Genomic DNA, 452,800 nt, shown 5'->3' with positions numbered 1-452,800 from the left:
CGCGATCCCAGCTCAACACCCTCAACTGGTGCAGCCGCGGCAGGGATTCCTCCAGGGCGCCCCCGGCGACCCGCCCTCGCGAGGCGGCGAAATCCGGCCATCGTCGCCCGTCGGCCTGTTCGCCGCCGAGCAGCACATCGAGGCCGCCGCCGAGCGGGTCGCCGTCGATGAGCAGGGTGCGCCGGCCCGCTCGGGCGGCGGTCACCGCGAGGGCGCAGGCCAGTGTCGAGGCGCCGGCCCCGCCCCGTCCGCCGACCACTCCGACCGTCAGGGCGGGCCGCCCCACGCCTTCGGCCGCGTCCGCGATCCGGTCGACGAGCCACGGCTCGGCGTCGGGCAGCCGCAGCACATGGTCCGCGCCGAGCTCCACAGCCCTCTGCCAGACCCCGGGGTCGTCCTGGTCCCGGCCCACCAGGAGCACCCCGCGCCTGCGGGCGGCTCCGAGCAGCCGGGGCGCCGCGTCGTCGCCCACCAGGATCAGCGGCGCGTTCTCCCAGCCTCCCCGGCGTTCGGGCACCCCGTGGCAGACCTCGGGTTCGGTGCCCGCGGCGGCGCACAGCCGCAGCAGATCGTCGAGCAGTTCCTCGTCCTCGGTCACGATCAGCGGTCCGCCGCGACGCCCTTCCGCGCCCGGCGATCGATCGGAAGCCATGACTCCGTCCACGTTTTCCGTCCCCTCTCTGCGATTCCCGTGTCCGCGTTCTTCGCGAACTGGAATCACCGTGGAGGCAGACCTGAAATGATGTGGATCTTGGTCGAAATCTGTGGACAACGGCCGCGTTGTGGATATCTCGTTCGCCTATACCGGTGACTTCCGGAGCGCAGCGCAACCATTACGCACAGTGACGAGCCCGAGGCGTGAGACAGCCCTGCGCGCGAGGGCGGGAGAAGGGGACAGCGATCGGAACCGAGGGCCGAAAACGCGTCCGGACATGCGACGACCCCCGCCGGGGGGGAGAGCGGGGGTCGTCCCCACGGTACGACTCGGGGGGGAGGAGTCGGACCGGGTTAGCACGGTCGCGAACGATCCGTGACTTCCATGGTGTACCCGAGAGCCTTCTCAGGCAAACCCACGCGCCTGAGCTTACGCCGAATGGTGGGCGCCTATGCTCGGACTTGTGGAAAACCACTCGTTGCCGCGTACCGCCGCCTTCTTCGACTTGGACAAGACAGTCATTGCCAAGTCGTCGACGCTGACCTTCAGCAAGTCCTTCTATCAAGGAGGACTGATCAACCGCCGCGCCGTACTGCGCACTGCGTACGCGCAGTTCGTATTCCTCGCGGGCGGTGCGGACCACGACCAGATGGAGGGGATGCGCGAGTATCTGTCCGCTCTGTGCAAGGGCTGGAACGTCCAGCAGGTCAAGGAGATCGTCGCCGAGACGCTGCATGATCTGATCGACCCGATCATCTACGACGAGGCCGCCTCCCTCATCGAGGAGCACCACGCCGCCGGCCGTGACGTGGTCATCGTGTCGACCTCCGGCGCCGAGGTCGTCGAGCCGATCGGCGAACTGCTGGGCGCGGACCGGGTGGTGGCCACCAGAATGGTGGTCGGCGACGACGGCTGCTTCACGGGGGACGTGGAGTACTACGCCTATGGGCCGACGAAGGCCGAGGCCGTCAAGGACCTGGCCGCCTCCGAGGGATACGACCTGGCGCGCTGCTACGCCTACAGCGATTCGGCGACCGACGTCCCGATGCTGGAGTCGGTCGGCCACCCCTACGCCGTCAATCCGGACCGGGCCCTGCGCCGCGAAGCGACCGCCAGACAATGGCCGATTCTCGTCTTCAACAAGCCGGTGAGCCTCAAGCAACGGTTGCCCGCGATCAAGATGCCGCCCCGGTCGGCACTGGTGGCAGCGGCGGCGGTCGGCGCGGCCGCCGCGACCGCCGGCATCGTCTGGTACGCGAGCCGTCGGCGGGATGCCGCCTCTGCGTGAGAGGGGCGCCAAACCCGTTCGACGTGCGCGTCTGGAGAAACAGGCGAAAACAGACGCCCGTTTCCTCCCTGTTTGAAGCTAAAAGTAAAGAACTGTGGTCAGGGGTTTCGCTTCTCGCCGTTCGGGAGTAGAAAGGACTCAACGGCCCGCGAGACCTGGGACATCCGAGAGGATCACCTTCTACGCAATAAAGGCCCCACGGACCGAGCATGAACATCGAGCACCCACGCGACGTCGACCCGTCGATTACGGGCCAGCCGCACCAGGTGAACGGGCAGAGAATCCCGGCCTGATGGGCACCATTCGAGGACGCTTGGTAACCCGGTGGACATGCCAGCGGCGGTATCGGACATCGATACCGCCGCAACCCTTTTCTCCCGAAGTCCCCGAGCCGCGCGCTCAGCCCGTCGAGCCGCGCGCCCGTGTCCGGCGCCTACGCGGCGCCGCGCTGAAGCGCCTCGCACACCGCCGTCGATTCGCGCACACCGAGCTCGACGGCCTTGCCGCAGTGGGTGATCCAGGCCGCCATGCCCTGCGGAGTCCCCGAGACATAGCCGTCGAGGGCCGCCGCGTACGCCGCCCGCCCGAGTTCCGCGTGGCCGACCTCGGAGGGGCAGATCGCCTTGGGATCGAGACCGCTGCCGATCAGCACGATCCGCTCCGCGGTCCGCGCGACGATCCCGTTGTACGAGGTGAAGGGGCGCAGTGCGAGCAGTTCCCCGTGCACGATGGCGGCGGTCACCAGGGCGGGCGCCGAACTGCCCGCGATGATCAACTGGGAGAGCCCTTCGAGGCGGCCCGCGACCTCGTCCGCGTCGGGCAGCGGAACCTCGATGAGGGGCTCGTCCACGGCTTCGCCGATCCCCCGCGGCCGGCCGACCGCGTCATCGGCGTCCGCCGCGGCGACCAGGTGCAGTCGGGCGAGCACCCGCAGGGGCGACTGCCGCCAGATGGACAGGAGTTGACCGGCTTCCGCGGTCAGCCGCAGGGCCGCGCCGACCGTACGCGCCTCGCTCTCACTGCCGAAGTCGGTACGCCGCCGCACCTCTTCGAGGGCCCAGTCCGCGCCGGACAAGGCCGCGCTGCCACGCGCCCCGCGCAGCGCCGCCTCCGAGGTGATCTCGTTGCTGCGGCGCCGCATCACACGGTGCCCGTAGACCCGGTCCACGGCCTTGCGCACGGAGTCCACGGCATCCGGGACGCCCGGCAGCCCGCCCAGGGCGACAAGAGGGTCAGCGGCGTTCGTACTCATAAGTAGCGAGGCTACGCGTCCGCAAGCCACACCCCACCTTAGAGTGGTCTTCTTCACTCGGTTCGCACACTTACAGCCACCGGGCGATTACCGTTGGTGAACATGAAGATCGCTTTCGTGGGGAAGGGCGGCAGCGGCAAGACCACGCTGTCCTCGCTCTTCATCCGTCACCTCACCGCCAACGAGGCCGCCGTCGTCGCGGTCGACGCCGACATCAACCAGCACCTCGGAGCCGCCCTCGGGCTCGACGAGGAGGAGGCCGCCGCACTGCCCGCGATGGGTGCGCACCTTCCGCTCATCAAGGAGTACCTGCGCGGCACCAACCCCCGGATCGCCTCCACCGAAACCATGATCAAGACGACCCCGCCGGGCCGTGGTTCGCGGCTCCTGCGGGTGCGCGAGGCGAACCCGGTGTACGAGGCGTGCGCGCGCCGGGTGATGCTCGACGACGGGGACATCCGGCTGATGGCGACCGGCCCGTTCACCGACTCCGACCTCGGGGTGGCCTGCTACCACTCGAAGGTCGGCGCGGTCGAACTGTGCCTGAACCACCTGGTGGACGGCGTGGACGAGTACGTCGTCGTCGACATGACGGCGGGCTCCGACTCGTTCGCCTCCGGGATGTTCACGCGCTTCGACATGACGTTCCTCGTGGCCGAACCCACCCGCAAGGGCGTCTCGGTCTACCGCCAGTACAAGGAGTACGCCCGGGACTACGGGGTCGCGCTCAAGGTCGTCGGCAACAAGGTCCAGGGCCAGGACGACCTGGACTTCCTGCGTGCCGAGGTCGGCGACGACCTCCTGGTCACGGTGGGCCACTCCGACTGGGTGCGCGCCATGGAGAAGGGCAGCCCGCCCCGCTTCGAACTCCTGGAGGCCGACAACCGCCTGGCCCTCCAGGCATTGCAGAACGCGGCGGACGATTCGTACGAGGACCGGGATTGGGAGCGCTACACGCGGCAGATGGTGCACTTCCATCTGAAGAACGCGGAGAGCTGGGGCAATGCGAAGACCGGGGCCGACCTGGCGGCGCAGGTCGACCCGGGCTTCGTACTGAGCGAGCGGCTGCTCGACGAGGTCAGTGAGCCGCAGCCTGCCTGACGGCCGGCTCCGCGGGCTTCAGCGGAGCGACGGGCTTCGCCGGAGCCGCGGGCCGGGCGGCCTCCAGGGCCGCCCAGCCGCCCTTCGGCGCCTCGCCCACCTTGAGCGTGTGGAACTTGGCGAGCACGGCCGGGTCCTGGGCGTCGAGCCAGTCGGCGAGTTGGCGGAACGAGACGCAGTGGACGTCGCGCTTCACACAGACCGTCCTGATCGTCTCCTCGACTGCGCGCATATAGGCGCCGCCGTTCCAGGACTCGAAGTGGTTGCCGACGATCAACGGGGCCCGGTTGCCGTCGTAGGAGCGGTCGAAGGCCTGGAGGAGGCCGTCGCGCATCTGGTTGCCCCAGTACTCGTGCTGATCGGCGTCACCGGTCATCGCGTTGGACTGGTTCATGTAGAAGTTGTAGTCCATGGACAGGGTCTCGAAGCCCCGGCCCGGTACGGGCACCAGTTGCATCGACAGGTCCCAGACGCCGTTGTCGTTCTTCTTCGGCCACACCTGGTCGTTGACGGCGCTGGTGTCGTACCGGAAGCCCAGCTGACCCGCGGCCGCGACGAAGTTCTTGCGCCCCTCCAGGCACGGCGTGCGGCCGCCGATGAGTTCCTTGTCGTAGTCGAACGGAAGCGGCGCCTCCGCCTTCAGGCCCGAGTTCGTCTTCCAGTTCTTCACGAAGGACTTGGCCTGAGCGATCTCGCTCTTCCACTCGTCCACCGACCAGGTGCCGACGCCGCCGTCGGGCCCGCAGTAATGGCCGTTGAAGTGGGTGCCGATCTCGTTGCCCTCCTTCCAGGCGGCGCGCATCTGCGTGACGGTGTCCTTGATTCCCTTGAGGTCGTTGAAGCCGATGTCCGACGTGCCCGCGGAGTGCTTGGGCGCGGTGTAGAGCTTCGCCTTCGCCTCCGGGAGCATGTACACGCCGCTCAGGAAGTACGTCATGGTCGCGTTGGACTCCTTGGCGACCTCACGGAAGTGCGAGAAGAGCTTCTGGCTGTCCTCGCCCGCGCCGTCCCAGGAGAACACCACGAACTGGGGCGGACGCTCGCCCGGTTTCAGCTTCTGGGCCTTGAGCAGGTGCGGCTGGAGTCCGGTGTACGCGGTCGAGCCGTCCCCGATGAGATGCGGGGCGATGTCGGGGACGGCGCCCTTCTTGCCCACGGGGCCGGGCTGTCTGTCCGGGGCGGGGCCGGACGAGCAGCCCGCGGCTCCCACGGCCAGGACCGCGGCGATGACACCGACAGCGATCTTCTTGGTGGCGTGCGTGGCGGCGATCATCCGCCCACCTCTTCCTTGCGGTTAGTCCGTTGAATGCCGTCACGGCGCCGCAAAAGTCGCACGGGGACGGAAGGACACCGGCACGACAAGCCGAACTAAAAGCTGCCTATTCACCCCTGAGAGTGAATCGTTGCCCTATTTGCACCAAATGAGAAGTACGTCGCTTTACTCTGCATTACGATTCGTTTACCGAGAGTTGAGAATCCCGCCGCTGCACTGCCGTGACCCACGGCCGCGACCCCTCGTTCCGCGACCGCGCTGCCCCGGAGGAGACGGGAACCATGCCTGCTTGCGTACCCACTCGCGCCCAGCCACCAGCTCGCCCGCCCCGCGCACGGCGATCCCACCGGCCCCCTTCCGGGGACGGCTCCGGGCGCCGCCGCTTCCAGATCAAGGGCGCCGATCTGTCGGCGTCCATCACCGTCTTCCTGCTCGCCGTTCCGATGTCACTCGGCCTCGCCGTCGCCATCGACGCCCCCCTGGAAGCCAGCCTCATCGCCGCCGGCGTCGGCGGCATCGTCGCCGGGCTGCTCGGCGGCTCGGCCCTGCTGGTCAGCGGCCCCTCGGCCGGACTGACCGTGGTGTCCGCGGAGATGATCCAGAACTACGGATGGCGCACCACCTGCGCCATCACCGTCTGCGCGGGTCTGCTCCAAGTCGCCCTCGGCTCCCTGAAGACGGCGCGCTCCGCCCTCGCGGTCAGCCCCGCGATCGTGCACGGCACCCTCGCCGGCATCGGAGCCGCCATCGCGCTGGCCCAGCTCCATATCGTCCTCGGCGGCTCCCCGCAGAGCTCGGCCGTCGCCAACGCCCTTGCGCTGCCCGGCCAGTTGGCGCACGTCGGCCCCGCAGCCCCACTCATCGGAGCGCTGACGCTGGCCGTGCTTCTGCTGTGGCCACGCCTGCCCGGACGCATCGGGAAGGCACTGCGCCGCATCCCCGCCGCGCTGGCCTGTGTGGTGCTGGCCACCGGCGTCGCCGCGTTCGCCGCCCCAGGGATCGCGCGGGTCGACCTGCCCTCCTGGGGCGCGCATGTGCTGCCCGAGATGCCGCACGGCCCGGTGCTCGGGCTCGTCACCGCGGTGCTCACCGTGACGCTGGTCGCCAGCCTGGAGTCGCTGCTCTCCGCGGTCGCCGTCGACCGGCTCGCGGCGGAACGGCCGGGCAGCACCGTCCCGCGCGCCGACCTCGACCGCGAGCTGCGCGGCCAGGGCATCGCCAACGCCGTCTCCGGGCTGCTCGGCGGCATGCCCGTCTCCGGCGGCGCGGTGCGCGGCAGCGCCAACGTCCGGGCCGGCGCGACCGGCCGGGCCTCGACGGTGCTGCACGGGATCTGGGTGCTGCTCGCGGCCGGGCTGCTCGTCACCGTCCTGGAGTGGATCCCGCTGGCCGCGCTGGCCGCGCTGGTGATGATGGTCGGTATCCAGATGGTCAACTTCGCGCACATCCGCAACGTCCACGAACACCGTGAATTCCTGGTTTATGTCGCGGCCGTCGGCGGAGTGCTGGTGTTCGGGGTGCTTCAAGGCGTCGCCCTGGGGATCGCGGTCGCCGTGGCCGTCGCGCTCCACCGGCTCGCCCGCACCCGGATCACCACCCAGGAGGAGGCCGACGGCACCCATCTGGTGCGTGCACGCGGCCAGTTGACGTTTCTCGCCGTGCCCCGGCTGACCCGGGCGCTCAGCCATGTTCCCCAAGGAGCGGACACGATCGTGGAGTTGGACGGATCATTCATGGACCACGCCGCCTTCGAGGCGCTGAAGGGCTGGCAGAGCACACACCAGGCGCGCGGCGGCACGGTACGGATCACCGGGCGCGCCGGAGGCAGGATCGCCGAGCCCGCCTCCCCCGCCCAGAGCTGCTGCCGCCCCTGGACACCGTGGCGCAACCACCACTGCCACGACCAGCCCCCGCAGCGCACCCACGGCCATCAACTGGCCGACGGTCTCAGCTCGTTCCAGCGCAACACCGCGCCCCTGGTACGGGAAGAACTGGCCCGGCTCGCCCGCGAGGGCCAGCGTCCGCAGCAGCTCTTCATCACCTGCGCGGACTCCCGCCTGGTCACCAGCATGATCACCTCCAGCGGCCCGGGCGACCTGTTCACCGTGCGCAACATCGGCAACCTGGTGCCGCCCCCCGGCGCGGAGGTCGCCGACGACTCGGTGGCGGCGGCCATCGAGTACGCCGTGGACATCCTCCAGGTGCAGTCGATCACCGTCTGCGGGCACTCCGGTTGCGGGGCGATGCAGGCGCTGCTCAACGCCAAGCCCGGAGCGCCGATGACGCCGCTGCGCCGCTGGCTGCGCCACGGCGCCCCGAGCATCGAGCGCATGGCCAGCCGGCGGCACGCCTGGGCCCGCATCGCCGGACGGCTGCCCGCCGACGCGGTGGAACAGCTCTGTCTGACCAATGTCGTCCAGCAGTTGGAGCATCTGCGCCGCCACGAATCGGTGGCTCGTGCGCTGGCGGCCGGCACCCTGGCGCTGCACGGCATGTACTTCCACGTCGGTGAGGCACAGGCCTATCTGCTGGCCGAGGACGACCACGAGGAGGTCTTCGAGGGCGTCGGCGTCAACCTCTTGGAGGACACGCACGCCTGAACCCGGCCCGCCTCCCCCGCACGCCGACGGCCTCTTCCACCCTGGGAGAGGCCGTCGGCGTGCCCTGCCGGTGGCCAGGGACCCCTACAGGTCTAAACCAATTTCCTGGAGCCTCTTGTCACCCGGGCCCAGGGCTGATGAGCTATGGCCCGGGACACATACGCACAGAAGACGCCCTGGGAAAGGGAGATGTCGTGAGCAACGAGAGCCTGGCCAACCTGCTCAAGGAGGAACGGCGGTTCGCACCGCCCTCCGAGCTGGCCGCGCATGCCAACGTGACCGCGGAGGCGTACGAGCGGGCCGAGGCGGACAGGCTGGGCTTCTGGGCCGAGCAGGCCCGGCGCCTGACCTGGGCCACCGAGCCGACCGAGACCCTTGACTGGTCGAACCCGCCCTTCGCGAAGTGGTTCGCCGACGGCAAGCTGAACGTCGCGTACAACTGCGTCGACCGCCACGTCGAGGCCGGGAACGGCGACCGGGTCGCCATCCACTTCGAGGGCGAGCCCGGCGACAGCCGCTCGCTGACCTATGCCGAGCTCAAGGACGAGGTGTCAAGGGCCGCCAACGCCCTGACGGAGCTGGGTGTCCAGGCCGGTGACCGCGTCGCGGTGTATCTGCCGATGATCCCGGAGGCGGCCGTCGCGATGCTCGCCTGCGCCCGGATCGGCGCCGCGCACTCCGTGGTCTTCGGCGGGTTCTCGGCCGACGCCGTCGCCTCCCGCATCCAGGACGCCGACGCCAAGCTCGTCATCACCGCCGACGGCGGCTACCGGCGCGGCAAGCCGTCCGCCCTGAAGCCCGCCATCGACGAGGCGGTCGCCAAGTGCCCCCAGGTCGAGCATGTGCTGGTGGTCCGCCGCACCGGCCAGGACACCGCGTTCACCGAGGGCCGCGATGTGTGGTGGGACGATATTGTCGGCCGCCAGTCGGTGGAGCACACGCCCACCGCCTTCGACGCCGAGCACCCGCTGTTCATCCTGTACACGTCGGGCACCACGGGTAAGCCCAAGGGCATCCTGCACACCTCCGGGGGCTACCTCACCCAGGCGGCGTACACCCACCACGCGGTGTTCGACCTGAAGCCGGAGAGCGACGTCTACTGGTGCACCGCCGACATCGGCTGGGTCACCGGGCACTCGTACATCGTCTACGGGCCGCTCGCCAACGGCGCGACCCAGGTCATGTACGAGGGCACCCCGGACACCCCGCACCAGGGGCGGTTCTGGGAGATCGTGCAGAAGTACGGCGTGAGCATCCTCTACACCGCGCCGACCGCGATCCGTACGTTCATGAAGTGGGGCGACGACATCCCCGCCAAGTTCGACCTGAGCAGTCTGCGGGTCCTGGGCTCGGTCGGTGAGCCGATCAACCCCGAGGCGTGGATGTGGTACCGCAAGCACATTGGCGCCGACAAGTGCCCCATCGTGGACACCTGGTGGCAGACCGAGACGGGCGCGATGATGATCTCGCCGCTGCCCGGTGTCACCGAGACCAAGCCGGGCTCCGCCCAGCGCGCACTGCCCGGCATCGCCGCGACCGTGGTCGACGACGAGGCCCACGAGGTGGCGAACGGCGGGGGCGGCTATCTCGTCCTGACCGAGCCGTGGCCCTCCATGCTGCGCACCATCTGGGGCGACGACCAGCGCTTCATCGACACCTACTGGTCCCGTTTCGAGGGCCGCTACTTCGCGGGTGACGGCGCCAAGAAGGACGACGACGGCGACATCTGGCTGCTCGGCCGGGTCGACGACGTCATGCTCGTCTCGGGCCACAACATCTCGACGACGGAGGTCGAGTCGGCGCTCGTCTCGCACCCCTCGGTCGCCGAGGCGGCCGTGGTCGGCGCCGCCGACGAGACGACCGGACAGGCCATCGTGGCCTTCGTGATCCTGCGCGGCAGCGCCGCCGAGACGGAGACCCTGGTCGAGGAGTTGCGGGCGCACGTCGGCTCGGCGCTCGGCCCGATCGCCAAGCCCAAGCGTGTCCTGCCGGTCGCGGAGCTCCCCAAGACCCGCTCGGGCAAGATCATGCGCCGGCTCCTTCGGGACGTCGCCGAGAACCGTGAGCTGGGTGACGTCACGACGCTGACCGACTCCTCGGTGATGGCGCTGATCCAGACCCAGCTGCCGAGCGCCTCCAGCGAGGACTGAGCGACGACGTAGGCATCCGACGAAGGGCCCGGCCGGGAACGCGGCCGGGCCCTTCGCATGCGCGGGCGGCCTTCGTGTGCGCGGCCGGGCCCTTCGCGCGCGGGTCGGCCCTTTCGCGCGCCTCATGCCGGGTATGCCCCTAAAGTGATGATCACCGGATCAACCCCGCCGCCTGCACCGCTCCGTAAAGTTAGGTAAAGTAAGGAAAGCGTCAATGACGCGACAAGAAGGTCAGGTGCGCCGGGAAGTCTGGTCGGCAACGAGCTCAGTCATGCCCGCCGAACCGACCGGAGGTCGCCCCCGTGGCCACGCCCACCCCCAGCAAACCCACGTTCCTGCGGCGTCTCTCGCTCCCCGAGCGCACCTATCTGGCCCAGGCCCTGCGCACCGAGACCGTGGGCGGCGTGCTGTTGCTCGTCGCCGCGATCGCCGCCCTCGTCTGGGCGAACACCCTGGGCGCCGGCTATGAGTCGGTGCGCGGCTTCCACCTGGGAATCAGCGCGCTGGGCCTCGACCTGTCGATCCAGCACTGGGCGGCCGACGGACTGCTCGCCGTCTTCTTCTTCGTCGCCGGCATCGAGCTCAAACGTGAACTCGTCGCCGGAGAGCTGCGCGATCCGAAGGCCGCCGCACTGCCGGTGATCGCGGCCCTGTGCGGCATGGCCGTGCCCGCGCTCGTCTACGCACTGGTCAACACTTTCGGCGGCGGATCCCTTGACGGCTGGGCCGTACCGACCGCTACGGACATCGCGTTCGCCCTGGCCGTGCTCGCGGTCATCGGCACCTCGCTGCCCTCCGCCCTGCGCGCCTTCCTGCTGACCCTGGCCGTGGTCGACGACCTCTTCGCCATCCTGATCATCGCGGTCTTCTTCACCAGCGACCTCGACTTCGTCGCCCTCGGCGGAGCCGCCGTCGGCCTCGTCATCTTCTGGCTGCTGCTCAGGAAGGGCGTACGGGGCTGGTACATCTACCTCCCCCTCGCGCTTGTCAACTGGGGGCTGATGTACAACAGCGGCGTCCACGCCACCATCGCGGGCGTCGCGATGGGCCTGATGCTCCGCTGCCACCGCACCGAGGGCGAGGACCACTCCCCCGGCGAGCACATCGAGCACCTGGTGCGGCCGATCTCGGCCGGGCTCGCGGTGCCTCTGTTCGCCCTGTTCTCGGCCGGCGTCGGCATCAGCGGCGCCACCCTGGCTGATGTCTTCACCCGGCCCGAGACGCTGGGCGTGGTCCTCGGCCTCGTCGTCGGCAAGGCCATCGGCATCTTCGGCGGCACCTGGCTCGCCGCCCGCTTCACCAAGGCCGAACTCAACGACGACCTCGCCTGGCCCGACGTCTTCGCCGTCGCCTCGCTCGCCGGCATCGGCTTCACCGTCTCGCTGCTCATCGGCGAGCTCGCCTTCGACGGACAGGACCGGCTGACCGACGAGGTCAAGGCGGCCGTGCTCGTCGGCTCCCTGACCGCCGCGGTCCTGGCCTCCGTCCTGCTCAAGATGCGGGTACGCAAGTACAAGGCGCTCGTCGAGGACGAGGAGCGCGACGACGACCAGGACGGCATCCCCGACATGTACGAGCTGGACAAGCCGGAATACCACCTGCGCATGGCCGCGATCTACGAGAACAAGGCCGCCGAACACCGCAGGCTGGCGCAACTGGCGGGGGCGGGGCGCGACGACGGCGACAGTCCGGCATGATCTGACAACGGACCTGTTGCACTTGTTCGACCCGTCGGAATCCGAGAAGAGATGAGGGAGTCAGCGATGAGCGACCCCAGCCACAACGCCGGCAGCGCCGAGCGCAGCCTCGGCCAGCTGGTTGCCTCCGCGACCGCCGAGATGTCCGCCCTGGTGCACGACGAGATCGCGCTGGCCAAGGCCGAGCTGCGCCAGGACGTCAAGCGCGGGGCGATCGGTGGCATCGCCATCAGTACGGCGGGTGTGCTCGCGCTGTTCTCGCTGCCGGTGCTGAGCTTCGCCGCCGCGTACGGCATCCACAACCTGGGGCTCGGGCTCGCCTGGTCGTTCCTCATCGTCGGCGGCGCGTTCCTGCTGCTCGCGGCGGTGCTCGGGGTGCTCGCCATCAGCAAGTTCAAGAAGGTCAAGCCGCCGGAGAAGTCGATCGCCTCGGCCAAGGCGACGGCGGCGACCTTGCAGGGCGTCAAGCCCCACCCGCGTCCGGCCACCGTCGAGGTGACGGTCACGGACACCGGCGCCACTGTGGCACGCTCGTCTGCATGACCGCACCCGAGCCCGGTACCGGAAGCCCTGGCGGCACCGGAAGCCCCGTCCGTATCGATGGTCCCTGGACCCATAGGGACGTCGCGGCCAATGGTGCGCGCTTCCATATCGCCGAACTCGGCGACGGGCCACTGGTGTTGCTGCTCCATGGCTTCCCGCAGTTCTGGTGGACCTGGCGCCATCAGCTGACCGCGCTCGCCGACGCCGGGTTCCGCGCGGTCGCGATGGACCTGCGGGGCGTGGGCGGCAGCGACCGCACCCCGCGCGGCTACGACCCGGCCAACCTCGCGCTCGACATCACCGGCGTCGTACGGTCCCTGGGCGAGCCCGACGCGGCGCTCGTCGGACACGACCTGGGCGGCTACCTGGCGTGGACGGCGGCGGTGATGCGCCCCAAGGTGGTGCGCCGGCTCGTCGTGTCGTCGATGCCGCACCCGCGCCGCTGGCGCTCGGCGATGCTCGGCGACCTCAAGCAGACCTCGGCCGGGTCCTACGTCTGGGGCTTCCAGCGCCCGTGGCTGCCGGAGCGTCAACTGGCGGCGGACGACGGGGCGTTGGTCGGGCGTCTCGTCCGCGAGTGGTCGGGTCCGCGCCAGCCCGAGGACGAGGCCGTGGAGACCTATCGGCGCGCCATGTGCATCCCGTCCACGGCGCACTGCTCGATCGAGCCGTACCGGTGGATGGTGCGGTCGATGGCGCGGCCCGACGGCATCCAGTTCAACCGCAGGATGAAGCGGCCGGTGCAGGTTCCGACGCTCCATCTGCACGGCTCGCTCGACCCGGTGATGCGGACCCGCAGCGCGGCCGGCTCGGGCCAGTACGTCGAAGCCCCTTACCGCTGGCGGCTGTTCGACGGTCTGGGGCACTTCCCGCACGAGGAGGACCCCACCGCCTTCTCGGCGGAACTGGTCAACTGGCTGAAGGATCCGGAACCGGATCGCTGAGTTTCGGTGGCCTCGGGGGAACTACTGTCCTACGAACGGCCAAATGCCCGGCGCATAGGCCAATTGGCCCCCTCCGGAGCGGTTACCGACCATGGGCCCCGGGCAAACGTCGGGGTATGGGCTGGACGCACGACTACGGTGACGCAGCACGCAACCGCCGAACGGCCGCAGGGCCGGTCTCGTACGAGAGGGGCGGCCCTCAGGGGCAGGGGCTGCAACACCCCTCCCCACATCCCCAGGAGGTGGGCATTCCGCACATCCTGCGGCGCCGGGCCCGCTGGGTCTCGGCCCGGCTGCGGCACGCGCGTACCTAGTCGGCCCTGAGGTAGCCGAGGCCGGGGTGGGCACCCCGGTAGCCGTCCAGAAGCCTGCGGGCGACATGGACGGAGTCGACCAGCGGATGCAAGGCGAACGCCTTCACCGCCGCTCGCGCCGAACCGCTCTCGGCCGCCTCCAGGACACACCGCTCGACCGCCTTCACCGTGCTGACCAGGCCCGCCTCATGGCCCGTCAGCTGCGAGACGGGCAGCGGGCGGGGGCCGGCCGCGTCGATGCGGCAGGGGATCTCGATGACGGCCTTCTCGTCGAGCGCGCGCAGGGACGTTCCGTTGCGCACGTTCAGGACGAGCGTGGCCGGCTCGTCCCGCGCGATCGCCCGCATCAGGGCGAGCGCCACGTTCTCGTACCCGCCGGACTCCATGTCGTCGGCGTGGCGCTCGCCGCCGCCCGACGCCTTGCGGTTCGCCGACATGTACGTGGCCTCGCGCTCGGCCCGGGTGCGGTCCCAGGCCGCCCACACCGATGCCTCGGGCACGGAGTCCGTCGAGGCGTAGAAACCCGCCTGCTGTTCCCTGAGGAAGGCGCCGCGGGTCTTCTCGGCCCGCTGGTAGGCGGCCACCGCCTCGCGGTTGAAGTAGTAGTAGTGCAGATACTCGTTCGGTACGGAGCCCAGCGTGCGCAGCCAGTCGGCGCCGAACAGCTTGCCCTCCTCGAAGGAGGTCAGCAGCGCGTCGTCCTCGAACAGGCGGGGCAGGACGTTCTCCTCGCCGTCGTACATGCCGTGCAGCCAGCCCAGATGGTTGAGGCCCGCGTAGTCCAGACGCACCGCGGCGGGGTCGACGCCGATCGCGCGGGCGACCCGGCGGGCCAGCCCCACCGGCGAGTCGCAGATGCCCACCACGTGGTCACCCAGGTGCTCGGCCATCGCCTCGGTGACCAGGCCCGCCGGATTGGTGAAGTTGATGACCCAGGCGTCCGGGGCGAGCACCTTCACCCGGCGGGCGATCTCGACGGCCACCGGCACGGTGCGCAGCCCATAGGCGATGCCGCCCGCGCCGACCGTCTCCTGCCCCAGGACGCCCTCGTCGAGCGCGATCCGTTCGTCGGCGGCCCGCCCCTCCAGGCCGCCCACCCGTATGGCCGAGAACACGAAGTCCGCGCCGCGCAACGCCTCGTCGAGGTCGGTGGTGGTGCGCACCCGGGGCGCGTCGTCGATCCCGTACGCCCGCTCGGCGAGGACCCGGCCGATGGCGTGCAGCCGGGCCGCGTCCACGTCGTACAGGACCACCTCGGTGACCCGCCCGGGCGCGCGGTCGCGCAGCAGGGCGCCGTACACGAGCGGGACGCGGAAGCCGCCGCCGCCGAGGATCGTCAGTCGCATCGGAGCCTTCTCGTCAAGGGGTCGGTCAAGAGGGCGGTCAAGGGGTCATAGGGCGCACTGCTGGCTGTCGACCTGCTGACCGGCCGTACGGCCCTGCTGAATGTCGGCCTGGATCTCGTCGGCGGTCAGCGCGTACCCCGTGTCCGGGTCGTCCAGCGACTTCGCGAAGACCACTCCGTACACCTTGCCCTCAGGAGTCAGCAGCGGGCCGCCCGAATTGCCGGGCCGGACCGTCGTGTACAGCGAATAGACGTCTCGGCGGACCGTACCGCGGTGGTAGATGTCCGGGCCCTTGGCGCTGATCCGGCCGCGGATGCGGGCCGCGCGGACGTCGTAGGGGTGGTCCTCCGGGAAGCCCGCGACGATCGCGCCGTTGCCGGTGCGGGCGTCGGTGGAGCTGAACTGGAGCGGGGGCGCCTTCAGGTCCGGCACGTCCAGGACCGCGATGTCGCGACGCCAGTCGTACAGCACGACCTTCGCGTCGTACGTACGCCCCTGACCACCTATCTGGATGGTCGGCTCGTCCACGCCGCCCACCACATGGGCGTTGGTCATCACCCGGCGGTCGGCGAAGACGAACCCGGTGCCTTCCAGGCGCTTCCCGCAACTCGGGGCCATGCCGACGACCTTGACGATGGACTTCTTGGCGGCGGTCGCGACCGGACTGCCGGCGAGCTTGGGATCGGGCGCCTGGACCTCGTTGATCGACTCGTTCGAGAACGGCGTGAAGACCTGCGGGAAGCCGTTCTGCGCGAGGACCGAGGAGAAGTCGCTGAACCACGTCTCCGCCTGGGGGGGCATCACGTCCGAGACGCCGAGCAGGATCTTGGAGTTGCGGACCTGCTTGCCCAGCGTCGGCAGTGCGGCCCCGGCCAGCAGCAGGCCGATCAGCCACGCCACGAGCAGCATGGCGACGACATTCACCAGGGCGCCGCCCGTGGCGTCCAGGGCCCGCGCGGGCGACCAGGTGATGTACCGGCGCAGCTTGTTGCCCAGGTGGGTGGTGAAGGCCTGGCCCACGGAGGCGCAGACGATCACGACGACGACCGCGACGATGGCCGCTGTCGTCGAGACCTGGGACTCATTGGTCACCTGGTCCCAGATCAGCGGGAGCAGATACACGGCGATGAGGCCACCGCCGAGGAACCCGATCACCGACAGGATGCCGACGACGAAGCCCTGGCGGTAGCCGACGATCGCGAACCACACGGCGGCGACCAGCAACAGGATGTCCAGCACGTTCACGGGCCCCAGCCTGTCACGCGTGCCAGTCGAGCGGCACCCGCTTGGCTCGGTCCCACGGCCGCTCCCACCCCGCGTAGTGCACGATCCGGTCGATCACACCCGCCGTGAACCCCCAGACCAGCGCCGATTCGACCAGGAATGCCGGGCCTGCGTGGCCCCGCGGGTGCACGGCGGTCGCACGATTGGCGGGATCCGTGAGATCCGCCACGGGCACGGTGAAGACGCGCGCCGTCTCGCCGCTGTCGACGGCCCGCACCGGTGTCGGCTCGCGCCACCAGCCGAGCACGGGCGTCACGACGAAGCCGCTCACCGGGATGTAGAGCCGGGGCAGCACGCCGAACAGCTGGACCCCGGCCGGGTCGAGCCCGGTCTCCTCCTCGGCCTCGCGCAGCGCGGCCCGCAGCGGCCCCGTGGTGGCCGGATCGCCGTCCTCGGGGTCGAGGGCGCCCCCGGGGAAGGAGGGCTGACCGCCGTGCGAGCGCAGTTGGCTCGCCCGCTCCATGAGGAGCAGCTCGGGGCCGCGCGGGCCCTCACCGAACAGGACGAGCACGGCGGACTGCCGCCCGTCGCCGCTCTCCGGCGGCAGGAACCGGCTCATCTGCTCGGGCGCGACGGTCTCGGCCGCCCGGGCGACCGGAACCAGCCAGTCGGGCAGCCCCTCGCTACTCACGGCGGGCCCGCGCCCGCGCGGCTCGGCGGCGCCCCCGACGGCGGAGGCTCGGCTGTGTTCAGCCTTGCCGGCGGCGGAGGTTCGGCTGTGTTCGGCGTTGCCGGGGGTGGGGGTTTGGCTGTGGTTGGCCTTGCCGGGGGAGGCGGGATCGGTGGCCGGGGGGTGGGTGAGGTGCGGGGTGGGTGCGGGGGCGGGCCGCGCATCGGTTCTGGTCGAGTTTCCGGTCCCATCCGAGGGGAGGGGGTGGCCGGGGGCCGGGGCGGTCCCCTCCAGGGACACGGGGTGGCCGGGGGCCGAAGCGGGGCCGGGACCGCCGGAGCCCAAAGCGGGGCCGGGACCGCTGGAGCCCGGGGCGGGGCCGGGTCCGCCGATACGGTCGCTCAGGCCGCCGGTACGGCCAAGGCCCGCCTCCCCACGCCCGGATCGGCCGGCGCCACCGTGGTCCGCCTCCGCGGGACCGGGGTGGCCGCCCGCGGCGCCGCGATCCGCGCCCCTATGGCCGGAGTGACCGCCCGCGGCGCCACGATCGGCGTCCACACGGCGGGCCTCGCCGCCCGTGGGCCTCCGGCCAGGACCGTCGACACCGCTCAGGTCACCGTCGTACGTCTCGCTCGTGTGCGTCATCTGCACCCCCGTCGTTCATCGTCCACAACGCCTGTGACGGTCGCTTTCGTTCCGGCCGGCGCCGACGTCCGTCTTCCGGGTGACGTCAGCCGGCTCCCAGCGGCGGTGCGGGCAGCCCGGGGTAGTCCGGAGGCGGGCTCAGCCGTTGGCCGGGGAACCCGCCCTTCTCGTACTTGAGGAGCTTGCGCGCCTTCTCGGGGTCGGTCTCGCCCTCGCCGTAGGACGGGCAGAGCGGCGCGATCGAGCAGGCGCCACAGGCGGGCTTGCGGGCGTGGCAGATGCGGCGGCCGTGGAAGACGACTCGGTGCGAGAGCATCGTCCACTCGCTCTTGGGGAAGATCGCGCACACCTCCGCCTCGACCTTCTCCGGGTCTTCCTGCTCGGTCCACTTGAACCGCCGTACGAGCCGCCCGAAGTGGGTGTCGACAGTGATCCCCGGGACTCCAAAAGCATTGCCCAACACGACATTTGCCGTCTTGCGCCCCACGCCCGGCAGCTTGACGAGATCCTCCAGACGACCCGGCACCTCACCCCCGAACTCGTCCCTGAGCGCGGCGGCAAGGCCCATGATCGACTTGGTCTTGGCCCGGAAGAACCCGGTGGGCCGGATGATCTCCTCCACGTCCTCGGGGTTCGCCGCGGCGAGGTCCTCGGGGGTCGGGTACGCGGCGAACAGGCCCGGTGTCGTCTGGTTGACCCGGAGGTCGGTGGTCTGCGCGGAGAGCACCGTCGCGACCAGCAGCTCGAACGGGTTGCGGAAGTCCAGCTCGGGATGGGCGTACGGATAGACATCGGCGAGCTCGCGATTGATCCGGCGGGCCCGGCGGACCATCGCCAGATGCGACTCGGGCTTGCCCCCCACAGGTTGCCCGGCGGGAGCGCCCGGGCTGGCGCCCTTCGTCTCCGCGCCGCCCGCCCCCTTCGCCTTCGCCCCCGCCTTGGTGGCGGCGGACTTCACGGTCACGGCCTTCTTGGCTGCGGGTTTCACTGCAACGGCTTTCTTGGCGGCGGGCTTCACTGAGCCGACTTTCTTCGTGGCGGGCTTCACTGCGGCGGCCTTCCTGGTCGCGGGCTGCACTGCGACAACTTCCTTGTTCGCGGGTTCCACCACGTCAGCCGTCTTAACGCCCGCCCCGGGCTTCTTGCCGGCGACCTGCTTGGCCCTGGCCCTCTTGGCGCCGGCGTTCCTGACGCCGGCCTTCTTGGGGGTGGCCTTCGTGGGGGTGGGCTCAGCGGGGGCGGCCCCCCTGACGCCGGCCTCCGCGGTCCGATCAACCGTCTTGTCGGACCGCGCCGACGACACGGCTCCGCCGCCCCGCGAGGCCCTCTTCGCGGGCTCTTTCGGCTTGGACGCGGGCTGTTCGCCCACAGCGGAATCGTTCTCTGCGGACACTCTCCCAGCCCCCCTGGCCTGCGCTCTCACCGGCGAATTGGACACTCGGCCAGCCTAAAGCCCGGCACCGACATCCGCCCCGGCCACCGCGAATCACGGCCCCAATCGGCCCCCTGACTCACGGTCCGGCACTCCAGTACGTCATCCTGTGATTGATCGCACTGTTTATACCGTCCGGCAAAATGGGGAGCTGGACCCCCTGAAACCGGTCACAAGGAGAGATTCGTGGACGACGTTCTGCGGCGCGCCCCGCTCTTCGCGGCGCTCGATGACGAGCAGGCCGCGGAGCTGCGCGCCTCGATGAGTGAAGTGACGCTCGCCCGTGGCGACGCGCTGTTCCACGAGGGCGACCCGGGTGACCGCCTGTACGTGGTCACCGAGGGCAAGGTGAAGCTGCACCGCACCTCGCCGGACGGCCGCGAGAACATGCTGGCGGTCCTCGGCCCCGGTGAGCTCATCGGCGAGCTTTCCCTCTTCGACCCGGGCCCGCGCACCGCCACCGCGACCGCGCTGACCGAGGTCAAGCTGCTCGGCCTCGGCCACGGCGACCTTCAGCCCTGGCTGAACGCCCGCCCCGAGGTGGCGACCGCCCTGCTGCGCGCCGTCGCGCGCCGCCTGCGCAAGACCAACGACCAGATGTCCGACCTGGTCTTCTCCGACGTGCCGGGCCGTGTCGCCCGCGCGCTCCTCGACCTGTCGCGCCGGTTCGGCGTGCAGTCCGAGGAGGGCATCCACGTCGTGCACGACCTGACGCAGGAAGAGCTGGCCCAGCTGGTCGGCGCTTCCCGCGAGACGGTGAACAAGGCGCTCGCCGATTTCGCCCAGCGCGGCTGGCTGCGCCTGGAGGCCCGCGCGGTCATCCTGCTGGACGTGGAGCGCCTGGCGAAGCGCTCGCGCTGATCCATCACGCGAGGGGCCGGTCTCTTTCGGGACCGGCCCCTTTCGCATGGGCCGGCCACCCCGGCCCCGCCCCCGCACCGGGCCCCACCAGGCAGAACAGTCCGGCGAGTTGAGAAACTGAAATTCTTCGGATTCGCCGGGAACTCGGCCACGGACCGGGACGTTCTCACGATGTACACCAGAGATCCAGGCCACCACAGCCAGATCTCGGACCGTGGAACCGCCGCCGAAATCCTCACGGTCCTTGGCGCCAACGCGCCGCGCCTGTACGAGAGTTGAAAGCCGTCCCGCTCAACTCTCCTCTACAGGGCGCCCTTTCACACCGCGCGAGAGCCTGCCCCGGAACCGGACCGAGGGCAGGCTCGGCCCCAAACTGGCCAGGGCCGGCCCTGCCCCTGGCCGGGCCCGGGCCGGCCCCAGCGGTGTCAGATCAGGCCGTGCTCGCGCAGGTACTCGAGCTGAGCGTGCACGGAAAGTTCCGCAGCCGACCACAGCGACCGGTCGACGTCCCAGTAGACCCGGGCCACCACGTCGGCCGCCGTGCGGTCACCGTTCTCCACCGCCGTCTCCACCTGCGCCAGGCGGTGGGCGCGGTGGGCCAGATAGAACTCGACGGCACCCTGCGCATCGTCGAGGACCGGGCCGTGACCCGGCAGCACCGTGTGCACACCATCGTCAACAGTCAGCGAACGCAGCCTACGAAGGGAGTCGAGATAGTCGCCCAGGCGGCCGTCGGGATGAGCCACGACGGTCGTGCCGCGCCCGAGGACCGTGTCACCTGTCAGGATCGCGCGGTCGGCAGGCAGGTGGAAGCAGAGTGAGTCCGCCGTGTGGCCCGGGGTGGGCACCACCCTCATCTCCAGGCCACCGGTGGTGATGACCTCCCCGGCCGCGAGGCCCTCGTCCCCCAGGCGCAGGGCCGGGTCCAGGGCGCGCACGGGGGTACGGGTCAGCTCGGCGAAGCGGGCCGCGCCTTCGGCGTGGTCGGGGTGCCCATGGGTGAGGAGGGTCAGCGCGACCCGCTTGCCGGCCTTCTCCGCCGTCGCGATGACACGGCTGAGGTGTCCGTCGTCGAGCGGGCCGGGGTCGATGACGACGGCCAGGTCGGAGTCGGGCTCGGAGACGATCCAGGTGTTGGTGCCGTCCAGGGTCATCGCGGAGGGGTTGGGCGCGAGGACGTTGATCGCGCGCTCGGTGGCAGGGCCCGAAAGCACCCCGCCGCGCGGCTGCCCGGGAAGGGCGGCGGCCTCGGTCATACGGCACCTCCAGGAGTGGCCGGGTCGGTCGTGGTCACCGGGGCAAGCCTCGCCAAGGCGACCGGGGCAGCCCCGGTCACCCGGGCAAGCCTCGCCGAAGCGCCCGGGGCGGGGCGACTGTGCCTCGCTCGGGCGGCCACCGCGAGGTTGCCCGCAGCCGGGCCGCGTCGACCGGTGGCCCGGTCAGAGACCCGCCTCATCGGGTTCCGCCGGCCGGGATGTGCTTGGTGAACTCGTCGTGGCCGGGCCAGCTCAGGACGAGTTCGCCGGTGTCGCTCAGGCGGGCTCGCGCGAGGACGGGGGTCAGATCGCGTTCGGCCGCGGCCACGAGGGCCTCGGCGGCGGTGGCGTACGGAAGGAGGTCGCGCAGGGTGGAGATGGTCGGCGGCATCATCAGGAGGTCGCCCTTGTCATAGCCGGCGGCGGCTTCGGCGGGGCGGATCCAGACGGTGCGGTCGGCCTCGGTCGACGCGTTCCGGGTGACCTGTCCTTCGGGGAGCGCGGCGACGAAGAACCAGGTGTCGTACCGCATTGGCTCGAATTCGGGGGTGATCCAGCGGGCCCAGGCGCCGAGCAGATCGGAGCGGAGCACCAGACCACGGCGGTCCAGGAATTCGGCGAAGCTGAGGTCGCGGGTCACCAGGGCCTGGCGGTCGGCCTCCCAGTCGTCGCCGGTGGTGTCGCCGACGACGGTGGTGGCGTCGGGGCCGGCGAGGAGGACGCCTGCCTCCTCGTAGGTCTCGCGGACGGCGGCGCAGACGATGGCCTGGGCGGAGGCCGCGTCCGTGCCGAGGCGCTCGGCCCAGATGTCGCGGGAGGGGCCCGCCCAGCCGAGTCGGGCGTCCTCGGCGTCGCGGGGGTCCACGCCGCCGCCCGGGTACGCGTACGCGCCGCCGGCGAAGGCCATGGAGGTGCGTCTGCGCAGCATGTGCACGGAGGGGCCGGTGTCCGCGCCGGCCGCCCCGTCGCGCAGCAGCATGACGGTCGCGGCCCGCCGCGGCTCGACCGCGATGAGCTCGCCTGCGGCAAGGGCGCGGATGCGGTCCGGCCACTCCAGCGGATACCACTGACCATTGGGCATGGGCGGATGCTACGGGGTGACGTGCGGATGTTCGAGGGGGTGCAGGGGGTCGGCCCTCCCTCGCCACCCCCTCGAAGACCGACGAAGCTTGCGAACGCGCAAAGGGCCGCCCCCTAGGGAACGGCCCTCGACGAAAGGAGTGTGGAACCTAGTCCGCGACGAGTTCTACCTGGATCTCGACCTCGACCGGCGCGTCCAGGGGCAGCACCGCGACGCCGACGGCGCTGCGGGCGTGGACGCCCTTGTCGCCGAGGACGGCGCCGAGGAGTTCGCTGGCGCCGTTGATGACACCGGGCTGGCCGGTGAAGTCGGGGGCGGAGGCCACGAAGCCGACGACCTTAACGACGCGCGCGATGCGGTCCAGGTCGCCCACGACGGACTTGACCGCGGCGAGCGCGTTGAGGGCGCAGGTGGCGGCCAGTTCCTTGGCCTCCTCCGGGGTGACCTCGCCGCCGACCTTGCCGGTGACGGGCAGCTTGCCCTCCACCATGGGGAGCTGGCCGGAGGTGTACACGTACACCCCGGACCGCACGGCGGGCTGGTACGCGGCGAGCGGTGGAACGACCGACGGGAGCGTCAGGCCGAGTTCGGCCAGCTTGGCTTCGACGGCGCTCATGCCTGCTTCTCCCGCTTCAGGTAGGCCACGAGCTGCTCGGGGTTGTTCGGCCCGGGGACGACCTGGACCAGCTCCCAGCCGTCCTCGCCCCAGGTGTCCAGAATCTGCTTGGTCGCGTGCACGAGAAGGGGCACGGTCGCGTATTCCCACTTGGTCATGGGCCCGACTGTAGCCGCTGCCCGCGGCCCCCTCTCGCGAGCGCCTTACGCGGGCCACATGCGTAGGCCGCGGACGGACTGGTTAGGCTCGAAGGTGTGAGCAGGCTCCAGGTCGTCAGTGGCAAGGGCGGTACCGGCAAGACCACGGTCGCCGCAGCACTCGCGCTCGCCCTCGCGACGGAGGGCAGGCGCACGCTCCTCGTCGAGGTCGAGGGCAGACAGGGCATCGCGCAGCTCTTCGAGACGGAGGCCTTTCCGTACGAGGAGCGCAAGATCGCGGTGGCGCCCGGCGGCGGGGAGGTGTACGCGCTGGCCATCGACGCCGAGCGGGCGCTCCTGGACTACCTCCAGATGTTCTACAAGCTGGGCGGTGCGGGCCGGGCCCTGAAGAAGCTCGGGGCGATCGACTTCGCGACCACCATCGCGCCGGGGGTCCGCGACGTCCTGCTGACCGGCAAGGCGTGCGAGGCGGTGCGCCGGAAGACCAAACAGGGTGCGTACGCGTACGACTACGTGGTGATGGACGCGCCGCCGACCGGCCGCATCACCCGCTTCCTCAACGTGAACGACGAGGTGGCGGGTCTCGCGAAGATCGGCCCGATACACAACCAGGCGCAGGCCGTCATGCGGGTCCTCAAGTCACCTGAGACCGCAGTGCACTTGGTGACGCTCCTGGAGGAGATGCCCGTTCAGGAGACCGTCGACGGCATCGCCGAGCTGCGGGGCGCCGAGCTGCCGACGGGCAAGGTCATCGTGAACATGGTCCGGCCGCACGTCCTGGACGGGGCGGCCGTGCGCGGGGTGACCGGCGACCGGCGCAGGGAGGTCGCCAAGGCGCTGACCCGCGCCGGGGTGACCGGTTCGGCGAAGCTGGTGACACCCCTCCTCGAGCAGGCCGCCGAACACGCCGAGCGGGTGGAGCTGGAGCGCGAACAGCGGGCGGTGCTGGGCACGTTGGGGCTTCCGACGTACGAACTGCCTCTGGTCGGTGAGGGGATGGACCTGGCCGGGCTGTACCGCCTGGCCACGGAATTGCGCGAACTCGGGGTGGGTGAGTGACTTTGGACGCGGCCGAGGCGCTGGCGATCGATCCGCTGCTGGACGATCCGGGCACCCGCATCATCGTGTGCTGCGGCTCGGGCGGGGTGGGTAAGACAACTACCGCCGCCGCACTGGGAGTTCGGGCCGCCGAGCGGGGCCGTAAGGTCGTGGTGCTCACCATCGACCCGGCCCGCAGGCTCGCCCAGTCCATGGGCATCGACTCCCTCGACAACACCCCGCGCCGGGTCAAGGACGTCGAGGGCGACGGCGAACTGCACGCCATGATGCTCGACATGAAGCGGACCTTCGACGAGATCGTCGAGGCGCACGCGGACCCGGCCCGGGCGCAGGCGATCCTGACGAACCCGTTCTACCAGTCCCTGTCGGCCGGCTTCGCGGGCACGCAGGAGTACATGGCGATGGAGAAGCTGGGTCAGCTGCGGGCCAGGGACGAGTGGGACCTGATCGTGGTCGACACCCCGCCGTCGCGTTCCGCGCTCGACTTCCTGGACGCGCCCAAGCGGCTCGGGTCGTTCCTCGACGGCAAGTTCATCAAGCTGCTCATGGCGCCCGCGAAAATGGGCGGCCGGGCCGGGATGAAGTTCCTCAACGTCGGCATGTCGATGATGACGGGCACGCTCGGCAAACTGCTGGGCGGGCCTTTCCTGCACGACGTACAGACCTTCGTGGCGGCCATGGACACGATGTTTGGGGGGTTCCGGACCAGGGCCGACGCGACCTACCGGCTGCTCCAGGCGCCGGGCACCGCGTTCCTCGTCGTCGCCTCGCCGGAGCGTGACGCGCTGCGCGAGGCGGCGTACTTCGTGGAGCGCCTCGCCGCCGACGACATGCCGCTGGCCGGGCTCGTACTGAACCGCGTACACGCCAGCGCGGCCTCCCGGCTCTCGGCCGAGCGGGCACTCGCCGCGGCGGAGAACCTCATGGAAAACCTTGCGGAAGGTCCCCTTGAGGTTCTCGCGGCAGAGCCCGGAGAAGAACCCGCGGAAAATCTTGACGACCGGCGCATTGTGGATCAGGAGGCCGGGAAGGCTGGAGGACGTGGCGCCAGCGTTTCCTCTCCCGACGCTGCCCATGGCCATGGCGTCGACCATTCCCTGGACCAGGACGCCCCTTCCCCGGCTCGGGATTCGGCCACACAGGATTCGGCCACCCGAAATGCCACGGACGGGAATGCTACGGCCGGGAATGCGACGGATGGCGATGCCGCGGACGGCAACGCCACGAACGGGAATGCCGTGGGGGTTTCCGGCCAAGCTTCCCGCCAGGATTCCGGCCAAGGCGATCAGGAAGACGACGATCAGGAAGACCACGATTCCGTCGAGCGGCTGACCGCGGGATTGCTGCGGTTGCATGCCGAACGGATGCAGGTGCTCGCGCGTGAACAGCGGACGCGCGACCGTTTCTCCGCGCTCCACCCCGAGGTGAAGGTCGCCGAAGTGGCCGCTCTACCCGGCGATGTGCACGACCTCGCAGGGCTGCGGACCATCGGGGACCGGCTCGCGGCCGGTGGATCCCCGGCCGGAGCTGCCTGACCCTCCGGCTCTGTCAGCCCGCCGCCGCGTACGCCTCGTCTCCGAAGGAATGCCGGTAGTCGTACGCCGCTTCCTCCTCCGCGCACACGGGAAGGATCCCCGTGCTGCGCTCGTACTCGGTGCGCGCGGTCTCCAGAAGGCGGTGCCAGGAGGTGACGGTGGGGCGCCTGCGCAAAAGGGCGCGTCGCTCCCGTTCCGTCATTCCGCCCCACACGCCGAACTCGACGCGATTGTCGAGCGCGTCGGCCAGGCACTCGGTCCGCACCGGACAACCGGTGCACACCGCCTTGGCCCTGTTCTGCGCTGCGCCTTGTACAAACAGTTCGTCCGGATCGGTAGTGCGGCAGGCTGCCTGCGCACTCCAGTCGGTTACCCAGCCCATGCCGGCGCCGTCCTCTCCCGAATCGAGGCTCCCCCACGGCGGCAGCGGCATATTCACCGCTGCCAGTTGAGGACGTTACGGAAGGTGGGCACAGCGCAACACCCCCGTCGGGCCCAATCTTGAATGGCCCGAACGGACTATGCGTACGCGGCAGATCACCCAACGGAGTGAGCCGAGGACATGCGCGACCAATCCGAAATAACAGGACGAATCAGCTGAGTCACAACGGACACCTGATGACGCATGAGGCGCAATCGGACACCAACCGGGTTGATTCTCACCGGATTCGGGGACGGTGGAACCGGATTCGAGGACGGCGGGACACTTCCACGCACGGCCCAGGACTTGATGCGCAACCGCACTGCTGTGACAGTTGAGAGCAGCTTAGGCCAGAGCCTTAAGCCGTGTCCGGCGATTGAGAACGTAGGCTGCCCCCATGGCAAAGAAGCGATCGGGCGGAGGCCTGACCGGGACCCAGCAGGCCGCCAAGTTCCTCGGCGTGAGTGTTTTGGCGGGTGCCGTGCTCGCGGGAATCGCCCTTCCCGCCGCCGGCGCGCTGGGGCTCGCGGCCAAGGGCACGGTCGAGGGGTTCGACGAGATCCCGGCCAATCTGAAGACCCCGCCGCTGAGCCAGCGCACCACGATCCTGGACAACAAGGGCGGCACGATCGCCCAGGTGTACTCGCGCGACCGCACCGTGGTGCCGCTCGCCGACATCTCCCCGTACATGCAGAAGGCGATCGTCGCGATCGAGGACGGGCGTTTCTACGAGCACGGCGCGATCGACCTCAAGGGCGTCCTGCGCGCGATGAACAAGAACGCGACCAGCGGCGGTGTCGCCCAGGGCGCGTCCACGCTCACCCAGCAGTACGTGAAGAACGTCTTCGTCGAGGAGGCCGGTGACGACCCCGACAAGGTCGCCGAGGCCACCCAGCAGACGATCGGCCGCAAGGTCAAGGAGCTGAAGTACGCGATCCAGGTCGAGGAGGAGCTCGGCAAGAAGAAGATCCTGGAGAACTACCTCAACATCACGTTCTTCGGGCAGCAGGCGTACGGCATCGAGGCCGCAGCCAAGCGCTACTTCTCCAAGTCGGCCAAGGACCTCACCCTGGACGAGTCGGCGATGCTCGCCGGCATCGTGCAGTCGCCCAGCCGGTACGACCCCGTCAACGACGCGCAGGAAGCCAAGAAGCGCCGCAACACGGTGCTCCAGCGGATGGCCGACATGAAGGACATCTCGCAGGCGGAGGCCGACAAGGCCAAGGAAGTCCCGATCAAGCTGAGCGTGAGCAAGCCGAAGAACGGCTGCATCACGGCCGTCGACGGCGCGGGCTTCTTCTGCGACTACGTGCGCGAGGTCTTCCTCTCCGACCCGGTCTTCGGCAAGACGAAGGAAGAGCGGGCCAAGCTCTGGAACCAGGGCGGCCTCACCGTCCAGACGACGCTCGACCCGCAGAGCCAGAAGGCCACCCAGGCCTCGATCAAGGAGCACGTCTACCAGAAGGACTCGGTGGCGACGGCGGTCACCCTGGTCCAGCCGGGCAGCGGGAAGATCCTGGCGATGGGTCAGTCCAAGCCGTACGGCTTCGGGGACAACGAGACGCAGATCAACTTCTCGGTCAACCGCCAGATGGGTGGCTCCAACTTCGGCTTCCCGGTGGGTTCGACGTTCAAGCCGTTCCTGGCCGCGGCCGCGATCGAGGGCGGCAAGCCGCCGACCCAGCAGTACCCCTCGCCGTACGAGATGGACTATCCCGCCTCCGTGCAGACGTGCAGCGGCAAGCCGTGGGTGAACGACACGAAGAACCCGGCACACCTGGAGAACGAGAACGAGAACGAGAGCGGGCCGTACGCGCTCAAGGACGCGATGGCCAAGTCCGTCAACACGTACTTCGTGCAGATGCTCGGCGACATCGGGATGTGCCCCGTGTCGCAGATGACGGACAAGCTCAACGTCCGGCAGGGCAACGGCGACAAGCTGCCCATGCTGCCCTCCGCGCTGACCCTCGGCTCCACCGGCATCTCGCCCCTGACGATGGCATCGGCGTACGCGGCCTTCGCCAACCGGGGCACGTATTGCAGCCCGATCGCCATCGAGTCCATCAAGAAGCCGGACGGCTCCGCGGTCCCGGTGCCCAAGTCCTCCTGCTCGCAGGCGATGTCGGGGACCACCGCGGACAGCATCAACACGCTGCTGCGGGGCGTGATCGACTCCGGTACCGGTACGGAGGCCGGGCTCAAGGACCGCGACAACGCGGGCAAGACCGGTACGACCGACGCCCGTAAGAACGCCTGGTTCGTCGGCTACACCTCGAACCTGTCGGCGGCGGTCTGGGTCGGCAGCCCCTCCCAGCGCGTCGAGATGAACAACATCACCATCGGCGGTCAGTTCCAGGAGCAGGTGTACGGCGGTCAGGTCCCGGGTCCCATCTGGCGCGACGCGATGACCGGCGCGCTCCAGGGCCAGGATTCGGCGCCCTTCGTCCGCGTCGACATCGGCGACGGCGGCCAGAAGGCGGCCGACCCGGTGGCCGGCACGGCGGGCACCAACAACGACAAGAGCAAGAACAAGGGCAAGCACAAGCCGAAGCCGGGCGGCGACAACAAGCCCCCGAACCGGGGCGGCCCGTCCGGCGGATCCCCGTTCCCGGGCATCTCCTTCCCGCCGGGCGTCATCGGCGGGGATGGGGGTGGGTGGCCGCAGTAGGGAGCGTGCTGGCGGCTCAGCAGTAGGGGCCGGGCCGTACGGCTTCATGTACGGCTGTCGGGGAGGCTGGTCCTTCCCCACGCAGAGGGCGCCCCGGGATTCACATCCTGGGGCGCCCTCTTCGTACGCGTGCGGCGCGGCGCGGGGGATGCGGGTGGTGCGGCGCGGCGCGGGTGGTGCGGGTGGTGGGGCGCGGTGCCCGGTGGTGCAGCGCGTTGACTGGGTGTTGCCGGGTGCGGGGGGGCTCAGCCCGCCAGCAGCTTCTTCACCGCGGCGGCGACACGCCCGCCGTCGGCGAGACCCGCCACCTTCGGGTTCACGATCTTCATCACGGCGCCCATCGCGCGCGGCCCCTCGGCGCCGGCGGCCCTGGCCTCCTCGACGGCGGAGGCGACGATCGCCGCGAGCTCGTCGTCGGTGAGCTGCTTGGGCAGGTACGCGTCGAGGATCTCGCCCTCGGCCAGCTCGCGCGCGGCGGATTCGGCCCGTCCACCCTTGTCGAAGGCCTCCGCCGCCTCGCGGCGCTTCTTGGCCTCCTTGGCGATCACCTTGAGCACCTCGTCGTCGGAGAGCTCACGCGCGGCCGTACCGGCGACCTCTTCCTTGGCGACGGCGGTGAGGGTCAGCCGGAGCGTGGACGAGCGCAGCTCGTCGCGCGCCTTCATGGCGGTGGTGAGGTCGTCCTTGAGTCGGGCCTTGAGCGTGGTCATGTCCCCAGTGTGTCAGGTGCGGGCGCGTACCCGCCCGCCGATTTCCACCGCCTCCTCCCCTGCCGGACCCCGTCCCACCCCGCCATTCCCCGCCATGCCCGGCCGTGCCCCGTCGTCGCGCCCTGCCAGGCGGGGCGTCAAGCGGAGCCGGGTGTCGTCGGGCGGAGCCGGGTGTCGTCGGGCGGCGGCATCAGGTGTCGTCAGGCGGCATCGGGCGTAGTCAGGTGTCGTCAGGTGTCGCGGCCGGGTCTGCGACCATGGGCGTATGCGCGCGCGATACGGAATTCCCCTGGGCATCACGGCAGTCGGGGCGGCCGGCCTCGCCTATGCGGCCGGGTTCGAGGCCAGATCGTTCCGGCTGCGCCGGGTGACGGTGCCCGTGCTGCCGCCCGGGGTTCGCCCGTTGCGCGTGCTCCAGGTCTCGGACATCCACATGGTGAGCGGCCAGCGCAAGAAGCGTGCGTGGCTGCAATCGCTGGCGGGCCTGCGCCCGGACTTCGTCGTGAACACCGGTGACAACCTGTCCGACCCGGAGGGCGTGCCCGAGACGCTCGACGCGCTGGGCCCCCTGATGGAGTTCCCCGGTGTGTACGTCTTCGGCTCGAACGACTACTACGGCCCGAAGCTCCGCAACCCCGCGCGGTACCTATTCGAGAAGGCGCAGGGCCGGCACGGCCTCAACGGCAACGCGCCGGCCCAGGGCGTCGTCCACAACCCGTGGGAAGACCTGAGGGACGCGTTCGACACGGCGGGATGGGTGAACCTGAGCAACACGCGGGGCCGCCTCAAGCTGGACGGGATGGAGCTGGCCTTCACCGGTCTGGACGACCCGCACATCAAGCGCGACCGGTACGAGCGGGTCGCCGGCGGCCCCGAGAAGGACGCCGACCTGTCGATCGCGGTGGTCCACGCCCCGTACCTGCGCACGCTGGAAGCCTTCACCGCGGACGGCTACCCGCTGATCCTGGCCGGCCACACCCACGGCGGCCAGCTGTGCATCCCCTTCTACGGCGCCCTGGTCACCAACTGCGACCTGGACACCGACCGGGTGAAGGGCCTGTCCACCCACTCCACCGAGGGCAACCGCGCCTACCTGCACGTCTCGGCGGGCTGCGGCACCAACCGCTACACCCCCGTCCGCTTCGCCTGCCCCCCGGAGGCGACGCTCCTGACGCTGGTGGAGCGCCGGCCGTAAGGGGACGGGGTAGCGAGGGGGATAGGTCGTGGAGGTAGGGGGCAAGAGCGTGCGGAGGGAATGAGAGCGGGGTGATTCGTAGCGCCGGCACCCACCCCCTACGGTGAATGTATGCGGTACGACCACATATCCCCCCGAGCGCCCGGCGTGGCCGACATGCCCGACGTGCCCGCCTCCGTAGTCCTACCGACCCCCCGCCGCCCGTACGCGGCCGTCTTCCGCGCGCTGATCTGCCTGGCAGCGGTGACGGGCATCGTGATCGACCTGGTCACGGGCAGCCCCCCGCGCGTCCTGAGCTATTTCACGATCCAGTCCAACGTGCTGGTCGCCGTCGCCTTCGGATGGTCGGCGATACGCGCCTGGAGGGGCGAGCCCCCGCTGCCCGCCCGCGTCACGGGCGGCGTACTCCTCTACATCTCGATCACCGGCCTGGTCTACCACCTGATCCTGGCCAACAGCTCCAGCGGCTTCTCGATGACGGACGACCCGACGGCGGTCATGACGGACTGGCGCTCCGCGTCGAACCAGCTCCTGCACACCGTCACCCCGCTCGGCGCGGTACTGGACTGGCTCCTCCTGACCCGCCCGGGCGGCCTGCGCCCGCGCCACGCCGCCCAGTGGCTGGCGTATCCCCTGGCCTACTTCACGTTCGCCCTGATCCGAGGCGCCCTGCTCGCCCCCGGCACGGTGGGCCGCTACCCCTACCCCTTCCTCGACGTCGACCAGCACGGCTACCCGGGCGTCCTCACCAACGCGCTCGTCCTGGGCCTCGCCTTCTACGCCCTGGCCCTGACGATCACCGGCCTGGACCACATCCGCCCGCACCCGAAGCCCCCGAAAACCGGATTTCGTCTCCGGCCGCCAGTGGGCTAAAGTAAACGACGTCGCCGCGACAAGCGGAGACAATCGGGGTGTAGCGCAGCTTGGCAGCGCGCTTCGTTCGGGACGAAGAGGTCGTGGGTTCAAATCCCGCCACCCCGACAGCTAAGTAGCAGATCAGGGCCACCGACTCACGTGAGTCGGTGGCCCTGATTCGTTGTGCGTGTCTATCTGCGTGACTACCGCTTCGGAGGCGGGGGCGTGCCGAAGATGCTGTCCATCGCAGTGGCCCCGGTCTGGATCACCGGGCGGATCGGCTTCCGGTAGACCTCTTCAGTGACAGCCGTACTGGAGTGACCGACCAGTCGCGAGATCTCTTCGAGCGACGGGTGAATCCTCGGCAGCCACGAGAACCGAGTCGGCCTGCTCGAGTGTGAGGGACTTGGACGGCCGACCAGGGCGCTCGGCAGGGACGGAGTACAGCTCTACGACATTCCGCTTCACCTTGTCCCGCGCCATGGCCTGCTTGATCGCACGGTTCAGACAGGAACGGACAGCTTCCAGCGAGCGGGGGCTGAGCACCTTCCACTTGCCCGCGAGCCACTTGTCCACGTCGTCGACGCTGAGATCCCGGAGCTTACGGGCGCCCAGAGCCGGAATGACATGGGTGTCGCAGAGGATCTTGATCGTCTTCACCGTCGATGGGTCCCTGCCATTGAACCCGTACTCAAGCTCCCGGCTCCGCTCCGCGCGATGCTCCTGCCTCCGGCCTGCTCCGCGCGCGCGTTGCGCCGACGCCCTCCCGCATGCGGAATGGGCCCGGGGCCATGAGGCGACACCGCACGGTGCGCCAGGGCCAAGGGCATGCCTCCGGCGGGGGATCGGCCGACTCCGGGATGGAGGGGGCGCCGGTGCCGAGTGCCGGCCGAACGTAGCGAGCCTGGTGGGCTCCCATCCTGTGGCGGTTGCTCGTTTACTACGAACGACCTGGGCGCAATAGGCCGTGTCTGCTCGGGCTCTGCCTGGATCGATGGCGGACGTTGCAACTCTGCAAGCCGAGGACGCCCAAAGCGTTGTGCCGCAGATCGTCGAGGAGTATGCGTGCCAGATCTCGGAGTCACCGACAGCTCGGTGACGGTCCTGCGGTGAGTGTCTAACTGCGTGACAACGCCGACGAACAACGGCGAACCAACACGAACGTCAGCGCACCATCAGCGCGGGTGATAGATAACGCTGCCCAAGCCACCACCCCCACCCAAGTCACTTCGGGAGCAAGCGGTCTTGCAGCGAAGTCGGACTGTCCCGGGCCTTCTGCGATGAGCCGGAAGCTGGAGTGTGGTTGGACAGGCTACGGCGGAGGCCGGGAGGTCGCTGGAGTCCTGGGAATGTCAACCCTCCCCGTATAAGGGCAAATTCTGCCCTGGTGTCTGGTGGGGTACTGGATCGACTTGACCGAACCAGGTGGTGTCCCACGGGCCGAATGACACAGAATGCGGCAGTGAGCGAGCGGGAAGCAGCCGTTTGGCTTGGCTGCCCGGGCAGTTGGAAGGTGCAGCCTGATGAGCAAGGTCTCCGAGAACGGTGAAGAGAAGGCGCCCGAGCCTTCCAGTTCAGTAGCTTGCGAGGTTACTGAAGCCAAAGCCGGTCCGGTCAGGTCTGGACCCTCCTGGAAGCAGATTGCGGTAGCAGCCGGCGGGTTTGCTGTCACCGTTGTGGGCACAGTCGTCGTCACCCTCGTCGCCACAAACAACTCCGCGCGTATGGCGAACGCGGCGGCTTACGCCCACGGCCTCCTAGACGGAGCCAAGGCCGCGAGGAACGGTTGCGACTTCGACGAGGAAGACGACTACTACGACGGGTACGACGGGTACGACGATTGAGGCAAGCTGACGGACGGCGTGAGGCCCGCCCCTCGGGCAGTACCAGGGCCGGGGGGCCAGACAGGTAGGCGGGCGGGGTTTACTACGATCCGCGGCATGGACTGGCTCGGGCGGGTTGCGACGTTGAGGCAGTGGAGTCGGGGTGGGGCGCGGGCGCCGCACAAGCCGTTGTTGATGTTGTACGCGCTGGGGCGGTATCAGGCCGATGCCGGGGCCGAGTTGGTGTACAGCGTGGTGGAGGGGGATCTGCGGCGGCTGCTCGTGGAGTACGGGCCGCCTCGGGCGACCACGCCCGCCTATCCCTTCCATCATCTGGTCAGCGACGGGGTGTGGGAAGTGCGGACCGAGCGCGGGGTCGGCAGCCCCGGCACCGGGGTGCGGGAGCTGCGGGCCGGGCGGGCCGCCGGGCGGCTGGCGCCGGAACTCCGGGCCGCGCTCCGGCGGGAGCCTTCGCTGTTGGGCCGCATGGCGCGGGTGCTGCTCGATCTGAACTTTCCCTCCTCACTGCACCAGGACCTGTGCGACGCCGTCGGTCTGGAGTTGGAAGCCGTGGAGGCCGGAGGGCCGGCCGTGTCCGGGCGGCGCCAACGGGACCGGCGCATGCGGGAGTTGGTGCTGGTCGCCTATGAGTACCGGTGTGCCTTCTGCGGTTACGACGGCATGATCGACACCTCGTCCGTCGGGCTGGAGGCCGCGCACGTGCGCTGGTGGGCCTTCGACGGGCCCGACGACGTCGACAACGGCCTGTGCCTGTGTTCGCTGCACCACAAGCTCTTCGACAAGGGCGTACTGGGTGTAGGGGACGGCCACCGCATCCTGGTCTCCCAGCGCTTCGTCGGCCGCAGTCAGGCCGCTCGCGCGCAGGTAACCGCGCTCGCGGGGCGTCCGCTCCTCGGGCCTCAGCCCGGTATCCACCCCATCGCGGCGGCCCACCGTTCCTGGCACACCTGCCAGGTTTTTCGCGGTAGTTCACGGGCTGCCGACGCCGGGTGACTCGCCTGTCACGGGGGTGACTCGGGCTGCTCCCGGATGCGTCCGGCTGTGGGCGGTACGGTCGCCGGCCTCGCGCCCGGCCCGTCCCCGGCCCGCCCCGCGAGCCGGCAGGCGGGGGCGGTCTGTTCGGGCCCTGGGGTGGGTGAGGGGCGTGCCAGAATGCGGGACGGGGTAACCAAGGTGTACCGGGGGGCAGTTGATGGAAGCGCTGGACGAGCGGGATCCGCGTACCGTCGGTGGGTACCGGGTTCTGGGGCGGCTCGGCGAAGGGGGCATGGGGCGGGTCTATCTGGCGCGCACCCCCGGCGGCAGGGCGGTGGCGCTCAAGCTCATCCACTCCGACATGGCGGCCCTGCCGGGTTTCCGGGACCGGTTCCGGCGCGAGGTGGACGTGGTACGGCGGGTCTCCGGCGCCGGCACCGTGCCGGTCGTGGACGCCGGGGTCGACGAGCGGCAGCCCTGGTACGCCTCGGACTACCTGCCGGGGCCCTCCTTGCAGGACGCGGTGGACGAGTTCGGGCCGCTGCCCGAACAGGCGCTGTGGCGGTTCGCGGCCGACCTGGCTCAGACCCTGGAACACGTCCACGGCAAGAGCCTCGTCCACCGGGACCTCAAGCCCTCCAACGTGCTGCTCTCCACTTCGGGCCCTCGGCTCATCGACTTCGGCATCGTGCACGCGGCTCTGGACACCGGTCTGACCATGTCGGGCGCGCGCATCGGTACGCCCGCCTACATGTCACCGGAGCAGGCGTACGGGGAGCGCGTCACGGCTGCGAGTGACATCTACAGCTACGGCCTGACGCTGGTCTTCGCCGCGACCGGCATCACTCCGCGGCGCGGCACGCGTCCCGCCGAACTCCCGGGCGTGTCCGAGCAGTTGGCTCTCCTTATCTCCCACTGCCTTGACCAGGATCCTGAGCGGCGTCCTTCTGCCGCTCAACTACACGTCCAGGCGCGGGCGTTGGACACCACCTCCGACACGTGGCTGCCCGCGGCGGTGGCGTCCGCGATCGCCCGTACGTCGGAGCAGTTGCTGAATCTGGAGGCGCGGGACGACCTGGAGGCGGGGGGCGGCCGCGGGCGGGCGGGGGTGGAGACCGAGCCTGATCCTGGGGCGGAGTCGCCCCGCGGTGGGTCCGGGGCGCCGTTCGGTCGGCCCGGGGCACCGTTCGGGGCCACGGACGGGTTCTTCGGTGCCGCGACGCAGGGGCCCGGGACGGGACGGCCCTCCGCTCCCCCGCCTCCGCCCCGCACCCCGCCGCCCTACTCGTCCGGGGCCGGGGCCGGGTCGGAGTCCAGGTCCGGGCCGGGGCCCACGCCCTCGTCCCCGTACTCACACCCGTACTCGTACTCCTCCTCCCCCGCCTCCGGCTCCCCCATGGCCGACGCCCGTGACCATTCCTGGGTGTACGGCGGGCTCATCGGGCAGCCGTTGTTCGGGTTGCTCTGGCTGCTTCCGCTGGGGATCGGTTCGTATCTGGTGGTGTTCGCGGAGCCCAGCTTCATGGGCTGGCTGCGGGTCGTCGTCGTACCGGGGCTGCTCGCGCTGTGCGGTTGGCTCACGGCGGTTCGGGGGCGGATGCCGGTCGGGCAGTGGTGTCGGCTGAACCAGGTGTTCTGGCTGGTCCTCGCCTTCTTCGAGGTGCAGGGCTGGTGGGGGATCAGCACGTACGACGCGATGGGTGTGGCCGCGCGTCACCACGGCGTGGTGACCGGTTACCAGAACCTGGTGGACTCCCTGAACGGCGTGTTCTCCTTCTTCCTCGCCCTGGGCTCGCTCGCGATGATCTACGTCGTCCCGGCGGTTTTCGCCCGGCGTGCGCGGGGGGTGAGGGAGGGAGTCCGGTGAGGAGGGACTCCCGGGGCGGCCTCGCGCGGGAGGGCTCTGGCGCGGGGGACGCCCTCCCGCCGGCTCCCTTCTCAACCCGCCGGGCGTCGGGTCCAGGCCTCCATGCGCTCGCCCTCTACGGGGGCCGGGGCGGTCGGGGGGCGGTGCGATCTGGTCCAGCCCCAGGAGGTGTACGCCGCCGCCGCGGGGGTGTTGGTGGCGGCGATCAGGGTGGTGAGGAGGTCGGCTTCCTGGCGTTCCAGGAGTCGCTCCTGAAGGCGGGTCGCGATGCCCATGCGACGACGATCGGGAAGCACCATGAGCTCGGCCAGCGCGAACACCCGGTCGGAGGCGGCCAGTTCCTCGGTCCCGTCGGTCTCGGCGCCGCGGAAGCCGTGCCACCACTCGCCCTCGCGTCCGGGCGGATATCCGTAGGCGCAGCCCACCAGGAACGGGTCGCCCGCGATGATCATGTCGAAGCCGGGGCGTTGCACATCCTCCTCGAAGCGGCGCAGGAAGCCGCTCCGGCCCGGCGACTGCGCGCCCGGCACCTCTTCGTACGCCGCTACGTACAGGTCCGCGACGGATTCCCGTTGCTGCTCGGCCTGCCATCGGGACAGCCGCCGCAAGAACACCTCTGTCATCGCAACAGCGTGGCAGGTCACGGCGGTTCTCGGAACAGGGGAGAGGAGGAGAGGGGAAGAGGGGGGAGGAAATGCGGGAGGGGAGAGGGTATGCGGGGGTGGGCGCGACGCCTTTGCGGACGTGCCGGAGGCTTTCGCCGGGCGCGCCCGAGGCTTTCGTCGGGCGGTGTCGCAGTGGCGGATGGCGGCGAGCGCGTCGATCACCGCCGCGTCCCGGCTTCCCCGGTCGGCTCGATCCGGGGCACGTTGACCGGGGCGGACGGGCCGCTCACACTGGCCGGATCATGAATGACGAACCGATGGTGACCCTGCACGGGGAACGCGCCCTCATCGACCGGGCGGGGCATCTGTTCGCGGGGGTGCGGCACGAGTTCCTGGTCGCTGCGGCCGACCCGCTGACCTGGTCGGCGGGGGTCCGCACCGCCTTCGCCGCCGGGCTGCGCCCCGCCACGGAACCCGGCGGACTCGCCCTGCGCAAGCTCTACACCCCCGAGGCGCTCCCCGACGCCCGGGCCGAGCGGCGACTCACCAGGATGGCCGCCGGTGGGGCCCACATCCGCATCTGCTCGGCTCCGCTCGGCCAGGAGACGATCGTCCTGGACCGCCGGGTCGCGATCCTCGCGGGGGCGCCGGGCGCCGGGCCGCGCACCTACACGGTGATCCGTACGCCGGACGTCGTCGCGGGGCTCAGGTCCCTGGTCCAGGCCGCGTGGGAGGCCTCGCCTGACCTCGACGCCCATCTGCTGCGGCGGGCTCCCGTGCTGGGGGCGGACGCGCGTCGCATCCTGCGCACGCTTGGTGCCGGGCACACCGACGAGGCGGCCTCGCGACACCTCGGCATGTCCTTGCGGACGTACCGCAGACGGGTTGCCGAGCTGATGGAGATGCTGGGGGCCACCTCGCGCTTCCAGGCGGGGTTGCGGGCTCGTGAGCTGGAGGGCGGGCACGTTGGGTGATCGCGGTCGCCGTCGCCGACGTGGTCGCGGTGGCGGTGCGGTGTTTGGGTGTTGGGTGGTTCGGGCTCGCCAACTTGCCCAAGGGGACGTCCAGTTGATGAGCCGGTCCGTGTAGTTCTCGGGGGTTGGCCCACCCGCCCGCCCGTAGGCGCAGGGTTGGATGGTTCCGGGCCTTCCTGGGGCTCCGCCCCAGACCCCGTATCGCGCCTGAACGGCGCTCGTCCTCAATCTCCCCCAAGGCCTTAAGGGCCAGGGGGGACCCCCATGACAGGCTGAGGTGGCCGACGCGGCCCAGCACCGAGTAGCTCGGGGCGCGGGGAACTGCGCGACCAGCCACCCGCGACTCGCAGACGAACACGGGTTTCCAGGGGCGCGGGGAACTGCGCGAGAAGCGGGCACGGTCCGCAGACGAACGCGGGTTTCCAGGGGCGCGGGGAACTGCGCGAGAAGCGGGCACGGTCCGCAGACGAACACGGGTTTCCAGGGGCGCGGGGAACTGCGCGAGAAGCGGGCACGGTCCGCAGACGAACGCGGGTTTTCAGGGGCGCGAGGAACTGCGCGAGAAGCGACCCCGACCCGCACATGACCGGGGGTTTTGGGGGCGCGGGGAACTGCGCAAGACGCAGGCACGGCCCGCAGGGCCAAACCACCCAACTCGGCCCCCAGAGCCAAACCGCCAACCCCAGCCCGCACGGCAAAGCAACCAGCCCGGCCCCCAGGGCCAAACCACCAACCCAGGCCCGCTGGGCCAACCACCCGGCCCGGCCCCCCGGCCCGAACCACCAGCCCCGGCCCCCACGGCCAAACCACCAGCCCCGACCCGCTGGGCCAAGCAACCGGGACCGCCCCCAGGCCCAAACCACCCGGCCGAGCCGCAAAGCCAAGCCCCCCCACCCCCGGGGCCCGGCGGCGCCAGGCACCCCGAGGCCGCCCGCACGGACCATCCCCGCGCCCCCCACACCCACTCTCCCTCTAATCGGTTAATTCACCGCCCCCCGCACATGCCCACGCCCCCCCTCGGGGATACAGGGCTAGTCCGCTGCTCAGCCTGTTACTGACATACCGGAGTACGCCTCGTGGAGACCACAGACACCGTGTGGAGCTGCCCCTTCGACTACGCCGACGCGCTCGAATTCGACCCGCAGCTCCGGCGCATGCTGGCCGAGGAGCCGGTCGCGCGGATCCGGATGGCGTACGGGGAGGGCGAGGCGTGGCTCGTCACCCGGTACGAGGACGTGCGGACGGTGACCACCGACCGGCGGTTCAGCCGCAGCGCCGTCATCGGCCGGGACTTTCCGCGGATGACGCCCGAGCCCATCGTGCAGGCCGAGTCGATCAACCTCATGGACCCGCCCGCCAGCAGCCGGCTGCGCAGTCTGGTCGCCAAGAGCTTCGCCCCCAAGCACGTGGCCCGTATGCGCGAGCGCACCCAGCGGGTCGTGGACGAGCTGCTCGACACGATGGCCGCGCACGGCTCCCCCGCCGACTTCGTCGAGCACATCGCCGCCCCGCTGCCGCTCGTGACGATCTGCGAGGTCCTGGCCATCCCGGACGGCGAACGGGACTGGCTGCGCGCCCACGCGCTGACCATGATGAACATCGGCGCCGCGGGCCGGGAGGCCGCCGTGCGGGCCAAGGCCGAACTGCGCGCCTACTTCACCGACCTCACCGCCGCCCGTCGCCGCTCCCCGGGCGACGACCTCATCTCCACCCTCGCCACCGCCCGCGACGGCGACGAGCTCCTGGACGACCAGGAGCTCGCCGTGATGGCGATGGTGCTGCTCATCACCGGCCAGGACACCACCACCTACGAGCTCGGGAACATCGCGTACACGCTGTTGACCAGGCCTGACATCCTCGATGGCCTGCGTGCGCGCCCCGACCGCTTCCCCGCCGTCCTCGACGAGCTGCTCCGCTTCATCCCGTTCCGCAAGGGCGTCGGCATCCCCCGCGTCGCCACCGAGGACGTCGAGCTGAGCGGAGTGCTCATCCGGGCCGGGGACATCGTCCACGTCTCCTACCTCACCGCCAACCGGGACGACCGCAAGTTCGACCGGCCCCACGAGATCGATCCGGAGCGGGGATCGGTGCCGCACATGACGTTCGGCTGGGGCGCTCACCACTGCCTCGGCGCCCCGCTCGCCCAGATGGAACTGGAGGTGGCGTTCACCTCCCTGCTCACCCGTTTCCCGGGGATCCGGGCGGCGGGCGAACCCTCCGACGTGCCGTGGAACACCCACTCCATCTGGCGCCACCCGCTCAGCCTTCCGGTCGCCTGGTGACCGACACCCACCTCAGAAGGGAAGTCCGATGGCCACCCTGTGCCGCCCGGCGGTAGCCGTACCCGAACACGTCATCACGCAGGAGCAGACCCTGGCGCTCGCTCGCGAGATGCACGCCGGGCACCCGCAGCGCGATCTGGTACTGCGCCTCATCGAGAACACCGGCGTCCTGACCCGCCATCTGGTCCAGCCGCTCGACGTCACCCTGGACCACCCCGGGTTCGAGCTGCGCAACCAGGTGTACGAGGCCGAGGCCAAACGGCGGGTGCCCGACGTGGTGCGTGAGGCGCTCGCCCACGCCGACGTCGAGCCCGGCGACATCGACCTGATCGTCTACGTGTCGTGCACGGGCTTCATGATGCCCTCGCTGACCGCCTGGCTGATCAACACGATGGGGTTCCGCTCCGACACCCGTCAGCTCCCCATCGCCCAGCTCGGCTGCGCGGCGGGCGGCGCGGCGATCAACCGCGCGCACGACTTCATCACGGCCTACCCGGGCTCCAACGTGCTGATCGTGTCGTGCGAGTTCTGCTCGCTGCTGTACCAGCCCACCGACATCGGGGTGGGTTCGCTGCTCTCCAACGGCCTGTTCGGGGACGCCGTCTCGGCCGCGGTGGTACGCGGTGAGGGCGGCACCGGCATGCGGATCGAGCGCAACGGCTCGCACCTGGTGCCGGACACCGAGAACTGGATCTCCTACGCGGTGCGCGAGACGGGCTTCCACTTCCAGCTCGACAAGCGGGTGCCCGGCACCATGGAAATGCTGGCCCCGGCCCTCAAAACCCTGGTGGCGCAGCACAGTTGGGAGGTCGGCGGGCTCGACTTCTACATCGTGCACGCGGGCGGCCCGCGCATCCTGGACGACCTGTGCCACTTCCTGGAACTGGGCCCGGAGATGTTCCGCTTCAGCCGCGCCACGCTCACCGAACGCGGCAACATCGCGAGCTCGGTCGTCTTCGACGCGCTCGCCCGGCTCTTCGACGAGGGCGGTATGGAGGACGGCGCCCGGGGTCTGATCGCCGGGTTCGGGCCCGGCATCACCGCGGAGATGGGGGTGGGCCGCTGGAACGCGGGCCCGGGCATCGACCGTGAGCTGAGCGCCCTGACCGCCCAGGCGTGAACTGCCGCCGGGACGCTACTCGTTGACCAGCACGGGGATGGACAGCACCGCGCTGGTCGGCGTGCCGGTCAGGGCCGAGGGCCGCACCGCGAAGTCGATCCCGGCTCCTTCGGCGGCCGGGGCATGGCCGCCGGGGTGTTCCTCGTGGCCCTCCTCGGCGTACTGGAACGAGCCGGTGCCGAGCAGCTTGCCGTTCGCGTCGTAGTAGGCGGCGCGCAGCTCCAGGGCGATCAGCTCGCTGACGTCCGAGGTGACGGCGAGGTGCCCGGTCACGGCGGGCCCAGCGCCCAGCGCCTGACCGGTGACCTTCACCCGGTCCGTGAACGGACCCTGTTCCAGGCGCACTTCACCGCGGGAGAGCTTCTGGTACGCGGCGGGCTCGGCGGCGTGCCGGGGTGCGGCGAAGCTCACCGAGGGGACCGGGTCCGGGGTGTCGTCGGCCCGTTCGCCGGACCCGCCGCCACAGCCGGTCACCAGGGCGAGGCCGAGGGCGGCCAGGACGGCCGGGACTGCCGGGACGGCGGTACGTCTCATGGCGTATCAACTCCATTGCCGGATTGGGTAGTTGGTGGCGGTCCGCTGCGGCCGGTCCGGGTAGTAGTGCCCCCGGGCCGGCCGCCGAATGCGGGGAAGGTCAGCCGCGCGGGGAGCGGCCGAACAGCGAGCCGTACATCTTCTTGTACAGGTCGGTGTTGATCTGGCTGGCCGCGAAGCGGTCGGCGCCGGGGCCGTAGGCGAAGATCGGCACGTCAGCGCCGGTGTGGTTGCCCGAGAGGTAGGTCAGCCACAGGCTCGCCTCGGGGCTGCCGTCCTTGACGTTCTTGGGGTCGTCGGGGGTGCGGAAGGTCGCCGGGGCGAAGTTCTTGACGTCGCCCGCGCCCGTGCCGTTGGCGATGCCGGTCGAGCGGGCCGGGTCCTTGGCACCCGAACTCGGCCGCGAGGTACCGGAGTTGTTGGCGGGGTTGCCCGCGTCGGTGTTGGCCGGGGGCGCCACCGCTTCCGCGTTGGTGTAGGTGCCCTTCTCGACGATGTTGAAGCCCGCGCACTCGTGGTCCGCGGTGACGATGACCAGGGTGTGGCCGTCCCGCTTCGCGAAGTCGGTGGCCGCCTTGACCGCGTCGTCGAACGCCTTGACCTCGCCGAGCGTCTGCGCGGCGTCGTTGGCGTGGCTGCGCTTGTCGATCTGGGCGCCCTCGATCTGGAGGAAGAAGCCCTTCCTGGAACGGCCGTCAAGGAGGTCGATCGACTTCTTCGCCATCTCGGCGAGCGTCGGCTCCTGCTTCTGGGGGGCGTTCGCGGGGAGACCGGCCTTGGCCTGCTCGACGGTCAGGTTGCCCCGGTTGAAGAGGCCGACGACCTTGCGTCCGCGCGCCTTGTCGAGGTCGGCCTTGGTGGCGACCTTCTGCGAATCGGCGTTCTGCGCGGGCAGCTTCGGGTCGCCGAAGGAGCCGAGCACCTGGTAGCCCTGCTTCTGGAGCGCCTTCTGGTCGTCCGGCTCGAAGCGGGCCAGACCGCCGCCGAGGACCACGTCGGCGGTGCCGTTGCGGGCGATCTGCTCGGCGATCGGGGTGATCAGCGTCTTGTCGGCGGGCGCCTTCTCGTAGCTGCCGTCGGCGTTCTTGGGCAGACAGGCCGCGTCCGAGTACGTCGGGCCCTGGCAGCCGCGCAACAGCGCGTGGCTGAACTGGGCGGCGGGCGTGGCGTCGGTGATCTCGGCGGTCGAGACGTTGCCGGTGGCGAAGCCGGCCGCCTTGGCCTGCTCCATCAGCGTGACGCGCCGCTTCTCGTAACTGTCCACGCCGATCGCGGCGTTGTACGTCTTGACGCCCGAGGACCAAGCGGTCGCGGAGCTCGCCGAGTCCGTCACCAGGGAGGGCTGGTCGGTGCCCTTCTCGACGGCGTAGGTGGCGACCGCGCCGGTGTAGGGCAGGCGCTCCATGTTGAGCTTGCCCTGGGCGCCGTAGAAGCGCTCGCGGCCCGCGGTGACGTGGGTGCGGCCCATGCCGTCGCCCAGCAGGTAGATGACGTTGCGTATCTCGCGGTCGTTGCCGCCGTGATCGCCGTGCGCGGGCGCGGAGTTGGCGGTGACGGCCGAGCCGGCGGCGACCGCGGAGGCCGCCGCGACGACCGCGAGCACCTTCATTGCCTTCTGTCTCATGGCGGTGAAGCTATGAGTCCCATGTGAACGGTTCGGGAGGACCGGGCGACGGCGAGGCGAACGCCTCCGGCTTTCACGGAGTCGGACTCAGGTCGGACTCAGCCGTGGAGGAGGCCGGTCTCACCCGTAGGAGAGGTTGGAGCAGATGCTGTCGTCGGCCGAGCGGGCCTTCTCGGCGACGGCCGGCGGGACCGAGGCGGCCGCGCTGGGCGCCGCGTCCGCGCCGTCCGCCTTGTACTCGGTGCCGACGATGACGTTCAGGCCCGGCGCCTTGGCCTGGCGCAGCACCGCGCCGGGGAAGTGGGTGGCGAGCGTCTTGGCCTTGGCCTCGGAGCTCGCGCCGTACTCGATGACGGTCTGGGTGTAGTCCTGGGTGGCGGCGGTCGTGGCACCGGTCACCGTGAAGCCCGCGGACCTCAGGGACGTGGCGACCTTGCTCGCCAGGCCCTTGGTGGTGGTCCCGTTGTAGACGGCGACGCTGACCCCCTTGCCGGACGCGGGCGGCGCGGCCGCGGCGGTCGGGGTCGGCGACGCGCTCGCGGCGGACTTGCCCGCGGCGTCCTTGCCGTCGATGGTGCGGTCCGCGCGCAGCGCCGCGAACAGCGCGTCGGCCTCCGGCTTGACGACGGCGACGCGCTCACCCTCGTAACGCCAGGGCAGGGTCACGAACTTGGTGTTGTGGAGGTCTATGTTCTTCATCGACATCGCGAACGAGATGAGCTTGTTGGCGGAGCCGAGGCCCGAGTCGACGGTCATCGACTTGGTGGCGGCGCTGGCGAGCGGCAGCAGGCTGGTCGGGTCGAGCCCGTTGCCCTTCACCTTCTTGATCAGGCTGCCCACGAAGGCCTGCTGGCGCTGGATGCGTCCTATGTCGGAGCCGTCGCCGATGCCGTGGCGGATCCGTACGTAGTCGAGCGCCTTCTGGCCGGAGACGTTCTGCTCGCCCTTGGCGAAGACCAGGGAGCCCTTGTGACCCAGCTTGGGGTTGAGGTCGCCCTGGTAGACGTTGTTGGGCACGCACACCCCGACGCCGCCGACGGCCTCGGTCATCTTCGCGAAGCCCGCGAAGTCCACGATCACGGTGTGGTCGACGCGCAGCCCGGTGAGCTTCTCGACGGTGTTCTGGGTGCAGGCGGGGTTGCCCTGCACCGTCTCGCCCACCTCGAAGGCCGAGTTGAACATCACCCGGTGCTTCTCCTTGGTCCAGTTGCCGTCGGGGAGCTTGCACGGGGGTATGTCGACCAGCGAGTCGCGGGGTATGGAGACGGCGACGGCGTGCTTCTGGTCCCCGTACACATGCAGCAGGAACGCGGTGTCCGAGCGGCCGATGTCGCCCTTGCCGTGGCCGTACTGGGCGTTGTCGCCGGAGCGCGTGTCGGAGCCGATGACCAGGACGTTGGAGCCCTCGGTCGAGGCGGCCGGGCGGTCGGCGGAGACGCCGCCGTCGTCGAAGGTCTTGATGTCGCCGTTCAGCTTGAGGTAGATCCAGCCGCCGCCGGCCACCGCGAGGACGACGACCGACAGGCCCGTGATGCCGGCGATACGGGCCCGGCTGCGCTTGTCCCGCCCCCGTGGCATGGCCGAACCACCGCTCTCACCCCTGCTTGCCGCTCCCGCTTTGTGGCTGCCGGCCATCGGACCCCTCATCCCTCATTCGCGCCTCTTCTGTAGAGGAGACGGTGAGTCGCACCCTCTGGTTGTACAGTTGCGCAATGTAGCAAGTCTCATGGAGAGTCATCAGCCCCAGCCGTGCGATGAGCGCGGCTGACGACAACGGCTGACGACAACAGCTGTCCACACCGGCTGTCGACAACGGCTGTAGGACGCGAACGAGAGAGGACGGCGGGATGTTCCTGCGCAACGGCCTTGAGCCCTGGCACCTGCTGATCGTGGGCGTAGTACTGATCCTGCTGTTCGGCTCGAAGAAGCTGCCCGACACCGCACGGGCGCTGGGCAAGTCCCTGCGCATCCTCAAGAGCGAGACCAAGGCGATGCGCGAGGAATCCGAAGGGCCCGTGCCCGCCGCGGCCCCCGCCCCGCAGGTCGCCCCGGCCCCGGTCGCCCCCGCGGACGCTCCCCCGCGCACCACTGCGTAGCCCACGTCGTAGGCTCGGCAGGCATGGAGAAGCTGCCGACGTACGACGACGTGGTCCGCGCACACGAGCGGATCACGGGCCACGCCCACCGCACCCCGGTCCTCACCTCGCGGCTCACCGACGCCGAGCTCGGTCTGAGCCTCTTCCTCAAGTGCGAGAACCTCCAGCGCATGGGGGCGTTCAAGTTCCGCGGCGCGTTCAACGCGCTGTCCCGGTTCGACGCGGAGCAGCGCCGTGCGGGCGTCGTCGCCTACTCCTCCGGCAACCACGCCCAGGCCCTGGCGCTCTCCGGCGCGCTGCTCGGCATTCCGGTGACCATCGTCATGCCGCACGACGCCCCCGCCTCCAAGCTCGCCGCGACCAAGGGGTACGGGGCGAACGTGGTCTCGTACGACCGCTGGACGGAGAGCCGCGAGGAGATCGGCAGGGCGCTGGCCGACCGGCACGGCCTGACGCTGATCCCGCCCTTCGACCACCCCCATGTGATGGCGGGCCAGGGCACCGCCGCGAAGGAACTCTTCGAGGAGACCGGCCCGCTGGACGCCCTGTTCGTACCGCTCGGCGGCGGCGGACTCCTGTCGGGCAGTCTGCTCGCGGCGAACGCGCTCGCCCCGTCGTGCGCGGTGTACGGGGTCGAGCCGGAGGCGGGCGACGACGGGCTCCGCTCGCTGCGGGCGGGCGAGATCGTCCGCATCGACACCCCGGCGACCATCGCCGACGGGGCCCAGACGCAGCAGCTGGGCGCCCACACGTTCCCGGTGATCCGGGACCACGTGAGCGACATCATCACCGTCTCGGACGCCCAACTGGTCGACTCCATGCGGCTGTTGGGCTCCCGGATGAAGATCGTCGCCGAACCGACCGGCTGCCTCGGCCTGGCCGGCGCCCGCGACCTGGCCGAGCGGTACCGGGGCGGCCGGGTCGGCGTGATCCTCAGCGGCGGCAACGTCGACATGGCCCGGTTCGCGGAGCTGCTTTCGAAGTGACCCGGGGTCGCCCCGGCCATCGAGTTGTCCACAGGCCGAAGGGGGCGCGAACGGATCGTCGGCGGTTCGGCGCATGATGGGGGCATGAACGATATGCCGGATTGGGAGAAGCGGTTCAGGGCGCCGAGGGTGGGGCTCCCCGACTGGGCGGAGGACGCCCCGGACCGCTCTCTGTTCGTGTCGAACGCGACGGGGACGTACGAGCTGTACGCATGGGACCGGACGACCGGCGAGCAGCGCCGGGCCACCGACCGCCCCAACGGCACGACGGACGGGGTGCTGACCCCCGACGGCGCATGGATCTGGTGGTTCGACGACACCGACGGCGACGAGTTCGGCGTGTGGCGGCGCCAGCCGTTCACGGGCGGCGCCGACGAGCACGCCGTCCCCGGGCTCGCCCCGTCCTACCCGGCGGGCCTCGCGCTCGGCCGGGACGGCACGGCGGTCGTCGGCCGCTCCACCGACGAGGACGGCTCGACGATCCATGTCGTACGCCCCGGCGCGGACCCCGTGGAGATCTACCGCCACCGCGAGTCGGCGGGGGTGGGCGACCTCTCGCACGACGGGACGCTGATCGCGCTGGAACACACCGAGCACGGCGACGCCATGCACTCGGCGCTGCGCGTGGTGCGCCCGGACGGCTCCGCGGTCGCCGAGCTCGACGACACCAAGGGCGGCACCGAGGAGCTCGGCCTCGAAGTGCTCGGGTTCGCGCCGCTGGCGGGCGACACCCGGCTGCTCGTCGCCCACCAGCGGCGCGGCCGCTGGGAGCCGATGATCTGGGACGTGGCCTCCGGCGAGGAGAGCGACCTCGCGCTCGACCTGCCGGGCGACGTCTCCGCCGAGTGGTACCCCGACGGTTCCGGGCTGCTCGTCGTCCACAGCTTCGAGGCCCGCAGCGGTCTGTTCCGCTTCGACCTCGCGACGCGCTCCCTCATCGAGATCGAGACACCGGCCGGTTCGGTGTCCAGTGCGACGGCGCGGCCCGACGGCACGGTGGAGTACCTGTGGTCGTCGGCGGCCAGCCCCTCCGAGGTGCGCTCCACGACCGGCGAGGTCGTGCTCGATCCCCCCGGCTTCAAGGCGCCCGGCTCCGTGCCGGTGACGGACGCGTGGGTGGAGGGGCCGGGCGGGCGTATCCACGCGCTCGTGCAGCGGCCCGCCGGTGAGGGCCCCTTCCCCACCCTCTTCGAGATCCACGGCGGGCCCACCTGGCACGACAGCGACGCGTTCGCCTCCGGTCCCGCGGCCTGGATCGACCACGGGTACGCGGTGGTACGGGTCAACTACCGCGGCTCCACCGGGTACGGGCGGGCGTGGACGGACGCGCTCAAGCACCGGGTCGGGCTCATCGAGCTGGAGGACATCGCGGCGGTCCGCGACTGGGCGGTCTCCTCGGGGCTCGCCGACCCCGAGCGCCTGGTCCTCGCGGGCGGCTCCTGGGGCGGCTACCTCACCCTGCTCGGCCTCGGCACGCAGCCCGAGGCGTGGGCGCTCGGGCTCGCGGCGGTGCCGGTCGCGGACTACGTCACGGCGTACCACGACGAGATGGAGGCGCTGAAGGCGATGGACCGTACGTTGCTGGGCGGCACCCCGGAGGAGGTCCCGGAGCGGTTCCGGGCCTCGTCCCCGCTGACGTACGTCGACGCGGTCGCGGCGCCGGTGTACATCTCGGCCGGGGTCAATGATCCGCGCTGTCCGATCCGGCAGGTGGAGAACTATGTGGAGCGGTTGGTTGCGCGGGGGGCGGTGCATGAGGTGTACCGGTATGACGCGGGGCATGGCTCGCTCGTGGTCGAGGAGCGCATCAAACAAGTCCGCCTCGAACTCGACTTCGCCAGCCGCCACTTGAGCTGACCCCCAACCCCCTGGGGCTCCGCCCCAGACCCCGGCCCGTTCGCCCGCCCACCCGCCCGTGCAGCGCGTTGAAGGGTTCGGGCCCCCTGGGGCTCCGCCCCAGACCCCGTATCGCGCCTAAAGGGCGCTCGTCCTCAATCGCCGGACAGGCTGAAGATGCCTGCGCTGGCCAGCACCGAGTAGTTAGGGGCGCGGGGAACTGCGCGACCAGCCACGCACGGCCCGCAGGATCGAGAGGGTTTAGGGGCGCGGGGAACTGCGCGACCAGCCACGCACGGCCCGCAGGATCGAGACGGTCTAGGGGCGCGGGGAACTGCGCGACCAGCCACACACGGCCCGCAGACGAAAACGGGTTTTCAGGGGCGCGAGGAACTGCGCAAGACGCGGGGGGTCGGGGGCTCGGCCCCGGGGGCCGGGGGGCCGGGGGCTTGGCCCCGGGGAGTTGCGGGCACCCCGCAGCCCAGCCCCCCGGCGGGATTCCGTACCGTGGAGGTGTGTACCGGTTCCTGCTCACACCCCGCTGGTGGGCAATCCACGCCTTCGTCCTGCTCGCCATCCCCGTCTGCGTCTTCATGGGCTCCTGGCAGCTCGGCCGCTTCGAGGACCGCGTGCAGTCCCACGACGCCGCCACGAAGGCACCCGACCCCGCCTCCCTGAAGGCCGAGCCCCTCGCCTCGCTGCTCCCCGTGGACCAGCGCACCTCCGGCCGCCCCGCCGTCGCGCACGGCCGGTACGCCGAGCAGTTCCTGGTGCCGGGCCGCGAGGTCGACGGCGCGTCGGGCAGCTACGTCCTGACCCTGCTGCGCACCGACGGCGCGAAGGCGCTGCCCGTCGTGCGGGGCTGGATCCCGCGGGGCGCCCAGGCCCCGGCCGCGCCGAGCGGCGAGGTCGAGGTGACCGGCGTACTCCAGGCGTCCGAGACCGTGGGCTCCGACGGGGTGCACGCCCAGGGCGGGCTCCCCCGGGGCCAGGTCGGCGTGATCAGCGCGGCCGCCCTCGTCAACCTCGTGCCGTACCCGGTGTACGACGCCTGGGTGACACTGCCCACCGCCGACGCCGGCATGACCGCGGTGCCGGCCAGCGCCCCGCAGAACAGCGGGCTCGACCTCAAGGCGTTCCAGAACCTCGGCTACACCGGTGAGTGGTTCGTCTTCGCGGGGTTCGTGGTGTTCATGTGGTTCCGCCTGGTCCGGCGCGAGGCCGAGGCCCTGGAGGACGCCGAACTCGGCCTCGCCCCGGAGGGCGGCTCCGAGACGCCGCCGGCCTCCCAGCCGACGCCGGAAGGGGCCGCGGCCCCGGAGGGCTCCGAGACGCCGGGAGGCCCTTACGGCGTCGACGACGCCGACGCTCCCGCGTCCAGTACGCCCGTCTTGTAGATCGTCCCCGCGCACGCGTTGGGGATCTTCGCCTCCGCCGACGGCGCGCCGGGCTCCGCGACGTGGGTCACCGCGACCGTGCCGTCCGCCGTGGCGGTGGGGGTGCCGCCGTTCGGGGCGAGTTGCGAGGTCCCGGTGGAGCCGCCCGTCGTGGGGGCGACGATCCCGCTGCTGCTGGAGCCGCCGTTGGACGGTGTCGGGTCGGGCGTCGGGGTCGCCTTGGGGCAGGTGTCCGAGGGGACCCATGCGAACCGCACCTCGTAGGCCGCGGCGGGCTGGAGGACCAGGGCCGTGGCGTCCTGGGAGGGGTCGGGCAGGCCCGGGGCCGGGTCGCCCACCGCGTGCTCGACGACGGTGATCTTCGCCGGGTCGGCGGCGCCCTGCGCCCGCACGTTGAACTTGCCGACCCCACCGATCGCGCACTGCTTGTCGGAGGCGTTGACGATGCGGAACGCGCCGTACACCTTGCCGGTGGAGTCGGGCTTGCCGACCTTCGCCGACTTCACGCTCAGCTCGGCCGCCTCGCACACCGGCGAGTTCGCCTTCACGGGGCCGCTGCCCGCGCCGGTCGCGCCGCCGGCGGTGCCGCCGGTCGCACCCTTGGTGGGCGTGGCCCTGGGCCCCTTGCCGCCGGGCGTGCCGGGCGCGCTGCCCGCGCTGGAGGGCCGGCCGCCCGCGTCCGTGGCCTCGACCGTGTCGGAGGCGGGGTCGGGCGTGCCGTGGGTCCGCTCGCCGTGTCCGGCGACGGCGGGCAGGTCGTCGGCGCTGCCGGCCGTGTTGGCGACGTGCAGGAACGCGGGCACCGCGGTGGCCACCAGGAGGGCGGCCGCGATCGAGCCGACGACGGCCTGGCGTTTGCGGGCCCGGCGCAGGGGCACCGCGGCCCGCAGGTGTTCGAGCGCCCCCTCCGAGGGCTTCAGGTCCTCGACGGTGCCGTGCAGCAGTCTGCGCAGGGCCCGTTCGTCGGCCGCGTCGGTGCTGCCCGGGGCGGGCGGAAAGCCGAAGGGAGGGGTGCCGGTGTTGTTCGTTTCCGGCGTCTTGTCCACGAATCCGTATCCAGTCAGGTCGTTCAGGTCGTTCCTGGGCCGCTGGTCCGACCCGCTCTTGCCGTGTTCCCCGCGCTGCCCGCGTTGTCCGTGCTCTCCCGGAAACCTTTCGTCGTTCCTGTCGGACCCCTTCACGCCGTCGCCTCCATGGCGACGCGCAGGGCGGCTATGCCGCGCGATCCGTACGCCTTGACCGAGCCCAGGGATATGCCGAGCGTCTCGGCGACCTGGGCCTCGGTCATGTCGGCGAAGTAGCGCAGCACCAGCACCTCGCGCTGGCGGCGCTGGAGTCCGCGCATCGCCTTGATGAGCGCGTCGCGCTCCAACTGGTCGTACGCGCCCTCCTCGGCGCTCGCCATGTCGGGCATCGGCTTGGAGAGCAGCTTGAGCCCGAGGATGCGCCGGCGCAGCGCGGAGCGGGAGAGGTTGACCACCGTCTGGCGGAGGTAGGCGAGGGTCTTCTCGGGTTCGCGCACGCGGCTGCGCGCCGAGTGGACCCGGATGAACGCCTCCTGCACGACGTCCTCGCAGGAAGCGATGTCGTCCAGGAGCAGCGCCGCGAGGCCGAGCAGCGAGCGGTAGTGCGCGCGGTAGGTCTCGGTGAGGTGATCAACAGTGGTGCCGGCCGCCATGACCTCGTCAGCGCTCTCGCGCGAGGTCGCCTGCGCGGGTGGGCGGACCGTACGGGGGGCGGGCATGGGCGCGATCACCGGCATGCCACCGGGTGCGCCGGGGCGCCGACGCGGGCGGACCGCCATGCCGCCGCGCACCGGTACCGCTCTGAACTCGAGTACCTCTGCCACGCCTGTTGGACACGTTCCTCCCCGTCAGGGTTGTACGCGTACGACACTGTTTTTGGCGGTGCACCACATGCCCTCATCCGTACCCGATCTTCCCCAATGCCCCGATTTTTACGGCACCTTGAGGGGCGACCGCATAGACGCTCCATGCCGGGCCGCGGTTGCGGGGACACGGACATGAATCGTGTAACAAGGCGTCGGCGCAGTACAAGTGGTACAGACCAGCGACTTGCTCACAGAGCGTTCACGGATCCTACAAACGGGGTAGGGGTCAGCGCCCGTTGAATTCGCGGGCCGCCAACTCGGCGATGTGGGCCGCGTTCAGGGCCGTGCCCTTGCGGAGGTTGTCGCCGCAGACGAAAAGTTCCAGTACGCGCGGATCGTCCGGCGAACGGCGCACCCGGCCGACCCAGGTGGGGTCGGTGCCCACCACGTCCGCGGGGGTCGGGAACTCGCCGACCGCCGGGTTGTCGAAGAGCACCACGCCCGGGGCGGTCGCCAGGATCTCGTGGGCCCGCGCCACCTCCACCTCGTTCTCGAAGCGCGCGTGCACGGAGGCCGAGTGCGTGGTCACCACGGGGACCCGGACACAGGTGGCGGAGACCGGAAGGCGCGGCAGGCCGAGCACCTTGCGCAGCTCGTCGCGGATGCCCAGCTCCTGCGAGGACCAGCCGTCGTCGGCGAGCTCCCCGGTCCAGGGCACCACGTTCAGGGCGAGGGGCGCGGGGAAGGGGCCGAGCTCGTCGCCGACGGCCCGGCGCACATCGCCCGGGTTGGTGCCGAGCTGGGTGCCGGCCACCAGCGAGACCTGCCGGCGCAGCGCCTCGACTCCGGGCTGCCCCTCCCCACTGGCGGCCTGATAGGTCGACACGACCAGCTCGCTCAGGCAGAACTCGGCGTGCAGCGCGCCGACGGCCACGCTCATGGCGAGGGTGGTGGCGTGCGGGCTCGCGACGATGCCGCGCGGACGCATCCGTACGGCATGGGGATTGAGCTCGGGCACCACGAGCGGCACGTCGGGGTCCATCCGGAAGGCGGCGGAACTGTCCACCACCACCGCGCCCTTGGCGGCCGCGACCGGCGCCCACCGGGCGGCGACCTCGGCGGGCACGAGGAAGACGACGACGTCGGCCCCTTCCAGGGCCTCCTCGCCGAGCGCGAGCACCTCGCACTCCGCGCCCCGCACCAGCAACTTGCGTCCGGCCGAGCGCGCGGACGCGACGAGGCGCACCTCGCCCCAGACATCCGCGTGCTGGGTCAGGATCTGGAGCATCACCGCACCGGCGCCCCCGGTCGCTCCGACGACCGTGAGCGCCGGTCTGGGGGTCATCGCCCGGTGCCTCCGTAGACGACGGCCTCGTCGCTGTCGGAGTCGAGGCCGAAGGCGGAGTGCACGGCGCGCACGGCGTTGTTGACGTCATCGGCGCGGGTGACCACCGAGATGCGGATCTCGGAGGTCGAGATGAGCTCGATGTTGACGCCCGCGTCCGAGAGCGCCTCGAAGAAGCCCGCCGTGACGCCGGGGTTGGTCTTCATGCCCGCGCCGACCAGGGAGATCTTGGCGATCTGGTCGTCGTAGCGCAGCGACTCGAAGCCGATGGTCGGCTTGGAGCGCTCCAGGGCGTCGATGGCCTTGCGGCCCTCGGCCTTGGGCAGCGTGAACGAGATGTCGGTGAGGCCCGTCGACGCGGCGGAGACGTTCTGCACCACCATGTCGATGTTGATCTCGGCGTCCGCGATGGTGCGGAAGATCGCCGCGGCCTCGCCCGGCTTGTCGGGCACTCCGACGACCGTGACCTTCGCCTCGGAGACGTCGTGGGCGACTCCGGAGATGATGGCGTGCTCCACCTGCTGACCCTCCGACTGGGAACGTGGTTCGTTGCTGACCCAGGTGCCCTGAAGTCCGCTGAAGGACGACCGCACATGGATCGGGATGTTGTAACGGCGGGCGTACTCGACGCACCGGTGCAGCAGCACCTTGGAGCCGGACGCGGCCAGCTCCAGCATGTCCTCGAAGGAGATCCACTCGATCTTCTTCGCCTTCTTCACGACGCGGGGGTCGGCGGTGAAGACGCCGTCGACGTCGGTGTAGATCTCGCAGACCTCGGCGTCGAGGGCGGCCGCGAGCGCGACGGCCGTCGTGTCCGAACCACCGCGCCCCAGCGTGGTGATGTTCTTCCCCTCCTGGCTGACGCCCTGGAACCCGGCGACGATGGCGATGTTGCCCTCGTCGATCGAGGTCCGGATGCGGCCGGGGGTGACGTCGATGATCCGCGCCTTGTTGTGGACCGAGTCGGTGATGACACCGGCCTGGCTGCCCGTGAACGACTGGGCCTGGTGGCCCAGGCTTTTGATCGCCATGGCGAGCAGCGCCATGGAGATCCGCTCTCCGGCGGTCAGCAGCATGTCGAACTCCCGCCCGGCAGGCATGGGAGACACCTGCTCCGCGAGCTCGATCAACTCATCCGTCGTGTCGCCCATCGCGGAAACCACGACGACCACCTGGTGGCCGTTCTTCTTGGCTTCCACGATCCGCTTGGCGACGCGCTTGATGCCCTCGGCATCGGCAACGGAGGAGCCTCCGTACTTCTGCACGACAAGGCCCACGTGCGCTCCTAGCTCAGTTCTTGCTGGGTCGGCTCAGTTTAACGAGCGGGCCGGAATCGCCCGGGTCGTATCACCTCGTGAGATGTCCCGCTCACTGGATGATCACCGGGCGTCCTCCGGACCGCTCGCGAGGTCCGCCTGCCCGAGCCGTCCGGTCGTACGCGGTTTGTGGGCGGGGTCACAGGCCCGCCGGACTGCGGGCCTCCCGGGCTAGCTATTTGAGGTCGTGCAGACCCAGCGGGCCCGCCAGCTCCTCGGCCATGACGCGGCCCGCCTCCTCCTCCAGGGCGCCCTCCGCCAGGTCCTCGTCGGTGTCGAGGCCGTCGAGCTCCGGAAGCGGCTGGTCGAGACGGACGTGGGCGACCAGCGACTGGAGGGCGCGCAGCGCGGCGGAGGCCGTCGAGCCCCAGTTGGAGAAGTAGGAGAACTGCCACCACCACAGCGCCTCGGAGATGCGGCCGGCCCGGTAGTGGGCCAGGCCGTGGCGCAGGTCGGTGACGACGTCGGCGATGTCGTCGGAGATCCGGCACGGCACCGGCGCCTTGCGCGGCTCGTACGGGTCGAAGACCTCGGAGTAGACGTCGATGGGTTCGAGCAGGCGGGCGAAGCGCTCGCGCAGCTCGTCCACGTCGGCCTCGGGACCGAGGTCCGGCTCGTAGGGCTCGTCGGGGACGATGTCCTCGTGCGCGCCGAGCCGGCCGCCGGCGAGCAGCAGCTGGGAGAACTCCAGGAGCAGGAACGGCACGGCACTGTCGGGCTCGTCGCCCTTGGCCACTTCCGTGACCGCGACGATGAAGGACTCGACCTGGTCGGCGATCTGGACCGCGAAGGAGTCCGGGTCCTGGGTGGTCGCGTGCAGCGTTGCGTCAGACATCGAGTCGGCCTTCCTCGTAGCCCTGCCGGGCGTACTCCTGCTGGGCGTGATCCTGCTGGACGTCACACATCGAGCAGCCGCCTTCCTTCGAAGGCGCGGCCCAGGGTGACCTCGTCGGCGTACTCCAGGTCGCCGCCGACCGGCAGGCCGCTGGCGAGCCGGGTGACCCTGAGCCCCATGGGCTTGATCATGCGGGCGAGGTAGGTCGCCGTGGCCTCGCCCTCCAGGTTCGGGTCGGTGGCCAGGATCAGCTCGGTGACCGTGCCGTCCGCGAGGCGCGCGAGCAGCTCGCGGATGCGCAGGTCGTCCGGGCCGACGCCCTCGATCGGGCTGATGGCTCCGCCCAGCACGTGGTAGCGGCCGCGGAACTCACGGGTCCGCTCGATGGCCACCACGTCCTTGGGCTCCTCCACGACGCAGATGACCGTCTGGTCGCGGCGCGGGTCGCGGCAGACCGCGCACCGCTCCTCCTGCGCCACATTGCCGCAGACCGCGCAGAAGCGGACCTTGTCCTTGACTTCGAGGAGCGCGTGCGCGAGGCGGCGCACATCGGTCGGCTCGGTCTGAAGGATGTGGAAGGCGATCCGCTGCGCGCTCTTGGGACCGACGCCGGGCAGCCTGCCCAGTTCGTCGATGAGGTCCTGAACCACGCCTTCGTACAACGGAACGCCTCTCGTGGGTTGCTCTGACGCCTACGGTAGTTGGTGCGCGTCCGCCTCAGTAGGGCGGGCGCACGTATCGGTGCGCGAGGTGGACCCGCGCCCGGGGACCGGGCCCTAGAACGGCAGGCCGGGCATGCCGCCCAGGCCCTGCGCCAGCGGGCCGAGCTTCTGCTGCTGGAGCTGCTGGGCGTTGTCGTTGGCCGCCTGCACGGCCGCGACGATCAGGTCCGCGAGGGTCTCGGTGTCCTCCGGGTCGACCGCCTTCGGGTCGATGGCGAGGGCGCGCAGCTCCCCCGACCCGGTCACGGTCGCCTTGACCAGACCGCCACCGGCCTGGCCCTCGACCTCGGTCGCCGCGAGCTCCTCCTGGGCCACGGCGAGGTCCTGCTGCATCTTCTGGGCCTGCTGGAGAAGCTGCTGCATGTTGGGCTGGCCACCACCAGGGATCACGGTGCACTCCGGGTTTCGTCGGGACGGGTTCGCCGCGACAGCTCGGCTTCGCTGCCGCTTTCGGCACTCCGAGCCTACGTGGTCCAAGGGCCCCCTGCTCCGCAACTCTTTCGAGTGACGCGGTGCGTGTCCGTATACCTGATCAAGGGCCACTTCCGGGCAAAGAGGCCGCGTCGTCGCCTCCCGAGCCCACCATTCGGCGGTAGGAATGGCGGTCGGGCGCCGCAGGACGCGTCACTACGCACCCGCACACCGCGGGTGGCGGCAGACGCGAGGCCCTTTACTGCGTCCGTACGCGTCCACCGCGGCCGCGTACACGTCCAGGTGCCCGTGCGTCACTCGACGGCACAGAGGGTCACAGCAGCAGTTGCGGAGGGAGCGGCCGGGTGAGCCAGCCGGACATGCAGCCCGAAGGGCCCCCGGGTCAGGCCCGGCGGGACGAGGGCGCGCAGACGGGCGATCTGACCGGGAGGCCGTTCCCGCGCGGCGACTGGGGGGAGCCCGCCGAGCGCCTCGACGAGCTGTACCGCTGGGTCGAGACGGGCGCGCTGCGCACGGCCGAGTGGTACCTGGCGGACCGGCTGTGGAAGCGGCGCGGCGCGCGCGTGCTGCGCTGCGGCACGGCGAGCGGCGCGATCGCGGGGGCCGTGCTGCCGCTGCTCGATCTGACCGAGGCGTTGAAGGGGGCGGCGGGCTGGGGCTATCTGTGTCTGCTGCTCGCCGCCGCGTGCATGGCCTGCGACCGCTACTTCGGGCTGACCTCGGGCTGGATAAGGGACGTGGCCACCGCGCAGGCCGTGCAGCGCAGACTCCAGGGGCTCCAGTTCGACTGGGCCTCGGAGAGCGTGCGCGAGGTGCTCGGGCCGACCGACGGCACCGCGGGGGAGGCCGCCGAGCGCTGTCTTTCGGTGCTGCGCCGGTTCACCGAGGACGTCATGGACCTGGTCCGCTCGGAGACCGCGGACTGGATGGTGGAGTTCCGCTCGGGGCCGGCCCCGCTGGTCATGCAGACCCTGAGCACGGCGGCCCCGCGCACGGACGCCGCCCCCGGCCCCGGGCGCTTCCCGCTGCCCCCGGCCACCCGGCCGAACATGCCGCGCCAGCGCCCGCCGGAGGGCCCGCGCTGAGGGTGGTGCGCGGGGCGGACGCCGTCAGCTGAAGATGATCATCGAGCCCTGGGCGAGGCTGCGCGTCGCCGCCGCGTGCAGCCCCAGCCACACATGCCGCTCGCGGGCGAACGGGCTCTCGTCGTACGGGATGGGACCGGCCGGTTCCTCCAGCGAGGTGGGCCGGGCCGGCGGGGCGGGCGCGGTCGGCGGGTTGGCCGGATCTATGCCGATCGCGGGCCCCACGAACTGGAGCTCCCTCAGCAGTCCCTGCGCGGAACCGAGCGGACCGCCGCCCGCGAGCAGCTCCTCGTTGGAGAGCGGCATCGCGAAGTCGACCGGGACGTAGGCGCCCGCGTGGTCGTAGTGCCAGACCAGGTGCGACTGCTGGGCCGTCGACTCGAACATCTCCAGGAGCTGCTCGTAGTCGCCGCCGAGTTCGTCGACGGGCGTCACCGCGAGGCCGCACAGCTGGAGGAGGTAGGCGCGGCGCAGGAAGTGCAGCGCGTCGTAGTCGAATCCGGCGACCGGGGCCACATCCCCGGAGAGGCCCGGCATGTACGCGAAGACCGGTACGGGCGGGAGCCCGGCGTCGCCGAGCGCCTTGTCGTACGAGGCGATCTCCTCCGCGAACGGGTTGTCGGGGCTGTGGCACAGCACGTCGACGAGGGGGACCAGCCACAGGTCACAGGCCAAGACGGGCTCGCTCTCAACTCGTTTCGTGCGATGGTCGGGACAGCGTAATGCGCCGGGCACGCCGCGCGAAGAGCGCCCGTCAACTCCCGGTGCGCGGTGACCGATTCCCCCCGCGCCCCGGCCCGGAGGGTTTACCCACGAGGCCGTCCGTTACTCGGACTGGGCGACGCGCGGGACCGTCCCGCGCGCGGGGCGCGAGCGCTCGGCGCCCATCCACCACGCCCCGATTCAGCGCACGCCCGCCACGCCCCGGTTCAACGCACGTCCGCCACCCCCGGTTCAGCGCACGTCCGACACGTCCCAGATCCAGACCCCGCCGACCTTGGTGCCGGTGCGTCCGCCGAGGAGCCGGGTCACCGTCTCGTACAGCTCGGGTGCCTGCGGCTGGGGCGTCAGGACCAGGACGCCGGCGTGCCAGTACGCGAGGTCCGCCCGGGCCTGGTTCTGCCAGTCGGTGCCGATGTCCGGGATCGGCTTACCGGAACCGACGTCGGCGAAGAGGTTCGACGTCCAGCGCGGGGAGGCCCCGTAGATGCCGATGCGGTCAGGACCCCAGGGCCCGTTGAAGTAGCCGCCCGGCACCGGGAAGCCGAGGCCGGTCGAGGACTGCCAGTGCAGCGCCTCGGCCGAGCCGGGGTCGGGCAGCGGCACCGGGACCAGGGACTCGCCCGGCTTCACGTACTTCTTCCACAGGCCCGAGGAGATGAACTCGGGCACCTCGGGGCGCGCGTGGGTCGGGAACGACGTCGGAACGATGGGCAGGAGGGCGAGCGCGATCGCGGTGAAGCCGACCACCTGGTTGGCGCGTGTGCGGCTGAGCGCGAGACGGCCCGCGGCCAGCGCGAGGAGCGCGCCGAGCACCGGCGCGCAGACGATCGCGACCCGGCCCTCGATCACCGACTCGAAGAGCGGCTTGTGGGCCAGCAGCTTCCAGGGGCCGGGGAACACCACGTCCGTGTACGGCACGCGGATCTTCTGCCCGAGCGACAGGACCGCCGCCGCCACGCCCGTGAACGCGAGCGCCTTGACCAGCGGTCGGCGCCACAGCCGTACGACGAGCGCGACGGCGAGGGCCACGAGCGGCCAGCCGTAGAACGCGTTCTGCTCGGTGCGGTTGAGGGCCAGCTTGTCGGCGGTGGCGTCGTCACCCAGGAGCGAGCGCCCCGCGAACTCGATCAGCGCGAGCGGAGAATTGCCCGCGTTGTCGCCGTGCAGCACGCTGTGATAGCTCTGCGCCCCCGCGAACTGCCGGTACAGCGGGTAGGCGACCAGCGCCAGACAGACCCCGATCGCGTACGCCATGCCCGTGGCCAGCGGGCGGACCGCGGCCCGGGCGACATCGCGCCGGGCCAGCGCGTACGACAGCGCGAACAGGGTCATGCCGAGCGAGGCGAGCAGCAGCACCTCCTCGCCGAGGAAGATCTGGTACGCCGTGAACAGGCCGAGGACAAGCCCGTTGCGGCGTACGTCATGGCCCTCGCAGAGCCGCAGTGCGCGGTCGATGATGAGCGGGATCATGAACAGGACGCAGAAGTTCGGGTGCGCGTTGGCGTGCGAGATCACCGGCGGCGCGAACGCCGCGAGCGCCCCGCCGAGCCCGGCCGCCCACCGGTTCTCCGTCACCCGGCGGGCGAACAGCCAGTACCAGCAGTACGCGGTCACCGCGATCCCCAGGGTGAGGACGAGCGCCCAGGTGACCGTCGGCCCGAAGGCCAGCGTCACCGGGGTGAGGGGCGCGGAGAGCCCCAGCATCGGGGTGTTGCCCATCAGGTTCACGCCGTCGGGGAAGTTCTGGACGGTGGTGAACAGGGGGTCTCGCAGATGACTCACGTTGTCCGCGGTGACCGCGAAGAACCACTCCCACTGGTTCTGGTCCTGCATCGAGTCGCTGAGGTAACTCCGCCCGAGGTCCCCCCACAGGTTCTTGTAGAGCAGCACGGACGCCAGCAGATAGAGGGCGCCGAGCACCAGGTCGACGCGGCGCACCGCGCGCGCCTTGAGGCGGGCCAGTTCCCACAGCACCTTGCCGTAGTCGGCCGCGCCCACCTTCGAGCCCTCCTGGTGCGACCAGCGCACCGGCACCTCGGCGACCGGCCAGCCGGCGCGGCGGAAGAACTGGAGGATCTCCACGTCGATGCCCCAGCCGTCCAGGCGCGCGTCGGCGAACGCGGTGCGCGCCTTGTCGCCGTCGAACAGCTTGAAGCCGCACTGGGTGTCGTGGATCCCGGGCACGGCCACGGCCCGGATGAGCCGGTTGCCCATCCGGCCGAGCGTCTCGCGCAGCCGGCTCTGGTGGACGTCGATACGGGCCTCGGGCAGGGCCCGCGAACCGATCGCGGCGGCCGTCTCGCCCTCCGTCATCGCCTTGGCGAGATGGTCCAACTCCTCGATGGGGGTGGCCAGATCGGCATCCGTGATCAGGACGCGCCGCCCCCGGGAGGCGAGCACCCCCAGACGCAGCGCGTGCCCCTTGCCGCGGTTGCTCTCGCCGACGACGACATGGATGCGCGCATCACGGGCGGCGGCTTCCTTCGCCACCCGTACGGTCTCGTCGCCCGAGCCGTCGTCGACGACGATCAGCTCCCAGACGCAACTGGCGCCGAGGTGGCCGCGGATCGCGTCGAGGGTGGGGGCGAGGCGCTGCTCCTCGTTGAAGGCGGGGACGATAACGCTCAGTTCGACCTGTCCGGCCGGCTCGGTGCTCACCGGGGCAGCCGCTCCGCCCACACCAGGGATTCCTCGTTGTAGGCGCCGATCAGCACCCGTGCGGCCTCGAAGTCGCCGAGGGCGAGCGCCGAGACGACCTCGTCGTGGCCGGTCCACAGCCAGTCGCTGAGGTCGCTGTGGCCGCGCAGATGGGGCACCGCGAACACCCAGCTCTGCATGCGCAGCCGGTGCAGGAAGTCGGAGATGTAGGTGTTGCCGGCGAGCGCGCACAGCTCGCGCCAGAACCGCAGGTCGTAGCCGACCAGGATGTTCAGGTCACCGCCGCGGGCGGCCCGCGCGGCCTCCTCGCCGCGTCTGCGCACCGACACCAGGGCGGGGCCGTGGGCCTCGAAGTTCCCAGGGACCGCGGCCCGCCGGAATATCCCGTCGACCACCAGCGCCCGGGCCTCGACTATGCCCTTGTAGTCCTCGACGGTGAACACCCGCACCCGAAAGCCCCGGTGCTGGTCGGAGTCGAGCAGCCCCTGAGCGCAGAGGTCGACGAGCGCCTCGCGCACGGGCGTGGCGGAGACCCCGTACTGCTCGGCTATCTGCTTGACCGTGAATTCCTCACCGGGCCGCATACGCCCCGCGAGCACCTCGTCACGCAGCGCGTCCGCGATCTGTTGTCGAAGGGTGTTGCGGGTGACCGCTCCGCTCGCGGGCATGACTCGCTCCCCTTCTCCGGCTCCGGGCCACCCTATGGGGTGCCCGGAAACCGGACAAAGGAGAGCGGGCTTTTTCCTTTCCGACCAGGGACGATCACCTTCGGCTCGGACCGGAGGTCACACGGTGTACTCGTCCGCCACCGTCAGCGCCTCGTCGAGGACGGCGAGCCCTTCCTTGGCCTCCGCCTCGGTGATGTTGCAGGGCGGCACCACATGGGTGCGGTTCATGTTGATGAAGGGCCAGAGACCGCGCTTCTTGCAAGCGGCGCCGAACGCGGCCATCGGCGCGTTGTCCGCGCCGCTCGCGTTGTACGGAACCAGCGGCTCGCGGGTCTCCTTGCTGCGCACCAGCTCCAGCGCCCAGAACGCGCCCAGGCCGCGCACCTCGCCGACCGAGGGGTGCCGCTCGGCGAGCTCGCGCAGGCCGGGCTCCAGGACCGTCGCCCCGAGGTGCGCGGCCTGCTCGACCACGCCCTCCTCCTCCATCACGTTGATGGTGGCGACGGCGGCGGCGCAGGCCAGCGGGTGCCCGGAGTAGGTGAGGCCGCCGGGGAAGGGCCGGTGCTCGAAGGTCTCGGCGATCTTCCGGCTGATGGCGACGCCGCCGAGCGGCACGTACCCGGAGTTGACGCCCTTGGCGAAGGTCAGCAGATCCGGCACGACGTCGAAGTGCTCGCAGGCGAACCACTTCCCGGTCCGCCCGAACCCGGCCATCACCTCGTCCAGGACGAGGACGATCCCGTACCGGTCGCAGAGCGCGCGCACCCCGGGCAGATAGCCGGCCGGCGGCGTCATGATCCCGGCGGTGCCCGGCACGGACTCCAGGATGATCGCGGCGATGGTCGCCGGCCCCTCGAAGGTGATCGTCTCCTCAAGGTGCTTCAGGGCGCGCGCGCACTCCTCCGCCTCGGTGGTGGCGTGGAACGGCGAGCGGTACAGGAACGGCGCCCAGAACCGGGTCACGCCGGCCGAGCCGCTGTCCGAGGCCCAGCGCCGGGGATCACCCGTCAGGTTGATCGCGGTGTTCGTCCCCCCGTGGTACGAGCGGTAGGCGCTCATCACCTTGTGGCGCCCGGTGTGCAGCCGGGCCATCCGGATGGCGTTCTCGACGGCCTCCGCGCCCCCGTTGGTGAAGAAGATCTTGTCGAGGTCGCCCGGGGTGCGCTCGGCGATCAGCCGGGCCGCCTCCGAGCGCGCCTCCACGGCGAACGCGGGCGCGAAGGTCGTCATCGTCGCGGCCTGCTCCTGGATCGCGGCGACGACCTTCGGGTGCTGGTAGCCGATGTTGGTGAACACGAGCCCACTGGTGAAGTCGAGGAAGCGGTTGCCCTCGTAGTCCCAGAAGTACGAGCCCTCGGCGCCGGCCACGGCGAGCGGGTCGATCAGGCCCTGGGCGGACCAGGAGTGGAACACGTGCGCACGGTCTGCGGCCTTCACGGCGGCGCCGGTTTGGGGGTCGGGGGTGCGTTGAGGGGTCATGCGTCCAGGGTAAGTAGGCCCAGGTCGGCCCAACCATGGCCATCCTGTCCACGGACCCCGCCCCACCTCGGCAAGATGTCGCGCCGTTCCCCGCGCCCCGTGCACCCCCTGTCGCCTCCGGCCCGTGCCCGCATCTCGCGCAGTTCCCCGCGCCCCCAAAACCCGCCGTCGTCCGCGGACCGTGCCCTCTTCTCGCGCAGTTCCCCGCGCCCCTGAAAACCCTCCCCCGCCTGCGGACCGTGCTCGCGTCTCGCGCAGTTCCCCGCGCCCCTGGTTTGCCGGGGCCGGCGGGCTGGAAGGGGCACCCAGCGACCCAGCTCAACCCCAACCCCCCAGGGGCGCGGGGAACTGCGCGACCAGCCGGCCACGGTCCGCGGACGACAGGGGGCAGGAGGGGCGCGGGGCACCCCACGAGCGAGCCCAGCCCCCAACCTCCCAGGGGCGCGGGGAACTGCGCGACCAGCCGTCCACGGTCCGCGGACGACAGAGGGCCAAGAGGGGCGCGGGGCACCCCCCGATCGAACCCAGCCCCCAACCCCCCAGGGGCGCGGGGAACTGCGCGACCAGCCGGCCGCGGTCCGCGGATGACAGAGGGGCAGGAGGGGCGCGGGGCACCCCACGATCAAGCCCAGCCCCAACCCCCAGGCCACAGCGGCCAGCGACCCCGCATTATTGTCAGCCCGTCGAACGGGAACCCCGGGGAGGCCCAGCCGCCATGGAACGTATGCAGCACCTGGAGCCGGACGACCCGGAGCGGATAGGCGCCTACCGGCTGCTTGGCCGGCTGGGCGCGGGCGGCATGGGCCAGGTCTACCTCGCCCGCTCCGACCGCGGCCGCACCGTCGCGGTCAAACTGGTCCGCCCCGCCCTGGCGGCGCACGACGAGTTCCGCGCCCGCTTCCGCGCGGAGGTCCTCGCCGCCCGCCGCGTGGGCGGCCCGTGGACCGCGCCGGTCCTGGACGCCGACACCGAGGCCCCGGTGCCCTGGGTCGCGACCGGCTACGTCGCGGGCCCCTCCCTCCAGTCCGTGGTGGCGGGCCCGCACGGCCCCCTCCCCGAGCACTCCGTACGCGCCCTCGCCCGCGGCCTCGCCCACGCCCTCAAGGACATCCACGAGGCCGGGCTCGTCCACCGCGACCTCAAGCCCTCCAACGTCCTGATCACCATCGACGGCCCCCGCGTCATCGACTTCGGCATCGCCCGCGCCCTGGACACCGGCACGGACGCCGGACTGACCCTGACGGGCGCGCTCGTCGGATCGCCGGGCTTCATGGCCCCCGAGCAGGTGCGGGGCGACCGGATCACCCCGGCCTGCGACGTGTTCTGCCTCGGCTCGGTCCTCACCTACGCGGCGAGCGGCCGGCTGCCGTTCGGGGAGGCGTCGGGCGGGGTGCACGCGCTGATGTTCCGCATCGCGCAGGAGGAGCCGGACCTCGACGGCGTACCCGAGTCCCTCCAGGAGCTGATCGGCGACTGCCTGCACAAGGACCCGGCGGCCCGCCCGGGCCTGGACCGCATCCTGGAACGGGTCCCCGCCGCCGTCCCCGACCCCTGGCTGCCCGCGCCGCTCGTGGCCCAACTGGGCAGCCACGCCGTCCAGTTGCTCGACATAGAGGCCCCCGGCACAGAGGCCCCCGACGCCGCCGACACCGCGATAGCCCCGCCGCCGCCCCGCGCACCCGAGACCCCGCCGCCCCCGTACGAGCCGTACTACGCGCCCGACGCCGAGCCCCCGCCGCGCCGCAGCGCCAAGTCCACGGCGGCGCTGATCGCGGTGGCCCTGGTGGTGGCGGTCGGCGCGGGCGGCTCGGTGTACGCGTACATGAGCGGCGGCCCACCCAAGGGCGGTGTCACGGGCACCGCGAAACCCACCAACTCCCCCACCCCTTCGGCCGGTTCGAGCACGAGCCCGACGACCGCGGGTACCTCGCAGCCGGTGACCTCCGACGGCGTACCGCAGCGGTACGTGGGCGGCTGGACGGCGGCGATCGCGGGCAACTCCCTTGACGGAACACGCCACTTGGTCATCCGGGCGGGCCGGCCCGGTGACGAGGTGCTCACGCTCACCGCCGACGGCAGCGGCTACCACTGCGTCTTCCAGGCCCGCCTCACCGAGGCCCCCGCCTCTTTCGACGCCCCCCTGCGGATCGGCCCCTCCGAGGTGGGCCCCGGCTCGACGGGCGCCTGCGATCCGGGCAGGCCCAGCACCATCACCCTCCTTCCGGACGGCCGCCTGCACCGCCAGACCGACGGCACGGGCGAGTTCCTCGACTACACCAGGGCGGGCGACTAGCACCCGACGAGCGACCGGGCCGTTCCGCGAAGGACGGCCCGCCCCCCCCAGGGCCCGTCAGACCGTCGCCTCGTCCTTCAGCATCGTCCTCAACTGCTCCCGTAGTTCGGCGGAGTCCGTGTGGCCGTGCACCGATGCCGCGTGCTCGGCCGCTGCCCGTACGACTTCGTCTTCCTCGCCGGAAATCGTCAGGCTGCAATTCGATTCGCTCGGGTAGTCCCGACAGTCGGCGACCTTGCGCATGAGATGCCTCCTCGGGGGGAAATGTCCCGCTTTCAGGATCTCACCGTTTCGGCCGCCCGGCGGCACCTCTTCGGGAGCGATGACTTCCCGCCTCCGCGAGGGTCTCTTCTTCGAGCGGCCCTCGGGCGACCGGGGGACCTTGAGCAGCGGAGTTCGAGAAGGTGGGCCATGAGCGGGTTGCGGAAGATCCTCGACGCGTACGTCGGTGACGGCACGGTTCCAGGCGCGGTGGGCCTGGTGGCCCGGGGCGAGTCGGTGGAGGTGGCGGTCGCCGGTTCCCGTGCGCTCGACGGCGCCTCCCCGATGACCAGGGACTCGATCTTCCGGGTCGCCTCGCTCGCCAAGCCCGTCACCGCCGCCGCGGTCATGATGCTGATCGACGACGGACACCTCGCCCTGGACGACCCGATCGCCACCTGGCTGCCGGAACTGGCCTCCCCCATGGTCGTGCGCACGCCGTCCTCGCCCGTCGACGACGTCGTCCCCGCAGCGCGGCCGATCACGGTGGCCGACCTGCTGGACTTCCGCGCCGGATACGGCTTCCCGTCCGACTTCTCACTGCCCGCCGTCCAGCCCCTCTTCAGCGAGCTGCACCAGGCGCCCCCGCGGCCCCGGACGGTGCCGGAGCCGGACGAATGGCTCGCCCGGCTCAGCCGTGTCCCGCTGCTGCACCAGCCCGGCGAGGCCTGGCTGTACAACGCCTGCTCCGACCTCCAGGGCATCCTGATCGCGCGGGTCTCGGGGCGTACGCTGCCCGCCTTCCTGGCGGAGCGCCTCTTGGAGCCGCTCGGCATGGTGGACACCGGATTCTCGGTCCCGGCCCGCGATCTCGACCGGTTCACCAGCCTGTACGCGCCCCGTCCGCAGGGCGGCCTCGAACTCGTCGACGGCCCCGACGGACACTGGAGCAGCCCGCCGCCCTTCCCCTCCGGCGCGGGCGGACTCGTCTCCACCGTCGACGACCTGCACGCCTTCGCCCGGCTGCTGCTCGGCGAGGGAACGGCCGGCGGGCGCCGGCTGCTCTCGGCCGAGGCGGTACGGCAGATGACCACCGACCACCTCACCCCGGCCCAGCGCTCCGCCGCCGCGCTGTTCCTGGGCGGCCAGGGCTGGGGGTACGGCGGTTCGGTCGACATTGAGCGCGTCGAACCGTGGAACGTGAAGGGGCGCTACGGCTGGGTCGGCGGCACCGGCACCGCCGCGTATGTGGTGCCCTCCACCGGCGAGGTCACCATCTTGCTGACCCAGGTGGAGATGACCGGGCCGACCCCGCCCACCCTGATGAACGCGTTCTGGGAGTACGCCGCCGGCGCGGGCTTCCCCGAAGGGGCGTGACGCTGCTTCCGGAGAGCCGCGGGGCCCGCGGGGCGGGGGCGAACGGACCCGGGCGGGGGCGGGGACGAACGCACCCGGGCCTGCCCCGCGACGAACGCGACAGGACAGGCCCGGGGTGCCGACGCCTGAACGTCAGGCGTTGTCGGCGGCCTTGCGGCGACGTACGAAGTACACGGCGCCGGCACCGATGACGACCGCGGCGCCGCCCGCGAGGGCGAACTGCGGCAGCGCGGACGAGGAACCGGTGTGGGCGAGCGAGCCGTTGGCGCCGCCCGTGCCCGAGGCGCCGCCGGTGGCGCCGCCGGAAGCGACGGGAACCGGGGACTTGCTGCCCTGCGGCGACGGCTTGGAGGCCGGCTTGGCCGGCTCGGCGGAGGGCTTGCTGCCGACCGGGGTGAGCCGGAACTCGTACATGGTGGAGTCCGGGACCCCGCCGCACGACCCGTCGTTGTTCGTGTAGTCGGCGTTGACGAACACCACACCCGTGCCCTCGGCGGGAGCGGAGGCGTCGACGGTCAGGCGCAGCTTGACGTCGGCGTGCGCACCCGTCCGCAGCGCCTTGACGACGCCCGCGTGGTGCCGGCCGTCGAGGTCCTGCCAGCCCGAGCCGTTGGACCACTTCAGGTGCAGCAGCTTGTCGATGTCCTTCATGCCGCTCTTGTCGGTCCCGTGCGGGTAGGCGATCGGGAAGACGTTGTCGAGGGTCCGGCCCGTGGTGTTGCCCAGACGGAGCGTGAAGTCGACCGTGGAGCCGGCGGCGATCTTGGACGGCAGTCCGACCGCCACGGCGCTCAGCGCGTCCTGGGACACGCAGGACCCGCTTCCCTCCGCCTTCTTGGCGTCGGCGAGCGCCTTGTCGGCGGCCGTCTTCTTGGCGAGCGTCTCCTTGATGGCGAGCTGCGCCTTGTAGATCTTCTTCGAGATCTCGACCCTGACGTCGGACACGGCCTTGCTCGCCTCGGCCTGCTTGGCGTCGGCGGCGGCCTTCGCGTCGGCGGCGGTCTTGGCGACACCCTCGGCCTCGGTGAGGGCCTTCTGCGCGGCGGCCTTGTCGTCGTCGCTCACGGCGGCGTCGAGCTTCGCCTTGGCGTCGGTGACGGCCGCATCGGCGGTGGCCTTCTTGGCCGCGGCTTCTTTCGCCGTCTTCGTCGCGGCCTGGAATGCCGCCTCAAGCGGGTAGGTCGGCGCGTCGGTGTCCTCCAGCGACCGCACGAGCGCCTTCTCGGCGACGACGGCGGCGTCGTACGCCTTCTGCGCGTCCTTGGCGGCCTGCTCCAACTCGGCGACGGAGGGCTTGTTCTGGGTCTGGGCGGCCGGCTTGGTGTCGGCGAATGCCGGAGAAACGGAGAGCATGGCGGCCGGAGCGGTCACGGCGGCCACGACGGCGGTGGCGAGAATGCGGCGGATCTGCACGAGCAGCCCTCTTCTGGGTCCGAAAGAAAGTGAGATGTCGCGGGCGGTAGGTCTCCACGCGGATGCGACAGTTCGCAGATCGTAAGCGCCAACCCGCTCCGGAAAAGGGCGATAAGCGGACCTGGCGACTCCTCCTCAAACGGTCGGCAAAGCGGAATCCGGTCAAATTCGGAAAGTTGCTCTCACCGGCTGTGAAATCCCTGTGAGTGATGTCACGCACGGCCGGGAGGCCGGCTTTTGGATTTCGGTCAGTTCCAGGTGCGGGAGCAGAGGACCAGGCGGTAGCCGTCGGGGTCGGTGACGGTGACGCCGTGCTCGTCCCAGTACGGGTTGTGCGCGCGGACGCGGGTGCCGCCGGAGGTGACCAGGCGGTCGACCAGGGTCTCGTCGACCGGGGCGCCGAGGTAGATCACGAACAGGTCGTCCACCGTGGGGGTGGGCTCCAGCGGGTGTTCGGGGTCGCGGGTCAGCTCGAAGTGCCAGGAGCCGCCCGTCGGTCCCACCATCAGCAGGTCGTGCTCGCCCGGGACGTGCTCGGTGCTGCGCCACTGCACGTCCAGGCCGAGGCCGTCCACGTAGAAGCGTTCGGCGGCGGCCAGGTCCCGCGAGGGCCTGGCCACGCGCACATGGGCCCTCGCGTCGATCACGCCGACGCCTCCAGAGCGGCACGCCACGCGGGGCTGTCCACGTAGTGGTTGTCGAACCGTTCGGCCGACTCCGCGATCTCGCTCGGGTCCGCCTCGCCCCGCATGACCCGGCCCAGCAGCCGCAGATAGTCGAAGCGGCCCATGCCCGGCGTGAACACGAACAGGACGTCCGCCTCGCTGCCCGGCGCGGCGGCGAACGCGTGCGGGGTGTGCGGCGGCACGGCCAGGAAGTCGCCCGCCCCCAGGACGGTCACCTCCTCACCCACCAGCACCTGGAGCGACCCGCTGATCACGAAGAACAGCTCCGTCGCCTTGGTGTGGAAGTGCGCGGGCGCGCCCACCGCCCCCTTCGCGAACGTCGAGCGATAGCTGGTGAACCCGTCGGCCGTACCGTCCGAGTCGGCGAACAGCGTCATCACGCTGCTCGGGTCCGCGCAGGTCTCGGCGTCGGCACAACGGGTCAGCACGGGCGGGAACGGCGCGGCGGCGGGCGAGGGTGTTTCCTGAGTGGTCATGGCTCGACTTTATGATCATGAGCGTCCTCCCCACCAGGCCATTTCCGCACCGGATCCTTGGGCCAATCCACCCTCAACGAAGCTGCCACGCCACCGAGTTCAGCAGCGGTGTGTGCACGAACCGGTCCGCCTCCGAGGGCGGGAACCGCCACGACAGCGGCCATGTGCGTCCGCTCAGCGCCGGTACGGGTACGTAACTCACCCGCCCCCCGCCCGAGTTGAACGGCCTCGCCACGCGGGGCCACGGCCGGTGCGAGGTGCTGCGCGGCGGCACCAGGAAGTACACCGGCCTACGCCCCAGCGCGTCCGCGACGATCGGCCCCGGGTCGCCCCCGGTCAGCTCCTCCATCAAATCCGCCACGCACCGCCCCGCGTCCCCGTCGATCCGTACCGCGTCGAATTGCACGCCCGCTTTTCCCAACCGGATGCCGGAAAGCGGAATCCAGTCCAGGTTTACCTCGCCGATTTGCGTATCCACGGGGACAGTCTCGGCCCGTCCGGCTAGCGTTTTCCATGGCCTCGAAGGGACCGTCGGGCAGCCGTTGACCAGCCCCAACGCCCTTGGAGCGGGGTCGAATTCGGCGGGGTTGAGTTGTGACCGGTTGAGATCGGTTGAGTCGGAGCGTGATTGAAATGGCACGAGCGGAAAACAAGGTGACGGCGGGGCCGACGGCTCAGATGGTGGCCAACCTCGCCCGCAAATTGCGGGTAAGGAAGGGGTGGACGCAGGAGCAATTGGGGAGCGAGATTGGCTTCTCCGCTGCGGCGGTCAGCGCTATGGAGACGCTGGCTCAGCCCGCCAGCGACGAGATGCTGGTCCAGCTGGAGCGGGTGCTGGGTGATGGCATGGGCATCTTCGAGGACGCGCGCGCGTCGGTGCGCCTGGAGAAGTATCCGGAGCAATTCAAGGACTTCGCGCCCGTGGAGCAGCAGTCGCTGGTGATCCAGATGTACGAGATCCTCGTCGTGAACGGGCTGTTCCAGACGGAGGATTACGCACGCGCCCTCATCGGCGGCGGCTTTCCGCCTCTTCCCGAGCAGAGGGTCGAGGAACTGGTCCAAGCACGCATGGAAAGGCAAGCCCTCTTCGACCGACAGCCCATCGCTTCGATCGAGCTGATCCTGGAGGAGGCGGTACTGCGGCGGGTCATCGGCAGCCGAGAGATCATGCGCGGACAGCTCCAACATCTCCTCGCCTGCTCACGCAGGCGCAACGTGACACTTGACGTGCTTCCCCTGGCATGCGGCGTGAACGGCGAGTACGCCGGAGACCGTGGAGGAATGACACTCGTGGAGACTCCGGAACACGACCACCTGGCCTTCCTGGAAGTCCAGGGCGAGGGCCTGTTGATCTCCGACCCTGCAAAGGTGAGTGCGTACGCCCGGCGCTATGCGAAGATCCGGGCACAGGCCCTGGGTCCACGGGAAACGATGGGCCTCTTCGAGGAGTTGGCAGGAGAGCAGAGATGAGCAGCACCCTCCGGTGGTTCAAGTCCAGCTACAGCGACAGCGGGGGCGGCCAATGCATCGAGGTCGCGGTCGCCTGGCGCAAGTCCTCGTACAGCAGCGACAGCGGCGGCGAATGCATAGAGGTCGCCCTCCCCTGGCGTAAGTCAACGTACAGCAGCGACAGCGGCGGCAACTGCGTAGAAGTGGCCCCCTGCTGCGAAGCCGTCCACGTGCGGGACTCCAAGGTGGCGGACGGGCCCTCGTTCGCGGTGGGCGCGCAGGCCTGGGACGCGTTCCTCAACTGGGGCGGCGCTGCGGCGCGTTGAGCTGTCCGGCCCGTGCAGGGGGCTGGTGTCCTAGAGTCGGCGCATGCGGCGAAGGACGGGACTGGCGATGGCTGGGGTTGCGGCCCTGGCCTGGGGCGAGTGGTTGAACTGGCGCTGGTCCCGCACGCTCGTGGGGAGGAGCAGGGGTGCCAGGGGCGCCTCCACGGCCGTGGTGGTGTTGGGGTATCGGAATCCCCAGGCGACGGCGAACCTGATCAACCGATGGCGAGTCCGTGCCGGAATCCGATCCATCGCTGCCGACGGTGTGCACGGGACCCGCGTGATCTTCAGCGGTGGTGCGACCGGCGGCGGTGCCACGGAGGCCCAACTGATGGCTGAGTACGCGGAGTTGGTGCTTGGGTTCGGCGGCACGGTGCTCCGCGAAGACCAAAGTGCGACGACGTGGGAGAACGTCGCGAACGTGATCCCCTTGCTTGAAGACGTGGAGCGCATCAAGATCGCCTCCCAGCCGGCCCATGCGCTCAAGGCTCGTGCGTACTTGTGGCGGCAGCGGCCCGATCTTGCAGCGAGGCTGGTGCGGGCGGGTGACTACCGCCCTGGGGAGTGGATTGCCGTCAAGCCGTTGCTGGCGGCGTACGGGCTGTGGACACTGCGTGGCCTCAGGGCGGAGGGGGCTTTGGGGGCGCGAGACGCGGGCACGGTCCGCAGCCGAAGCCCCTGGGGCTCCGCCCCAGACCCCGTTCGCGCCCTAAGGGCGCTCGTCCTCAAACGCCGGACAGGCTGAGGTGCCGGCCAGCACCGAGTGGCTAGGGGCGCGGGGAACTGCGCGACCAGCCACGCACGGCTCGCAGGCGAAGGCGGGTTTTTTGGGGGCGCGGGGAACTGCGCGGGACGCGGGCACGGTCCGCAGGATCAGGGGGGTTCAGGGGCGCGGGGAACTGCGCGGATTCGCACCCCCTCACGACGCCCCGCGAAAAAGTTCCCGCTCCGTCCACACCGCCCGCCCCCGACGCGGCAGCAACAGCGGCGTGATCAAAATGAGCAGGCCCGCGACGGCGAGGGCGGCGCGGGGCCCCGTGGCGTCGGCCAGCAGGCCGGCGAGGGCGGTGAGGACGGCGATGGACGTCTGCTGCCCGATCGACCAGGCCGTCAGGGTGCGGGCAACGAGATGCTCAGGGGTCTGTTCGAGCCGATACGTGGCCAGCACCGGGGTGTACAGGCTCATGTTGATGATGATCGCCAGCTCGACCACCATGACGGTGACGAGGCCCACGACGCCGGGCCCCACGAAGACCAGCCCGATCAGCCAGACGGCCCGCAGGGTGCCGACGGTGCGGAAGACCCAGGGCCGGCCGAAGCGGGCCACGACGCGGCGGGCCAGCCGGGAGCCGACGAGTCCGCCGAGGCAGGGGGCCGCGAAGGCGAGGCCGTACTGCCACGGCGGGAAGCCGAGTTGGCGGATCAACAGCACGGCCAGCAGGGGCTCCGTGGCCATGATCAGACCGGAGACGAGCAGGTTGTTGAGGTAGAGCGACCGCAGAACGGGATGGCCCAGGATGTGTCGCCAGCCATCGAGCAGCGCCCCCGCCCGGACAGGTCCCTTGCCGCCCACTGGGGCAGGGCCCTTACCCCCTACCGCCGACGCCCCGCCGCCGATCGCGGTGAGGCCCAGCGCGGAGAGCAGATAGCTGAGCGCGTCGGCCAGCACGGTGGCGACCGGTCCGAGCAGGCCGATCGCCGCGCCGCCCAGCGGTGGCCCCACCGCGATGGAGCTCCAGTTCGTGGACTCGAAGCGCGCGTTGGCCACGAGGAGGTCGTCCGGCGACACGATGGCCTTGAGGTAGGCGCCGCTCGCCGCGTTGAAAGCGATCTTGGCGGCGGCGACCACGGCCGAGACGACGAGCAGGTGGACGAAGCCCAGCCACCCGAGGGCGTAGGCGACCGGGATCGTCGCCATGGCCGCGAACCGGACCAGATCCATCATGATCATGACCGGGCGCTTGCGCCGGAACTCCACCCACGGCGCGAGCGGCACCGCGATCAGCGCGCCCACCGCGGGCCCCACCGCGGCCAGCGCCGACACCTCCGCGGGTCCGGCGTGCAGAGCCAGCACGGCCACCAGGGGCAACGCCCCGAATCCCAGGCCGGACCCGTACGCGCTGACCGCATACGACGCCCACAGCCAGCCGAACCTCCGGCCCAACGGCCTGTTGCCCACCATGCCCACCATGCCGAGCACGCTCCCCTCGATCCCCTCACGTTCCGACCGGACAAGCGGAAGGTGACCGGGGAGAGCTAAGCGGGCGGACAACCGCGGGTCAAACAACCAATTCGGCGCTTCCCCACAACCAGGGGTTGTTCCGTAGGGTGGGTCGGCATGGATCTCGAAGCAGTACGCACCTTCGTCGCCGTCGCGGAAACGGGCCGGTTCCAGAAGGCCGCCGCCGACCTGGCGATCACCCAGCAGGCCGTCTCCAAGCGCATCGCCGCCCTTGAGCGCAGCCTCGGCGTGCGGCTGTACACCCGTGCCCCTCGCGGCGCCGAGCTCACCATCGACGGCCAGGCGTTCCTGCCGCACGCACGCGAGCTGCTGCGCGTCGCCGACCGCGCGAGCGCGTCCGTGCGACCCGGCCGCCGGCCCCTGCGCGTCGACGTGCTCGCCTCGCGCAGCGCCCAGTCGAACCTGATGCGCGGCTTCCACCGCGCGCACCCCGAGATCGACCTCGACGTGCTGATGCTGTTCGACATCGAGAGCGCCGTCGCCGCCATCCGCTCCGGCACGATCGACGCGTCGTTCCGCGCCGTCGCCGCGCCCGGCCGGCCCCTCCCCGAGGACATCGCCTCCGTACGGGTGCTGGACGAACCGCTCCAGCTCCTCACCGGGCCCGCCCACGCACTGGCGGGCGCCCGGTCGGTGACCGTCGCGCAGCTCACCGGGCACCGGATCTGGATGCCCGGCATCGCCCCCGGAACCGAGTGGGGCGCCTACTACGACGACCTCGTCGCCGAATTCGGGCTCACCATCGAGGCGACGGGCCCCAACTTCGGCTCCGACGCGCTCCTCGACACCATCGCCGACACCCCGGCCCTCGCCACCTTCATGGGCGAACACACCCGCCTGATCTGGCCCGCCGGCCACGGTCTGCGCCGCATCCCGGTGACCGACCCGACGCCCGTCTACCCGCACTCGCTCCTCTGGCGCCGCGACAACCCCCACCCGGCCCTCGCCACCCTCCGCGCCCATCTCGCCGCGGCGACGGGCGGCCACGACGCCGCCGGTACGTGGGCGCCGGGCTGGGCGACGTCCCGCTGAACGCCCCGACGGGTCCCCGCCACGCGAGGGGCCCCCGGCGACCAAGTGGTGACGCTGTTGGTTAATTCGGGGGTTGGTCCTACTTCGCCCCGCCGAGCATGAGCTCGGCGGGGCGAAGTGCTGCGAAGTAGCTGGTGCGGGTGCGGGCCCGGGGTGTGTCGGTGAGGTGGGCGTCGATGCGGGCGAGGTTGATCGCGGCGCCGGTGAGCTGGTGCTGGAGGCTGGTTTTCGCGAGGCCGCGGTAGCGGGATCTGCGCAGGCCGCAGCGCTGGACGGCCTGGGAGATGGTGCCCTCGACTCCGGCGCGGGTCTTGTAGCGGTCCTTCCAGGTGTCGGTGTCCTGCTCGGCGCGGGCCTGGCGGAGCGCTTGGTGTTCTTCGCGGGGCCGCAGGGTCAGGCGGCGGCCGGCGCTGGAGGTGGTGCACTGCTCACGGACCGGGCAGGGACGGCACTGGCCGCCGTTGAAACGGACCCGGATCACGGGGGTGCCTTCGGGCGAGCGGTCGGGATTCCAGCGGGTGGTGGTCTCCCCGCCGGGGCAGGTGACCTGCTCGTGGTCCCAGTCGATGGTGAAGTCGTCGCCGGTGAAGCCGCTGTTCGCGGTGGTCTGGTGGCTGACGACGCCAGCGACCGGCCCGGTGAGCGTGATGCCGTACTCGCGGCGGGCCTGCACGAGCAGATGTGCGTCGACGTATCCGGCGTCGACCAGATGCTCGCCGGGCAGGCGCCCGTCCTGGGCGAACTGGGCGTGCACGATATCGGTCATCGAGATGTCGGGAACCGTCGCCACGGTGGTGGCCACGTTCGTGATCAGGTTCGGGATGTCCGGCTCGCAGGTCTCGGTGAGGTGGACCTTGTATCCGTCCCACATGGTGTCGCGTTTGACGCTGCCGCGTGCTTCGGTGTCATAGGGCGTGACCAGGCGTGTCGCGCCCGGCGGCCGGTCTTTTGGGTCCCGCCGCCTCACCTCGCCCTCCACCTGCTGGAAGTGCTGGACCCAGACCTGGCGCAGGGTTTCCACCTGCTCCAGCGCGCGCGGCTCTCCGGGTGCCCCGGGTGAGAAGACGGCTTCGAGCAGTCGTGTCCCGTCCCGCCCGATTCGCAGGCCCAGCTCGTCTCGTTTGGCGCGGGACTTGGGGAAACGGGAGTCCTCGGCCCTGGTGGCGTAGTGCTTGAACCAGTCCGGTTCCGCCACGGTCAGCAGCCAGTCGGGGGCGGCCTGGGCAATCTCGTTGAGCGCCGCCCGCAGGGTCTCGGCGACCTGCTCCAGCCAGCACAGCTGACGGGCCGCGGACTGCACATGGGTGGAGTCGGTCCGTGCCCGGCCGGCGGTCTTCAGCAGCCCGCTTTCCCCGGCCGCGGCCAGGATGCTATCCAGTACCCGCCGCCCGGCCTCCGCTTTCACCAGGCGGTCCCGGAACTCCGACAGTACCGAGAAGTCGAACCCAGGATCGCTCAGTTCCAGCGCGAGCGCGTACTTGAAGTCGATCCGCGCCCTCACCGCCTCCGCTGCCTGCCGGTCGGTGAGTCCCTCCACGAACTGCAACACCAGCACGAGCGCCAACCGGCCTGGTGACCAGGCGGGCTTCCCCCGCGCAGGGAACAGATCCGCGAACTCCTCGTCACGAAACAGCGGCCCCAGCTCGTCCCGGACCCGGATCGCCAAACTCCCCTTCGGGAACGCGGCCCACGCCACCCGCACCGTTTCCGCCGGAATCTCCCCCGACTCCATCGGCTGCATCGACATCGACATCCACCCCACACAACAACGTCGGCCTTCAAGACCACAACCGGGTCTTGAAGGCCGACGTCACGCGAACCCCCGAATTAACCAACAGCGTCACCAAGTGGTCACCGGGGGCCCTCAGGCACACACACCTACCTCGGGAACGCCTAGAGGAAGGAGTTGATCTCGATCGTCTCGGTGCGGCCGGGGCCGACGCCGATCGCGGAGATCGGCGCGCCCGACATCTCCTCAAGGGCCTTCACATACGCCTTCGCGTTCTTCGGCAGCTCGTCGAAGGTCTTGGCCTTGGTGATGTCCTCGGACCATCCCGGCAGCTTCTCGTAGATCGGCTTCGCGTGGTGGAAGTCGGTCTGGGAGTACGGGAGTTCCTCGACGCGCTTGCCGTCGATCTCGTACGCGACACACACCGGGATCTCCTCCCAGCCGGTCAGCACGTCCAGCTTGGTGAGGAAGAAGTCGGTGAGACCGTTGACGCGCGTCGCGTACCGGGCGATCGGCGCGTCGAACCAGCCGCAGCGACGGTCACGGCCGGTGGTGACACCGCGCTCGCCACCGATGCGGCGCAGCGCCTCGCCGTCCTCGTCGAAGAGCTCGGTCGGGAACGGGCCGGCGCCGACCCGGGTCGTGTACGCCTTGAGGATGCCGATGACGCGGCTGATCTTCGTCGGGCCGACTCCGGCACCCGTGCAGGCGCCGCCCGCCGTCGGGTTCGAGGACGTGACGAAGGGGTACGTGCCGTGGTCGACGTCGAGCAGGGTGCCCTGGCCGCCCTCGAAGAGCACGACCTTGTCGTCGTCGAGCGCTTGGTTCAGGATCAGCGTGGTGTCGGCGACGAACGGCCGGAGCTTCTCCGCGTACTGGAGCATCTCCTCGACGATCTTGCCGACCTCGATCGCGCGGCGGTTGTAGACCTTGGCGAGCAGCTGGTTCTTGCCCTCAAGGGCCGCCTCGACCTTCTGCTCCAGGATCGACTCGTCGTAGAGGTCCTGGACGCGGATGCCGACGCGGTTGATCTTGTCGGCGTAGGTCGGGCCGATGCCGCGACCGGTGGTGCCGATCTTCCGCTTGCCGAGGAAGCGCTCGGAGACCTTGTCGAGCGTGACGTTGTACGGCGTGATCAGGTGAGCATTGCCGCTGATCAGGAGCTTGGACGTGTCCACGCCGCGCTCGTTCAGCCCGCTCAGCTCGGAGAGCAGGACCGCCGGGTCGACGACGACTCCGTTACCGATCACCGGGGTGCACCCCGGCGAGAGGATCCCGGAAGGGAGAAGATGCAGCGCGTACTTCTGGTCGCCTACGACAACCGTGTGGCCGGCATTGTTGCCGCCCTGGTAGCGCACCACATAGTCAACGGATCCACCGAGGAGGTCGGTGGCCTTTCCCTTGCCCTCGTCACCCCACTGAGCACCGAGCAGCACAAGTGCGGGCACAGGCGTACACCCCTTCCGGGCGGGGCATGTCCAAGGTCAGGGGCGTACGCGCTCCATAGGTGGATGCGTACGCCATGGGCCTGAACCGTAGAACCGCTGCCCCGGAATAGACGAAGCCCCTGGCGCAATAGCGCAAGGGGCTCTTGCACAAAGATGCTACCCGAGGAAGGACCGAGGTGTCGGCTGCGCACCAGCTCGTCGTGCTCATCGACCCGGTCGCCCGCCGGATTGACGGCGAGTCCGTACGGATCGCGAAAGATGTGTTGTGTGCGGGAGCACAGGCGAAAATCTGCTGGCCACAAGACCCGCAGGACTTTGCCGGGGCACTGGCCCGCCGGGGCGGCCGGCGCACCGTGGTGGTCGGCGACGACCACACCCTGCTACGCACGGTGACGCTGCTCCACAAGAAGCGTGAGCTCGACCGGGGGGCGCTGGCCATGGTCCCGGTGGGCCCGGCCGACTCCCTGGAGCTGGCCCGGGCGCTCGGCGTGCCGATGGGCGCGGTGGCGGCCGCGCGGGTCGCCCTGGACGGTGTGGCGCAGCCACTCGACCTCCTGGTCGACGACTGCGACCAGGTGGTCCTCGGCGCGCTGCGCATTCCCGCCCTGAGCCCGGTCCGGGTGCCGTCCGCGCCACCCACGGTGTGGGGCGCGGCCCGCTCCCTCGTCCGCACCCTGGTGCGGGCCCCGGCCCCGGTCGCGGCGGCCATGGCGCACCGGCTGCGGGTGGAGGCGGACGGGGTGCTCCTGAGCGACCTCGACCTGCCGGTGGCCGGGGTGTCGGTGGCGTCGGGCGACGGGCTCGCGCAGGTGGTGGTGTACGGGCGGACGGGTGAGCGGGTGCGGGCGGCGGCCCGGGCGGTGACGGTTTCCGGGCCGGTGGGGGGGTTTCGGTATCGGGCGGATGCGGTGGTGGGGGGGCCGGTTCGTACGCGGACGTGGGTGGCGGCCGCCGAGGCGTGGCAACTGGTCCTCCCCACCCCTGGGGCTCCGCCCCGGACCCCGTATCGCGCCTGAAGGCCGCTCGTCCTCAATCTCCCCAAGGCCTTAAGGGCCAGGGGGGACCCCCATGACGGGCTGAGGTGGCCTGTGCGGGCCCGTACCGAGCATTTAAGGGGCGCGGGGAACTGCGCGACCAGCCACGCACGGTCCGCGGACGAAGACGGGTTTTTGGGGGCGCGGGGAACTGCGCGGGTCGGGGTCCTGGGGGTCAGCATTGCACGCGGAGTTCCTTGAGGCCTCGGATCACGAACCCCGGTCCCCACTCCGGCTCGGCCGCCAACCGCATCCGGGGCGCCTTCTTCAGCAACTCGCTGAACGACGCGTGCAGTTCGAGCCGGGCCAGCGGCGCGCCCAGGCAGTAGTGGATGCCCGCACCGAAGGAGACGTGCGGGTTGTCGGCACGGGTGAGATCCAGCGTGTCGGGGTCGGCGAACCGCGCCGGGTCGCGGTTGGCCGAGCCGAACAACAGGGCCACCTCGCTCCCTCGCCTCAGCATCTGCCCGGCGAACTCGATGTCTTCGAGCACCCAGCGTTCGAAGAGCTGGAGCGGCGTGTCGTACCGCATCAACTCCTCGATCGCGGTGGGCAACAGCGCGTCGGGCGCGGCCCTGAGCGCGGCGAGCTGCTCGGGGTTGCGCAGCAGCGCCCACCACCCGTTGGCGGTGGTGTTGACGGTGGCCTCGTGGCCGGCGTTGAGGAGCAGGACACAGGTGGAGACCATCTCCTGCTCGGTGAGCCGGCTCCCCCCTTCGCTCTCGTCGTCGTACGCCGCGATGAGCGCGGAGATCAGGTCCCCGCCCGGGTTCTTGCGCCGCGCCCCGATCAACTCCCGCAAGTACGCGCTGAATTCGCGCGAGGCGAGGACCGCGCGGGCGGCGGTGTCCTCGTCGGGGTTGAGCTCGTACATGCCGCAGATCGCAGCCGACCAGGGGCGCAGGAGGGGGCGGTCCACGTCGGGGATGCCGAGCATCTCGGCGATGACCGCGACGGGGAGCGGCTCGGCGACCTCGGCGACGAGATCGCCACCGCCGGCCGCGCGGAAGTCGTCCACGAGGCGCCCGGCGAGCCGCCGCACGGTCGGAGCGAGCCGCTCCACGGTCCGCGGGGTGAACGCCTGCGAGACGAGGCGGCGGATGCGGGTGTGGTCCGGGGGTTCCAGGTCGAGCATGCCGTGGTCGTTGAGGGTGTGGAAGGGCTCGTGCGCGGCGGGGGGTGAGGTGCGGCCGAACTCCTCGTGGGTGAACCGGTGTCGATAACTCCGGCCCAGGCGGCGGTCCTTCAGGAGGGTGCGGATGTCGGCGTGGTGGGGGATCAGCCATTGGTTGGTGGGGGCGTAGTGGTGGGCTCGGGCGGTTGCTCTCAGTTCCGCGTACGCGGGGTAGGGGTTGGCGACGAAGTCGGGGTTGCCCGGGGCGAAGGGGTTGCGGGTCGTCATGGCTTGACCTTTGCGCAGTTCCCCGCGCCCCTAACCCCCCTCCGGCCTGCGAGCCGCGCGCGGCTGCTCGCGCAGTTCCCCGCGCCCCTAACCCCCTTCGGCCTGCGGGCCGTGCTCGATTGCCGCGCAGTTCCCCGCGCCCCCAAAACCCTCGGTCATGTGCGGACCGTGCTCGCTTCTCGCGCAGTTCCCCGCGCCCCCAAAACCCCCTTTCGACTGCGGGCCGTGCGTGGCTGGTCGCGCAGTTCCCCGCGCCCCTTAAATGCTCGGTACGGGCCCGCACGGGCCACCTCAGCCTGTCATGGGGGTCCCCCCTGGCCCTTAAGGCCTTGGGGGAGATTGAGGACGAGCGCCGTTCAGGCGCGATACGGGGGTGCAGGGGGCGGAGCCCCCGCAGGGGTCTGGGGCGGAGCCCCAGGGGCCGAACCCTTCAACCCCCGTCACGGGCGGGTGGGTGGGTGGGCAAGGGGGCTGGGGCGGAGCTCAGGGGGTGGGGGCTAGGACGGGGTTACTAGGCGGGTTTCGTAGGCGTATACCGCCGCCTGCGTACGGTCCCGCAACCCCAGCTTCACCAACACCCGGCTCACATGCGTCTTGATCGTCGACTCCGCCACCACCAGCCGATCCGCGATCTCCTGGTTCGAGAGGCCCTGGGCGATCAGGACGAGGACCTCCGTCTCGCGGTCGGTCAGCTCCTCGACCTGGCCGGTGGGCGAGGACCCGCCGCGAGCCACCGGCACGACCCGGGCGAACTCGTTGATCAGACGCCGGGTCACCGAGGGGGCGAGCAGTGCCTCCCCGGACGCCACCACCCGTACCCCGTCCGCGAGTTGACGCGCCGAGGCGTCCTTGAGGAGGAAGCCGGACGCGCCCGCCCGCAGCGCCTGGTAGACGTACTCGTCGAGGTCGAAGGTGGTCAGGACGAGCACCTTCGAGGAGTCGTCCGACGCCACGATCTCCCGCGTCGCCTCGATGCCGTTCATGCCGGGCATCCGGATGTCCATGAGGACCACGTCGGGCCGCAGCGCCCGCACCTGGGCGACCGCCTCGCGTCCGTCGACCGCCTCGCCGACGACCTCGATGTCCGGTTGCGCGCCGAGCAGTACGGAGAAGCCCTCGCGCACCATCATCTGGTCGTCGACGATCAAAACCCTGATGGTCATGCCCGCTCGTCCGTTCCCTTGGCCAGGTCCACCGTGGACTCCGGCTCGGCGGGGGCGACGGGGATGAAGACCGTCACCTCGTAGCCGCCCTCCGCCGTCCGCTCCGCGGTCATCGCGCCGCCGAGCATCGCCACCCGCTCCGCCATGCCCGTGATCCCGTGCCCGGACCCCTGCGAGGGCCCCGCCTCGGTGGTCGGGCGGCCGTTGATCACACGCAGGCCGAGCCCGCCCAGTACGTACCCGATCTCCACCCGCGCCGCCGCCCCGGGCGCGTGCCGCAGGGTGTTGCTGAGGGCCTCCTGAATGATCCGGTACGCGGAGAGTTCGACGCCCTGCGGGAGTTCCCGTACCGCACCGGTGACGACCTTCTCCACGTCCAGCCCGGCCTCGCGGACGTTCGCGAGGAGGCCGTCGAGGTCGGCGAGGGTGGGCTGGGGGGCGTCCGGAGCCTCGTAGTCCTCGGCGCGTACGACACCGAGGACCCGGCGCAGTTCGGTGAGGGCGGACACCGCGTTCTCGCGGATCGTCGCGAAGGCCTGGGCGAGCTCGGGCGGCGGGTTCTCCACGCGGTAGGGCGCGGCCTCGGCCTGGATGGCGACGACCGACATGTGGTGCGCCACCACATCGTGCAGCTCGCGGGCGATGTTGGTGCGCTCCTCCAGGACCGTCCGCCGGTCACGTTCGACCGCGGTCACCGACTTCTCCGCGCTGACCTGGCGTTCGGCGTCCTTGCGGATGTGGACGACCGAGATGACCAGCAGGACCATCCCGTAGAAGATCGCCATCTGCACACCGGTACCGAACGCGTCCGAGCGGCCGCGGACCACGCCTACCATCACGCCCAGGGCGAAGGTGACGCCCCACATCCCGAGCGCGACCCGGGGCCGGGTGCGCAGCGCCACCACGACCAGGACGGTCAGGTGCATGAAGACCGAGCCGGGCGTCCAGGGCGTCATGCTGCCGTGGTAGCCCATCAGGCCGGTGATCACGATCGCCGCGCAGGACAGCCAGAACGCGCCGATGGGGCGCACCAGCGTCACGATCACCGGCACCGCGACGAACAGCCCGCTCAGCATGAAGGCCAGGCCTCCGCCGATTCCGCTCAGGCTGCCGGTGTAGCCGAACAGCATCGCGAGGAAGGCGAAGAAGCAGACCACCGCGTGGGGGGTCCAGGCCGCGGCCTCGCGTATCCGGCCCGGGAGCCGGCGGGTGATCACTCCGTCCGTCCGCATCGGCGGGAGCGGCCGGTAGGCGAAGGCGTCATGGAGCAGGTCCTTGCACAGCCCTCCGTACGCATCCATCGCCAGCCGGAACTCGGGGGTGCGTTCGGCGGCGCCGCCGCCCGCCACTGTGCTGCTGCCGCTCCCCTGCCGGGGGCTGGTCGTCGTCTCGTTCACGTCCACCACGGTAGGCGGCGGGATGGGCCGGGGCGTCCGGCGCGATGCGGATTCCGGGGGGTCCACCTCAGGGACTACGCGGCGTGGCCCCGGCCCCGCGCCCGCCGGTTCAGGCGGTCGGGCTCGGGGTGCCCATCGCCTCGGGTGCGACCGGGGCGTCCGGCGATCCCGTCACCTTCGCGACGAACGCCGCCACGTTCAGGACCGTTCGCTCGATCTTCTCCTCCACCGTGAGCGTCTCGTGCAGTCGCGCTCCGATGCCCGCGTCCTTCTTGCCGCGTACGTAGAGCGAGCAGTCGAGGTCGGCGCAGATGTAGGCGCCGACCGAGTTTCCCTGCTTGCCGGCCTTGCCCGCCTTCGGCGCCACCATGAGCGAGACGCCGCCGGAGTGGGTGGTCAGGCACATCGAGCACATGCTGCGCCGCTGCCGACCCCAGAGCGCGCTGGAGCAGCGCAGCGCGAGGCCGTGCGGGCGGCCGTCCAGCTCGACGACGAGGTAGCCGCGGTCGGGGGCCTGCGGGTCGCGCCAGCCGAGGTAGTCCAGATCGTCCCAGGGACGTTCGGCCAGGTCGCGCGGCACGGACAGGCGCTTGGCCTCGCCCTTGGTGCAGTTCACGAAGGAGGCGCGGATGTCTTGTTCGGTCAGCGGCTTCATATGGCCCACGGTAATTTGCCTAAAGGTATTAGGCAAACACATACTTACTTCAGGCTGCCCGGCCCGGCGGTGGGGCACGCCCGCCCGACCGAGACAGTGGGCCAGAGATAGTGGGACGGGACAGATAGAGACAGTGGGACGGAAGGGGTACGCATGGCACGGGTGGGACTGACCACCGACCGTCTGGTGCGGGCGGGCGCCGAGCTCGCCGACGAGGTCGGCTTCGAGCAGGTGACCGTCTCGGCGCTGGCCAGACGGTTCGACGTCAAGGTCGCGAGTCTGTACTCGCACGTCAAGAACTCCCAGGACCTTAAGACCCGGCTCGCCCTGCTCGCCCTGGAGGAGCTCGCGGACCAGGCCGCCGACGCGGTGGCCGGACGCTCCGGCAAGGACGCGCTCGCGGCGCTCGGGAACGTGTACCGCGACTACGCCCGCGAGCACCCCGGGCGTTATGCCGCCGCCCAGCTGCGGCTGGATCCGGAGGCGGCGGCGGCGAGTGCGGGGCGTCGGCACTCCCAGATGACACGGGCGATTCTGCGGGGGTACGACCTGCCGGAGCGGGAGGAGGTGCATGCGGTGCGGTTGTTGGGGAGTGTGTTTCACGGCTATATCAGCCTGGAGATGGGTGGGGGGTTCAGCCACAGTGCGCCTGATACGCAGGAGACGTGGGAGCGGACGCTGTCGGCACTCGACACCCTGCTACGCACCTGGCCCACCCCATAACCCCCTCCCACGCAGTTCCCCGCGCCCCTAAACCCCCTCGATCCTGCGGACCGTGCTCGCTTCTCGCGCAGTTCCCCGCGCCCCTGAACCCCCTCGATTCTGCGGACCGTGCTCGCTTTTTGCGCAGTTCCTCGCGCCCCTGGAAACCCGTTTTCGGCTGCGGGCCGTGGGGGGCTGGTCGCGCAGTTCCCCGCGCCCCTTAACTGCTCGGCGCTGGCCAGCACCTCAGCCCGTCATGGGGGTCCCCCCTGGCCCTTAAGGCCTTGGGGAGATTGAGGACGAGCGCCCTTAAGGCGCGATACGGGGTCTGGGGCGGAGCCCCAGGAGGAGCTCAGTACGCTAGTTGGGCCAGTTCGTCGGCGACCACCGCGCACGCATCCGCCGCCGGATCGATGAGCGGAAAGTGACCCACCTCGTCCAGCAGGGTCAACCCCACCACCTCCCCCGCCCGCGCCGCCGCCCCCACATACGCCTCCGCCACCGCCCGCGGCACCACGATGTCCTCCCTGCCCTGCACGACGGCCGTGGCGATGCCCGTGGGAAGGAGCGCGGAGGGGTCGGCGTGGGGGAAACGGAGGCCCAACTGGGGCGGGCCGCCCAGGAGTTGGGCCACCGCGTCCGAGCAGACCGCCAGGTCGACCGCCGTGGCGAAGTCGGCGATCGGCGCCAGCGCCACGACTCCGCGCAGGGGGGCGGGCGCGGGGGTCCGCCAGGGTGAGCCCTCCGGCAGGACGTGTCGGGCCGCGGCCCACAGCGCGAGGTGGCCGCCCGCCGAGTGGCCGGTGAGGACGGTGCGGCGGGGGTCGGCCCCGGGTACGGCGTCCCGTACGAGCAGGGGCAGCGCGTCCACCGCGGCCGCCACGTCGTCGAAGGTGTCCGGCCAGCGCCCGGCCACCGGCTGCCCGGTGGCGGGAGCCCCCGAGCCGTCGCCCTGCCGCGGCAGCAGAGTGCCGCGCCGGTACTCGATGTTGGCCACGGCGAACCCGCGCCGGGCCAGGAAGTCGGCGAACGGGGTCATGTGCGCGCGGTCGTACGTGGCGCGCCACGCGCCGCCGTGCAGCAGCGCGACCAGCGGGGCGCCGGCGCGGGCGCCCCGGGGGGCGTAGAAGTCGATCACCTGGTCGGGGTGGTCGCCGTACGCGGCGGTGGCGTCGGGGGCGACCGGGGGATGGGAGAAGACGGAGGCTTCCTCGACCGCGTCACGCTCTGCGGGATCCATCGTTCCCCAACCTTTCGCCAGGCCAAGCCGGTTGATCACCCGGGTGCCCCGGACGCTACCAGGGCGCCCGGGGCATCCCCGCCGGCCGCTGGGCTCAGTCCAGCAGCGCCGCGAGCTCTCCCGCCGCCCGCTCCGCGTCGGCGAAGCCCACGTACAGCGGGGTGAAGCCGAAGCGGAGGACGTCGGGGCGGCGGTAATCGCCCACCACGCCCCGCTCGATGAGGGCGCGCATCACCTCGCCCGCCTTCTCGCAGCTCAGCGACACCTGGCTGCCGCGTTCCGCGTGCGCGGCCGGTGTCACCGACGAGACCCGTCCGGCCGGAACGTACGCCTCGACGCACTCCAGGAAGAAGTCCGTCAGGGCGAGGGACTTGGCCCGCACCGCGTCGATGGAGACGCCGTCCCACACGTCGAGGGCGGACTCCAGGGCCAGCATCGACAGGATGTCCGGGGTGCCGACCCGGCCGCGTACCGCGCCGTCGCCCGGCGCGTACGCCGACCGCATCCCGAAGGGGTCCTCGTGCGAGTTCCAGCCGGGCAGCGGGGTGTCGAAGCGGGCCTGGTGGTCGCCGCGTACGTACAGGTACGCCGGTGAACCCGGGCCGCCGTTCAGGTACTTGTAGGTACAGCCCACCGCGAAGTCGACGCCGTGCGCGCCGACACCGACCGGCAGCGCGCCCGCGCTGTGGCACAGGTCCCAGACGGCGAGGGCGCCGGCCGCGTGGATCGCCGCCGTCATCGCGGGCAGGTCGTTGAGCCGGCCCGAGCGGTAGTCGACGTGGTTGACCAGGACCGCCGCCGTGCGCGGGCCGAGCGCCCCGACGATCTCCTGCGGCGCCAGGGCACGGATGCGCCGGCCCGTCATGCGCGCCGCGGACTCGGCGACGTAACCGTCGGTGGGGAACGTCGAGGCGTCCACCAGGATCTCGTCCCGGTCATCGCCGGCCAGCCGCACCGCGCCCACCAGCGCCTTGAAGACGTTCACACTGGTGGAGTCGCCGACCACGACGGTGCCGCGGTCCGCGCCGACGAGCGGGGCGATGCGGTCACCGATGCGTTCCGGCGCGGTCCACCAGCCGCTCTCCTCCCAGGAGCGGATGCGCAGTTGACCCCACTCTCGGGCGATGACGTCCTGCATCCGGGCCGGGACGTGGCGGGGCAGCGCGCCCAGCGAGTTCCCGTCGAGGTAGACCACGTCGTCGTCGAGCGCGAACAGGGCGCGGCACGCGGCGAGTTCGTCTGCGGCGTCCAGCGCCGCGGCCTGGCCGGCCAGCGCCTCAGACATGGCTGCGGGCCGTCCACAGCTCGGGGAAGACGTTCTTGGTGGCGCGCTTCTCCAGCCAGGCCACTCCGGCCGAGCCGCCCGTGCCGGCCTTGGCGCCCATGGCGCGCCGGGTTGCCACGAGGTGGTCGTTGCGCCAGCGCCACACGAGCTCGCCGACATCGGTCAACGCCTCGCCCAGGCGCACCAGTTCACCGTTCTGGTCGCCCGCGTACAGCTCGGCCCAGACCGCCTCGACCTCGGGGCTCGGCTCGTACTTGCGGGTCAGGTCGCGCTGGAGCACGGAGGCCGGTACGGCGTGGCCGCGGCGGGCGAGGAGCGCGAGCACCTCGTCGTACAGGCTGGGCTCGCCGAGCGCCTTCTCCAGCTCGGCGTGGACGCGCGGGGCGCCGCGGTGCGGCACCAGCATCGACGCGGACTTGTCCCCGAGCAGGAACTCCATCCGCCGGTACATCGCCGACTGGAACCCGGAGCCCTCGCCGAGCGCGGACCGGTAGGAGTTGAACTGGGCGGGGGTCAGCTGCGCCAGCGGCGTCCACGAGGCGTTGAGCGCCTCCAGCTCCCGCACCGAGCGCTTCAGGGCGTCGACCGCGACCGGCACCCGGTCCTCGCGCAGCGCGCGCGAGGCGGTCTCCCACTCGTGCACGATGACGGTGAACCACAACTCCATGACCTGGGTGGTGACCAGGAAGACCATCTCGCCCGGGTCGTCCGAGCGCAGGTGCTGGAGGTGGGTGAGCACGTCCGCCTGGACGTAGTCCTCGTACGGTGTGGTGCCCGCGAAGTCCAGGTTCGGGGTCTCCGGCGCGTCGCCGCCCTCGGGCGGCGTGACCGGTTCGGACATCTTTGATGACATCGCTGTCTCCTCGATGTGTCCGGGTAGCGGTCCGCCCCTTCCTTGGTCGGCATCGGAGCCCCGGTCCCCACCGGCATCATAAGCACGCTCGTGCCCGCTTGGTCAGGGCGCCGGGGGCCCCGTGACGAAGGTCCCCTGCGCGGTGTACGGCCAGGCGTTGGACGTGCAGCCGTCGAGCCCCTTGATCTGCTGCATCATCACCGGGGCGGCCCTGCCCGGGCCCGGGCAGCCCATGTGCTGGTGGTAGCCGATCAAGTGGCCTATCTCGTGGTTGATGATGAGATGGCGGTACTCGGCGGGCGGCCCGGCGTACTGCGGGGACCCCTTCGCCCACCGCTTGAGATTGACGACGACACCGCCCGCGACCTCGCAGTTCAGCTCGCCGCCGGTGTCGCCTACGGAGGCGCACAGCTTGTCGGTGGTCTTAGGGGTGGCGATCTTGATGACGACGTCGGCGCCGTCCGCGACCAGCTGGAAACGGCCCTTTCCGTGCGCGGCCCAGCTGCGCCCGTCGGACAGGATCGCCTGGACGTCGACGGCGGCCTGCGTGGCGGAGACTCCCGCGCCGTCCTCGACCTGCACCTGGTAGCGGCGCAGCGGGCCACCGGTGCCGACGACCTTTCCGGCGGCCCGGGCGGCGGTGAAGGTGCCGGGGCCGGACGGTGGTACGGACGGTTCCTCCGGGGTGCCGGGGTCGGCGGGACGGCCGGGGTCGCCCGAGGCCTTGGCGGGCGTCGGCGGCGGCGACGGCTCGACGGGCCGCGGGGACTGCTCCTCCATGGGGCTCGCCACGGTGTTGCCCGCCTCCACGGCCTTTCCGTGCCCGCCGGGCCACTGCGCGAGCGCGACCCCGCCCAGCAGGGTGGTCCCGAGGAGCGCCGCGACCACGAGCAGCGTGCGTGAGCGCGGGGTGGTGAGGGCGCTGGTGGTGGCGGTGCTGGTGGTGCTGTTGCTGGTGGTGCTGTTGCTGGTGGTGCTGTTGCTGGTGGTGCTGTTGCTGGTGGTGCTGTTGCTGGTGGTTCTGGCGGTACGGGAGCGGCTGGTTCGGCCGGGTTCGCCGGCTCGGCCGGTCTGGCTCAATCGGCTGGCTCGGCCGGTCTGGCTGAATCGGCTGGCTCGGCCGGTTTGGTCGGTGCGGCCGGTTCTCTTGGTGGTGCTGCGGGCGCCTCGCTTGCCCAAGACGGAGTTCTCCCCTGGTCCCCGGCTGGAGTTGGGGGGAGAGGAGTGGGGCCTCCGCGCCAGCCTGTCGATGCCGGCCGGTGCGCGCGACCGTTGGGGTGGCGGCGGACCGGGCCGTCCGTGTCAGCCATACAGATGTCACGGACGGCCGGGGCGTTGCCTCTGGACCGGGAGTGGATCAGCCCAGGGTCTCGGCGGCGAGCTCGGAGGAATCCCGCAGGAAGGTCGTGCAGCGCTCGTACTCGGCGTCCTCACCGATCGCCTGCGCGGCGCGCGCGAGGGCGTGCAGGGCCCGCAGGAAGCCGCGGTTGGGCTCGTGCTCCCACGGCACCGGGCCGTGGCCCTTCCACCCGGCGCGGCGCAGCGAGTCGAGGCCGCGGTGGTATCCGGTACGGGCGTAGGCGTACGACTCGACGGTGCGGCCGCCGTCGAAGGCGTCGTCGGCGAGCTGCGCCCAGGCGAGGGAGGAGGTGGGGTACTTCGCGGCGACGTCGGCGGGGGCGGTGCCCTGGGCGAGCAGGTCGCGGGGCTCGGGGTCGTCGGGCAGGAGGGTCGGGGCGGGGCCGCCCAGCAGGTTCTCGTGAAGGGACATGCGGCCAGTTTCCCCCACCCCGCCAAGCCCTGGGGCTCCGCCCCAGACCCCGTATCGCGCCTAAAGGGCGCTCGTCCTCAATCGCCGGACGGGCTGAGGTACCCGATGCGGGCCAGCACCGAGCAGCTAGGGGCGCGGGGAACTGCGCGACCAGCCACCCACGGTCTGCGGACGACGGCGGGGCCGGGGTTACGGGGTGGAGGGGTTGGGGTTGGGCTCCAGGGCCGGGGCGGAGACCCCGCACTGCATCCGACACTCCGGCACCACCCCCCGCCCCGCCCGCCGCACGGCGAAGAACGCCACCCCCGAGGCCAGCACCAACGCCCCCGCGCACATCGGCATGGCCCGCCGAAACGTCGCCCCGAACTCCGCCGCCGACCGGTACGCCTCCGGCCCCATCCCCGCGGCCAGCGGCAACGCGGCCACCGCGAGCAGACCCGCGGCGCGCGCGGCGGCGTTGTTGATGCCGCTGGCCAGCCCGGCCCGCCCCTCGTCGACCGAGGCCAGCACCGTCGCGGTGAGCGGCGCCACCAGGGTGACCATGCCGAGGCCGAGCACGACGAGCGCGGGCAGCACGTCACTCACGTACGCCGCGTGCTCCCCGACCCGCAGCATCAGCAGCATCCCGGCCGCGCACAGCAGCGGCCCCACGGTGAGCGGGACGCGCGGGCCGATCCGGCGGCCCAGCTCACCCGAACGCGCCGAGAGCAGCAGCATCAGCACCGTCGTCGGCAGCAGCGCGGCGCCCGCGCCCAGCGCCGAGTATCCGGCGACGACCTGAAGTTGGAGGGCGGCGAGGAAGAAGAACCCGCCGAAGGCGGCGTACACGCAGACCGTCACGCAGTTCACCGCGGTGAAGATCCGGGAGCGGAAGATGGCGGGCGGCAGCATCGGGTCGGGCAGCCGCCGCTCGCGCCGGACGAAGACCACGCCGAGCCCGAGACCGGCGACCCCGGCCCCCACGACCACGCCCGAGGAGCCCTGACCGGGCGCCTCGATCAGGGCGTACGTCACCAGGGCCAGCGCCAGCGCCCCCAGGGCCGCGCCCGCCGCGTCGAAACGGCCCGTGTGGACCCGCGGGTCCCGTGTCTCCGGTACGTGGCCTAGGGCGACGGCCACGCAGAGCGCCGCGAGCGGCACGTTGATCAGGAACACCCAGCGCCAGCCGGGGCCGTCCACCAGCCAGCCCCCGAGGAACGGGCCCACGGCGGCGCCCACCCCGCCCAGCCCGGACCACACGCCGACCGCGCGGGCCCGGTCGTCCGGGTGGAAGCCCGACTGGATGATCGCGAGCGAGCCGGGGGTGAGCAGGGCTCCGCCGATGCCCTGGAGGGCGCGGGCGGCGATCAGCACGCCGGCGGTCGGGGCGACGCCGCACAGCAGCGATCCGGCGGCGAACCACACCACGCCGATCACGAACACCTTCCGGCGTCCGTAGCGGTCGCCCAGGGCGCCGCCCAGCAGGATGAGGCCGGCCAGGGTGAGCATGTAGGCGTTGACGGTCCATTGCAGGACGGCCATGTCGGCGTCGAGGTCGGTGCCGATGTGGGGCAGCGCGACGTTGACGACGGTCGAGTCGAGGAGGGCCATGCCCGAGCCCAGAACGGTGGTGAGGAGCACCCAGCGGGCGGGGCGGGTGCCCATGCGTACGTTGTCCGCCACAGCCCACCTGTCCCCCACCCCACCCTCCCCCCAAACCCCCTGGGGCTCCGCCCCAGACCCCGAGGTTGGTTCCGGGTCCCTGGGGCTCCGCCCCAGACCCCGTGTCGCGCCTTAAGGGCGCTCGTCCTCAATCTCCCCCAAGGCCTTAAGGGCCAGGGGGACCCCCATGACAGGCTGAGGTGCTGGCCAGCACCGAGTAGCCAAGGGGCGCGGGGAACTGCGCGAGACGCGGGCACGGTCCGCACACGACCGAGGGCTTTTAGGGGCGCGGGGAACTGCGCGACCAGCCACGCACGGTCCGCGCACCACCCACTCACCCCCGGAGGGTCTCGGGAAGGGGCGGGGTGGGGAGAAACTCAGGTCAGCCGACCCAGCGCCCGCACCAGCGCCGCCACCCCCACCCCCACCTTCCCCCGCGCACACCCCACGTTCAGCCGAACGAACCCCGGCGCCCCGTACACCCCACCCGGCATGACCGCCACCCGCTCCCCCTCCACCAGCTCCCGCTGCAACGCCCCCTCCTCCACCCCGAGCGCCCGCAGATCGATCCACGCGAGGTACCCGGCCTGCGGAGGAGCCCAACTGAGCTCGGGGAAGGCCGAGTTGAGGGTCGAGGCGACCAGCGCGAGGTTCCCCGCCACGTACGCCCGCACCGCGTCCAGCCACCCCGCCCCCTCCCGGTACGCCGCGATGTGCGCGGTCAGCGAGAGGACCGCCGGGGAGCCGAGGCCCTCGCCCGTCTGCATGCGGCGGACGAACTCCGCGTGGTCCGCCGCGTCCCCGAGGATTCCGTAGGAGCCGGTGAGGGAGGGGAAGTTGAACGCCTTGGTGCCGGAGGTGATCAGCGCCCAGCGGCCCTGCCCGAAGCGCGACCAGGGCAGATGGCGGCGGCCCGCGTGGACGAAGTCCGCGTGGATCTCGTCGCTGATCACCGCGGCCCCGTACCGCTGCGCGAGCGAGGCGAAGGACGTCAGTTCGGCCTCCGTCCACACCCGGCCCGTCGGGTTGTGCGGCGAGCACAGCAGCAGCACCCGGGCGCGCGGACCGGCCAGCGCCGCATCGAGGGCCGCCGGGTCGTCGAGCGGGACTTCGCGCAGCTCACGGCCGAGCCCGGTGACCGTCCTGCGGAAGCCGTCGTACACCGGGGTGTGGACGACGACCGCGTCGCCCGGTTCGGTCCACATGCGCAGGAGCTGGGAGAGCTGGCTGAGGACGGACGGGGCGTACACCAGCCGCGTCGTGTCCAGCTCCGTGTCGTGCCGGTCGCGGTACCAGTCGCGTACCGCCGAGCGGAACTCCTCGTTCTGCCAGTCGGTGTAGCCGAACACCCCGTGCGCGACCCGCTCCTGGAGCGCCGCGAGCACCGGTGGCGGGCAGCGGAAGTCCATGTCGGAGATGGTGAACGGCAGCAGTCCGTCCGCCCCGAACCGCTCGGCCGCCCCGTCCCACTGGATGCTCCAGGTGCCGCGCCGGTCAACGGGTGTGTCGAAGTCGTACGTGGTCATGGGGCCTCCCCTGGAAACGGCACGGGCCCGGCACCCCCGCGAGGGGATACCGGGCCCGAACGACCCTAGGCGGAGGTTCGCCGCCGTTGAACGAACATCGGCGAACGAGAAACGCCTACTTCAGCTTCGTACCGGTCGAGCGCAGGTTGGCGCACGCCTCGGTCACCCGCTTGGCCATGCCGGCCTCGGCCAGCTTGCCCCAGGTGCGCGGGTCGTAGGTCGACTTCTTGCCGACCTCGCCGTCGACCTTCAGGACACCGTCGTAGTTGCGGAACATGTGGTCCGCGACCGGCCGGGTGAAGGCGTACTGGGTGTCGGTGTCGAGGTTCATCTTCACGACGCCGTTCTCCAGGGCCGTCGCGATCTCCTCGGCCGAGGAGCCCGAGCCGCCGTGGAAGACGAAGTCGAACGGGGAGGGCTTGCCGTACTTCTCGGCGACGCCCGCCTGGAGGTCCTTGAGCAGCTCGGGGCGGAGCACGACGTTGCCCGGCTTGTAGACGCCGTGGACGTTGCCGAAGGACGCGGCGAGCAGGTAGCGGCCCTTCTCGCCCAGGCCCAGGGCCTCCGCGGTGCGCAGCGCGTCGTCGACGGTCGTGTACAGCTCGTCGTTGATCTCGTGGCTGACGCCGTCCTCCTCGCCGCCGGTCGGGGTGATCTCGACCTCAAGGATGATCTTCGCGGCGGCGGCCTTGGCGAGCAGCTCCTGGCCGATGGCGAGGTTGTCCGCGAGGGTCTCGGCGGAGCCGTCCCACATGTGCGACTGGAACAGCGGGTTCAGGCCCCTGGCCACGCGCTCGGCGGAGACCTCGAGGAGCGGGCGGACATAGCCGTCCAGCTTGTCCTTGGGGCAGTGGTCGGTGTGCAGCGCGACCGTGATGTCGTACTTGGCGGCGACGACGTGCGCGAACTCGGCCAGCGCGACCGCGCCCGTGACCATGTCCTTGTTGTACTGGCCACCCAGGAACTCCGCACCACCGGTGGAGATCTGGATGATGCCGTCGCTCTCGGCCTCCGCGAAGCCGCGCAGCGCAGCGTGCAGGGTCTGGGTCGAGGTCACATTGATGGCCGGGTAGGCGAACTTGCCTGCCTTCGCCCGGTCGAGCATCTCGTTGTAGACCTCGGGGGTTGCGATGGGCATCTGTCCGCTCCTTGTGATGTGCGGGGTGTGCGATATGTGCTGGCCCTGACCTGGGGGCGACGTCATCGTCGCGGCCTATCTTTCCAGACTCTGGCAGCGGCTCCACCCGCTGGACGCACCGAGGGCGGGCTGTTTCACGTGAAACAACCCGCCCTCAGAAGAACGCGCAGGTCAGGGAGGGGCCGGGGGTACGAGCCTCGGCACCTGACGCCTGACGTGCTGACGGAGCCTCGCCACCTGACGCCGTGACGCCCTGACGCGTCTACGCCAGGCCCAGCTCCTCCGAGGAGAACGCGAAGACATACGGCACGCCCGCGCCCTCGGTGATCTTCTCGGCGGCGCCGGTCGCCCGGTCCACGATGGTCGCCACGGCGACGACCTCGGCGCCGGCCGCGCGGACCGCCTCGACGGCGGTCAGCGGCGAGCCGCCGGTGGTGGAGGTGTCCTCGACGACCAGGACCCGGCGGCCCTTGATGTCCGGGCCCTCGACCTGACGCTGCATGCCGTGCGCCTTGGCGGCCTTGCGGACGACGAAGGCGTCCAGGGTGCGGCCGCGGGCGGCGGCGGCGTGCAGCATGGCGCCGGCCACCGGGTCGGCGCCCATGGTCAGGCCGCCGACCGCGTCGAAGTCGAACGCGGCCGTGATGTCGAGCATCACCTGGCCGACCAGCGGCGCGGCGACGCCGTCAAGGGTGACCCGGCGCAGGTCGACGTAGTAGTCGGCCTCGATTCCCGAGGAGAGGGTCACCTTGCCGTGCACCACGGCCTTGTCCTTGATCTGCTGGAGCAGGTCAGCGCGTACATCAGTCATGCCCGCCAGCTTAAAGGCGCCGACGGCTCACAGCCGCCGTCAGCTCACGGGCGCCGACGGCGCAGAGGTGCCGTCAGCTCACAGCCGCCGCCAGCTCCATGTCGTCGCCAGCTCCAGCGGTTCGATCGGGGTGACCAGGCGGGGCAGCGTGTTGAGGCCGTTGGGCGGGCCGGACTGCGGCTCCACGCACACCGCCTCGGCCTGCTCGTCGTAGATGACGACCCACTCGCCGGGGCTGGTCACCTTCAGTTCGAGGCGACCGGGCCAGGTGAGGGTGACGTCGACGCCGTCGGGCATCCCGAAGCAGTCGTCCCAGGGGCCGGGGAGCGGCTCGATCCGCCGTCCGGTGGGCAGGTGGTCGTCGCCGCGCTCCTCCTGCCAGGCGGCGTCGAAGGCGAGCCCGACCCGGCTGCCGTCGATCTCCCGCACGAACCAGGGGTGCCAACCGACCTGCGCCGGAAAGGAGTTGTCGTACGTCTCCACGCCCATCCGCACGGTCAGCGCGTCCGGGGTCAGCTCGAAGATCTGGGTGACCCGGCCGGTGTACGGCCAGGGTTCGGCCAGCTCGTAGGTGAACACGGCCTCGGTGTCCGAGACGCGCGCGGTGTGCCACGCGTGGTCGCGGCCGGTGCCGTGGATGGCGTGCGGTGGCGAGTTGAGGGGGAGCTGGTGCTTCACCCCGCCGTCGCGGAACTGGCCGTTCTCGACGCGGCCGCACCACGGCACCATCGGGAAGCAGCCGTACTTGTCGCCCTGGCGCAGCACCTCGGTGCCGTCGATCACCAGGCTGCTGATCCGGCAGCCGTTGCCCGCGTCGACGGTCAATTCAGCGGCGCCGACGCCCAATTTGATCTGGTCACTGCTCACGCCGTCGACCCTAGCCGGTGGCCCGCCGGTGTGGGGCGGGCGCTCGCGCCCGGGGCGCGAAGTGCGCGGTGCCGCGAAGCTCAGCGCCGGCGCCTGAGCGCGCGCCCGACGACGACCGCGGAGGCGAGCGCGAGGGCCGCGGCCGGCGCGGCCCAGCGCAGTGTGGCACCGGCGTTGCTGCCCGAGGGCGCGGGCACGGGGGCGTAACGGCCGCGCGGCGGGGCGTGGTCGACCTCCTCGGCGCTGCGGCCGATCATGGTGCGGCGGGCGTGCGCGGCCTCGGCGGGCGCGCCGACCTCGATGGCGAATTCGTCGTCGGCGAGCGGGTCGAGGGAGGGCGGGGGCACCTCGGCGTCGAAGACCGACGCGAGGTCTTCGTCCCCCAGGATGGCGCCGAGTTCGGCGTCCGGGACCGGGCCGGGACCGGGGGCCGCGTCGAGGTCCGGGTCCTGGCCGACGGGTCCGGGGGCCGGGCGCCGCCGCGCCGGACCTTCGGGGTCGAGGTCGGTGTTGAGGTCCGTGTCGGCGGCGTCCGGCGGGGCCGTGGGGTCCTCGGCCGCGGCCGCGAGGTCCGCCGCCTCCGGTTGCTCCGTACGGGCCGGGTGGGCCAGCTGGGCCGCGAACCGGTCGAGCAGCCGCACGGCCGACGCGTTGACGGCCTCCTGCGGCACCTCGGTGGCCCGGCCCTCCGCGAGCGCCGTGCCCGCGAAGGCCAGCGTGGTGCCGCCGGGGGCCGCTTCCAGCCGTACGGTCAGGGTGAGCTTGGCGGCGCCCGCGCCGCGGACCTCGACACCCTCGCCCTCCAGGGCGAACACGTCACCGTCCCGCTCGGTGACGCGCAGGGCGCCCCGGTAGGTGATGGTGTGGCCGCCGAGGCGGACCTTCAGACGGCCCGCGATGGGCGGCTCGCCCGCATCCTGCTGGAACCCCGGCACACAGCGCGCGACCCGGGCGGGGTCGCGCAGCGTCTGCCGCAGGGAGTGGCTCTCAACCGGAACGAACACCTCATGCTCCATGGTCTTGAGCCTACTCAGCGCCGGCCGTCACGTCTGCGTGAACGCGGCCCCGATCGCGCACCGCGCAGGCCGCCCTTGCCCGGGCCGCCCCGATCGCGCCCCGCGCAAGAGGCCGCCCCTGCCCCCGGCCGCCTCAGTCCGCGTACCGGGGGTGCACCAGCGTCGAGGGCGGATAGCCGGCCGCCTCCGAGGGCGGGGTCAGCGCGAGGCTTCCGGCCGGCAGCCGCACCCCCGCCGCGGCCCAGGTCCCCGCGCCCGCCCGGTCCTCGGCGCCGGGCCGGTCCGGTGCGGCTCCCGCGGCGAACGGGTGCGGGGCGGGGCGGGCCGCCAGGACGAAGCCCCAGTCGTGCGGGGACTTCGCCGAGCCGAGGGCGCGGTCGGGTCCCGCGGTGAACCCGGCGCTGCGGCCGGTGGCCCGGTAGGCGAAGGTGGTGAGACCGGCCGCCCGCACCGTCGAGGCGACCGTCCAGAACGTGCGCGGCCGGCCCGCGACCGGCCCCGCGTGCACCACGAGCCGGCCGCCGGGCGCCAGGACCCGCCGGGCGAGCCCGTAGAACTCCTGCGAGTAGAGCTTGGTGCTGGCGGTGATGCCGGGGTCGGGCAGGTCGGACACGACGACGTCGTACGGGCCAGAGAGGCGGCCCTCGCCGCGCAGCCAGCCGAAGGCGTCCCCGGTCACCGGGCGCAGCCTCGGGTCGCGCAGGGCGTGGGCGTTGAGGGCCGCCAACCTCGGGTCGTCGCGCGCCAGTTGGAGCAGGCCCGGGTCGCGCTCGACGAGGGTCACCGAGCGCACGTCCCGGTGGCGCAGCACTTCACGGGCGGCGAGGCCGTCGCCGCCGCCCAGGATCAGGACACGGCCGTGCGGGCCCGCGTCGAGCGCGGGCCCCACCAGGGCCGCGTGGTAGCGGGACTCGTCGAGGCCGTTGATGCGCAGCCGCCCGTCGAGGAACAGGTCGAGCGGGGCGCCGGCCTTGCCGGTCAGGACGATCTCCTGGACGCGGGTCTGGACGGCGACCCGCACCTGGCCTCCGTAGACGGCGCGCCGCGCGGCCTGTTCGAAGTCGTCGACCATGACGGTGGTCAGGGCGAGGACCAGCAGGACGAGCGCGTTGGCGCCGAGCAGCGCCCAGCGGGCGCGCGGGGACAGGTCGCGGCCGAAGAGCAGCAGTACGAGCGCGCCGCCCGCCACCGCGTTCACCGAGCCGGTGAGCAAGGCGCTGGTGAGCTGGCCGAGTTGGGGCAGCAGCAGGAACGGGAAGGCGAGGCCGCCGACGAGGGCGCCCACGTAGTCCGCGGCGAACAGGTCGGCCACCGTGCCGCTCGCGTCGCCCGCGGCGCGCCGCGAGACCCGTTGGATGAGGGTCATCAGGAGCGGGATCTCGGCGCCGATCAGTATGCCGATCGCGAGCGAGAACGCGACCAGCGCGTAGCGCGAGCCGCCGAACCAGGCGAACGTGGCGTAGAGCACGATCGCCGAGCAGCCGCCCACCAGGGCGAGGGCGGCCTCGATGAGGCCGAAGCCGACGGCGGCCCGGCAGCGCAGCCGCTTGGCGAGCAGCGAGCCGACCCCCATGGCGAAGACCATCACCGAAAGGACCACGGAGGCCTGGGTTACGGAGTCGCCGATCAAGTACGAGGCGAGGGCGACCAGTTCGAGCTCGTAGACGAGACCGCAGGCGGCGCAGACGAACACGACGGCCAGGACGAGGAACCGGCCCGACCGCGCACTACTCACGGGAGCGGGGAGCGGTTCGATCATGATGCGAACGCTACGTGACACTCCGTTCGCATCCTGTCACCCACACGGGTGCAACTGGAGCCAACCGGCGGTGAATCGAGCGCCTCAGAGGCCCGCGGTCGCGGCCACCCGGACGCCGACCCGGGTGCGGGTCACCACGAGCTGGCCCTCCTGCGGGTAGGCGTGCCAGGTGCGCCACCACACCTGTCCCTCGACGCGCTGGGCGAGCATCGCGGTGAACGCGTGCGGCGATCCCGGAAACGTTCCGGCGAGTCCGTTGGGGTGGTCGGCGACGAGGGCCAGGAGTTCCTGGGCGCGGCCCGCGAACGAGCCCTGCGAGAGCGTCTCGACGCGCGCGGCGAACTCGTAGTCCCAGTCCCCGAGACGTTTCGCCACGCCGAGCGGCAGCGGCGTACTGCTGCCGGGCATACAGGCGACGGTCTCCGAACAGGTGCCGCGCTCCTCGTCGAGGAGCACCTGGTGCGAGGCGCCCAGGAGTCTCAACTGGAGCTTGGCGCCGTCGAGTTCGAGGTCGAGGACGGCCAGGGCGGGCAGCGGCTCGCGGCCCAGCGCCCAGGCGAGGTCGGCGGCACGCGTGTCGGTGTAGGCGGTCTGGAGGGTCGTGAGCATGGGTGGGCTCCGCAAAACACACATGTGGCGGGTGGGTGACCGAGGTCCCCTCGGAAGCGCGGGACGGGGGCCGCTCTCTGATCGCCCGAGGTCCGAGGTGCGTGGTTTCTCATTTGCGAGGGAATCATGAAGTGCGCGGCGCTCACAGCTTTTTTACCCAACTTGATGGGGTTTCCATCCCCTCGGGGGCCACTCGGTTCAAACGTTCAACTACAGGCGTGAAAGAAGGCGCCCGGCCGGGCGTGACCGACCGGGCGCCAACGGGCGGCGCCCGCGGCGGAATCGGCTGCCCCGTGTCAGCCGCGACCGCGCGTCGACCGCCACCCGTCGCTCTGGATGACCCGCCGCCCGGTCCATCCGGGCGCGTTGGGCCATCCGGGTCCCTCAGCTCGAACCGCAGCCTCCCCCTCCCCCGCACGAGGAGCCGCCGCCGCAGGAGGAGTGGCTGCCGCCCCCGCAGGAGTGCCCGCCGCCGCAGGAGTGCCCGTGGCCGCCCCCGTGGCCGTGGTGGCCGCCGCTTCCGCTTCCGCACGACGCGCTCGATCCGTCCGATCCGCCGGCCCACCAGCTGGACGTTCCCGCGGACGACGCCGCGGCCCGTCGCCGGCGCGACACCGGGCCGCGGCGCCCGCGCGCACGCCGTCGCCTGCGCGCCGCCGGTCCGACCGCGACACCCAGCACGATCAGTGCCAGGATCCCCACCCCGATCGCGATGCCCATCCCCCACCGTCCTTCCGTGGTGCGGGTCCCCCGTCGGCCCGCGTGGAAGGGGGATGCCCTTGGCCACCCGGCGCCAAAGCACACTTGAGCAACTCCAGAGGTTGCCCGCAGGATGGCCGTCATGACCTCCAGTGCGCGCCCTCTGCTCAACCGTCGCCTCGCCGAGTTCGGGACGACGATCTTCGCCGAGATGTCCGCCCTCGCCCAGCGGACCGGGTCCATCAACCTCGGGCAGGGCTTCCCCGACACCGACGGGCCCGAGGCCGTACGCGAAGCCGCGGTCCGCGCGCTGCGCGAGGGCCACGGCAACCAGTACCCGCCCGGCCCCGGCGTCCCCGAGCTGCGCACCGCGATCGTCGAGCACCAGCGGCGCCGCTACGGCCTGTCCTACGACCCGGACCAGGAGGTCCTGGTCACCGCGGGCGCCACCGAGGCGATCGCCGCGGCGCTGCTCGCCCTGCTCGAACCGGGCGACGAGGTCATCGCCCTGGAGCCGTACTACGACTCGTACGCCGCGTGCATCGCGATGGCGGGCGGCACCCGCGTGCCGGTCACCCTGCGTCCGGCCGCGGCACCCGGCGGCGAGAGCGGGCAGGGCCACTTCGCCCTCGACCTGGACGAGTTGCGCGCGGCCGTCACCCCCCGCACCCGGCTGATCCTCCTCAACACCCCGCACAATCCGACCGGCACGGTGCTGACCCGCGCCGAGCTGGCCGCGGTCGCCGAGCTCGCCTGCGAGCGCGATCTGCTGGTGATCACCGACGAGGTGTACGAGCACCTCGTCTTCGACGGCGCCGAGCACATCCCGCTCGCCTCCTTCCCCGGCATGCGCGAGCGCACGGTCACCATCGGCTCGGCGGGCAAGACGTTCTCGTTCACGGGCTGGAAGGTCGGCTGGATCACCGCCGCCCCCGGCCTGGTGGCCGCGGTCCGCTCGGCCAAGCAGTTCCTGACGTATGTGACGTCGGGGCCGTTCCAGTACGCGGTGGCCGAGGCGCTGCGCCTTCCGGACAGCTACTTCGACGGCTTCCGCGCGGACCACCAGGCCAAGCGCGACCTGCTGAGCGCGGGCCTCGCGAAGGCCGGGTTCGGGGTGTTCCGGCCGGCGGGCACCTACTTCGTCACCACCGACATCCGCCCGCTGGGCGTGAGCGACGGCTTCGCCTTCTGCCGCGCCCTGCCCGAGCGCTGCGGCGTGGTGGCGATCCCGAACGCGGTCTTCTACGACCACCGCGACCAGGGCGCACCCTTCGTCCGGTTCGCCTTCTGCAAGCGGACGGCCGTACTCGAAGAGGCCGTCGCCCGTCTCACGTCACTGGCCGCCTAGGGGCACACGCCGGGGGGGGCCGCCCAGGACGCCCCACGCGCCCCCAGCCCGCGCGACACGCGGGGGCACCGCCGGGTGGGCGGACTTCCACCCGGTCGGGGGCGCTGCGGTCGCGGTATGCCGGATCCGTGCCGATGGTCGGTCTGACCGATCACGCGCGCCCGGAGGTGTCTTCTGTCCGCCGAGATCACCGCTCACGCCCGCGGCCGACGGCCCGGCGGCCTCACCCGCACCCCGCCCTGGGCGGCCGCCCTGCGGCGAGCGGCCCCCGCGCTCGGCCTGTTCGTCGCGGTGCGGCTGACCGGGCTGCTGGTCTTCGCGGCCCTGGCCTGGCACCGGGGGCTCTCGCCGCGGGCCCGGCTCGCCACCGCCTGGGACGCCGACTGGTACACCCGGATCGCCGCCCACGGCTACGGCCGCACCCTGTTCTGGCCGGACGGCGCGGTCCAGAGCGACCTGGCGTTCTTCCCGCTCTACCCGGCGCTGATCCGCGCCGTGACCGTCGTCCTGCCGGTGACGGGCGGCACCGCGGGGCTGTTGCTCTCCTGGACGGCGGCGGCAGCGGCGGCCTGGGGGATCCATCGGATCGGGGAGCGCCTGTACGGCCGCCCGGTCGCCACCCTGCTTGTCCTGCTGTGGGGGCTGCTCCCGCACGCCGTGGTCCTGACGATGGCGTACACCGAGCCCGTCATGACGGCGCTGGCGGCCTGGTCGCTGTGGGCGGTCCTGGAGCGCCGCTGGCTGTGGGCGGGCTCGCTCGCGCTGCTCGCGGGGCTCGCGCGGCCCAACGCGGTGGCGGTGGCGGCGGCGGTGCTGGTGGCGGCGGGGCACGCGCTGTGGCGCGGCGAGGGGCGCTCCTGGCGGCCGTGGGCGGGCGGGCTGCTCGCGCCGGTCGGCTGGTGCGGCTATGTGCTGTGGGTGGGGGTCCGCGAGGGCGATCTGTTCGGCGGCTACTTCGCGGTGCAGGCGGGCTGGACGTCCCGGTTCGACTTCGGCGCGGGCACCCTGCGCTTCCTGAAGCGGCTCGCGAGCGCCCCGTACGACCTGGGCTTTCCGATGGCGGCGCTGATCACCGCCGCGATGGTGCTGTTGTTCGTGCTGTTCGTCCTAGACCGGCCCGCACTGCCGCTGCTCGTGTACACGGGGGTGCTGGTGGTGATCGCGGTCGGCGGGGCGGGGTTCTTCGAGTCCAAGCCGCGGTTCCTGCTGCCCGCGTTCCCGCTGCTGGCACCGGTGGCGCTCGCACTGACGAGAGCCCGGCCGCGGGCCGCGGTCGCGGTGACCGCAGCCCTGGCCGGGCTCTCGTTCTGTTACGGGGCCTATCTGTTGACGCTGGCCACCATGGCGCTGTGAGCCGAGGCGTGTCTCACTCGGAGTCCGGCTCGCCGGACTCCCCGCCCTCGCCGTCGACGTCCTTCTCCAGGCCGAGCTGCTCGATCAGCCACTTGTCGAACTCGATCGAGGCGCGGACCCAGCTCACCACGGAGGAGACGAAGTGCTCCAGGGCGACGCCGGTGCCGATCAGCATCTGCGCCTCACCGATCAGACGGACGGTGCCGTCGTCGTGGGTGTGGGTGTAGACCTTGGGCCACAGGGTGCGGCGGTTCCAGTCGTCGATCGACTCCAGGATCTGGACCTTGTCGTCGATGCTGTGCGGCCGGTCGTAGAACGTCCGCACCGAGAAGACCTGCTGGTCCTCCTCACCGCGGAACATGAAGTACGTACGGAAATCCTCCCAGGGCGCGGCGAGGTCGCCCTCGTCGTCCACGACGTACTTGAGCTCCATCTGGTCCAGGAGCTGCTTCACCAGATCCTGGTCGGGGACGATGGGCCCGGACGGCTGGCCGCCGCCGGACTGCGGGCCCTGCTGAGCCCCGAAATTCGGAATCGAGGACGGGTCGATGCTCATCGTGAATCTTCCTTCGTACGGTTCCGGTCATCCTCCCCCATGGCGGGGCAGGGGTGGCAACCCCCGCCCCCGGGTATCCGCTGCGGGCTGACCGAATCGGGTCCGGATGGCGGGATCGACGCTATTGCGCGGCCCCCACGATCAGGCCGTCCTCGAATCGGTCGACCCGGACCGTGTCGCCGTCGGTGACCTCGCCCGCCAGGATCTCCTTGGCGAGCCGGTCCCCGATGGCGGTCTGGATCAGGCGGCGCAGCGGGCGCGCGCCGTAGGCGGGGTCGTTGCCCTCCTCGGCGAGCCAGGCCAGCGCCTCGGGGGTGACCTCCAGGGTGAGGCGCCGGTCGGCGAGGCGCTTGGCGAGCCGGCCGATCTGGAGCTCGGCGATGTGGGACAGCTCGTCCTTGGTGAGGGCGGAGAAGACCACCAGGTCGTCGAGCCGGTTGAGGAACTCCGGCTTGAAGGAGGCCCGCACCACGTCCAAGACCTGCCGCTTCTTCTCCTCCTCGCTGGTCGACGGCTCGACCAGGTACTGGCTGCCGAGGTTGGAGGTCAGCACCAGAATGGTGTTGCGGAAGTCGACGGTGCGGCCCTGCCCGTCGGTCAGGCGCCCGTCGTCGAGGACCTGGAGCAGGACGTCGAAGACCTCGGGGTGCGCCTTCTCGACCTCGTCGAGCAGGACCACCGAGTACGGGCGGCGGCGGACGGCCTCGGTGAGCTGGCCGCCCTCCTCGTAGCCGACGTAGCCGGGGGGCGCGCCGACGAGACGGGCCACGCTGTGCTTCTCGCCGTACTCCGACATGTCGATGCGGACCATGGCCCGCTCGTCGTCGAAGAGGAAGTCGGCGAGGGCCTTGGCGAGTTCGGTCTTGCCGACGCCGGTGGGGCCGAGGAAGAGGAACGAGCCGGTGGGGCGGTCGGGGTCGGCGATGCCGGCCCGGGTGCGGCGCACCGCGTCGGAGACGGCGCGCACCGCCTCGGACTGGCCGATCAGGCGCTTGCCGAGCTCGTCCTCCATGCGCAGCAGCTTCTGCGTCTCGCCCTCCAGGAGCCGGCCGGCGGGGATGCCGGTCCAGGCGCCGACCACATCGGCGATGTCGTCGGGGCCGACCTCCTCCTTGACCATGGTGTCCTTGGCGTCCTTGGACTTCTCCTGCTCGGCCTCCTCCTCGGCGGCCTCCTCCAACTCCCTTTCCAGGCCCGGGATTTCGCCGTACAGGAGCTTGGAGGCGGTGTCGAAGTCGCCGTCGCGCTGGGCGCGTTCGGCCTGGCCGCGCAGGTCGTCGAGCTTCTCCTTCAGCTCACCGACCCGGTTGAGGCCCTGCTTCTCCTTCTCCCAGCGGGCGGTGAGGCCGCGCAGCTCCTCCTCCTTGTCGGCGAGGTCCTTGCGGAGCTTGTCCAGGCGCTGGATCGAGCCGACGTCGGTCTCGTTCTTCAGCGCCAGCTCCTCCATCCTCAACCGGTCGACGGCGCGCTGGAGTTCGTCGATCTCGACGGGCGAGGAGTCGATCTCCATACGGAGCCGGGAGGCCGCCTCGTCGACGAGGTCGATGGCCTTGTCCGGCAGGAAGCGCGAGGTGATGTACCGGTCGGAGAGGGTGGCGGCGGCGACCAGCGCGCCGTCCGCGATCTGCACCTTGTGGTGGGCCTCGTAGCGCCCCTTGAGCCCGCGCAGGATGGCGATGGTGTCCTCGACGGACGGCTCGGCGACCAGCACCTGCTGGAAGCGGCGCTCCAGGGCCGGGTCCTTCTCGATGCGCTCGCGGTACTCGTCGAGGGTGGTGGCGCCGACCATGCGCAGCTCGCCGCGGGCCAGCATGGGCTTGAGCATGTTGCCCGCGTCCATCGCCGAGTCGCCGCCGGCGCCCGCGCCGACGACGGTGTGGAGTTCGTCGATGAAGGTGATGATCTGGCCGTCGCTCTCCTTGATCTCGGAGAGGACGGTCTTGAGGCGCTCCTCGAACTCGCCGCGGTACTTGGCGCCCGCGACCATCGCGCCCAGGTCGAGCGAGACGAGGCGCTTGTTCTTGAGCGACTCCGGTACGTCGCCCTTCACGATGCGCTGGGCGAGGCCCTCGACGACGGCGGTCTTGCCGACGCCGGGCTCGCCGATGAGCACCGGGTTGTTCTTGGTGCGGCGCGACAGGACCTGGACGACCCGGCGGATCTCCTGGTCCCGGCCGATGACCGGGTCGAGCTTGCCCTCGCGGGCGGCGGCCGTGAAGTCCGTACCGAACTTCTCCAGCGCCTTGTACTGACCCTCCGGGTCGGGTGTGGTCACCCGGCGCCCTCCCCTGCTCGTCTCGAACGCGTCCAGGAGCTTCTTCGCGGTGGCCCCCTGCCCGGAGAGGATCTCACCGGCCTGCCCGCCCTTGGCGGCCAGGGCGATCAGGAGGTGCTCGGTGGACAGGTACTCGTCGCCCAGCTCCTTGGCGCGCTGCGCGGCGTCGGCGATGACGGCGAGCAGTTCGCGGTTGGGCTGCGGCGGGGCGACGGTGGAGCCGGCCACGCTGGGCAGCGCGGCCAGGATCCGCTCGGCGCCGGAGCGCACCGCGGCCTGGTCGGCGTCGACCGCGGCCAGCAGATCGACGACGTTCTCGTTGTCCTGGCCCTCCAGGAGGGCGAGCAGCAGATGCGCGGGGGTCAGATCCGGGTGGCCCCCGGCGACGGCCCGGCTGCTCGCGGCGTTGATCGCGTCCCGGCTCTTGTTGGTCAGCTCGGCATCCACGTGCGTTCGCTCCTCCTCGTCGTACGTCTGGGCGTGGCGGCGGTACCTATGACCCTTCCAACGTACACAAAGTTGAGCCCATTCCGCTCAAGGCAAGGAAAAGGAAAAGCTGCCGCTAGGTTTCTGGCCATGGCCCACGACGTACACGCGCCCGACGGCGCCTATCTCAGCTTCTGGCGCGAGCGCCACATCTGCACCTTGACGACGCAGCGGCCCGACGGCTCGCCGCATGTGGTGCCGGTGGGGGCGACCTACGACCCCGAGGCGGGGCTCGCCCGGATCATCACCGGCCGGTTCAGCCGCAAGGTCGCCCACGTCCTGGCGGCGGTCGAGGCCGACCCGCGGGGGGCTCGGGTCGCGCTCTGCCAGCTGGAGGGCAGGCGCTGGGCGACGCTGGAGGGCCGCGCGTTCGTGCGCACGGAGCCCGAGCTGATCGCGGACGCGGAGCAGCGGTACGCGGAGCGCTACCAGCGGACCCCGCGGGAGAACCCGGACCGGGTCCTGATCGAGGTCAGGCTGACCCGGGCGATGGGCAACGTCTGAAACGCCGCCCGGAACGGTCCGGGCAGCACAGCGGCGCCACCGTGTTCAGGTCCACGATGGCGCCGCTGTGTGGGGGAAGTGCCTGCGCGATGTACAACGACGGGGGATCGCGTCAGGCACTGCGGGGGGTGGCGGTGGATGAATCGGGTTGAGCCTCCGACTCGAAAAGCTGGTGGTCGCGTTGGTCGAGATTCACGAAGACCATGCCGTACCGGACGACGCAGCGGATGGGCTGCGGCGCCCCGCGCGGTCGGCGCAGGCAGCGGTAGGCACGGACGTCCTCGTCGTCCTCACGGGCGATCAGGATCGGCTCGCCGAGCAGGGTGACCATCAACGAATCGCCACGGTGCGGAACCGCGGTGGCGAGGTCGATGAAATGCCACCCCGAGCGGTAGGCCGTGGCCATTTCGCGACGGAAGGTGCGGTCATCGGGCGGGAAGCTCATGCGACAGCACCCGCAGGAGTCGACTCCCAGGTGACGTCCGCGCCGGCGGCCAAGGTCTTCGGTGCGATCTCCCAGGTGACATCCGTCGTGCCCGTCGGTGCGGAACTCGCGGGGTGGGTCTCCCAAGTGACGTCCCCAGGCGCCGAGAGAGCGCAGAGAGCAGCCGCCACAACGGCTGTCGTGCTTAGTGCTCGAACCATCCTGCTCATGGCCGATCTCCACCTCTTTTGATCATTACCTCCCCCCGCGGATACGACGATGGCCCACTCCGGCCACTTGCACCAGCGCAGCCAGGCATCATGTTCCTGTAATTCAAAAGGATGAGGGGGGTGCAACTAGGTTGACACAGGGACATATAGGACACGATCACGGCCCGGTTGATCTGTGCGAGACAGGAACGGCTCTGTACGCCCTTGCCCTGCGTACCGGCGGGATCGCCCGCTCAGAGGCGGACGCCGCCCCGTGTCTGGTCGACCTCACCCTGCTGCGCCCCGACCCAGACGACGCCCAACTGCTGCGCCCGGTTCCGCCCACCGTGGTGCTCAACCTGCTGACCCAGCCGCTGGAACGCGAGATCCAGGAGCGCAGAAACCGCTCGGTCGCCCTCGCCCACACCTTCGAGCCATTCATGTCGATCGCGACGCCGGCCCTGACCGGCACCCACGCGATCACGGTCCTCGAAGGCCTGGAACTGATCAACGCGACCCTCGACCGCGTCATCAACGAATGCACCGAGGAACTGCTCGTCATCCAGCCCGGCAGCGGCCGCAGGCCCGAGAGCTTCGAGGCGGGGCTGCGGCGCATCGAGCCCCTGCTCGCGCGCGGCGTCGAGATGCGCACCCTCTACCAGCACACCGCCCGCCACCACTCGGCCACCATCGGCTATGTGGAACGGATCGCTCCGTTCGGGCTCGAGGTGCGCACCCTGGAAGAGATCATCGACCGGCTCATCATCATGGACCGCAAGGTCGCCTTCATCCCGGCCCGCAGCGACCGCCAAGTCGCCCTGGAATTGCGCCACGAGGGGCTCGTGCAGTACCTGGTCGGCGTCTTCGACCAGTTCTGGCAGCACGCCGTCCCCTGGGACGACGAGGTGCCCTACCGCCAGGAGACGTCCGGCATCACCGGCGTCCAGCGCTCCATCGCCAAGCTCCTGGTGGAGGGGCACGTGGACGAGGCCATCGCCCGCAGGCTCGGCATGAACGTCCGCACCTGCCGCGCCCACATCGCCAAGCTCGCGGCCGCGCTCGGCAGCGGCAGCCGGGCCCAACTCGGCTTCCTCATCGCCCAGTCCGGCATCCTGGACCAGGACGCCTGAGCCCGTCACCGCGGGTACGGGCGCGGACGCGGACACCCGGCTCCACCGGTGAGAAGACCGTCGTGGACGCCGCACACGAGCGAAGCCACGGCCGCGGCATCCACCTCGCCGCCTCCCGGCCCCGCTTCCCGTCGAGTCGAGCTGTTCATACTGCTCACCACGATGCATCGGGAGCCGCTCGGCCACCACCATCATGTTGCTGCACTGCATCAACCGGAGGCGCGTCAAAGGACGACATGTCCGAACAACGCGCGGGGGCGCGGGTCACCGAGGGTGGGCGTCGAGGCCCGACTGGGCGATGCGCACGCCGAGTTGGGTGCGGCTGCCGCTGCCGAGCGCCGCGGCGAGCCGGCTGATGTGGTGGCGGCAGGTGCGCACGCTGATGCCGAGGCGCTGCGCGATCACCGCGTCCTGATGGCCCTCGGCGAGCAGCGCCGCGATGACCCGCTCGCGATGGGTGACGCCCTCCATGTCGGTGGCCACCGGCATCGTCTCGGCCAGCGGCACCGCGAGCCGCCACAGCCGCTCGAAGACGGTGGCGAGGAAGTCGACGAGCGCCGGGTGGCGCAGCTCCAGGGCGCTGGTGTCGTCCGCGGCGGCCGGGATGATCGCCACCGTACGGTCGAAGAGCAGCAGGCGGTCGGTGACCTCGTCCAGGGTGCGCACCTCCACCGCCCGGCCCTCCAGCTCGCGCAAGTAGTCCGCGAGACCGGGCCCGTAGCGCGCGACATGGGTGTAGAGCGTGCGGATGCGCACCCCGCGGTCGAGCATGTCCAGGGCCCGGGGCAGCGCCTGGGAGAGGATGCGCTCGGGCCGGATGCCGCGGGGCTGGATGGTGAGCGACTCGGTGGCGCAGCCGGCTATCGCGTCGTCGATGGCGGCGTTGATGCGCGGGATGCCGTCGAGGACCCGGATGGCCTCGCCGCCCGACGGCGCCGGCCCGCCCAGCGCCGCGAAGCGCTCGAACGCCGCCACCACCGCGCCCGTGCGGGTCTGGCTCGCCGCGATGTCCTCGTGGATGCCGCGCAGCAGCCGCGCCATCACCGTCTGCGGGGAGGTCGGCAGGAGCCAGTCGGGGGCGGCCGGATCGGGGTGCAGCAGCCCCAGATCGATCAGACAGCCGGCCTCCCGCGCGGCCTCGCGGGGGATGCGCCCGGCCCGCAGGGCCTCCGCGTACGCCTGTTCCGCGGGCGCGCACAGCCGGTCCGCGCCGTGCGGATGCGGCACCTGCTCCGCCATGCTCTCCCCCGCCTCCCTGCGACCGAGCCCGATGACCTTATCCCCCGTACGGCGCCGGTTCACCGCGATCACCCCACGCGAGAGGCCCGCCGCCCCCAACGGGACGGCGGGCCTCTCGGCGGCGTAAGGCGACAAGCGCCGACCGGCTTACTCCTGGGGCCTCTTGGGGCGCCACACGACCAGCGCACCGGCCTGCTGGACGTCCTGGTACGGGACCAGGTCGCGCCGGTAGGAGGCGTGCACCTGGGCCTCGCGCTGCTGCATGGCGAGCGCCGCGCCCTCGACCGCGGAGGACAGCTCGGCGACCCTCGCCTGGAGGGCGGCGACCTGGTTCTCCAGCTCGATGATGCGCTTGATGCCCGCCAGGTTGATGCCCTCGTCCTGCGACAACTGCTGGACCGCTCGCAGCAGTTCGATGTCGCGGGCCGAGTAGCGACGGCCGCGCCCGGCCGTGCGGTCGGGAGAGACCAGGCCGAGACGGTCGTACTGGCGCAGGGTCTGCGGGTGCAGACCCGAGAGCTGGGCCGCGACCGAGATGACGTACACCGGCGTCTCGTCGGTCAACTCATAGGCCCTGTTGCCGAACGGAGGCTGTCGACGCTGGCGCGGGTCCATCTCATGCTCCCTTCGCGGCCTGGAACAGTTCAGCCCGCGGGTCCTGGCCCGCGGTCGCCTCGCGGTAGGTCTCCAAGGCCTCGCGGGCCTTGTCGTCCAGCTCCTTGGGCACGGCCACCTCGACGGTGACGAGCAGGTCGCCCCGGGTGCCGTCCTTGCGGACCGCTCCCTTGCCGCGGGCCCGCATGGTGCGGCCGTTGGGGGTTCCCGCCGGCAGCTTCAGGGTGACCGGCGGGCCGCCGAGCGTGGGCACCTTGACCTCGGCGCCCAGGGCTGCCTCGGTGAAGGAGACCGGCACCGTGACGGTGAGGTTGTCGTCCTTGCGGCCGAACACCGGGTGGGTGTCGACGTGCACGACGACGTACAAGTCGCCCGCGGGGCCGCCCCGTTCACCCGGCGCGCCCTTGCCGCGAAGGCGGATGCGCTGGTTGTTGCTGACCCCGGCCGGGATGCGGACCTGCATGGTGCGCGAGGAACGGGCCCGCCCGCTGCCCTTGCAGACGTCGCACGGGTTCTCGGCGATCAGGCCGCGGCCCTTGCAGTCCACGCACGGGTCGGTCAGCGAGAAGCCGCCGCCCGAGCCGCGCGAGACCTGGCCGGTGCCGACACAGGTCGGGCACACCCGGGGGGTGCCGTTCTTGTCGCCGGTGCCCGAACAGGCCTTGCAGGGGGCCTGGCTGGAGAGCCGGATCGGGACCGTGGCCCCGTCGACCGCCTCGGTGAAGCTGAGCGTCACCTCGGACTCCAGGTCCTGGCCCCGGCGCGGCTGGGTGCGCGTTCCGGCTCCCGCGCCGCCCCGGTTGAACAGACCGCCGAACACGTCGCCGAGCCCGCCGCCGAAGCCGCCGGCACCGGCGCCGCCCCCGCCGGGCTGCTGCCCGCCGAACAGGTCACCGAGGTCGAAGTTGAAGCTGCCCGCGCCCGCCCCGGGCCCGGCCCGGAAGCCGCCGTTGCCGAACAGGGCGCGCGCCTCGTCGTACTCCTTGCGCTTCTTGGGGTCGCCGAGGATGTCGTTGGCCTCGGAGATCTCCTTGAAGCGCTCCTCCGCCTTGGTGTCGCCCTTGTTGGCGTCGGGGTGGTTCTCGCGCGCGAGCTTGCGGTACGCCTTCTTGATCTCGGCGTCGGTGGCGTCCTTGGGGACGCCGAGAACCTTGTAGTAGTCCTTCTCGACGAAGTCCTTCGTGTTCATCGACGTCCCTCCTTCCGAACGATCACTTCGTCCATGACCGCCGCGTCAGCCCTTGTCGGGGCCACCGCTCTCCTCGTCGTCCGACTTCTCCTCCTTGGCGGCCGCACCCGGCTGGGGCTCGGCCACCGCGACCCGCGCGGGGCGGATCGTACGCTCACCGATCCGGTATCCCGGTTGCAGGATCGCCACACAGGTCGTCTCGGTGACGTCCGGCGCGTAGCTGTGCATCAGGGCCTCGTGGACCGTCGGGTCGAAGGGCTCGCCCTCCTTGCCGAACTGCTGGAGGCCCATCTTCGCGGCGACCGTCTCCAGGGATTCGGCCACCGACTTGAAGCCACCGGTCAGCTCGCCGTGTTCGCGGGCCCGGCCGATGTCGTCGAGCGTGGGCAGCAGCTCGGTCAGGAGGCCGGCGACGGCGATCTCCTTGACCGTGACGCGGTCCCGCTCCACGCGGCGGCGGTAGTTCTGGTACTCGGCCTGGAGGCGCTGGAGGTCCGCGGTGCGCTCGGTGAGCGCCGTCTGGGCCTGGTCCAGCTGGGCCTGAAGGGCGATGTCCTTGGCTGCGTCCCCGGCCGGGGCCGCCTTCCCCTCCTCGGAGGAGTCGGCGGCCTTCGGCTCGGCGTCTTCCGATGCGCCGGAGGGGACGTCGGGCTTCTCCTCGAAGCCCGGGGTCTCCTCCGTCATCAGGCGGCGCCACCCTTCGGCTTCTCGTCGTCGACGATCTCCGCGTCGACCACGTCGTCGTCACCGGCGGGGTGGGCCTGCTCGGCACCCTCGGCGCCGGCCGCGCCCTGCGCCGCCTGGGCGTCGGCGTACATGGCCTGGCCCAGCTTCTGCGAGACGGCGGCGACCTTCTCGGTGGCGGTGCGGATCTCGGCGGTGTCCTCGCCCTTGAGCTTCTCCTTCAGCTCGGCGACGGCGGCCTCGACCTCGGTCTTGACCTCGCCCGGGACCTTCTCCTCGTTGTCCTTGAGGAACTTCTCGGTCTGGTAGACGAGCTGCTCGCCCTGGTTGCGGCTCTCGGCGGCCTCGCGGCGGCGGTGGTCCTCCTCCGCGTACTGCTCGGCCTCCTCACGCATCCGGTTGACCTCGTCCTTCGGCAGCGAGGAGCCGCCGGTGACGGTCATCTTCTGCTCCTTGCCCGTGCCGAGGTCCTTCGCGGTCACGTGCATGATGCCGTTGGCGTCGATGTCGAAGGCGACCTCGATCTGCGGGACACCGCGCGGGGCCGGCGGCAGACCGGTCAGCTCGAACATCCCGAGCTTCTTGTTGTACGCCGCGATCTCGCGCTCGCCCTGGTAGACCTGGATCTGGACGGACGGCTGGTTGTCCTCGGCCGTCGTGAAGATCTCGGACCGCTTGGTCGGGATCGTGGTGTTGCGCTCGATGAGCTTGGTCATGATCCCTCCCTTGGTCTCGATGCCGAGGGAGAGCGGGGTGACGTCGAGGAGCAGGACGTCCTTGACCTCGCCCTTGAGGACACCGGCCTGGAGGGCCGCGCCGATGGCGACGACCTCGTCCGGGTTGACGCCCTTGTTGGCCTCGTTGCCGCCGGTCAGCTCCTTGACGAGCTCGGCGACGGCCGGCATGCGGGTGGAGCCACCGACGAGAACGACGTGGTCGATCTCGGACAGGTTGATGCCCGCGTCCTTGATGACGTTGTGGAACGGCGTCTTGCAGCGCTCCAGGAGGTCACTGGTGAGCTGCTGGAACTGGGCGCGCGTGAGCTTCTCGTCCAGGTGCAGCGGGCCCTCGGCGGACGCCGTGATGTAGGGCAGGTTGATCGAGGTCTCGGTGGACGAGGACAGCTCGATCTTGGCCTTCTCGGCGGCCTCGCGCAGGCGCTGGAGCGCCATCTTGTCCTTGGACAGGTCCACGCCGTGACCGGACTGGAACTGCTTCACCAGGTAGTCGACGACGCGCTGGTCCCAGTCGTCACCACCGAGGTGGTTGTCGCCGTTGGTGGCCTTCACCTCGACGACGCCGTCGCCGATCTCCAGGAGGGACACGTCGAAGGTGCCGCCACCGAGGTCGAAGACGAGGATCGTCTGGTCGTCCTTGTCGAGGCCGTAGGCGAGGGCCGCGGCCGTCGGCTCGTTGACGATGCGCAGGACGTTGAGGCCCGCGATCTCGCCGGCCTCCTTGGTGGCCTGGCGCTCGGAGTCGTTGAAGTACGCCGGCACGGTGATGACCGCGTCGGTGACCTTCTCGCCGAGGTAGGCCTCCGCGTCGCGCTTCAGCTTCTGAAGGATGAAGGCGCTCATCTGCTGCGGGTTGAAGCTCTTGCCGTCGAGCTCGATCTTCCAGTCGGTGCCCATGTGGCGCTTGACCGACCGGATGGTCCTGTCGACGTTGGTGACCGCCTGGCGCTTGGCGACCTCGCCGACCAGCACCTCGCCGTTCTTCGCGAAGGCGACGACGGACGGCGTGGTCCTGGCGCCCTCTGCGTTGGTGATGACGGTGGGCTCGCCGCCTTCAAGAACGCTGACGACGGAGTTAGTCGTGCCCAGGTCGATGCCGACCGCACGTGCCATTTCGGTGCCTCCAGATGACTACTTGAGTGGATCTGGCTCAAGGATGCATGACGGCTCGCATCGCGTCAACAGAGCTGAGTCCGACCGACTCAAGTTTTATCCTGCGCTTATCCGCAATGGATTGCGTTTCCGCAGGTCAGGAAAGCTCCTACAGCACCGCCGCCGCCTGCGCGGGGACGTGCTCGCCGACCGCTGGACCGTCCTCGCGCAACAGCACCAGGCCGCACCGGAGCATCCGGCCGTCGCGCGGATCGGTGAACCCCGGCTCCAGCGACATCAGCGTCAGACCGAGCCCGTCGCGGGTCAGCGCGAGCAGCTCGTCGAAGAGCGTGCCGCCCTCGTAGAGCGGCACCAGCGGCGCCCGGAGCGCCACCCCGCAGATCTCGTCCGCGAACTGCCCTGCCCCGCCCAGGACTTGGGCCTCGCACCCCGGCACGTCGAGGTTGACGAAGACCCGCTCGCCGGGCGCGGTGACCTGCTCCCACACCTCGTCCAGGCGCCGCACGGGCACCAAGACGTCGCCGGTGTACGCGGTGCGGGGGGCCGCGGCGCGGTGGCGGGGCAGCATCGGCAGCAGGGAGCTGGCGGGGCCGCAGTCGCCGGAGATGTTGAGGGTGGCGGTGCCGCTCCGGTCGCCGAGGGCGTACGGCAGCACGCTCCAGGTGTCGTCGAGGGCGGCGCGGTGGCGCAGTTCGGCGCGGGGTTCACGCAGCGGCTCGAAGGAGACGATGCGGCCGCGGTAGCCGGCCTCGCGCAGGTCGGCGCCGAAGTCGCCCCGGTGCGCGCCGATGTCGAGGACCAGGTCGATCTCGTACCGGCCGAGCAGCCGCACCAGTTCACGGCCGCCGGGACGGTGGCGTACGACGTCGACGCCGAGGCGGCGCACCAGGCGGCGGAGCCCGCGCAGAAGGTTCTCCATCACGTGCCTACAGCTCCTTGCTGTGAGCGTCGTCAGCGCCGTCGGCGCTGTCAGGGGGATCGAGGGGGTCATCCGCGGCCCCTGGCGAGGTCGACGGGGGCGGAGGCGGCGGCGGTGCTGCGGGGGGTGCGAGGGGTGCGGGCCCGGGGGGCGCGGCGGCGCGAGGCGGGCCCGTACACCGGGACCTTCAGCAGCAGCACCACCCCGACGGGCACGGCGAGGGCCAGGGGCAGCGCCGCGACCGGGCCGAGGCGCCCGTCGTGGATCTGGAGCCCGACGACCGTGGCGGCCAGCGACGCGACGCCGAGCACCACGGCCGAACCCTGGGTGGTCAGGCCCACCTTCCGCAGCCGGTGCGCGATGTGGTCGCCCCCGCCGCGCAGCAGCGGACGGCCGGCGCGGCCCCGGGAGACCAGGACGAGCACGGTGTCGGTGAGGACGACGAGCGTCAGCGCGAACAGTTCGGCCACCGTCTGCTCCCCTGGCGCCCGGGTGTGCACGGTCACCGCGGACGCGGCGAGCAGGAAACCGGTGAACAGGGAGCCGCAGTCGCCGAGGTGGATGCGCGCCGGATACCAGTTGTGGAGCAGGAAACCGGTGAGGGCCGCGGCCAGCACGCTCAGGAGCAGCCCGTGTCCCGGGCGCCCCTCGGCGATCGCGCACACCGCGAGGCCGAGCGCGGTGACGGCGGCGACCGCGCCCATCGCGCCGTCGGAGTTGTCCAGGAGCTGGAAGGCGTTGGTGACGACCACGATCCACACCACCGCGAGCGCGCCCGCACCCGGCGCGAGCCCGGCCAGCGCGACCACCACGGTGGCGGCGGCGGCCTGCGCGACCAGGCGGACCCGTACGCCCAGCGGGCGCAGGTCGCCGACGAGGCCGAGCAGCGCGACCGCCCCGGCCGCGGCGAGCAGCGGCGCCACCCCCGCGCCGAGCGCGGCGACGCCGAGCAGCGGCCCCGCGCAGGCCACGCCGAGGGTGGCGACGGCGACGGCGATGCCGCCCAGGTGCGGGGTGGTGTCGCCGCCCCCGCGGCCGAACCTCAGCATCAGGGCGCGGACGAGGGCCGCGAGCACGGCGGACAGGACGAGGGCGGCCGTCGCGGCCGCGAGCCCGTGCAGCATGTCGGCGCCCCCTCAGCCGAGGTGTTGGCCGGCCGGCGAGGCGGCGGGCGCTCGAAGGCCGGGCAGGACGACCGGGGCCTCGCCGCGCGCCCGGGCGATGGCCGCGTCGAGGAGGTCGTCGAGCCCGCGCAGGGGCCGCCAGCCGGTCAGTTCGCGCAGCCGCGTCGCGTCCAGGGGCCGGGGCGCGCTCTGGGCGAACGCGCGGTGCGGGACGCGGTCGACGACGTACGGGAAGTGGCGGACCGGGGAGGCGCTGCCGCTGCGGGCCACCGTGCGCTCGGCGAGGGCGAGGACGGCGATCTCCTGGTCGCCCACGATGTCGAACTCGCCGCCCGCCGCGCCCGGGTGGACGAGCAGGGCGAGCAGCGCCTCGATGGCGTCGGCGACGTCGAGGAAGCGGTAGGAGCGGTCGCCGTCGCCGTGCACGGCGAGCGGTTCGCCCGCGACCGCGCGGCGCACGAGCCGGGTCAGCACGGTGGCGTGCACGGGCGACTGGCGCGGCCCGACGGTGTCGCCGTGCCGCACCACGGTGGCGCCCGCCGCCGCCTCGCCGCAGGCGTCCGCGGCGGCGATCAGCAGCCTCCTGCCGTGGCGCAGGGCGGCGGCTGCGACGGTGCCGGTGACGGGGGCGAAATGGGCCACGGTGTCGCAGCGCGCGGTGAGTTCGTCGACCATGCGCTCGTCCAGGACCGAGCCGCGCACGAAGCGCAGCCGGGGGTCGGACCAGGCGGCGGCGAGGTTGGCGCGGGCGCCGGTGGACAGGTCGTCGAGCACGATCACGGTGTGGCCCTGGCCGAGCAGCGCATCGGCGAGGTGCGAGCCGATGAATCCGGCACCACCGGTGACGAGGTACGTGGCGGGAGCTGGCATGGGGACGCCCATTCGGTTCGATCGTCGTGGACGACAACAAGTTAGTTTGTTATGTCCCTATATGTGGTGAATAACACGATGGATATCCCGTCGCCCCTCAGGGCACGCTGAGCGACACAGATCACCGCCTGCGCGGCTACAGTGCGGCGTGAGAAGTGGGTACGCTCAGGTGGACTGGATAAGTTACTGCTTAGTAATCCGTTCGAGCCCGTCCCCCGTACCCCACCTCGCAGGCCCGAGGAGCCCCCTCATGCAACTCGCCGCGATCATCGTGTCGCTGGTCCTAATCGCGGTCGGCGTAGCGCTGTTCGGCCGTGCCATCGTGCAGATCTACCGCTTCGTGCGACTCGGCCAGAACGTGCCGGCCGGTACCCGCACGGACGAGCCCGCGCAGCGCACGATCACGGTGGTCAAGGAGTTCCTCGGCCACACCCGCATGAACAAGTGGGGCATCGTCGGCTTCGCGCACTGGTTCGTGGCCGTGGGCTTCTTCTCGCTGCTCCTGACCATCGTCAACGCCATCGGCCAGCTCTTCCAGGCCGACTGGATCCTGCCGATCATCGGCGAGTGGCCGCCGTACAACATGTTCGTCGAGTTCCTCGGGACGATGACGACGCTCGGCATCCTGACGCTCATCGTCATCCGGCAGCTGAACCGGCCGGGCCGCCCGGGCCGCAAGTCCCGCTTCGCGGGCTCGAACACGGGCCAGGCGTACTTCGTCGAGGCCGTCATCCTCATCGTCGGCATCTGCATCTTCACGCTGCACGCCCTCGAAGGCGCCCAGCACCACGTCGACGGCTACGAGGCCTCGTTCTTCGTCTCGTACCCGGTCGTCTCGTGGTTCCGCGGCATGGACCTGTCCACGCTCCAGAACCTGACCTACTTCTTCGCCGGCCTGAAGATCGCGACGTCCTTCATCTGGATGATCACCGTCGCCCTGAAGACCGACATGGGCGTGGCCTGGCACCGCTTCCTGGCCTTCCCGAACATCTTCTTCAAGCGCGAGGCGCAGGGCGGCGTCGCGCTCGGCGCGCTCCAGCCGATGGCCTCCAACGGCGAGCTCGTCGACTTCGAGGACCCGGGCGAGGACGACGTCTACGGCGTCTCGCAGATCGAGCACTTCTCCTGGAAGGGCATCCTCGACTTCTCCACCTGCACCGAGTGCGGGCGTTGCCAGTCGCAGTGCCCCGCCTGGAACACGGGCAAGCCGCTCTCGCCCAAGCTCCTCATCATGTCCCTGCGCGACCACGCGCACGCGAAGGCCCCGTACCTGCTCGCGGGCGGCGGCAAGGACATGGAGGGGAACGAGAAGGCGACCGAGGAGCAGCTGAAGGACGTTCCCGCCGCCGCCCTCGCGGAGGCCGAGCGCCCCCTGATCGGCACCCTCGAAGAGAACGGTGTCATCGACCCCGACGTCCTGTGGTCCTGCACCACGTGCGGCGCCTGCGTCGAGCAGTGCCCGGTCGACATCGAGCACATCGACCACATCGTCGACATGCGCCGCTACCAGGTGATGATCGAGTCCGCGTTCCCGTCCGAGGCGGGCACGATGCTCAAGAACCTGGAGAAGAAGGGCAACCCCTGGGGGCTCGCCAAGAAGCAGCGCGTGGAGTGGACCAAGGAGGTCGACTTCGAGGTCCCGATCGTCGGCAAGGACATCGAGGACCTCACCGAGGTCGACTACCTGTACTGGGTCGGCTGCGCGGGCGCCCTGGAGGACCGGGCCAAGAAGACCACCAAGGCCTTCGCGGAGCTCCTGCACATGGCGGGCGTCAAGTTCGCGATCATGGGCGGCGACGAGAAGTGCACCGGTGACTCGGCCCGCCGCCTCGGCAACGAGCCGCTGTTCCAGCAGCTCGGCCAGGAGAACGTCGCCATGCTGAACATGGCGTACGGCGAGGACGAGGACGATCCGGAGACGAAGAAGCCGAAGTCGTCGAAGAAGATCGTCGCGACCTGCCCGCACTGCTTCAACACGATCGCGAACGAGTACCCGCAGCTGGGCGGCGAGTTCGAGGTCATCCACCACACGCAGCTGCTCCAGCACCTCATCGACGAGGGCAAGCTGGTCCCGGTCACCCCGGTGGACGGTCTGATCACCTACCACGACCCGTGCTACCTGGGCCGCCACAACAAGGTCTACACGCCCCCGCGCGAGATCATGTCGGCCGTCCCGGGCCTGCGCCAGCAGGAGATGCACCGCCACAAGGAGCGCGGCTTCTGCTGCGGCGCCGGTGGTGCGCGGATGTGGATGGAGGAGCGGATCGGCAAGCGCATCAACAACGAGCGCGTGGACGAGGCCCTCTCCCTCAACCCGGACATCGTCTCGACGGCCTGCCCGTTCTGCCTCGTCATGCTGACGGACTCCGTCAACGGCAAGAAGGCCGCATCCGAAAGTGGCTCCGCCACGGGCGTCAAGCCCAAGGAGAACCTCCAGGTCGTGGACGTGGCCCAGCTGCTCCTCGACTCGGTGAAGACCCCGGCGGACCCGGCCGGCGACGCGGAGGCCGTGGACGCACCGGAGCCGGAGCCGGTGAAGTAACACCGCCGTGCCCGCGTACGTGCCCGTACGCGCCCGTACGCACAGGCAAGCGGCCGGTTCTGCCCGAGGGGCGGAGCCGGCCGCTTCGCGTCGCCCCCTGGGGGATGCCCCCTGGGGGATGTCACAGCTCAGCCGCAAAGGCGCCCGGTTCCGGCCGCCCCCGGTTGGCACCCCGGCGGAACAGGTACGTTCGATTCGTGGCTGGATTCAGGATGGGACGCGGCGGCCGGGACAACAACCGCCCCCCGCGGCAACCGCAACAGCAAGGGCAGCAGCAGGCGCCGGCACAGCAGTGGCCGGGCGATCGGCAGCAGCCGCAGTACGGGCATGGGCAGGGGCAGGCACAGCAGCGACCGCAGGGCTACGGGCAGGGACAGCCGCCGCAGTACGGTGACGGCGGGCCGCACTACCGGCAGCCCTACCCGCGGCAGGACGAGCCGGAGTACTTCGGCGACCCGTACTACCAGGGGCAGGGCGGCCCGCAGGGTTACGCCCCCGCCGAGGACCCGTACGCGAACAACCCGGGCCACACCCAGGCGTTCAGCGTCGGCGAGGACCCGTACGGCGACGGCGCGACCTACCGCGCGGGCGCGGCACCGGCCCCGAGCGGCCCCCGGCTGCCCTGGAAGGAGCTCGTGTCCGGCGTCGTGATGCGGCCGGGCCCGACGTTCTGGCAGATGCGGGACTACCCCGTGTGGGGCCCGGCGCTGATCATCACGTTCCTCTACGGAATGCTCGCGATCTTCGGCTTCGACAAGGCCCGCGAGGACGTCATCAGCACCACCCTGGCGACGGCGGTCCCGGTGGTCCTCGTCACCGGCGTGGTCTTCGTGATCGGCGGCCTGATCCTGGGCGCGGTGACGCACACGATGGCCCGCCAGCTCGGCGGCGACGGCGCGTGGCAGCCGACGGTGGGCCTCTCCATGCTGATCATGGCCCTGACGGACGCCCCGCGCCTGCTCCTGGCCCTGTTCCTGGGCGGCGACAACGGCGTGGTGCAGGTGCTCGGCTGGGTGACCTGGCTGGCGGCCGGCGCGCTGTTCACGTCGATGGTGAGCAAGTCCCACGACCTGCCCTGGCCGAAGGCGCTGGGCGCCTCAGCGATCCAACTGGTCGCGCTGCTCTCGCTGATCAAGCTGGGCACGATCTAGCCGTACGCGGCGGACGAGGACCTAGCCGTACGCGGCAGGCGAGCAGAAGGCCCCGCCGGGTTCCCCCGGGCGGGGCCTTCGCGTTGCCGTGGGTGCTGCTCAGGCGTCGAGCACCTGGCCCTCACGCCGTACGACGGGAGGCTCGACGGACCAGGGGAAGTTGATCCAGTCGTCGGTGCGCTTCCACACGTACTCGCACTTCACGAGGGAGTGGGACTTCTCGTAGATGACGGCGCTGCGGACCTCGGCGACATGGGCGACGCAGAAGTCGTACACCAGCTTCAGCGTCTTGCCGGTGTCGGCGACGTCGTCGGTGATCAGCACCTTCTTGCCGGAGAAGTCGATCGCGTTGGGCACGGGGGCCAGCATGACCGGCATCTCCAACGTGGTGCCGACGCCGGTGTAGAACTCCACGTTCACCAGGTGGATGTTCTTGCAGTCGAGGGCGTAGGCGAGGCCGCCGGCCACGAAGACGCCGCCGCGCGCGATGGAGACCACGATGTCGGGCTCGTAGCCGTCGTCGGCGATGGTCTGCGCGAGCTCGCGGATGGCCCCGCCGAACTTCTCGTAGGTGAGGTTCTCGCGCACGTCGTTCTGGTCGTTCATGCTCACACCTGGGTCCGATGGAAATTGAGGAAGGACCGCGAGGCGGTGGGTCCGCGCTGGCCCTGGTAGCGCGAGCCGTACCGCTGGGAGCCGTAGGGCTCCTCGGCGGACGACGTCAGCCGGAACAGACAGAGCTGCCCGATCTTCATCCCCGGCCACAGCTTGATCGGCAGCGTGGCGACGTTGGACAGCTCGAGGGTCACGTGCCCGGAGAACCCGGGGTCGATGAACCCGGCGGTGGAGTGCGTGACGAGCCCGAGGCGCCCGAGCGAACTCTTGCCCTCCAGGCGGCTGGCGAGGTCGTCGGGGAGGGTGATGACCTCGTACGTCGAGGCGAGCACGAACTCACCGGGGTGCAGGATGAACGCCTCGTCCCCCTCCGGCTCGACGAGCCGGGTGAGGTCCGCCTGCTCGACGGCGGGGTCGATGTGCGGGTAGCGGTGGTTCTCGAACACCCGGAAGAAGCGGTCGAGGCGCACGTCGATGCTCGACGGCTGCACCATGGATTCGTCGTAGGGATCGATGCGTACCCGCCCGGCATCGATCTCGGCCCGGATGTCCTTGTCTGAGAGAAGCACGCCCCGAGGATACGCAAGGCGCACGGCCCCGCCCCAATCGGACGACTCCGCGCGCCTGCGGCCTACTCCTCGCCTCTGCCCCTGCTCGCCTCTACCGCTGCTCGCCCGGCACCGGCACGGCATGACGCAACCGCGCGCATCGCGGGCACCGGATCAGCCGGCCGGGCCCGATCCGGCCGGAGCCGAGCTGCTGCATCGGAAACGAATCCGTGGCGAAGACATGCCCTTCGGCGCAGCGGACGACGGTGCGCTCCAACGAGTCCATCAAGTCGCTCAAGTCCCTTCCCCAACAAGCGTGAACGGAGAAAACACCACATTAGGGGATGAACAGGACGACGGCACACGCGGCACTCCGACCCCGCGGGCGCCCACCACGGTACGCCCCAACTCCCGGCACCCGCACGGGGATCCACCCCCGACACAACGCGACGGCCCCCGGCTTGATCCGCCGGGGGCCGAGCATGGGGTACAGTGAGCAACGATCGCTTCCCCGTGGGGAAATGATCATGCGAGTGTAGTTTAATGGTAGAACATAAGCTTCCCAAGCTTAGAGCGCGGGTTCGATTCCCGTCACTCGCTCCATTACTAAGGCCCAGGTCAACGACCGGGGCCTTGTTTGTTGTCCAGACCAATTCGGGCGCGGGTTCGGGCTTGAGCGTCGATGGCGGCGAAGGCCGCCGAGCATGTGACGTCCGAGGCCAGGCAGTAGAGCTTTGTCCGCACCCAGGCAGATGCGCCTCCCGCCGCCAGTGAAGACTTGATTCGCATGGCCAGTTCTACGGCGTGGTTCTCGACCTGCTGGGCACCGCCGAGTGCTTGGTCATCCGCGACGATCTCGGCGTACTCGGCACGGAAGCGGTTCACGTCGCTCTGGCCGAGGCGAGGGCGCGCGGCGCCCGTTGTGAGTGCGACGGCTGTTCCGGTGGCGGCGGCGAAAAGAGTACGACGGTACATCGGGTCCTCCGGTGGTGCTTGTGCTGCGCTCTTGGACCGGGGAACGAAGCCCAGGTCGATAGCTGAACGACCGAGTACCTTCTCGACGCACACCCGCTGCTTGGCCTGCGGCCATTGAGTCTTGCCGTCCAGCCACCTCCGGATGTCTCGGTCAGTGACGTGGCCTTCTCGCCCCGTCAGGGCCCCGATCTCCGTGTTGATGCGTCGGGCTAACTCCACCTGCTTTATCTGGCAGGCATCCATAGCCGCAGCGAGCTTGCGGTTCACTCCCACAGCCGCAAGGTAGCGGCGCGGCCATCAAGCGCGACACCCCGAAGGTAAAAATCACCGGGGTCACCCCGTCGGCATCTGAAGAAATCACCTGTCGTGGGCGAAGCGGCGGCGGTGCACTGGTCTCTCGCCACCACCGCCGCAGCGAAGAGGCGCCACCCCCGGTGCTCGCTGCATGGAGGAGAGCGGCCGGCCTCCCCCCTTCAAGGCCAGCCGCTCCACCCCGGAGGGAAGCCCCGTGACCATGACAGCCGCCCGACCAACTGGGACAGGTGCCCCCGGCTACACCGAGACCTGGCCGTGCGAGCCGGAGTCCGCCCGCCGTGCCCGCTTACTCGTCTCTGCCGCCCTCAATGCATGGGGAGCGGACGAGCTGGTCGACGCTGGGCTGTACATCGTCTCCGAACTCGTCGCCAACGCCATCAATCACACCGCTTGCCGCTGGGTTCGCGTCAGCGTTCATCGGCCGGGCAGCGGCGTGGTCCGGATCGGCGTCGCCGACAAGTCCCGTGTCACGCCGGAGCTGGGACGCCCCGACGCCGGCCAGGAGAGCGGGCGTGGGCTCCTTGTGGTGGACGCGATGAGCTGGCGTTGGGGCTACGACCGAGAGCCGTGGGGAAAGGTCGTATGGGCGGAGCTTCGCGATGGGGAGCGAGCCTGATGGCCAGACACGCGAAGCGAAGGATGACCTTCTCCATCGTTCCTCGGAGTTCGGGGTGGCGCGGGCCAGCCGAGAACCGCGAGCGCGGATCAGCCTGGACACAGCCCCTCCCCGAACGGGGGTTTGCCGTTTCCGAGGGGGTCGCGCCGGAGACGGACCTCCTCAAACGGTTCCTCGACGCGATGCGGCGCCAGCAAGCCGCGGAATGCGGCGACGTCCCTGTCCGCATCACCGTCGAGGCCATCCAGCAGACGGCGGACTACGTGCTGAGCAGCCATCTGGACCAGGCGCAGGACGGTGAGCTCGATGCCACGCTTCTCACCCTTCAGGGGCACCTCGCCGCTCTCGCCGAGGTGGCGGAGACGCAGTTGGACGTGGGGCGAGTCGTAGTCCGCGAGATGGTCACCCGCGCGCGGGCCTTAGCCGACGACGTGCGCCGGCCGTCGCGGACAAACGCCAGGTATGCGGCCCAGACGGCGCGGGATCTCCTCTCCCTGTTGACCCGGGAGGGCTGGGACACCTCCGCGGAATCGAAGGAACCAGCCGGTGCCTAATAAGACGGCCGTCACCCCCACCGTGAGACCATTCGTCGTTGCGTACGACGACGAGTTGCCCGCCCCGCTGTCCGACCTGACGGTCGACTTCGCGCCGTGGCCACGGCTCGCCTACAAGGTCATGCAGGCCGACGACCGCGACCGTGGCGGCGTGCTCTGGGCCCGCACCGACCGGCCACCGCTCAAGGACAGGTCACCCCAGGCCAACCCGATCTACAGCTCGATGGACCCTGAGCGCCAGCGCGAAGCCATGTTCGACCTGCTCTGTCAGGTCTGCTCCATGCCCGCGAGTCGGACCGAAGAGGGCTGGCTGTTCCTGGACTGGCGTACATCGCAGGACCCACCGTCGTGGCCCGAGGGCTCGCTGACCAACATGCCCCCGCTGTGCGTGCAGTGCGCGCACGTGGCGGTCGAGCAGTGCCCGTTCGCCCGCAAGTTCGTACCGCTGCGTGTGGGTCAGCCGCGCCTTTGGGGCGTGTCGGGCGTTCAGTACCGGCCCATTGCAACCGGCGTGTTGGCCTCTCAGCTCATCCGTGAACTGTGCAAGGTCACTGTGGTCGAGCTGCCTGAGCCCTCTCCCCGCCAGTACCCACCCGCACCCACAGAAAGAGGGGCAGTCAGTCATGCCTGAGTTCTGGAACCCGCGCCGCATCTACACCTACCTGGCCATGAAGAGGCGCTTCGAGCGCTACGACGCCTTCGACGCCATGGCCGAGGACATGGGCGGCGCAGACATGCCGGCCGAGGGAACTTACTTGTCCATCTCCCCCTTCGGGTTCCGCGCCGAGGCCCAGGGCAAGACCGGGTTCGCCGCCCTGAAGGCGATGCGCGAGCAGTGCCCCGTGGTCGTCCACGTCCTCTACACGTACCTGGCCGTCATGGGTGTGCTCGTAGCGCTGACCCTCGCCTCTTTCCCCCCGAGGTAGCGAGCCGATGAGGAGGACTCTCCGCCGAAGGCCGGTGCTCTCGAACGAGGAGCGCAACGTGCAGCGGATTCTGCATCCGCCCGGAACGACTCTCCAGGACCGATTCTGGCTCGTGTGCTGGTGGTTCGAGGAGTGGTGGTACAGGCACGTCGCACATCGTGAGCTGTATCGGCGCCTGGACAGGCTGCGCGACGTGGTTGCGGCGACACGCTCGCCGGAGTGGGGCTCGCCGAAGTACGCCGAGCGCTCACTCCAGCGTCTAAGGGCCAGCCTCGCCGAGGATTCCAACGGGCGGCAGCAGAGCGGAGCAGCTTCTACGCGCGGCCTCCTCCCGGAGCCCCGCGATCGGAACTGCTCTCAAGGACTTCCACCCCCGGCAGAGGCTTCCTAGGGCGCCGGCACTCATCACGCTCGGTAGCCCATCCGGTGGCGGTGCCCAGCCCCGTTTCGACGGGCGGATGGGCGTCCCGACCCAACGGGGCCGGGAACGACGAGAGAAAGGGGAAGGCGCGATGCCCGCTATCGCGGAGACCGAGGCCGACCAGGCCGAGGTCGTCGAAAGCGACACCGAGGTTGCTACCGAGGACGGCGAGGGCGACCCCGACGCGGCCGAGCCGCTCGCCGCGTACGCCGTGCTCATGGCCTGACGCGGCGTCGCCCGCATACTCCGCCCGGAGCAACCCTGGACAGGTCGAGCCGGGCGGTCCGGCGCGGCCGGCTTCCCCCCGAGGCCGGCCGCGCCACCCAACAGTCCAACCACTCACCAGAGGAGTAGCCGTGACGAGCGCTACGCAGACCACTGCCCGCCCGTGGGGAATCGGCCGCCTGGCGCCGTACCCGACCACCACTTACCGGCCGCACGCCACGATCACCATCAACCCTGCCACCCAGCTCGGCGTCTTCCGCGACCGCACCGGTCTCGTGGTCGAGATGGGCAAGCACGGCACGAGCTCCGGCACCGAGACGTCCACGACCACGAACTCCGACTCCAAGAACGACCAGGGCCACGACCAGGACAGCAACCAGGACTGATGACAAACGCCGAGAAGAGGCCGGTCCTGGTGGCCACGGAGGCGGACGACATCACCGCCGACATGGTCATCACCGAAATCAACCGGCGCGATGTGCCGGTCGTCAGGTTCAATCCCGCTGACATCGGCGGGGACCTCACGGTCTCGGCTCGGTTCGGCACCTGCCCGGCCCCCGTGGTCGGGCAGGTGCGTACCCCGTCGAGAACCGCGGATCTGACCCAGATCAGGTCGGTGTACTGGCGCCGCCCCGAGTGGCCCTTGTTCCCCCGCCTGTCCTCCGATGACTCCCGATTTGCGGCAGCACAAGTCCGCTACGGGCTCGGTGGCACCCTCTACGCCCTGGACGGCCCGCTCTGGGTCAACCACCCGTTACGAATCGCTGCGGCCGACTACAAACCTGCTCAGCTCGCACTCGCCCAGCGCCTCGGCCTCGCCGTCCCGCCCACCCTTGTCACCAACGACCCCGGCGAGGCACGCGAGTTCATCCGCGACCAGGGGGGCACGCTCTACAAGACGCTGAGATGGACCCCGTACACACGTGACGGTGTGCCGGTGACCGGGTGGGCTGACCCCGTCCGTTCCGAGGAGATCGATGAGAGCATCCGCGTCACCCCTCATCTGTTCCAGGCTCGGGTGGACAAGGTCGCCGATCTCCGCGTCCTGATCGTCGGCCGGCACACGTTCGCCGTGCGCATCGAATCCGAACTGCTGGACTGGCGCAAGGACTACAGCGCCCTGACCTACACCGTTGAGCACATCCCCGACCGGGTGGACAGAGCCCTGCACGCCTACCTGCACCGCATGGAGCTGGCATCAGGGAGCTTCGATCTCGCGGTGGACCGCGCAGGGGACTACTGGTGGCTGGAGCTGAACCCCAACGGCCAATGGGGGTGGCTGGAGACGGAGACCGGCCTCCCGATGTCCGCAGCTTTCGCCGACCTACTCACGCAAGGAGACAGCCAATGACAGGCTCCGCGTCCGAGCGGCACCGCATGGCCGCCGACCTCGCGAACAAGGGCGTCCTGACACTTCCCTGGCTGCGCGGTGCTGTGGAGAGCGTGCCGCGCGAGCGATTCCTCCACCCCGGAGTTTTCCTCGACGAAGGGCGGAACTGGCGCCCCGTCACAGCCCTCGGGACGGACCCGGACGAGTGGCTGAAGACCGCCTACAGCGTCGACACTCTGACCACCCAGCTTGACGGCCACCTCACCGCAGATCAGGTCAGCGAACCCGTCGCGGGCGTACCGACGTCCTCCTCAACCGACCCGACCACAGTCGTGGGCATGATCGAGGCCCTGGACCTCAAGGCAGAACACCGCGTCCTGGAGATCGGTACTGGCACCGGCTACTCCACGGCCCTGATGTGCCACTACCTCGGCGAGGACAACGTCACCACGGTCGAGGTCGACCCGCAGGTGGCGGCGCGCGCTGATGCTGCCCTGGAGACAGTCGGTTACTCGACTTGGACCGTGACCGGCGATGGACTCCTTGGCCACCCGCGCCGAGCGCCTTACGACCGGGTGATCGCCACCTGTGCCGTCCGCCGCATCCCATACACCTGGGTCAGGCAGACGAAGCCCGGCGGGATCATCCTCAGCACCGTGGGCTCCTGGCCCTGGGGAACCGCCCTCGCGAAGGTCACCGTCAACGAGAACGGCACCGCCGAGGGTTCGATCGTCGGGCGCTCCTCGTTCATGCAGGCCCGCGCCCAGGCAGTTACCCCCGTGGCTGGTGACCTGTCGGCCCGTACCGCGTACGCCGACAGCGAGCGAGAGGCCAGGGTGTCGCCACTCAGACTGGAGGAATGGGTACCCGCCTTCCTCGCCCAGCTTTCCGTCCCCGGCGCCCACTTCGTCCGTGCTGCCACAAGCGACGGCGCCCAACTGCTCCACCTCTTCGACCCTGAGCGCGAATCCTTCGCGCAGTTCAAGCCTGACGGTGTTGGCTGGGTCGTCCGCCAGGGCGGCCCCGTGGCCCTGTGGGACAGGGTCGAGCGGACCCTCATCGCCTGGCAGGCCGCAGGGAACCCCGACATCACCGCCGTACAGCTCCGGATCACGGCCACGTCCCATACGTACTGGATCCGCGATCACCCGGAACTGCGATGGGAGCATCGCCTCGACGCTGCTTATTGAGCCTGTGAAGGGCCGCTAGGGTTGGCGCATGGTCGAGGAACCTCTGTCGGAGTGGGCAGAGCGCCGGGACTCGAAGATCGGCCGGCTGCGCGCCGTCCCGATCGTCTCGGGCAACAGCCCCAAGGGTTCGCATGTGAGCCCTGACGCGCCACGCGCCATCGAGCGGTGGAACGGGCATGCCTGGGAGCCGTACGGATTCGCCACAAGTCTCGCGGAGACCAAGCGCATCCTGTTCCCCGAGGCCAATAAGCTCGCCGCCGGCTCGCCCGGCCTCGCGGGGCAGCCGCTCGCCCCTGGCAGGGGCAGACACCGAAAGCCGTAGGCATCTCACGGCGCCGTCACGTGCGTTCACCCCGGGTGAACGAGCTGGGGCCCTCGCATAGGGGGCCCAAGTCCTGCTGCGTCCCCCCGCTGCTGCGGCTCGGCCAGTCGTGCCCGGCCGTCGCGGCTCCAGCAGAGGGCACGGACGTGCGTCATCAGTGGCGTGTTCCAGACCGTCGGGCGGCTGACCAGGGCAGATGGAGAACCGGGACGGGAGTATCTAGGGTCAGCTTGTGGCTCTCATCTTGGTGTGCGAGGACGATGCGGCGGTCCGCGGCATCCTCAAGCGCGCCCTGGAACACGACGGCCACACCGTCTCCGTCGCCGCCACGGCCGGCAGTCTGCTGCGGCAGCTCGCGACGGTGCCCCAACTGGTCGTCCTTGATCTCGGGCTCCCGGACGCCGACGGCCGCGACGTCTGTCTGGCCCTTCGGGCGCGTGGTGTCGACGCCCCGGTGTTGATGCTCACCGCCCTGGACGGCCTGCATCACAAGGTGGGCGGCTTCGAGGCCGGCGCCGACGACTACATGACCAAACCCTTCGACATCCCGGAACTGCTGGTCCGCGTCCGAGCGCTGCTGCGCCGGGCCACCGTGGCTTCCGCACCGCGCGAGGTCTCCCTCGACCCGGCGAAGCATGTGGTGACCTATGACTCGGTGAGCCAGAGCCTGACCCCGACCGAGTTCCGGCTCCTGGGCCGCTTGATCGCCTCGCAGGGCGACGCAGTACGCCGGCACGCCCTCATCGCGGCCGGCTGGCCGCACGGAGCGCAGGTCAGTGACAACACTCTCGACTCCTTCGTGCGTCGGCTGCGGACCAAACTCGGTCCGCTGGGTGTGGCCGGGCGTCTGGTGACCGTTCGCGGCGTGGGCTACCGATGGCACTGACGCGATTTCGCCGGAGGGTCGTCGCGCTCACGGTGCTGATCGCCACCGTCGTGGTGGCGATCCTGGTCATGGTCTCGCATGTGCTGCTGAGCCGGGTGACGGACACCGATGCGCTCGACCTGGCGCGTACCCGCGCCGAGGCGGTCGCGGCGAACGTCACCGAGGTGGGCGGCCGTATCGTACTGACGGAGAACAACAGCGAGGCGTTGGACGAGGTCGCCTGGGTCTATGCCGACGGCCGCCTGATCGACGGGAACGTTCCGGCCGGCATGGTCGCGCGCGTCGAGGCGATGGCAGGCTCAGGGCGATCGCAGACGGCCACGGTCGGGCACTACCTCCTGTACGCGCGGGAGGTCCCGGTCGACGGCCACCACGTCATGGTGATCGTCCGAGTGGACCTCACACCCTATGAGACATCCGAGCAGCACAGTCTGACCTTGTCGCTGGTACTGGGCGGTCTCGCCATCCTCCTCGCCGGCGGTGTCGCGCACCTTGTGGTGCGCCGCGCGATGCGGGTGGTCCATGAGATGGCCTCCCTCGCCGATGACTGGGGCCATCACGAACCCGGGCGCCGCTTCAACCTCGGAGCCCCACGCGATGAGTTCGGCGAACTGGGACAGACCCTGGACCGCCTCCTGGAGCGCGTCGACAACGCGCTGGCGGACGAGCGCCGGCTCACCGACGAGATCGCCCACGAGCTGCGGACACCCCTCACAGTCCTTCGGGGCGAGGCGCAGCTGGCGCAGCTGTCCGGCGAACCGGTGGAGCCGGAGGCGGTGCTCAGCGAGGTCGACCGGCTCAACGCGGCGATCACGACGCTTCTGCACGCCGCGCGCGCACGGACAGACGCCGGGACCCGATGCGATCTCCTCTCCGCCGCGCGCCAGGCGATCGCCGGCCGCGCGGTCGAGATCGACTTTCCCGCCAAGGCCCATGTCGCCGTGGCGGACGATGTCGTCGTGTCGCTGATGTCACCCCTGCTGGAGAACGGCCTGCGCCACGCACGATCACGCGTGTGGATCACCGCGCGCATCCAGGGTGAGAAAGTCGTCGTCGATGTCCTGGACGACGGCCCCGGGTTCGATCCAATGGAGGTCGACCGGGTCTTCGAAGCCGGTGTGACCGGCGGCGACGGGTACGGGCTCGGGCTGCCGGTGGCCCGGCGCATCGCCGCCTCGGCCGGGGTGGAGGTCCGCGCGATCGCGGACGGCCGCGGTCACGTAGAGGTGACGCTCCCAGCCGTGTAGTCAGGTTGCTTGCAGGTTCCCTGCGTAAACCTCCCCGCATGACAACGACAACCGAAGCACGCACACGCCGCGGGCGGCTCATGCTCAACAAGGTCCCCGAAGTCACCATCTGGTTCTGGGTGATCAAGGTCCTGTGTACGACGGTTGGTGAGAGCTTCGCCGACTGGATCAACACCCGGCTGGGCGTCGGCCTGGTGAACACGGCCTGGATCTTCACCGCGGTGTTCGTGGTGGTCCTGGCTGTCCAGCTGCGGCTGAAGCGCTACGTCCCGTTCCCTTATTGGCTGACCGTCGTCGTTGTCAGCGTCACGGGCACCCTGTACACCGACATCCTCACCGACCAGCTGAACGTGCCGCTCTGGATCAGCTCCGCGGTCTTCTCGGTGCTGCTCGCGGTGGTCTTCGGTGTGTGGTGGCTGCGCGAGCGCACGCTGTCGATCCACTCGGTCACGACCCTGCCGCGGGAGTCCTTCTACTGGCTGGCGGTCCTGGTCACCTTCGCGCTCGGCACCGCCACCGGCGACTGGACTCTGGAGCTGACCGGCTGGAGCCCGGGCGCCGCGGTGCTGCTGCCGCTCGGCCTGATCGCGGCGATCACCGGGCTGTGGCGGTTCGGCGCGAACCCGGTGCTGTCCTTCTGGCTCGCCTACATCCTGACCCGCCCGCTGGGTGCGAACATCGGCGACTGGCTCGCCTCGCCCAAGGTCGCGCAGAACCCGGGCGACCCGACCGGTCTCGCACTGGGCACGTTCACCACCAGCCTGATCTTCCTCGGTCTGATCCTGGCGACGGTCGTCTACCTGACGGTGACGCGCGCGGATGTGACCGAGACCCACGAGGCGACCCACGCCGCACAGGTCACCGGCAACCCACGCAAGGAGCGCATCGCGCTGGCCGGCTTCGGCGTGCTTGCCGTCGCCACCGCGGCCCTGCTGAGCTGGGCTCACGCCCAGCCGCACGTCGGTCCGGCGCCGGAGACCGACACCACCTCCGCCGTCCAGCTGCCGCCTGGTCAGGCGGTGAAGGCGTTCCCGCCCGCTAAGGTCGGCGCGCTGCGGACCCTCGCATCCACCTCGCTCAACGACGCCCGCTCGGGGAACGCCGCCGGGGCGCATGCGGCCGCCCAGTCGCTGCGTGACCTGTGGGATGCCGACCAGGACTCGCTCCAGCCGCTCGACGACACCGGCTGGACCTCCATCGACGCCCAGATGGACAAAATGCTCAAGACCTTCGGCATCGACCACGACAACCCCCCGATGCCTCCGGCACAGCAGGAGAGCGAACTGAACGCTCTCCTTGCGGACTTGGGCTGACAGAGCGCACATCGCCCGGCCGGAGGCGCCAGTGGTCACCGAGGCGCGACGTCGGCTTCCGTGTGCGACATGGGCACGAGCAAGGTGAAAGTGGTGGGCGTTCGGCTGGTCAGGGAGAGCCGCCCACCGAACGATGCGGCCAGGTCGCGGGCGAGGGCGAGGCCGATCCCCGTACCCGCCCCGCTACCGGTGTGCCCACGGTCGAACACCCGCGCCGTGTCACCGTGCGTCTCGCCCTCGTCGGTGACGTCGAAGGCGAGAGCGTCGTCGAGATCGCGGACCTTGACCCATACCGTGCCGTGCCCGTGGGTGCGGGCATTGTCCAGCAGGACATCGAGGATCTCGGTCACGGGCCCGCCGCAGACGCGGACATCCCCGGGCACGTCGCCACTGACGTACTCCAGGCGCCTGCCCACGCCGGCGAAAACGCCGTGCCAGTGCTCTATGGACGCCGTCAGCACGTCTTCCACTGGCTGGTCGGCGGGATGCGGCCTCGGCAGGCCGCGGGAGCCGGACAGTCGCAGCACCTCTTCCACGGTGTCGTGGAGGCGGCGGGTGGTTGCCAGTGCCTCCTCGACGACGGGCCGCAGCCGGGCGTCGTCGCGCTGTTCCAGCCCCGCCTCCAGGGCGAGCTGCAATCCGGTCAGGGGCGTACGCAGCTGATGGGAGGCGTTGGAGGTGAAGTCCCTCTCGTGGCGCAGGAGTTCGGAGAGGCCGTGCAGCATCTCGTTGTGGGTGCGGGCGACCTGGTCGATCTCGGCGATGCCGCCGACAGCGGCGCGGGCGCTCAGGTCACCGGCGGTGACAGCGCGGCAGTGCCGCGAGAGGTCCTCCAGCGGTGCGGCCAACGCCCGTGCCTGACGGCGGGCGACAAGGACGGCAACCACCAGTGCGACTGCGGCCACGCCCAGCAGGAGGCCCCACACGGCCAGGACCCGGTCGCGTACCGCGCTGACGGGAGAGGAGGCCCGTACGACTCCGATGACCTGCTCGGCGTGGGAGACGGGCACGGCGACGACCAGGTCGCCGCCCGACTGGCTCCGCACGGCCACTCCGGCAAGGGCCCGGCGGACGGGTGCGTCACCCGGCTGCGAGCCGTCACCGGCCCGCAGCCTGAGCTGGGCGTCATACAGGCCCAGGCGCGCGCCGGCCGGGGGTGCGGGCAGTTCCACCGGGTCGCCTCCCTGGTAGTCGGGGCTGACGTCTACCGCGGCGGCGAGAGCTGCCCGTTCCAGGGTGTCGCGCTGGGCGGTGTAGAGCGTCGATCTGATGGCCCAGGCCAGCGGGATGGCGAGGAGGAGGACGGCGACCAGCGCGGCGGTCAGGGCGACTTTCACCACGCGCTGTCTCATGCCCTTCATCATGCGGGCCGCTGTGCGGGTCGGGTCGATGCGGCACACGCTTTTGCCGTCGTCTAACCGTCGCCGAGCCGGACGCTAACCGGCCGGCTCCTAGCGTGGTTGCCATGACCGTCCTGCTGACGGGCTCGTCGGCGCGCTCTGGAAGGACAGTTGCCATGGCACTTCACGCACGGACAGCCGCCGCCGTCGCCGGGCTGACGATGATCGCTGCGGCGGCCGTCAGCTGTTCCGGCTCCCAACCGCACAGCGGGTCCGCCTCAACGCCACCGGCCGCGGCCTACTCGCACTTCACCGCACACAGCGGCAATCGGCAGAACAACTCAACGCCGGCGCCCACCGAGACCAACCCGCCCGGAGACATCCCCGACAACCAGGCGTACGTCCCCTACCAGCCCGCCAGTGGCACCTTCACGGGATTCACCCTCAAGGTTCCCGAGGGCTGGGCCCGTACCGTCGGCCATGACACGACGCAGTTCACGGACAAGCTGAACACGGTCCAGATCACGGCCACCTCGGCGTCCGCCGCTCCTACCGTCGCCTCAGTCACCAGCACGGTCGTCCCGCAGCTTCACAACCAGATGCCGAAGTTCGCCTCCCCCAAAGTGTCCGAGGTCGACCGGCACGCAGGCCGCGTCGTCCTGCTGACCTACCAGGCGGATTCCGCGAAGAACCCGGTCACCGGGAAAGTCGCGCGGGACGCCTTCGAGCGGTACGCCTACTACCGAGCCGGTCACGAGGTGGACGTGACCTTGTCCGGCCCGGTCAACGCCGACAACGTCGACCCGTGGCGGACGATCAGCGACTCCTTCGCCTGGCGGTGAGGAGGATGTCCTCCGTCCCCGATGCGGTCCGCGCTCCCTTTCCGGGGGAGGAGGTGCTGACCGCGCGCGAGCTGTACCGCTTCTACCGGGCCGGCGAGGAGGAGACACTCGCTTTGCGCGGCGTCAGCCTCAGTGTCGGGCGCGGGGAGACCGTCGCGGTCGTCGGCCCCTCCGGGTCGGGCAAGTCGACGCTGCTGTCCTGCCTGGCCGGGCTTGACGAACCCTCGGGCGGCGAAGTCCACGTAAACGGGGTGCGGATCAGCCACCGCCCGGAGACCGAGCGGGCCCGGCTGCGCGCCCGCCACATCGGCGTGCTGCTGCAAGCCCGCAACCTGCTCCCGCACCTGAGCGTGCGCGACAACATCCTGCTGGCCCAGCATGCCTCGGGGCGTCGGCCGGCCATCCCCTGGCAGGAGCTTCTGGGGCAGGTCGGGCTTCCCGCACGGGCGCACGCCCTGCCCCGGCAGCTGTCCGGCGGTGAGGTGGCGCGGGCCGGGCTCGCTGTCGCCCTGGCCAACACGCCCGCCGTTCTGCTGGCCGATGAGCCGACCGGGGAACTGGACGGCGGCACAGAGCAGTTGGTGCTCACGATGCTGCGCGACAGGGCAGCGGACGACTGCGCGGTACTGATCGTCACGCACAGCGCCGAGGCGGTACGGATCGCCGACCGGGTGATCACGCTGACGGACGGAAGAACCGGCAGCACGTCCACAGCGGATATCCGTCCGGAGCGGCAGGAGCAGGGCCATGTCCGCGGATGAGACGCTCGCGACCTGTTCGGAGACGCTCGTGACGTGCCGGGACGCTGCCCTTGCCTTCGGCCGGGGTGCCCAGGCCGTGGTGGCCGTGCACGGGGCGAACCTGAAGATCCGGGCCGGTGACCGGCTCGCGGTCGTCGGCCCGTCCGGGTCGGGCAAGAGTTCGCTCCTGTATCTGCTGGCCGGGCTCGAACGGCCCATCAGCGGGGACGTGACCTGGACTGGGTCGCTGGGCGCGTACGACATCGGCCTGGTCTTCCAGGGCGACAGCCTCATTCCCGCCCTGAGCGTGCTGGAGAACGCCTGCCTGCCGCTCGTCCTCGCCGGCCGGACCGAGACCGAAGCGCAGGAGGCTGCCCGCGCGGCACTGGACCGGGTGGGCGTCGTCGACCTCGCAGAGCGGCTGCCCGAGGAGATCTCCGGCGGACAGGCCCAGCGTGCGGCAGCTGCCCGGGTCCTGGCCCAGGCCCCCCGGCTGATTCTCGCCGACGAGCCCACCGGGCGACTCGACCACGCCACCGGCGCCCGTGTCCTGGACGCGCTGCTGACGGCCGCCGACCACACGGGCGCGGCCCTCGTGGTCACCACCCATGACCCGGCCGTCGCCGCCCGGCTCACCGTCCGGCGCAGCATGCGCGCCGGACGCCTGCTCACACCCGAGGAGACACCGTGATCACCGCGTGGACGCGTGGACTGGCCCGTCACCGGGCCGGCCGGCTGCTGGCGGCACTGGCCGGGATCGCCCTCGCGGTCGCGCTCGTCGCCGCCCTCGGATCGTTCCTGACGGCGTCGAAGGCGACCATGACGCAGCGGGCCGTGCACTCGGTCGCCGTCGACTGGCAGGTCCAACTCCAGCCCGGCGCCGATACGAACACGGGGCTGTCACTCATCCGCAAGACGCCCGGGACCCATGCCGCGCTGCCGGTCAGCTTCGCCCACACCACTGCCTTCACCGCGAGCATGCAAAGCAGCACCCAGACCACCGGCCCGGGTATGGCACTTGGCCTGCCCGACGGCTATCGCAGCCAATTCCCTGGCGAGATCCGCACCCTTTCCGGCTCCTCCGACGGCGTCCTGCTGGCCCAGCAGACCGCGTCCAATCTGCACGCCGCCCCCGGCGACACGATCGGCGTCCGCCTCCCCGGCACCGGCCTGCGCCAGGTGAAGGTCGACGGTGTGATCGACCTGCCCCAGGCCGACTCGCTCTTCCAGACGGTCGGCGCACCCAGCCAGTCGCAGCCGACCGCGCCCCCGGACAACGTCGTGCTGCTGCCCGCGACACAGTTCGCCTCCCTCACCCGGGGCGTCACCGGCGTCACCACACAGATCCACGTCGCCCGCGACGACAGCCGGCTGCCGTCCGATCCGGCCGCCGCGTTCACCACGGTCACCGGTGCCGCGCACAACCTGGAAGCCCGTTCATCCGGGGCCGCGCTCGTCGGCAACAACGTGGGCGCGGCGCTCGACTCCGCCCGCCAGGACGCCCTGTACGCCCAGATCCTCTTCCTCTTCCTCGGCGCCCCCGGCGCCGTCCTGGCCGCTTCCCTGACCGCCGCGGTCGCCTCCGCCGGGGGCGAGCGGCGCCGCCAGGAGCAGGGCCTGCTGCGACTGCGTGGCCTGCGGCCCGGCCAGATCGCTGCTCTCGCAGGGCTTGAAGCCGTGCTGATCGGTCTCTTCGGCGGCCTGGCCGGGCTGGGCATCGCCGCACTGACCGGCCGCCTCGCGTTCGGTGCCGCCTCCTTCGGAGCGGGCGCGAGCACCTGGGCCGTCTGGTACCCCGTCGCGTTCGTGCTCGGTGCCGCCGTCGCCGCCGGCGCCGTCCTCATCCCCGCCCTGCGCGACCTGCGCACGCTCACGGTGTCCGACACCCGCAAGGAGGCGGGGGCCCGCAGCACCCGCGCCTCCTGGTGGATGCGGTACGGCCTGGACTTCCTGCTGCTGGCGGGCTCCTGGCTGATCTTCCGTGCCTCGTCCGGGAATCAGTACGCCCTTGTCCTGGCCCCCGAGGGTGTCCCCAGCATCTCGGTGGCGTACTGGGCCTTCCTCGGCCCGGCCCTCCTGTGGATCGGCGCCGCCCTGCTGCTGTGGCGCCTGACCCTCCTCGCCCTCACCCACGGACGCGGCGTGCTGGCCCGGCTGGCCCGTCCTCTGACCGGGCCCCTCGCGGGGACCACCGCCGCAGTCCTCTCCAGGCGCCGACGACCTCTCGCGCGCTCGGTGGTCCTCCTCGCGCTCGCCGTGTCCTTCGCCGTGTCGACGGCCGTCTTCAACTCCACCTACCACCAGCAGGCCGAGGTCGATGCCCGGCTGACCAACGGCGCCGACGTCACCGTCACCGAACCACCGGGCGCACATCTCCCGCCGAACGCCGCCGGCGCCCTGAAAATCGCGGGCGTGCGGCACATCGAGCCGCTTCAGCACCGTTTCGCCTACGTCGGCTCCGACCTCCAAGACCTCTACGGCGTCCGCCCGGACACCATCACGCAGGCCACCTCATTGCAGGACGCCTATTTCTCGGGCGGCACCGCAGGCCAGCTCATGCACCAGCTAGCCCAACGCCCCGACAACCTGCTGGTCAGCAATGAGACCGCCAACGACTTCCAGCTCTCGCCCGGGGACACGGTCAACCTGCGGATCCAGGACTCCCGGACCAAGACGCTGCACACCGTCCCCTTCCACTACGCCGGCATCGTCAAGGAGTTCCCCACCGCGCCCAAGGACAGCTTCTTCGTCGCCAACGCGTCCTACATCGCCAAATCCACCGGCAGCGACGCCGTCGGTGCGTTCCTCCTCGACACCGGCGGCACCCGCCAAAGGCAGATCGCCACACAGCTCAGCCACCAGCTCGGTGCCGGCGCCGGCGTCACCGACCTCACCCAGACCCGCGGCACCGTGGGCACCAGCCTCACCTCGGTGGACCTGGCCGGCCTGACCCGTATCGAGCTCGTCTTCGCCGTGCTGCTGGCCGCCGGAGCGGGAGGACTCGTCCTTGCCCTCGGCCTCGCCGAACGCCGCCGCACCTTCGCCATCGCCACCGTGCTCGGCGCGAAGAAGGCCCAACTGCGCGGCATGGTCCTCACCGAAGCCCTGCTCCTGATCACCGGCGGCCTGACGGGAGGCGCACTGATCGGCTGGGTCCTGTCCGAAATGCTGGTCAAGGTACTCACCGGCGTCTTCGACCCACCGCCCGCGAGCCTCGCCGTCCCCGCCTCCTACCTGGTGCTCACCGCGGCAGCCGCGCTGGCAGCCGTCCTCGCCGCAGCGTTGAACGGCATCCGGCGGGCCAAACGCCCCGCCGTAGAGGAACTCCGAGACCTGTGACTGTGCCACGCAGCCGACCGAACGTCTTTCTGTCGGCCGACCTCACCACCCCGTGGCCATCGGCGGAACTTACTCAGCGCAGTACTACTCTGCCGGGCATGCGCCCGCCCGCCACGCCGGAGTACGACAGCCCCCGCGTCCTTGTCGTCGATGACGACGACACCATCGGCCGCCATCTGGAAATCGGCCTGCGCAGCAACGGCTACACATCCCATTGGAGCCGCACTGGCGCTGGCGCCCTCGCCGAAACCGCCCGCGCTCCCTACGACGCCCTGCTCCTGGACCTCGGACTGCCCGACGCCGACGGCCTGGACATCGCCCGCACCCTCCGCGCCGAGCGGCCCGACCTGCTGATCATCATCCTCACCGCACGTACTGACGACATCGACATCATCGCGGGCCTGGACGCCGGAGCCGACGACTACCTCGTCAAACCCTTCAGCCTGACCGTCCTGCTCGCCCGGCTCCGCGCCCACCTGCGCCGCCACACCCCCACCACGCACGCGCCGCCGCTCCACCTCGGCGACCTCGTCGTCGATACCGCGGCCCGCCGCTGCACCCTGCACGGCATCGATGTCCCCCTCCGCCCGAAGGAGTTCGAACTGCTAGCCGTTCTCGGGCGCCACACAGGGCAAGCCGTCTCCCGCGAGACCTTGATGGCCCAGGTCTGGGACGAGAACTGGTTCGGCTCCACCAAAACGCTCGACGTCACCATGGCCAGCGTGCGCCGCCGCCTCACCGAAGCCGCCCGGACAGCCTCCCGCCCGGCCGACCTGCCCCGCATCACCACGCTCAGGGGTCATGGCTACCGCCTGGAGTGCTGAATCCGGGAGTCCGTGGGGAGGGCGCCCAGCAGGAAGAGGTGGGCTTGCGGTGACAAGAACGTCTGCCGACATCACCACGTACACCCTGGTCAGCGCCGCCTACTGACGCTCGTGGCGGTGGTGGTGGGCCTGCCCGGCCGCCGTGTGCAGGTGGCCGGGCGAGGCGGTGTCGAAGAGCTCGTCCATGTCGTCGGCTGACAGGGCCAGGCTGAAGCAGCAGATCAGCATGAGCAGCGCGTGTGCCACGACCAGGTCGCGGCGCAGCGGCGTCGGCGGAGCGAGCAGTGCCCGGACGCGCTGCGGCACCGGGCCGCCGGTCGCCGCGAGCGAGTGCCGCGGGGCCCGCTTGCCCGCCAGCGCCGCACGGGCGACCGCCCGCGCCACCAGGGGCCGGTCGCCCACCAACGTGCCCGCCTCCTCGTCCGCCCAGCGTTCCACCGCGAAGCTCCCTGCCCGGGCGACGGACCGCAGCAGCGGGTTGAGCGCCGATGCGAGGCGCAGCACCAGCAGGAACACATGGTGGCGGTGGTGCAGGTGGGCCCGCTCATGCGCGAGCAGCGCGGTGCGCTCGTCGGCGGACAGCGCCCGCAGCATCCCTGATGACACGACGACACGGCCGGGCGAGCCGGGCAGCGCGAACGCCTGCGGCACCGGATCGTCAACCACCGCCAGATCGCCGCCGGTTGGAAGCGCCCGGCACTCCCGGCGGGCCGTCAGCCACACCGCGGTCTGCCGCCGGGCGCTGACCGCGAGCGCGCCCACACACCCGGCGAGGACGAACGCGCAGCCAGTGGCGACCAGCCAGTTGACCGGAGCCTGCGCGGCAAGCACGCCCGGCGACCACTTGCCTTCCGCCGCCACGGCCGGGATCTGCCCGATGAGGGTGAAGGCCGCCATGCCCAGCGCGGTCGCCGTGCCGAGGGCCGCGACCAGCGAGGCGAGCGTCAACAGCCAGGCCGCCATGCGCGGCGGCAGCCGGCCGCCGGCCCAGGGTGCCACCAGGGCGAGCACCGCACTGACCGCGAGGGGAGTGAAGAGAGCGACGCGCACCGCTCAGCCCTCCTTGTGCCCGCGCAGCAACTGCTCAAGGATCTCTTCGTCCTCGGTGCCGAGCTCGGACACGAACCGGGCGAGTACCGCGGCCCGGTCGCCGCCTCTTTCCAGCAGCGCCCGCATTCCGGCGGCGGTGTGCCCCGCCTCGTCCCGTACGGGGGAGTAGAGGTAGCCGCGCCCGGCCCGCTCGCGGGTGACCAGGCCCTTGTCGTAGAGCCGGGACAGGATGGTCAGGACGGTGGTGTGCGCGGGGTCGCCGGCCACCTGCTCGCGGACGGCGGCGGCCGCGGCGGGCGCGCCCGCCGCCCACAGCGCGGCGAGCACCTCGTTCTCCAGCTCACCGGGCGCCCGCCGCCCGGCCGTTGCGGCGCCGTCGTCCGTCACGCCCGTACTCCTGCCGTCGCTGTGGGAGCCCGGAGGTCACCGGGCGGATTCCAAGCTACTACGCGCAGTAGAGCCGGTCGCAGCCGTGGTCGCGCAGCGGGCCGGTCTGCCAGCCGCGGCCGCGCCAGGTGTCCAGGAGCGCGGGCAGCGCGGCCAGTGTGGTGCGCCATGAACCGGTGGCGGAGGTGCAGTCGGAGTCGTGGAGCAGGACCGTGCCGCCGCCGCGCAGCGAGCCCATCACCGTGTCGTGCACCGAGCGGGCCGTGGCCCGGCGGCGCCAGTCCTCACCCCAGGCCGTCCACAGCACGGGCGTGAGCCCGAGTCCCCGGCACGCCAGATGAGCACTGGTGCTCATCACCCCGTACGGCGGCCGGAAAAGGCGGGGTGGCCCGCCGGTGACATCCCAGATCAGGTCGTAGGCCCGGGCGATGTCGTCACGGGTGGTGCGGGGGCCGCGCAGGACCAGCGGGCGGTGCGCCCAGCCGTGCACGCCGATCTCGTGCCCGGCGGCCACCATTTCCTTGCCGAGCCCGGGCGAGCGGGCCAGCATCGAGCCGAGCAGGAAGAACGTCGCGCGCACTCCTTCGCGGTCCAGGAGGCGCAGGAAGTGCGGGGTGGAGAGGTGGTCGGGCCCGTCGTCGAAGGTCAGCGCGATGTGGTCGGGGCGGCCCCGCCCCGAGAGCCGGGGCATCGTGCGTGTGCGCAGCGGACCGAGGGCGGACACGGCGGGCGCCGCGTGCACGGCGGCGAGGGCGGGCAGCGCCCCGGTCGCGGCGAGCAGGGCGGCCTTGGCGGCACGGGAGCTCACAGTTCGTACCTCTCGATGAGACGGTGGGCTGCCGTGGACAGGCGCCCGGGATCGGACTCGTAGGCATGGGCCAGCGGGGCTGCGATCCCGAGCGAGACAGCGGCAGCGAGCGCGGTGGCCGCCAACTTCGTTCTACGTCGCGTCAGTTGGGGACGCCGGGCCGCAACCGGAATCTCGGTTGGAGTGGCCACCGCGGTGATGGCGGCGACCGGAGAGGCGCCCGACGAGAACAGCGCGAGACCGGCGGCGCGCTGGCGTTCACCGAGCGGCCCCCCGAGGAGACCGGTGAGTACGGAGGCGAGGTCTCCCGGTTCTCGTATCCAGGCGGCGAGCCCCGCCTCGTCGAGAGCGGCGGCGTTGGTCTGGCCATGGCCCGGTATGCACCGATAGCTGGCGACGGGCAGCCCACTGGCGAACGCCTCGACCGAGGTGAGGCCCCCCGCGTTCTGCACCAGGACGTCGCAGGCGCGCATCAACAGCGGCATGTCCCGCACCCACTCGTGCACGTACCGGAACCCGTCGGCGCGCAACTGCTCGGCAAGCGCCGTGTTGCGCCCGCAGACGACGACCGGTTCACCAACACCGCTGTCCCGTATCTCCGCGGCGGACTCCCGCACCGGACCCACCCCCCAGGACCCGGCGACCAGCAGAGCGAGCGGGACATCATGCGGCAGTCCGAAATCGTCGCGAGCGGCCCACCGATCCGGCTCCGTGACCGCGGCGAACCGTGCGGCCGTCACCGGCCCGGTCACCAGGACGCGGGCCGCGCCCAGCGCCCCGGCCTGCGCGGCCGGAACGGGATGGGCCGCGAGGTGCGCGTCGATCCCGGGGGCTACCCACAGCGGGTGCACGGAGAAGTCGGTGAGGTAGGTGAGCGCGGGGATGCCCAGGCGTCCGCTGCGCCGCAGCGCGCCGAGCACCTGGCTCGCGCCCGGGTACGTGGATACGACCGCTCGTGACCGCGGCCCGATCGCCCGGAGCATGCGGCGCTCGGCGCTGCGGAACAGAGCGCGGACGACCGGCCCGGGTGAGCCGGAGCGTTCGGTGGCGGCGTAGATCCGCTGATAGCCGGAGGGCGCGGCGGTCAACAGCCGGTGGTAGGTACCGGACAGGACCCGGCCGAGCCGGGCCGGCAGCAGATCGAGGAAGTCGTGCCGGTCCACCTGGAAACCGGCCTCCTCCAACTGCGCGCCGAGCGCGTCGGCGGCACCGTCGTGCCCCGCGCCGACCCCGGCGGACACGATGGTGACCCGGTGGGGCCCGGCGGGGCGGATGGGGCAGGCGGGCCGGGCGTCACCCGGGACGGCACGACGGGACACAGGCGATCAGCCTCCTGAAGGGCACGCGGAGCAGCCCGCCCCGCATGTCGGGAGAACCGGCCGGGTGCGGCTGCTCCGGGAATCTACTACACGATGTAGAGGTTCAGGAGTGGGGGTGAGCGGGCAGCCAGGCCCGCCCGAAAAGGGAGGCCGACCGGGCTGCGGCGAATGTTGGTTGTGCTGGTCGCACATCGCCGTCTCCGCTGCCGCCCGGCGCGTCGCGCGTTGGCTGACGCAGGCCACGCGCGTCTCGCTGTGTCCGGCGCGGAAGCCGGCTCGGCGCGCACGCGGCGAGGGTCTGCGGCTATCGGGCGAGAGGGGCGTTAAGGCAGCCCTGCGCGGCGGGGGTACGGGGCGAAGGGCCGCCGGAGTGGCGGCCCTGATGGATCGCCGTGATCGTGGCGCTGCGCATGTTGCTCTGTCGCGAGCCTGGCGCTGTTCGTCGAAGCCGTGGACGGGTCTCGACGCGGCTCACCCGAGGCGCGCGTACGCGACCGGACGGCCCCACGCGGCAGCCACCGCAGGGGGCGCGGTTCAGGCCGCGAGGAGGCCCCGGCCCAGCCAGTCGGAGGGATCCTCGGCGCCCGGCAGCGCATAGAAGTAGCCGCCACCGGTCGGGGAGATGTAATCGGCGAGGGGTTCGTCGATGAGGCGTTCCTGGGTCGCTTCGAACTGCCGCTTGACGTCCTGCTGGTAGGAGCAGAAGACCAGACCCATGTCGAGGTTGCCGACGCTGTCAACACCCCGGTCGTAGTTGTAACCTCGGCGCAGGATCCGGGAGTTGTCGCTCTGTGCGGTCCTGGGGTTGGCGAGGCGTATGTGCGCGTCCAGCGGGATCGCGTTGCCGTGCGGGTCCTTGGCGTAGTTGGGAATGTCGCTCTCGGCCGCGCCGTCGAGCGGGGCGCCGGTGTCCTTGCGGCGGCCGAACATCTTCTCCTGCTCGGTGAGCGAGACCCTGTCCCAGAACTCGACGAGCATGCGAATGACACGGATGACCTGGTAGCTGCCGCCGACCGCCCAGGACGGCTCGCCCAGAGAATCGCCGACCCATATCAGCCGGTCGGTCTCCCGCGTGGACTTCACGTCCGGATTGGCGATGCCGTCCTTGAAGCCGAGCAGGTTGCGCGGAGCGCCGGCGGGCCGGGGCGTGTTCTGGAAGCCGTCGATGCGCCACTTGATCTGCATGGCGCCGCGGGTGTGCCGGGCTATGTCACGCAGCGCGTGCAGGACCACGTCCTGACGGGCCGCGCAGATCTGCAACGAGAGGTCGCCGTGACATTCGGCGGCCGACAGGTTGTCGTTGGGGAAGGTCCGCATGGGTGTGAGGCGCGCAGGCTTGGCCTTGGCGAGCCCGTACCGGTCATCGAAGAGCGAGGCGCCGACCCCGACCGTGACGGTCAGTTCGTCGGCGGGGACCACCGGGCCGAGGATGCCGTTGTCGGACGGCGGGGCGCCGACGCCGAGATCGGCGGGTGCACCGCCCGCGGTCAGGTAGCGCGCCCGTTCGGTGATCGTGCGCAGCAGGTCGGCGAGGTCCTTGCGGCTGTCGGCGATGACGTCGAGGGAGACGAAAGTGGCCGCCGCGGGCTGCGGGGTGAGGATGCCGGCCTGGTGGGCGCCGTGGAAGGGCACCTTGCCGCTGTCAGCGGCGCTGTCCGCGCGTGCCGGAGTCATACCGTTCCCGCTGAGCGCGAATCCCCCGCCGGCCAGGACGGCGCCGGCCGCGCCCGCGCCCAGGGCCGTCTTGACGAACGAGCGCCGTCCGGCGGGGCAACCGCCTTGCGGGGCGGAGGTTTGGGCGGGCATGTCGGGGTTCCCTTCCAGGCGTGCGGGGCGTGGTTCGGCGTGCATCAGGCGGACTTCCGGATCTCCAGGAGGTCCGGCACCGGGGCCAGGTCTTCGAGGAGCTGCCCGGTCGCGCCGTTGAGCCGGGCGCGCGCGGCGGCCCCCAGTTGACCGACCGGGGTCCAGCTCTGGTCGTGGTGCGCGGCGTCGAGCAGCTTCTGTACGCGGTCGATGTCGCCGTCGATCCTCGGCACGAGCCCGGCGTCGCGGGAGGCGAGCAGCGGGCGCAGGACACCGAGGAGTTCGCGCGTGCCGGCGAGATTGGCGTCGGCGGTGGCGAGCATGGTCCCGCTGCCCTGGTCGGCGTCGCCGGTCAGCTCGAACTGAAGGGTGTTCTCCAGGATCTCGTGGGTGCGCAGCGGGAGATCACCCGGGGCGAAGTCCTGGGTGGGGAACGCCTTTTGGAGACCGGCCGCGTCCTCGGCGAGGCGCGCCGCGGGAGCGGCGAGGTCGCCCGCCGACTGGCCGTGCCACAGGCCGTACTCGACGCGGTGGAAACCCGTGAAGCCCTTGTCGTTCACACCGTCCGGGAGGCCCGCGGTGCGTCCGTTGATCTTTTTGTCGAAGTCCTGGAAGGTGCCGTAGGCGGCGCCGAGCGAGGCGTAGGTGCGGTGGGCGGTGAGCCAGTCGGTGCGCGCGGCGTCCAGGTCGCCGCCCGCGATGTCGTCGCTCAGCTGCTTGGTCTGGGCGACCAGGGTGGTCAGACCCTGGTTCACGTACTGCTTGTACGAGGTGAGGGGCGTGGCCAGGTCGGCCTCGGAGACCGGCACGACCGCCTTGGCCTCGCCGCCGCCGCTGACGCGTACGGCGGCGGAGGTGACGGCTTTGCCGCCGGTGGGCACACAGCGCCAGGCGTACGAGCCGCCCGCGACGGTGGCGACGAGGTCCCGGGTGGTGCCGGGGGCCAGGCCCTCGATCTCGCCGTACACCGCGTTGCTCGCCGGGTCGATGAGGTAAACCTCGGATGCCTTGTCGCCGGTGTTGTGCATCTGGAAGGTCTGGCGACCGGGCTTGGGCGCGCTGAATCCCTTGCCGCACTCCTTCTCAGAGACCGCGACGGTCTGGGCGTCGGCGGGCTTGGACCCGCTGAGGGCCACGACGGCGCCGGCGACGACGGCGGGGACGGCCACCACGGCGACCGGTACTGCCCAGGCGGGCCGGCGCCGCGTGGGAGCCCCGGGCCCGGCGGTGTCGGCTTCAGGGGCGGGAGCCTTCGCGGGTCCGGCTCCAGCGACTGGCTCGGCGGACCCCGCGACCTTGGCCGGACTCGCCGGCTCGGCGGACCCTGCGACCTCGACCGGCCTCGCCGGCTCGGCGGACTTCGCGGGGTTGTTCTGCCTGGCGGGCCGCTCGGCCGCCGTCCGCACGCCTCGTACGAACAGCGTCATCACGATGGCGAGATAGCCGACGTAGGCGATGACCTGGAGCCAGGTCATGGTCGGCGTCAGGTTGAACACACCTTGGACGAGGGTGCTGTACCAGGCGGCCGGGTCGATGCTCTGGCTCAGGTCGACGGCGTACGCGGACTTGCCGGGCAGTACCCCGCCCTCCTGGAGGTCACGCAGGCCGTAGCCGAGCACTCCGGCGGCGATGACGATGAGGACGGCGCCGGTGGCGGTGAAGAACTTGGTGAGGTTGATCTTCAGCACCCGGCGGTACAGGCCCCAGCAGAGGCCGGCGGCGAGGACGATGCCGATCCCGGCGCCGAGCATCGGACCCGAGGACTCGCCGGCCGCGCGGGCCGTGGTCCACAGGAACAGAGCGGTCTCCAGGCCCTCACGGCCCACCGCGAGGAACGAGGTGACGACGAGCATGCCCGCGCCCATGGCCAGCGCTCCGGTGACCTTCTCCTTGATCTCGCCGGAGAGGCTGCGCGCTGAGCGGCGCATCCAGAAGACCATCGCCGTGACGAAGGCGACGGCGACCACGCTGAGGGTGCCGCCGAACGCCTCCTGGGCGGTCCCTGACATGCTGGCGGCCGAGAAGGTGAGTACCGCCCCGAAGCTCATGGCCAGCGCGACCGCCGCGAGCACGCCGGTCCACACCTGGGGCAGGCGGGACTTGGCCTCGGCGCGCACCAGTGTGGCGACCAGGATCGAGACGATCAGTCCCGCCTCAAGCCCCTCCCTCAGCCCGATCAAGAAGCTCGGAAACGCGTCGTCCCACATGCCGTTCTCTCCCAGCCCCGCGTAGGCGCTCGCCTCAGTTAGCGAAGGCATACCTTACTCGGAGGCCACGCGAGTCGTCTACAGAGGTGTAGTCAAACAGTCCACGGCGGTCAGCCCGCAGCCTCGACGCCCATGGCCGGCACGGGAGCAGCCCGGCCGCCAGCAGTCAGCGGTGGTGGACCGCAGTACGGCCGGCCGCTGAAGGGAACGCTTGACCACCGCCCGCCTCGTCCGAGTGGCCTTCGGGGCATTGCCCCAGGACGGGGAAGCACGGAGGCTGGGCGTCCCTACACTCGCCGGTGATGAAATCCCTCACCCGACCGGGATCGTCCGTCTCCGACCCCGCCCTTCGCAAACTGCCCCAAGTGACGCTGCTGTTCTGGCTGCTGAAGTCGGTGGCAGTCACCCTGGGCGAGACCTCCGGCGACCTTCTCGGCATCACCTTCGGCCTCGGCTACGCCACCACCGCCGCACTCTTCCTCGCCTTCTTCGCCGCAGTGGTCACCGCCCAGGTGCGCGCCGCCGGCTTCCACCCGGCGCTGTACTGGTCCGTCGTGCTGGGCACCAGCATGGTCGGCACGGAGATCTCCGACTTCCTCAACCGCGGTTTCGGGCACGGCAGCGCCCCTGACGGCATCGGCTATGCCTGGGGCACGATCCTGCTCACCGGCCTGCTCGCCGGGGTGTTCGCGATGTGGTGGCGCACCGGGCAGACCCTCGACGTCGAGAACATCACCGGCCGCTCAGGGGAGATCCTGTACTGGATCGCCATCCTCGTCTCCAACACCCTGGGCACCTCCAGCGGTGACTGGCTGGCCGACGACACCGGGCTGGGATTCCGCAACGCCTTCCTCTTGATCGCAGCGATCATGCTGCTGATCTTCGCGGCCTACCGGTTCACCTCCGCCAACCGGATCGTGCTGTTCTGGCTCGCCTTCATCCTGACCAGGCCGCTGGGTGCCGCGGGCGGCGACTCACTGACCAAGCCGACCTCCCAGGGCGGCCTCGGCTGGGGCACCCTGTGGGGATCGGTGGCGTTGCTCGGCTCGCTGACCGCGTTGGTCGCCTGCCAGATCCGGCAGGTCCACCGGCATCCTCCGGCTCCCCACCCGGCGCCGAACGACCGGCGTACCGGCCCGCCCCAGCGCCCCAACGCCACCCCATCGTCCGGCGATTCGGCCCGAGAACCGACCCCGACACAGTTCTGACCACGGCAGAGCGCCCAAAGCAGCACGCGCCCCCTACTCAGAAGGCTCGGGTGCACCCTCGTGCCACTACATGCCATTCGGGGCGGTGAACAGCGGTCACAAGGGGTGCCGTGCCACTACCCTGAACCCACCTCGTGGACTCTGTTTACGCAGGTCAGACGCCATTTAGCTGCTGGAGCCCCACATGATTCCCAAGCTTAGAGCGCGGGTTCGATTCCCGTCACTCGCTCCACTACGAAACCCCAGGTCGGCGACCTGGGGTTTGTTTGTTGCTGAGGCGAATTTCGGGCGTGCGCGAGCCGGTCCGGTGGATCAGGTGAAGCGGATCAGGTGGTCGGGCGCGTCAGCCACCCAGGCTTCGGTCTCCCATGCGAGGTCGGGCAGCCACTTGCGCATCGTTGCGCGGTCCGGGAAGCAGTTCACGAACACCAGCCCCGCCTTGTCCGTCGCGAAGAGCCTCTTCAGGTGCTCACGCCGTCCGAAGTCGATCGGTCCGTGCGAAGTGACGGCCTCCACGAGGAAGAGCCGGCCGCCCCGCTCGTCGTGGACCACGAGATCCGGGTTCTTGCCGTGCTCGTCGAAGGCCAGCCCGAGCCGTGCGAAGACGTCGTCCTGGCGGATGTCGTAGCGGTGATCCTTGGCGTCCCCCAGGTAGAGCACCTGCCCGCCGGGGACGAAGCGAGGACAGAACTCCTCGATCATGTCCCGGATCAGGGGGTTCTGACCGCCGGGAGAGAGGCGGAACACAGAACCGTCGGGCAGCGTGACCGGGAGCATCTGCATCTCGCGGGTGGCCTTGTAGGCGGCCTGCTGGGTGGGAGCTTCGGCCACCCAGGCGTCGAGGGCGTCCTGGAACCCACGGGTGCCGTAGAGACGCACTACGGACAGAGCCGCGGGAGCGATCCGGTAGTTGTTTTTGGGGGAGTTGACCGTACGCCCCTCGGGAGCATCGGAGTTGTGCTCGGCGAACCCCGCGTCGACGAACTGGTGGAGCGTCTGCTTGCGGAAGGTCTCGCGCGTGTTCGGGGCGTACTCCTTGCCCCATCTCTCCGCGATGAGGCCCATGACTACCGTGACGCCGAGACGCGGGTTGGTCGCCGTGTTCCACGGCTCGCCGGGCTCCAGTCCGAGCAGCACGAGGGCCGTCAGGGCGGACCTGCTGTTGCGGCGGACCTTGTCGAAGCCGAAGGCTTGCAGGAGGACGCCGGCGTTGTCGACGGATGCTGCTAAGTCGCTGATCATTCGGCGGAGCCTACGACAGCGGGGAACAAGTCGGCCACGAGGGCGTCGAGCTTGGCCTGTTCCGGGAGCCATTCCGGGGCGTTCTCCGCCAAGCGCACCAGGTCGTCGCGGGAGGGGAAGGGGAGCGTCTTGACGTCCCCCGCATTGACCTGGGTGTGGCCGGAGAAGGTGCGGAAGATCGCGTCGAGCGTCGAGGAGTTCAGCCAGAGCATCAGCCCGTGCGCGAGTCGAGGGTCGAGGGGCCCCTTCTTCTCGTGCAGGTAGTTGGTCTTGTTGTCCAGGGCGACCGGGCCGTCGTACTGACAGACGCCCGCGACCACGCGCCGCTTCTCCTCCTTCGCGGTAAAGCGCTTGATGACGACGTAGTGCCCTTCGGGCAGAAGCAGCTTGCGGGCGGCCTCGGTGCCGGGGGAGAAACCCTGCGGCTTTTTCGCGGGGCGCTGTGGCCATTCGATCTTTCCGCCGCGCACGTTGGCCTGATAGACCATCGGCACGACACCGTCGGCGCTGAGGTCTTCGGTGAGGTGTTCGCGGTTGCGGAAGTCGACGACCTTGCCCGTGCTGACGCCCAGGCCCAGGTCCGCCAAGGTGAACGAGACGGCCGGCGGCACGACAGGCTCGTCGAAGCGGACGAACCGCTCGCGGTCCCCTGGCAGGACCACGGTGTCGAACGGGACGGTGCGGCGCAGCGGCGCGTCGTGGTGCGCGACCGACGCCGACAGGACGACCTGCGACTCCTGGTCGCCCCGTGTGCCCTTCACGATGACGTTTTCCTGGAGGACGCCGGTGTCGGCGAAGACTGTGTTGCGACTCTCGAAGATGTGGAGGAGATCGAGGCTGGTGCGGTCGAGCATCCACTGACGAAAGGCGCGGTAGTAGGGGCCGTTGGCCCAGGAACGGGGCACGATGATCGAGATCTGGCCACCGGGGGCCAGGGCGGCTGTGGCCCTGGCCCAGAACGCCGCGTAAGTGTTGCTGACATCGACCAGGTCTTGCGCGGTGCGCTTACGTTGCCTACTGCCCGCGGCGAGCTTCGCATAGGGCGGGTTGGCGATGACGAGGTCGAACGCACCGTCGGTGAGTGCGTCATCGTCGGTGAGGTAGTCGCCCTGCACGAGGTCGAACGTGGTGCCGTAGGTCGCCCTGCATTCCTCGAGCGTGGCCCGCAGGTAGGGCATGACCTGCGGGTCGATATCCACAGCCACGACGTGGACGTCCAGGTCAGGGCGCTCTTCGTGCAGTCGGGTCACCAGCGCGGCGGTCAGCGAGCCGACGCCGGCGCCGGGGTCCAGAATGCGCACGGTGTTGCTCAGCGCGTCCAGGCGAGGCATCGAGGCGATCAGGTCGGCGGCTCGTGCAGGGGTGAAGAACTGCCCCAGGGCAGCCTGGGTCAGAGGGTCAAGGACACTGAGCGCCTCCACCCGCCGTGCCTCGGTGTTCTCGATCAGTTTCACGTCCGCGATCCTCTCACGGGGCGTCCCGCCGGGTCGTTTGGTGGAGATGCGTACCGATTCCGCTACCCGTAGCAACGGCGGGAAAAGCGCGGACGCATCGCGGGCGTTCTTATTTTGAATTCCGAGTTCGCGGGCGGGGCGGTGGTTTTGCCGCGAATCTTTCCGGCCGCGACGGAGCCTTTCGCGCGTCCTTTGGGGAGTTGAGGCGGGGTGGTTCGGGTGCGAGCGGCCCGGGTCACCGGCCGCGCGCGCGTACGGAGCGAGGGTTGGCGGCTACCGGGCACGAGTTCCACAGTTCCACGCCGGCCGTGAGGAGCTCCCGTACCGCGTGTTGTTCGTCGGGAGTCCACGCGGCGCACTCGCCCGCGAACAGCTTCTCGTAGGCGTTCCCGTGTACCGGTCCCTGGCGGGGCAGCGCAGTGGTCGCTTCGAGGCCTCGGGCGAGGTCCTCGAAGAAGTTCCACGCGTCCAGGACCGGGCCCGGCGGGGCCTTTCGGCGGCGGGGGTCCTCCAGCCAGTGCTCGATCCGGCGCAGCTCCAGCGTGCCGGCCTCAGGCGTGGCCGGCTTCCATCCTCGTCGGCGCGCGTACATCCGCGCCTGCCGCACCGTCACGAACACCGGCACCTGCCCGGGGCCGTCGTCCGGCGCGGTGCACACCCGGTCGGGTTCGTCACCCCGGCCGCCTGCCCACAGGACCACCGCGCTGCGTACGCGACCCCGTACCCGGTACGCGTACAGGTTCCCGCGTGTACGGCGGGCTCCCACCGCGGGTCCGTCGTCCGTCTCGATTTCCGTCACGCCCTCACAGTGACAGGCCGCCCGAGCCCGGTTCCACGGCGAGGTCCCTGCCCCCCCAACTCCCCTCTTCCTACGGGGTCAACGGCCGCCCCGCGCGAAGGTTCCAGCGGCCGGAGCGGCCGGTCAGTTCGGTCGCTGTCAGTGGGGGTACGTCGATGCGCCAGAACGCCGACTCCGGCGCGTCCAGCGCCCGCAGCACCAGGGCCCGTACGATCTCGGGCTCCACGACCGCGAGGGTGCGGCCGGCGTCCTCCGTGGCAGCCGCCAGCCACGCGGTCGCCCTCGCGCACAGCGCCCGTACGGGTTCGCCGCCGTGCGGTGCGGCCGCCGGGTCGGTGAGCCAGGCGCCGACCGCCTCCGGCTCGGCCGCGCCCACCTCGGCCAGGGTCCGGCCGCGCCAGCGGCCCACGTCCAGCGCGGCCAGCTCGGCGGTGTCGTGCGCGGCCACGCCGAGCGCGGTCGCGGTCTCGCGGCAGCGCGCCGTCGGGGAGGCCAGGTACCGGTCGGCGGCGTGCAGCCCCGGCGCCGCCGCCCGGGCCGCGGCGAGCCCGGCGGGCTCCAGCGGCGCGCCGTCGTCGAACCGCGCCTCACGCAGCGAGCGGCTGAAGGCGGGCGAGACCAACACCAAGCGGAATGTCATGACGCTCCCCAATGGGCCACCCTCAATGAGCCACCCCCAATTAGCCATGCCGACAAGGTAGTTGGCGGCTGCCCGTCAGCGGACGCGCGCTCGCGCCCCCTCCGTGCGCCCTTGGCCGGATCCGTACTTCGCGCTACCTTCTCGTCGTTGATGACGACGGCAGAACGGAAGCCGGTGGGACTCCGGCACGGTCGCGCCACTGTATGCCCAGCACGATCCACCGCCTCCGGGAGCGCCGGGGGGACGGGGGGCGCCGGGCAAGTCAGACCCGTAGCCGTCGTCGTGTGCACCACCAAATGGGACGCGAGTTCCCCCGGGAGGTCCTGCCATGGCGCAGTCCGTCGCCCAGCCGACCAGCACGCCCACCGCCGTACTCGCCAAGCTGCCGATCGGCGCGATCGCCCCCTGGGCGGTCTTCTTCGGCATCCTGATGCTGGTCCTGATCTACTTCGTCGGCGCCGAGCAGGGCGCCACCTCGCTCCTGTCCGGCTCCACCGTGCACGAGTGGCTGCACGACGGCCGCCACCTCCTCGGTTTCCCCTGCCACTGACCCACCCGGGCCGCCCACCACCGGCCGACGGCCGCCCCCCGCCGCTGGCCCGGACCCGCCGCGCCTCCCCAGGGGCGCGGGGAACCGCGCGAACAAGCCCCACCGGGCCGCGGTGGAACAACCACCCGAGGCGACCGCACGCCGTCCGCAGACCGTGCGTGCCTGGCCGCGCAGTTCCCCGCGCCCCTGACGCGGCACAGCCACCCAACAGGGCCCCCGGCAACCCCGGGCGCCCCACCCCCAACCGGGTACCTCCACCCCCCCCAGGGGCGCGGGGAACCGCGCGAACAAGCCCCACCGGGCCGCGGTGGAACAACCGCCTGACGCGACCGCACGCCGTCCGCAGACCGTGCGTGCCTGGCCGCGCAGTTCCCCGCGCCCCTGACGCGGCACAGCCACCCAACAGGGCCCCCGGCAACCCCGGGCGCCCCACCCCCAACCGGGTACCTCCACCCCCCCAGGGGCGCGGGGAACCGCGCGAACAAGCCCCACCGGGCCGCGGTGGAACAACCACCCCCGCCCACTGAAACCCCGCTGAAACCGCCGTGAATGCGTCCACCCGCACGCTCTGCGGCATGAAGACATCGACGAACCAACTCGCGATCGAGGCCACCGGGCTTCGCAAGTCCTTCGGGGACAAGACGGTCCTGGACGGCATCGACCTGCACGTCCCGGCGGGCAGCATCTTCGCGCTGCTCGGGCCGAACGGCGCCGGCAAGACCACCGCCGTGCAGATCCTCTCCACCCTGATCTCCGCCGACGCCGGCGAGCTGCGGGTCGGCGGCCACGACCTCGCCACCGACGCCCAGGCGGTACGGGCCGCCATCGGGGTCACCGGACAGTTCTCCGCCGTCGACGGTCTGATCACCGGCGAGGAGAACATGCTGCTCATGGCCGATCTGCACCACCTGTCGCGCCGCGAGGGCCGCCGGGTCGCCGCCGAGCTCCTGGAACGCTTCGACCTGACCGACGCCGCGAAGAAGCCCGCCTCCACCTACTCCGGCGGCATGAAGCGGCGTCTCGACATCGCCATGACGCTGGTCGGCGACCCCCGGATCATCTTCCTCGACGAGCCGACCACCGGCCTCGACCCGCGCAGCCGGCACACCATGTGGAACATCATCCGGGGCCTGGTCTCGGGCGGCGTGACCGTGCTGCTCACCACCCAGTACCTCGACGAAGCCGATCAACTCGCCGACAGCATCGCGGTGTTGAACGGCGGCAAGCTCGTCGCCCAGGGCACCGCGAGCGAGCTCAAGCGGCTCGTCCCCGGCGGCCACGTCCGGCTCCGCTTCGACGAGCCGCGGGCGTACGAGAGCGCGGCGGTCGCCCTGCGCGAGGCGACCCGCGACGACGAGTCGCTGTCGCTCCAGATCCCGAGCGGCGGAAGCCAGCGCGAACTGCGCGCCATCCTCGACTGGCTGGACGCCGCCTCCATCGAGGCCGACGAGCTGACCGTGCACACCCCGGACCTCGACGACGTCTTCTTCGCCCTCACCAGCCCCACCAGCCCTGCCGCCCCCACCACCCCCGCCACGGTCACCACGGCCGCCACCGCGCTGAAGGAGAACGTCCGATGAGCTCGCTGTCCCTCGCCGTCCGCGACACCTCGACCATGCTGCGCCGCAACCTGCTGCACGCCCGGCGCTACCCCTCGCTCACCCTGAACCTGCTGCTCACGCCGATCATGCTGCTGCTGCTCTTCGTCTACATCTTCGGCGACACCATGAGCATGGGCATCGCGGGCGGCGGCCCGGACCGCGCCAAGTACATCGCCTACATCGTCCCCGGGCTGCTGCTCATGACCGTCGGCAGCACGGTCGTCGGCACCGCGATCTCCGTCTCCAACGACATGACCGAGGGCATCATCGCCCGCTTCCGCACCATGGCGATCCACCGCGGGTCGGTGATCGTCGGCCATGTCATCGGCAGCGTCCTCCAGTCGATCCTCAGTGTGGTCGTCGTCGGCGCCATCGGGGTGGCCATCGGCTTCCGCTCCACCGACGCCACCGTCCTGGAGTGGTTCGCGGCCTTCGGACTGCTGGTGCTCTTCTCCCTCTCGCTCACCTGGATCGCCGTCGGCATGGGCCTCATCAGCCCCAACGTCGAGGCCGCCAGCAACAACGCGATGCCGCTGGTGCTGCTGCCGCTGCTGTCCAGCGCGTTCGTGCCGCTGCACTCGATGCCGGGCTGGTTCCAGCCGATCGCCCAGTACCAGCCGTTCACCCCGGCCATCGAGACCCTGCGCGGTCTGCTGCTCGGCACGGAGATCGGCGACAACGCCTGGCTCGCGATCGCCTGGGCCGTCGGCCTGACCGTGCTCGGCTACTTCTGGTCGAAGGCCCGGTTCAACCGCGATCCCCAGCGCTGATGCCGCGCAGCACCAGCACGGCGGCCGCCGCCAGCTCGTCGCGCCCCAGGGCGGCGTATTCCGACACCGCGTCGGCGTACGCCGCCCCGTCGGCGTCCCCGGCGTCCTCGGCGAACGCGCGGGCCCGGGCGGCGGACATCGTCGGGAAGTCGCGGTGCACCCGCATCCGCTCCGCGAGCGCCAGCAGCCGTACGCCCGAGGACCGGCCGCCCGCCAGCTCGGCCATGCCGACCGCGAGCAGGACCGTGCCGGACACCGGAAGCTCGGCGGGGCTGTGCTCCTCGCCCGCCGGCGTCAGCAACTCCAGTGCCGCGGAGCGCAGTTCGGCCGCGAGGTCCGCGACCGGCTCCAGGCGGCCGTGCCGGGCGTGGGCGGCGAGAGCGGTCGCCTGGATCTGCCGGGACCAGGCCGCCATGAACGGGTCGTCGGGATACAGCACATCGGCCTCGCGCAACTGCGCCACCGCCTGCCGCCACAGGCCGAGCCCCACTTCGGTCAGGCCCCGCAGCAGCGCGATCTCCGCGCGCGAGCCCAGCTCCGGGCTGAAGACCCGGGACGACTCCGGGGGCTGTTCGAGGCCCGCCAACTCCAGCCACCGCTCGGCCTCTTCGAGCTCGCCGCGCTGGATGCAGGCGAGGACCAACGCCCAGCGCACCCCCGCCGTGTCGTACCAGCCCGCCGCGTCCGACCAGTCCCCGGTCCGCTCCAGGACGTCGAGGGCGGCCAGCAGATGCCGGTACGCCTCCTCGCCCCGCTCGGTCTGGAGGCACAGCTCGCTGACGCGGCCGTGGGCGAGCATCTCGGTGGCCGGGTTGCCAAGCGAGGTCAGGGCGGCCACGCTGCGGCGCGCCGAGTCCAGGGCGCGGTCCACATCGCGCTCGAACTCCCACACATAGCTGGCGAAGCACTCGGCGACGCCCGCGAGCACCGCGTTCTCGGCCTCGCACAGCTCCCGCAGCCTGGCGTAGTGCGGCGGCCGCACCTCGGGCAGGACGCGCAGCACCGCGTCCAGGGCGCGCAGCAGGGTGTCCGGTTCGGCGGTCGGCAACCGGCGCAGGGTCACCAACTGCCGTACGGCGTGCGGCCCGTAGCCCATGAAGAGGCTCAGCGTGCACACCACGGCCGCGCTGCGGGCGGGCTCGATGTCATCGGGGCCGGGCCGGAAGTGCGAGAGGGGGCCCGCGGTGTCGGCGGCCAGACCGGTGAGGCGGCTGTAGTTGGAGTCGGTCGCCCACAGCGAGGCGAGCACCGCGGTCAGACCCGCCAGGGTGGGCCCGTCGTCGCGGGCCAGCGCGTACCGCAGCGCCAGCACCAGATTGTCCTGCTCCCTGCGGGCCAGCTCCCAGGACCGCAGCGAGTCCGCGCTGAACAGCGCGTCGTGGTGGACCCGGCCGAAGTCCCGCGCCCAGGCGAGGAAGCGTCCGGTGACGGCATCCTCCTCGGCGGCCTCGGCGCGGCGGGCGGCGCTGAACTCGCGCACCGTCTCCAGCATGTGGAAGCGCACCCCGGAGTGGGTGTCGGCCGCCTTGATCAGCGACTGGTCGGCGAGCTGCTCCAGGAGGAACAGCGCGTCCTGGTCGCCGAGCACATGCTCGGCCGCGTCCTCGGTGAACCCGCCGGGGAACACCGAAAGGACCCGCAGGGCCGCCTGCGCCTCCGGTTCGAGCAGGTTCCAGCTCCACTCCACGACCGCCCGCAGCGTGCGGTGCCGCTCGGGCACGTCCCGCCCGCCGCCGCGCAGCAGCGCGAAACGGTCCCGAAGCCGCCGGGCGATCTCGGGCACCGAAAGGACCCGCACCCGCGCCGCGGCCAGCTCGACCGCGAGCGGCAGACCGTCGAGCTGGCGGCAGAGTTCCTGGACCGCCCCCTCGGGCAGCTCCGCGTCGGGCCGCGCGGCCCGCGCCCGCTGGCGGAACAGTTCCACGGTGGATACGAGGCCGAGCTCCCCCAGCGCGTACACGGACTCGGAGGTCAGCCCGAGCGGCGCCCGGCTGGTGGCGAGGATCCGCAGTTCCTTGGAGCCCGCCACCAGGGCCCGCACCAGTTCGGCCGCGCCCCGGATGACGTGCTCGCAGTTGTCGAGCACCAAAAGCGCGGGGCCCGGGCCGAGCGCGCCGACGATGCCCGCGATGATCCCGGCGGGGCCGGGCAGCCCCCGTGCCGCGCCCGCGCCGAGCACCGAGGCGACCTCGGTGGCCACGTCGTCGTCGGAGGTGACACCGGCCAGCGGCACGAAGTGCACCACCCGCTGTTCGGCGGCGCGGCCCACCGCGTGGGCGAGCCGGGTCTTGCCGAGCCCGCCGGGCCCGACGACGGTGACGACCCGCGCGGTATGCAGTAGCCCGGCGATCGCCGCGAGGTCGTCGTCCCGGCCGAGCAGCGGGTTCGGCTCGTGCAGCACGCCGTGGCGCACCAGCGGGGCCTCGCCGCGCAGCAACTCCCGGTGGAGCGCGGCGAGTTGGGGTCCGGGGTCGGCGCCGAGCTCGTCGCGCAGGGCCCGGCGGTAGAGGTCGTAGCGGGTGAGGGCGGCGGCGGGCCCGGCCGTGGCGGCCTCGCAGCGCAGCAGCTCCGCCAACACCTCCTCGTCGCGCGGCAGTTCACGGGCGAGCTGGGCCAGCGGGCGCACCGCGTCGGCCTTGCGGCCCAGCCGGGCGAGAGCGAGGGCGCGGGAGCGGGCCAGCGAGCGGTGGGCGCCGGCCCGGGCCAGGCGCAGCGCGGCGACCGGGTCCCGCAGGTCCTCGCCGTCACCGCTGGCGACGACGCCGTCCCACAGGGCGAGCCCGGCCTCCGCCTCGGCCAGCGCCGCACCGTGCTCGCCGGCCCGGGCGCGCGCCTCGGCGGCCGCCGCGTGCAGCAGCAGGGCGGAGCTGTCGACCTGGTCCTCGGCGAGGGCGATGCGGTAGCCGGCCGGAGTGCTGGCGATCACCTCGGGGCCGAGCTGCGAGCGCACCCGCGACACCAGTACCTGCACCGCCTTGCCGGGCCGTTCCGGCAGCTCGTCGTCCCACAGCCCCTCCACGAGCCGCCCGGTGCTGCATCCGGCCCGCAGGTCTTCGGCGAGCAGCGCGAGGAGTCCGCGCAGCCGGGGCGCGGTCACCTCCTGGCCGCGGTAGGCGACGCGCGTAAGCAAGGTCAACTCGGTGGTCACCCGTGCAGAGTAGTCAGCGCACGTCCGCCCGCACCCCGCGCGTCGGCCCCCGCCCTCGCACCCCGCGCCCCTCTGACCTCGCAACCCGTCCCCGGCCAGCGCTGCCGGGCCGGGCCGCGCCCCCCTTTTCGTACGCAGAATATCTGTCACCGCCGCCGGAGAAATGGATGTGACGCCCCCATTAGAATTTCTTCCGCGACTGGCGGAGCGCGATTATTGGCCGTGCTTCGGCGATTGCTCCGTGCTACTGTCGTTATCAGTTGCAGTTGTGGTTCCCATCGGGGCAATCATCACAGTGACGTGGAGTTCGCACGGTGCGGGCTCCCGGGCAATGCCCCGAAGGAGATCAATATGTCTGCTGGTACCGTGAAGTGGTTCAACGCTGAAAAGGGCTTCGGCTTCATCGAGCAGGACGGTGGCGGCCCGGACGTGTTCGCCCACTACTCGAACATCGCCGCCCAGGGCTTCCGTGAGCTTCAGGAAGGCCAGAAGGTCAACTTCGACATCGCGCAGGGCCAGAAGGGCCCGACCGCCGAGAACATCGTTCCGGCCTGACGCTGTCACGCACTTCGCAGCTGGGGCCCGCACCTTGGGGTGCGGGCCCCAGCTGGTCTTGTTTTCGGGCGCCTCGCGCCCGGCCCGCCGTGAGCACTCCACCGGCGGCTGCACACACCCGCACCACCCCGGATTCCAGACGTGCCCGGCCGGACAGACCGGCCCTCACCCCATGGCACGGGCCGCGCACGGCGGCCGCCCGGGATTTTCTCAGCATCTCATTCCGGCGACGCTCCCCGAATTCTGAATTCGGCACGATGCGTTTTCGCATCCGTCCGGCTCGTTCTTGCGATTCCCCCCAGCATTCGTTCTTCCGGGAATTCCTTGATACGCGCCGCATCAAGGAAGGTTCCGCATGAACCGCACCCGTACGAACGACCGTTTCTCCCGCACGCGCACCGGGGGCTCCTCCTCCGGCTCCCCCCGCGGCGGCAGCCGCTTCGGTGGCTCCGGCTCCTCGGGCCGTTCGGGCGGCTACGGCCGCCGGTCGTCCGCGCCGCAGGGCGAGTTCGCCCTCCCCGTGACCGTCACACCGCCGCTGCCCGCCGTCGAGACCTTCGCCGAACTCGCGCTGGCCCCCGGCCTGTTGGCCGAGCTCGCCCAGCAGGGCCTGAGCGTCCCGTTCCCCATCCAGGGCGCCACCCTGCCGAACTCGCTGGCCGGCCGTGACGTCCTTGGCCGTGGCCGCACCGGCTCCGGCAAGACCCTCGCCTTCGGCCTGGCGATGCTGACCCGCACCGCGGGCCGCCGCGCCGAGCCCCGCCAGCCCCTCGCCCTCGTCCTGGTGCCGACGCGTGAGCTGGCGCAGCAGGTCACGGACGCGTTGACGCCGTATGCGCGTGCGTTGCGGCTGCGGATGGCGACCGTGGTGGGTGGCATGTCGATCGGGCGGCAGGCCGGTGCGCTGCGTTCCGGCGCGGAGGTCGTGGTGGCGACCCCGGGCCGGCTGAAGGACCTGATCGAGCGCCGTGACTGCCGTCTGGACCAGGTGGACATCACGGTCCTGGACGAGGCCGACCAGATGGCCGACATGGGCTTCATGCCGCAGGTCACCGAGCTTCTTGACCAGGTGCGCCCCGGGGGTCAGCGGATGCTGTTCTCGGCGACCCTGGACCGCAATGTGGACCTGTTGGTGCGCCGGTACCTGAGCGACCCGGTGGTGCACTCGGTGGACCCGTCGGCGGGTGCGGTGACCACGATGGAGCACCACGTGCTGCACGTGCAGAGCGCCGACAAGTACGCCACGACCACGGAGATCGCCGCCCGCGACGGCCGGGTGATCATGTTCCTGGACACCAAGCACGCCGTGGACCAGCTGACCAAGCACCTGTTGCACAGCGGGGTGCGGGCCGCGGCGCTGCACGGCGGGAAGTCGCAGCCGCAGCGCACGCGCACGCTGGCGCAGTTCAAGACCGGTGACGTGTCGGTGCTCGTCGCCACCAATGTCGCCGCGCGCGGCATCCACGTCGACAACCTCGACCTCGTGGTGAACGTGGACCCGCCGACCGACCACAAGGACTACCTGCACCGTGGCGGCCGTACCGCCCGGGCCGGCGAGTCCGGCAGCGTCGTCACCCTCGTCACGCCCAACCAGCGCCGCGAGATGAGCCGTCTCATGGTCAGCGCCCGCATCGTGCCGCAGACCACCCAGGTCAGCTCCGGCGACGAGGAGCTGACGCGCATCACCGGCGCCCAGACCCCCTCCGGCATCCCGGTCACCATCAGCGCCCCGGTCGTGGAGCGGTCCCGGCGCGGCCCCTCGGCCTCGTCGCGTGGCCGTCGCGGCCGCCCGGGCCAGCGCTCCGGGCGCCCCGCCGCCCGCAGCACGGAATCCCGCCAGTCCGGCACCGCCGTCGCCTGACCATTCGCTTCGGGCCCTTCCGCCCTTCCGCCGACCGGGACATCCCGGTCGGTCCACCCCCCGAGCCTTGTGAGGCATCATGCGCTGCGTCATCGCCCGCTTCCCGTTCGACCTCTCCAAGAGCGGGGTGGTGGCCTCGATGAAGGGCATCAAGCCCGAGCCCGTCGTGGGTGAGTCCGTGCTCATCGGACGCCGTCACTACCCGGTCAAGCAGGTCGGCGAGGTCATCACCCGCCAGGACCGGCGCGACTTCAGCGCGCAGGAGGTGACCCGGGCCATGACCCGTCTGGGCTTCACCTGCCAGGGAATCTCCCAGGCCGCGCCCGTCCGCCCCCTGACCCCGATGCAGGAGGCGTCCGCGCTGTTCGGCGCGACCACGCTCGCCTAGGGCCGGGCGGACCACCGCACCGCGACCACGACGAGGGCCCCGCCGACACCGGCGGGGCCCTTGTCGTACGGGGCCGCGCACCGCCCTGACCGGGTCGGCGCGACGGCCGGAGGGACCGATGGTGTTGAATTTCCCCTCGGAACTCCGGTCCCCGCACGTCCGGGGTCCTTGGACGCGTTGCGCAAGAGGTGACATGACAGCAGACCGCCCGCTCAGTGACCGGCTGGACGACGACGACTACCCGGCCTACACGATGGGCCGCGCCGCCGAGATGATCGGCACGACCCCGGGCTTCCTGCGTGCCCTCGGCGAGGCCCGGCTGATCACTCCGTTGCGCTCCGAAGGCGGCCACCGGCGTTACTCCCGCTACCAACTGAGGATCGCCGCCCGCGCCCGCGAACTCGTCGACCAGGGCACCCCCGTCGAAGCGGCCTGTCGCATCGTGATCCTGGAGGACCAACTGGAGGAGGCCCAGCGCCTCAACGAGCGGTACCGCAGCGCGGCCGGCAACGGCGACCGCGCTCACTGAGCCCGGCCGCCGGCCTCCTCACGCGGCGCAGTACAGATCGCGCCCCGGCCGCTCGCCCGTGGTCAGGAAGCGGGTGACCGCGCGGTCGCCGCATGTGTTGCCGTTGGCCAGATAGACGCCGTGGCCGCCGTGGTCGACGCTGACCAGGCGGGCCCGGTCGCCGAACGCGGCGCGCATCTTGAGGGCGCCGGAGTACGGCACCGCGGGATCCCGCAGGTTCTGGATCATCAGGACGTTGGACGGTCCCTCGTCGGTGATCCGGGTCGGCTTGTGCGCGGGGGCGTCCTTCCAGAACGAGCACGGCGTGACGTTCACGGGCATCCCGGCCGTCAGCGGGTGCCGGGCCCGGTCGGCGCTCACCGCGCTCTGGTAGGCGGCCATCGACGACGGCCAGGTCACGTCGTTGCACAGCACGCCGAGCATCACCGCCGCGTCCTCGTCGGGCAGCGGGCCCGCGAGAGCAGGCGGCAGCACCGGCACCGCGGCCGGGTCCCGGGCCTCCTCGATCAGCCGCGCGAGCTGCGGGAACGCGGCGTCCTCGACCAGCGCGTTCTGGAGGGCCTGGCGCAGCACGTTGCCGGTGAGCGGGACGCCCGGCGTGGTGGACGCCTTGGGCGCGCGGTCGAGCCGTGCGGCCAGGTCGAGGAAGAACGGCCTTACGCCATCTGCGCGTTCGGCGAGCCGCAGCGCACCGCGTGCCGGGTCGGCGGCCCAGGCCGCGAAGTCGGGGAAGCGGTCGTCCACGCCCTGGGCCATGTTGGCGAGCCAGCCCCGCTCGACGCGCGAGGGGTCCGGGTCCCCGCTGCTGTCGAGCACGAAGCGGTCGGTGCGGCCGGGGAACTTCTGCGCGTACTGGGCGCCCACATACGTTCCGTACGAGGTGCCCCAGGCCGACAGTTTCCGCTCGCCCAGCGCCCGGCGCAGCAGGTCCAGGTCGCGCACCTCGTTGGCGGTGCTGAAGCTGCGCAGGACCGCGCCGCCGTTGCCGGCGCACTCCGTTGCGGTGCGGCGGGCCCGCGCGACGTTGTCGGTGATGGCGCCGTCCGCGTCCGGCCAGGGCCGCAGGTTCACCAATCTCCGGTCGTCGGGCGCCAGTCGGCAGCTCGCCCGGGTGCTGCCGCCCACCCCGCGCGGATCGAAGGCGACCAGGTCGTACGCGCCCTTGGTCTCCTTGCGCAGCGCCTCGCCCTTCTGGGTCAGGCGCTGCACCCCGGAGCCGCCGGGGCCGCCCGGTATCACCGCGAGGGTGCCGCGCCGCGCCTCGGGACGGTCGCTGCGCACCCGGGACACGGCGAGGGTGAGCCGGGGCCCGGCCGGGTCGCCGTAGTCGAGCGGGACGGACAGATCGGCGCACTCCTGGTCGAGGGGACCCCCGGCCTTGGCGCAGGCGTGCCAGGCCAGGGCGGGTCCGGCGGCAGGGGAAGCGGCCTCGGCCGCCGGGTTCAGGAGGGTGGCGGCCAGGGCCGCGCCGGACAGGGGCACCAGCGCCGCACGCTGAAGGAAGTTCGTCATGCGCCCCAGCCTCGTCGTGGTGCGCGACCGAAACCATCCGGCTGCCCCGGCCCGCCCGCCGGGGGCTAACCCCCGTACCGATCAAGCGTGTTGACCGGCGCGGACCCGCTCACCGTGGCCGCCGCCGGGATACGACAGGAGCGGGCACAGAATGTCGGGTGGAGCGGGGCGGGGCGCTCCTAGCGTGGAGGGCGTAAGGAAGGAAGGGGGGCCGGGAATGCTGAAGCGGCTCAACGAGGCCATGGACCGGATCGAGGAGTGCCTCGACGGGGAGATCGACGTGGGCGAGCTGGCTCGCACCGCGATGACGTCGGAGTACCACTTGCGGCGGCTGTTCTCCGCGCTCGCCGGGATGCCCCTGTCGGAGTACGTGCGGCGCCGACGGCTGACCGTCGCGGGCGCCGAGGTGCTCGCCGGGACCGGCACGCTGCTCGATGTGGCGGTCCGCTACGGCTACACGTCGGGGGAGGCGTTCGCGCGGGCGTTCCGTGCCGTGCACGGCGTCGGCCCCGGCGAGGCGCGGCGCACCGGCGCGGCCCTGCGGTCCCAGCCCCGGATGTCCTTCCGTCTCGTCGTCGAAGGGAGCACCAGCATGCGGTACCGGGTCGTGGAGAAGGAAGCGTTCCACTTGGTGGGCAGGAAGGCGCGGGTTCCGCTCGTGCACGAGGGGGTGAACCCGACGATCGCCGCGTTCGTCCAGAGCATCGGGCAGGACATCTCGCTCCGGGTCCACCAGCTGTCCGACCAGGAGCCCGAGGGCATCGTCTCGGCCTGCGACGGCCTGGACCCGAGCCGGGCCGAGGGGACCCAACTGGACTACTGGCACGCCGCGTTGAGCGGGCAGGAGCCGCCCGAGGACCTGGACGCCCTGTTCGTGCCCGCGGGCACCTGGGCGGTCTTCGAGAACACCGGGCCCTACCCGCAGGCGCTCCAGGAGCTGTGGCGGGACGTGTTCACGCAGTGGTTCCCGTCCAACCCCTACCGGAGCCGTCCGGGGCCGGAGATCCTGCGCACCCGCCCGGCGGAGGTCGGCGACGCCACGGACGCGGCGCTGTGGATCCCGGTCGAGCGCGCGGAGCCCTAGCGGGGGGAGCGTTCAGCGGCTCCGGGGGTGAGCGTTCAGCGGCTCGCGCCCAGGCGGCGCTTGGGCTTGGCGTCGGCGGCCTCGCTCCTCGCCCACAGCGAGCGGACGTGGCCGAGGTGGCGGGTCATGCACTTCTCGGCGCCCCGGGCGTCCCCGGCCAGCATCAGGTCGAGGAGTTCGATGTGCTCCTCGGCGGACGGGATCAGCTCGTCCCGCTGGTCCAGGGCGGTCAGACCGTACAGGCGGGACCGCTTGCGCAGGTCGCCGACGGTCTCCACGAGGCGCTCGTTGCCCGACAGGGCGAGCAGGGACAGATGGAAGCGGCGGTCGGCCTCCAGATAGCCGATGAGGTCGTGGTCGCGGGCCGCGCGCACGATCTCCTCGGCGACCGGCCGCAGCGCCTCCAGGTCGGCGCGGTCCGCGGAGCGGGTGATCCGGCCGATCATCGGGACCTCGATCAGTGCGCGGATCTCGGTGTACTGGTCGAGGTCGCGCTCGTTGACCTCGGTGACCCGGAAGCCCTTGTTGCGGACCGGCTCCACGAGGCCTTCGCGCGCGAGGTCGAGCATGGCCTCGCGCACGGGGGTCGCGGAGATGCCGAAGTCCTCGGCGAGGCCGGGCGCCGAGTAGACCTGGCCGGGGCGCAGTTCACCGGAGATCAGCGCCGCACGCAGCGCGTGGGCGACCTGGTCGCGCAGCCGCTCGGTGGTGGTGATGACCTTGCTCTGCTTCAGGTGTCCCATGCTGCTGTTCCTCCGTACCGAGCGGAGACCCAGAGTACAATGTCACGTTACGTTTGGGACTCCTCCGGTGTGACGGCGGCCGCCGGGGCCGGGGCGGCGAGGGGTGGGTCCTCGGGCGCCGCCGGCGCCAGGGCGGCGAGGGCTCCGAGCGGGACCGGCACCGCGAACGGGCGCCGCTGCGCGGGTGGTTGGCCGTCTCCGGCCAGACACGCCACCGCCGCTCCACAGGTGCGGCCCTGGCACCAGCCCATGCCGGCCCGGGTGAGGAGTTTGACCGTACGGGCGTCGCGGGCGCCCTGCTCGCGCACGGCCTCGCGGATGGCGCCCGCCGTGACCTCCTCGCAGCGGCACACCTCGGTGTCGTCGCCGAGCCACTCGCTCCAGCCGGGTCCCGGCGCGTGCAGGGCGGCCATCGCTTCGGCGAACGTACGCAGCCGGGTGCGGCGGGACCGCAACCGCCGCACGCGCCCACCCGGGCCCGGGTACGCACCCAGCCGGGCGGCGATGGCGCGTGCCGCCAACTCCCCTTCCGCGAGGGCCATTTGGACCCCGCCCACTCCCCCGGGCTCGCCCGCCGCCCACAGTCCGCGCACCGAGGTCTCCTGGCGGGTGTCCAGGGCGAGGGCGAGGGTGTGGTCGGGGGTGACGCGGGTGGCGCAGCCGAGGGTGGTGGCGAGCTCGATCGCGGGGACCAGTCCGTGACCGACGGCCAGCGCGTCGCAGGCGATCTCGCGCCACGTGCCCGGCACCGGCCGCCACCGCTCGTCGAGCCGCGTGACGGTGACGGCCTCGACGCGTTCCGCGCCGTGCACCTCGGTGACCGCGCTGCGGGTGCGCAGCGGCACCCGGTGGCGCAGCAGCGTCGTGCCGTGCGTGGCGGCCTCGATGAGCTTGTGCGGGTTGGTGGCGAGCGTGCGGGGGTGCCGGGCGTAACCGAGGTAGCCGGACGCCTCGATGACGGCCGGAACGTCGGCGCCGGCCTCGGCGAGTGAGGAGGCCACGGCGAGCAGCAGCGGTCCGCTTCCCGCGACGACGACCCGCTTCCCGGGCAGCACGAGCCCGCCCTTGAGCATGGCCTGCGCCCCGCCGGCCCCGACGACACCGGGCAACGTCCAACCCTTGAAGGGGAGTTGACGCTCGTACGCGCCGGTGGCGAGCAGCACGGCCCGGGCCGGTATCCGTACCGGGCGCGTGTCGTTGCCGTCGGCGCCGGTGACGGCGTGGACCGTCCACTCCTGCTCGGCGTGGCGCTCGATCGCCCAGACGTGGTGCCGGGCGAGGCGTGTGACGCGGGGGGCGTCCATCCGCTCGTGCCACCTTTCGAAGGTGGGCCAGTCGTGGTGCAGGGCGTCCGGGCGGGTGGCGTTGAGTTCGGCGGCGGGGGTTCGGTAGAACTGGCCGCCGACGTGTGGACCCAGGTCCACGACGGCGACCCGCAGCCCCAGCTCGGCTGCGGTGGCGGCCCCCACGACCCCGGCGGGCCCGCCCCCCACGACCACGAGGTCGTACTCCCCTGCGGACCGTACGGGGCCGCTCGCGCAGTTCCCCGCGCCCCTAGCGGGGCTGGAGCCCCGGCCCTCCAAGGCCTCAGCCGGACCGGCGTCCCCGCCTTCGCCTTCGTCTGCGGACCGTGCTGGCGCACCCGCGCAGTTCCCCGCGCCCCTAGCGGGGCTGGAGCCCCGGCCCTCCGAGGCCTCAGCCGGACCGGCGTCCCCGCCTCCGTCTGCGGACCGTGCTGGCGCACTCGCGCAGTTCCCCGCGCCCCTAGCGGCGTTGCAGCCCCGGCCCTCCGAGACCTCGGCCGGACCGGCGTCCCCGCCTTCGCCCGCAGACCGTGCTGGCGCACTCGCGCAGTTCCCCGCGCCCCTAGCGGGGCTGGAGCCCCGGCCCTCCAAGGCCTCAGCCGGACCGGCGTCCCCGCCTTCGCCTTCGTCTGCGGACCGTGCTGGCGCACTCGCGCAGTTCCCCGCGCCCCTAGCGGGATTGCAGTCCGGGCCCCCGGAGTGCTCAGCGGCGTTGGAGCCCGGGCCCCCGGAGAGCTCAGCGGGGTTGCAGCCGGAACCCCCCGAAGCAACCACACCCTCTCCCCCCAACCCACCCAGGGGCGCGGGGAACTGCGCGCCCAGCCCAGCACGGTCCGCGGACGAAGGCGAGGCCGCACCCCCCAGGGGCGCGGGGAACTGCGCGAACGGCCCCGCACGGTCCGCGGACGAAGGCGAGGCCGCACCCCCCAGGGGCGCGGGGAACTGCGCGAACGGCCCCGCCCCCCACCCCGCCCCGGACTGCGTCACCACCGCATCACCCGCCCCCGCCCGCACAAGACAGGCCCTCCGATTCGGCACCCCGTTCACCGTCGCGAGGCACTCGTAACACGCCCCGATCCCGCAGAACGCACCCCCGCCCCGGCCCCCCACCCGCGTCCGGCGCCAGGCGAGGACCCCCGCCGCCCACAGCGCCGCCGCGACGCTCTGGCCGGGCAGGGCCGGGATGGGGCGGCCGTCGAGGGTGATCTCGAAGGGGGGACCGGGCCGGGCTCCGGCCAGTTCCTCGGGGGTGCGTGCCACGAAGGCCTCCTCAGGAAACGGAACCCGCGCCGAAGCGGGCCGGGTCGAGCGGGGCGATGTCCAGGGGCGGTTGGCGGCCGAGCACGCAGTCCGCGATGATCCGGCCCGTCACGGGCGCGAGCCCGATCCCCGCCCCCTCGTGCCCGCACGCGTGCAACAGCCCCGGCACCCGCCCGTCCGCCCCGATCGCCGGAAGGTGGTCGGGCAGATACGGCCGGAACCCCGCGTACGTACGGATCGCCCGTACCCCCGCGAGGAAGGGGAAGAGCGCGGTCGCCCCCGCCGCGAGCCGGCCCACCGCCTCCACCGAGAGGCTCCGGTCGAACCCGACACGTTCGCGGCTCGCGCCGATGAGGACCGGTCCCGCCGGGGTGCCCTCGACGACCGCCGAGGTCTGGAGCGCCGCCGAGCCGCTGGCGACGTCGGCGACATAGTCCGCCGCGTACACCTTGTGCCGTACGACGCGCGGCAGCGGCTCGGTGACCAGGACGAAGCCGCGCCGGGGCAGGACGGGCAGCAACACCCCCGCAAGGCGGGCGAGTTCGCCGCCCCAGGTGCCCGCCGCGTTCACCACGTACGGCGCGTGCAGCACGCCGGAGGCGGTCCGTACCCCCCGCACCGCGCCGCCGTCCCCGATGAGCAGCCCGGTGACCTCCTGCCCGAGCCGGACGTCCGCGCCCGAGGCGCGCAGCAGATGGGCGGCGGCGAGGGCGGGCATGACCTGGGCGTCCTGGGGATAGTGGAAGCCCCCCGCGAGACCCGGCGCCAGGTGCGGCTCCAGGTCGTGCAGCCGGTCGGCCGGCACTTCGCGTGCGGTCACGCCCGCCTTCTCCTGGCCCGCCGCGAAGGCGCGCAGCGCGGTCAGGCCCGCCTCGTCGGCGGCGACGACGAGGCCACCCTTGGGCTCGTACTCGACCGCGCGCGGCAACAGTTCGGCGAGCTCACGCCACAACCGGGCCGAATGCAGGGCGAGTTCGAGTTCGGGGCCGGGTTCCTTGTCGGAGACGAGGAGGTTGCCCTCGCCCGACCCCGTGGTGCCGCCCGCCACCGGGCCCCGGTCGAGGACGGTGACGGCGAGGCCGGCGCGGGCCGCGTAGTAGGCACAGGCGGCCCCCACGACGCCCGCGCCCACCACGATGACATCCGCGGTGCTGGTGGTGGAGCTCCTGGATCCCATGGACACCTCGGTAATATTTCACATGGCACTGTCCCTGCCAAGGAGTCGGCCGACATCCATCCCGATCAGCCCCCCACCTGGGCACCACCCCTTCCTGAACCCCCTCGCGCACAGCGCCCCGACGGACCAAGGGTGGATAAAAGAGTTCCCGACACCTTGTCAGTGCAATTTCACATTACTATGTTACGGGTCACATTCCAGCCGCCCCATGGCTGGCCGAACTGTTCACGGAGTGACCACTGATGAACAAGCGCACCTGTATCGCCGTCGCCGTCGTGGCGGCGTTCACCCTCGGCGCGGCCGGCTGCTCCGGCACCAAGCACCCGAGCGCGGGCCAGGGCCAGGGCGGCAAGAACCCCGCCGCCGCGAACGTGGGCAAGATCGTCGGTGGTACGCCGGTCAAGGGCGGCACCCTCACCGTCCTGTCCAACCAGGACTTCACCCATCTCGACCCGGCCCGCAACTGGGTCATGAACGACATGGACTTCGGCACCCGGCTGCTCTACCGCACCCTGGTGACCTACAAGGCGGCCCCCGGCACCGCCGGCGGCGAGCTGGTCCCCGACCTCGCCACCGACCTCGGCACCGCCTCCAACGGGGCCCGCACCTGGACGTTCCACCTCAGACCCGGGCTCACCTACGAGGACGGCTCGCCCATCACCGCGCAGGACGTCAAGTACAACGTGGAGCGCTCCTTCTCGCCGGACCTGCCCGGCGGCGCCGACTACGCGGCCCGCTACCTCACCGGCGCCGAGGGCTATCAGGGCCCCGCCCAGGGCAAGCACCTCGACTCGATCGTGACCCCGGACGACCACACGATCGTCTTCGAGCTGCGCAAGCCCTTCGCCGAGTTCCCCAACGCCACCGTCATGCCGACCTTCGCGCCGGTGCCCCAGGCCAAGGACACCGGCCCCAAGTACGACAACAGGCCCTTCTCGTCCGGCCCGTACAAGGTGGACTCGTACGACCGGAACAAGCAGCTCACCCTGGTCCGCAACACCCACTGGGACGCCTCCACCGACCCGGTGCGCAAGGCGTACCCGGACCGCATCGTGGTGACGATGGGGCTCAAGGCCACCCAGATCGACGACCGGCTCATCGCCAGCCAGGGCGCGGACGCCTCCGCCGTCTCCTGGGGGGCGCTGCGCCCCGAGAGCGCGCCGAAGGTGCTGCCCAGCGCCGAGGTCCGCTCGCGCCTGGTCGCCGAGTCCACCAACTGCACCGACATGGTCCAAATGCACACCGGGCGGCCGCCGTTCACCGATGTCCGGGTGCGTCAGGCCATGATGTACGCGCTCGACAAGGACGCGGTGCTCACCTCCTCCGGCGGCCCCGCCTTCAACGACCTGTCCACCGCCTACATGCCGGCCACCCTCTTCGCCGGCAAGCAGCCCGACACCCTGAAGATCCCGGCCACCGGCGATGTGCCCCGGGCCAAGGAGCTGCTCAAGGAGGCGGGCAAGGAGGGCGGCTTCGCGACGAAGATGACCGTCTCCACCGGCGACAAGGGCCGCGCCGAGGCCATCCAGCAGTCGCTCGCCAAGGCCGGCGTCAAGGTCACCATCGAGACCGTCGACCCGTCCGCGTTCTACGCCACCATCGGCGACGTCAAGAACCGCACCGACCTCGTGTACTCGGGCTGGTGCCCCGACTATCCCTCCGGCTCCACGTTCCTGCCGTTCGTCTTCGACGGCCGCTACCTCAAGGAGAAGGGCAACTCCGGCAACCACTCGATCTTCCGCGACGACGCCACCATGAAGCGCATCGACGAGATCTCCGCGATGACCGATGCCAAGGCCGCCGACCAGGCCTGGCAGCACCTCGACGGCGAGATCCTCGCCAAGGCGCCCGCCCTGCCGGTCCTGGTCCGGCGCTGGCCGCTGGTGCTGGGCACCAACATCGCGGGCGGCTACGGCCAGACGTCCTTCGGCGGGCAGCTCGACTACGCCACGATCGGCCTCAAAGACCCTGCCAAGAGCGGGAATTGAGGGCCCGTACGCCATGGCCATCCCCCTGACCCCGCCCCTGAAGACACCGGCCGGCGCGCCGGCCCCGGACACCGGCCGGGGGCCCTGGCAGCTGGCCCGCGCCGAACTGCGCCGCCGCACCTCCGTGAAGGTCTCCCTCGCCGTCGTCGCCCTGTTCCTGATCATGGCGGCGGGCGCCCCGGTGCTCGGCGCGCTCGGCGGCTGGTCGCCCGACGCGTTCGACAAGAGCGCCATCGACCCCTACCTCGGCGGCCAGCCGCTCGGCGCGCTCGGCGGGATCTCCGCCGATCACTGGCTCGGCGTGGAGCCCGTCACCGGCCGCGACCTGTTCGCCCGCGTCGTGTACGGCGCCCAGGTCTCGCTGCTCATCGCCCTGACCGCGACCGCGATCGTCGTGGTGGCGGGCACGGCGGCCGGGATCGCGGCCGGCTACTTCGGCGGCCGCACCGACACGGTCCTGTCCCGTCTGATGGACCTCACCATGTCCTTCCCGTCCCTCATCTTCATGATCGCGATGATGTCGGTGGCCAAGGACGTCAACCGCATCCTCCTGATGACCGCCGTGATCGGCCTGTTCGGCTGGCCCGGCATCGCCCGGGTGGTGCGCGGCCAGACCCTCTCGCTCAAACACCGCGAGTACGTGGACGCGGCCCGCGTCGGCGGCTCCGGCCCCTGGCGCATCCTGACCCGCGACATCCTGCCCGGGGTCGCCGGGCCCGTCATCGCGTACACCACGCTCATCGTCCCCGGCATGATCGCCACCGAGGCCGCGCTCAGCTACCTCGGCGTCGGCGTGCGCCCGCCCACCCCGTCCTGGGGCCAGATGATCGCCGAGAGCGTGTCGTTCTACGACACCGACCCCATGTACTTCGTCATCCCGAGCGGCTGCCTCTTCCTCACCGTGCTCGCCTTCACCCTGCTCGGCGACGCGCTGCGCGACGTCCTCGACCCGAGGGGGAGCCGCACATGACCCGCTATCTGGCCCGCCGGATCCTCGGCGTGCTCGGGGTGCTCCTGGCGATCGCCGCCGTCACCTTCACCATCTTCTACGTCCTGCCCTCCGACCCGGCGGCCGCCGCCTGCGGCAAGTCGTGCAGCGCCGAACGGCTGGAGGCGATCCGCGCCCACATGGGCCTGGACCAGCCGCTGTGGCGCCAGTTCTGGGACTTCGCCTCCGGGATCTTCACCGGCCGCACCATGGGCACCGGCCAGTACGCCCTGCACTGCGACTTCCCGTGCCTGGGCTACTCCTACGAGAACAGCGAGTCCGTCTGGGCGCTGCTCATGGACCGCCTGCCGGTCTCGGCCTCCCTCGCGCTCGGCGCGGCCGTGCTGTGGCTGGCGCTCGGCCTCTCGGCCGGCGTCGCCGCCGCCCTGCGCAAGGACACCTTCACCGACCGGGCCCTGATGGTCGGCGCGGTCGCCGCCGCCTCACTGCCGGTCTACTTCACCTCGGTGATGCTGATCTACGGCCTGATCCGGGTCGCCGGACTGCTGCCCTACCCGCAGTACACCTCCCTGACCAGCGACCCCGTGAGCTGGGCGTCCAACCTGCTGCTGCCCTGGATCGCGCTCGCCGTCCTGTACGCCGCCATGTACGCCCGCCAGAGCCGCAGTTCGATGATCGAGACGATGGCGGAGCCCTACATCCGCACCGCCCGCGCCAAGGGCCTGCCGCGCCGCACCGTCGTCGTCAAACACGGCCTGCGCTCCGCGATGACCCCGATCCTCACCCTGTTCGGCATGGATCTGGGCGGGCTGCTCGCGGGCGCGGTCATCACCGAGTCCATCTTCGGACTGCCCGGCATCGGACGCCTCTTCTACGGCGCCCTGTCCACCGGCGACCAGCCCGTCATCCTCGGCGTGACCCTGCTCGCCGCCGCCTTCATCGTCGTCGCCAACCTGGCCGTCGACCTCCTGTACGCCGTCGTCGACCCGCGAGTGAGGCTCTGATGGCCGACCCCCAACCCCTGCTTGCCGTACGGGAGTTGACGGTGACCTTCACCACCCCGCGCGGTCCGGTGCGGGCCGTGGACCACCTCTCCTTCGATGTGCACCGGGGCCGCACCCTGGGCATCGTCGGCGAGTCCGGCTCCGGCAAGTCCGTCACCTCGATGGCCCTGCTCGGCCTGCACACCGGCGCCGAGGTCACCGGCTCCATCGCCCTCGAAGGGCGCGAACTGGTGGGCCTGCCCGAGCGCGCCCTGAACCGGCTGCGCGGCCGGCGCATCGCCATGATCTTCCAGGACCCGCTGTCCAGCCTCCACCCCTACTACACCGTCGGCGAGCAGATCGCCGAACACCACCGCGTCCACTTCAACTCCCGTCGCGCACAGGCCCGCAGGCTCGCCGTGGAGATGCTCGCCGAGGTCGGCATCCCCGAGCCGGGACGCCGGGCCGGTGAGTACCCGCACCAGTTCTCCGGCGGGATGCGCCAACGCGCCATGATCGCGATGGCGCTGGCCTGCGAACCGGAACTGCTCATCGCGGACGAGCCCACCACCGCCCTCGACGTCACGGTCCAGGCGCAGATCCTGGAGCTGCTCGCCCGCCTCCAGCAGGAGCGCGGACTCGCCGTCGTGATGATCACCCACGATCTGGGGGTGGTGGCCCGGGTCGCCCACGAGGTGCTCGTCATGTACGGCGGCCGCGCCGCCGAACAGGCTCCGGTGGACGCCCTGTTCGCGACGCCCGCCCACCCCTACACCCGGGGCCTGCTCGACTCGCTGCCCCGCCTCGACGACGAGGACGACCAGCCGCTGCGGGCCATCCCCGGCAGCCCGCCCTCCCTCCTGGAGCCCGCCCCCGGCTGCGCCTTCGCACCCCGCTGCCCGAGGGCGGCGGCCGCCGGCGCCGCCGTGCGCGAGCGCTGCGCGAGCCAACGCCCCGAGCTCGACGGCCCCCGGGACCACCCGGTCGCCTGCCACCTCCCCGCATACGAAGGCGTAGCCCCATGAACGGCACAGCCCCCCAACCCCTGCTCTCCGTAAGGGACTTGAGGATGCACTTCCCCGGCAGGCGCGCCCGCTCGGCGCCCGTGCGGGCCGTCGACGGGGTGAGCTTCGACGTGGCGGCCGGCGAGACCCTGGGCCTGGTCGGCGAATCGGGGTGCGGCAAGTCGACCACGGGCCGCATGATCGTGCGCCTCCTGGAACCCACCTCCGGGACCATCGCCTACGAGGGCCAGGACATCAGCCGGCTGTCCCGGCGCGAGCTGCGTCCGGTGCGCAAGGACCTCCAGATGGTCTTCCAGGACCCGCACTCCTCCCTCAACCCGCGCCAGACCGTGGCCCGCGTCATCGCCGATCCCCTTCTGGCCCACGGCAGTTCGGAGTCGGCGGCGCGCACCAGGGCCGCCGAACTGATGGACCTGGTGGGCCTGATCCCCGAGCACATGGACCGCTATCCGCACGAGTTCTCCGGCGGGCAGGCCCAGCGCATCGGCATCGCCCGCGCACTCGCCCTGGACCCGAAGCTGGTCGTGGCGGACGAACCGGTCTCCGCGCTCGACGTCTCCGTACAGGCCCAGATCGTCAACCTGATGGAACGCCTCCAGAAGGAACTGGGCCTGGCCTATCTCTTCATCGCGCACGACCTGTCGGTGGTGAAGCGGGTCTGCGACCGGGTGGCCGTGATGTATCTGGGCCGGGTGGTGGAGATCGGCGCCAAGGAGCGGGTGTACGCGGCGCCGGCCCACCCCTATACGCAGGCCCTGCTGTCCGCGGTCCCCCTGCCGGACCCGGCGGCCGAGCGGACCCGCGAACGCATCACCCTGCTCGGCGACCCCCCGAGCCCGGCCGCGCCCCCGCCCGGCTGCGCCTTCCACCCCCGCTGCGGCCGGGCCCAGGCGGTCTGCCGGACGGAGGCGCCGGTGCTGCGGGCCGTGGCGACCGGGGAGCGCCGGGAGGTGGCCTGCCACTTCCCTGGCGCGGAGCCCGCCGCCTCGCGGATGGGCGGCTGAGGGGCGGGGCTGAGGGTGCTACAGCACCATGCTGCCGAGGGGCCGGTCGGGGCGGGCCCCCGGCAGTACGTAGAACAGGGCCGAACCGTAGTGCTCGGCAAAGGGGTTGAGCGCGTCGCCCGCGGCCAGCCGACCCTGGACGCGCACGAACAGCGCGGGGTCCTTCAGATACGCGAGGAAGAGCAGGCCGCGGTCGGCGGGGTGGTTCTCGTAGGAGTATCCGCGCCGCAGCATCCGGGCGCCCCCGTCGAACCGGTGGTGCGCGAGCCGCACGTGCGCGTCGGCGGGCAGGAGGGCCCCGCCGTCGGCGGTGCGGGCGTCCGGGTCGACGTCGTCGTGCTCGGCGCCGCCCCCCAGCGGCTCGCCCCCGCGCTTGCGGCGTCCCACGATCTGTTCCTGCCGGGCCACCGGCAGCCGCCCGAACTCCTCGACGCGCAGCCGGATGCGGCGTACGACGAGGAACGTTCCGTCGGCGTACGGTCCCGGCCCGGACAGCCAGACCCAGCGTTCGCTCTCGGCCTCCGAGGGGTTGGCCGTGCCGAACTTGAAGCCGAGGGGGTCGCGCGGTGTCTCGCCGTCCCGGGACGGGGTGAACGGGCCGGAGTGCGGCCCGGGCAGCTCGGGCGGCCAGAACCCCGCCTGGCGCCAGCGCGGCCGCAACACCCCGGCGCCGGCGGCCGCGAGCAGCCCGGCCAGCGTCTCGCACGCCCAGGGGTCCTGCGCGCAGATCTGTACGCCGATCTCGCCGCCGCCCGCACCCGCGTCGAGGTGCTCGCCGGGGAACGCGGGCAGCTCCCGCAGCCCCTCGGGCGCACCGATGCCGAGCCGGGGCGGCAGGGCGGGCCCGATGCCGATGGTGGCGGTCGGCCCCGGCGGCCTGCCCGCGAGCAGTTCGCTCCACCGCGCGAGCAGCCGGCGCACCGCGTCCCGGCCCGGGGCGCCCCGGGTGCCCGGGTTGAGGTCGTAGGAGACGAAGAGCACGTGCTGCTGGCGGGGCCCGACCACCCCGTCCTGGCGGACCGGGCCGGGCGGCGCCCCCTGAACGGGCGGCCGGTCGCGCTCACGGCGCGGCAGGAGGGTGTCGCATCCGCTCAGCGCGAAGGCGGCGGGGAGGGTGGCGAGAAGGGTGCGGCGCCGGAACCCGGGGTCACTCAAGTCATCGTACAAAACAGTACATTTCGTGAGAGAGGTGTTCGGCACGATACACCGGCGCCCCGCCGCGCCCCCGCTTCCGAACCCCGGCGATCCGCACCCACGCCGCACCGGCCCACCGGCCCTGGGCAAGGCCCGCCCCGCCCCTCCGGCGTCGCTCCCTCGCGCCTACTGCTCGCCGAGCGGATTGACGGGCGAGGGCGGCGCATCCGGGTCGTCCTCGGCGGCCGGCAGCGGGCGGTGCCCCTCCGACCAGTGGTTGGACCACCCGCACACCCCGCACGAATACCGCCCGTCGAGCCCGGCCAGCTCGGTACCGCAGCGCTTGCACTGCGTATACGTGATGTCCGGCGTCGGCGCGGGCCCGAACCCGCGCGCCACCAACGGCTCGACCTCCGGGCGCCGTCCAGCCCCGGGAGCGGGGGTGTCATTCATGTGCGGGAGCGTACCGAGCGCGGCGGGGGGCCGCGCGGGGCGGCGGTCACAGGGGTTGACCGAAGCCGACGCCCGCCACACGTCACAGCGCCACGGGCCGGTCCGGCTCGTCAAGCCAGAATCGTTGCCCCTCGCAGTCCACGGTTACGCCGAACCGGGTGATGTCCGGCCGGCGCCGCGCCTGATACCAGGTGAACGACCGCACCACCTCGTCCCAGAGATCGCGCGGCCCCCAGACCCGCACGGCGTCCCCCGCCCACCAGTCGGTGTAGCGGACGATCGCCACGGACGTGCCGGTCCCGTCCACGAACTGGACCTTGCGATCGTTCCCCTCGCCGCGATGCGAGTACGACGCGTCGGGGACCTGGAGCCCGATCGCGAACGCCTGCGCACAGCCGCCTCCCAGCACCTGATCCGGGTCGATCGGCGACGGTCGGCGCACACACTCACCCGCCACGTCCAGAACCCGTGGTGGACGTTGGCCACGGAGCCACATGTACGACGCCGAGCCCACGAACCGTCCCCGCGCCACCCCGCGTGCCACTCGGAGCCTCAGCAGGCCGGCGTTCTCGTAGGCGGTGCCGAAGGGCGTGAGGATCAGCCCGCCTTCGGCGACCTGCTCCACCCACGCGGACGGCACGGCGTGCAGGGACGCGGTGCTGATGACGCGGTCGAACGGGGCACGCTCCGGCACCCCGGCGAGGCCGTCACCACAGACGAGGTGCGGGGCGAAACCGGCCCGTTTCAGGTTGGTGGCGCCTCGTTCCGCCAGATCGTGATCGACCTCGACGCCGGTGACCCGCGCCTGGCCCACGCGCTCACACAGGTACGCGGTGTGGCAGCCGGACCCGTACCCGACATCGAGGACCGTGTGCCCCGTCCCGAGTTCGAGGTGCCCCAGTTTCTCGAAGACGATGTCCGGTGCGGACACCGACGAGCTGAAGTCGCCCAGGGCCGGGCCGGTCGGCGGGGTCTTCCCGTCGTCCATCTGCGTGACGACGGACCGGTGGGGGTCCCACACGGCCCGCCGCCATGCCTCCCGATCGACCCCCCGGTCGATGAACCGGTACGTCCCCCGTGCATCCCGCTCGGGCACCCAGGCCCGGTCCGGCACGTAGTCCTCACGGTCGACCGCGTCGAAGGCCCGAGCCAGCCAGGGCTCACGGAAGACCCCCTTGGCCTCGAGCGCCCCTCGACATACCGCACGGTGGTCCATGGCGCCGCCTACTTGGGCCGCTGACCATCTGGACTCGGCGGCTCCGGCGGAGGTGTCCACGGCTTGTCGTCGGTCTCGCCGCCGTGCTTTCCAGCCATGGCGTCTTCCCTTCTCGGGGTGCGTGACGCTCATCCCTGGTCTGCCGAGGGCCACGCCGCTCCCACTCACATTGGACCGGTGGACCGGTCCAGTCAAGGACGGGCGCTCAACTTCCTTCGAAGGAGAGCCACTTGACGATGCATCAGCGGATGTCGCCCATTACATAGCCTTCCGTGTCCTCCCAGAGATCGCCCGGCGTGACGCCCTGCTCCACGACGATCGCCCTGTCGTCCTCGTCGTAGGCGACATGCAGGACGACCAGGACCGCGAACGGGGCCTCCTTTGCCAGGAGTTGCGCCTCCTCGGCCGTGGCCAGCCGGACCGTCTTCTCGTCCACTCCACGCGCCGGGTGGCGCCCGGTCATCCGGGCGACGTAGCGCGTCGTCCCCTCGGCGATGGGCTCGGGCCGCTCCAGGCGCGGGCATTCATCCGCGATCTCCGGAGGGAACCAGGCGCGCACCACCGACAGCGGAGCGCCGTCCGCGAGACGGATCAGGCGGTCGCGTCGCAACGGCAACGCGTCACCGCTCGTTGCCAGGGCACGGGCCACCCGTATCGGCGGGATTTCCCGGGCCGGCACCCCCAGGATTTCGAAGGCGCGGCCCCCCGTCGTCCTGTCCGTGCCCGCCTTGCGGGCCCCGGCCGGACGCGCCAGAGGAAGCCGTGTCACCCGGAAGCCCTGGCCCTGGCGCGCACTCACCAGGCCGTCGGCGACGAGCGTGTCATACGCCTTGATCACGGTGGCCCTGCTGACGCCCCACCGCGCGCAGAGGTCACGCTGGGAGGGGAGAAGGTCGTCAGCCCCGAACTCCCCTTCGGCGATCCGAGCGCGCAGGGAGTCGGCGATCTGCTCGTACTTCAGGACGGCCATGTCATCGCTCCTGGGACGGTGGACAGGTTGACCGGTCGGGGTGGACGATCCGGACCATGACATCAGACCCCGTTGTCGCTCCGGAAGTCCTGGCCTTCTACACGGAGACCACCGACGAGTCGGTCCGCCTGACGTCCAGCGCCGACGGCGCACTGGAGCTGATCCGCACCCAGGAGATCCTCCGCCGGTACCTTCCGGCGGCTCCGGCCGACGTCCTCGATGTCGGCGGCGGGCCCGGCATCCACGCCAAGTGGCTGGCCGAGGACGGATACACGGTGCACATCGTGGACCCCGTCCACCGTCATGTGGAGCAGGTACCCGATGGCGTCACGGCCGAGGTCGGCGATGCGCGCAAGCTACCCGCGTCCGACCACTCGCAGGACGTCGTCCTTCTGCTGGGCCCGCTCTACCACCTCCTGGAGCGCGAGGAACGGGACCGGGCGCTCGCCGAGGCGCTGCGTGTCGTGAAGCCGGGCGGGCTCATCGCCGCCGCCGCGATCGGACGGTACGCCTCACTGTTCGAGCACGTCGCCACCACCCTGCTCGACGTCGAGCGCGTCCACGACGCCGTGGCCGACATCCTTGTGAACGGTCGCCACGAACCGGGCCGCAAGGGCTTCACCGCTGCCTACTTCCACACCGCCGCTTCCCTGGCGGAGGAGTTGACGGAGGCCGGTGTCGCGGATGTGCGGGTGATCGGAATCGAGGGGCCGTCCTGGGGCGCGCTGAAGGCGGCCGAGACACACTCCGAGGAGTCCTTGCGGGACTCGGCGATGTTCCGCGCCGCACTCGCCGCCGCCCGGCTGGCCGAGCCCTACCCCGACCTTCTCTCCGCCAGTTCCCACATGCTCGCCGTCGGTCGCGCACCCGGGTGCCCGGGCGGGGCGTGACGAAGGCCATAGCGGCTGGACGAAGTCCATGGGTCGGCGGCGCGGATGACCGAGACCTGGCGGTATCGGTTGGTCCTCCGTCGATATTCGTCATCCGTTTTCTGTTATCCGACCGCCCGCGGGCTGTCTCCTCTGTGTCGGGTCAGTTAGGTTCGGTGCTCCGGGGAGAGTGGACGAGGCGTGATCAGTGAACAGGTAGCCGCGGTGGTCGTCGCGGCCCGAGCCGGGGATCAGCGGGCGCGGGACGAGCTCGTCGCCGGGTATCTGCCGCTCGTGTACAACATCGTCGGCCGCGCGCTCGACGGGCACGCGGACGTCGACGACGTCGTGCAGGAGAGCTTGCTGCGGATGCTCGACGGGCTCGGCTCGCTGCGGGAGCCGGAGGCGTTCCGGTCCTGGCTGGTCGCCGTCACCATGAACGAGATACGCCGGTACTGGCAGGGCCACCGCCGGGCCACCGTGACCGGCGGGCTCCAGGACGCCCACGACGTCGCCGACCCCGGGGCCGACTTCGTCGACCTCACCATCGTGCGGCTCGGCCTGTCCGGGCAGCGCAAGGAGGTCACCGAGGCCACCCGCTGGCTGGAGACCGACGACCGGGCGCTGCTCTCGCTGTGGTGGCTGGAGGCGGCCGGCGTGCTCACCCGGGGCGAGGTCGCCTCGGCGCTCGACCTCTCCGCCGAACACGCCGCCGTACGCGTCCAGCGCATGAAGGGCCAACTGGAGACCGCCCGGGTCGTCGTGCGCGCGCTCGCCGGGATCGAACGGTGCGGCGAGCTGTCCGGGCTCGCGCTGTCCTGGGACGGCGTGCCCTCCGCCCTGTGGCGCAAGCGCATAGCCCGCCACGCCCGTACCTGCGCGGTCTGCTCCGGGCACTGGAGCGGGCTCATACCCGCCGAGGGCCTGCTCGTGGGGCTCGCCCTCGTTCCGGTGGCGGGCGCCTCCGCCGGTCTGCTCGCCGCCCTGCACGGCGCGGACCCGGCGCTCCAGAGCGCCGCGCACGCCACCGCCACCGCATCCACCCAGCCCATGACCGCGGCCCAGACCGCCCCGCGCGCCGCCCACGGTTCGCACGCCGCGGGCCGGCGGCGGGCCCCCGCCTCGCGGCGCGACCGGCGCGATCAGCGGGCGCGGCGCCGGCGCCGGGGCGCCGCCGTCATCGCCGCGCTCGCCGCCGTCGCCACGCTCGGCGGGGCGTACCACTTCATGACGGACGCAGGGCAGGCCCCCTCCCGCTCCGTCGCGGACGCCCCGGCCACCCTCACCGACGCGGCCGCCGCCGACGGCAGTACGCGACCGCTGCCGCCGACCCCCTCGGCCACCAACTCACCCAAGGCGCCCACGAGTTCGCCGTCGCCGAGCCCCTCCAAGAGCTCCGCGTCACCGACGAAGTCGGCCGCGCGCCCCACCCCGCCGAAGGCCACCCCCAGCACCCGGCGTGCCACGCCCCGCACCGTGGACACCAGCGTCCCGGCCGATGTCCAGCAGGTGCTCGACCTGGTCAACTCCGAGCGCGCCAAGGCCGGTTGCTCGGCGCTCACCACCAACTCCAAGCTGTACGAGGCGGCGCTCAAGCACTCCGAGAACATGGCCGCGCAGAACTTCTTCGACCACACCGACCCGAGCGGCGCGGGCCCCGGCGAGCGGATCACCGCGGCCGGCTACAGGTGGAGTACGTACGGCGAGAACATCGCCCGCGGCCAGGCCGACGCCGCCGCGGTCATGGACTCCTGGATGCACAGCTCCGGCCACCGCGCCAACATCCTGAACTGCGCGTTCAAGGAGATCGGCATCGGGGTGCACCACGGCTCCGGCGGCCCCTGGTGGACCCAGGACTTCGGCACGCAGAGCTGACGCCCACGGGATGGAGAACGGGCCCGGGTCCTCAAGGACCCGGGCCCGCCGTTCACCCGAGGGCTCAGCCCTCGTCCTCCAGGTCGCCCTCGGTCTCCAGGTACACCTGGCGCAGGGCTTCGAGGACCGCCGGGTCGGGCTTGGCCCACATGCCGCGCGACTCGGCCTCCAACAGGCGCTCCGCGATGCCGTGCAGCGCCCAGGGGTTGGCGTTCTGGAGGAACTCACGGTTGGCCGGGTCCAGGACGTACGTCTCGGTCAACTTGTCGTACATCCAGTCGGCGACCACGCCCGTGGTGGCGTCGTAGCCGAACAAGTAGTCCACGGTGGCGGCGAGTTCGAAGGCGCCCTTGTAGCCGTGGCGGCGCATCGCCTCGATCCACTTGGGGTTGACGACGCGGGCCCGGAAGACCCGCGAGGTCTCCTCGACCAGGGTGCGCGTCTTGACGGTCTCCGGACGCGTCGAGTCGCCGATGTAGGCCTCGGGCGCCGTGCCGCGCAGGGCACGTACGGTGGCCACCATGCCGCCGTGGTACTGGAAGTAGTCGTCCGAGTCGGCGATGTCGTGCTCGCGGGTGTCGGTGTTCTTCGCCGCGACCGCGATCCGCTTGTACGCCGTCTCCATCTCGTCCCGGGCCGGACGCCCGTCGAGTTCACGGCCGTACGCGTAGCCGCCCCACACCGTGTAGACCTCGGCGAGGTCGGCGTCGGTGCGCCAGTCGCGGGAGTCGATGAGCTGGAGCAGACCCGCGCCGTAGGTGCCGGGCCGTGAGCCGAAGATGCGGGTGGTGGCGCGGCGTTCGTCGCCGTGCTCGGCGAGGTCGGCCTGGGTGTGGGCGCGTACGTAGTTGACGTCGGCGGGCTCGTCCAGGGAGGCCGCGAGGCGTACCGCGTCGTCGAGCAGGCCGATGGTGTGCGGGAACGCGTCGCGGAAGAAGCCCGAGATGCGCAGCGTCACGTCGATGCGGGGGCGGCCGAGTTCGTCGAGCGGGATCGGCTCCAGGCCGGTGACACGGCGCGAGGCGTCGTCCCAGACCGGGCGCACGCCGAGCAGCGCCATCGCCTCGGCCACGTCGTCGCCCGCGGTGCGCATCGCGCTCGTGCCCCACAGGGAGAGCCCGACCGAGGTCGGCCAGTCGCCGTTGTCGGCGCGGTAGCGCCCGGCCAGCGACTCGGCGAGCGCCTGGCCGGTCTCCCAGGCGAGCCGGGAGGGGACGGCCTTGGGGTCGACGGAGTAGAAGTTGCGGCCGGTCGGCAGGACGTTGACGAGTCCGCGCAGGGGCGAGCCGGAGGGTCCTGCCGGGACGAAGCCGCCGTTGAGGGCGTGGACGGTGTGGTCGAGTTCGGCGGTGGTGGCGGCCAGGCGCGGCACGACCTCGCGGGCCGCGAACTCCAGGATGGCGCGCACCTGTTGGGGCTGGTCGGCGGGGATCGCCGCGAGGTCCCAACCGGCGTCGTCCATCAACTGCACGAGCGCGCGGGCCTGTTCCTCGGCCTCGTCGGCGGAGGTGCGGGTGGCGGCGGACTCGTCGAGACCGAGGGCCTCGCGCAGTCCGGGCAGGGCGGTGGTGCCGCCCCAGATCTGGCGGGCGCGCAGGATCGCCAGGACCAGGTTGACGCGGTCGGCGCCGGCCGGGGCGTTGCCGAGGACGTGCAGGCCGTCGCGGATCTGGACGTCCTTGATCTCGCAGAGCCAGCCGTCGAGATGCATGATGAACTCGTCGAAGCCCTCGTCCTCGGGGCGGTCTTCGAGCCCCAGGTCGTGGTCGAGCTTGGCGGCCTGGATCAGCGTCCAGATCTGGGCGCGGATGGCGGGCAGCTTCGCCGGGTCCATCGCCGCGATCTGGGCGTGCTCGTCCAGGAGTTGCTCAAGGCGCGCGATGTCGCCGTAGGAGTCGGCGCGGGCCATCGGCGGCACCAGGTGGTCGATGAGGGTGGCGTGCACGCGGCGCTTGGCCTGGGTGCCCTCGCCCGGGTCGTTGACCAGGAACGGGTAGACCAGCGGAAGGTCGCCGAGCGCGGCGTCGGGGCCGCAGGCGGCGGAGAGGCCCGCGTTCTTGCCGGGCAGCCACTCCAGGTTGCCGTGCTTGCCCAGGTGGATCATCGCGTCGGCGCCGAACCCGCCGTCTGCGGCGCTCGCCGCGATCCATCGGTAGGCCGCCAAGTAGTGGTGGGAGGGCGGCAGATCGGGGTCGTGGTAGATCGCGATCGGGTTCTCGCCGAAGCCGCGCGGCGGCTGGATGAGGATCAGCAGATTGCCGCGGCGCAGCGCCGCCAGCACGATGTCCCCCTCGGGGTCACCGCCGTTGCCCACGCGGGACCGGTCGAGGAACATCTCGCCGGGCGGCGGCCCCCAGTGCCGCTCGACGTTCTCGCGCAGCTCCTCGGGCAGGGTGGCGTACCAGCGCTTGTAGTCGGCGGCGGGGATACGGACCGGGTTGGCGGCGAGCTGCTCCTCGGTGAGCCACTCCTGGTCGTGACCGCCGGCGTCGATGAGCGCGCGGATCAGCTCGTCGCCGTCACCGGAGACGAGACCCGGGATCTCCTCCTCGGGCCCGAAGTCGTACCCCTCGGCGCGCAGCCGGCGCAGCAGTGCGACGGCGCTGGCGGGGGTGTCGAGGCCGACCGCGTTGCCGATGCGGGAGTGCTTGGTGGGGTACGCGGAGAGGACGAGCGCGAGCCGCTTGTCGGCGGCGGCGATGTGCCTGAGCTTGGCGTGGCGTACGGCGATCCCGGCGACGCGGGCCGAACGCTCGGCGTCGGCGACGTAGGAGGGCAGCCCGTCCTCGTCGATCTCCTTGAACGAGAACGGAACGGTGATCAGGCGCCCGTCGAACTCGGGCACGGCGATCTGGCTCGCCGCGTCGAGCGGGGAGACGCCCTCGTCGTTCTCCTCCCAGGCGGTGCGGGAGCCGGTGAGGCAGAGCGCCTGGAGGATCGGTACGTCGAGGCCGCTGAGCGCGCCCGCGTCCCACGACTCGTCGTCGCCGCCGGCGGAGGCGGTGGCGGGCTTGGTGCCGCCGGCCGCGAGGACGGTGGTCACGATGGCGTCGGCGGCGCGCAGCTCCTCGATGAGCGCGGGCTCGGGGTCGCGCAGCGAGGACACGTACAGCGGGAGCGGGCGGCCCCCGGCGTCCTCGATCGCCCCGCACAGGGTGTCCACGAAGGCGGTGTTGCCGCTCATGTGATGGGCGCGGTAGTAGAGCACGGCGACGGTCGGCCCCTGAACGGCCTTGCCCGTACGCTCCAGCGGCCCCCAGGACGGGGCGGGCGCGGGCGGCTCGAAGCCGTGGCCGGTGAGCAGCACGGTGTCGGAGAGGAACCGGGCGAGCTGGTCGAGGTTGGCAGGACCGCCGTGCGCGAGGTAGGCGTGCGCCTCGGCGGCGATGCCGACCGGCACGGTGGAGGCGGCCATGAGCTGGGCGTCCGGGGCCTGTTCACCGGTGAGCACGACGACGGGCAGCCCGCTCGCCGTGAGCCGGTCGAGCCCGTCCTGCCATGCGCGTACGCCGCCGAGCAGCCGGACGACGACGAGGCCGACGCCGTCGAGGAGGGCGTCGAGGAGGTCCGGGTCGCGCGGGGCGCCCTGGGCGTCCTGGCTCGCGCCGGTGGGCGGGGTGTTCAGCGGGCTCAGCGCGAGGCGGGAGGGGTTGGCGAACCGGTAGGGCACCGGGCCGTTCGCGGCGCGGGCGCTGAGGAGGTCGGTGTCGGACGTCGACAGAAGCAGGATGGGGCGGGGGTCCTCGACGGGCTCCCCGGACGAGTGCAGCATGCGGCGTCAGGCCTTCCTCGGGGTGTCCGCGCCCCGGGTGGTGTCGGAATGGGTCTCCCCGTCCGGGCGGAGGCCCGAGCTGGGAAGGGGAGTTCCTGACTCGCTCGGCCGAGGTCCGCGAGGGGTTGGGGCCGGGCTCACAGTGGCGGGACCGCGCCGGAATCACACCGGGCTTCCTCCCCCTGTCGCCGTCGCCGGCGTGGCGGGCCGGGCGGCCCGTCGTCCTGCATAGTAGCGACCCCGCCCCCCGCCCTCCCGACCCCGCCCGGCCCCGGCCCCGGCTTCCCCGTCCCGCTCGGCCGCGCGGGGGCCCGGCCCGGGCTTCCCTGTCCCGCTTGGCCGCGGGGGGGGGCGGCCGCGCAGTTCCCCGCGCCCCTAAACCCTCTCGATCCTGCGGACCGTGCGTGGCTGGTCGCGCAGTTCCCCGCGCCCCTGAAAACCCGCTGTCGTGTGCGGACCGTGCTCGCTTCTCGCGCAGTTCCTCGCGCCCCCAAACCCGTCTTCGTCTGCGGGCCGTGGGTGGCTGGTCGCGCAGTTCCCCGCGCCCCTTAACTGCTCGGCGCTGGCCAGCACCTACAGCCCGTCCGGCGATTGAGGACGAGCGCCCTTAAGGCGCGAACGGGGTCTGGGGCGGAGCCCCAGGGGCTCAGCTGGTTCAACGCGCTGCACGGGCGGGTGGGTGGGCAAACGCGTCGGGGTCTGGGGCGGAGCCCCAGGGGCCCGGGACCAGCCAACCCCCTGCACGGGCGGGTGGGTGGGCAAAGGGGCTCGGGGGCTGGGGCGGAGCCCCAGGGGCCGAACCCTTCAACCCGCTGCACGGGTGGGTGGGTGGGCAGACGCGTCGGGGGCTGGGGCGGAGCCCCAGGGGGCCCGGAACCGACCAACCCCCCGCACGGGCGGGCGGGTGGGCGAACGCCCCAGGGGGCCGGGGCGGAGCTCAGGGGGTCGGGCGGCCCCCGGCGCCGCGTGGGTATGCTCGCCGCCATGCCGCCGCCCCCCACCCCCACCACCCCCCAACAGGGCGAACCCGCGACACCCGCCGCCCCGAACCCCCCCACCCCCGCCGCACTCCCCCCTACGCGGGACCGCGACGACGCCTGCCCCGGCGCCCTCCGCCTGCACGCCGCCGACGACGGCCGCCTCGCCCGACTGCGCCTGCCCGGCGGCATCTTGACGAACCGTCAGGTGGGGGCACTCGCGGCCGCCGCCGAGCGCTACGGAGACGGCCACCTCACCATCACCTCCCGCGGCAACGCCGAGTTGCGCGGCATCGGCGAAAGCTGCGGCACCGGACTCGCCGAACTCCTGCGCCACACCCACCTCCTGCCCTCGGAGCGGCACGAGCGCGTCCGCAACATCGTGGCGTCCCCGCTCGCCGGACTCGACGGCCTCGGCCACGGCACCCTGCTCCCCCGGCTGCGCGCCCTGGACGCCCTGCTGTGCGCGGAGGAGTGGACCGCCGCCCTGTCCGGCCGCTTCCTGTTCGCCCTGGACGACGGCCGCGGCGACATCGCCGGCCTCGGCGCCGATGTGACCTTGCTCGCACAGGAGAGGGACACGGTGGCCGTACGGGTGGGGGAAAGCGCGGTGGAGGTGGCGGCATCCGATGCACCCCGCGCGGCCTTGGAAGCCGCCCGCGCCTTCCTCGCCACCGCGGCCGCCGCCGGCACCGGCGCCTGGCGCGTACGCGACCTCCCCCCGGGCCACACCGTCGACCTCACGACCGCCCTGGCCCAGGCGAACATCCCGGCCGCCCCCACCTCCGTAACACCCCCGCCCACGCCCAAGCCCGTATCCACACCCACCCCCGGCGTCGTCGCCGGCCCCGACGGCACGTACACCGTCGTCGTGACCCCCGTCCTCGGCCGGGTCACCGCCGCGCAGCTGCGGGCGCTCGCCGGCCCCGGTGGCGAGGTCAGGGTCACCCCCTGGCGCGGCTTCGTCGTCCCCGGGTTCGACGAGCGCGGCGCTCGCGAGCGGCTGCGGGAGCTCGGCGACGCCGGGTTCGTCACCGCGCCCGACGCACCGTGGGCCGGGGTCGGGGCGTGCACCGGGCGGCCCGGCTGCGCCAAGGCGCTGGCCGACGTGCGCCGGGACGCCCTGTCGGGAACGGGCGGACTCCCGGTCCACTGGTCCGGGTGCGAACGCCGCTGCGGACACCCGCACGGCGACTGGGTGGACGTGACCGCGACCGCCGACGGCGTCTACACGCTCGCGGTACGGGGCGCGCGGGAACGTCAAGTACCGCTGGAGGAAGGCGAGTTGGCGCAAGCGGTGGCCGCCGCACGGAGGGCACCCCAGGCGCCCCCACGAACCATATGACCACCCCCGGGGACAACGACGAGATGAGCGAGAGCACAGTGTTCGACTACGAGAAGGACGGCGCGGAGATCTACCGCCAGTCCTTTGCCACGATCCGCGCCGAGGCGGACCTCACCGGTCTGCCCGCCGACGTCAGCCAGGTCGCGGTCCGCATGATCCACGCCTGCGGCATGACGGACCTGCCCCGCGACCTCGGCTTCACGCCCGGCGTCGTGGCCCGCGCCCGCGAGGCGCTGCGCGCCGGGGCGCCGATCCTGTGCGACGCGCGGATGGTGGCCAGCGGGGTCACCCGCAAGCGGCTGCCCGCCGACAACGAGGTGCTGTGCACCCTGGCCGACCCCTCGGTCGCCGAGCTCGCCGCGAAGATGGGCACCACGCGCAGCGCCGCCGCCCTGGAACTGTGGCGCGACCGGCTCGACGGCGCCGTCGTGGCCGTCGGGAACGCGCCCACCGCACTGTTCCGGCTGCTCGAAATGATCGAGGAGGGCGCTCCCCGCCCGGCGGCCGTGATCGGTGTGCCGGTGGGCTTCATCGGCGCCGCCGAGTCCAAGGACGCGCTCGCCGCGCACCCTTCGGGCCTGGAACACCTGGTGGTACGGGGCCGGCGGGGCGGCAGCGCGATCGCCGCCGCCGCACTCAACGCGATCGCGAGCGAGGCGGAATGAACGAGAGCGCGATGAACGACGAGAACAGCGACGAGACGGGCGGCGGCGCCGCCGTCGGCCGGCTGTACGGGGTCGGGCTCGGGCCCGGCGATCCGTCCCTGATGACGGTGCGCGCGGTCGAGGCGATCGCGCAGGCCGATGTGGTCGCCTACCACTCGGCGCGGCACGGCCGCTCCATAGCGCGCTCGATCGCGGCGAAGCACATCCGTGCCGACCACATCGAGGAGAAGCTGGTCTACCCGCTGACCGTGGAGACCACCGATCACCCCGGCGGCTACCGGGGCGCGCTCAACGACTTCTACGAGGAGGCCTCGGCCCGCCTCGCCGAGCACCTCGACGCGGGCCGCACGGTCGCCGTGCTCGCCGAGGGCGACCCGCTGTTCTACGGCTCGTACCAGCACATGCACAAGCGGCTCGCGCACCGCTACCCCACCGAGGTGATCCCCGGCGTGACCTCGGTGAGCGCCGCGGCCGCCCGGCTCGGGGAGCCTTTGGTGGAGGCCGAGGAGGTGCTCACGATCCTGCCCGGCACCCTGCCCGAGGAGGAGCTGACCGCGCGCCTGGCCGCCACCGACTCGGCGGTGGTGATGAAGCTGGGGCGTACGTTCACCAAGGTGCGCCGGGCGCTGGAGCGTTCGGGGCGGCTGGAGGAGGCGCGGTATGTGGAGCGCGCCACCATGGCGGGCGAGCGCACCGGTCATCTCGCCGACGTGGACCCGGAGTCGGTGCCGTACTTCTCCGTCGCGGTGCTGCCCAGCCGGATCGACGCCGTCCCGCCCGTGCGCGAGCGGGGCGAGGTCGTGGTCGTCGGCACCGGTCCCGCCGGGCCGCTGTGGCTGACCCCCGAGTCGCGGGGCGCGCTCGCCGCCGCCGACGACATCGTCGGCTACACCACGTACGTGGACCGGGTGCCCGAGCGGCCGGGGCAGCAGCGGCACGGTTCGGACAACAAGGTGGAGTCCGAGCGCGCCGAGTTCGCTCTCCAACTGGCCATGCGCGGAAGGCGAGTTGCCGTGGTGTCGGGTGGCGACCCGGGCATCTTCGCGATGGCCACCGCCGTCCTGGAGGTGGCCTCGCAACCCGAGTACGCGCAGGTGCCGGTGCGGGTCCTGCCGGGGGTGACGGCGGCGAACGCGGCCGCCGCCCGCGCGGGCGCGCCGCTCGGCCACGACTACGCCACGATCTCGCTCTCCGACCGGCTCAAGCCCTGGGACGTCATCGCGGAGCGCCTGCACGCGGCGGCCTCCGCCGATCTCGTCCTGGCGCTCTACAACCCCGGCTCCGCCAGCCGCACCTGGCAGGTGGCCAAGGCCCGTGAGCTGCTCCTCGAACACCGGGCGCCGGAGACCCCGGTGGTGGTCGCCCGCGATGTGGGCGGCCCCGGCGAGCGCGTCCGCATCGTGCGCCTGGGCGATCTCGACCCGGCCGAGGTCGACATGCGCACGATCCTGCTGGTCGGATCCTCGCAGACCCAGGTGGTACGCCGGGGCAGCGGCGACGGCGGCGGTGACTGTGCTGTCGGCGGTGACTGCGCTGTCGGCGAGGAGATCGTCTGGACTCCGCGCCGCTACCCGGAGAGCTGACCCACCCAGTGACCCACCCAGGCGGCCGCCTCCTCGGGGGTGGCCGCCACGCTCACCCCGTCCGGGACGGGCGGGCGCCGCACCACGACGACGGGGATCCCGGCCTCGCGGGCGGCGGTGAGCTTGGGCGCGGTCGCGGCCCCGCCGCTGTCCTTGGTGACCAGCACGTCGATCCGGTGCGTCCGCAGCACCTCCCGCTCCCCTTCGAGGGTGAAGGGGCCCCGGTCGAGCAGCACCTCCATGCGGGCGGGGTACGGCGGCTCCGGCGCGTCCACGGACCGCATGAGGAACCACAGGGCGTCCAGGCCCGCGAAGGCGGCGAGACCCATGCGTCCGGTGGTGAGGAAGACGCGGCGGCCCAGCGCGGGAAGCAGGGCGGCGGCCTCGTCGAGGGAGTCCGCCGGGTGCCAGCGGTCGCCCTCGCCGGGGACCCAGCCGGGCCTGCGCAGCGCGAGCAGGGGAACATGGGCGGCGGTCGCGGCGTGCGCCGCGTTGAAACTGATCGTCCGGGCGAAGGGGTGGGTGGCGTCGATGAGGGCGTCCACCTGGTGCGTACGCAGCCACCGCGCGAGCCCCTCGGCGCCGCCGAACCCGCCGACGCGGACCTCGCCGGGCGGCAGCCGGGGCTCGGCGACCCGTCCCGCGAGCGAACTCGTCACGCGCACGGCGGGGCCCTGCGCCTCGTGCAGCAGGCCCGCCAGCCGACGGGCCTCGCCCGTACCCCCCAGAATCAAGATGTGCACAGGTTCCGGTTCCGTTCGTGAGTGTGAGGCCGAGGTCATGAGTGTGGCGAGTGAGGCCGAGGCCGTACGCGGCCGGGGGTGTGGGGCATGAGCGAGGCGAAGGGCGGGCGCGGCGCCCAACTCAAGCACACCGGTCTGCGCTCCGGCTGGACGACCGGGGCGTGCGCGACGGCCGCCACGACGGCCGCGTACACCGCGCTGCTCTCCGGCGACTTCCCCGACCCGGTGACGATCACGCTGCCGCGCGGCCAGACACCCGCGTTCGCGCTGGCCGCCGAGGAACTGGGTGCTGAGGAACCGGGTGCCGGGTGGGCGATGGCGGCCGTGGTGAAGGACGCGGGCGACGACCCCGACGTGACCCACGGCGCCCTGATCCGCTCGACGGTACGGCTGCTGCCGCCCGGCTCCGGTGTGGTGTTCCGGGCGGGCGAGGGCGTGGGCACGATCACGCTGCCCGGGCTGCCCCTGCCGGTGGGTGAACCGGCGATCAACCCGGTGCCGCGCCAGATGATGACGGAACACGTGACGCGGGTGGCGGCCGAACACGGCGCCTCGGCCGACGTCGAAATCACCATCTCCGTCGACCACGGCGCCGAGATCGCCCGCTCCACGTGGAACCCGCGCCTGGGCATCCTGGGCGGCCTGTCCATCCTGGGCACGACCGGCATCGTGGTGCCGTACTCGTGCTCGGCGTGGATCGACTCGATCCGGCGCGGCGTGGACGTGGCGAGGGCGGCGGGCCGCACGCATGTGGCGGGCTGCACGGGTTCCACGTCGGAGAAGACGGTGGTGGCCGAGTACGGGCTGCCCGAGGACGCCCTGCTCGACATGGGCGACTTCGCGGGCGCGGTCCTGAAGTACGTACGCCGTCACCCGGTGGACCGCCTCACCATCTGCGGCGGCTTCGCCAAACTGTCGAAACTGGCCGCGGGCCATCTGGACCTGCACTCCGCCCGCTCCCAGGTGGACAAGGCGTTCCTGGCGGCGCTGGCCCGCGAGGGCGGCGCGAGCGAGGCCCTGGCGGCGCAGGTGTCCACCGCCAACACAGGCCTTGCGGCGCTTGAGTTGTGCACGGCGGCAGGTGTCCCCCTGGGCGACCTGGTGGCCACGCGGGCCCGTGACGAGGCGCTGGCGGTGTTGCGGGGCGCCCCGGTGGCGGTGGATGTCCTCTGCATCGACCGCGCAGGAACGGTAGTAGGCCGCACCACCCCCACCGGCCCGTAACGGGGGGTGCTGCCCGGCCCCACCCCTGCCCGGGGCTCCGCCCCAAACCCCGCCGCGCTCGCCCACCCACCCGCCGTGCCGGGGGTTGGTCGGTCCCGGGCCCCCTGGGGCTCCGCCCCAGACCCCAGGCACCTCGCCCACCCACCCGCCCGTGCAGCGCGTTGAAAGGCTCGGCCCCTGGGGCTCCGCCCCAGACCCCGTTCGCGCCTTAAGGGCGCTCGTCCTCAATCGCCGGACGGGCTGAGGTGGCCGATGCCGGCCAGCACCGAGTAGTTAGGGGCGCGGGGAACTGCGCGACCAGCCACCTACGGCCCGCAGGCGAAAGCGGGTTTTCAGGGGCGAGCACGGCCCGCAGAGCGAAGGGCTTTTAGGGGCGCGAGGAACTGCGCGAGAAGCGGGCACGGTCCGCGCGCGCCGAGGGGGTTCAGGGGCGCGGGGAACTGCGCAACCAGCCACCTGCGGCGCAGCCCCTAGCAGCGGTGCCGCTCCGCCGAGTACAAATGGCTGTCCCGGAACCCGGCCGCCCCGAGCGTACGGCCCACCAGAATGACCGCCGTCCGCACCACCCCCGCCCCCTTCACCTGCCCCGCGATGTCGGACAACGTGCCGCGCAGGATCAGCTCCTCGGGACGGGAGGCGAAGGCCACGACAGCCGCAGGGCAGTCGGCACCGTAGTGCGGGAGCAGCTCCTCCACGACCCGGTCGACATACCCCGCCGCAAGGTGCAGGACGAGCAGCGCCCCGCTGCGCCCGAGCGTCGCGAGGTCCTCGCCCTCGGGCATCGCCGTGGCCCGCTGCGCGACACGGGTCAGGATGACGGTCTGCCCGACCGTGGGCACGGTGAGCTCCCGCTTGAGGGCCGCCGCGGCCGCGGCGAACGCGGGCACCCCCGGCACCACCTCGTAGGGCACCCCCGCCGCGTCGAGCCGCCGCATCTGCTCGGCGACGGCGCTGAACACCGACGGGTCACCGGAGTGCAGCCGCGCCACGTCCAGCCCGGCCTCGTGGGCACGTACCAACTCCCCGGTGATCTCATCCAGGTTGAGCTGCGCGGTGTCGACCAGCCGGGCCCCCTCGGGGCACTCCGCGAGGAGTTCACGCGGCACGAGGCTGCCCGCGTACAGACACACCTGGCAGGAGGCGAGCGTACGGGCGCCGCGCACCGTGATCAGGTCGGCGGCGCCGGGCCCCGCACCGATGAAGTACACGGTCATATGGCGTCTCCTGAAGGGGAGTTGGGGTTGAGGGGGCCGCCCTTGACGACCGCCCACTGGGTGACCGGCATGGCCTGGCGCCAGCCCGTGAAGGTGCCGACCGGCACGGCGTGCGCGACCGTGAGCCGGACGAGTTCGCCGCCGTGGCGCCGGTACCAGTCGGCGAGCAGCGCCTCCGACTCCAGGGTGACGGTGTTGGCGACGAGCCGTCCCCCGGCCGGCAGCGCGTCCCAGCAGGCGTCGAGCAGCCCGGGCGCGGTGAGTCCGCCGCCGATGAACACGGCGTCGGGCGTGGTGAGTTGGGCGAGCGCGGCGGGCGCGGCACCGGTGACGACCCGCAGCCCGGGCACGCCGAGCCGGTCCGCGTTGCGCGCGATGCGCTCGGCGCGCACCGGGTCCCGCTCGACGGTGAAGGCCTGGCACGAGGGATGCGTACGCATCCACTCCACGGCGATCGACCCCGACCCGCCGCCGATGTCCCAGAGCAGTTCGCCGGGCGCGGGCGCGAGCGCGCCGAGGGTGGCGGCGCGGATGTGCCGCTTGGTGAGCTGTCCGTCGTGCTCGTACGCCGTGTCGGGCAGTCCCGGTACGGCGCCGAGACGGAGGGCGTCGGGGGCGCGCCGGCAGTCGACGGCGACGACGTTGAGGGGATCGCCGGGGGCGGCCCCCCAACCATCGGCGGTCCCCGCGACTTCGTTCTCCTCCCCCGACCCGAGCTGTTCGAGCACCCGCAGGCAACTGGGCCCGAACCCGCGCTCGCGCAGCAGGGCCGCGAGGTCGCGCGGGGTGTCGGCGCCGGCGCTCAGCACGATCAGACGGCGCCCGTCGTGGAGCGCGGCGGCGACACGGGCGAGCGGCCGCCCGACGACGGTGACCACCTCGACGTCCTCGACGGCCCAGCCGAGCCGGGCGCAGGCGTACGCGACGGAGGAGGGGTGGGGGAGGATGCGGGGCGGGGCGCCGAGCACCTCGGTGAGGGTGCGTCCGATGCCGTAGAACATGGGGTCGCCGCTGGCCAGCACGGCGATGCGGTGGCCGGCGTGGGCCTTGAGCAGCCCCGGTACGGCGGGTCGCAGCGGTGTGGGCCAGGCGATGCGTTCGCCCTCGCACTCCGGGGGGAGCAGCGCGAGCTGGCGGGGGCCGCCGAGGATCACGCCGGCGGCGGTGAGGGCGTGCCGTGCGGCCGGGGTGAGGCCGGTCCACCCGTCGGCCCCGAGTCCGACGACGGTGACGGTTGGGGGGGTGGGGTTCACGGTGGGCGTACCTCGGAATGCGATCGGTGCGCGGGTCCATTTTCCCCCCGCCCCCCGCACTGTACTGTCCCCCCGCCTCCCCACCCCTCCCGGGTCCACCACCCTCTTCCCACAACTCCCCACGCCCCCTAAACCCCGGCCATGCGCGAACCGTGCCCGCGTCTCGCGCAGTTCCCCGCGCCCCTTAACTGCTCGGTGCTGGGGCACCTACAGCCCGTCCGGCGATTGAGGACGAGCGCCCTTAAGGCGCGAACGGGGTCTGGGGCGGAGCCCCAGGAAGGCCCGGACCATCCGACCCTGCGCCTACGGGCGGGTGGGTGGGCAAAGGGGCTCGGGGGCTGGGGCGGAGCCCCAGGGAGGAGAGCGTGTACGAGGCGCTGCGCGCGGGCGGCCCCCGGGGCTGGGCCGTCGCCGACTGCGCGGTCACCCTGGTGCGCTCGGGTTTCAACAGCATTCTCAGCACGGCGGGCGACTTCCGCGCCCTCACCCGGATCGTCCTGGACCTGGCGTTGCGGGAAGCCGGGACGCTGCTTTACGAGCCGTACCAGGCCTTCGAGTTGGAGGTTCCGGTCGCCAGCCTCGCGTCCGTGACCCGGCAGCTCACGGCGCTCGGCGCGCTCATCGAGGAGGGCGGGCGTGCGGCCACGGGCGGGAGCTGGCGGCTGTGCGGCACGGTCGCGGCCCGTCGGGTGGCGGGAATCGAGCGGCGGCTGCCGGGGCTGACCCATGGCGAGGCCGCCTGGTGGACCCGTCCGGCCGACGACCGCCCCCTCGCCGGGTTGGCGTAGACCTCTTGCCACTTGGTCCAGACCAATGCCAGTCTGCCAACTACCGCTCAGGCGCGGCCACTTGGGCATGGACACCGTCATGCCCGGGCCCGCCCCCGCCCCCTCCCCGTCCTCCCACCCAAGGAGCCCCCCATGTCGCCCCGCCGCACCGCAGCGACCGTGACCACCCTCGCCGCCGCCTCCCTTACGCTCCTCGCCGTCACCCCCGGCGCCGCCTCCGCGCACGGCGCCGTGTTCAATCCGGTCAGCCGGATCGCCGCCTGTTTCGCCGAGGGCCCCGAGCATCCGGTGTCGCAGGTGTGCAAGGACCTCGTCGCGGACTCGGGCACCCAGCCGCTCTACGACTGGAACGAGGTGAACATCGCCAACGCCAACGGCCAGTCCCGCCAGCTCATCCCCGACGGCAAGCTCTGCTCGGCGAACCGGGACAAGTACCGGGCGCTGGACTGGGCCCGTACCGACTGGCCGTCCACCAGCGTCTCGGCGGGCCCCTTCGCCTTCAAGTTCCGTGCCACGGCGGCCCATTCGGGCACGATGACGTTGTACATCACCAAGGACGGCTTCGACCCGACGAAGCCGCTGAAGTGGTCCGACCTGGACTCCACGCCCGTCGCCGTCTACCAGACCCCCCGAACCGCGACGGACGGCTACTACAACTTCACCGGTACGCTGCCCACCCGCACCGGGCGCCACATCATCTACAAGGTCTGGCAGCGCAACGACAGCCCGGAGGCGTTCTACAGCTGCTCGGACGTGGTGTACGGCGGCGGCGCCAAGGCCGCGGCGGCGGCGCCCACCGAGCAGAAGATGGCCGCGGGGGCCGGCCGCTCCACGGTCAGCCACCACGGCCACGGCGGCGACCCGACGGCCCCCACCGCCCCCGCCTCCTCCGGAGCCGGCTCCGACTCCGGTTCCGGTTCCGGTTCCGGCTCGGACCACTCGGCCGGTCCCCAGGCCCTGGCCGCCGCCTCCACCGCGAGCGTCGCGGGCGGCGGCTTCCTGCTCCTGCGCCGCCGCCGCGGCTGAGCGGGGGTCACCGCCGCCGTTGCCAGATCGGTTCCTCGTGCCGGAGCCTGTCCCTCCGGCGCTCCACCCAGGCGAAGAACTCTTTCGGTTGTGCTTCGTACGCGGCCGACAGGAGCTGATAGAGGCGGACGGCGTCGGCGTCCATCTCGTACTCGCACCCGGGACACGCGCGCCAGTCGCCGCGTGCCCGGGTGAGATCAGCCGCACACCGGGGGCAGGCCGGGTCAACCGCGTCTACGCAGGCTGGGAAGTCCCGCAGGGGTAGCAGATCCACCAGCCGTCCTGTGTCTTCGTCATCTGTTGTCCGCAGTTCGTGCACTGCATCGGTCTTCCTCTCGAAGGTCCGCATGGCGTACCACAGGAACTGGCTACCCAGCCAGAGCCATGGCCGATACCCACCCCCCCCGAGCGACCCCCAACCCCGCCCACGCTGCGGGCCGTGCGTGGCTGGTCGCGCAGTTCCCCGCGCCCCTAGCTACTCGGCTCTGGCCCGCACCTCAGCCTGTCCGGCGATTGAGGACGAGCGCCCTTAAGGCGCGAACGGGGTCTGGGGCGGAGCCCCAGGGGCTTTTGGCTGCGGACCGTGCCCCCTTCTCGCGCAGTTCCCCGCGCCCCTAACTGCTCGGCGCCGGCCAGCACCTCAGCCCGTCCGGCGATTGAGGACGGGCTGCCGGGCGGAGCGCAGGCGGTAGGGGACGTCGATCACCGTCACCCCGGGCATGAACAACAACCGCGCCTTGAGCCGCAACGCATTCTGGTTGTGCAGCGGCACCTCCCACCACCGCCCCACGATGTACTCGGGGATCACCACCGACACCATCGCCCCCGAATCCGCCTCCGCCGTCTCCCTCACATGCGCCAGGACCGGCCCGACAACCTCCCGGTACGGCGAGTCGATGATCGTCAGCGGCACCCCCAGGTCGTACGCCGTCCACTGCTCTCGCAACCCCTCCGCGTCCTCGTCCGCGGCGACTGTGAGCGCGGTCAGGGTGTCCGGCCGCAGCGCCTGCGCGAAGCCGATCGCCTTCAGCGTGGGCGCCTGCACACGGGAGACCAGGACGAAGGCGTGATGGCGCGAGGGCCGCGGCGGCCTGGCGTCCGGGCCCACGGCGATCTCCCGAGCCACCTGGTCGTAGTGGCGCCGTACCCCCTTCATGCCGAAGAACAGCACCGGCATCGCGATGACCACCAGCCACGCGCCGTGCGTGAACTTGGTGATCAGCACGATGACGAGGACGAGCCCGGTCAGCGTCGCCCCCACCGCGTTGATCGCGAGCGAGCGGTGGATGCGCCGCCGGTCGTCCCGCCCCTCGGGCGTCGCGAGCACCTTGCGCCAGTGCTTGACCATGCCCGCCTGGGACAGCGTGAACGAGACGAAGACGCCGATGATGTACAGCTGGATCAGCCGCGTCAGTTGCGCGTCGAACGCCACGATCAGCGCGACCGCGGCGAGCGCCAGCAGCACGACCCCGTTGGAGTAGACGAGCCGGTCGCCCCGGTTGTAGAGCTGACGCGGCGCGTACCGGTCACGCGCGAGGATCGAGGCGAGCATCGGGAACCCGTTGAACGCGGTGTTGGCCGCGAGCACCAGCACCCCCGCCGTGAACGCCTGCACCAGATAGAAGAGCAGGTCCGCGTTGCCGAAGGTGGCGCGGGCGATCTGCGCGAGCGCGGTGGACGGCGTCGCGCCGGCCGGAAGCCCCAACTGCGTTGGAACGGCTGCCACATGGACCCGGTAGGTCATCGCGAGCGCAGTGATCCCGACGAACATCGTCACCGACAGCAGCCCCATCGCGGCCAGCGTGTTGGCGGCGTTGCGGCTCTTGGGCTTCTGAAAGGCCGGTACGCCGTTGCTGATCGCCTCCACGCCCGTCAGGGCCGTACACCCCGACGCGAAGGCACGCAGCGCGAGCAGCACCACCGCGATCCCCGCGTACGTCCCGGTCGCGTGCAGGGGCAGGTCGGCGGATTCGGCGCGGATGGTCGCGCCGGTCGCGAGCCGTACGGCGGCGAACGCGAACATCAGGTAGATGACGCACACGAACCCGTACGTGGGGATGGCGAAGATCCGCCCCGACTCGCGCACCCCCCGCAGGTTCATCACGGTCAGCAGCACCACGAAGCACACGGACAGGGCGACTTGGTGGGGTGCGAGCGACGGCACCGCCGAGGTGATGGCCGCGACACCGGACACCACCGACACCGCGACGGTCAGGACGTAGTCCACCAGCAGCGCGCTGGCGGCGGTGAGCGCGGCGGTCGGCCCCAGGTTCTCGGCGCTGACCACATAGGCGCCGCCACCCCCCGGGTAGGCGTGACAGGTCTGCCGGTACGAGGCGATCACCACCACCAGCAGGAAGACGATGGCCGCCGCCGCGTACCAGGCCAGATGCAGCAGACCGACCCCGCCCAGCGCGAGGATCAGCAGGATCTCCTCCGTGGCGTACGCGACCGAGGACAGCGGGTCGCTACAGAAGATCGGCAGCGCGAGCCGCTTGGGCAGCAGCGTCTCCCCCAGCCGACTGGTGTCCAGCGGCCGTCCGACCAGCATCCGCTTCACGGAACTCGAAACTCCCATGACCCGGGAAACTATCCATAACGTCGCATACGTGGCTGTTTGCCGCACCGGTCCGTCACCGGCCGCGCCGATTTCACGTTCCGTACGCGCAAGGTCACCGTGCGCAGCTAGGCTCGGCCCCGGTACGTCCCGTTCCGACAACGACGTTGGCGCACAAGGGAGTTGCTCATGACGCGACCCAAGGACCTCAACCCGTGGGACTCACCCCGCGCCTTCTACGGCACGGAGCTGCGCCGCCATCGCGAAGCGGCCGGGCTCTCCCAGGAGGAGCTGGGCGCGCTCGTCTTCTGCTCGGGTACGTATATCGGTCAGATGGAGTCCGCGACCCGGCGCCCGACGAAGGAGATGGCCAAGCTCCTCGATGCGGCGCTGCACACGGACGGCATCCTGACCCGGATGTGCGAGGCGATGGAGCAGGCGTCGCAACATGCGGAGTACTTCCAGCTTGCGGCCGAGCTTGAGTCCATGGCCTCCGCCATCTTCCACTGGACGCCCATGGTGGTGCCGGGGCTGCTGCAAACCGCTGCATACACCCGTGCCCTGACGCGGGCGGGCCGCCCGTTCGCCACCGACGAGGACGTGGAGCGGAACGTGTCGACCCGCAAGGAACGGGCCAAGCTGCTCGATGGGCCGGAGGCGCCTGAGCTCTGGTGCATCCTGCACGAGGCCGCTCTGCGGATCCGCGTAGGTGATCCCGGCGTGATGCGCGAACAACTGGCTCACATAGGCGAGTTGGCGCAAGCGGGACGCATCGTGGTGCAGGTGCTGCCCAGCGAGGCCGGGGTGCTCCCGCTGATGCACAGCTCGGTCAAGGTGATGACCTTCGTCGATGCCCCGCCAGTCATCTACCTGGAGGCGGCTCGTTCGGGCCAGCTGCTGGACACCCCGGCCCTGGTAGCGAGTTACATCAAGACCTACGATCTCGCCAGGGCCGTCGCACTGTCGCCGACGGCGTCCCTGGCCATGATCCAGGCGGCGATGGAGGACTACGCACCATGAACATAACGCGCTCCCTGGCCGCTGCCCGCTGGCGGAAGTCCTCGTACAGCAACGCGGAGGGCGGCGACTGCCTGGAAGTGGCGGAAGGTGCGTGGCGTAAGTCGTCGTACAGCAATGACGAAGGCGGGGACTGCGTCGAGGTCGCCGACGGGTTCGGGGACGTCGTCCCCGTGAGGGACAGCAAGGTCCCGAGCGGGCCCGTACTGCTGGTGGACGCCACCGCGTGGACGCGGTTCGTGGGGGCGGTCAAGGGGGTCTGAAGGGCCCGTACATAGGATCTGGCCATGGCGATCCCGCAGCTTCCACCGGTGGTACCGGCGTCATGTCCTCTGTGTGAAGGGGGACTTGAGACGGTCGAACTGCGTATGACCAATGCCGCGACCGCGCACCTCATCGCGAAGTTCTACCGTCCGGAGAAGATGTTCGCGAGCAAGAGCTATGTGATGGCGTCGGCCTGCCGGGAGTGCGGTCACGTCCTGATGTTCCTGGAGAACCGGGGCATCCTGGCGCCGAAGGGGTAGTTCGGCGAGGTCAGACGGTCGGGGCCTGGGCGCGGCGCAGGGTGCGCAGGATGAGCCACTGGTCGCCCCAGGCCATCGCGGTGCCGACGGCGGCCATGACGATGCCGAGGACGAGGTGCCCGGTGGCGGCGCCGAGGGCGAGGCCGGCCATGCCGAGGCCGTAGCGGATGACGAAGCGGACCGCGACGAGGCCGATGGCGAGGAAGCGGGTGCGCTTGTTCTTCCACAGGGCCTTCATCGCGCGGATGCGGGGCCGCAGGACGGTGAAGGCGAGCACGATCTGGACGACGGCGACGACCGGGATCAGGGCGTAGAGGGCCGGGTAGGCCGGGGCCATGTCGAAGAGGCCGGCGAAGAGGCCGACGAGCGGGAAGTACCAGGTGGGCAGGCCCAGGACCGGCATCTCGGTGGCATTCGTGGCCTTGGCCGGGCCCTCGACGACCTGAACCGGCATCTCCATCGCGACCGTGGCGCTCATGGCGTTCCCCTCACCTTGTTCCCAGTGACCCGTCGGCCCTTGCCGACATCACTGATACTCCCGTGGGGGGCGGGGGCGGCGGCAGAGTGAAGCGTCCTGAGTGCCGCAGGACAAATGTCATTGCCGCCGCGCGTCGAGGGGCGTCGAGGGGTGCGTTCACATGTGGACGGGGCCTTCGGTGGGGCCGACCGCCTGCCTCGGCGGGCCCTTGCGGTAGAGGATCACCGACACGACCAGGCCGAGCGCGAAGAAGGCGGCCGACCACCAGTACGCCGTGGAGTAACTCTGGAGCTGGGCCTGGACTCTGGCGCCGGGGGTGGGTTGGCGGCCCACCAGATAGCTGGTGGCGGCGCTGGTGGCGAGCGTGTTGAGCAGGGCCGTACCGATCGAACCGCCCACCTGCTGGCTGGTGTTGACCATCGCGGAGGCGACACCCGCGTCGTGCGCGGCGACGCCCGCCGTGGCCATGCTCATCGCGGGCGCGAAGATCAGGCCCATGCCGACGCCCATCACGAGCAGCGGGGGCAGCACATGCCCGGCGTACCCGCTCGTCGCGTCCAGGGCGGTCATCCAGGCGAGCCCGGCCGCGCCAAGTCCCATGCCGAGCGGCACGATCGGCTTCGCGCCGAGGCGTGGCACCAGCTTGTTCTGCGCGACGACGGAACTCACGATCATCGCGAACACCATGGGCAGGAAGGCGAGTCCGGTCTTGACCGGGGTGTAGTGCAGGATCTGCTGGAGGTAGTACGTCAGGAACAGGAACACGCCGAACATGCCCGCGCCGGAGATGAACATGGCGAGGTAGGACGCGCCCCGGTCCCGGTCGAGGACGACGCGCAGCGGCAGCAGCGGATGCTTGGCCCTGGTCTGCCACCAGGCGAACGCGATCAGCAGGACGCCGCCGACCACCAGGAATCCCCAGGTCTTGGGCGAACTCCAGGCGTGCGTCTCGGCGTTGGAGAACCCGTACACGATGCAGAACAGTCCGGCGGACACCAGCACCGTGCCGGGGATGTCGAGCTTGGGCCGGTCGCTGGGGGCTCCGGGGTGCAGCAGGCGCAGCGCGCCGAGGAAGGCGAGCGCGGCGAAGAGGAGGTTGACGTACAGGCACCAGCGCCAGTCGAGATACTCGGTGAGGATGCCGCCGAGCAGCAGTCCCACCGCGCCGCCCGTACCGGCGACCGCGCCGTAGATGCCGAAGGCCTTGGCGCGTTCCTTGGGGTCGGTGAAGGTCGTCGTCAGGAGCGAGAGCGCGGCGGGCGCGAGCAGCGCGCCGAAGACGCCCTGGAGGGCGCGGGCGGTGACCAGCACCTCGAAGTTGGGGGCGGCCCCGCCGATCGCGGAGGCGACGGCGAAGCCGACGAGGCCGATCAGGAAGACGACCTTGCGTCCGACGAGGTCGGCGATCCGGCCGCCGAGCAGGAGCAGCGAGCCGAAGGCGAGCGCGTACGCGGTGACGATCCACTGGCGGTTGCCGTCGGAGAAGCCGAGGTCCTGCTGGGCGGAGGGCAGCGCGATGTTCACGATGGTCGCGTCCAGGACGACCATGAGCTGGGCCAGCGCGATCACGCCGAGCACCAGCCAGCGGTGCTCGTGCCGGGCCCCGGTGTGCGGCGCCTGCGGCGGCGGGCCGCCCTCGCCGGTGTACGCGGCGGGCGGCGGCGGGGCGGCCGGGTGCGCGCCGGTCGACGGTGGGGGCTGCCCGTCGGCGGCAAGCCCGTCGGACGCGGCGGCTATGCGCTCGGCGCGTCCGACCTCGACAGAGTCCTTGGTGTGACGGCCCATGTGCCGGTCTCCCTCGGTGATCTCCCGTTGGTGATCGCCCCTTCCTCACGCTAAGTGAGGCACAGCGGTTCCGCCACGCGAGTGAGGGGTGGGCCGCCCGGGCTCGCCCGGCGAGGGTGGCTCGGGGCTCATCCGGCGACGGCGGCCCCGGCCTTCTTCCAGTTGTCCCGCAGCCGGGTCAGATAGTCCGAGGCCTGGCTGCCCGGCTTGGCGCCGCGCGCGAACGCCGCCATGTTGCCGCCGCCCGCGTTGTAACCGAGCGCCATCAACTCGTCGCGGGAGTACCCGCCGGCCCAGTGCGCGGGCAGCTGCGCGGACATGTCGTGCAGATACCAGGCCGCCGCCTCCACGGCCAGCGCACGGTCGTCGGGCAGCTCCTCCCACTTGCGCGCGGCGAAGGGGCGACCGCGCTTGGTCTGGTCGAAGGCGGCCCGGTGCATGTTGGCGATGCCGAACGCGGCGTCCGGCTTGTACTTCTGCCAGCTCCGCTCGAAGGCCGGGTCGTGCGGCTTGTAGTCCTCGTTGTAGAGCACGGCCATGAGCAGCTGCGCGCTGACGCCCGCCTTCTTGGCGTACGTGCGCACCTGCGGCGCGTAGGTGGCGGGATCGTAGGCGCCGGCCGACGCCGACGGGCCGGGCGAGACCCCGGCGGACGCGGACGCCCCCGCCGACGGCTTGCCCGTCGCACTCCCGGAGCCCGACCCCGATTCCGCCCCTGCCCCCGAGCCCCCCGTACACCCGGACACCAGCAGCGCGGCGACCGGCAGCACCAGCCACCACCCCCGCACGTTCCGCACACCCCGCCCGCGCTGCCCAGCCATCGCCGCCCCGCCGTCCGTCGGGACCGGGTCCGTCGCACCCGGTCCGGGAACGGCCCAGTCTAGGAAGGTGCGGGGCGATGGGGGCGGGTGCGGTGCGGGACGGGGCGATGGGGGCGGGGCGGAAGGGCAGGACGGAGGGCGGGCCTAGCGGAACATGCCCATCGCCTCCCTCACCTCGGCCAGCGTCGCCTCGGCGACCTCGTTCGCCTTCGCGTTGCCCGCCCGGAGCAACTCCCTTACGTAGCCCATGTCCTGGGCGTACTCGGCGCGCCTGGCCCGCAGCGGAGCGAAGTAGGTGTTGACGGCCTCGGTGGCGGCGGCCTTCAGTGCGGACGCGCCGCCGTCGCCGATGTCGGCGGCCACCTCGTGCGGGTCACGGCCCTCGCACAGCGCGGTCAGCAGCACCAGGTTGCTCACCTCGGGGCGGTGCTCGGGGTCGTAGGCGATCAGCCGGGTCGCATCCGTCTTCGCGCCCCGGATCAGACGTGCCGTCTCGTCCGAACTCGCCTTCAGCGCAAGGGAGTTGTTGCGGCTCTTGCTCATCTTGGTGCCGTCGGTGCCGAGCAGCAGCGGGGCCTCGGAGAGCAGGGTGCGCGGCTCGGGGAAGACCGGGCCGTAGCGCTCGTTGAAGCGGCGCGCGATGGTGCGGGTCAACTCCAGGTGCGGCTCCTGGTCCTTGCCGACCGGGACGAGGTTCGCCTTGCAGAACAGGATGTCGGCGGCCTGGTGGGCCGGGTAGGTGTACATCAGGCCGGAGACGGCCGACTGGCGCGAGTGCGCGATCTCGTCCTTCACCGTGGGGTTGCGACCCAGCTCGGCGACCGACACCAGACTCAGGAACGGCAGCAGCAGCTGGTTGAGGGCCGGGACGGCGCTGTGCGTGAACACCGTCGCGCGGGACGGGTCGACGCCCGCGCCCAGGTAGTCGAGGACCAGGCCCTCCACGTGGTCCGAGAGGCGCTCGGCCACGTCGCGGTCGGTGAGCACCTGGTAGTCCGGGATCACCAGGAAGAGGTCCACGCCCTCGTTCTGGAGCCGGACCCGGTTGTGGAGCGTGCCGAAGTAGTGGCCCAGGTGCAGGGGTCCCGTGGGGCGGTCACCGGTCAGGACGCGATCCGTGCCCCGAGCGTGGGTGGGGGCGGGGGTGGTCGCGGTCGTGGTTGCGGTCGCGGTCGTGGTTGCGGTCGTGGTTGCCGTCGCGGTCGTGGATGCGGTGGTCATCGTGGGCTCCTCGTGGGCCGTGGCAGGGCAGTGGGGGAACGGGCCTGGACGGCGCCCACTGCGGGACCCAGCGAGGGCGGGGGCAACAAAAAGGGGCCGTCCGTGGTTCGAACGGCCCGTCGGCGATGTCGCGCGTGGAAGTCGTGGCCGCTCCTAGGAGGAGCGCCACCAGCAGAGCGAAGAGCGGTGCTGCGGTGCGGACGACATGGCTTCACTGTAGCCCGGGGAGGGGTCCGGGGCCCAGGGTTTCGCGGACACCCAGGGCGCCCCGGCCCCGCCGCCGTCAGTCCTCGTGCGTGTAGAACACGTAGAACGCCACCAGGAACATCCCGCCCCCGAGCACCGCCCCGATCCCCGACGACCTCAGCACGCTGTGGCCGGCCAGGCTGTACAGGAAGCCCATCCCGCCGCCGAACAGCGTGGCGTACGCCGTCGCGCGCAGCTCGCGGGGCAGGGCGGACTGGAAGCGCAGAAGGCACAGGCCCAGGACCATCACGGCCGCGCCCGACACGACGCCGAGGACGATCTGGCCGCCCGTGACCGCGCCGCCGCCGCGCAGGATGGCGGCGGCGTAGAAGCCGTACACCACACCCAGGACGACGGGGACCGCGAGGACGGCCCTGCTCAGGTGGTGCGGAGCCGCGCTGCGGCTCGTGACGGGTACCGAAGCGTGTGTGGCCATGGCGGCACTCCTTTGGCTCGCCCGGAACACGGGTGTTCCGCCTGCCCGGGCACGGGTGCGTCCCCCATCCAGCGCACACCCGCGCGCGCCGATGGGCAACCCGGGATGTCGTGGACGGGTGCGCAGCTTCTGGTCGACGGTGCTGGTCGTCGTGGCGGCCGCCCTGGTCCCGCTCGTCGCGGTACGCCGCCGCGCCCCCGTCGGGGCGGGGGCCGTCGCGGGGGCGGGGATCGGGCTCGCGGTCGGCGCGGCGGTGGTGCGGGTGGTGGTCGCCGTCGGCAGGTCCCGCACGCTCGACGGGCTCCCCCCGGACGCGGACCCCTCGGCGGCGGGGGCGGTCTACGACACGCTCACCGACGCCCTCACCACAGCGGCCTGGGCCGTCCTCGCCTTCGGCCTCGCGCTCGCCCTGGGGGCGTGGCTGGCGGGGCGGTCGGCGACGCGGCGCGACCGATGAGCAACCGTGCCGGGTGGGCGGCCTTCCTTGCGGGAGGATGCGAGGCGGTCGCGGCGCCCCAAGTAACCCAAGTGATCAGAACCGAAGATTTTATCCACAGCCTGTGGACAACTTTTGCGCTTTCAACCGTCCCCGTGACCGTGATCGTGACCGTCCCGTTTGCGCCAAGTGATCTTTCTGCGGTGTTGTGTGCTCATGGCTGATCAGAAGCGGGCGGAGGGCAGCACGCGGCAGGGCCGTCTCGTGCCACCGGAGTGGCTCATCGGGGGGCTGCGGCCGACTCCCGCGCCGATCCCCTGGCCGGCCGTCGCCCGCGCGGGGATCGCCCTGGCCGCACCGCTGGCCGTGGGTCTGGCCACCGGGCAGAGCGCGTACGGCGCGCTGGCCTCCATGGGCGCGCTCAGCGGAGTCATCGGCGACACGGCCGACGCGTACCGCATGCGGATCTACAACATCGCCGTACCGCAGCTGTTCGGCGCGCTCGGTGTGACCGTCGGCAGCCTCGTCTTCGGGCACGGCTGGCTCGCGGTGGCCGCCCTGACCCTGGTCGCGCTGGCCTCCGGGATGATCTCCTCGATCGGCGCGGTCGCCTCGGTGTCGGGGCTGCTGCTCCTCCTGAACGCCGTCGTCGGCGCGGGCCTGCCCATGCCGGGCCCCTGGTGGAAGGGCCCGCTCCTGCTGGCGCTCGGCGGCCTGTTCGTGCTGCTCCTGAGCCTGCTCGGCTGGCCGCTGCGGCGCACCGAACCCGAACGGGCCGCCGTCGCCGGGAGCTACCGCGCCGCCGCCGAAGCCATCGAGGCCGCCGCGACCGAGGCGTACGACACCCGGCGCCAGGACCTCACGCACTCCCTCAACACCACCTACGACCTGATCCTCGGCCGGCGCGCCCGCGAACACGGCAGACGCGGTGAGCTGGTGCGGCTGCTGGCCCAGCTCAACGCGCTGATCCCGCTCGTGGAAGCGGCCCCCGCGGTGCATCTGCGCGGCTGGGGCGTGGACCCCCAAATCCCGGCTGCCGTACGGCAGTTGGCGGACGCGGTCGACGCGGGCAGCACCGCACCCGTCGACCCCGAGCTGCCCGCGCCCACCACCCCCGCCGAGCGCGCCCTGGACATCGCGCTGCGGCACGCCTTCACCGTGGTGCACCACCCCGACCCCGACCAGACCAACATCGACGACCGCCTCGGCCGGCCCGCCGCCCTGCGCATCCGGCTGCGCCGCGCCACCCGCAACGTCCTGCTCTCCGGCGCCTCCTGGCGCTACGGACTGCGCCTCGCGCTCTGCATCGGGCTCGCGCAGGTGCTGGTGTCGGTGGTTCCGGTGGAGCGCTCGTACTGGGTCGCGCTCACCATCGTCTTCGTCCTCAAGCCCGACTTCGGCTCGGTCTTCGCCCGCGCCCTGATGCGGGCGGTCGGCACCGCGGGCGGCCTCCTCATCGCCGCCGCCGTCCTCGCGGAGGTGCCGCGCGGCTGGTGGGACGTGCCGGTGCTGCTGCTGCTCGCCGCCCTCATCCCCGCCTTCTCCGCGAAGGGGTACGCCTTCCAGACCGCCGCCATCACCCCCGTGATCCTGCTGCTCTCCGACGTCCTCAACCACCAGGGCTTCGAACTGGTCATGCCGCGCCTGTGGGACAGCCTCATCGGCTGCGCGATCGCACTCGTCGCGGGCTATCTGCTGTGGCCCGAAAGCTGGCACACCCGCATCGGAACCCGGCTCGCGGACGCGGTGGCGGCGACGGCGGACTACGTGGACTACGCGTTCGGCTCCGAGGACGACCGGGCCGAACGGGCGCGTCGGCGGCGCCGGTTGTACCGCGACCTGTCGACGGTACGCAGCGAGTTCCAGCGGGCCCTGACCGAGCCCCCGCCCACCGGGCCGCGGGCCGCCGCGTGGTGGCCGCTGGTCGTCGCCGTCGAACGCATCGTGGACGCGACGACGGCGGCGCGGGTCCGGGTCAACCACGGAGCGGCTTGGCCTGCGGCGGGGGAGGTACGGGAGGTCGCGGAGCAGCTCCGCGAATTGGCTCGGGGGTTGCGGCGGAGCGAGAACCTGGTGGCGGTTCGGGTGCGCCTCTCGGGCGACGCGGAGGGGGTCCTCGCCCCCTCCGCCAGGAGGTCCTGGCCGCCCGAACCATCACCTCCCCGCGCCCCTAGCCCCCCGCCACCACGAACCGGGCCCACTTTTTGCGCAGTTCCCCGCGCCCCCAAAAAACCCGTTTTCGTCTGCGGGCCGTGCGTGGCTGGGCGCGCAGTTCCCCGCGCCCCTAAACCCTCTCGAACCTGCGGACCGTGCCCGCTTCTCGCGCAGTTCCCCGCGCCCCTAAACCCGTTTTCGTCTGCGGGTCGTGCGTGGCTGGGCGCGCAGTTCCCCGCGCCCCTTAAATGCTCGGTGCTGGCCAGCACCTCAGCCCGTCCGGCGATTGAGGACGAGCGCCCTTAAGGCGCGAACGGGGTCTGGGGCAGAGCCCCAGGAGGCCCGGGCCATCCAACCCTGCGCCTACGGGCGGGCGGGTGGGCAAACGCGTCGGGGTCTGGGGCGGAGCCCCAGGGGCCGAACCCTTCAACGCGCTGCACGGGCGGGTGGGTGGGCGACGTGCCTGGGGGCTGGGGCGGAGCCCCAGGGGGCCTAGAACAAGGGGAGTTGGCCCGGGGAGGGCGGGTGGGGGAAGGCGGCCAGGGTGGGGTGCGTGGCGTCCAGGGGCGCCCGCCGCTTGGAGCCGGGGCAGAGCGCCAGCTCACCCCCCTCCCACGTACGCGGATCGTGGCGCACGAACTTGCCCGCCACCACGGCAACCTCACGACCGCAGGACGGGCAAGAACGACGAGGAGAGACGCTGGCCATCCCCCCATGCTGCCAGAGGCTTACGCCGCCGGCTTGAACGCGGAGGCGAGCCCGTTGCGCCACAGGCTGTTCACGCGGGACTTCTCCGTGCTGTTCGGGTACGCGTTGCGGCACGACGTGCCCGGCCCGCCGCCGGACATCAGCTCACTGCACGGCCCCGAGTAGTGGTCGGGAAGCCCGAGCACGTGCCCGGTCTCGTGCGCGACGACCCGCACCGAGTAGTACTGCTGGTTCTGGCCGTAGTCGAGGAAGATGTAGCCGTTGCCGTGCCCGTCGGTCGAGGCGTACGAACCGTTCTGCGGGTCGTTGCCCTCGTAGTACTGGAAGTCCGCGCCGGAGCTGCTCTCGGCGAGGCGGACGTTCTGCACCGAGGAGTTCCAGATCTGCGCGGACTGCGATATCTGGGAGCGGAAGCTCGGCGCGTTGGAGGCGCTGTAGTACACGGTCACGGAGGCCGCCAGCGGATTGGCGGCACGCTTCTTGGCGACCGACTTCATGACGGCGTCGTAGAACGCCCGGTCGTTGGCGGCGGTGTGCTTCCCGGCGGCGGTGTAGTGCGCGGTGGAGCCGGCGGCGGGGGCGGCGGCCGGGGCGGCGGCGGTGGCGGGGATCGCGCCGAAGCCGGCGAGGGCCAGGCCCAGGGCTGCGGACACGGCGAAGGTACGGGGGTGTCTCATGGGGGGTTACCTATCGTCGGGGGGATCCGCGTCCGGCTGGGTGGGCCGGGCACGGGTGGGGGGGTACTGCGTGACGACGCGACAGCGTTGTCGTCCCGGTGATTGTGGGGGCCGAAGCGGCGCACGGGAATGATGCCGATCTGCGATAACTCCCGTGTATCAGAGTGGTTTTGGCCATCTGGTGCGATGCCCCGACGCGGCCTAACGTCTGCCGCATGGACCTGGAGGTGAGACATCTGCGGGTGGTGTGTGCCATCGCCGACGCCGGCAGTCTGCACGGCGCCGCACGGGCACTCGGCACCAGCCAGCCCGCCCTGACCACCCAACTGCGGCGCATCGAGAACACCTTGGGCGGACGCCTCTTCACCCGCGAGCGCACCGGCTGTGTGCCCACGGCACTGGGCCAGGGCGTGGTCGGCCGGGCCCGCCCGCTGCTCGCCTCGCTGAGCGCGCTGGTCACCGAGACCCGGGCCGCGGCCGCCCGCACCACGGGGGGCGAGCGGCTGCGCATCGGCTCCACCGCGAGCCGCGCCATCCCGGGCTGGCTGCGCCGGCTGCGCGAGCGCCTGCCCTCCACCGAGACGGAGCTCCAAGTGGCGGTTTCGGCCACCGCGCTGCTGCGCCGGGTGGCGTCCGGCGAGCTCGACATGGCCTTCGTGCACGAGGTGGAGGGCTGTCCGCTGCGGGTGCCGCCCGGCCTCGACATCCGTACCCTCGTCGAGCGCGAGCCGCAGTTCGTGTGCCTGGCCGTCGAGCATCCCGCGGCCCGCCATCCGGTCGTGGACCTGGCCGACCTGGCCGCCGATCAGTGGATGGTCGACCCGAGCGTGGACGGCGAGTGGGAGGGCCTGCGCCGCGTCCTCAACGCGGCGGGCCTCAACCCGCGCGTTCTGCACGGCGACTATCTGACGGCGGCGGGCCTGGTCGCCACCGGTGAAGTCGTCACCCTGTGCCAGCCCACCTCACGCCCCCGCCCCGACCTCGCCGTCCGCCCCCTGCGGAACGACCCTCTGGGCGTACGCCTCTTCCTCGCGGTACGCAGCGGTGAATACCGGGGCGAACTGGCCGGTGCGGGCGCCGACTTGGAGGCGTCGTACTGGGAGGCGGCCTCGCACTCGCCCGCGTACCGGGACTGGCTGGAGGAGCGGGGCCGCCGGTAGCGCCGGGCGGCGGACACGGGGGGCGTACCCCGGCGGCACGGGAGCGTCCGAAAACTGGAAACGGAATTACGCTCTCCGGCGGTCTGGATCGGCGAGTCGGCGATTACGATGCGGTCGACTCCGGGTTGTCGCAGGTGCGGTACGGCGCCGCCCGGAGTCTTTGACATACCGCCATATGTCGTGCCGTCAAAGGATGTTCGGGCCATGCGTACCACCACCGGGGGCCGAGGGCTTCAGTCCGACGCGCTGTCCACGTTCGACACCGTTGTCATGGCCATCGCGGGAAGCGCCCCCGCCTATTCGCTGGCCGCCACCTCCTCCGTGCTGGTGGGGGCGGCCGGGCTAGCCAGCCCGGCGGCGCTGCTCTACTGCGCGCTGCCCATGCTCGGCATCGTGCTCGCCTTCGGGCGGCTGGGCCGGATCGACGTCAACGCGGGCGCCGCCTACTCCTGGGTGGGGCGCACGCTGCACCCCTTTCTGGGCTTCCTCAGCGGGTGGGCGCTCGTCGTCGCCGCCACCTTGTTCATGGTGGCCGGATCGCTGCCCGCCGGTCAGCTCACCCTGGGCCTCTTCGACCCCGCGCTCGCCCACGACACCGCCCTCGCCACCGCCACCGGCGCCGGCTGGTTCCTGCTGATGCTGGCCGTGGTGCTCGGCGGCGCCCGCCTTTCGGCCAGGGCCCAACTCATCGTCTCAGGCGTGGAGTTGGCGATCCTCGGCGGTTTCTCCGTCGCCGCGCTCGCCCACCTCGCCGAGGGCGACGGGGTCGTCCCCTTCTCCTGGGGGTGGCTCGGCTTCGGACACTTCGACGGGGTCTCCGGATTCGCCGTGGGCACCCTGATCGCCGCGTTCTACTACTGGGGCTGGGACGTCACCAGCAACCTCAGCGAGGAGACCCGCGACAGCCGGCGCACCGCGGGGCTCGCCGCGCTGGTCGGCGTCGGCGTCGTCTTCGCCCTCTTCCTCGCCTTCACCATCGCCATGAACGCCCTGCTCACCAGCGACGAGATCGAATCCGGCCAGTCCAATGTGCTCGCCCTGCTCGGCGCCCGGATCTGGCCGGGCGTCGGCGGCAAGCTCATGGTGCTCGCCGTGGTCCTGTCCACCATCGCCACCCTGGAGACCACCCTCATCCAGGTCACCCGGTCCCTGTTCGCGATGGGCCGCGACCGTACGATGCCGGGCGCCCTCGGCACCGTGCACCGGCGGTGGAACACCCCGTGGGTGGCGATCGTCGTCGTCGGAGCGGTGGCGCTGCTGTTGTTCGTCGCCTCCAACGCGCTCGGCTCCGTGCGGGACATCATGTCCGACGCGCTCGCCGCCATCGGCCTCCAGACCACCCTCTACTACGGTCTGGCCGGACTCGCCGCGGTCGTCGCCTACCGCAAGACGCTCACCGAGTCCGTCGCCTCCTTCCTGCTCGGCGGGGTCTGGCCGCTGCTCGGCTCGCTCTTCATGTTCTGCGTCTTCGCGGCCTCGCTCACCCGGCTCAGCGCGGCCGCCCTCACCCTCGGCATCGGCAGCCTGCTCGCCGGACTCGTCCCCATGCTCTGGTACTGGCGCCGGGGCAGCGCCTACTACCGCCCCGCCCGCCTCGACGCCACCCGCTCCTTCGACGCCGGCGCCGGCCGCCCCAACACACCGACGCGCAGTTCCGGTTACGTCAACGCCGGCCACCCCACCGACTTCTGAGAGGCGGTCCGCGCATGGCAGCACTGCGCCGCCGCTCCGACCGCAGGGCGGCCCCCCGGTTCGACCCCGACCTCGGCGACCGCGCGCTCACCGTGGCCCGGCACGACATCGCCATCGGCCGCTGGCAGGGCGTCCGCGATCTGCTGCGCGCCACCGGCGAGAACTGGCCGCTGCGCTCCCACCGCGTCCGGGCCGTGGCAGGCGCCGCCGCGGGCTCGTCCGTCGTCGAGGCCTGGCGGGCCGCCGAGCCGAACAGCCCGGACGCGGCGGTCCTGCGGGCCGCGACCGAGGTCACCCGCGTCTTCAACGGCGCCATCGCGGCCGGACGCGGCGCCGGGACCCCCCGCGACCGCGTCGACGCCGCCGTCAGGGCCTGCCTCCGCGCCGCCGCCACCCACCCCACCGACCCCACCCCCTGGGCCTCCCTGCTCACCGTGGTGCGGCTGTACGAGGGCGGAGTGGCCCGGCGCGAACTGCGCACCTGGTGGGACGAGCTGCGCCGGCGCGACCCGTACCACCTCGAAGGGCACATACAGATGCTGCGCTACTTCTCGGCGCGCTGGCACGGCACGCACGGGTCGATGTACGACTTCGCGCGGGACGCGGCGGGCGCGGCACCGGCCGGCTCCCCGCTGCCCGTACTGGTGCAGATCGCCCGGGTGGAGGAGTACCGCTATGTGTCCGACGCGGCGAAGGGGCGGCCGGTGCGGGGCTTCGGACAGCACTGGACCCATGAACTCGCCGTGACCGAACTGCACCGCACCTACGACCGCTGGCTCGGCGGACGCCCCCCGGGCCCGGCCCGCGCCGAGGAGGCCGCAGAACTCAACTACCTTGCGCACGCGGCCAGTTGTGCGGGCCTCGCCCCCGAGGCGGGGGCGCTGGTCGGACTGCTCGGGGAGCGCGTCGCGACCGTACCCTGGGTGTACACCGGCGACCCCGCCCAGCAGATCCTGCGCTGGCGCGGCCGGGCCGGCGACCGGAGCCCCCGGCGGACTTGACCCGCCCCTTTCCGGGAAACCCCCCACGGGGTCGCTAACCTTACGTGTCTGCGCTGGCCAGGGGTCTCCTCCCGGATCTGTGGCGCAGTGCGGTACTTATCGCACCCAACTCATGCGAAAGGCCTCGCCCATGGGCATTCGGAGCTTGCTGCGCAAGGTGTTCGGACGCGATCGCACGGAGCGTGCCGAGCAGACGGCGGCTTCCGTACCGCCCCAGACGGAACGCGCCCCCGAGGCGGTCGAGGCACCGGCCACCACGACGGACGGAGCCACCGCCGCGCCGTCCGTTCCGGCGCCGGGGCGGCGCGATCTGTCCCCGGCGGAGGCGCTGGTGGCCGCCGCGTTCGACGGGCCGGCCCCGGCCGACTCGTCCCGCCCCTCGGAGCCGTCCGCTCCCTCCCACCCGTCTCCCTCCCCGTCCTCCCCCTCGACCACGGACTCCTCTTCCTCCGCGGATTCCTCCCGCGCCGACACGGCTCCCGAGCCCGTCGTCGCCGAGGTACCGCAGCCCCGTACCGAGGCGAAGCCGGAGAAGGCGGCGGAGCCGGAGCAGGCCGAGGTGCCGGAGAAGGCCGCGGTGCCGGAGAAGGCTGAGGTGACGGAGAAGGTCGCCGAGCCGGAGCCCGAGCCCGTTCAGGCCGAGCCCGAGCCCGTCAAGGCCGAGCCCGAGCCCGTCAAGGCCGAGCCCGAGCCCGCGAAGGTGGAGGCCGACGTCGCGCCCGTCGCGGAGCCGGAGCCCGAGCCGGAGCCCGTTCAGGCCGAGCCCGAGCCCGAGCCCGTCAAGGCGGACCGCGAGCCCGAGCCCGTCAAGGCGGAGCCCGCTCCGGTCGCGCAGTCCGCGTTGTCCGCCGCCAAGGTCAAGTCGCGGGCCCCGGGGCTCGCGGGGGCCTACAAGGCGGCGGGGGCCGCGCTGAAGAAGGCGGGGATCGCCGGGGCGCGGGCCAAGGTGTACCTCGTGCTCGACCGGTCCGGGTCGATGCGCCCGTACTACAAGGACGGCAGCGCGCAGGGCCTCGCCGAGCAGGTGCTCGCCCTCGCGGCGCACCTCGACGCGGACGCCACCGTGCACACCGTGTTCTTCTCCACCGACATCGACGGGTCGGTCGAGCTCGGCCTCGACGCGTACGAGGGTCTCGTCGACGAGACGCACGCCGGGCTCGGGCGTCTGGGCCGCACCAGCTACCACCGGGCCGTCGAGGAGGTCGTCGAGCACGTCGAGAAGTCCGGGCACGAGGGGCCGGTGCTCGTCGTGTTCCAGACCGACGGCGCCCCGCACGCCAAGCTGCCCGCCCGCCAGGCGCTCGCGGACGTCGCCGACAAGCCGCTGTACTGGCAGTTCGTGGCGTTCGGCGAGGACGACTCGAAGGCCTTCGACTTCCTGCGCACGGCCGAGGGCGAACACGACCACGTCGGCTTCTTCCACGCCGGTCCCGCCCCGCGCGAGCTGAGCGACGCCGAGGTCTACCGGGGGCTGCTCAGCTCCTACCGCCCCTGAGGCACCGCGCCGCACATCACGGAGCCCGTCCCCGTTCTGCTCTGTCGGGGGCGGGCTCCGTCGTTCGCCCGAGGGCCCTCGCCCGTCCGCCATCCGGACATCCCGGGCGGTCGCGGCAACCCCGGCGGATAGGATTTCGCGCATGCCTTCGCCGACGTACTACGTTTCGACGCCCATCTACTACGTCAACGACGCCCCGCATCTGGGCCACGCCTACACCACCGTCGCCGGTGACGTGCTCACCCGCTGGCACCGCCAACGCGGCGAGAAGGTCTGGTACCTGACGGGCACCGACGAGCACGGCCAGAAGATCATGCGGACGGCCGAGGCGAACGGCGTCACCCCGCAGGAGTGGTGCGACAAGCTCGTCGGCGAGGCGTGGCAGCCCCTGTGGGAACACCTGAACATCGCGAACGACGACTTCATCCGCACCACCCAGAAGCGGCACACCGACCGGGTGCAGGAGTTCGTGCAGGACCTGTACGACAAGGGCGAGATCTACAAGGGCGGTTACGAGGGGCCGTACTGCGTGGGCTGCGAGGAGTACAAGCTCCCGGGCGACCTGATCAGGGCCGAGGACGGCACCGAGCTGTGCGCCATCCACAAGAAGCCGGTGGAGCTGCTCAAGGAGGAGAACTACTTCTTCAAGCTGAGCGAGTACGGCCCGAAGCTCCTGGAGTTCTACGAGGCGAACACCGGCTTCATCCAGCCCGAGTCGGCCCGCAACGAGGTGCTCAACTTCGTGCGCCAGGGCCTCCAGGACCTGTCCATCTCGCGGTCGACCTTCGACTGGGGCGTCCCGGTGCCGTGGGACCCCCAGCACGTGATCTACGTGTGGGTGGACGCGCTCCTCAACTACGCGACGGCCGTCGGGTACGGCGCCGACCAGGCCCGCTTCGAGGAGGTCTTCCCGGCCGACGTGCACCTCGTCGGCAAGGACATCCTGCGCTTCCACGCGATCATCTGGCCCGCCATGCTGATGGCCAACGGGCTTCCGGTGCCGGGGAAGGTGGCGGCCAACGGCTGGCTGATGGTGGGCGGCGAGAAGATGTCGAAGTCCAACCTGACCGGCATCAAGCCCCAGGACCTGACCTCCCACTTCGGCGTGGACGCCTACCGCTGGTACTTCCTGCGGGCCATCGCCTTCGGGCAGGACGGCTCGTTCTCCTGGGAGGACTTCACCGCCCGCTACACCTCCGAACTCGCCAACGACTACGGCAACTTGGCGTCCCGGGTCGCGGCGATGGTCGGCAAGTACTTCGGGGGCGAGCTGCCCGCGGCGGCCGCCGACGGCGCCGCCGAGGCGGCCGTCCAGGAGGGCCTGGCGCGGGCCGCGGCCGAGGCGGACCGGCGCATCGGCGACGAACTCGACTTCCAGGGCGGCATCCTGGCCGTCTTCGACTTCGTGAAGCAGGTCAACGGCTACCTCACGGAACAGGAGCCGTGGAAGGTCGCCAAGGACGAGTCCGACGCGGGCCGGGCGCGGCTCGCGACGATCCTGTACACCGCCGCCGAGGCGCTGCGCGGGGTCGCGGTACTGCTCAACCCGGTGATGCCGGACACCTCTCAGCAGCTGTGGGACTCGCTCGGCGCCGAGGCCGCGCTGGGTTCGCTGGCCGATCAGCGGGTCCAAGAGGCAGGCGTCTGGGGCGCGTTGACGCCGGGCGCGAAGGTCACCAAGGGTGCGGTGCTCTTCCCGCGCCTGGAGGAGAAGCCCGCGTAACGCGTAACGCGGGGGGGGCGGGTTGCGCAAGGTGCCCGATCCTTGCGCAGTTCCCCGCGCCCCTGTAACCCCCTCTCCCCTGCGGACCGTGCCCGCTTCTCGCGCAGTTCCCCGCGCCCCTGAAACCCGCTCTCGGCTGCGAGCCGTGCCCGCTTCTCGCGCAGTTCCTCGTGCCCCTGAAAACCCGTCTTCAGCTGCGGGCCGTGCGTGGCTGGTCGCGCAGTTCCCCGCGCCCCTAAACCCCCTCTCGGCTGCGGGCCGTGGGTGGCTGGTCGCGCAGTTCCCCGCGCCCCTTAAATGCTCGGTGCTGGCCAGCATCGGCCACCTCAGCCCGTCATGGGGGTCCCCCCTGGCCCTTAAGGCCTTGGGGGAGATTGAGGACGAGCGCCGTTGAGGCGCGAACGGGGTCTGGGGCGGAGCCCCAGGAGACCCCCGTGCCCTGCGCGCGCAGACACCTCTTTTTCTGACGTCTTTCCTCCCTGTCGGCAGGATCCGTGGCCCATTCAACGGTTGTTGATTCGCTGTTGATCGGGGCCGCCCAAGCTGTGCGGGTCGGTACGCACGGGGAAGGAAAGGACAGGGAATGCCATTGCTCGCGAATCGTGTCACGGTGACCGTTCACGCCTCCGATCCGCTGAGCCGGGCCGGGGTCATCAGCCACCTCCAGCATCAGCCGACGGTAGAGGTCCTGCGGGACACCCGGGAGAGCCGCGAGACGGACGGCCGCCCGGCCGATCCCGCGGTGGCCGTCATGCTCGTCGACCAGGTCGACGACACGGCCTCCGCGGAGCTGCGCCGCGTGGTGCGCGGCGGTGAGCAGCGCGTGGTGCTCATAGCCCGCGAACTGCGCGAGCCCGATCTGCTGACGGTGGTCGAATACGGGGTGCGGGCCATCCTGTGGCGCCACCAGGCCACCGAACAGCGCCTGTTGAAGGCCGTGCACAGTGCGGCGCGCGGCGAGGGGGAGCTGCCGCCGGACCTGATCAGCCGGCTGCTCGTGCAGGTCGGACGGCTGCGCCGCTCGGAGACCACCTCCGCGTCCGCCGGTTCCTCGTCGGCGGCCCCGCTCTTCGGGATGGCGCCGCGCGAGGTCGACGTGCTGCGTCTGGTCGCCGAGGGCCTCGACACCCGGCAGATCTCCGAGAAGCTCGCCTACTCGGAGCGGACCGTCAAGAACATCCTGCACGCGCTCATGACCCGCCTCCAGCTCACCAACCGCGCGCACGCCGTCGCCTACGCGCTGCGCGAGGGCTACATCTAGCCGCGACGGCCCGCGCCGTCACGACGTCGGCCGCCGCGGGCCCGCACCGCTCACTCACCGTCGCGCCCGTTCGGCGCGGCGGGTCCGGGAACTCGGGAAACTGGCTCAATGATCCACGAAATCGACGAGGCGCTGCGGCGCATCCTGCGCGGCGGGGCGCTGCCCGAGGGAACGGGGGAGGTCGTCTTCGAGGCGCCCACCCGGGACTGGGCGGCCCGGCGCAACACCCCCACCCTCAACGCCTACCTCTACGACATCCGCGAGGACGTGGCCCGCCGCGAGCGCGGCTCGTACGCGGAACGCGACGCCAACGGGGTGGTCCTGCGCAGGCGGCAGCCCCCGCGCTGGTTCCGGCTCTCCTATCTGCTCACCGCGTGGACCAGCCGCCCCGAGGACGAACACCGCCTGCTTTCGGGGGTGTTGGCGTGTCTGCTGCCGCACGAGATGCTGCCGCAGGAGCACGTGCCGCGGGCGCTCGACGCCTACAAGGTGGCGCTCCCGATCACCGTCGCGGTGCCGCCGGCGGAGTCGCGTTCGCTGGCCGACATCTGGTCGGCGCTCGGCGGCGAGCTGAAGCCCTCGCTCGACGTGGTGATCACCACGCCGTTCCCGGTCACCCCGGTGTACCCGGTCGCGCCGCCGGTCACCGAGGGCGTGATCACCGTACGCGGCCGCGACGGCGTGCCCGACGACGCGAAGCCCCGCCTGATGCGGACCCCGCAGGAGGGTGGGTCCCGGTGAACGAGGCCGCTGTCGCCCTGCTGCTCCGGCTCGACCACCTGCGGGCCACGGTCGCTTCCCTGGTCGCGGCCCGTTCCGCCGACGATCCCACCGCCCAGGACCCGCTGCGGGGCCTGTACGTCTCCGCCGAGACCGCGGCCCGCCTCGCCGACTCCCCCGCGCCCCCGCCCCCGGCCCCGGACGACTCGTTCGCGCCCGCGCCGGGCGACCGGGTCACCGCGCTGACCGGCGGCTTCGGGCTGACCGCCCTCGACGTACGGCTCCTGGTGGCGGCGCTCGCCCCCGATGTGGACCGGCGCTTCGAGCCGCTGTACGGCTACCTCAACGACGACGTGGGCCGGCGCAGGGCCTCGGTCGCGCTCGCCCTGGAACTCGCCGGGACCGGACCGCACGACCCCGCCGCACGCGCCCGGCTGCATCCGGCGGCGCCGCTGATCAGCGGCGGGCTGCTGGTCCTGGAGGACGAGGACCGGCCGCTGCCGGGGCGGGCGCTGCGGGTCCCCGAGCGCGTGGTCGCCCACCTCCTGGGCGACGACACCCTGGACGGTCAACTCGACGGCGCCGTCGTCGAGTTGCTCGCTCCGGGCGGCGCCGCCCCCGAGACCGGACTCGCCGCGCGGATCGCCCTCGCCCCGGCCCCCGTCCGCGTCCATCTGCGCGAGCGCCGGGCCGGCAGCGGCGCGGACGCGGTGACCGCCGCCCTGCGCGGCGCCGGGCGGGCCGTCCTGCGCCACCGTCCCGAACGCACCGACCCCGCCGCCGCGCGCGCCCTGCTGCGCGAGGCCCGGCTGCGCGGGGCCGGGACCGCTGTCGTCGTCGAGCTGCCCGAGGAGCAGCCCGGGCCGCTGGTCCGGGAGCTCGCGGCGCCGGACGTGACCGTGGTGTTCGCCGGGACCCTCCCGTACGACCCGACCTGGGCCCCCGCCGCGGGCCTGCTCGCCCTGGAGGACACCGCCGCCGAGACCGACCCGCTCACCGCCTGGACCGAGGAACTCCCCGGCTACGAGGGCGACTTGGCGGAGGCCGTCGGGCCCTACCGGCTCGGCGCCGGACAGGTGCGGCGGGCCGCGCGCGGGGCACTCGCGCTCGCCGGGTTCGACGGCGTTCCGGTGGGGCTCGGCCATGTGCAGAAAAGCGCCCGGCTCCTGTCGGCGCCGCTGCTCGACCGGCACGCCCGCCGGGTCCGGCCCGCCGTCGGCTTCCAGGACCTGGTGCTGCCCGAGGAGCCCCTCGCGATGCTGCACGAGCTCGCGGGCCGGGCCAGGCACCGCGACCGGGTGCTTGGCGAGTGGCGGCTGCGGACCGGCGGGGGGCGCGGCCGGGGTGTGGTCGCGCTGTTCGCGGGCGACTCCGGCACGGGCAAGACGCTCGCGGCGGAGGTCGTCGCGGGCGAGCTCGGCCTGGACATGTACGTCGTGGACCTGTCGTCGGTGGTCGACAAGTACGTCGGCGAGACCGAGAAGAACCTGGAGAAGATCTTCGTCGAGGCCGACCGGACCGACTCGGTGCTGCTCTTCGACGAGGCGGACGCGGTGTTCGGCAAGCGGTCCGAGGTCAAGAGCTCGCACGACCGGTACGCCAACCTGGAGAGCGCGTATCTGCTCCAGCGCCTCGAAGCCTTCGACGGGATCGCGGTCCTGACCACGAACCTGCGGGCCAACATCGACGAGGCCTTCACCCGCCGGCTCGACCTCGTCGTGGACTTCCCCTTCCCCGATGTGGCGCTGCGCGCGACGCTGTGGCGCGGCTGCCTGGCGGGGGTGCCGCAGGAGGACGGTCTGGACGCCGAACTCGACGCCTGCGCCAAGGAGTTCGAGCTCGCGGGCGGGGCGATCCGCTCCGCGGCGGTGACGGCGGGCTATCTGGCGGCGGGCCGGGGCTCCGCGGTGACCGCCGCGGACGTACGCGCCGGGGCGCGCCGCGAGTACGTGAAGTCCGGCCGGCTCGTTCCGGGCGCGGGCACGGCCTGGGCGCCCTAGGGCCGGTCCTGACCGACAGTCCGGTCCTGACCGGCTGCCCACCAGCTCTCTTGTCGACATCCGGAAATCTATCCCGGCCGCAGTAGACATTGCGGTGCCACATGGCTATGGTTTCTCTTGTAGCCGAGATCAAACAAGGCCCGGCAGAGACGAACTGCCGGGCAGCAGGACCCGCTCATGCGGGATGCAGTCGCAGTGCGGTGCGGTCGTGGAGTGTCGAAGCCAGAGCAGTTGCAGGACGGCGACGGGACTGACGACCGGACCGGGTGGCCCGCAGTGATCAGGGGCCGCCATCGCAGTACAGAAAGTCGCAGTACCAGTAGTTCGCAACATCGCAGTACGCAGTATCGGCTCAGCAGGATCAGAGGGAAAGAACGGAGGAGTTGAGCGCCATCAGGATCGCCCGGGCGGAAGATCGGCCCGGGTACCGCAGGACATCGATAGCGAGGTGGTCTCCGGTCACGCATCCGCGATCCCCGCACGCCCGACAGCTCCCAGGCCGGGTCGGCGGAAAACAGTAGGCCGACGCAGGAACACGGTCGGCAGATGGTGTAGCAGTTCCTTCGGGGCCCGGGTGCCGCATGGCACCCGGGCCCCTCAACGCGTTTGAGCCCCGCAACGCGTTCGGCCCCCTCCGATGCGGAGGAGGCCTTACGAGTCGACGCTTACGAAACGATGCGCCAGCGCTGCTGGTCGGCGGGGAGGGCGCCGCAGGGGCGGACCTCCGAGACCTGGAGCACCTTGTCGTTGGGCGAGAGGTCGGACAGGCACCAGCCGCCGTCCTTGCTGACCAGGCGCACGAACCCGTCCGCCCCCTCGATCGGCTGGATCGACCACTTCTGGTTGCTGGTCATCTGCCCGGTGGTGAGACTCGCCTTGCCTCCGGAGGCACCCCACATCTGGATCTGGTTGCCCTCCCTGGTGTTGTCCGCGACGGCCCAGTCCTCGGACGACGAGCTGAACGCGAACTCGTCCTGCGGCAGCGGCCGGACGTACCAGTACTGGTCCCAGACGGGCTGGTTGCGGATCTCGTTCGCGGTGTAGACGTAGCGGCCCTCGGGCTTCTGGTCGGTGGCCGTCGTCAGATACATGCCGAGCCCGGACTGGATGCGCACCAGCTTGTTGGGGTCGTACTGGGGCTTCTTCGGACCGCCGCCGCCGCCGGCCGGCTTGCCGCCACCGGGGTTCTTGGGCTTGGGCTGCTCGGCTGCGGGAGCCGCGGGTGAGGGCACCGTGGACGGGGCCTTCGGCGGGTCCGAGGGGGCGGCGGCGCGGACGGCAGGGGACTCTTGGAACCCTGCGGGAGCGGTTCCTCCTTGGCCGGCGGCTGCTCCGACGCCTGGGTCTTGACGCCCAGGTCGTGCTGGAACCAGATCACCATGAACGCCACGAGCGCCGCCACCAGGAGCGAGCCCACGGTGACGACCCAGCGCGGGAACACCGACGGCTGGACATAGGTGCCGCGCAGCTCCTGCGGGGTCGCGTCGCCCGACCTCAACACCGAGACGGTGAACGGGTGTTGGCGTACGCCGCCGATCCAGCTCACGTTCACCGAGGTGAGCTGCACCTCGGCGAAACCGGCCCGGCCCGGGTCGACCTGGATCGCGGTGGGGTTGGCCTCGACGGTGACCGAGTCGCCGTTGTCGCGGGTGGAGAAGGAGGCGGTCAGCGGCTGGTTGCCCAGGTTGTCGACGGCAAGCCGGCCACGCGCCCGGCGCCGGCCCCGCACGGTGCGCGGGACCAGCTCGGCGCGCAGCTCGGCGAAGGGACTGATGGTGAGACGGCCCTCGACGACATCGGCCTCGTTCGGGTGCTCGCGCGGCTCCACCCGGATGCCGAAGGGGCTCGGGCCCGCCACCGCGTCCGGAGTGCGGGGCGGCGCGAAGGTGACCTCGGCCGTCGCCTCCGTCCCGGGGTAGAGCCGCAGCACGGTCGGCTCGACGCTCGCCCACCCGGCGGCATCACCGACCGGCGAGAGCCGGTACTCCTCGACGGTGTCCCCGGTATTGCGCACCCGCAGCCGTACGACGGCACTGTCACCGGGGGCGACGGTGGTGGCGGGGGGCTCCAGGGCAGTCCACATACTCACCCCCCGAGTCAAGTGCCACGGGGGGTGAAGTACAGGGCCCCAAGGGGCAGTTCCGGGGGCAGCACTCACTGCCCGACCGGCCATCTCCGCTGGTCCGGCGGCCCCGGGCGGGGGCGGCCGAAGGGAGCTGAACCCGGACGGTTGCGGGGGAACAACCGCCCGGGAGTCTGTGGTGCGAGCAGCCTCTCAGGCCGCGATCAGCAGCGCCTAACGCCCGCTAACGTCCGCGCTAACGGCCCGGGACACCGCGGTCCTTCACATCGCCGCCGACCAGCCAGTTGATGGTCTTCTGGTCGGCGACACCGTTCGCGGGCAGCCCGACGTAGGACTGGTAGTCCTTGATCGCACTGGCCAGGCCGGCATCGGACTTCATCGCCACACCACCCTGCTGCCCGGCCTTGAAGTAGTCCATGCCCTGCCGGGCGTAACCACGGTCGCGGTCGAGATCGGCGTCCGAGATCCGGGACTGGTTGGCCCACCACAGGGCCGCGGCGAGCTGGCGGACCTTGAAGTTGTTCGCGCCGGCCTTCACGTCCTCGGCCTTGATGCCCTGCGCCCACATCGAGGTGAGGGTGGCGCGGCCCAGGGTGCCCGGCTTCTTGTCGGTGGCCGTGAGCTGGCGGCTGCTCTTCTGGTCCCGCATGACGTGCCGCTGGTAGCAGGCGAGCGAGGTCTGGGTGGCCTTGTCGATGATGCCGGCGGTCCAGCCCGGCTGGAGGGTGCACTCGTTGCCGAGCGTGGCCAGGCGGTACTGGGCGAACGTGACGATGTCGTCCGGCTTGTAGCCCACGTCCCAGACGGGGCCCTGCGGCGCGTTCGGCGCCGCCTTGGGAGCCGCCTTCGGGGGCGGCGGCACGACCGGCGGCCCGGCGCCGAGGTCCGAGCCCGCCGCGTCACCCCCGCCACCGCCGCCGCCTCCCGCGCCGCCCGCGCCGTCACCGGCCGGGGTCGAGGCGCCGGGCTGGACCGGCGGCGGGGACGCGGGGGCCGACGGCAGCGGGGACTCGGCGCCCTGCGGCACCGGCTGCGCGCTGGAAGCGGCCTGCGCCTCCCCCGTCGCCGTGTTCACCTTCGGCTGGAAGCCCATCCACAGCGCGACGAACGCGACCGAGGCCGCCACCAGCGCGCTGCCCGCGACGAACAGCCAGCGCGGCAGCACCGGGCGCTGGTCGAAGGAGCCGTTGAGGACGAGACCGGTGTCGTCGCCGGAGCGGCGCACCATCAGGGTCAGCCGGTGCTGTTCGGAGCCGCCGGTCCAGCGGACCTGCTGCGGCCGGATGACGAGCTTGGCGAACGCGGCCCGGCCGGGCGCGATCTGCACCGAGTTGGGCGCCATCTCGTAAGTGAGCCGGTTGGTCTCGTCGCGCAGCGTCAGGGACGCCGTGAGCGCGGTGTTGCCGAGGTTGTCGACGGCGACCGAGGCGCGGGTGCGAAAGCGGCCCACCAGGCTCGGCGGCAGCATTTCGGCGCGCAGCTCGGTGAAGGGCGCGACCGTGACCTGCCCCTCCAACACCTCGCGGACGTCGGGGTGTTGGCGCGGTTCCACCCGGATGCCGTACGAGGCCGGCCCGGCCGGCGCGTCGGGCGAACGCGGCGGGGCGAAGGAGAGCTCCGCCGTGGCCTCGCTGCCCGGGTACAGGCGCATGGTGTCGGGTTCCACCCGGGCCCAGCCGGCGGGGGCGCCCACCACCGAGAGCCGGTACTCCTCGACGGTGTCCCCGGTGTTGCGCACGCGCAGTCGCGCGGTGGCCCGCCCGCCGGGCTCGACGGCGACGGCGGCCGGGTCCAGAGACGTCCACATGGTCATGGGGAAAGGCTAGGGGGCGTGCCGTGCGCCCCCCTGCCCAAAAGGCTCTGTCAGAGGGCAGCCCGGGCTGCACTCGCGGCCCCGCGCGACGGGCTGCCCGGCGGGACCCCCGGGCGGCGCGGCGCGGGCGGCGCCGTCCACAGCAGCGACGTCAGCTCGTCGGCCTCGGCCGCGCCCCGGGCGCTGAGCAGCCGGTGCGCGGTGCGCAGCGAGGCCAGCGCGGAGAGCGCCGGTGCCTCGCCGAGCGCGAGCAGCGCCCGGCCGCGGGCCGCGAGCGCGAGACCCCGGCAGAACGCGTCCCCGAGGTCGCCCTCGATGGACAGGGCCTGCGTCGCACAGGCCGCCGCCTCCCCGGGCCGCTCCCTGGCCAGCGCACAGTGCGCGAGCCGGGCCCAGGCAAGAGCCTCCCAGCGCAGGTCGCCCACCCACTGGTGGTGCTGGCGGGACTCGCGCAGATGGGCCGCGGCCCGCACCGGGCGGCCGCCCGCGAGGAGCGCGCAACCGATCTGGTACAGGACGTGCCCCAGCGTACTGCGGTCCCCCAACTCCCGTGCGCTGCGCAGCACTTCGTCGGCGGCGGCCTCGGCGCGCTCCTTGTCGCCGAGCAACATGCGGGCGCGTACGACATGGGCCAGGACGCGCACCGCGTCGCCCCGGCCGCCCAGTTCGACATGGCGGGCGTAGGCCTGCTCGAAGAGGGGCAGCGCCTCGGCGGAGCGGCCCATCGCGGCCAGGATCATGGCGAGTTCGTGCGCCGCCTCCGACTCGGTCAGCGGGTCCGGGGCGAGCGCCGCGAAGCGCAGCGCCTGGCGCAGGGCGCGTTCGATGCGCGGGTAGGTGTCGGCGCCCTGCTGCGGTACGGCGGCGATCAGGCGCAGCGCGCGGGCCGCCGAGCGGGAGTCGCCGTGGCAGTGCGCGCCGGCCAGGGCGAGCCGGGCCGGGCCCTGGAGTTCACGGCGCCGGGCGGTGCCGAGGATGAGGTGCGCCCAGCCGGTGAGGAGGTCGACGGCGGGCCGCAGCGCCTGCTCGCCCAGGTCCTCCCAGGGGCCCTTGCCCAGGGCCTGTTCGGCGGTGGCGCGGATCAGCTGGTGGGACTCCTGGAGCCAGGCCCGGGCGGCCTCGGCGTCGGCCGGCCGGTGTCCGGGGGTGCTCGCGGGGTGCAGGAGGTCGGGCAGATCGCTGTGCGGGCGCAGCCGGCGCACGGCGTGGGTGACCGTGGCAAGCAGGTGGTCCAGGAGGCGGCGCTGGGCGGCGGGCCGCTCGGCCGCGTCGGGCGAGTCGTCCAGAACGCGCCGGGCGAAGATCCGTACGAGGTCGTGGAAGCGGTAGCGGTCGATGCCGCAGGCCTCCAGGAGCCCGGCGTCGACGAGTGCCTCCAGGGCGTCCTCGGCGGCGTCCTCGTCGATGTCGAGCAGCACGGCGGCGGTGGTCCGCCCGAAGACCGGAACGGCGGCGGCGGACGTCAGGCGGAAGGCCCGGGCGGTGTGCGGGTCGAGGCTTTGGTAGCTGAGGCGGAACGCGGCGTCGACGCCGAGGCCGTCGGCCTCCAGCTCGTCCAGGCGGCGGCGCTCGTCGCCGAGCCGGGCCGTCAGGTCGGCCACCGCCCAGTCGGCGCGGGCGGCCAGGCGGGCGGCGGCGATGCGCACCGCGAGCGGCAGCCGTCCGCAGGCGGCGACGAGCCGGCGGGCCGCGCCGGGGTCGGCGGCGACCCGCTCGCCCCCCACGATCGCCTCCAGCATCGCGAGGGCGTCCCGCTCGGTCATCGCCTCCAGGTCGAGCAGCCGGGCGCCGGGCAGCCCGACGATCCGGGCCCGGCTGGTGATCAGGACGGCGCTGCCCGGGGTGCCGGGCAGCAGGGGCCGGAGCTGGGCGGTGTCGTGCGCGTTGTCGAGCAGGATCAGTACGCGGCGGCCCGCGAGCAGGGAGCGGAACAGGGCGCCCCGCTGGCCGGCGTCGTCGGGGACGGCGCCCTCGGGTACGCCCAGGGAGCGCAGCAGATGGGTCAGCACGTCCGCGCTGTCGGCGGGCTCGGCGGCCCCGCGCAGATCGGCGTAGAGCTGACCGTCGGGGAAGGCCCCACGCATCCGGTGCGCCGCGGTGGCGGCCAGGGCGCTCTTGCCCACGCCGCCCAGACCGGTGAGGACGGCCACCGCCATCGCCCGCGCCTCGGACGCGTCCTGGAGCAGGGCGCACAGCTCGTCGAGGTCGCCGGCCCGACCGGTGAAGTCCCTTATGGCGTGCGGCAGTTGAGCGGGGTTGGAGGTGGGCCGCTCCTCGACGGCACCGGCGTGCGGGGCGCCTGCGGCGTGCGGGGCGGGGATTTGTTCGGCGGAGGGACGCCGGGGGCCGGCCTCGTGCGAGCCCGGGGTGACGGCACCCCGATCCGCCGAGGACCACCACGGGTCGGCCGCGCGCGCGGCCGAGGCGGTGACGATCCGTTCCGCGGAGGACCGCCAATCGTCGGACGCACGGGGCGTGGCGGGGGCCGGGTCGGCCGAGGGGTGGCGGGGGGCGGTGGTGCGCGGGCTCGGTGCGGTGTCCCCCGACAGTTGGCGGGGGTCGGTGGGGCGCGAACCCGGCGCGGCGGGGGTCCCGTCCCCGGGCCGGTGGTGAGGGTCGGTGAGGCGCGAACCCGGCGCGGCGGGGGTCCCGTCCCCGGGCCAGTGGTGAGGGTCGGTGAGGCTCGAACCCGGCGCGAGGGACGCCCGATCCGCGGACGGCTGCCGGGAGTTGGCAGTACGCGAGCCCCGCGCGGCAGGCGTTTCGTCCCCGGGCCATGGGCGAGGGTCGGTGAGGCGCGGGGCCGGTGCGGCGGGGGTCCCGTCCCCGGGCCATTGGTGAGGGTCGGTGAGGCGCGAACCCGGCGCGGCGGGGGTCCCGGCCCCGGGCCATGGGCGAGGGCCGGTGAGGCGCGGGGCCGGTGCGGCGGGGGTCCCGTCCCCGGGCCGGTGGTGAGGGTCGGTGGGGCGCGAACCCGGCGTGAGGGACGCCCGATCCGCGGACGGCTGCCGGGATTTGGCAGTACGCGAGCCCCGCGCGGCAGGCGTCCCGGCCCCGGGCCAGTGGTGAGGGTCGGTGGGGCGCGGGGCCCGTGCGGCGGACGCCCGGTCCGCCGAGGGGTGGCGGGGACCGGTGGTGCGCGAGCCCGACGCGGCGGGGGTCCCTTCCCCGGACGGGCGGCGGGGGCAGGGGTGCCCGAGCCCGGTGTGGCGGACGCGCCGTCCACGGACGGTTGGCGGGAGCCAGTGGTGCGCGGGCCCGACGCGCCGGGTGCCCGATCCCCGGACGGGTGGCGGGGGACAGGGGTGCCCGAGCCCGGTGCGGCGGACGCGCCGTCCACGGACGGTTGGCGGGAGCCAGTGGTGCGCGGGCCCGACGCGCCGGGTGCCCGATCCCCGGACGACGCGCGGGAGTTGGCGGCCCGCGAGCCGCGCGCACCGGGCGTTCCGTCCCCGGCCGGTTGACGGAAGTCGGCAGCGCGCGAGCCCCGCGCGGTGTCCCCGGACGGTTGACGGAGGTCGGTGGCGCGCGAGCCCGGCGTGGTGGACGCCCGGTCCCTGGACGGGTGGCGGGGGTCGGGCGCGGTCGGGGGCTGGTGGCGGTTGAGCAGGCGGGTGTGCAGGGCGGACAGTTCGGGGCCGGGCGGGACGCCGAGTTCCTCGCTCAGGGTGCGGCGGGTCGTCTCGTACACCGCGAACGCGTCGGCCTGACGGCCGGCCCGGTGCAGGGCCAGCATGAGGAGGGCCTGGGCGCGTTCGCGCAGGGGGTGTTCGGCGGCGAACGCGCGCAGCGAGGCAATGGTCGCCGCGTGGCGGTCCAGGGCGAGGGCGCCGTGGAAGTGGTCCTCGCGGGCGGAGAGCCACAGCTCGGTGAGCCGGTCGCGCTGGCGCTCGGCGTGCGGGCCGGGCAGGCCGGCGAGGGGGCTGCCGCCCCACAGGGCGAGCGCGCCGGTGAGTTCGTGGTGGGCGGCGGCCGTGTCCCCCGCGCCCCGCAGCCGTGCCGCCTCGGCGAGCCGCGCCTCGAAGACGGCGGTGTCCAGGGCCGTGGAGGGAACCCGCAGCGCGTAGCCGTCGTCGGCGGAGACCAGGAGGCGGGCCGGGGTGCGCGCGGGGCGGTCCGGTTCGAGCAGGGTACGCAGCCGCGAGACATAGGTGCGCAGGGTTCCCACGCCGCGCGGGGGCAGCCGCTCGCCCCAGATCGCGTCGAGGAGTTCCGGCATCGAGACCGGCCGGCCGGCGCGGAGCAACAGGACGGCGAGCAGGGCGCGTTGCTGGGGCGGACCGAGCGGCAGGGCCCGGCCGTCGAAGTCGCCCTCGACCGGCCCGAGCATCCGGAACCGCAGCCCGCCGGCCACGCCACCGCTGAGCCCCCCGGCCATCCCCATGGTCTGGCCACCGGCCCCGCTCGCAGACAGGCCCCCGCCCGCACCTCCGGCCATGCCATCGGTAAGCCCTCCGGCCACCCCTCCGATCCGGCCATCGGCCCGACCCGCAGACAGTCCCCCGCCCGCACCTCCAGCCATGCCACCGCTGAGCCCTCCGGTCACGCCCCCGGCCACGCCCCCGGGCACGCCGGAGCCCACGCCTCCCGGTATGCCCCCGATTGTGCCACCTTCGCCGGTTCCGCCGGAATCCGTCACGCGCCGCCGCCTCTTCCTCTTCCTGCCCCGGCCGACTCGTCCCCCGACGCTTGCCCTTCCGGCCCCCCGGATCCTGTTCGTCCGGCCCACCGAAACGCTACGCCAGGACCTCCCGAAGGCCCGCATCAGCACATGTATCGCACAAGGAGTTGGCTTGAACTGCCCCTGTATCCCGCGAGTAACCGGTCGAAAGGGCACCCTCCCTGCCCCAAGACGGGCCGAACGCCTCCTGCGTTCCGACATATGCGCGCGAAGAATCGCGAGGCGACGAGCGAGGGGGGACCAGCGTGCGGATCCAGCTGCACCGGCAGGCGGAGCGGTCGCAGGACACCCCGCAGGCCGCCCCCGTCCGGCAGAACGCGGCGCTGGCCGAGCTCCACCGCACGGTGGGCAACGCCGCGCTGTCCCGGCTGCTCGCCCCGGCCGCGCCCGGCGAACGGGAGCCGGGCGAACGACAGCCCCGCGAGCGGGAGTCCGTACCGCTCCAGCGGATCGCCACCCACGAGGGCGGCAGCTACGACGCCGAGGACCGGCCCGGCGAGCGCGGTCCGTTCTTCGTCGCGCAGGGCCCCGAGCCGAAGGTCGCCATGGGTGGCGGCGGCGAACCCCGCGACATCCGGGAGCGGTTGCGGTACGAGCTCGCCGAGGTGGGGCCCGCCGACGCCCCGCTGCGGGTGGCCGACGACGGCACGCTGGCCGTGCACGGGGTGGCCGAACCCAAGGAGTTCTACGCGGTCCAGGCCGTGGTGGACAGCGCCAACGAGGCGCTGCGCGCGGCCAACAGCACCGTGGAGCTGGTCACCGGCGGACGCAGCATCGGCGTCGGCGGCCACCGGCTGCTGCGGGTGCAGCCGAGCGTGGTGCGCGACGCGACCGCACAGAGCCAACTCGGCCCGTTCGTCTCGCTGCTGCGCTCCACCTGCATCTCGGTGGCGTGCAGCCTGATCGGCTCCGAGCACGCCAAACGCGCCCAGGCGGTGCTCGGCGGCGGCGACGGAAACTTCCTGCTCACCCCCAACTCCGACAGTGACACCCGCGCCAACCGGCTGGCCGACGCCGTCGCGCGGGACACCACCTCCACCCTCGACGTGGACGGCGCGGTCGCCGCCGCCGACGGCGCTCACGCACCCGCCCCCGACCTCGGCCGCCGCTACGGCGAGGCCACCCGGGACGGCGGCCGGGACGCCACCGAGGAACGCCTGGGCATCAACAAGTACGCCTCCCCCGGCCCCGGCGACGGGTTCGCGATCTTCAGCATGCTGGCGCAGGACGGCCTCGACCACTCGGTGTCGCCGGCCGCCGAGCGCGGCGAGGACGTCTGGGGCTACCACTTCGCGGCGGTCGTGGCGCGCTCCCTGGACGGCACCTGCCAGGTGACGCTGGAGAACTACGCCCGCAACGAGTTCGACGCCAAGGCCCGCTCCGAGCTGTACGAGGTGCTGCTCCAGCGGGCCAACGCGAGCCGCGGCTGGTTCGCCCAGCTCAAGCCGCTGCTGGAGAGCGACGACCAGCAGGCCTTCAAGGCGAAGTTCGACGAGGTGCTCGCCGCCCTGGTCAGCGACCCCGAGGTCAAGAAGAAGCGGGGCATGCCACGGCTCCAGCTCCAGCAGGACTTCGAGGACCACACCTGCCGCTCCTGGTTCTTCCGGGTGTACGGCGGCGGCCCCGGCGAGAGCTTCCACGAGCAGCAGGCGGCCTCCGGCTACTTCAACAACCCGATGACGCTCCGGGTTGCCCGGCCCCAGCAGAACCCGAACTCGGATGCACCGTAGGTGAGTTGAGGCACCGTCCCCCTGGTCAGGTCGGCCGTCGGGGGAGCACGCTGCTGGGAGTACGGACAGCTACCACCCTCACGGAACGGGGAGCCGCGGAGGGACCGGCAGACGTGCCTAGGGGGTGCGCGCCATGGGTGACAGCAGTGCGGAACAGCAGGCGGCCGAGGCCGAGCGGCGCAGGGAGGAACTCCTGGAGAAGGTCCGCGAGGCGAACCGGCTCAGCACCGGGCGCCTCTCGTCCGCCCCGGCCCCGGCCCCGGTGGCGCTCGGCGCCGACGAGGACGGCTGACCGGACCCCGGTGAGAAAACGGCCGACGCGGGTACGAGTCCGGAGCGGGTACGAGTTCGGGTACGGGACCGGGGCCGGGTACGGGTACGGGTACGGGCCCGGTGTCCGCCGTACCCGATCCGGCCGGGCGAACCCGCGCCGATGACCGGAAGGGCAGCTTGTGCTGCCCTCGTCCACGCACCTTCTTCCCTCCCCGCGGCCCCCGCGCTACGCGAGCCTTGAGGGGTAATGGGCCGGTGGCAGCGTTTCGGGGGGCGGGACAACCGCATGCGGCTCGGATTCGGAGTGAGCCGTCCGCCCCGCGCCCAGTTGGGCCCCTCGGGTTCGGGGAGCCGGCCCACACCTCCGTACACCCAGTAACAAGGAGCAGCTTCCCGTGCCCAACTACCTGTCCCCCGGCGTCTACGTCGAGGAAGTCGCCAGCGGATCCCGCCCCATCGAAGGGGTCGGCACCTCGGTGGCCGCCTTCGTCGGGCTCGCGCCCGTGGGGCCGCTCAACGAGCCGACGCTGGTGACCAACTGGTCCCAGTACGTCGCCGAGTTCGGCGAGTTCACGGACGGGTACTACCTGGCGCACTCCGTCTACGGCTTCTTCAACAACGGCGGCACGGCCGCCTACGTGGTCCGCGTCGGCGGCTCGGACAACGGCGCCGGCCAGGCCGCCCCGCAGTCCTCGACCGCCGCCCCGCAGGCGATCACCGCCGGTGAGGCCGTGGCGCTCGGCACGTTCAAGGTGTCCGCGATCGCGGCCGGCTCCGGCGCCGGCGGCGCGCTCACCGTCGAGGTGCAGGACGCCGAGGGCGAGGGCAACGGCGACCGCTTCAAGCTGGTCGTCAAGGACGGCGACACCGTCGTGGAGAACTTCGACGTCAGCGCGAAGAAGTCGGCCCGCAACTACGTCGTCACCCAGGTCAAGCAGCGCTCCAAGACGATCTCCGTCGAGGAGGCCACGGCCGGCGCCCAGCTCGCCAAGCCGGACGCGCAGGCCATCACCCTGGCCCCGCCGGCCGCCGCGCCCGCGCCGACCGCGCCCGGCACCACGGTCGCCCGGATCGAGTCCGGCCAGTTCATCGGCGACTCCGCCGACCGCACCGGCTTCGGCGGCCTGGAAGCCTTCGACGAGATCAACATGGTCGCGGCGCCGGACCTGATGGCCGCCTACCAGCAGGGCCTGATCGACCTGGAGCAGGTCAAGGCCGTCCAGCTCGGCCTGGTCTCGCACTGCGAGCTGATGGGCGACCGCATGGCCGTCCTCGACCCGCCGCCCGGGCTCAACGCCCGCGACATCCGCAAATGGCGCATGGAGGTGGCGGGTTACGACTCCCGCTACGCCGCCCTGTACTACCCCTGGATCAAGATCTTCGACCCGTCCAGCGGCCAGACCAAGGTCGTCCCGCCGTCCGGCCACATGGCCGGCATCTGGGCCCGCAACGACTCCGAGCGCGGCGTCCACAAGGCTCCCGCCAACGAGATCGTGCGCGGCGCCGTCGACCTGGAACTCCAGATCACCCGTGGCGAGCAGGACCTCCTGAACCCGGTCGGCGTCAACTGCATCCGCGCCTTCCCGGGCCGGGGCATCCGCGTCTGGGGCGCCCGCACCCTCGCCTCCGACCCGGCGTGGCGCTACCTGAACGTGCGCCGCTACTTCAACTACCTCGAAGAGTCGATCCTGATCGGCACCCAGTGGGTCGTCTTCGAGCCGAACGACCAGGCGCTGTGGGCCCGCATCCGCCGCAACATCTCCGCCTTCCTGGTCAACGAGTGGCGCAACGGCGCCCTGTTCGGCCAGCGCGCCGAGGACGCCTTCTACGTGAAGTGCGACGCGGAGACCAACCCGCCGGAGTCGGTCGACCTCGGCCGCGTGGTCTGCGAGATCGGCATCGCGCCCGTCAAGCCCGCCGAGTTCGTCGTGTTCCGGCTCGCCCAGTTCTCGGGCGGCGGCGGCGAGCTGGAGGAGTAGGCCCCCCAACTCGCCCCACCCATAGCCGACTTCGCACGAACAGGAGTAACCCAGCATGTCGCTTCAGCCCGGTGACGCTCTCACCACACACAACTTCGGCCTCCAGATCGACGGCATCATGGTCGAGTACTTGCAGGAGGTCAGCAGCCTCTCGATGGAGCAGGACGTCATCGAGTACCAGCAGGTCTCGGCCGACGGAAAGCCGGTCATCAAGAAGCTGCCCGGCGTCAAGAAGGCCGGCGAGTGCACGGTGACGCGCGGCGCCACGCAGTCCGCCACGTTCTCCGAGTGGATCAAGGAGTCCATCGACGGGAACATGGGGTCGGCGCGCAAGAACGCCTCGATCATCATGATGGACTACCAGGACAACCCGGTGAAGCGCTACCACCTGCGCAACGCCTGGTGCAACAAGGTCGAGATCAGCGCGGTCAAGGCCGGCGACGCCGCCGCCATGACCGAGCAGGTCTCCATCACCTTCGAAGAGCTGGTCATCGAGTAATGCGCCGCGAAGGTCCTGGAGTTCCCGGCGGCGCGGTCGCCGGGGCCGAGACTCCGTCCGCCTCGGGCGGTGCGCGGGAAACCCTGCGCACCGAGTTCGAGTTCGAGCTGCCGCGCGGTTACGTCGACGAGTCGGGCACCGTGCACCGGCGTGGCGCGATGCGCCTGGCCACCGCCCGCGACGAGCTGCTGCCGCTGCGGGACGTACGGGTCCGCGAGAACCCGGCGTACCTGTCGGTGGTCCTGCTGGGCCGGGTCATCACCCGGCTCGGCACGCTCGGTGACGTCCACGACGGCACGGTGGAGAACATGTTCGCCTCCGACCTCGCCTTCCTCCAGGACTTCTACCGGCAGATCAACGCCGAGGGGCACACCCGCGCGGCCGTGGCCTGCCCGCACTGCGAGCAGTCCTTCGAGGTCGAGCTGGCCGGGAGCCGCCTGGGGGAATCGTGACGTACGCGGCCGACCGGATCGAGGAGGAGACCGCGTACCTGGCCTACCACTTCCACTGGGACATGGACTCCATCCTCGACCTGGAGCATGCGGACCGGCGGGCGTACGTACGGCGGGTGGCGGCACTGGTGGAACAAGGCGAAGGGGAGCGGTGACGGGGGATGGGCCTGTTCAAGCGCCGGCGTAACCGGCCGGAGGCCGGGGATGCCGGGGGTGCCGGGCAGGCCGGCGAGGCGACGGGGGCTTCGCCCGCGTCGCCCTCACCCGACCCCGCTCCCGTCCCGGCCCCGGCCGACGGGGGCTGGGCCGCCACGGCCCCGATGCAGCGCGCCCTGGCCGCCCCCCGGCTCACCGCGGAGTCGGGCTTCGGCTCGACCCTCGCCGCGCACCAGGACCTCTCCGTCGTCCGTCCGCTGACCCACGCGGTCTCGCCCACGGCCCCGCACGGCGTCCTCCACAACGCCCTGACCCCGGTCGCGGGCGCCCCCTCGCCCCTGCCCCTGCAACTCCTGCGCCTGCCGGTGGCGAGCCGGCCGGCCCCGGAGCCCCCGGCCGAGGACGAAGCCACCCCGGCTTCGGCCCCGGCCTGGGGTTCGGCTCCCGTACAACGCGCGGTCGCGCCCGCACCGGCCGCCGCGACACCGGCCGCGCGGCGATCCGCCACGCCTTCGGGCGGTACGGCGAACGGTGCGGCGGGGCCGGCCCCGGCGAGCGGTTCGGGGGCGGCTGGTCCGGCATCGGCGAGCGGTTCGGCGGCACCCGGTCCGGCTCCGGCGAGTGGTTCGGGGGCGGCCGGTCCGGCTCCGGCGGTCCAGCGGGCCACCAGCGCCCCGGCCAACACCCCGTCCGCCGCGCCCGGTTCGGGCCGCGCCACGCGGCGCCCGGCCGCACCCTCGACGGGTCCCGCGCACACCCCGGCGGCCCCGGCCGCCACGCCGTCCACGTCCGGTTCGGCTCCGGGTGTGCAGCGCTCGGCCGCGTCCCCGGCGAGTCCCGCGAGTACGCCCGGCGTGGTTCCGGGATCGCCCGCCGTCACCTCAACCGGCCCTGCGCGAGACCAAGTTGTTCCCCCCGTACGCCCTGCGGAGCGCGCCGGTCCGACGCCAGGCCCGGCGTCCGCCCCGAGGTCCGCCTCGACGCCCGGCCCCGCCTCGCGTCCGGCCACCCCGGCGCCCCCCGCCGCATCCGGCGCGACACCGGCCGTGCAGCGCTCGGCCACGCCCCCGGGCACGCGTCCGGCGGCGGCCCCGAACACCCCGGGCGCCGTGGCAGGCCCGGCTCCCGCCGTGCAGCGCGCCGCGACGCCTCCGCGTACCCCGGCCGACCGCCCCGGCGCGACCCCCGCGCCCGCGCGCGGCAGCTCAACCAGCCCTGCGGCACCGGGAGTTGAGCCTTCCGCCGACGGCACGAACGAGCCCCGCCCCGCATCGCCCCCGGCCGCGCCCGGCCCGGGTCCCGCCGTGCAGCGGGCCGCCTCGCCCTCGGCGGACGCCCGGAACAACCCGGCGTCGCCTCCCGCCGTGCGGCACGCCGCCACGCCCAACCCCTCCTCCACCCCCGGCCCGGCACCCGCCGTCCAGCGGGCCCAGCCGCGCGCCACCACGCCCCCGGTACGGGCGGACGTTCCGGGGGCCGGCACCGGCCGCCCCGGCGGGAGCGAAGCCTCGGAGCGCGGCGGCCCCGGCGGGTCCCGCGCGGCGCATTCCACCCCCGCCGTACAGCGGGCCGCCGCCCCCGAGAGCGCCCCGACGGAGAACCCCGGTCGGTCTTCGGTCACCCCGGCGGCGTCCGGCCCGACCCCCGCCGTGCAGCGCACCACGCCGCCGACCCCGGCCGCGCCCGACGCCCTGCCCGTACGCGGCGAGGGCGCCACCCGGCCTGCCCCGGCGACGGAGACCTCCCCCACGACTCCCGCACCGTCCGCGCCCCGGCGCGCGGACCGGCCGGTGCCGGCGAGCCCCATCGGGCCCCCGATCCAGCGCTCCACCGCCGTGCCGCCCGGCGCGACGGCCCACCCCGCCCGGCGCCCCGCCGCGACCCCGCCCGGTTCCGGCAGCGGCCCGGCCTCCCGCGCGGCGGACGCCCCCGCCTCCATCCAGCGCGCCGCGACCCCGGTCTCGCCCGCGGCCGACGCCTCGGGGCCCGCCCGTACGGCTCCGGGTGCGGCATCCGGATCGGCTCCCTTCGGGGCGGCCCCCCTCGGGGCGGCTCCGGGCGGGTCGAGCCCCTCGGGGTCGTTTCCCTCGGGCGCGGCTCCCTCCGGGGCGGTTCCCAGCTCCTCAACTCCCCGCGCCACCAGCCCTGTTGGGCCCTCGTCGATCCCGCCGGGCAGTCCCGGTCAGGGGGCGCCCGGGGTTGCGCGGGGGCTGGGCTCGCCCTCGTCCGGCCCGGCGGGGCCCCGCTCGGCGGAGGGGGCCCAGGGTGCGTCCGGGGCGACCGCTCCGGTGCAGCGGGCGGTCACGGCGCCGACGAGCCGCCCCGATACGGCTCCGCTGTCGTCGAGCCCGCAGCGGGCCGCCCAGAACCCGCCGCACAGCAGCCCGGCCGGTGACGCGATGCCGGTGCGCGGCGACGCTCCGGGTGGGTCAACTCCCGTATCGCCCCTGCCGGTACGCGGCCTGACCCCGGGCGGGTCGGCTTCGGTGCCGTCGACGCCGGTACGCGGCCTCAACCCCGGCGGGCCGGCTTCCGTACCGACGCCGATGCCTGTGGCGCGAGCGGTCGCCGGTAGCGGGTCAACTCCCTTGCTGCCGACGCCTGTTCAGCGGTTCGCGGCGCCGGGGCGGTCCCTCACGTCCGCTCCCCGGCCGACGCGTCCCTCGCACCACCTCGACCCCGTGGGCGTGGTGCGGCGCCCCAGCGAGCCGGTCGAGTCTCCGCCCGCCACCCCCGCGCCCGTATTGACCCCCGCACCCGCGCCCGCGCCGACCCCGGCGGCTCCGGCCGCTCCGGCCGCTCCCCCCGTCCAGCGCAAGCCCGTCGTGCGCCGGGTCAGCCGGGTGCAGAGCACGGGTCCGGACGTGGCGCGGCGGCGTCCGCTGATCGGCGCCCCCATCACCCCGGCCCCCGCACCGGCGCAGGCCCCGGCACCGGAGCGCTCTCCGTTCGCCGCGCCCACCCCCGAGCCGCCGGTCGTCCAGCGGGCCGCCGCCCCGGCGCCCCCGGCCGAGCCGGTGGCGCCGGCGGAGCCCGCCACCCCGCTGCGCAAGGTGCGCGTTCCCGGCCCGACTCCCTTGCAGCGGGCGCCCCTCGCGGGCCCTCCGCTCGCCTCCGCCCGTCCGCTCACCACCCGGCACCAGAGCGTCCCGAGCACCCCGGGCCCGGTCGTCCCGCCCGCGCCGGCCCCGCTCAGGCGCGCGCCCGCGAGCGCCGACAGCCGTCCGGTGGTGCCGTTGAGCGGCCCCGCGCCCCGGCCCGGCACGGCACGGCCCACCGTGCAGCGGGCCGCCGAGCCGACCCCGGCGCCCGTGGTGCCCGTACGCCGCAACAGCCCGCCGCCCGCCCCGCCGGCTCCCGCGCCGAGCCCCCCGCCGCCCATTCCCGCCCCGGCGGCCGCCCCCGTACAGCGCCGGTCCGATCCGCCGCCCGTACAGCGCACGGCTTCGGCCACCCAGGCCGCCGCGCCCGTACCGGACGCCGATCAGCCCTCGCCCGACATCGACGCGCTGGCCCGCCGTCTCGTCGCCCCGCTCTCGCGGCTGCTCCGCGCCGAACTGCGCGGGGACCGCGAACGGCTCGGGCGCCTGCGCGACCGCTGACCCGACCCGACCCGTGACCACTCCCACCGACGGAAGAACACCCCATGCCCTCCACCCTTGACCCCGGCTCCACCGTCTTCTTCAAGCTGACCATCGACGGCCAGAACCTCGGCCTGTTCAACGGCTGCGACGGTCTCGCCTCCGAGGTCGAGGTGGAGCAGCGCCAAGAGGGCGGCAACAACGGGTTCGTGTGGCAACTGCCCACCCGGGTCACGTTCTCCACGATCCGCCTGACGCGCCCGCTCACCGCCGACACCTCCAAGGTGGCCGCCTGGATCTCCTCACTGGCCACCGGCATCACCCGGCCCACCGCGCAGATCGCGGCGCTGCGCGCCGACGGCTCGATCGTCGCGCAGTGGGGTCTGGTGGAGGTGCTTCCGGTGCGCTGGACGGGGCCGAGCCTCGACCCGGCGAGCCCGAGCGTGGCCACCGAGACCCTGGAGATCGCCCACCACGGCTTCACCGACGCGGGAGGTGCGTGAGCATGGCAGCTCCCGTCGGAGGCAAGGCCGCCAAGGGCCTGTCCCGTGCCACCCTCGCCATCCACCAGCCCCCCACCGACCTCGGTGGTTCCATGGGCGGGCGGATCGGCGAGGTCAAGTTCCAGTTCAACCCCTCACAGGTGCAGTTGGGCCGGTCCGCCAACTGGATCACCACGCCCGCCATCTCCTACAACCGGGGCGCGCCGCCCAAGTTCACCGGTGCGATGCCGGCCTCGCTGCAACTGGAGGTGTTCCTCGACGCCTCGGGGACGCCCAGCTCCAACACCGTGCAGAGCCAGGTGGAACTGCTGCTCTCGTGCTGCGAGGTGACCTCGCAGAGCATCAGCGCGAAGGCGCCTTCGCCGCCGTGGGTGGAGTTCAGCTGGGGTTCGTTCTCGACGGTCCAGTTCGTCGCGTACGTCACCAGCGTCAACGCCAGTTACACCCTGTTCAGCCCCAACGGCATGCCGCTGCGCGCCACTTGCACGCTCGCGCTGACCGAGGTGGCCAGCGAGACCAAGCGCCAGAACCCGACCTCGGGCGCCCTGTCGGCGCGCCGGGTGCACCGCACGGTCGCCGGGGACACGCTGGCGTCGCTTGCCTGGCGCGAGTACGGCGACGCCACCCAGTGGCGCACCATCGCCGAGGCCAACGAGATCGACGACCCGATGCGGCTGCGTCCCGGCACCGAGCTGCTGCTGCCTGCTTCCTCGGAGGGCACCACGTGACCGAGAAGACCTTCACCACCGTCCTGCACGTGCAGTTGAACGGCACCGTGCTGCCCGACCCGCTGGCGCTGCGCCTCGTCGAGGGCTGGGTGGACTCCTCGGTCAACGTGCCGGCCGCCTTCCAGCTCACCTTCAGCGACAAGGACTCCAAGCTCACCACCAAGTTCCCGATGCTGAAGATCGGGGCGAAGGTGATCATCAGCCCGTTCACCGACGGCCGGCGCGGCGACCCGATGATGACCGGCGAGGTCACCGCCCTGGAGATGGACTCCGAGCCCGGCAGCGGCCGCCACTTGCTGGTGCGCGGCTACGACCCCGGCCACCGCCTCCTGCGCAACCGCCGGGTCGAGGGCTACCCGAACATGACGGCCTCCGACATCGTGCGCCGCATCGCCGGTCAGAACGGCCTCAAGATCGGCAAGATCGAGTCGACCTCGGCGGTGTACGACCTGGCGACCCAGCCCAACATCACCGACTGGGACTTCCTGTCGCGCCTTGCCGCCGAGAACGACGTGCGCCTGTCCTTCGACAACCAGGGCAAGCTCAACTTCGCCGGGCTCGACCCGGCCTCCGGCGCCCCGTCCGACACCACCCCGGCCGCGCAGAGCCCGTACGTCCTGGACTTCGGGGCGAACAACCTGCACAGCCGGGCCACGATGACGGCCGCCGGGCAGGTCAGAAAGGTCAATGTGCGCGGCTGGGACATGCGCACCCGGCAGAAGTTGCAGGCGCCCGTCCCCGCGGTCACCAGCAAGGACATCTCCGCCGACATGACGCCCGGCCAGGTGACGCTGCCGTTCGGCGCCTCCGAGCTCACCGCCACCCACGTCCCGTACACCACCCTGTCCCAGGTCACGCACGCCGCGAAGGCGCTCGCCGACGACGTGACGGGCGCCTTCGCCGAGCTGGAGGTCGCCATCACCGGCAACCCCGAGCTCAAGCCGGGCACCCCCATCGCCGTGAAGGGCGCGGGCTTCCCCTTCGAGGGCAAGTACACCGCGACCGGCGTGCGGCACGTCTTCGCCTCCGGTGACCTGTACACGACGTGGCTGACGGTCTCGGGCCGCCAGTTCCGTTCGCTGTACGGGCTCGCCTCGGGCGGCACCGAGCAGGCGCCCCCGATGCCCGGCGTCGCGGTCGCCCTGGTCACCAACACCAAGGACCCGCTGCGCATGGGCCGGGTCAGGCTGTCGTTCCCGTGGCTGTCCGCCACGTACGAGAGCGACTGGTGCCGGGTCGCGCAGTTCGGCGGCAAGGGCGGCGGCGGGCTGCTGCTCCCGGAGGTCAACGACGAGGTGCTGTGCGCCTTCGACCGAGGCTCCCTGGAGCACCCGTACGTCATCGCCGGGCTCTACAACGGCATCGACAAGCACACCCGGGAACCCGACAACTACCCGGCCGTCGACCCGACCAGCGGCGAGATCAACTGGCGCTCGCTGACCGGCCGCAGCGGCCACACCCTGGAAATCCTCGAATCGGGCGGGGCCGCGCGGATGGAGAGCGGCATCCGGCTGCGCACCGGCAGGGGCCGGCTGCACATCCAGATGAACGAGGCCCGCACCTCCCTGACGATCCACAGCGACGGCAGCGTCGACATCCGGGGCACCCGCAGCGTCGACATCGAGGCGGGTGGCGACCTGTCCCTGAAGGCGGGCGGCAATCTGAGCCTGAAGTCGGGCGGCGCCATCGAGATCGACGCGGGCATGGCCATCAACGTCAAGGCCGGCCTCGCGTTCGACGTGAAGGCGGGTGGCGAGGCGTCCATCGGCGCGGGCGGCATGCTGGCGCTGAACTCGATCGGAGCGACGACCATCAACGCGATCGCCAACCTCACCATCGACTCCGCGACCATCCTCGTCAACGCGCCCGCCTTCTCCATCCAGTCGGCGGCCCCGCTGGTCAACGGCGCGCCGATCATCTAGGAGAGTTGAGATGAGCGAACACTTCGTCGGGGCCGGCTGGGCCTTCCCGATGCGCACCGAGCCGGGTGGCGGCATCGCGCTGGCCCGGCGCGACCGCGAGATCGAGGAGTCCATGCGCCTGGTGCTCGCCACCGCGCCGGGCGAACGTCCCATGCGTCCCGAGTTCGGCTGCGCCGTGCACGACCTGGTGTTCGCGCCCGTCAACGACGCGACCGCCGGGCGCATCCGCTACGAGGTCCGCACCTCCCTCGACCGCTGGGAGCCCAGGATCGAGGTCGAGGACGTCACCGTCACCCCGGCGCCCGACGAGCCGACCGTGCTCCACATCGACGTGCGCTACTCGGTGCGGGGCACCAACAACCCGCGCAGCCTCGTCTTCCCCTTCTATGTGATTCCCTCCGAGGGCGGCGACGAGCCAGGCCCGACGGCCGGCGAAAGCGAACGACACTGATGGCTCTGCCCGCACCCCACCTCGACGACCGCCGCTTCCAGCAGTTCGTCGACGACGCCAAGCGCTACATCCAGCAGCGCTGCCCGGAATGGAGCGACCACAACGTCTCCGACCCGGGTGTCACCCTCATCGAAGCCGTCGCGCACATGGCCGATCAGGTCGTGTACCGCCTCAACCGGGTCCCCGAGAAGAACCAGCTGGCCTTCCTCGACCTGCTGGGCGTGACGCTGTTCCCGCCGTCGGCGGCCCGCGCCTCGGTGACGTTCTGGCTCTCGGCGCCCCAGGCGGAACCGGTGGTGCTGCCCCGGGGGACCGAGGTCGCCACCGGACGCACCGAGACCGAGGAGGCGGTGGTCTTCGCGTCCGAGAACGACCTGACGATCGTGCCCTGCACCCTCACCCACGTCCTGCGCCAGCCCGCCGGCTCCGCGCCCGAGGACTGCTCCCAGGACGTGCTCGGCAACACCGACGTCTCGGTGTTCAGCTCCGGCCCGCTCCCCGGCGACGTCCTGCTCTTCGGCCTGTCGGCGGCGCTGCCGCACTGCACCGCGGTGCTGCGCCTGGAGAGCCGCGTCGACGGTGTCGGCGTCGACCCGCGCCAGCCTCCGCTGGTGTGGGAGGCGTGGACGGCGGACGGCTGGAGCGAGTGCGAGGTCGCCGAGGACACCACCGGTGGCCTCAACCGGCCGGGCGAGGTCGTCCTGCACATGCCGACCACGCACGCCGTGTCCCGGATGGGCCGCCTGGAGGCGGGCTGGCTGCGCTGCCGTGTGGTGGAGGCCGCCCCGGGCCAGCCGTTCTACAGCGTCTCGCCGACCGTGCGCGGCGCCTCCGCCTTCACCATCGGCGGCACCACCCGGGTCTCGCACTCCGAGTCGGTGCGCGACGAGTCGCTCGGCGAGTCCGAAGGCGTCCCGGGCCAGCGGCTGATGCTGGCGCACGCGCCCGTCGTCGGCGGGGTGCGCCTGGAGGTGTCGGCGGGCGAGGGCTGGGAGGAGTGGGAGACGGTGGACGACTTCGCGTCCTCCAGCCCCTTCGACCGCCACTTCACCCTCGACGCGGCCACCGGCGAGCTCGCCTTCGGCCCCTCGGTGCGCCAACCCGACGGCAGCGTAAGGCAGTTCGGGGCAGTGCCCCTCAAGGGCGCCGCCATCCGCGCCTCCCAGTACGGTACCGGCGGCGGCCGCTCCGGCAATGTGGCCCGGGGCGCCATCCAGGTGCTGCGCAGCTCCATCCCGTACATCTCCCGGGTGGAGAACCGGGAGGCGGCGCGCGGTGGCGTCGACGGCGAGACCGTCGAGGAGGCCAAGATACGGGCGCCGATCGCGCTGCGCGCCCAGGAGCGCGCGGTGACCGCCCGCGACTACGAGGAGCTGGCCCGCAGGGCCGCCCCCGAGACCGCCCGCATCGCGTGCCTCGCCGCGGACGCCGCCGAGTCGGGCGACAACGCGGTACGGGTCCTGGTCGTGCCGCAGGCCGTGCCCGACCGGGGCGGACGGCTGCGCTTCGAGCAACTGGTCCCGGGCGACGAGCTGTTGGGCCGCGTCACGTCCTTCCTCGACGACCGCCGCCCGCTGGGCACCCGCCTCGCGGTGGGGCCGCCGTTCTACCAGGGCGTCACCGTGGTCGCCACCCTGCACGCGTTCCGCGCCGCCAAGGCCGACCACGTACGCGACGACGCGCTGAACACCCTGTACTCCTACCTGGACCCGCTGACCGGCGGCGCCCACGGCACGGGCTGGCCGTTCGGCCGGCCGCTGCGCGCGGGCGAGATCTTCGCGGCGCTCCAGCGGGTCCCGGGCGTGGAGCTCGTCGACGAGGTCCTGCTGCACCCGGCGGACCCGCTGACCGGCCGCCGGGGCGACGCCACCGACCGCATCGACCTCTCGTCGTCGGCGCTGCTCTTCCCCTTCGACCACCGCGTCCGCGTCATCGAGGCCCGATGAGCACGCGCGGATCCGTCGACGGCCTCGCCTCCTCGCACCCGCTGGGCGCCCAACTGCCCGCCGTGTACGCGGACGACGACCTCGCCCAGCGCTTCGTCGAAGGCCTGGACGTGGTCCTGGCCCCGCTGTTCAACGTCCTGGACTGCCTGGAGGCGTACTTCGACCCGGCGCTGGCCCCCGAGGACTTCGTGGACTGGCTGACGGGGTGGGTCGGTACCGAACTCGACGGCACCGAGCCGCTGGAGATCCGCCGCCACGCGGTGGCGACGGCGGTCTCCCTGCACCGGGTCCGGGGCACCGCCCAGGGCCTGTCACGCGCCGTCCACCTCGCCTTCGGGGTACGCCCCGAGATCAGCGAGAGCGGCGGCGCGGCCTGGTCGGCCCGTCCGCTTGGCCCGTTCCCCGGCGACCCGAAGCCGTCGCTGCGGGTCACCCTCCGCCTCTCCGACCCGTCCTCCGTCGACCCCCACCGCCTCCAGGCGGTGGTGGCGGCGGCCCGCCCCGCCCACCTCCCTTTCACGGCCGAGGTATCCGCGAAAACCCTGACTCCCGAAGGGAACTGACCTCTCATGACCACCCCGGCCATGGTCCCCTGCCCCGACTGCGGCACCCCGGCCCGCGCCACCGGCCAGTCGTTCTGCGACTCCTGCGGAGCCTTCCTGCGCTGGTCGGCCCCGGCCGCCCCGCCGGCGAACGCCCCCGCCCCCGACGCCGCCGCCGACACGGCCCCGGAGGCGGTGACGACCCCGATCCCGGCGGTCGCGAACCCCGCGGAGGGTGCGGGTGCGGGTGCGGGTGCTGCGGACCGCGCTGGTGCCGCGAGCACCGCGGCCCCGGCGGCGCCCGCCGGGTCCGCGGCGGGTGCCTCCGCCGGGGACACCACCCCGCTCCCGGAGGTGACCCCCGGGGCGCGCCCGGACGCGCGTACCGAGGCACGTCCCGACGTACGTCCCGACGTACGCCCCGACGCGGCCGCCAACGAACCCGTCACCCCGCACCCCGAGACGCGCGCTCCCTCGGTGTCGGACGCGGCGCGGGCCCTGCTGGTCCCCGTCCAGGAGCCCACCGCGCGGGCGCCCGAGGCCCCCGGGACCGTGCTGCCGGGCCGGCCGGAGGCGGCCCGGCCCAAGGTCCGCGCGGCGACCCCGGCGCCGGCCCCGGAGAACGGCACGCCCTGCCCCGCCTGCGGCACCGCCAACCACCAGCACCGCAGCTTCTGCCGCAGTTGCGCGACCCCGCTCACCCCGCGCCGCGAGGACAACGCGACGGGCCCGTACGCGGGCCAGCGTCCGCCGCTGCACCGGGACCGCAAGCGCTGGATCGCGCGGGCGCTGACGGCCGCGGCGGTGGTGGCGCTCGTCGTGGGCGGCGTCTTCGGCGGTCCGCCTGCGGCGAGGGCCGTACAGGACCACTTCGCCAAGCGCGTGGCGGTCCACCCGGCGACGTGGACGGCGTCCCACTGGGACCCCAAGCACGGCCCGGAGCTGGCGGGCGACAGCTACTCCAACACCTGGTGGGGCACGGGTTACGCGGGCGACGCCCAGGGCACGTACCTGGAGGCGACGTTCGGCCAGCCCACGGATCTGCTGGCGCTGCTCATCACCCCGGGTACGTCCAAGCGGCAGGGGCAGCAGTCCGAGCAGGCCCGTCCGCAGGAGTTCGACCTGCTGGTGACCGACACGAGCGGCAAGGCGCATGTGTCGCACCGCTCGCTCAACGACGGCGGGGTGCAGCGGATCGACGTGCGTGTGCGTGATGCGGCGTCGGTTCGGTTGACCCTGCGGTCGGCGTTCGGCGCGGCGAAGGACAAGCAGGTGGCCATAGCCGAAGTCGAATTCTTCGCCCGCTCCAAAAACTGACCCGGGCCACCCTCCTGGGGCTCCGCCCCAGACCCCGGGCACGTCGCCCACCCACCCGCCCGTGCCCCGGGGTTGGATGGTTCCGGGCCCCCTGGGGCTCTGCCCCAGACCCCGTATCGCGCCTGAACGGCGCTCGTCCTCAATCGCCGGACAGGCTGAGGTGCTGGCCAGCACCGATCCGGCTAGGGGCGCGGGGAACTGCGCGACCAGCCACCCACGGCCCGCGGACGAAAACGGCGGCCCCCGCCCCGCCACCCCCGGAGGGTTTCGGGAAGCCCCGAAGTTCCAGACTGACAGTTCTGGAGCGCGGCAAGCTGCTCCATGCAAGGGACAGAACCGGGCCGACGTGTGTGCGTCGCCCGCATCGACCAGGCCGAGCGGGACCTGTCCGAGCGCGGGCTGATCGTGACCGCCGAGCGTGGCACCGTGAAGAACGGCGCGGCCACCATCGCAGCCCAGTACCGCACCCAACTCGCCCGCTACATCTGCGAGTTGAGCTTGTCGCCGAGCGCCCGCACTGCCATCACGGCACCCGAGCCCGAGGGCGACGACTCGGGCGTGTGGGACTGACCCACAGCACCACCAGAGCCCCCGTGCTCGTCACCCACGCCAGGGCGACGGGTGCGGGGGCTTCCTGCGTTTATGCAGCACCGTCGAGCAGTGCCCGGACGTCTGGAATGTCGTGGAACTCTTCCAGACGAGCGAGCACGATTCGCACACGCTCTGCTGTTCGTTCGCTGGCCACGTCGGCGGAAAGTGACATCACGCGTTCGGCGACGGTTACCGCCTCCTCGGGTTCGTTGGCATCGGAGAGGGCAACGGCGAGCCACGACAGGTACAGGGCAAGCTCCCGGGTGTGGGTCGCGTCGTACCAGCTGAGTACGTCCCGAAGCAGCGGAACAGCGCGGAGCGGTCGGCGCAGCTCCGTATAGACACGAGCCTCCATGACCTGTAGTTCGCCGGAGTCAACCCAATACAGGTAGGCCGGCGCCTCGCTCCCTTTTCTGTCCTGGCTCAGTGCCTCGCCGGCCTCTCCGAGTGCCCGAATGGCGGGCTGAAATTCACCGGCCTTGGTGTGCGCCCAGGCCACCCGGTCGAGGTACAGCGCGCGAGCCTTGGCCGGTGCGTCTGTTCCGGCCGCATCGAGAGCGGCGCGGGCAAGCTGGATTCCCTCAACTTCCCTGCCCGTATTGCTGAGTTGGTAGGCCAGTGACCCGGCGAGGTTCCCGGCTAGGGTGTGATCCTCTGCCTGCCTGGCGGCGCTGAGTCCTAGCCGGTAGAACTGTTCCGCCTCGCTGTGCTGCCCGGCGTCGCTCGCGATCCATCCGGCGATCTGCCCCAACTCGCCGATCTAACGCAGGAGTGCGCGGCCAACCTCTCCGGTGTGGCTGCCTTCCCGGTAGAGCTTCACGGCCGACCGGAGCTCGCGGAGCGCGGGACGGATCAGGTCGCCACCAGCTAGAACATCATCGGCTAGCCGCAGGCCGTGCACACGCTGTTGCAAGTCGCCTACCTGCTCCATGCCGATGCGTCGCCCCGTGCGGGCGCCGAGGGGTGCTAGCGGGTCATCGGCGGGCAGGTAGTCGGCGAGCGTCGGCAACGGAGATTCAGCGGGCCCTTGCGGCGCTGTGAGCGCATCCACGGACACGCCGAGAGCGGCAGCGATGAACGGCAACCAGTCGCGGGGCGTGCGCTTCCCCGTTTCCCATCGGCTGACCTCTTGGCGGCCGACCGGTTCGCCCTGAACCCCGGCAACTCGGCAGACCTCCCGCGCTAGGCGTGCCTGGCTCCACCCGCGCTGTCTCCGCTCGCGCCGGATGGTGGCCCCCATGTTCCCCGACATGTGCCCAGTCTGGCCGACAGCTGGCCTACACGGGGCCGCTGGTCGGCATCCCTTCGCGGCAGCACGATCAAGGCTCACGACGTTCGAGGGGACGGCGAGAAGCAATGGCGGACAACTGGTCGCCCACGATGGGCAGTTACGCAGTGGACACGGCAGACAATCGGATCGGGGAGGCGCGCCGCCTGTTCAGAGGCAGCATGTACCTCGTACCGCCGGGCGGGGGTGCCGAGTGGGCCGCCCCGCCGAACAGGCTCCGCCCGCCGACAGACGCCGAGGTCTGGCAGGCGCGCGTGTGGACTCGCCCTGTGGGGTCGTCGTGGCAGTGAGAACCCCCCGCGCCGTAATCCGGCCGGTAAAGCACTCCATCGGCACCCACCCGCGCGGAGAGATCACCGTGTCGGCCCTCTGCCTTGACGGTGCTTGCCTGTGGACGCTGGCCACTACGTCAGACCTCAAGGCCGCCGATCTGGCGATGATGACGCACACGGGCCTGTCCGGACACCCGACGTTCGCCCGGACCTTCGAGGACGTGGCCCTTGTGCGCCGCCTGAAGCTGCACGCGCGCCCCGATCCCTGTCCGCTGGATAGAAAGCAGTAGCGGCCCCGGGACGACTCTCTATGCGTGCCCCGGCCATGCGCACGTTCTGACTCCCGGCCCGCAGTGGGGCGAGCTGCCCACGGTGCGCCGCGCAACGGCCAAGTAGTACGTCCTTCCACGCTGTCCCGCCCGGCACAGGGTCGGGCGGGACAGAACCCCTACTTTGGAACTTCGGGAAGGGGTGGGGCGGGGCAAAAACAACCAACCCCCCGAGCCGCCGCCCAGGGGGTTGGAAAGGGCACAGCCCTTACTTGTCGGCCACCGGCTTGCGCAGAGCGATGTTCAGCTCGCGCAGGCGGGACTCGTCCAGCTCCGTCGGCGCCCCCATCATCAGGTCCTGCGCATTGCCGTTGAGCGGGAACGCGATGGTCTCGCGGATGTTCGGCTCGTCCGCGAGCAGCATGACCATGCGGTCGACGCCCGGAGCGATGCCGCCGTGCGGCGGGGCGCCGAGCCGGAACGCCTTGAGCATCCCGCCGAACTCGCGCTCCACCGTCTCCCGGTCGTACCCCGCGACCTCGAACGCCTTGAACATGATCTCGGGCTCGTGGTTGCGGATCGCGCCCGAGGACAGCTCGATGCCGTTGCAGACGATGTCGTACTGCCAGCCGAGGACGTCCAGCGGGTCCTGGGTCTCCAGGGCTTCCAGGCCGCCCTGCGGCATGGAGAACGGGTTGTGCGAGAAGTCGATCTTGCCGGTCTCCTCGTCCTTCTCGTACATCGGGAAGTCGACGATCCAGCAGAACCGGAAGACGCCCTCCTCGAAGTGCCCGGCCCGCTTGGCCGCCTCGACGCGTACGCCCGCCATGATCTTGGAGACGTCGTCGAACTCGCCCGCGCCGAAGAACACCGCGTGCCCGGGGACGAGGCCGAGGCGCTCGGTGAGCACCTTGACGTTCTCCTCGGTGAGGAACTTGGCGATCGGGCCGGACAGCGAACCGTCCTCGCCCACCCGCACCCAGGCCAGGCCCTGCGCGCCGAGCGAGACGGCGTACTCGCCGAGCCCGTCGAAGAACTTCCGGGACTGCGAAGCCACGTCCGGCACCGGCAGGGCGCGTACGTGCTTGCCCGCGAACGCCTTGAACTCCGAGCCCTCGAACACGTCGGTGATGTCGGCGAGTTCGAGCTTGGCGCGCAGGTCGGGCTTGTCGTTGCCGTACTTCAGCATCGACTCGCGGAACGGGATCCGCGGGAAGGGCGACGTCACCTGGCGGCCGCCGCCGAACTCCTCGAAGATCTCGGTCATGAGCTTCTCGATGGGCTGGAAGACGTCCTCCTGCTCGACGAAGCTCATCTCGACGTCGAGCTGGTAGAACTCGCCCGGCGAGCGGTCGGCGCGGGCGTCCTCGTCGCGGAAGCAGGGCGCGATCTGGAAGTACCGGTCGAAGCCGGAGATCATCAGGAGCTGCTTGAACTGCTGCGGGGCCTGCGGCAGGGCGTAGAACTTGCCCGGGTTCAGGCGCGAGGGCACCACGAAGTCGCGGGCGCCCTCGGGGGAGGTCGCGGCCAGGATCGGGGTGGCCATCTCGTTGAAGCCGAGCGCGACCATCTTGGAGCGGATGGAGGCGATCACGGCGCTGCGCAGCATGATGTTGCGGTGCATGCGCTCGCGGCGCAGGTCCAGGAAGCGGTACTCCAGGCGCCGCTCCTCGTTGACGCCGTCGTCCGCGTTGATCGTGAACGGCAGCGGGTTCGCGGCGCCGAGCACCTCGACCTCGCCGACCTCGATCTCGATCTCGCCGGTCGCCAGCTCGCCGTTCACGTTCTCTGCGCCGCGCGAGACGACCTTGCCGTCGACGCGTACGACGGTCTCCTTGGACAGCTTGTCCAGGGCTTCGGCGCCGGCCGTGCCGGGGCGGGCGACGAGCTGGGTGATGCCGTAGTGGTCCCGCAGGTCGATGAAGAGAATGCCGCCCAGGTCTCGGCGATTGTGCAGCCAGCCGCTCAGCCGGACGTCGGCGCCGACGTCGGAGGCGCGGAGCTCGCCGCAGGTGTGGGACCGGTACCGGTGCATCATTCATCCAATTCTTCGCGAGATTCATCGCGAGACAGGCGGGAATCAACCGCTCCAGGTTACCGCCCAGCCACGCCCGCCCCCTGGGGCTCCGCCCCAGACCCCGTTCGCGCCTGAACGGCGCTCGTCCTCAATCGCCGGACGGGCTGAAGGTGCCCAGCACCGACACGCCTAAGGGGCGCGGGGAACTGCGCGAGAAGCGGGCACGGTCCGCAGGATCGAGGGGGTTTAGGGGCGCGGGGAACTGCGCGAGCGGCCGCGCACGGCCCGCAGCAGAAGAACCCACCCCCGAGGGGCCTCCGGCCCCGTCCACGGTGGCGGCCGGTGCCCACATCTTCTTAAATAGGGGCAATGCGCACAGAGGACGTCCTGGCCGCGATCGCGACTGGCCTGTGGCGCTGGGACAACGCCTCCGGGACGGTCACCCTCGACGCCGAGGCCGCCCGGCTCCTCGGGCTGCCCGCCCAGCGGGTGACCCTGAGCGAGGCAGCCGTGCGCTCCCGCTTCCACCCCGTGGACTGGAACGAAGTCGACGGCATCGTCCACCTCGCCCTCGCCGAAGGCACCCTCGCCGAGGTCCGGCTGCGGATCATGGACGAGAACGGCCGGGTCCTGCGTACCGTACGCAGCCGCTCCAAGCCCATGCTCAACGGCAAGAGCTATCTGCTCATCGGCACCATCCAGGAGGTCGCCGAGCCCCAGCCGGGCACCACCGCCGCCCAGCCCTCCATCACCGGCGACTGGCGGCGCTCACGCGAGGCGTTCCTCCTCGACGCGGGCCGCGCGCTCGCCGAGGCCCGCTCCACCTCCGAGGTGCTGCGGGTGGCCGCGTCCCTGTCCATGCCGGGCTTCTCCCCGGACGGCCTCGCGGTGTTCGGGGTGGCCGGCGAGCGGCTGACGATCATCGGGCACCACGGGCACAACCCCGGGGACGACGGCCCGTTCACGGACATGGCCCTCGACATGGACTATCCGGCTGCCGACGTCGTGCGCAACGGCCGGGCGATCTATCTGCCGAGCCCCCAGGAGTACCGGCGCCGCTTCCCCGCCACCTGGCCGCTGGCCCAGCGCTTCGACCGCCAGTCCTGGGCGTTCGTCCCGCTCATCGTGGCCGGGCGCACGATCGGCGCCTGGATGGCCGCGTTCAAGCACCCCGTCGCCTTCACGCCCGACGAGCGCTCGGTGCTCACCACGGTGGCCCGGATGCTGGCGCAGGCCCTGGCCAGGGCGGGCGAGGCGGAGAGCGAACGCGAGCTCTCGCTCGGCCTCCAGCGCTCCATGATGCCGACCCTCGGCCCCGAGATCCCGGGCATGGCGGTCGCCGCCCGCTACGTTCCCACCGGCGGCGGCCTCCAGGTCGGCGGCGACTGGTACGACATGATCCCGCTGCCCGGCGGCGGCTCCCGCACGGATTCCGGCGGCGGCAGGTTCGCCCTGGTCATCGGGGACGTACAGGGGCACGACGTACGGGCGGCCGGGCTCATGGGCCAGCTGCGGATCGCGCTGCGGGCGTACGCCAGCGAGGGCCACAGCCCCGACGCGGTCCTCTCCCGCGCCTCCCGCTTCCTGTACGGGATCACCGAGTCGTACGGGGTGCCCGACCCGTACGGCGACGGGTACGAGGACTATGCCCCGCGCTTCGCGACCTGCCTGTACATCGAGGTCGACCCGGCCACCGGCACCCTCGACATCGCCCGGGCCGGCCACCCCGACCCGGTGATCCGCACCGCGGACGGCACCGCGCTGATCCGCTCGACGGCGGGCGGGCTGCCGCTCGGCATCGAGGCGGACTCCGACTACCCGACCACCCGGCTCGTCCTCGACCCCGACGAGACGATCATGCTCTGCACGGACGGTCTGATCGAGACCGGCGGCCACGACATGGCGAGCGGCTGGACGCGGCTGCGTCCGGTGCTGGAGAAGCACACCGACGACAATCTCGAACAGCTCGCCGACGAACTGGTCCAGGCCGTGCACGGGCCGTCCTCGCACCACACCACGGGCCCGCTGGTGGACCGCCGCGAAGACGACATCGCGCTCCTGCTGCTGCGCCGCAACAGCCTCGCCGGACGGCCCGGGGCCGCGCCGCCCGCCGCCGTCCGCCGCACCGCGCTGACCGTCGCGCAGGCCGAGCCGGAGCAGATCGCGGGGGCGCGCAGGCAACTGCGGGAGCTGCTGCACGACTGGGCGGACGAGGACCAGGTCGACTCGGCGGTCCTGATGATCTCCGAGATGATCACCAACGTCCTGGTCCACACGGACGGCGACGCCCTGCTCGTGGCCGAGGCGCGCGGCCCCCTCGGCACCCGCCGCCTGCGCGTCGAGGTCGCCGACGCGAGCGACGAACTCCCGCACCGGCGCCGCCCCGGCGAGCTGGCGTCGAGCGGGCGCGGCCTGATCCTGATGGAGATGCTGGCGGACGCGTGGGGGGTGGACCCCCGGGGCGACGGCAAGTCGATCTGGTTCGAGCTGTACGAGACCGGCGGGGCGGGCGAGGCTGACGGCGGCCGGGGTCGCGGTGCTCGGGAAGGCGCTGCCACTGACCGGGGCGGCCAGGGCCCACGAGCCGAGTGAGGGCGGCCGAGCCCGCGGCGAACCCGGGCTCTATTCCGGCTTCGCCCGGTGTACGGCGGGTCGGGCCAGCTCGGTGATGAGGTGCTCGAGCGCGGCGCCGGCGACGGCGCCCTCGGTGGCGACCTCGGGAACGATGTCGCAGACGGAGTGGCGCAGTTCGTGCCATCCGAGGTACGTGGCATACGCGGCGACGGCCTGGCGTCGGGCGGCGGCGGGGGCCAGGCCCAGGTCGGCGTAGAGGTCCGTGAGGTAGGAGATGCGCCGCTCGGTGACCCGGCGCAGGACCCGGGCGACGGCGGGGTGATCGGCGTGGGCGACGATCGCGGGCTCCAGGCCGTCGCTGCTTCCCGGCCCCAGCCCGGTGGTGAGCAGGACCCTCAGCCGCTGCCGGGGGTCGGTGATGTCGCCCAGCTCCGTGATGAGGGCGGTGGTGGTTTTGCGCTCCCACATTTCCAGCGCGGCGGTCAGCAGCGCGTCGCGGTCCTTGAAGTGCCAGTAGAAGCTGCCCCGGGTCGCCCCCAGCTCGCCCGCGAGGGCGTTGACCGACACCGCGGCGACTCCCCCGCGTGCCATCGCACGCAACGCCGCGGTGGACCAGTCCTGGGGTGTGAGGTGCCTTCTCGCCATGTCCGTACAGTACTGTATGGTCCGACCGTACAGGGGTGTACGGATGACAGGGGGGGCAGCATGACAGTGACGAAACTCGCCGACGGGGAGGCCGAGGTCGGCCTCGGCGCGGCCGGGGGAGGCCGGGGGAGGCCGAGGATGACCCGATGGATTCCCAGACTGGTGACAGGTCTTGCCGCACTGCACTTCGCGGTCGCCCTGAGCGCCGCCAGCACCTTCGGTGATGTGGCCCGCGCCGGATTCTGGAACGCCGTTCCCGGAAACCCGCAGCGTGGGTACGAGACGTGGTTCTTCATCGCGGGGTTCGGGCTGCTCGCCCTGGGCACCCTCAGCCAACGCATCGTCCGGGACACCGGGATCCTCCCGGCGCAGCTGGGCTGGTATCTGCTCGCCATCGGCGTGCCGCTTCAGATCCTCTGCCCCGTCTCCGGCGCACCCGGACTGATCGTGCTCGGTGTGCTGGCCCTGATCGCGGCCCGGCGGGGCCGTGCCGGCGAGAGCCGGACGCCCGTGTCACCGACTGCCGAGCGCGAACAGGGCTCATGATCACCCCGTGATGCGGGCGGGCGCGCCCCGCAGGACATCAGCCCTGCGGGCCGCTCGCGGTCATGCCGTGCACGGCCGGGATCGTGCCCAGCCGGCCCTTCTGGAAGTCCTCGAAGGCCTGCTCGAGCTCGGCGCGCGTATTCATCACGAACGGCCCGTAGTGCGCCATCGGCTCCCGGATGGGCTGCCCGCCGAGGAGGACGACCTCCAGGTCGGGCGTGTGGGAGTCCTGCTTCTCGTCGGCGCGGACGGTCAGCGAACCGCCCTCGCCGAACACCGCGGTCTGCCCCGCGTGCACCGGCCGCCGCTCCGCGCCGACGGAGCCGCGCCCGGCCAGCACGTACGCCAGCCCGTTGAACTCCTGCCGCCAGGGCAGGGTGATCTCCGCGCCCGGTGCGAGGGTCGCGTGGACCATCGTGATCGGGGTGTGCGTGATCCCCGGACCCTCGTGGCCGTCGAGCTCACCGGCGATGACCCGCATCAGCGCGCCCCCGTCGGGAGAGGTGAGCAGCTGGACGGATCCGCTGCGGATGTCCTGGTAGCGCGGGGCCATCATCTTGTCCCGGGCCGGCAGGTTCACCCACAGCTGGAGCCCGTGGAAGAGCCCGCCGGACACGACCAGCGACTCCGGCGGCGCCTCGATGTGCAGCAGGCCGGAGCCCGCCGTCATCCACTGCGTGTCGCCGTTGGTGATGGTTCCGCCACCACCGTTGGAGTCCTGGTGGTCGAAGATCCCGTCGATGATGTACGTGACGGTCTCGAAGCCGCGGTGCGGGTGCCAGGGCGTGCCCTTGGGCTCGCCCGGCGCGTACTCCACCTCACCCATCTGGTCCATCATGATGAACGGGTCGAGGTACTTGTAGTTGATCCCGGCGAACGCGCGGCGCACCGGGAACCCCTCCCCCTCGAACCCCTGCGGAGCGGTGGTCACGGCGAGGACCGGCCGCGCCGAGGCTCCCTCCGGCGCGGTCACACGCGGCAGGGTCAACGGGTTTTCGACGGTCACAGCAGGCATGGGACGGCCCTCCTTGCGGGGATGCTCTACGTTCAAAGTAGTTGAATGGTGAACATCCTGCAAGGCGTGCCCATTCCCGCCCCCCTTCCGGCCCCCGCCCCGGACACACTTCGGGCCCGCACCCCAAGGGGTACGGGCCCGAAGAACCCAAAGCTCAGCCGGTCCGGCTATCCGTACATGCGCCGCATCGCGAAGTCGACCATCTGCTCCACGGCCTTCGCGTCGAAGACCATCCGGTGGTCGCCCTCCATGTCCAGCACGAAGCCGTACCCGGTGGGCAGGAGGTCGATCACCTCGGCGCCGGTGATGACGAAGTACTTGGACTCCTTGCCCGCGTACCGGCGCAGCTCCTTGAGGGAGGTGAACATCGGGATCACCGGCTGCTGGGTGTTGTGCAGCGCCAGGAACCCGGGGTTGTCACCGCGCGGGCAGTACACCCGGGCCCCCGCGAAGATCTGCTGGAAGTCCTCGGCGGAGAGCGAGCCGGTCGTGAAGGCCCGCACCGCGTCGGCGAGCGAGGGCGGCGACGGCTCCGGGTACAGCGGCTGCTCCCCGTAACCGCCCTGCATCTGCTGCTGCGGCGGGGCGTACTGCTGCTGCGCGCCCGGGTTCTGGTCGTAGCCGTACATGCGCCCAAGACTACCGACGCGGGGTCCTGGCGGACAGCGGGTCTCAGCCGCGGAGGCCTGCCGCCTTCACCGCCTCGACGAAGGGCACCCAGGCGCCGGCCGCGATGATGAGTGCGGGGCCGTTCGGGGCCTTGGAGTCCCGTACGGGGACGACCCCGGGGAGGTTGTCGGCGACCTCGACGCAATTGCCGCCGTCACCGTTGCTGTACGTGCTCTTACGCCAGCGAGCCGCGCCGAGGAACCCCTCAGCAACCTCTACGCAGTCCCCGCCGTCGCCGTTGCTGTACGAGCTCTTACGCCAGCGAGCCGCGCTCAAGTCCGGTGCTGCGCCCACCATTTCGGTACTCCTCGGCCGCCTGGTCGAGCAGGGCAAGGGACGCCTCAAGCGGCAACGCGGCGGCCCTCAGCCGATCGTATGCCTTGTGGTACCGCCTCACGAGGGCCGGATCGTCGATGAGCTGTCCGTGATACATGCCCTCCGTATAGACGATCGGCGGCTCGTGATCGAATTCCATGAGCTTGAGCGACGACGTCATGAAGTGACGGGTGGCGTCATTCCACGGAAGAATCTGCGGAACGATGCGCCGCCGATGCGCCAACGCCGCGATGCGATCCAGCTGTTCGGCCATTTCCGCAGACGGCAGCATCGGGCTCCCCAGCAGCGACTCGTGCAGGACGACCCAGTACTCGGGGCACTTGGGGTCATCGAAGATGCGGGCTCGTTGCCGCCGGGCGTGCACCTTCGCGTCGACCTCCTCGGGCAGCGCCAGCGGATGCGTCGCGTGAATGACGGCACGCGCATACGCCTCCGTCTGAAGCAGCCCGGGAATGAGGGCGTTGGCCCACTCCTCGATGACCAGTGCCCGCGTCTCGCTCTCGGCGACGGGCGCGAAATATGCAGCGTGGGCGCCCTGCCGGGCTTTGCGTACGTCCCCGCAGCGCCGTGCGAAGAACCCATCCGTCTTGAGCGCCTGATCGACATGGCGGGCCAGATCGGGCGGCATCCGCCGCTGCCCCCGCTCGATCTCGCTGAGGTAGCTCACTCCGTAGAAGCTGCCCTCCACCAGTTGCTCCAGCGTGAGCCCGGCCCGTTCGCGCTGCCAGCGCAACTCCTTGCCGTAGAACTCCGGAACGCTCGCCGATCCGTCAATCTCCTTGCGCACAGCCATGGTTGTCGCCTTCCACCACCTGGGCCGTGGACCCCGAACCTCTTCCGAACGTACGGGAAGCGGCGCCAATCTGTGAGGGGTTCGTCACACACCGCACTCGCAGGAGGCGCCACCATGAGCAAAACCCCCCTCACCCCCCGCCGGGACGACACGTACAACACCGTCATGGAGCTGCGAGCCGCGCTCGCAGAACACGGCATCACGCTGCCCTCGCTCGGGCGGGACTTCGGTACTCCCCCGCTCGTCATCCTCGGGAACTGCAACGCCGACACCGCGCGGGCGCTCACGGCGGCACTGGAGCGGCACCCGGAGCCACACCCGGCTCACCAGAGTTCCACTGCCTGACACGTCACAGTTCCCGGCCAGAGGTTGCGCGTTATTACCGGTGGGTAGCATCATCGTAGGGACTGACCTACTTGCTGGTAGATGTAACCGACACCCTGCTTACGGAGCCGTCGCCATGGGGCACTACAAGTCGAATCTCCGCGACATCGAGTTCAACCTCTTCGAGGTGCTCGGACGCGACAAGCTGTACGGCACCGGCCCGTTCGGGGAGATGGACGTCGACACCGCCAAGTCGATCCTGGAGGAGATCGCCCGTCTCGCCGAGAACGAGCTGGCCGACTCCTTCGCGGACGCGGACCGCAACCCGCCGGTCTTCGACCCCGCCACGAACACCGCTCCGGTCCCGGCGTCCTTCAAGAGCTCCTACAAGGCGTTCATGGACTCCGAGTACTGGCGGCTCGGCCTGCCCGAGGAGATCGGCGGCACCGTTTCGCCGCGCTCCCTGATCTGGGCGTACGCGGAGCTGCTGCTCGGCTCGAACCCGGCGATCTGGATGTACTCCTCCGGTCCCGCGTTCGCCGGCATCCTCTTCGAGGAGGGCAACGAGCAGCAGAAGAAGATCGCCGAGATCGCGGTCGAGAAGCGCTGGGGCTCGACGATGGTGCTCACCGAGCCGGACGCCGGCTCGGACGTCGGCGCCGGCCGCACCAAGGCCGTGCAGCAGGACGACGGCTCGTGGCACATCGAGGGCGTGAAGCGCTTCATCACCTCGGGTGAGCACGACATGGAGGAGAACATCCTCCACTACGTCCTGGCGCGCCCCGAGGGTCACGGCCCCGGCACCAAGGGCCTGTCGCTCTTCCTCGTCCCGAAGTTCCACTTCGACTGGGAGACCGGCGAGCTGGGCGAGCGCAACGGCGTGTACGCGACGAACGTCGAGCACAAGATGGGACTCAAGGCCTCCAACACGTGCGAGATGACGTTCGGCGACCAGCACCCCGCCAAGGGCTGGCTGATCGGCGACAAGCACGACGGCATCCGCCAGATGTTCATGATCATCGAGTTCGCCCGCATGATGGTCGGCACGAAGGCGATCGCGACGCTGTCGACGGGTTACCTCAACGCCCTCGAGTACGCCAAGGAGCGCGTCCAGGGCAGCGACCTCTCGCAGTTCATGGACAAGACCGCGCCGAAGGTGACGATCACTCACCACCCGGACGTACGGCGCTCGTTGATGACGCAGAAGGCGTACGCGGAGGGCATGCGCTCGCTCGTCCTCTACACCGCCTCCATCCAGGACGCGATCCAGGTGAAGGAGGCGGCGGGCGAGGACGCGAAGGCGCTCGTCGGCCTGAACGACCTGCTGCTGCCCATCGTGAAGGGCTACGGCTCGGAGAAGTCGTACGAGAAGCTGTCGCACGAGTCGCTCCAGACCTTCGGCGGCTCCGGGTACCTCCAGGAGTACCCGATCGAGCAGTACATCCGTGACGCGAAGATCGACACGCTGTACGAGGGCACGACGGCGATCCAGGGTCAGGACTTCTTCTTCCGGAAGATCGTCCGTGACCAGGGCGCGTCCCTGAACGCGCTCTCCGAGGAGATCAAGAAGTTCCTCGCGGAGCAGAACGGCAACGAGGCGCTGGGCGGCTCGCTGGACGCGCTGGCCAAGGCGGCCGTCGACCTGGAGGCGATCGTCGGCACGATGATCACGGACCTCACGGCGACGGGTGAGGACGTCAAGAACATCTACAAGGTGGGTCTCAACACGACCCGTCTGCTGATGGCTTCGGGTGACGTGGTGGTCGGCTACCTGCTCCTCAAGGGTGCGGCCGTCGCCGCCGAGAAGCTGTCCTCGGCCTCCGCGAAGGACGTCCCCTTCTACACCGGCAAGATCGCGGCTGCGAAGTTCTTCGCGGCGAACGTTCTGCCGGAGGTTGGTACGGCTCGCCTGCTGGCGGAGTCGGTCGACAACTCGCTGATGGAGCTGGACGAGGCGGCGTTCTAGCCACCCCTTCGGTACCGGGGGCTCGGGGTGGTCGGACCCCGAGCCCCTTTCCCATGCCCCCCCGCCCCGGGCCCCGGCTCGCGCAGTTCCCCGCGCCCCTCAAAACCCCGTTTTCGCCTGCGGGCCGCGGGTGGCTGGTCGCGCAGTTCCTCGCGCCCCTGGAAACCCGTCTTCGTCCGCGGACCGTGCGTGGCTGGTCGCGCAGTTCCCCGCGCCCCTAACTACTCGGTGCGGGCCAGCACCGGGCTCGCGCAGTTCCCCGCGCCCCTAACTACTCGGTGCTGGCCCGCATCGGCCACCTCAGCCCGTCCGGCGATTGAGGACGAGCGCCGTTCAGGCGCGAACGGGGTCTGGGGCGGAGCCCCAGGGGGCCCGGAACCAACCAACCCGCTGCACGGGCGGGTGGGTGGGCAAACGCGTTGGGGTCTGGGGCGGAGCCCCAGGGGGGCGGAACCAACCAACCCTGGGCCTACTGGGGCGGAGCCCCGGAGGGGGTGGGTGGGGCGCCGTTAGGGTGGCGGCATGAGCACACCGCCCCGCTTCGACCGCGGCCACACCGACGACCTGATGACCTTCCTCGCGGCGAGCCCGTCGCAGTACCACGCCGTGGCCAACGCGGCCGCTCGCCTGGAGAAGGCCGGGTTCCGGCAGGTCCAGGAGACGGACGCCTGGGACGGCACGCACGGCGGAAAGTACGTGCTGCGCGGCGGCGCCATCGTGGCCTGGTACGTGCCCGAGGGCGCCGCACCCCACACCCCGTACCGGATCGTCGGCGCCCACACCGACTCCCCGAACCTGCGCGTGAAGCCGCAGCCGGACTCGGGGGCGTACGGCTGGCGGCAGGTCGCCGTCGAGATCTACGGCGGGACGCTGCTCAACACCTGGCTCGACCGCGACCTCGGCATCGCGGGCCGGCTCACCCTCAAGGACGGCAGCCACCGCCTGGTCAACGTGGACCGCCCGCTGCTGCGCGTGCCGCAGCTCGCCGTGCACCTGGACCGCTCGGTCAACACCGACGGGCTCAAGCTCGACCGCCAGCGCCACCTCCAGCCGATCTGGGGTCTCGGCGACGACGTGCACGAAGGCGATCTGATCCGCTTCCTGGAGCAGGAGGCGGAGCTCGACGAGGGCGACGTGGCCGGCTGGGACCTGATGCTGCACTCCGTCGAGGCGCCCGCATACCTGGGCCGCGACCGGGAGTTGGTGGCCGGGCCCCGCATGGACAACCTGCTCTCCGTGCACGCCGGAGCCGCCGCCCTGGCCGCCGTCTCCGGCGACGACGACCTCCCCTTCATCCCGGTGCTCGCCGCCTTCGACCACGAGGAGGACGGCTCGCAGGCCGACACCGGCGCCGACGGCCCGCTCCTCGGCAACGTCATGGAGCGCTCGGTGTTCGCCCGCGGAGGGACGTACGAGGACCGCGCCCGCGCCTTCGCAGGAACGATCTGCCTCTCCTCCGACACCGGCCACGCCGTGCACCCCAACTACGCCGAGCGGCACGACCCCACGCACCACCCGCGCGCCAACGGCGGCCCCATCCTCAAGGTCAACGTGAACGCCCGGTACGCCACTGACGGCGCCGGCCGCGCCGTGTTCGCGGCGGCGTGCGAGCGTGCTGGGGTGCCGTGGCAGACCTTCGTCTCCAACAACGCGATGCCCTGCGGCACGACGATCGGCCCGATCACCGCGGCCAGGCACGGCATCCAGACCGTCGACATCGGCGTGGCGATCCTGTCGATGCACAGCGCGCGCGAACTGTGCGGCGCCGACGACCCGCACCTGCTCTCGGGCGCCCTTGCCGCGTTCCTTTCGGCCTGAGGCGCGACGGCGTACAACCACCGCACCGCACAAGGTGATTGACCGTCCGGGGCGCGGGTACCCGGACGGTCCACCACCTTTCACGGAGGCGAGATCCATGGGCTTGGGCGGTTGCATCATCCTCATCGCGGTGGGGGCGATCCTCACGTTCGCGACGGACTGGCACGCAAGCGGTGTGAACGTCGACGTCGTGGGCCTGATCCTGATGGCCGTCGGCATCATCGGCGTGGCCGTCTTCACCAGTGTGCTGCGCAGGCGGCGTGTGGTTCCCGGAGCCACCACCACCGTCGTGGAGGAGGACCGCCGCGGCCCCCTCATGTGACGCGCACCCACACCACCGGCACCCACTGTGGTGACCACCTCACGTGACCCGCGCCACCTGGGCCCCGGCACGTGAACCTCCCCCCTCCGCCCCGCGTATCCTCGACTGTCCGGGCCCTGACCAGGTCCGGGAAGTCCGGGTACGGGGAGCAAGGGGGTACCGCCACCGTGGAGTTCCGCGTCCTGGGAACGGTGGCCGTCGCGACGGAGGACGGCGCGTTCCTCCCGCTCGGCCCGGCCAAGCGCCGCAGCCTGCTCGCCATGCTGCTGCTGCGCCCCAACGTCGCCGTCCCCGTGGACCGCCTCACCGACGCCCTGTGGGACGAAGAGCCACCGCTGCACTCCCGCACCGTCCTGCAAGGCCATGTGTCACGGCTTCGGGCGCTGCTCGCCGAGCACGGCGCCGAGGCGTACGGGATCGAACTGGCCACCCAGGGCCCCGCCTATGTGCTGCGGCTGCCCGAGACCCTCATCGACGCGCACCGCTTCGAGGAACTCGTCACCCTCGCCCGCGGCCGGCGCGAGCCCGGCGACGCGGTGCTCCTGCTGCGCGAGGCGCTCGCCCTGTGGCAGGGACCCGCCCTCACCGGCACCGTCACCAGTGCGCCCCTGCAAGCCGCGGCGCACACCCTGGAAGAGCTCAGGATCGCCTCCGTCGAGGCGCTCGCCGAGGCGTACGGGGAGCTCGGCGAGCACGGCCGGGCCGCCGCCGTCCTGCGCACCGAGGCCGTCGCCCACCCCCTGCGCGAACCCCTGTCGGCCGCCCTGATGCTGGCCCTGAGCCGCTCCGGGCGCCAGTCCGACGCCCTGGAGTGGTTCCACCGCACCCGCAGGCTGCTCGCCGACGAACTCGGCGTGGACCCCGGCCCGGCGCTCTGCGAGGCGTACGCCGAGATCCTCCACACCGGCACGCCCGTCACCGCTGCCGGGCCGGCTCCCGAGGAGCCCGAAACGTCGTTCGCCGTCCCGGAGTTGCTGCCCCGCAGGCCCCGCGGTTTCACCGGCCGGCACGCCGAGCTCAGCGCGCTCGGGCTCGCCGCCACCGGGGAGTACGGGGCGGTCGCGGTGGTCACCGGGGGCGCGGGCGTCGGCAAGACCGCGCTCGCCGTGCACTGGGCGCACGAGCGTCGCGCCGACTTCCCCGACGGCCGTCTCTTCGTCGACCTGTGCGGCTACAGCGACACCCCGGCCCGTCAAGTCACCGTCGTCCTGCGGGAGTTCCTGCTCGCCCTCGGCGTGCCGGTCCAGCGCATACCCGAGACCGAGGCCGGGATGGGGGCGCTCTACCGCTCGCTGACCGCCGACCACCGGATGCTGGTCGTCCTCGACAACGCCCGCGACTCCGAGCAGGTCCGCCCGCTGCTGCCGGGCGGCGACCACTGCGTCACCCTGGTCACCAGCCGCGACCGGCTCGGCGGGCTCGTCGCCTCCGACGCCGCGCGCCCGGTCCGCCTCGACGAACTGCCCGCCGCCGACTGCACCGCCCTGCTCGGCGCCGTCCTCGGCGAGAACCGGGTCGCCGCCGAACCCGAGGCGGCCGCCCGCCTCGCCACGCTCTGCGACGGCCTCCCGCTCGCGCTGCGCGTCACGGCCGCCCGCCTCGCCGCCCGCCCCCAGTGGACCCTCGCCGCCCTCGCCGACGAACTCGCCGACGAACAGCGCCGGTTGGGTCTGCTGCGCGTCGAGGACACCGGAGTCGCCGCGGCTCTGCACCTGACCGTGCAGCAACTGCCCGAACAGGCCCGGCGGATGTTCCGCGCGCTCGGCCTGCACACCGGTTCCGAACTCGACCGCTACACGGCGGCCGCCCTCGCAGGCTGCACCCCCGACCAGGCCGCCAGCGCCCTCGAACGCCTCGCCGCCGCCCACCTCGTCGTCGAGTCCGGCCCGCACGGCCCCGACGGGCGCAGCCACCCGAACTCGTACACCCTGCACGACCTCGTCCGCCTCTACGCCCGCGCGCTCGCCCCCGAGGCCGACCCGGACGGCCTGGCCCGGCTCCTCGACCACTATCTGCACACCGGCCTGGTCGCCACCGCCACCGCCGAGCCCGGCAGCCAGCCCTGCTTCGCGCCGCCCCCCGGCGCCCGCCGGCCCGCGGCGGTGCGCGAGTTCGAGGACCGCCAGGCCGCGCTCGCCTGGTACGACGCCGAACGGGCCACCCTGCGCGGGGCGGTCGCCGCCGCCGTCGCCGCCGGAATGCACGACCGCGCCTGGCGCCTCGTGCTGCTCCAGTGGCCGCTCATCCTGTGGCGGGTCCGCGACGGCTGGGTGCCGCTCCTCCAACAGGCCCTGGAATCCGCCGAGGTGGAGCAGGAGCTCGACGCGCAGTCACGCACCCGCGCCCTGCTCGGCTGGGTGCTGCACGAGGAGGGCCGCTACGACGAGGCCCTCGACCAACTGGAGAAGGCCCCCGACCTCGCCCGCCAGGCCGGCGACGCCACCAGCGAGGCCATCGCCCGCATGAACCTCGCCCTCATCCTCACTCAGTACGGCGAGGTCGACCGGGCCGGCGAACTGCTCACCCACGCCCTCGCGCTGGCCGGCCGGGCCCGCGACCGCTCCACCGAAATGCTCGCCCACCAGCACCTGGCCCGCCACCACCTCGACGCGGGCGCCCACCAGGCCGCCCTGGAACACGCCCGGTGCGGCCTGGACCTCGGGCCCTCGCCGGAGGCGATCCCGCGCCGGGTGCTGCTGCGCACCAGTTACGGCGAGGCGCTGGCCGGCCTCGGCCGCACCGAGGAGGCCAGCCGCGAGCTCACCCACGCGGCCCGCGAGGCCGACGACCACGGCTACGAGGAGGGCGCGGCGGCGGCCCGCGCCCAACTGGACGCGCTGCCCCGCGTACTCTGACCCCGGTCCGTGAGGCACTGGCCTGCGTTCCGCCCCGCGAGCCCATTAGCCAAACGATAGGCGCGCCCGCGAAGCTCTCGAATGAGCACGTCCGGTGGAAGCTCTCGGGTGAGTGCGTCCGGTGGAAGCCCTCGGGAGACTACGTCCGGTGGAGGTACTCACGGGGGAGGTACTTCCGGCGGATGTGCGTCGGGCGACGGTCCGGCAGGCTGGCCGGTGTCCGTCCGGTAATGGTGTTTCACGAGGGGATCGAAGGGCGTATGCGCGGGGTCAGGGGGAGTGGGGCCGTCGTCGGTCTCGCCGTGCTGTTCGGCGCCCTCACCGCGTGCACGGACCGCGTCCCCGCCGCCCCCACCACCTCCGCGCACACCGTGGCGCACAGCTCCCCGGCGCCCTCGGCCACCACCCCGCGCGAGCGGCCCGCGCCGTCCGTGCCCACGCCCGCCCCGAAGGCGACCGGGCAGAGCCCCTCGCCGGGGGCCGTGCCCAGTGCCGCGTCCGGTACGGCGTCGGCGACCCCGGGGCCCAGTCCCTCCGGCACGGACACCCGCACGGGCCCGTTCGGCGACGGCGGGGACGACGCCCGCGCCTTCTGCTCGCCCACCGCGCTGTCCTTCACCTTCCGCACCGCGGACGGCCCCCGCGGCCCGGGCGGTTCACGGCCCGGCGCAGACGTGCGGGCCGAGAGCGACGCCGTCCTGGTGGTCCGCAACACCTCCGGCCACACCTGTGTGCTGCACGGCGCCCCCACCCTGGCCGTCCTGGACGACAGCGGCCGCGGCGCCCCGCTCGTCTCCGCCCCCGCCAAGCCGTTCGCGAAACCCTTCGCCCTGCACCCCGGGGCGAATGGGGTGGCCCGGGTGCACCACACCCCGCGCCGGGGCTGCGCCGCCCGCGGCTCGGCGGTGCGGGTGACGCTGCCCGGCTCCGACACGGCGATCACCGTGGCGGTCCTGGACGCGCACGGGCGCCCGGCCGCGCTGCCCCTGTGCGGGCCGGCCCCGCGGACCGGCCCGTTCAAGCCGGGCTTCGGCTAGGCGCCCTCGGCCGCCCGGTCCATCCCGGCCAGCACCAGCGGCAGCCGCGCCGCGCCGCCCTCGACGATCACCACGGGGACGCCCCAGTCCTGCTGGTGGACATGGCAGGCGGGGTACTCGTTCGCCGGGTCGTCGTCGCAGGAGGCCGCCATCGCCGACACGTGCAGCACGCCCTCGCCGACCTCCGGGTTCAGGGCGAGCTCGCGCGCGAGGTCGGTGCCGGTGCCCTCACCGGTGAGCAGCAGCTCGGGCGGCGTCGAGGAGACCAGGAGCCGGGTCGATGGCCCGTAGCGGGTGTCCAGCTTCTGCCCTGCGGGCGCCTGGAACACCACGTCCAACTGGAGCCTGCCCGGGGCGACTTCGGTCGCCGCGCGCTGGGTGCGGTGGGCCACCGCCTCGACCCGTACGGCCTCCTCGGGCAGCCGCAGCCGGGTCAGCCGGTGCCGCGCCGACTCGACGACGACGATGTCGTCACCGACCAGTACCGCATCGCTCGGCTCCCTCAAGTCCGTTGCCAGCGTGGTCACTTGACCGCTCGCCGGGTCGTAGCGGCGCAGCGCGTGGTTGTAGGTGTCCGACACGGCGACCGAACCGTCCGGCAGCGCGGTGACGCCGAGCGGGTGCTGGAGCAGCCCCTGCGCGGCGTCGCCGTCGCGGTGCCCGAAGTCGAACAGGCCGGTGCCGACGGCGGTGTGCACCGCGCCCTCGGTGTCGACGTACCGCAGCGCCGAGGTCTCGGAGTCGGCGACCCAGAGCCGGTCCTCGGTGGCCGCGAGCCCGGAGGGCTGGGCGAACCAGGCCTCGGCGCCGGGCCCGTCCACCAGGCCCTCGTTGGTGGTGCCGGCCGCCACCTCGACGGTCTTCGTCTCCGGGTCGTACGTCCACAGCTGGTGCACCCCGGCCATGGCGATCCACACCTTGCCCCGCCACCAGGCCACGTCCCACGGCGAGGAGAGGTCCACCTCAAGGGCGGGTCCGGAGGTGGGGCGGCCCTGCCACCACTGGGTGCCGGTACCGGCGAGCAGCTCGATCTCCCCGCTCACCGGGTCGAAGCGGCGCAGCGCGTGGTGCACCGTGTCGGCGACGACCACCGTGCCGTCGGGGAGCAGCGCGAGGCCCTGCGGCTCCTTGAACCGGCCCTCCCCGCCGATCCGGCGTACGACGGTCTCCCCGTCGGGGGCGAGCTCGACGAGCTGGTGGCGGGTGGTGTCGGACACCAGGAAGTTCCCGCTGGGCAGGGCGATCGCCTTGCCGGGGAAGCGCAGGTCGCTCGCGACGGGCTCCGGCGGCACATAGGGGCCGTCCCCGCGCCGCAGCGTCCCCTTCGCGCCGTGCTCGGCCTCCAGCTCCTCGACGAGGCGCTCGATGGCGTGGGCGTGGCCCTCACCGGCGTGCTGGGCGACGACGTACCCCTCGGGGTCGATCACCACGAGGGTGGGCCAGGCCCGCACCGCGTACTGCTTCCAGGTGGCCAGCTCCGGGTCGTCCAGGACCGGGTGCTCCACGCCGTACCGCTCCACGGCGTCCACGACCGCCCGGTGCTCGGCCTCGTGCACGAACTTCGGCGAGTGCACGCCGACGATCACCAGGGTGTCCCGGTGCTTCTCCTCCAGCTCGCGCAGCTCGTCGAGGACGTGCAGGCAGTTGATGCAGCAGAACGTCCAGAAGTCGAGGATCACGATGCGGCCGCGCAGCTCGGCGAGGCTCAGCTCCTTCCCGCCGGTGTTCAGCCAGCCGCCCTTGCCGATCAGCTCGGGGGCGCGGACTCGGGCGCGGCGGGGGGTGGGGACGGGGGCGTCGTTCATGGTTCAAGCTTGCCATCCCGGTATGAACAGCTTGTGTCGCCGTTCGGCGGGCCCCGGGTCGGGCTGGATGGTTCCGGCCCTCCTGGGGCTCCGCCCCAGACCCCGTTCGCGCCTGAACGGCGCTCGTCCTCAATCGCCGGACAGGCTGAAGGTGCCCCAGCACCGAGCACTTAAGGGGCGCGAGGAACTGCGCGCCCAGCCACCCACGGCCCGCAGACGAAAACGGGTTTTGGGGGCGCGGGGAACTGCGCGCCCAGCCACGCACGGTCCGCGGACGAAAACGGGGTTTAAGGGGCGCGGGGAACTGCGCGAAGAGCGGGCACGGTCCGCAGGGTCAGGGGGTTGAGGGGCGAGGGGGCCGGGGGGCTACAGGACGCGGTCTCGTAGGGCCGGGAAGGTCGCCCGGGTCTCCGCGACCTTCCCCGGCGCGAGGTCCACCACCAGGACCTCCTCCCCCGCCCCCGCCTCCGCGAGCACCTCCCCCCACGGATCCACCACCACACTGCGCCCCGCCTGCTCCACCCCCGCATGCGTCCCCGCCGTCCCGCAGGCCAGTACATACGCCTGGTTCTCGACCGCACGGGCCCGCGCCAGCAGCGTCCAGTGGGCGCGGCGCCGTTCGGGCCAGCCGGCCGGGATCACGAAGGCCTGGGCGCCCGCGTCGACCAGACCCCGGAAGAGTTCGGGGAAGCGCAGGTCGTAACAGGTCGCGAGGCCCAGCGTGAGCTCGGGCAGCGGCACGGTGACGAGCCGGTCGCCCGCGCCCATCAGAACCGCCTCGCCCTTGTCGAAGCCGAACCGGTGGATCTTGCGGTAGCTGTGCGCGAGTGCGCCGTCGGGCGAGAAGACGAGGGAGGTGTTGTACAGCACGCCGTCCTCGCCCCGCTCCGGGACGGAGCCCGCGTGGAGCCAGACACCGGCGTCCCGGGCCGCCTCGGACATGGCCCGCGCGGTCGGCCCGTCGAGCTTCTCGGCCTCGTCGCCGAAGAGTTCGTAGGCGAAGGCGCCGGTCGTCCACAGCTCGGGGAGCACGACCAGATCGCTGCCCCGCTGCTCGCGGACGAGCGAACCCGCGCGTTCGCGGCGGGAATTGACGGACTCGCCGGGGTCGACGTCGATCTGGATGAGGGAAGCGCGCACAGTACCACCGTCCTGGCCTTCGAGCCGTCAGCACTACGGGAGACAGCCTACGATCGTCACACGAAAGCACTGCCGGGGTGCTGCCCGGCAGCGTAACTTAGCGACCAAGCCTCCCACGCAGTCCCGCAGTCCAGCCCGCGTACAAGAACCGCCGAGGGGTCCCGTGACCGTCCATCCCAGCCTTCAGACCTACGCCGATGCCTGGACCCACTCCATCGAGGCGATATCCGAGCTGGTGCAGCCGCTCGTCGAAGGCGAGTGGAACCGGCCCACCCCGTGCCCCAACTGGTCGGTGCGGGACATCGTGTCGCACATCATCGGCATGGAGTGCGAGCAGCTGGGCGATCCCCGGCCGATCCACACCCTGCCGCGCGACATCTTCCATGTGCAGACCGAGTTCGCCCGCTACATGGAGATGCAGGTCGATGTGCGCCGCCACCACACGGCGCCGGAGATGACCTCCGAGCTGGAGTACACGATCATTCGCCGGGCACGTCAGCTGCGCAACGAGAACCGCGACCCGGACACCAAGGTGCGGGCGCCGCTCGGCGCGGAGCAGACGCTGGAACTGGCGCTGCGGATGCGGGCGTTCGATGTGTGGGTGCACGAGCAGGACCTGCGCTGGGCGCTGAACAAGCCGGGGAACCTGGACTCCCCGGGCGCGTACGTGGCCCGCGACATCCTGCTGCACACGCTGCCCCGGGTCGTCGCCAAGGACGCGGGCGCGCCGCCCAACTCGGCGGTGGTCTTCGACATCCACGGCCCGCTGGAGTTCCTGCGCACGGTACGGGTGGACGCGGACGGGCACGGCACCATCGACGGCGCGCCCTCGCTCGGCCCGCTCGTCACCCTCGCCATGGACTGGGAGACCTTCCTGCGTCTGGCCTGCGGCCGGGTCCGTCCGCACGCGGTGGCCGACCGCGTCAAGGCGGAGGGCGACCAGGCACTGGCCGACGCCATCCTGCGGCACTTCGCGGTCACGCCGTAAGCCACCGCGCTGTGTGGTGGGCGCCTATACCGGCACGTGGACCGCTTCCACTCTGCTCGCCACCAGCCGCTCCCGTTCGCGACGCTGGGCCCGCCTGCGCAGCCGCAGGATCTGGACGATGCCCAGCGCCTCCAGGACGAACACCGACGAGAAGGCGACGCGGTAGTTGTCGCCGGTCGCGTCGAGCAGCACGCCCACCGCGAGCAGCGTCGTCATCGAGGCGATGAAGCCGCCCATGTTGGTGATCCCGGAGGCGGTGCCCTGGCGTTCCGGCGGGTTGGCGGGGCGGGAGAAGTCGAAGCCGATCATCGAGGCGGGGCCACACGCTCCCAGGACCAGACAGAGTGTGACCAGCAGCCACATCGGGGCGTGGACGCCCGGGTAGGCGATGGTCGCGGCCCATAGCAGGGCGGTCGCCCCTATGGTGCCGAGCGCCAGGGGCAGCCGGGCCGCATGGTGGCGGGCTATGAGCTGGCCGAACACCAGGCCCACGACCATGTTGGAGAGCACCACCAGGGTCAGCAGTCCCCCGGCCGCGCCCCGGTCGAGGCCCTGGGCCTCGACGAGGAACGGCATCCCCCACAGCAGCAGGAACACCATGGCGGGGAACTGCGTCGTGAAGTGCACCCACATGCCGAGGCGGGTACCGGGCTCGCGCCAGGACTCGGCGATCTGACGGCGGACGAACGCGGCCCCCGCGTGATGGGCGGGCGGCGGCTCATGGCCCTCGGGGTGGTCGCGCAGGAACGCGAGCAGCAGGACCAGCACGACGACCCCGGCGAGCGAGCTGCCCGCGAAGGTCGCCGTCCAGCCGAAGTGGTGCAGGGCGCGGGCGATGACGAGGGTGGACACCAGGTTGCCGGCCATGCCGAACAACGCGGCGACCTGCCCGATCATCGGGCCGTGCTTGGGCGGGAACCAGCGCGAGCCGAGCCGCAGCACGCTGATGAAGGTCATCGCGTCACCGCAGCCGAGCAGCGCCCGGGAGGCGAGCGCGGTGCCGTACGAGGGAGACAGGGCGAAGCCGAGCTGCCCGACGGTGAACAGGGCGGTCCCGAGCACCAGGACCTTCTTGGTGCCGAGCCGGTCGACCATGAGGCCGACGGGTATCTGCATGCCCGCGTAGACAAGGAGTTGGAGGATGGAGAAGGTGGACAGCGCCGAGGCGTTGACGTGGAAGCGGTCGGCGGCGTCGAGGCCCGCGACGCCGAGCGAGGTGCGGAAGATGACGGCGACGAAGTAGACGCCGACGCCTATGCCCCACACGAACGCGGCGCGGCGCCCGCCCAGCGTCCGCGGCGCGGGCGTTCCCGCTGAACTCATCGGTCGTCCCCCCTGACCAAAACCTTGACCCAGCGCAGATGTTGGCGCACACAGTGCGCGGCCCGCTCGCCGTCTCCGGCCCTGATCGCCGCCAGCATCTCCTCGTGCTCGGCGATGTTCTTGGCGACGCGGTCGGGCTGGGCGTGCATCACGGCGACGCCCATGCGCAGTTGGCGGTCCCGCATCTGGTCGTAGAGCCGGGACAGGATCGCGTTCCCGGCGTTGCTCACGATCTCGGCGTGGAAGCAGCGGTCGCTGACGGCGACGGCGGCCAGGTCTCCGGCGTCGGCGTGCGCCTTCTGCTCGGCCAGGAGTTCCTCCAGGCGCCGGATCAGACGGTCCGGCGCGGGTACGGCCCGGCGGGCCGCGAACTCCTCGACGAGCAGCCGGGTTTCGACCACGTCGGCGGTCTCCTGCGCGGAGACGGCGAGCACGAGGGCGCCCTTCTTCGGGTAGAGCTTGAGCAGCCCCTCGACTTCGAGCTTGAGCAGCGCTTCGCGCACCGGCGTCCGCGACACCCCGACCGCCTCGGCCAGCTCCCCCTCGGTGAGCAGCGTGCCGCCCGCGTACCGGCGGTCGAGCACCGCCTGCTTGACGTACAGGTAGACCCGGTCGGCGGCGGGCGGCTGCTTGGTGGCGGGGGCCGGGGCGGAAGGCATGCGCACAGGATAGATACAACAGGGGTGCATCAGAAAGCACCGTCCGGATCGCGGGACGACGCCCTAGGCGGCGGGCGCTTCGACCCCTTTCAGGGCGCACCCCCGGGGCAGCCGGGGAAAGTCCTGGAGCTGGTACGGGGTCGCGGCGCCGCCCTCGACCTTGGTCCTCAGCCGGGGCGCGGTGCCGTACGGCGTGAGGATCTCGGCACGGATGCCCGCGGAGGGCGGCGCCGCGGGGTGGGCGCGATCGAGGGTGCCGAGGCCGGGGAGGGGCCGGCCCGGGCCGTCCTTGAAGGCGACCCTGGGTCCTGCGGGGCTCAGGGTCAGCAGCGCGGAGACGCCGGCGCCGATGGACACCTCCCGGGAGGCGGTGCAGGCCGTGCCACCGCCGAGGGCGCCCGTGGGAGACGCGAGGGCGTCGGGCCGGGTCGCGGCGGCCGGGTCCGGAAGGCCCGCCGAGAAGGGCCCCACGGGAGGCGGGGGCGCGGCCGGTCGGGTCGCGGCGGCCGGGTTGTGCGCGGCCGCCGAGAAGGGCCTCACGGGTGGCGCGGAGGCGCCGTGCCGGTGCCCGGCGGCCGGGTCGAGGAGGGCCGCGGTGCAGATGGCCGCGGCGATCGTGGCGCCGAGTGCGACGCGGGCGCGTGGCCTCATGAACGGCTCCCCTCGGGCCTCGGGACGCTCCCCTTCACTCTCCGGCCGACGCCCGCCCCTGTCCACCGGGGCCCGCCCGGACGCGCCCCGGCCCCCGGTGCGCGAGGTGCGCGCCGGGGGCCGGGGGAGCGGTCGGGTGCGGGGTGCGCACCGGGGACCGAGGGGCGGTCAGGCCCAGGTGATGAGCCGCTTCGGCTGCTCCAGGACCGCCGCCACATCGGCGAGGACCTTCGAGCCGAGCTCGCCGTCGACCAGGCGGTGGTCGAAGGAGAGCGCGAGCGTGGTGACCTGGCGCGGCTTGACCTTGCCCTTGTGCACCCAGGGCTGGAGCTTGATCGCGCCGACCGCCAGGATCGCGGCCTCACCCGGGTTCAGGATCGGGGTGCCGGTGTCCACGCCGAACACGCCGACGTTGGTGATGGTCACCGTGCCGCCCGACATCGCGGCGGGCGACGTCTTGCCCTCGCGGGCCGTCGCCACCAACTCGCCCAGCGACTGCGCGAGTTGAGGCAGCGTCTTGTCGTGGGCGTCCTTGATGTTCGGGACGATCAGACCGCGCGGGGTGGCCGCCGCGATCCCCAGGTTCACATAGTGCTTGAGGACGATCTCCTGGTTCACCTCGTCCCAGGAGGCGTTGACGTCCGGGTTGCGCTTGATCGCCACGAGGAGCGCCTTGGCGATCAGGAGCAGCGGGTTGACCCGCAGGCCCGCCATGTCCTTGTCGCCCTTGAGCTCCTCGACGAGCTTCATCGTCCGCGTCACGTCGACCGTCACGAACTCCGTGACGTGCGGCGCCGTGAACGCCGAGCCGACCATGGCCTGCGCGGTCGCCTTGCGTACGCCCTTGATGGGAAGGCGCGTCTCGCGGGCGTCGGAGTGAACCGGCGCCGCCGGAGCGGGAGTTGTTTCACGTGAAACAGGGGCGTCGCCCTGGACGGACGCCGCCGGAGCGACCGCCGCGTGCACGTCCTCGCGGGTGACGATGCCGTCGGGGCCGGTCGGCACCACGGTGGCGAGGTCGATGCCGAGGTCCTTGGCGAGCTTGCGCACCGGGGGCTTGGCGAGCGGGCGGGCCGGTGCGGGCACCGAACCGTTCAGCTCGGTCTGCACGGCGCGCAGGGCCTCGGCCGGGGCCTGCTCGGGAACCGTGGCGCCCTTGCGGGGGCGGCGCTTGGTCGAAGCCTCGGAGACGCCGTAGCCCACGAGGACGGGCTGGCGGCCCTGGGGCTCCTCCTCCGCGGCGGGCGCGGCGGGCACGGCCGGTGCCACCGACCCGGCGGCCGGGGCGTCCGCCGCGTCGTCGGTCCCCGGGGCCACGTCCACGGTGATGATGGACGTGCCCACGTCCACCGTCACGCCCTCTTCGAAGTGGAGCGAGCGCACCACTCCGTCGTAGGGGATGGGGAGTTCGACGGCCGCCTTGGCGGTCTCGACCTCGCACACCACCTGGCCGTCGGTGACGGTGTCACCGGGCTGGACGTACCACTTGAGGATCTCCGCCTCGGTGAGTCCCTCGCCGACGTCCGGCATCTTGAACTCGCGGTAGCGGGCTGCGTTCTCAGTCATTGTCGTCACGACCATTCCCTCAGTACGCCAGCGAGCGGTCGACGGCGTCGAGCACCCGGTCGAGACCCGGCAGGTACTCCTCCTCCAGGCGCGCCGGCGGGTACGGGGCGTGGTAGCCGCCGACCCGGAGCACCGGGGCCTCCAGGTGGTAGAAGCAGCGCTCGGTGATCCGTGCGGCGATCTCCGCTCCGGCGCCGTAGAAGACCGGCGCCTCATGGGCGACGACCAGGCGGCCGGTGCGCTCGACGGAGGCCTGGACGGTGTCGAAGTCGATGGGCGACATCGAGCGCAGGTCCACGACCTCGATCGACTTGCCCTCTTCCTGCGCCGCGGCCGCGGCTTCGAGGCAGACCTTCACCATCGGGCCGTACGCCACCAGCGTGAGGTCCGAACCGGCGCGTACCGTACGGGCCTTGTGCAGCGGGTCCGGGATGGTCTCCGTGTCGAGCTCGCCCTTGTCCCAGTAGCGCCGCTTGGGCTCGAAGAAGATCACCGGGTCGTCGCACTGGATGGCCTGCTGCATCATCCAGTACGCGTCGGACGCGTTGGACGGGCTGACCACCTTCAAGCCCGCCACGTGCGCGAACAGCGTCTCGGGGGACTCGCTGTGGTGCTCGACCGCGCCGATGCCGCCGCCGTAGGGGATGCGGACGACGACCGGCAGCTTGATCTTGCCGAGCGCGCGGGCGTGCATCTTCGCGAGCTGGGTGACGATCTGGTCGTAGGCGGGGAAGACGAACCCGTCGAACTGGATCTCCACGACGGGCCGGTAGCCGCGCAGGGCCAGGCCGATCGCGGTGCCGACGATGCCGGACTCGGCGAGCGGGGTGTCGATGACCCGGCCCTCGCCGAAGTCCTTGAACAGGCCGTCGGTGACCCGGAAGACGCCGCCGAGCTTGCCGACGTCCTCACCCATGATCAGGACCTTGGGGTCGGTCTCCATCGCCTTGCGCAGCGACTCGTTGATCGCCTTGGCGATCGGCAACTTCTGTACGGTCATCGCTGGTTGGCCTCCCCCGCGGCGGAGCCGCCCTCGGACTCGGCCGCGAACGACGCCTGGTAGGCGGCGAACTGGGCGCGCTCCTCGTCGACGAGCGTGTGGCCGTCGGCGTAGATGTTCTCGAACATGGCCATCGGCTCGGGGTCCGGCATGGCACGGACCACCTCGCGCACCCGCTTGCCGAGCGTCTCCGACTCGGTCTCCAGCTCCTCGAAGAAGGCCGCGTCCGCGAGGCCGGCCTTCTCCAGGTAGGTGCGCAGGCGCAGGATCGGGTCCTTGGCCTCCCACGCCTCGCGCTCCTCGTCGGCCCGGTACTTCGTCGGGTCGTCGGAGGTGGTGTGGGCGCCCATCCGGTAGGTGAACGCCTCGACCAGGGTGGGTCCTTCGCCCCGGCGGGCCCGCTCCAGGGCGGAGCGCGTCACGGCCAGGCAGGCGAGGACGTCGTTGCCGTCGACCCGCACACCGGGGAAGCCGAAGCCCTGGGCGCGCTGGTAGAGCGGGACGCGCATCTGCTTCTCGGTGGGCTCGGAGATCGCCCACTGGTTGTTCTGGCAGAAGAACACGACGGGGGCGTTGTAGACGGCGGAGAAGGTGAAGGCCTCCGCCACGTCGCCCTGGCTGGACGCGCCGTCACCGAAGTAGGCGACCACGGCGCTGTCGGCACCGTCCTTGGCGACGCCCATGGCGTAGCCGGTCGCGTGCAGCGTCTGCGAGCCGATGACGATCGTGTACAGGTGGAAGTTGTTGGTGGTGGGGTCCCAGCCACCGTGGTTGACGCCGCGGAACATGCCGAGCAGGTTCGTCGGGTCGACCCCGCGACACCAGGCGACGCCGTGCTCGCGGTAGGTGGGGAAGACGTAGTCGTCGTCCCGCAGCGCACGCCCGGAGCCGATCTGCGCGGCCTCCTGGCCGAGCAGCGAGGCCCACAGGCCCAGCTCGCCCTGGCGTTGCAGCGCGGTGGCCTCGGCGTCGAACCGCCGGGTCAGGACCATGTCGCGGTAGAGCCCGCGCAGTTCATCGGCGCTCAGGTCGACGTCGTAGTCAGGGTGCTCGACCCGCTCGCCCTCGGGCGTCAGCAGCTGTACGAGCTCGGGCTCGGCGGCCGTCTTCTTGGCGCCGGCGCCGGCGGTGCGCTTGCTGCTGCGTCGCGGTTTACGCGCGGCAGTGCTCTCCACGGTCACGTGCGTGCTCCTCCGTCTGTCCGGCTCCCGGGTTCGCCGGTGAGCCTGGGGGTCCCCCCGGCTCGTCGAGAGCTGGGGAGAGGCTCGCCTGTCCGTCTCAAGTGCACGGGGGTGTGCGCGCTCGGCCGGGGATCAGGCGTGACAGGTGCCCCGGCGAGCGCCCTGCCAAAGGCACGTTACCCAGTGCTGCGCATTACTGCGAAACCCCACTTGACCTGCGATTTTGCTTGGATTTCCAAGTAAATCGAGAAACTGGGAAACAGTCGCTGGTCACAGCCTTGCAGGCCGCCGGAACAACGGCACGTTATCCCGGTCGCGGACGTTCGGGAAGGGGTCACTTATGGCACCTTCCGGCGGCCTTCGGATGAATGTGTGAGACTGATTCCGTGCGCGAAACAGGCAAAATCACCGTATTCCTGCTCGACGACCACGAGGTAGTGCGTCGCGGCGTCCACGAAATGCTCTCCGTCGAGGACGACATCGAAGTCGTCGGCGAAGCCGGCACCGCCGCGGACGCCCTGGTCAGGATCCCGGCCACCCGCCCCGATGTCGCGGTGCTCGACGTGCGCCTCCCGGACGGCAGCGGAGTAGAGGTCTGCCGGGAGATCCGTTCGCAGAACGAGGACATCAAGTGCCTGATGCTCACCTCGTTCGCCGACGACGAAGCGCTTTTCGACGCGATCATGGCCGGGGCCTCGGGATACGTCCTCAAGGCGATCCGCGGCAGTGAGCTCCTGACCGCCGTACGGGACGTCGCCGCGGGCAAGTCGCTGCTCGACCCGGTGGCCACCGCCCGGGTCCTGGAGCGGCTGCGCGACGGCGGCAAGAGCAAGGGCGACGACCGCCTCGCCAACCTCACCGACCAGGAACGCAAGATCCTCGACCTGATCGGCGAGGGCCTCACCAACCGCGTGATCGGCGAGCGCCTGCACCTCGCCGAGAAGACGATCAAGAACTACGTCTCCTCCCTGCTGTCCAAGCTCGGCATGGAACGCCGCTCCCAGGCCGCCGCGTACGTGGCCCGCATCCAGGCAGAGAAGAGCCACTGAAGGCCCACTGAAGGCCCTCGCCCGGGCGGACCGGGCCCGTTCTTTCGGGACTTTGGGCCCGCCCGAGCGGGGCGCCGGGCTCTTTCGGGGGCGTCGGCGGACGACGAGAGTGGGGGGCATGTCCTTCGAGGAAGCCCGCGCCATCGAGCTGCTCGGCCGCGTCCCCCACGGCCGGGTGGCGACCAGCATGCGCGCCCTGCCATTCGTCGCCCCCGCCCGCCACGTCGTGGTGGACGACCGCGTCCTGCTCCGTCTGCACGCGGGCCTCGGCTACCACCACGCCTGCCTGGGCAGCGTGGTCGCGTACGGCGCGGACAACCTCAGCACGGGTGAACCGCACGTGTGGTCGGTGCAGTTCACCGGCACCGCCGAGCCCTTCGAGCCGACGCCCGAGCAGCGCGGGCTCTTCGGCGCGGACCCGTGCGCCGTGGACGGCGAGCCCTTCGACCCCGTCTACATGCGAATCGAACCCCAGTTCGTGACGGTTCATTCGCTGGACTACTCCACAGAGCGCCGACTCCAACACGTTGCGTGATCTAACATCTGTGGGGTGCCGCGCTCATCTGCAACTCCACCCGTGGGCGCCCTGCTGCGCCGCTACGCATCACCCGGTGAGCCGCTCTCCTGCGAACGGGTCGCCCAGGGCCTGCTGAACCGCGGTTACCGGCTCGCCACCACCCGCGGCGACTACTTCCTCAAGCACCACCTGGACGGCGACCACGAGGCCATCGCCCGCCAGCACCGCGCGACCGAACGCCTCCAGGCCCTGGGGGTCCCGGTCGCCCCGCCCGTCCCCGCCGCCGACGGCGACACCGTCGCGGTGATCGGCGGCGACTGCTACGCCCTGCACCCCTGGGTCCAGGGCAGCCACCGCGACGGCGCCCAGCTCTGCGCCGTGGAATCCCGCCGGCTCGGCGCCCTGCTCGGGCTGGTGCACACCTGCCTGGCGCAGGTCATGGACCCCGACGTGCCGCAGGCCGAACACCGCAGCGCCGACCCCGTGAACACCCTCGCCCTCATCGACGACCTGGTCGCCCGGGCCCGCCGGCACGAGCCGCGGGACGCCTTCGACGAACTCGCCGAACACCGCCTCCTGGAGCGCCGGGTCCTGCTCGGCCTGCACGCCCACCGCCGCCCCGCGACCCCCGTGACGGGCGCCTGGGTGCACGGCGACTTCCACCCGCTGAACCTGCTGTACCGGGGCGAGGGCCGCTCGGCCGAGCCCGCCGCGATCGTCGACTGGGACCGGCTCGGCGTCCAGCCCCGCGCCGAGGAGGCCGTCCGGGCCGCGGCGATCTTCTTCGTCCGCCCCTCGGGCGAGCTGGAACTGGCGAAGGTACGGGCCTACGCGCGGGCCTACCGGCGGGCCGCCGGGGCCGACGCCGAGGAGCTGGCGGCCGCCGTGCACCGGGTGTGGTGGGAGCGGCTCAACGACTTCTGGATCCTGCGCTGGCGCTACCAGCTCCACGACCGAAGGGCCGACCCGCAGTTTCCTGCGGCGTCGGCCCTGGCGGTCTGGTGGACCCGCGAGTACGAGGCGGTGTGCGAGGCCTTCGCGGGGTGAGACGGGGTGCGGCGGGGGTCGGCGGGTCAGGGGCTCGGCGTACCGCCGGGGCCGGACGTGGTGCCTTGGGTGGTGCCCTTGCTGGTACCCGTCGTCGTGCCTTCGGTGGTGCCCTTGCTCGTGCCCGTCGTGGTGCCCTCGGTCGTGCCCTTGCTGGTCCCGGTCGTCGTGCCCTCGGTGGTGCCCTTGCTGGTGCCCGTCGAGGTGCCGTCGGTCGTGCCTTCGGTGGTGCCTTCGCTGGTGCCCGTCGACGTGCCGTCGGTCGTCCCCTGGTCCGTGCCCGGGGAGTGCGAGGACTGCGACTTGCTTGGCGACGGCGAGGCCGAGCGCGAGCGGTGACGCGAGGGGGACTCGCCGTTGCCGCTCGTGCTGCTGCCGTACGTCTGGCCCTGACTGGTGCCCGGCGTGTCCGGCGTCGAGGGAGTGTCCGACTGGGAGACCGACGGCGAGGTCTTCGGCGTGTTGGAGGTCTTGCCGCCACCGCCGGAGCCCGAACCCGAGCCCTGGGTGGCGCTCAGCGCGAACGCGACACCCACAGCGATCGCCACGATCGCGAGCACCACGAACAGCACCATCTTGCCGCTGCGGCCACCGCCGCCCTGCTTGTGGCCGCCGTGGTCGTAGCCGTCGTACCCGCCGTCGTTCGGGTTCATCGGCGGCAGCATCGGGCCGCCGAACTGCGAGGTCTCCCCGTGCACGGGATGGCCCATGACCGACGTCGCACCGGCGGTGCCCATCGCCGGGGTGTGGGCGCCCTCGTGCATCAGCTCGACCGGGCCGGTGTTCCAGGTGCCGGTGTGGCCGCCCTGCGCCTGGAGCATCTGCAAGCCGTACTGGACCAGGCCGCGCATCTCCTCGGCGGACTGGAAACGGTCGTCCGGGTCCTTGGCGAGAGAACGCATGACGAGGCCGTCGAGTTCCGGCGGCGCCACATGGGCCGCCTGCGAGGGCGGCACCGGCATGTCCTGGACGTGCTGGTAGACCACGCTCAGCGGCGTCTCGCCGATGAACGGGGGCCGCAGCGCGAGGAGTTCGTACAGCAGACAACCCGTGGCGTACAGGTCGGAGCGGTGGTCGACGGCCTTGCCGAGCGCCTGCTCGGGCGAGAGGTACTGCGGCGTGCCCATGACCATGCCGGTCTGGGTCATCGTCGACTGGGCACCGTGCAGGGCCCGCGCGATGCCGAAGTCCATCACCTTGACCGCGCCGGTGTCCGTGATGATCACGTTGGCGGGCTTGATGTCCCGGTGCACGATGCCGTGCTGGTGCGAGTAGGCCAGCGCCTCCAGAACACCGGACACGATGATCAGCGCCTGCTCCGGCGGCGGGGCATCCGCGTCCACCAACAGGTCGCGGATGGTGCGGCCCTCGACGAGCTCCATGACGATGTACGGGACGGTCCGGCCGCCCACGACGTCCTCACCGGAGTCGTACACCGCCACCACCGCGTGGTGGTTGAGACCGGCCACCGACTGCGCCTCACGCGTGAAGCGCGCCTTGGACACCGGGTCCTCGGCGAGATCGGCACGGAGCAGCTTCACGGCGACGGTACGGCCGAGGCGTACGTCCTCGGCGGCGAACACCTCCGCCATGCCACCGCGGCCGAGCCGGTGGGTCAGGCGGTACCGGCCGTCGCCGACGAGGCCGCCGACCCAGGACTCGTGGTCCTGACCATCGGCCATCCCGGCGCCGTTTCCGTCGGGTTCGGGTGCCATCAGTCCTCGCCGTCGTATCTGGCCGCGTCCGCGGTCTTCCTTGGGGTCTTCCGTCGTGCGCCACCGCTGGTCGTGCAGTAGTGCACGCTACAGCGTTCACGCGGGGCGCCGGTCCGGGATGGACCGGCCATCCAATCGGTTCCGCGTGCACCCATGCAAATCCCGTACGTTTTCCATGCTGTTCCTGTAACGCTTGCGAGACTCTTCCAGCGCGTACGGTCACGGAACGGGCACTCGGCTTGACGTGTCCGACCCCTCGGGCAGACTTGGCCTGAAAAATCGAGGATCATCACTGGCCACCGCGCCAAGGGGGATGCACAGTCATGAGCCAGGACGGCGCACACGGTCGCTATGCGGGCGGTTCCATCGCGGGCGGGCGCTACCAGCTGCGCGACCTCCTCGGCGAGGGCGGCATGGCGTCGGTGTACCTCGCGTACGACTCCGCTCTCGACCGTCAGGTCGCCATCAAGACGCTGCACACCGAGCTCGGCCGGGAGCAGTCGTTCCGCGAGCGGTTCCGCCGCGAGGCGCAGGCCGTCGCCAAGCTCCAGCACACCAACATCGTCTCCGTCTTCGACACCGGCGAGGACACGGTCACCTTCAACGGCTCCGCCGGCGGCGAGGGCGTGATGCCGTACATCGTCATGGAGTACGTGGAGGGCGAGCCGCTCAGCTCGACGCTGCACCGCGACACCCAGCAGTACGGGGCGATGCCCGCCGACAAGGCCCTCAAGGTGACCGCCGACGTGCTGGCCGCGCTTGAGGTCAGCCACGAGATGGGCCTGGTCCACCGGGACATCAAGCCGGGCAACGTGATGATGACCAAGCGCGGCGTCGTCAAGGTGATGGACTTCGGCATCGCCCGCGCCATGCAGTCCGGCGTCACCTCCATGACCCAGACCGGCATGGTCGTGGGCACCCCCCAGTACCTGTCGCCGGAGCAGGCGCTGGGCCGCGGCGTGGACGCCCGCTCCGACCTGTACTCGGTCGGCATCATGCTCTTCCAGCTCCTGACCGGCCGCATCCCCTTCGACGCGGACTCGGCGCTTGCGATCGCGTACGCACACGTCCAGGAGGAGCCGGTCGCGCCCTCCTCCGTCAACCGGTCGATCACCCCGGCCATGGACGCGCTGGTCGCCCGCGCGCTGAAGAAGAACCCGAACGAGCGTTTCCCGAGCGCCCAGGCCATGCACGACGAGATCCTGCGGATCGCCTCCGCGGGCCAGATGGGCGCGGCCCCGGTCATCACCGGCGGCGCCCCGCCCGTCAGCGGCACCGGGGTCGCCGCGACCGTCTTCCCGCCGCTCGGCTCGGGGACCGCGCCCGGCCCGCAGGGCAGTGTCCAGACGCCGTACCAGCCGGGGCCCTACGGTCCGCCCACCCCGGCGCCGACGCCGCAGCCCTCGTACGGCTACCCGCAGCAGCCCGCCCCGATGGCGGCCCAGACGCCGCCGCCGTACACGATGTCCCCGGCGCACACCCCCGCCGCCTCCGGCGGTTCCAAGCGGAACACCCCGGTGATCGTGGGCGCGATCGTGGTGGCGCTGCTCGCGGTCGGCGGTCTGGTCACGGCGCTGGCCCTGAACAAGAACGACGACACGGGCGGCGGCAGCGACGCGAAGTCCAGCGGCTCGGCGGCCCCCGCCGGCCACAAGGGCCCGGAGCGCGAGCGCACGATGAACACGGAGAAGTGCACCTCGCCGCAGACCTCCACCCTCGACCCGGGCAAGGTCCAGGCTCCCGACTTCTCCTACAAGGACATCCTGTCGGTGAAGTCCTGCATTCAGGCCGCGGGCTGGAAGGTCAACACCGAGACGATCGACAACGGCCAGTGGGGCCAGGACGTGGTGGTCACCCAGTTCCCCGCCGCCGGAGTCGACGTGGACAAGAAGAACGCGCAGTTCACGCTCCAGATCTCCTCGGGCAACCCGCCCTCGCAGTAACCGCGCACCACGCGTTCGACGAAGGCCCGGCACCGTTGGTGTCGGGCCTTCGCGCATGGGGCGGGCGGGGCCGTCCCGTTCGGCGCACGCCGGACGCTTCCCGGGATGCCGCGCAACTCGCCCCGTGTGACGCTGATTCGGTCATCCCAGGCGATCCACGTCGTAGCGGAAGGGGTCCCTCGCATGACTCCAGGGATCCGGTCGCTCACCGCGGCCGTTTCGCTGACCGGGGCGCTGCTTCTGACGCCCTTGCCGTACGCGGCCGCCGTCGGCACCCCCTCGCCCGGCCCGCCCACGAGCGCGTCGCCCTCCGGCACGGCCCGGCCCTCGCCGAGGACGGAGCCATCACCGCGAACCGACCCCTCGCCGCAGACCGTCTCGCAGGACCAGCACCTGGCGGGCAGCCGGGCGGGCGAAGGCCGTACCCGGCCCGGCCGGAAGGCGCAGGATTTTCTCCCGGACGCCACCGACGCGATGGCGACCGACGAGGCGGTCCCGGGCCGCGAACCCGCCGAGCCGCCGCCCGCCGCCGACGTTCCGCCACCCGAGCCCCCACCGCCGACGCCCGCCCGCACACCCGGCGGCACCCTCCCCCGGGCCGCCACCACCGGTCGCCCCAGGCCCTCTCCGGCAGCTCCGATCTGCGCGTCCACGTCCTCTCGATGGGAGCCGGGCTGACCCTGACCGGGCTGGGCCTCGGATTTCTGGCCCTGCGGCTGCGCAGGCCGTGAGAAGACGGGCGGCAAAGAGCTCCCGTTTCACGTGAAACATCGCCTGTCCGGGAGGAATCGCCGCACGCAAGGCGGTGGATCATCTCTTCCCGGGGGCACAACGGGATGTGAGGCACGTGTGCGAGAGAATGGGCGGCATGGAGATGCCGAGGAACGATAAGTCGCCGGACAGCCCCCCCATCCTGGTCGTAGGCCAGGACGGTATGGCCATCGGCGGTGGAGACGACGAGTCCCGCGAGGTCCCGGTGACGGAAATGGTCGAACAGCCCGCGAAGGTCATGCGCATCGGCAGCATGATCAAGCAGCTCCTCGAGGAAGTCCGCGCGGCTCCTCTCGACGAGGCGAGCCGTGTGCGCCTCAAGGACATCCACGCTTCGTCGGTCAAGGAGCTGGAGGACGGTCTGGCGCCGGAGCTGGTCGAGGAGCTGGAGCGACTCTCCCTGCCGTTCACGGACGAGGCGATCCCCTCGGAGGCCGAACTCCGCATCGCCCAGGCCCAGTTGGTCGGCTGGCTCGAAGGTCTCTTCCACGGGATCCAGACGGCGCTGTTCGCCCAGCAGATGGCGGCCCGCGCCCAGTTGGAGCAGATGCGTCGCGCACTGCCTCCCGGGACGCTGCACGAGGACGACGACGAGGACGGCCCGCACACGGGCGCCCGCTCGGGCCCCTACCTGTAACCCGGCCCCGGCAGGGCGCACCGAAGTCACCACGGAACAGCACAAGAGGGGGCGCCTTCGCGGCGCCCCCTCTTCGCGGTCCTGTGCTGGTCAGGCCGTCAGCAGCACCTTGCCGACGTGGCTCGACGCCTCGAGCACCCGGTGTCCTTCGGCGGCGTCCGCGAGCGGCAGCGTCCGGTCGACCACGGGACGCACCTGGCCCCCGGCGATCAGCGGCCACACGTGTTCGCGTACGGCCGCCACGATCGTCGCCTTCTCCGAGGCGGGGCGGCCGCGCAGGGAGGTCGCGGTGACGGCGGCCCGCTTGGTGAGCAGCGCGCCGAGGTTCAGCTCGCCCTTGGCGCCGCCCTGGAGGCCGATGATCGCGAGACGTCCGTTGACGGCGAGGGCGCGCACGTTCCGCTCCAGGTACTTGGCGCCCATGATGTCGAGGACGACATCGGCGCCGACGCCGTCCGTGGCCTTCAACACCTCGTCCACGAAGTCCTGTTCGCGGTAGTCGATCAGGATGTCGGCGCCCAGTTCGGCGCAGCGCTCCAGCTTGGCGGGGCCTCCCGCGGTCACCGCGACCTTGGCGCCGACCGCCTTGCCCAGCTGAATCGCCATGGTGCCGATGCCGCTCGCCCCGCCGTGCACCAGGAGCGTCTCGCCGGGGCGCAGATGGGACACCATGAACACGTTGGACCACACGGTGCAGGTGACCTCGGGCAGCGCCGCCGCCGTGACCAGGTCCACGCCCTCGGGCACGGGCAGCAGCTGGCCGGCCGGCACGGCCACCTTCTGCGCGTAGCCGCCGCCGCTCAGCAGCGCGCACACCTCGTCGCCGACGCTCCAGCCGGTCACCCCCGGCCCGAGCGCGGCGATCCGCCCCGAGCACTCCAGGCCCGGGTAGGGAGAGGCGCCGGGCGGCGGGTTGTAGAAGCCCTGGCGCTGGAGCACATCGGCACGGTTGACGGCGGCGGCGGCCACCTCGACGAGGACCTCGCCCTCGCCCGGTACGGGATCGGGGACCTCGGCCCAGATCAGCGCCTCGGGACCGCCCGGCTCAGGAATCGTGATCGCATACATGCGGCCGACGCTACTCCGGCTGACCCTGCGCCGCCGTACCGCCCGCTCGTACGATCGTGATGAGCCGGTCGGTGAGCTGGAGCGGGCTCGCCCTGGGGTCGTCGTAGGCCAGCAGGCGGTGGCCGCGCAACACGCTCACCACCAGGTCCTCGGTCTCCCGCACTCCGCGGCCGACCTCGCTCTTCTTCACGGGCCGCTCCACCATGTCGAGCCCGCTGCCCTGCTGGATCAGGTCCTCCATCACGGTGCCCGCGCTCGGGCTGAGCACGGAGAGGCCGAGCAGCCGGCCGGCCGCGCTGGCGCTGGTGATGACGGCGTCCGCGCCGGACTGGCGCAGCAGCGGCGCGTTCTCCTCCTCCCGCACCGCGGCGACGATCTTCGCGCCCCGGTTGAGCTGGCGGGCCGTCAGCGTGACCAGGACGGCGGTGTCGTCGCGCTGGGTGGCGATGATGACCTGGCGGGCCTTGTGCAGTTCGGCCCGTACGAGGACGTCGCTGCGGGTCGCGTCGCCGATGACCCCGACGAAGCCCTCCGCGTTGGCGGCCTCGATCACCTTGGCGCTGGGGTCGACGATGACGACCTGGTCCTGCTTCAGGCCCCGCGCGCACAGGGTCTGAAGCGCCGAGCGGCCCTTCGTACCAAAACCGACGACGACGGTGTGCTCGCGCAATTGGGCCTTCCAGCGGTTGAGCCGCCACTCTTCGCGGGTCCGTTCGGTGAGGACTTCGAGAGTGGTTCCGACGAGGATGATCAGGAACAGCACGCGCAGCGGCGTGACCAGCAGGATGTTGGTCAGACGGGCGCTGTCGCTGTAGGGGACGATGTCGCCGTAGCCCGTTGTGGAGAGCGTGACGGTGGCGTAGTAGACGGCGTCGAGGAAGTCGACCTTGCCGTTGGCGTTGTCGTGATAGCCGTCGCGGTCGATCCAGACGATGAGGGTCGTCAGTATCAGGACGGCGAGCGCCATCAGGATGCGCTTGGCGACCTGGCGCAGCGGCCGGTCGACGACCCGGCGGGGCAGTTTCACCCGTCGGGTGACGAGCTCCTCGCCCGCCTGGCGTGCCATCGCGTCATGGCCGGGCAGTTTCACGTGAAACGCCGTTCAGTGAAACGCCCGTCCTGCGGGTGGGGGCGGGTGCAGCGGTTCGGGTGTTTCACGTGAAACACCCTTGCGGGTTGCGGGAGTTGGCGACGGGGGCGTGTTTCACGTGAAACACCCCTGTCCCGAGCCGGCTTCTACCCAGGGCAGGTCGAGGATCTCGACCTCCTGGCCGGCGCGGGCCCCGCCGGGTGCCACGACCGCGAGCCCGTCGGCGGCGGCGATCCCCCGCAGCATCGCCGGCCCGTTGTAGTGCAGGGGCACGACTCGTTCCGCGCGGTGCACCACCGGAACGAGCCGGGTGTCGTGCGGATGGCCCTGCACCTCGTTGCGCAGCGGCGCGGTGTAGGGGGCGGGCCTTGGCCTGCGGGCGAGTTCGCACAGCAGCGGCTCGGCCAGGGTCAGAAGGCCGGAGACCGCCGCGAGGGGATTTCCGGGCAACCCCACCAGGTGCTTTCCCACCCCGATCCCTGCCAGCAGCATCGGATGGCCGGGCCGTACCGCGACTCCGTCGACGAGTAGCTCGGCTCCGGCGCTGTGCAGCACGGGGTGGACATGGTCGAGCGGCCCGGACGCGGTGCCGCCGGTGGTGATCACGACATCGGCCGGGGAGCCGGTGACGGCGGCGAGCAGCGCCCCCGCGTCGTCCTTCAGCCGCCGGGTCCCGATGACGTCGGCGCCGAGCGCCCGCAGCCAGACCCCGAGCATCGGTCCGAGCGCGTCACGGATCAGCCCGTCGTGGGGGAGCCCCTGGGTGAGCAGTTCGTCGCCCAGCACCAGGACCTCGACCCGGGGCCTCGGCACGGTGTCCAGCTCGTCGTATCCGGCGGCCGCGGCCAGCCCGAGCACTGCCGGGGTGACGAGCGCGGTGGCGGGCAGCAGGACATCGCCCGAGCGGCACTCCTGGCCGCGCGGGCGGATGTCCTGGCCGTGCAGCACCACGCGGTCGGCCTGGAGCTGGGTGCGGGCCTCGTCGCTGCGGGCGTGCTCGCTGCGGATGACCGCGGTGGCGCCTGCGGGGATGCGGGCGCCGGTGGCGATACGGACGGCTTCGCCGTCGGCGAGGGCGCCGGAAGCGGCGTGTCCGGCGAGGATGCCGCCGTCCTGCACCGTCCAGGGGCCGGGGCCCGCGACCGCCCAGCCGTCCATGGCAGAGGTGTCGAAGGACGGCAGGTCGGTGAGGGCGGTGAGCGGTTCGGTGAGGATCTCGCCCAGGGCCCGCTCCAGCGGCACCCGATGGGAGCGGGCCGGGGCGGCGCGGCCCGCCCTCGCGGCAATGGCGCGGGCGTCGGCCCAGGCGGCGGCTCGGGGACGGGGGGCCTTGCGAGCGGCGGACGGGGAAGCACCCGTGTGGCCTTCGCCCGTGGGCCGGGCGTCGCGTTCGCGGGCCGCCGCGGGCCGGGCCTCTCGATCGCTGGCCGCCGCGGGCCGGGCTTCGCGCAGCAGGGCGAGAGCCTCGTCGGATCCGTCGTCCGCGCCCGTGCTTTCGGCGGTCATCCGGCGTCGTTCTTCGGACCGTCGCCGGCCTCTGCCTCTGCCGCCCAGCGGTTGGCGAGCGCGGCCGCTTTGCGGGCCGCATCCGCCACGTCCTTGCCCTCACCGCCCGCCTTCGCGGCCGCGTAGCCGACGAGGAAGGTGGTGAGCGGGGCGGCGGGCCGGGCGACACCGTGGGCGGCGTCCCTGGCCAGGTCGAGCAGGACGCCGGTGTCGACGTCCAGCTCGATGCCGAGTTCGTTCTTGACTGCGGTGATCCATTCGTCCAGCACGCCCCCATGGTCCCTGATCCGGGCCCGGGCGGCGGCGAGGTCCTCCCAGGTGTCGCAGTCGAACGAGGCGAGGGGGTCCGTGGTGACGCGGGTCAGGTCGAGTTCGCGTACGAGCAGCCGCAGCGGAAGGCCCGCGAGCGAGCCGTGTTCGGTGGCGAGCAGGGCGAGCTCGCGGCGCAGTGGTTCGGCGCGGTAGACGGCGACCAGGGGCTGGTCACGGCCGTCGGCGTCGGTGCAGAGCGCGCCCTCGCCGCCGGTGCGTTCCAGTGCGTCGACGAGGTCCCTGACGGTGCCGGCCGCCAGGAACGGCAGATCGGCCGAGAGCACAGCGACGCGGTCGGCCGATGTGTGGCGCACTCCGGCGCCCAGCGCGGCCAGCGGCCCTCCGCCGACCGGTTCCTCCCGGGTCCACACCACGGGCCGCGCGGTCGGCCGCCGCCCACCGACCACCACCGTCGTCGCCGCGCCGGCGCAGGCGGTGAGCACCCGGTCGAGGAGCCGGCGGCCGCCCACGCTGAGCCCGGGCTTGTCGGCGCCGCCGAGGCGCTTGGCGGCTCCTCCGGCCAGAACTACGGCGTCGTACGCGGGTGTTGCGGCGCCCTGGGCGGTGCCCGGCGCGTCGTGCGCGGGCGTCGCGGCGTCATACGCGGTCATCCTCCGAGTATGGGCCGCCGCTCGACCGCCACCACCCCCGCGCACGTCCCGAACGCTCGGGGACCTTCGTCACAGGGTGCGCAGCAGGACCGCCGGGTGTTCCACGCAGTCCGCGACGTAGCGCAGGAAGCCCCCCGCGGTGCCGCCGTCGCACACCCGGTGGTCGAAGGTGAGGGAGAGCTGCACCACCAGGCGGACGGCGAGCTCGCCCTCGTACACCCAGGGCTTGGGGATGATGCGGCCCACGCCCAGCATCGCCGCTTCGGGGTGGTTGATGATCGGCGTGGAGCCGTCGACGCCGAACACCCCGTAGTTGTTGAGGGTGAAGGTGCCGCCGGTCAGTTCGGCCGGGGTCAGGGTGCCCGTGCGGGCCGCCTCGGTGAGCCGGGCGAGTTCGGCGCCGAGCGAGTCGACGTTGCGGCCGTGGGCGTCGCGGACAACGGGAACGACCAGGCCGCGCTCGGTCTGCGCGGCGAAACCCAGGTGCACCTCGGGCAGCCGCACGATCTCGCGGGCCGCCATGTCGACCGTCGCGTTCAGCTCGGGGAAGCGGGCGAGGGCCGCCGCGCAGATCCGGGCGAGCAGGGCGAGGACGGACACCTTGGGGCCGCCCACGGCGTTCATGGCGGCGCGGGCCGCCATCAGCTCCGTGGCGTCCGCGTCCACCCAGCAGGTGGCGTCGGGAATTTCGGTACGGCTGCGGCTGAGCTTGTCGGCGACCGCGCCCCGGATGCCCTTGAGCGCGATCCGCTCCCCGGTGCGTGCGCCACTGGTGCCTGCGGCGGGTGTCGGCGCGACGCGTGCGGCGGGTGTCGGGGCCTCGGCGGGCGCCCGCACGGCCGACTCGACGTCGACGCGCAGGATGAGCCCCTCGGGGCCGGTGCCCCGCAACTCCCGCAGATCGAGGCCGTGTTCGCGGGCCAGCCTGCGCACGAGCGGAGAGATGACGGGCACGGGCCCCGTCGCCGTGGCGGGTGCGGCGGCCACCGCGACCGTGGCGGGGGACGCGGTCGGCGCGGGGGCGGCGGGCCGCACGCGGGCGCGGCGGCGGGTGGTGGCCGTGCCCGTCCCGTAGCCCACCAGGACATTGCCCGAATGCTCGGAGGCGGCGGCGTCCTCGGCGGACCCGGCGTCCTTGGAGGACCCAGCACCCCTGGATGACCCGGTGTCCCCGGAGGACCCGGCGTCCTTCGAGACCCCGGCGCCCTCCCGCTCCTGCGGCGCGCCGACGGCCACGGTCAACAGCGGCGCACCCACGGGCAGTTCGGTGCCCTCTTCGCCGAAGCGGGCGGTGACGACACCGCCGTAGGGGCAGGGCACCTCGACCATCGCCTTGGCCGTCTCGACCTCGACGACCGGCTGGTCCACGGCCACCACGTCGCCGACCGCGACGAGCCAGCGCACGATCTCCGCCTCGGTGAGACCCTCACCGAGGTCGGGCAGCTTGAACTCCAGCACCTTCGGCATCAGTGCCCCGCCTCCCACTGCAACCGGGCCACCGCGTCCAGGACCCGGTCCACGCCGGGCAGATGGTGCTTCTCCAGCATCGGCGGCGGATAGGGGATGTCGAAGCCGGCCACCCGCAGCACGGGCGCCTCCAGATGGTGGAAGCAACGCTCGGTGACGCGCGCAGCGATCTCGCCGCCGGGCCCGCCGAAGCCGGACGACTCGTGCACGACGACGGCCCGCCCGGTGCGGCGCACCGATGCGCACACCGTCTCGTCGTCGAACGGCACCAGCGAGCGCAGGTCGACGACTTCGAGGTCCCAGCCCTCCTCGCGGGCCGCCTCGGCCGCCTCCAGACACACCGGCACCGACGGCCCGTAGGTGATGAGGGTGGCGCTGCGTCCGGCGCGCCGCACGACCGCCTTCCCGATGGGCTCCACGGGCGCCGGGGCCTCGGGCGACCAGTCGGACTTCGACCAGTACAGGCGCTTGGGTTCCAGGAAGACGACCGGGTCGTCGCAGGCGATGGCCTCCCTGAGCAGGCCGTACGCGTCCTCCACGGTGGCGGGCGTGACGACCTTCAGGCCGGGCGTGGCCATGTAGTAGGCCTCGCTGGAGTCGCTGTGGTGCTCGACGCCACCGATGCCGCCGCCGTAGGGCACGCGCACCACGATGGGCATCGCCATGGCCCCGCGGGTGCGGTTGCGCATCTTGGAGACATGGCTGATGAGCTGCTCGAACGCGGGGTACGCGAAGGCGTCGAACTGCATCTCGACGACCGGACGCAGCCCGTACATCGCCATGCCGACGGCCGTGCCGAGGATGCCGGCCTCGGCGAGCGGGGTGTCGGTGCAGCGGTCCTCGCCGAACTCCTTGGCGAGCCCGTCGGTGACCCGGAAGACGCCGCCCAGGGTGCCGACGTCCTCTCCAAGGACGTGGACGGTCGGGTCCTCGGCCATCGCGTCGCGCATGGCGCGCTGGAGGGCCTGCGCCATGGTGGCGGGCTTCTTGTCGGCTCGCCGGGCGGTGGTGTTGTCGGTGGCGGTGGTCATCACCGGGCCTCGGCTTCCAGCTCGGCGCGCAACTGGGCGGCCTGCTCGCGCAGTTGACCGCTCTGTTCGGCGTAGACCTCGGCGAAGAGGTCCATGGGGGTGAGGGAGGGCTCGGCGTTCATCTGCTCGCGCAGGGCGGCGGCCATGGTCTCGGCGGCCTCCGCGGCGGCGCGTATTCCGTCCTCGTCGAGGAGCCCGCGGGCGGTCAGCTCGTCCTCCAGAAGGCGGATCGGGTCGTGGTCGCGCCAGGCGTCGACTTCGGCGGAGCCCCGGTAGCGGGTCGCGTCGTCGGCGTTGGTGTGCGCCTCCATGCGATAGGTGACGGCCTCGATCAGGGTGGGTCCGCCACCGCGCCGGGCGCGGGCGACGGCCTCGCCGAGCACCTGGTGCACGGCCGGCGCGTCATTGCCGTCCACCAGGCGGCCGGGCATGCCGTAACCGACGGCCTTGTGGGCGAGGGAGGGCGCGGCGGTCTGCTTGGCGAGCGGCACGGAGATCGCGAAGCCGTTGTTCTGGACCAGGAAGACGACCGGGGCCCGCCAGACGGCCGCGAAGTTCAGCGCCTCGTGGAAGTCGCCCTCGCTGGTGCCGCCGTCGCCCACCAGGGCGAGCGCCACCACGTCGTCGCCCTTGAGGCGGGCCGCGTGGGCCAGGCCCACCGCGTGCGGGAGCTGGGTGGCGAGCGGGGTGCACAGCGGGGCGATGCGGTGGCGGCGCGGGTCGTAGCCGGTGTGCCAGTCGCCGCGCAGCAGCGTCAGGGCCTCGACGGGGTCCAGTCCGCGCGCGACGGCGGCGAGGGTGTCGCGGTAGCTGGGGAACAGCCAGTCGCGCTCCTCAAGGGCGAGCGCCGCGGCCACCTCGCAGGCTTCCTGACCGGTGGAGGAGGGGTACACGGCGAGGCGGCCCTGCTTGGTGAGGGCGGTCGCCTGGGCGTTGAAGCGGCGTCCGCGCACCAGCTCGGCGTACAGCTTCAGCATCAGCGCGCGGTCGAGCTCCGCGCCCGTGCCGAGGACCCGGTACGGCTCGGGGTCCGGCAGGAGCGGCGCGGGGTCGGTGCGGGGCCTCCAGGCGGGCGGAGGGGTCGGCCGGTATGCGGCGGCCCCGGGGAGCTCTTGGACCGTCATGCCAATGCACCTCCGTGTCAGGAGCGGACATCCAGAACGGGACGCGTGACTGTGACGCCCCTCACCTACCGATTGTTCGGTCGTGGACGCATTTTGGCTACAGGCGCCTCCAGCCTGTGGACAAACGGTTCTCCACAGCCTGGGATGGGAACAGGTCGTCCACAACAGGAAGGCGGGGGGACATGGCAGCTGAACAAATGGCCACCGGCGAGAACCGGCCGGTGCCGCCGCGCCCGCTGGACCAGATCGACCACGACATCCTGCGCATCCTGCAAACCGACGGCAGGGCCTCGATACGCTCCGTGGCCGAACGGGTGCACGTCTCGCGCGCCAACGCCTACGCACGCATCAACCGGCTCGTCGAGGACAACGTGATCCGCGGCTTCACCGCGCGCGTGGACCACGAGCGGGCGGGCCAGGGCGCCGCCGCGTACATCACGCTGAAGATCGTGCAGAACTCGTGGCGCACGGTCCGCGAGGAACTCCAGAAGCTGCCCGGCGCCGCCCACATCGCCCTGGTGAGCGGCGACTTCGACGTGCTGCTCCTGGTGCACACCCCCGACAACAGGGCGCTGCGCGAGCTGGTTCTGACCCGCATCCAGTCCATCCCGGAGGTGCTGTCGACGCGCACCCTGCTGGTGTTCGAGGAGACCGATCTGGACCCCGCGTAGGGGACCGTCGGCCCGGGTCTCGCACAGGGGCCGGTGGCCGGAACTCAGTGCCCGGTCCGCAGCCCGTCGAACGCCATCCGCACCACGGTGTCCGCCACCTGCGCCCCGTCCGCCTCTCCCTCGCGCTGCGGCCGGTACCACTCCACCAGCGAGTTGACCATGCCGAACAGCAGCCGGGTCGCCAGGCGAATGTCCAGGTCGGCGCGGAGGTCACCGTCCGCGACGGCCGCCTTGAGCAGGTCGGCGACGCGCTGGTCGAACTCGCGCCGGCGTTCCATCGCCCAGCGTTCCGTCTTGGTGTTGCCCCGCACGCGCAACAGCAGCGTGACGTAGGGGAGTTCGGCCATCAGGACTTCCACGGTACGCCGCGTGACGTACTCGACCCGCTCGATGGACCGGCCGCGCACGGCGCCCGGCTCGTCCAGCACACCGAAGAGGCCGTCCAGGGCGCGGCTCACCGCCCGGCGGAGCAGCTCCTCCTTGCCGGCCACATGGTGGTAGATCGACGACTTGGAGATCCCGGCCGCCTTGGACAGGTGCTCCATGGACGTGCCGTCGTAGCCCCGGTCGTTGAAGACCCGCACCGCGACCGTGAGCAGCGTCTCGGGCGTGTAGGTGTCGCGTTTGGCGGTGGTCATGAGCCCGTCTCCTCCTCGCCCGCGTACGCCTGGCGGTAGAGCGCGAGCGAGGGGGCGTAGCGGCCGGTGGGGCAGCGCTCGTGCAGCGCGGAGAGCAGGTCGTACGCCCAGTCCTGGCCGAGCCGCCGGTTCCATTCGACCGGCCCCAGCGGGTAGTTGACGCCCAGGCGCATCGCGGTGTCGATGTCCTCGGCGGTGGCGACGCCCTTGGCGACGGCATCGGCGGCGAGGTCGACGAGCATCGCCACGGTACGGGCGACGATCATGCCGGGCACGTCACCGATGACGCTGACCTCCTTGCCGAGCTTCTGGAACAGGCCCACCGCCTCGGTGACGGCACGCTCGGAGGTGTCCTCGCTCGCGGAGAGCGCGATACGGGTGGCGCCCCGGTAGTCGAGGGCGAGGTCGAAGTAGACGACGTCCGCGAACTCCACGGACGTCTTGCCGTCGGCCGGGACGAGCTGTCCATCCCCCGGAAGCTCGATGTAGGGGCCGCCCTCGTTGACGCTGGTCACGTCGATGCCGGCCTCGGTCATCATCGCGACCAGTTCGCGGGCCGGCCCCAGGTCACCGACGACGGTGACGGCGTCCGGCGCCTTCGCGGGCGGCGCGGTGTGCGGCGCGGGACGCTCGGCCTCTTGTGAGGGCGCGCCGGGGGTCCCGTAGGCGTACCAGCCGCGCCCGCTCTTGCGCCCGTGCAGGCCCGATTCGACGAGGCGGCGCTGGGCCAGGGACGGCGTGAACTTGGGGCTCTGGAAGAAGGACTCCCAGACGGAGCGGGTCACCGCCTCGTTGACGTCCTGCCCGATGAGGTCGGTGAGCTCGAAGGGGCCCATCTTGAACCCGCCGCTCTCGCGCAGCACCGCGTCGATGGTGGCCGGGTCCGCGCCGCGCTCCTCGTGGATCGCGAAGGCCTCGGCGTAGAAGGGCCGGGCGATGCGGTTGACGATGAAGCCGGGGGTGTCGGTGCAGCGCACCGGCGTCTTGCCCCAGGCCTTCGCCGTCTCGTACGCCCGGGTCGCGGTCTCCGCGTCGGTGGCGAAGCCGCTGACGACCTCGACCAGGGGCAGCAGCGGCGCCGGGTTGAAGAAGTGCAGGCCCACGAAGCGGCCGGGGTGCCTGAGCGCGCCCGCGATCGCCGTGACGGAGAGCGAGGAGGTGTTGGTGGCCAGCAGGCACTCCTCGCCCACCACGTCCTCCAGAGCTCCGAACAGCTCCTGTTTGACGGGGAGTTGTTCCAGGACGGCCTCGACGACGAGCGCCGCGTCGGCGAGCTCGGCCAGTTCGGCGGCCGGGTGGAGGCGGGCCAGCGCCTCGTCGCGGTCGGCGGCGTCCATGCGGCCCTTGTCGACCAGCCGGTCCAGGCGTCCGGCGAGGGCGTCGGCGGCCTCGCGCGCCCGGTCCGGCACGGCGTCGTAGAGCCGTACGCGGTGTCCGGCGACGAGGGCGACCTGGGCGATGCCCTGGCCCATGGTCCCGGTGCCGACGACGGCGACGGTACGGCTCGGCGCGATCGCTGAGGCGCTGGCGGTTTTGGTCATGAACGCGATCCTCCCCTACGGCTCGCCCAGGGGCCCGGCGGGCCCCCTCGCGGGGCCCGAGGACAGGGCCCCGGCGGGCTTGGCCGGTAGTTGTCCACAGGTTTCCCCGGGCCCTCTTGTCCCGACCGATCGTTCGGTTACTCTAACGGTGTCCGGCTCTCCCTGCCCAGCTCGAAGACTCGACGAGGAGTTGCACGCCATGCAGCTGACCGAGAAGCACAGGCCCACCCTGGACGGGGCCCTGGAAGCGATCCGCACCCGTGCGTACTGGTCGCCGCACCCGGAGCACCCCAAGGCCTACGGGGAGACGGGCGCCGAGGACGGCAAGGCCGCCTTCGACGCGCTCCTGAACCGCCGCTTCGACCTCGACCAGCCGGGCACCGACGACTGGACGGGCGCCGAAGTGTCGCCCTACGGCGTCGAGTTGGGCATCCAGTACCCCCACCCCGACCTCGACGTGCTGCTGCCCGCGATGCGGGCCGGCATGGCCGACTGGCGGGCCGCCGGACCCGAGACGCGCGCCCTGGTGTGCGTCGAGATCCTGGCGCGCATCGGCGCCCGCACCCACGAGTTCGCGCACGCGGTCATGCACACCAGCGGCCAGGCCTTCATGATGGCCTTCCAGGCGGGCGGCCCGCACGCCCAGGACCGGGGCCTCGAGGCCGTCGCGTACGCCTACCAGGAGCAGACCCGCACCCCCGCGGGCAGCGCGGCCTGGTCCAAGCCCCAGGGCAAGCGCGACCCCCTGGAGCTCACCAAGACGTTCACGCCGGCCGGGCGCGGCATCGCCCTGCTGATCGGCTGCAACACCTTCCCCACGTGGAACGGCTACCCCGGCCTGTTCGCCTCGCTGGCCACCGGAAACCCGGTCCTGGTCAAGCCGCACCCGCGCGCGGTGCTGCCGCTGGCCATGACGGTGAAGGTCGCCCGCGAAGTCCTCGCCGAAGCGGGCTTCGACCCCAACCTGGTGGCGCTCGCGGCCGAGCGGCCCGGCGAGGGCATCGCCAAGACCCTCGCGGTCCGCCCCGAAATCAAGATCATCGACTATACGGGTTCCTCCTCCTTCGGCGACTGGCTGGAGGCCAACGCCCGCCAGGCGCAGGTCTACACCGAGAAGGCCGGCGTCAACACGGTGGTCATCGACTCCACCGACAACTACAAGGGCATGCTCGCCAACCTGTCCTTCTCGCTGTCCCTGTACAGCGGCCAGATGTGCACCACCCCGCAGAACCTGCTGATCCCCCGCGACGGCATCACCACCGACGCGGGCCACAAGACCTTCGACGACGTGGTCGGCGACCTCGCGGGCGCGGTGAGCGGCCTCCTCGGCGACGACGCCCGCGCCAACGCGCTGCTCGGCGCGCTGGTCAACCCCGATGTGAAGGCCCGCCTGGAAGCAGCCTCCGGCCTCGGCGAAGTCGCCCTGCCCACACGGGAGGTGACCAACCCCGAGTTCCCGGACGCGGTGGTGCGCACCCCCGTGATCGTCAAGCTGGACGGCGCGAAGCCGGACGCCGAATCCGTCTACCTGTCGGAGTGCTTCGGCCCGGTCTCCTTCGCCGTCGCCGTCGACTCCACGGCGGACGCGGTGGAGCTGCTGCGCCGCACGGTCCGCGACAAGGGCGCGATGACGGTCGGCGCGTACACCACCTCCCCCGAGGTGGAGCGCGCGGTGGAGGACGTCTGCCTGGACGAGTCGGCCCAGCTGTCGCTGAACCTGACGGGCGGGGTGTACGTCAACCAGACGGCCGCGTTCTCCGACTTCCACGGCTCGGGCGGCAACCCGGCGGCCAACGCGGCCCTGTGCGACGGGGCGTTCGTGTCCAACCGGTTCCGCGTGGTGGAGGTCCGCAGGCAGGCCTGAGCCCGGCCCGCACGGAGCGGGGCGCGTCAGTCGGGGACGACGGCGTGCCGCTGCACCCAGGCGTGCATCGCGATGGCCGCGGCGGCCCCCGCGTTGATGGAGCGCGTGGAGCCGAACTGGGCGATGGAGCACACCATATGGGCGTGCTTCCGGGCTTCCTCGGTGAGGCCGGGCCCCTCCTGCCCGAAGAGCAGCACACAGCGGCGCGGCAGCTCGGTCCGCTCCAGCGGCACCGCGCCGGGCAGATTGTCGATGCCGATGATCGGCACGTCCTGCTCCAGCGCCCACGCGGTCAGCGACTCGGTGTCGGGGTGGTGGCGCACATGCTGGTACCGGTCGGTGACCATCGCCCCGCGCCGGTTCCAGCGGCGCCGCCCGACGATGTGCACCTCCTTGGCCAGGAAGGCGTTGGCTGTGCGCACCACGGACCCGATGTTGAAGTCGTGGCCCCAGTTCTCGACGGCCACGTGGAAGTCGTGCCTGCGGGTGTCGAGGTCGGCGACGATCGCCTCGCGCGTCCAGTACCGGTAGGCGTCCACGACGTTGCGCCGGTCGCCGTGCGCGAGCAACTCCGGGTCGTAGCGCTCGCCCTCGGGCCAGGGCAGCGCGTGCGGCCCCACCCCGACCTCGGGCCCGAAGCCCTCGTCGTACTGGAGGGGCTCGCCGGGCGGGGTCGTGGCGGCCGGGGTCGTGGCGGCCGGGGCCGGCTGTTCGGTGCTGCTCACCCCACGAGCGTACGTGGCCGTTCGGGCTCGTCCGCCCGCTGTCCGCGCTGCTCGGGAAGGCGTGCGCCCGGCCGCAGCCGGCCCGCGAGCGCGCCCACCCGGCGCAGGAAGGACGTCGGCAGGAACACGGCGTCCGCGGCGATCATCGCCAGTGAGAAGAACGGCAGACCCAGCAGGACCGCGATGCCGGCGTGCTCCAGCATCATCGCCACCAGCAGCACGTTCTTGACCCGCCGATTGAACAGCGTGAACGGGAACGCCACCTGCACCATGACCGTTCCATAGGTGAGCAGCATCACGATCACCCCGCTCGTGCCCAGCAGGGAGGAGAGTTCGGGCCACGGCGAGAAGTAGTCGAGCTTCAGCGGGTAGAACAGCGCGGTGCCGTCCTGCCAGCGGCTGCCCTGGATCTTGTACCAGCCGGCGGTCGCGTAGACCAGGCAGACCTCCGCCATGATCACGACCATGGCCACGTTGTGGACGAGGTTGGCGATCACATCGAGCAGCGCCCGCGCGTCGGCGGCGGCGAACCGGCCCACCGCCCACCACAGGCCCTGAACCGCCCACGCGCCCCAGAACACGACCCACAGCCACCACTCGCCGCCACCGAAAACGCCCGACCCGGACGTACGCCAGGTCGCGGCGGCAAGACCCAGCCCGCACACCGCCCACAACACCGGCCCGACCCGGTCGCGGACCGCCCCGCGCGCGGCGCGCCGCGCGTCCAGCGACCAGACCTGGGCGCACCGCGTGAAGACCAGATAGATCGCCATGAGGTGGATGACGTTGTCACCGCCGTCCCCCATGAAGACGGAGCGATTCTGCAACGACAGCACGCCGATCATGAACACGACGGAGGTGGTGCGGGTACGCCAGCCGAGCAGCAGAAGCACGCTGGACACGATGGCCAGCGCGTACACGAACTCGAACCAGAGGGTGCTGTCGCTCCACAGCAGCGCGGTGAAGGCGTGGTTGCCGCTCACCAGACGGTTGCCGAGGTCCCAACTCCAGGGGCCGTCCGGTCCGTACAGCTCACGGCGGTGCGGCAGCTCACGCAGCAGGAAGAACAGCCAGGTCGCGGCGAAGCCGATGCGGACGACGGCGCTCTGGTACGGGCCGAGAGCGGCGGCCGAAACCATCCGCACGGCCCGCGCGGCCCGCGTCTCCCCCGCGTCAAGGGCCCCGGGGGGCGAGCCCTGGGGGGCGGGGGTGATCGGGGCGTCGGCCGCGCGGGTGGTGGGGACAGGGTGGTCGGCGGTAGGGCCGGTGTGGTCGTACGTGCTCACCGCTTCGCCTCCGTGCGTGCGTCACCGGCGCCCGGGGGCAGGTCGGCGGGGGTCACCGTCCACCACGGCACTTCTCGGTAGAACGGCCGCGTGTCGCTCTTCTCGTCGCTCCACGACGGGTTTTTGACGGCCGTGGTCCTCGACCTGACCTGGATCCGGTCGACCGTTCCGCCGTCGCGGTGCGTGCCGAGGCGGAGCATCACGATGCGGCGCAGATACTGCTCGGAGAGTTCGCCGCGCAGACCGTTGGGCTTGTTGTCGTCGCCATGCGAACCCAAGAAGAAGTCCCAGGCGCGCCGCAGTTCGTTCTGCTGGGTGTGGCTCGGCAGCGGATTGTGCTGGATCGCGGCGCCGTCCTGCGCCGAGAAGTCGATCCAGGCGGTGGTCCTGGTGCTGCCGTCGGGCATCTTGATCTCGGCACGCGCCTGGACGTCGATGTTCTGCTGGAGCGGATTGGGCGCGAAGAGCTTCCAGTTCTGCTCGAACTCGGGGTAGATCCAGTCGTCCACGTTCTTGCCGTGCTGCTTGCTGATCGTGTTGGGCGGTGCGACGTGCAGGAACACCATCCCTATCTGGGCGCAGCCGACCACGGCGATCACCGCGAGCGCGACCGCGGCCACCACCTGAAACCGGCGGGGCAGCCCCGCGATCCCCCGCGCCGAAAGCCCCGCGCCGGGCCCTGTAGGGCCGGGGGGCTGGGAGGGAGTGGGGCCGGGGGTGGCCTGGTGACCGGGGGTGGCGGGGTCGCTGGGGGTGGCAGGGCCACCGGGGGTGGCGGGGTCAGATTCGGCGGGGTCACTGGCGGCGGGGCCGGTAGAGGGGGCCGGGGTGGAGGCCGGGGCGCCGTCGGCGCGCGGGCCCGGGGTGGGGCCTCGGTCCGGGCGCACCAGCGGCCAGGGGGCCCTGGCACGGTCAGCGGATTCGGCGGACGAGTCATCAGCGGGGACGGGACGCTCGGCGGGGACGCGGTCCTCGGCGGAGGCGCGACCTTCAGCTGGGGCACGCCCCTCAGCGGAGGCGCGGCCCTCGGCGTGGTCGCCAGCCGTGGCTCGGCCCGCGGAAGGGTGGTCGCCAGTCGACACCGCGTCTGCGGACGGGTCGACAGCCGGCGCCGCGTCCACGGCGGGATCGGCCGCCGTGGCTCGGTCCGCCGAGGGGTGGGCAGCCGACACCGGACCCTCGGAGGGATCGGCAGTCGTGACTCGGTCCATCGAGGGATCGGCAGGCGACGCCGGGCCCTCGGAGGACGCTGCGGCCGAGACCCCGCCGCCAGCAGACCCGCCGGGCCCGTCCCCGCCCACCGCGGCTGGCGCTCCCGTGGCGGGATCCGCATCCGGATCGGTGGCCGGGGCGGTGGCGGAATCGCGGTCGGAGATCACCGGCGAATCGAAAACAGCGCCGTCGGCAGGGCCGGACGCGGGGTCGGTCCGCCGGGGCACAACCCGTCCAGCCGAATGCCCACGGCCGCTCTCCGCAGGGCCCCCGGACCCGGCCGCAGCGGCCCTGACCTGCCCGGATCCCGTACCGACAGCCTTGCCACCGACTCCGGCCTCGTCCTTGTGCGAATCCATCCCGCCCCGATCGGCACCCACTGAGTTATCCACAGGGTTGACACCCTACGGGCCGTCGACTCACCATTGAAGTCATTGAACCGAACGATCGGTCGGTTGGTGGACAGCCGCACAGCAGCTCGGCAGGGGGCCGGAATGACCGGAGTGACCGCGACAGCCACGGCAGCCGCAGGGACGGACGCGTCGTACCAGGCGGTGTTCGACGCGGCCGTCGCAGCGGACGAGCGGATCGAGCCACGCGACTGGATGCCGGAGGAGTACCGCTCCTCGCTGGTCCGGCAGATGGCGCAGCACGCCCATTCCGAGATCATCGGCATGCAGCCCGAGGCGAACTGGATCACCCGCGCCCCGTCCCTGCGCCGCAAGGCGATCCTGATGGCCAAGGTCCAGGACGAAGCGGGCCACGGCCTCTACCTCTACAGCGCGGCCGAAACGCTCGGCACCGGCCGCGACGAGCTCCTGGACAAGCTGCACTCGGGCCGCCAGAAGTACTCGTCGATCTTCAACTACCCCACCCTGACCTGGGCCGACGTCGGCGCGATCGGCTGGCTGGTGGACGGCGCGGCGATCACCAACCAGGTCCCCCTGTGCCGCTGCTCCTACGGCCCGTACGCACGGGCGATGGTGCGCATCTGCAAGGAGGAGTCCTTCCACCAGCGGCAGGGCTACGAGCTGCTGCTCGCCCTGTCCCAGGGGACGCCGGACCAGCACGCCATGGCGCAGGACGCGGTGAACCGCTGGTGGTGGCCGTCCCTGATGATGTTCGGCCCGCCCGACGACGAATCGGCGCACTCCGCGCAGTCGATGACCTGGAAGATCAAGCGGCACTCCAACGACGAGCTGCGCCAGCGCTTCGTGGACATAGCGGTGGGCCAGGCCGAGGGCCTGGGTCTCACCCTGCCCGACCCCGAGCTGCGCTGGAACGAGGAGCGCGGCCACCACGACTTCGGGCCGATCGACTGGACGGAGTTCTGGGAGGTCCTCAAGGGCAACGGCCCCTGCAACGAGCAGCGGATCACCCAGCGGCGCCGGGCCCACGAAGAGGGCGCCTGGGTGCGGGAGGCGGCCGCCTCCTACGCGACGAAGCACCAAACACAGCGCTCACGGTCACAGTCGCAGTCGCAGTCGCAGTCGCAGCACGCGAACGGAGAGGCAACCGCATGAGCACGCACGACTGGCCGCTCTGGGAGGTGTTCGTGCGCTCGCGCCGCGGGCTCTCCCACACCCACGCGGGAAGCCTGCACGCGCCGGACGCCGAGATGGCGCTGCGGAACGCCCGGGACCTCTACACCCGCAGGTCCGAGGGCATTTCGATCTGGGTCGTGCCGTCCAGCGCGATCAGCGCGTCGTCGCCCGACGAGAAGGACTCCTTCTTCGACCCGGCCGCCGACAAGCCGTATCGCCATCCCACGTTCTACGAGATCCCGGAAGGGGTGAAGCACCTGTGACGGCCATCGTCTCGGCGGACGCCGCTCTCGCCCTCGGCGACGACGCCCTGGTGCTTTCGCACCGGCTGGGGGAGTGGGCGGGCCACGCCCCCGTCCTCGAAGAAGAGGTCGCCCTCGCGAACATCGCCCTCGACCTGCTCGGCCAGGCCCGGCTGCTGCTCTCCGAGGTCGGCGACGAGGACGAGCTCGCCTACCTCCGCGAGGAGCGGTCCTTCCGCAACCTCCAGCTCGTCGAGCAGCCCAACGGCGACTTCGCCCACACCATCGCCCGCCAGCTGTACTTCTCGACGTACCAGCACCTGCTGTACGGCGAACTCGCCGAGGGGGATGGCGAGTTCAGCGCCATCGCGGCCAAGGCGGTCAAGGAGGTCGACTACCACCGCGACCACGCCGAGCAGTGGACCCTACGGCTCGGCGACGGCACCGAGGAGAGCCACCGGCGGATGCGGCAGGCCTGCGAGGCGCTGTGGCGCTACACCGGCGAGATGTTCCAGCCCGTGCCCGGCCTCGACCTCGACTGGGCGGCTCTCGACGCGCGGTGGACGGCATCGATGACCTCGGTCCTCGGCCGGGCCACGCTGACCGTCCCCGAAGGCCCGCGAACCGGCGCCTGGGCCGCGGGAGCCGGCCGCCAGGGCCTGCACACCGAACCGTTCGGTCGGATGCTCGCCGAAATGCAGCACCTGCACCGCAGCCACCCGGGGGCGTCATGGTGACCGACACCGCCCCCACCCCCCTGGAGACCGAGCTGCGACGCCTCGCCGGCGCCGTCCCCGACCCCGAACTGCCCGTACTGACCCTCGAAGAGCTCGGCGTCCTGCGCGGCGTACGGGTCGAAGGGCCCGGCCGGGTACGCATCGAGCTCACCCCCACCTACACCGGCTGCCCCGCCGTCGAAGCCATGTCGTCGGACATCGAGCGCGTGCTCCACGACCACGGCATGGAACACGTCTCGGTCGTACGGGTGCTGTCTCCGGCCTGGTCCACCGACGACATCAGCGCCGAAGGCCGCCGCAAACTCGCCGAGTTCGGCATAGCTCCGCCGCGCTCGCACGCCGCTGACGGACCCGTCGCGCTCACCCTGTCGGTGCGCTGCCCGCACTGCGGATCCACCGACACCGAGCTGCTCAGCCGCTTCTCCTCTACCGCTTGCAAGGCACTGCGCCGCTGCGTGGCGTGCCGTGAACCGTTCGACCACTTCAAGGAGTTGTAGATGTTCCATCCGCTCCGGGTCAGCGAGGTCGAGCAGCTCACGGACGACGCGGTCGCCGTCACGTTCGCCGTCCCGCCCGAACTCCGCGAGGCCTACCGCCACCTCCCCGGCCAGCACCTCGCCCTGCGCCGCACCGTGCTGGGCGAGGACATCCGCCGTACGTACTCGATCTGCGCCCCGGCCGTCGAGGCGCCCCACGAGCCGGTGCTGCGCGTCGGCATCCGCGTCGTCGAGGGCGGCGCCTTCTCCACGTACGCCTTCAAGGAACTGGCCGTCGGCGACACGGTCGACGTCATGGAACCGATGGGCCGCTTCGTGCTGGCCCCCCGCCCCGGACACTTCGCGGCGATCGTCGGCGGCAGCGGCATCACCCCGGTCCTGTCCATCGCGGCCACCCTGCTCGCCCGCGAGCCCGAGGCCCGGTTCTGTCTGATACGCAGCGACCGCAGCGCCGCGTCGACGATGTTCCTCGAAGAGACGGCCGACCTGAAGGACCGCTATCCCGAACGGTTCCAGCTGGTCACCGTGTTGTCCCGGGAGGAGCAGCAGTCCGGGCTGCCCTCCGGCCGGCTCGACCGCGAGCGCCTTGGCGAGCTGCTGCCCGCGCTGCTGCCGGTGACGGACATCGACGGCTGGTTCCTGTGCGGTCCCTTCGGCCTGGTCCAAGGCGCCGAGCAGGCCCTCGGCGCGCTCGGCGTCGACCGCAACCGCATCCACCAGGAGATCTTCCACGTGGACGCGGCCCCTGCTCCCACCGCCACCGCCGCCGCCCCGGCACACGCCACGCTCACCGCGACCCTGGACGGCCGCTCGGGCAACTGGCCGGTGCGCGAGGGCGAGTCCCTGCTGGAAACGGTGCTGCGCGCCCGCGCGGACGCGCCGTACGCCTGCAAGGGCGGGGTGTGCGGGACGTGCCGGGCGTTCCTGGTCAAGGGCGAGGTCCGGATGGAGCGGAACTTCGCGCTGGAACCGGAGGAGACCGAAGCTGGCTACGTCCTGGCCTGCCAGTCCCACCCCGCCACCGGGGAGGTGGAGCTCGACTTCGACCGGTGAGGAGCCGATGGCCGGTTCATGGGGGGCGGCCTCAGGGGTCATGAGCTGGCTGGGCTCGGGGGGGGGTCGACGACCGCGCGCCCATTCCCGTCCCGCAGAAGCTGTTCCCGTCCCGCAGAAGCTGTTCCCGTCCCGCAGAAGCTGTTCCCGTCCCGCAGAAGCTCTTCTCTTCCCGTGGAACCTGTTCTCTTCCTGTAGAACCTGTTCTATCTTGACGACCCGTCAGATCCGTTCGTGAGGCGGGCGGTTCACTCCATGCTCCGCCTCGGTCCGGACACAACCGGTGCGTGCGGGAGGACAAGGCCGTGGACTTCACCTTCACCGAGGAGCAGCGAGCCGCCGTCGAGGCGGCCAAGGCGGTCTTCGCCGGCGTCGCCCCCGACGCGGTGCCCAGCCCCGCCCTCACCCCGGGCGCCGTCGCCGACGACTTCGACCGCCCACTGTGGGCCAAGCTCGCCGCGTCGGACCTGCTGGGCCTGGTCCTCGACGCCCAGTACGGCGGAGCGGGCCTGGACCCGATCGCGCTGTGCTTGGTGCTACGCGAATCGGCGCGAGTCCTTGCCCGGCTGCCCCTCCTGGAGACCAGCGCGGTCGCGCTGGCCGTACAGCGGTACGGCCGGCCCGAGTTGGCGCGCGAGGTGCTGCCCGCCGTCGGCCGGGGCGAACTCGTCCTGACCGTCGCCACCAACGGCCGCACCGGCCACGACGGCGCAGAACTCGCCGTCACCGCCCGCCGGGACGGCGATCACTGGCTACTCGACGGCGCCCAGACCGGCGTGCCCTGGGCCCAGACCTGCGACCGCATCGCCGTCCCCGCCCACACCGCGGACGGCCACACCGTCCTAGCGCTGGTCCCCCGCACCCAGCAGGGCATCACCCTCGCCGATCAGATCTCCACCAGCGGCGAACGCTTCGCCGCACTCGCCCTCGACACGGTCCGCGTCGACGCCGCGTCGGTCATCGACGCGGACGGCGCCTGGGAATGGCTGCGCACCCTGCTCACCACCGGAACCTGCGCCCTCGCCCTCGGCCTCGGCGAGGCCGTACTGGCCATGACCGCCCAATACACCGGAAAGCGCGAGCAGTTCGGGCATCCGGTCGCCACCTTCCAGGCCGTCGCCGTCCAGGCCGCCGACCGCTACATCGACCTGCGCGCCATGGAGGTCACCCTGTGGCAGGCGGCCTGGCGCATCAGCACCGGCGCGCAGAGCGCCCTGCCCGTCGCCGGTGACGTCGCGGTCGCCAAGATCTGGGCCTCGGAAGGCGTACGCCGCGTCGTGCAGACCGCTCAGCACCTGCACGGCGGCTTCGGCGCCGACACCGACTACGCGCTGCACCGCTACCACGCCTGGGCCAAGCAACTGGAACTCTCCCTCGGCCCGGCCGCCGCCCACGAGGAAACACTGGGCGACCTCCTCGCCGCGCACCCCCTCAACCAGACCGTGTAGCGAGCGCGGGGCGCCGCCGCAGAAGCCCAGGAGAAGGGAGAAGGGGGAGAGGGAGAGGGATCGGGATCGGGATCGGGGAGGGGGAGGGCTAGACGACCGTGCCCAGGGCGCCCTGGGCGTCGACGATCCTGCGGCCCGCGGCCTCCCACACCTGCATGCCGCCGTCGACGTTCACCGCGTCGATGCCCTGCTGCACCAGATACTGGGTGACCTGCGCCGACCGTCCGCCGACCCGGCACATCACATACGCCCGGCGCCCGTCCGCCACCGCCTCGGTCACCTCACCGAAGCGGGCCACGAACTCGCTCATCGGCACATGCAGCGCGCCCTCGACGTGCCCCGCCGCCCACTCGTCGTCCTCGCGGACATCGAGCACCAGGGCGTCGGCCGGTACCGCCGCGACATCCACCGAGGGAAGCTGGGCGAAATTCATGGGTCATGCCTTCTCTCGTACGAACCGGCAGGTCCCCCAAACGCTACTGCACCAGCTTCGCGAGCTCCGCCTCACGACCGGCCACCTCGGCCAACAGCTGCTCCGCGATCTCCTCCAGGAGCCGGTCCGGGTCGTCCGGCGCCATGCGCAGCATCGAACCGATCGCGCTGTCCTCCAGCTCCCGAGCCAACAGCGACAGCAGTTCCTTGCGCCGACTCAGCCACTCCAGACGGGCATACAGCTCGTCGCTCTCACTGGGCCCCGCCTCCGCCGGCGCCGGGCCCGCCGCCCACTCCTCGGCCAGCTCCCGCAGCAGCGCCTCGTCACCGCGGCCGTAAGCGGCGTTGACCCGGGCGATGAACTCGTCCCGCCGCTCCCGCTCCGCCTCGTCCTGCGCCAGATCCGGGTGCGCCTTGCGGGCCAGCTCGCGGTACAGCCTGCGCACCTCCTCGCTCGGCCGGACCCGCTTGGGCGGCCGCACCGGCTGGTCGGTGAGCATCGAAGCAGCCTCGGGGGACAGCCCGTCGGAGTCCATCCAGCCGTGGAAGAGTTCCTCCACCCCCGGCATGGGCATGACCGCCGCCCGCGCCTCCTGGGCCCTGCGCAGATCCTCGGGATCGCCGCTCCGCAGCGCCCTGGCCTCCGCGAGCTGCGCGTCCAGCTCGTCGAGCCGCGCATACATCGGGCCGAGCTTCTGGTGGTGCAGCCGGGAGAAGTTCTCCACCTCGACCCGGAACGTCTCCACCGCGATCTCGAACTCGATCAGCGCCTGCTCGGCCGCCCGCACCGCCCGCTCAAGCCGGGCCTCGGGCCGCTCGCCCTCCCCACCCTGCTGCGCCCCGGGCTCGCCCCCCGCACTCGGCGGCGTCTCCGGCTCGCCCCCCGCACTGGGCGGGGTGGTCTGCGGGTCCTCGTTCCGGGCAGTCGTACCGCCGGCAGCTTCGTCCGTCACCGGTCCAGCGTACGGGTGGGGGGCGGGGGCGGGGGGCCCTCCCCCCTCCCCCCGCCCCCCACCCCCCTCCTCACCCCCTCAGACCCCCACCTCCGCCGCGATGCGACCGTCCCGCACGGCGGCGGCCAGGACCGCGTGGTCGGCCTCCATGCGGTCGGCGTAGGTGACCGCGAAGGCGGCCACCGCTTCGTCAAGCTCCTCGTTCTTTCCGCAGTACCCGGCTATGAGCCGCGGATCGACGCTGTGGGCGTGCGCCCGGGCAAGCAGCGCGCCCGTCATGCGGCCGTAGTCGTCGAGCTGGTCGGCGGCGAGGGCGGCCGGATCCACGCTGCCCTTGCGGTTCCTGAACTGCCTTACCTGATAAGGGAGTTCGCCCACGGTGGTCCAGCCGAGCAGGATGTCGCTGACCACCTGCATCCGCTTCTGGCCCAACACCACACGACGGCCTTCGTGCCCGGGCTCGGGCGTCTTGAACCCGGCCTTGGCCAGATGGGGAAGGAGTGCCGACGGCCTGGCCTCCTTGACCTGGAGCACCAACGGTTCGCCCCGGTGGTCGAGGAGCAGCACCACATAGGACCGTGTTCCGACGCTCCCGGTGCCGACCACCCGGAAGGCCACGTCGTGGATGGCGTACCGGGCGAGCAGCGGTATCCGGTCCTCGGGCAGGCTGCGCAGGTAGGGCTCGAGGGAGGCGGCGACGGCGGCGGCCTCGCTGTCGGTCACGCGGCGCAGCACGGGTAGCGCGTCGACGAAGCTCCGGGTGCCGTCCTCCTTCTGTTCGGTGGCCTTCGCCGCGAAGCGTGCGCTGGTGTTGTTGCGAGCCTTCTCGGAGACCCGCTCCAAGGCGCCGGCCAGGTCGTGGGCGTCCGCGTGGGAGACGAGTTCCTCGTCGGCTATCGCGTTCCAGGCGTCGAGGACCGGCAGTTTCGCAAGCAGGCGCATGGTGCGGCGATAGGCCCCGACGGCGTCGAACGCCGCGGCCCGGCAGGTGTGTTCATCGGCGCCCGCTTCTCGGCCGGCCAGGACCAGGGAGGCGGCGAGCCGTTTCACGTCCCATTCCCAGGGGCCGGTCGCGGTTTCGTCGAAGTCGTTCAGATCGATGACGAGGTTGCCGCGTGCGTCGCCGTACAGGCCGAAGTTGGCCGCGTGTGCGTCGCCGCAGATCTGTGCGCCGACGCCGGTGACGGGCGTGCCGACGAGGTCGTGCGCCATCAGCCCCGCGGAGCCGCGCAGGAACGCGAAGGGACTTGCGGCCATGCGGCCGACTCGTATCGGCACGAGCTCGGGCACTCGGCCCGCATTGGATTCCTCCACCGCGCGGACGGCGTCCGGCCGGTCCCCCGAGAGCAGCAGCGAGTCGTGCGAGGAGCGCGGGAATCGGCTCCGCAGCGCCTTCCCCTCGGCCTTCGGCGACTCCTGTGCCCGGCGGCGCCCCGCGCCCGCCGTGTGCGCGTGGTGGGCGAAGCCGGGGACGTGAGGGATCCGTCCCCGTCCGTCCTCCGCTCCGGCCCGTGGCGCCGGAACCACCGTCTCGACCTCGCTCATCGCGTGTCGCCTCCCCCGTCTCGTGCAGCTTGGTGCGGTGCTCCCGATCGAGGTCGGGAGCTCAACTGCCCCTGACGGTACCGGCGTCGGCGGAAAGCCGTCTGCCCCTGTGGATAACTCCGCGTGACGGCCGAAAACGCAGCGCTGTTTCACGTGAAACGACGCGACTTCAACCGCACCCCCACAACCCCCACGACCCCCACAACGCCCACAGCGCCTGCGCGGCCGGCCGTGAGGCGGCCGCCCTCTGCCGCCACCGCCCCTTTGCCCTACAGCCCCGCGTCGCGGGCGAGCAGCGCTGCCTGGACCCGGTTCTCGCAGTCCAGCTTCGCCAGGATCCGGCTGACGTACGTCTTCACCGTGGCCTCGCTCATGTGGATCCGCTTGCCCGCGTCCGCGTTCGAGAGCCCCTCGCCGAGCAGGGCCAGGACGTCTCGCTCGCGCTCGGACAGGACGCCGACCCGGCGCCGCGCCTCTTCCGCGCGGGCCGCGGCCCGACCCGTTGCGAGCTGGTCGACGACGTGCCGGGTGGCGCCGGGTGAGAGGTAGGCATCGCCGGCCGCGGCCGCCCGTACCGCCCGGATCAGCTCCGCTGGGGCCGTGTCCTTGAGGAGGAATCCCGCTCCCCCGTGCTCCAGCGCGCGCAGGACGTTCTCCCGCTCGCCGAACGTCGTGAGGATGATCACCCGTGCCGCCGGTACGGTCCGGCGCAGCTCGGCCAGCGCGCTCAGCCCGTCCATCTCGGGCATCTGAATGTCGAGCAGGACCACGTCCACGTCGTGGGAGCGGGCGAGTTCGACGGCTTCACGGCCATTGGCGGCCTCCGCGACGACGTCGATCTCCCGGTCCGAGGTGAGGATCATGCGGATTCCGGCCCGGATGAGGGGCTCGTCGTCGGCGATCACCACTCTGATCTGTGGTCCCGTCACGCCCGTCACGCCCATACCCACATTCCGTTCCGCCCGCGTCCCGCGTCCATTGCGCCGCCGGGCCACCCGGGCCGACCCCGACCGTCCTGAGGACTGTCCTCAGGCCGCCGCCCGGCCATCCACCGACCGCCCCGGGCCCGTTTCCAGGCCACCTCGCGGCGCCGTCAGCGCGCCACGTCGTACGACTTCTTCTCGATCAGCTTGCCGTCCCGGAAGCAGAAGCGGAACACCGGTTCGGTCTTGAGGGTGTCGCCGGTCTCGGAGGACATCAGGACCAGGCACTAGGAGCCTTCCGGTTCCGCGGGGCCTTTTCCGGCGAGGCCTGCGATCAGCACCGTGTCACCGTCCGGCAGTTGCCGGCGGACCTCCGCCTCGGAGCTGCCGACCTTGATCTTCTCGTACTCGGGCGGGTCGATCATGCCCTTCTCGGCCGACCCGGCGAGGAAGAACAGCCCGACTCCGGCCGCGATCGCCAGCAGCACCACCGCCCCCAGGGCGATGCCGCATCCCAGCGCGACGCCACCGGTCTTGTTCCTGCCGCCCATGCCCAGCTCCTTCTCCGCGATGTTCCAGTCCACGACCGGATCACCGTCGCCGGGCGCCGCGCCGGGCGACTGCTGCCGGAAGTCGTCAAAGGTGTCGCCGAAGGTCGCGGCGTCGGCCGTCCCGTAAGGCAGTACGCCCGCGACGCGGAAGCCTCCGTCGTCGGTGGGGCCGGTGTGCACCATGCCGCCGACGAGGCGGGCCCGCTCGTGCAGTCCGGTCAGGCCCTGGCCTCCACTGACGACTTCGCCGGCCTGGTCGAGGGCGGTGCGGTCGACGACGCCGTTGACCACCTCCACGACGAAGGAGTCCGGTTCGTAGCGCAGTTCCACGGTGATGGGGGCCCCGGGCGCGTGCTTGTAGGCGTTGGTGAGGGCTTCCTGGACGATCCTGTACGCCGCATGGTCACCGGCGGCGGCCAGTGGCCGGGGGTCGCCCCCGGTGCGCAGTTCGACGGTGTTTCCGGCAGCCCGCGCGGCCGCCACCAGCGCGTGGATTCCGGCGGTGCCCCGGGCCGCGGGCTGCGCGCCGTCGGGTGCGGCGGGGGCTTCGACGCCGTCCCGCAGGATGCCGACGACCTCGCGCAGTTCGTGCATGGCGGTCACCGACGCCTGCCGCAGCACCCCGACGGCTTCGCGCTGGCGGCCGGTCAGCTCGGGGTCCACCTCCAGGGCGCCGGTGTGCACGGAGATGAGGGCCAGCTGGTGGCCGAGGCTGTCGTGCATGTCCTGGGCGATGCGCTGGCGTTCACGCAGCCGGGCCTGCCCCGCGACCATCGCGCGTTCGCGCAGCAGCTGGGCGTTGTGCTCGCGCATGGCGCGCAGCAGGGTGCGCCGCTGCGACCAGTACCGGCTGGTGAGTCCGGGTACGACGGCCACCGCCAGGAAGAACAGGGTGCTGAAGACGCCCATCAGGATGGGTTGTGGGATGGGCCACAGGGTGATGACGCCGAGCGCCTGGTAGATGACGAAGGCGCCGGTGAAGGCGGCGAGGGCCCGCCCGGCGCCGATGACGCGCCGGCCCGCCGACCAGGCCGCCACCATCAGGAGCGGCGCGGATTCCGGGGTGGTCACGGACAGGACGGTGGCCGCGAGCAGCACGGCGGTGGGCAGGGAGCGGCGCAGCAGCGACAGCAGCGCGATGCCGACGGCCACGCCCGCGACTCGTAGGGGCCCTCCGGCGAGCAGCGCGAGCGCGCCCGCCAGGAGGGCGAGCGCGAGGGCGAGCGCGGCCTCGCCGACGATCCGGCGCCGCGTCCAGGGGTCGGGCCCCTTCAGCAGGCGTCCTGCGGTCCGGGCCCTCGATGACACGTTCACGCCCGCACCCTAGGCAGCGCATGCCGTGCCGCACGGTTCTCTTTCGTCGCGCCTGGCCGCGACGAAGGTCTCCCGATGGCAGAAAGGGTCTCCGTGGAAGAAGGCGAGGAAGAAGGCGAGGTTCCGCGTGACACAAAACGCTGGGTCTGGGCACACGGACCAGGAGCGTCCCCGGCACATGTGCTGGGACACGTACCAGGTACGAGGAGTGGTGAGACGACGGAAACCACGCGAACGCCTCGGAAGTCACGGGGACACCACGGGGACACCCGGACGGAGACCACGCGGACACCCGAACGGGAGACGCTTCGGACACCCCGCGGACTTCGCGAGGTCCACAAAAACCCCGGAGACGACGGAAGCTCCGCAGATCCGGGGATCTGCGGAGCTTCCGACTTGTGCGCGAGGGGGGATTTGAACCCCCACGTCCCGAAGGACACTGGCACCTGAAGCCAGCGCGTCTGCCGTTCCGCCACTCGCGCAAGAGTGGTGTGCTGGGCTCTCTCACTTTTCGGTGCGATTGCCTGGCGACGTCGAGAAGATTAGCACGCTGGACAGGGTGGATTCACATCCGTTGTTTGCGGTGACCCTGGTGGGGAGGAGGAGGTCAGGAGAGAGGCAACCCCCGGCATGGTTACCCGCTCCTCCTGAGTGCACCCGAGGTGCGGGACACTGTCGGGAAGCCACCTCTACGATCCGTACGAGAGGTGCGTGTGAGAGGTGACACTCGTCCACAGGGCACAGAAGGGGAACCAGCCGATTTCCCGACGCGTGGATACGATCAGTAAGCAGTACCAAGAGAGCGACCCAGAGCAGAACCGGCACAACCGGCAGCAAGACCAGGACGACAACGACGGAGGAGGTGCCCCATGGGAGTCCTGAAGCGTTTCGAGCAGCGTCTCGAAGGCCTGGTCAACGGCACCTTCGCGAAGGTCTTCAAGTCCGAGGTCCAGCCCGTCGAGATCGCCGGCGCGCTCCAGCGCGAGTGCGACAACAACGCGTCGATCTGGAACCGGGACCGCACGGTCGTCCCCAACGACTTCATCGTCGAGCTGAGCGCTCCGGACTTCGAGCGGCTCAGCCCGTACTCGGGTCAGCTCGGTGACGAACTGTCCGGCCTGGTGCGTGACTACGCCAAGCAGCAGCGCTACACCTTCATGGGCCCGATCAAGGTGCACCTGGAGAAGGCCGAGGACCTGGACACCGGTCTGTACCGGGTGCGCAGCCGTACGCTCGCGTCCAGTACCGACCAGCAGGGCCCGGGCCCCGGTCCGGGCGCCGGTCAGCGTCCCGCTCCGGCGGCTCCGCAGGGCGGTCGTGGTGGCTACGGCTATCCGCCGGCCGCGGCCCCGCCCATGCCCGCTGCGCCGCCTCCGGGCCGTCCGACCGCTTCGCCCGCCGACCGCCGTCCGGCGGGTCCGGGGCCGATGCCGGGCGGCCACGGCCAAGTGCGACGCTGGATCGAGATCAATGGCACCCGCCACCAGATCTCCCGCCCGACTCTGGTCCTTGGCCGCAGCACCGATGCGGATGTGAGGATCGACGATCCCGGCGTCTCGCGCCGGCACTGTGAGATCCGGACCGGAACGCCCCCGACGATCCAGGATCTCGGGTCCACCAACGGCATCGTGGTGGACGGGCAGCACACCACCCGCGCTACGCTCCGCGACGGCTCGCGGATCGTCGTGGGCAGCACCACCATCGTTTACCGGCAAGCCGAAGGGTGAAGCGGGGGCAATGTCAGAGCTGACCCTCACGGTCATGCGGTTGGGTTTCCTCGCCGTACTGTGGCTGTTCGTCATCGTGGCCGTTCAGGTCATTCGCAGTGATCTGTTCGGAACGCGCGTCACCCAGCGCGGTTCGCGCCGGGGCAATGAGGCCAACCGGCAGCAGCAGACCGGCCGGCAGGCCGCCGCGGCCGCCGCGCCGCCGCCCCAGCGCGGCCAGCAGCAGGGGGGTGGCGGGCGGCAGCGCCGTGGCGCCCCCTCCAAGCTGGTGGTCTCCGAGGGCACCCTCACCGGCACCACGGTCGCCCTTCAGGGCCAGACCATCACGCTGGGCCGGGCGCACGATTCGACGATCGTCCTGGACGACGACTACGCGTCGAGCCGCCATGCCAGGATCTACCCGGACCGGGACGGCAATTGGATCGTCGAGGACCTCGGGTCCACCAACGGCACCTATCTGGACCGGACCCGGCTCACCACCCCGACCCCGATTCCGCTGGGCTCGCCGATCCGCATCGGCAAGACCGTCATCGAGCTGCGGAAGTAGTACGACAATGAGCGAGCGGAGCGAGCGAGCCGCGGCGGTCCTCAGGGACCGGGACGGGCTCCCGACCGGAGGGTGGGCAGTGTGGCTCGACATGACCGGCCGTACCCCGAGCCGACAGGCGAGGTGCGCATGAGTCTCTCCCTGCGTTTCGCCGCCGGATCGCACAAGGGCATGATCCGCGAGGGGAACGAGGACTCCGGCTACGCCGGTCCCCGTCTCCTGGCGATCGCCGACGGCATGGGTGGTCAGGCCGCCGGTGAGGTCGCCTCCTCCGAGGTGATCTCCACCCTGGTCACGCTCGACGACGACGTACCCGGTTCCGACATCCTGACCTCGCTCGGCACGGCCGTGCAGCGGGCCAACGACCAGTTGCGCATGATGGTCGAGGAGGATCCGCAGCTCGAGGGCATGGGCACCACGCTCACCGCTCTGCTGTGGACGGGCCAGCGCCTGGGTCTGGTGCACGTCGGTGACTCGCGGGCCTATCTGCTGCGCGACGGCGTCCTGACCCAGATCACCCAGGACCACACCTGGGTGCAGCGTCTGGTCGACGAGGGCCGCATCACCGAGGAAGAGGCCACCACACACCCCCAGCGTTCGCTCCTGATGCGTGCCCTGGGCAGTGGTGACCACGTCGAGCCCGATCTGTCGATCCGTGAAGTGCGGGCCGGGGACCGGTACTTGATCTGTTCCGACGGTCTGTCGGGGGTGGTCTCCCACCAGACGATGGAGGAGACCCTCGCCAGCTATCAGGGCCCGCAGGAGACCGTGCAGGAGCTGATCCAGCTCGCGCTGCGCGGTGGTGGCCCCGACAACATCACGGTGATCATCGCCGATGTGCTGGACGTCGACTCCGGGGACACCCTGGCGGGGCAGCTCAACGACACCCCGGTCATCGTCGGCGCGGTCGCCGAGAACCAGTTGCAGCTGAACGACGGCGGCGCCATGCAGACGCCGGCGGGCCGGGCCTCCGGGCTCGGCCGCCCCGCCCCCTCGCCCCCGGGTGGCTTCGGCCCGCCCGGCAGCGGGGAGGACGGCGGCGGCTACGGGGCCCCGCCCGAGGGCGCGTTCGGCGCGTACACGGACGAGGACTTCGTCAAGCCGCGCAGGCGTGGCAAGGGCCGCTGGATCCGGCGGTCGCTGTACATCGTGCTGGCTCTCGCGGTCGTCGGCGGCGGCCTGTACGGCGGCTACCGCTGGACGCAGACGCAGTACTTCATCGGCACCAACAGCGACGGCACTCCGCACGTGGCGCTGTATCGGGGCATCAGCCAGGACCTGGCGTGGGTGAAGCTCTCCACGGTGGAGACCGATCATCCCGAGATCGAACTCAAGTACCTCCCGCAGTACCAGCGCAACCAGATCGACTCGACGATCGCCGCGAGCAGCCTCGACAAGGCGCAGGCCAAGATCAAGGAGTTCGCGACGCAGGCGTCCGCCTGCAAGAAGGAGGAGGAGCGCCGGGCCACCGAGGGCAACAACGTCCAGAAGCCCGGCACGGGCGCCACCAGCGCCCCGTCCAACAAGACCGCCACCACCGCATCTCCCACACCCGGCCCCAGTTTCTCGGAGGACGAGCAGAAGCTGGTCTCGCAGTGCGGTAAGCAGTAGGCAGCCGTAGGGGGCCTTTCCACACCATGAGCGTTGTCACCAACACCACCACCATTGGCGCGATCGAAGCACCGAGCCGCCGCAACACCGAGCTGGCCCTGCTGATCTTCGCGGTGGCCATCCCGGTGTTCGCGTACGCCAACGTGGGGCTTGCCATGACCGGCAAGCTTCCCTCCGGCATGCTCGGATACGGTCTGGGCCTCGGCCTGATGGCGGGTGTGGCGCACTTGGTGGTGCGCAAGTTCGCCCGGTACGCCGATCCGTTGCTGCTGCCACTCGCGACGCTGCTCAACGGGCTCGGCCTGGTGCTGATCTGGCGGCTCGACCAGTCGCCGCGGCTGATCCAGCGCGCCAAGGGCGCCTGGGGCAAGTTCTCTCCGGACGCCCCCCACCAGTTGCTCTACACCGCGATCGGTGTGGCCCTGTTCATCGGCGTCCTGCTGCTGCTCAAGGACCACCGCATCCTTCAGCGCTATACCTACATCTCGATGGCGGTGGCGCTGTTCCTGCTGGTGCTGCCGATGTTCTTCCCCGCCGTCAACGGCGCGAAGATCTGGATCTCGATCCCCGGCCTCGGCACCATCCAGCCCGGCGAGTTCGCGAAGATCATCATCGCGATCTTCTTCTCCGGCTATCTGATGGTGAAGCGGGACGCGCTGGCGCTGGCCAGCCGCCGCTTCATGGGCCTGTATCTGCCGCGCGGCCGCGACCTCGGGCCGATCCTGGTGATCTGGGCGCTGTCGATCCTGATCCTGGTCTTCGAGACCGACCTCGGTACCTCGCTGCTGTTCTTCGGCCTGTTCGTCGTGATGTTGTACGTGGCCACCGAGCGCACCAGCTGGATCGTGTTCGGCCTGGTGATGTCGGCGGTCGGCGCGGTCGCGGTGGCCTCGTTCGAGCCGCACGTCCAGTCGCGTGTGAACGCCTGGCTCGACCCGTTCGCCTGCTACAAGACCGACAAGACCGGCGCCTGCCAGCAGATCGGCGACGCGATCATGTCGTTCGGCTCCGGCGGCACCCTCGGCACCGGGCTCGGCCAGGGCAACTCCGACCTCATCGGCTTCGCCGCCAACGCCGACTTCATCCTCTCCACCGTCGGTGAGGAGCTCGGCCTGGCCGGGATGATGGCGCTGCTGCTGCTGTACGGCCTGATCGTGGAGCGGGGCGTGCGCACCGCGCTCGCCGCCCGCGACCCGTTCGGCAAGCTGCTCGCGATCGGCCTGTCCGGCGCGTTCGCGCTCCAGGTGTTCGTCGTCGCCGGCGGCGTGATGGGCCTGATCCCGCTGACCGGTATGACGATGCCGTTCGTCGCGCAGGGTGGTTCCTCCGTCATCGCCAACTGGGCGCTGATCGGCATCCTGATCCGGATCAGCGACACCGCTCGCCGCCCCGCCCCGGCCCCCGCCCCGTCCTCCGACGCCGAGATGACCCAGGTGGTCCGCCCGTGAACAAGCCCCTGCGCCGGATCGCGATCTTCTGCGGACTGCTCGTCCTCTCGCTGATGATCCGCGACAACTGGCTCCAGTACGTGCGTGCCGACGAGCTGAACGCGCACAAGTACAACCGCCGCGTCCAGATCGAGCGCTTCGCCCATGAGCGCGGCAACATCATCACGGCCGACGGGCAGACGATCACCGGCTCCGCCGAGTCGACGGGCACCGACTTCAAGTACAAGCGGGTCTGGAAGGACGGCGCCATGTGGTCGCCGGTCACCGGGTACGCCTCGCAGATCTTCGACGCCACCCAGCTGGAGAAGATCGAGGACGGCATCCTGTCCGGCACCGACAACCGGCTCTTCTTCGACCGGACGCTGTCGATGTTCACCGGCGAGAAGAAGCAGGGCGGCAATGTCGTCACCACCCTGAACAGCGCCGCCCAGAAGGCCGCCTTCGAGGGCCTCGGCGACAAGAAGGGCGCGGTCGCGGCCATCAACCCGCAGACCGGCGCCATCCTCGCGCTGGCCTCCACCCCCTCGTACGACCCGTCGGTGTTCGCGGGCAGCAGCAACAAGGACAGCAAGGCGTACAAGACGCTGCTCGACGACAAGAACGAGCCCATGCTGAACCGGGCGCTGCGCCAGACCTATCCGCCCGGCTCGACCTTCAAGGTGGTCACCGCCGCCGCGGCGCTGGAGAACGGCCTGTACTCCGGGATCGACGAGCCGACGAAGTCGCCGGTGCCGTACATCCTGCCGGACACCGCCAACCAGCCGCTGAACAACGAAGGCCCCATCCCCTGCGAGAACGCCACGCTCAAGGTGGCTCTCCAGTACTCCTGCAACACCGTCTTCGGCAAGATCAGCGCCGACCTGGGCAACGAGAAGATGAAGACCGAGGCCGAGAAGTTCGGCTTCAACAAGCAGATCTTCAACCCGGTGCGCACCGACGCCAGCATCTACCCGAAGGACAACCGCCCGCAGAACGCCATGGCGGGCATCGGGCAGGCCTCCAACCGTGCGACCCCGCTCCAGATGGCCATGGTCGCCTCCGCCGTCGCCAATGACGGCAAGCTGATGAAGCCGTACATGGTCGACCAGCTCCAGGCGCCCAACGTGGACGTGCTCTCCAAGACCCAGCCGGAGCAGATGAGCCAGCCGCTGTCGGCCGCCAACGCCCAGAAACTCCAGAAGATGATGGAGTTCGTGGTCACCGACGGCACCGGCAAGGCGGGGCAGATCCCCGGCGTGACCGTCGGCGGCAAGACCGGTACCGCCCAGCACGGTGTGAACAACAAGGACAACCCGTACGCCTGGTTCATCTCCTACGCCAAGACCGACAACGGCTCCCCGGTCGCGGTCGCCGTGGTGATCGAAGGCTCCGACACGACCCGTGACGACATCGCGGGCGGCAAGCTCGCCGCTCCCATCGCCAAGAACGTCATGAAGGCGGTACTCGACGGCAAGAAGTGACCGGGCTGTTTCACGTGAAACGCTCGCCCGTTTCACGTGAAACATCACACGTGCCCTGTACCGGTCCGGTATCAGGTGACGGTCGCGAGCTGATCGGCTCGCGGTGCCCGGTAGCGTATGCGCGAACAGCACACCGCCGGACCACCCATGGGTACGGTCGGGACAGACGGAGAGGGCTGGATTAGCTATGGAAGAGCCGCGTCGCCTCGGCGGGCGGTACGAGCTGGGCCAGGTGCTCGGCCGTGGTGGCATGGCGGAGGTCTACCTCGCGCACGACACCCGGCTCGGCCGCACCGTCGCCGTGAAGACGCTGCGGGCCGACCTCGCCCGCGACCCGTCCTTCCAGGCCCGGTTCCGCCGTGAGGCCCAGTCGGCCGCCTCGCTCAACCACCCGGCGATCGTCGCTGTCTATGACACGGGCGAGGACTACGTCGACAACGTCTCCATCCCGTACATCGTGATGGAGTACGTCGACGGCTCGACCCTGCGTGAGCTGCTGCACTCCGGGCGCAAGCTGCTGCCCGAGCGCACGCTGGAAATGACCATCGGCATCCTCCAGGCCCTCGAGTACTCGCACCGCAACGGGATCGTCCACCGCGACATCAAGCCGGCGAACGTCATGCTGACGCGCACCGGCCAGGTCAAGGTCATGGACTTCGGCATCGCCCGCGCCATGGGCGACTCCGGCATGACGATGACCCAGACCGCGGCCGTCATCGGCACCGCCCAGTACCTCTCCCCGGAGCAGGCCAAGGGCGAGCAGGTCGACGCGCGCAGCGACCTCTACTCCACGGGCTGTCTGCTGTACGAGCTGCTCACCGTCCGGCCCCCCTTCGTCGGGGACTCGCCGGTCGCGGTGGCCTACCAGCACGTACGCGAGGAGCCGCAGGCCCCCTCGAACTTCGACTCCGAGATCACGCCCGAGATGGACGCCATCGTCCTGAAGGCGCTGGTCAAGGACCCGGCCTACCGCTACCAGTCGGCCGACGAGATGCGTGCCGACATCGAGGCCTACCTCGACGGCCAGCCCGTCGCCGCGACCGCCACCCTGGGAGCTGTGGGGTACGGCGGCGGGTACGACGGCTATGGCAACGACCAGCCGACCACCGCGCTGCGTCACGCCGACCCGGGCGCCGGCCAGACCTCGATGCTGCCGCCGGTCAACCCCGACGACGGCGGCTACGGCTATGACGACCGGCCCGACCGGCGCCGCCAGAAGAAGTCCCACACCTCGACGGTGCTGCTGATCCTGGCGGGCGTCCTGGTGCTGGTCGGCGCGATCCTGATCGGCAAGGCGGTGTTCAGCAACAGCGCCGACAGCAGCTCGATGGACGTGCCCCAGCTGGTGGGCAGCAGTCAGGGCGACGCCGAGAAGCTGGCGATCAACGCCGGCGTCAAGATGTCCGTCACCAAGAACGAGCCGTGTGCGGACCAGCCCAAGGGCAACATCTGCACCCAGTCTCCGGCCAGCGGCACCATGAAGAAGGGCGAGACGATCTTGGTCACCGTCTCCACGGGCGCGCCCAAGATCGAGGTCCCGGACGTCACGCAGAAGGACAAGGACAGCGCGACCCAGCTGCTCCAGAACAAGGGCTTCCAGGTGAAGACCAAGGAGGTCGAGTCCAGCTCGACTCCGGGCACGGTCGACAAGCAGGACCCGGCGGGCGGCTCGCAGGCGGAGAAGAACTCGACGGTCACGCTCACGATCGCCAAGAAGCAGACCGTGAACCTGCCCGATGTGACGGGCAAGGACTACACGTCCGCGCTCGCGCAGCTCAACAGCGTCGGCTTCACCAATGTGGTCCGCCAGAACGTGGACGACCAGAGCCCGCTGGACCAGGTCGTCTCGATGTCCCCGAACGGCAACACCAGCCAGTCCAAGGACGTCCAGATCACCCTGAAGGTCTCCAAGGGCCCGCAGTCGCAGACACCGCCGACACCGCCGGGGCAGGTGGCGATTCCGCAGGGCCTGAACGGGATGACGGTGAAGAAGGCCACGCAGACACTCAACGGCGCGGGCTTCAACAACATCCAGTTCACGCCGGGCAGTTCGGACGACGGCAAGGCGCGGGTCGTGATGGTCACGCCCAACTCGGGCACCATGGCCGATCCCAACCAGCCCGTCACCCTGACCACCATGCGCGCCGGCGACAACGGTGGCCCGGTGTTCTTCGGCGGGCCTTCGGGCTCACCACAGGACTGACTCTCCCCACCGCGCGTGGCACTGAGCCCCGGCCCCCTCACAGGGTGCCTGGGCTCAGTGCCGTACGGGATCGGTCTCGGGGCCCGCTAGCGCAGCTCGGCGGGCGGGGTGCGCCGGGTGTCGACCTTCTCGGTGCGCACCAGCTCGCCCCACACGATGTAGCGGTATTTCGAGGTGTAGACGGGGGTGCACGTCGTCAGGGTGATGTACGGGCCGGGCTTCTTGGCACCCGAGCCTTTCGGGACCGGCTGGAGCACGTCGACGTTGTACTTCGAGGTCTCGGGCAGCTCGGCGAACACCTTGTAGACGTACCAGGTGTCCCTGGTCTCGAAGACGATCGGGTCGCCGTCCTTCAGCTTGTCGATGTTGTGGAACTTGGCGCCGTGGCCGTCGCGGTGGGCGGCGAGCGTGAAGTTGCCGGTCTTGGCCGCGCCGGGAAGCGAGGCCTTGACCGGGTCCGTGTAGTAGCCGGCCACCCCGCCGTTGAGGACGTCGGTGTCCGTGCCCTTCTTGACGAGCACCTCGCCGTTCTTCATCGCCGGGACGTGCAGGAAGCCGATGCCGCCCTTGGTGTCGAGCGCGCCGGGGCCCGTGGAGGCCGCCCAGCCGCGGCGCACGCTGTCGCTCTGCGCGGACGCCTCGCGGTCGGCCATGACATTGGTCCACCACAGCGAGTAGACGACGAACAGGCCCAGCAACAGGCCGGCGGTGATGAGGAGTTCACCGAAGACGCTGACGGCGGTGGCGATGGCGCCCCCGCGCGGGGCCGGGGTCGGCCCGGACTCCCCGGTCCGCTCCTCGTGGTCGGTTCCCGTCGCCACCGCACCCGCCCCTGCTGTCCGTTCGGTCATCCCACGAGCGCGTCGGGCTTGCCCTTGCTGCGCGGTCGGTCGTCGACCATCTTGCCCCACACGATCAATCGGTAGGTACTCGTGAATTCCGGCGTGCAGGTCGTCAGCGTCAGATAGCGGCCCGGCTTGGTGAACCCCGAGCCCGCGGGGATCGGCTTCAGCACCGACACATTGGACGGCGGAGTCTGCGGCAGCTCGCTGGTGATCTCGTAGGTGTAGTACGCGTCCTGCGTCTCGACGACGACCTTGTCGCCGGCCTTCAGCCGGTTGATGTAGCGAAACGGCTCGCCGTGGGTGTTGCGGTGGGCCGCCACCGCGAAGTTGCCGGTCGCGTCGGAGGGCATCGCCGTCTTGAGGCCGGCCTCGTCGTAGTGGCCGATCATGCCCTTGTCGAGGACCTTCGCCTTGCTGGTGCCCTGCGCGATCGGGGCGACGACGTCGAGTTTGGGGATGTGCATGAGGGCGAATCCCTCGCCCGGCGCGAACGCGCCCGGCTTGCGGCCGTCCGCCCAGTCCTGCGCGATCTTCTTGGCGGCGCTGCCCGCCTCCTGGTGGGCGCGGACATTGGTCCACCACAGCTGGTACGTCACGAACAGGAGCATCACCACGCCCAGCGTGATGAACGCTTCGCCCAGCACCCGGCTGGCTATCACCGCGGCGCTGTCCTTGCGCGCCTTCGCCGCCCGTCGCGCCTCGGCCCGGGTCAACCGCCGCCCGTCCGGCGCGGCAGCGGGGGCGGGAGGGGGTGCGGGGGCCGCGCGCCCTCTGCCTTTGGCCGCTCTGCGCCGCTCGGCGCGCCCGCCGGTGGCCGGGGGACGGCCGTGGCCGGGGGGACAGCCCCCGCATCGGTCAGGGGTATCGCGGCCGTGGCCGGTCCGGCCGGGCCGGTTGTCGGCCCTGGTGCGGCCATCGGCTCGGGTGCGGCCATCGGCTCCGGGGCGGGTGCGGGTGTGGGTGCGGGATACCAGTCCTGGCCAGGGGCCACAGGGCCCGGCCCGGGCCACTCCTGGGGCGTCGGCGCGGGCCCGGACTCGTACCACTCCTGGGAGGCCGCCACCGGCTCCCGCACGGGCTCGTACCCCGGCCGGTCCACGGGCTCGTATCCGGGCTCCTGTGCGGGGGCTGACGGCTGGGGCGGCAGGTTGCCGGACCGGAACCAGGGCGATGCGTGCCCACCCGGTGGCAGGGGGTCCGTCAGCGGGTCGTACTCGTGCTCCGGGCGGGCCGAAGTCACGCCGCGGCCTTGCCCACCACCGGCGCGAGCCCCGCGGAGCGCCCGACGGCCCCCGCGTCCCCGCATCGCACCAGCCAGTTGGCCAGCATCCGGTGGCCGTGCTCGGTGAGCACCGACTCCGGGTGGAACTGAACGCCCTCCACCGGCAGTTCACGGTGGCGCAGCCCCATGATGATGCCGTCCTCGGTGCGCGCGGTGACCTCGAGCTCGCCCGGCAGGGTGGCCGGCTCGGCGGCCAGCGAGTGGTAGCGGGTCGCCGTGAAGGGGGAGGGAAGGCCCGAGAAGACACCGGTGCCCTCGTGCAGCACCGGGGACGTCTTGCCATGCAGCAGTTCGGGGGCCCGCCCCACGACACCGCCGTACGCGACCATCATCGACTGCATACCGAGACAGACGCCGAAGACGGGGACACCGGTTGCGGCGCAGTGGCGCACCATGTCGACGCAGATGCCCGCCTGTTCGGGTGCGCCGGGCCCGGGGGAGAGCAGAACGCCGTCGAAGCCTTCCTGGGCATGGCCCAGGGAGACCTCGTCGTTGCGGACGACCTCGCACTCGGCGCCGAGCTGGTACAGGTACTGGACGAGGTTGAAGACGAAGCTGTCGTAGTTGTCGACCACGAGAATGCGCGCGTTCACCGGGCTGTCGTCCCCATTCCCTGGTCCACCGTCACGTCGTTGAACGGGAGCAGCGGCTCCGCCCACGGGAAGACGTACTGGAAGAGCACGTAGACGATCACGAGCACCATCGCGAGCGAGATCAACGCCCGCAGCCACGCGTTGCCCGGCAGATGCCGCCAGATCCAGCCGTACATGCGGTCCCCGCTGTCCCTTCCGACGATCGTTACGGCACCAGACTAAGGGGCCGGACTGTGCAGTGGGGTCAGCCGTCCAAAGCCGCGGGTTCGCCCCGCGTCACGGGCTGCGTGGCCTCCAGGTGTCCCCAGGCGATCAGCCGGTGGCTGCTGCCCCACTCCGGGTCGCAGGTGGTGAGGGTGAGATAGCGGCCCGGGGCGCGGAACGGCGACTTGGCGGGGACGGGATCGATGACGCCGATGTCACCGGGCACGGTCCGGTACGGCCTGTTGTCGAGGCGGTAGGTGTACCAGGTGGTGTCGTCCCGCAGCACGACCGCGTCGCCGGGCCGCAGGTCGGGGAAGTCCTTGAACGGGTCGCCGTAGGTGCGCCGGTGGCCCGCCACCGAGAAGTTGCCCTGCTGCCCGAGCCGGGTGGTGTTGGCGTAGTGGCCGAGGCCCTTCTGGAGGTCCTTGACGGCGGTGCCTTCGAGGACCGGTTTGTGCCAGTCCTTGCCGAGCCGGGGCACGTACATGACGGCGAAGGAGCGGCCTTCGGCATAGGGGGGCGCGGGCGCGGCCTTCTGCGGGGCCGCGGGGCGGGGCGGCGGGCTCTGGGCCCACCGCGCGGTGAGGCCGCTGATCTGGTCGCCGGCCGCGTGGTCGGCCTTCACCCCGGTCCAGTACAGGAGGTAGGCGACGAACAGGACGATCAGGGCGCCGACGGTGATGCACAGTTCGCTGAGGGACCGGACGAGGACCCGCACGGACATCGGCGGTGCCTCCTCCCGCGCCGCTACTGCACCGGTTTCGCGTAGTGGAGATCCACTGTGCCCGAGTAGGCGGCGAGAGTCATCGTCCTGTGCTCGTCGACTTTCCAGCCGAGCCCGTAGGCCTTCACATACAGCTGGTAGTTCTGGATCGCCTTGGAGGCGCCCAGCGCCCCGCGCAGCTTGCCGGTGTCCCCGACGGCGGTGATCTTGTACGGGGGCGAGTAGACGCGGCCCTGGAGGATGAGGGTGTTGCCGACGCAGCGCACCGCGCTGGTGGCGATCAGACGCTGGTCCATGACCTGGATGCCCTGGGCGCCGCCCTGCCACAGCGCGTTGACCACGGCCTGGAGGTCCTGCTGGTGGATGACGAGGTCGTTGGCCTGCGGAGCGGGGTAGCCGGGGGCCGCGGTGGCGTTGGGCGGGGCGTCGTTGAGCGTGACGCTCAGGCCCTTTCCGGAGACCGGGGCGGTGCCCGAGGCGTCCTTGAGGGCGTTGAGGAGCTGGTCCTGGGCCTTGGTGGAGCCGTCGTCGCGCTGGGCGAGCGCGTCCACCTCGCCGCGCAGGGTCGCGGTGGTGTCGCCGAGTTCCTTGTTCTTGTGGTCGCGCTGCTTGATGAGGTCCGACAGCTTCAACAGGGAGGCGTCCGTACGGATGTTGGTGCCCTTGGCCGTGTTGAAGCTCGTGACGAAGATGAGGCCGGCGAGCGCGAAGGCGGCGGCGGAGAGCAGCCGTACCGGCCGGGCGCGCGGGCGCCGCGGGGGCTGCTCAAGGACCCCGCCGGGGGAGTCGGCAGAATTGCTCAACGTACCCTTATCTCCTTCGACGCCACGGAAGCACTACGCTAACGGACGCTTGGGGGAGGCCTCCCCCGCAGCCCCGTCCCCCGGCGCCGCCACAGTTCCCTGCGCGGTCACGCAGCGCATCGACAGGAGAGTCCCTCGTGCCGAAGTCACGTATCCGCAAGAAGGCCGATTTCACGCCGCCGCCCACGAAGCAGGCGACCGCCATCAAACTGGGCAACCGCAGTTGGGTTGCCCCGGTGATGCTGGCGTTCTTCCTCATCGGGCTGGCCTGGATCGTCCTCTTCTATGTGACCGAGGGGGATCTGCCGCTCAAGTCGCTCGGGAACTGGAACATCGTCGTCGGTTTCGGCTTCATCGCGGGTGGCTTCGGCGTCTCCACGCAGTGGAAGTAGCGCTTCGACCCCAGCGCGATCCGAGGCCGAAAGCAAGCTCTGCCCCTAGTTATCCACAGCGCTATCCACGGGGAGTGGATAACTCAGACCATCTGTGGATAACTTCCGGGATGTTGACGCCGGTGTGACTGGCTCCGCCAGCCCCTCTGCCTCATGCGCCCCTTGTCCCGCCTGGAAAGCACCAGGTCAGGGCCGAGGGGCGCAGGCGTTCCCCACCCGGTGCACAAGGTCGGGCACCCTCTGTGGACAACTCTGGGGAAAGCTCGTACCCGCTGTGGTCGCGGGCCGGGGTTACGTGAGTTCAGCCGTACGGATCAACACGAACGCGACCGACAGGGCGAGCACCAGCGCACAGCTGCCCCACTGCACCAGGGAGCGCCGCTGGGCCGGGGCGTGGACCATGCCGATCCCGACCAGGACGCCCGCGACCAGACCGCCCACATGGGCCTGCCAGGCGATGCCCACCCACGGGTTGAACGTAAAGACCAGGTTGACCACGAGCAGCCCGATGACCGGGCGCATGTCGTACTTCATGCGGCGCATCAGGACGGCCATGGCACCGAACAGGCCGAAAATCGCGCCGGAGGCGCCGAGCGAACGCTCATAGGGCGCGGCCAGCAAGTACGTCAGCGCTCCGCCTGCCAGGCCCGACACGAAGTACAGCGCCAGATAGCGGGCCCGGCCGAGCGCGCCCTCCAGGGGGCCGCCGAGCCACCACAGGCTGAGCATGTTGAAGGCGATGTGCGCGATGCCGCCGTGCAGGAACATCGAGGTGACCAGGCGGTACCACTGGCCCTCGGCCAGGCCCTGCACGTCGTCGAAGCCCGGCACGACTGCCCGGCCCAGCAGGCAGAACGCATTGGTGAAACGTTCCCCGACGATCTGCTGCACCAGAAAAGCGACCGCGTTGATGCCGATGAGGATCTTCGTGACCAGCTGGGGGTCGCCGGCCGCGAGCACCCCGCCCGCCACGGTCCGCGGCTGGTTCGCCGACGGGGCGTGGCCGGTGCCGGAACCGGATCGGACGCAGTCGGGACACTGGAAGCCGACCGACGCGCTGATCATGCACTCCGGGCAGATCGGCCGCTCACAGCGGGCGCAGCTGATGCCCGTCGCCACTCCGGGGTGGCGGTAGCAGCCGGGCAGGCCGGACTGCCGCACCTGGTCCTGGTCCTGGTTCATCGGGCTCCTTCGTCCTCATGCAGCAGCTCCGCCCCGCTCGTCATACGGACGAGCGGGGCGGAAAGGTTCCCTGCGGAGCCGAAGTTCAGCCTTCGCGGCTCTCCACGACGACCGACTCGATGACGACGTCGCTGACCGGGCGGTCGGTTCGCGGGTTGGTCTCGGTGTGCACGATGGCGTCCACGACCTTGCGGCCGGCGTCGTTGGACACCTCGCCGAAGATGGTGTGCTTGCCGGTCAGCCACGCGGTGGGCGACACGGTGATGAAGAACTGCGAGCCGTTGGTGGCCGGGCCGGCGTTCGCCATGGCCAGCAGGTACGGCTTGTTGAAGGCCAGGTCGGGGTGGAACTCGTCGGCGAACTCATAGCCCGGGCCGCCGGTGCCGTTGCCCAGCGGGTCGCCGCCCTGGATCATGAAGCCGCTGATCACGCGGTGGAAGACGGTGCCGTCGTACAGCGGGTCCGTGGTCTTCTGGCCGGTCGCCGGGTTCGTCCACTCGCGCTCGCCCTTGGCGAGTTCCACGAAGTTCTTGACCGTCTTGGGTGCGTGGTTCGGCAGGAGCCGAATCTCGATGTCGCCCTGATTGGTCTTCAGGGTGGCGTAAAGCTGCTCGGCCACGATCTGCCTTCCTTAAAGCTCTGCAAAGGTCTGCTCTGACGTCCCACGATCCTCGCACGGACACCGCCGACGGGTGGAAAACCGCCCGGCTTGCGACAGATACCCGCCGAACAGTGCCGTACCGCCCCCAACCGTGGCATTGTCGTGCACGAACTCCCCTTCAGTACCGCGCTCCACACCCCGCCCCCCAAATCTTTCCAACACGCGACGCCCACCCGGATGCCTTTCCGCACATGCCGGGTACCCGCAGGACAGGCATGATTTCGAGCTGGGTGGAAAGGCGACATACCGAACCGCCACCAAGGAGGAGGATCACGTGACCCGCATGGAGAGCGTGCGCGCCGCAACCGGAACGGCGAAGGAGAGCGTGCTGCACGCCGCGGAAGTGGTGGCGCCCTACGCCGACTCGGCCAAGCAGCAGGCCGCACAGTACGCACAGCACTACGCCAAGGAAGCGCGCGTACGGGTCGGGCCGAAGGTGACGAAGGCCGCGGCACAGGCCCGCCACCAGGCACGGAACCAGTACGACGCCCACGTGGCACCCCGCGTCCCGTCGAAGGTGGACGAGGTCGCCCACCAGGCGGCGGAGCGCTCCCGCCGCGCCGCCCGCCAGGCCGCCGACTACGCGGCGCCCCGGGTGGAACAGGCGGTCGCCGCCGCCGGGCCGCTGCGCGAGGAGGCCATGGCCCGCTCCGCGGCTGCGCTGGCCGCACTGCGCGGGCAGGTGACGACCAAGGAGATCGAGAAGCTGGCGCGCAAGCACCGGCGTCGGGCCAGGACGGCCCGCGCCGCCAAGGGCTTCCTGGTCTTCGGCGTCCTCGCGGGCGGCGCGTTCGCCGCGTGGCGCTGGTGGGACAAGCAGGCCAACCCGGACTGGCTGGTCGAGCCCCCGGAGCCGACCGAGGTCGCCGACCGCCCGCCGCTCACCTCCGTGGACGGTACGAACGCCGACGCCCTCGACCCCGAGGTGGAGGCCAAGCAGGCCGAGGCGGAGGCCGACGCCACGGACGGCGACGAGCGGCACTGAGCGGTACCGAACGCGCCGGACGCCCGGCGGCCCTTCGAGGGGCCGCCGGGCGTCCGGCGTTCTCGCCCCGAGTGAGCCCCGGCTCGCCATGAGCTCCCGCGAGGCAACAGAAAGAGGCCCCCTGACCCGCGTTTCCGCAGGTCAGGGGGCCTCTCATGATGTGGAGCCTAGGAGATTCGAACTCCTGACATCTGCCTTGCAAAGGCAGCGCTCTACCAACTGAGCTAAGGCCCCGGGTGAGGTGGTGCGGGACCAGAGTACCGGGTGAAACCGGGGATCTCGCAAAAGGATTGGGACTCCCGGTGAACGACCACTCTCCGTAAGATGCTCGTCGAGGTTCGCACCCGTGAAGCGGCCTCACTGGGGAAGCGATGGGGAGACGCGCAATGGACGCAGCACAGCAGGAAGCGACCGCCAGAGCCAGGGAGCTTCAGCGAAGCTGGTACGGGGAGCCGCTGGGGGCGCTCTTCCGCCGACTGATAGACGACCTCGGGCTCAACCAGGCCCGGCTCGCCGCTGTTCTCGGGCTCTCGGCGCCCATGCTGTCGCAGCTGATGAGCGGACAGCGCGCCAAGATCGGCAATCCGGCCGTGGTGCAGCGCGTCCAGGCCCTCCAGGACCTGGCCGGACAGGTCGCCGACGGCAGCGTGAGTGCCGTGGAGGCCACCGACCGGATGGAAGAGATCAAGAAGTCGCAAGGAGGCTCGGTGCTGACCAACACCGGCCAGACCACGTCCAGTTCCGGCGCCCCGACCGTGCGCCGCGTCGTGCGCGAGATCCAGTCGCTGCTGCGTTCCGTCGCGGCCGCGGGCGACATCATCGACGCGGCCGACACCCTCGCCCCCGCCCACCCCGAACTGGCAGAGTTCCTCCGGGTGTACGGCGCCGGGCGCACCGCGGAGGCGGTCTCGCACTACGAGGCGCACCAGAGCTGACAACGGTCCGATCGATCCTGGGGGGCGTCGGGTGGGCGAGGTCTTCGCCGGTCGGTACGAGCTGATCGACCCGGTCGGACGGGGCGGGGCCGGAGCCGTCTGGCGCGCCTGGGACCGGCGCAGACGCCGCTACGTGGCGGCGAAGGTGCTTCAGCAGAGCGACGCGCACACCCTGTTGCGGTTCGTCCGCGAGCAGGCCCTCAGGATCGACCATCCCCATGTGCTGGCGCCGGCCAGCTGGGCCGCCGACGACAACAAGGTCCTGTTCACCATGGACCTGGTGAGCGGCGGCTCGCTGGCCCATCTGATCGGCGACTACGGGCCGTTGCCGCCCCGGTTCGTGTGCATCCTGCTCGACCAGCTCCTGGCCGGCCTCGCCGCCGTCCACGCCGAGGGCGTCGTGCACCGCGACATCAAACCGGCCAACATCCTGCTGGAGGCCACCGGCAGCGGCCGCCCCCATCTGCGGCTCTCCGACTTCGGCATCTCCCTGCGCAAGGACGAGCCGCGGCTCACCGAGACCAACTACGTGGTGGGGACGCCGGGTTACTTCGCGCCGGAGCAGATGATGGGCGCCGAACCGGACTTCCCCGCCGATCTGTTCGCCGTCGGCCTGGTCGCGCTGTACCTCCTGGAGGGAAGCAAGCCGGACGCGCGGGCCCTCGTCGAGTACTTCGCCGCCCACGGCACCCCCGGCGCCCCTCAGGGCATCCCCGAGCCCCTCTGGCAGGTCCTGGCAGGGCTCCTCCAGCCGAACCCGCAGAACCGGTTCCGCACCGCGACGGGGGCGCGCAAGGCGCTGGCCTCGGCGGTGGAGCTGCTGCCCGACCCCGACCCCGACGAGGAGCCCGTCGAAGTCTTCGACCAGATCGGCCCCCTACCCCCCGGCTGCACCGCCGAAGGTCCCGCCCAGCCGTCCCGCCTCGCGGAGGCATCGGCCTCCGTAAGGAGGGAGGGGGTGGGGTATGACGCTGCGACGTCTGGCTCGGGGGGCCTTGTCTCCCGGGAGGGTGGCTCTGGGGCGTATGACTCCGGGGCGCCCGGCCAGGGCACCCAGGGCCACGCAGCACCGGCACCGTCCCCGGCCCCGGCCCCTCACAGCTTCGGCACCGGAACCTTCCCGCCCGCCCCGCGGCAACCGCCTACCCCTTCGACCCAGGCCCCGCCGCCGGCCGCCCCAGCCGCCGCCCATGCGCCGCAGCACTACGACGGGACGCCTACGCCTCCGACCCCGGCGACGACCCCCTACACCACGCCGTACCCCTATGCGGCCGAGGCGCCCCAAGTTCCCTTTCAGGGCTCCTCTTTCGGGTCATCCGCTGGGCCACAACCTCAGCCGCCGCAACCCCTGCCACCACAACCACGCCCCCGGACCGGGCCGACCGCCAAGGTCGCCGTCCCGGTGCTCCTGCTCGCGCTGGTGTGTTTCGCCGTGGGCATCTGGGCGCTGACCCAGATCTGAGCCCCGGCTACCGGGTCCCTGGCGGCCCGAAACCGTGGTGGCCCGGGCCCGGGTCAGGCATGGCCGCCCGCCTGCGGGCCAGCAGCCTCCACACGCCGAGCCCGGACACCAGCACCGTTCCCGTGCCGATTCCGAGGGCGGCGAGAAGTTTCATCGAGCCGTCGCCGGCTGAAGGGCCGCCGGAGCCGAAGTCGGGTGCGCGCCCGGCATACGAGGGGCCGGCCTTCGCCTCTCCCCGTACGGTCAGCCAGAGCGTCAGGTCGTACGGCGTGGCCCCGAAGGTCTGCCCGACCTCGGGGCTGAGCGACACCGCCAGGTAGTAGGGGCCGTCGACCCGCATCGCCGAGGTGTCGTCCGAGGGGGAGAAACGGTTCTCGTACGCGACCGGCGCGAGCGGGTCGAGCACGGTCTCCTTGCGCCGCCCGTCGTACGGAGCCGACGCCCCGGTGACCGGTCCCCAGGCGGGGTTGTAGAGCTGGAGCGAGAGGGCGGTGCCCACATAGCCGTCCTTGGGCGCGGCCATGCCTGCCAAACCTCCTCCGGCGGAGAAGTGCTGGCCCCAGTCGAGCGGTACCCGGAAGAAGAGGGTCTCGCCCGGCCGGATGGAGTCCCTCCACTGCCCTTCGGACAGCTCGGCCGCGTCGTGGAAACCGGTCCCGCCATGGACCTGGCGCGGGCTTCCGGGGGGCGGGGCGGGCGACGCGGTGGGCCGGGATGAGGGCGCCGTGCCGGGCCCTGCGTCACTGCGGGTGGGCTCGGTCGTGTAGCGCAGGTCGAGCCCCCAGTCGGAGCGGGTCGAGGAGGGATCGCTCTGACGCTCAATCACCATGTAGTAGGTGCCGGGCTCCTGACAGGACGACAGGCCCTTGCGCAGGGCGCGGTAGGCCGAGGCGGCGAAGGGGTGGGGATACTGCGCCGAGCCGATCGAACGCCGCTGGGAATCGCAGTCCTCGCCGCCCGCGTCCTGGATCGACACCTTGATGGAGTCGCTGTAGGCGAGCTTCGCGCCCGCCGGTCCCGGCAGGGCGACCGCCGATGCGTAGGCGTCGTTCTTCCCGTCCAGAACCAGCTGAAAATAGAGCTTGCCGCCGGGCTTGATGCTCGACCTATAGGCGGCGTTGGCCTCAAGTACCGGGCCGTCCTTGTCCCGTTGGCCCCCGACCACATCCCGTACGCCGTCGGGAAACCGGTAGGAGGGGGAGGGCGGCCCGGCCGCGTGCGCGGTGCCCGGCGCCGCCAGCAGCGCGCCCAGCACGGCCGCCGCCGCTCCGATCCTTCGTGCCCCCGCCCCGGACCTGCCCCACCTGGTCCGCACGTCGCCCCACCCGCCTTTGCCCTCGCAAGTCAACTATTCGCTCACGTGAACTCACCGGTGCCCGGGGCACCCCCGGGACAGCACGAAGCCCCGGCCACCTAGTGGGGCCGGGGCTTCGCAACCGGGTCTTTCGGTCTCACACACCCGAACCTGCGGGCACGGAGTCGGTCGCCTCCGTCCACAGGTCCTGCTCGGCGCGATCCGCCTGGATCTGGCGGTACACGAGGAGCCCGCCGATGGCAGCCAGTGCGACCAGGAGAAGCTTCTTCACCGCGCGACCTCGTCTTTCCTTGACGTAAGGGACCTCTGCCGCCCGACTATACACACCGATCGATATCAACCGGTGATGCTCCATCCGTGTGTAGTTCATCGGAAGATCCGTCGATACGGTGCGTCGCTCCTCGCCTCCCCGGTACCCCCCGCACATAGTCGGATACAACGCAATTCGGGCAACCCCACAGCACGTACTGCTTACGGAAGAAGCGAGGAAGTCATGGCTACGAGCAAGATCACGACCTGGTGGACCGCACTCATCGGCGCGCTCGTCGCCCTCCTCGCATCGCTCGGCCTGGCCGGCCAGGCCACGGCCGCCGCCCCGGTGGCTTCCGTACCGCAGCACGACGCCACGTACAACCGCAGCGAACCGGCCACCTCCGTTGCGCCGAGCGTGCATTGGGCCCTGCCCGCCCCCTCGGCCCTGCCGCCCACGATGAAGCAGCGCATCCGCGCGGAGGCCCACGGCTCCTCGCCCTCCTCGCGCCACCGCGCGGACGTACGCGACATGACTGACGACCCGGCAAAGGGCACCGACGCCACCGCGGAAGACCCGGCCGAAGCCCCCACCGAGACCCCTTCCCCCTGACGCACCCCGCTCTGCCCGAGCTGCGAGCCCGGCAACTCCCCCGAGTTGCCGGGCTCTTCGGTGTCCCGACCCGCCCCGAGCCGCCCAGACCCGCCGACAGGGCGCTGCGGTGCGTGGCGTATCGACGTGGGCGTACGGAGGGGGGCGTACGGAGGCGGGGCGTACGGAGGCGGGGCGTACGGAGGCGGGGCGTACGGATGTGTGGCGTGTGCGCGTGGATGTCATACGGCCCCGGCGCGAGGGAGTGGGCGTGCTGCACCCCGCCCCCGGCGAGGGGGCGAGGCCCCAGCCCCCGACCGCCCCCAGTCCGCCCAGCCCCCGCCTCCGCCCCCGGAAACGCCGAAGACCCCCCGGGCTTTCGCCTCGGGGGTCTTCGTCACTGTGGGGCTAACAGGATTTGAACCTGTGGCCTCATCCTTATCAGGGATGCGCTCTAACCAACTGAGCTATAGCCCCGCCGCGCTTTGCGGGATGTCCCGCGCGCCGACCTCTGAAGATTAGCGCACGGGACGGCCAGTCCCAAAATCGATAGCCGCGCGGCCGTGAACAGGGGCTACTCGTCCTCGGCGAGCGTGAGCTCGATGCCGCCCACGAACCCGGCCGAGAGGTTGTAGATGAACGCGCCGAGCGTCGCCAGCGCCGTGGCGAGCACCACGTCGATCACCGCGATGATCGACGTGAAGAGCAGCACCCTCGGCAGCGACAGGAACGACTGGAGGTCGAAGCCGTTGGAGTCGTTCGAGCCCGTGGCCTCGCTGATCGTGCCGCCGACCGTGGAGAACACGCCCATGGCGTCCATGACCATCCACAGCACGGCGGCCGCGATGACCGTGCAGATGCCGAGCGCGATGGACAGCAGGAAGCTGACCTTCATCACCGACCACGGGTCGGCCTTGGCCACCCGCAGGCGCGCCTTGCGCGTACGGGGCGTCGTGCGTGCCCCGGTGCGCGGCCGGCGTACGCCGTCGGCGCCACGCTGGGGCGCCGGATACGCCTGCGGCGGGTGGTAGGGCTGCTGGCCGCCGGGCGCGGACTTGTCGCGCTCGCCGGGCAGCGTCCCGCTCTCATACTCCGCGCGGCCCTGTGGGCCCCGGGTCTCCGTCACCGTTACCCCCTGGGAGTCCGCGGCAGGGCCACGGGCACCGTTCGCTCCGGAAGCGGCCGCTCCGGCGCCCGTGGCTCCACTCACGCTTTACTCCTCGTGCTCCCCGGCCGAGGGCTGGGCGCCCTCGGCAGCAGCCTCGGCAGTAGCGCCCTCGGCGTCGTCGGCCCCGTCGACCTCTTCGGCCTCGCTGCCCGCCTCGGCGTTACGGGCGATGCCGACGACGGCATCGCGCTTGCCCAGGTTGATCAGTTGGACGCCCATGGTGTCACGGCCCGTCTCCCTGACCTCGTTGACTCGCGTACGAATCACACCGCCGCCGAGCGTGATGGCGAGGATTTCGTCCGTTTCCTCGACCACCAGCGCGCCGACCAGCGAGCCCCGGTCCTCCACGATCTTGGCGGCCTTGATGCCGAGGCCGCCGCGACCCTGGACGCGGTACTCGTCGACGGGGGTGCGCTTCGCGTACCCGCCATCGGTTGCGGTGAACACGAACGTACCGGGCCGGACGACATTCATCGAGAGCAGTTCGTCTCCCTCGCGGAAACTCATGCCCTTGACGCCGGACGTGGCGCGTCCCATGGGGCGCAGCGCGTCGTCGGTCGCGGTGAAGCGGATGGACTGGGCCTTCTTGCTGACGAGCAGCAGATCGTCCTCGGCCGACACCAGCTCCGCACCGATCAGTTCGTCGTCGCTGCCGTCCGCGGTCTCCCGCAGGTTGATGGCGATGACACCACCCGAACGGGGCGAGTCGTAGTCCTTGAGCGGGGTCTTCTTCACCAGGCCGCCCTTGGTGGCCAGGATCAGATAGGGCGCCGCGTCGTAGTCACGGATCGCGAGGATCTGGGCGATCTTCTCGTCCGGCTGGAACGCCAGGAGGTTGGCGACGTGCTGGCCGCGCGCGTCCCGTCCCGCGTCGGGCAGTTCGTACGCCTTGGCCCGGTAGACCCGGCCCTTGTTGGTGAAGAACAGCAGCCAGTGGTGGGTGGTGGAGACGAAGAAGTGGTCGACGATGTCGTCCTGCTTCAGCTTGGTGCCCCGCACGCCCTTGCCGCCGCGCTTCTGCGAACGGTAGTCCTCGGTCTTGGTGCGCTTGACGTAGCCGCCGTTGGTGATGGTGACGACGATGTCCTCTTCGGCGATCAGGTCCTCGATGGACATGTCGCCGTCGAACGGCACCAGGGCCGAGCGGCGGTCGTCGCCGAACTTGTCGACGATCGCGGCCAGTTCCTCGCTGACGATCCCGCGCTGCTTCTCGGGCGAGGCGAGGATCGCGTTGTACTCGTTGATCTTCGACTGGAGTTCGTCGTGCTCGGCGACGATCTTCTGGCGCTCCAGGGCGGCGAGCCGGCGCAGCTGCATCTCGAGGATGGCGTTGGCCTGGATCTCGTCGATGGAGAGCAGGCCCATCAGGCCCTCGCGCGCCACGTCGACCGTGTCGCTGCGCCGGATCAGCGCGATGACCTCGTCGATCGCGTCGAGCGCCTTGAGCAGGCCGCGCAGGATGTGGGCCCGCTCCTCGGCCTTGCGCAGCCGGAACTTCGTACGCCGGACGATGACCTCGATCTGGTGCGTCACCCAGTGGCGGATGAACGCGTCGATCGAGAGCGTGCGCGGCACGCCGTCGACCAGCGCCAGCATGTTGGCGCCGAAGTTGGTCTGGAGGTCGGTGTGCTTGTACAGGTTGTTCAGGACGACCTTGGCGACCGCGTCCCGCTTCAGGACGATCACCAGGCGCTGGCCGGTGCGCGAGGAGGTCTCGTCGCGGACGTCCGCGATGCCGCCGACCTTTCCGTCCTTGACCAGGTCGGCAATCTTCTGAGCGAGATTGTCCGGGTTGGTCTGGTACGGAAGCTCCGTGACCACCAGGCACTGGCGGTTCTGGATCTCCTCGACCGCGACGACCGCGCGCATCGTGATGGAGCCGCGCCCCGTGCGGTACGCCTCCTCGATGCCCTTGCGGCCCACGACCAGCGCGCCGGTCGGGAAGTCGGGGCCCTTGATGCGCTCCATCAGCGCGTCCAGGAGCTCCTCGTGCGTGGCCTCCGGGTTCGCCAGGTACCACTGGGCGCCCTCGGCGACCTCGCGCAGGTTGTGCGGCGGGATGTTGGTGGCCATGCCCACCGCGATGCCGGCCGAGCCGTTGACCAGGAGGTTGGGGAAGCGCGCCGGCAGGACCGTCGGCTCCTGGTTGCGGCCGTCGTAGTTGTCCGTGAAGTCGACGGTCTCCTCGTCGATGTCACGGACCATCTCCATGGCCAGCGGCATGAGCTTGCACTCGGTGTACCGCATGGCGGCGGCCGGGTCGTTGCCCGGGGAGCCGAAGTTGCCGTTGGAGTCCACGAGCGGCATGCGCATCGACCAGTGCTGGGCGAGGCGCACGAGGGCGTCGTAGATCGAGGAGTCGCCGTGCGGGTGGTACGTACCCATGACGTCACCGACGACGCGGGCGCACTTGTAGAAGCCCTTCTCGGGCCGGTATCCACCGTCGTACATCGCGTACAGGACGCGGCGGTGGACGGGCTTCAGGCCGTCCCGCACGTCGGGCAGCGCACGCGAGACGATGACGGACATCGCGTAGTCGAGGTAGGAGCGCTGCATCTCCGTCTCGAGCCCGACGGGCTCGATGCGCAGAACAGGGCCTTCCTCGGTGGCTTCAGTGGTCGCGGGAGTGTTCTCGTCGGCCATTGCTGGTTCTCAAGTCCTTTCGAAGCGGTCAGCGACAGACCGAGTCAGATGTCGAGGAAGCGGACGTCCCGCGCGTTGCGCTGGATGAACGAGCGCCGCGCCTCGACGTCCTCACCCATCAGCACCGAGAACAGGTCGTCGGCCTGGGCCGCGTCGTCCAGGGTGACCTGGCCGAGCACGCGGTGGTCGACGTCCATCGTGGTGATGCGCAGTTCCTCGGCGTTCATCTCACCGAGACCCTTGAAGCGCTGGATCGAGTCTTCGCGGATGCGCTTGCCGTTCTGCTTGCCGAGCTCCACGAGCGCGTCGCGCTCACGGTCCGAGTACGCGTACTCGAAGTCGTCCCGGCCCCACTTGATCTTGTAGAGCGGCGGGCGCGACAGGTAAACGTGCCCGGCCTCGACCAGCGGCCGCATGAAGCGGAACAGGAAGGTCAGCAGCAGGGTGTTGATGTGCTGGCCGTCGACGTCGGCGTCCGCCATCAGGATGATCTTGTGATAGCGGAGCTTCTCGATGTCGAAGTCCTCGTGGACCCCGGTACCGAACGCCGAGATCAGCGCCTGCACCTCGGTGTTCTGGAGGATCTTGTCGATCCGCGCCTTCTCGACGTTCAGGATCTTGCCTCGGATGGGCAGGATCGCCTGGTACATCGGGTTGCGGCCGGACTTCGCCGAACCACCGGCGGAGTCACCCTCGACGATGAAGATCTCGCACTTGGTGGGGTCGTTGGACTGGCAGTCCGACAGCTTGCCGGGCAGCGACGCCGACTCGAGCAGGCCCTTGCGGCGGGTCAGGTCACGCGCCTTGCGGGCGGCGACGCGGGCCGTCTGCGCCTGGATGGACTTGCGGATGATGTCCGCGGCCTCGACGGGGTTGCGGTCGAACCAGTCGGTGAGGTGCTCGTGCACCACCTTCTGGACGAACGTCTTCGCCTCGGTGTTGCCCAGCTTGGTCTTGGTCTGGCCCTCGAACTGCGGCTCGCCCAGCTTGACGGAGATGATCGCCGTCAGACCCTCGCGGATATCCTCGCCCGAGAGGTTGTCGTCCTTCTCGCGCAGCAGCTTCTTGTCGCGGGCGTACCGGTTGACCAGGCCCGTGAGCGCGGCGCGGAATCCCTCCTCATGCGTACCCCCCTCATGCGTGTGGATGGTGTTCGCAAAGGAGTAAACGCCCTCGCTGTACTGAGAGTTCCACTGCATCGCGATCTCGGCCGAGAGAAGTCGCTCCTTGTCCTCGGCCTCGATGTCGATCACGGTCGGGTGGATCAGCTCGCCCTTGCGCGAGTTGAGGTACTTCACGAAGTCGACGATGCCGCCCTCGTAGAAGTACGTCACCGTGAGGGGGTTGGCCTCCTCGCCCTCCTCCGCGGAGTCCGCGCCGGAGACCGCCTTCGCCGACTCGCGCTCGTCGGTGAGCGTCAGGGTCAGGCCCTTGTTGAGGAAGGCCATCTCCTGGAAGCGCCGCGACAGCGTCTCGAAGGAGTACTCGGTGGTCTCGAAGATGTCGCCGTCGGCCCAGAAGGTGACCGAGGTGCCGGTCTTCTCGATGGCCTCGTGCTTGGCGAGCGGCGCCGTCGGGACACCCAGCTTGTAGTCCTGCGTCCAGCGGTAGCCGTCGGTCTTGACCTCGACGGCGACCTTGGTGGACAGCGCGTTCACCACGGACACGCCCACGCCGTGCAGACCGCCGGAGACGGCGTAGCCGCCGCCGCCGAACTTGCCGCCCGCGTGCAGCACGGTCAGCACGACCTCGACGGCCGGCTTCCCCTCGGACGGGACGATGCCCACCGGGATGCCGCGCCCGTTGTCGACGACGCGTACGCCGCCGTCGGCCAGGATCGTGACGTCGATCGTGTCCGCGTGTCCGGCGAGGGCCTCGTCGACGGAGTTGTCGACGACCTCGTAGACAAGGTGGTGCAGACCCCGCTCACCGGTCGAGCCGATGTACATGCCGGGTCGCTTGCGGACCGCGTCCAGACCTTCGAGGACGGTAATCGCGCTGGCGTCGTACGAGGCGGTGACCTCGCCGTTCTCGCCGACGGCAGTGGACGGGGTGTTCTCGTTGGGGTTGCCGGAATCGGCCACGAAGCGCCCTTTCTGGCACAGCACAAGCCTTCACCCGCACGCGCGGGAGCGGTTGCGTCGTTCAGCGATGGTCAGCGTCGGACACCGCCCCCGGGGGATGGCGGCCGACCGCGTCTTTCGGTGGGTCCCGCGAGGACGGCGGGATTATTGACCAGTCTACCGGTAGCGCCGACATGAATGGGGGTTTGCCGGTACCTGAGTCCTCATGTGCCGCCCTGGGCGGGCGCCTTCCGACTCCCCATATTCGGGGAGGGGCCCTAGGAGCCTCACACGGGCATTCAGCGCTTCGGCCTGTCAACCTCCGACTACCGTGAGGGACACCTCATGCCCCACACCGGTCCCCAAGGCCCTCTCAAGCCCCGTTTTCGCACGTCACAGCGGTGTGGAGGAGAGCCGAAGGAGACCGCGGCACGGGGAACACGGCCGCCTCCTTAAAGAGGAGCGCGCGCCGCCCTCTTTACAGAGGGGAAGGGCAGAGGGCTACAGGGGGGAAGCGTGGAGGGCCGGCGCCGGGGCAGCCCCGGCGCCGGCCCTGTGCGCGGGAAGGCCGGCCCGGTCAGCCGTAGGTGTCGCCGGGGCCGGTGCTTCCCGGCGCGCGCAGCTTGCCGTAGCGCTGCGGCGGCCCGCTCGGCCCGTACACCTTGATCAGGCGGACGGTGCCGTGGCCGAGGTCGGTGTTGATGCGCGCCACCAGCTGGGGCGCGAGCAGCCGCAGCTGGGTCGCCCAGGACGTCGAGTCGCACCGCACGACGAGGACCTGGTCCTCCTTGTCGTACGGGCCGGGCACGGTGTGCTTGGCGAGCTCCTCGCCAACGATCTCCGGCCAGCGGCCCAGCACCCCGGCCACCGCCGTCGGCGTCTCCCAGCCGCTCTCCCTGATCAGCCGGTTGATCGCCGCGCCCAGCGGCAGCGGGTCGCGCCCGTCGGCCCGGGCGCCGGAACGCAGTCCGCCGCCCCTGCGCGCCTGTTTGCGCTGCTGCGCCGCCTCACCGCGCGCCTTGGCCTGCTCCCGCGCCGCGTGCAGCGCGACGCGCGCCAGGTCGATGCCGGAGACCTCCGGCACCTTGGGCGGCTCGGCCGGCCCCGAAGCCTCGCTCATACCCGCGCCACCTCGCCCGCCGCGACCTCGTACCTGACGCCCGCGAGGATCCCCGGAACGTCGTCGTCCACCGCGGCCGTCACCAGGACCTGCTCGCCCGGGGCGACCAGTTCCGCCAGGCGCTCGCGCCGCTTGGCGTCCAGCTCCGCGAACACGTCGTCGAGCACGAGCACCGGCTCATTGCCCTCGGCCCGCAGCAGGTCGTACGAGGCGAGCCGCAGCGCCAGCGCGTACGACCAGGACTCGCCGTGGCTCGCGTATCCCTTGGCGGGCAGCTCGCCCAGGCGCAGCAGGAGGTCGTCGCGGTGCGGCCCGGCCAGGGTCACGCCGCGCTCGATCTCCTGCTTGCGGACGTCCGCGAAGGCCGCGATGAGCTGGCCGTACAGCTCCTCGCGGGTGTGGCCGCCGCCGGGCGCCGACGGCTTGTATTCGAGCGCCAACGGGCCGCCGCCCGGGGCGAGTTGCTCATACGCCTTGTCCGCGAGCGGTTGCAGGGCGGCGATCAGGTCGAGGCGCTGGGCGAGCAGTTCGGCGCCGACCTGGGCGAGGTGCTGGTCCCACACGTCGAGCGTGGACAGGTCCATGCCGCGGCCGCCGTGCCGGCGGGCCATCGCGGCGGACTTCAGCAGGGTGTTCCGCTGCTTGAGGACGCGGTCGTAGTCGGAGCGTACGGCCGCCATCCGGGGCGAGCGCGCGGTGATCAGCTCGTCGAGGAAACGACGCCGCTCGCCGGGGTCGCCCTTGACCAGCGCAAGATCCTCCGGCGCGAACAGCACGGTCCGTACGATCCCCAGCACGTCGCGCGGCCTGACCTGCGAGGACCGGTTGATCCGGGCCCGGTTGGCGCGGCCCGGGTTCAGTTCGAGCTCGATCAGCTGGGAGCGCTCGCCCTGGGTGACGGCGGCGCGGATCACGGCGCGTTCGGCGCCCATGCGCACAAGCGGCGCGTCCGAGGAGACCCGGTGGCTGCCGAGCGAGGCGAGATAGCCCACGGCCTCGACGAGGTTGGTCTTGCCCTGCCCGTTGGCACCCACGAACGCGGTGACGCCCGGGTCGAGCGGAACCTCGACCCGGGCGTACGAGCGGAAGTCGGCCAGCGAGAGATGCGTGACGTGCATGGTGTCGCCGACCTCCCCCGGCTGACCTACTGCTGGTGCTGCTACTTGGACTCGACCGCGTGGCCGCCGAACTGGTTGCGCAGCGCGGCGATCATCTTCATCTGCGGGGAGTCGTCCTGGCGGGAGGCGAAGCGGGCGAACAGCGAGGCGGTGATCGCGGGCAGCGGCACGGCGTTGTCGATCGCCGCCTCCACCGTCCACCGGCCTTCGCCGGAGTCCTGCGCGAAGCCCTTGAGCTTGTCGAGGTGCTCGTCGTCGTCGAGGGCGTTGACCGCGAGGTCGAGCAGCCAGGAACGGATGACCGTGCCCTCCTGCCAGCTGCGGAACACCTCGCGGACGTCGGTGACCGAGTCGACCTTCTCCAGGAGCTCCCAGCCCTCGGCGTAGGCCTGCATCATGGCGTACTCGATGCCGTTGTGGACCATCTTCGAGAAGTGGCCGGAGCCGACCTTGCCCGCGTGGACCGCGCCGAAGTCGCCCTCGGGCTTGAGCGCGTCGAAGATCGGCTGGACCTTCGCGACGTTCTCGGCGTCGCCGCCGTACATCAGGGCGTAGCCGTTCTCGAGGCCCCAGACACCACCGGAGACGCCGCAGTCGACGAAGCCGATGTCCTTGAGGCCCAGCTCGACGGCGTGCTTCTCGTCGTCCGTCCAGCGGGAGTTGCCGCCGTCCACGACGATGTCGCCGGGCGACAGGAGCTCGCCGAGCTCGTCGATGGTGGACTGCGTCGCGGCGCCCGCCGGGACCATCACCCACACGACGCGGGGGCCCTTGAGGCTGTCCACAAGCTCCTTGAGGCTGTGGACATCAGCGACGTCCGGGTTGCGGTCGTAACCGATGACGGTGTGGCCTGCGCGGCGGATGCGCTCGCGCATGTTGCCGCCCATCTTGCCGAGGCCGACGAGACCGAGCTCCATCACAGAATCCTTTGACGTTGAGGCGTTTCGTACCCGCGTCCGAGCCTACGCCGGGGCCCTGGTACACACCTGCGGGGTCAGCCGCTCAGACGTACGCCCCGGGTGCCCGGGGCGTACGGATTCAAGCCGCTCAGCCGGAGAGACGCACCGGCATGATCAGGTACTTGTACGCGTCGTCCGCCTCGGCGTCCAGCGCGGGCTTGCCGCTCAGCAGCGCCGGCTTGGTCGAGGTGGTGAAGGCGAGCTGGGCGACCGGCGAGTCGATCGCGCTCAGGCCGTCGAGCAGGAAGGTCGGGTTGAAGGCGATCGAGATGTCGTCGCCCTCCAGGCTGGCGTCGACCCTTTCCACAGCCTGTGCGTCGTCGCTGGAACCGGCCTCCAGGATGAGGACGCCCTGCTCGAAGCTGAGCCGCACCGGGGTGTTGCGCTCGGCCACCAGGGACACGCGCTTGACGGCCTCGACGAACGGAGCGGTCTCGATCACCGCGACCGAGTTGAACTCGGTGGGGAACAGGGTCCGGTACTTCGGCAGGTCGCCCTCGAGCAGCCGGGTCGTCGTACGGCGGCCCGCGCCCTCGAAGCCGATCAGGCCCTCACCGGCGCCGGAGCCGGAAAGCGCCAGGGTGACCGTGTCGCCGCTCGTGAGCGCCTTGGCGGTGTCCAGGAGCGTCTTGGCGGGCACCAGGGCGACCGCCGAGGCGTCCGGGTTCTCCGGCTTCCACAGGAACTCGCGGACCGCGAAGCGGTAACGGTCGGTGGAGGCAAGGGTGACCCTGTCGCCCTCGATCTCGATGCGCACACCGGTCAGGACGGGCAGCGTGTCGTCCCGGCCGGCCGCGATGGCCACCTGGGCGGCGGCCGAGGCGAAGACCTCACCGGGAACGGTGCCCGTGGCGGTCGGCATCTGCGGCAGGGCCGGGTACTCCTCCACCGGCAGGGTGTGGAGGGTGAAGCGGGAGGAGCCGCAGACCACGGTCGCCCGTACACCGTCTGTGGAAATCTCCACCGGCCGGTTGGGCAGGGCGCGGCAGATGTCGGCGAGGAGGCGGCCGGAGACGAGCACCGTGCCGTCCTCGTCGACCTCGGCGTCGACCGAGACCCGCGCCGAGACCTCGTAGTCGAAGCTGGAGAAGCTGAGCGCGCCGTCCTCCGCCTTCAGAAGAAGGCCCGCGAGTACGGGCGCGGGCGGACGGGCCGGGAGGCTGCGGGCCACCCAGGCCACCGCCTCCGCGAGTACATCGCGCTCCACCCGGATCTTCACCGGAACCGCCTCCTGCTGTTGCTGGCTCGCCCTGCTGGCTTTCGTCGTCGGCTGTATCGCCGGGGACCAGTCTGACGTACGCCGCTGACAGTCGGTGCGCGTCGCGGTCAAGTCGCGTCGAGCGGCGGCGGGAGCTCCGGCGGCCAGTTGTGCACAGGCCCCACTTCCAAACGGATTCCTAGCTAACTCTAAGTGGGAGTAGTAGTAGGGGCTGTGGAAACCGTGGATAACCCCGTTTTCGCAGGTCACACCCGCTTTTTTATCCACTGCCCCTGTGGGTGGAGCCGGTGGACAACTCGGGGTTTCTGTGGACGCCCGAAAGTTCTGCACATCCCGTGCACAGGACAGGGGTAGTTCTCCCCAGCGCTGTCCCCAGCTTTACCCCGGTTCCCCACAGCCCAACCCGTCTCCTTGGTGTGACGGCTTTCACTCGGTCCGGTGGTTCCGGGTGTTTCGTTGCCGAACAGTGGACAGCTCTGTGGAGAAGCTGGGGACAACGGATCGCAGCCTGTGGGCCGTCGGTGGAAAACTTTGCCCACAGGCTGTGGACAGAGGATTCGTCCACAAGCTGTGGAGCGGCTCTGCCCACAAATCCACAGGCGGTTGACCTGGGGTGATGGAGTATCAGCCGCCGTGCCTGTGGAAGCAATCTGGACAACTTCCCAGTCCCCAGGGTGTGGACGGAGAAAAGTCCCCTGATCTGTGGAGAACCCCCTCTGACCAGCCGGTATTCGAACACCGGCGGCTCCGTCGGGGTCGTACACACGCTTCCTTCCGGGGCGTACGCGCGGATTTTGGAGCCCCTCGGAGGCGTCCGGGAGCGCTCGCGACGCCGTCCGGGAGCCCTCTCGGAGGCTTCTGAGCGTGTTCCAGAGGGGGCCGGGAACGCCGAAGGGCGCCCGGGGAGGGGATCCCCGGGCGCCCTCGGAGGCGTCCGTGCCGGCCGCGTCAGCCGTTCTTGATGCGGTTGGTGAGCTCGGTGACCTGGTTGTAGATGGAGCGACGCTCCGCCATCAGGGCCCGGATCTTGCGGTCGGCGTGCATCACGGTCGTGTGGTCGCGGCCGCCGAACTGCGCCCCGATCTTGGGCAGCGAGAGATCGGTCAGCTCGCGGCACAGATACATGGCGATCTGGCGGGCCGTCACCAGGACCCGGCTGCGCGAGGATCCGCAGAGGTCCTCCACCGTCAGCCCGAAGTAGTCGGCGGTCGCCGCCATGATGGCACTCGCGGTGATCTCGGGAGCCGAGTCCTCGCCGCCGGGGATCAGGTCCTTCAGCACGATCTCGGTGAGCCCGAGATCCACCGGCTGCCGGTTCAGCGAGGCGAACGCCGTGACCCGGATCAGCGCGCCCTCCAGCTCACGGATGTTGCGCGAGATCCGGGACGCGATGAACTCGAGCACCTCCGGCGGGGCGTTGAGCTGCTCCTGCACCGCCTTCTTACGGAGGATCGCGATACGCGTCTCCAGCTCGGGCGGCTGCACATCGGTGGTCAGGCCCCACTCGAAGCGGTTGCGCAGCCGGTCCTCCAGGGTCATCAGCTGCTTGGGCGGCCGGTCCGAGGACAGCACGATCTGCTTGTTGGCGTTGTGGAGCGTGTTGAAGGTGTGGAAGAACTCCTCCTGCGTCGACTCCTTGCTCGCCAGGAACTGGATGTCGTCGACCAGGAGGATGTCGACATCGCGGTACCGCTTGCGGAAGGTGTCGCCCTTGCCGTCGCGGATCGAGTTGATGAACTCGTTGGTGAACTCCTCGGAGCTCACGTAGCGCACCCGCGTGCCGGGGTACAGGCTGCGCGCGTAGTGCCCGATCGCGTGCAACAGGTGCGTCTTGCCGAGCCCCGACTCCCCATAGATGAACAGGGGGTTGTACGCCTTCGCCGGCGCCTCGGCCACCGCGACGGCCGCGGCGTGCGCGAACCGGTTCGAGGAGCCGATGACGAAGGTGTCGAAGAGGTACTTCGGGTTCAGCCGTGCGTGCGGCTCGCCCGGGCCGCCCTTCGCGGGGGCCCCGCCCGACGGGGACGGCGCGAGATGCCCGGAACCGCCGCGCTGCGGGGGCTGCCCGTCCGGCAGCTCGCGCCGCTCGGACCGCTGCTCGTGGCGCTGCTGCTCGTACGGCTGGGGCTTGGGCTGCTCATAGCCGCCCCGGCCCTGGTCGTACTGGCCGTGGTCCTGGTCGTACTGGCCGCGGTCGGGCAGCTGCGGCGAGCGGTAATCGTGCTGGGGCTGCTGGGGGCGGGAGCCGCCGTAGGGCTCGCGCCACTGGTCGTTCGAGGAATCGCGGTCCTGGAAGCCGCCGAGGCGCGGCTGCTGCCAGAGGTCCTCCTGGGAGCGCGGCCAGGAACCGGGCTCAGGACGCTGCTGGTACTCGCCGGGGTAGGCGGGGCGCACGGTCGGCAGGCCGTCGTCGGCGGGCCGGCCGTATGGGTCTTCCTGGTAGCGCTGCTGGCCGGAGGGCTGCTGCGGGGCGGGCGGCGCGGAGTCGCCCACCGAGTCGTCGACGGTGATCGCGATCCGGATGGTGCGACCGCACTCCCGGCTGAGGGTCTCGCTGATCAGCGGGGCGAGCCGGCCCTCGAGGACGCGCTTGCCCCATTCGTTGGGAACGGCGAGCAGTGCGGTGTCGGCGACCAGGGCGAGCGGCTGGCAGCGCTCGATCCACTGCTTGTCCTTGGGCTCGATGCCCTGCTGCCCCTCTCCGAGGAGATGCTCCAGCACTCGTGGCCACACTGCGGCAAGATCGGCAGGTACGTCAGCCACAGGGCACGCTCTCTCGCTGGTCCCACGAATGTGTGGTTCTCGGGACGGGATGGGATGGCTCAGACAGACAGGCAAGGACAGATGGGGAAAAGTTCGGGAGTTCGGCCACGGTAGTCGGGCCCACTGACGTGGTTCAAGTTGTTGTCCACAGCCTGTGCATACCGGGCCCCTGGGAGAGGCCGGTTTGACCGGATGGCGTAGCCGCGCGTACCGTAACCAGGTCGAGTTGTCGATGGCTGCTGCCGCCTGCCTCCGATGGGCAAAGATCACGATCTGTGGTCGTGAAGCGGTGCACACGGGCGTATACGCGAGCTACTCGTGGGCGCACGGTGACAGCCAGGCGATGTCCCGCCGCCAACGAATCATTTCTGGAGCCCCCGAGTGAGCAAGCGCACCTTCCAGCCGAACAACCGTCGCCGCGCCAAGACCCACGGCTTCCGCCTGCGGATGCGTACCCGTGCCGGCCGCGCGATTCTCGCGAACCGCCGTGGCAAGGGTCGCGCGAGCCTGTCCGCGTAATAGCCGACAGGTCATGACGTGCTGCCTACCGAGAATCGGCTGAGGCGGCGCGAGGACTTCGCGACCGCGGTACGCCGAGGACGCCGGGCCGGCCGCCCGCTCCTCGTCGTCCATCTACGCAGCGGTACAACGGACCCGCACGCGCCTGGGGAGAGCGCTCCCCCGACGCGTGCGGGTTTCGTTGTCAGCAAGGCCGTCGGCGTGGCAGTCGTCCGCAACCTGGTGAAGCGCAGGCTTCGCCACCTCATGCGCGAACGGCTGTCCCAGTTGCCCCCCGGTAGCCTTGTGGTCGTACGGGCATTGCCCGGTGCGGGCGATGCCGACCATGCACAGCTGGCCCGAGACCTGGACGCCGCCCTCGCGCGGCTGCTGGGAGGGGGCGCGCGATGAAGTACCCGCTGCTGGCCCTGATCAAGCTGTACCAGTGGACGATCAGCCCACTTCTGGGGCCCGTCTGCCGGTACTACCCGTCGTGTTCCCACTATGGATATACGGCGATCGACCGGCACGGTGCCGTCAAAGGCACAGCCCTGACCGCCTGGCGCATTCTGCGGTGCAATCCGTGGTCGCCGGGCGGTGTGGACTACGTGCCGGAGCGCAAGCGACCTCGTTGGCACGAGGCGCTGCGCGCTGCCTGGCGCGGCGACAAGGGCGGGCAGTCCGCCGCTGAGACCGAGACAAGCCCGGCCGCAGAGACCCCGCCCAATGCTCAAGGAGCCTGATTAGTGGACACGATTGCCAGTCTGTTCAGCTTCATCACCTGGCCCGTTTCCTGGGTCATCGTCCAGTTCCACAAGTTGTACGGCGCGATCTTCGGGCCGGACACGGGTTGGGCCTGGGGCCTGTCGATCGTGTCCCTCGTGGTGCTGATCCGTATCTGCCTGATCCCGCTCTTCGTGAAGCAGATCAAGTCGACCCGGAACATGCAGGCGCTCCAGCCGAAGATGAAGGCGATCCAGGAGCGCTACAAGAGCGACAAGCAGCGTCAGTCCGAAGAGATGATGAAGCTGTACAAGGAGACGGGCACCAACCCGCTCTCCTCGTGCCTTCCGATCCTCGCTCAGTCGCCGTTCTTCTTCGCGCTCTACCACGTGCTGTCGGGCATCGCCAACGGCAAGACCATCGGCGTCATCAACCAGCCGCTCCTCGAGAGCGCCCAGAAGGCCCACATCGTCGGCGCCCCGCTGGCCGCGAAGTTCATGGACAGCGCCTCCAAGGTCGAAGGCCTCGGCGCGACGCTGACCGACGTCCGCGTCGTCACCGCGATCATGATCGTGCTGATGTCCGCCTCGCAGTTCTTCACCCAGCGCCAGCTGATGACGAAGAACGTCGACCTGTCGGTCAAGACGCCGTTCATGCAGCAGCAGAAGATGCTGATGTACGTCTTCCCCATCATGTTCGCCGTGATGGGCATCAACTTCCCCGTAGGTGTCCTCGTCTACTGGCTGACCACCAACGTGTGGACCATGGGCCAGCAGATGTACGTCATCAACCAGAACCCGACGCCGGGTTCCAAGGCCCAGGAGCACTACCTGGACCGGCTGCTCAAGAGCGTCGCGCTGCACAGCGAGGTGCGCGGCAAGCGGCGGCGCGCGGTCGTCCAGGCGATCGTGGCCAAGGGCCCGGACCGCAATGACATCGAGCGCAAGTTCGTCACCGGCCTCTCCAAGCAGGGCTTCGTGGCCCAGGCCGACGGTTCCGTGGTGAAGAGCGACGTGGCGCTGGCCGAGGCCGAGGGCGGAGCGACGCCCAGGCGTCAGCAGCCCAAGCGGCAGACCAAGGCGCAGCGCCAGGCCGGCGCGGTTCAGCAGGAGGACGCGGCGGCGAAGACCTCGCTGTCGAAGGAGGCCGCCGAGCCCTCGGACGTGGTGCCCGCGGAGACGAAGGCCGAGCCGCAGGACGCCAAGCCGCAGCAGGAAGCCAAGCCGAAGCAGGGCAAGCCCACCGCGGGCCAGGCACGAGCCAAGTCGGGCCAGCGCAAGGGTCAGCAGCGGCCCAAGCACCCGACCAAGAAGTAAGAAGGAGTCCATCCGTGACGGAAGGCACCACCTCCCCGGCCGCTGAGGGCGTCGACACCCTCTCCCGCCTGGAGCAGGAAGGGGAGATCGCCGCCGATTACCTCGAGGGCCTGCTCGACATCGCCGACCTCGACGGCGACATCGACATGGACGTCGAGGCGGACCGAGCCGCGGTCTCGATCATCAGCGACAGCGACCGTGATCTTCAGAAGCTGGTCGGGCGCGACGGTGAGGTGCTGGAGGCTCTCCAGGAGCTGACGCGCTTGGCCGTGCACCGCGAGACCGGTGACCGCAGCCGGCTGATGCTGGACATCGGCGGCTACCGGGCCAAGAAGCGCACGGAGCTCGCGGAGCTGGGCGCCAAGGCGGCGGACGAGGTCAAGAGCACCGGGGCACCGGTGAAGCTGGACCCGATGACGCCGTTCGAGCGCAAGGTCGTCCACGACGCCGTCGCCGCGGCGGGGCTGCGCAGCGAATCGGAGGGCGAGGAGCCGCAGCGCTTCGTCGTCGTACTGCCCGCCTGAGCGGTCATTGCTTTGTCGGCCCCGTCTGTTCGCAGGCGGGGCCGATCTTTGTCAGCCTGATAGTCAGCCACCACAGTGCGGCAACGCGTAGCTAGGGAAGGACGGTCCCCGTGACGGAGGCAGAGGCAGCAGCGGAGCTTCCCCCGGCGCCCGAGGAGGCGCGGGCGGTGTTCGGGGAGTTCTTCCCCGAGGCCGTGCGGTATGCGGAGCTGCTCGCGGATGCGGGGGTCAAGCGCGGTCTGATCGGTCCACGTGAGGTGCCGCGCCTGTGGGAGCGACACCTGCTGAACTGCGCGGTGCTCTCCGAGGTCGTCCCCGAAGGCGTCACGGTCTGCGACGTCGGCTCCGGCGCGGGGCTGCCCGGTATCCCGCTGGCGCTGGTGCGCCCGGACCTGAAGATCACGCTTCTTGAGCCGCTGCTGCGCCGCACCAATTTCCTCCAGGAGGTCGTGGAGCTCCTCGGCCTCGACCATGTCACCGTGGTGCGCGGCCGCGCCGAGGAGATGCTGGGCAAGGTCACCCCGGTTCACGTGGTGACGGCCCGCGCGGTGGCACCGCTGGACCGGCTGGCCGGGTGGGGTGTTCCGCTGCTGCGTCCCTACGGCGAGATGCTGGCGCTCAAGGGCGACACGGCGGAAGAGGAGATCGTCGGCGCGCGCGCCGCGCTGAGCAAGCTCGGTGTGGTGGAGACGTCCGTGCTGCACGTGGGCGAGGGCGTGGTGGACCCGCTCTCCACGGTCGTACGGGTCGAGGTCGGGGAGAGCCCGGGCGGGGTGCGGTTCGCCGCGAAGCGCGCCAAGGCCGCCCGCACCAGCCGAACCCGACGTCGCCGCTGAGAACCGGTCCCTGGTTGGGGATTCGATGGGCGAATGGTCCATAGAAGGCCGTATACGTACGCATTTCGGAGTGTCGTAACGGCGGCTGGGTAGCGCGGATGCATCGTGTTTCACGTGAAACGTCGCTCACTGCTGCATGGAATCATCAGCCGCGGCCGTGCGGCTTCCTCGCCGCGCGACCGCAGGCCCTTCGCAGGGGGCCCAGAGTCCCCCGTGAGGGCTACGGAGTTGTCCACAGAGGTGGATTCGTCCACAGAAGACAGGGCCTCGCTGGTTCACGACCCCGAAGACATGGGAGGCTCTGTTCATTGCGAGCCTGAAGTCGAGGAGAGTGAATCCTTGCGGTCCGACGCCAACATCGCGGGACCGATGACCGATCCGGTCCCCGGTCCCCGTACCGAATCGGCGGGGGAGGATGTTTCACGTGAAACACCGCCCCCGATGGACGACACCCCTATCGGTCGTGCTGCCCAGCTGGCGGTGGAAGCCCTCGGCCGGGCCGGCGAGGGTCTGCCCCGGCCGGAGCAGACCCGCATCATGGTCGTCGCCAACCAGAAGGGCGGCGTAGGAAAGACCACCACCACGGTCAACCTCGCCGCTTCCCTCGCGCTGCACGGCGCTCGGGTCCTGGTGGTCGACCTCGATCCGCAGGGCAACGCCTCGACGGCACTGGGTATCGACCACCACGCCGACGTCCCTTCGATCTATGACGTCCTGGTCGAGAGCAGGCCGCTCTCCGAAGTGGTCCAGCCCGTCCCGGACGTCGAAGGCCTCTTCTGCGCACCGGCCACCATCGACCTCGCCGGTGCGGAGATCGAGCTCGTCTCCCTGGTGGCCCGGGAGAGCCGACTCCAGCGCGCCATCCAGGCGTACGAGCAGCCGCTGGACTACATCCTCATCGACTGCCCGCCCTCGCTGGGGCTGCTGACGGTGAACGCCCTGGTCGCGGGGGCTGAGGTCCTGATCCCGATCCAGTGCGAGTACTACGCCCTGGAAGGCCTGGGCCAGCTCCTGAGGAATGTCGACCTCGTGCGCGGCCACCTCAACCCGACGCTGCATGTGTCGACGATCCTGCTGACCATGTACGACGGCAGGACCCGGCTCGCCTCCCAGGTGGCCGACGAGGTGCGCAGCCACTTCGGCAAGGAGGTGCTGCGGACCAGCATTCCGCGGTCGGTACGCATCTCCGAGGCCCCGAGTTACGGGCAGACGGTGCTCACCTACGACCCGGGCTCCAGCGGCTCGCTGTCGTACCTCGAAGCTGCCCGCGAAATCGCCCTGCGCGGCGTCGGCGTGCAGTACGACCCCACGCACGCGCATGTGGTCAGCCAGAACAACAAGCACAGCATGTCGGAGGGGATCCAGTGAGTGAGCGACGCAGAGGACTGGGGCGTGGGCTCGGTGCGCTGATCCCATCAGCCGCGCAGGAGAAGCCGGGCTCCTCGGTGGGGACGGCTTCCACGTCCCCGTCGTCGGTGCCAGTCCTGACCGCGGAGCGGGGGGTGGCGGCCGCGAAGGTGACGACGCTGCCGGCGGCTTCCGTTCCACGTGAAACAGCTCCGGCGCCCGAGCCGGAGGCAGTGCCGGAGCCGGTCGGTGCGGCCGGTGCGTTCTTCGCCGAGCTGCCGATCGACTCGATCACGCCGAACCCGCGACAGCCGCGTGAGGTGTTCGACGAGGACGCGCTGTCCGAACTGGTCACCTCCATCAAGGAAGTGGGGCTCCTCCAGCCCGTCGTCGTCCGTCAGACCGGCCCCGAGCGTTACGAGCTCATCATGGGTGAGCGGCGCTGGCGGTCCTGCCGTGAGGCGGGCTTGGAGCGGATTCCCGCGATCGTCCGGGAAACGGATGACGAGAAGCTTCTTCTCGACGCCCTCCTGGAGAACCTCCACCGTGCCCAGCTGAACCCGCTGGAGGAGGCCGCGGCCTACGACCAGTTGCTCAGGGACTTCAAGTGCACCCATGACCAGCTGGCCGACCGCATCGGCCGCTCGCGTCCGCAGGTCTCCAACACCCTGCGTCTGCTGCGCCTTTCGGCTCCGGTTCAGCGCAGGGTGGCTGCCGGTGTGCTCTCGGCGGGGCACGCGAGGGCGCTGCTGTCGGTGGAGGACACCGCGGAACAGGACCGGCTCGCCCACCGCATCGTGGCGGAGGGCCTCTCGGTGCGGGCGGTCGAGGAGATCGTCAGCCTGATGTCCTCCGAGCCCCAGGCCGCTCCCAAGGCCAAGGGTCCCCGAGCCGGGACGCGTCTGTCACCCGCGCTGTCCGACCTGGCGAACCGTCTCTCGGACCGTTTCGAGACCCGGGTGAAGGTCGACCTCGGTCAGAAGAAGGGAAAGATCGTCGTCGAGTTCGCCTCGATAGACGATCTGGAGAGGATTCTCGGCACCCTCGCCCCGGGCGAGGGCAGGGTCCTGGAGAAGGGCCTGGCCGAGGACGCCTCGGACGACGGCGACAGCTGAGGCCGCTCGGTTTCGCTTGAGGGCGGGCCGAGTTCCGGTGCTTACCGGAACTCGGCCCGCCCTTTGCATGCGGACGGTACCCCCGCCACCAGGGGGTGGATACGATGCGTTCTGGTATGGCACATCCACCTTGATCCATCCTTGAGGGAGGCGGGGGCCATGCGAACGGTGAGCCGCACTCAACTGGTGACGGCAGGGCTCGGTCTCGGGGCGGTCGGCGGATTCGTCGGCAGTCTGCTGCGGGAGCGGAACGCGCTGTCGGCCGCGCAGGGTGCGGCAGGCGAGGGAAGTGAGGAACAGCCTCCATGGGGCGACGGCTCGTACCGCTCACGCTGGACAACCTTCCGGACCTCCCCCAGCGCTGCCGCGGCTGTGTCTTCTGGGAGCTCGACCCGGTCAGCGGAGAAGCCGCGGTAAGAGCGGGCAGACCCGAAGTGGAGAAAGAAGCCTGGATCTCGGGCGTGCTCCTGGAATGGGGCTCCTGCGGCCGCGTCGTCTACGTCGATGACATCCCGGTCGGTTATGTGCTGTACGCGCCTCCGGCTTATGTGCCCCGCTCCACCGCGTTTCCCACCAGCCCGGTGGCAGCCGATGCCGTCCAGCTGATGACCGCCTGGATCATGCCGGGGTACCAGGGGCAGGGGCTGGGGAGAGTGCTGGTGCAGACGGTCGCCAAGGATCTGCTGCGCCGTGGCTTCAAGGCCATCGAGGCGTTCGGGGACGCCCGTTGGCGCGAGCCTGCCTGTGTGCTGCCGGCCGATCATCTCCTGGCCGTGGGCTTCAAGACCGTACGGCCCCACCCGCGGTATCCGCGGATGCGGCTGGAACTGCGGACGACGCTGTCCTGGAAGGAAGACGTCGAGCTGGCCCTGGACCGGCTGCTCGGAGCGGTCCAGAAGGAACCGGCCCTCAGACCGCTGTAAGAGGTGTTTCACGTGAAACGGGCCCGCCCCCAGTCCGGGGGCGGGCCCGTTTCACGTGAAACGACGAGCGCGTGGCGCCTTACTCGGCGATGAAGTCGGCGAGGTCACGCTCCAGCGCGGCCTTCGGCTTGGCGCCGACGATCGTCTTGACGACCTCGCCGCCCTGGTAGACGTTCAGCGTCGGGATCGACATGACGCCGTACTTGGCGGCCGTCTCCGGGTTCTGGTCGATGTTGAGCTTGACGATCTCGATCTGCCCACCGTGCTCGGCGGCGATGGCCTCCAGCGACGGGGCGATCTGGCGGCACGGGCCGCACCACTCGGCCCAGAAGTCCACGAGGACGGGCTTGTCGCTCTTGAGGACGACCTCGTCGAAGTCGGAGTCGGTCACGTGCTTCAGGGTGCCGGCCACGGCAGTCTCCTAAGGGGTGTTGGGGGGAGGGGGAAGCTGAAAGCGGTGGATCAGACGCCTGCTGCGGCCTTCTCGTTGTCCGCGAGAGCGGCCAGGAAGCGCTCCGCGTCGAGGGCGGCGGAACAGCCGGTGCCGGCGGCCGTGATGGCCTGACGGTAGGTGTGGTCGACGACGTCGCCGGCGCCGAAGACGCCCGTGAGGTTGGTGCGGGTCGACGGGGCGTCGACCTTCAGGTAGCCCTCGTCGTCCAGGTCGAGCTGGCCCTTGAAGAGCTCCGTGCGCGGGTCGTGTCCGACGGCGATGAACAGGCCCGTCACCGGCAGCTCGGAGGTCTCGCCGGTCTTGGTGTTGCGCAGCGTCAGACCGGAGAGCTTCTGGTCTCCGTGGATTTCGGCGACCTCGCTGTCCCAGGCGAACTTGATCTTCTCGTCGGAGAAGGCGCGCTCCTGCATGGCCTTGGAGGCGCGCAGGCTGTCGCGGCGGTGGACGATCGTGACCGACTTGGCGAAGCGCGAGAGGAAGGTCGCCTCCTCCATCGCGGTGTCGCCACCGCCGACCACGGCGATGTCGTGGTCCTTGAAGAAGAAGCCGTCGCACGTGGCGCACCAGGAGACACCGCGCCCGGACAGCTTGTCCTCGTTGGGCAGGCCCAGCTTGCGGTGCTGCGAGCCGGTGGTGACGATGACGGCCTTGGCGCGGTGGACGGTGCCGGCGGTGTCCGTGACGGTCTTGATGTCACCGGTGAGGTCCACGGCGACGACGTCGTCCGGAACCAGCTCGGCGCCGAAGCGCTCGGCCTGGCCGCGCATGTTGTCCATGAGCTCCGGGCCCATGATGCCGTCCTGGAAGCCGGGGAAGTTCTCCACCTCGGTGGTGTTCATCAGCGCACCGCCGGCGGTGACGGCGCCCTCGAACACCAGCGGCTTCAGGGACGCACGTGCGGTGTACAGCGCGGCCGTGTATCCGGCCGGCCCCGAGCCAATGATGATCACGTTACGGACGTCGCTCACGGGTTTCTTCCTCGTCTCTGCGGACTGCCTACTGCCTGTCGGGGCCCCGGTCCAGGACTCTCACCCCACCCAACGGATCCTACGGGGGTTGCATTCCCGAGCCGGACGGGCCGCACGCGCAAGCGCCTCTCGCGTGGCCTCAGGGGCGCGGATAGGAGTGGGTCAGCAGCAACTTGCCCGCGGTCGGGGAACCCGTGTTCTCGCAGGCCGCGTCCACGATGTACGCCTCTACGTTCGCGGGATCGGTCTGGTCGGGCAGCACGACGAGATAGACCGGGCTTCCCTCGTACGTGCCCTGTTCGGTCGCCAACGGCGTCTGGGAGGGGCGTCCGGTGCCCGCCTGGACGCAGGGCGGCACGCTGACGGCGGAACGCAGGGTGTCCGGGTGGTTCTCGTCGCTGGGGGCGTTCTTCGTCGAGGGCGCGATCTGTGCCGAGGGAGCCTTCCCGGACGCCTGACCGCCGTGCTGGGACAACAACGACTGAACCCGGTTCTCAAGGGTGCCCGAGGAGAAGACGGTGCCGCTGGGCACCGAGGCGGGGGACGAGGCCTGCCGGGCCGCGGGAGGCGGCGACGTCGACTGGAAGCCCTGGGCGAAGAAGATCCCCACCCCGACGGCCGCGACGCCCACGACCGCGCTGAGCACCGCCACGCGGCGGCGGCGTGCCCTGGCACCACGACCGGGCCCCGTGGCGGCCCGGCTGTGCCCTGCGGGGCGGTCGGTCTGCGGCACCGCCGAGGAGGTGGTCGGCTCGGCCTCTGGTTCGTCGGTCGCGGCGGGTGTTTCACGTGAAACATGCGGGGTTTCACGTGAGGCGTCGTCGGGGGCCGTGGCGTCGAGGAGTGCTTCGGCGGCGAGCGCCGCGTCGATACGGCCCGCTACATCGACAGGCATGCGGTGCGGCCCGGGCAGCGTGCCGAGCAGATCGCGGATCTCCTCCAGGGAGGCCCGTACATCGGCGCAGAGGGCACAGCCCTGGAGATGGCGCCGCACATCCTCCATACGGGACGGCGGCAGCAGCCCTTCGGTGAGTTCGGAGATCTCCGAGACGTCCGGGTGTTGTGTCGTTCCGGTCGTGGATGTCACGCGCGCCCACCTCCGCCCTTCACGGCAGCCGAATCGCTCGGTCCTGCGTCGTTGGTTCCTGACTCCGGTGGGACGGATGTCCCCGGCGTCCGGTTCCTTCCCCCACCGGACTCACCACTACTCCCCGTATCGGCGCGCAGATGAGTGAGGAGAGGCAGCAGTCGGGCGCGTCCTCGGGCACAGCGGCTCTTCACCGTGCCGGTGGGGACGTCGAGCACGGCGGCCGCCTCGGCCACGGGGTAGCCCTGCATGTCGACGAGGACGAGTGCGGCGCGCTGGTCCGGCGGGAGGGTGCCCAGCGCCGCGATGAGCTGGCGGTGCAGATCCTCCCGTTCGGCCGGTGCTTCGGCCGACTCGTGCGGCTCCATCAGCTGGTCCAGGCGCTCGGTGTCGTCGACCGGCGACGTTTTGCGGGAGGCCGCTTTGCGGGCCCGGTCGAGACAGGCGTTCACCGTGATGCGGTGCAGCCAGGTGGTGACGGCCGACTGGCCACGGAACGAGTGGGCGGCCCGATAGGCGGAGACCAGGGCGTCCTGGACGGCGTCGGCGGCCTCCTCGCGGTCTCCCAGCGTGCGCAGCGCCACCGCCCAGAGGCGGTCGCGGTGGCGCCGCACGATCTCACCGAAGGCGTCGGGGTCGCCCTCGACATGGCGCGCCAGAAGGTCCTGGTCGCTTATGTCGCCCAGTGTGGCCTCGTCCAACGGTGAGCCTCCCCCTGCCGTTCGGTCAGCCGGCGAACTTCACATCGGTGATGGCCTGCTTGTGGCCGGCCTTGCTGTAGTCGTCGGCCGGCGCATCAGGCATGGCCGTCATCCACAGGAGCACATAGCGCGACGTCACCGGGGAGTCCGCCTTGAAGTCGGCACGGGTGCCACTGGTCTGGGTCCTGGCGATCTTCTTCATCCCGCTCACCGATGTCGAGGGGGTGAGCGAGTCCGTCGCGTACAGCGTGATGGTGGTGTGATCCCCGGCGTAGCGCAACAGTATCGACGCGGTCGAGATGTTCCTGGAGGAGCCGAGGTCGTAGACGATGCCGACGCCGGCCTTCACGGAAGGCACCAGGTCGGGGCCGTCGAAGAAGGTTTTGGTGCGCCAGAAGGTGGAGGTGCTGCCGTCGTAGGTGTCCCGCACAGCGGCGGCGTTCTGCGGCGATCCGTCCGGCGCGTACTCCTGGGCGTCCTGGATCTTGATCGGTACCGGGGCGTGCGGCTTGTCCCCGTCGCTGTGGTCCGTGGTCTGGGTGTTGCCGGTCTCGTTGTTTCCGCCCTTGTCGTGGTGGAGCAGGGCGTCGGCGAGCTGCCAGCTTCCGAGGCCGAGGGCGGCGATCAGGAGGGCCGAGACACCCCACTTGAGTGCTTTGCCGGTGCGTCCCTGAAGCGGTGGGGGCGGGGGAGGCAACGGCTGGGTGACCGAGGGGCCGGGGCCGGTGGCCGGGCGGGCGTACGTCCCCTGCTGGTAGGTGGTGCGCTGGTACTCGGGCGGCGCGGTGAACGCGGGCTCCGGCGGGCGGATGCGGGGCATCTCCCCGATGGCCTTGACCAGCTCGTCCGGGGTGGTGCACGGCGGTTCCTGGCGGGAGGCGGTGGCTCCCTCGTTGACCAGGGCCCGCATGGCGAGCTCCGAGAGGCCCCGGTGGACGCCTGCCCGCACCTGGTCGGGTGCGATCAGGCCGACGCCCTTGGGCAGGCCGTGCAGCCCGTAGGCATCGCTCTCGTACGGCCAGCGCTGGGTGAGCACGGCGTACAGGAGGGCGCCGATCGCCTCGGTGTCGGTGCGCTGCGGGGTGTCGGAGCTGATGCCGCGCAGCGCCGCGGCGACGGCCAGGCCGCGGATGCGGTACTGCCCGGTCGAGGTCCGCAGGATCGCGCTCGGGGTGAGCCTGAGGTGGGCAAGGCCCTCACGGTGGGCTGCCGCCATGGCCTGCGACACCTGGGTGACCATCTGGTAGGCGTCGTGCGCCTCCAGCGGGCCGAGCGCCAGCAGGGCGGTGAGCTCGGTGGCGTCCGGCAGCCACTCGTGGACGACGTAGACGAGGTCGTTCTCCTCGACGGCGTCGAGGACCTGCACGAAGCGGGGGTCACCGAGGAGCGCGGAGGAACGGGCGGCGGCCAGGACGGAGCGGGCCCGGGGGTGGTCGGCGGGCAGCAGGTGGACGCCGACGGCTCGGCGGAGTTTTTCATCGACCGCACGCCAGCTGCTGAAACCGTCCAGACGGGTGACGCACTCCTCGAGGCGGTAGCGTCTGGCCAGCTTGTGGCCGCTGTGCAGTTCGGGCGTCGCGATGGACGGCTCGGTGGCCTTGCGCTCACCGCCGGGGCCGTTGGCGTTCTGCTGCGCCGTGTCTGGCGTGTCGATGGACTCCGTCACCCCGTCGGTCGTCGCCTGGTCCGCCTTGGCGGCCAGCGGGCTGTCGCCGCTGTTGTCGGCCACGTCGACGGCAGCCGTGCTACGTTCCGCCACCGTCGCTCCTGCCTCCCCATCCGTTGCGTGCTGTAGGCCAGCCATGCAAAGTCATGCCAATTGTGCCCACAGTCCAGCACTATGCACGACACGCGGTGGCCGGCGATGGTTGTGCGCGGGGCTGCGGCCTCAGCGGCCGAGCCGTCCGCGCACCATTCCGACCATGGCGTTGAGCTCCTCGATGCGCATCCGCTTGGCCGCGACGAAGAAGACTCCCATCAGTACGGCACCGCCGACGACCAGTGCCACCACCGATCCTCCCGCACCCTCGCCCAGGAACTTCAGCAGGCCGAAGCCGACCGCGCCCGCCACGATCGCGGCCGGGACCGCGGCGAGGCACAGGCGGGCGTAGGTGCGCAGGACGTGGGCGCCGTCCAGGTCGCCGCCCAGCCGTTCGCGCAGCCGGCGCCACGCCACTCCGACGCCCACGGCGTAGGCGAGGCCGTAGGCACCGGCCATGCCGACGACCGCCCACCGGGCGGGCAGCACGACGTAGCAGGCGGCCGAGACCGCCGCGTTGACGGCGGCCACGATGACCGTGTTGTAGAACGGCGTCCGGGTGTCCTCGTATGCGTAGAAACCGCGCAGCACGACGTACTGCACCGAGTACGGGATCAGGCCGAGCGCGAACGCCATGAGGATGAAGCCCATGGACTCGGCGGCCTGGATGCCGCTCGACGCGTACAGCAGGGTGCACATCGGGACGCCGAGCGCGAGGAAGGCGAAGGCGACGGGCACGATCGCGACCGCCGAGTTCCGCAGCCCCTGCGAGATGTCGTCGCGGACCGCGCCGGGGTCGTTGTCGTGCGCGGCACGCGAGATGCGTGGCAGCAGCGCGGCCATGACCGAGACGGTGATGATGGCCTGCGGCATGCCCCAGATCAGCTGGGCGTTGGAGTAGGCGAGGAAGCCCGCGCCGGAGCGCCCGGACTCTTTGCCCGCCGCCGTGGCGAGCCGGGTGACCACGATGACGCCGGCCTGGTTGGCGAGCACGAACATCACGGTCCACTTGGCGAGCTTGACCGTCTTGCCGAGGCCGTGGCCCTTCCAGTCGAACCGCGGCCGGAAGCGGAAACCGGTCTCCCTGAGGTAGGGCAGCATCGCCAGGGCCTGCACCACGAGCCCGAGGAGGGTGCCGATGCCCAGCAGGCGCACACCGTCGTGCGGGATCGTCTGGACCCCCATGTGGGACTCGGCGGAGGTGCCGTAGACCCAGATGAACAGGCCGAACGTGGAGATCATCACGATGTTGTTGAGGACCGGGGTCCACATCATCGCGCCGAACTTGCCGCGCGCGTTGAGGATCTGGCCCAACACCACGTGCACACCCATGAAGAAGATCGTGGGCAGGCAGTAGCGGGCGAACGTGACGGCGACGCTGTTGGCGGCCGCGTCATTGCCGATGGTGGGCGACATCAACTGGATCAGCAGGGGCGCCCCGACGACCGCGAGCACCACGATGGTGCCGAGCGCGACCATGACGAGGGTCAGCAGCCGGTTGGCGTAGGCCTCGCCGCCGTCCTCGTCGTCCTTCATGGAACGCACCAGCTGGGGCACGAACACCGAGTTCAGGCCGCCGCCGACGGTCAGGATGTAGATCATCGTCGGCAGGGTGTACGCGATGGTGAAGGTGTCGCCGAGCAGTGCGGCGCCCAGCGCCGCCGTGATCACCAGGCTGCGTACGAAGCCCGTGAGGCGGGAGACCAGGGTGCCCGCGGCCATGACGGCGCTGGACTTCAGCAGGCTGGAGGCGCGGCCGGCCTGCTTGCGGGGCGGCTCGGGGGCGGGCTCCGGCACGGCGGGAACGGGGGGCTGGCCCGCCTGCTGCTGGTCGCGGTAGAGGTGCGCGAAGGCGTCCTGCTCGGGCAGCTCCTCACCCGCCTGGGTGACGAGGTCGTCGAGCCCCACGAACTGCGTGGTCCTCGCGTCGTCGCCGTAGGGCAGATGGCGCGAGGGGCCCTCGGGCTCGGGCGGCGGCGTCTGCGCCCAGATCCGCGGATCGGGCGCGAACTGCTGCGCCGCGGGCTGCTGGTAGAGCGGCTGCTGCTCGGGATAGGTGCCCGGGGGCGGCGGCGGGTGCGCGGCGCGGTCGTAGAGCGCCTCGGTCACCGGGTCCTGGGCGGAGAGGTCCTGTTCCCGGTACGGATCGTAGGCATAGGCATCCTGGACGTACGGGTCGGGTGCGGACTGCGGCGGCGGGATCTGCCCCGCCTGGGTGGGTGCCGGAGGCATGCCCCCGGAGGGCGCGGCACCGCTGCCAGCGCCCTGCCCACGGTCACCGTCGTACGGCGCGTTCATGGTTACCCCACCTCATCGTCCCCGGCCGACCGGCCACGACATAGCTCAATGGTCCACTTTCTCACCCGGGCCGGGTGAGGCCCCGCTTTCGGGACCGGTGTCCGGTGTCGGGTCACTCGGCTGCCCGGGATCGGCGTCCGCCGAACCGTTCGACTGTCCCGGATCGTCGTCGCCGTCGGGCTCGTCACGAGCCATGGAGCGCTTGCGGTGGGTGTACATCCGGATGCCCGCGAGCACCAGCAGCAGGACACCGCCCGCGATGACCAGCATCACCGTCGGAGTGATCTCGGAGACCTGGACGGTGAACTCCATCGGCTCACCGTACGGCGTGCCGTCCTCGGTGTAGAGCCGGGCGATCACCGGTACGGGGCCGTTGGCGTTCGCGATGGCGGTGAACTTCACCGACTGGCTGCGGTCGCCGTCCACCTTCACGGGCTGTTCGCCGATCGCGGCACCGTCGTCGCCCAGCAGCAGACGGGTGGGGCTCTTGGGCTGAAGCCTCAGCACCAGGTGGTCGACGCCCTGCACCAGCTTGTTCTGCACGGTGACGGCGAGGGTGGCGCTGCGCCCCGACATGGTCGCGGTCGACTTCTGGATGAGGTGGACCTGGTCGGCCAGACCGTCCAGGTAGAGCTGCACTCCGGAACGGTAGTTCTGCGCGCCGCCCGAATTGCCGCGCCAGGACGTCGACATCTCCCGGTTGATCGCGTTCCCAAAGGGAGTGACCACACGGTCGGGGGCGCTCAGGATGACCTTGAACCGCTCCAGGGTGCCCTGCGTGCTCTTCATGTCCTGGAAGGCGTCGAGCGGCAATTCCTGCTGGCGCAGCGAGTCGGGGTACGCGTTCGTGCCGGGCGTCCGCGTGGTGGCCAGGGGGTCGGGCTTGGCGGCGGCCGCCGCGGACAGGTCGACGAGGGGCTGGGTCCAGCGCTGGGGGTCCAGGGCGTGCAGGGCGGCGGCCATCGTCTGGGCCTGGCTGGCCGTCGGCATGCGCTGGGGGGCGACCACGATGCTGCGCTGCTTCTCGGGCTCCTCCAGCGTGATCGCGAGGGTCTGTGCGAGGAACTCCTGCGTGGCCAGGGTCGAGCCGCCCGCCATGGACATATCGCCCTGGAAGGCTGTGGAGAGCCGGGCGTCGGCGACGATGGCATTGGCGCCGCCGCCGATGGGCCGGGCCGCCGTCGGCGTGTAGGACAGCGCGCTGTCCCGCAGGCTGTCGCTGCGGGCGATCACGTTGTGGGCGCCGGCCGACGTGGCCACGTCGACGATCGAGGGGTCGACGGCGCCCTCGACGGGCCAGGAGTAGTCGGCCGACGGGGTCACGTGCAGGATCGTGTCGATCGTCTTCTGGGCGACCTCGGTGGCGCTCTGCAAATGACCGAGGGAACCGGGCACGTCACGGCCGTGGTGGGCGAGCGAGGCCAGATCCGGGTCGGCGAACGGCAGCGCGACCACCTTCTCGCCCTGGACCGCCGCCTCCAGGGCGCTCAGCCACGCCTTGGCCGCGTCCTGCCCGGTGCCGTTCACCAGGGCGTCGCCGACCTTGATCTTGTAGTTGCGGGTCATCGCGTCGACGGTGGCCAGCAGATCAGGGTCGATCACCCAGGTCACCGGCAGCTGCTTGCCGAGCGACACCATCTGCTCGAGCCGCCCGCCGGGGCCGATGTCCTTGGCCAGGGAATCATCGGCGAAGACCGGGGTCTGCTGCGCGTCCGAGCCGGTCTGGGCGGTGAGGTGGGCCGAGGAGATGAGCGGCCACAGGAAGGTGAGCTGGCTCTTCTTGCCCTCGACGGCCTCCGGCTGCCACGGCAGGAAGGTGTGCTGGATGCCGAGCACCTGGTCGTACCGCTGGTTCGCGGTCTGCCCCGACAGGGAGACACCGAGCTGGTAGACCCCGCTCTCGTCCAGGCCCAGCTTGGCCACCGGCACCGAGAGGGTGAAGTCCTGGCTGATCCCGGTGTCCAGCTTGGCGAACGTGACGGTGGGTCCGTCGCTGAGTTCGGCGCCGTCGCCGCTCGACGGGGAGGCGCTGCGCGCGGCGGCTCCGTCGATTGCCGCACGCCCGGACAGTTTCTGCCCCACCCGTAGCGCCACATGGGCGCCGGTCACGGCCTGCTTGCCCTTGTTGGTCACCGTGCCGGAGATCGTCAGCGTGTCGCTCTTGACGGGGGCCGTGGGGGCCACCGAGTCGAGGGACACCTGCACGCTCTGACCGCTCACGGCGTCCTCGACGGCGTGGGCCGCGGGGGCTGCCGTCGCGGACAGCAGGCCCGCGAACAGAGGGGCGCCGACGAGCAGTGCCGCCGTACGCCGGAACCACCGGCGGGCAGGAGAGGGAGTCATCCCCTGAGAATCTGCCGCCTCGGCCACGCGCTCGCCCGTCCCTCGCTGTCGGTTGCTGCGTCCACGCATGGTAACGATGCGGACTGTGGCGAAGTGCCGCGGTCCGCTCTACATGATCGCAACGGTGCCGTACCGAGGAGCGGGCGCTCCTTCGGGGGCCGTGGTGCCGGGGCCCCGAAGAACGGTGACGACCGGGGCGGCCGGGCCACGTACCCTTTTCTGTTGTGCCGAACGCCAATGAAGACAATCCCAGTGCACTGAGCCAGGTGCAGCGCCGCGCGGTGAGTGAACTGCTGCGGGTGTCCCCGGTCGCGGACGACCTCGCCCTCCGATTCGAGGAGGCCGGGTTCTCTCTCGCCCTCGTGGGCGGGTCCGTCCGGGACGCTCTGCTCGGGCGGCTCGGCAACGACCTGGACTTCACCACGGATGCCCGCCCCGAGGACGTGCTGAAGATCGTGCGGCCCTGGGCGGACGCGGTCTGGGAGGTCGGGATCGCCTTCGGCACGGTCGGCTGCCAGAAGGACGGGTACCAGATCGAGGTCACGACCTACCGTTCCGAGGCGTACGACCGGACCTCGCGCAAGCCCGAGGTGTCCTACGGCGACTCCATCGAGCAGGACCTCGTGCGGCGCGACTTCACCGTCAACGCGATGGCGGTGGCGCTGCCGCAGAAGGAGTTCGTCGACCCGCACGGCGGCCTCGAAGACCTCGCCGCCCGGGTGCTCCGCACGCCCGGCACACCCGAGGAGTCCTTCTCCGACGATCCGCTGCGGATGATGCGCGCCGCGCGCTTCGCCGCCCAGCTGGACTTCGAGGTGGCACCCGAGGTCGTCACCGCCATGACGGACATGTCCGGCCGTATCGAGATCGTCTCCGCGGAGCGTGTGCGGGACGAGCTCAACAAGCTGCTGATCTCCGCCCATCCGAAGAAGGGGCTGCGGCTCCTGGTCGACACCGGGCTCGCCGAGCACGTCCTGCCGGAGCTGCCGGCCCTGCGCCTTGAGAGTGACGAACACCACCGCCACAAGGACGTCTACGAGCACTCGCTGACCGTTCTGGACCAGGCGATCGACCTGGAGGAGAACGGGCCGGACCTGGTGCTGCGGCTGGCGGCGCTGCTGCACGACATCGGCAAGCCGAGGACGCGGCGCTTCGAGTCGGACGGGCGGGTCTCCTTCCACCACCACGAGGTGGTCGGCGCGAAGATGACCAAGAAGCGGATGACCGAGCTGAAGTACTCCAACGAGATGGTCAAGGACGTCTCGAAGCTCGTGGAGCTGCACTTGCGCTTCCACGGGTACGGCACCGGGGAGTGGACCGACTCGGCGGTGCGACGGTACGTCCGCGACGCGGGGCCGCTCCTCGAACGGCTGCACAAGCTGACCCGCTCGGACTGCACCACGCGCAACAAGCGCAAGGCGAGCGCGCTGTCCCGGGCCTACGACGGCCTGGAAGAACGGATCGCGGAGCTTCAGGAGCAGGAGGAGCTGGACTCGATCCGGCCCGACCTCGACGGCAACCAGATCATGGAGATCCTGGGCATCAGCCCCGGGCCGGCGATCGGTCAGGCGTACAAGCACCTGTTGGAACTGCGCCTGGAGAACGGCCCCATGGACCACGATGCGGCGGTCGCGGCACTGAAGGAATGGTGGGCGGCGCGGAGCTGAGGTCGTGTTTCACGTGAAACACGACGAGCTGGAGGCATGACGCGGGGGCTGTGTTTCACGTGAAACACAGCCCCCGCGTCATGCGCTCTGCTACTTGGTGTCGCCCAGGCAGAGGGTGAAGGAGTTGCCCTTCTCGTCCCAGGTGAAGGCCGCAGTGGTGCCGGTGACGTTCTGGCAGGTCAGCTGCGGAGTGCTGGCGCCGGGGCTCTTCTTGAGCACCTTGTTGGTCGCCTTGGAGTCCGTGCAGCTCACCTGCTGGATGTCGGGCTTGTTGTCGGTGCCCTTGTTGTACAGGCAGTCGCCGACCGACAGCTGCTTGGCGTCATCGCTGTCCTTGCTGAGGTACCAGCCGCCGGCTATGACGACCAGACCGACCACAATGCCGATGGCCTTGATCGCCTTCTTGCCGCCGCCGCGCGTCGGGGTGCCCTGCGGGGCCATCGGGACGCCCTGGTACGGGGCTCCCTGCGCCGGGAAGCCGGGCTGCCCGGTCTGTCCGTACGGTGCGTTCTGGTTCTGGGCGTACGGGTTCTGGCCCTGGGGCGGCGTGGTCACGGAGAAGGTCCCCCTCAAAAGGATGGCGATGTATGACGCCCGTAAGTTAGCGGGCCCCTATGACACCGCCGACACCGCAGGCCACTCTGTGTCCTCGATGTGACACTCAGGGGTGCGGAAACCGGGTCATACCCGCTGCTACCGCTGCGTAGATGAGGGAGACGGTGATGACGAGCGGGGCCGAGCGGCCGTCCGGCGGGAGCATCAACGCGGCGACCGCGGCGGCACCCACGAAGGCCATGTTGAACAGGACGTCGTAGAGGGAGAAGATCCGCCCCCGGTAGGAGTCGTCCACCGTGGACTGGATGACCGTGTCCGTGGTGATCTTGGCGCCCTGGGTGACGAGGCCGAGAACGAAGGCGGCGATCAGCATCGGCACGGGGGCGAAGGGCAGCCCGAGTGCCGGTTCCAGTACCGCGGCGGTCGCCGAGCACACCATGATCCACCGGTACTGGCCGAGTCGCGCGACCGCCCACGGTGTCATGACGGCCGCGACGAAGAAGCCCGCTCCCGAGACGCCCACGGCGAGCCCGAGCAGGGCGAGACCACCCGTCCCGGCACCCCTGTCCGTCCCCCGGCCCAGGCGTACCGGCAGAGCATCAGCAGCATGACGGTCAGCGCCCCGTAGCAGAACCGCATCAGCGTCATCGCGGCGAGCACCCGGGCCGCCGAGCGGCGCCGGTTCAGGTGCCGTACGCCGTCCGCGAGGCCGCGCGCCGTGGAACGCAACACCGCGGCGAGGCCGGGCTGGACGGCTGTGGGATCCGGCCCGAGCAGTCCCGGCGGAAGCCGGAGGGATGCCAGCGATGCGCAGAGATAGAGGACGGCGCCCAGGATGACGGTCGCGGCATCCGCGTCGATCACGAGGCGCAGGGCGAAGGCCAGCCCACCACCCGCGGTCGCGGCGAGGGTTCCGGCGGTCGGGGAGAGCGAGTTGGCCATCACGAGCCGCTCGGCGTCGACCACGCGGGGCAAGGAGGCCGAGAGCCCGGCGAGGACGAAGCGGTTGACGGCCGTCACGGCGAGCGCGGACGCGTAGAAGAGCCAGTCGGGCGCGGTCGCGAGGACGAGCAGCGCCGTGCAGCCGGCGAGGAGGGCCCGCAGGAGGTTCCCGTACAGGAAGACCTGTCGCCGTCGCCAGCGGTCCAGAAGCACGCCGGCGAAGGGGCCGACGAGCGAGTACGGGAGGAGCAGGACGGCCATGGCGGAGGCAATCGCGCCCGGTGAGGCCTGTTTCTCGGGGGAGAAGACGACGTACGTGGCGAGGGCGACCTGATAGACGCCGTCCGCGGCCTGGGACAGCAGTCGTACGGCCAGCAGATGCCGGAAGTGCTTCAGGCGCAGAAGCACGCGGAGGTCACGTACGACAGGCATGTGAGCAAGCGTCACATACGGAAAGGGTCCCCGTGCACACCTCGCGCACGGGGACCCTCAGCCGTTCTCAGGGGTGCGAGCTCTAGCGCTCGACCTCGCCCTTGATGAACTTCTCGACGTTCGCGTAGGCCTCGTCGTCGAAGTACTGCACCGGCGGGGACTTCATGAAGTAGCTCGACGCGGAGAGGATCGGGCCGCCGATGCCGCGGTCCTTGGCGATCTTCGCGGCGCGCAGGGCGTCGATGATGACACCCGCGGAGTTCGGGGAGTCCCAGACCTCGAGCTTGTACTCCAGGTTCAGCGGAACGTCACCGAAGGCGCGGCCCTCGAGGCGCACGTACGCCCACTTGCGGTCGTCCAGCCAGGCCACGTAGTCCGAGGGACCGATGTGGACGTTCTTCTCGCCCATGTCGCGGTCCGGGATCTGCGAGGTGACGGCCTGCGTCTTCGAGATCTTCTTGGACTCGAGGCGGTCGCGCTCGAGCATGTTCTTGAAGTCCATGTTGCCGCCGACGTTGAGCTGCATGGTGCGCTCAAGACGGACACCGCGGTCCTCGAACAGCTTCGCCATCACGCGGTGCGTGATGGTGGCGCCGACCTGCGACTTGATGTCGTCGCCGACGATCGGGACGCCCGCCTCGGTGAACTTGTCCGCCCACTCCTTGGTGCCGGCGATGAAGACCGGAAGGGCGTTGACGAACGCGACCTTGGCGTCGATGGCGCACTGCGCGTAGAACTTCGCGGCGTCCTCGGAACCGACCGGCAGGTAGCAGATCAGAACGTCGACCTGCTTGTCCTTGAGGACCTGCACGACGTCCACGGGAGCCTCGGCGGACTCCTCGATGGTCATGCGGTAGTACTTGCCGAGACCGTCCAGGGTGTGGCCGCGCTGGACCGTGACGCCCTTGTTCGGGACGTCGCAGATCTTGATGGTGTTGTTCTCGCTGGCGCCGATGGCGTCCGAGAGGTCGAGGCCGACCTTCTTGGCGTCGACGTCGAACGCGGCGACGAACTCCACGTCACCGACGTGGTAGTCGCCGAACTGGACATGCATCAGACCCGGGACCTTGGCGGCCGGGTCGGCGTCCTTGTAGTACTCGACGCCCTGCACCAGCGAGGCGGCGCAGTTGCCCACGCCGACGATGGCTACGCGAACCGAACCCATTCCGGTTGCTCCCTGTTCGATCTCTTCGAAGTCCTGCGTGCGCAGGGCCTTCAGTTGGCGGTGTCCTCGGACGGATCCGGCCGGGTGCTGTCCCGGTGCCGGGGCAGACCGCCCGTCTCTCCTGATGTGTGGTGGTCCTGCTGAGCGGAGCCGGTGGCGGGGCCGGATCGCTGATCCCGTCCCGCCCGCTCGCTCTCGATGAGCTCGTTCAGCCAGCGCACTTCGCGCTCCACGGACTCCATGCCGTGGCGCTGGAGCTCAAGCGTGTAGTCGTCCAGGCGCTCGCGCGTACGGGCCAGGGAGGCGCGCATCTTCTCGAGGCGCTCCTCCAGCCGGCTGCGACGACCTTCCAGCACGCGCATCCGCACCTCTCGCTCCGTCTGGCCGAAGAAGGCGAAACGGGCGGCGAAGTGCTCGTCCTCCCAGGTGTCGGGGCCGGTGTGGGAGAGCAGCTCCTCGAAGTGCTCCTTACCTTCCGCCGTCAACCGGTAGACGATCTTGGCGCGGCGCCCTGCGAGTGAAGCGGCGAGCGCGTCCTCGGGAGCGCTGCCCGGCTCCTCGATCAACCAGCCGTTGGCGACCAGTGTCTTGAGGCAGGGGTAGAGGGTCCCGTAACTGAAGGCCCGGAAGATCCCCAGCGAGGTGTTGAGCCGCTTGCGCAGCTCGTAACCGTGCATGGGGGCCTCACGGAGCAGGCCGAGTACGGCGAATTCGAGGATGCCGGAGCGCCTGCTCATCCTTCGCCTCCTCGGCAGTCGGGGACCTTTATGCCGTGCTGATGTATCGACTCGATACATCAGCACGATAGGGCGGTGCGGCAGCTGCGGCAAGAGGGGCCATGGTGAACGGCGTCACATCCTCAATTCATAGGCAGCAAGTTGCCTGATTTGGGGTGAACTTCGGCCCTAGGGAGGTTTTGAGCGTGCGTAGTCTGTGCGCCATGCAGATCACTGTGTGCCGAGTGGCGTCAGGGGGACGTCGGCGTGTTCAACGCCATCGGCACACGGGACGCAGCGCGACCGTGTCCTTCGCGGGGCCGTCGCGTGCACCGGGGGGACAGGAAATCAGCTGCCGTTTCCAGGCGCTCTCGCCTGCCCGAGGAGTAGTCGTTCGATGAGCGAGCACCGTCGCAAACCGCCGCAGCCCCAGGGCGGTGGGCGGGCCGCGGCCCGGCGCGCCGCGCAGCAGCCCTCCGGTCGCAGGGCGGCCCGGCCGGCAGCCGGATCCGCGGGCCCCTCGCTGTCCGCCTCGCACGGGTCACCGTCTGCCTCGGGTGCGGACGAGACCGCCTATGGCGGCCGGGCCGAGGCACGGCGGGCCCAGCGGGGTGGCGGACGCAGGCGCGCCCCCGACGGCGCCGGGCCGCCTTCGGGACCCGGGCGCCGGGCGGGACGGGGCGGTGCGGGTGACGCGGGCGGCGGTCGGCCGTCCAAGAAGCGGTTCATCGACTACCCCCGCTTCGGCAAGCACGGGTGGCGTCGCTGGATGCCCTCCTGGAAGCTCGTCAGCGCGTGCGCCCTGGGATGTTTCGGCGTGCTGATCGCCGTCATCGGGGTGGCCTACTACATGGTGGCCATCCCGGACGTGGCCCAGGCGGCGAAGGCCCAGAACAACGTCTACTTCTGGTCCGACAAGTCACAGATGGTCGCCACCGGCGGGGAGGTCAACCGCCAGATCATCCCGTACGAGCAGATCCCGACGGCGATGCGGTACGCCGTCATCTCGGCCGAGAACAAGACCTTCGAGACCGACAGCGGCGTCGACCCCCAGGGCATCGCGCGCGCCCTGGTGAACATGGCCAAGGGCGGCCAGACCCAGGGCGGCTCGACCATCACGCAGCAGTACGTGAAGAACGCGCAGCTCAACGACCAGTCGCAGACGATCACCCGTAAGTTCAAAGAGCTCTTCATCTCCATCAAGGTCGGCGCGACCCGGCCGAAGAGCGAGATCATGGCCGGGTACCTGAACACCGCGTACTACGGTCGCGGCGCCTACGGTCTCCAGGCCGCAGCCCGTACGTACTACGGCAAGGACGCCAAGGACCTCGACCCGAGCCAGTGCGCCTTCCTCGCCTCGCTCCTCAAGGGAGCGACGTACTTCGACCCGGCCGGCGCCCCCGAGATCGACCCGCTGGCGACCGCCGAACAGAACACCAAGAACGCCACCGAGCGCTGGGGCTGGATCCTCGACCAAGAGGTCAAGGACAAGCACATGGACGCGGCCGAGCGCGCCAAGTACCAGACGTTCCCGATGCCCGACAAGCCGAAGAAGAACGCGAATCTGGGCGGGCAGATCGGCTACCTGGTGTCCCTCGCCCAGGCGTCCGCGAAGAACAGCAACCCCGACATCGACCTGGCCAAGGGCGGCTACCAGATCTACACGACCTTCGACAAGAAGAAGGTCCAGGAGATGGAGAGCGTGGTCAAGAAGGTCCGGGACAAGAACATCGACCCCAAGAAGCGCCCCGAGAAGGACACCTTCGTCCAGTTCGGTGCCGCTTCGGTGGATGTGAAGGCCGGGGCCATCGTGGCCATTTACGGCGGCGACGACGCGACCAAGCACTTCACCAACAACGCCGACGAAACCGGTGCCCAGGTCGGCTCGACCTTCAAGCCGTTCGTGCTTGCGGCCGCGATGCAGTACGGAAAGCGCGACCCCGACAAGCCGGCCTCGCAGAGCGACTCGTCCCGGACGCCCGTCTCTCCGGACAGCATCTACAGCGGCAAGAACAAGCTGAAGATCAAGAACTACGACGGGACCATCTGGAAGGACCAGGAGGGCAAGGAGTGGCTCCAGACCAACGATGGTGACCAGTCCTACAACCCGCCGAGCTACGCCATCGACCTGCGCTACGCGATGCAGGAGTCGGTGAACACCCCCTACGTCCAGCTCGGTATGGACGTCGGCACCGACAAGGTGAAGCAGGCCGCCATGGCCGCCGGGCTGCGCGACAGCAAGACCAGCATGGCCTCCTCCAGCGTGCCGTCGTTCTCCATCGGTACGTCCTCGCCCAGCGCGATCCGCATGGCCGGTGCGTACGCCACGTTCGCTGCCAGTGGCACGCAACGCGATCCGTTCTCGGTGACGGAGGTGAGGAAGGACGGCAAGACCATCTACCAGCACGAGGACCAGACCAAGAGCGCCTTCCCCGCCGCCGTGGCCAACAACGTCACGGACGTCCTGAAGAACGTCGTCGAAAAGGGCACGGGAACCAACGCCAAGCTCAGCGGGCGGCAGGTGGCGGGCAAAACGGGTACCACCGACGGCAACCGGTCGGCCTGGTTCGTGGGCTACACCCCGCAGTACGCGACGGCCGTCGGCATGTACCGCCTCGACGACAACGAGACCAGCAAGAAGCGCGAGTTCCTGAAGATGTTCGGAACGGGTGGCCAGGACAAGATCCACGGCGCCTCGTTCCCGTCGACCATCTGGCACGACTACATGGAGCAGGCGCTCGGCAACTCCCCCGCCGAATCGTTCCCCGCTCCCCAGAAGATCGGCGACAAGGTGTACGGCGGTGGCATGTCCCCCAGCCCCACCCCGTCCCCGACCCCGAGCTCCGCTGCTCCCTCCCCGACACCGACCCCGAAGCCGTCCATCACCCCCTCGATGCCCCCGCCGTCGCCGACGCCGACCCACTCGTGCAGCAAGTGGGACTGGACCTGCAACGACACGACCGGCGGCACCACCAACCAGGGCCCGACGGATGGTGGAACCGACGGCGGGGCGACCGTGAGCCCGTCGCCGACGAAAACGAAACCCGGCGGCGGTCCGGGAGGGGGCGGCCCCGGCGGCGCCTGGTTCGGAGGGACCGGCGGCTAGATCCGCTTACTGATGGCGGGGGGTGACGTTTCACGTGAAACGTCACCCCCCGTTTCACGTGAAACGGTCTCCTGGTTTCACGTGAAACACAGCCGCTCCCCGCATCCACAGCGCTGTACGGCAGGATGTCCGCCATGACGAGTGAGACGAGCCCCCGTGCGTACCGGAACCGGCGCGGAGACTCCGCAGAACCCGTCGTGCGCCCCACGGAGCAGGACGAGGTCGCCGCGGCCGGCAGCGAGCTGATCGGCGGCCCGCTCGGCCGCTGGGCCAGGCCCGGCCGACACTGGCTCACCCCGGTCAGGGTGGTGGTGCTCGTCGCGATCGGCATGTTCGCGCTGGGGATGGTGCAGAAGGTGCCCTGCTACGACTGGGCATGGTTCCGGGGCGCCAATTCGCAGTACACACACGCCTGTTACTCGGACATCCCGCATCTGTATTCGCTCCGCGGGTTCGCGGACAACCTGGTGCCGTACTTCGACCGCCTCAACGGCGACATGAACTACCTCGAGTATCCGGTGCTCACGGGTCTGTTCATGGAGGTCGCCTCCTGGCTGACGCCGGGCAGCGGCGACATGCAGCACCGCGAGCAGATGTACTGGATGGTCAACGCGGGGATGCTGATGGCGTGCACGGCCGTCATCGCCGTATGTGTCGCCCGGACGCACCGCCGCCGCCCCTGGGACGGCCTCCTGGTGGCGCTCGCCCCGGCCTTCGCGCTCACGGCCACCATCAACTGGGACCTGTTCGCCGTCGCTCTCACCGCGGCTGCCCTGCTGATGTGGTCGCGTGGCAGGACGCTCGCGTTCGGCATTCTGATCGGGCTTGCGACAGCCGCGAAGCTCTACCCCGTACTGATCCTCGGTCCGCTGCTCGTGCTGTGCTGGCGGGCAGGGAAATGGCGGGAGTTCGGGGCTGCCGCGCTGGGAGCGGCAGGTGGCTGGCTCGTGGTGAACCTGCCGGTGATGATGCTGGCGCCCGAGGGGTGGAAGAAGTTCTACACCTTCAGCCAGGAGCGGTCCGTCGACTTCGGTTCGTTCTGGCTGATCATCTCGCAGCGTACGGGCAAGGGCCTGGACACCGACATGGTGAACGCCCTGGCCATGCTCCTCATGGTTCTCGCCTGCGCCGGAATCACCGTGCTCACCCTCACCGCGCCGCGCCGTCCGCGGCTGGCCCAGCTCGCCTTCCTCGTAATCGCCGCGTTCATCATCACCAACAAGGTCTACTCGCCGCAGTACGTGCTGTGGATGATCCCGCTGGCCGCGCTCGCCAGGCCGCGCTGGCGGGACTTCCTGATCTGGCAGGCCGGAGAGGTGGCCTACTTCCTCGGGATCTGGCTGTACCTCGCCTACACGATGAGCGGCGAGAAGCATCAGGGACTGCCGACGGAGGGCTATCAACTGGCCATCGCCGCGCATCTGTTGACCACGCTGTATCTGTGCGCCGTGGTGGTGCGCGACATCCTGCTGCCCGAACGCGACGTCGTTCGGCGGGACGGCTCCGACGATCCCTCGGGCGGCGTTCTGGACCGGGCCGAGGACGTGTTCGTCCTGGGCCATGCCGCACATCCGCCACGTCACGCGGCCCTGCTCGAACAGGGGTCGCGGGTCGAATGGGGCACGAGCACCCCCGTCTCCTAGGGGACGGGGGCAAGGCTCGGGCCCCTGACCGACGGCGGCTGTCGTCGGTCAGGGGCCCGATGTCGTGGGTGCCAGAAGGCGGGACTAGCGCTCGACGAGCCGGTCGAACTGGGTGGTGGTGTGGCGCAGATGGGCCACCAACTCATCGCCCACGCGCGGCTCCTGGGAGTCCGACGGCACGAACAGGATCGAGACCTGCATGTGCGGGGGCTCCGCGAACCAGCGCTGCTTGCCCGCCCAGACGAACGGCGACAGGTTGCGGTTGACGGTGGCGAGCCCCGCGCGGGCGACGCCCTTGGCCCGGGGCATCACTCCGTGCAGCGCCTTCGGTGCCTCGAGGCCCACGCCGTGCGAGGTGCCGCCGGCGACCACGACCAGCCAGCCGTCGGAGGCGACCTTCTGCTGGCGGTAGCCGAACCGGTCGCCCTTGGTGACCCGGGTGACGTCGAGGACGGAGCCCCGGTACTCGGTCGCCTCGTGGTCGCCGAGCCACAGCCGCGTCCCGATGCGCGCCCGGAAGCGGGTCTGCGGGAACTGCTGCTGCAACCGGGCCTGCTCCTCGGCGCGCAGATGGCTGACGAACATGGTGTGCAGCGGCAGCCGGGCCGCGCGCAGCCGGTCCATCCAGGTGATGACCTCCTCGACGGCGTCCGAGCCGTCGGTGCGGTCCAGCGGAAGGTGCAGCGCAAAGCCTTCGAGGCGTACGTCCTCGATGGCGGAGCGGAGCATGCCGAGCTCCTCCTCCTTCACGCCGTGGCGCTTCATCGAGCTCATGCACTCGATGACCACGCGGGCGCCCACCAGGGCGTGCACACCGTCCACCGAGGAGACCGAGCGGATGACCCGGTCGGGCAGCGGCACCGGCTCCTCGCCGCGCCGGAACGGCGTCAGGACGAGCAGATCACCGCTGAACCAGTCCTTGATCTTGGCGGCTTCGTAGGTGGTGCCGACCGCCAGGATGTCCGAGCCGAACCGGGACACCTCGTCCGCGAGCCGCTCGTGGCCGAAGCCGTAGCCATTGCCCTTGCAGACCGGGACGATGCCCGGGAACTGGTCGATCACGGACTTCTGGTGCGCCCGCCAGCGAGCGGAGTCGACATAGAGGGTGAGCGCCATGGCCGTCCGGACCTTTCTGATGGCTGCGATGTGGGAGGTACGAGGAACGAGGTTACGCAACCGGTCAGCGGCGCGACATATACATGTCCAGCGCCTTGTGGAGCAGCTTGTTCAGCGGGAAGTCCCACTCGCCGAGGTACTCGGCCGCCTCACCACCGGTGCCCACCTTGAACTGGATGAGACCGAAGAGGTGGTCGGTCTCGTCCAGGGAGTCGGAAATGCCGCGCAGGTCATAGACGGTCGCGCCCATCGCGTAGGCGTCGCGGAGCATCCGCCACTGCATCGCGTTGGAGGGCCGCACCTCGCGGCCGATGTTGTCGGAGGCGCCGTAGGAGTACCAGACGTGCCCACCGACGACGAGCATCGTCGCGGCCGAGAGGTTCACACCGTTGTGGCGCGCGAAGTAGAGCCGCATCCGGTTGGGGTCCTCGGAGTTGAGGACGGTCCACATGCGCTGGAAGTACGACAGCGGGCGCGGGCGGAAGTGGTCGCGCACCGCGGTGATCTCGTACAGGCGCTGCCACTCGGCGAGGTCCTCGTAGCCGCCCTGGACGACCTCGACGCCGGCCTTCTCGGCCTTCTTGATGTTGCGGCGCCACAGCTGATTGAAGCCCTTGAGGACGTCGTCGAGCGAGCGGTTGGCGAGCGGCACCTGGAAGACGTAGCGCGGCTGGACGTCGCCGAACCCGGCGCCGCCGTCCTCGCCCTGCTGCCAGCCCATCTTGCGCAGCCGGTCGGCGACTTCGAAGGCGCGCGGCTCGATGTGAGTGGCCTCGACGTCGCGCAGGCGCTTCACATCGGGGTCCTGGATACCGGACTTGATGGCCGTCGAGTCCCAGCGGCGGATGACCACCGGCGGGCCCATCTTCACCGAGAACGCACCCTGCTGCTTGAGGTGCGCGAGCATCGGCTTCAGCCACTCGTCCAGGTTGGGCGCGTACCAGTTGATGACCGGGCCCTCGGGCAGATACGCCAAGTAGCGCTTGACCTTGGGGAGCTGACGGTAGAGGACCAGGCCGGCGCCTACGAGCTGCTCGTTCTTGTCGAACCAGCCGAGGCTCTCCGAACGCCACTCCGTCTTGACGTCAGCCCACGCCGGGACCTGGCAGTGGCTCGCCGCGGGCAGGGTCTGGATGTACGCCAGATGCTGCTCACGGCTGATGGTCCTCAGGGTCAGGCTCATGCGGGGCGCTCCTCGGCAGGTGTGTCCCCATGGGGTCAGGGGCTCCGGCTCTCGTGCCGAAGCCTACTGGGCCACAGGAGCGCCCCGGATGGCCGTACGGCTCTGTGCCGCGCGGGATTCCGTGGCGGGGACGGGTGTCGCGCGGCCGTCAGCCGCCGACGACACCACCGAAGAGGCCGCCGTGGGCCATGCCGAGGAAGAAGCCGACGGCGGATGCGCCGAGCCCGAGGATCAACAGGAACCGCTCGCGCGTCGTCGCCGAGATGAACTGCCCGTACGCGCCGGTGACGATGCCGATCAGGCCGGCCCACGAGCTGAGCAGGTGGAGGTTGTAGAACCACGCCGTGGTGAAGGCCAGCACGCCCAGGACGACCGTGACGGCCGCGAACGTGTCCTGGAGCGGGTGGGGCCTGCCGTCGGTGGCGAAGAGGGAGACGGGGGCGTTCGGTCGCACTGCTTGTGCCATGGGGCACCTCCTGGCGGAAAGCGGCGAAGGGTGACGCCGCACACACCGATGTGTACAGATTGCGTCCCCTGCCCACTGGATTTCAACCGGAAGCGGGTCAACAGGTACTCTGGACGGTCTGCACCGGTGTCAGCCGTGCCCGCATGCCCTCCCGCTCCTCACGGAGGGGATTGTCAGTGGGGGCCGATACCGTTGCTTACGCATCACGACCCTCCTGCCACGGAACGACCGTGGCCGCTGAGTCCAAAGGAGGTGGGTTCCACATGCGTCACTACGAGGTGATGGTCATCCTCGACCCCGATCTGGAGGAGCGCGCTGTCTCTCCCCTGATCGAGAACTTCCTCTCCGTCGTCCGCGAGGGCAACGGAAAGGTTGAGAAGGTCGACACCTGGGGCCGTCGGCGTCTCGCCTACGAGATCAAGAAGAAGCCCGAGGGCATCTACACGGTTCTCGACTTGCAGGCCGAGCCTGCGGTCGTCAAGGAGCTCGACCGTCAGATGAACCTGAACGAGTCGGTCCTCCGGACCAAGGTCCTCCGTCCCGAGACCCACTGAGCTTTCGCTCAGAGGTAATCGGGTCCGAGTAGCAACACAGCAGCCAGCAGCAATCCCCGCCGAGAGGTTCACCCATGGCAGGCGAGACCGTCATCACGGTCGTCGGCAATCTCGTCGACGACCCCGAGCTGCGCTTCACCCCCTCCGGTGCGGCCGTCGCGAAGTTCCGTGTCGCGTCCACTCCCCGCACCTTCGACCGTCAGACCAATGAGTGGAAGGACGGCGAAAGCCTGTTCCTGACCTGCTCGGTCTGGCGTCAGGCGGCGGAGAACGTCGCGGAGTCGCTTCAGCGAGGCATGCGCGTAGTCGTGCAGGGCCGGCTGAGGCAGCGGTCGTACGAGGACCGCGAGGGCGTCAAGCGCACGGTCTACGAGCTGGACGTCGAGGAAGTCGGCCCCAGCCTCAAGAGCGCCACGGCCAAGGTCACCAAGACCACCGGTCGCGGCGGTCAGGGTGGATACGGCGGCGGCGGTCAGCAGCAGGGCGGCGGCAGCTGGGGCGGAGCTCCCAGCGGTGGCCAGCCGGCCGGCGGCGGTGCACCCGCCGACGACCCCTGGGCCTCCAGCGCGCCGGCCGGCGGCGGACAGCCGCAGCAGGGTGGCAACGGCGGTGGCGGCTGGGGCGGAAGCTCCGGCGGCGGCTACTCGGACGAGCCGCCCTTCTAGGGCAGTTCGTAACCCCCACTTCTTGATCACACAGGAGAAACACCATGGCGAAGCCGCCTGTGCGCAAGCCTAAGAAGAAGGTCTGCGCTTTCTGCAAGGACAAGACCGCTTACGTGGACTACAAGGACACGAACATGCTGCGGAAGTTCATTTCCGACCGCGGCAAGATCCGTGCCCGCCGCGTTACCGGCAACTGCACGCAGCACCAGCGTGACGTCGCCACGGCCGTCAAGAACAGCCGTGAGATGGCGCTGCTGCCCTACACGTCCACCGCGCGATAAGGGAAGGGTGACCGAAAAATGAAGATCATCCTCACCCACGAGGTCTCTGGCCTCGGCACTGCCGGCGACGTCGTTGACGTCAAGGACGGCTACGCTCGCAACTACCTGGTCCCGCGTGGTTTCGCGATCCGCTGGACCAAGGGTGGCGAGAAGGATGTCGCGCAGATCCGTCGTGCGCGCAAGATCCACGAGATCGCGACCATCGAGCAGGCCAATGAGGTCAAGGCCCGCCTCGAGGGCGTGAAGGTGCGTCTGGCTGTTCGCTCCGGCGACGCCGGCCGTCTCTTCGGCTCCGTCACCCAGGCCGACGTCGCTTCGGCGATCAAGGCTGCCGGTGGCCCGGACGTGGACAAGCGCCGCGTCGAGCTCGGTTCGCCGATCAAGACCCTGGGTGCTCACCAGGTGTCCGTGCGTCTGCACTCCGACGTTGTCGCGAAGCTCGGCGTCGAGGTCATCGCCGCCTAAGCACCGCACAGCAGAAGAAGAAGAAGGGCCGTACCCCTCGGGGGGCGGCCCTTCTTCCGTGCTTGCCTTCGGTGTTTCACGTGAAACGGGACGGAAGCAGATGGCCGCGTTTCACGTGAAACACCACGCGAGCAGTCACGGGTCGCCTCCGGGTCAGCGACTGGCGCCGGTGACCAGCCAGCGCCCGGAGCGGGCCCGCAGGACCAGCGTCAGCATGCGGACGGTCATCATCAGCGCCATGGCCCACCACAGCGCTGTGAGGCCGCCGCCGAGGGTCGGTACGAGCAGTGCGACCGGGGCGAAGACGACCAGGGTCACCAACATGGCCCGCGCCAGGTAAGGGCCGTCACCCGCGCCCATCAGGACGCCGTCGAGGACGAAGACCACGCCCGCGACCGGCTGGGTCAGGGCGACCACGAGCAGGGCGGGCAGCAGGGTGTGCTGGACGGTGTGGTCGTTGGTGAAGAGCGGAACGAAGAGCGGCCGGGCCGCCACCACCAGCACGCCGAGCAGGACCCCGAAGGCGACGCCCCACTCCACCATGCGGCGGCAGGCCTGTTTGGCTCCGTGGGCGTCGCCGGCCCCCAGATAGCGCCCGATGATCGCCTGGCCGGCGATGGCGATCGCGTCGAGGGCGAAGGCCATCAGACTCCACAGGGACAGGATGATCTGATGCGCGGCGATGTCGGCGTCCCCCAGCCGGGCCGCGACGGCGGTCGCGATCATCAGGACGGCCCGCAACGAGAGCGTACGGATCAGCAGCGGGGCGCCTGCCTGTGCGCTGTTCCGGATGCCCGCGAGGTCGGGCCGGAGCGAGGCGTTGTGGCGCCGGGCCCCGCGCACGACCACGGTGAGATAGACGGCGGCCATGCCGAACTGGGCGATGACGGTGCCCCAGGCCGATCCGGCGATGCCGAGCCCGGCGCCGTACACGAGTCCCAGATTGAGCGCTCCGTTGGCGGTGAAGCCCCCGATCGCGACGTACAGGGGCTTTCGGGTGTCCTGCAAGCCGCGGAGGATGCCCGTCGAGGCGAGGACCACGAGCATGGCGGGGATGCCGAGGGCCGAGATGCGCAGATAGGTGATGGCGTAAGGGGCCGCGGTGTCCGAGGCGCCGAACAGGCCGACCAGCGAGGGGGCGGCGGGGAGTACGGCGGCGACGACCACGGCGCCCAGGAACAGGGCCAGCCAGATGCCGTCCATGCCCTGGCGGATCGCGGCGCGCAGATCTCCCGCGCCGACCCGGCGGGAAACGGCGGCGGTGGTGGCGTAGGCGAGGAAGACGAAGATGCTCACGGCGGTGGTGAGCAGAGGCGCGGCAATACCCAAACCGGCCAGTTGCGGGGTGCCGAGATGGCCCACGATCGCGCTGTCGGCCATCACGAAGAGCGGCTCGGCGACGAGGGCGCCGAAGGCGGGTACGGCGAGCGACACGATCTCGCGGTCGTGTCGGTGCCGGGAGGTCCGCCGGTCGCTCTCCGGCGCTGCGGGGGCCTGTTTCATGGGGTCAATCTAATCTTCCACAGGTAATGGATGCAATGCACCTGGAGTCCTTACTTCGAGGGTGGGCTCCGGTTCGCGCGGGCGCTGTCTGCCGAGATCTTGAGCCAGTCGGGAAAGTTTTTCTCCCCCACAGCCGGTGGATGGAGAAAGTGCAGGTCAAGTGGTTCGTCGTCGGGGTGCTATGACTTTGTCCACAGTGCTGTCCCCCGGTCCGTGCACAGGTTCCGGAGACTTCTCCACAGCATCCGGTCGTTCGTCCACAAGGCCTGTGGATAACCAGATTGGCTGACGCCGCTCGCGGGCCTACCGTGGTCCGGCGCCCGACGCGCCAGAACCGGAGTCGGGCTTCTCGTTTTGTCAGTGTCGTGCCGTAGAAAGAGTGGCACGGCTAGGTCCGCGGAGCGGACGGGAGGAGGTGGCCCGGTGAGCATTCCCGAGCCGTTGGACGAGCCCTGGGCCGACACCGGTCCAAGTGACCGTCTGCCTGTTTCCCGCCAGCGCGGCGACAGCGAGGTCCGTGGCCGCGGCCGCGGCAGAGGCCGTGACGATCAGCACGACCGGGGCCAGGACGACTGGGACGGCGGCTCCTCCGGCTTCGAGCGGGTGCCGCCCCAGGACATCGACGCCGAACAGTCCGTGCTCGGCGGCATGCTGCTCTCCAAGGACGCCATCGCGGACGTCGTGGAGATCATCAAGGGCCATGACTTCTACAAGCCCGCACACGAGACCGTCTACACGGCGATCCTCGACCTCTACGCCAAGGGCGAGCCGGCCGACCCCATCACCGTCGCCGCCGAACTGGTCAAGCGCGGCGAGATCACCCGGGTCGGCGGTGCGTCCTATCTGCACACGCTGGTCCAGTCGGTGCCGACGGCAGCCAACGCCTCGTACTACGCGGAAATCGTCCATGAGCGGGCGGTGCTCCGCCGGCTCGTCGAGGCGGGCACCAAGATCACGCAGATGGGATACGCGGCGGACGGCGACGTCGACGACATCGTCAACTCCGCCCAGGCCGAGATCTACGCGGTCACCGAGCAGCGCACCAGCGAGGACTATCTCCCGCTCGGCGACATCATGGAGGGCGCGCTCGACGAGATCGAGGCGATCGGCTCCCGCAGCGGCGAGATGACCGGAGTGCCTACCGGATTCACCGACTTCGACTCGCTCACCAATGGTCTGCACCCCGGTCAGATGGTCGTCATCGCCGCCCGACCCGCGATGGGTAAGTCCACGCTGGCGCTGGACTTCGCGCGGGCCTGTTCGATCAAGCACAATCTGCCGAGCGTGATCTTCTCGCTCGAAATGGGGCGCAACGAGATCGCGATGCGTCTGCTGTCGGCCGAGGCCCGGGTCGCGCTCCACCACATGCGCTCCGGCACGATGACCGACGACGACTGGACACGGCTGGCCCGGCGCATGCCCGACGTCTCCCAGGCGCCGCTCTACATCGACGACTCTCCCAACCTGTCGATGATGGAAATCCGCGCCAAGTGCCGCCGCTTGAAGCAGCGGAACGACCTCCGCCTCGTCGTCATCGACTATCTCCAGCTGATGCAGTCCGGCGGTTCGAAGCGTGCGGAGAGCCGCCAGCAGGAAGTCTCGGACATGTCGCGAAACCTGAAGCTGCTCGCCAAGGAGCTCCAGCTTCCGGTGATCGCGCTCTCGCAGCTGAACCGTGGTCCCGAGCAGCGCACCGACAAGAAGCCGATGGTCTCCGACCTGCGTGAATCGGGCTCCATCGAGCAGGACGCGGACATGGTCATCCTGCTGCACCGTGAGGACGCCTACGAGAAGGAGTCGCCCCGCGCGGGCGAGGCGGACCTGATCGTGGCCAAGCACCGTAACGGCCCGACCGCGACGATCACCGTCGCCTTCCAGGGTCACTATTCGCGCTTCGTGGACATGGCGGCGACCTGATCCAGCAACCCCGTTGGGTTACACGGTGCCAAAGAGGTCGGCTCGGGGAAAAGCGGTCGACGGGAGGCGGGTGCGCGGTTAGACCTAGCCCATGACCTCATCCCGTTCGCCCGTATCGCCCGCCCCCTTCGAAGAGCTGTTGCCATCGACGCGGCGTGCGCTGCTTCACCGCATCGCTGTCGCCCAGTCCGAAGGGAGGGCGCCCTCGCTGGTCGCGGCCGTGGCGCGGGACGGCCGGATGGTCTGGTCCGGCTCGCGCACCTCGGTCGACGGCCACGGCCCGGACGCCGACGTCCAGTACCGCATCGGGTCCATCACCAAGATCTTCACCGCCGTACTGGTTCTGCGGTTGCGTGACGAGGGGCTGCTCGATCTCGGCGATCCCTTGGAGAAGCACCTCCCCGGCACCGCGGCGGGCGGAGCGACAATCGCTCAACTCCTTTCCCACACCGCGGGGTTGGCGGCGGAGTCGCCCGCTCCCTGGTGGGAGCGGACGCCAGGAGAGCTCCGCCCCGAACTGACCGACGTCCTGGGAAGCGAGCCGTATCTGCACCCCGCGGGACGGCTCCACCACTACTCCAACCCGGGTTACGCCCTGCTCGGTTCTCTGGTGGAGGCGGTGCGCGGAGTGTCCTGGGAGCAGGCGCTGCGGAGCGAGATCCTCCAGCCGCTCGGGCTCGACCGTACGGGCACGCAGCCGGCGCACCCCCATGCCGGTGGCTGGGCCGTGCATCCGTGGGCCGATGTGCTGCTGCCCGAACCGTCCGAGGACCTCGGCCTGATGGCTCCCGCCGGGCAGCTCTGGTCGACCGCCGCCGACCTGTGCCGCTTCGCCGTCTTTCTCGCCGAGGGCGATGAGCGGGTGCTGAGCGCCGAGTCGGTGGCAGAGATGCGGACTCCCGCCGTCGCCCCGGAAGCGGGTGGATGGGACGACGGATACGGATTCGGCATGCAGCTCGCTCGCAGCGGTGGTCGCGAACTCGCCGGGCACACCGGCTCGTTGCCCGGGTTCGTCGCGGGTCTATGGATCAGCGTGGCGGACGGGGTGGCCGCCGTCGCGCTCGCCAATGCGACCTCGGGTCCGATGTGCGGCTCGCTGGCGGCCGATCTCGTACGCATCGTGGCGGACGCCGAGCCGCGCTTCCCGGAGCCCTGGCGCCCCCTCCCTGAGGTGGATGAGCACCTCCTGGCGCTCACCGGGCCCTGGTACTGGGGCACCCACGCCTACGGCCTGCGGCTCACTGCCGAGCGGGGGGTGGCGCTGGCGCCGCTGCGGGGGATCGGCCGGGCGTCCGCGTTCAAGGCGGCCGCCGACGGGACCTGGGTCGGTCTCGACGGCTACTACCAGGGCGAGACACTCCGTGTGGTGCGCCGACCGGACGGTTCGGTGAGCCATCTCGACCTCGGCTCCTTCGTGTTCACGCGTGAGCCGTACGGCCCCGAGGCGAGCGCCGTGCCGGGTGGTGTGGACCCCGAGGGCTGGCGGGGAATCTGACGTTTCACGTGGAACCGACACCGGACGCGGCCGTTTCACGTGAAACGGCCGCGCCCGGCCTTCGCTGTAGGTCTGACGCCCTGCGGCACACCGGGCGGTCATGCGAGACCGTTTCACGTGAAACGGGGCCTACAGCGGCTTCTTGAACCCCACATGTGAGGCCTCGAAGCCCAGCCGCTCATAGAAGCGATGAGCGTCGATGCGGGTGGCGTCCGAGGTCAGCTGAACCAACTGGCAGCCCAGGCGCTCGGATTCGGCGATGGCCCATTCGATGAGGATGGTCCCCAGGCCGCTGCCCCGCTCTGTCTTCTCCACGCGGACGCCCTCGATGATCGAGCGAGACGCTCCGCGCCGGGAGAGACCGGGAATGACGGTGAGCTGAAGCGTGCCGACGACCTGCCCGCCGCGATCCGCGACCACCAATCGCTGGTGGGGATCGCTCGCCAGCCGGTCGAAGGCGGCGCGGTAGGGGGCGAGGTCGTCCGGCGATTCGCGCTGGGCGCCCAGCGGATCGTCGGCGAGCATCGCCACGATCGCCGGAATGTCCTCGGGCGTCGCGGGCCTGATCTCAAGATCGTTCATGGATAGGAGCGTACGCCCGGCCCTGTCAGGCCGGTGCGTGCAGCGCCTCAACTGTGCGGACCAGGGGCGCCAGTTGGGGGTTGGTGGCCGCTTCGTCCAGGGCCTCGCGCAGTGCCCTGTCGTTGGTGGGCCGCGCCTCGGCCAGCAGGGCGAGACCGGAGTCGGTGACGTCCGTGTAGATACCGCGCCGGTCGGTGTCGCAGAGGTACCGGGTCAGCAGGCCACGGTCCTCGAGCCGGGTCACCAGCCGGGTCGTGGCCGACTGGCTGAGGACGACGGCGTCGGCGACCTGCTTCATCTGGAGATGGCCCCCGGGGCCGCTGTGCTGGCGACTCAGGACGTCGAGCAGGGAGTACTCGCGCACGCTGAGGTCATGGCCCGACTGGAGGGCGCGCTCGATGTGGGCATCGATCTTGCCGTGCAGCAGGGAGAGCGCGCACCAGCCCTGGGCGAGGGCGGTGAGTGCGGGGTCGGTCGCGGTCATGCGTCTGTCCTCCGTCCGGAGCGGCGTGTCCTCAGGATAGTCCACGAGTGCAATAGCCCGCGTTTGCAATTAGCCAGCGTCTGCAATTATTGTTGACGCTTGTAAGGGGCTCAAGCAATCTTCTGGAAGGCCATCCCATGCCACTCGCGCTCCTAGCCCTCGCCATCGGGGCGTTCGGTATCGGCACCACGGAATTCGTGATCATGGGGCTGCTCCCCGAGGTCGCCGGCACCTTCGATGTCTCCATCCCGACCGCCGGATACCTGGTCAGTGGCTATGCGGTCGGCGTGATGCTCGGCGCGCCGCTCATGACGCTGCTGGGAACGAAGATCAGCCGCAAGCGGATGCTGATGCTGCTGATGGGCTTCTTCATCGTCGGCAACGTGCTCTCCGCGCTCGCGCCCGCCTTCGGGCTGATGCTGGCCGGGCGGATCGTCGCCTCGCTCGCGCACGGCGCGTTCTTCGGAATCGGTTCGGTCGTCGCCGCGGACTTGGTCGCCCCCGAGAAGAAGGCCGGGGCCATCGCCATGATGTTCACCGGTCTGACCGTCGCCAACGTCGTGGGCGTACCGGCCGGCACGCTGATCGGCCAACAGGTCGGCTGGCGCGCGACGTTCTTCGTCGTCGCCGCCCTCGGGGTGCTGGGACTGCTCGGCGTCGCCAAGCTGGTCCCGGACATGCCGAAGGCTGAGGGCGTACGGCTGCGCCACGAGATCGCCGCGTTCCGCAACGTCCAGGTGCTGCTCGCCATGGCGATGACCGTGCTCGGCTTCGGCGGTGTCTTCGCCGCGATCACCTACATCACCCCGATGATGACGAACGTCGCCGGCTATGCCGACACCTCCGTCACCTGGCTGCTCGTGCTGTTCGGCCTCGGGATGGTGGTCGGAAACCTCGTCGGCGGCCGGTTCGCCGACCGCGCTCTGATGCCGATGCTCTATGTCTCGCTATCAGGGCTCGCCGTGGTCCTGGCGCTGTTCACGGTGGCCGCCCACGACAAGTCCGCGTCCGCCGTCATGGTCTTCCTCATCGGCGCGCTGGGCTTCGCGACCGTCCCCCCGCTGCAAAAGCGGGTCCTCGACCAGGCCGCCGGCGCACCCACCCTGGCGTCCGCCGTCAACATCGGCGCCTTCAACCTCGGCAACGCGCTCTCCGCCTGGCTCGGCGGCGTCGTCATCGCGGTCGGCCTCGGCTACACCGCCCCGAACTGGGTCGGCGCGGCACTCGCCGCCTCCGCCCTCGTGCTGGCCTTCGTCTCCAGCGCGCTGGAGCGCCGTACGGCCACGCACAGCACCGTCGTCGCGGGCGCCGTACCGGAGCCGATCCGGGTCCCGGCCGCCCACCGCTGAATCAACTGCCCATAACCGTCAAGGAGTTGTCCCGCATGAGCACCACCACCCTCGCACCGGCCCCGTTCAGCACCCAGGATGCCGAGGTCCTCGTCGAAGCGGCCCGGGTGGCCGCGGAGGCGGCCGGGGTCACCGTCGCGGTTACCGTCCTGGACGCGGGCGGCCATCTGCTCGCCTTCCGCCGGGACGACCGGGCCGTACTGATCGCCGGGGAGACCAGCACACGCAAGGCGTACACGGCGCTCCAGCTGAACGCGCCGACCGCCGACCTGGTGGACGCGGTCCAGCCGGGCGGCCCGTTCCACACCCTGCCGACGGCGCTCGACCGTCCGCTGCTCTTCATCGCGGGTGGCGTGCCCGTGCATCGCGACGGCCGTCTCATCGGCGCGATCGGCGTGGGTGGCGGCGCCCCCGAGCAGGACCACGGATTCGCGTCCGCCGCCGTCGCGAACCTGACTCGCCGCTGACCACCCCGATATCCCGGCATCCGCCCTCAAGTGCCGTTACTGGGACGGCACATGAGGGCGGACGCGTACTGAGGCAGCGAGGGCCGGGCTAGCCCGCTGCCACCGTCAGGGGCGCGAAGCGGCGGGTCCAGTCGCCGGGGAGAGCCGGGATGCCCCGGGTCATCACCGCGTTGAAGCCGACCGAGTCCAGGCCGGACGCCCTCAGCCAGCTCAACAGTTCCTCGTGCCGTACGTCGACGTCCGTGCGCAGCGGCCGGTCCGTGCCGGCCGCGAGCGAGGCGACCAGAGCCTTGGCGGTCTCCGTGTCGCGGGCGATCAACGGGCCGACCACATGGGTGTGCATATTGGGCCAGGCGGCCGCGAACCCGATGAGGCCGACCGAGTCCTCGGCGACCCGCAACTGATCGCAGAAGGCCGGCAGCCGGGTGATCATGTGGGTGCGGTCCTGGCCGAAGACCTCGGTGTCCAGCCGGAGGATCGCCGACAGGTCGTCCGCGGTCGCCGGACGGGTGGCCACCGTCGGGGCGGGCCCCGACGGCTGGAAGTGCCCCACGACCATCTCGGCGCGGCCGGTCGTTGCGAAGCCCAGCTCCTCGTAGAGCGGGCGGCCGTTCGGTGTGGCGTGCAGGGTGAGCGGAGTGCCCTCCCACTTCTGGAGCACGTCCTTCATCAGCCGTCGCCCGACGCCCTGCCGGGCGAAGCGCTGGGCCACCAGGACCATGCCGATGGCCGTGAGACCCGGACCGTACGAGGTGACGACACAGGCGGCGACCAGGCCCTTGCCGTCCGGGGCATCGATTCCGTATCCCGTGCCCGCCGCGAGCAGAAGCCCCCATTTGTGCTCCTCCCGTGGCCAGCCCCGGTCTTCGGAGAGGTCGGCGCAGGCGACGACGTCTTCATGGGTCAGATGGCGCAGGGGGAGCTCGGCGAGCGGTGAGGGCATGAAGGTCAGGTTGTCCGACGCCTGGGCGCGGCGTCCAGCAGTTTCCGGCTCTCGGCATGGTGCTTCCGGCCACGCTTCGTCAGTCCCCAGGGCTTGAGCACCGAGATCGCCGTCATGAAGAAATAGGCGCTGGAGGAGACGACGGGCGCCGCGACCAGGCTGACGTCGGGCGCCCCCGCGGCGACAGCGCTGTTGATTTCCGGCCGCAGCGCGAAGGCCGACAGACACAGCGTGAGCAAGGTCAGCCAGAACTTGACCCAGACCCAGCGGTGGCGCGCGAGCCCCCACCGGGTGCCCCCCGAGAGCACCACCCCGGTCACCAGCGACACGGACGCGATGGGTATCACCAGCCAGTCGCCGAAGACCTTCATGGCGCGGTACGCGGACTCCGTCATCGCAGGGGAGTCCGTGGTGAACGCGGTGACGCCGAGCGCGAGCAGTCCCAGGGTGAGGCCCAGCCAGCTCACCGAGACGGCGACATGAGCCACCAGCCAGCCCCTGCGGGAGCGCCGACGCAGATGTTTCACGTGAAACGGCGTCGCCCGGAGCGGGGTGGGCCGGGGCGGCGTGGGCTGGACCGGCGTCGAACCGGATGAGGGGAGCGGTGGATGTTTCACGTGAAACAGGGTGGCGCCGCACGGCTGGGCCGGGCGTCCGACAGGGGGAGTAACCCCTCGTACTAGCCTCGGCGTACATGGCGAGACTTCATCTCTTCGACCTCGACGGCACGCTGATGCGGGGCTCCGCCGCACCGGTCGAGATATCCCGGCAACTGGGACTGCTCAGCGAGATCGGCGAGCTGGAGCGTGAGCTGTCCGCAGGGCTGATCGGGCCTCCGGAGTACGCGGTACGCGTCCATGCCCTGTGGGCCGGGCTCACCGAGGCGCACGTGGCGAGCGCCTTCGAGAGCGCCCCCTGGCTCACCGGGATCCAGGACGTGTGGCGCGAGATCCGGGAACAGGGTGACTACTGCGCCGTCATCTCGCTCTCCCCGTCCTTCTTCGTGCGACGGCTGCTCGCCTGGGGCGCCCACGCCGCCCACGGCTCCGTCTTCCCGGACGTGCCGTTCGCGCGGCCGGTGGATCCGGCCGGGATCCTCAGTCCGGCCGCCAAGGTGAGCGTCATGGACCGGCTGTGTGCCGAGTTCGGTGTCAGCCCCCGAAGCTGTGTGGCGTACGGGGACTCGATGTCCGACGTGGACCTCTTCGCCGCGGTGCCCGTGTCGGTCGCGGTGAACGCGGATCACCATCTTGAGGGCCTCGCGACCCATGCGTACACCGGTGACGACCTCCGGGAGGCCTACGCGCTCGTCCGTGCCGCTGGGTGAGCGCGGGGGTCAGCCCAGGTCGGGCGCGTGCATGGCGCGTACACCCTCGATGTTGCCGTCCAGGTAGTGCCTGAGGGACAGCGGGACGAGGTGTACGGAGGCGATCCCGACACGGGTGAACGGGATGCGGACGATCTCGTACTCACCGCACGGCTCGTCGATCTCGGGGCCGTGCCGCAGCGAGGGGTCCATGGAGTCGAGGCGGCAGACGAAGAAGTGCTGCACCTTCACTCCGGTCGCCCCTCCGTCGGCGCCGATGTGCTCGACGGTGTCGACGAAGCAGGGCACCACGTCGGTGATCTTGGCTCCGAGTTCCTCGTGCACCTCGCGGTGGAGGGCCTCGACGACGGTGGAGTCCTCGGGCTCGACCCCGCCACCGGGGGTGACCCAGTACGGATCCATGCCGGGCTTGGTGCGCTTGATCAGGATCAGGTCGTCGCCGTCGAGCAGAACGGCTCGTGCGGTGCGCTTGACCACTGGACGTACGGTCATGGGAGAAATGTGGCCCGAAGGGATGGCCGCGAAACTCCTCGGGCCTGGCCGCCGCACCTCAGCTCCAGTCGACGGCGGCACGCAGCAGCCATTCCTGCGCCCGCGCGATGTGTGCGAGACCGAGTGTGCCGGTGCGCGCCGCGAGGAAATAGGTCCGCAGCGGAGGCACCGGGGGGTCGAGGAGCGCCACCACCTCACCCTGTTCCAGGGCCGTCTCGCACAGGTAGCGGGGCAGCACCGCCAGGCCGGCCCCGGCGGCCACCGCGGCCAGGACGGCCCGCAGGTCGGGGGCGATCACCGTGCCCGTGGCCGCGGGCCGGGCGTCGAACACGGCCGCCCAGTAGCGGGTCACCAGCGGAAGCGACTCATGGACCTCCACCACCGGGATGGGCTCCAGGACCTCGGGACCGCCGTGGCGCACCGCGCCCGGTCCGAGTCGTGCCGCCCAGCGCACCCCGGCGACCAGCACATGTTCCTCGTCGCACAGCGGTGTCGACGTCAGCAGCCCACCGCGCGGCCGGGCGGTGGCGATGACCAGGTCGTGGTGTCCGGCGGCCAGGCCTTCCAGGGTCTCCTCCGCGTTCCCGAAGGAGGCCCGCAGCGCGAGTCCCTGCGGGATGAGCCGGGTGAGAGCGGGCAGGGCCCGCACTGCCGTGAACTCCGGCGGGCCCGCCAGGTGGAGCGTCCGCGCGCCCGATTCCTCGCACAGGCCCGGCTCGGTGATTTCGACGAGTGCGTCCAGATGCGGCGCGGCCCGCTGGGCCAGTTCGTCGCCGATCGTCGTCGGGGTCACCCCGCGCGCCCTGCGCAGGAACAGGGTGTGGCCCAACTGCCGCTCCAGGGTGCGGATCTGGCTGGTCACGGCGGGCTGTGAGAGTCCGAGCAGCGCCGCGGCCCGGGTGAAGGAGCCGGCCCGGTGCACGGTGACGAACGTACGCAGCAGGGCAAGGTCCATGCGGGCGCCCTCCCGTCCTGAACTGCCTCGCGCCATCCCCGGCCGGACCCCACTATAAATATGTCGATAGGCCTCTGTCGTTCCGGTGATTGGACACTGACGCAGAGTCAACTAGCCTTGGCCAGGCGGTTCTTCGTACGCGAGGAACCGGGACGGTCCGAGCCACGAGGGGGGAGGCTCGGACCGTCCGTCCTGCGGAGGCGATACGCTCCGCACGGCGATCACGAGGCCGCACCCGCCTCGTCCAGGGCGCGTTCCACATCCGCGATCAGATCGGGTGCGTCCTCCGCGCCGACCGAGAAGCGGATGAAGCCCTCCGCCACCGCGTCGCCGCCCCAGCGGCCACGCCGTTCGGCGGTCGAGCGCACGCCACCGAAGCTCGTGGCGTCGTCCACCAGACGCAGCGCCTCCAGGAACCGTTCGGCGAAGGCGCGGTCGGGCAGGTCGAAGGAGATCACGCAGCCGAAGCGGCGCATCTGCGCCGAGGCCAGTCGGTGCGAGGGATCCGAGGGCAGGCCCGGATAGCGCAGCCCCGTCACCTCGCCGCGTTTTGCCAGCGCCTCTGCCAGGGCGAGGGCGTTGGCGGCCTGCCGGTCCGCGCGCAGGTGCAGGGTGGCGAGGGAGCGGTGTGCGAGCCAGGCCTCCATCGGCCCCGGGATCGCCCCGACGACCTTGCGCCAGGTGCGTACGCGTGCGGCGAGCCGGGGATCGCGGCACACCACATAGCCGAGCAGCAGATCGCCGTGGCCGGTCAGGCCCTTGGTGCCGCTGGCGACCGCGAAGTCCGCGCCGAGTTCGAGGGGGCGCTGCCCGAGCGGTGTGGCCAACGTGTTGTCGACCGCCACGAGCGCGCCCGCTTCGTGTGCGGACCGCGCCAGCCGGCGTACGTCGCACACATCGAGACCGGGATTCGACGGTGTCTCGATCCACAGCAGCTTCGCGCCGTCGAGGTGCGCCAGTTGGGCATCCCCTGCGGTCGGCGCGGTGCGCACCTCGATGCCGTACGCCTCCAACTGCTCACGGACCAGGGGCAGGGCCTGATAGCCGTCGTCCGGCAGGACCACGGTGTCCCCGGAGCGCGCCTGGGAGAGCAGGACCGCCGAGATCGCCGCCATCCCGGAGGCGAAGACGACGGCTTCGGCGCTCTCGTCGGGGGACTCGAGTTCGGCTATGGCCCGTTCCAGATGGGTCCAGGTCGGGTTGGTGTCGCGGCCGTAGGTGTACGGGCCGGCCGCCTCGCCGGGCAGGTGGAAGTGGGCGGCGAACACCGGCCCGGGCAGGGTGGGTTCGTAGGCCACCGGCGCGGGGATCCCGGCGCGTACGGATCGAGTGCCGTCACCTGTCATGCCACATGCTCCATTCATCGCGGGGGTGTCAAGCGGTCCCTCGGTGCGGTCTTCGTCATGGACGGGCCCGACGGAGGGGGCGACGCTCAGTCCTTGTCGTCGGGCAGGACGATGTGCATGGCCCAGGACACGACCGAGATGATCAGGGCGCCCACCACGGCGGTCCAGAAGCCCTCGACATGGAAGCTGAGATCGAGCTTGTCGGCGAGCCAGGAGGTCAACAACAGCATCAGGGCGTTCACCACCAGGGTGATCAGCCCGAGCGTGAGGATGAAGAGGGGGAACGACAGGAGCTTGACCACGGGCTTCACGACGAAGTTCACGACGCCGAACAGCAGCGCGACCAGGACCAGCGTCAGCGCCTTCTTGCCGGTGCTCTCACCGGTCAGCGTGATGTTCTTGACCAGCCAAATGGCCACGGCCAGGGCGGCCGCGTTGGCGATCGTCTTGACTACGAAATTCTTCATGGGTCTGATCGTGGCAGACCGGATCGGCACGAGCGCAGGGGCAGACGGCGATGAAACATTTCCGACTCGACGAGCTGGAGACGGAGCGGGCCGCCAACGACGGCGCGTATCTGCAATTCCTACGAGAGCGAAACATGTCGGCGGGGTTGTACGCGCTCGACGCGGGGGCGCACGACCCGCAATCCCCGCACGCCCAGGACGAGATCTACTTCGTGGTCAGCGGCCGCGCGTCGATCACCGTGGGCCTGGAGACGACGCAGGTGGCGCGGGGCAGCGTGGTCTACGTGCCGGCGGGCGTAGCGCACAAGTTCCACCACATCACCGAGGATCTGAGGGTTCTGGTGGTCTTCTCTCCGCCTGAGAGCTGAGGGTCGACCCCGATTCTCCCTAGGGGTTCGGTCAGGGGAGTTCAAGGGCTGCGAGGGCCCCGCCCGGCACCCCCTCCCGCCTAGCATCGAGGGTGTCGAAAGCGCACAGAATCGTGAACTGACGGAAAGAGGTAGGGACGATGGCGGCACGGGAGTTGTTCGCGGGAATGCCCTGGTGGGTGAAGTGGGTCGCCGTGCCGCTCATCGCCCTGGTGGTGTTCGGCGGTGTGATCGCGAGCGTGATCGGGTTCCTGTTCGGGCTGCTCTTCAAGGTCCTGGTCTTCGTGGCCCTGGTCGGCGGTCTGATCTACCTGGTGCGGAGGTTCATGTCCTCCTCGTCCTCCTCGCGTAGCGACTGGTAGTCGGCCCCGGGCGGAACATGACCTTCCGCCCGGGGGCCGTGGCAGCCGCCGTCGAGCAGTCCTTGCCGACCCGGCAAGCCACGTCGGGGGCGGGCGGGCGTTAGCCCGGCCGGGGGAACGGACCTTGCCGAGCCCCCTTCGCCCAGAGGGCCGCCATTAGAGTGGCCAGTCTCTGCCGCCCCCTGGGAACCACGGGTCCTGATCGATCCCGACCGCCGGTCCGACCGGCCCGTGCCGCCGCCCCCGGGGTCGCGGCGGGCGCGCGGGGGCGGCCCCCGCGGGCGGGCGCGTTGCCCGTCAGCACGCCTGGGGGTGACCTGTGGCCACGGCTTCGAACGGCGCCGTCCCTACCCTGATCGGCTCGGTCCAGCGAGCCCTGCGTCTGCTTGAGGCAGTGGGGTCCCACCTGGACGGAGCTCCCGCCAAACAACTGGCGCGCGAGGCGGGGCTGCCGCTGCCCACCGCCTACCACCTGCTGCGGACGTTGACTCACGAGGGCTATCTGCGGCGCGAGCACGGGGTGTTCGTCTTCGGGCCCGCGGTCGAGCGGCTGGCCGTGGGTGGGGCATTGCAGAATCGTCGCAGCAAGATCGCCAACTCACTGGTCCGCTGGCGGGACTCCCTCGGAGTGCCCATCTACTTCGCGGTCTACCGCGAGGGCGAGATCGAGATCGCCGGGGTCGCCGACACGCCCGACGTACCCGCCGTCGAGGAATGGGCCGACTTCCGGGAGACCGGACACGCCCACGCCATCGGTCAGTGCCTGCTCGGCCAGCTCGACGAGCGCACCCGCGAGGACTACCTCGACCGGCATCCGGTCCAGGCCATCACGCCTTACACCGTGCGGGACCGCCGCGTTCTGACGGACCGCCTCGCGGCTACGGAGCGTATGCAACCGGTGGTGGAACGGCAGGAATACGCCCTCGGGACGGTCTGCGCCGCGATCCCCGTCACGGCGGGCTCAACTCCCGCCACCGTGGCCATCTCCGTACCCCTTCACCAGCAAGAACGCCTCCTTCCGACCATTGAGCGACTCCGCGTCGAGGTGGCGGTTCTCTGGGGCTCCCCGGCCCTCTCTATCAGTATCTGAAATATCACTCCTTGTGATCCGCTAGCGCTTACAGCACGATGGCGTCAAGAAGGCCAACGGGGATCATTCCTGGCCAAGTTCGGCTAAAGCGGGGTGCGTGCGATGCGTGAATCGGTTCAGGCAGAAGTGATGATGAGCTTCCTCGTGTCCGAGGAGCTCTCCTTCCGGATCCCGGTGGAGCTGACGTACGAGGCGAAGGATCCCTATGCGGTGCGCATGACCTTCCACCTGCCCGGCGACGCGCCGGTGACCTGGGCCTTCGGTCGAGAGCTGCTGCTCGACGGCATCAATGTGGCGACCGGCGACGGCGATGTGCGGATCGAGCCCACCCACCCCGAGGAGCTCTGCGACGTACGCATCAGACTCCAAGTGGGCGAGGACCGCGCCCTGTTCCGGTCCGGCGCGGCGCCGCTCGTGGCGTTCCTCGACCGCACCGACAAGCTCGTACCGCTGGGGCAGGAGTGGACGCTCGGCGACTTCGACGAGCATCTGGAGGACGCGCTCGGGCGCATCCTCGCCGAGGAGAACGCCGGTTGACCTGCCGCTTGTCGAAGTAGCCCGCTACTTCTTACGGCGGCGACCGCCCCCGCCGCGTCCCGCACCCACGCGGGAGGCGGGGCGGGTCCCCGTGCTCGACCGGTCCGCCGAGACCACCAGGGCGGCCAGCGCGGTGGTCAGCGGCACCGAGGCGACCAGGCCGATCGAACCGACGAGGGTGCGGACGATCTCCTCGGCGACCAACTCGCTGTTGGCCACCGTTCCCACGCTGCTCTGGGCGATCGAGAACAGCAGCAACAGGGGCAGAGCGGCGCCCGCGTAGGCCAGCACCAGCGTGTTCACCACCGAGGCGATGTGGTCGCGGCCGATCCGGATGCCCGCCCGGTACAGGCCACGCGGGCCCATCGTCGGATTCGCCTCGTGGAGCTCCCACACGGCGGAGGTCTGCGTCACCGTCACGTCGTCGAGCACGCCGAGCGAACCGATGATGACGCCGGCCAGCAGCAGGCCGGACATGTCGATGTTCGGATAGAGGCCGTGGATGAGGCCGGTGTTGTCGTCGGTGTTGCCGGTGAGCGCGGCCCAGCCGATGAAGAGCGAACCGAGCAGTCCGATCAGCATCAGCGAGACGAGGGTGCCGAGGACGGCGACGGAGGTGCGCGCGGACAGGCCGTGGCACATGTAGAGCGCGATCAGCATGATGGCGCTCGCCCCGACCACCGCCACAAGCAGCGGGTTGGAGCCCTGGAGTACCGCCGGAAGGATGAACAGGGTCAGCACGGCGAACGAGACCACCAGGGCGACGAGCGCCATCACCCCGCGCAGCCGGCCCACGACCACGACGGCGAGCGCGAAAACGCCCGCGAGCAGCGCCATCGGGAATCGACGGTTCACATCCGTCACGGAATATTGCAGGTCATGGGGGGCGTCGGGGGCGTACGCGACGATCACGTCCTGGCCCGCGTGCAACTGGCGGGGCGAGTCGGGCTGGACGATCTCGGTGAAGGTACGGCCCTTCTCCTTGCCCGAGGTGACCTCGACGGTGGCCTTGCCGCACGGCTTTCGCGGCGCGTTCCTCGCCTGCTGGCTCTCGGCGGTGGAGGTGTCGCCGTTCGACGGGCCCTGACCGACGTTGACCGACTTGCAGTCCACTGTGTCCACCGTGACGACCCTGGCCTGCTGGGTCTGGCGGTCGAAGCCGACACCGGTGCGCTGGTGCGGCGGGGCGCCGCCCGGCCAGAGCACCACCAGACCCACAAGTACCGCTGTGGAGAAGGGAATCAGTACGGCGGCGATGACCTTGCGCAGGTGCTGGGAGACGGGTGCGGCCGGGCCGTGCGCGTGCGAGTGGCCGTGCCCGTGGCCGTGTCCACCGTGCTGGTGCGGAGGGTGCGGTTCTGGTGAGGTCACCGCCTGATCATCGCAAGAACACAGGGGGCCCTCTGTTCAGCGCGCCAGAAAGGACGCTAGCGTGGTGACACCTTTGCACACGCGGGAGCTCGGAGCACCGGGCTGAGAGGGCGCTGACAACCGTACGAACCGTACGGAAGAGGCTGCGCCGACCGCCGAACCTGTTACCGGGTAATGCCGGCGTAGGGAGTAGGTCTCATGACCGTTCAGGACGCACGCACGCCTGCCTCCAGCACTGAGGAGAGCGGGAAGTCCATCGGCTGGCACAAGGGGTACATCGAGGGTTCGCGCCCCGACCTCAAGGTGCCGGTCCGCCAGGTGCACCTCACCAACGGCAAGGCCGTGACGCTGTACGACACGTCCGGCCCGTACACCGACCCGGGCGTCGAGACCGACGTCCGTCGCGGGCTCGCCCCGCTCCGGGAGAACTGGATCATCGGGCGCGGAGACACCGAGGAGTACGCGGGCCGCCCGGCCCGCCCCGAGGACGACGGGATCAAGCACACCTCGCCGCGCGGGGGCCTGAAGAACCTCGACGCGGTCTTCCCGGGCCGCCCGCGCCAGCCCCGCCGCGGTCGCGGCGGCCGGGCCGTCACCCAGCTCGCGTACGCGCGCCGCGGCGAGATCACCCCGGAGATGGAGTACGTCGCGATCCGCGAGAACGTCTCCCCCGAGGTCGTCCGCGAGGAGATCGCGGCGGGCCGCGCCGTGCTGCCCGCCAACATCAACCACCCCGAGATCGAGCCGATGATCATCGGCAAGCGATTCCTGGTGAAAGCCAACGCCAACATCGGGAACTCCGCGGTCACCTCCTCCATTGAGGAGGAGGTCGACAAGATGACCTGGGCCACCCAGTGGGGCGCCGACACGGTCATGGACCTCTCCACGGGCCGCAACATCCACACCACCCGTGAGTGGGTGCTGCGCAACTCCCCCGTCCCCATCGGCACGGTGCCGCTGTACCAGGCGCTGGAGAAGGTGGACGGCCGGGCCGAGGAACTGACCTGGGACATCTACAAGGACACCGTCATCGAGCAGGCCGAGCAGGGCGTCGACTACATGACGGTCCACGCCGGCGTGCTGCTGCGCTATGTGCCGCTGACCGCCCGCCGCAAGACCGGCATCGTCTCGCGCGGCGGCTCGATCATGGCGGCCTGGTGCCTGGCGCACCACAAGGAATCGTTCCTGTACGAGAACTTCGAGGAGCTCTGCGAGATCCTCGCGTCGTACGACGTGACGTACTCGCTCGGCGACGGGCTGCGCCCCGGCTCCATCGCGGACGCCAACGACGAGGCGCAGTTCGCTGAGCTCCGCACGCTCGGGGAACTCAACACGATCGCCAAGCGTCACAACGTACAGACGATGATCGAGGGCCCGGGACACGTCCCGATGCACAAGATCAAGGAGAACATCGACCTCCAGCAGGAGATCTGCGAAGAGGCCCCGTTCTACACCCTGGGGCCGCTGACCACCGATGTGGCGCCCGCCTACGACCACATCACCTCCGGCATCGGTGCGGCGATGATCGCCTGGTGGGGCACCGCGATGCTCTGCTACGTCACGCCCAAGGAGCACCTCGGCCTGCCCAACCGTGACGACGTGAAGACCGGCGTCATCACATACAAGATCGCCGCCCATGCGGCGGACCTGGCCAAGGGGCACCCGGGCGCGCAGGAGTGGGACGACGCGCTCTCGGACGCCCGGTTCGAGTTCCGCTGGGAGGACCAGTTCAACCTGGCCCTCGACCCGGACACCGCCCGGGAGTTCCACGACGAGACGCTGCCCGCGGAGCCGGCCAAGACCGCGCACTTCTGCTCGATGTGCGGTCCGAAGTTCTGCTCGATGAAGATCTCCCAGGACATCCGGCGCGAGCACGGGGGCGACCTGAAGACCGACGAGATCGAGGCCGGAATGGCGGAGAAGTCACGGGAGTTCGCGGATGCGGGCAACCGGGTCTATCTGCCGATCGCCGACTGAGGCGATGTGCTGCGGGCGCTGCCCCGGGAGTTGATGGCTCCCGGGAGCGGCGCCCGGCCGGGCGGGCTCAGTCCGGCTGGTGCTCGGGGCCGCCGAAGTCGGGGCTGGTGAAGTCCGGGCTGGTGAAGCTGGGGTGGTTTGCGGGGGAGCCGCCCTGGTCGGGGCTGTCGAAGCCCGGGCGGTCGTAGCCGAGGGCGGGGATGCGGCCCATCGGACGGCGCGGCGCCGGGGCGCCCGGGTCGATGCTCGGGTCGGCCAGCGCGTCGCGCAGGAAGGGGTAGATGCCCCGCTCCAGCAGGGCGTGGCGCCAGGCCTCGCGGGCCCGGGCGAGCTCCTGGGTGCGCTCGTCCGGGGCGTCCGCCTCGTCGGCCTCGTCGACGGCCACCACCTGTGTCGCGCCGTTGCGCACCGCCGTGATCAGCAGTCCGACGGCGGCGGCGAGGATCGCGGCGGCGGTCAGCGCACCGAAGAACCAGCCGGCGGTCAGCATGGTGTCGGCGAAGGCGGGCTGCGGCTTGAGCATCTTCAGGATGTAGCCGACCAGCAGGAATATCACGGCGGCGGTGCCCGCGAGCACCGGCGCTAGAACGGCGACGACGGCGCCCGCGCCCGCACCGGCCGGTTCGAGAACCGTGCCGCCGCCGGAGGCGAGGCCAAAGTCGTGGGCGCCGGCGGTGGCGTGCGCGCGGAGCTCCTCGCGTGTCGTGACGTAGTGCTCGTACTCGGCGGCCGCCCGTTCGGTCACGAACGAGCCGGCGGCGAGCACCATGGTGCGCAGCTGCACGGCGTTGAGGCGCTCGCCGATGCCGGACAGCTCGGGCCGTTCATGCGCGGTGCGCAGTGCCTCCTCGACGATCCGCTCGAACTCCGGGCGGTCCTCGTTGAGCAGGTGCGGAGCGCTGTTCATGTGCATCCCCCGATGCTCCGTAGGGCCTGAAAGCCCGCCTGACGAACGGGCAGTTGGCGGAAACGGAGGAGAGCCTGCTACGGATAACCCGATGGTAGAGCCGCTACGGCACGGGGTGACAGGGTGTTTCCGGAAATGGCATACCCGGCGCTGTGCGGAAGCCTTTCCCGGTCACCCCTCAGCCATGCAGCGGGAGTTGCTGGACCAGCAGCTTTCCGGCCATGGTCACACCGCCGTCCATGGCGATGGCGAGACCGTCGGCGTACACGTGCGGACCCTCGACCACCGGCCGTGCGTCCTCCTCGCCGTCCTCGGTGCCGACCTCGCCCAACAGGTACGGAATGGGGCTGTGGCCGTGCACCACCCGGCCGCCGCCGTATGTGGAGAGCAGCTCGCGGGCGGCCTGCGGGCCCGCTTCGTCGCGGAAGGCGAAGCGTCTGGTGAACTTGCGGAACAGGTCCCAGCACTCGTCGGCGTCGTTGCGGTTGAGGATGGCGTGGACGGTGTCGTTGACCGCCTCGATGGAGTCGCCGTACTCCAGATAGGCGGTCGTGTCCGAGTGCATGAGCAGGTGGTCGTCCTCCTGCTCGATCGCGTCGAGCCGCGACATCCACTGAAGGTGTACGTCCTGGAGCCGGTCCATGTCGGCCTTCTGGCCGCCGTTGAGCAGCCAGGCGGCCTGGAAGGTGGCGGTGCCCGCACCGGAGTTCACCGGGGTGTCGGCGAACCGCTTGGCGCCGAGCAGCAGCAGCTCGTGGTTGCCCATGAGGGCCTTGCAGTAGCCTCCGGCGGCCGCGGCCTCGGCGGAGAGCCGCATAACCAGGTCGATGACGCCGATGCCGTCCGGGCCCCGGTCGGTGAAGTCGCCGAGGAACCACAGCCGGGCGGTGCCGGCGGCCCAGTTCCCGGATTCGTCGATGAGGCCCTGCTCGCGCAGGGCGGCCAGGAGTTCGTCGAGGTAGCCGTGGACGTCACCGACCACGTACAGCGGGCCGGGGCCGTCGGGCGCTGCGGAGGCGACGGGTTCGACCGTGGGCAGCCTGACCGTGTCACCGCGCTGTATCACGGGGAGGTCCCGTGCGGTCGGCGTGTAGCCCTCCGGGGGCTCATCATCCGAATAGGTGGTCGTGCCGGGCGCCGGAGCGGACGCGCCGGGCGCCTCCGGGTGCGCGGAGGGCGGTTCCTGACGGAACAGCGGCACCGCCGGTCCCGGTGGTGCGCTCGGTTCCTCCGGCGGTGGGACGGGGGTCTGTTGCGCATACGGCGGCACCCGGAAGTCACGCAACGTCGCCGTCCGCACGGGTCCCTGACCGGCCCCCTGAGTCATCGACCCCTCCACCACCGTCGCGCCGCCGTACACCGTGGGAGCCGCCAGGTCGGGCGGAGATCCGTGGTGTCGTGCGCCCATCATAGGAATGCGCCTCATGCTGTGTGACGCACCAGGGGTGGTCAATCCGGGTGCGAGCGACGTTCGTGGGTGGTTATGTCCCCAATGTGGTGGTCCAGTCCAAGCCGGACTCTGTTGTTCCGACAGACCTGGGTCGAGCGCCGGGCGGTCGGGGAGGCCGCCCGGCGGGAGTTCACTCCTTGTTGGGGCCCGGCTGGTTGCCCTTGGCCGGTGAGCGCGGTGGGCTGACCGTGGTGCGCGGAGGCCTTCGCTGGGACGAGGTCCGCACGATCAGTTCGGTCGGTATCACCTGCTCGATCGGCTGGCCGTTGTCGATCCCTTCGATCGCGTCGATGAGCAACTGGACGACGGCCGTGCCGATGCGCCTTGGTTTGAGCGAGAGCGTGGTGATGGGCGGTTCGGTGGTGGCGTACACGGTGGACTCGCTACAGCACACGAGGAGCAGGTCCTCGGGCACGCGCAGTCCGTAGCGCCGGGCGGCCGCGAGCAGATCGGTGCCGTTGGGGTCGAAGAGGCCGTACACGGCGTCGGGCCGGTCCGGGCGGGCGAGCAGCCGGTCGGCTGCGACGGCGCCCGCGCAGGGGTCGTGGGCCGGGTAGGACTCGTACACCGGGTCCTGGCCGACCCGTTCGCACCAGGTCAGATAGGCCTCGGTGGACAGACGGGTGTAGGTGTCGGTGGTGGTTCCGGTGAGCAGGCCGATCCGGCGGGCGCCGGCCGCGGCGAGGTGGTCGAGCAGGTCGAGTACGGCGGCCTCGTGGTCGTTGTCCACCCAGGCCGTGACGGGCAGGCTGCCCGCCGGGCGGCCGTCGGAGACGACCGGGAGACCTTGGCGTACGAGTTCGGTGACCACGGGGTCCTGGTCGGAGGGGTCGATGACGACGGTGCCGTCGAGGGCGACGTTCGACCAGACGTCCGCCGGGCTGCGGCGTGAGGTGGCGGGCAGGATGACGAGGGCGTAGCCGCGGGCCAGCGCGGCGGAGGTCGCGGCTCTGGCCATTTCCGCGAAGTACGCGAATTCGGTGAAGGTGAAAGGTTCATCCCCGTAGGTCGTCACGGTCAGGCCGATGAGGCCGGACTTGCCGGTACGGAGCGTGCGGGCCGCTGCGGATGGGCGGTAGCCCAGCCGGTCTGCGACCTCGCGGACGTGGCGGCGGGTGGCGTCGGGGAGCCGGCCCTTGCCGTTGAGCGCGTCTGAGACGGTCGTGATGGAGACACCGGCGGCGGCGGCCACGTCCCGAATGCCCGCCCGCCCCAGCCGGCGACCGGTCGACCGGCTCACCTGGTGCTTCCCTGCTGCTGTCATGGCGAGCCGATAGTAGGGCGATGACGGGCGGTTGGCCCGGGTGCATATGCACGCGTTGACAGGCACGTTTCTGCATGGTCGAAACACAGCAATTGCCTTGCTATGCAAGGGAGTTGGGCGATGCGGCGTTACGGTGGCGCTTGTCGACCCGTGGGCTGCTGCCAACTGTCCGATGTTTCGAAGAGGTCTCAACTCACCTTCACGGGTGATGCGCGCCACGGCGCGAGCCACCGGCGCGCGCCAGGTACGGGAACGCTCCCCCCTTCTCGCGCGCCCGCCGAGAACCGGTCTCCGTCGGCTATTCGCAGGGGAGCCGAATCCTCATAAGGTGAGGAGCATTGGATGTGTACGGAGCTGTCCGCGACGGCGTGCCCAGTTTCTGTACGGAACGGTCGAGGAGGACCTGCGGTGAGCGAGACGAGCCCCAAGCTGCGCCCCGAGCTGGACGGCATCCCCACCTACAAGCCCGGCAAGCCGGCGGCCTCCGACGGGCCCGTCGCCTTCAAGCTGTCCTCGAACGAGAACCCCTACCCGCCGCTCCCCGGCGTGATGGAGAGCGCGGTCGCGGCCGCGGGGAACTTCAACCGGTACCCGGACATGGCCTGCACGGGCCTGATGAACGAGCTGGCCGAAAGGTTCGGGGTGCCCCTCGGCCACCTGGCCACCGGCACCGGCTCGGTGGGGGTGGCCCAGTCGCTCGTCCAGTCCACCTCCGGGCCCGGCGACGAGGTCATGTACGCCTGGCGGTCCTTCGAGGCGTACCCGATCATCACCCAGATCAGTGGAGCCACCTCCGTCCGGGTGCCGCTGACCCCGGGCGATGTGCACGACCTCGACGCGATGGCGGACGCGATCACCGACCGGACCCGGCTGATCTTCGTCTGCAACCCGAACAACCCGACCGGCACCGTGGTGCGCCGGGCCGAGCTGGAACGGTTCCTCGACCGGGTGCCCTCGGACGTCCTGGTGGTGCTGGACGAGGCGTACCGGGAGTTCATCCGGGACACCGAGGTGCCGGACGGCATCCAGATCTACCGGGACCGCCCGAACGTGGCCGTCCTGCGTACCTTCTCCAAGGCGTACGGGCTGGCCGGGCTGCGGGTCGGTTTCGCGGTGGCCCACGAGCCGGTCGCGGCGGCGCTGCGCAAGACGGCCGTGCCGTTCGGCGTCAGTCAGCTGGCCCAGGACGCGGCGGTCGCCTCCCTGCGCGCCGAGGACGAACTGATGGGCCGCGTCGGCGCGTTGGTGGGTGAGCGGGAGCGGGTCTACGAGGGCCTGGTGCAGCAGGGCTGGACGGTGCCCGAGACGCAGGCGAACTTCGTCTGGCTGCGGCTCGGGGAGCGCACGGTCGACTTCGCCGCGGCGTGCGAGGCGGCGGGTGTCGTGGTGCGACCGTTCGCGGGCGAGGGCGTGCGCGTCACGATCGGCGAGGGGGAGGCCAACGACCTGTTCCTCAAGGTCGCGGAGGGCTTCCGCAAGCAGGCCTGACCCTGAGGAAGGGGCGCCGGGGGCGTCGGCCCGCCCGGCGCTCGGGGCGTTCTCAGAGGGCGTCCACCCGGATCGGGTCGCCGGCGCGGACCGTGGCGAGCCTGCGGGGGTCGCCGTCGATGCGGCCGAGGACGTTGCACGGGCTCGCGAGCCGGCATTCGTCGCCGCGCGAGATCGGCGTGGGACCGAAGGGCAGCGCGAGCGCGTCGCCGTCGGTCCAGAACGCCACCGTGCCCGGCTCCACCACCTGGCGCGCGTCCGCCTCCCGGGCAGGCGAGACGGGGGTGTCGAAGTAGACCTCCTCGCCCCAGGTGTGGGCGGTCGAGGTGAGGGGGAGCGCCCCTGCGAGCGCCGTGCTGGTGGGGGTCGGGTCGAGGGTCGCCGTGACACTGCCCGCGGGCCATGAGATGCGTATGCGCAGCTGGTTCTCCATGGCGCCGAATTCAACAAGATGTTGAAAGCCTTGGGAAGAGGGTGTCCACGTTCACACCCGTTTCCGGGGGACCCCCCTGCCGGAGTCGACAGCACGTACGACATAATGCTTGTGAATGTGAACGCGTTCACAAGCGTGTCCTGCTTCCTCCCGTCATCGGGGGGATTAAAGGGGCAAGCCTGCGGCTGTGACCACGGCGAAGTAAGGAGAGTGCCGACGTGGACCTGGCTCTGGCGCCGGAGACCCTGGCGCGATGGCAGTTCGGCATCACCACCGTCTACCACTTCCTCTTCGTTCCCCTGACGATCTCGCTCGCCGCGCTCGTCGCCGGCCTGGAGACCGCCTGGGTGCGAACCGGCAAGGACAAGTACCTCAAGGCGACCAAGTTCTGGGGCAAGCTCTTCCTGATCAACATCGCGATGGGTGTGGTCACGGGCATCGTCCAGGAATTCCAGTTCGGCATGAACTGGTCGGACTACTCGCGGTTCGTCGGCGACATCTTCGGTGCCCCGCTCGCCTTCGAAGCGCTCATCGCCTTCTTCTTCGAGTCCACCTTCGTCGGACTGTGGATCTTCGGCTGGGACAAGCTGCCGAAGAAGATCCACTGCGCCTGCATCTGGATGGTCTCCCTCGGCACGATCCTGTCGTCCTACTTCATCCTGGCGGCCAACTCCTGGATGCAGCACCCGGTCGGCTACCGGCTCAACAAGGCCACCGGGCGCGCCGAACTCACCGACTTCTGGCGGGTGTTGACCCAGGACACCACCCTGGTCGTCGTCTTCCACACGCTGACCGCCGCCTTCCTCACCGGTGGCGCGTTCATGGTCGGCGTCGCCGCCATCCATCTGCGCCGCAAGAAGCACATCCCGGTGATGCGCACCTCGCTGCGGCTCGGCCTGGTCACCCTGGTGATCGGCGGCCTGCTCACCGCCGTGAGCGGTGACTCGCTCGGCAAGGTCATGTTCAAGCAGCAGCCGATGAAGATGGCCGCCGCCGAGGCCCTGTGGGACGGTGAGAAGCCCGCACCGTTCTCGATCTTCGCCGTCGGTGACGTGGCCAAGGGGCACAACGACGTCGAGATCTCGGTGCCGGGAGTCCTGTCCTTCCTCGCCGACAACAACTTCTCCTCGTACGTCCCCGGCATCAACGACGTGAACAAGGCCGAGCAGCAGAAGTTCGGGCCCGGCGACTACCGGCCCAACATTCCGGTCGCCTTCTGGGGCTTCCGCTGGATGATCGGCTTCGGCATGACGTCCTTCGCCATCGGACTGGTCGGGCTGTGGCTCACCCGGAAGAAGTTCATGCTGGCGCCGGGGATGCGGACCGGTGAGGACGAGGTGCCGAACCTGGTGCTCTTCAAGAGCACGGCCCTCGGCACGCGCCTGACCAAGTGGTACTGGTTCTTCGCGGTCTGGACGCTCGGCTTCCCGCTCATCGCCAATTCCTGGGGCTGGATCTTCACCGAGATGGGCCGCCAGCCCTGGGTCGTCTACGGCGTACTGCGCACCCAGGACGCGGTCTCCCCCAGCGTCTCGCAGGGCGAGGTCCTCACCTCGATGATCGTCTTCACCCTGCTGTACGCCGTGCTCGCGGTGGTCGAGGTCAAGCTCCTCGTCAAGTACGTCAAGGCCGGACCGCCCGAGCTCAGCGAGGCCGACCTCAATCCGCCCACCAAGATCGGCGGGGACGACCGCGACCCCGACCGGCCGATGGCCTTCTCGTACTGAGGCTGAGGAGATCGAGGCATGGAACTCCACGACGTCTGGTTCGTACTCATCGCCGTCCTGTGGATCGGCTACTTCTTCCTGGAGGGATTCGACTTCGGGATCGGCATCCTGACGAAGCTGCTGGCCAGGGACCGCCCCGAGAAGCGCGTCCTGATCAACACCATCGGTCCCGTCTGGGACGGCAACGAGGTGTGGCTGCTCACGGCCGGCGGCGCGACCTTCGCCGCCTTCCCCGAGTGGTACGCCACGCTCTTCTCCGGCTTCTATCTGCCGCTGCTGGTCATCCTGGTCTGTCTGATCGTCCGGGGTGTCGCATTCGAGTACCGGGCGAAGCGGCCCGAGGAGAAGTGGCAGCGCAACTGGGAGCAGGCCATCTTCTGGACCTCGCTCATCCCGGCGTTCCTGTGGGGCGTGGCCTTCGCCAACATCGTGCGCGGGGTGAAGATCGACGCGCACAAGGAATATGTGGGCACCTTCTGGGATCTGCTCAACCCGTTCTCGATCCTGGGCGGCCTGGTCACGCTCGCCCTGTTCACCTTCCACGGCGCGGTGTTCGCCTCGCTCAAGACGCTTGGCGACATCCGTGAGCGGGCCAGGGTGCTGGCGCTGAAGCTGGGTCTGGTGACGGCTGTGCTCGCGCTCGGCTTCCTCGTCTGGACCCAGGCCTCGCGCGGAGACACCAAGAGCCTGGTCGCGATGGCCGTCGCCGTACTCGCGCTCGTCGGAGCGATCGCGGCCATCAAGGCCGGGCGCGAGGGCTGGTCGTTCGCGCTCTCGGGCATCACGATCGCGGCCGCCGTGGCGATGCTCTTCCTGACGCTCTTCCCGAACGTCATGCCGTCCTCGCTGAACGGCGCCTGGAACCTCACGGTCTCCAACGCCTCGTCCAGCCCGTACACCCTGAAGATCATGACGTGGTGTGCGGGGCTCGCGACCCCGCTGGTGCTGGTCTACCAGGGCTGGACCTACTGGGTCTTCCGCAAGCGGATCGGCACCAAGAACATCGCCGACGCGCACTGACCCCTGAGGTCTCCACGGTTCGACGGGGTGTGTTTCACGTGAAACACACCCCCCGGGCCCGCTTTGATCCTTCCGTTGGGGGATGTTTCACGTGAAACCGATCGACGCACGACTGCTGCGATACGCTCGCGCCACCCGCTTCTTCCTGGCCGCGGTGGTGGCTCTCGGCCTGGTCGGGGCGGGACTGATCATCGCCCAGGCGATGCTCATCGCCGACGTCGTGGTGGGGGCCTTCAAGGACGGCCATGACGCGGCCGGGCTGAGGACGCCGCTTCTGCTTCTCGCGGCGGTCGCGGTCGGGCGGGGCCTGGTCTCCTGGCTGACGGAGCTGGCCGCCAACAAGGCCAGCGCGGCGGTCAAGTCGGAACTGAGGGGCCGGCTCCTGGAGCGGGCGGCCGGGCTGGGCCCGCAGTGGCTCAGCAGTCAGCGCACCGGGTCCCTGGTCGCGCTCGCCACCCGTGGGGTCGACGCCCTCGACGACTACTTCGCGCGCTATCTGCCGCAGTTGGGCCTCGCCGTCGTCGTGCCGGTGGCGGTGCTCGCTCGGATCGTCACCGAAGACTGGGTCTCCGCGGCGACCATCGTGGTGACCCTGCCGCTCATCCCGTTGTTCATGGCGCTGATCGGCTGGGCCACCCAGTCGCAGATGGATCGCCAGTGGCGGCTGCTGTCCCGCCTCTCGGGGCACTTCCTCGACGTGGTCGCCGGGCTGCCCACCCTCAAGGTGTTCGGGCGGGCCAAGGCCCAGGCCGAGTCGATCAAGGCGATCACCTCGGACTACCGCCGGGTGACCCTGAAGACCTTGCGGATCGCCTTCATCTCCTCCTTCGCCCTCGAACTGCTCGCGACGATCTCGGTGGCGCTGGTCGCGGTCGGCGTCGGCATGCGCCTGGTCCACGGCGACCTCGATCTGTACACCGGCCTGGTGATCCTGGTCCTGGCCCCCGAGGCCTATCTGCCCCTGCGCCAGGTCGGCGCGCAGTACCACGCCGCGGCTGAGGGGCTGTCGGCCGCCGAGGAGATCTTCGAGGTCCTCCAGACACCGCTGCCCCAGGGCGGCACGGGATCTGTGCCCGCCGGGCCGGTCCGTCTGGAGCTCGACCGCGTGACCGTACGGCACCCCGGACGCACGGAACCCTCCCTGGCCGACGCCTCCCTGGTGGTCGAGCCGGGCGAGACGGTGGCCCTGACCGGCCCGAGCGGAGTCGGGAAGTCGACGCTCCTCCATGCGCTGCTCGGCTTTGTGACGCCGCAGGACGGCGGCCGGGTCCTGGTGTCCGGAGCGGACCTCGCGACGCTGTCCCTGACGCAGTGGCGCGAGCGGATCGCCTGGGTGCCGCAGCGGCCGCACCTCTTCGCGGGGACCATCGCCCAGAACGTCCGTCCCGCCCGGCCGGACGCGGACGACGCGGCCGTGCTCGACGCGCTGCGCGACGCGGGCGCCCATGACTTCGTCGCCGCGCTGCCGAACGGGATGGACACCGCTCTGGGCGAGGACGGCGCCGGGCTCTCGGCCGGCCAGCGCCAGCGTCTCGCCCTCGCCCGTGCCTTCCTGGCCGACCGGCCGGTGCTGCTGCTAGACGAACCGACGGCCGCGCTGGACGGCGAGACGGAGGCGGGGATCGTCGACGCGGTCCGCAGGCTCGCGGTGGGCCGTACCGTCCTGCTGGTCGTGCACCGTCCCGCGCTGCTCGCGGTCGCGGACCGCGTGGTGGAGTTGCGCCCCGCCGATGCGCACCCCCGCACCCCGGCCCCGGGTCTGGCCGCCGTGACCCCAACTCTCGGCAATAGGGCGCCTGTTGAGGTCTCCGTCGAGGTGGCGAGCACGACGGGATCTGTGGTCGGGCGGAACCCGCTCGCCCGGGTTCGCGCCGCCGCCCGCGGCCTGCGCGGCCGCATCGCGCTCGCGCTGCTGCTCGGCGCGTTGGCGCTCGGCTCGGCCGTCGGCCTCATGGCCACCTCGGGCTGGCTCATCTCGCGGGCCTCGCAGCAGCCGCCCGTGCTCTATCTGATGGTGGCCGTCACCGCGACCCGGGCCTTCGGGATCGGCCGCGCGGTGTTCCGCTACGCCGAGCGACTCGTCTCCCACGACGCCGTACTGCGCATGCTCGCCGAACTGCGGGTCGCGGTCTACCGGCGACTGGAGCGGATCGCGCCCGCGGGGCTGCGCGAGACGCGGCGGGGCGATCTGCTGTCCCGCCTGGTCGCCGATGTGGACGAACTCCAGGACTACTGGCTGCGCTGGGTCCTGCCCGCCGGGGTCGCCTTCGTGGTGTCCGTGCTGAGTGCGGGGTTCACGGCATGGCTGCTGCCCGAGGCCGGGGCCGTACTCGCCGTGGGGCTCCTCGTCGCCGGCGTCCTCGTTCCGTTCCTCAGCGGCTCCCTGGCGCAGCGGGCCGAACGTCAACTGGCCCCGGCCCGGGGAGTGCTCGCCACCCGGGTGGCCGATCTGCTCACCGGCACCGGCGAGCTCACGGTGGCGGGAGCCCTCGGCCGCCGTGTCCGCGAGGTGCGGGACGCCGATACGGCACTGACCCGGATCGCCTCGCGGGGCGCCGCCGCCACCGCGCTCGGCGGCGGGCTCTCCGCGCTGGCCTGCGGGCTCACGGTGGCCGCCGCCGCGCTCGTGGGAGTACGCGCCGTGGCGGACGGCCGCCTCGACGGGGTGCTGCTCGCGGTGGTCGTGCTGGTGCCGCTCGCCGCCTTCGAGGCGGTGACCGGGCTGCCGCTCGCGGTGCGGGCCCGCCGGCGGGTGCGGCACAGCGCCGAGCGCGTCCACGAGGTTCTGGACGCGCCGGTTCCCGTACAAGAACCCGAAGCACCCCTCGCACCTCCCGCCGGCCCGTTCCCGCTGGAACTGCGCGGGCTCCACGCCCGGCATGCGGGGCAGGAGCGCGACGCCCTGCACGACTTCGGGCTGCGACTCACCCCGGGAAGGCGGGTCGCCGTCGTCGGCGCCTCCGGCTCCGGCAAGACCACCCTCGCCCAGGTCCTGCTCCGCTTCCTGGACGCCCGGACCGGCACCTACGAGATCGGCGGGAGTGATGCGAGCCGGCTCAGCGGAGACGACGTACGCCGCCTCGTCGGGCTGTGCGCCCAGGACGCGCACCTCTTCGACAGCTCCGTACGGGAGAACCTGCGGCTGGCCCGTACCGACGCCACCGACGACGAACTGCGCTCCGCTCTGGGCCGGGCCCGGTTGCTCGACTGGGTCGACGGGCTGCCCGAAGGCCTCGACACCCTGGTGGGCGAACACGGCGCCCGGCTCTCCGGCGGTCAGCGTCAGCGTCTCGCACTGGCCCGGGCCCTGCTCGCCGACTTCCCGGTGCTGGTCCTGGACGAGCCCGCCGAACACCTGGACCTGGCGACCGCCGACGCGCTCACCACCGACCTGCTGGCAGCCACCGAAGGCCGCACCACCGTGCTGATCACACACCGGCTGCGCGGCCTGGAAGCAGTCGACGAAGTGATCGTGCTTGCCGAGGGGCGGACCGTGCAGCGGGGCGCCTACGAGGAGCTCGCCACGGTCGACGGACCCCTGCGGGGCATGGTGGAACGGGAGCGCGAGACCGAGGCGCGACAGTACCCGACTTTCCTCGCCAAATAGGACTAACTAGTCTCAAGGCATGCCGCCAGATCCGAAGAGGCCCAGGGGCCACCAGGACGTCACGGGCCTGGACCACCAGGACCACGACCCGCTCGAAGCGGCCACCCGCGCCACCCGCAGCCTGCAAGGACTCTCCACCGAGCTCACGGCGCGCGTCCCGCAGCTGCTGGAGGCGATGCGCTCGGTCGGCACCGGCCTTGAGCTGCACTCCACACTGGACCGGATCTGCGAGACGGCGGCCGAGCTCGCCGACGCACGGTACGCGGCGATCGGCGTCGTCAACGAGGACGGCCGGGGGCTGTCCGACTTCGTGACGTACGGCGTCAACGACACCGAGGCCCGCGCCATCGGGCACCGGCCCGACGGCCACCGGGGACTGCTCGGCTGGCTCATCCACCACCCCGAGCCGCTCCGGCTCGCCGAGATCGCCGCCGACCCCCGTTCGGCGGGCCTCCCCCCGAACCATCCGCCGATGAGCACCTTCCTCGGCGTCCCCATCCGCGTCCAGGGCGAGATCTTCGGGAACCTCTATCTGACCGAGAAGCACGGCGGGGGCGAATTCAACGACTACGACCTGCACATGGTGCGGGTCCTGGCCACCGAGGCCGGAATCGCCATCGGCAACGCCCGGCTCTACGAGGCGGCGCGCCAGCGTGAGCGCTGGATCGACGGTTCGGTCGCGGTCACCACGGCGCTGTTGTCGGGCGGCGACGCGGACGACGCCCTGGAGGTCGTGGCCGAACAGGCCCGCCACCTCGCCGTGTCCGACGCGGGCATAGTGCTGCTGCCCGCCGAGGAGGGCGGCCTGGAGATCGTCGCGGTCTCCGCCGACAACCCGCGCGTCTCGCTCGGCGTGGTGATCCCGCCGGAGAGTCCGGTCGTGTCGACGCTGCTGGAGGGCGAGGCGGTCTTCGTCGACGACGCCGCCACCGACCCGCGCATGATCACCAAACTGGCCGAGCGCTACGGGCCGAGCATGCTGCTGCCCCTGCAAAGCGGCGGCCGGGTCCTGGGCGCCCTCGCCACGCCTCGGGCGCGTGGGGGGCGGCCCTTCACCGAGGCCGAGCGGACCCTGGCTGGTCAGTTCGCCTCGCAGGCCGCGCTCGCCCTGATGATGGCGGAGGCCCAGCGCGACCGGGAACGGCTCGCCGTGTACGAGGACCGCGACCGCATCGCCCGTGACCTGCACGACCTCGTCATCCAGCGCCTCTTCGCCACCGGAATGATGTTGGAGGGCGCGCAGCGCAAGTCCGTCGTGCCCGAGGTGCAGAGCGGCATCGGCAAGGCGGTCGACGAACTCGACGTCACCATCCAGGAGATCCGCACGGCGATCTTCGCGCTCCAGCAGGGCCCGGCCGAGGCGCCCTCCGGGCTGCGCACCCGCGTCCTGCGGGAGATCAACATGGCTGCCGTGCCGCTCGGCTTCAAGCCGGCCCACCGCTTCCTGGGGGCCGTCGACACCCTGGTCGGCGAGCTGACCGGAAAGAACCTGATCGCGGCGTTGCGCGAAGCCCTCTCGAACGCCTTCCGGCACGCCGAGGCATCCCGGATCGAGGTCGTCGTCGATGCCACGGCACAGCTGCCGGACGGCAGCGCGGGGGTGCGGCTGACGGTCGCCGACAACGGGGTCGGCATCCCTCCGGGCGGTCGCCGCAGCGGATTGCGCAACCTTCGGCGGCGCGCCGAGGCGCTGGGCGGATCGAGTTCGTACGGACCCGGGCTCGGGGATGGCGGCGGGGGCACGACCGTCGTCTGGGAGGCGCCTCTCTGAGGGCCGGCCCATCCGAGCCGCTCAACCGATGGATCGGCCGGGAGCGGAGTTGTGTTTCACGTGAAACACGGCCGCGTGGTCGCCTCTGCGCCTGTGTCGTCCCACCGTGCGCGGCGGCAGCGCTGATGCGGCCAGGCCTCAGAGGGCCTTGAGGATCTGCTCGATCACGACCGCCACGCCGTCCTCGTTGTTGGCGACGGTGCGCTCGGAGGCCGTGGCCAGGACGTCGGGGTGGGCGTTGCCCATGGCGTACGACGTGCCCGCCCAGCTCAGCATTTCCATGTCGTTCGGCATGTCGCCGAAGGCCACCACCTCGGCCGGCGAGATACCGCGCTCGGCACAGCACAGCGCCAGCGTGGACGCCTTCGAGACGCCCGCGCCGCTGATCTCCAGCAGCGCCGTGGGGCTTGACCGGGTGATTTCGGCATGTGCCCCGACTGCCGCGCGGGCCAGCGCGAGGAAGTCGTCGGGGGCAAGCTCGGGGTGGAACGCGAGGACCTTGAGCACCGGCTGGTTCGCCGGGGCGGCGTCCTCGGCCAGCAGCTTCTCGACCGGGGCGACGCTCGCCGCCGGGTCCATGTGCAGCGGCGGATAGGCGAGTTCGTGGTGGAAGCCGCCGGTGCGTTCGACCGCGAAGGACGTACCGGGAACCGCCGCCCGCAGCAAGGTGACGACCTCCAGGGCGGCGTCCCGCTCCAGCGGGCGCACCTTCACGAAGCGGGGCCCCTCGGGGCCGCCGTGCAGATCGACGACGGCCGCTCCGTTGCCGCAGATGGCCAAGCCGTGGCCGTGGACATGGGAGCTCACGACACCCATCCAGCGAGCCGGGCGGCCGGTGACGAAGAAGACCTCGATGCCCGCCTCCTCGGCGGCCGCCAGGGCCGCGACCGTACGGTCCGAGACGGACCGGTCGTCGCGCAGCAGTGTGCCGTCCAGGTCGGTCGCGATGAGCCGCGGTGCGGTGGGCACGGGGCGGATGGCCGGGGCGGGATCCATAGCAGAGGTCACCGCCCCATTGTCCCGCACAGCAGCGCACGGACGTGCGAAGGACCGCACAGATGAGAGCGCTCGGCGGTGCGCCCGGGGCACGAGGGGGCGTACGCGGCACGGGGGGATGCTCCGGGCACGGCGAGATGCGTACGGGAGAGTCGGGCTCCCGCGTCGGACGAGCGGTGAGCCCTCTGACGTCACCAGAACGGGCCGCCGTGGAGCGGCCGCGCGATGTCCCGGCGCGCCGGGTGAATCCGTCACGGCGTCCGGGGAAGACGGCCGCAATGGGACGGATTCGGGTCGGAACCTGCTCGTGGACGGACAAGGCGCTGGTGTCCAGCGGTTGGTATCCCAAGGGGTGGCGTGACGCCGAGGGCAGACTGCGGCACTACGCCACCCAGTTCCCGGTGGCGGAGGTCGACTCCACCTATTACGGGCTGCCCAGCACCCGCAACAGCCTGCTGTGGAGCGAGCGCACCCCCGCCGGCTTCCGGTTCGACGTGAAGGCGTTCTCCCTGCTCACCGGGCATCCGACACGGCCGGAAGCGCTGCCCGCCGATCTGCGTCCGGCCCTCGCGCGCCGGACGGCGGGCGTCGATCCCGGTCTGCTCGACGAGGTGTGGGACCGCTACAGCGCGGCCCTCGAACCGCTGCGGGCCGCGGGCCGATTGGGGACGCTGGTCTTCCAGTTCCCGCGTCGGCTCGTACCGGGCAGGCCCGCGGTGGAGTTCCTGCGCCGCTGCCGTGAGCGTGCCGCGGGGTGGCCGATGGCCGTGGAGTTCCGCCATCCCGACTGGTGGCGTGCGGGGCACGTCGATGTCACGACGGCTCTGTTGACGGAGCTGGACGCGGCTGCCGTTGCCGTCGACATGGTGCAGACACTGCCCGATTCCGTACCGCCCGTCATACGGGTCACCACTCCGGACCTCGCCGTGGTGCGCTTCCACGGACGCAACAGTGCCTGGGGGACCGGCACCAAGGAGGAGCGGTTCCGCCACGGGTACACGTCCGAGGAGCTCTGTGAGTGGGCGCCGCGCGTGCGCGAGATGGCCGAGCGGGCCCGGGAGGTGCACGTCCTGTTCAACAATTGCTGCGGTGACGCGGCGGTGCGCGCCGCCCAGTCGATGCGGGAGCTGCTCGACCTCTCGTAGGGTCGACCCATGCGACTGAGCACTGTGATTCTGCCGATCGACCGCTGGCACGAGGGTGGCCGTGACGCCTGGCTGCGCGCCGAGGAGCTGGGCTTCCACGCCGCCTACACCTATGACCACCTGTCCTGGCGGACGTTCCGCGACGGCCCGTGGTTCGGGGCGGTTCCCACGCTGACGGCCGCCGCTGCCGCCACCACCCGGATGCGCCTGGGCACCCTGGTCACCTCCCCCAACTTCCGGCATCCGGTGACCCTGGCCAAGGACCTGATCACCCTCGACGACGTGTCGAACGGCCGGATCGTCCTGGGCATCGGGGCGGGCGGCAACGGCTTCGACGCCACCGCGCTGGGGCAGGAGGCGTGGACTCCGCGTCAACGGGCCGACCGGTTCGGCGAGTTCGTGCCGCTGCTCGACCGGCTGCTGACCGAGGACTCGGTGACCTACGACGGCACCTTCTACTCGGCGGTCGAGGCGCGCAATCTGCCGGGCTGTGTCCAGCGGCCCAGAATCCCCTTCGCGGTGGCCGCGACCGGCCCGCGCGGACTGAGGCTGGCGGCGAAGCACGGCCAGGCGTGGGTCACGACCGGCGACCCGAAGCTGTTCGAGTCCGGAACGCCCGAGGAGTCCCTCCAGGCCATCCGCGGCCAGATCGAGAAGCTGGGCGCGGCCTGCGAGGAGATCGGGCGCGAGGTGGACGAGCTGGACAAGGTCTTGCTCACCGGCTTCACCCCGCAGCCCGGCCGGCCGCTGGAATCCCTCGACGCGTTCGTGGACTTCGCCGGTCGCCACTTCGAGCTCGGCATCTCCGAGATCGTGCTGCACGCGCCGATCCCCGACTCCGACTTCGCGGCCGACCTGAAGGTCTTCGAGCAGATCGCGACCGAGGGACTCGCCCAGCTGGGGCGCTAGCCCTTCCGGTCGCGAACGTGTGCGCTCATCCACGGGGTGAGCGCACCGAGCAGCACCAGCTCCTTGTACGTCCGGTCCCCGGGCAGCGGCACGACCAGCCACCAGCCGGGCGGGAAGAAGCGGCCTCTGACGTGGGCGAGCCCGCCGTAGACGGAGCGCAGGAAGGCGGGCACGTCGTCGCGCGGCACATCGTCGAAGTGCACGCCGTCGACGGTGATTTGGGCGTCGTCCTCCGGATAGATCCGCACGGACACGGAGGGCGAGCCACCGAGCTCGACGTAGGCCTCGTGCGGCAACGAACCGTCCGGGTCGACCACGGCGCACACTCCGGCGGAGGTGCGGCGGGAGGTGCGGTCGGCACCGATGTCGTCGGTGACCTCGACCGCGAGCCGGTACTGGTGGGCGATCGCGCGGATCGCGGTGACCGCGGACTCGGTGGTGGGGAGGTGGGGATGGCGCATGGCATTGATCATGCCAAGTGCCGGCCTCAGGTGGGCAGGCGCAGATACTTCGGCGGTACGGAGCCGGTGAGCCAGACCCCGTTGGCGCTCACGTGAAAGACATGACCGTCCTGGTACATGGCTCCGGCGTCCACGCTCAGGATCACCGGCCGGCCGCGGCGGGCGCCGACCCGGGCGGCGGTTTCCCGGTCGGACGAGAGATGCACATGGTGGCGGTTCATCGGACGCAGGCCTTCGGTGCGGATCGCGTCCAGCGAGCGGGCCACGGTGCCGTGGTAGAGGTACGCGGGGGGTTCGGCGGGCGGCAGGGCGAGGTCGACGGCCACGGTGTGGCCCTGGCTGGCACGGATCCGCCCGCCCTCTATGGCGAAGCGCCGCTTGTCGTTGGTGGCGACCACGTGGTCGAGCTCGGCGCGGGTGATGGGGAAGCGGTGGGCGGCCGCGCACCGCAGTAGCTCGTCGATCTCCACCCAGCCCTGGGCGTCGAGGACGAGGCCGATCCGTTCGGGCTGGTGACGCAGGTGTTTGGACAGGTATTTGGACACCTTGACGGTCCGTCTGTCGTCGGGGGACGGCGGTGGGCCTTCCTCCGGCGGCCGGTGTGGTGTTTCCTTCATGCCGCCAGGGTGCCTGGCCGGGCGGGGGCCCGGCACCCCATTTCTCCGGCGGCCGCGCCCGGTCAGGGCTTGAGCTGCTCCACCGCCCAGCGGGCCCACTCCTCGTGCATCTCGCTGAGCCGCTTGCCGTACTCCAGGGCGAGCCTGCCGTGTGCCGACAGCGGATCCTCGTCCCAGTCGATGGCGGCCTCCGCCTGCCGCAGGCCCGCGAGCTGGCGCGCCGAGCGCTCGGCCTCGTTGAGCAGATAGGTCCGTGCTTCGAGCGGGGTGAGCTCGCCGAGGAAGAAGACCCGGAGAAGGGAGTCGCTGCGGCGGGTGCGGACCGGCTCGACCTCGGTCAGCCAGCGGTGCAGTTCGGCTCTGCCCGCGGCGGTGATGCCGTACTCCTTGCGGCCGCGTGGCCCCTCGGCGGAGACCTCCACCAAATCGGCGTCGGCGAGTTTGCCCAGCTCTCCGTAGACCTGGCTCTGCGTCGCCGACCAGACGTGGGCGAGCGAGGTCTCGAAAAGCTTCATCAGGTCGTAGCCGCTGGCCCGCCGGTCGGCGAGCAGGCCCAGGACCGCGTGTCGGAGGCTCATGTCCCCCACTCTACATTCCACTCTTGACACGTCAAAGATGGAACCTCTACATTCGACATGTCGAAGTTGGAATGTGGAGCCGGGCCGAGCGCCCGGAACAGAGGGGACTCCCATGAGCTACCTGCGCGGATTCATCCCGTGGATCGTTTTCGCCGCCATCGGCAGTGCGCACTGGCAGTGGGGCGCGCTCGCCGCCCTCGCCGTGGGTGCCTACCTCCTCGCGATGGACCGCAAGCGCGGGGTGAGTGCCGACTCCCTGATCCTGGAGCAGTCCACGATCGCCTTCTTCGCGGTGCTGAGCGTCATAGCGTTCATCGCTCCCGACAGCGGACTGCGCGAGTACGGCGGCGCCCTGGCCACCGGCTGGCTGGCGCTGACCGCATGGGCCACCCTGGCCGTCCGCAAGCCCTTCACCACCGGCATAGCCAAGCGGCAGGCGCCGCCCGAGGTGTGGACCAACCCGGTGTTCCTGCGGATCAATGTGGTGCTGACCGCCGTCTGGGCCCTCGCCTTCACCCTGACCGCCGCGGCGCTCGCACTCATCGACGCGCAGTCGCTCGGCAGCACCGCCTCGATCGTCGTCCAGGTGGCGGGCTTCGCCGTCCCGGCGATCGTCACCGCCCAGTACCCGGAGCGGGCCCGCCGCGCCGCCGTCCAGAAGGGCGCCGCACGATGACCGCCGCAGCCGGCACCTCCGCGGAGCGCACGCCGTCGGCCCCGCACCTCGCGGGCAACTTCGCCCCCGTCCCCGACGAGCTGACCACTCACGAGCTGACCGTTACCGGTGCCATACCCCCCGAGCTGACCGGCTGGTACGTGCGCAACGGGCCGAACCCGCAGGACGCGGCCTCACCGCACTGGTTCTTCGGGGACGGCATGGTCCACGGCGTCCGCCTCGAAGGGGGCCGGGCCCGCTCCTACCGCAACCGCTGGGTGCGCACCTCGACCTTCACCGACGGGGCGCGGGTCCACGACCGGCAGGGGAACACCGATCTCACCGCCGGGGTCGCCAACACCCATGTGGTGCGCCACGCCGGCCGCACCCTGGCCCTGGTCGAGTCGTCCTACCCGTACGAACTGGACGGCCGGCCGGGCCGCGAACTGAAGACGCTGGGGGCGTACGACTTCGGCGGGCGGCTCACCACCGCCATGACCGCGCACCCCAAGACCTGCCCGGTCACCGGAGAACTGCACTTCTTCGGATACGGGATGCTCAGCGAGCCGTACCTCACCTATCACCGCGCCGACGCCACCGGCGAGTTGGTGGTGAGCAGGCCGGTGGAGGTACTAGCGGCCACGATGATGCACGACTTCCATCTCACCGCCTCGCATGTGGTGTTCATGGACCTGCCGGCCGTCTTCGACCTGGAGACGGCGATGCGGCCCGGTGGCGGGCTCCCCTATCGCTGGGACGCCGAGTACGGGGCACGGCTCGGTGTGCTGCGCCGGGACGATCCCTACGGCGAAGTGCGTTGGCTGACGATCGACCCTTGTTATGTCTTCCACGCGCTGAACGCCCATGACGAGCCCGGTGACGGCGCCGGGGGCGGGGAGCGGATCGTGCTGCATGTGGTGCGGTACGAGCGCCTGGGGGCGAGCGGGCCCACGCTGTGGAAGTGGACGCTGGACCTGGCGGCCGGGACGGTCCGTGAGGAGCAGCTGGACGACCAGGCCTGTGAGTTCCCCCGGATCGATGACCGGCTGGCGGGGAGGGAGTCCCGGTTCGGGCATGTCACGGTGGCGCAGACGCCGTCCTCGGGGCCGATATCGGGGGCGCTGCTCCGCTACGACCTGCGGACGGGATCGCTGGCGCGGCACGAGTTCGGGGCGGGTCGGGCTCCGGCGGAGGCGGCGTTCGCTCCGGCGGACGACCGACCGGGTGGCCCGGGGTGGCTGCTCAGCTATGTGTACGACGCCGCTCGCGACGCCAGCGATCTCGTCATTCTGGATGCGGACGACCTCGCGGCCGCGCCCGTCGCGACGGTTCACCTCCCGCAGCGCGTCCCGTTCGGCTTCCACGGCAATTGGCTCGCTGATCAGTAGATCAGTGACCTCAATCACCCTATGGAGAAAGGTTGTTGGGTTTGATCCACAGTGAAGGCCGGTTATCCACAGGCTAATTGACAGCGCTGTGGACAACTACCGCACCAATACGCACCGTTGGTGAATTTGCCTCCGTGATAGGCAATTTGAGCCTGATGCACCCTATGTCCCGATATGAGTTGGAGCAGTCAAGGCATCCAACCTACGCGCCTGCACCTCGCGTTCGGCGGCCGCCGTGATGAACGCGGCGACGTTCTCCGGGCCGACCAGCTCCTGGACGGCTCGAACGGTGGCGTCGGGAACCATCACCGGTCCGGGGCCCGGGGTGGTGGGGGCGGTGGCCGGGGTGCCCAGGTGGCGCTGGAGATGCCTGGTCGCCAACAGGCGCATGGCGCGGGCCAGTTCGGCGTCCACGGTCTGCTGGGCCAGGGGGCGCAGGCGGCGCACCAGATCGGCGGCCTCGGCCGCCTCGGAGTCGGTCGGGGGGCGGTGGCCCAGGTAGCGGGCGAAGACATGTTCCGTGGTGAAGTCCAGGAAGCGGGCCGCGATGTGTTCGACCTGGCCCCGCAGCTCGCGCAGATGCCCGGAGATGGCGTCGAGAGGCACCCCTGCCGCATACAACTCAGCTGCCACAGCCAGCTCTTGGGGGCTGGGTACTAGGAACTCGGAATCGTTGTCCGGGATGCGTTCCAGGATGCCGAGCTCGACCGCGTCGGCGACCGCCCCGTCGTCCGGGTTGCCGCCGAAGGTCTCGTCGAGTTCGGCGCGGGAGATCCGGGCGGCCTCCTCATCGGTCCAGGGGCCGTTCACCTCGGCGACCAGACCGAGTACGCCGCCGAGCCCCCGGCCCGCGTCCCAGGCCTCCAGGAGTTCCTTGATGGAGGCCAGGGTGTAGCCCCGGTCCAGGAGGTCGGCGATCTGGTGCAGCCGGGCCAGATGGGTGTCGCCGTACACATTGGACCGGCCGCGCCGCTCGGGCCGGGGCAGCAGGCCCCGGTCCTGGTAGGCGCGGATGGTGCGGACCGTGGCGCCGCTGGCGTGCGCCAGGTCCTCGATCCGGTACTCGGCAGGTGCCGCCGTCTGCGACGCCCCCTGCTGTAGTGCTGACTGCCCGGACAAAACCCACTCCCTCTAACCCAGGGCGGCGCGGCCCACCGCGCCCGCCGCCGCTCGGGCCGCCGGCGAGGTCGCGAGATAGTCGACGGCCTTGCGCAGGGAGCCCTCCTGCGAGGGATGGTACGACCGGCGCAGATAGCGGGGTATGGCCGAGCCCAGTTCCTTCCAGGTGGGCAGCAGGCCCCGCCGCACCGCCCGATTGTGCTCGCGCAGCGAGTAGCGCACCCGGCCGGCCAGGGAGGGATCGTGCCGGATCAGATAGGAGGCGCCCCACGCCCACAGCCACAGCAGCACCGGGGCCACGACCACCATGCCCTCCACGCGGCGCGCGTACCGGGGCAGGCCCGTGCCGCCGCAGTGCTGGTACATGTCGAAGGCCACCGCCCGGTGCTCGACCTCCTCAGCGCCGTGCCAGCGCAGCAGATCCAGCATGATCGCGTCGGAACCCGCCCGGTCCAGGGCCTCGGCCTGCAACACCCAGTTGCCGAGCACCGCCGTGAACTGCTCGATCGCGGCGATCAGCGAGAGACGGAAGCGCAGCCACTCCTGCGCCGGAATCGGCGCCCCGAGCGGGGGCGTCTCGCCGAGGAGCTGCTCGAAGAGGAAGTCGACGTACCGGGTGTAGGGCGCGGTGTCCAGGTGCTGCCGGGCCAAGTGGTCCAGAACATGGGCGTGTTGGACGCTATGGGTGGCCTCCTGGCCCATGAACCCCTTCACGTCCTTGAGCAGCGCCGGGTCCTCGACCAGTGGCAGGGCCTCCTTGAACACCTTCACGAACCAGCGCTCGCCCGCCGGAAGCAGCAGGTGCAGCACATTGATGACATGGGTCGCGGTGGGCTCGTCCGGTATCCAGTGCAGCGGTGTCGCGTCCCAGGCGAAGGAGACCCGGCGCGGCGATATGAGGTAGTGCTCGACGTCCCCCGTGCCGTCTCGGTGCTCCGCGCTCACAGCGGAGGCTCCAATCGGGCGATCGCGCGCAGTGTCCTCGGCGCGAAGCGGGACATGAGGTGGGCGCCCCGGGCCTCGGGCGTCACCGGCACCACGGCCTGGTTCTTCACGACCGCCCGCAGGATCGCCGAAGCGACCTTCTCCGGATGGAAGTTGCGCAGGCCGTACAGGCGGGAGGTCTTCTTCTGAAGGCGCCGCTCCTCCGTTGCGTCGGTCCCGGCGAAGTGCGTGGTCGAGGTGATGTTGGTGTTGACCAGGCCGGGGCAGATCGCCGAGACGCCGATGCCCTGCCCGGCCAGTTCGGCCCGCAGGCACTCGCTGAGCATCAGCACCGCGGCCTTCGACGTGCTGTAGGCGGGTAGCGCGCGGGAGGGCTGATAGGCCGCCGCCGACGCCATGTTGACGATGTGGCCGCCCTGGCCGCGCTCGGCCATCTGCCGGCCGAAGACGCGGCAGCCATGGATGACGCCCCACAGATTGACGTCGAGGACCTTCTTCCAGTCCTCGGCCGTGGTGGCGAAGAAGGAGCCCGAGAGGCCGATTCCCGCGTTGTTGACCAGGACGTCGACGACGCCGTATTCGAGGGCGACCTTCTCGGCGAGCTTCTCCATGGCCTGCTCGTCGCCGACATCGACGACCTCGCCCCAGGCCTCGGGCGCGCCGATGAGCCGGGACATCTCCGCGGTCCTGTGCGCACCCTCGGCGTCCCGGTCCACGGCGACGATCCGCGCCCCGGCCTCGGCGAACGCGAAGGCCGTGGCCCGCCCGATGCCGCTCGCGGCGCCCGTCACCAGAACCAGCTGGCCGGCGAACCGATCGGCGTGGGGGCCCGTGGCGACGGTGTCCTTGGCCGGTGTGCCGTCCTCGTTGGCACGGACGAACTCGCTGATCCACGCGGCCAGTTGGTCCGGCCTGGTGCGCGGCACCCAGTGCTTGGCGGGCAGTGTCCGGCGGATCAACTGGGGCGCCCACCGCTCCAGTTCGGCATACAGCTTCGGGGAGAGGAACGCGTCGTCGAGCGGGGTGATGAGCTGGACGGGCACATGGGCGTAGGCGTCGGAGCGGGGGCGGCGCAGCCGGGCGCGGACGTTGTCCCGGTAGAGCCAGGCGCCGTGCGCCGCGTCCTGCGGGAGGGAAGCCGTGGGGTAGCCGTCGGCGGGCACCTTCTCCACCCGCTGGAGGATCTTCGGCCAGCGCTTGCCGAGCGGCCCGCGCCACGCCAGCTCCGGCAGGACCGGCGTGTGCAGCAGATAGACGTACCAGGACTTGGCGCCCTGCCCCATCAGCTGGGCCACCTTGCGCGGGGTGGGGCGGCTCATCCGGCTCTTGATCCAGTGGCCGAAGTGGTCGAGCGACGGCCCCGACATGGAGGTGAAGGACGCTATGCGGCCCTCTGTACGCTCGACCGTCGCGAACTCCCAGCCCTGGACCGAGCCCCAGTCGTGGCCGACCAGGTGGACCGGCCGGTCCGGGCTCACCGCGTCCGCGACGGCCAGGAAGTCGTCCGTCAGCTTCTCCAGGGTGAAGCCGCCGCGCAGCGGGGCCGGCGCCGTGGAGCGGCCGTGTCCGCGGACGTCGTACAGCACCACGTGGAAGCGGTCGGCGAGGCGCTCGGCGACCTCGGACCACACCTCCTTGCTGTCCGGGTAGCCGTGCACCAGAACCACGGTGGGCTGGGATTCGTCACCCAGCTCCGCCACGCACAGCTCCACGCCGCCGGTCCGTACCCAGCGCTCACGCGCCCCTTCGATGGTCCCGTTCGTCACGCTCACGCCGCCTTCTCCTCGGCCCAGCGCCGCACATGCGGCAGATCGTCGTCCAGCCAGAAGGCGCTCTGCTCGGGGTCCTGGGAGTCGGTGACGACCAGGATCTCCTCGAACTTCGCGCCGGTACCCCGAAAACCGAGGTGCGGCTCGACCGCCCACAGCCCGGGTCGCGGCGGGTGGTCGGAGAACCGGTAGGGGGACCAGAGCGGCGACCAGCCGTCCCGGTGGCCGTGCAGCGCGTCGCTCGCCAGACCCTTCAGTGCCTGGGTTCCGAAGCCGAAGACGTGGGGTGACCAGCGGCGTTCCTGCACCCGGTCGATCTTGTGGGCGATCACGCCGAAGGGATAGGCGCGGTGCCGGTTGGCGTAGCCCTGGCGGACCATGAGCCGGTCAACGTCCTCGTAGATCTCGCGCAGCGGCCGTTTCTCGCGCACCTCCCGCAGGATGAGGGCGCGGTGCGCCTCCAGGTCGGCGAGCAGCCGGTCGTGCACGGGGTTGAGCCCCAGACAGCCCGAGTAGCCGATGTCCGCGGTGTAACCCTTGTAGACCGGGGCCATGTCGAGGATGAACGGCATCCCCGCCTCCAGGCGCCGGTTGGTGGGGAAGAACTGCAACGGGACGCGGAAGTTCACGAACGCCGTGCGGTCACCGAACCAGGCGAACGGCAGATGGAACCAGTCGCGCACGCCCCGCTCGCGCAGCCACTCCCGCTGCATCCGCGCGGCCTCGCGCTCGGTCACCCCCGGCTTGAGCTGGCCGGCCACCGCCTCCGCGCACTCGTACGCCAGGCTCTGCACTTCGCGGAACCCGCGCAGCCGCGCGTCGGGTCCAGCCTTCACTGCCGTCGGCATCCGTCCACCCTCTGTCGCCCTACGCGTGCGTAACTTGACACTGATGAATGTGACAATGCCCGGCGGCTGCGTCAAGGGTCCTGCGTCAGCCTGTGGACAACCGGCCGGTTGTGGACAACCCGGTCGCCCGGGACGGTGAGCCGTCCGCCTCACGTACGGGTTCCCCTACGGGGCCGTACCTCTGGAGTCGGACATCGATCCAGCCGTCTGGGCTGACGATTGCTGTGTCCTGCGCCACTACCGTCGATGACGTGACTGTGATCGCGACCGAAAGCCTGAGCAAGCGGTTCCCCAGGGTGACCGCGCTTGACCGGCTCTCGTTGGACATCGGCCCCGGAGTGACCGGGCTCGTGGGCGCCAACGGAGCCGGCAAGTCCACGTTGATCAAGATTCTTCTTGGTCTCTCGCCCGCCACGGAGGGCACCGCCGCCGTGCTCGGCCTCGACGTGGCGACCAGCGGCGGCGCCATCCGCGAGCGGGTGGGCTACATGCCGGAACACGACTGTCTGCCGCCCGACGTCTCTGCCACCGAGTTCGTCGTGCACATGGCGCGCATGTCGGGCCTGCCGGCCACCGCGGCCCGCGAACGCACCGCCGACACGCTGCGCCACGTGGGCCTCTACGAGGAGCGGTACCGGCCGATCGGCGGCTACTCGACCGGTATGAAACAGCGGGTCAAGCTGGCCCAAGCCCTCGTCCACGACCCGCAGTTGGTCCTCCTCGACGAGCCGACCAACGGACTCGACCCGGTCGGCCGCGACGAGATGCTCGGCCTGATCCGCCGCATCCACACCGACTTCGGCATCTCGGTCCTGGTCACCTCACACCTCCTGGGCGAGCTGGAACGCACCTGCGACCACGTCGTCGTCATCGACGGCGGCCAGTTGCTGCGCTCCAGCTCCACCAGCGACTTCACCCAGACCACGACCACCCTGGCCGTCGAGGTCACCGACTCCGAAACCCACACCGACGGCACGGAAGCGGTGCGCAAGGCCCTCACCGAAGCCGGGGTCACGCTGCACGCGGGGGTCGAGGACGGCCTGCCGGGCGCCGGCCACATCCTGCTCGTCGAGGCCACTGGCGAGGACATCTACGACACGGTCCGCGACACCGTGGCCCACCTGGGCCTCGGACTCGTACGGATGGAACAGCGCCGCCACCACATCATCGAGGTGTTCCAGACGCCGACGCGGGAGCCGGTCTCCGAACGCGCCGCCGCCTGGGCGGCCACCGCGGCCACCGCCGCCGGCGCCGAGCAGAAGGGAAACGGCCGCGATGGCAACTGACAGCGCCCAGACCCAGATCCACAACATCGGCTACCGCAGCTACGACGGGCCGCGCCTGGGCCGGGCCTACGCCCGCCGCTCACTCTTCTCACAGTCGCTGCGCGGCGCCTACGGACTGGGCCGCAGCGCCAAGTCCAAGGTGCTGCCCATGCTGCTGTTCGCGGTGATGTGCGTGCCCGCCGCGATCATGGTCGCGGTCACCGTCGTCACCAAGGTCACCGACCTCCCCGTGCAGTACACGCGGTACGCGATCTACCTCCAGGCCGTCATCGGACTGTTCATCGCGGCCCAGGCACCCCAGACGGTCTCGCGCGACCTGCGCTTCAAGACCGTGCCGCTGTACTTCTCGCGGCCGATCGAGCGCGTCGACTACGTCCTCGCCAAGTACGCCGCCATGGCGTCGGCCCTGTTCATCATCACGGGCGCGCCGCTGGTGGTCCTCTACATCGGCTCCCTGCTCGCCAAACTCGACTTCGCGGACCAGACCAAGGGGTTCGCCCAGGGGCTGGTCTCGGTGGCACTGCTCTCGCTCCTCTTCGCGGGCCTCGGCCTGGTCATCGCCGCGCTGACGCCGCGCCGCGGCTTCGGAGTCGCCGCCGTCATCGCCGTACTGACCGTGTCCTTCGGGGCGGTCTCCGCGGTGCAGGCCATCGCCTTCAATCAGGGCTCGCCCGGCGCCGTCCAGTGGCTGGGCCTGTTCTCCCCCATCACGCTCATCGACGGCGTACAGACCGCGTTCCTCGGGTCGAGCTCCGCCTTCCCCGGCGGCCACGGCCCCGGCTCTGGCACCGGAGTGGTCTACCTGCTCGTCGTCCTCGCGCTCATCCTCGGCTCCTACGCCGTGCTGATGCGCCGCTACCGGAAGGTCGGGCTGTGACCACCATCGACATCGATCACGCCTCCCGCTGGTTCGGCAACGTGGTGGCGGTCAACGACGTCACCATGACGATCGGCCCCGGCGTGACCGGGCTGCTCGGCCCCAACGGCGCCGGAAAGTCCACGCTCATCAACATGATGGGTGGTTTCCTCGCCCCCTCCACGGGAACGGTCACGCTCGACGGCGCCCAGATCTGGCGCAACGAGTCCGTCTACCGCACGGTCGGCATCGTTCCCGAGCGGGAGGCCATGTACGACTTCCTGACGGGCCGCGAATTCGTCGTCGCCAACGCCGAGTTGCACGGCCTGGGCGCCCGTGAGGCCGACCGGGCACTGGCGACGGTCGAGATGGAGTACGCCCAGGACCGCAAGATCCAGACCTACAGCAAGGGCATGCGCCAGCGCGTCAAGATGGCGTCCGCCCTCGTCCACGACCCCTCGGTGCTGCTCCTCGACGAGCCGTTCAACGGCATGGACCCGCGCCAGCGCATGCAACTCATGGAACTGCTGCGGCGGATGGGGGCCGAGGGCCGCACGGTCCTGTTCTCCTCCCACATCCTCGAAGAGGTCGAGCAGTTGGCCTCGCACATCGAGGTCATCGTGGCCGGACGGCACGCGGCCAGCGGCGACTTCCGCAAGATCCGCCGCCTCATGACGGACCGGCCGCACCGCTATCTGATCCGCTCCAGCGACGACCGCGCGCTGGCCGCGGCGCTGATCGCCGACCCCTCGACCGCCGGGATCGAGGTGGACCTCAAGGAAGGCGCGCTGCGCATCCAGGCCGTCGACTTCGGCCGGTTCACCACGCTGCTCCCGCAGGTGGCCAAGGCGAACGGCATCCGCCTGCTGACGGTCTCGCCCTCCGACGAGTCCCTCGAATCCGTCTTCTCCTACCTCGTAGCGGCCTGAGCGCCTCCAGAAAGGAGCGGTGACGTTCCCATGTACAACCCGACCGTCGCCCGGCTCACCTACCGAGCCCTGCTCGGCCGCCGCCGGGCCGCCATTCTCTTCGTCCTGCCCGCCCTGCTGATCGTGATCGCCGCGGCCGTCCGCTCCTTCAGCGGAGCCGACGACCAGGTCACCGCCGACCTGCTCGGCGGGTTCGCGCTGGCCACGATGGTGCCGCTGATCGGCGTCATCGCCGGCACCGGCGCCATCGGCCCGGAGATCGACGACGGCTCGATCGTGTACCTGCTGGCCAAACCGGTGAAACGATCGACGATCATCTTCACCAAGCTGATCGTCGCGATCGCCGTGACGATGGCGTTCTCCGCGATCCCCACGCTGATCGCCGGGCTCATCCTCAACGGCAACGGCCAGCAGATCGCGATCGCCTACACCGTGGCGGCCCTGGTCGCCTCCATCGCGTACGCCGCCGTCTTCCTGCTGCTCGGCACCGTTACCCGCCACGCGGTGGTCTTCGGGCTGGTGTACGCGCTGGTCTGGGAGTCGCTGTTCGGCAACCTGGTGCCCGGCGCGCGCACGCTCAGCGTCCAGCAGTGGTCCCTCGCGCTGGCCCAGCGCATCGGCGAGAACGGCGTGATCTCCTCCGACGTGGGGCTGCCGCTCGCGGTGATCCTGCTGGTGGGAGTGACGGCCGCGGCCACCTGGTACGCGGGCCGCAAGCTGCGCACCCTCAAGCTGGCCGGGGAGGAGTAACGGGGGCTTCCCCGGCCAAGGGCGGTGCCCGGCGTCAACTCGCCGCCGGGCACCGCCTGTTGTGTGCGGGGCGGACGACACCACGGGGGAGAGCTATCACCTCCTGGTGCGGGCCGCCCGGGGGCTCCTTCGCTACCTGCGGCGTTTGCGACGCGGGCACGGCGGAGGGGGAAGGCGCCGCTGGAGGTCGGCGACATCCCCGGAGAGATCCGTGAGCCGCACGCTCATGGCCCCGACCACGCGGTTGGTGGCGTCGAGCCGGCGGTCGACCTGCTCAAGGCGACCGTCCATCCGCTCCAGCCGAGTGTCCATCCGCTCCATGCGGTGGTCCATCTCCTCCATGCGATGGTCCATCGCTGTCATCCGCTGGTCCATCGAGGACATCCGCCGGTCCATGGACTCCAGCCGCACGGACATCCGGTTCAGCACCGGACCCAGTTCCTGGAGCGCGGGTCCGACCCGGGCCATGGAGCCCTCCAGGTCGGCGACCCGGCGGTCAAGGCCGTCGTAGCGGGGGTCGCTCGCGATGACGGTCCGGGGGGACTGCTCGGTGTCGAGGAGGTACGTCCGCACACACCGGGCGACTTCGCTGTCGCGAAGAAGCATGGCTATGTTGAGGACGGTTCGGCGGGTGAAGAGCCTGAGGTGGGCCCTGCCCTGTGGATAACTTGCCGGTTCTCCGTCTTTTGAAATGGCCAAGTTAGCCATTTCAAAGACTTGCAGCTCAGCACCCTTCAGGGTGCGCATCCCGTTGTCGTGCAGCTCGTCCCGGTAACGCCTGACGACACTGTTGACGGCCTCTGTGGGGACGGCGAAGTACAGGGCCACAGCATCTGTGGACAAGTGGACGCCATCGGGTAGCACCCGCAACGCCTTGACCTTCTCCAGGACGTCAATGCGTCCCAGGTGGTCGGCGCGCAAGGTGCGCGATTCGAGTAGGGCGACTTCGGATGGCATGGTCGGCCTTCCGTTCATGGTCGTGTGCCGGATGTCTTGGACGCCCCAACCCCGGGCAGCGGGGGTGGAGGTCCGCTCATCTACGCCACTGACTCAATGACCGGTCCTTGTCCCGCGACCGGCAATCCCCAAATTCACGAAAGGTACGACGCCACTAACCCCAGTTGCCTCCACGCACGGTGGTCAACGAGCGGACTTTCGTACAAGTCACGCATCCGGGGAACACCTGTTGGGAACAGACCTTTCAGCGCGCATGCGCGGCTAGACCGTTCGGTCCCGGGCCGCGAAGAGGCCCACGGCCAGGGCCGCCGCGCATACGCCGAGTACCAGGGCGATCGGCACGGTCCAGCCGCCCGTCGCCTGGTGCACGGCGCCGGCCGTAAGGGGGCCGACGGCCGCCAGCAGGTAGCCCACCGTTTGGGCCATGCCGGAGAGCCTGGCCGCGGTGCGGGCGTCGCCGGAGCGCAGCACGATCAGCGTCAGGGCCAGGCCGACCGCGCCGCCCTGCCCGATCCCGAGGACCCCCGCCCACAGCCAGGCGCCGCTCACCGGGGCGACCATCAGGCCCACATAGCCGGCCGCGACCAACGAGGTGACCAGGACGATCAGCGGGCGCTGGCTGCGCATCCGGCCGGCGAGGAGCGGCACGGCGAAGGCGCCCGCCACCTGGATCAGGTTGTTGAACGCGAAGATCACGCCCGCCGTGGAGCGGCTCATCCCGTGGTCCGTGAAGATCGTCGGCATCCAGGCGATCAACACGTACGACCAGAGCGACTGGAGCCCCATGAAGAAGGTGACCTGCCAGGCGAGCGCCGAGCGCCACACGCTCTTTCCGTCGGACGACGACCCGAGAGCCGCCGACCCGCCCGTCGTACCCCTTCCGGTCGAGTGCGAAGCCGCCCCGCTCGTGACCCGCACCTCGTGCCCCGTACGGCCGCGGGCGATCAGCACCTGCGGCAGCCAGGCCACCGCCGCGAGGACCGCGAGCAGCGACCAGACCGCCAGTGAGGCTTCCCAGCTGTCTCCGAACGCCTTCTCCAGCGGCACCGACGACGCTGCCACCACGGTGGCGCCCGCGATCATCGCCCCGGTGTAGACCGACGTCATCGACGCCGCCCTGTCCGGGAAGTCCCGCTTGATCAGGCCGGGCATCAACACGTTGAGCAGGGCTATCGCCGTGCCGACCAGTACGCCACCGCCGTACAGCGCCACGGTCGAGGGCGCCACCCGCACCAGGATGCCGACGGCCAGGAGCAGCAGGGCGAACAGGAGCACCGGCTCGGTTCCGAAGCGGCGCGCCAGCCAGGGAGCCACCAGGGCGCCGAGCCCGAGGAAGAGCACGGGCACGGAGGTCACCAGGCTGCTCGCGGTCGACGACAGCCCGAACGACTCGCTGATGTCGCTCACCAGCGGCGAGACGCTGGCCAGGGCCGCCCGCATGTTCACCGATGCCAGCACGATCCCGACCAGCAGCACCACCGGATGCGCCAGCAGAGCCCGGCGCGCGGCAATGCCCTGAGGCGATGGCCGTACGTCGGCCTCGGCGTCGGGCAGCAGCAAACGATCAACATCCGGGCGTGACAAAACAAGCACCTTTCCTTGGGGAGGAGTTGGAGGGGAGGAGTTGGCGGGAGGAGTTGGGAGGGGGTGGGGGCGGGGTCCTACCCCCGTACCGCCAACGCCCGTACCGCGGCCAGCGGCTCGCGGAGGAGTTCGCGTACCGCGCGCTCCGCAGCCGCGGGGTCGCCGCTCTCGATCGCGTCGACCAGCGCCTCGTGCGTGTCGAGGTCGATCGCCGGCATCTCCTGGTCGCGCAGCGACGTGATCAGACTTTCGTGCACCTGCACCGAGAAGAACCGGTACACCTCGATGAAGGCCGGGTTGTGGGTGGCCTGCACCACGCCCAGGTGGAACGCCATGTCGGCGTCGGCGGCGCGGTCGCCGTGTTCCCGCAGGGTTCGCAGGGCGCCGCGCAGGGCCACCATGTCGGCGGTGTCGCGGCGTTCGGCGGCGAGCCGGGCGGCTTCGGCCTCCAGAGCGACGCGGAGTTCGAGAACGTCAAGGGTGTCGGCCGCGCGGATTCCCTGGAGGACGGCGGAAGGGTCGGCCGTGGAGCGTACGAAGGTGCCGTTGCCCTGGCGGGATTCGAGCAGGCCCGCGTGGACCAGGACGCGGACCGCCTCGCGGACCGTGTTGCGGCCGACGGCCAGTTGCTCGGCCAGCTCGTGCTCGGTCGGGATGCGGTCGCCGACCGCCCACTCGCCGTTGGTCAGCTGGGCCTTCAGCTGATCGACCACGGTGTCCACCAGGGACTGTCGTCCCGCCGTTCTGAGGGCCACGCCCACCCACTCCCTTCGTCATTCACCCGGTTGCCCAGTCATCCTACAACTGGCCCTCGCGCCGACCTCGCGCCGACCTCGCACCGACTCGCGCCGACCTCACCCGCTCTGGCTCCCCGGCCGTCCGGCGCCCGGCCGCCGTTCCGCCGGCCCGCGCTTCCGTTTGTTCCGTCGTTCCCCCGTGGCTCTCCGCGTGCCACACAGGGTTCCGGGCCATCATCTAGGGATGACGACCCTGCTCCCCCGTGGCGCCGAGCGCTCGCGGCCGGTCCGTTCGTGGGTGCGTTCCACGCCCGGGACGCACCTCTGGCTGCTGGTCATCGCCCTCACCAGCCTCGTCATCCAGCTCTCCACGCGGGACCTTGAACACTTCCTGCTGCACCGCAACAGCAGCAACATCCACGAGCTGACCAAGCACCCCGTGCAGGCCCTGTTCACCAGCGCGTTCTGGATCGAGAACCCGTCCTCGCTCCTGCTCTACCTGGTGCTCTTCGAGGTCGTCCACGGCACGGTGGAGCGCTGGCTCGGCACCCTGCGATGGCTCTGCACGGTCGTCGTGGGGCATGTGGTGGCGACGCTGATCAGCCAGGAGTACGTCCTGTGGTCGATCCAGAACCAGCACTTGCCCAAGCGGCTCGCGCACGCCATGTCCCATGTGGTGGACATCGGGGTCAGTTACGGGCTCGCCGCGTCGGCGGGCATCCTCGTGTACCGGCTGCCCCATCCCTGGCGCTGGCTCTATCTCGTGGGGCTTGCCGTGTTCTTCGGCGTCCCGCTCGCGACCGGCGGCACGTTCACCGACCTCGGCCATGTGACCGCGCTGGTCATCGGTCTCGCGTGCTGGCCGCTGACCCGGGACGTGCCCACGCGAAATCCGGTGGCGCCCAACGACCGTGCGGGGCACAGTGGTTGAGGCAGCCGCGCACGGCGGGCGCGGGCCGCAGCACGGGGGCAGAGCACGACGAGGACCTGTAGGTACGCGCCGGACGACGGCCGTACGACGGGTTGCGTCGGGCTCGTGGTGCGGCTTCGCGGGGCGGGCATCGGAGTGGCACCGGCCACTTCGACGGGCCGCCGCCCGTGACCGGTTGCCGGGGCGGCCGCTTCGAGCGCGCGTCAGCGCGAGGCCGCCCCTCCACCATGGGTAAGGGGCGCCCGCCATTGCGGACGCCCCTTACCCATGTCTCGATCTTCACACCGTCGGCGGCACACCGTCAGCGGCGGCACACCCTCAGCGCGCGCCCTGGAGCAGCTGCTCAAGGACCACGGCGATGCCGTCGTCGTCGTTGGAGGCGGTGATCTCGTGGGCGACGGCCTTGAGTTCGTCGTGGGCGTTGGCCATCGCCACCCCGTGCTCGGCCCAGCCGAACATCGGGATGTCGTTCGGCATGTCCCCGAAGGCGATCGTGTCCGCCGCCTTGCAGCCGAGCCGGCGTGCGGCGAGGGGCAGGCCGGTCGCCTTGCTGAGGCCCAGCGGAAGGATCTCCACGACGCCGGGGCCCGCCATGACGACGCCGACCAGGTTGCCGACCACCTGGCGCGTGATCTGCGCCAGCGCGTCGTCGTCGTACCCGGGATGCTGGACGTAGACCTTGTTCAGCGGGGCCGACCAGAGCTCGGCCGGATCCTCGAAGTGGCGTACCGGAAGGGGCCCTTCCTGGACCTGGTAGCCGGGGCCGACCAGGACTTCGCCGTCGATGCCGTCGCGGCTCGCGGCGAGCGCCAGGGGGCCGATCTCCGCCTCAACCTTGGACAGGGCGAGCCCGGCGAGCTGGCGGTCGAGCGTCACCGACGTCAGGAGGCGGTGCTCACCGGCGTGGTAGACCTGCGCGCCCTGCCCGCACACCGCGAGGCCCTCGTAACCGAGGTCGTCGAGGATGTGGCGGGTCCAGGGCACCGCCCGGCCGGTCACCACGATGTGCGCGGCGCCGGAGGCGGTGGCGGCGGCCAGCGCCTCGCGGGTGCGCGGCGAGACCGTCCCGTCGGAGCGCAGCAGCGTCCCGTCCAGATCGGTCGCGACCAGCTTGTACGGGAAGGCCCGGCCCACGGCGGTGCTCACTTGGCGATCGGCTCCAGGACCTCGCGCCCGCCCAGGTAGGGCCGCAGCACGGGCGGGACCCGCACCGAGCCGTCGGCCTGCTGGTGGTTCTCCAGGATCGCCACGATGGTGCGCGGAACGGCGCACAGCGTGCCGTTCAGGGTGGCCAGCGGGGCGACCTTGCTCTTGCCGTCACCGGTCTCGCGCATGCGGACCGACAGGCGCCGGGCCTGGAAGCCGTCGCAGTTGGAGGCCGAGGTCAGCTCGCGGTACTTGCCCTGGGTGGGGATCCACGCCTCGCAGTCGAACTTGCGCGAGGCGGAGGCGCCGAGGTCACCGGTGGCGACGTCGATCACCTGGAAGGGCAGTTCGAGGGCGGTCAGCCACTGCTTCTCCCAGTCCAGAAGGCGCTTGTGCTCGTTCTCGGCCTCGTCCGGGTGGACGTAGGAGAACATCTCGACCTTGTCGAACTGGTGGACCCGGAAGATGCCCCGGGTGTCCTTGCCGTAGGTGCCGGCCTCGCGGCGGAAGCACGGCGAGAAGCCGGCGTAACGCAGGGGCAGCTTGTCCGCGTCGAGGATCTCGTCCATGTGGTAGGCCGCGAGCGGGACTTCGGAGGTGCCGACCAGGTAGTAGTCGTCCTTCTCCAGGTGGTAGACGTTCTCGGCGGCCTGGCCGAGGAAACCGGTGCCCTCCATGGCGCGCGGGCGGACCAGGGCGGGGGTGAGCATCGGGATGAACCCGGCCTCGGTGGCCTGCGCGATCGCGGCGTTGACCAGGGCGAGCTCCAGGAGCGCGCCGACGCCGGTCAGGTAGTAGAAGCGCGAGCCCGACACCTTGGCGCCACGCTCGACGTCGATGGCGCCCAGCGACTCGCCGAGCTCCAGGTGGTCCTTGGGCTCGAAGCCCTCGGCGCCGAAGTCGCGGATGGTGCCGTGCGTCTCCAGGACGACGAAGTCCTCCTCGCCGCCCACGGGGACGTCCGTGTGGACGATGTTGCCCAGCTGGAGGAGGAGCTGCTTGGCCTGCTCGTCGGCGTCGTTCTGCGCGGCCTCGGCGGCCTTGACGTCGGTCTTGAGCTGCTCGGCCTTCTTCAGGAGCTCGGCGCGCTCGTCCGGCGTGGCCTTGGGGATGAGCTTGCCGAGCGCCTTCTGCTCGGAGCGCAGCTCGTCGAAGCGGAGGCCCGAGGACCTGCGCAGCTCGTCGGCGGAGAGCAGGGCGTCGACGAGGGCGACGTCCTCTCCACGGGCGCGCTGGGAGGCGCGAACACGGTCGGGGTCCTCACGGAGCAGGCGAAGGTCAATCACCCCTCCAGGCTACCGGTGCGGACTCGCGGCCCCCCACCGGATATCCCGCGCGGCGTCGACCCGCGCGGCGCTTTGTCCGAATTGACCGCATTAGGAAAAGTAGGCGTGGAATTCCCGACGGGTCGTCAGGCGGAGCGCCCGACGGATGTCAAGGAAAGTGTCGCTATTCCCCGGAAAGGGGCGCCCATCGGACCGGCGTTGACCGACTCCCTTGTCGCGCCCCGGACTTGTCCACAGAAGGGCGCACCGCCGAATACTTATCCACAGGCTGTGTGGAGAATCTGTGGACTGCGGAAGAGATCGTTCCGAAAGCCGCATGCGGGGCCGAGGATTCCCCTCCCAAACCCGTTCCACACACTCATTCGGGTGGGAATTACTCGCTCTAAAGAGTTGATCAATGGAATTGAGGTGACAGAGGATGCCCTGGCGGCCTGTGGACCGTTGTGTCGTCACTAGAGGGATTTGTCGACTGTGTCCGGTTGTGTTGTCGACTTACCCACAGGTCGAGAAGCGGGCCTGTGGATAACTTTGTGGACAAGGAAAATCAGCAGGTAGGACCGGGCGCGAAGCCGTCCCGGACCTAGAGGCGCCCGTCCTGGCAGCGGGCCAGCCACTCCGCCGCCTCGTCGAACTCCGCGTCCGAGGTTCCCGCCCGCGGCACCCCGACGTCGTCGAGCGTCACCTCCGCCCTCGGGTACGAACCGAGGAAGCGGACCTCGGGGCAGATCCGCCGCAGCCCCATCAGCGCCTCCCCCACCCGGCGTTCCGAGATGTGGCCCTCGGCGTCGATGGCGAAGCAGTAGTTGCCGATGCCCTCACCGGTCGGCCGGGACTGGAGCAGCATCAGGTTGACCCCGCGCACCGAGAACTCCTGGAGCAGTTCGAGCAGGGCGCCCGGGTGGTCCTCGCGCTGCCACAGGACGACCGAGGTCTTGTCCGCGCCGGTGGGCGCCGCCGGGCGGGCCGGTCGGCCGACGAGGACGAAGCGGGTCTGCGCGTTCACCGCGTCGTGGATGTCGGTGATCAGCGGTTCGAGTCCGTACGTCGCCGCCGCGAACTCCCCCGCGAACGCCGCGTCGTAGCGCCCCTCCTGGACCAGGCGGGCGCCGTCCGCGTTGGACGCCGAGGACTCCCAGAGCGCCTCGGGCAGGTTCGCCTTCAGCCAGTTGCGGACCTGGGGCTGGGCGGCCGGATGCGCGGTGATCGTCTTGATGTCGGCCAGCGTCGTGCCCGGGCGGACGAGCAGCGCGAACTTGATGGAGAGCAGCACCTCGCGGTAGATCATCAGCGGCTCGCCCGACACCAGCTGGTCCAGGGTGGTGGTGATGCCGCCCTCCACCGAGTTCTCGATCGGGACCAGGGCCGCCGCCGCGTCCCCGTTGCGCACCGCGTCCAGGGCGGCCGGCACGGAGACCATCGGGACCAGTTCACGGGTCGCGGCCTCGGGGAGGGTGCGCAGGGCTGCCTCGGTGAACGTGCCCTCGGGACCCAGATAGGTGTATCGCGTGGCGGACATGGACGTCACACTAATGGCCCGACGTAACGGGCACGCAGCGATCGACCACCCCCACCCGGGGCCGGCCTCCCTCAGGACTCCAGCAGCCGCTGGCCCACGTATTCGCCCGCACGGGGCCCGCCCGGCACCGCGAACAGGCCGCTCGCCTCATGCCGCAGGAACGGGGACAGGGCGTCCCCCCGGTCGAGCTTGCGCTGCACCGGCACGAAGCCATGGAGCGGATCGGCCTGCCAGCAGACGAAGAGCAGACCCGCGTCCGGGGTGCCGTCGGCGGCGATGCCGTCGTGGAAGGAGAAGGCGCGTCGCAGCATGGCCGCGCCGCCGTTCTGTTCCGGGGCGGCGATCCGGGCGTGGGCGTTGGCCGGGATGACCGGCTTGCCGTCCGGGCCGAACGCGTCGAGCCGCATCTTCGTGGTCTCCGTACCCCCCGAAAGAGGGGCGCCGTTCGACTTCTTGCGGCCGATCACCTGCTCCTGCTCGGTGAGCGGCAGCTTCTCCCAGGTGTCCAGGAGCATCCGGATCCGGCGTACGACGGCGTAGGAGCCGTTCGCCATCCAGGCGGGCTGTCCGGTGTCCGGCACGAAGACGCGCCGCTCGAAGTCGGCGTCCGTGGTCTTGGGATTGTTGGTGCCGTCGACCTGACCCATCAGATTGCGGGCGGTCATCGGCTTCTCGGTGGCGCCCGGGGTGCGGTTGAAGCCGTTCATCTGCCAGCGCGGTCGCGCGGCGGAACCGGCGTCGCGCTGGAGGGCGCGCAGCGCGTGGAAGGCGACCAGGGCGTCGTCCGCGCCGATCTGCACCCACAGGTCGCCGTTGGAGCGCTTGGGGTCGAGCTGGTCGGCGGAGAAGTCGGGCAGCGGGTCCAGTTGTGCGGGGCGCCGGTCGGCCATCCCCGTACGGTCGAAGAAGCTGTGGCCGAAGCCGAAGGTGACGGTCAGCGAGGAAGGGCCGGCGTCCAGGGCGACGCCGGTGTCGCCGCTGCTCGTGGGCTCGCCCGCCATCAGGGCCCTGGCCGTCTCCGACCAGCGGCGCAGCAGGGCGGCCGCCTCCTTGCGTCCGGCGCCGGGGGCCAGGTCGAAGGCGATCAGATGGCCGGTGGACTGAAGCGGAGTGCTGATCCCCGCTTGATGTTTCCCGTGAAACATCACCTGCGTGGAACCGACCGATGCCAAGGGGCTGGTGTCGTCGGGGGTTTCGACGGCCGCGTACCCGCCGGCGCCGGCCGCCGCGCCCAGCGCCAGACCCGCCGCGCCCACCCCGCCCACGGTGGCGAGCAGCTTGCGCCGGGAGAGGTCGAGGACGGGCTCGGCGGAGGCGGCCGGGGCCCGCTCGGAGTTCTTGGTCTCGCTCATGTCAGTTCAACTCAGCCGATCTTGACATTCTTGTCCACGGTGGTCTCGTCGATCTCGGAGGTGCGTACGGTCACCGCGATCTGCCAGTCGCCCGCCATCGGGATCTGCACTCCGCTCGCGCTCCAGTGTCCGGCGGTGATGCGGTCGGGCGCGACGGGCAGCGGCCCGACGGACTTGGCGGCGAGCGTGAAGGCGACCTTGACCTCGGGGGCGTCCTTCGGCGCGCCCGCCGGGTCCTCGAGATAGACGTGCAGGTCGTTGGAGCCGGTACCGCCGGGATCGAGGGTGACCTTGACGGTGCCCTTGCCGTTCTGGCCGCCGGTGTCGAAGGGCAGCCGGATGTCGACGGGCCGGTCCGCGACGGCGACCTGGGAGCCGGCCCTGGCCCGGTCCACGGCCTGCTGGGTGCGGCCGGGTTCGGTCTGGGTCAGCACCGTGGTGACCGCGAGCAGCACCACGGCGATGCCGGCCTCGGCCAGGACGGTGCGGCGCAGCCCGGACCGCTCCGGGTCGGCGTCGCGGATCCGCTTCTCGCGGGCGGTGCTCATCGCGGCCCGCTGGCGCGCGAGTTGGGCGGCCCGCTGGGCGTCCTTGCCGTCGTCGGGGACGGTGACGGGCTCCGGCTCGCTCGCGCGCTGCTCGACGGTCGCGGCGGCCTCGGTCTCGGGCGCGGCCCGCTCGGACAGGCGCGCGGTCCACCGCCGCGAGAAGGAGGCGGTCGCGACGAGGACGGCCACCAGGGCGACCTTGACCAGCAGGAGTTGCCCGTAGGTGGTGTCGATGAGCGCCGACCAGGCGCCGACCTGTCGCCAGGACTGGTAGACGCCGGTCGCCGCGAGGACGGCCACGCTCCAGAACGCGACGCGTGAGAACCGCAGCACGGCGGCGCGTTCGATGCCCGGCGCGCGGTACAGGACGACGAGCAGCGTGACGAGTCCGCCCAGCCAGGCCGCCACCGCCAGCAGGTGCAGCACGTCGACGGGCATGGCGACGCCCGGTTGCAGCCCGGTCGAGGCGTGTTCGGCGAGCGCCCAGGTCGCGGCGAGCCCGGCGGCGACCACGGTGCCGCCGATGGCCAGGCCGAAGGTGAGGTCCTGCTTCTCGGCCTCGTCCTCCCTCTTGGCGTACGCGCCGAACAGGACCGAGACGAACAGCGCGGCGGCGCCGAGCAGCAGCAGCCGGGAGATGAGCGCGGCGCCCGGCTTGGTCTCCAGGACGGCCCGCAGCCCGTTCAGGTCGAAGGCGTCGGAGAGGTTCCCGGAGCCGGTGTAGGGGGTGCGAAGCAGCAGCATCGCGAGGGTGGCGGCGGTCATCGTGAGCCAGCCGCCGACCACGACCCGCTGTACGGGACCCACGCCCGCCCCGCGCCGCCAGCAGACCAGCACGAACGCGGCGCCGCCGACCAGGAGCACGAAGCCGCCGTACGCCGCGTACCGGGCGATGCCGTAGAGGGCGCCGACGAGGCCGCCGCCGACCTCCTGGGTGGGCAGGACCGCGGTGGTGGCGGAGGGGGCGCCGATGGAGAAGGTGAAGGCGCCGGAGACGGGGTGGCTGTCGGCGGAGATCGCCTGCCAGGCCACCGTGTAGGTGCCGTTGGGGATGCCGGTGCGCAGCCGGACGCCGTACTTGACGACGTCCCCGCTGCACAGGTTGACGAGTTCGGCGGTGTCCGAGCGCTTGCCGGTGGGGTCGAGGACCCGGATGGAGTTGGCGTCCAGGGCGACGCCCTCGGAGAAGGTGAGGGCGACCTGTGCGGGTGCGGTGGCGACCACCGCCCCGTCCTTCGGGTCGCTGCTGGTCAGCGCGGCGTGCGCGGACGCGGGTGCGGCGCCCGCGAACAGCGCGCCGAGCAGCGCCACCGTGATGAGCGCCAGCCTGGTCAGCGGCCTGCTCGCGGTGGTTCGAAGGGGTGGGGCGATGGCCGTCATGTCAGTCCCTCAAGTCCCTCTGGATGCCTCAGTGGTGCTTCGGGTTGTAGGTGGCTTCCTTCACCGCGAGGTCGACCTTGACCGGGTCGGCCTTCTCGAAGTGCAGCTCCACGGTGACCTTCTCGCCCTGCTGGGGCTTCTTCTTGAGACCCATGAACATGATGTGGTTGCCGCCGCGTTCGAGGTTCAGCTCGCCGCCCGCCGGGATGTCGAAGGACTTCACCTCCTGCATCTTCTGGTCCTTGGTCTCGTGGATGGTGATGTCGTCGGAGAGCTCGCTGGTGACCTTGGTGAGCTTGTCGGCGGTCTTGCCGTCGTTCTTGACGACGAGGAAGCCGCCGGCCATGTCGCTGGTCGGCACCGGCATGAACGCGTCGCTCACCTGGAGCTTCGGCTTGGCGTCGGCGCTGTCCGAGCAGCCCGCGAGGGCCAGGCCCGCGGACAGGGCTATGACGGCGGCGACGGACGAGCGGGCGGCGTGGGTGGTGCGGCGGTTCACGGGTTCTCCCCCTTGATGATCTTCGGCAGGTCCTTGGTGTAGTCGTCGACCTTCGCGTCCTGGCCGTACAGGACGTAGCCCTGGTCGGTCTTGGGGGAGAAGGCGATGACCTGGGCGCCGTGCATGGAGACGACCTTGCCGTCCTTGTCCTTGCTGGGCGGGTCGATGCCGATGCCGATCTGGCGGGCGCCCTTCTGGATGGTGGCGAAGTCGCCGGTCAACCCGATGAAGGAGGGGTCCTGGCCCTTGAGCCACTTGCCGAGCGACGCGGGGGTGTCGCGCTCGGGGTCGGTCGTCACGAAGACGACCTGGAGCTTGTCCTGGTCGGCCTTGGGCAGCGCCTTCTTGGCGATGGCGATGTTGCCCATGGTGAGCGGGCAGACGTCCGGGCAGTTGGTGTAGCCGAAGTAGATGAGCGTCGGCTTGCCCTTGGTCTCGGCGCGGAAGTCGAACTTCTTGCCGCTGGTGTCGGTGAGGACGAAGTCGGGCTTGGCGAACGGCCGGTCGAGCACGGTCGCGGCCTGGGTCTTCGCCGGGGCGGAGACATCGGCGACGGGGCTGTTGGAGCCACTGTCGCCGCTGCCGCCGCACGCGGTCAGGGTGAGCGCCGCTGCCGCCGCCAGGGCGGCGGCAGTCAGCGCGGTCTTGGTGCGCATGGGGTGATTTTCCGGTCTTTTCCGGTCGGAGGGGTGCAGGCGGCGGGTTACGCGGAGCGTCGGCGTCCGGCGAACACGCCGAAGGCCACGCCGGCGACGCCGACGGCGATGCCCACGCCGCCCAGGACGCGGGCGGTGGTGTCGGTGTTCGAGGAGGAAGAGGCTTCGGGCTTCGCGGCGGCCGCGTCCTTGTCGGCGGCGGGCGCCGTGCCGCCGTGGCCCGCGGTGGCGGCCGTCAGCTTGAGCGTCGGCGCCGGGTTCGCGGGCTCGGCCGCGCCGCTCTGCGGCTCCTGGATCCAGCGCACGACCTCGTTGTTGTCGTAGGTCTGAAGCGCCTTGAAGACCAGCTGGTCGGTGTCGGTGGGCAGCGAGCCGATGGAGAGCGGGAACTTCTGGAACTGGCCGGCCTCGATGCTGCCGCCGCTCCACGTCACCTTGGTGACGGCCTCGTTGATCTGCTTGCCGTGCACGGTCAGCGGCTTGTCGAGCTTGGACTTGGTGACTTCGACGTTCCAGCCCGGCACCGGCTGCGGCATGACGGACGCCAGCGGGTGGTCGGTCGGCAGGTTGACCTCGACCTTGACCGTCTTGGCGTTGTCGCGCTCGTTGGGGACCTTGAAGTCGACGACGGCGTAACCGCCCTTGGCGGCCGCTCCCTCGGGCTGCACGGTGACGTGGGCGAAGGCCGTTCCCGAGAGCAGCAGGACGGAGCCCGCGGCGACGGAACCGACGAGGGCGACACGGGTGCGCGAACGGACAGCGTTCATGGCAGAGACACTCCAGTGAGCAGGAAGGGTGGGGTACGTCCACCGCGCACGGGTGCACGGGGACCCGCGACACCACTCCTGCGGTACGTGAGGGGAGTGGGCCGCGTTCAGGCAGCGAGGGCGTACGCCGGGGGCGGCCCGCGCCTGATCACCGAGTGCTGGAGTGCCGCCCCGGGCAGCGGAGCCGCCTGGCCGAGGTCCCCGTGGGCGATGCGCGGGCCGTGCCCGGCGGCCGCCGAGAGCCCGGCGCACAGGGCGCCCACGAAGGCGAGGGCCCTGCGCAGGGAGCGTACGGAAGCGGCCTCGGCGACGGCCGTGACGGACTGCGCGGCCAGCCGCACCGCCCCGAACAGGGCGATCTCGCCGCGCCGCAGCAGCCAGCCCGTGGCGAGCGCCGCGAGCAGATGGCACAGCAGCATCGGCAGGGTGGGCAGCAGCGAGGCGGCGAGCGAGGCCGACTCCATGCCGGAGCCCGAGGTGCCCGGCAGTATCGGTCCCATCGAGGACATGTGGCCCATGTGGCCCATGCCGGCCATGGAGGCGTGTCCGGCGCCGGTGATCCTGGCCGGATCGATGCCCGCGTCCGTGACGATCCGCTGGGCGTCCGCCGCGGTGAGGGTGGCGGCGCCGCTTCCGCAGATGAGCTTGGCGGCGAAGTGGATCAGCGGCAGGTCGCCGGCGGATCCGCCGCCGGAGGCGGCCGCCGTGTGCTGGCCGATGCCGAAGAGGGTGTGGAGGCCGAGCTGTCCGGCCGCGAGAGCGCCCGCGATGGACGCCAGCGAACGCTCCCGTCCTGCGAGCGGTGTCACCACCGCGAACACCCCGAGGAAACCGGCGAGCAGCGTCCACCAGGGGACGCTCGCACAGGCCGCCATGACGTGCCCCATCGCGGACAGCACGACGCAGACCGCGGCGAACACCGCGGCCCGGAGCAGCCGGAGACCGGCGCCTGCTGGGGCGTGGAGGGGAGACATGGCGGGGCCATCATCGCACTCCGCTTACCCGCCCCATACGGCAGGTCCGGAAGGTCACCCTTTGGTACGGGCGGGGGGTTCCGGGCGACGGAGGAGGGGGTTCCGGGGCTTTACACCGGCGTGCGGGGCGCGTACATCCGCCGAATGGGCGCCATCACGTCAAGTGGGCGCTTACGGAGGGTGTCTTGCGGCAATACTGCGCCCGTAGAGAGAAGGAACTATGTCGAGCCGCGGGCACAGCCAGGAGGCTGGAGCATGAGCATCTGGTGGTCTCTGCACTTGCGGCGCGAGGCTGCGAGCGTTCCGCTCGCCCGTCGTCTTCTGATCGGCACCATGGAGACCGCCGGGGTCGACCCCGACATCTCCTACGACCTGTCGGTCGCCCTCAGCGAGGCCTGCGCCAACGCGGTGGAGCACGGCGGGGAGACGGGGCCGGGCAGCGCGTCGGCGGACTACCGGGTGACCGCCTATCTCGACGGCGAGAAGTGCCGCATCGAGGTCGCCGACTCGGGTCCGGGCTTCCCGGCGCGGCGCGGCCGGCGCACCCCCGTGCCGGCCAGGACCGGCGCCCTGGCCGAACACGGCCGGGGCCTCGGCCTGATCGAGCAACTCGCCGACCATGTGCACTTCAGGAACCGGCCCGGCCGGGGCGCGGTGGTCAGCTTCGACAAGATGCTGAAATGGCGCGAGGGCGCGCTGCTCAAGGTGTCCTGAGCGGCGCGCCCCCGGCGCTGACCCTGGTGCCGCAGCGGCCGCAGCGCCCGATCAGACCTGCTTGATCCGGGCCATCCACGCCTCGACCTCGTCCGAGCGGCGCGGCAGCGCGGCGGACAGGTTGGTGTTGCCGTCCTCGGTGACCAGGATGTCGTCCTCGATCCGCACGCCGATGCCCCGGTACTCCTCGGGCACGGTGAGGTCGTCCGCCTGGAAGTACAGGCCGGGCTCGACCGTGAGGCACATGCCCGGCTCCAGGTCGCCGCCGACGTAGGTCTCGGTGCGCGCGGCCGCGCAGTCGTGGACGTCCATGCCGAGCATGTGACCGGTGCCGTGCAGGGTCCAGCGGCGCTGGAGGCCGAGCTCCAGGACCTTGTCGACGTCCAGGTCGCCGAGCAGGCCCCACGAGACGAGCTTCTCGGCGAGCACGCGCTGGGCGGCGTCGTGGAAGGCGCGGTAGGGGGCGCCCGGCTTCACCGCCGCGATGCCGGCCTCCTGGGCCTCGTACACCGCGTCGTAGATCTTCCGCTGGAGCGGCGAGAAGGTGCCGTTGATCGGCAGGGTGCGGGTGATGTCGGCGGTGTAGAGCTCGTTGGTCTCCACGCCGGCGTCCAGGAGCAGCAGGTCGCCGGAGCGGACCGCGCCGTCGTTGCGCACCCAGTGCAGCGTGGTGGCGTGCGGGCCGGCGGCGCAGATCGAGCCGTAGCCGATGTCGTTGCCCTCGACGCGGGCGCGCAAGAAGAACGTTCCTTCGATGTAGCGCTCGCTGGTCGCCTCGGCCTTGTCGAGCACCTTGACGACGTCCTCGAAGCCGCGGGCGGTCGCGTCGCACGCCTTTTGCAGCTCCGCGATCTCGAACGCGTCCTTCACCAGGCGTGCCTCGGAGAGGTAGACCCGCAGCTCTTCGTCGCGCTCGGCGGTGACCTTGTCGGTCAGCGCGGCCTCGATGGAGGCGTCGTGGCCCCGAACGCACCGGACCGGGCCGGTGGCCTCCGTCAGGGCGGCGGCCAGCTCGCGGACGTCCTTGGCGGGCAGCCCGAGCAGCTGCTCGGCCTCGGTGAGGGAGTGGCGGCGGCCGACCCACAGCTCGCCCGTGCCGGACAGCCAGAACTCGCCGTTCTCGCGGTTGGACCGCGGAAGCAGATAGAGCGTCGCCTCGTGTCCGTCGGCCGTGGGCTCCAGGACGAGTACGCCGTCCTCGGTCCGGTCGCCGGTGAGGTACGCGTACTCGGTGGACGCGCGGAAGCTGTACTCGGTGTCGTTGGAACGGGTCTTGAGGTTGCCCGCGGGGATCACCAGACGCTCGCCCGGGAAGCGCTTGGAGAGCGCGGCGCGGCGGTCGGCGGTGTGGCCGGCCTGCGCGATCGGCTCCAGGCCGTGCAGCTCGGTGTCGGCCCAGCCGGTCTTCATGTTCTCCGCCAGCTCGTCGGAGACGCCCGGGTACAGGCCGTTCTTCCGCTGCTGGATCGGCTTCTCGTCGGTGGTCTCTTCCGGGGTCGCCGGGCTGAGCTCCTCAGACACGTCTGCTCCTTGATACGACACTGGGCCGTCCTCCATCGTACGGGCGTACGGAAGGGGGTCCAGGGCCGTAGTGCCCGTTACCTCGGCTAGGCGAAGCGGGCCGCGAGCATCACCACGTCCTCGGCGCCGTCCGCCGCGTCGAGTCCGTCGGGCAGCACGGTGCGCAGGACGTGGTCGAGCACGGCGTCCGGGTCGTCCCGCACCGACCTCGGCACGCTCGCGGCCGCCGCGTGCAGCCGGGCGAAGGCGCGGTCCATGGGGTCGCCGGTGCGGTGCAGCAAGCCGTCCGTGTACAGCAGCACCGTTTCTCCTGGCTCGGGCGCGATCTCCACGCTCGGCGCCTCCCAGCAGGCCAGCATGCCCAGCGGCGCCGAGAGCGAGGTCTCCACGAACTCGGTGCGCCGGTCCCCGATGATCAGCGGCGGGGCGTGCCCGGCCCCGGCGAGCACGATGCTGCGCCGGGCCGGCTCGCAGTAGGCGAACAGGGCGGTCGCCGAGCGGGCGGGCTCGGTCAGGCGCAGCAGCAGTTCGAGGTCGGAGAGGACGGCGACGGGGTCCTCGCCCTCCATGACGGCGTACGCCCGCAGGCTCGCGCGCAGCCGGCCCATCGCGGCCACGGCGCTCGGCCCGGCGCCGGTGACCGAGCCGACCGCGAGGCCGAGCGCCCCTTCGGGCAGCGGCAGCGCGTCGTACCAGTCGCCGCCGCCGCGCGGTCCCGTGCGGTGGCGGGCGGCGAGTTGGACCCGGGCGACCCGGGGCAGCCGGCTGGGCAGCAGTTCCTCGGCGACGGTGGCCACATGGGCCCGGGCCCGGTCCAGTTCGACCAGGCGTGCCAGGTGTTCGCTCGCGTACCGCAGATACAGCCCGACCAGGTGCCGCTGGCGTTCGACGGGTTCCGCGCTCTCGTCGTAGAGCCAGACGGCGGCGCCGAGCCGGCCGGAGCCCTCGGTGGTCAGGGGCAGCGCGTAGCTGGCGGCGTAGCCGAGGCGGGCGGCGACCTCGCGGTGGCGGGGGTCGATGCCGTCCGGGTCCGCCATGAGGTCGGGGCCGCCGTCGGCGTCGGGCAGGCCGTCCAGGATCCTGCCGTACGCGGTGGCGCTGCGCGGCACGGTCTCGATGTGTCCGAGGTCGGCATGGGCGAGCCCCAGGCCGGTCGTGCTGGCGGGGCCCAGACCGTCGGCGGGTTCCAGGACGACCAGTCCCCTGCGGGCCCCGACCAGGGCGGCGCCCGCCTTGAGGAGCTCGTTCAGGGCCGCGTCCAGGGCGGCGGTGCGGGCGAGCCGTTCGGTGAGTTCGTGCAGCGTGGTGAGGTCGGAGACCCAGCCGGCGAGGCGGTCCTGGAGCACCGCTCCGGGTGGGGTGTGGGCGCTGGGCGAGGGCAGAGGCGCATGAGTGTGCGCGGGAGACGGAACGGCTGGATCGATTCCAGCCACTTTCGGCAGGTGAGGGGCGCTCATGGCAGCCGGCTTTCCGACTGGACGATTCTGCTCAATAGCATCGCAAACCCCCATGTCATTCTGCGCCGCTATCAATGCATCCACATGTACACGCACAAGTGAGGGGATGTCCAGCATTGTCATAGCGGGACTATTGGTGTCCGTGGGACTTCCAACTTGGCCGAAAAATGGCCCCGGTGGCCCAGGGCTGGGGTCGACTGAAGCCGTTCAACTGCGCGTCGTTTCAACCGCGTTGGGTACGTAATCGGTGTGGTCCGGGGCAGTTGGGGATGGCCCGGAACCTTGTGGCCGGGCTCAGCGTCTTAGGAGCCGAGCGGCCAGGCCTCACCCCCGAGCGACGGGGTTTTTGCACTCAGGACGGCAAGCGCCACGTACGCGCCACCCTTCGCCATGCTTTAAATGGTTACGGGCAGTGGCCGTCGCAACCCGTGGTGACCGGCCCTGTCCGGCCTGGCGAATTTCCCGTACCGCGGGCTTACAGATCAAGTACGCGCAGTGAAGAGATGCACACCTGTTGTGATGTGGACTCGGCGTTCAACGGAAAGGAACGAGCGCCCATGCGCGAGATCCTCGGAAGGCGACGCAGGTTCCGGCTCCGGCGCAGTGAAAGGGCTGCTCAGCTCGGCGCCGCGCTGACCTGTGCGACCCGATGGAAATGGCCCGTGCTCCCCGGTGTGGGACTGGCCGCGGACGGCCGCGGCTGTGCCTGTCCCGACCCTGAATGTGTGGTGCCCGGGGCGCACCCCTTCGACCCCGTCCTGCTCGCGGCGACCACCGACGAGCGCATGATCCGCTGGTGGTGGACGAACCGGCCGGTCGCGCCGGTCCTGCTCGCCACCGGCGCCGGCGCGCCCTGCGCGATCAGCCTGCCGGCCGCCGCCGGAGCCCGGGCGCTCGCCGCCCTCGACTCCATGGGCGTACGGCTCGGCCCGGTCGTGGCGAGCCCCACCCGATGGTCGCTCCTGGTGGCTCCGTACTCGATGGAGCGCCTCGGCGAGCTGCTCTACTCCAAGGACTGGGTGCCCAGTTCGCTGCGCTTCCACAGCGAGGGCGGATATCTGGTGCTGCCCCCGTCGCGGACCGGCGGGGGAAAGCTCCGCTGGGAGCGTCCGCCGCTCGGGGCCGCCGGGCCCTGGCTGCCGGATGTGGAGGCGGTGGTGGACGCGCTGGTCGAGGCGAGCACCAGCGCACCGGACGGCGGGAGCCGGCTGGCGTACTGAGAGCGGGGCGGGCCCGGCAGGCGTGCGGAGCCGGGACGCCCAATGAGCGAGAAGGCGGTCCGGTTCCCGGGCCGCCTTCACTCTTTCGGGTGTGAGCGGGCCCTGGTTGTACGGGAATTGGGCGCGCGCATCGCGGGGCGCCCGGTTTCCGTGGATATCTTCGGCCCACCATCAGGAATTCCAGGGCAGGCGGGTCCCCCATGAATCTCCAGCACCTCCGCATGGCCGGGCTCACCGCCGTCGTCGTGGGAACCGTCCTGCTGCCGCTGGCCGCCTCCGCCGGAGTCGCCGGGGGGCCCGAGAAGAACGGCGCCACGGATGACGCAAAAAGCCCCCTCGCGCAAGCCCCCGTACGGGTGAACAAGCCACTGGGGCGGTCCGTGCGGGACGCGGCCGCCCGGTGCGGGCCCGAACTGGTCTCCCCCGGCGGGGTCGAGGCGCAGACCTGCGTACTGAGCCGGGGGCGCGACACCTGGGCGCGTACCTACTACCGCAACGCCACCGGTCAGGAGCTGCGTGCGGTGCTGACGCTGATGGGCCCGGGCGGGCGGACCATCGAGACGAACTGCCAGGTCGAGGCCGACGACCAGCCGAATTCCTGTGAGACCCCGCACCAGAGTTCGCAAGGCGGCTCCGCGGAAGCGGGAGCGTATTCGGCGGTGTCGGAGTTTTCGGAGGCGGGAGAGGACTCACCGCTGCTCCTGCGTTCCGGAAGCAACTCGACGGAACCGGCGGCTCGTTGACCGAGCCCGCACATGGAAGGGCCCGGTCGCTGGCGACGGGGGATGCACCAGCGACCGGGCTCTTAGAACCGTAACAAGAGATCGGTCGTTCGCAAATTCGATCTCGGTAATTCGGACACCGATTTACCTGCGAGTACGGGGAGTTGTGACAGGAGTCACCTGGCGACGGGCCTCCGTCGCACCCGCCGTCACTCTCAGCTGAGCGTCACTTGGCGGTTGGTGAGGCCGCCGCGCGCCCGGCGCTCCTCCGCCGTGAGCGGCTCCTCGACGGCGAGCGCCCCGGCGAGCCGCTCGGCGAACTCGGCGGCCGGCTTCTCGCACTCCTCGGCGCCCATCCCGGCCGGCAGGTCCCACACCGGCACGGTCAGCCCGTGGGCGCGGAAGGAGCCGACGAGCCGGGTGCCCTCGCCGAGCGAGGACGTACCGGCCGCGTGCAGCCGCGCCAGCGCGTCGAGCAGCTTCTCCTCGGGGTGCGGCATGACCCACCGCAGGTGGTTCTTCTCCGGGGTCTCGCACCAGTACGAGGAGTCGACCGACGTCAGCCGCACGGTCGGGATCGCGGCCGCGTTGGCCCGCTCCAGGGAGGCCGCCACCTCGCTCTGGGCGCTTTCGGCGTCCGGCACCCAGAACTCGAAGCCGCTGTGCACCTCGGGCTCGAACGCGGCGTCCGGGTCGAGCAGGTCTTGCAGACGGGGGCCGTCGGACTCGGCGCGCTGGGCCGCGACCGGCGAGCCGGGCTCGGCGACCAGCGCGCGCTTGAGGGTGTCGGCGAGGTCGCGGCTGAGGTCGCCGGAGGGCGTGTCGTTCTGGAGGCCGAGCAGCACGGACCCGTCCTCGCGGCGCAGCGCGGGCCACGCCATCGGCAGCACGGTCGCCAGCGTCACGGACGGCACGCCCTCGGGCAGTCCATCCTTCAGGGTCAGCGGGACGGTCGCCGCCGGGACCAGTTCGCGCAGCGCGACCCAGTCGCACTCGCCGGGCAGGCCCTCGAAGGGGCGCTGGACCAGCTCGGTCACGGCGTGCGAGGCGGCACGGCCGTGACAGGCCTTGTAACGGCGGCCGGAGCCGCAGGGACAGGGCTCACGAGCCCCGACGACCGGGATTTCCCCGTCGCTGATCTGCGGCTTGACGGCCTTCGCCTGGGGACGCTTCTTGGCCATGGTGGGGCTCACTCCCGACTGCGGTGGTGCGGTGTCGCTGTGTCGGGCGCGAGCCTAGCCGTACGGACCGGCCCCGGGCGGCCCCGCCGTTCCCACGGCCCCGCACCGAGGATGCGGGTGGCCGTCCCGGGCCGCGTGCGTGCGGGGTGTCGGCGCGAGGGCGCGAGGGCGGCCGCGCGCCCCCGCTGCTCATCAGTCCATGTCGTCGAACGCGTCCGCGAACTCCAGACCGGCCGCCGGGCCCGCAACGCGCGTAGCGAAATCGTCGCGACGGGGCCCCGCGATGAGGATCACCCACACCGTGACCTCGCCGGACGCGCTGTCCCGGACGCCCCAGTCCTGGGCGAGGGCGCTGATGATGTTCAGCCCCCGGCCGCCGCGCGCGGTCACCGAGGGTGTCGCGGGGACGGGCCTGGTCGGGCCGCCTCCGTCCGTCACCTCGACCGTCAGTCGTCCTGCCTTGTCGACTCGCCAGGCCGCCCGGATGTCGCCATCGCCTATGTCGGACCGCCCCAGCGGCCTGCCGTGCCGGCAGGCATTGCTGAGCAGTTCGGACAGGATCAGAACGGCATCGTCCACGACCGGCTCGGACACCCCGCTGCCGAGCAACTGCTCGCGCATCCGGTGTCGTGCCTTGCCCACGCCCGCAGGGCCATGGGGTACGGCCATGCTCGACGACGTGGGCACCTCCTGTGCCACCACCAACGCCACCCCCGAGACCTCCTTCGCCCCACGCCACGGTGTGGATGCCCCAATGGACTGGACCGGAAACCGGCCAACGATGGACGGGAGACGCATTCGTCACGGTCGAATACGGAGCGAACGCGCCGGTGCACTCCCTGTAAGGGCCGCTAAATCCTGCCCAGTTGGGACAGCACCTGTTTCGGGCGGTTGGTGATGATTGCCTCCACTCCGAGGCTTACGCACAGGTCCACGTCCTCGGGTTCGTTGACCGTCCAGACGTGCACGCGGTGTCCCGCGCGGTGCAACCGCTCGATGTACGCGGGGTGGTTGCGCACGATCCGCATGCCCGGGCCCGCGATCCGCGCCCCCGCGGGCAGCCGCCCGTCGCGCAGGCGCGGCGAGAGGAACTGCATCAGGTAGACGGTCGGGATGTCGGGTGCGGCCGCCGCCACCCGGTGCAGGGAGCGCGCGGAGAAACTCATGATGCGCACCGGGGAGGTTTCGCCGGCCGGCGGCGGCTCAGTGAGGCCGAACCTCTTGAGGAGGTGCAGCAGCCGCTCCTCGACCTGGCCGGCCCAGCGGGTGGGGTGCTTGGTCTCGATGGCCAGCTCGACCCGGCGCCCGGCGTCCGCGACGAGTTCGAGCAGCCGCTCCAGGGTCAGTACGGAGGTGAACTCGCGGTCCCCCCAGTCCGGGCTCTCCTCGCTGTCCTTCCACGAGCCGAAGTCGAGCGCGGCGAGGTCGGAGAGCTCCAGGGTGGACACGGCGCCGCGTCCGTTGGAGGTGCGGTTCACCCGCCGGTCATGGACGCAGACGAGCTGTCCGTCGGCGGTGAGGCGGACATCGCATTCCAGGGCGTCGGCCCCGTCCTCGATCGCCTTCACATACGCGGCGAGCGTGTGCTCGGGGGCGTCCTCGGAGGCTCCTCGGTGGGCCACCACCTGGACGGGGGCGCGGTCTGGGCTGTGCGGGCTGTGCTGCCGTGCTTGGGTCACCGCGCCATCGTGCCACCGCCGGTGCACAGGTTGGCGCACGAATACACAGCTCCTGCTTACAGTGGCCTGACGTGCGGTGGGAAAAGCTGAGCGCAGTCATCCACATCGTGCGGGGTCCGATGTCGGACCCCGGGCGCACCATGGTGGTCACCGAGTCCCACGCCGGTACCCGGTGGCGATGCCGAGCACCGTCCGCACCGCCGTCACCCCGCCCGCCAGACCGTCCCCAAGACCGAGTGGAAACCGAGGAGAGCAAGCTGTGAGCACCGAGAACGAGGGCACCGCGGTCCCGGCCGTCCCGCCTGCCCCGTCGTCTGCACCTGCTGCACCTCCCGCGCCCGCCGCACCCCCCGCCGCCCCCGCGCCCGCCGAGGCGGAGCAGACCCTGGTCCACGGCGCCGTACCGCAGCCGGAGGGGTCGGCTCCGCGCCCCGGCCCCGACCCGGCCACCACGCCGATGCCCGCGACGCCGGACGCCCCGGCCCCCGCCCAGCAGGCGTACGCGGCGCACGAGTCGGCGCCTTCGCAGGGCGGCGTGGGCTGGCCGCCGCCCCCGCCCACGCTCCCCTCCTACGGAGGCGGGGGCCACGGAGGCGAGCCCTGGGGCGCCCCGCAGCCCCCGGCCCCGCGCAGGCGGGCCGGTGGTCTGATCGCCGCCGTGGTCGCGGCCGCCCTGGTGGCCGGCGGGATCGGCGGAGCCATCGGCTACTTCGCCGCGGACCGCGAGGACAACGGCTCGGGCTCCACCACCGTCGCCTCGTCCAACACCCCCAAGGACTTCAAGCGCGACCCGGGCACGGTGGCGGGCGTGGCCGCCGCCTCGCTGCCCAGCGTGGTGACGATCGAGGCCCAGGGCAACGACGGCGAGGGCGGCACGGGCACCGGCTTCATCTACGACAAGGAAGGCCACATCCTCACGAACAACCACGTGGTGGCCTCCGCGGCGAGCGGCGGCGGCAAGCTGTCCGCGACGTTCTCCAACGGCAAGAAGTACGACGCCGAGGTGGTGGGCCGCGCCCAGGGTTACGACGTGGCGGTCATCAAGCTGAAGAACGCCCCGGCGAACCTGAAGCCGCTTTCGCTCGGGGACTCCGACAAGGTGGCGGTCGGCGACTCGACCATCGCGATCGGCGCCCCCTTCGGCCTCTCCAACACCGTCACCACCGGCATCATCAGCGCCAAGAACCGCCCGGTGGCCTCCAGCGACGGCCAGAACTCCAAGGCCTCGTACATGAGCGCCCTCCAGACCGACGCGTCCATCAACCCGGGCAACTCGGGCGGCCCGCTGATCAATTCGGCCGGCGCGGTCATCGGCATCAACTCCGCGATCCAGTCGGCGGGCGCCGGTGGCATGGGCCAGTCCCAGGCGGGCTCGATCGGCCTCGGCTTCGCCATCCCGATCAACCAGGCCAAGAACGTCGCGGAGCAGCTGATCAAGACCGGCCAGCCGGTCTACCCGGTGATCGGCGCCTCGGTCGGCATCCAGCAGGGCAGCGGCCCCGGGGGCGGCGGTCCCAGTGCGACCGACGGCGCGCAGATCTCCCAGCAGGGCAACGCGAGCCAGCAGCCGATCACCCCGGGCGGCCCCGCGGACAAGGCCGGCCTGAAGCCGGGCGACGTCATCACCAAGTTCGGTGACATGCCGATCGACAGCGGCCCGACGCTGATCAGCGAGATCTGGACGCACAAGCCGGGCGACCAGGTCCCCCTCACGTACAAGCGCGACGGCAAGGAGTCCACGGTCACGATCACCCTGGGCGAACGCAAGGGCGACAGCAACTGACCTGTTGCCGGTAGGCTGTAGCCGCTTCCGCCGCTGGTCGACGGGGGCACGGGTGGGTTGCCCGAGCGGCCTAAGGGAACGGTCTTGAAAACCGTCGTGGCAGCGATGTCACCGTGGGTTCAAATCCCACACCCACCGCAGGCTCAGTGAAAGCGCTGATCAGAAGGGGCGTCTCGCATCGCGAGGCGCCCCTTGCGCATGCCTCCTGGGCGAAGGCGGGACCGGTACCGGGCGGGGCGGCCCGTCAGCGGGCCGCGTTCATGCGGGCGGCGGAGGCGATCGTCGCTCGGGCCTCCTGTTCGGTGAGGCCGGTGCGGATCGCGGCGGAGGTGAGCGCGCCCGCCAGCTCCTCGCCGATGCCGTTCTCGTAGGCGCGGCACGCCGCCCAGAACAGCCGGGTGTTGCGCTGCCCCTCGTGGGCGGCCAGGACGAACTGGACCAGGCCGTGCCCCTGGTGGTCTCCGTGGGGCTGGGCGGCGTGGGGCCGGCTCGGCGGGGTCAGCAGGTCGAGGAGGGCGCGGGGGCAGGGGGCCGGGCCGAGGTGGGCGGTGCCGGGGGCCAGCCGGTAGACGCCCCGGGTGCTCAGCGAGCCGGGGCCGACCAGATAGCCACCGGCGCCCCGGATGTCGATGCCGGGGGCGAGCCTGCTCGCGGAGTTCGGCACCACCGTGCCGGGCGGGCCGGTCAGCCAGATGTGCCGGCCCCCGCTCGGAGTGATCACCACCACGGTCTCCGGGATGGTGAACAGGTGGCGCAGCGCCAGGTGTTGGAGGGCCGCCGTGGCGTCGGCCTCCGGGGGCTTGGTGTCGAGGTCGATCCCTATGAGGTGGTGCGGTGGCCGGCCGCAGGCGATCCCGTACCCGGTCGCCCAGGGCGCGGCCGCGAACAGCGCGCGTACCGCGGCCGGGTCGGTGGTGGCGTCGTGCACCCCGTGCCCCGGCAGCCCGCACTCTCCGCGGCAGAGCACCGGCCGGGGATCGTCACGGTGGGGCGAGGGCAGGGCCGGCAGCTTGGTGCGGGAGAGCGGGATGACGGGCAGGCCGCGTTCGGCGGCGGACAGGGCGTGGGCGAGGGCCAGGGTGGCGGCCTGCCGGTCGATGGTGGCCATGGCTCCATGTTCGTACGAATGTTCGAGAAAGGGAATCCCTTTCAGGACAGGGGTGGGAGCGGTGGGCGAGGGGACTTGGCCGGGTTCGAGGGCATCGGCTGACCGGTGGTGAGCGCCGCCGGCCCGGGCGTGGCCCCCGCGCCCCCTCCCGCCGCACCCCCGCGCTCCCTCCCGCCGCACCCCCTCGGTCACTTCCGTCACACCCCCCTCCCCGGTATCGACCCCATCCCCGCTGGGCGACGGGCGGGTGGCGGACAGGTGGCCCTCAGATGACGCCTTGGGGTCCTCGGGTGGGGGGGTGATGGCGGGAGGGGGCGGGGGGTCAGAGCGGTGGCCGGGACGTCGGATCAGGTTGGCCGAATCCGAGCAGAAACGGTTCTCCCCTTGGGAGGGCACGGCTCTCGCGGCCACCCTCCAGCCTTGGCCAGAGCTTTGATGGCGCCTTGGGGGTTTATCGACATGTCCTCACGCTTGCGGGCGAAAGGTGCCCCAATGCCTGGTTCGCCGGGGATTCGGTGGGCAACTCTGATCTCGCGACGTCGTCACAGAGCGTCCGGGGCGGTCGGCCAACTGCCTTGGAACAGGCCGTACTTGAGCAACACGAGCACGGCCCGCGGCGAGCCGAACCACTCGGACCGCCCGCACAACCCGAACCACACGAATCACGCGTATCACCCGCCACATCTGGTTCCTGGAGGAATTGACATGGCAAGCATCCGTACCGCCCGCATCCTCGCCGCCGTTGCCGCGCTGCCCCTGGCCGCCGCCCTCTGCTCGGGTGTCGCCTCCGCCGACAACGGCTCCATCGCGGGCCACGGATCGAACGCGGCGGTGGCGACCGTCAGCGGCAGCGGGGTCGGCCACGACAACCGCGGCAGCTCGTCCACCACGCAGCAGCAGGCGGTGGGCTCCGGCGCCACCAATCAGAGCAATACCGCCCAGGTGAACGGCTCCGCCTTCACCTCGATCAACCAGGGCAACTCCAACGTCGCCGTGAACTTCTTCCGCCTGTGGTGATCCGTCGGCTCCGCTGCCGCGGGGACCGGTCCATAGCCTGAACGGCGGCCCGGGTGACAGTGCTTCGGCACGGCCACCCGGGCCGTCGGCATGGGTGCGGGGGCCGCCTCCGGACGCCCGTGGCCCTGGGGCATTGACAGCGAGGCCATATCTGACGGACAGTCAGAAACCCGATTCGGAGGCCGGCCCGCACCCGCGACGGCCCACCGACGTGTCCGTACGCGCGGAAGGTCACCGTCGTGCACCTCGCCCCGACCCAGCGCCAGGAGCAACTGCGCGCCGAACTCCGTTCGTACTTCGCCACGTTGATGCCCGAGGGGGCGCCCCAGGGCACGGACCCGGAAGCGCAGCGGGCGGTGCTGCGCCGGATCGGGGCGGACGGGCTGCTCGGGCTCGGCTGGCCCGTCGAATACGGAGGTCAGGGCCGGGGCGCCGACGAGCAGTTCGTCTTCTTCGACGAGGCCTACCGGGCGGGCGCGCCCGTCTCCATGGTCACCTTGAACACGGTCGGGCCGACCCTGATGAAGTACGGGACCGCCGAGCAGAAGGCGTTCTTCCTGCCCAGGATCCTGCGCGGTGAGCTCGTCTTCGCGATCGGCTACAGCGAGCCGGAGGCCGGGACCGATCTCGCCTCGCTCCGCACCCGGGCCGTACGGGACGGGGACTCCTGGCTGATCGACGGGCAGAAGGTGTTCACCTCCAACGCCCAGCACGCGGACTGGATCTGGCTCGCCTGCCGCACCGACCCCGACGCCCCCAAGCACCGGGGGATTTCGATCGTTCTCGTACCCACCGACGCGCCTGGGTTCTCCTGGACCCCGATCGAGACCGTCGGAGGCCTGACCACCACGGCGACCTACTACGACGGCATCCGGGTGCCGCTCGGAAACCTGGTCGGGGCGGAGAACGAGGGCTGGGGCCTCATCACCAACCAGCTCAACCACGAGCGGGTCGCGCTCGCCGCCATCGGGATGCAGGCCGAGGATTTCTACGAGGCTGCCCTCGCGTACGCCTGTACACCCGATCCGGTGAGTGCGAGGCGCCCTGTTGACCACGAATGGGTGAAGGCGAAACTGGCTGCCATCCATGCCCGGCTGGCGGTGAATCGCCTGCTCAGCTGGCGTTTGGTGGGGGATGTGGGGGCCGGTGTCCTGGCCCCCGGAGACGCCAGCGGCGTGAAGTTCACGGGAACGGAGTCCGCGGTCGAAACGTATCGAATGTGTCAGGAAATCGTGGGGGACGCGGGCCTGATCCGGGGCGGTTCGCCCGGCGCCTTCGGGGACGGGGAGCTGGAGCGGATGAACAGGGCGGCGCAGATCAACACATTCGGGGGCGGGGTGAGCGAGGTGCAGCGGGAGATCGTCGCGACGATGCGGCTCGGGATGAAGCGGGGGAAGCGGTGAGGGGGGTGGAGAAGGTGGACGAGGCGGAATTCGTGAGCCGGCTGAAGAAGTTCGAGGGCCGTCCCGCGGCGACCGGAGGAGTCGGCAAGGACCTCGTCAACGCGCCCATGATCAGGCACTGGTGCGAGGCGATGGGCGACACCCACCCCGCGTACACGGGGGCGGACGCGATAGCGCCGCCGACGATGCTCCAGGCCTGGACGATGGGCGGCCTCTCCGGGCACGGCGACGGGACGGGCCGCGCCTCGGGCTACGACGAACTGTTCGAGCTGCTCGACGGGGCCGGCTTCACCTCGGTGGTGGCCACGGACTGCGAGCAGGAGTACGTGCGCGATCTGCGGCCGGGTGACCGCGTCACCTATGACGCGCTGATCGAGACGGTGTCCGAGCGCAAGACCACCAAGCTGGGGACCGGGCACTTCGTCACCACGCGGATGGACGTGCGCGCCAACGGCGAACTCGCGGGAACCCATCGCTTCCGCATCCTCAAGTACGTGCCTGCGCAAGCGAGTTCACGCGCCGCCACCGAACCCGAACGGGCCGGTCCGCTCGCCGGTGAACCCGTGCAGTCACGTCCGCTCACCAAGCACCCCGTACGGGCCGGTTCCCCGATTCGCGGGAGCACGGTGCCCGCGGGAGGGGCGGGCGGTGCGGACGGTGGGGGCGGTGCGGTGGCCCGGGTGCTGCGGCCGCGGCCCGTCGTCAACCGGGACAACGCCGGGTTCTGGGCGGGGGTCGCCGAGCACCGGCTGCTCATCCAGCGCTGTCACGACTGCGCCGAGCTGCGCTTTCCCTGGCTGCCGGGCTGCCACGCCTGCGGATCGGGCCGGTGGGACACGGTCGAGGCGAGCGGGGACGGGACGGTCTATTCGTACGTCGTGATGCACCACCCGCCCTTCCCCGCCTTCGACCCGCCCTACGCGGTGGGCCTGATCGAGCTCGCGGAGGGCGTGCGGATCATCAGCAATGTGGTGGGCGTGGAGCCGGAAGCGGTCCGGATCGGGATGCCGGTGCGCCTCGAATTCCTGCGCGCGGACCACGAGTTGGAGCTACCCGTGTTCCGGGCGGAGGCGGCCTGATGGACTTCACGCCCACCGAGGAGCAGGAGGCCGCCCGTCGGCTCGCCGGGCAGATCTTCGGGGACCTCTCGACGCACGAGCGGCTGGCGGCGGCCGGTTCGGGGAGCGATGCCGAGCTGTGGAAGGCGCTGTGCGGCGCGGGCCTGGTGGCGGCGGTCGAGGAGGTCGGCCTTCTCGGCCTGGTCCTCGCCCTGGAAGAGCAGGGCAGAACCACGGCACAGGTCCCGTTCGCGGCCCACTGTGTCTACGGCATCCTCGCGCTCACCGCCCACGGCACGGCCGAGCAGCGCGAGCGGCTGCTGCCGGCCCTGCGGGCGGGCGAGACCGTGGTGACCGGTGCCTTTCCCGCGGCGGAAGGTGGCGTACGGGCCACGGGTGAAGGGGAGTTGAGCGGGTGCGTGCCGCTCGTGCCCTGGTTGCGGGACGCCACCCATGTGCTGGTTCCGGACGTGGCGCGCGGGCTGTGGCTCGTACGGGTCGCCGACGCGCGGGCCGAGCCGGTGGAGACGACCGCGCCCTGGTCGGCGGGGCGGCTCACCCTGGAGGCGGCCCCGGCGGAGCGGGTGGGCGGCGCGGGGGCGTACGAGGACGTGCTGGCGACGGCCCGCACGGCGTTCGCGGGGTTGCAGGCCGGGGTCTGCGCGGGTTCGCTGGCCCGGGCCGTCCACCACACCACCACCCGCGAGCAGTTCGGGCGTCCCCTCTCCACCAACCAGGCCGTGCTGCTGCGGGCCGCCGACGCGTACATGGACACGGAGGCGATACGGGTCACGTCCTACGAGGCGGCCTGGCGGCGGGACGAGGGGCTGCCGTACGGGACGCACGCGCTGACGGCGGCCTGGTGGGCATCCGAGGCGGGCACCCGGGTCGTGCACGCGGGCCAGCATCTGCACGGCGGGCTCGGCGCGGATGTGGAGCACCCCGTCCACCGGCACTTCCTGTGGGGCCGGCAACTGGACGCCCATCTGGGGTGCGGGGCGCGGCTTTTGGCGGAGTTGGGTGAGGCGATCGTCGCCGAGAAGGTGGCGGCGCGCGCCGGGCGGACGGCCGAGCCGCGCCCCTCGGAGGGCGCGTTCGAGAAGGCGGCCGAATCGTGCCCCTCGGAGGGTGCGTCCGGACACGAGGGGGTGCGGGCATGAAGGCGGGAGACGAGCTGGCGCCCCTGGAGATCCCGATCACGCGGACCCTGATCGTGGCCGGGGCCGTGGCGTCCCGCGACTACCAGGACGTCCACCACGACGTGGTGCTCGCGCGGGAGAAGGGGTCCCCGGACATCTTCATGAACATCCTGACCACCAACGGTCTGGTCGGCAGATACATCACCGACCACTTCGGCCCGGCGTCGCGGCTGCGGTCCGTGCGGATACGGCTCGGCGTGCCCAACTACCCCGGCGACCTGATGACGTTGACGGGCACGGTCACGGCCGTGGACGGCGAGGTGGCCGAGGTGCGGGTCGTCGGGGCCAACCGGCTCGGCCACCATGTGACGGGCACGGTACGGGTGGCCGTGCCC

The 452,800-nt window shown here is 71.2% G+C and carries 397 protein-coding genes, 6 tRNA genes, 7 pseudogenes and 2 riboswitches (2 of these 412 only partly in view); of the genes and pseudogenes, 193 read left to right on the top strand and 217 right to left on the bottom strand.

Going from position 1 to position 452,800, the window contains the following annotated elements; translation table 11 throughout:
* A protein-coding gene (gene ssd / locus DWB77_RS20910; RefSeq protein WP_120722698.1) for a septum site-determining protein Ssd crosses the window boundary here: on the bottom strand, nucleotides 1-652 show its 5' portion. 452 nt of this gene lie to the left of the window's left edge; the window shows 652 of its 1,104 coding nt (coding positions 1-652); it begins with the start codon at nucleotides 650-652; its stop codon lies off the left edge, out of view.
* Between the two features lie 454 nt (nucleotides 653-1,106).
* Between ssd and DWB77_RS20905 the strand changes: the two genes are divergently transcribed.
* Nucleotides 1,107-1,943, top strand: coding sequence for an HAD family hydrolase (locus DWB77_RS20905; RefSeq protein ID WP_120722697.1), 837 nt, complete (start codon nucleotides 1,107-1,109; stop codon nucleotides 1,941-1,943).
* A gap of 433 nt (nucleotides 1,944-2,376) precedes the next feature.
* Here DWB77_RS20905 and DWB77_RS20895 read toward each other — a convergent pair whose 3' ends face one another.
* Nucleotides 2,377-3,195, bottom strand: coding sequence for an oxidoreductase (locus DWB77_RS20895; protein WP_120722695.1), 819 nt, complete (start codon nucleotides 3,193-3,195; stop codon nucleotides 2,377-2,379).
* A 102-nt stretch (nucleotides 3,196-3,297) separates the two neighbouring features.
* On the opposite strand from DWB77_RS20895, the gene DWB77_RS20890 reads away from it, so the two are divergent.
* The gene (locus tag DWB77_RS20890; RefSeq protein WP_120722694.1) at nucleotides 3,298-4,296 is read left to right on the top strand and encodes an ATP-binding protein; all 999 of its coding nucleotides are present in this window, start codon (nucleotides 3,298-3,300) and stop codon (nucleotides 4,294-4,296) included.
* On the opposite strand, the gene DWB77_RS20885 is transcribed toward DWB77_RS20890, so the two are convergent.
* A complete protein-coding gene (locus DWB77_RS20885; RefSeq protein WP_120722693.1) occupies nucleotides 4,274-5,569 on the bottom strand; it encodes a hypothetical protein in 1,296 nt (431 codons plus the stop codon). The two genes, DWB77_RS20890 and DWB77_RS20885, sit on opposite strands and share 23 nt — an antisense overlap.
* A 281-nt stretch (nucleotides 5,570-5,850) precedes the next feature.
* Between DWB77_RS20885 and DWB77_RS20880 the strand changes: the two genes are divergently transcribed.
* The 6 genes from DWB77_RS20880 to DWB77_RS38965 all read left to right on the top strand — a co-directional run bounded on the left by DWB77_RS20880 (nucleotide 5,851) and on the right by DWB77_RS38965 (nucleotide 13,817).
* Nucleotides 5,851-8,169 carry a SulP family inorganic anion transporter gene (locus tag DWB77_RS20880; RefSeq protein WP_120722692.1) on the top strand — a complete coding sequence of 773 codons (2,319 nt, stop codon included), beginning with the start codon at nucleotides 5,851-5,853 and terminating at the stop codon, nucleotides 8,167-8,169.
* Nucleotides 8,170-8,306: 137 nt separating this feature from the next.
* Nucleotides 8,307-10,319, top strand: a complete 2,013-nt coding sequence (gene acs, locus DWB77_RS20875; RefSeq protein ID WP_174248592.1) for an acetate--CoA ligase — start codon at nucleotides 8,307-8,309, stop codon at nucleotides 10,317-10,319.
* A gap of 302 nt (nucleotides 10,320-10,621) precedes the next feature.
* Nucleotides 10,622-12,016, top strand: coding sequence for a Na+/H+ antiporter NhaA (nhaA, locus tag DWB77_RS20870; RefSeq protein WP_120722690.1), 1,395 nt, complete (start codon nucleotides 10,622-10,624; stop codon nucleotides 12,014-12,016).
* Nucleotides 12,017-12,082: 66 nt separating this feature from the next.
* Nucleotides 12,083-12,559 carry a phage holin family protein gene (locus DWB77_RS20865; protein WP_120722689.1) on the top strand — a complete coding sequence of 159 codons (477 nt, stop codon included), beginning with the start codon at nucleotides 12,083-12,085 and terminating at the stop codon, nucleotides 12,557-12,559.
* Complete coding sequence (locus DWB77_RS20860) at nucleotides 12,556-13,503, top strand: alpha/beta fold hydrolase (RefSeq protein WP_120722688.1); 948 nt, start codon at nucleotides 12,556-12,558, stop codon at nucleotides 13,501-13,503. Before DWB77_RS20865 ends, DWB77_RS20860 begins: the two co-directional genes overlap by 4 nt.
* Before the next feature lie 116 nt (nucleotides 13,504-13,619).
* Nucleotides 13,620-13,817 (top strand): hypothetical protein, encoded by a 198-nt coding sequence (locus DWB77_RS38965; RefSeq protein ID WP_120722687.1) that lies wholly within the window; start codon nucleotides 13,620-13,622, stop codon nucleotides 13,815-13,817.
* On the opposite strand, the gene DWB77_RS20850 is transcribed toward DWB77_RS38965, so the two are convergent.
* From DWB77_RS20850 to nth, 4 genes are all read right to left on the bottom strand, one after another.
* Nucleotides 13,814-15,163: a 6-phospho-beta-glucosidase gene (locus tag DWB77_RS20850; protein ID WP_120722686.1), complete on the bottom strand. Its 1,350-nt coding sequence runs from the start codon at nucleotides 15,161-15,163 to the stop codon at nucleotides 13,814-13,816. The two genes, DWB77_RS38965 and DWB77_RS20850, sit on opposite strands and share 4 nt — an antisense overlap.
* A gap of 45 nt (nucleotides 15,164-15,208) precedes the next feature.
* Nucleotides 15,209-16,408: a MarP family serine protease gene (locus DWB77_RS20845; protein ID WP_120722685.1), complete on the bottom strand. Its 1,200-nt coding sequence runs from the start codon at nucleotides 16,406-16,408 to the stop codon at nucleotides 15,209-15,211.
* A 13-nt stretch (nucleotides 16,409-16,421) separates the two neighbouring features.
* Entirely contained in the window at nucleotides 16,422-17,078 is a 657-nt protein-coding gene (locus tag DWB77_RS20840; protein WP_120728046.1) for an NUDIX hydrolase, read from the bottom strand.
* A gap of 709 nt (nucleotides 17,079-17,787) precedes the next feature.
* A complete protein-coding gene (gene nth / locus DWB77_RS20835; protein WP_120728044.1) occupies nucleotides 17,788-18,690 on the bottom strand; it encodes an endonuclease III in 903 nt (300 codons plus the stop codon).
* A gap of 630 nt (nucleotides 18,691-19,320) precedes the next feature.
* On the opposite strand from nth, the gene DWB77_RS20830 reads away from it, so the two are divergent.
* The gene (locus tag DWB77_RS20830; RefSeq protein ID WP_017947815.1) at nucleotides 19,321-19,995 is read left to right on the top strand and encodes a Crp/Fnr family transcriptional regulator; all 675 of its coding nucleotides are present in this window, start codon (nucleotides 19,321-19,323) and stop codon (nucleotides 19,993-19,995) included.
* Nucleotides 19,996-20,420: 425 nt separating this feature from the next.
* Here DWB77_RS20830 and DWB77_RS20825 read toward each other — a convergent pair whose 3' ends face one another.
* From DWB77_RS20825 to DWB77_RS20810, 4 genes are all read right to left on the bottom strand, one after another.
* Nucleotides 20,421-21,251: an MBL fold metallo-hydrolase gene (locus DWB77_RS20825; protein ID WP_120722684.1), complete on the bottom strand. Its 831-nt coding sequence runs from the start codon at nucleotides 21,249-21,251 to the stop codon at nucleotides 20,421-20,423.
* A 196-nt stretch (nucleotides 21,252-21,447) separates the two neighbouring features.
* Entirely contained in the window at nucleotides 21,448-22,332 is an 885-nt protein-coding gene (locus tag DWB77_RS20820) for an NUDIX hydrolase (protein WP_120722683.1), read from the bottom strand.
* A 148-nt stretch (nucleotides 22,333-22,480) separates the two neighbouring features.
* Complete coding sequence (locus tag DWB77_RS20815) at nucleotides 22,481-22,948, bottom strand: RidA family protein (protein ID WP_120722682.1); 468 nt, start codon at nucleotides 22,946-22,948, stop codon at nucleotides 22,481-22,483.
* Nucleotides 22,945-23,106, bottom strand: a complete 162-nt coding sequence (locus DWB77_RS20810; protein WP_003975360.1) for a DUF4177 domain-containing protein — start codon at nucleotides 23,104-23,106, stop codon at nucleotides 22,945-22,947. The genes DWB77_RS20815 and DWB77_RS20810 overlap by 4 nt, the downstream gene beginning before the upstream one ends.
* Nucleotides 23,107-23,202: 96 nt before the next feature.
* On the opposite strand from DWB77_RS20810, the gene DWB77_RS20805 reads away from it, so the two are divergent.
* Nucleotides 23,203-24,165, top strand: coding sequence for an ArsA-related P-loop ATPase (locus DWB77_RS20805; RefSeq protein ID WP_120722681.1), 963 nt, complete (start codon nucleotides 23,203-23,205; stop codon nucleotides 24,163-24,165).
* Complete coding sequence (locus DWB77_RS20800) at nucleotides 24,162-25,700, top strand: ArsA family ATPase (protein ID WP_120722680.1); 1,539 nt, start codon at nucleotides 24,162-24,164, stop codon at nucleotides 25,698-25,700. Before DWB77_RS20805 ends, DWB77_RS20800 begins: the two co-directional genes overlap by 4 nt.
* Nucleotides 25,701-25,713: 13 nt before the next feature.
* Here the strand turns inward: DWB77_RS20800 and DWB77_RS20795 are convergent, their stop codons facing one another.
* The gene (locus tag DWB77_RS20795) at nucleotides 25,714-26,082 is read right to left on the bottom strand and encodes a WhiB family transcriptional regulator (protein ID WP_174248591.1); all 369 of its coding nucleotides are present in this window, start codon (nucleotides 26,080-26,082) and stop codon (nucleotides 25,714-25,716) included.
* A gap of 436 nt (nucleotides 26,083-26,518) precedes the next feature.
* Here DWB77_RS20795 and DWB77_RS20785 point away from each other — a divergent pair, with 436 nt between their 5' ends.
* Nucleotides 26,519-28,789 carry a transglycosylase domain-containing protein gene (locus DWB77_RS20785; protein ID WP_120722678.1) on the top strand — a complete coding sequence of 757 codons (2,271 nt, stop codon included), beginning with the start codon at nucleotides 26,519-26,521 and terminating at the stop codon, nucleotides 28,787-28,789.
* A 245-nt stretch (nucleotides 28,790-29,034) separates the two neighbouring features.
* On the opposite strand, the gene DWB77_RS20780 is transcribed toward DWB77_RS20785, so the two are convergent.
* A complete protein-coding gene (locus DWB77_RS20780) occupies nucleotides 29,035-29,499 on the bottom strand; it encodes a GatB/YqeY domain-containing protein (RefSeq protein ID WP_120722677.1) in 465 nt (154 codons plus the stop codon).
* A 265-nt stretch (nucleotides 29,500-29,764) separates the two neighbouring features.
* Here DWB77_RS20780 and DWB77_RS20775 point away from each other — a divergent pair, with 265 nt between their 5' ends.
* From DWB77_RS20775 to DWB77_RS20765, 3 genes are all read left to right on the top strand, one after another.
* Nucleotides 29,765-30,694: a metallophosphoesterase gene (locus DWB77_RS20775; protein ID WP_120722676.1), complete on the top strand. Its 930-nt coding sequence runs from the start codon at nucleotides 29,765-29,767 to the stop codon at nucleotides 30,692-30,694.
* 111 nt (nucleotides 30,695-30,805) lie between these two features.
* On the top strand, nucleotides 30,806-31,567 hold the full coding sequence (locus tag DWB77_RS20770; protein ID WP_120722675.1) for a Pr6Pr family membrane protein: 762 nt from the start codon (nucleotides 30,806-30,808) through the stop codon (nucleotides 31,565-31,567).
* A 34-nt stretch (nucleotides 31,568-31,601) separates the two neighbouring features.
* Nucleotides 31,602-31,675, top strand: a tRNA-Pro gene (locus DWB77_RS20765).
* Between the two features lie 77 nt (nucleotides 31,676-31,752).
* Here DWB77_RS20765 and DWB77_RS20760 read toward each other — a convergent pair.
* Nucleotides 31,753-32,245: pseudogene (locus tag DWB77_RS20760) on the bottom strand (site-specific integrase); the annotation flags it as partial.
* 827 nt (nucleotides 32,246-33,072) lie between these two features.
* On the opposite strand from DWB77_RS20760, the gene DWB77_RS37915 reads away from it, so the two are divergent.
* The 3 genes from DWB77_RS37915 to DWB77_RS20750 all read left to right on the top strand — a co-directional run bounded on the left by DWB77_RS37915 (nucleotide 33,073) and on the right by DWB77_RS20750 (nucleotide 36,235).
* A complete protein-coding gene (locus DWB77_RS37915) occupies nucleotides 33,073-33,393 on the top strand; it encodes a hypothetical protein (protein WP_162952580.1) in 321 nt (106 codons plus the stop codon).
* Nucleotides 33,394-33,489: 96 nt separating this feature from the next.
* Nucleotides 33,490-34,386 carry a phosphorothioated DNA-binding restriction endonuclease gene (locus DWB77_RS20755; RefSeq protein ID WP_120722674.1) on the top strand — a complete coding sequence of 299 codons (897 nt, stop codon included), beginning with the start codon at nucleotides 33,490-33,492 and terminating at the stop codon, nucleotides 34,384-34,386.
* 199 nt (nucleotides 34,387-34,585) lie between these two features.
* On the top strand, nucleotides 34,586-36,235 hold the full coding sequence (locus DWB77_RS20750) for a serine/threonine-protein kinase (protein ID WP_120722673.1): 1,650 nt from the start codon (nucleotides 34,586-34,588) through the stop codon (nucleotides 36,233-36,235).
* A gap of 71 nt (nucleotides 36,236-36,306) precedes the next feature.
* Here the strand turns inward: DWB77_RS20750 and DWB77_RS20745 are convergent, their stop codons facing one another.
* Nucleotides 36,307-36,858, bottom strand: coding sequence for a GNAT family N-acetyltransferase (locus DWB77_RS20745; RefSeq protein WP_120722672.1), 552 nt, complete (start codon nucleotides 36,856-36,858; stop codon nucleotides 36,307-36,309).
* Between the two features lie 284 nt (nucleotides 36,859-37,142).
* On the opposite strand from DWB77_RS20745, the gene DWB77_RS20740 reads away from it, so the two are divergent.
* The 3 genes from DWB77_RS20740 to DWB77_RS20730 all read left to right on the top strand — a co-directional run bounded on the left by DWB77_RS20740 (nucleotide 37,143) and on the right by DWB77_RS20730 (nucleotide 41,216).
* On the top strand, nucleotides 37,143-37,814 hold the full coding sequence (locus tag DWB77_RS20740; RefSeq protein WP_120722671.1) for a response regulator transcription factor: 672 nt from the start codon (nucleotides 37,143-37,145) through the stop codon (nucleotides 37,812-37,814).
* 1,076 nt (nucleotides 37,815-38,890) lie between these two features.
* Nucleotides 38,891-40,096 (top strand): cytochrome P450, encoded by a 1,206-nt coding sequence (locus DWB77_RS20735; RefSeq protein WP_246033588.1) that lies wholly within the window; start codon nucleotides 38,891-38,893, stop codon nucleotides 40,094-40,096.
* 28 nt (nucleotides 40,097-40,124) lie between these two features.
* Entirely contained in the window at nucleotides 40,125-41,216 is a 1,092-nt protein-coding gene (locus DWB77_RS20730; protein WP_120722670.1) for a type III polyketide synthase, read from the top strand.
* 15 nt (nucleotides 41,217-41,231) lie between these two features.
* On the opposite strand, the gene DWB77_RS20725 is transcribed toward DWB77_RS20730, so the two are convergent.
* The 3 genes from DWB77_RS20725 to DWB77_RS20715 form a co-directional block, all read right to left on the bottom strand.
* A complete protein-coding gene (locus tag DWB77_RS20725) occupies nucleotides 41,232-41,750 on the bottom strand; it encodes a hypothetical protein (protein WP_120722669.1) in 519 nt (172 codons plus the stop codon).
* 100 nt (nucleotides 41,751-41,850) lie between these two features.
* Nucleotides 41,851-43,374 carry an alkaline phosphatase gene (locus tag DWB77_RS20720; RefSeq protein WP_216826858.1) on the bottom strand — a complete coding sequence of 508 codons (1,524 nt, stop codon included), beginning with the start codon at nucleotides 43,372-43,374 and terminating at the stop codon, nucleotides 41,851-41,853.
* A 120-nt stretch (nucleotides 43,375-43,494) separates the two neighbouring features.
* Nucleotides 43,495-45,009, bottom strand: a complete 1,515-nt coding sequence (locus tag DWB77_RS20715) for an LCP family protein (RefSeq protein ID WP_120722667.1) — start codon at nucleotides 45,007-45,009, stop codon at nucleotides 43,495-43,497.
* 212 nt (nucleotides 45,010-45,221) lie between these two features.
* Here DWB77_RS20715 and tatA point away from each other — a divergent pair, with 212 nt between their 5' ends.
* The 4 genes from tatA (at nucleotide 45,222) to DWB77_RS20695 (ending at nucleotide 49,689) form a co-directional block, all read left to right on the top strand.
* On the top strand, nucleotides 45,222-45,470 hold the full coding sequence (tatA, locus tag DWB77_RS20710) for a Sec-independent protein translocase subunit TatA (RefSeq protein WP_120722666.1): 249 nt from the start codon (nucleotides 45,222-45,224) through the stop codon (nucleotides 45,468-45,470).
* A gap of 23 nt (nucleotides 45,471-45,493) precedes the next feature.
* Nucleotides 45,494-46,456 (top strand): threo-3-hydroxy-L-aspartate ammonia-lyase, encoded by a 963-nt coding sequence (locus DWB77_RS20705; protein ID WP_120722665.1) that lies wholly within the window; start codon nucleotides 45,494-45,496, stop codon nucleotides 46,454-46,456.
* An 84-nt stretch (nucleotides 46,457-46,540) separates the two neighbouring features.
* Complete coding sequence (locus DWB77_RS20700) at nucleotides 46,541-48,313, top strand: S9 family peptidase (protein WP_120722664.1); 1,773 nt, start codon at nucleotides 46,541-46,543, stop codon at nucleotides 48,311-48,313.
* 494 nt (nucleotides 48,314-48,807) lie between these two features.
* Complete coding sequence (locus DWB77_RS20695; protein WP_120722663.1) at nucleotides 48,808-49,689, top strand: SURF1 family protein; 882 nt, start codon at nucleotides 48,808-48,810, stop codon at nucleotides 49,687-49,689.
* Here DWB77_RS20695 and DWB77_RS20690 read toward each other — a convergent pair.
* The 7 genes from DWB77_RS20690 to DWB77_RS20660 form a co-directional block, all read right to left on the bottom strand.
* A complete protein-coding gene (locus DWB77_RS20690; protein WP_120722662.1) occupies nucleotides 49,638-50,870 on the bottom strand; it encodes a hypothetical protein in 1,233 nt (410 codons plus the stop codon). The two genes, DWB77_RS20695 and DWB77_RS20690, sit on opposite strands and share 52 nt — an antisense overlap.
* Nucleotides 50,867-51,538 (bottom strand): SigE family RNA polymerase sigma factor, encoded by a 672-nt coding sequence (locus DWB77_RS20685; protein WP_246033586.1) that lies wholly within the window; start codon nucleotides 51,536-51,538, stop codon nucleotides 50,867-50,869. The genes DWB77_RS20690 and DWB77_RS20685 overlap by 4 nt, the downstream gene beginning before the upstream one ends.
* A gap of 268 nt (nucleotides 51,539-51,806) precedes the next feature.
* Entirely contained in the window at nucleotides 51,807-52,865 is a 1,059-nt protein-coding gene (locus DWB77_RS20680; protein ID WP_120722661.1) for an aspartate-semialdehyde dehydrogenase, read from the bottom strand.
* Nucleotides 52,862-54,142, bottom strand: a complete 1,281-nt coding sequence (locus DWB77_RS20675; RefSeq protein WP_120722660.1) for an aspartate kinase — start codon at nucleotides 54,140-54,142, stop codon at nucleotides 52,862-52,864. The genes DWB77_RS20680 and DWB77_RS20675 overlap by 4 nt, the downstream gene beginning before the upstream one ends.
* A 214-nt stretch (nucleotides 54,143-54,356) precedes the next feature.
* The gene (locus DWB77_RS20670; protein WP_120722659.1) at nucleotides 54,357-55,016 is read right to left on the bottom strand and encodes a DUF5063 domain-containing protein; all 660 of its coding nucleotides are present in this window, start codon (nucleotides 55,014-55,016) and stop codon (nucleotides 54,357-54,359) included.
* Nucleotides 55,017-55,078: 62 nt separating this feature from the next.
* Nucleotides 55,079-55,678: a recombination mediator RecR gene (gene recR / locus DWB77_RS20665; protein WP_120722658.1), complete on the bottom strand. Its 600-nt coding sequence runs from the start codon at nucleotides 55,676-55,678 to the stop codon at nucleotides 55,079-55,081.
* Nucleotides 55,679-55,792: 114 nt separating this feature from the next.
* Nucleotides 55,793-56,128 carry a YbaB/EbfC family nucleoid-associated protein gene (locus tag DWB77_RS20660; RefSeq protein WP_120722657.1) on the bottom strand — a complete coding sequence of 112 codons (336 nt, stop codon included), beginning with the start codon at nucleotides 56,126-56,128 and terminating at the stop codon, nucleotides 55,793-55,795.
* A 386-nt stretch (nucleotides 56,129-56,514) separates the two neighbouring features.
* Between DWB77_RS20660 and DWB77_RS20655 the strand changes: the two genes are divergently transcribed.
* On the top strand, nucleotides 56,515-57,255 hold the full coding sequence (locus DWB77_RS20655) for an SLATT domain-containing protein (RefSeq protein ID WP_246033585.1): 741 nt from the start codon (nucleotides 56,515-56,517) through the stop codon (nucleotides 57,253-57,255).
* 24 nt (nucleotides 57,256-57,279) lie between these two features.
* Here the strand turns inward: DWB77_RS20655 and DWB77_RS20650 are convergent, their stop codons facing one another.
* The 4 genes from DWB77_RS20650 to DWB77_RS20635 all read right to left on the bottom strand — a co-directional run bounded on the left by DWB77_RS20650 (nucleotide 57,280) and on the right by DWB77_RS20635 (nucleotide 62,783).
* Complete coding sequence (locus DWB77_RS20650) at nucleotides 57,280-57,930, bottom strand: hypothetical protein (RefSeq protein WP_120722656.1); 651 nt, start codon at nucleotides 57,928-57,930, stop codon at nucleotides 57,280-57,282.
* Nucleotides 57,931-58,209: 279 nt separating this feature from the next.
* Complete coding sequence (locus tag DWB77_RS20645) at nucleotides 58,210-60,636, bottom strand: dolichyl-phosphate beta-glucosyltransferase (protein ID WP_120728036.1); 2,427 nt, start codon at nucleotides 60,634-60,636, stop codon at nucleotides 58,210-58,212.
* A complete protein-coding gene (locus tag DWB77_RS20640) occupies nucleotides 60,633-61,304 on the bottom strand; it encodes a GntR family transcriptional regulator (protein WP_120722655.1) in 672 nt (223 codons plus the stop codon). The genes DWB77_RS20645 and DWB77_RS20640 overlap by 4 nt, the downstream gene beginning before the upstream one ends.
* A gap of 117 nt (nucleotides 61,305-61,421) precedes the next feature.
* Complete coding sequence (locus DWB77_RS20635) at nucleotides 61,422-62,783, bottom strand: aspartate aminotransferase family protein (RefSeq protein ID WP_120722654.1); 1,362 nt, start codon at nucleotides 62,781-62,783, stop codon at nucleotides 61,422-61,424.
* A 724-nt stretch (nucleotides 62,784-63,507) separates the two neighbouring features.
* Between DWB77_RS20635 and DWB77_RS20630 the strand changes: the two genes are divergently transcribed.
* Nucleotides 63,508-65,076: a serine/threonine-protein kinase gene (locus tag DWB77_RS20630; protein WP_120722653.1), complete on the top strand. Its 1,569-nt coding sequence runs from the start codon at nucleotides 63,508-63,510 to the stop codon at nucleotides 65,074-65,076.
* A gap of 57 nt (nucleotides 65,077-65,133) precedes the next feature.
* Here DWB77_RS20630 and DWB77_RS20625 read toward each other — a convergent pair whose 3' ends face one another.
* Nucleotides 65,134-65,319 (bottom strand): DUF1059 domain-containing protein, encoded by a 186-nt coding sequence (locus tag DWB77_RS20625; RefSeq protein ID WP_120722652.1) that lies wholly within the window; start codon nucleotides 65,317-65,319, stop codon nucleotides 65,134-65,136.
* 168 nt (nucleotides 65,320-65,487) lie between these two features.
* Between DWB77_RS20625 and DWB77_RS20620 the strand changes: the two genes are divergently transcribed.
* A complete protein-coding gene (locus DWB77_RS20620) occupies nucleotides 65,488-66,654 on the top strand; it encodes a serine hydrolase domain-containing protein (RefSeq protein ID WP_120722651.1) in 1,167 nt (388 codons plus the stop codon).
* A 132-nt stretch (nucleotides 66,655-66,786) separates the two neighbouring features.
* Here DWB77_RS20620 and DWB77_RS20615 read toward each other — a convergent pair whose 3' ends face one another.
* The 4 genes from DWB77_RS20615 to DWB77_RS20600 all read right to left on the bottom strand — a co-directional run bounded on the left by DWB77_RS20615 (nucleotide 66,787) and on the right by DWB77_RS20600 (nucleotide 69,707).
* Nucleotides 66,787-68,067 carry an LPXTG cell wall anchor domain-containing protein gene (locus DWB77_RS20615; protein WP_120722650.1) on the bottom strand — a complete coding sequence of 427 codons (1,281 nt, stop codon included), beginning with the start codon at nucleotides 68,065-68,067 and terminating at the stop codon, nucleotides 66,787-66,789.
* Between the two features lie 248 nt (nucleotides 68,068-68,315).
* On the bottom strand, nucleotides 68,316-68,714 hold the full coding sequence (locus tag DWB77_RS20610) for a VOC family protein (RefSeq protein ID WP_120722649.1): 399 nt from the start codon (nucleotides 68,712-68,714) through the stop codon (nucleotides 68,316-68,318).
* Complete coding sequence (locus DWB77_RS20605; protein ID WP_120722648.1) at nucleotides 68,711-69,229, bottom strand: cupin domain-containing protein; 519 nt, start codon at nucleotides 69,227-69,229, stop codon at nucleotides 68,711-68,713. Before DWB77_RS20605 ends, DWB77_RS20610 begins: the two co-directional genes overlap by 4 nt.
* A gap of 73 nt (nucleotides 69,230-69,302) precedes the next feature.
* Nucleotides 69,303-69,707, bottom strand: a complete 405-nt coding sequence (locus DWB77_RS20600; RefSeq protein WP_120722647.1) for a hypothetical protein — start codon at nucleotides 69,705-69,707, stop codon at nucleotides 69,303-69,305.
* Nucleotides 69,708-69,862: 155 nt separating this feature from the next.
* Here DWB77_RS20600 and DWB77_RS20595 point away from each other — a divergent pair, with 155 nt between their 5' ends.
* The 3 genes and pseudogenes from DWB77_RS20595 to DWB77_RS20585 form a co-directional block, all read left to right on the top strand.
* Nucleotides 69,863-70,699, top strand: coding sequence for a helix-turn-helix domain-containing protein (locus tag DWB77_RS20595; RefSeq protein ID WP_120728034.1), 837 nt, complete (start codon nucleotides 69,863-69,865; stop codon nucleotides 70,697-70,699).
* Entirely contained in the window at nucleotides 70,696-71,004 is a 309-nt protein-coding gene (locus DWB77_RS20590; protein ID WP_120722646.1) for a DUF397 domain-containing protein, read from the top strand. The genes DWB77_RS20595 and DWB77_RS20590 overlap by 4 nt, the downstream gene beginning before the upstream one ends.
* 43 nt (nucleotides 71,005-71,047) lie before the next feature.
* A pseudogene (locus DWB77_RS20585) lies at nucleotides 71,048-71,635 on the top strand (ElyC/SanA/YdcF family protein); the annotation flags it as partial.
* A gap of 288 nt (nucleotides 71,636-71,923) precedes the next feature.
* Here the strand turns inward: DWB77_RS20585 and DWB77_RS20580 are convergent.
* Nucleotides 71,924-73,186 (bottom strand): MFS transporter, encoded by a 1,263-nt coding sequence (locus DWB77_RS20580; RefSeq protein ID WP_120728032.1) that lies wholly within the window; start codon nucleotides 73,184-73,186, stop codon nucleotides 71,924-71,926.
* A gap of 156 nt (nucleotides 73,187-73,342) precedes the next feature.
* Here DWB77_RS20580 and DWB77_RS20575 point away from each other — a divergent pair, with 156 nt between their 5' ends.
* Complete coding sequence (locus tag DWB77_RS20575; protein WP_120722644.1) at nucleotides 73,343-74,278, top strand: LysR family transcriptional regulator; 936 nt, start codon at nucleotides 73,343-73,345, stop codon at nucleotides 74,276-74,278.
* A gap of 79 nt (nucleotides 74,279-74,357) precedes the next feature.
* Here DWB77_RS20575 and DWB77_RS20570 read toward each other — a convergent pair whose 3' ends face one another.
* A complete protein-coding gene (locus tag DWB77_RS20570) occupies nucleotides 74,358-76,025 on the bottom strand; it encodes an IS1182 family transposase (RefSeq protein WP_120728030.1) in 1,668 nt (555 codons plus the stop codon).
* A 146-nt stretch (nucleotides 76,026-76,171) separates the two neighbouring features.
* Nucleotides 76,172-77,455 carry an adenylosuccinate synthase gene (locus DWB77_RS20565; protein WP_120722643.1) on the bottom strand — a complete coding sequence of 428 codons (1,284 nt, stop codon included), beginning with the start codon at nucleotides 77,453-77,455 and terminating at the stop codon, nucleotides 76,172-76,174.
* A 176-nt stretch (nucleotides 77,456-77,631) separates the two neighbouring features.
* Between DWB77_RS20565 and DWB77_RS20560 the strand changes: the two genes are divergently transcribed.
* Nucleotides 77,632-78,471 (top strand): diacylglycerol kinase, encoded by an 840-nt coding sequence (locus DWB77_RS20560; protein WP_120722642.1) that lies wholly within the window; start codon nucleotides 77,632-77,634, stop codon nucleotides 78,469-78,471.
* A 193-nt stretch (nucleotides 78,472-78,664) separates the two neighbouring features.
* Here DWB77_RS20560 and DWB77_RS20555 read toward each other — a convergent pair whose 3' ends face one another.
* The 4 genes from DWB77_RS20555 to DWB77_RS20540 form a co-directional block, all read right to left on the bottom strand.
* A complete protein-coding gene (locus DWB77_RS20555; protein ID WP_120722641.1) occupies nucleotides 78,665-79,891 on the bottom strand; it encodes a cytochrome P450 in 1,227 nt (408 codons plus the stop codon).
* 497 nt (nucleotides 79,892-80,388) lie between these two features.
* Nucleotides 80,389-81,054, bottom strand: coding sequence for a response regulator (locus DWB77_RS20550; RefSeq protein ID WP_120722640.1), 666 nt, complete (start codon nucleotides 81,052-81,054; stop codon nucleotides 80,389-80,391).
* Nucleotides 81,051-82,460, bottom strand: a complete 1,410-nt coding sequence (locus DWB77_RS20545) for a sensor histidine kinase (protein WP_428985133.1) — start codon at nucleotides 82,458-82,460, stop codon at nucleotides 81,051-81,053. Before DWB77_RS20545 ends, DWB77_RS20550 begins: the two co-directional genes overlap by 4 nt.
* A 100-nt stretch (nucleotides 82,461-82,560) precedes the next feature.
* Nucleotides 82,561-83,106 carry an FBP domain-containing protein gene (locus tag DWB77_RS20540; RefSeq protein ID WP_120722639.1) on the bottom strand — a complete coding sequence of 182 codons (546 nt, stop codon included), beginning with the start codon at nucleotides 83,104-83,106 and terminating at the stop codon, nucleotides 82,561-82,563.
* A gap of 153 nt (nucleotides 83,107-83,259) precedes the next feature.
* Here DWB77_RS20540 and DWB77_RS20535 point away from each other — a divergent pair, with 153 nt between their 5' ends.
* Entirely contained in the window at nucleotides 83,260-83,829 is a 570-nt protein-coding gene (locus DWB77_RS20535) for a TetR/AcrR family transcriptional regulator (protein WP_120722638.1), read from the top strand.
* 331 nt (nucleotides 83,830-84,160) lie between these two features.
* Here DWB77_RS20535 and DWB77_RS20530 read toward each other — a convergent pair whose 3' ends face one another.
* The 13 genes from DWB77_RS20530 to DWB77_RS20470 all read right to left on the bottom strand — a co-directional run bounded on the left by DWB77_RS20530 (nucleotide 84,161) and on the right by DWB77_RS20470 (nucleotide 98,324).
* A complete protein-coding gene (locus DWB77_RS20530; protein WP_120722637.1) occupies nucleotides 84,161-85,048 on the bottom strand; it encodes an alpha/beta hydrolase family protein in 888 nt (295 codons plus the stop codon).
* Nucleotides 85,049-85,142: 94 nt separating this feature from the next.
* The gene (kynU, locus tag DWB77_RS20525; protein WP_120722636.1) at nucleotides 85,143-86,333 is read right to left on the bottom strand and encodes a kynureninase; all 1,191 of its coding nucleotides are present in this window, start codon (nucleotides 86,331-86,333) and stop codon (nucleotides 85,143-85,145) included.
* Nucleotides 86,326-87,186 (bottom strand): tryptophan 2,3-dioxygenase family protein, encoded by an 861-nt coding sequence (locus DWB77_RS20520; RefSeq protein WP_246033584.1) that lies wholly within the window; start codon nucleotides 87,184-87,186, stop codon nucleotides 86,326-86,328. The genes kynU and DWB77_RS20520 overlap by 8 nt, the downstream gene beginning before the upstream one ends.
* 102 nt (nucleotides 87,187-87,288) lie before the next feature.
* The gene (locus DWB77_RS20515; protein WP_246033583.1) at nucleotides 87,289-88,266 is read right to left on the bottom strand and encodes a DUF3152 domain-containing protein; all 978 of its coding nucleotides are present in this window, start codon (nucleotides 88,264-88,266) and stop codon (nucleotides 87,289-87,291) included.
* 277 nt (nucleotides 88,267-88,543) lie between these two features.
* Nucleotides 88,544-88,957, bottom strand: a complete 414-nt coding sequence (locus tag DWB77_RS20510) for a DUF3151 domain-containing protein (RefSeq protein ID WP_120722634.1) — start codon at nucleotides 88,955-88,957, stop codon at nucleotides 88,544-88,546.
* A 189-nt stretch (nucleotides 88,958-89,146) separates the two neighbouring features.
* A complete protein-coding gene (locus DWB77_RS20505; RefSeq protein WP_120728024.1) occupies nucleotides 89,147-90,601 on the bottom strand; it encodes an MFS transporter in 1,455 nt (484 codons plus the stop codon).
* Between the two features lie 374 nt (nucleotides 90,602-90,975).
* Nucleotides 90,976-92,124, bottom strand: coding sequence for a MalY/PatB family protein (locus DWB77_RS20500; RefSeq protein ID WP_120722633.1), 1,149 nt, complete (start codon nucleotides 92,122-92,124; stop codon nucleotides 90,976-90,978).
* A gap of 115 nt (nucleotides 92,125-92,239) precedes the next feature.
* Nucleotides 92,240-93,262 (bottom strand): class II fructose-bisphosphate aldolase, encoded by a 1,023-nt coding sequence (gene fbaA / locus DWB77_RS20495; protein WP_120722632.1) that lies wholly within the window; start codon nucleotides 93,260-93,262, stop codon nucleotides 92,240-92,242.
* A gap of 262 nt (nucleotides 93,263-93,524) precedes the next feature.
* The gene (gene pyrE, locus DWB77_RS20490; RefSeq protein ID WP_120722631.1) at nucleotides 93,525-94,073 is read right to left on the bottom strand and encodes an orotate phosphoribosyltransferase; all 549 of its coding nucleotides are present in this window, start codon (nucleotides 94,071-94,073) and stop codon (nucleotides 93,525-93,527) included.
* Between the two features lie 78 nt (nucleotides 94,074-94,151).
* Nucleotides 94,152-94,940, bottom strand: a complete 789-nt coding sequence (locus DWB77_RS20485; RefSeq protein WP_120722630.1) for an aldose 1-epimerase — start codon at nucleotides 94,938-94,940, stop codon at nucleotides 94,152-94,154.
* Nucleotides 94,941-95,020: 80 nt separating this feature from the next.
* Entirely contained in the window at nucleotides 95,021-95,956 is a 936-nt protein-coding gene (locus DWB77_RS20480; protein ID WP_120722629.1) for an SRPBCC domain-containing protein, read from the bottom strand.
* Nucleotides 95,957-96,089: 133 nt separating this feature from the next.
* On the bottom strand, nucleotides 96,090-97,715 hold the full coding sequence (locus DWB77_RS20475; protein ID WP_120722628.1) for a polyamine aminopropyltransferase: 1,626 nt from the start codon (nucleotides 97,713-97,715) through the stop codon (nucleotides 96,090-96,092).
* An 84-nt stretch (nucleotides 97,716-97,799) separates the two neighbouring features.
* Nucleotides 97,800-98,324 (bottom strand): DUF2617 family protein, encoded by a 525-nt coding sequence (locus DWB77_RS20470; RefSeq protein WP_120722627.1) that lies wholly within the window; start codon nucleotides 98,322-98,324, stop codon nucleotides 97,800-97,802.
* 832 nt (nucleotides 98,325-99,156) lie between these two features.
* On the opposite strand from DWB77_RS20470, the gene DWB77_RS20460 reads away from it, so the two are divergent.
* Nucleotides 99,157-100,371 (top strand): pyridoxal phosphate-dependent aminotransferase, encoded by a 1,215-nt coding sequence (locus DWB77_RS20460; protein WP_120722626.1) that lies wholly within the window; start codon nucleotides 99,157-99,159, stop codon nucleotides 100,369-100,371.
* 291 nt (nucleotides 100,372-100,662) lie between these two features.
* Nucleotides 100,663-101,724, top strand: coding sequence for a hypothetical protein (locus DWB77_RS20455; RefSeq protein ID WP_428985132.1), 1,062 nt, complete (start codon nucleotides 100,663-100,665; stop codon nucleotides 101,722-101,724).
* Between the two features lie 13 nt (nucleotides 101,725-101,737).
* Here the strand turns inward: DWB77_RS20455 and DWB77_RS20450 are convergent, their stop codons facing one another.
* Nucleotides 101,738-102,280 carry a YbjN domain-containing protein gene (locus tag DWB77_RS20450; protein WP_120722624.1) on the bottom strand — a complete coding sequence of 181 codons (543 nt, stop codon included), beginning with the start codon at nucleotides 102,278-102,280 and terminating at the stop codon, nucleotides 101,738-101,740.
* Between the two features lie 121 nt (nucleotides 102,281-102,401).
* On the bottom strand, nucleotides 102,402-105,002 hold the full coding sequence (gene clpB, locus DWB77_RS20445) for an ATP-dependent chaperone ClpB (protein WP_120722623.1): 2,601 nt from the start codon (nucleotides 105,000-105,002) through the stop codon (nucleotides 102,402-102,404).
* A gap of 129 nt (nucleotides 105,003-105,131) precedes the next feature.
* Here clpB and DWB77_RS37910 point away from each other — a divergent pair, with 129 nt between their 5' ends.
* The gene (locus tag DWB77_RS37910; RefSeq protein ID WP_162952579.1) at nucleotides 105,132-105,545 is read left to right on the top strand and encodes a pyridoxamine 5'-phosphate oxidase family protein; all 414 of its coding nucleotides are present in this window, start codon (nucleotides 105,132-105,134) and stop codon (nucleotides 105,543-105,545) included.
* A 112-nt stretch (nucleotides 105,546-105,657) separates the two neighbouring features.
* Here DWB77_RS37910 and DWB77_RS20435 read toward each other — a convergent pair whose 3' ends face one another.
* A complete protein-coding gene (locus DWB77_RS20435) occupies nucleotides 105,658-105,990 on the bottom strand; it encodes a (2Fe-2S)-binding protein (protein ID WP_120722622.1) in 333 nt (110 codons plus the stop codon).
* Between the two features lie 340 nt (nucleotides 105,991-106,330).
* On the opposite strand from DWB77_RS20435, the gene DWB77_RS20425 reads away from it, so the two are divergent.
* Nucleotides 106,331-107,308: a helix-turn-helix transcriptional regulator gene (locus tag DWB77_RS20425; protein WP_246033582.1), complete on the top strand. Its 978-nt coding sequence runs from the start codon at nucleotides 106,331-106,333 to the stop codon at nucleotides 107,306-107,308.
* A gap of 264 nt (nucleotides 107,309-107,572) precedes the next feature.
* Here the strand turns inward: DWB77_RS20425 and DWB77_RS20420 are convergent, their stop codons facing one another.
* The 8 genes from DWB77_RS20420 to DWB77_RS20385 form a co-directional block, all read right to left on the bottom strand.
* Nucleotides 107,573-108,547: a LuxR C-terminal-related transcriptional regulator gene (locus DWB77_RS20420; RefSeq protein ID WP_120722620.1), complete on the bottom strand. Its 975-nt coding sequence runs from the start codon at nucleotides 108,545-108,547 to the stop codon at nucleotides 107,573-107,575.
* A 147-nt stretch (nucleotides 108,548-108,694) separates the two neighbouring features.
* Nucleotides 108,695-109,162 (bottom strand): heat shock protein transcriptional repressor HspR, encoded by a 468-nt coding sequence (locus DWB77_RS20415; protein ID WP_120722619.1) that lies wholly within the window; start codon nucleotides 109,160-109,162, stop codon nucleotides 108,695-108,697.
* A gap of 1 nt (nucleotide 109,163) precedes the next feature.
* Complete coding sequence (gene dnaJ / locus DWB77_RS20410; RefSeq protein ID WP_120722618.1) at nucleotides 109,164-110,351, bottom strand: molecular chaperone DnaJ; 1,188 nt, start codon at nucleotides 110,349-110,351, stop codon at nucleotides 109,164-109,166.
* A gap of 45 nt (nucleotides 110,352-110,396) precedes the next feature.
* Nucleotides 110,397-111,035 carry a nucleotide exchange factor GrpE gene (gene grpE / locus DWB77_RS20405; protein ID WP_120722617.1) on the bottom strand — a complete coding sequence of 213 codons (639 nt, stop codon included), beginning with the start codon at nucleotides 111,033-111,035 and terminating at the stop codon, nucleotides 110,397-110,399.
* The gene (dnaK, locus tag DWB77_RS20400) at nucleotides 111,035-112,885 is read right to left on the bottom strand and encodes a molecular chaperone DnaK (RefSeq protein WP_120722616.1); all 1,851 of its coding nucleotides are present in this window, start codon (nucleotides 112,883-112,885) and stop codon (nucleotides 111,035-111,037) included. The genes grpE and dnaK overlap by 1 nt, the downstream gene beginning before the upstream one ends.
* Nucleotides 112,886-113,033: 148 nt before the next feature.
* The gene (locus DWB77_RS20395; protein ID WP_246033890.1) at nucleotides 113,034-113,804 is read right to left on the bottom strand and encodes an FkbM family methyltransferase; all 771 of its coding nucleotides are present in this window, start codon (nucleotides 113,802-113,804) and stop codon (nucleotides 113,034-113,036) included.
* 68 nt (nucleotides 113,805-113,872) lie between these two features.
* Nucleotides 113,873-114,928: an MraY family glycosyltransferase gene (locus DWB77_RS20390; RefSeq protein ID WP_120722614.1), complete on the bottom strand. Its 1,056-nt coding sequence runs from the start codon at nucleotides 114,926-114,928 to the stop codon at nucleotides 113,873-113,875.
* Nucleotides 114,929-114,940: 12 nt separating this feature from the next.
* Nucleotides 114,941-115,798, bottom strand: coding sequence for an NAD-dependent epimerase/dehydratase family protein (locus DWB77_RS20385; RefSeq protein WP_246033581.1), 858 nt, complete (start codon nucleotides 115,796-115,798; stop codon nucleotides 114,941-114,943).
* 250 nt (nucleotides 115,799-116,048) lie between these two features.
* Between DWB77_RS20385 and DWB77_RS20380 the strand changes: the two genes are divergently transcribed.
* A complete protein-coding gene (locus tag DWB77_RS20380; protein WP_120722612.1) occupies nucleotides 116,049-118,340 on the top strand; it encodes a (Fe-S)-binding protein in 2,292 nt (763 codons plus the stop codon).
* Nucleotides 118,341-118,537: 197 nt separating this feature from the next.
* Nucleotides 118,538-119,491 carry a Yip1 family protein gene (locus DWB77_RS20375; RefSeq protein WP_120722611.1) on the top strand — a complete coding sequence of 318 codons (954 nt, stop codon included), beginning with the start codon at nucleotides 118,538-118,540 and terminating at the stop codon, nucleotides 119,489-119,491.
* 99 nt (nucleotides 119,492-119,590) lie between these two features.
* Here DWB77_RS20375 and DWB77_RS20370 read toward each other — a convergent pair whose 3' ends face one another.
* The 3 genes from DWB77_RS20370 to DWB77_RS20360 all read right to left on the bottom strand — a co-directional run bounded on the left by DWB77_RS20370 (nucleotide 119,591) and on the right by DWB77_RS20360 (nucleotide 120,952).
* Entirely contained in the window at nucleotides 119,591-120,097 is a 507-nt protein-coding gene (locus tag DWB77_RS20370) for a phosphoribosyltransferase (RefSeq protein ID WP_174248590.1), read from the bottom strand.
* 2 nt (nucleotides 120,098-120,099) lie between these two features.
* Entirely contained in the window at nucleotides 120,100-120,675 is a 576-nt protein-coding gene (dcd, locus tag DWB77_RS20365) for a dCTP deaminase (protein ID WP_120722610.1), read from the bottom strand.
* A 91-nt stretch (nucleotides 120,676-120,766) separates the two neighbouring features.
* Nucleotides 120,767-120,952, bottom strand: a complete 186-nt coding sequence (locus DWB77_RS20360; RefSeq protein ID WP_120722609.1) for a hypothetical protein — start codon at nucleotides 120,950-120,952, stop codon at nucleotides 120,767-120,769.
* A 231-nt stretch (nucleotides 120,953-121,183) separates the two neighbouring features.
* Between DWB77_RS20360 and DWB77_RS20355 the strand changes: the two genes are divergently transcribed.
* Nucleotides 121,184-121,257 (top strand) — tRNA-Gly (locus DWB77_RS20355).
* A gap of 15 nt (nucleotides 121,258-121,272) precedes the next feature.
* On the opposite strand, the gene DWB77_RS37905 is transcribed toward DWB77_RS20355, so the two are convergent.
* Complete coding sequence (locus DWB77_RS37905) at nucleotides 121,273-121,902, bottom strand: hypothetical protein (protein WP_162952577.1); 630 nt, start codon at nucleotides 121,900-121,902, stop codon at nucleotides 121,273-121,275.
* A 241-nt stretch (nucleotides 121,903-122,143) separates the two neighbouring features.
* On the opposite strand from DWB77_RS37905, the gene DWB77_RS20350 reads away from it, so the two are divergent.
* The 12 genes from DWB77_RS20350 (at nucleotide 122,144) to DWB77_RS20300 (ending at nucleotide 130,974) form a co-directional block, all read left to right on the top strand.
* On the top strand, nucleotides 122,144-122,560 hold the full coding sequence (locus DWB77_RS20350) for an ATP-binding protein (protein WP_120728014.1): 417 nt from the start codon (nucleotides 122,144-122,146) through the stop codon (nucleotides 122,558-122,560).
* A gap of 23 nt (nucleotides 122,561-122,583) precedes the next feature.
* Entirely contained in the window at nucleotides 122,584-123,114 is a 531-nt protein-coding gene (locus DWB77_RS20345) for a DUF6415 family natural product biosynthesis protein (protein WP_162952576.1), read from the top strand.
* 22 nt (nucleotides 123,115-123,136) lie between these two features.
* On the top strand, nucleotides 123,137-123,745 hold the full coding sequence (locus tag DWB77_RS20340) for a hypothetical protein (RefSeq protein WP_162952575.1): 609 nt from the start codon (nucleotides 123,137-123,139) through the stop codon (nucleotides 123,743-123,745).
* Nucleotides 123,738-124,040, top strand: coding sequence for a hypothetical protein (locus DWB77_RS20335; RefSeq protein ID WP_120722606.1), 303 nt, complete (start codon nucleotides 123,738-123,740; stop codon nucleotides 124,038-124,040). The genes DWB77_RS20340 and DWB77_RS20335 overlap by 8 nt, the downstream gene beginning before the upstream one ends.
* 512 nt (nucleotides 124,041-124,552) lie before the next feature.
* Nucleotides 124,553-124,687: a hypothetical protein gene (locus DWB77_RS39305; RefSeq protein ID WP_281280012.1), complete on the top strand. Its 135-nt coding sequence runs from the start codon at nucleotides 124,553-124,555 to the stop codon at nucleotides 124,685-124,687.
* A gap of 130 nt (nucleotides 124,688-124,817) precedes the next feature.
* Complete coding sequence (gene tgmA, locus DWB77_RS20330; protein WP_120722605.1) at nucleotides 124,818-125,072, top strand: putative ATP-grasp-modified RiPP; 255 nt, start codon at nucleotides 124,818-124,820, stop codon at nucleotides 125,070-125,072.
* Nucleotides 125,072-126,037, top strand: coding sequence for an ATP-grasp ribosomal peptide maturase (tgmB, locus tag DWB77_RS20325; protein ID WP_120722604.1), 966 nt, complete (start codon nucleotides 125,072-125,074; stop codon nucleotides 126,035-126,037). The genes tgmA and tgmB overlap by 1 nt, the downstream gene beginning before the upstream one ends.
* On the top strand, nucleotides 126,034-127,206 hold the full coding sequence (gene tgmC, locus DWB77_RS20320) for an ATP-grasp peptide maturase system methyltransferase (protein ID WP_120722603.1): 1,173 nt from the start codon (nucleotides 126,034-126,036) through the stop codon (nucleotides 127,204-127,206). The genes tgmB and tgmC overlap by 4 nt, the downstream gene beginning before the upstream one ends.
* Before the next feature lie 28 nt (nucleotides 127,207-127,234).
* Nucleotides 127,235-127,528, top strand: coding sequence for a DUF6087 family protein (locus DWB77_RS20315; protein ID WP_120722602.1), 294 nt, complete (start codon nucleotides 127,235-127,237; stop codon nucleotides 127,526-127,528).
* A gap of 232 nt (nucleotides 127,529-127,760) precedes the next feature.
* Nucleotides 127,761-128,414, top strand: a complete 654-nt coding sequence (locus tag DWB77_RS20310) for a response regulator transcription factor (protein ID WP_120722601.1) — start codon at nucleotides 127,761-127,763, stop codon at nucleotides 128,412-128,414.
* Nucleotides 128,405-129,661 (top strand): sensor histidine kinase, encoded by a 1,257-nt coding sequence (locus DWB77_RS20305; protein ID WP_120722600.1) that lies wholly within the window; start codon nucleotides 128,405-128,407, stop codon nucleotides 129,659-129,661. Before DWB77_RS20310 ends, DWB77_RS20305 begins: the two co-directional genes overlap by 10 nt.
* Before the next feature lie 38 nt (nucleotides 129,662-129,699).
* The gene (locus DWB77_RS20300; protein WP_120722599.1) at nucleotides 129,700-130,974 is read left to right on the top strand and encodes a COG4705 family protein; all 1,275 of its coding nucleotides are present in this window, start codon (nucleotides 129,700-129,702) and stop codon (nucleotides 130,972-130,974) included.
* Nucleotides 130,975-131,009: 35 nt separating this feature from the next.
* Here DWB77_RS20300 and DWB77_RS20295 read toward each other — a convergent pair whose 3' ends face one another.
* Nucleotides 131,010-132,326 carry a HAMP domain-containing sensor histidine kinase gene (locus DWB77_RS20295; RefSeq protein WP_120722598.1) on the bottom strand — a complete coding sequence of 439 codons (1,317 nt, stop codon included), beginning with the start codon at nucleotides 132,324-132,326 and terminating at the stop codon, nucleotides 131,010-131,012.
* A 164-nt stretch (nucleotides 132,327-132,490) separates the two neighbouring features.
* Here DWB77_RS20295 and DWB77_RS20290 point away from each other — a divergent pair, with 164 nt between their 5' ends.
* The 5 genes from DWB77_RS20290 (at nucleotide 132,491) to DWB77_RS20270 (ending at nucleotide 138,059) form a co-directional block, all read left to right on the top strand.
* Entirely contained in the window at nucleotides 132,491-133,156 is a 666-nt protein-coding gene (locus DWB77_RS20290) for a hypothetical protein (protein ID WP_120722597.1), read from the top strand.
* Nucleotides 133,157-133,161: 5 nt separating this feature from the next.
* Complete coding sequence (locus DWB77_RS20285; protein WP_120722596.1) at nucleotides 133,162-133,917, top strand: ABC transporter ATP-binding protein; 756 nt, start codon at nucleotides 133,162-133,164, stop codon at nucleotides 133,915-133,917.
* Nucleotides 133,904-134,587 carry an ABC transporter ATP-binding protein gene (locus DWB77_RS20280; RefSeq protein WP_120722595.1) on the top strand — a complete coding sequence of 228 codons (684 nt, stop codon included), beginning with the start codon at nucleotides 133,904-133,906 and terminating at the stop codon, nucleotides 134,585-134,587. The genes DWB77_RS20285 and DWB77_RS20280 overlap by 14 nt, the downstream gene beginning before the upstream one ends.
* Nucleotides 134,584-137,235, top strand: coding sequence for an ABC transporter permease (locus DWB77_RS20275; RefSeq protein WP_120722594.1), 2,652 nt, complete (start codon nucleotides 134,584-134,586; stop codon nucleotides 137,233-137,235). Before DWB77_RS20280 ends, DWB77_RS20275 begins: the two co-directional genes overlap by 4 nt.
* A gap of 98 nt (nucleotides 137,236-137,333) precedes the next feature.
* A complete protein-coding gene (locus DWB77_RS20270) occupies nucleotides 137,334-138,059 on the top strand; it encodes a response regulator transcription factor (RefSeq protein ID WP_120722593.1) in 726 nt (241 codons plus the stop codon).
* A gap of 99 nt (nucleotides 138,060-138,158) precedes the next feature.
* Here DWB77_RS20270 and DWB77_RS20265 read toward each other — a convergent pair whose 3' ends face one another.
* The 6 genes from DWB77_RS20265 to efeU form a co-directional block, all read right to left on the bottom strand.
* Nucleotides 138,159-139,109, bottom strand: a complete 951-nt coding sequence (locus tag DWB77_RS20265) for a M56 family metallopeptidase (protein ID WP_120722592.1) — start codon at nucleotides 139,107-139,109, stop codon at nucleotides 138,159-138,161.
* A gap of 3 nt (nucleotides 139,110-139,112) precedes the next feature.
* Complete coding sequence (locus DWB77_RS20260) at nucleotides 139,113-139,496, bottom strand: BlaI/MecI/CopY family transcriptional regulator (RefSeq protein WP_120722591.1); 384 nt, start codon at nucleotides 139,494-139,496, stop codon at nucleotides 139,113-139,115.
* A gap of 58 nt (nucleotides 139,497-139,554) precedes the next feature.
* Nucleotides 139,555-140,304, bottom strand: a complete 750-nt coding sequence (locus DWB77_RS20255; protein ID WP_246033580.1) for a polysaccharide deacetylase family protein — start codon at nucleotides 140,302-140,304, stop codon at nucleotides 139,555-139,557.
* The gene (locus DWB77_RS20250) at nucleotides 140,301-141,623 is read right to left on the bottom strand and encodes an MGDG synthase family glycosyltransferase (protein WP_174248589.1); all 1,323 of its coding nucleotides are present in this window, start codon (nucleotides 141,621-141,623) and stop codon (nucleotides 140,301-140,303) included. The genes DWB77_RS20255 and DWB77_RS20250 overlap by 4 nt, the downstream gene beginning before the upstream one ends.
* A 534-nt stretch (nucleotides 141,624-142,157) precedes the next feature.
* Nucleotides 142,158-143,429, bottom strand: a complete 1,272-nt coding sequence (gene efeB / locus DWB77_RS20245; RefSeq protein WP_120728009.1) for an iron uptake transporter deferrochelatase/peroxidase subunit — start codon at nucleotides 143,427-143,429, stop codon at nucleotides 142,158-142,160.
* A gap of 44 nt (nucleotides 143,430-143,473) precedes the next feature.
* Entirely contained in the window at nucleotides 143,474-145,636 is a 2,163-nt protein-coding gene (efeU, locus tag DWB77_RS20240; RefSeq protein WP_120722590.1) for an iron uptake transporter permease EfeU, read from the bottom strand.
* A 302-nt stretch (nucleotides 145,637-145,938) separates the two neighbouring features.
* On the opposite strand from efeU, the gene DWB77_RS20235 reads away from it, so the two are divergent.
* Entirely contained in the window at nucleotides 145,939-146,844 is a 906-nt protein-coding gene (locus DWB77_RS20235) for a COG4705 family protein (RefSeq protein ID WP_120722589.1), read from the top strand.
* Nucleotides 146,845-147,156: 312 nt separating this feature from the next.
* Here the strand turns inward: DWB77_RS20235 and DWB77_RS20230 are convergent, their stop codons facing one another.
* From DWB77_RS20230 to DWB77_RS20215, 4 genes are all read right to left on the bottom strand, one after another.
* Nucleotides 147,157-148,086, bottom strand: a complete 930-nt coding sequence (locus DWB77_RS20230; RefSeq protein ID WP_120722588.1) for a BsuBI/PstI family type II restriction endonuclease — start codon at nucleotides 148,084-148,086, stop codon at nucleotides 147,157-147,159.
* Nucleotides 148,083-149,540 (bottom strand): Eco57I restriction-modification methylase domain-containing protein, encoded by a 1,458-nt coding sequence (locus tag DWB77_RS20225; RefSeq protein ID WP_162952574.1) that lies wholly within the window; start codon nucleotides 149,538-149,540, stop codon nucleotides 148,083-148,085. The genes DWB77_RS20230 and DWB77_RS20225 overlap by 4 nt, the downstream gene beginning before the upstream one ends.
* Before the next feature lie 235 nt (nucleotides 149,541-149,775).
* A complete protein-coding gene (locus DWB77_RS38960; protein WP_246033579.1) occupies nucleotides 149,776-150,339 on the bottom strand; it encodes a hypothetical protein in 564 nt (187 codons plus the stop codon).
* 70 nt (nucleotides 150,340-150,409) lie between these two features.
* A complete protein-coding gene (locus DWB77_RS20215) occupies nucleotides 150,410-150,979 on the bottom strand; it encodes a histidine phosphatase family protein (RefSeq protein ID WP_120722586.1) in 570 nt (189 codons plus the stop codon).
* A gap of 121 nt (nucleotides 150,980-151,100) precedes the next feature.
* A riboswitch (cobalamin riboswitch) is annotated at nucleotides 151,101-151,271 on the top strand.
* Between the two features lie 36 nt (nucleotides 151,272-151,307).
* On the opposite strand from DWB77_RS20215, the gene DWB77_RS20210 reads away from it, so the two are divergent.
* The 3 genes from DWB77_RS20210 to DWB77_RS20200 all read left to right on the top strand — a co-directional run bounded on the left by DWB77_RS20210 (nucleotide 151,308) and on the right by DWB77_RS20200 (nucleotide 153,900).
* The gene (locus DWB77_RS20210) at nucleotides 151,308-151,529 is read left to right on the top strand and encodes a CbtB domain-containing protein (protein WP_120722585.1); all 222 of its coding nucleotides are present in this window, start codon (nucleotides 151,308-151,310) and stop codon (nucleotides 151,527-151,529) included.
* A 575-nt stretch (nucleotides 151,530-152,104) separates the two neighbouring features.
* On the top strand, nucleotides 152,105-153,109 hold the full coding sequence (locus tag DWB77_RS20205) for an ABC transporter ATP-binding protein (RefSeq protein WP_120728005.1): 1,005 nt from the start codon (nucleotides 152,105-152,107) through the stop codon (nucleotides 153,107-153,109).
* On the top strand, nucleotides 153,106-153,900 hold the full coding sequence (locus tag DWB77_RS20200) for an ABC transporter permease (RefSeq protein WP_120722584.1): 795 nt from the start codon (nucleotides 153,106-153,108) through the stop codon (nucleotides 153,898-153,900). The genes DWB77_RS20205 and DWB77_RS20200 overlap by 4 nt, the downstream gene beginning before the upstream one ends.
* On the opposite strand, the gene DWB77_RS20195 is transcribed toward DWB77_RS20200, so the two are convergent.
* A complete protein-coding gene (locus tag DWB77_RS20195) occupies nucleotides 153,878-157,048 on the bottom strand; it encodes an ATP-binding protein (protein WP_120722583.1) in 3,171 nt (1,056 codons plus the stop codon). The genes DWB77_RS20200 and DWB77_RS20195 overlap by 23 nt on opposite strands.
* Before the next feature lie 351 nt (nucleotides 157,049-157,399).
* On the opposite strand from DWB77_RS20195, the gene DWB77_RS20190 reads away from it, so the two are divergent.
* The 4 genes from DWB77_RS20190 (at nucleotide 157,400) to DWB77_RS20175 (ending at nucleotide 160,381) form a co-directional block, all read left to right on the top strand.
* Nucleotides 157,400-157,603 carry a cold-shock protein gene (locus tag DWB77_RS20190; RefSeq protein WP_120722582.1) on the top strand — a complete coding sequence of 68 codons (204 nt, stop codon included), beginning with the start codon at nucleotides 157,400-157,402 and terminating at the stop codon, nucleotides 157,601-157,603.
* A 355-nt stretch (nucleotides 157,604-157,958) separates the two neighbouring features.
* Nucleotides 157,959-159,464, top strand: coding sequence for a DEAD/DEAH box helicase (locus DWB77_RS20185; protein WP_120722581.1), 1,506 nt, complete (start codon nucleotides 157,959-157,961; stop codon nucleotides 159,462-159,464).
* 79 nt (nucleotides 159,465-159,543) lie between these two features.
* Nucleotides 159,544-159,852 (top strand): SCO5918 family protein, encoded by a 309-nt coding sequence (locus DWB77_RS20180; RefSeq protein WP_120722580.1) that lies wholly within the window; start codon nucleotides 159,544-159,546, stop codon nucleotides 159,850-159,852.
* 193 nt (nucleotides 159,853-160,045) lie between these two features.
* Complete coding sequence (locus DWB77_RS20175) at nucleotides 160,046-160,381, top strand: MerR family transcriptional regulator (protein ID WP_120722579.1); 336 nt, start codon at nucleotides 160,046-160,048, stop codon at nucleotides 160,379-160,381.
* An 18-nt stretch (nucleotides 160,382-160,399) separates the two neighbouring features.
* Here DWB77_RS20175 and DWB77_RS20170 read toward each other — a convergent pair whose 3' ends face one another.
* On the bottom strand, nucleotides 160,400-161,893 hold the full coding sequence (locus tag DWB77_RS20170) for an alpha/beta hydrolase (protein ID WP_120722578.1): 1,494 nt from the start codon (nucleotides 161,891-161,893) through the stop codon (nucleotides 160,400-160,402).
* Nucleotides 161,894-162,110: 217 nt separating this feature from the next.
* Here DWB77_RS20170 and DWB77_RS20165 point away from each other — a divergent pair, with 217 nt between their 5' ends.
* Entirely contained in the window at nucleotides 162,111-162,977 is an 867-nt protein-coding gene (locus DWB77_RS20165) for an AraC family transcriptional regulator (RefSeq protein ID WP_120722576.1), read from the top strand.
* 35 nt (nucleotides 162,978-163,012) lie between these two features.
* Here the strand turns inward: DWB77_RS20165 and DWB77_RS20160 are convergent, their stop codons facing one another.
* From DWB77_RS20160 to DWB77_RS20150, 4 genes and pseudogenes are all read right to left on the bottom strand, one after another.
* Nucleotides 163,013-163,720 carry a GntR family transcriptional regulator gene (locus DWB77_RS20160; protein ID WP_120722575.1) on the bottom strand — a complete coding sequence of 236 codons (708 nt, stop codon included), beginning with the start codon at nucleotides 163,718-163,720 and terminating at the stop codon, nucleotides 163,013-163,015.
* A gap of 47 nt (nucleotides 163,721-163,767) precedes the next feature.
* Entirely contained in the window at nucleotides 163,768-165,219 is a 1,452-nt protein-coding gene (locus tag DWB77_RS38955; RefSeq protein ID WP_246033578.1) for an NAD(P)/FAD-dependent oxidoreductase, read from the bottom strand.
* A gap of 792 nt (nucleotides 165,220-166,011) precedes the next feature.
* Nucleotides 166,012-166,284: pseudogene (locus tag DWB77_RS39635) on the bottom strand ((2Fe-2S)-binding protein); the annotation flags it as partial.
* Between the two features lie 10 nt (nucleotides 166,285-166,294).
* Complete coding sequence (locus DWB77_RS20150) at nucleotides 166,295-167,461, bottom strand: NAD(P)/FAD-dependent oxidoreductase (RefSeq protein ID WP_120722572.1); 1,167 nt, start codon at nucleotides 167,459-167,461, stop codon at nucleotides 166,295-166,297.
* 242 nt (nucleotides 167,462-167,703) lie between these two features.
* Here DWB77_RS20150 and DWB77_RS20145 point away from each other — a divergent pair, with 242 nt between their 5' ends.
* The 5 genes from DWB77_RS20145 to DWB77_RS20125 are packed head-to-tail and all read left to right on the top strand — an operon-like array spanning nucleotide 167,704 to nucleotide 173,410.
* Entirely contained in the window at nucleotides 167,704-169,449 is a 1,746-nt protein-coding gene (locus DWB77_RS20145) for an ABC transporter substrate-binding protein (RefSeq protein WP_120722571.1), read from the top strand.
* Between the two features lie 13 nt (nucleotides 169,450-169,462).
* A complete protein-coding gene (locus DWB77_RS20140) occupies nucleotides 169,463-170,419 on the top strand; it encodes an ABC transporter permease (RefSeq protein WP_120722570.1) in 957 nt (318 codons plus the stop codon).
* Nucleotides 170,416-171,402: an ABC transporter permease gene (locus tag DWB77_RS20135; RefSeq protein ID WP_120722569.1), complete on the top strand. Its 987-nt coding sequence runs from the start codon at nucleotides 170,416-170,418 to the stop codon at nucleotides 171,400-171,402. Before DWB77_RS20140 ends, DWB77_RS20135 begins: the two co-directional genes overlap by 4 nt.
* Entirely contained in the window at nucleotides 171,402-172,406 is a 1,005-nt protein-coding gene (locus tag DWB77_RS20130; RefSeq protein WP_120722568.1) for an ABC transporter ATP-binding protein, read from the top strand. The genes DWB77_RS20135 and DWB77_RS20130 overlap by 1 nt, the downstream gene beginning before the upstream one ends.
* Nucleotides 172,403-173,410: an ABC transporter ATP-binding protein gene (locus tag DWB77_RS20125; protein WP_120722567.1), complete on the top strand. Its 1,008-nt coding sequence runs from the start codon at nucleotides 172,403-172,405 to the stop codon at nucleotides 173,408-173,410. Before DWB77_RS20130 ends, DWB77_RS20125 begins: the two co-directional genes overlap by 4 nt.
* An 18-nt stretch (nucleotides 173,411-173,428) precedes the next feature.
* Here the strand turns inward: DWB77_RS20125 and DWB77_RS20120 are convergent, their stop codons facing one another.
* The 4 genes from DWB77_RS20120 to DWB77_RS20105 form a co-directional block, all read right to left on the bottom strand.
* Complete coding sequence (locus tag DWB77_RS20120) at nucleotides 173,429-174,565, bottom strand: Dyp-type peroxidase (protein ID WP_162952573.1); 1,137 nt, start codon at nucleotides 174,563-174,565, stop codon at nucleotides 173,429-173,431.
* Between the two features lie 165 nt (nucleotides 174,566-174,730).
* Nucleotides 174,731-174,997: a hypothetical protein gene (locus tag DWB77_RS20115; RefSeq protein WP_359837834.1), complete on the bottom strand. Its 267-nt coding sequence runs from the start codon at nucleotides 174,995-174,997 to the stop codon at nucleotides 174,731-174,733.
* Nucleotides 174,998-175,079: 82 nt separating this feature from the next.
* Nucleotides 175,080-176,213, bottom strand: coding sequence for a protein-L-isoaspartate O-methyltransferase family protein (locus DWB77_RS20110; protein WP_120722565.1), 1,134 nt, complete (start codon nucleotides 176,211-176,213; stop codon nucleotides 175,080-175,082).
* 241 nt (nucleotides 176,214-176,454) lie between these two features.
* On the bottom strand, nucleotides 176,455-177,183 hold the full coding sequence (locus DWB77_RS20105; protein ID WP_120722564.1) for a GntR family transcriptional regulator: 729 nt from the start codon (nucleotides 177,181-177,183) through the stop codon (nucleotides 176,455-176,457).
* A gap of 56 nt (nucleotides 177,184-177,239) precedes the next feature.
* Here DWB77_RS20105 and DWB77_RS20100 point away from each other — a divergent pair, with 56 nt between their 5' ends.
* Both DWB77_RS20100 and DWB77_RS20095 read left to right on the top strand, forming a co-directional pair.
* Nucleotides 177,240-178,073: a class I SAM-dependent methyltransferase gene (locus tag DWB77_RS20100; RefSeq protein WP_120722563.1), complete on the top strand. Its 834-nt coding sequence runs from the start codon at nucleotides 177,240-177,242 to the stop codon at nucleotides 178,071-178,073.
* A gap of 180 nt (nucleotides 178,074-178,253) precedes the next feature.
* Nucleotides 178,254-179,927 (top strand): sigma-70 family RNA polymerase sigma factor, encoded by a 1,674-nt coding sequence (locus DWB77_RS20095; protein WP_120722561.1) that lies wholly within the window; start codon nucleotides 178,254-178,256, stop codon nucleotides 179,925-179,927.
* 64 nt (nucleotides 179,928-179,991) lie between these two features.
* On the opposite strand, the gene cobN is transcribed toward DWB77_RS20095, so the two are convergent.
* Nucleotides 179,992-183,699: a cobaltochelatase subunit CobN gene (cobN, locus tag DWB77_RS20090; protein WP_120722560.1), complete on the bottom strand. Its 3,708-nt coding sequence runs from the start codon at nucleotides 183,697-183,699 to the stop codon at nucleotides 179,992-179,994.
* Between the two features lie 89 nt (nucleotides 183,700-183,788).
* Nucleotides 183,789-183,878, bottom strand: a riboswitch (cobalamin riboswitch).
* Between the two features lie 805 nt (nucleotides 183,879-184,683).
* On the opposite strand from cobN, the gene DWB77_RS20085 reads away from it, so the two are divergent.
* Genes DWB77_RS20085 through DWB77_RS20075 form a run of 3 tightly spaced genes read left to right on the top strand, consistent with a single transcriptional unit; the run spans nucleotide 184,684 to nucleotide 188,269 of the window.
* Nucleotides 184,684-186,021 carry a cobalamin biosynthesis protein CobG gene (locus DWB77_RS20085; protein WP_246033577.1) on the top strand — a complete coding sequence of 446 codons (1,338 nt, stop codon included), beginning with the start codon at nucleotides 184,684-184,686 and terminating at the stop codon, nucleotides 186,019-186,021.
* Between the two features lie 23 nt (nucleotides 186,022-186,044).
* Nucleotides 186,045-186,686: a precorrin-8X methylmutase gene (locus DWB77_RS20080; protein WP_120728001.1), complete on the top strand. Its 642-nt coding sequence runs from the start codon at nucleotides 186,045-186,047 to the stop codon at nucleotides 186,684-186,686.
* Nucleotides 186,687-186,697: 11 nt separating this feature from the next.
* Nucleotides 186,698-188,269 (top strand): precorrin-2 C(20)-methyltransferase, encoded by a 1,572-nt coding sequence (locus tag DWB77_RS20075; RefSeq protein ID WP_120722558.1) that lies wholly within the window; start codon nucleotides 186,698-186,700, stop codon nucleotides 188,267-188,269.
* On the opposite strand, the gene DWB77_RS20070 is transcribed toward DWB77_RS20075, so the two are convergent.
* A complete protein-coding gene (locus DWB77_RS20070) occupies nucleotides 188,254-189,012 on the bottom strand; it encodes a cobalt-precorrin-6A reductase (protein WP_120722557.1) in 759 nt (252 codons plus the stop codon). The two genes, DWB77_RS20075 and DWB77_RS20070, sit on opposite strands and share 16 nt — an antisense overlap.
* Nucleotides 189,013-189,099: 87 nt before the next feature.
* On the opposite strand from DWB77_RS20070, the gene DWB77_RS20065 reads away from it, so the two are divergent.
* The gene (locus DWB77_RS20065) at nucleotides 189,100-190,236 is read left to right on the top strand and encodes a cobalt-precorrin-5B (C(1))-methyltransferase (protein WP_120722556.1); all 1,137 of its coding nucleotides are present in this window, start codon (nucleotides 189,100-189,102) and stop codon (nucleotides 190,234-190,236) included.
* Between the two features lie 470 nt (nucleotides 190,237-190,706).
* Here DWB77_RS20065 and cobM read toward each other — a convergent pair whose 3' ends face one another.
* Nucleotides 190,707-191,450, bottom strand: coding sequence for a precorrin-4 C(11)-methyltransferase (gene cobM, locus DWB77_RS20060; protein ID WP_120722554.1), 744 nt, complete (start codon nucleotides 191,448-191,450; stop codon nucleotides 190,707-190,709).
* Nucleotides 191,447-192,703 carry a precorrin-6y C5,15-methyltransferase (decarboxylating) subunit CbiE gene (gene cbiE / locus DWB77_RS20055; RefSeq protein WP_120722553.1) on the bottom strand — a complete coding sequence of 419 codons (1,257 nt, stop codon included), beginning with the start codon at nucleotides 192,701-192,703 and terminating at the stop codon, nucleotides 191,447-191,449. The genes cobM and cbiE overlap by 4 nt, the downstream gene beginning before the upstream one ends.
* 365 nt (nucleotides 192,704-193,068) lie before the next feature.
* On the opposite strand from cbiE, the gene DWB77_RS20050 reads away from it, so the two are divergent.
* Nucleotides 193,069-193,491: a hypothetical protein gene (locus DWB77_RS20050; protein ID WP_162952572.1), complete on the top strand. Its 423-nt coding sequence runs from the start codon at nucleotides 193,069-193,071 to the stop codon at nucleotides 193,489-193,491.
* Nucleotides 193,492-193,623: 132 nt separating this feature from the next.
* A complete protein-coding gene (locus DWB77_RS20045; RefSeq protein WP_120722551.1) occupies nucleotides 193,624-194,517 on the top strand; it encodes a lytic polysaccharide monooxygenase auxiliary activity family 9 protein in 894 nt (297 codons plus the stop codon).
* Nucleotides 194,518-194,524: 7 nt separating this feature from the next.
* On the opposite strand, the gene DWB77_RS20040 is transcribed toward DWB77_RS20045, so the two are convergent.
* Both DWB77_RS20040 and DWB77_RS20035 read right to left on the bottom strand, forming a co-directional pair.
* Nucleotides 194,525-194,866 (bottom strand): hypothetical protein, encoded by a 342-nt coding sequence (locus tag DWB77_RS20040; RefSeq protein WP_162952571.1) that lies wholly within the window; start codon nucleotides 194,864-194,866, stop codon nucleotides 194,525-194,527.
* A gap of 291 nt (nucleotides 194,867-195,157) precedes the next feature.
* The gene (locus tag DWB77_RS20035) at nucleotides 195,158-197,095 is read right to left on the bottom strand and encodes an APC family permease (protein ID WP_120722549.1); all 1,938 of its coding nucleotides are present in this window, start codon (nucleotides 197,093-197,095) and stop codon (nucleotides 195,158-195,160) included.
* A gap of 168 nt (nucleotides 197,096-197,263) precedes the next feature.
* Between DWB77_RS20035 and DWB77_RS20030 the strand changes: the two genes are divergently transcribed.
* The 3 genes from DWB77_RS20030 (at nucleotide 197,264) to DWB77_RS37900 (ending at nucleotide 198,615) form a co-directional block, all read left to right on the top strand.
* Nucleotides 197,264-198,094: a helix-turn-helix domain-containing protein gene (locus tag DWB77_RS20030; protein ID WP_120722547.1), complete on the top strand. Its 831-nt coding sequence runs from the start codon at nucleotides 197,264-197,266 to the stop codon at nucleotides 198,092-198,094.
* Nucleotides 198,091-198,354, top strand: coding sequence for a DUF397 domain-containing protein (locus DWB77_RS20025; protein WP_120722546.1), 264 nt, complete (start codon nucleotides 198,091-198,093; stop codon nucleotides 198,352-198,354). The genes DWB77_RS20030 and DWB77_RS20025 overlap by 4 nt, the downstream gene beginning before the upstream one ends.
* Before the next feature lie 105 nt (nucleotides 198,355-198,459).
* Complete coding sequence (locus DWB77_RS37900; protein WP_162952570.1) at nucleotides 198,460-198,615, top strand: hypothetical protein; 156 nt, start codon at nucleotides 198,460-198,462, stop codon at nucleotides 198,613-198,615.
* 10 nt (nucleotides 198,616-198,625) lie between these two features.
* Here the strand turns inward: DWB77_RS37900 and DWB77_RS20020 are convergent, their stop codons facing one another.
* From DWB77_RS20020 to DWB77_RS20000, 5 genes are all read right to left on the bottom strand, one after another.
* Nucleotides 198,626-199,093, bottom strand: coding sequence for a hypothetical protein (locus DWB77_RS20020; RefSeq protein WP_120722545.1), 468 nt, complete (start codon nucleotides 199,091-199,093; stop codon nucleotides 198,626-198,628).
* Nucleotides 199,094-199,249: 156 nt separating this feature from the next.
* The gene (locus DWB77_RS20015) at nucleotides 199,250-200,878 is read right to left on the bottom strand and encodes an MFS transporter (protein ID WP_246033576.1); all 1,629 of its coding nucleotides are present in this window, start codon (nucleotides 200,876-200,878) and stop codon (nucleotides 199,250-199,252) included.
* 128 nt (nucleotides 200,879-201,006) lie between these two features.
* Nucleotides 201,007-201,666: a lytic transglycosylase domain-containing protein gene (locus tag DWB77_RS20010; protein WP_246033575.1), complete on the bottom strand. Its 660-nt coding sequence runs from the start codon at nucleotides 201,664-201,666 to the stop codon at nucleotides 201,007-201,009.
* A 177-nt stretch (nucleotides 201,667-201,843) separates the two neighbouring features.
* Nucleotides 201,844-202,920, bottom strand: coding sequence for a tryptophan--tRNA ligase (gene trpS / locus DWB77_RS20005; protein WP_120722543.1), 1,077 nt, complete (start codon nucleotides 202,918-202,920; stop codon nucleotides 201,844-201,846).
* Nucleotides 202,921-203,203: 283 nt separating this feature from the next.
* Complete coding sequence (locus DWB77_RS20000) at nucleotides 203,204-203,602, bottom strand: hypothetical protein (RefSeq protein WP_120722542.1); 399 nt, start codon at nucleotides 203,600-203,602, stop codon at nucleotides 203,204-203,206.
* Nucleotides 203,603-203,720: 118 nt separating this feature from the next.
* Here DWB77_RS20000 and DWB77_RS19995 point away from each other — a divergent pair, with 118 nt between their 5' ends.
* Both DWB77_RS19995 and DWB77_RS19990 read left to right on the top strand, forming a co-directional pair.
* The gene (locus DWB77_RS19995) at nucleotides 203,721-204,059 is read left to right on the top strand and encodes a hypothetical protein (RefSeq protein ID WP_120722541.1); all 339 of its coding nucleotides are present in this window, start codon (nucleotides 203,721-203,723) and stop codon (nucleotides 204,057-204,059) included.
* Between the two features lie 195 nt (nucleotides 204,060-204,254).
* Nucleotides 204,255-206,212, top strand: a pseudogene (locus tag DWB77_RS19990) (FUSC family protein).
* 472 nt (nucleotides 206,213-206,684) lie between these two features.
* On the opposite strand, the gene DWB77_RS19985 reads toward DWB77_RS19990, so the two are convergent.
* Both DWB77_RS19985 and snpA read right to left on the bottom strand, forming a co-directional pair.
* Nucleotides 206,685-206,843: a hypothetical protein gene (locus tag DWB77_RS19985; protein ID WP_342777979.1), complete on the bottom strand. Its 159-nt coding sequence runs from the start codon at nucleotides 206,841-206,843 to the stop codon at nucleotides 206,685-206,687.
* Nucleotides 206,844-206,920: 77 nt separating this feature from the next.
* Complete coding sequence (snpA, locus tag DWB77_RS19980) at nucleotides 206,921-207,577, bottom strand: snapalysin (RefSeq protein WP_120722539.1); 657 nt, start codon at nucleotides 207,575-207,577, stop codon at nucleotides 206,921-206,923.
* Nucleotides 207,578-207,792: 215 nt separating this feature from the next.
* On the opposite strand from snpA, the gene DWB77_RS19975 reads away from it, so the two are divergent.
* The 8 genes from DWB77_RS19975 to DWB77_RS19940 all read left to right on the top strand — a co-directional run bounded on the left by DWB77_RS19975 (nucleotide 207,793) and on the right by DWB77_RS19940 (nucleotide 218,629).
* Nucleotides 207,793-208,737, top strand: a complete 945-nt coding sequence (locus DWB77_RS19975) for a LysR family transcriptional regulator (protein ID WP_120722538.1) — start codon at nucleotides 207,793-207,795, stop codon at nucleotides 208,735-208,737.
* A 204-nt stretch (nucleotides 208,738-208,941) separates the two neighbouring features.
* Nucleotides 208,942-210,429: an APC family permease gene (locus DWB77_RS19970; protein ID WP_120722537.1), complete on the top strand. Its 1,488-nt coding sequence runs from the start codon at nucleotides 208,942-208,944 to the stop codon at nucleotides 210,427-210,429.
* Between the two features lie 14 nt (nucleotides 210,430-210,443).
* On the top strand, nucleotides 210,444-211,430 hold the full coding sequence (locus DWB77_RS19965) for a hypothetical protein (protein ID WP_120722536.1): 987 nt from the start codon (nucleotides 210,444-210,446) through the stop codon (nucleotides 211,428-211,430).
* A 130-nt stretch (nucleotides 211,431-211,560) separates the two neighbouring features.
* Entirely contained in the window at nucleotides 211,561-212,925 is a 1,365-nt protein-coding gene (locus DWB77_RS19960) for a VWA domain-containing protein (protein ID WP_174248588.1), read from the top strand.
* Between the two features lie 142 nt (nucleotides 212,926-213,067).
* Nucleotides 213,068-214,648, top strand: a complete 1,581-nt coding sequence (metG, locus tag DWB77_RS19955) for a methionine--tRNA ligase (protein WP_120722534.1) — start codon at nucleotides 213,068-213,070, stop codon at nucleotides 214,646-214,648.
* A 583-nt stretch (nucleotides 214,649-215,231) separates the two neighbouring features.
* Entirely contained in the window at nucleotides 215,232-215,909 is a 678-nt protein-coding gene (locus DWB77_RS19950) for a helix-turn-helix transcriptional regulator (RefSeq protein ID WP_120722533.1), read from the top strand.
* A gap of 108 nt (nucleotides 215,910-216,017) precedes the next feature.
* Nucleotides 216,018-216,650 carry a DUF4255 domain-containing protein gene (locus DWB77_RS19945; protein WP_120722532.1) on the top strand — a complete coding sequence of 211 codons (633 nt, stop codon included), beginning with the start codon at nucleotides 216,018-216,020 and terminating at the stop codon, nucleotides 216,648-216,650.
* Nucleotides 216,647-218,629: an AAA family ATPase gene (locus DWB77_RS19940; RefSeq protein WP_120722531.1), complete on the top strand. Its 1,983-nt coding sequence runs from the start codon at nucleotides 216,647-216,649 to the stop codon at nucleotides 218,627-218,629. The genes DWB77_RS19945 and DWB77_RS19940 overlap by 4 nt, the downstream gene beginning before the upstream one ends.
* Nucleotides 218,630-219,294: 665 nt before the next feature.
* On the opposite strand, the gene DWB77_RS19935 is transcribed toward DWB77_RS19940, so the two are convergent.
* The 5 genes from DWB77_RS19935 to DWB77_RS38455 all read right to left on the bottom strand — a co-directional run bounded on the left by DWB77_RS19935 (nucleotide 219,295) and on the right by DWB77_RS38455 (nucleotide 226,909).
* The gene (locus DWB77_RS19935) at nucleotides 219,295-219,744 is read right to left on the bottom strand and encodes an RICIN domain-containing protein (protein WP_120722530.1); all 450 of its coding nucleotides are present in this window, start codon (nucleotides 219,742-219,744) and stop codon (nucleotides 219,295-219,297) included.
* Nucleotides 219,711-220,718: a hydrogenase expression protein gene (locus DWB77_RS19930; RefSeq protein WP_162952569.1), complete on the bottom strand. Its 1,008-nt coding sequence runs from the start codon at nucleotides 220,716-220,718 to the stop codon at nucleotides 219,711-219,713. The genes DWB77_RS19935 and DWB77_RS19930 overlap by 34 nt, the downstream gene beginning before the upstream one ends.
* A 229-nt stretch (nucleotides 220,719-220,947) precedes the next feature.
* Nucleotides 220,948-222,525 (bottom strand): peptidoglycan-binding domain-containing protein, encoded by a 1,578-nt coding sequence (locus tag DWB77_RS19925; RefSeq protein WP_120722528.1) that lies wholly within the window; start codon nucleotides 222,523-222,525, stop codon nucleotides 220,948-220,950.
* Nucleotides 222,526-222,575: 50 nt separating this feature from the next.
* A complete protein-coding gene (locus DWB77_RS38280) occupies nucleotides 222,576-224,711 on the bottom strand; it encodes an ATP-binding protein (RefSeq protein ID WP_342778035.1) in 2,136 nt (711 codons plus the stop codon).
* Between the two features lie 44 nt (nucleotides 224,712-224,755).
* Nucleotides 224,756-226,909, bottom strand: coding sequence for an AfsR/SARP family transcriptional regulator (locus DWB77_RS38455; RefSeq protein WP_281280095.1), 2,154 nt, complete (start codon nucleotides 226,907-226,909; stop codon nucleotides 224,756-224,758).
* A gap of 542 nt (nucleotides 226,910-227,451) precedes the next feature.
* Between DWB77_RS38455 and DWB77_RS19910 the strand changes: the two genes are divergently transcribed.
* The 15 genes from DWB77_RS19910 (at nucleotide 227,452) to DWB77_RS19850 (ending at nucleotide 243,855) form a co-directional block, all read left to right on the top strand.
* Complete coding sequence (locus DWB77_RS19910) at nucleotides 227,452-228,936, top strand: hypothetical protein (RefSeq protein WP_120722526.1); 1,485 nt, start codon at nucleotides 227,452-227,454, stop codon at nucleotides 228,934-228,936.
* A gap of 133 nt (nucleotides 228,937-229,069) precedes the next feature.
* On the top strand, nucleotides 229,070-229,228 hold the full coding sequence (locus DWB77_RS37885) for a hypothetical protein (protein ID WP_162952567.1): 159 nt from the start codon (nucleotides 229,070-229,072) through the stop codon (nucleotides 229,226-229,228).
* A 376-nt stretch (nucleotides 229,229-229,604) separates the two neighbouring features.
* On the top strand, nucleotides 229,605-231,188 hold the full coding sequence (locus tag DWB77_RS19905) for a phage tail sheath family protein (protein WP_120722525.1): 1,584 nt from the start codon (nucleotides 229,605-229,607) through the stop codon (nucleotides 231,186-231,188).
* A gap of 55 nt (nucleotides 231,189-231,243) precedes the next feature.
* Nucleotides 231,244-231,687 carry a phage tail protein gene (locus DWB77_RS19900; RefSeq protein WP_120722524.1) on the top strand — a complete coding sequence of 148 codons (444 nt, stop codon included), beginning with the start codon at nucleotides 231,244-231,246 and terminating at the stop codon, nucleotides 231,685-231,687.
* Nucleotides 231,687-232,139 carry a hypothetical protein gene (locus DWB77_RS19895; RefSeq protein WP_246033574.1) on the top strand — a complete coding sequence of 151 codons (453 nt, stop codon included), beginning with the start codon at nucleotides 231,687-231,689 and terminating at the stop codon, nucleotides 232,137-232,139. The genes DWB77_RS19900 and DWB77_RS19895 overlap by 1 nt, the downstream gene beginning before the upstream one ends.
* Nucleotides 232,136-232,294: a DUF6760 family protein gene (locus tag DWB77_RS37880; RefSeq protein WP_162952566.1), complete on the top strand. Its 159-nt coding sequence runs from the start codon at nucleotides 232,136-232,138 to the stop codon at nucleotides 232,292-232,294. Before DWB77_RS19895 ends, DWB77_RS37880 begins: the two co-directional genes overlap by 4 nt.
* A 6-nt stretch (nucleotides 232,295-232,300) precedes the next feature.
* Nucleotides 232,301-235,897, top strand: coding sequence for a hypothetical protein (locus DWB77_RS37875; protein WP_162952565.1), 3,597 nt, complete (start codon nucleotides 232,301-232,303; stop codon nucleotides 235,895-235,897).
* Between the two features lie 44 nt (nucleotides 235,898-235,941).
* The gene (locus DWB77_RS19885) at nucleotides 235,942-236,379 is read left to right on the top strand and encodes a phage tail protein (RefSeq protein WP_120722522.1); all 438 of its coding nucleotides are present in this window, start codon (nucleotides 235,942-235,944) and stop codon (nucleotides 236,377-236,379) included.
* A gap of 2 nt (nucleotides 236,380-236,381) precedes the next feature.
* A complete protein-coding gene (locus tag DWB77_RS19880) occupies nucleotides 236,382-237,107 on the top strand; it encodes a LysM peptidoglycan-binding domain-containing protein (RefSeq protein WP_120722521.1) in 726 nt (241 codons plus the stop codon).
* Entirely contained in the window at nucleotides 237,104-239,029 is a 1,926-nt protein-coding gene (locus tag DWB77_RS19875; protein ID WP_120722520.1) for a VgrG-related protein, read from the top strand. Before DWB77_RS19880 ends, DWB77_RS19875 begins: the two co-directional genes overlap by 4 nt.
* A gap of 10 nt (nucleotides 239,030-239,039) precedes the next feature.
* Complete coding sequence (locus tag DWB77_RS19870) at nucleotides 239,040-239,480, top strand: GPW/gp25 family protein (protein WP_120722519.1); 441 nt, start codon at nucleotides 239,040-239,042, stop codon at nucleotides 239,478-239,480.
* Entirely contained in the window at nucleotides 239,480-241,426 is a 1,947-nt protein-coding gene (locus tag DWB77_RS19865; protein ID WP_120722518.1) for a putative baseplate assembly protein, read from the top strand. The genes DWB77_RS19870 and DWB77_RS19865 overlap by 1 nt, the downstream gene beginning before the upstream one ends.
* Entirely contained in the window at nucleotides 241,423-241,989 is a 567-nt protein-coding gene (locus tag DWB77_RS19860; protein ID WP_120722517.1) for a phage tail protein, read from the top strand. The genes DWB77_RS19865 and DWB77_RS19860 overlap by 4 nt, the downstream gene beginning before the upstream one ends.
* Before the next feature lie 6 nt (nucleotides 241,990-241,995).
* Nucleotides 241,996-243,285: a zinc ribbon domain-containing protein gene (locus DWB77_RS19855; protein ID WP_120722516.1), complete on the top strand. Its 1,290-nt coding sequence runs from the start codon at nucleotides 241,996-241,998 to the stop codon at nucleotides 243,283-243,285.
* Nucleotides 243,286-243,606: 321 nt separating this feature from the next.
* Nucleotides 243,607-243,855, top strand: a complete 249-nt coding sequence (locus DWB77_RS19850; RefSeq protein ID WP_120722515.1) for a P27 family phage terminase small subunit — start codon at nucleotides 243,607-243,609, stop codon at nucleotides 243,853-243,855.
* A gap of 70 nt (nucleotides 243,856-243,925) precedes the next feature.
* On the opposite strand, the gene DWB77_RS38945 is transcribed toward DWB77_RS19850, so the two are convergent.
* Both DWB77_RS38945 and DWB77_RS38940 read right to left on the bottom strand, forming a co-directional pair.
* Nucleotides 243,926-244,627 carry a hypothetical protein gene (locus tag DWB77_RS38945; RefSeq protein WP_120722514.1) on the bottom strand — a complete coding sequence of 234 codons (702 nt, stop codon included), beginning with the start codon at nucleotides 244,625-244,627 and terminating at the stop codon, nucleotides 243,926-243,928.
* A gap of 9 nt (nucleotides 244,628-244,636) precedes the next feature.
* On the bottom strand, nucleotides 244,637-245,116 hold the full coding sequence (locus DWB77_RS38940) for a helix-turn-helix transcriptional regulator (protein ID WP_246033887.1): 480 nt from the start codon (nucleotides 245,114-245,116) through the stop codon (nucleotides 244,637-244,639).
* A gap of 328 nt (nucleotides 245,117-245,444) precedes the next feature.
* On the opposite strand from DWB77_RS38940, the gene DWB77_RS19835 reads away from it, so the two are divergent.
* Nucleotides 245,445-245,726 carry a hypothetical protein gene (locus tag DWB77_RS19835; protein ID WP_162952564.1) on the top strand — a complete coding sequence of 94 codons (282 nt, stop codon included), beginning with the start codon at nucleotides 245,445-245,447 and terminating at the stop codon, nucleotides 245,724-245,726.
* A 247-nt stretch (nucleotides 245,727-245,973) separates the two neighbouring features.
* Here DWB77_RS19835 and aspS read toward each other — a convergent pair whose 3' ends face one another.
* Nucleotides 245,974-247,740 (bottom strand): aspartate--tRNA ligase, encoded by a 1,767-nt coding sequence (aspS, locus tag DWB77_RS19830; RefSeq protein ID WP_120727994.1) that lies wholly within the window; start codon nucleotides 247,738-247,740, stop codon nucleotides 245,974-245,976.
* Nucleotides 247,741-248,091: 351 nt separating this feature from the next.
* On the opposite strand from aspS, the gene DWB77_RS19825 reads away from it, so the two are divergent.
* Nucleotides 248,092-250,314 carry a SpoIIE family protein phosphatase gene (locus DWB77_RS19825; protein WP_120722511.1) on the top strand — a complete coding sequence of 741 codons (2,223 nt, stop codon included), beginning with the start codon at nucleotides 248,092-248,094 and terminating at the stop codon, nucleotides 250,312-250,314.
* 30 nt (nucleotides 250,315-250,344) lie between these two features.
* Here DWB77_RS19825 and DWB77_RS19820 read toward each other — a convergent pair whose 3' ends face one another.
* Nucleotides 250,345-250,941, bottom strand: a complete 597-nt coding sequence (locus DWB77_RS19820) for a TetR/AcrR family transcriptional regulator (RefSeq protein WP_120722510.1) — start codon at nucleotides 250,939-250,941, stop codon at nucleotides 250,345-250,347.
* Between the two features lie 60 nt (nucleotides 250,942-251,001).
* On the opposite strand from DWB77_RS19820, the gene DWB77_RS19815 reads away from it, so the two are divergent.
* Nucleotides 251,002-251,487 (top strand): DUF6463 family protein, encoded by a 486-nt coding sequence (locus tag DWB77_RS19815; protein WP_162952563.1) that lies wholly within the window; start codon nucleotides 251,002-251,004, stop codon nucleotides 251,485-251,487.
* Nucleotides 251,488-251,524: 37 nt separating this feature from the next.
* Here the strand turns inward: DWB77_RS19815 and DWB77_RS19810 are convergent, their stop codons facing one another.
* The 4 genes from DWB77_RS19810 to DWB77_RS19795 all read right to left on the bottom strand — a co-directional run bounded on the left by DWB77_RS19810 (nucleotide 251,525) and on the right by DWB77_RS19795 (nucleotide 254,300).
* Entirely contained in the window at nucleotides 251,525-252,502 is a 978-nt protein-coding gene (locus tag DWB77_RS19810) for a pirin family protein (RefSeq protein ID WP_120722508.1), read from the bottom strand.
* A 167-nt stretch (nucleotides 252,503-252,669) separates the two neighbouring features.
* Nucleotides 252,670-253,131 (bottom strand): SseB family protein, encoded by a 462-nt coding sequence (locus DWB77_RS19805; RefSeq protein ID WP_100575483.1) that lies wholly within the window; start codon nucleotides 253,129-253,131, stop codon nucleotides 252,670-252,672.
* Between the two features lie 43 nt (nucleotides 253,132-253,174).
* Nucleotides 253,175-253,468, bottom strand: a complete 294-nt coding sequence (locus DWB77_RS19800; RefSeq protein WP_120722507.1) for a DUF397 domain-containing protein — start codon at nucleotides 253,466-253,468, stop codon at nucleotides 253,175-253,177.
* Nucleotides 253,425-254,300 (bottom strand): helix-turn-helix domain-containing protein, encoded by an 876-nt coding sequence (locus DWB77_RS19795; RefSeq protein ID WP_120722506.1) that lies wholly within the window; start codon nucleotides 254,298-254,300, stop codon nucleotides 253,425-253,427. The genes DWB77_RS19800 and DWB77_RS19795 overlap by 44 nt, the downstream gene beginning before the upstream one ends.
* 114 nt (nucleotides 254,301-254,414) lie before the next feature.
* On the opposite strand from DWB77_RS19795, the gene DWB77_RS19790 reads away from it, so the two are divergent.
* From DWB77_RS19790 to DWB77_RS19765, 6 genes are all read left to right on the top strand, one after another.
* Nucleotides 254,415-254,645 (top strand): hypothetical protein, encoded by a 231-nt coding sequence (locus tag DWB77_RS19790; RefSeq protein ID WP_120722505.1) that lies wholly within the window; start codon nucleotides 254,415-254,417, stop codon nucleotides 254,643-254,645.
* Nucleotides 254,646-254,760: 115 nt separating this feature from the next.
* Complete coding sequence (locus DWB77_RS19785) at nucleotides 254,761-256,590, top strand: acyl-CoA dehydrogenase (protein WP_120722504.1); 1,830 nt, start codon at nucleotides 254,761-254,763, stop codon at nucleotides 256,588-256,590.
* 522 nt (nucleotides 256,591-257,112) lie between these two features.
* Nucleotides 257,113-258,408, top strand: coding sequence for a M18 family aminopeptidase (locus tag DWB77_RS19780; RefSeq protein WP_120722503.1), 1,296 nt, complete (start codon nucleotides 257,113-257,115; stop codon nucleotides 258,406-258,408).
* A gap of 97 nt (nucleotides 258,409-258,505) precedes the next feature.
* Nucleotides 258,506-258,730, top strand: a complete 225-nt coding sequence (locus DWB77_RS19775; protein ID WP_120722502.1) for a DUF6458 family protein — start codon at nucleotides 258,506-258,508, stop codon at nucleotides 258,728-258,730.
* A gap of 167 nt (nucleotides 258,731-258,897) precedes the next feature.
* On the top strand, nucleotides 258,898-261,585 hold the full coding sequence (locus DWB77_RS19770; protein WP_120722501.1) for an AfsR/SARP family transcriptional regulator: 2,688 nt from the start codon (nucleotides 258,898-258,900) through the stop codon (nucleotides 261,583-261,585).
* Nucleotides 261,586-261,845: 260 nt separating this feature from the next.
* The gene (locus DWB77_RS19765; RefSeq protein WP_120722500.1) at nucleotides 261,846-262,622 is read left to right on the top strand and encodes a DUF4232 domain-containing protein; all 777 of its coding nucleotides are present in this window, start codon (nucleotides 261,846-261,848) and stop codon (nucleotides 262,620-262,622) included.
* On the opposite strand, the gene DWB77_RS19760 is transcribed toward DWB77_RS19765, so the two are convergent.
* Together DWB77_RS19760 and DWB77_RS19755 are read right to left on the bottom strand one after the other, a co-directional pair.
* On the bottom strand, nucleotides 262,619-264,427 hold the full coding sequence (locus DWB77_RS19760) for an NHL domain-containing thioredoxin family protein (RefSeq protein WP_120722499.1): 1,809 nt from the start codon (nucleotides 264,425-264,427) through the stop codon (nucleotides 262,619-262,621). The two genes, DWB77_RS19765 and DWB77_RS19760, sit on opposite strands and share 4 nt — an antisense overlap.
* A gap of 366 nt (nucleotides 264,428-264,793) precedes the next feature.
* Nucleotides 264,794-265,567 carry a carbon-nitrogen family hydrolase gene (locus tag DWB77_RS19755; protein WP_120722498.1) on the bottom strand — a complete coding sequence of 258 codons (774 nt, stop codon included), beginning with the start codon at nucleotides 265,565-265,567 and terminating at the stop codon, nucleotides 264,794-264,796.
* A gap of 163 nt (nucleotides 265,568-265,730) precedes the next feature.
* Here DWB77_RS19755 and DWB77_RS19750 point away from each other — a divergent pair, with 163 nt between their 5' ends.
* Nucleotides 265,731-266,555 (top strand): maleylpyruvate isomerase family mycothiol-dependent enzyme, encoded by an 825-nt coding sequence (locus tag DWB77_RS19750; protein ID WP_120722497.1) that lies wholly within the window; start codon nucleotides 265,731-265,733, stop codon nucleotides 266,553-266,555.
* Between the two features lie 24 nt (nucleotides 266,556-266,579).
* Here the strand turns inward: DWB77_RS19750 and DWB77_RS19745 are convergent, their stop codons facing one another.
* The 6 genes from DWB77_RS19745 to pdhA (DWB77_RS19720) form a co-directional block, all read right to left on the bottom strand.
* On the bottom strand, nucleotides 266,580-267,878 hold the full coding sequence (locus tag DWB77_RS19745) for an MFS transporter (RefSeq protein ID WP_120722496.1): 1,299 nt from the start codon (nucleotides 267,876-267,878) through the stop codon (nucleotides 266,580-266,582).
* Nucleotides 267,875-268,537 carry a GntR family transcriptional regulator gene (locus tag DWB77_RS19740; RefSeq protein ID WP_174248587.1) on the bottom strand — a complete coding sequence of 221 codons (663 nt, stop codon included), beginning with the start codon at nucleotides 268,535-268,537 and terminating at the stop codon, nucleotides 267,875-267,877. Before DWB77_RS19740 ends, DWB77_RS19745 begins: the two co-directional genes overlap by 4 nt.
* Before the next feature lie 63 nt (nucleotides 268,538-268,600).
* A complete protein-coding gene (locus DWB77_RS19735) occupies nucleotides 268,601-269,188 on the bottom strand; it encodes a hypothetical protein (RefSeq protein WP_120722494.1) in 588 nt (195 codons plus the stop codon).
* A 168-nt stretch (nucleotides 269,189-269,356) separates the two neighbouring features.
* The gene (locus tag DWB77_RS19730) at nucleotides 269,357-270,763 is read right to left on the bottom strand and encodes a dihydrolipoamide acetyltransferase family protein (protein WP_120727992.1); all 1,407 of its coding nucleotides are present in this window, start codon (nucleotides 270,761-270,763) and stop codon (nucleotides 269,357-269,359) included.
* Nucleotides 270,764-270,773: 10 nt separating this feature from the next.
* Nucleotides 270,774-271,754, bottom strand: coding sequence for an alpha-ketoacid dehydrogenase subunit beta (locus DWB77_RS19725; RefSeq protein WP_120722493.1), 981 nt, complete (start codon nucleotides 271,752-271,754; stop codon nucleotides 270,774-270,776).
* Nucleotides 271,751-272,935: a pyruvate dehydrogenase (acetyl-transferring) E1 component subunit alpha gene (gene pdhA, locus DWB77_RS19720; RefSeq protein ID WP_120722492.1), complete on the bottom strand. Its 1,185-nt coding sequence runs from the start codon at nucleotides 272,933-272,935 to the stop codon at nucleotides 271,751-271,753. The genes DWB77_RS19725 and pdhA (DWB77_RS19720) overlap by 4 nt, the downstream gene beginning before the upstream one ends.
* Before the next feature lie 386 nt (nucleotides 272,936-273,321).
* Between pdhA (DWB77_RS19720) and DWB77_RS19715 the strand changes: the two genes are divergently transcribed.
* The 3 genes from DWB77_RS19715 (at nucleotide 273,322) to DWB77_RS19705 (ending at nucleotide 275,548) form a co-directional block, all read left to right on the top strand.
* Entirely contained in the window at nucleotides 273,322-273,984 is a 663-nt protein-coding gene (locus DWB77_RS19715) for a response regulator (protein WP_120722491.1), read from the top strand.
* A 118-nt stretch (nucleotides 273,985-274,102) separates the two neighbouring features.
* The gene (locus DWB77_RS19710) at nucleotides 274,103-274,519 is read left to right on the top strand and encodes a pyridoxamine 5'-phosphate oxidase family protein (RefSeq protein WP_120722490.1); all 417 of its coding nucleotides are present in this window, start codon (nucleotides 274,103-274,105) and stop codon (nucleotides 274,517-274,519) included.
* A 15-nt stretch (nucleotides 274,520-274,534) separates the two neighbouring features.
* Nucleotides 274,535-275,548 (top strand): phosphotransferase, encoded by a 1,014-nt coding sequence (locus DWB77_RS19705; protein WP_120722489.1) that lies wholly within the window; start codon nucleotides 274,535-274,537, stop codon nucleotides 275,546-275,548.
* 26 nt (nucleotides 275,549-275,574) lie between these two features.
* Here DWB77_RS19705 and DWB77_RS19700 read toward each other — a convergent pair whose 3' ends face one another.
* Nucleotides 275,575-277,263, bottom strand: coding sequence for a protein kinase domain-containing protein (locus DWB77_RS19700; RefSeq protein WP_120722488.1), 1,689 nt, complete (start codon nucleotides 277,261-277,263; stop codon nucleotides 275,575-275,577).
* Between the two features lie 323 nt (nucleotides 277,264-277,586).
* Here DWB77_RS19700 and DWB77_RS19695 point away from each other — a divergent pair, with 323 nt between their 5' ends.
* The 3 genes from DWB77_RS19695 to DWB77_RS19690 all read left to right on the top strand — a co-directional run bounded on the left by DWB77_RS19695 (nucleotide 277,587) and on the right by DWB77_RS19690 (nucleotide 280,614).
* Nucleotides 277,587-279,206 (top strand): protein kinase domain-containing protein, encoded by a 1,620-nt coding sequence (locus DWB77_RS19695; protein WP_120722487.1) that lies wholly within the window; start codon nucleotides 277,587-277,589, stop codon nucleotides 279,204-279,206.
* A gap of 183 nt (nucleotides 279,207-279,389) precedes the next feature.
* On the top strand, nucleotides 279,390-279,884 hold the full coding sequence (locus DWB77_RS37870) for a hypothetical protein (RefSeq protein WP_162952562.1): 495 nt from the start codon (nucleotides 279,390-279,392) through the stop codon (nucleotides 279,882-279,884).
* Nucleotides 279,885-280,074: 190 nt separating this feature from the next.
* On the top strand, nucleotides 280,075-280,614 hold the full coding sequence (locus DWB77_RS19690; RefSeq protein ID WP_120727990.1) for a bacterial proteasome activator family protein: 540 nt from the start codon (nucleotides 280,075-280,077) through the stop codon (nucleotides 280,612-280,614).
* A gap of 90 nt (nucleotides 280,615-280,704) precedes the next feature.
* Here the strand turns inward: DWB77_RS19690 and DWB77_RS19685 are convergent, their stop codons facing one another.
* From DWB77_RS19685 to pdhA (DWB77_RS19655), 7 genes are all read right to left on the bottom strand, one after another.
* On the bottom strand, nucleotides 280,705-281,682 hold the full coding sequence (locus DWB77_RS19685) for an NAD(P)H-quinone oxidoreductase (RefSeq protein ID WP_120722486.1): 978 nt from the start codon (nucleotides 281,680-281,682) through the stop codon (nucleotides 280,705-280,707).
* A gap of 10 nt (nucleotides 281,683-281,692) precedes the next feature.
* Nucleotides 281,693-282,748, bottom strand: coding sequence for a potassium channel family protein (locus tag DWB77_RS19680; RefSeq protein ID WP_120727988.1), 1,056 nt, complete (start codon nucleotides 282,746-282,748; stop codon nucleotides 281,693-281,695).
* 138 nt (nucleotides 282,749-282,886) lie between these two features.
* Nucleotides 282,887-284,278 (bottom strand): molybdopterin molybdotransferase MoeA, encoded by a 1,392-nt coding sequence (locus DWB77_RS19675; protein WP_120722485.1) that lies wholly within the window; start codon nucleotides 284,276-284,278, stop codon nucleotides 282,887-282,889.
* Complete coding sequence (locus tag DWB77_RS19670; RefSeq protein ID WP_120722484.1) at nucleotides 284,275-285,201, bottom strand: NTP transferase domain-containing protein; 927 nt, start codon at nucleotides 285,199-285,201, stop codon at nucleotides 284,275-284,277. The genes DWB77_RS19675 and DWB77_RS19670 overlap by 4 nt, the downstream gene beginning before the upstream one ends.
* 69 nt (nucleotides 285,202-285,270) lie before the next feature.
* On the bottom strand, nucleotides 285,271-286,668 hold the full coding sequence (locus DWB77_RS19665) for a dihydrolipoamide acetyltransferase family protein (protein ID WP_120722483.1): 1,398 nt from the start codon (nucleotides 286,666-286,668) through the stop codon (nucleotides 285,271-285,273).
* Nucleotides 286,668-287,699 carry an alpha-ketoacid dehydrogenase subunit beta gene (locus DWB77_RS19660; protein WP_120722482.1) on the bottom strand — a complete coding sequence of 344 codons (1,032 nt, stop codon included), beginning with the start codon at nucleotides 287,697-287,699 and terminating at the stop codon, nucleotides 286,668-286,670. Before DWB77_RS19660 ends, DWB77_RS19665 begins: the two co-directional genes overlap by 1 nt.
* Nucleotides 287,699-288,823 carry a pyruvate dehydrogenase (acetyl-transferring) E1 component subunit alpha gene (gene pdhA / locus DWB77_RS19655; RefSeq protein ID WP_120722481.1) on the bottom strand — a complete coding sequence of 375 codons (1,125 nt, stop codon included), beginning with the start codon at nucleotides 288,821-288,823 and terminating at the stop codon, nucleotides 287,699-287,701. The genes DWB77_RS19660 and pdhA (DWB77_RS19655) overlap by 1 nt, the downstream gene beginning before the upstream one ends.
* Before the next feature lie 182 nt (nucleotides 288,824-289,005).
* On the opposite strand from pdhA (DWB77_RS19655), the gene DWB77_RS19650 reads away from it, so the two are divergent.
* Nucleotides 289,006-289,494 (top strand): Lrp/AsnC family transcriptional regulator, encoded by a 489-nt coding sequence (locus DWB77_RS19650; protein ID WP_120722480.1) that lies wholly within the window; start codon nucleotides 289,006-289,008, stop codon nucleotides 289,492-289,494.
* A 44-nt stretch (nucleotides 289,495-289,538) separates the two neighbouring features.
* Here the strand turns inward: DWB77_RS19650 and DWB77_RS19645 are convergent, their stop codons facing one another.
* Nucleotides 289,539-290,132, bottom strand: coding sequence for a TetR/AcrR family transcriptional regulator (locus DWB77_RS19645; protein WP_120722479.1), 594 nt, complete (start codon nucleotides 290,130-290,132; stop codon nucleotides 289,539-289,541).
* Entirely contained in the window at nucleotides 290,129-291,673 is a 1,545-nt protein-coding gene (locus tag DWB77_RS19640) for a 3-hydroxyacyl-CoA dehydrogenase (RefSeq protein WP_120722478.1), read from the bottom strand. The genes DWB77_RS19645 and DWB77_RS19640 overlap by 4 nt, the downstream gene beginning before the upstream one ends.
* A 199-nt stretch (nucleotides 291,674-291,872) precedes the next feature.
* Between DWB77_RS19640 and paaN the strand changes: the two genes are divergently transcribed.
* Nucleotides 291,873-293,537 (top strand): phenylacetic acid degradation protein PaaN, encoded by a 1,665-nt coding sequence (gene paaN / locus DWB77_RS19635; RefSeq protein WP_120722477.1) that lies wholly within the window; start codon nucleotides 291,873-291,875, stop codon nucleotides 293,535-293,537.
* A 26-nt stretch (nucleotides 293,538-293,563) separates the two neighbouring features.
* Here the strand turns inward: paaN and DWB77_RS19630 are convergent, their stop codons facing one another.
* From DWB77_RS19630 to DWB77_RS19620, 3 genes are all read right to left on the bottom strand, one after another.
* A complete protein-coding gene (locus DWB77_RS19630) occupies nucleotides 293,564-294,262 on the bottom strand; it encodes a TrmH family RNA methyltransferase (RefSeq protein ID WP_120722476.1) in 699 nt (232 codons plus the stop codon).
* Nucleotides 294,259-295,401, bottom strand: a complete 1,143-nt coding sequence (locus tag DWB77_RS19625; RefSeq protein WP_120727986.1) for an HTTM domain-containing protein — start codon at nucleotides 295,399-295,401, stop codon at nucleotides 294,259-294,261. The genes DWB77_RS19630 and DWB77_RS19625 overlap by 4 nt, the downstream gene beginning before the upstream one ends.
* A gap of 143 nt (nucleotides 295,402-295,544) precedes the next feature.
* Nucleotides 295,545-296,168 carry a DUF5819 family protein gene (locus DWB77_RS19620; RefSeq protein ID WP_216826857.1) on the bottom strand — a complete coding sequence of 208 codons (624 nt, stop codon included), beginning with the start codon at nucleotides 296,166-296,168 and terminating at the stop codon, nucleotides 295,545-295,547.
* Between the two features lie 1,086 nt (nucleotides 296,169-297,254).
* Between DWB77_RS19620 and paaA the strand changes: the two genes are divergently transcribed.
* The 6 genes from paaA (at nucleotide 297,255) to DWB77_RS19585 (ending at nucleotide 302,281) form a co-directional block, all read left to right on the top strand.
* Nucleotides 297,255-298,283 carry a 1,2-phenylacetyl-CoA epoxidase subunit PaaA gene (gene paaA / locus DWB77_RS19610; RefSeq protein ID WP_120722475.1) on the top strand — a complete coding sequence of 343 codons (1,029 nt, stop codon included), beginning with the start codon at nucleotides 297,255-297,257 and terminating at the stop codon, nucleotides 298,281-298,283.
* Nucleotides 298,280-298,567: a 1,2-phenylacetyl-CoA epoxidase subunit PaaB gene (paaB, locus tag DWB77_RS19605; protein ID WP_120722474.1), complete on the top strand. Its 288-nt coding sequence runs from the start codon at nucleotides 298,280-298,282 to the stop codon at nucleotides 298,565-298,567. The genes paaA and paaB overlap by 4 nt, the downstream gene beginning before the upstream one ends.
* The gene (gene paaC, locus DWB77_RS19600) at nucleotides 298,564-299,283 is read left to right on the top strand and encodes a 1,2-phenylacetyl-CoA epoxidase subunit PaaC (protein WP_120722473.1); all 720 of its coding nucleotides are present in this window, start codon (nucleotides 298,564-298,566) and stop codon (nucleotides 299,281-299,283) included. Before paaB ends, paaC begins: the two co-directional genes overlap by 4 nt.
* Nucleotides 299,277-299,780 (top strand): 1,2-phenylacetyl-CoA epoxidase subunit PaaD, encoded by a 504-nt coding sequence (paaD, locus tag DWB77_RS19595; protein ID WP_120722472.1) that lies wholly within the window; start codon nucleotides 299,277-299,279, stop codon nucleotides 299,778-299,780. The genes paaC and paaD overlap by 7 nt, the downstream gene beginning before the upstream one ends.
* Nucleotides 299,781-300,833: a 2Fe-2S iron-sulfur cluster-binding protein gene (locus DWB77_RS19590; protein WP_120722471.1), complete on the top strand. Its 1,053-nt coding sequence runs from the start codon at nucleotides 299,781-299,783 to the stop codon at nucleotides 300,831-300,833.
* Nucleotides 300,834-301,138: 305 nt separating this feature from the next.
* Entirely contained in the window at nucleotides 301,139-302,281 is a 1,143-nt protein-coding gene (locus DWB77_RS19585) for an acyl-CoA dehydrogenase family protein (protein ID WP_120727984.1), read from the top strand.
* Nucleotides 302,282-302,369: 88 nt separating this feature from the next.
* On the opposite strand, the gene DWB77_RS19580 is transcribed toward DWB77_RS19585, so the two are convergent.
* From DWB77_RS19580 to DWB77_RS19555, 6 genes and pseudogenes are all read right to left on the bottom strand, one after another.
* Complete coding sequence (locus DWB77_RS19580) at nucleotides 302,370-302,714, bottom strand: rhodanese-like domain-containing protein (protein WP_120722470.1); 345 nt, start codon at nucleotides 302,712-302,714, stop codon at nucleotides 302,370-302,372.
* A gap of 43 nt (nucleotides 302,715-302,757) precedes the next feature.
* A complete protein-coding gene (locus DWB77_RS19575; RefSeq protein WP_120722469.1) occupies nucleotides 302,758-303,666 on the bottom strand; it encodes a J domain-containing protein in 909 nt (302 codons plus the stop codon).
* A 78-nt stretch (nucleotides 303,667-303,744) separates the two neighbouring features.
* Nucleotides 303,745-305,211: a DUF2252 domain-containing protein gene (locus DWB77_RS19570; RefSeq protein WP_120722468.1), complete on the bottom strand. Its 1,467-nt coding sequence runs from the start codon at nucleotides 305,209-305,211 to the stop codon at nucleotides 303,745-303,747.
* Nucleotides 305,212-305,480: 269 nt separating this feature from the next.
* The gene (locus DWB77_RS19565) at nucleotides 305,481-306,155 is read right to left on the bottom strand and encodes a response regulator transcription factor (protein ID WP_174248585.1); all 675 of its coding nucleotides are present in this window, start codon (nucleotides 306,153-306,155) and stop codon (nucleotides 305,481-305,483) included.
* 149 nt (nucleotides 306,156-306,304) lie between these two features.
* Nucleotides 306,305-307,999: pseudogene (locus DWB77_RS19560) on the bottom strand (sensor histidine kinase).
* Nucleotides 308,000-308,398: 399 nt separating this feature from the next.
* Nucleotides 308,399-308,481 (bottom strand) — tRNA-Leu (locus tag DWB77_RS19555).
* Between the two features lie 387 nt (nucleotides 308,482-308,868).
* Between DWB77_RS19555 and DWB77_RS19550 the strand changes: the two genes are divergently transcribed.
* The 6 genes from DWB77_RS19550 (at nucleotide 308,869) to pknB (ending at nucleotide 316,995) form a co-directional block, all read left to right on the top strand.
* Nucleotides 308,869-309,726, top strand: a complete 858-nt coding sequence (locus tag DWB77_RS19550) for an FhaA domain-containing protein (protein ID WP_120722467.1) — start codon at nucleotides 308,869-308,871, stop codon at nucleotides 309,724-309,726.
* Nucleotides 309,727-309,736: 10 nt separating this feature from the next.
* Entirely contained in the window at nucleotides 309,737-310,273 is a 537-nt protein-coding gene (locus DWB77_RS19545; RefSeq protein ID WP_120722466.1) for an FHA domain-containing protein FhaB/FipA, read from the top strand.
* Nucleotides 310,274-310,402: 129 nt separating this feature from the next.
* A complete protein-coding gene (locus tag DWB77_RS19540) occupies nucleotides 310,403-311,884 on the top strand; it encodes a Stp1/IreP family PP2C-type Ser/Thr phosphatase (protein WP_120722465.1) in 1,482 nt (493 codons plus the stop codon).
* 26 nt (nucleotides 311,885-311,910) lie between these two features.
* Nucleotides 311,911-313,332, top strand: coding sequence for an FtsW/RodA/SpoVE family cell cycle protein (locus DWB77_RS19535; RefSeq protein ID WP_120722464.1), 1,422 nt, complete (start codon nucleotides 311,911-311,913; stop codon nucleotides 313,330-313,332).
* Complete coding sequence (locus DWB77_RS19530; protein WP_120722463.1) at nucleotides 313,329-314,792, top strand: peptidoglycan D,D-transpeptidase FtsI family protein; 1,464 nt, start codon at nucleotides 313,329-313,331, stop codon at nucleotides 314,790-314,792. Before DWB77_RS19535 ends, DWB77_RS19530 begins: the two co-directional genes overlap by 4 nt.
* Before the next feature lie 187 nt (nucleotides 314,793-314,979).
* Complete coding sequence (gene pknB / locus DWB77_RS19525; protein ID WP_120722462.1) at nucleotides 314,980-316,995, top strand: Stk1 family PASTA domain-containing Ser/Thr kinase; 2,016 nt, start codon at nucleotides 314,980-314,982, stop codon at nucleotides 316,993-316,995.
* 86 nt (nucleotides 316,996-317,081) lie between these two features.
* Here pknB and DWB77_RS19520 read toward each other — a convergent pair whose 3' ends face one another.
* The 6 genes and pseudogenes from DWB77_RS19520 to DWB77_RS19495 form a co-directional block, all read right to left on the bottom strand.
* On the bottom strand, nucleotides 317,082-317,846 hold the full coding sequence (locus DWB77_RS19520) for a class E sortase (protein WP_120722461.1): 765 nt from the start codon (nucleotides 317,844-317,846) through the stop codon (nucleotides 317,082-317,084).
* Nucleotides 317,843-319,146: pseudogene (locus DWB77_RS39630) on the bottom strand (class E sortase). Before DWB77_RS39630 ends, DWB77_RS19520 begins: the two are co-directional and overlap by 4 nt.
* Nucleotides 319,077-319,715: an aminodeoxychorismate/anthranilate synthase component II gene (locus DWB77_RS19510; RefSeq protein ID WP_120722460.1), complete on the bottom strand. Its 639-nt coding sequence runs from the start codon at nucleotides 319,713-319,715 to the stop codon at nucleotides 319,077-319,079. The pseudogene DWB77_RS39630 and the gene DWB77_RS19510 overlap by 70 nt, the downstream one beginning before the upstream one ends.
* Nucleotides 319,712-319,891, bottom strand: a complete 180-nt coding sequence (locus tag DWB77_RS19505) for a hypothetical protein (protein WP_120722459.1) — start codon at nucleotides 319,889-319,891, stop codon at nucleotides 319,712-319,714. Before DWB77_RS19505 ends, DWB77_RS19510 begins: the two co-directional genes overlap by 4 nt.
* Nucleotides 319,892-319,959: 68 nt before the next feature.
* Nucleotides 319,960-320,643 carry a class E sortase gene (locus DWB77_RS19500; protein ID WP_120722458.1) on the bottom strand — a complete coding sequence of 228 codons (684 nt, stop codon included), beginning with the start codon at nucleotides 320,641-320,643 and terminating at the stop codon, nucleotides 319,960-319,962.
* Nucleotides 320,644-320,666: 23 nt separating this feature from the next.
* Nucleotides 320,667-321,446 carry a DUF881 domain-containing protein gene (locus DWB77_RS19495; protein WP_120722457.1) on the bottom strand — a complete coding sequence of 260 codons (780 nt, stop codon included), beginning with the start codon at nucleotides 321,444-321,446 and terminating at the stop codon, nucleotides 320,667-320,669.
* Between the two features lie 137 nt (nucleotides 321,447-321,583).
* Here DWB77_RS19495 and crgA point away from each other — a divergent pair, with 137 nt between their 5' ends.
* On the top strand, nucleotides 321,584-321,838 hold the full coding sequence (crgA, locus tag DWB77_RS19490) for a cell division protein CrgA (protein ID WP_120722456.1): 255 nt from the start codon (nucleotides 321,584-321,586) through the stop codon (nucleotides 321,836-321,838).
* A 291-nt stretch (nucleotides 321,839-322,129) separates the two neighbouring features.
* Here the strand turns inward: crgA and DWB77_RS19485 are convergent, their stop codons facing one another.
* Both DWB77_RS19485 and DWB77_RS19480 read right to left on the bottom strand, forming a co-directional pair.
* Nucleotides 322,130-323,020: a rhomboid family intramembrane serine protease gene (locus DWB77_RS19485; protein ID WP_120722455.1), complete on the bottom strand. Its 891-nt coding sequence runs from the start codon at nucleotides 323,018-323,020 to the stop codon at nucleotides 322,130-322,132.
* Between the two features lie 85 nt (nucleotides 323,021-323,105).
* Nucleotides 323,106-323,639: a peptidylprolyl isomerase gene (locus DWB77_RS19480; RefSeq protein WP_120722454.1), complete on the bottom strand. Its 534-nt coding sequence runs from the start codon at nucleotides 323,637-323,639 to the stop codon at nucleotides 323,106-323,108.
* A 316-nt stretch (nucleotides 323,640-323,955) separates the two neighbouring features.
* On the opposite strand from DWB77_RS19480, the gene DWB77_RS19475 reads away from it, so the two are divergent.
* Nucleotides 323,956-324,666 (top strand): DUF5324 family protein, encoded by a 711-nt coding sequence (locus tag DWB77_RS19475; protein ID WP_120722453.1) that lies wholly within the window; start codon nucleotides 323,956-323,958, stop codon nucleotides 324,664-324,666.
* A gap of 161 nt (nucleotides 324,667-324,827) precedes the next feature.
* Here DWB77_RS19475 and DWB77_RS19470 read toward each other — a convergent pair.
* Nucleotides 324,828-324,900: transfer RNA gene (locus DWB77_RS19470), tRNA-Ala, on the bottom strand.
* 152 nt (nucleotides 324,901-325,052) lie between these two features.
* On the opposite strand from DWB77_RS19470, the gene DWB77_RS19465 reads away from it, so the two are divergent.
* Nucleotides 325,053-325,601 (top strand): helix-turn-helix domain-containing protein, encoded by a 549-nt coding sequence (locus DWB77_RS19465; RefSeq protein WP_100575598.1) that lies wholly within the window; start codon nucleotides 325,053-325,055, stop codon nucleotides 325,599-325,601.
* 31 nt (nucleotides 325,602-325,632) lie between these two features.
* Entirely contained in the window at nucleotides 325,633-327,063 is a 1,431-nt protein-coding gene (locus DWB77_RS19460; RefSeq protein WP_120722452.1) for a serine/threonine-protein kinase, read from the top strand.
* A 7-nt stretch (nucleotides 327,064-327,070) separates the two neighbouring features.
* Here the strand turns inward: DWB77_RS19460 and DWB77_RS19455 are convergent, their stop codons facing one another.
* Both DWB77_RS19455 and DWB77_RS38450 read right to left on the bottom strand, forming a co-directional pair.
* Nucleotides 327,071-328,378, bottom strand: coding sequence for a hypothetical protein (locus DWB77_RS19455; RefSeq protein ID WP_162952561.1), 1,308 nt, complete (start codon nucleotides 328,376-328,378; stop codon nucleotides 327,071-327,073).
* A gap of 136 nt (nucleotides 328,379-328,514) precedes the next feature.
* The gene (locus tag DWB77_RS38450; RefSeq protein ID WP_003958712.1) at nucleotides 328,515-328,649 is read right to left on the bottom strand and encodes a DLW-39 family protein; all 135 of its coding nucleotides are present in this window, start codon (nucleotides 328,647-328,649) and stop codon (nucleotides 328,515-328,517) included.
* Between the two features lie 222 nt (nucleotides 328,650-328,871).
* Here DWB77_RS38450 and DWB77_RS19445 point away from each other — a divergent pair, with 222 nt between their 5' ends.
* Nucleotides 328,872-329,240 carry a DUF6344 domain-containing protein gene (locus tag DWB77_RS19445; protein ID WP_120722450.1) on the top strand — a complete coding sequence of 123 codons (369 nt, stop codon included), beginning with the start codon at nucleotides 328,872-328,874 and terminating at the stop codon, nucleotides 329,238-329,240.
* Between the two features lie 382 nt (nucleotides 329,241-329,622).
* On the opposite strand, the gene DWB77_RS19440 is transcribed toward DWB77_RS19445, so the two are convergent.
* The 9 genes from DWB77_RS19440 to dnaA form a co-directional block, all read right to left on the bottom strand.
* Nucleotides 329,623-329,696, bottom strand: a tRNA-Ile gene (locus tag DWB77_RS19440).
* Between the two features lie 97 nt (nucleotides 329,697-329,793).
* Nucleotides 329,794-330,345 carry a DUF3566 domain-containing protein gene (locus DWB77_RS19435; protein WP_342777977.1) on the bottom strand — a complete coding sequence of 184 codons (552 nt, stop codon included), beginning with the start codon at nucleotides 330,343-330,345 and terminating at the stop codon, nucleotides 329,794-329,796.
* A gap of 87 nt (nucleotides 330,346-330,432) precedes the next feature.
* Entirely contained in the window at nucleotides 330,433-333,030 is a 2,598-nt protein-coding gene (gene gyrA, locus DWB77_RS19430; RefSeq protein ID WP_120722448.1) for a DNA gyrase subunit A, read from the bottom strand.
* A gap of 44 nt (nucleotides 333,031-333,074) precedes the next feature.
* The gene (gene gyrB / locus DWB77_RS19425; RefSeq protein ID WP_120722447.1) at nucleotides 333,075-335,138 is read right to left on the bottom strand and encodes a DNA topoisomerase (ATP-hydrolyzing) subunit B; all 2,064 of its coding nucleotides are present in this window, start codon (nucleotides 335,136-335,138) and stop codon (nucleotides 333,075-333,077) included.
* Between the two features lie 532 nt (nucleotides 335,139-335,670).
* Nucleotides 335,671-336,213, bottom strand: coding sequence for a DUF721 domain-containing protein (locus DWB77_RS19420; RefSeq protein ID WP_120722446.1), 543 nt, complete (start codon nucleotides 336,211-336,213; stop codon nucleotides 335,671-335,673).
* On the bottom strand, nucleotides 336,210-337,331 hold the full coding sequence (gene recF / locus DWB77_RS19415; protein WP_120722445.1) for a DNA replication/repair protein RecF: 1,122 nt from the start codon (nucleotides 337,329-337,331) through the stop codon (nucleotides 336,210-336,212). The genes DWB77_RS19420 and recF overlap by 4 nt, the downstream gene beginning before the upstream one ends.
* Nucleotides 337,332-337,372: 41 nt before the next feature.
* Nucleotides 337,373-338,248, bottom strand: a complete 876-nt coding sequence (gene gnd / locus DWB77_RS19410; protein WP_120722444.1) for a phosphogluconate dehydrogenase (NAD(+)-dependent, decarboxylating) — start codon at nucleotides 338,246-338,248, stop codon at nucleotides 337,373-337,375.
* Between the two features lie 130 nt (nucleotides 338,249-338,378).
* The gene (gene dnaN / locus DWB77_RS19405; RefSeq protein WP_120722443.1) at nucleotides 338,379-339,509 is read right to left on the bottom strand and encodes a DNA polymerase III subunit beta; all 1,131 of its coding nucleotides are present in this window, start codon (nucleotides 339,507-339,509) and stop codon (nucleotides 338,379-338,381) included.
* Nucleotides 339,510-340,457: 948 nt separating this feature from the next.
* Nucleotides 340,458-342,272 carry a chromosomal replication initiator protein DnaA gene (gene dnaA, locus DWB77_RS19395; protein ID WP_120722442.1) on the bottom strand — a complete coding sequence of 605 codons (1,815 nt, stop codon included), beginning with the start codon at nucleotides 342,270-342,272 and terminating at the stop codon, nucleotides 340,458-340,460.
* 381 nt (nucleotides 342,273-342,653) lie between these two features.
* Between dnaA and rpmH the strand changes: the two genes are divergently transcribed.
* From rpmH to DWB77_RS19350, 9 genes are all read left to right on the top strand, one after another.
* Complete coding sequence (gene rpmH, locus DWB77_RS19390) at nucleotides 342,654-342,791, top strand: 50S ribosomal protein L34 (RefSeq protein ID WP_006381191.1); 138 nt, start codon at nucleotides 342,654-342,656, stop codon at nucleotides 342,789-342,791.
* Between the two features lie 18 nt (nucleotides 342,792-342,809).
* Entirely contained in the window at nucleotides 342,810-343,181 is a 372-nt protein-coding gene (rnpA, locus tag DWB77_RS19385; RefSeq protein WP_120722441.1) for a ribonuclease P protein component, read from the top strand.
* Nucleotides 343,178-343,513, top strand: a complete 336-nt coding sequence (yidD, locus tag DWB77_RS19380; RefSeq protein WP_078966182.1) for a membrane protein insertion efficiency factor YidD — start codon at nucleotides 343,178-343,180, stop codon at nucleotides 343,511-343,513. The genes rnpA and yidD overlap by 4 nt, the downstream gene beginning before the upstream one ends.
* 3 nt (nucleotides 343,514-343,516) lie before the next feature.
* Complete coding sequence (gene yidC / locus DWB77_RS19375; protein ID WP_120722440.1) at nucleotides 343,517-344,809, top strand: membrane protein insertase YidC; 1,293 nt, start codon at nucleotides 343,517-343,519, stop codon at nucleotides 344,807-344,809.
* Nucleotides 344,810-344,823: 14 nt separating this feature from the next.
* Nucleotides 344,824-345,333 carry a protein jag gene (locus DWB77_RS19370; protein WP_120722439.1) on the top strand — a complete coding sequence of 170 codons (510 nt, stop codon included), beginning with the start codon at nucleotides 344,824-344,826 and terminating at the stop codon, nucleotides 345,331-345,333.
* A gap of 110 nt (nucleotides 345,334-345,443) precedes the next feature.
* Nucleotides 345,444-346,169, top strand: a complete 726-nt coding sequence (rsmG, locus tag DWB77_RS19365; protein ID WP_120722438.1) for a 16S rRNA (guanine(527)-N(7))-methyltransferase RsmG — start codon at nucleotides 345,444-345,446, stop codon at nucleotides 346,167-346,169.
* Nucleotides 346,170-346,460: 291 nt separating this feature from the next.
* Nucleotides 346,461-347,537: a ParA family protein gene (locus tag DWB77_RS19360; protein ID WP_120722437.1), complete on the top strand. Its 1,077-nt coding sequence runs from the start codon at nucleotides 346,461-346,463 to the stop codon at nucleotides 347,535-347,537.
* Nucleotides 347,534-348,631, top strand: a complete 1,098-nt coding sequence (locus tag DWB77_RS19355; protein WP_120722436.1) for a ParB/RepB/Spo0J family partition protein — start codon at nucleotides 347,534-347,536, stop codon at nucleotides 348,629-348,631. The genes DWB77_RS19360 and DWB77_RS19355 overlap by 4 nt, the downstream gene beginning before the upstream one ends.
* A 305-nt stretch (nucleotides 348,632-348,936) precedes the next feature.
* Nucleotides 348,937-349,554: a GNAT family N-acetyltransferase gene (locus tag DWB77_RS19350; RefSeq protein WP_120722435.1), complete on the top strand. Its 618-nt coding sequence runs from the start codon at nucleotides 348,937-348,939 to the stop codon at nucleotides 349,552-349,554.
* A 79-nt stretch (nucleotides 349,555-349,633) separates the two neighbouring features.
* Here the strand turns inward: DWB77_RS19350 and trxA are convergent, their stop codons facing one another.
* The 7 genes from trxA to DWB77_RS19315 all read right to left on the bottom strand — a co-directional run bounded on the left by trxA (nucleotide 349,634) and on the right by DWB77_RS19315 (nucleotide 359,191).
* A complete protein-coding gene (gene trxA, locus DWB77_RS19345) occupies nucleotides 349,634-349,966 on the bottom strand; it encodes a thioredoxin (RefSeq protein WP_120722434.1) in 333 nt (110 codons plus the stop codon).
* 50 nt (nucleotides 349,967-350,016) lie between these two features.
* A complete protein-coding gene (gene trxB, locus DWB77_RS19340; RefSeq protein WP_120722433.1) occupies nucleotides 350,017-350,976 on the bottom strand; it encodes a thioredoxin-disulfide reductase in 960 nt (319 codons plus the stop codon).
* 139 nt (nucleotides 350,977-351,115) lie between these two features.
* Nucleotides 351,116-352,063: an anti-sigma factor family protein gene (locus DWB77_RS19335; RefSeq protein ID WP_120722432.1), complete on the bottom strand. Its 948-nt coding sequence runs from the start codon at nucleotides 352,061-352,063 to the stop codon at nucleotides 351,116-351,118.
* Nucleotides 352,060-352,764 (bottom strand): RNA polymerase sigma factor SigM, encoded by a 705-nt coding sequence (gene sigM / locus DWB77_RS19330; RefSeq protein WP_120722431.1) that lies wholly within the window; start codon nucleotides 352,762-352,764, stop codon nucleotides 352,060-352,062. Before sigM ends, DWB77_RS19335 begins: the two co-directional genes overlap by 4 nt.
* A 25-nt stretch (nucleotides 352,765-352,789) precedes the next feature.
* Entirely contained in the window at nucleotides 352,790-354,523 is a 1,734-nt protein-coding gene (locus DWB77_RS19325; protein ID WP_174248583.1) for a protein kinase family protein, read from the bottom strand.
* 129 nt (nucleotides 354,524-354,652) lie between these two features.
* On the bottom strand, nucleotides 354,653-356,821 hold the full coding sequence (murJ, locus tag DWB77_RS19320) for a murein biosynthesis integral membrane protein MurJ (protein WP_120722430.1): 2,169 nt from the start codon (nucleotides 356,819-356,821) through the stop codon (nucleotides 354,653-354,655).
* A gap of 45 nt (nucleotides 356,822-356,866) precedes the next feature.
* Nucleotides 356,867-359,191 carry a DUF6049 family protein gene (locus DWB77_RS19315; RefSeq protein ID WP_162952560.1) on the bottom strand — a complete coding sequence of 775 codons (2,325 nt, stop codon included), beginning with the start codon at nucleotides 359,189-359,191 and terminating at the stop codon, nucleotides 356,867-356,869.
* 197 nt (nucleotides 359,192-359,388) lie between these two features.
* On the opposite strand from DWB77_RS19315, the gene DWB77_RS19310 reads away from it, so the two are divergent.
* Entirely contained in the window at nucleotides 359,389-360,831 is a 1,443-nt protein-coding gene (locus DWB77_RS19310; protein ID WP_120722429.1) for a CCA tRNA nucleotidyltransferase, read from the top strand.
* A gap of 90 nt (nucleotides 360,832-360,921) precedes the next feature.
* On the opposite strand, the gene DWB77_RS19305 is transcribed toward DWB77_RS19310, so the two are convergent.
* From DWB77_RS19305 to DWB77_RS19290, 4 genes and pseudogenes are all read right to left on the bottom strand, one after another.
* On the bottom strand, nucleotides 360,922-361,386 hold the full coding sequence (locus DWB77_RS19305) for an LppU/SCO3897 family protein (RefSeq protein ID WP_246033571.1): 465 nt from the start codon (nucleotides 361,384-361,386) through the stop codon (nucleotides 360,922-360,924).
* A gap of 106 nt (nucleotides 361,387-361,492) precedes the next feature.
* Nucleotides 361,493-362,760, bottom strand: a pseudogene (locus tag DWB77_RS19300) (MFS transporter).
* Nucleotides 362,761-362,842: 82 nt separating this feature from the next.
* Entirely contained in the window at nucleotides 362,843-363,925 is a 1,083-nt protein-coding gene (locus DWB77_RS19295) for an inositol-3-phosphate synthase (protein WP_120722427.1), read from the bottom strand.
* A gap of 50 nt (nucleotides 363,926-363,975) precedes the next feature.
* Nucleotides 363,976-364,662, bottom strand: coding sequence for a PadR family transcriptional regulator (locus DWB77_RS19290; protein ID WP_120722426.1), 687 nt, complete (start codon nucleotides 364,660-364,662; stop codon nucleotides 363,976-363,978).
* Nucleotides 364,663-365,038: 376 nt separating this feature from the next.
* Between DWB77_RS19290 and DWB77_RS19285 the strand changes: the two genes are divergently transcribed.
* The gene (locus DWB77_RS19285; RefSeq protein ID WP_120722425.1) at nucleotides 365,039-367,747 is read left to right on the top strand and encodes a transglycosylase domain-containing protein; all 2,709 of its coding nucleotides are present in this window, start codon (nucleotides 365,039-365,041) and stop codon (nucleotides 367,745-367,747) included.
* A gap of 134 nt (nucleotides 367,748-367,881) precedes the next feature.
* Entirely contained in the window at nucleotides 367,882-369,390 is a 1,509-nt protein-coding gene (locus DWB77_RS19280; RefSeq protein ID WP_120722424.1) for a glycosyltransferase family 87 protein, read from the top strand.
* An 84-nt stretch (nucleotides 369,391-369,474) separates the two neighbouring features.
* Here the strand turns inward: DWB77_RS19280 and DWB77_RS19275 are convergent, their stop codons facing one another.
* From DWB77_RS19275 to DWB77_RS19265, 3 genes are all read right to left on the bottom strand, one after another.
* Entirely contained in the window at nucleotides 369,475-370,506 is a 1,032-nt protein-coding gene (locus DWB77_RS19275; protein ID WP_120722423.1) for an alanine racemase, read from the bottom strand.
* Between the two features lie 64 nt (nucleotides 370,507-370,570).
* The gene (locus DWB77_RS19270) at nucleotides 370,571-371,689 is read right to left on the bottom strand and encodes a lipid II:glycine glycyltransferase FemX (protein ID WP_120722422.1); all 1,119 of its coding nucleotides are present in this window, start codon (nucleotides 371,687-371,689) and stop codon (nucleotides 370,571-370,573) included.
* A gap of 148 nt (nucleotides 371,690-371,837) precedes the next feature.
* A complete protein-coding gene (locus DWB77_RS19265; protein WP_120722421.1) occupies nucleotides 371,838-372,155 on the bottom strand; it encodes a hypothetical protein in 318 nt (105 codons plus the stop codon).
* A 263-nt stretch (nucleotides 372,156-372,418) separates the two neighbouring features.
* Between DWB77_RS19265 and rpsF the strand changes: the two genes are divergently transcribed.
* The 4 genes from rpsF to rplI all read left to right on the top strand — a co-directional run bounded on the left by rpsF (nucleotide 372,419) and on the right by rplI (nucleotide 374,120).
* Nucleotides 372,419-372,709: a 30S ribosomal protein S6 gene (gene rpsF / locus DWB77_RS19260; protein WP_100575641.1), complete on the top strand. Its 291-nt coding sequence runs from the start codon at nucleotides 372,419-372,421 to the stop codon at nucleotides 372,707-372,709.
* A gap of 74 nt (nucleotides 372,710-372,783) precedes the next feature.
* Nucleotides 372,784-373,374, top strand: a complete 591-nt coding sequence (locus DWB77_RS19255) for a single-stranded DNA-binding protein (protein ID WP_120722420.1) — start codon at nucleotides 372,784-372,786, stop codon at nucleotides 373,372-373,374.
* 44 nt (nucleotides 373,375-373,418) lie between these two features.
* Nucleotides 373,419-373,655, top strand: coding sequence for a 30S ribosomal protein S18 (gene rpsR, locus DWB77_RS19250; protein ID WP_005315025.1), 237 nt, complete (start codon nucleotides 373,419-373,421; stop codon nucleotides 373,653-373,655).
* An 18-nt stretch (nucleotides 373,656-373,673) separates the two neighbouring features.
* Nucleotides 373,674-374,120 (top strand): 50S ribosomal protein L9, encoded by a 447-nt coding sequence (gene rplI, locus DWB77_RS19245; RefSeq protein ID WP_120722419.1) that lies wholly within the window; start codon nucleotides 373,674-373,676, stop codon nucleotides 374,118-374,120.
* A 153-nt stretch (nucleotides 374,121-374,273) separates the two neighbouring features.
* Here rplI and DWB77_RS19240 read toward each other — a convergent pair whose 3' ends face one another.
* Nucleotides 374,274-375,623 (bottom strand): MATE family efflux transporter, encoded by a 1,350-nt coding sequence (locus DWB77_RS19240; protein WP_120722418.1) that lies wholly within the window; start codon nucleotides 375,621-375,623, stop codon nucleotides 374,274-374,276.
* A gap of 423 nt (nucleotides 375,624-376,046) precedes the next feature.
* Between DWB77_RS19240 and dnaB the strand changes: the two genes are divergently transcribed.
* Together dnaB and DWB77_RS19230 are read left to right on the top strand one after the other, a co-directional pair.
* Nucleotides 376,047-377,540 (top strand): replicative DNA helicase, encoded by a 1,494-nt coding sequence (gene dnaB / locus DWB77_RS19235; protein ID WP_120722417.1) that lies wholly within the window; start codon nucleotides 376,047-376,049, stop codon nucleotides 377,538-377,540.
* A 91-nt stretch (nucleotides 377,541-377,631) separates the two neighbouring features.
* The gene (locus tag DWB77_RS19230) at nucleotides 377,632-379,035 is read left to right on the top strand and encodes a serine hydrolase domain-containing protein (protein WP_120722416.1); all 1,404 of its coding nucleotides are present in this window, start codon (nucleotides 377,632-377,634) and stop codon (nucleotides 379,033-379,035) included.
* A gap of 129 nt (nucleotides 379,036-379,164) precedes the next feature.
* On the opposite strand, the gene DWB77_RS19225 is transcribed toward DWB77_RS19230, so the two are convergent.
* Both DWB77_RS19225 and DWB77_RS19220 read right to left on the bottom strand, forming a co-directional pair.
* Entirely contained in the window at nucleotides 379,165-379,617 is a 453-nt protein-coding gene (locus DWB77_RS19225; protein ID WP_120722415.1) for a GNAT family N-acetyltransferase, read from the bottom strand.
* 25 nt (nucleotides 379,618-379,642) lie between these two features.
* Entirely contained in the window at nucleotides 379,643-380,101 is a 459-nt protein-coding gene (locus DWB77_RS19220) for a MarR family winged helix-turn-helix transcriptional regulator (RefSeq protein WP_120722414.1), read from the bottom strand.
* 137 nt (nucleotides 380,102-380,238) lie between these two features.
* On the opposite strand from DWB77_RS19220, the gene DWB77_RS19215 reads away from it, so the two are divergent.
* Both DWB77_RS19215 and DWB77_RS19210 read left to right on the top strand, forming a co-directional pair.
* Complete coding sequence (locus DWB77_RS19215) at nucleotides 380,239-381,450, top strand: MFS transporter (protein ID WP_120722413.1); 1,212 nt, start codon at nucleotides 380,239-380,241, stop codon at nucleotides 381,448-381,450.
* 35 nt (nucleotides 381,451-381,485) lie between these two features.
* Nucleotides 381,486-381,917 carry a GlcG/HbpS family heme-binding protein gene (locus DWB77_RS19210; protein WP_120722412.1) on the top strand — a complete coding sequence of 144 codons (432 nt, stop codon included), beginning with the start codon at nucleotides 381,486-381,488 and terminating at the stop codon, nucleotides 381,915-381,917.
* A gap of 88 nt (nucleotides 381,918-382,005) precedes the next feature.
* Here DWB77_RS19210 and DWB77_RS19205 read toward each other — a convergent pair whose 3' ends face one another.
* Together DWB77_RS19205 and DWB77_RS19200 are read right to left on the bottom strand one after the other, a co-directional pair.
* Complete coding sequence (locus tag DWB77_RS19205; RefSeq protein WP_120722411.1) at nucleotides 382,006-382,860, bottom strand: GNAT family N-acetyltransferase; 855 nt, start codon at nucleotides 382,858-382,860, stop codon at nucleotides 382,006-382,008.
* A 5-nt stretch (nucleotides 382,861-382,865) separates the two neighbouring features.
* Nucleotides 382,866-383,387, bottom strand: coding sequence for a DUF2269 domain-containing protein (locus tag DWB77_RS19200; protein ID WP_120722410.1), 522 nt, complete (start codon nucleotides 383,385-383,387; stop codon nucleotides 382,866-382,868).
* A 167-nt stretch (nucleotides 383,388-383,554) separates the two neighbouring features.
* Between DWB77_RS19200 and DWB77_RS19195 the strand changes: the two genes are divergently transcribed.
* The gene (locus tag DWB77_RS19195; protein WP_120722409.1) at nucleotides 383,555-384,187 is read left to right on the top strand and encodes an HAD family hydrolase; all 633 of its coding nucleotides are present in this window, start codon (nucleotides 383,555-383,557) and stop codon (nucleotides 384,185-384,187) included.
* A gap of 9 nt (nucleotides 384,188-384,196) precedes the next feature.
* On the opposite strand, the gene DWB77_RS19190 is transcribed toward DWB77_RS19195, so the two are convergent.
* The 4 genes from DWB77_RS19190 to DWB77_RS19175 all read right to left on the bottom strand — a co-directional run bounded on the left by DWB77_RS19190 (nucleotide 384,197) and on the right by DWB77_RS19175 (nucleotide 387,447).
* Nucleotides 384,197-384,679: an NUDIX domain-containing protein gene (locus DWB77_RS19190; protein WP_120722408.1), complete on the bottom strand. Its 483-nt coding sequence runs from the start codon at nucleotides 384,677-384,679 to the stop codon at nucleotides 384,197-384,199.
* A 58-nt stretch (nucleotides 384,680-384,737) separates the two neighbouring features.
* The gene (locus DWB77_RS19185; protein ID WP_120722407.1) at nucleotides 384,738-385,634 is read right to left on the bottom strand and encodes a LysR family transcriptional regulator; all 897 of its coding nucleotides are present in this window, start codon (nucleotides 385,632-385,634) and stop codon (nucleotides 384,738-384,740) included.
* Nucleotides 385,635-385,855: 221 nt separating this feature from the next.
* Nucleotides 385,856-386,980, bottom strand: a complete 1,125-nt coding sequence (locus DWB77_RS19180) for a cystathionine gamma-lyase (protein WP_174248582.1) — start codon at nucleotides 386,978-386,980, stop codon at nucleotides 385,856-385,858.
* A gap of 86 nt (nucleotides 386,981-387,066) precedes the next feature.
* Nucleotides 387,067-387,447: a phage holin family protein gene (locus DWB77_RS19175; protein ID WP_120722405.1), complete on the bottom strand. Its 381-nt coding sequence runs from the start codon at nucleotides 387,445-387,447 to the stop codon at nucleotides 387,067-387,069.
* A gap of 50 nt (nucleotides 387,448-387,497) precedes the next feature.
* Between DWB77_RS19175 and DWB77_RS19170 the strand changes: the two genes are divergently transcribed.
* The 4 genes from DWB77_RS19170 to DWB77_RS19155 all read left to right on the top strand — a co-directional run bounded on the left by DWB77_RS19170 (nucleotide 387,498) and on the right by DWB77_RS19155 (nucleotide 389,804).
* On the top strand, nucleotides 387,498-387,815 hold the full coding sequence (locus DWB77_RS19170; RefSeq protein WP_120722404.1) for a cupin domain-containing protein: 318 nt from the start codon (nucleotides 387,498-387,500) through the stop codon (nucleotides 387,813-387,815).
* Nucleotides 387,816-387,955: 140 nt separating this feature from the next.
* Complete coding sequence (locus DWB77_RS19165; protein WP_120722403.1) at nucleotides 387,956-388,177, top strand: DUF5326 family protein; 222 nt, start codon at nucleotides 387,956-387,958, stop codon at nucleotides 388,175-388,177.
* 319 nt (nucleotides 388,178-388,496) lie between these two features.
* Nucleotides 388,497-389,267 carry an IclR family transcriptional regulator gene (locus DWB77_RS19160; RefSeq protein ID WP_120722402.1) on the top strand — a complete coding sequence of 257 codons (771 nt, stop codon included), beginning with the start codon at nucleotides 388,497-388,499 and terminating at the stop codon, nucleotides 389,265-389,267.
* 102 nt (nucleotides 389,268-389,369) lie between these two features.
* Nucleotides 389,370-389,804 carry an SsgA family sporulation/cell division regulator gene (locus DWB77_RS19155; RefSeq protein WP_120722401.1) on the top strand — a complete coding sequence of 145 codons (435 nt, stop codon included), beginning with the start codon at nucleotides 389,370-389,372 and terminating at the stop codon, nucleotides 389,802-389,804.
* A 24-nt stretch (nucleotides 389,805-389,828) separates the two neighbouring features.
* Here DWB77_RS19155 and DWB77_RS19150 read toward each other — a convergent pair whose 3' ends face one another.
* Nucleotides 389,829-391,175 carry a YibE/F family protein gene (locus tag DWB77_RS19150; RefSeq protein WP_246033570.1) on the bottom strand — a complete coding sequence of 449 codons (1,347 nt, stop codon included), beginning with the start codon at nucleotides 391,173-391,175 and terminating at the stop codon, nucleotides 389,829-389,831.
* 198 nt (nucleotides 391,176-391,373) lie between these two features.
* Here DWB77_RS19150 and thiC point away from each other — a divergent pair, with 198 nt between their 5' ends.
* Nucleotides 391,374-393,152 (top strand): phosphomethylpyrimidine synthase ThiC, encoded by a 1,779-nt coding sequence (thiC, locus tag DWB77_RS19145; RefSeq protein ID WP_120722399.1) that lies wholly within the window; start codon nucleotides 391,374-391,376, stop codon nucleotides 393,150-393,152.
* Between the two features lie 67 nt (nucleotides 393,153-393,219).
* Here thiC and DWB77_RS19140 read toward each other — a convergent pair whose 3' ends face one another.
* The 3 genes from DWB77_RS19140 to DWB77_RS19130 form a co-directional block, all read right to left on the bottom strand.
* Nucleotides 393,220-394,065 carry a hypothetical protein gene (locus DWB77_RS19140; protein WP_120722398.1) on the bottom strand — a complete coding sequence of 282 codons (846 nt, stop codon included), beginning with the start codon at nucleotides 394,063-394,065 and terminating at the stop codon, nucleotides 393,220-393,222.
* Between the two features lie 172 nt (nucleotides 394,066-394,237).
* Nucleotides 394,238-395,401 (bottom strand): metallophosphoesterase, encoded by a 1,164-nt coding sequence (locus DWB77_RS19135; protein ID WP_246033884.1) that lies wholly within the window; start codon nucleotides 395,399-395,401, stop codon nucleotides 394,238-394,240.
* Between the two features lie 238 nt (nucleotides 395,402-395,639).
* Nucleotides 395,640-396,773 (bottom strand): LacI family DNA-binding transcriptional regulator, encoded by a 1,134-nt coding sequence (locus DWB77_RS19130; RefSeq protein ID WP_120722397.1) that lies wholly within the window; start codon nucleotides 396,771-396,773, stop codon nucleotides 395,640-395,642.
* 408 nt (nucleotides 396,774-397,181) lie between these two features.
* Here DWB77_RS19130 and hisC point away from each other — a divergent pair, with 408 nt between their 5' ends.
* A complete protein-coding gene (gene hisC / locus DWB77_RS19125) occupies nucleotides 397,182-398,261 on the top strand; it encodes a histidinol-phosphate transaminase (protein WP_120722396.1) in 1,080 nt (359 codons plus the stop codon).
* 52 nt (nucleotides 398,262-398,313) lie between these two features.
* Here the strand turns inward: hisC and DWB77_RS19120 are convergent, their stop codons facing one another.
* Complete coding sequence (locus DWB77_RS19120) at nucleotides 398,314-398,694, bottom strand: cyclophilin-like fold protein (protein ID WP_120722395.1); 381 nt, start codon at nucleotides 398,692-398,694, stop codon at nucleotides 398,314-398,316.
* A 218-nt stretch (nucleotides 398,695-398,912) separates the two neighbouring features.
* Between DWB77_RS19120 and DWB77_RS19115 the strand changes: the two genes are divergently transcribed.
* The 4 genes from DWB77_RS19115 (at nucleotide 398,913) to DWB77_RS19100 (ending at nucleotide 406,819) form a co-directional block, all read left to right on the top strand.
* A complete protein-coding gene (locus DWB77_RS19115) occupies nucleotides 398,913-400,421 on the top strand; it encodes a cytochrome ubiquinol oxidase subunit I (RefSeq protein ID WP_120722394.1) in 1,509 nt (502 codons plus the stop codon).
* Nucleotides 400,422-400,439: 18 nt separating this feature from the next.
* A complete protein-coding gene (gene cydB / locus DWB77_RS19110; protein WP_120722393.1) occupies nucleotides 400,440-401,441 on the top strand; it encodes a cytochrome d ubiquinol oxidase subunit II in 1,002 nt (333 codons plus the stop codon).
* Between the two features lie 91 nt (nucleotides 401,442-401,532).
* Entirely contained in the window at nucleotides 401,533-405,048 is a 3,516-nt protein-coding gene (cydD, locus tag DWB77_RS19105) for a thiol reductant ABC exporter subunit CydD (RefSeq protein ID WP_120722392.1), read from the top strand.
* Nucleotides 405,049-405,067: 19 nt separating this feature from the next.
* A complete protein-coding gene (locus DWB77_RS19100; RefSeq protein WP_120722391.1) occupies nucleotides 405,068-406,819 on the top strand; it encodes a GAF domain-containing sensor histidine kinase in 1,752 nt (583 codons plus the stop codon).
* Between the two features lie 138 nt (nucleotides 406,820-406,957).
* Here DWB77_RS19100 and DWB77_RS19095 read toward each other — a convergent pair whose 3' ends face one another.
* Nucleotides 406,958-407,815 (bottom strand): Cof-type HAD-IIB family hydrolase, encoded by an 858-nt coding sequence (locus DWB77_RS19095; protein WP_120722390.1) that lies wholly within the window; start codon nucleotides 407,813-407,815, stop codon nucleotides 406,958-406,960.
* A gap of 278 nt (nucleotides 407,816-408,093) precedes the next feature.
* Between DWB77_RS19095 and DWB77_RS19090 the strand changes: the two genes are divergently transcribed.
* Together DWB77_RS19090 and DWB77_RS19085 are read left to right on the top strand one after the other, a co-directional pair.
* Complete coding sequence (locus DWB77_RS19090) at nucleotides 408,094-408,960, top strand: DUF72 domain-containing protein (protein WP_120722389.1); 867 nt, start codon at nucleotides 408,094-408,096, stop codon at nucleotides 408,958-408,960.
* Nucleotides 408,961-408,969: 9 nt separating this feature from the next.
* Complete coding sequence (locus DWB77_RS19085; RefSeq protein WP_120722388.1) at nucleotides 408,970-409,869, top strand: LLM class flavin-dependent oxidoreductase; 900 nt, start codon at nucleotides 408,970-408,972, stop codon at nucleotides 409,867-409,869.
* On the opposite strand, the gene DWB77_RS19080 is transcribed toward DWB77_RS19085, so the two are convergent.
* The 3 genes from DWB77_RS19080 to DWB77_RS19070 all read right to left on the bottom strand — a co-directional run bounded on the left by DWB77_RS19080 (nucleotide 409,866) and on the right by DWB77_RS19070 (nucleotide 411,525).
* A complete protein-coding gene (locus tag DWB77_RS19080; RefSeq protein WP_120722387.1) occupies nucleotides 409,866-410,330 on the bottom strand; it encodes a hypothetical protein in 465 nt (154 codons plus the stop codon). The two genes, DWB77_RS19085 and DWB77_RS19080, sit on opposite strands and share 4 nt — an antisense overlap.
* Before the next feature lie 26 nt (nucleotides 410,331-410,356).
* Nucleotides 410,357-410,947, bottom strand: a complete 591-nt coding sequence (locus DWB77_RS19075; protein WP_120722386.1) for an RNA 2'-phosphotransferase — start codon at nucleotides 410,945-410,947, stop codon at nucleotides 410,357-410,359.
* Between the two features lie 62 nt (nucleotides 410,948-411,009).
* Nucleotides 411,010-411,525: a PadR family transcriptional regulator gene (locus DWB77_RS19070; RefSeq protein ID WP_120722385.1), complete on the bottom strand. Its 516-nt coding sequence runs from the start codon at nucleotides 411,523-411,525 to the stop codon at nucleotides 411,010-411,012.
* 112 nt (nucleotides 411,526-411,637) lie between these two features.
* On the opposite strand from DWB77_RS19070, the gene DWB77_RS19065 reads away from it, so the two are divergent.
* Entirely contained in the window at nucleotides 411,638-412,201 is a 564-nt protein-coding gene (locus DWB77_RS19065; protein WP_120722384.1) for a hypothetical protein, read from the top strand.
* Nucleotides 412,198-413,568, top strand: coding sequence for a carotenoid oxygenase family protein (locus tag DWB77_RS19060; protein ID WP_120722383.1), 1,371 nt, complete (start codon nucleotides 412,198-412,200; stop codon nucleotides 413,566-413,568). The genes DWB77_RS19065 and DWB77_RS19060 overlap by 4 nt, the downstream gene beginning before the upstream one ends.
* Before the next feature lie 162 nt (nucleotides 413,569-413,730).
* On the opposite strand, the gene DWB77_RS19055 is transcribed toward DWB77_RS19060, so the two are convergent.
* Genes DWB77_RS19055 through DWB77_RS19040 form a run of 4 tightly spaced genes read right to left on the bottom strand, consistent with a single transcriptional unit; the run spans nucleotide 413,731 to nucleotide 418,249 of the window.
* Nucleotides 413,731-414,687, bottom strand: a complete 957-nt coding sequence (locus DWB77_RS19055) for a MerR family transcriptional regulator (RefSeq protein ID WP_120722382.1) — start codon at nucleotides 414,685-414,687, stop codon at nucleotides 413,731-413,733.
* Between the two features lie 12 nt (nucleotides 414,688-414,699).
* Complete coding sequence (locus DWB77_RS19050) at nucleotides 414,700-415,632, bottom strand: metal-dependent hydrolase (protein WP_174248581.1); 933 nt, start codon at nucleotides 415,630-415,632, stop codon at nucleotides 414,700-414,702.
* Entirely contained in the window at nucleotides 415,629-417,398 is a 1,770-nt protein-coding gene (locus DWB77_RS19045) for an SDR family oxidoreductase (RefSeq protein WP_120727970.1), read from the bottom strand. Before DWB77_RS19045 ends, DWB77_RS19050 begins: the two co-directional genes overlap by 4 nt.
* Nucleotides 417,399-417,400: 2 nt before the next feature.
* The gene (locus DWB77_RS19040; RefSeq protein WP_120722381.1) at nucleotides 417,401-418,249 is read right to left on the bottom strand and encodes a M24 family metallopeptidase; all 849 of its coding nucleotides are present in this window, start codon (nucleotides 418,247-418,249) and stop codon (nucleotides 417,401-417,403) included.
* A 257-nt stretch (nucleotides 418,250-418,506) separates the two neighbouring features.
* Here DWB77_RS19040 and DWB77_RS19035 point away from each other — a divergent pair, with 257 nt between their 5' ends.
* Genes DWB77_RS19035 through DWB77_RS19020 form a run of 4 tightly spaced genes read left to right on the top strand, consistent with a single transcriptional unit; the run spans nucleotide 418,507 to nucleotide 422,070 of the window.
* Nucleotides 418,507-419,535 (top strand): ABC transporter ATP-binding protein, encoded by a 1,029-nt coding sequence (locus DWB77_RS19035; RefSeq protein WP_120722380.1) that lies wholly within the window; start codon nucleotides 418,507-418,509, stop codon nucleotides 419,533-419,535.
* On the top strand, nucleotides 419,525-420,412 hold the full coding sequence (locus tag DWB77_RS19030) for an ABC transporter permease (RefSeq protein ID WP_120722379.1): 888 nt from the start codon (nucleotides 419,525-419,527) through the stop codon (nucleotides 420,410-420,412). Before DWB77_RS19035 ends, DWB77_RS19030 begins: the two co-directional genes overlap by 11 nt.
* Nucleotides 420,409-421,320: an ABC transporter ATP-binding protein gene (locus DWB77_RS19025; RefSeq protein ID WP_120722378.1), complete on the top strand. Its 912-nt coding sequence runs from the start codon at nucleotides 420,409-420,411 to the stop codon at nucleotides 421,318-421,320. The genes DWB77_RS19030 and DWB77_RS19025 overlap by 4 nt, the downstream gene beginning before the upstream one ends.
* A gap of 30 nt (nucleotides 421,321-421,350) precedes the next feature.
* Nucleotides 421,351-422,070 (top strand): ABC transporter permease, encoded by a 720-nt coding sequence (locus DWB77_RS19020; protein ID WP_120722377.1) that lies wholly within the window; start codon nucleotides 421,351-421,353, stop codon nucleotides 422,068-422,070.
* A gap of 132 nt (nucleotides 422,071-422,202) precedes the next feature.
* Here DWB77_RS19020 and DWB77_RS19015 read toward each other — a convergent pair whose 3' ends face one another.
* The 3 genes from DWB77_RS19015 to DWB77_RS19005 form a co-directional block, all read right to left on the bottom strand.
* On the bottom strand, nucleotides 422,203-423,027 hold the full coding sequence (locus DWB77_RS19015) for a hypothetical protein (protein WP_342777976.1): 825 nt from the start codon (nucleotides 423,025-423,027) through the stop codon (nucleotides 422,203-422,205).
* A 261-nt stretch (nucleotides 423,028-423,288) separates the two neighbouring features.
* Nucleotides 423,289-424,587, bottom strand: coding sequence for a CynX/NimT family MFS transporter (locus tag DWB77_RS19010; RefSeq protein WP_428985131.1), 1,299 nt, complete (start codon nucleotides 424,585-424,587; stop codon nucleotides 423,289-423,291).
* A 101-nt stretch (nucleotides 424,588-424,688) separates the two neighbouring features.
* Nucleotides 424,689-425,366 carry a FadR/GntR family transcriptional regulator gene (locus DWB77_RS19005; protein WP_120722376.1) on the bottom strand — a complete coding sequence of 226 codons (678 nt, stop codon included), beginning with the start codon at nucleotides 425,364-425,366 and terminating at the stop codon, nucleotides 424,689-424,691.
* A 226-nt stretch (nucleotides 425,367-425,592) separates the two neighbouring features.
* On the opposite strand from DWB77_RS19005, the gene DWB77_RS19000 reads away from it, so the two are divergent.
* Nucleotides 425,593-426,279 (top strand): rhomboid-like protein, encoded by a 687-nt coding sequence (locus tag DWB77_RS19000; protein WP_120722375.1) that lies wholly within the window; start codon nucleotides 425,593-425,595, stop codon nucleotides 426,277-426,279.
* Between the two features lie 318 nt (nucleotides 426,280-426,597).
* Here DWB77_RS19000 and DWB77_RS18995 read toward each other — a convergent pair whose 3' ends face one another.
* From DWB77_RS18995 to DWB77_RS18955, 9 genes are all read right to left on the bottom strand, one after another.
* A complete protein-coding gene (locus DWB77_RS18995; protein WP_174248579.1) occupies nucleotides 426,598-427,425 on the bottom strand; it encodes an HAD family hydrolase in 828 nt (275 codons plus the stop codon).
* Entirely contained in the window at nucleotides 427,422-428,711 is a 1,290-nt protein-coding gene (gene serS / locus DWB77_RS18990; RefSeq protein WP_120722374.1) for a serine--tRNA ligase, read from the bottom strand. Before serS ends, DWB77_RS18995 begins: the two co-directional genes overlap by 4 nt.
* A gap of 580 nt (nucleotides 428,712-429,291) precedes the next feature.
* Nucleotides 429,292-430,227, bottom strand: coding sequence for a prephenate dehydratase (pheA, locus tag DWB77_RS18985; protein ID WP_120722373.1), 936 nt, complete (start codon nucleotides 430,225-430,227; stop codon nucleotides 429,292-429,294).
* A gap of 71 nt (nucleotides 430,228-430,298) precedes the next feature.
* Nucleotides 430,299-431,579, bottom strand: a complete 1,281-nt coding sequence (gene efeB / locus DWB77_RS18980; protein WP_120722372.1) for an iron uptake transporter deferrochelatase/peroxidase subunit — start codon at nucleotides 431,577-431,579, stop codon at nucleotides 430,299-430,301.
* Between the two features lie 11 nt (nucleotides 431,580-431,590).
* Nucleotides 431,591-433,507 carry a copper resistance CopC/CopD family protein gene (locus DWB77_RS18975; protein WP_120722371.1) on the bottom strand — a complete coding sequence of 639 codons (1,917 nt, stop codon included), beginning with the start codon at nucleotides 433,505-433,507 and terminating at the stop codon, nucleotides 431,591-431,593.
* A gap of 28 nt (nucleotides 433,508-433,535) precedes the next feature.
* The gene (locus DWB77_RS18970; protein WP_120722370.1) at nucleotides 433,536-434,006 is read right to left on the bottom strand and encodes a copper chaperone PCu(A)C; all 471 of its coding nucleotides are present in this window, start codon (nucleotides 434,004-434,006) and stop codon (nucleotides 433,536-433,538) included.
* On the bottom strand, nucleotides 434,003-434,662 hold the full coding sequence (locus DWB77_RS18965; protein ID WP_120722369.1) for an SCO family protein: 660 nt from the start codon (nucleotides 434,660-434,662) through the stop codon (nucleotides 434,003-434,005). The genes DWB77_RS18970 and DWB77_RS18965 overlap by 4 nt, the downstream gene beginning before the upstream one ends.
* A gap of 47 nt (nucleotides 434,663-434,709) precedes the next feature.
* The gene (locus DWB77_RS18960) at nucleotides 434,710-435,429 is read right to left on the bottom strand and encodes a YcnI family protein (RefSeq protein ID WP_120722368.1); all 720 of its coding nucleotides are present in this window, start codon (nucleotides 435,427-435,429) and stop codon (nucleotides 434,710-434,712) included.
* Nucleotides 435,430-435,536: 107 nt separating this feature from the next.
* Nucleotides 435,537-436,403, bottom strand: a complete 867-nt coding sequence (locus DWB77_RS18955; protein ID WP_120722367.1) for a hypothetical protein — start codon at nucleotides 436,401-436,403, stop codon at nucleotides 435,537-435,539.
* Between the two features lie 255 nt (nucleotides 436,404-436,658).
* On the opposite strand from DWB77_RS18955, the gene DWB77_RS18950 reads away from it, so the two are divergent.
* On the top strand, nucleotides 436,659-437,117 hold the full coding sequence (locus tag DWB77_RS18950; protein WP_120722366.1) for an ATP-binding protein: 459 nt from the start codon (nucleotides 436,659-436,661) through the stop codon (nucleotides 437,115-437,117).
* A gap of 51 nt (nucleotides 437,118-437,168) precedes the next feature.
* Here DWB77_RS18950 and DWB77_RS18945 read toward each other — a convergent pair whose 3' ends face one another.
* A complete protein-coding gene (locus DWB77_RS18945; protein WP_120722365.1) occupies nucleotides 437,169-438,638 on the bottom strand; it encodes an aminopeptidase P family protein in 1,470 nt (489 codons plus the stop codon).
* A gap of 86 nt (nucleotides 438,639-438,724) precedes the next feature.
* Nucleotides 438,725-440,212, bottom strand: coding sequence for a PP2C family protein-serine/threonine phosphatase (locus DWB77_RS18940; RefSeq protein ID WP_120722364.1), 1,488 nt, complete (start codon nucleotides 440,210-440,212; stop codon nucleotides 438,725-438,727).
* A gap of 440 nt (nucleotides 440,213-440,652) precedes the next feature.
* On the opposite strand from DWB77_RS18940, the gene DWB77_RS18935 reads away from it, so the two are divergent.
* Together DWB77_RS18935 and DWB77_RS18930 are read left to right on the top strand one after the other, a co-directional pair.
* Nucleotides 440,653-441,315 (top strand): bifunctional DNA primase/polymerase, encoded by a 663-nt coding sequence (locus DWB77_RS18935; RefSeq protein ID WP_120722363.1) that lies wholly within the window; start codon nucleotides 440,653-440,655, stop codon nucleotides 441,313-441,315.
* Between the two features lie 200 nt (nucleotides 441,316-441,515).
* Nucleotides 441,516-442,058, top strand: a complete 543-nt coding sequence (locus DWB77_RS18930) for a hypothetical protein (RefSeq protein ID WP_120722362.1) — start codon at nucleotides 441,516-441,518, stop codon at nucleotides 442,056-442,058.
* A 194-nt stretch (nucleotides 442,059-442,252) separates the two neighbouring features.
* Here the strand turns inward: DWB77_RS18930 and DWB77_RS18925 are convergent, their stop codons facing one another.
* The 3 genes from DWB77_RS18925 to DWB77_RS18915 form a co-directional block, all read right to left on the bottom strand.
* Nucleotides 442,253-443,218, bottom strand: a complete 966-nt coding sequence (locus tag DWB77_RS18925) for a DUF5926 family protein (protein ID WP_120722361.1) — start codon at nucleotides 443,216-443,218, stop codon at nucleotides 442,253-442,255.
* Between the two features lie 192 nt (nucleotides 443,219-443,410).
* Entirely contained in the window at nucleotides 443,411-444,016 is a 606-nt protein-coding gene (locus DWB77_RS18920) for an ATP-binding protein (RefSeq protein ID WP_120722360.1), read from the bottom strand.
* A 53-nt stretch (nucleotides 444,017-444,069) separates the two neighbouring features.
* Nucleotides 444,070-444,897 carry a glycerophosphodiester phosphodiesterase gene (locus DWB77_RS18915; protein WP_120727964.1) on the bottom strand — a complete coding sequence of 276 codons (828 nt, stop codon included), beginning with the start codon at nucleotides 444,895-444,897 and terminating at the stop codon, nucleotides 444,070-444,072.
* 259 nt (nucleotides 444,898-445,156) lie between these two features.
* On the opposite strand from DWB77_RS18915, the gene DWB77_RS18910 reads away from it, so the two are divergent.
* On the top strand, nucleotides 445,157-446,680 hold the full coding sequence (locus tag DWB77_RS18910) for a S1C family serine protease (RefSeq protein ID WP_246033569.1): 1,524 nt from the start codon (nucleotides 445,157-445,159) through the stop codon (nucleotides 446,678-446,680).
* Nucleotides 446,681-446,731: 51 nt separating this feature from the next.
* Nucleotides 446,732-446,818 (top strand) — tRNA-Ser (locus tag DWB77_RS18905).
* Between the two features lie 106 nt (nucleotides 446,819-446,924).
* On the opposite strand, the gene DWB77_RS18900 is transcribed toward DWB77_RS18905, so the two are convergent.
* Nucleotides 446,925-447,788 carry a bifunctional DNA primase/polymerase gene (locus tag DWB77_RS18900; RefSeq protein WP_120722358.1) on the bottom strand — a complete coding sequence of 288 codons (864 nt, stop codon included), beginning with the start codon at nucleotides 447,786-447,788 and terminating at the stop codon, nucleotides 446,925-446,927.
* Between the two features lie 705 nt (nucleotides 447,789-448,493).
* Here DWB77_RS18900 and DWB77_RS18895 point away from each other — a divergent pair.
* The 5 genes from DWB77_RS18895 to DWB77_RS18875 form a co-directional block, all read left to right on the top strand.
* Nucleotides 448,494-448,805 carry a hypothetical protein gene (locus DWB77_RS18895; protein WP_120722357.1) on the top strand — a complete coding sequence of 104 codons (312 nt, stop codon included), beginning with the start codon at nucleotides 448,494-448,496 and terminating at the stop codon, nucleotides 448,803-448,805.
* A 239-nt stretch (nucleotides 448,806-449,044) separates the two neighbouring features.
* Entirely contained in the window at nucleotides 449,045-450,208 is a 1,164-nt protein-coding gene (locus DWB77_RS18890) for an acyl-CoA dehydrogenase family protein (RefSeq protein ID WP_120722356.1), read from the top strand.
* Between the two features lie 5 nt (nucleotides 450,209-450,213).
* Nucleotides 450,214-451,287, top strand: coding sequence for a bifunctional MaoC family dehydratase N-terminal/OB-fold nucleic acid binding domain-containing protein (locus tag DWB77_RS18885; protein WP_246033568.1), 1,074 nt, complete (start codon nucleotides 450,214-450,216; stop codon nucleotides 451,285-451,287).
* The gene (locus DWB77_RS18880) at nucleotides 451,287-452,426 is read left to right on the top strand and encodes an acyl-CoA dehydrogenase family protein (RefSeq protein WP_120722355.1); all 1,140 of its coding nucleotides are present in this window, start codon (nucleotides 451,287-451,289) and stop codon (nucleotides 452,424-452,426) included. The genes DWB77_RS18885 and DWB77_RS18880 overlap by 1 nt, the downstream gene beginning before the upstream one ends.
* On the top strand, nucleotides 452,423-452,800 hold the 5' portion of the coding sequence (locus tag DWB77_RS18875) for a MaoC/PaaZ C-terminal domain-containing protein (protein WP_120722354.1). It continues 33 nt past the right edge of the window; the window shows 378 of its 411 coding nt (coding positions 1-378); its start codon is at nucleotides 452,423-452,425; its stop codon lies beyond the right edge, outside the window. The genes DWB77_RS18880 and DWB77_RS18875 overlap by 4 nt, the downstream gene beginning before the upstream one ends.

Origin of the sequence: Streptomyces hundungensis (assembly GCF_003627815.1) — a bacterium.
GTDB lineage: Bacteria > Actinomycetota > Actinomycetes > Streptomycetales > Streptomycetaceae > Streptomyces > Streptomyces hundungensis_A.
Note: the sequence above shows the minus strand (reverse complement) of the source record. Positions and strands in the feature narration are given on the sequence as shown.

What these genes read in the sequence shown, in the direction of transcription:
- DWB77_RS20905 (WP_120722697.1), top strand. Translation starts at nt 1,107, where the DNA reads ATGCTCGGACTTGTGGAAAACCACTCGTTGCCGCGTACCGCCGCCTTC.
- DWB77_RS20895 (WP_120722695.1), bottom strand. Translation starts at nt 3,195, where the DNA reads ATGAGTACGAACGCCGCTGACCCTCTTGTCGCCCTGGGCGGGCTGCCG.
- DWB77_RS20890 (WP_120722694.1), top strand. Translation starts at nt 3,298, where the DNA reads ATGAAGATCGCTTTCGTGGGGAAGGGCGGCAGCGGCAAGACCACGCTG.
- DWB77_RS20885 (WP_120722693.1), bottom strand. Translation starts at nt 5,569, where the DNA reads ATGATCGCCGCCACGCACGCCACCAAGAAGATCGCTGTCGGTGTCATC.
- DWB77_RS20880 (WP_120722692.1), top strand. Translation starts at nt 5,851, where the DNA reads ATGCCTGCTTGCGTACCCACTCGCGCCCAGCCACCAGCTCGCCCGCCC.
- acs (WP_174248592.1), top strand. Translation starts at nt 8,307, where the DNA reads ATGAGCTATGGCCCGGGACACATACGCACAGAAGACGCCCTGGGAAAG.
- DWB77_RS20865 (WP_120722689.1), top strand. Translation starts at nt 12,083, where the DNA reads ATGAGCGACCCCAGCCACAACGCCGGCAGCGCCGAGCGCAGCCTCGGC.
- DWB77_RS20860 (WP_120722688.1), top strand. Translation starts at nt 12,556, where the DNA reads ATGACCGCACCCGAGCCCGGTACCGGAAGCCCTGGCGGCACCGGAAGC.
- DWB77_RS38965 (WP_120722687.1), top strand. Translation starts at nt 13,620, where the DNA reads ATGGGCTGGACGCACGACTACGGTGACGCAGCACGCAACCGCCGAACG.
- DWB77_RS20850 (WP_120722686.1), bottom strand. Translation starts at nt 15,163, where the DNA reads ATGCGACTGACGATCCTCGGCGGCGGCGGCTTCCGCGTCCCGCTCGTG.
- DWB77_RS20825 (WP_120722684.1), bottom strand. Translation starts at nt 21,251, where the DNA reads ATGACCGAGGCCGCCGCCCTTCCCGGGCAGCCGCGCGGCGGGGTGCTT.
- DWB77_RS20820 (WP_120722683.1), bottom strand. Translation starts at nt 22,332, where the DNA reads ATGCCCAATGGTCAGTGGTATCCGCTGGAGTGGCCGGACCGCATCCGC.
- DWB77_RS20815 (WP_120722682.1), bottom strand. Translation starts at nt 22,948, where the DNA reads ATGAGCGCCGTCGAAGCCAAGCTGGCCGAACTCGGCCTGACGCTCCCG.
- DWB77_RS20810 (WP_003975360.1), bottom strand. Translation starts at nt 23,106, where the DNA reads ATGACCAAGTGGGAATACGCGACCGTGCCCCTTCTCGTGCACGCGACC.
- DWB77_RS20795 (WP_174248591.1), bottom strand. Translation starts at nt 26,082, where the DNA reads ATGGGCTGGGTAACCGACTGGAGTGCGCAGGCAGCCTGCCGCACTACC.
- DWB77_RS20785 (WP_120722678.1), top strand. Translation starts at nt 26,519, where the DNA reads ATGGCAAAGAAGCGATCGGGCGGAGGCCTGACCGGGACCCAGCAGGCC.
- DWB77_RS20780 (WP_120722677.1), bottom strand. Translation starts at nt 29,499, where the DNA reads ATGACCACGCTCAAGGCCCGACTCAAGGACGACCTCACCACCGCCATG.
- DWB77_RS20775 (WP_120722676.1), top strand. Translation starts at nt 29,765, where the DNA reads ATGCGCGCGCGATACGGAATTCCCCTGGGCATCACGGCAGTCGGGGCG.
- DWB77_RS20770 (WP_120722675.1), top strand. Translation starts at nt 30,806, where the DNA reads ATGCGGTACGACCACATATCCCCCCGAGCGCCCGGCGTGGCCGACATG.
- DWB77_RS37915 (WP_162952580.1), top strand. Translation starts at nt 33,073, where the DNA reads ATGAGCAAGGTCTCCGAGAACGGTGAAGAGAAGGCGCCCGAGCCTTCC.
- DWB77_RS20755 (WP_120722674.1), top strand. Translation starts at nt 33,490, where the DNA reads ATGGACTGGCTCGGGCGGGTTGCGACGTTGAGGCAGTGGAGTCGGGGT.
- DWB77_RS20750 (WP_120722673.1), top strand. Translation starts at nt 34,586, where the DNA reads ATGGAAGCGCTGGACGAGCGGGATCCGCGTACCGTCGGTGGGTACCGG.
- DWB77_RS20745 (WP_120722672.1), bottom strand. Translation starts at nt 36,858, where the DNA reads ATGACAGAGGTGTTCTTGCGGCGGCTGTCCCGATGGCAGGCCGAGCAG.
- DWB77_RS20740 (WP_120722671.1), top strand. Translation starts at nt 37,143, where the DNA reads ATGAATGACGAACCGATGGTGACCCTGCACGGGGAACGCGCCCTCATC.
- DWB77_RS20730 (WP_120722670.1), top strand. Translation starts at nt 40,125, where the DNA reads ATGGCCACCCTGTGCCGCCCGGCGGTAGCCGTACCCGAACACGTCATC.
- DWB77_RS20725 (WP_120722669.1), bottom strand. Translation starts at nt 41,750, where the DNA reads ATGAGACGTACCGCCGTCCCGGCAGTCCCGGCCGTCCTGGCCGCCCTC.
- DWB77_RS20720 (WP_216826858.1), bottom strand. Translation starts at nt 43,374, where the DNA reads ATGAGACAGAAGGCAATGAAGGTGCTCGCGGTCGTCGCGGCGGCCTCC.
- DWB77_RS20715 (WP_120722667.1), bottom strand. Translation starts at nt 45,009, where the DNA reads ATGGCCGGCAGCCACAAAGCGGGAGCGGCAAGCAGGGGTGAGAGCGGT.
- tatA (WP_120722666.1), top strand. Translation starts at nt 45,222, where the DNA reads ATGTTCCTGCGCAACGGCCTTGAGCCCTGGCACCTGCTGATCGTGGGC.
- DWB77_RS20705 (WP_120722665.1), top strand. Translation starts at nt 45,494, where the DNA reads ATGGAGAAGCTGCCGACGTACGACGACGTGGTCCGCGCACACGAGCGG.
- DWB77_RS20700 (WP_120722664.1), top strand. Translation starts at nt 46,541, where the DNA reads ATGAACGATATGCCGGATTGGGAGAAGCGGTTCAGGGCGCCGAGGGTG.
- DWB77_RS20680 (WP_120722661.1), bottom strand. Translation starts at nt 52,865, where the DNA reads ATGACCCCCAGACCGGCGCTCACGGTCGTCGGAGCGACCGGGGGCGCC.
- DWB77_RS20670 (WP_120722659.1), bottom strand. Translation starts at nt 55,016, where the DNA reads ATGTCTGACGCAACGCTGCACGCGACCACCCAGGACCCGGACTCCTTC.
- DWB77_RS20640 (WP_120722655.1), bottom strand. Translation starts at nt 61,304, where the DNA reads ATGCCCGCGAGCGGAGCGGTCACCCGCAACACCCTTCGACAACAGATC.
- DWB77_RS20635 (WP_120722654.1), bottom strand. Translation starts at nt 62,783, where the DNA reads ATGACCCCTCAACGCACCCCCGACCCCCAAACCGGCGCCGCCGTGAAG.
- DWB77_RS20630 (WP_120722653.1), top strand. Translation starts at nt 63,508, where the DNA reads ATGCAGCACCTGGAGCCGGACGACCCGGAGCGGATAGGCGCCTACCGG.
- DWB77_RS20625 (WP_120722652.1), bottom strand. Translation starts at nt 65,319, where the DNA reads ATGCGCAAGGTCGCCGACTGTCGGGACTACCCGAGCGAATCGAATTGC.
- DWB77_RS20620 (WP_120722651.1), top strand. Translation starts at nt 65,488, where the DNA reads ATGAGCGGGTTGCGGAAGATCCTCGACGCGTACGTCGGTGACGGCACG.
- DWB77_RS20605 (WP_120722648.1), bottom strand. Translation starts at nt 69,229, where the DNA reads ATGACCACTCAGGAAACACCCTCGCCCGCCGCCGCGCCGTTCCCGCCC.
- DWB77_RS20595 (WP_120728034.1), top strand. Translation starts at nt 69,863, where the DNA reads ATGGCACGAGCGGAAAACAAGGTGACGGCGGGGCCGACGGCTCAGATG.
- DWB77_RS20590 (WP_120722646.1), top strand. Translation starts at nt 70,696, where the DNA reads ATGAGCAGCACCCTCCGGTGGTTCAAGTCCAGCTACAGCGACAGCGGG.
- DWB77_RS20580 (WP_120728032.1), bottom strand. Translation starts at nt 73,186, where the DNA reads ATGGTGGGCAACAGGCCGTTGGGCCGGAGGTTCGGCTGGCTGTGGGCG.
- DWB77_RS20575 (WP_120722644.1), top strand. Translation starts at nt 73,343, where the DNA reads ATGGATCTCGAAGCAGTACGCACCTTCGTCGCCGTCGCGGAAACGGGC.
- DWB77_RS20570 (WP_120728030.1), bottom strand. Translation starts at nt 76,025, where the DNA reads ATGTCGATGCAGCCGATGGAGTCGGGGGAGATTCCGGCGGAAACGGTG.
- DWB77_RS20555 (WP_120722641.1), bottom strand. Translation starts at nt 79,891, where the DNA reads ATGACGACCCGCAACCCCTTCGCCCCGGGCAACCCCGACTTCGTCGCC.
- DWB77_RS20550 (WP_120722640.1), bottom strand. Translation starts at nt 81,054, where the DNA reads ATGACCATCAGGGTTTTGATCGTCGACGACCAGATGATGGTGCGCGAG.
- DWB77_RS20540 (WP_120722639.1), bottom strand. Translation starts at nt 83,106, where the DNA reads ATGAAGCCGCTGACCGAACAAGACATCCGCGCCTCCTTCGTGAACTGC.
- DWB77_RS20535 (WP_120722638.1), top strand. Translation starts at nt 83,260, where the DNA reads ATGGCACGGGTGGGACTGACCACCGACCGTCTGGTGCGGGCGGGCGCC.
- DWB77_RS20530 (WP_120722637.1), bottom strand. Translation starts at nt 85,048, where the DNA reads ATGGATCCCGCAGAGCGTGACGCGGTCGAGGAAGCCTCCGTCTTCTCC.
- kynU (WP_120722636.1), bottom strand. Translation starts at nt 86,333, where the DNA reads ATGTCTGAGGCGCTGGCCGGCCAGGCCGCGGCGCTGGACGCCGCAGAC.
- DWB77_RS20520 (WP_246033584.1), bottom strand. Translation starts at nt 87,186, where the DNA reads ATGTCATCAAAGATGTCCGAACCGGTCACGCCGCCCGAGGGCGGCGAC.
- DWB77_RS20510 (WP_120722634.1), bottom strand. Translation starts at nt 88,957, where the DNA reads ATGTCCCTTCACGAGAACCTGCTGGGCGGCCCCGCCCCGACCCTCCTG.
- DWB77_RS20505 (WP_120728024.1), bottom strand. Translation starts at nt 90,601, where the DNA reads ATGGGCACCCGCCCCGCCCGCTGGGTGCTCCTCACCACCGTTCTGGGC.
- DWB77_RS20500 (WP_120722633.1), bottom strand. Translation starts at nt 92,124, where the DNA reads ATGACCACGTACGACTTCGACACACCCGTTGACCGGCGCGGCACCTGG.
- fbaA (WP_120722632.1), bottom strand. Translation starts at nt 93,262, where the DNA reads ATGCCCATCGCAACCCCCGAGGTCTACAACGAGATGCTCGACCGGGCG.
- pyrE (WP_120722631.1), bottom strand. Translation starts at nt 94,073, where the DNA reads ATGACTGATGTACGCGCTGACCTGCTCCAGCAGATCAAGGACAAGGCC.
- DWB77_RS20480 (WP_120722629.1), bottom strand. Translation starts at nt 95,956, where the DNA reads ATGGAGCATGAGGTGTTCGTTCCGGTTGAGAGCCACTCCCTGCGGCAG.
- DWB77_RS20475 (WP_120722628.1), bottom strand. Translation starts at nt 97,715, where the DNA reads ATGATCGAACCGCTCCCCGCTCCCGTGAGTAGTGCGCGGTCGGGCCGG.
- DWB77_RS20470 (WP_120722627.1), bottom strand. Translation starts at nt 98,324, where the DNA reads ATGCTCACGACCCTCCAGACCGCCTACACCGACACGCGTGCCGCCGAC.
- DWB77_RS20460 (WP_120722626.1), top strand. Translation starts at nt 99,157, where the DNA reads ATGGCCGTCATGACCTCCAGTGCGCGCCCTCTGCTCAACCGTCGCCTC.
- DWB77_RS20450 (WP_120722624.1), bottom strand. Translation starts at nt 102,280, where the DNA reads ATGAGCATCGACCCGTCCTCGATTCCGAATTTCGGGGCTCAGCAGGGC.
- DWB77_RS37910 (WP_162952579.1), top strand. Translation starts at nt 105,132, where the DNA reads ATGGCCCACGACGTACACGCGCCCGACGGCGCCTATCTCAGCTTCTGG.
- DWB77_RS20435 (WP_120722622.1), bottom strand. Translation starts at nt 105,990, where the DNA reads ATGAGCTTCCCGCCCGATGACCGCACCTTCCGTCGCGAAATGGCCACG.
- DWB77_RS20420 (WP_120722620.1), bottom strand. Translation starts at nt 108,547, where the DNA reads ATGGCGGAGCAGGTGCCGCATCCGCACGGCGCGGACCGGCTGTGCGCG.
- DWB77_RS20415 (WP_120722619.1), bottom strand. Translation starts at nt 109,162, where the DNA reads ATGGACCCGCGCCAGCGTCGACAGCCTCCGTTCGGCAACAGGGCCTAT.
- dnaJ (WP_120722618.1), bottom strand. Translation starts at nt 110,351, where the DNA reads ATGAACACGAAGGACTTCGTCGAGAAGGACTACTACAAGGTTCTCGGC.
- grpE (WP_120722617.1), bottom strand. Translation starts at nt 111,035, where the DNA reads ATGACGGAGGAGACCCCGGGCTTCGAGGAGAAGCCCGACGTCCCCTCC.
- dnaK (WP_120722616.1), bottom strand. Translation starts at nt 112,885, where the DNA reads ATGGCACGTGCGGTCGGCATCGACCTGGGCACGACTAACTCCGTCGTC.
- DWB77_RS20395 (WP_246033890.1), bottom strand. Translation starts at nt 113,804, where the DNA reads ATGGAGAACCTTCTGCGCGGGCTCCGCCGCCTGGTGCGCCGCCTCGGC.
- DWB77_RS20390 (WP_120722614.1), bottom strand. Translation starts at nt 114,928, where the DNA reads ATGCTGCACGGGCTCGCGGCCGCGACGGCCGCCCTCGTCCTGTCCGCC.
- DWB77_RS20385 (WP_246033581.1), bottom strand. Translation starts at nt 115,798, where the DNA reads ATGCCAGCTCCCGCCACGTACCTCGTCACCGGTGGTGCCGGATTCATC.
- DWB77_RS20380 (WP_120722612.1), top strand. Translation starts at nt 116,049, where the DNA reads ATGCAACTCGCCGCGATCATCGTGTCGCTGGTCCTAATCGCGGTCGGC.
- DWB77_RS20370 (WP_174248590.1), bottom strand. Translation starts at nt 120,097, where the DNA reads ATGAACGACCAGAACGACGTGCGCGAGAACCTCACCTACGAGAAGTTC.
- DWB77_RS20350 (WP_120728014.1), top strand. Translation starts at nt 122,144, where the DNA reads ATGACAGCCGCCCGACCAACTGGGACAGGTGCCCCCGGCTACACCGAG.
- DWB77_RS20345 (WP_162952576.1), top strand. Translation starts at nt 122,584, where the DNA reads ATGACCTTCTCCATCGTTCCTCGGAGTTCGGGGTGGCGCGGGCCAGCC.
- DWB77_RS20335 (WP_120722606.1), top strand. Translation starts at nt 123,738, where the DNA reads ATGCCTGAGTTCTGGAACCCGCGCCGCATCTACACCTACCTGGCCATG.
- DWB77_RS39305 (WP_281280012.1), top strand. Translation starts at nt 124,553, where the DNA reads ATGCCCGCTATCGCGGAGACCGAGGCCGACCAGGCCGAGGTCGTCGAA.
- tgmB (WP_120722604.1), top strand. Translation starts at nt 125,072, where the DNA reads ATGACAAACGCCGAGAAGAGGCCGGTCCTGGTGGCCACGGAGGCGGAC.
- tgmC (WP_120722603.1), top strand. Translation starts at nt 126,034, where the DNA reads ATGACAGGCTCCGCGTCCGAGCGGCACCGCATGGCCGCCGACCTCGCG.
- DWB77_RS20315 (WP_120722602.1), top strand. Translation starts at nt 127,235, where the DNA reads ATGGTCGAGGAACCTCTGTCGGAGTGGGCAGAGCGCCGGGACTCGAAG.
- DWB77_RS20305 (WP_120722600.1), top strand. Translation starts at nt 128,405, where the DNA reads ATGGCACTGACGCGATTTCGCCGGAGGGTCGTCGCGCTCACGGTGCTG.
- DWB77_RS20300 (WP_120722599.1), top strand. Translation starts at nt 129,700, where the DNA reads ATGACAACGACAACCGAAGCACGCACACGCCGCGGGCGGCTCATGCTC.
- DWB77_RS20295 (WP_120722598.1), bottom strand. Translation starts at nt 132,326, where the DNA reads ATGAGACAGCGCGTGGTGAAAGTCGCCCTGACCGCCGCGCTGGTCGCC.
- DWB77_RS20290 (WP_120722597.1), top strand. Translation starts at nt 132,491, where the DNA reads ATGGCACTTCACGCACGGACAGCCGCCGCCGTCGCCGGGCTGACGATG.
- DWB77_RS20285 (WP_120722596.1), top strand. Translation starts at nt 133,162, where the DNA reads ATGTCCTCCGTCCCCGATGCGGTCCGCGCTCCCTTTCCGGGGGAGGAG.
- DWB77_RS20280 (WP_120722595.1), top strand. Translation starts at nt 133,904, where the DNA reads ATGTCCGCGGATGAGACGCTCGCGACCTGTTCGGAGACGCTCGTGACG.
- DWB77_RS20270 (WP_120722593.1), top strand. Translation starts at nt 137,334, where the DNA reads ATGCGCCCGCCCGCCACGCCGGAGTACGACAGCCCCCGCGTCCTTGTC.
- efeB (WP_120728009.1), bottom strand. Translation starts at nt 143,429, where the DNA reads ATGCCCGCCCAAACCTCCGCCCCGCAAGGCGGTTGCCCCGCCGGACGG.
- efeU (WP_120722590.1), bottom strand. Translation starts at nt 145,636, where the DNA reads ATGTGGGACGACGCGTTTCCGAGCTTCTTGATCGGGCTGAGGGAGGGG.
- DWB77_RS20235 (WP_120722589.1), top strand. Translation starts at nt 145,939, where the DNA reads ATGAAATCCCTCACCCGACCGGGATCGTCCGTCTCCGACCCCGCCCTT.
- DWB77_RS20230 (WP_120722588.1), bottom strand. Translation starts at nt 148,086, where the DNA reads ATGATCAGCGACTTAGCAGCATCCGTCGACAACGCCGGCGTCCTCCTG.
- DWB77_RS20215 (WP_120722586.1), bottom strand. Translation starts at nt 150,979, where the DNA reads ATGACATTCCGCTTGGTGTTGGTCTCGCCCGCCTTCAGCCGCTCGCTG.
- DWB77_RS20210 (WP_120722585.1), top strand. Translation starts at nt 151,308, where the DNA reads ATGGCGCAGTCCGTCGCCCAGCCGACCAGCACGCCCACCGCCGTACTC.
- DWB77_RS20205 (WP_120728005.1), top strand. Translation starts at nt 152,105, where the DNA reads ATGAAGACATCGACGAACCAACTCGCGATCGAGGCCACCGGGCTTCGC.
- DWB77_RS20200 (WP_120722584.1), top strand. Translation starts at nt 153,106, where the DNA reads ATGAGCTCGCTGTCCCTCGCCGTCCGCGACACCTCGACCATGCTGCGC.
- DWB77_RS20190 (WP_120722582.1), top strand. Translation starts at nt 157,400, where the DNA reads ATGTCTGCTGGTACCGTGAAGTGGTTCAACGCTGAAAAGGGCTTCGGC.
- DWB77_RS20185 (WP_120722581.1), top strand. Translation starts at nt 157,959, where the DNA reads ATGAACCGCACCCGTACGAACGACCGTTTCTCCCGCACGCGCACCGGG.
- DWB77_RS20180 (WP_120722580.1), top strand. Translation starts at nt 159,544, where the DNA reads ATGCGCTGCGTCATCGCCCGCTTCCCGTTCGACCTCTCCAAGAGCGGG.
- DWB77_RS20175 (WP_120722579.1), top strand. Translation starts at nt 160,046, where the DNA reads ATGACAGCAGACCGCCCGCTCAGTGACCGGCTGGACGACGACGACTAC.
- DWB77_RS20170 (WP_120722578.1), bottom strand. Translation starts at nt 161,893, where the DNA reads ATGACGAACTTCCTTCAGCGTGCGGCGCTGGTGCCCCTGTCCGGCGCG.
- DWB77_RS20165 (WP_120722576.1), top strand. Translation starts at nt 162,111, where the DNA reads ATGCTGAAGCGGCTCAACGAGGCCATGGACCGGATCGAGGAGTGCCTC.
- DWB77_RS20160 (WP_120722575.1), bottom strand. Translation starts at nt 163,720, where the DNA reads ATGGGACACCTGAAGCAGAGCAAGGTCATCACCACCACCGAGCGGCTG.
- DWB77_RS20150 (WP_120722572.1), bottom strand. Translation starts at nt 167,461, where the DNA reads ATGGGATCCAGGAGCTCCACCACCAGCACCGCGGATGTCATCGTGGTG.
- DWB77_RS20145 (WP_120722571.1), top strand. Translation starts at nt 167,704, where the DNA reads ATGAACAAGCGCACCTGTATCGCCGTCGCCGTCGTGGCGGCGTTCACC.
- DWB77_RS20140 (WP_120722570.1), top strand. Translation starts at nt 169,463, where the DNA reads ATGGCCATCCCCCTGACCCCGCCCCTGAAGACACCGGCCGGCGCGCCG.
- DWB77_RS20135 (WP_120722569.1), top strand. Translation starts at nt 170,416, where the DNA reads ATGACCCGCTATCTGGCCCGCCGGATCCTCGGCGTGCTCGGGGTGCTC.
- DWB77_RS20130 (WP_120722568.1), top strand. Translation starts at nt 171,402, where the DNA reads ATGGCCGACCCCCAACCCCTGCTTGCCGTACGGGAGTTGACGGTGACC.
- DWB77_RS20125 (WP_120722567.1), top strand. Translation starts at nt 172,403, where the DNA reads ATGAACGGCACAGCCCCCCAACCCCTGCTCTCCGTAAGGGACTTGAGG.
- DWB77_RS20115 (WP_359837834.1), bottom strand. Translation starts at nt 174,997, where the DNA reads ATGAATGACACCCCCGCTCCCGGGGCTGGACGGCGCCCGGAGGTCGAG.
- DWB77_RS20110 (WP_120722565.1), bottom strand. Translation starts at nt 176,213, where the DNA reads ATGGACCACCGTGCGGTATGTCGAGGGGCGCTCGAGGCCAAGGGGGTC.
- DWB77_RS20105 (WP_120722564.1), bottom strand. Translation starts at nt 177,183, where the DNA reads ATGGCCGTCCTGAAGTACGAGCAGATCGCCGACTCCCTGCGCGCTCGG.
- DWB77_RS20100 (WP_120722563.1), top strand. Translation starts at nt 177,240, where the DNA reads ATGACATCAGACCCCGTTGTCGCTCCGGAAGTCCTGGCCTTCTACACG.
- cobN (WP_120722560.1), bottom strand. Translation starts at nt 183,699, where the DNA reads ATGCTGCACTCGTCCGGGGAGCCCGTCGAGGACCCCCGCCCCATCCTG.
- DWB77_RS20085 (WP_246033577.1), top strand. Translation starts at nt 184,684, where the DNA reads ATGCCGCCGCCCCCCACCCCCACCACCCCCCAACAGGGCGAACCCGCG.
- DWB77_RS20080 (WP_120728001.1), top strand. Translation starts at nt 186,045, where the DNA reads ATGAGCGAGAGCACAGTGTTCGACTACGAGAAGGACGGCGCGGAGATC.
- DWB77_RS20075 (WP_120722558.1), top strand. Translation starts at nt 186,698, where the DNA reads ATGAACGACGAGAACAGCGACGAGACGGGCGGCGGCGCCGCCGTCGGC.
- DWB77_RS20065 (WP_120722556.1), top strand. Translation starts at nt 189,100, where the DNA reads ATGAGCGAGGCGAAGGGCGGGCGCGGCGCCCAACTCAAGCACACCGGT.
- cobM (WP_120722554.1), bottom strand. Translation starts at nt 191,450, where the DNA reads ATGACCGTGTACTTCATCGGTGCGGGGCCCGGCGCCGCCGACCTGATC.
- DWB77_RS20045 (WP_120722551.1), top strand. Translation starts at nt 193,624, where the DNA reads ATGTCGCCCCGCCGCACCGCAGCGACCGTGACCACCCTCGCCGCCGCC.
- DWB77_RS20040 (WP_162952571.1), bottom strand. Translation starts at nt 194,866, where the DNA reads ATGCGGACCTTCGAGAGGAAGACCGATGCAGTGCACGAACTGCGGACA.
- DWB77_RS20035 (WP_120722549.1), bottom strand. Translation starts at nt 197,095, where the DNA reads ATGGGAGTTTCGAGTTCCGTGAAGCGGATGCTGGTCGGACGGCCGCTG.
- DWB77_RS20030 (WP_120722547.1), top strand. Translation starts at nt 197,264, where the DNA reads ATGACGCGACCCAAGGACCTCAACCCGTGGGACTCACCCCGCGCCTTC.
- DWB77_RS20025 (WP_120722546.1), top strand. Translation starts at nt 198,091, where the DNA reads ATGAACATAACGCGCTCCCTGGCCGCTGCCCGCTGGCGGAAGTCCTCG.
- DWB77_RS37900 (WP_162952570.1), top strand. Translation starts at nt 198,460, where the DNA reads ATGACCAATGCCGCGACCGCGCACCTCATCGCGAAGTTCTACCGTCCG.
- DWB77_RS20020 (WP_120722545.1), bottom strand. Translation starts at nt 199,093, where the DNA reads ATGAGCGCCACGGTCGCGATGGAGATGCCGGTTCAGGTCGTCGAGGGC.
- DWB77_RS20015 (WP_246033576.1), bottom strand. Translation starts at nt 200,878, where the DNA reads ATGGGCCGTCACACCAAGGACTCTGTCGAGGTCGGACGCGCCGAGCGC.
- trpS (WP_120722543.1), bottom strand. Translation starts at nt 202,920, where the DNA reads ATGACCACCGCATCCACGACCGCGACGGCAACCACGACCGCAACCACG.
- DWB77_RS20000 (WP_120722542.1), bottom strand. Translation starts at nt 203,602, where the DNA reads ATGGCCACACACGCTTCGGTACCCGTCACGAGCCGCAGCGCGGCTCCG.
- snpA (WP_120722539.1), bottom strand. Translation starts at nt 207,577, where the DNA reads ATGAGACACCCCCGTACCTTCGCCGTGTCCGCAGCCCTGGGCCTGGCC.
- DWB77_RS19975 (WP_120722538.1), top strand. Translation starts at nt 207,793, where the DNA reads ATGGACCTGGAGGTGAGACATCTGCGGGTGGTGTGTGCCATCGCCGAC.
- DWB77_RS19970 (WP_120722537.1), top strand. Translation starts at nt 208,942, where the DNA reads ATGCGTACCACCACCGGGGGCCGAGGGCTTCAGTCCGACGCGCTGTCC.
- DWB77_RS19965 (WP_120722536.1), top strand. Translation starts at nt 210,444, where the DNA reads ATGGCAGCACTGCGCCGCCGCTCCGACCGCAGGGCGGCCCCCCGGTTC.
- DWB77_RS19960 (WP_174248588.1), top strand. Translation starts at nt 211,561, where the DNA reads ATGGGCATTCGGAGCTTGCTGCGCAAGGTGTTCGGACGCGATCGCACG.
- metG (WP_120722534.1), top strand. Translation starts at nt 213,068, where the DNA reads ATGCCTTCGCCGACGTACTACGTTTCGACGCCCATCTACTACGTCAAC.
- DWB77_RS19950 (WP_120722533.1), top strand. Translation starts at nt 215,232, where the DNA reads ATGCCATTGCTCGCGAATCGTGTCACGGTGACCGTTCACGCCTCCGAT.
- DWB77_RS19945 (WP_120722532.1), top strand. Translation starts at nt 216,018, where the DNA reads ATGATCCACGAAATCGACGAGGCGCTGCGGCGCATCCTGCGCGGCGGG.
- DWB77_RS19925 (WP_120722528.1), bottom strand. Translation starts at nt 222,525, where the DNA reads ATGACCATGTGGACGTCTCTGGACCCGGCCGCCGTCGCCGTCGAGCCC.
- DWB77_RS38455 (WP_281280095.1), bottom strand. Translation starts at nt 226,909, where the DNA reads ATGGGGATGGCCGGGGGGCTCAGCGGTGGCGTGGCCGGCGGGCTGCGG.
- DWB77_RS37885 (WP_162952567.1), top strand. Translation starts at nt 229,070, where the DNA reads ATGGGTGACAGCAGTGCGGAACAGCAGGCGGCCGAGGCCGAGCGGCGC.
- DWB77_RS19900 (WP_120722524.1), top strand. Translation starts at nt 231,244, where the DNA reads ATGTCGCTTCAGCCCGGTGACGCTCTCACCACACACAACTTCGGCCTC.
- DWB77_RS19895 (WP_246033574.1), top strand. Translation starts at nt 231,687, where the DNA reads ATGCGCCGCGAAGGTCCTGGAGTTCCCGGCGGCGCGGTCGCCGGGGCC.
- DWB77_RS37875 (WP_162952565.1), top strand. Translation starts at nt 232,301, where the DNA reads ATGGGCCTGTTCAAGCGCCGGCGTAACCGGCCGGAGGCCGGGGATGCC.
- DWB77_RS19885 (WP_120722522.1), top strand. Translation starts at nt 235,942, where the DNA reads ATGCCCTCCACCCTTGACCCCGGCTCCACCGTCTTCTTCAAGCTGACC.
- DWB77_RS19880 (WP_120722521.1), top strand. Translation starts at nt 236,382, where the DNA reads ATGGCAGCTCCCGTCGGAGGCAAGGCCGCCAAGGGCCTGTCCCGTGCC.
- DWB77_RS19870 (WP_120722519.1), top strand. Translation starts at nt 239,040, where the DNA reads ATGAGCGAACACTTCGTCGGGGCCGGCTGGGCCTTCCCGATGCGCACC.
- DWB77_RS19865 (WP_120722518.1), top strand. Translation starts at nt 239,480, where the DNA reads ATGGCTCTGCCCGCACCCCACCTCGACGACCGCCGCTTCCAGCAGTTC.
- DWB77_RS19860 (WP_120722517.1), top strand. Translation starts at nt 241,423, where the DNA reads ATGAGCACGCGCGGATCCGTCGACGGCCTCGCCTCCTCGCACCCGCTG.
- DWB77_RS19855 (WP_120722516.1), top strand. Translation starts at nt 241,996, where the DNA reads ATGACCACCCCGGCCATGGTCCCCTGCCCCGACTGCGGCACCCCGGCC.
- DWB77_RS19850 (WP_120722515.1), top strand. Translation starts at nt 243,607, where the DNA reads ATGCAAGGGACAGAACCGGGCCGACGTGTGTGCGTCGCCCGCATCGAC.
- DWB77_RS38940 (WP_246033887.1), bottom strand. Translation starts at nt 245,116, where the DNA reads ATGGGGGCCACCATCCGGCGCGAGCGGAGACAGCGCGGGTGGAGCCAG.
- aspS (WP_120727994.1), bottom strand. Translation starts at nt 247,740, where the DNA reads ATGCACCGGTACCGGTCCCACACCTGCGGCGAGCTCCGCGCCTCCGAC.
- DWB77_RS19825 (WP_120722511.1), top strand. Translation starts at nt 248,092, where the DNA reads ATGCGCACAGAGGACGTCCTGGCCGCGATCGCGACTGGCCTGTGGCGC.
- DWB77_RS19820 (WP_120722510.1), bottom strand. Translation starts at nt 250,941, where the DNA reads ATGGCGAGAAGGCACCTCACACCCCAGGACTGGTCCACCGCGGCGTTG.
- DWB77_RS19815 (WP_162952563.1), top strand. Translation starts at nt 251,002, where the DNA reads ATGACAGTGACGAAACTCGCCGACGGGGAGGCCGAGGTCGGCCTCGGC.
- DWB77_RS19810 (WP_120722508.1), bottom strand. Translation starts at nt 252,502, where the DNA reads ATGCCTGCTGTGACCGTCGAAAACCCGTTGACCCTGCCGCGTGTGACC.
- DWB77_RS19805 (WP_100575483.1), bottom strand. Translation starts at nt 253,131, where the DNA reads ATGTACGGCTACGACCAGAACCCGGGCGCGCAGCAGCAGTACGCCCCG.
- DWB77_RS19800 (WP_120722507.1), bottom strand. Translation starts at nt 253,468, where the DNA reads ATGGTGGGCGCAGCACCGGACTTGAGCGCGGCTCGCTGGCGTAAGAGC.
- DWB77_RS19795 (WP_120722506.1), bottom strand. Translation starts at nt 254,300, where the DNA reads ATGGCTGTGCGCAAGGAGATTGACGGATCGGCGAGCGTTCCGGAGTTC.
- DWB77_RS19790 (WP_120722505.1), top strand. Translation starts at nt 254,415, where the DNA reads ATGAGCAAAACCCCCCTCACCCCCCGCCGGGACGACACGTACAACACC.
- DWB77_RS19785 (WP_120722504.1), top strand. Translation starts at nt 254,761, where the DNA reads ATGGGGCACTACAAGTCGAATCTCCGCGACATCGAGTTCAACCTCTTC.
- DWB77_RS19780 (WP_120722503.1), top strand. Translation starts at nt 257,113, where the DNA reads ATGAGCACACCGCCCCGCTTCGACCGCGGCCACACCGACGACCTGATG.
- DWB77_RS19775 (WP_120722502.1), top strand. Translation starts at nt 258,506, where the DNA reads ATGGGCTTGGGCGGTTGCATCATCCTCATCGCGGTGGGGGCGATCCTC.
- DWB77_RS19765 (WP_120722500.1), top strand. Translation starts at nt 261,846, where the DNA reads ATGCGCGGGGTCAGGGGGAGTGGGGCCGTCGTCGGTCTCGCCGTGCTG.
- DWB77_RS19760 (WP_120722499.1), bottom strand. Translation starts at nt 264,427, where the DNA reads ATGAACGACGCCCCCGTCCCCACCCCCCGCCGCGCCCGAGTCCGCGCC.
- DWB77_RS19745 (WP_120722496.1), bottom strand. Translation starts at nt 267,878, where the DNA reads ATGAGTTCAGCGGGAACGCCCGCGCCGCGGACGCTGGGCGGGCGCCGC.
- DWB77_RS19740 (WP_174248587.1), bottom strand. Translation starts at nt 268,537, where the DNA reads ATGCCTTCCGCCCCGGCCCCCGCCACCAAGCAGCCGCCCGCCGCCGAC.
- DWB77_RS19735 (WP_120722494.1), bottom strand. Translation starts at nt 269,188, where the DNA reads ATGAGGCCACGCGCCCGCGTCGCACTCGGCGCCACGATCGCCGCGGCC.
- DWB77_RS19725 (WP_120722493.1), bottom strand. Translation starts at nt 271,754, where the DNA reads ATGACCGTACAGAAGTTGCCGATCGCCAAGGCGATCAACGAGTCGCTG.
- DWB77_RS19710 (WP_120722490.1), top strand. Translation starts at nt 274,103, where the DNA reads ATGTCCTTCGAGGAAGCCCGCGCCATCGAGCTGCTCGGCCGCGTCCCC.
- DWB77_RS19700 (WP_120722488.1), bottom strand. Translation starts at nt 277,263, where the DNA reads ATGGCACCCGAACCCGACGGAAACGGCGCCGGGATGGCCGATGGTCAG.
- DWB77_RS19695 (WP_120722487.1), top strand. Translation starts at nt 277,587, where the DNA reads ATGAGCCAGGACGGCGCACACGGTCGCTATGCGGGCGGTTCCATCGCG.
- DWB77_RS37870 (WP_162952562.1), top strand. Translation starts at nt 279,390, where the DNA reads ATGACTCCAGGGATCCGGTCGCTCACCGCGGCCGTTTCGCTGACCGGG.
- DWB77_RS19690 (WP_120727990.1), top strand. Translation starts at nt 280,075, where the DNA reads ATGGAGATGCCGAGGAACGATAAGTCGCCGGACAGCCCCCCCATCCTG.
- DWB77_RS19685 (WP_120722486.1), bottom strand. Translation starts at nt 281,682, where the DNA reads ATGTATGCGATCACGATTCCTGAGCCGGGCGGTCCCGAGGCGCTGATC.
- DWB77_RS19680 (WP_120727988.1), bottom strand. Translation starts at nt 282,748, where the DNA reads ATGGCACGCCAGGCGGGCGAGGAGCTCGTCACCCGACGGGTGAAACTG.
- DWB77_RS19675 (WP_120722485.1), bottom strand. Translation starts at nt 284,278, where the DNA reads ATGACCGCCGAAAGCACGGGCGCGGACGACGGATCCGACGAGGCTCTC.
- DWB77_RS19670 (WP_120722484.1), bottom strand. Translation starts at nt 285,201, where the DNA reads ATGACCGCGTATGACGCCGCGACGCCCGCGCACGACGCGCCGGGCACC.
- DWB77_RS19665 (WP_120722483.1), bottom strand. Translation starts at nt 286,668, where the DNA reads ATGCCGAAGGTGCTGGAGTTCAAGCTGCCCGACCTCGGTGAGGGTCTC.
- DWB77_RS19660 (WP_120722482.1), bottom strand. Translation starts at nt 287,699, where the DNA reads ATGACCACCGCCACCGACAACACCACCGCCCGGCGAGCCGACAAGAAG.
- pdhA (WP_120722481.1), bottom strand. Translation starts at nt 288,823, where the DNA reads ATGACGGTCCAAGAGCTCCCCGGGGCCGCCGCATACCGGCCGACCCCT.
- DWB77_RS19650 (WP_120722480.1), top strand. Translation starts at nt 289,006, where the DNA reads ATGGCAGCTGAACAAATGGCCACCGGCGAGAACCGGCCGGTGCCGCCG.
- DWB77_RS19645 (WP_120722479.1), bottom strand. Translation starts at nt 290,132, where the DNA reads ATGACCACCGCCAAACGCGACACCTACACGCCCGAGACGCTGCTCACG.
- DWB77_RS19640 (WP_120722478.1), bottom strand. Translation starts at nt 291,673, where the DNA reads ATGACCAAAACCGCCAGCGCCTCAGCGATCGCGCCGAGCCGTACCGTC.
- paaN (WP_120722477.1), top strand. Translation starts at nt 291,873, where the DNA reads ATGCAGCTGACCGAGAAGCACAGGCCCACCCTGGACGGGGCCCTGGAA.
- DWB77_RS19625 (WP_120727986.1), bottom strand. Translation starts at nt 295,401, where the DNA reads ATGGTTTCGGCCGCCGCTCTCGGCCCGTACCAGAGCGCCGTCGTCCGC.
- paaA (WP_120722475.1), top strand. Translation starts at nt 297,255, where the DNA reads ATGACCGGAGTGACCGCGACAGCCACGGCAGCCGCAGGGACGGACGCG.
- paaB (WP_120722474.1), top strand. Translation starts at nt 298,280, where the DNA reads ATGAGCACGCACGACTGGCCGCTCTGGGAGGTGTTCGTGCGCTCGCGC.
- paaD (WP_120722472.1), top strand. Translation starts at nt 299,277, where the DNA reads ATGGTGACCGACACCGCCCCCACCCCCCTGGAGACCGAGCTGCGACGC.
- DWB77_RS19590 (WP_120722471.1), top strand. Translation starts at nt 299,781, where the DNA reads ATGTTCCATCCGCTCCGGGTCAGCGAGGTCGAGCAGCTCACGGACGAC.
- DWB77_RS19580 (WP_120722470.1), bottom strand. Translation starts at nt 302,714, where the DNA reads ATGAATTTCGCCCAGCTTCCCTCGGTGGATGTCGCGGCGGTACCGGCC.
- DWB77_RS19570 (WP_120722468.1), bottom strand. Translation starts at nt 305,211, where the DNA reads ATGAGCGAGGTCGAGACGGTGGTTCCGGCGCCACGGGCCGGAGCGGAG.
- DWB77_RS19565 (WP_174248585.1), bottom strand. Translation starts at nt 306,155, where the DNA reads ATGGGCGTGACGGGCGTGACGGGACCACAGATCAGAGTGGTGATCGCC.
- DWB77_RS19550 (WP_120722467.1), top strand. Translation starts at nt 308,869, where the DNA reads ATGGGAGTCCTGAAGCGTTTCGAGCAGCGTCTCGAAGGCCTGGTCAAC.
- DWB77_RS19545 (WP_120722466.1), top strand. Translation starts at nt 309,737, where the DNA reads ATGTCAGAGCTGACCCTCACGGTCATGCGGTTGGGTTTCCTCGCCGTA.
- DWB77_RS19540 (WP_120722465.1), top strand. Translation starts at nt 310,403, where the DNA reads ATGAGTCTCTCCCTGCGTTTCGCCGCCGGATCGCACAAGGGCATGATC.
- DWB77_RS19535 (WP_120722464.1), top strand. Translation starts at nt 311,911, where the DNA reads ATGAGCGTTGTCACCAACACCACCACCATTGGCGCGATCGAAGCACCG.
- pknB (WP_120722462.1), top strand. Translation starts at nt 314,980, where the DNA reads ATGGAAGAGCCGCGTCGCCTCGGCGGGCGGTACGAGCTGGGCCAGGTG.
- DWB77_RS19520 (WP_120722461.1), bottom strand. Translation starts at nt 317,846, where the DNA reads ATGACCGAACGGACAGCAGGGGCGGGTGCGGTGGCGACGGGAACCGAC.
- DWB77_RS19505 (WP_120722459.1), bottom strand. Translation starts at nt 319,891, where the DNA reads ATGTACGGCTGGATCTGGCGGCATCTGCCGGGCAACGCGTGGCTGCGG.
- DWB77_RS19500 (WP_120722458.1), bottom strand. Translation starts at nt 320,643, where the DNA reads ATGTCCGTGCGGGTCCTCGTCCGGTCCCTCAGCGAACTGTGCATCACC.
- DWB77_RS19485 (WP_120722455.1), bottom strand. Translation starts at nt 323,020, where the DNA reads ATGAACCAGGACCAGGACCAGGTGCGGCAGTCCGGCCTGCCCGGCTGC.
- DWB77_RS19465 (WP_100575598.1), top strand. Translation starts at nt 325,053, where the DNA reads ATGGACGCAGCACAGCAGGAAGCGACCGCCAGAGCCAGGGAGCTTCAG.
- DWB77_RS19445 (WP_120722450.1), top strand. Translation starts at nt 328,872, where the DNA reads ATGGCTACGAGCAAGATCACGACCTGGTGGACCGCACTCATCGGCGCG.
- gyrA (WP_120722448.1), bottom strand. Translation starts at nt 333,030, where the DNA reads ATGGCCGACGAGAACACTCCCGCGACCACTGAAGCCACCGAGGAAGGC.
- DWB77_RS19420 (WP_120722446.1), bottom strand. Translation starts at nt 336,213, where the DNA reads ATGAGCGAGGCTTCGGGGCCGGCCGAGCCGCCCAAGGTGCCGGAGGTC.
- recF (WP_120722445.1), bottom strand. Translation starts at nt 337,331, where the DNA reads ATGCACGTCACGCATCTCTCGCTGGCCGACTTCCGCTCGTACGCCCGG.
- gnd (WP_120722444.1), bottom strand. Translation starts at nt 338,248, where the DNA reads ATGGAGCTCGGTCTCGTCGGCCTCGGCAAGATGGGCGGCAACATGCGC.
- yidD (WP_078966182.1), top strand. Translation starts at nt 343,178, where the DNA reads ATGAAGTACCCGCTGCTGGCCCTGATCAAGCTGTACCAGTGGACGATC.
- DWB77_RS19360 (WP_120722437.1), top strand. Translation starts at nt 346,461, where the DNA reads ATGGGAGGCTCTGTTCATTGCGAGCCTGAAGTCGAGGAGAGTGAATCC.
- DWB77_RS19350 (WP_120722435.1), top strand. Translation starts at nt 348,937, where the DNA reads ATGGGGCGACGGCTCGTACCGCTCACGCTGGACAACCTTCCGGACCTC.
- murJ (WP_120722430.1), bottom strand. Translation starts at nt 356,821, where the DNA reads ATGAACGCGCCGTACGACGGTGACCGTGGGCAGGGCGCTGGCAGCGGT.
- DWB77_RS19295 (WP_120722427.1), bottom strand. Translation starts at nt 363,925, where the DNA reads ATGGGTTCGGTTCGCGTAGCCATCGTCGGCGTGGGCAACTGCGCCGCC.
- DWB77_RS19290 (WP_120722426.1), bottom strand. Translation starts at nt 364,662, where the DNA reads ATGAGCAGGCGCTCCGGCATCCTCGAATTCGCCGTACTCGGCCTGCTC.
- DWB77_RS19285 (WP_120722425.1), top strand. Translation starts at nt 365,039, where the DNA reads ATGAGCGAGCACCGTCGCAAACCGCCGCAGCCCCAGGGCGGTGGGCGG.
- DWB77_RS19280 (WP_120722424.1), top strand. Translation starts at nt 367,882, where the DNA reads ATGACGAGTGAGACGAGCCCCCGTGCGTACCGGAACCGGCGCGGAGAC.
- DWB77_RS19275 (WP_120722423.1), bottom strand. Translation starts at nt 370,506, where the DNA reads ATGGCGCTCACCCTCTATGTCGACTCCGCTCGCTGGCGGGCGCACCAG.
- DWB77_RS19270 (WP_120722422.1), bottom strand. Translation starts at nt 371,689, where the DNA reads ATGAGCCTGACCCTGAGGACCATCAGCCGTGAGCAGCATCTGGCGTAC.
- DWB77_RS19265 (WP_120722421.1), bottom strand. Translation starts at nt 372,155, where the DNA reads ATGGCACAAGCAGTGCGACCGAACGCCCCCGTCTCCCTCTTCGCCACC.
- rpsF (WP_100575641.1), top strand. Translation starts at nt 372,419, where the DNA reads ATGCGTCACTACGAGGTGATGGTCATCCTCGACCCCGATCTGGAGGAG.
- DWB77_RS19255 (WP_120722420.1), top strand. Translation starts at nt 372,784, where the DNA reads ATGGCAGGCGAGACCGTCATCACGGTCGTCGGCAATCTCGTCGACGAC.
- rpsR (WP_005315025.1), top strand. Translation starts at nt 373,419, where the DNA reads ATGGCGAAGCCGCCTGTGCGCAAGCCTAAGAAGAAGGTCTGCGCTTTC.
- rplI (WP_120722419.1), top strand. Translation starts at nt 373,674, where the DNA reads ATGAAGATCATCCTCACCCACGAGGTCTCTGGCCTCGGCACTGCCGGC.
- DWB77_RS19240 (WP_120722418.1), bottom strand. Translation starts at nt 375,623, where the DNA reads ATGAAACAGGCCCCCGCAGCGCCGGAGAGCGACCGGCGGACCTCCCGG.
- DWB77_RS19230 (WP_120722416.1), top strand. Translation starts at nt 377,632, where the DNA reads ATGACCTCATCCCGTTCGCCCGTATCGCCCGCCCCCTTCGAAGAGCTG.
- DWB77_RS19225 (WP_120722415.1), bottom strand. Translation starts at nt 379,617, where the DNA reads ATGAACGATCTTGAGATCAGGCCCGCGACGCCCGAGGACATTCCGGCG.
- DWB77_RS19220 (WP_120722414.1), bottom strand. Translation starts at nt 380,101, where the DNA reads ATGACCGCGACCGACCCCGCACTCACCGCCCTCGCCCAGGGCTGGTGC.
- DWB77_RS19215 (WP_120722413.1), top strand. Translation starts at nt 380,239, where the DNA reads ATGCCACTCGCGCTCCTAGCCCTCGCCATCGGGGCGTTCGGTATCGGC.
- DWB77_RS19210 (WP_120722412.1), top strand. Translation starts at nt 381,486, where the DNA reads ATGAGCACCACCACCCTCGCACCGGCCCCGTTCAGCACCCAGGATGCC.
- DWB77_RS19205 (WP_120722411.1), bottom strand. Translation starts at nt 382,860, where the DNA reads ATGCCCTCACCGCTCGCCGAGCTCCCCCTGCGCCATCTGACCCATGAA.
- DWB77_RS19195 (WP_120722409.1), top strand. Translation starts at nt 383,555, where the DNA reads ATGGCGAGACTTCATCTCTTCGACCTCGACGGCACGCTGATGCGGGGC.
- DWB77_RS19190 (WP_120722408.1), bottom strand. Translation starts at nt 384,679, where the DNA reads ATGACCGTACGTCCAGTGGTCAAGCGCACCGCACGAGCCGTTCTGCTC.
- DWB77_RS19185 (WP_120722407.1), bottom strand. Translation starts at nt 385,634, where the DNA reads ATGGACCTTGCCCTGCTGCGTACGTTCGTCACCGTGCACCGGGCCGGC.
- DWB77_RS19180 (WP_174248582.1), bottom strand. Translation starts at nt 386,980, where the DNA reads ATGACAGGTGACGGCACTCGATCCGTACGCGCCGGGATCCCCGCGCCG.
- DWB77_RS19175 (WP_120722405.1), bottom strand. Translation starts at nt 387,447, where the DNA reads ATGAAGAATTTCGTAGTCAAGACGATCGCCAACGCGGCCGCCCTGGCC.
- DWB77_RS19170 (WP_120722404.1), top strand. Translation starts at nt 387,498, where the DNA reads ATGAAACATTTCCGACTCGACGAGCTGGAGACGGAGCGGGCCGCCAAC.
- DWB77_RS19165 (WP_120722403.1), top strand. Translation starts at nt 387,956, where the DNA reads ATGGCGGCACGGGAGTTGTTCGCGGGAATGCCCTGGTGGGTGAAGTGG.
- DWB77_RS19155 (WP_120722401.1), top strand. Translation starts at nt 389,370, where the DNA reads ATGCGTGAATCGGTTCAGGCAGAAGTGATGATGAGCTTCCTCGTGTCC.
- thiC (WP_120722399.1), top strand. Translation starts at nt 391,374, where the DNA reads ATGACCGTTCAGGACGCACGCACGCCTGCCTCCAGCACTGAGGAGAGC.
- DWB77_RS19140 (WP_120722398.1), bottom strand. Translation starts at nt 394,065, where the DNA reads ATGCACATGAACAGCGCTCCGCACCTGCTCAACGAGGACCGCCCGGAG.
- DWB77_RS19130 (WP_120722397.1), bottom strand. Translation starts at nt 396,773, where the DNA reads ATGACAGCAGCAGGGAAGCACCAGGTGAGCCGGTCGACCGGTCGCCGG.
- DWB77_RS19120 (WP_120722395.1), bottom strand. Translation starts at nt 398,694, where the DNA reads ATGGAGAACCAGCTGCGCATACGCATCTCATGGCCCGCGGGCAGTGTC.
- cydB (WP_120722393.1), top strand. Translation starts at nt 400,440, where the DNA reads ATGGAACTCCACGACGTCTGGTTCGTACTCATCGCCGTCCTGTGGATC.
- DWB77_RS19100 (WP_120722391.1), top strand. Translation starts at nt 405,068, where the DNA reads ATGCCGCCAGATCCGAAGAGGCCCAGGGGCCACCAGGACGTCACGGGC.
- DWB77_RS19095 (WP_120722390.1), bottom strand. Translation starts at nt 407,815, where the DNA reads ATGGATCCCGCCCCGGCCATCCGCCCCGTGCCCACCGCACCGCGGCTC.
- DWB77_RS19090 (WP_120722389.1), top strand. Translation starts at nt 408,094, where the DNA reads ATGGGACGGATTCGGGTCGGAACCTGCTCGTGGACGGACAAGGCGCTG.
- DWB77_RS19085 (WP_120722388.1), top strand. Translation starts at nt 408,970, where the DNA reads ATGCGACTGAGCACTGTGATTCTGCCGATCGACCGCTGGCACGAGGGT.
- DWB77_RS19080 (WP_120722387.1), bottom strand. Translation starts at nt 410,330, where the DNA reads ATGCGCCATCCCCACCTCCCCACCACCGAGTCCGCGGTCACCGCGATC.
- DWB77_RS19075 (WP_120722386.1), bottom strand. Translation starts at nt 410,947, where the DNA reads ATGAAGGAAACACCACACCGGCCGCCGGAGGAAGGCCCACCGCCGTCC.
- DWB77_RS19070 (WP_120722385.1), bottom strand. Translation starts at nt 411,525, where the DNA reads ATGAGCCTCCGACACGCGGTCCTGGGCCTGCTCGCCGACCGGCGGGCC.
- DWB77_RS19065 (WP_120722384.1), top strand. Translation starts at nt 411,638, where the DNA reads ATGAGCTACCTGCGCGGATTCATCCCGTGGATCGTTTTCGCCGCCATC.
- DWB77_RS19060 (WP_120722383.1), top strand. Translation starts at nt 412,198, where the DNA reads ATGACCGCCGCAGCCGGCACCTCCGCGGAGCGCACGCCGTCGGCCCCG.
- DWB77_RS19040 (WP_120722381.1), bottom strand. Translation starts at nt 418,249, where the DNA reads ATGCCGACGGCAGTGAAGGCTGGACCCGACGCGCGGCTGCGCGGGTTC.
- DWB77_RS19030 (WP_120722379.1), top strand. Translation starts at nt 419,525, where the DNA reads ATGGCAACTGACAGCGCCCAGACCCAGATCCACAACATCGGCTACCGC.
- DWB77_RS19020 (WP_120722377.1), top strand. Translation starts at nt 421,351, where the DNA reads ATGTACAACCCGACCGTCGCCCGGCTCACCTACCGAGCCCTGCTCGGC.
- DWB77_RS19015 (WP_342777976.1), bottom strand. Translation starts at nt 423,027, where the DNA reads ATGCCATCCGAAGTCGCCCTACTCGAATCGCGCACCTTGCGCGCCGAC.
- DWB77_RS19000 (WP_120722375.1), top strand. Translation starts at nt 425,593, where the DNA reads ATGACGACCCTGCTCCCCCGTGGCGCCGAGCGCTCGCGGCCGGTCCGT.
- pheA (WP_120722373.1), bottom strand. Translation starts at nt 430,227, where the DNA reads ATGTCCGCCACGCGATACACCTATCTGGGTCCCGAGGGCACGTTCACC.
- efeB (WP_120722372.1), bottom strand. Translation starts at nt 431,579, where the DNA reads ATGAGCGAGACCAAGAACTCCGAGCGGGCCCCGGCCGCCTCCGCCGAG.
- DWB77_RS18975 (WP_120722371.1), bottom strand. Translation starts at nt 433,507, where the DNA reads ATGACGGCCATCGCCCCACCCCTTCGAACCACCGCGAGCAGGCCGCTG.
- DWB77_RS18965 (WP_120722369.1), bottom strand. Translation starts at nt 434,662, where the DNA reads ATGCGCACCAAGACCGCGCTGACTGCCGCCGCCCTGGCGGCGGCAGCG.
- DWB77_RS18960 (WP_120722368.1), bottom strand. Translation starts at nt 435,429, where the DNA reads ATGAACGCTGTCCGTTCGCGCACCCGTGTCGCCCTCGTCGGTTCCGTC.
- DWB77_RS18955 (WP_120722367.1), bottom strand. Translation starts at nt 436,403, where the DNA reads ATGTCTCCCCTCCACGCCCCAGCAGGCGCCGGTCTCCGGCTGCTCCGG.
- DWB77_RS18950 (WP_120722366.1), top strand. Translation starts at nt 436,659, where the DNA reads ATGAGCATCTGGTGGTCTCTGCACTTGCGGCGCGAGGCTGCGAGCGTT.
- DWB77_RS18940 (WP_120722364.1), bottom strand. Translation starts at nt 440,212, where the DNA reads ATGCTGGACATCCCCTCACTTGTGCGTGTACATGTGGATGCATTGATA.
- DWB77_RS18935 (WP_120722363.1), top strand. Translation starts at nt 440,653, where the DNA reads ATGCGCGAGATCCTCGGAAGGCGACGCAGGTTCCGGCTCCGGCGCAGT.
- DWB77_RS18930 (WP_120722362.1), top strand. Translation starts at nt 441,516, where the DNA reads ATGAATCTCCAGCACCTCCGCATGGCCGGGCTCACCGCCGTCGTCGTG.
- DWB77_RS18925 (WP_120722361.1), bottom strand. Translation starts at nt 443,218, where the DNA reads ATGGCCAAGAAGCGTCCCCAGGCGAAGGCCGTCAAGCCGCAGATCAGC.
- DWB77_RS18920 (WP_120722360.1), bottom strand. Translation starts at nt 444,016, where the DNA reads ATGCGTCTCCCGTCCATCGTTGGCCGGTTTCCGGTCCAGTCCATTGGG.
- DWB77_RS18900 (WP_120722358.1), bottom strand. Translation starts at nt 447,788, where the DNA reads ATGGCCACCATCGACCGGCAGGCCGCCACCCTGGCCCTCGCCCACGCC.
- DWB77_RS18895 (WP_120722357.1), top strand. Translation starts at nt 448,494, where the DNA reads ATGGCAAGCATCCGTACCGCCCGCATCCTCGCCGCCGTTGCCGCGCTG.
- DWB77_RS18880 (WP_120722355.1), top strand. Translation starts at nt 451,287, where the DNA reads ATGGACTTCACGCCCACCGAGGAGCAGGAGGCCGCCCGTCGGCTCGCC.